This is a genomic window from Archangium violaceum, from assembly GCF_016887565.1.
Taxonomy (GTDB): Bacteria; Myxococcota; Myxococcia; order Myxococcales; family Myxococcaceae; genus Archangium; species Archangium violaceum_B.
In genome coordinates, this window is record NZ_CP069396.1 from 4,240,149 (window position 1) to 4,701,521 (window position 461,373).

Sequence of the window (461,373 nt, forward strand, 5' to 3'; positions counted from 1 at the left end):
GGTGATTCGCTGCTCACGGTCCAGGCACATCAACATGCCCGTCGTGCACCGAATCCGCAGCTCTTCGACCGTACTGGCGGCGTCCCGCAGCTCCTGTGGAGTCATCGCCTCGTCCGGAACCGCTGCGATCCGGGCGAAGTACGTCTGGAAGTCGTCGACCAGCACCTCCATCCCGCGCCGGCGGCTCTTGAGGAGGTGATTGACGGTGAGCTGGTAGAGCCAGGTCCGGAACGCACTCTCCGCCCGGAAGGTGCGCAGAGAGGTGATGACCTTCACGAAGACCTCCTGGGTGAGGTCCTCGGCGTCCTCCCGCCGCCCGCACATCTTCAGCGACAGGTTGTAGACGAAGGGCTGGTGCCGGGCGACGAGCTCGCGCAGCGCGTCCTTGCTGCCGTCGACCGCGCGCGCCACGAGGCCGTGGTCGCCGTCGGTGTCGTAGCCGGGGTGGAAGGGATTCTCTTCAAGCGGCGTCATACCTGGCGCAGGCCTCCGTCGACCGCGAGCTCCGTGCCCGTGACATACGACGAATCCGGTGCCGCGAGGAACAGCACGGCGCGGGCAATCTCCTCGGGGCGGCCCCAGCGCTTCACCGGAATCTGCGCGGTGATGCTCGCCCCCGCGGCCTCGAGCTGCTCGGCGGGGAGTCCCAGCTTCCCCCACAGCGGGGTCTCGATGGCGCCGGGGCACACCGCGTTGACGCGAATCCCTCGCGGTGCCAGCTCGGCGGCGGCCACGCGGACGAGCGAACGGAGCGCCGCCTTCGTCATGCTCAGCACGCTCGAACCCTCGAAGCCGATGCGGTTGAGCCACGACGTCGTCACCACCACCGACGCGCCGTCATTCAGGTGTGGGATGGCCTGCCGCAGCGTATTGAACGTCCCCTTCATGTTCACCGCGACGAGCTCGTCGAACAGCGCCTCGGTGGTGTCGGCCAGGGGCATCAGCTTCACCACCGCCGCGTTCGCGAACAGGATGTCGATTCCGCCGAAGCGCTGGCGCGTCTCCTGGAACAGGCGCTCCAGGTCGGCCCCGCGCGTCACATCCCCCCGCACCGCATGTGCGTTCGGGCCGAGCGACTTCACCGTCTCCGCCAGGTCCTCCTCCGAGCGCGCGAAGACAACGACCTTCGCCCCTTCCTCCGCGAGCAGCCGCGCAGTGGCGAGTCCGATTCCGCTGGTGCCCCCGGTGATGACCGCGACCTTCTGAGCGAACCTCTTCATGTGCAACCTCCCGTGTTCGAGTTGGAGGTTGGACCCACGGGCCTCCAGGGTGTTACAGCCGGAGGCGTTGGCGGTCCACGCTCTTCGAAGAATCGTGAGTGAATCCAGGCACTTCAAGTCCAGCGAGGCGTGCGGGACTGGCACCTGCCGCCACTTGGACCTTGGATTTGAGCGACTCACGCTTCCACCCGGGCGAGACGGGGAGCTGGTGGTGCAGGCGCGCCACGTGTTGCTGTCCCCCGAACCGGGGCAGGCTCAGGCGGGCTCCGGCGCGCATGGAAACGTCCGCACGTCGAGGTCGCTCCCCGGACACCTTCTTCGTGAACGCGGCGCGCCCATTGACCGGCCCTCTTCATCTGTTATGTAGGCGCCTACGCATGAGAGGGGTTGGCGATCATGGATTACGTACGAACGAAAGCGGGCGCGGCGCTCGGTGCACGTCTGCGCCGGCTTTCCGAGCGGCTCGACAATGACGCGGCACGCGCCTATGCGGCCCAGGGTGTGGAGTTCGAGCAGCGCTGGTTCGGCGTGCTGAACCAGCTTGCGCTGAACGGGCCCATGAGCGTCGGCGCCCTGGCGGAGGCGCTGGGCATCACCCATGTCTCCGTCAGCCAGACGCGTGTTTCACTGGAAAAGGTCGGCCTCATCCGCCAGGAGCCCGACGCCTCGGACGCCCGTCGGCGCCTCTTGTCCTTGAGCCCCAGGGGCAAAGCCCTCGCGGCCCGACTCGCGCCCTTGTGGGCTGCATTCGAGCAAGCCTCCCTCGCGCTCGACGCGGAGGTAGGTGGCCTCGGCGATGCCCTCGCTCGATTGGAGGCGGCATTGGAGCGGCAGTCCCTCTTCGAGCGAATCACCGCTGCTTACGATGCCAGAGGCAGGCGATGAGGTGGTCGAGACGCGAGCTCATGGCCGCCTCGCTGATGCTCGCCTGCGTTCCGCGGTCCGAGCATCCGGTGCAATCGGCCGTACCGGTTGCCGCGCCCGGAGACTGGCTGGAGAGGTGGCTCGCCGCGTTCAACGATGCGCGTGCGTCGACCTATCCGGACTTCGTGAAGGCGCACATTCCCACCCTGGTCCCGTATCTGGACGACGACCTCGGGCTCCGCGAGGCGACGGGTGGCTTCACCCTGTTGCGTCGAGAGCAGACAGCGCCGGGGCAGGTCACAGCCTGGGTCCGAGATCGCAACTGGGAGCGCGTCTCCAAGGTCGTGCTTTCCATCGGCGATGGACGCATCGACGATCTCTCCTTCCTCGGTGCGCCTCCGCCCGACGACTTCGCCATTCGGCGGCTCGGCGAGCACGAAGCGTTGACCCAGCTTCGTCAGAAGCTGCGAGTGGAGGCGGCTGCCAATCGCTTCTCCGGTGCGGTGCTGGTCGCGAAAGATGGGGTCGTTCTGCTTCGGGAGGCTTACGGCTCGCGGGATGTCGAGAAAGGACTCGCCGCGACGCCTGCCACACGCTTCTGCATCGGCTCGATGGGCAAGATGTTCACGGCCGTTGCCGTCCTGCAGTTCGTACAGAACGGCCGACTTCGCCTGACCGACACGGTTGCGTCGCTCCTGCCCGCCCATCCAGACACGGCGCTCGCGCGGCAGGTGACGGTGCAGCACCTCCTGACGCACACCGGCGGCACGGGGGATTTCTTCGGTGCCGATTACGACGCGCATGCCGCGGAGCTCCATACTCCGTCCGACTTCATCCGGCTGTTCGGGACACGGGAGGCCGCATTTCCACCCGGCTTGCGCTGGGGCTACAGCAACTTCGGCTTCATCCTGCTCGGCGCGATCGTCGAGCAGGTGTCGGGTCTGGCATGGAATGTCTATCTGGAGCGGAATGTCTTCCGCACCGCGGGCATGTCGTCGACCTCACCCCTGGCGTCCGCCGGTAACACGGCGTTGCCCTATACCGGCGCCGCGCGGACGGGGCTCAAGCCGCTGCCTTTCTACGTCGGTCTGCCCGCCGGTGGTGGCTACTCGACGATTGACGATCTGCATCGCTTCGGCACCGCGTTGAGGGAAGCCCGGCTGCTCGACGCCAGGCACCTCGCCATGCTCACGACCGCCAACGTCCAGGCAGGGAATGCGCAGTGGTCGCTCGGCCTGCGCGTGGCGGTTCGCAACGGTGAAGCATGGTACGGCCACGGAGGCAGCGCACCGGGCGTGAACGCCGACTTCGCCATCTATCCCCAATCGGGGTACGAGGTGATCGTGCTGGCCAATCGCGGGCATCCGCACGCCTTCAATGTCGCGGACTTCATCGGCACCCGGCTGCCGCGCGTGAATCGTTAGAAGCCGAGCTGGACCAACAGCTGGAGGTTCAAGGCGGCCCTCGGTGTGCCGAATGGCCTCAATCCAAGGGCCCGCGCCTCCGCCGGCTAGAGCAAGCAGCCGTCCACGAGGGGGACCCGCGCGGCGCTCGGCCTTGCTGGCCCCGGCAGCGGCCCTTCTCGGCCCCTCCGCTCCTGCCCTCACCCTCTACATGGCTTCTCTCCCGCCTATACGCAAATGATGCCCAAGCGCGTCATCCGTGATCTGTTCAATCGAATCTCCCGACAAGAGCCCTACGCCTGGGAGAGAACACAGTCGCGACTGGGAGTGAAGCCTTTCACACAAGCCTGGAGGAGTGTTCAACGGGCTCCATTGCGCATGGGAATGAGGAGGAAATGGCGCCGGCCTGGCGGGGGAAGAGAACGTGGCGCGCGCGAAGGCAGAGGCAGAGAAAGCGCAAAAGCTCGCCGAGCTTGAAGCCGCAAGGAAGGCCGCCGCAGAGCTCGCAGCGAAGGTCGCAGAGTTGGAAGGGTCGCTCAAGAACCCGCCGAAGTAGAGGCCGCCTCCGCAACCGCTCCCGCAATCGCTCGGGATGGTGATGCTCATTCTCCGCAGATTCCGAGGCGCTCAGGCAGCAGCAGCGGCAGATGGAGACTGGGTCCGAGGTCCGTTGTGCTCAGGGTCGCGGTGTCCGAGATACCGGGCCGGAACGCCAAAAGACGGGCAGGGGCCTGCCTCGACATCACCTCCCGAAGCCGTATTCCATTCCACGATGGCATCGATCCTGTATTGACGACCTGACGCTTCTCCGTTAGGGCCAGTGCTGCGCGCGGCACCTCACGCGTATACAAGAATAAAGGACTAGACCCAAACATGCGTTACCTTAAAAGCGCTCTCTCCTACCTTACGATCCCGATTCTCTCCGCCCTGCTCCTCGCAGGCTGCGCCAACACTGACCCCTCCGAGGCCGACAGCCACGAAGGCGACGAGACCGTGGGCGAGAGCCATGACGCGCTCACCGCCGAGCAGTGCAACTACTTCGATGTCAACGGTCAGGTCCAGCTCTGCCACAAGACCAGCTCGACGATTCATCCCTACACGATCGTCCGTGTTAGCGAGCAGGCGTGTATCAACGCGCACAGCGCTCACAACGGCGACTACGTCACCAGCCTCGACCCGACCTCGCCGCTCTACGACCCGACGTGCAGCGGCCAGGGCTGCCTGCCCGTGAACGCGCCGTGCGACGCCACGGTCCCCTGCTGCGACGGCCTCACGTGCCAGAGCGGCACCTGCGTCGACGTCAACGAGTGCGCCGCCGGTACCGACAACTGCAACGAAAACGCCACCTGCACCAACACCGTGGGCTCCTTCACCTGCGCCTGCAACGCGGGGTACGAGGGCGACGGCGTGACCTGCACCAACATCGACGAGTGCGCCACAAGCCCCTGCCTGAACGGTGGCACCTGCACCGACGGCATCAATAGCTACACGTGCGCGTGCGCTCCCGGCTTCACCGGCACCAACTGCGAGACCAACATCGACGAGTGCGCCACAAGCCCCTGCCTGAACGGCGGCACCTGCACCGACGGCATCAATAGCTACACCTGCGCGTGCGCTCCCGGCTTCACCGGCACCAACTGCGAGACCAACATCAACGAGTGCGCCGCAAGCCCCTGCCTGAACGGCGGCACCTGCACCGACGGCATCAATAGCTACACCTGCGCGTGCGCTCCCACCTACGAGGGGACCAACTGCCAGGCTTGCTCCGGCACCCTCGGGGACTGCAACGGGAACTCGTCCGACGGCTGCGAGGTGAACCTCCAGAGCGACGCCGATAGCTGCGGCGCCTGCGGCATCGCGTGCGCGACGGGTCAGATCTGCTCGAGCGGCACCTGCCAGGCCGCGCCCACCGGCCAGGTCCCCGGCACGCCGGTCAGCTCCCCCGCGAACCACAACCCGCTGGCCCCGGCGGTCGCCGATGTGAATGGCGACGGCAAGCTCGACATCCTGGTGGCCAACGCCGAATCCGGGTCGATCCTGACCCCCTCCGGCTCGCTCTCCGTTTTCCTGGGGAACGGCGACGCCAGCGTCCAGTCGGAGGTCAACTACGGGAGCGCCTCGCTCTCCAGCAACGCGGTCGTGGCCGTGGACGTGGACGGCGACGGGTGGCTCGACGCCGTCACCGTCAACGGCCAGACCAACCTGCTCCTCACCAACGGAAACATCAGCGTCTACAAGAACCTGGGCCCGAGCGCGCCCGGGACCTTCGGCGCGCCGACGAGCTTCACCACCGGCACCCCGGGCTCCGTCCACCTCTGCACCGGGGACTTCGATCACGACGGGGTGGCTGACATCGCCACGACAAGCGTGACCCTGAGCCAGGTGAGCGTGATCTTCGGCACCGGCGCGGGCAGCTTCGGCGCGCCCACGCTCATCGGCATCCCGAACACCGGCGGCGTGCAGTCGACGATCGCCTGCCGTGACCTGAACAGCGATGGCTTCTCCGATCTCGTAGTGACGAGCCCCGCCAGCGCACGCCTGTCGATCCTCATCAACCAGGGCAACGGCTCGTTCGCCGCACCAGTCTCCTACACCAACGCCGTCAGCGGCCAGACGGCGGGCATCGCCTTCGGCGACGCCAACGGCGACAGCACGCTCGACATCCTCTCGAACGGCGCGGCCGGCCGGTACCTCTTCTTCTTCAAAGGGAACGGCAACGGCACCTTCGCGAGCGGCGTTCAGTCCGCCGCTGCGGCCACTACGGCCACCAACTCGGCGCTGGGCGTCGTGGCCGATGACTTCAACGGCGATGGCAAGCTCGACGCCTACATCCTCGTTACAACGGCCTCGGGCGGCGTCCGCCCGATGACCGGCAACGGCAACGGAGGCTTCACCTCGGGCACCGTCGTCACGACCGGCGCCTCGCCTGGCCTCAACGCCATCGCCACCGCGGACATGGACGCGGACGGGTACGCCGATCTCATCCTGACCAACAGGGGATCCGGCACCGTGACCGTGGTCCCCAACGGACTCTGAGTAGCTGTCCGCGATACCGGGCAAGCGGGCGCCATGGGGCGATGTGCCCTGATTTCAGCGCGGTCTCGGTAGGAGAATCGGTGCGCCGCGTGTTTCGCGCGCGGCGCACCGAAAGACGCGCAGGCGCCTGACCCGACCTCACCTCCACAGAGGCCGTATTCCACACTGGTGCAGGGCCACGCGGCGTGCTCGGCTCAACGTGGGGCCTTCCGGTTGCGATGCGTCCATCTTTGAAGCTGCCCGAGCGGCAACATCAGCCTCTGTGGGCAACAGCCGCTCGATGCCGGCGCCGTGGATGCCTTCGTGGCATTCGTGAACCACGCCGGGATGGCGGGGCGCACCGTCGGCGGGACGAACATCCAGGTGACGCACTCCAATCCCACGCAGTGACCGGGCTGCCAGCCTCCCCGAGCGCGCGCTCCGGGTCTCCCGACTTGCTCACAGCCTGAACCCACCCATGCCCGCCGGCTCAGGCGGAGCAGCACGCCACTGCCGCAGCGACAGTGTCTTCGAGCGTGTCGTGGATCGGCACGCCGCCCTGGTGGGCGTGGTAGCGGATATGGGAGCTCGAGAGGGCACCGGGCGGCATGCCCAGCACGATCCGCGCGGGCGCCCTCGCCAGCTCGCGACTCACTTCGGCCCGGGTGGTGAACCCGGGCAACGGATCCCCCTCGGGGGCGAGTTGGAACGGCATCCAGAACAACACGACGGTGGCCTGCTCGATGCCAGCGGTCTCCCACCGCAGGATGTTGTAACTGGTCGTCCTCATGTGGGGCACCCCGCTGGCGTCGGCGCCAAACACCTTTGGCGCGGTCTCGGCGAAGGGGGTGGCGCGAAACTCGGGGAGGATCACGGCGCCGCCGTAGCCACGCGCCCCGAGCAGTTCCAGCGCCTGGGCGCGCCAGGGGTGCGCGAGGACACGCAGCTGCGCAGCTTCCGGAGCGCGCGCAAGGGAGGCATCGACGTGTTCGCCTGTCCGCGGAGTGGAGGCAGGCGAAAGGTGCTGGCGTATGTGAAGGGAGGGGGTGGAGTGCGAGCGATTGTGGAGCACCTGGGCCTGGCCACTGCAGGTGCGAGGCTGGCCCCGGCGCGAGGGCCCCCCCAGAGCGCGTGGTGTTGAGGCTCAAGCCGTCACGCTGCCCCACGAGCCCACGCTCCTTACCGCCCCCCCTGCTGGGTGGGCCGCTTGGGCCGGCGTGTGCCTGAAGAGGGCTGCACCGCCTCGCCACCGGCCCGGCGCACAGCCCTCTTGGCTCCGTCAGTGGCCCTCCCCTCCCTCTCCCCACGCTTCGCCACCGGCCGCTGGCGCATGAAGGGGAGTGATACGGTGCCCCCATGGATACTTGCTCCGACGCCGATTTCCTCTCCACCGCAGCCTCGGCCTCAGCGCTCTCTCTTCGTTCATGAGAACCCCGGGCTTGTCGTGGGCACCGCGCGTCATGGCCGTGCTGTGGGCGGTGCTGCTCGCAGGGTGCTCGGCCTCGGGGCCGAGGGTGAAGCCGGAGGCACTCGCCCCAGCTCCCGCCGTGTGGCCGCTCGACGTGCAGGATGCCCAGGTCGCCTTGCTGGAGGTGTCGCATCTCGCCCCGGGAGACCGGGTGGAGGTGAAGTCGCAAGGGCCAGAGCTCCAGGTGTCCCTGCGTTTTGCCCATGGAGTACGGGTGACACCGCTGGTGAGAAGTGTGAGCGGAACGACGCCCGTCCTCTTGAGGAGCGAAGACTCCCATTCAGGGCAAGGATCGCGCCCCGGCTGACTATTGGAGAGTGTCCATATTGGAAGCGCTCGGCCCGAGCTGCACTTCAAGGCAGCCAACAAGCGGCTGTACGAGGCGATAGAGGCCGAGCCCGACCTGGCGCGGCGACTGGGCCTCTCCCGTGAGGAGATCGCGCGGCTGTCCCATACGGCAGAGGCACCAGAAGGCTACGTCTGGCACCACCATCAGGATGTAGGAAGAATGCAGCTCGTAAGGCGGGAGGTGCATCGACTTGCAAACCCACACACAGGCGGCATGTCCATTTGGGGTGGCGGACACCCGAGGTCCGCCAGGAAGGGAGAACGTTAGCATGGAAGTCCGTTGGAGGGACTACGTCTGGAAGGGACCTCGTCCTGTCGTTGGGCCGGACGAAATTGAAAAGCTCGAAGCGGCCTGGGGGGTGAGATTGCCAGAGGAGTACAGGAGCACCGCCCACCTGCGCCACGGGATGGCTCCAGAGCCCAATGTCTTCGATATCGGAGAGGGAGCCAACGTCTTCAACAACATGCTGACCCTTACCTCGGGCAGGCACGAGAGCGCGTATGCCATCTCCACCACGTACGAACTCATCAAGCCCTACGTCCCGTCAGGCATCTACCCGTTCGGTACGACTCCAGGAGGGGAGTACCGGTGCTTCGACTATCGAGAGAACTCACCCGGGCAGCCTGGTGTCGTCCTGGTGACGATTGAGATGGAAATCTACCATGTCGCCGACAGCTTCCGCGAGTTCTTGGAGGGTTTGCACGAGGTGCGCGACTGATTCATTGTCGACGCGATCGAACTGCTCGTACACTGTTACCGCGCCCCCTCGATAGGAAAGGGCGCGGCTCAAAACGGCGGGTTGTTCTGCGTGGAGGTGCGTATTCCGGCCATCGCGATCACTCGTTCCGGACGAAGCCGATCACCTGTTCCGGACGAAGCCGATCATCGGAGCGGAGCGACGCTGGTGCCCCTCACTTCTCCGGCTTCGGCTCGGTCGTCAACTTTCCATGCTGCTTGCGGATGGACTCGCCCATCAGCTTGATGCGGTGGGCGTTGTGGACCACCCGGTCGAGGATGGCGTCGGCGACGGTCGCATCACCGATGAGCGCGTGCCATTGCTTGGGATCGAGCTGGGAGGTGATGACGGTGGAAGCAGTTCCACACCGGTCCTCCAAGACTTCGAGCAGGTCCCTTCGCTCGTTGGCCGTCAGTGGCTCCAAGCCGAAGTCGTCGAGGATGAAGACGTGCGCCTTGGACAAGCGCTGCAGCACCGTGCGCCAGGTGCCATCGGCCCGCGCCTGGGCCAGCTCGTCGTAGAGCCGGGAGGCCCTGCGGTACACCACCGTGTAGCCTTCGCGGCACGCCTTGTTGCCCAGCGCGCACGCCAGGTAGCTCTTGCCCATTCCCGTCGGCCCGGTGAGCAGGACGTTCTGGTGGGCGGCCACCCAGCGGCACGAGGCCAGCTCCACCACCTGGGCCCTCGTCAGCCCTCGGGCGTGGGCGTAGTCGATGTCCTCCACGCATGCCGGCTGCCGCAGCTTCGCGTTCTTCAACCGCAGGGAGAGCTTGCGGTTCTCTCGCTGCGTCCACTCGGCGTCCACCAGCAGCCCGAGCAACTCGGACGCGCTGACGTCCTGCGTGGGAGGCACGTCCAGCCACCCCTCCAGGTAGCTGGCCATCCCCAGCAGCTTCATCGCCTTGAGCTTCTCCAGTGTCTGTTTCATCAGCATGGCTTTCCTCTGTGTGAGCGAGCTCGGCGATAGCGCGCGGCGGCGCGCACCGCGCGACGCCGCGCTCCCCCGGGGCAGAGAGCTCGAGGACTGCCCGAGGGGGAGGAAGACTCTCACCTCAGTGGTAGTAGTCAGGGCCGCGGATGTTCTCGTGGACGGGCAGCGCGGCGCGCTCCTCGGCCACCGGCTCCACGGCTTCCAGCTTGTTGCGCAGGATGGCGGCGACGCTGCCGTAGGTACAGGCACGATGCCGAAGCGCACGCGCGCACGCGCGCTCCAACCGCTCCGGGCCGTACTTCTCCTTCAAGCGGATGAGGCCCAGGCAGGCGCGGAACCCCTGCTCGGGATGTTTGCGCCGACGCATCAGCTCCTCGGCCAGCGCCGCAGTCGAGGGGCCCACCTTGGCCGCCCACTCGAGTATTCGCGAGGGCGTCCACTGCGCATGGGCGCGGTGCGAGCTGGGCATGTGCTCGGGCAGCGTCGTCGGCCGCGGCCCGCTGGCGCGCGGGTGGCTGGCGACGCGACGGCCTGCGAGGAAGACTTCGACGCACGCCGTGGTGGCGCGTACTTCCACCTGCTTGCCCACTAACTGGTACGGCACGCTGTAGAGGTGCTCGTCCACCTCGATGTGGTAGTCGATGTTGACGCGCGCCTTCTTCCACCACGCCAGCTCGTAGCGCTCCGCGGGCAGGGGCTTGAGCGCGGGCCGGTCCACCTCCTCGAAGAGCTGCCGCCGCGACTTGCCCAGCTTGCGCATGGGGCGCTCGTTGAGCTTCTCGAGCAACGGACGCACCGCCTCGCGCACCTGCTGCAACGTGCTGAAGCGCTGGTGGCGCAGCACGGCCAGAATCCACCTCTCGGCCAGCAGCACCGCGGCCTCCACCTTCGCCTTGTCTCGCGGCTTGCGCACGCGCGCGGGAATGACGGCGAAACCGTAGTGCCGGGCCAGCTCCGCGTAGGTGGGGTTGAGCTCCGGCTCGTACCGGTCAGGCCGCTGCACTGCCGCCTTGAGATTGTCGGGCACCACCACCTGAGGCACGCCGCCAAAGTACTCCAGCGCTCGGCTGTGGCAGCCCACCCACGTGGCCAGGTCCTCCCCCAGCACCGGCTCCACGTAGGTGTAGCTGCTGGCGCCCAGCACGAAGAGGAAGAGCTTCACCTTCTGCCTCTCCCCCGTCTCGGGCACCACCAGCTCGAGCCCATCCCCGCTGAAGTCCACGAAGCCCTTCTCTCCGGCCCGGTGCGTCTGCCGCATCGTCACCGACAGTTGCGCGCACCAGCGCGCGTAGTGCTCGCAGAACTGGCTGTACTGGTAGCCATCCGGGTGCTGCTCCCGGTACTCCTGCCACAGCAATTGCTTGGTGACGTGCTTGCGCCGAAGCTCCTCGTGGATTCGCGCGAAGTCGGGCTCCGGGCGATTGAGCTTCGGCTTGTGCTCGTCGGGGAAGAGCAGCTGCTCCAGAGCTGCGTCATCGTCCAGCTCCGCCGGCAGTGGCCAGTTCAGCCGCGCCAGCTTTATCCGGCCCAGGTAATCGCTCACCGTGCTCGGTGACAGTCCGCAGCTGCGCGCTATCGCCCTGCCGGTCAGTCCCATTTCCAGGTGTAGTCTCAGAATCTCTCGTAGCTTCCTCATGGACATCCTCGGTGCGGCCAGGTCCTCCTCCTTGCGAGGGAGGCAGCCTGCTTCCATGTGACGTCCAGCGTCTTCTCCGCTCCCATGACTCCGGGGATGACCCCTTGGACTGCATCCGTCATCCCTACGTCCGTGTCACCGATCGGCTTGCTCCGGAATCGGTGATCGGCTTGCTCCGGAATCGGTGATCGGCTTGCTCCGGAATCGGTGATCGCGATGGTCCGGTGCACGCATGGAGGCGGCGGGAATCGAAGCCGCCGGGGGCAGAGCCGCCTTCCCATGAACTCAGAGTCACTCTCCCGTTTCCCCTCTGAAAAGCGGACGCCTACTCGTCCAGGCACGTCCATTCGCGTCCATTCGGTTTGGTCCTTTTTTGGTCCCCTTGGGCGCCTCACTGAATAGGAAGAAAAAATCACACAGCCTAATTCGATTCATTCTCAAGAAAAATACCACACCAACATACACCAATCAGGAAGACGCATCGCACATCACACAAAAAAGCGAACTGATTACCACTGCTCGAATGAGCAGGTCGCAATACCCCTTCTGAACTCTCTCGGGCAGCAAAAACTGCGGTCGCGTTCGCTTCAAGCTAGACCCTCCGCATGGTTCAGCAGGTACACTTCAGTCGAACGCTCTGCTGGAGACTTTCTATGGCCCCTAAACTTCCGAAGATTCCCGACCCTGACACCCTCGTGGCCGACGGTTTTTCTTTTTCAGACCGCAACCCGAACTCGCGATACCGTGACTTCGCTTATTTATCTCTAGAGCTCGGACTGAGAGCATTTTGCGGAACATATGAGCCTATCCGAATGGACTTCAGCCGCATAATTGGAACAAGCACAGTTCAATATTCCGACACCCACTACCCAATCACCTACGTCGAGCGCGCCACGGAGACAATACTTCACTTTCAGCATTTTGCAGAACTGATATGCAAAGAAATCCTCAGAAAAATACACCCACTCCTCGCCCAAGAAAACAACTCCGTCTCCATCATAAAAGCCATTAAAGGAAAACTAACTGACTCCGATATTTCCGAACTCGGACTAAAGAGCCATCAATTCAGCAACACCGTTCAATCCATTACCGATCTAAACAAAGCAAAGTTGCTACCAAGGGCGGTAGAAAAAACCATACTACCCCATCTAAATGCCTTGAACAAATTGAACTATCTCCGGAACAGGTTGTGGCATCGAGGAACTTTCTCCTTGCGCTACCAAGCCCTAGACCAATTCGTTGGATTCCACCTGCTCCCGTTTGTTCAGGCAATCATGCGCTCGAAGTTGCTAAAAAAGCCAAACTGGCTACTCAGCCTTAAGACAAACTCGGGAATCCACCCACTTCGGGCAATGGCATCTTCATTCAAAGCAGGATACAATCCCAAGCGAATCGCAATCCTCAAAGAACTCGCGAGAGCGGCATACGAAAGTCCAATTCGTGGGCATGCGTTCTCAATAGGCGATGACGCCAGGATCAAAGAGTTAGCAATCGCCTCAGCGGCGTCTCGTCCGGAAGCGGAGTCGGTTGTTGACTGTCCGGTTTGTGGAGTAAAATCACTGGCCCTTGTCGAAGATACTTATGATTCAGAAGATCCCGACGATGGCCCGGCGGGCGTGTATGTTTTTGAAGTCGAATGTGACTGTTGTGGCTTCTGCCTATGGAGCGATGTTGGTACTCCTAGCGCCGTGGGGTTGAGTCTTCCAAAGTATTGGAAACACCGGAACTGGAGATAATTGCCGTTTCTTTAGCGAGCGCCTCTTCTAATCACCCAAGCCATCCAAAGGCCCCACAATATGACAAATAATTCTGATGACCACATCGACTCATCCATGCGCTCCGTCCTCGAGGGACTCGAGACACTGCGCGACCCCGCTTTTGAGGCACTCATCAAAGAGCGAGTAAACCACCACACACTTAAAATCGCTCCAGAACAAATCACACAGGACCGAGCCAAATGGATTCTCTATATTGAGGCAATGGCGTCAGAAGTGGGGGGCGTGGAGCGGCCAGACGTATTCAACGGCTATAAATTCACGGTGCCTCGGGATTCTCGACCGGCACGCCGGGATGCAATCGCTCGGTTATTACATGTTCACTACCATCACGATAGCGTGTGCGGTTATCTGACGCGGTTGGCAAAGGAAGCGCACGGAGGCACATTTAGCAACCACTTGCCAGCGCCGGGCTGTCCCTCATTTTCTCTGGTGTTGCGAGCTGGTTGCCCTGTTTACGCCACTGTTCGCGCTGGGTCAACCGAAGTTGGCAATGTACGAACAAGCCAAGCTTGGCAAACCATAACCGACTTGGGACTTACTCCCGGTAACTGGGAGCACATCATGTCTAACGTCCAAGGAACTCCAGTTCGCGTTCGCTGTTACTGACGTATTTCGGAGTTCATCCACCCCTGTTGGGCCCACTAATAGTGCGGAGAGGAAGAATGGATGGTTTTTATTCGAGGATATAGGCAATACCGCGCCGAACTGTCCCCATCAGCACTGGGCCCTGTTCTCCGAGGGAGTGTCCCCCTCGGAGAGGATTTTCTTTAGACGCTCTTATCCACTTACTCCTCCACGCGTGCTCGGAGTTCTTCTTCCGTGATACCAATACTTTGCTGCGCCCGACTCCCAGAGACATCAGCTGGAGCCAAGTCAATGACACGTGGATAAATGGTCCAATCCTCGCGTCGCACCGCTGATGGCATTTGCACGAGTCCACCTCCGAGCCTGAAGACGACGTAGAATGCCTCGCGTACTTGGCAGTTCGAGCCCCAAAGTCGTCCCATAGTTTCATTCATCTGGTGGATGCCGCGCACAAGATATTTTCTGGGGTTACTATCGGAGTACTGCTTGGCTTCAACGTAGAGGCGCTCCCCGAGCACATCTGGTCGCAGCCCGGCGGTGGGCACTTCGGTAATAGGGTTGAGCCCCTGATCAAATAGATAGCGGGCTAGTTCTTCAGTCAGAACTGCTTCTACATTTGATCGCCTGCCGGTGCCTGCCGGCGCCATCGCCCCCTGAGCAATCTCAAGTAACCGTCGACGGTCATGCCATTCACATCGCACCTTGAATCGTTCGAAAATAGCCAGGAGCGAGCGCGTAGTCCCAATGCGCATCCGAAATCCTTGATAAACGCGCTCCGCCACAGCCTTTAGCTTGCTTACCGCTTCGTCGAGTTCCTTACGTACGTCATGAGTGGCTTCGGGCCTTTCGTAGAGGAACTTTGTCATCATGTATGCTTCCGGTAAATCGGCGCCAGAGCGAATCAGCTCCACCAGTAGAGTCTCCCCTTCCAATACGGTGGAGTCGAGCTGAGTATAAAATGCCTCCAGGTACAGGAGTGAGGCACCAGAAGATGTCAGCACTGCATCGGTGAAAATACGCCAAGCGCGAACGTGGTCCCTTCGAGCAATAGCAAGTTCTTCATTCAGCACACTGAGGCTTTCGCGCATAGGCTCTGTCACGACTGCCTGACCCTGTGGCGGGCCTTTCTGGGGCTGCGAATAAAGAACGTCCCGGATCTTCCGATAAAGGATTTTGCTGAGCTGTGCTGGACGGCTTTGGTCGTCATGCACTGCGCCGCCAATGGCGTCGGGGCCTTCGCGCCCTGCAACATAATCGAACGCAGCGAGGCTACGATGCCAGCGCGAATTGTCTCCTGTGTCGAAGTCTTCGGGGCGCGGCGTCGCGCTATCATCATGTTCGGGGACAAGAGTGACAAAGCGCTGGCGCAATTCCTTGAGGCGATCGACCGACTTCGTACAGTGTTGCTCGAATTCGGTTTGGTACCCGATTGCTTCACGCCTTTCATCGTTAAAAATAGCCGCAAGACGCGGTTCCCGGCGGAGAGCATCAAGTGTGCGCCGCAACTCACGGATGAACATCTCTCCCGATTGGCGGTTGAGGAACTGAAACTGTCGGTCAACGAAATGGATAAGTTCTTCGAGCATGGCGAACCCAGAGGTTACCCTGAAAAGCATCTAACGAAAATAAGTACTGAGGACCTTCCTCCTTGGTGACGCCTCGTTCGGAGAGGATTTCGGTTAGGCGCTTCAAGCCAACAAAAAGCCTAGCGCTTGGTCTTCGGATTTTGAACGAAATCAAACCCACAGTTGGTGCACGACCATAAATTCTGACCCTTGATCTTGCGAACATATGTGTGTAGGCAGTTTTCCAATTGATTCGCCCTCTCTTTCATCGCCGCAAGCTCTGAACATCTGTGATTAGCTCCACTGCTGTAGTGCGTTCTGCATGCCGGACAGTATGTGTCCCTCATTTTTTATCCTTTTCGAGAGGCGGTGCATTACGCACCGTCTGCACGCTGGACATAACATACCCCTCCGACATTGCCGATTCCCGGCCATGAAGCAGCGTCGCACCTCTTCGTTCCACGACAGAATTCCCCACAAAGATGCAGCCACGAGTGACAATCGACCTTCAATTTTTCAAGCAAACTCTTAATGTCCTATACTTTGACTGGCCGGAAAAGTGATGTTTCCCAGTGTAATGGTGCGCATTTCTTGTGCATCCATCAGCGTGAGGGTGCAGGGGCAGCCGAGTTGCTCCTGTGCCCTCGCGATGCCTACCACCACAGAACCGATGTCTCCAGGATTGATGGCCGCCTTCTGCCATGCAGAAAACTCTACCTCCGTGCCCTTTGAGCTCTTCAATATGACCTTCACCGCCACCCATAACTCGGTGCCTGGGTTGAGAAACTTTAACCTCACCGCAACACCTCCTGTATGACTATAACTCTTGGCCGCCTCCACCGTTAGCGTGTTGTTTGAGTACTGCTTCAAGTCGTTGAAAATGTCCTTGGACTGAATTTCCCCAGTGCGCTCCAGCCATGCGGCGCCCATGAGCCCCCCTGGCTCCATGCGCTCAGCAAGCAACCGCGCCTTCTCCTCTTGGCACTGGTTCGCTTCGGCCCGCGCCGCAGTGGCGTCCCTCTGGAGCGCATCCGCCGAGTGCGCATGGCGGAACACTTCCACCCGCCGCGCCCCTCGTGCCGAATGCCCCACCAACCAGAAGGTTGCGTTCTCTGGGGATGACCCATCCCGGAAGCTCACCGACAGTTTCACCCGCTCTCCCGGCAAGAAGCTCCGCTTGGGGTAGACTGTCACGAAGGCTCCTCCTTGTGCAAAATCCACGGAGCGGTTGTCAAAAAGCACCACCGCCTCGGAGGGCAGCAGCGCATCAAACACAAAGGTTGTCGGCTCGTCCGGATTAACGCACACGCCGTGGACCAACTCGGTGGGCTCGGCCATCAAATCAATTCGAGAGGACGCTGAGCACTCGAAGACGCGAGGCGACTCGGTGGCCTCAGTGGTGCCAGCGAGGAGAGCGAGCGTCAAGAGCGTGCCAGGAGACAGTGTAAGCACGAGAAACCAACCTCCAGAATGTAAGCAGGGCCGCGTCCAACTGCTCGGGACGCGACGCGGCGGCGCTTGGCTCGGGCTGCGCCAGACCAACACGAGGGCGCTATTGGAAACGGTTCGTTCCCTGTATGTACATGCGGTTAAATACCTTGAGGGTTTCCGGCTTGCTTCCGGGCGCGGGGCACTGGCCCACACCCACGGGGCAATCCGGAAGTCCTCCGGGCATGGCTTGCACGACGGGGACATAAATCTGTATGCAAACTGGGTACGTCTGCTTGTCAGGTGTCTGCGCCTGAGTGAACCGTCCAAAGTAGCGGTTTTCTCCAGCAATCAGTGTCCCAGTCAGCAACGTGCCCACGGGGAGCTTCCAGGCCGAACTGCCGAACTCGTCCCGAGTAACGTACACGGCAAAGGGACCTTCTTTCATAGTGCTTGGCATTTCTCCCGCATGACCCTTGTGGCCTTGTAGTACGGCCGTTGTGTCCGGCCCACCACCACGAATTTCAAACGTGGTGTGTGACTCCTTCCACCCAGCGGGACAGTCCAGAGACGCGGCCTCCGGTCGCACCTGGGCGCTAGTGCATCCCAGAAGCACGACGGAGCAGATACCGGCCGCCGTGCAGACGCGTTGAGGGGTAGGTGTACAACGCGACGTTCTGCTCTTCTTCTGTGTGGTGGGCTTCTTTTCGGGCGTCAAGCGGGAGTCCTCCTGGCGGAGCCTGGCGGTAGGTGTGGACGCGGATGATTGGACCCTCACGGGCGCCGCGCTCCTATCAGCTTCGGCCGGGTTGCCCGGCGGCGCCACTTCGTGGAGGGGGACGGCGCTTCCTGCCTCTCTTCCTTGGGCGGCTGTGCCAGGTGAGGGCGTGACCTGCGTCGCTGGGAGAATGGGCGTTGCTTCCCAGACAGGTGCTGGCGAGCGCCACAGGCCCACTGCGAAGGCCACCGCCACGAGCACCGCCACCAACGCCGATGCCAAGGAAGAACGCTGGAGCCAGTCCCGCAGAGGCGCGGGTCCTGAACCCCCCGCGCCTCCCCGCCAGCGGCGCACACCCAAGGTGCTGCTGGGGGCGGGCTCGGCGGTGGCGTGGACTTTGGCGCCTACCAACTCCGGGAGCGCCGTCTCTCCGGCCACGTGCCCCGCAGGCGCCTCCGGGGGCGGTGCCGCCGCGGCTGCCTGCTCCTCTCCCGGGGTGACCTCTCCAAGGGACGCTTCACGCACGGCCTGCGCCGCTTGCCCGTTCAACTCGCCTACAAGAGGCCATTCCTCTTGGGCGAGCGGTTCGGCGGGCTTCTCCCGAGGCGGGCGCCCTCGCCGGGGCTCGTGGACAATCCACTCCCGAACGTCCCTCTCCTTCTCGTCCTTCGGCCTGTCCTCCTTCGGCTCCTCCACGGTCGTCACCCGGTGGGGCGAGTCGGGGTCAACCAATGGCAGGTCCCAACTGGCCTCCTCCTCCGCTCTCAGCAGCAGGGCTTCGACGGCGGTGCAGACTTCGTCATGCGTGGGGAAACGCTCCTCCAACTTCTTCTCCAACATCCGCAGGCACAACCGACTGACGGCCTCGGGGACTCGCGAATTAAGAAGGTGGGGTGGGCGCGGCGCCTCCACAAGAATGCGCTCCTGGAGTCCCGGTTGCATCCTGTTGCCAAACGGCAGGATGTCCGTCAGCAACCAATAGAGCGTCACGCCCAGGGCCCACAGCTCGTCCGTGTGGCTGTAGGTAAAGCTTCCCCCCGCCGCCACGTCCCTGAGGAAGTGCACGGCCTCGGGGCTTCGGTACTCGGGCGTCCCCGGCGGCAGCTTGCCGGGCTCGGTCACCGGCGGCGCTCCCTCCACCGCACTGATGCCAAAATCTATCAGCACCGGCTCCCCGTCCTCCTCGCGGATGAGGATGTTGTTCTCCTTGACGTCCCGATGCAGCACCCCGCTCCGGAACACTTCTCCCAGTGCTCGGGCCACCTTCAAGAAGAGCGTTACCACTTGACGCGTCGAGGGGTTGTCTCGCTCCACCCACTTGTCCAGCGTCAACCCAGGCACGTACTCCATGATCAGGCAGGGGTAGCCGCGCTCCGCTTCGGGCCACCAGTCATACCCGATGAAGCGCACCACGTTGGGGAGCGCAAGGTGAGCCAGGGCGGTGATTTCGCGCCGCGCCCAGCCGTCCAGCCCCGCCCGGTTGAGCACCTTGACGGCGAAGTGGCGCCCCCCGCGCGCCGCCTTGTAGACGAGCCCACTACCGCCCCGGCCAATCGGTTCGACGAGTTCGTAGGCACCCACCATGGCGCCGGGTTGGGGAAGGTAGTGGAGCACGCCGGAGACCTCCAAAGGCGCCCCACACTACCAGAATCCAACCGCTCCGGTTGGCTCGTGGGCGGGGATGCCCGCCATGAGCTTGGAGGCTGAAATCGAGCGGTGGATGCACTCCTCCACGGCGCCACCTCCCCACTTCTGAGGCACGCGCTCCACGTTCCGACTCCAGTACCTCAACGACCGTCAGTCCTCGGGCTCGGACTCCTTTGTGAACTCCACCTTGACGGAAGGCGAGTCCAGTAACTTGGCCACGCGGGCCAGGAAGCGGACCTTCTCATCCGGCCATGCCCGCAGGGTGCGCAGCAGTTTGCGCAGCTCGGCCCCCAAGGCCACCTCGGGCGGGGGCTCGTTCAGCGTCCGCGCCACATCTTTGGGACCGAGGCCCAGCAGCACATCCGTTGAAATGCCCAGCGCGGTCGCGATTTTGCGCAGGGTAGGGACGGCGGGCAGCATCATGCCGCGCTCGATTCGCCCGTAGACAACCGGCGAAATTCCCGCCGCTCGCGCGACCTCGGCTTGATTCATGTCTAGCCGTTCCCGGGCTTCTCGGGCGACCTGTCCGACCACTTTCATGAGTTCTTCGGGAATCATGCGTGCCGTCCTCCGGAGCTGGCCTCATCGGGAGTGGACCGAGACATGAGGCGCGTGGAACTTCCAGTGGATTGGGCGAGCGTGCTCGCGACATGCCCCACGGCGTTGAGTTGCGTCGGGGTCAGCCTCCGCAGGTGGCGCAGCAATCGCCGCATCCGGGGAGAATTCTCCTGCTTCTCCTCCACGGGCTCATCCAAGGGAGCGAACGCCACCCCCGAGGTGAGACCCAGTAAGGCATTGGCATCCATTCGGAGAACGGCGCACAGCTTGCGCAGCGTCGGCACGCTCGGTAGTAACAAACCTCGTTCCAGTCGGCCGTACACTTCGGTGGCCACGCCGAGCCGCTCGGCCACATCCGCTTGGGTCATCCGGGTTCCCGTTCGCGCTTCCCGAGCCACTCCGCCCAGATGCTTGGCCAATACCTCCCGGGTCTTGGCGCCGCCGGGGGACCGACGAGCGTCGCGTTTGAGGCTGGGCTTGCGTGGAGTCTGTTTAGCCATGGTCGAGAAACCCTTCCGCCGAGGGCAGGACGCCCCTCTCAATAGTCTGGGCCGCCAACAACTTCCGCTCGGCCGCCTCGTTCAAAATCGCCTTGCACTCCGCCGCCATCTCCAAGGGACCGAAGCCGGAGACGCATGACGTGCGGAGGTAGAATCTCAAGTCATCGCGCAGGTCGGCGGCCGTGCGGTAGCGGAGGTCGGGGCTGGGATGAAGGGCCTTGCGCACGATGTCGCGGAGCGGCTCGGTGACCCGCTCCGTTTCGCGCTCCATCTCCTCGGGCCCAAAGGTGAGGACGCGGTTGAACAACACGTCCAGCCCAATCCACGTCGGGCGTTCGGTGCGCAGACCTTGCGGAAAGCGAGTCGCGGGTCGGTTGGGCACGAGCCCGTAAGGGTCCAACGGGTAGCTGGACGTGAGCATTTCCAGCAGCACCAGCCCGAGCGAGAAGATATCCGCCCGGCCATCCAACCCTCTCGGCGACAAGGCCGCCACTGGGTTCTCATGGGCCGCGAGAAAGGAGCGCAGTAGTTCCGGGGCGATGTAGGCTGGGTCGCCCCGCAGCAAGTCGAGGGGTGTGGCCAGACGCCCCGCCAACTCGGAATAGGCTGCTCCAAAGTTGCACAACTTCACCCGGCCCTCCGCCCCCAAGCGGATGCGCAGCGGCCCCACAGCCCGGTGCACGAGGCGCAGCGGCGCCCCCTCTTCGTCGTCGCAGTGGTGCGCGTACTCCAGCGCATCCGCCACCTCGGCAGCCACGTAGGCAGCAAAGGCCGGAGAGAGACGCTGGTCCACGAGCGCCGCCGCATGCAACACGGTCATCAGAAAACAGCCCGGCAGGTGCTCCAAGACGACGTAGGGCGTTTCCTTGTGCACCACGAAGTCATACACCCGGGAGATTTTAGGGTGATGCAGGAGGGTCGCCAGGCGCACCTCTTCCCGCGCGCTGCGGCGGGCGTCCCGTCCAGGAAGCATGCTCACTTGCTTGAGTTGCACCAGACGGCGAGGTCCTCCCGAGGCGGGCCGACGCCACGCCAGGAACAGCGGGTCATAGTCCGGATGATGAACCAGTGGGTCCGTCACCTCGTAATGCTGGCCGCCCGCCTCGAAAGTGAAGCGGAACTCATCTGGCTGGTGTGCGTGGCGACGAGGGCTGTCGCGCCGTGGGGTGTCTCTGGGCGTGGAAGGCATGGGATTTCCTGTCATTGAATCGAGTGCGAGCCACGGGAAGGTGTCCACCTCCCCGAGAGGGGCTCGCGTGGCACGGAACACCTCGGCGCGTGGACCCCTGCGTCAGCGCAGGAGTGCGGCGGCACGGCCAGCACGGTGGACAGGAGGAAGAGGCACCCGCCATGGGCAACACGAGCCCCTCTTCGGCACGCCTGGGGAGCGTTCGACATGGACACCTCGGGGAGGAACCGCCCAGAGCGGATGAACTCCCTGTATTCGGGAAGGAATGAACTCTGAGGTAACATGCGGGTGCGGAGAAAGGAAGCGGATCCGACGGCGGGGGTGAGGAGGAGCACCCGACCTGCCGGGGCGGCGGTGGGTGGCGCTTGTGGGGCCGCTGTGCGTCCTCACTCGCTCGGGTGCCCGGTGGGGGGTCTCCAAATCACCTGGAGGTTCCACAGAGGCCCACCGCCCTTCTTGGTGTCCCGTCGTCGAGCCCGAGCAGGACCACGCCTTGAAGTGCCCCGCGAAATGGGTGAACACCGCGTCCGAAGGCTCTTCGGAGGTGGAGGACCAGGAGGGCGCCGGGTGGTCTTGAGGGTGGTCTTGAGGGTGGCGCAGTGGGTGGCCCAACCGGTGGCCAACGGGTGGCCGCGCTGGTGGTCAGCGAAGCCCCTGATTTCACGTACCTTGTGCGGAGTGGGTGGCCAACGGGTGGCGCAGTGGTGGCCAACGGGTGGCGCCGATGCGGATGCGCTCAGCATGGCCCGCCAGCCTCTTGGCTGCCCGGTTGGGTGCTTGTCAGCCATGAGCCGGATGGGTTGTACGTTTTGGACAGTAACCGCTGGGTTGTGTCATCTGTCTTCTTCGTTGTTGGGGGGCTGTTCGGGTGAAGTCTGGGCGGGGAGGGGTCGGGATGAGGTTGCAGATCGATGCGGAGGCACACGCCTCCACATCTGACACACCCACGTGTGTCACGAGGGGCGGTTGTTCATCAGGTCACCGCGAGGCGCCAGGAGCGGAAGAAGGTCCATCGCGCGCTGCTTCCAGCAGGCGGCCTCTGGTGTCTCCAGGCGTGTCGCCTTCCGTGGAAACCGAGCCGGAGTTGCTGCGGGCGATCTACAAAGAACTCCGCGAGCTGAGCGAATCCATGCGCGGTTTGGAAGCCCGCTTGAACCACCAGACACCTGCTCAGGCGACGCGGGCGGTCTCGGTCGAGGTGGCGCAGGCCCTTCTGGGCTGTGGGCGTTCTCAACTCTTCGCGCTGTTGAAATCGGGCGCGTTGAGCCGTGCGCCCAAGGTGGGCAAGGCGGTGATGATTACCCTCGCCAGCCTTGAAGCGTTTCAGGAGCGCGGCAGCCGCGAGCCTGTTCCCAGGCTCCAGCGGCGCCCGGCCCGGCGTGCTTCCGGGCGGGGCGAGAAGGACGCCATCCTCAAGCTGATTCGACGAGCCTGAGGGCGGCGGTCCTCACCGGCAGCCACACCGGGTCCTCCGGGTGCTCCAACTGGATGGGAATCTTGATCATCGGCGGCACCTTCACGTTGTCGTAAAAGCGCTTCGTGGTGTTCGCCGAATGGTGCCCCACCACGGCGGCAATGGCCGTCAGGGGCAGTCCTCCTGACTTGGGCCTCACCTCTTGACCGCATTCGGAGGCCCACGTCACGAAGCTGTGCCGGTACTCTCCAAAGCGTACCAGCTCGATTCCCAACTCTTTGCAGGCGCGGCCCACCACCCGCCGAATGTGGCTATCTACGGGCGCGGCGCCCCGCGCTTGCAGCCGCTGCACTGCGGCCAGGGTTTGGCGGTCAATGCTCTGGCGATGCACGTTCCCGCTTTTGTGGATGAACGTCACCGTCGCAGCTATCTCCCCCGAATCCTCCAGCACGGCCACCTTGCCCTCTCCTCGGGCCAGTCGCTCGATCTCCGTGCCGTGCATGCCTGTCTTCGCGTGGATGCACAGCACATCTCGCACGCATTGCACGGCCGTCATGCGCCGCGTGTCCTCTCGGTTGAAGTTTGTGTACTCCCATCCGCTGAGGGCTCGGTAGAGCCGCTCGGTGGTCTCGATGCTGTAGCCCTTCTCCCGCATCGCCTTCTCGGGCCGAGTGACTGGCACCTTGAGGGACACCGTCGGGTCCTCGGCCAGGGACAGCGCGCCTTGCTCTCGGAGCCAGGAGGCAAAGGACTTGATGGCCGTGATTCGGTTCTTCCGACCCGTGGAGTGCCTCGCCAGTTCGCGCAGAAGCTCCTGGAGGCTCACCGTGCGCAGATCCCGGCCCGCCAGGGTTTCGGCCCACGTCGCCAAGTAGAAGCCCACGTTGCCCACGTAGCGCGCCGTGGTGCCCGCGCTGCGCATCGACTCCAGGAATCGGCCCACGGTCTCCGCCGTGAGGTAGACGGCGGCCTCCTGCTTGAGCTGCCGCGCCTCCTGGCGCGTCCGGTAGCCCTCCGGGTCGCGGAGGAACAGCGCCAACTCAGCTTCGGCCTCCGTCTCGCTGCGCGCGTCCAGGTGGACCGTATAGGCCCGGCCCTGAACCATCTTGCGCAGCACGTACACCGGGCGACCATCCTTGCCGTTGAAGGTCCGCCCTCCCTTCCACCTGCCAGTCCATACCCTGCGATTGCCCACGTCAGGACCCCTCCGTTTGGTCCTTCTTTGGTCCCAGGGAGCCCGATTTGGTCCCCAAAAGCAAACCGCGCCCCCCTGCCAGCAGAGGGCGCGGCTCACAGCGGCGGGTAACTTCTCGTGGAGGCGGCGGGAATCGAACCCGCCGCCTGGCACTCCCAGAGCGGGCCTGGCGGAGTCTCGTGGGAGCCTGGCGGAGTGTGTGCCTTGGCGACGGCTGGAGAGCTCACGTCGGGCGCTGGAAGTCGAGCCCGAGTCGCTCCGGGGTGTCGTGGAGATCGGCCTCCGCCTCGCCGGAGCCGAACCGAACGCCCCGATCGCCCGTCCGCTTCACGAAGGCGCCCGGCGTGAGCCCGACGAGCTCCCGGAAGTCGGCAATGAGGTGCGCCTGGTCGTAATAGCCCGCGTCCGCGGCGATGCGTCCCCAGTCCTTCGAGCTCGCCGCCATCCCCACGGCACGCTGCAGGCGAACGGCCCGCGCGAAATCCTTCGGCCCGATGCCGACGCTCTCCGTGAAGGCGCGGCGAAGATGCCGCGCCGTGACGCCAAGCCGCTCCGCTACGCGCTCCACCCGAACCTCGTCTCCTTCGAACAAGCGAACCGCGCGGCGAGCGAGCCGTGCCGATGCCGGTTCGAATGTCTGGTGGGCACGAAGGGCGATCGCGTGGGAAAGCCGGTCGAGCATCTCCGGCAGGCTTCGCGCCGCGAGCAGCTCGAGGCAGAGGTCGCCGCCCGAACGGCCCCAGATGTCTTCCAGATGCACGATCCGGTCCGTCAGCGCGCTCGCGGACACGCCCAGGAGCTGCGCCGACCAGCCTGGCTTGAACTGAAGGATTACCGCCCGCGCGACGCCCGTTCCGTTCTTGAACAGCGCCCGCGTTCGCGGGCCCGCGACGCACACATCCCCTTTCCGACCCTCCTCGAGCACTCGAAAGACAAGGATCGTTCTTCCGTCGGGCAGCCGTTCGTGACTTGCGCGTCCAGCGACTGGCACGACACCGCGAACGTCCTCGACGAAGCGGGAAATTGAGAAGGTCAAGGCGGCAGAGTCCATCGTGCGCGACACCCTCATATCCTTGCGCGTCCACCGCGGCCATTCAATCCGGCGCGGAAGGAACGATGAAAATGTCCGGTCCTTCCAATTCACGGATCGCGCCGCGCGGCATGGTTCGCGCTCTCGTCTCCGGGCCTTTTCACGGAGCCGAGCCCACGAAAGGAAATCAGAATCATGAGCGAACCGACTTCCGCGGCCAACATCCCCAGCGCACCCACGCCGGTCCTGTCGGTCAGCCCAGTCGTGCTGCCAGCTCCCGGCCGCGCCGTTGATCTCCAGGTGCGAGTCTCCGCGCCCCTGACCGGAAGCGAACTGCCCATCATCTTGCTCTCGCACGGCCACGGCCGCTCCAACCACCTCTCCTCATTGAACGGCTACGCCCCACTCGCCAACTACTATGCGGCACACGGCTTCGTCGTGATCCAGCCCACCCATCTCGACTCAAAGACGCTCACCCTCGACTCCAAGGACCCCGATGCGCCTCTGTACTGGCGAGCGCGGGCCGAGGACATGAAGCGCATCCTCGACCAACTCGACGCGATCGAGCGCGCCGTCGCCGCGCTCGCCGGGCGCTTGGACCGAAGCAAGGTGGCCGTCGTCGGGCACTCGATGGGCGGGCACACCGCGAGCCTGCTGCTTGGCGCGCGGCACAAGGCTCCCCACGACGGAACGGAAGTGAACCTCTCCGAGCCCCGGATCAAGGCGGGCGTGCTGCTCGCCGCGCCCGGCAGAGGCGACGCCCTCAGCAAGTTCGCAGCCGAGAACTACTCCTTCTTCTCGACCATCGACTACTCCAGGATGACGACGCCCGCGCTCGTGGTCGCCGGCGACAAGGACGACTCTCCCCACCTGACGGTCGCAGGCGCCGACTGGCACGCCGAGCCATACTTCCTCTCCCCAAGCCCCAAGTCCCTGCTCACCCTGTTCGACGCAGGGCACGGGCTGGGCGGAGTCTCGGGATATGACGTCGCCGAGACCACGGACGAGAACCCCGAGCGAGTGGCTGCCGTTCAGCTTCTCACCTGGGCCTACCTCCGCACCGGGCTCTACCCCGGAGACTCCGCCTGGCAGGAAGCGCAAAACGCGCTGACTGGCGTAGCCAGGCCGCTCGGACGGGTCGAGTCCAAATAAGCGAAGATGGCGAGCCGCGCTTCCTCGTTGGCGGTAGGAGCGGCTCAGCGCGGCGGGCAACCTCCATGGGAAGCGATGGAAATCGAAGCCGTCTACTCAGGCGCGCCCCGCTCGATCCACGTGTAGATCAGATCGATCTCCTCGTCGGGAATGGGCGGGAAGCCGAGGGGCATGCCCATCACCGCCGGGTCGTAGTTCCCGTTCAGCTCGGTATGGCGGGCGAGCAGGCTGGCCACCAGCCGGGGCGTGCCATCCGCGAGCCGATCCGGGAGCCCGCGGAACTGCCCGTCCCGCTTGATGCCTCGGAGGATGCCCGCCCGCGTGGCGAGATCGAGCGAGACGCCGTCGTAGCCGAACCCGCCGCTGTTGCCCGGCCCCTGGTCACCCTCCCGGTTCATGTTGGAGTGGCAGTGGCACTCAACGGTCGATAGTGGCCCGCCCTTCCTCGTCACCTTCCTCGGAGCTACGGCTGCGATGGCTCGCTCACGGCCGCGGCGATGATGCGTACCGCGATGCGGGGCTGCTCCTGCCCCATGCGGAGCGTGTTCACCGAGAAGACGAGCCGCCGCCGCAAGTCCCGGGTGGCGCCCATGCCGTTGTTGTAGCCGTGCCTGTCGCCGCTCTTCCCCCAGAAGGTGATGCCGTTGACGACGAAGCGGCCCAGCCCCGCGGCGAAGCTGGCGCGTTCGCCGCTCACGTCCGACACGTCGGGCACGGTGAACATCTCCTCGAGCTGCGCACGCGGCAGCAGCCGTCCCTGGAAGAGGGCCACGAGGAAGCGGTCCAGGTCCGCGGTGGTAGAAATCATCTCCCCCGCAGCCCAGGGCACGGACTGGCTGGCCTCGGTGACGTCCACCAGGCACCGCTCGCGGTACGCGGTGGCGCCGTCCGGGCAGCCCTCCTCCGTGGGGGGCACGATTTCGTAACCACGGGCATGCGGCCCCGGAATCGTCACGTCGTTACCGGGCACGGAGGTGTCGCGCAGGTGCAGCGGACGGAGGATGCGCGCCCGCACCTCCTCGCCGTAGGGACGGCCCGTCACCTTCTCGATGAGCAGCCCGGCGACGATGTAGCCGATGTTGCCGTACTCCTGCTGCTGGCCCGGGTCGAAGCGGGGCCCCGCGGGGAGCGCCAACGCGACGAGCTCGCGGGGGCTGAAGCGGTGGTAGCGGTTCTCGAAGAACCACTCCGGGTCCTTCTGCGGCACCGGCACGCCGGGCAGGCCGTGGGTGTAGTTGAGCAACTGCCGCACGGTGATGGGCTTGAAGACACCGTCCGGCAGCAGCCCCGGCAGGTAGTGCTGCACGGGCCGGTCCAGGTCCACCCGCCCCTCGGCGACGAGCTGCAACACCACGGTGGCGGTGAACACCTTCGTCATGCTGCCGATGCGGAAGCGCGCGTCCGTGGAGATCGGCGCTCCGGTGTGGATGTCCGCCACGCCGGACGTGCCGAGCCAATGCCCATCCGCTCCACTCACGCGGACCAGGGCGCCCGTCACCTCGTCATTCGGCAGGTTCGCGATGGCCTGTCGCAGGGCCTCGCGATTCAGCGGGGGCAGGGGTGATTGGCCCGCCTCCAGTCCCGACTCGCCGGACTCCAGCTCACCGACTTCCGGCTCGCTCCCGGCCGGCGCCTCGGGTCCACAGGCGGGGGCCATGAAGCTCGCGAGCAATGCCATACCCACCCACAATCCACGGTGCAGGATCGCCATGTTCCATCTCCTGATGCTGGGAAGGCCGGCCGCGTGCCGGCTGTGGGAGATGGAACACCGGACCCTTCCGGCGCTGTCACCGAGTGAAAGAAATAAATCCCGCGCGGGAAGATGTGGCGCCGGGTTCGTTGAAGGGTGGAGGCCACGGAAGATGGCCCTCCACCAAAGGAACCCGACATGAAGAAGACCCCGAACCGCGGAGGCCTGCTCCGCGTGCTCGGCGCGGGGGGCGCCCTGTCCCTCGGCTGGGCCCTGCTGTCCGCCTCTCCCGCCATGGCCGCGAGCCTCGAGGCCAAGATGTTCGCCATCACCCAGTGGACCACCGAGTGCGGCGGTAGCACCCGCGACTCCTGGGATGACATGGCGCGCGGCTGGTACGACGAGGTCACCAGCCAGGGCGTGTTCTACAAGGACGGCGCCTACGTCAACGGCTCCATGTCCCGCGGTCGCTTCTGCGACCCGGACGCGCCCACCTCCACCTCGTGCCAGGACGACTCGTTCCTGGATGACGCGGACGCGGCCATCATCGCCCTGCACGGCGCCGACAGCGGCAACCACTGGGCCGGCTCCCTGCGCGTGAAGGACTCCAGCGGCCAGTGCTCGCTGGATGCCGCCGAGGGCGCCAGCTCCGACGACCTGTTCGCCGGCGACGTGGACCTGGAGTTCCTCCACCTCTCGTCCTGCTACAGCATGGACGACGACAACATCAACTTCGCCTGGCGCATGTTCCAGGACGGGGACTCGGCGAGCAACGGTCAGCGCCTGCACCAGGTGGACGGCTTCCACGGCCTCATGTGGATCAGCTCCGGACGCGTGGATGATTACGAGGACTTCGCCGACGACGCGCACGACGTCTCCATCCGCACCGCCTGGCTGGACAACATGTACGACGACGATGTGAACGGGAGCGGCGACGAGCAGTGCCCCGTGGCCCTCGCGGTGGGCACCACTCCCTCGGACGCCCTCAGCCGCCTCCGGGGCGAGCGCTACACCAACATCTACTCGGATCCTGGCGCCATCCACGGCTGGGCCTACGGCTTCTTCGAGGGCTGCGACCCGGCCGGCGAGACGCCCTTCAACGACCCCAACGACTGAGCGCCCACCCGTACCTTCGGAGATACCACCATGAAGAAGAACATGAACGTGATGATGGGCCTCGTCGCCGCCAGCCTGCTCGGCCCGGCCAGTGCCCTGGCCCAGACGTGCCCCAGCTTCGAGGAGCTCGCGAGGGCTTCCCTGCCCACCGAGGTGGGTGACTCGGCCATCATGGGGCGGCTGCTGTCCGCCTCGGCCACCGCGCAGCTCTCCTCCTCCTTCGATGCCACGCTGGCCTCGCGCAGCGTGGGCGACACGCTCGCGGCGGAGACCACCTGCACCTCCACCCGCTGCAACTACCGCAACACCACCGGCTCGGCCCTGAAGGTGGACCTGACGCGCGGCAAGGTGACGTACCTCAACCGCACGCGCAGCGAGCTGGAGCGCACCACCACCCTCTCCGAGGGCGCCGCGTACGAGGCCTCCGTCAGGGCCGCGCAGAGCTTCGGCGTGCCCGCGGGCGAGCTGGACACGCAGACGCCCGTCGTCCGCGCGATGCGCTCGTCCACGAAGGACCCCGTCACCGGCCGTGGCACCTCGACGCGCACCGAGATGCACGTGTGGATGAAGCGCCGGGTGCAGGGCTTCCCCGTCTACGGTTCCAAGGTGCACACGGCCGTGGACCCCAACGGGCAGGTGGCCCGCCTGCACGTGCGCTGGTCCGACTTCCGGCTGTCGCCGGGCCTGAGGGCCACGGACACCCTGCCCAGGGACAAGGTGTACGAGGAGCTGGTGATGCAGTTGCGCGCCAGCAACACCCCCTGCGCCCTGGGCCAGGTGAAGTCCTACATCGCCTATGTGCCGACGCGGCTCGTGGAGGGCGGCGCGGGCCTGGAGGAGGAGCGGACGTACCGCACCGTGAACGTGAGCCAGGACGAGTACGTTCCCGCGCTGGTGGTACGCGCCGCCCCCATCGAGCAGCCCGAGGACTCGGGCCGCCCCGTGGACGCGGGCCAGGAGCTCTTCATCCCGCTGCTGGGTGGCGGCGAGCGGTAGTCACGGGTCGCTGAACGGGGAGAGCAAGGGACCGGCCAGGGAGAGACCCTGGCCGGTCCTTCTCGTTCGAGAACAACCTGGTCTACGACACGATGAACTACCCGCTGGGCGTACCGGTGCAGGCGGCCGGAGGGGACGGTGCCTTGTTCCAGAGGAGGAGGCAACCGGTCCCGTCGGCTCGGGTCGAGCGCGACTTGCCGGATGGGCTATTCCGGGACTGGCTACGCTGGACGGGCGGCCGGGGTGACTTGTATTGCAAGCCAGAACATGCAGCGTTGAAGGCAGCACCCCAGGCGGGCCTGCCGCTCAAGCACGCGTGAGAGGCGAAGAGGCCAACCCCCCGGTGCGGCTCCCCAGCGCGGCGTCGAGGAACCGGCCGATGCGAGTGGCCATCTCCCCGGGGATCTCCAGCAGGGGGAAGTGGCTGCGCGCCGGGAGCTTTTGCGCCTGGAACCAGGGATGGGAAGAGGTGAACGAGCGCAAGGCCTCCTGCCAGGCACTGTCCTCCGGCTGAGCGTAGAGGAGGAGGGTGGGGACAGGGGGCGAGAGGGTGGTGAGCGCCCGCAGCGGGCTGCCATATCGCGCGTACATCTTCTCCCCCTCCCGGCCGGCGCGCTTCCACATGTCCTCGCCGAAGGAGCCCATGTCCTCGTGGACGAAGCGGAGGACGTCCGGCGAGCTCACCCCCTGTAGCCATTGGGAGAAGAATCCATCGCGGCACTGCTTCCACCGAGGCGTTTGGAGAGCCTTCACGGCCTCGATGACGGGGGGAGGAGGGTCCATCATGAGCCAGTCCAGCAGCACGAGCGCGGGAACGCGGGGGCCGAGCCGGCGCCGCAGTTCGAGGGCCCACCAGCCGCCGTGGGACACGGCCACGGGCACGACCTGACGCGCTCCGCTGGCGGTGATGACGGCGAGCAGGGCGTCCACCACGGTGGCACTGTCGAAGTCCTCGTCGGGCCCGGACTCGCCGTGGCCGGGCAGGTCCACGATGAGCGTCCGGTAGAGGGGCGCGCACCAGGGGGCGAGCTTGCGGAACACCTGACGGCTGGTGCACCAGCCGGGGATGAAGAGCAGCGCGGGCTCTCCCTGCCCCTCGTCATCGTAACGGATGCGAGCCCCACCCACGTACGTCTCGGCCATGTGCCTCTCTCCAGCGGCCGGGTCCAGCTCTCGCCGCCAGAGAGTTGTCATGCTCCATGCGCGCCGGGAGAGGACAGGGGACGGGAGTGCGGTACGGATGTCCGTTGCCCGTCAGTCAAGTCCCTGTTCGACCACGCGAAGGCCCCAAACACGAACGAGCACGACACGCCCAATCGAGGCAAACACGGAAGTGACGTGGCAACAGTGAGGGACACCCATGCAAGTCGAGGACAGTGGCTCATGGGTGTCCCTCCCCAGGTGTGGGCAGCCCCAGGTGCACCACGGGCCGCATCTGTCCCACGTTGAGCACTGTCGGTGGCCAGTTGGTACTCGGCGGGGGCTGCTGTTGATGAAGTGCCAGGCGCTGGGTGAAGGGCACCGCCATCTCGGAGGAGAACCGATGAAGCTCTACTTCAACCCCCAAAGCCGTGCGGTGGTCAGCAAGTGGATGCTCGATGAGTGTGGAGCGGAGTACGAGCTCGTGCCCATCGACTTCGCGAAGCGCGAGCACAAGACACCGGAGTTCCTGAAGATCAACCCCGCCGGCAAGCTGCCGGCGCTGGTGGATGGCGAGACGAAGGTGTTCGAGGGCGCGGCCATCTGTTTGTACCTCGCCGACAAGTACCCCCAGGCCAACCTCGCGCCGAAGATCGGCTCGCCGGAGCGGGGGCGCTATCTCTCCCTGATGGTGTATTCGACCTCGCAGCTCGAGCCCTCCATGGCCGACAGGATGCTGAAGGTGGAGACGCTGCCCCAGCGTGGCTGGACGGACTTCGACACGGCGATGAATGTGGTTGAAGACGAGCTGGGCAAGGGACCTTATCTGTTTGGTGACTGGTTCACCGCGGCCGACGTGATGATCGGCGCGATGTGCATCTGGATGCGAAGGTGGGGGGCGCCGACCGGCCGGCCCACAATCGATGCCTATGTTGAGCGGTTGCTGGCCCGTCCCCATGTCATGAAGCCGGGAGGGTGAGCCGATTTTCTCCAACGAGCGTGGTGTTCGGCAGGCGTGTTTTGGGCCCGTCCGAGGCTCGTGGCGGCTCAGGAGCCCGCGGGACGCGCCGGCCGGACGCTGCTCGGGCCCATGGGCGCGATCTCGTGGCGCCCGATCGCCTTGGCGGGATCGCGCTCGAGAATGCGGCGGACCTCGTCCATCGACTCCGCCTCGAAAACAGCCATCCCGAAGACGCCCGCGGGCTCGAGCACCGGGCCCGCCACGACCAGCGTGCCGGCCGCGAGCTGGCCCTGGAGGAACTCGCCATGCGCACGCATCGTGGCCTGCTCGTCGGCGGTCATGGACATCGCGAAGTTGGGACGATTCGCGATGAGGCGAATGAAGAAGAGGCTGGAGGGCATGGGTGCTCCTGGGTTGGGTGGCTCAGGTTGCCATGCGAAGGCGTCCCTTGACACCTTCCCTGGTGGCCAGGGTGTTTCCGGACCGGTCCCGGATGAGGAGTCGCCTCTCGGGTGTGGCAAGCTCGCGGGCCGTCGCTGACACCCACTGCCTGGAGATGGCCATGGCTTCTGCCTTCGTCGTGTCGCTGGAGTCGGGGGGATGTTCTGCTCGCACGGGGCTCCTGCTCGCCGCGCTGATGTTCGTGCCGGGGTGCGGTGACAAGGAGCCGTCGCCGGGGAGCCCCGCGGGGAGCGGGATCATCTCGGATCCCGGGAGCACGGAGCTCTGCCGCAAGCCGCTCTTCCCACCGGACTCGCCGTGGAACAAGGACATCTCCACGGCGCCGGTCGACTCCCAGTCCAGCGCCGTCATCTCCTATCTGCAGGGCCGCGGCTGGGGAGCGGGGCGCATGCAGATCGACTTCTCCATGGAGGTGCTCTGCACGGACGAGGCACCCATGCGCTCGTTCCAGAAGACCAGCGACTTCTACGAGCCCGACTGTGACGACACGGCCATGCCGGTCCCAACGGGTGGGGCCCTGGAAGGGGAGAGTGGTTATGAGTGCACCGGGGATGGGGACTGCCACCTGATCGTCATCCACCGGCCTTCGCGGAAGCTCTACGAGCAGTGGCGGGCCCACCTCTCGGGGAGCACGTACCGGGGCGGGTGCCTGGCGGTATGGGAGCTCGATCGGCTCTACCCGGCCCAGGGACGCGGCGAGCAGTGCACGAGCGCGGACGCCGCGGGCCTGCCCATCACCCCGCTGCTCTTCGACGCCGACGAGGTGGCCTCGGGCGAGCTCAAGCACGCCATCCGTTTCATCCTGCCGAACGATCGGATCCGGAACGCGACGTACGTGCGCCCGGCGACGCACGCCACGCGGGCCGCGAGCGGCGGCACGAACGCGCCTCCGTATGGCGTGCGTCTGCGCCTCAGGGCCAACTACCCGGTGGACTCCCTGCCCACGGCGGGCGCCAGGGTCGTGGCGCGAGCGCTCCAGAAGTACGGGATGCTCCTGGCCGACGGCGGCAACATCGCCCTGACGGCCCAGAGCGATCGGTTCACGAAGGCCAAATGGAACGGCCTGCTCGGCCCGCTGGATCTCCGGGCGATCCAGCCCTCGGACTTCGAGGTGGTGGAGGCCGGCCAGCGATTCACCTGGACGGGGGACTGTGTGAGGACCCCGTGAGCGACGGTGGAATCGCGCTCCTCCGTCACAAACGGCGAGAGGGGACTCCTTCCGCCTGAAAGTGTCCTCCCCCTCCCGGGGAGGACCCGTCAGGAGGAACAACATGCGAGCAGAGACCATCATCCGTGCGTGGAAGGATCCTGCGTTCCGCGCGAGCCTCACCTCGGAGGAGCGGGCGGCGCTCCCCGAGCTTCCCTCCGGCAAGCCGATGACCGAGCTCGAGGAGGGCGAGCTGTCGGACGCCGTGGGTGGCGTGCGCGGCCGGCCCCGTGGGTGTCCCCCTCGTGAATTCACCGACGTGCCGTGCAGTGCGATCGATGCCTGTCCCAGCGCCCTGCTCTGCACGGTCGCCGCCTGTTGACGGGCGGAGCGAGGCGGGGTGGCCTACTTGCCGTGCGGAGGAGGCTGGGATGGCCGCGTTGGTATCTGGATGGGGGTGGGCTCGGTGCCGGGGATGGACTCGGGCTCACGCCCCAGCTGCGAGACCCACGTGGCGCAGAGGAGGAGGCCCGTCACCAGCATCGCCCAGGCCAGCAGGTCCGAGGCCTTGAACGCGGTGAGCTCCTTCTCGGTCTCGCCGAGCAGCAGCAGTCCGGCACCGCCCGTGAGCACGGGCCCCCGCGGTCCCTCGTCCACCCGCCCCAGCGCGACCACGGTCGTGCCCAGATCGAGCCGCTCCTCGCCAGGACCAGGGCCCCGACGAGCATGAGACCCAGGCCCATGGGGAGCACCAGGGCCGTGGAGATGGCGTCGTTCATGCGGTGTCTTGCTACGAGAGGTGGTACGCCGTGGCAACTGGAGAACCGCACTCTCGGTGCGAGCCCTGTGGCGCTCATGGACATGATGGCGGGCGTGTCCACCCGGCTGATGGTCACGCAACTGGTGGGCTTCACCATGTTCACGGTGCTGTCCCTCTTGAACCTGTTGCTCAACGCGGCGGACGCGGTGGAGGCGGCCGACCCCTCGCGTCAGGCCCGGATCGTGGTGGGCGCGCGGCGGTGGGCTGACGGGCGCCTCGACAACTCCCCGTGAAACTACATCCCCTTGAAGCGGGCGCAGTCGACCCGGTAGATGTTCTCCCGGTCGTCCACCACGGCCTGACTGAACACACCGGCGGACATGTGCTTCTGCGAGGCCTCCATGGGCTCCGCGTAGCAGACCTTCTTGTCCTTGCTCCGCGCGAGCAGCCACACGTCCATGACACGGCCCACGAGCTCCCCGGTGTCGCCCGAGGTCGAGCGCGCCCAGTCCTCGGAGTTGAGGATGGCCTTGAAGTAGGTCTTCTTCTCCGAAGGGCCCCACTTCAGGTTGGCGGCCTGGAGGATCTCCTTCTCCAGTGCCGCATCCACCTTCTGGGGGTTGGGAATGACCACCTTGGCGCCCACCGCCAGTTGCATCGCGTCATAGCTGCCCTTGCTGGTATCGAGCAGGAAGTGGTCGTACGCGTCGTACCGCGTCTCGTTCCCCCCACTCCAGGAGTAGCGGACCAGCACGGTGTACCTGGCGCGGCTCGCGGCGCCCGAGGCCAGCTTGTTCAGGAGCCACAGCCGATGATCGTCCTTCGCGCCGATCTCCTGGACCAGGAACGGCAGAACGAAGGTCTTCTGCGCGGCCTGCGCCTCGGGAATCTTGAAGTCGTCGCGCCACACGCCGCCGGTCTGGAGGTCGTCCCAGTTCGGCTTGTAGGCGGCGTCCTGGGTCTGGACGTACTCCTTGAGTTTCTGGGGGTCGGTCAGCGCGGGATTGGCCGTCCAGAACAGGGAGACGTAGACATTCTGGCTGGGAATGTCGCGAAGGGTCTCGTTGACCGTGAACCACCCGTAGAGGGGCTGACCCGCCTCGAACTCGAGCTGCTTCGGCGGGGGCGCCTCAGCGGCGGGCGCGGTGCTGCTCCAGCCGCTCTGCGTCACCGTGACGACCTTGGCTCTCGGGGTTCCTCCCATGTCCGCGGAGACCTGCCGGATGAGGTTCGCACACCCTGTCTGGAGCAGACACGAAGCGACCAGGAGCGGAAGAGCGCACAGCGAGCGTGACATGGTTTGACCCCCCGTGAATCGTGTTCGATCGTCAGGCGATGATGGCCCGGAACGGACTCTAGCCGCTGGCACTCCCGTGCGTCACCCCAGCGGCTCCTGTCCCGCGGGCTCCTCCGTGTCTGATGGGCTCTCGACCCCTTGCCTGCTCCAACTCTGATTGAGGAGGCTCTCCGCTCGCATCGGGCGGAATGGAGGGGGATCTCCTCGTCTTCTCGTCCGTGAGAAGATCGTGATGTCGCGCGGGGGTCCGGTTCGTGGCATGCGCGCATCTGGGAGTTGACCGAAGATGTTGGCGAGAATTCCTCAGTACAAGGTCCTCGAGGTGATCCACCAGGGGGAGATGCACACGCTGTACCGGGCCTCGAGGCTGGCCGACGGACTTCCGGTGGTCATCAAGGTCCCAGTCACGGCGCGCACGGACTCGCGAGAGGTGGTGCGGCTGGAGCGCGAGCTCGTGCTGATCCGGAGGTGCCAGAGCTCGTCTCATGTCGTGGATGCCATCGAGCTTCTGCAACTGCCGGGTATCGCCGCATTGGTCCTGGAGGACTTCCAGGGTCGCTCGCTCGATCGGATGCTCTCCGGCCCGCTCGAAATCCGCGCGTTCCTGAGGCTCGCGATTTCGATGGCGTCCGCCCTCGCCGATGTCCACCGCCACGAGATCGTTCATCTCGATATCAAGCCGGCCAACATCATCGTGAACGACGCGACGGGAGAGGTGAAGGTCACCGACTTCGGAATCGCGTCGACCCTCCCGCTCGAGCACCGGTCCTTCCGCCCGGCGAGCACCGTGGAGGGCACGTTCGCGTACCTGTCGCCCGAGCAGACAGGGCGGATGAACCGCTCGGTCGATCACCGCTCGGACCTGTACTCGCTCGGCATCACGTTCTACGAGATGCTGGTGGGGGCGCTCCCGTTCTCGGCGGAGGACGTGCTGGGTTGGTTTCACTGCCACCTGGCGGTGGTTCCCCGCCAGGTGTGTGAGGTGAACGCGAGCGTGCCGGTGGCCCTCTCGCGCATCGTGGCCAGGCTGATGGCGAAGGCCCCCGAGGATCGGTATCAAAGCGCGGAGGGCCTGAAGGCGGACCTGGAGCAGTGCGCCGCGCGGTGGGATTCGGGCGCGGAGCTCGCCCCTTTCCCGCTCGGTGCCGCGGATGCGCTGGATTGGTTTCGCATCCCCGAGAAGCTCTACGGCCGGACGGACGACGTGGCGGCGCTCCTGGACGCGTTCGATCGCGGCCTCAAGGTGGGAAGATGCGCGCTGGCGCTCGTCTCGGGGTATTCGGGCGTCGGCAAGTCGTCGCTGGTGAACGAGGTCTTCAGGCCGCTGGTGCGCGAGCGTGGCTTGTTCGCGTCCGGCAAGTTCGATCAGCTCAATACCGGGGGCCCGTACTCCGTCCTGATGTCCGCCCTCCGGCAATGCACCCAGCAGATCCTGGCCGAGGGCGAAGCGGAGACGGCCGTGTGGAAGGAGCGCATCCAGCGAGCGCTCGGTCCGAACGGCCAGCTCGTGGTCGACCTGCTTCCCCAGCTCGAGCTCATCATCGGAAGGCAGGCCCCGGTGGAGGAGCTGGGGCCGGCCGAGTCGCTGAATCGGCTCCACGAGGTCTTCGCCCATTTCTTCGGCGCCCTCAGTCAGGACCATCGCCCGCTCGTCCTCTTTCTCGATGACCTCCAGTGGGTGGATCCGGCAACGCTCGCCCTCCTCCAGCACGTCATCCCCCACCCGGATGCGGGCTGCCTCTTCGTGATTGGCGCCTACCGCGACAACGAGGTGACGCCCTCCCACCCGCTGATGATGGCGCTCGACTCGCTGCGCCGGGCGGAGGTCCCGATCACCGACATCGTGCTCTCGCCGCTCGGGCTCGAGCACATCCAGCAGCTGGTCGCGGAGACGCTGCACACCGACGAGGCGAGGGTACTGCCGCTCGCGCGCCTTCTCGTCGACAGGACCGGAGGCAACCCGTTCTTCCTCACCCAGTTCCTCGGTACCCTCCACCGGGAGAAGCTCCTCCAGTTCGATGTGGCGACGCGCGAGTGGGTCTGGGAGCTGGCGCGGATCCAGGCCAAGGGCTTCACCGATAACGTGGTGGCCCTGATGGTCGCGAAGCTGAGGGAGCTTCCGCCCGCCACCCTGGACGCACTCAGGGTCGCCTCGTGCATTGGCAACACCTTCGATTCCGAGGACGTCTCCGGGCTGGTGCAAGAGTCCCCCAAGGAGCTCGAAGCGAATCTCCTCGACGCCGTCAAGGAGCGGCTGATTCTTCGCTTCGAGCATGCGTACAGGTTCCTGCATGATCGCGTCCAGCAGGCCGCCTATCTCCTCACCCCGGAGGAGCAGCGCGTCCGGCTACACCTGCGGATCGGACGGATGCTGCGCACGCGCCGGCCGTCAGCGGTGTTCGAGATCGTCAACCATCTCAATCTCGCGGCGGCACTGATCGACGGCCGAGACGAAGCGATCGAGCTGGCGCGGCTCAACCTGGAGGCAGGCGAGAGCGCGATGCGGTCGGGTGCCCATGCGGCCGCGTTGAGCTACCTCGCCGCTGGTTGTGATTGCGTGGGCGAGGGCGGGTGGGAGTCCCATTACGAGCTGACCTACGCGCTCTCCTTCCAACAGGCTCAGTGCCAGATCATCAGCGGACAGCTCGGGGCCGCGGAGGCGAAGATCTCCACCCTCCTCACGCGCGCCCGGAGCCGGACGGAACAGGCCAACGTGCACCGCCTGAAGGTGGATCTCCACGGGACCCGAGGCGAGTTCCCCCAGGCCGTCGAGGCGGCGCTCTCGTGTGCGCGGCTGTTCGGGATCGAGCTGTCTCCACGGCCAACTCCCGAGGCGCTGAGGGCCACGGTGCAGGCCATGTGGGATGAGCTGGCTCGACGCAAGCTCGAGTCGATCGCGGACCTGCCGCCGATGACGGACCCGGAGCAGAGGGCCCTCCTGGCGCTCTTCGCGGCGGTCCTGCCGCCGGCGTACTTCATCAACCCGGATCTGCACGATCTGCTCGCATGCCAGATGGTGGGTGCCAGCCTCCGCCACGGAAACGCGGACGTCTCCGTCATGGGCTACGTCGTCTTCGGGCAGGCGATCGGACATGTCCTCAGGAAGTGGCGTGAGGCGGTTCGTCTCGGCGCGCTCGCGGTCGACCTGATGGACAGGCGGGGCATCGTCGGGAGCCGGGCGAAGGTGTGCCTCGTCATCGGAGGCTTCATCAACCACCGGGTCCAACACCTCCGGGACGTGCTCCCGCTGTTCCAGGTCAGCTGGTCCGCCGCACGCGAGGCCGGAGAGCTCACCTTCGCCTCCTATTCCAGCATGAACATGGTGGTGTTCCGGTTCATGATGGGTGACCACCTCGAGGATGTCATCGCGGAGGCCGAGACCTCCATGGACTTCACCCGTCGCACGAGAAATGACGCGATCTGGGTGCCCATCGCGGATCTCCGAGAGGTGGTGGAGTGTCTGCGGCAGAAGACGGAGCCTCCCCCGGTGCCGCCGGACGTGGGGACCGGGCTGCGCGCCGTCCCGTTCATTTCGTTCATGTTCTACAGGTACCGGCTGCTCTGCGGGCTCATCTACGGAGACACCCCGGGGGCCGTGGAGATGGCCCGGAAGGGAAGGGATTTCCTCGCTTCCTACACCGGCCAGATCGGCGTCGCGGAGTACCACTACCACACGGCCCTCGCGCTGGCCCGGCACCATGACGCGGTGCCGCCCGAGGTGCAGCGGGAGTACCTCGGCCAGATCGAAGACAATCTGGCGGTGCTCCAGGAGTGGGCCGAGACGGGCCCCGAGAACCATGCTCATGCGCATGCGCTCATCTCCGCGGAGCTCGCCCGGCTCCGGGGGAACGTCGGAGAGGCGATGCGGCTGTATGAAGACGCCATCCGCCAGGCGCGCGAGAATGGCTTCATCCAGAACGAGGCGCTCGCGTACGAGGTCGCGTCGGAGTTCTATCGGGCCCGTGGAATCGAGACCGTTGCCCTGGCGCACCTGCGCGAGGCCCGGCGCGCCTACCTGCAATGGGGTGCGCACGGCAAGGTGAAGCAGCTCGATATGAAGTACCCGCACCTGGTCAGGTCCGGTGCGAGCACCACCAGCGGCGGCACGAGCCCGGCCACGGACGAAGCGTTCAACCTGATGACGGTGGTGAAGGCGCAACAGGCGATCTCCAGGGAGATCGTCCTCGAAGGCCTGTTGAAGACGCTGATGTGCATTCTCATCGAGAGTGCGGGGGCGGAGCGGGGTTGCCTCCTCCTGAGCCGTGACGACACCTTGTTCGTCGAGGCGTGGGCGGAGGTCGAGCAAGAGGAGATCAAGGTCGACGCCGCGCGGGTACCGATCGAGGGATCGGATCGCCTGCCCCTCTCCATCGTGAGCTACGTCAAGCGCTCGCTCGAGAGCCTCATCCTCGCGGACGCGGACGCCGACAGCAGGTTCGCCTCGGACGAGTACGTCGTGCGGACGAAACCCCGGTCCATCCTGTGCATGCCAGTGATGGGCCAGGCGAAGCTGGCGGGCGTCCTCTACCTGGAGAACAGGCTGGCCGCGGGCGTGTTCACACCGAGCCGGCTCGCGGTCCTCGAGGTCCTGGCGTCGCAAGCCTCGATCTCGCTGGCCAACGCGAAGCTTTACGCGAGCGTCCAGCAGGCCGAGGAGGCGCTGCGGCGATCTCACGACGAGCTCGAGCGGCGCGTCGAAGAGCGGGCGCGCGAGCTGCGGCGCGCGCAGGCCGAGCTGTTGGACACCGCGCGGCGCGCCGGAAGGGCGGAGATCGCCGCGGATGTGTTGCACAATGCCGGGAACATCCTCAACAGCGTGAACACCTCGGCGGGACTCGTGGCATCCAAGCTGCGGCAGTTCCACGTGTCGAAGCTGGCCAGGGCCGCGGCCCTCCTGCAGGAGCACGCGGCGGACATCGGGGAGTTCCTGGTGAAGGATGAGGCTGGCAAACGGCTGCCCACGTACCTCACCCTGCTGGCGGAGACGATGCGGGAGGACCTGGATTTCACGCTGGGCGAGGTGGATTCCATGGTGGCGAGCGTGGAGCACCTCAACGAGGTGGTGCGGACTCAGCAGGCCTATGTCGGGGTCCTGGAAGCGGCGGAGTTGATCCACCCGGAGGATCTGCTGGAGAACGCATTGAGGATGAACACCCCCGCACTGGAGCCTCTGCGGGTGCGAATCATCAAGGACTACGCGGCGCTGCCGGCTCTCCTCCTCCAGAGGAGCAGGGTGGTGCAGATCCTGGCCAACCTCATCAGCAACGCCGCCTGGGCGCTGAGTGAGAGCGAGCGAGAGGCGAAGTGGATCAGGCTCGAGATCGAGGTGAAGGGGGAGCAGTCGCTGAGGATCTCCGTGGGCGACAATGGGGTGGGGATCGCGCCGGAGAACGTGGGGAAGCTCTTCCGCCCTGGCTTCTCCACGAGGAAGGACGGGCACGGCTTCGGGCTCCACAGCAGCGCCCTCACGGCGAAGGCCATGGGCGGTTCGATCCTGGTGGAGAGCGAGGGACCGGGCAGGGGCGCCCTGTTCACCCTGGAGTTGCCCCTGGTGAAACCCCCGTCTTGAGTGGCTGAAGGAACGGCCCAGGTCACAAGTTCACGCCAGCACCTCCATCCCCCCAGGGGGTTTTGAACCCATCAGGAGGATGAAGAGCGTGATTTCCACCAACACGGCGCAGTTGGAGACAGTCGAAGCGAGCAGCGATGTCCACGAGCAGTTGATCACCTTGTTACAGCACCATAACGCCACCTTCCGGGTCATGGAGCATCCGCCCGAGGGGCAGACAGAGCTCGCCAGCCTCCTTCGCGGGCACTCGCTGTCCCAGGCCGCGAAGTCGCTGGTGTTGATGGTGAAGCAAGGCAAGCGCGTGAGCCGGTACTTCCTCTGTGTCGTGCCTGGCGACTATCGGGTGGACATGGCCATGGTGAAGCGGTTGGTCAGTGGAACGTACGCCGCCCTCGCGCCCGCGAACCACGCCGAGCGACTGACCGGCTGCACCATGGGCGCGGTTCCTCCTGTCTCGCTCCACCCGGACCTGGAGCTGCTCGTGGATCCCAAGCTGCTGGAGAACCAGGAGATCGTCTTCAACTCGGGCCGCCTGGACCGCTCCATCTTCCTTGCCCGGGATTGCTACGTCCGCATCTTCAAGCCCTGGGTGTCCCGCATCACTTGACCTTCGACACCTCGGGGCCCACTCCGCCAACGGCGAGTGGACCCCGAGGCGCGCCGGCGAGGCAATGCCGGACACGGGGACCCATCAGCTCCAGATCACCGCTTCATCCAGCCCATCCCCAGGCAACCCGATGAAGAAGCCCAGCGTCAGCCGATTCGAGCCGCCCACCCGCTCGATGGCGTGGTAGTAGGTCGGGTTGAGCAGATACACGTCGCCCGTGTGCGGTTTGAAGACGTTGCAGGCATGCCCCCGGACCACCTGCTCGTCGTACCCCAGGCCTCCCGGGATTTTGTAGACCTCGTCTTCCGGATGCCACTGCTTGCGGTAGTGGTACAGCTCGCCTCCGGTGTCGCACTCCTGGATGCATACCACGCAGCTCAACTGCTGCTTGAGCCGTGCCAGCAGCAGCGGGGTGCTGGCCGCATCGCGCATGACGTTGTCGTTGTGCAAGGGATTGCGGACCCCGTCGGCATGAATCCGCACGATGCACTCGGCGTAGCAGCGGCCGTCTGGCTCGCGGGCGGTCTCGAACGAGCGCAGCCCCAGCACCTCCTTGAGGCGTGCTCGCACGCGCTCCGCCAGGTCGAACTGGATGCGCTTGAAGAGCGCTCGGGTCTCGTCTGCCTCCTCGAAGTAGCGGGCCGGGTCAGGCAGGAACCTGGCCAGATAGGGGCCCAGGGTGGTGAGGGTTCCGTTGCTGTAGCGCGTGGTGGAGGCACGCGCTAGCTGGGCCTCGAGGAGCTGCTGATTGGTGTCGAAGACACCACGAGGCAACAGGTCCTTCAGCACCACCACGCTGGTGTCACCATCGACGAGCTGCCCGAGCACGTGGGGACCCAGGCGTGCGCCAGGTCCCGCGGGGTAGACGACACTCTTCCAGCTTCCCATCTCTTGCATGTGCACGTTCTCCGTCCTCGCTCAATCAAGGGGAATTTCGAAAATCCGCTGGGGGGGCAATGGCTCCCAGCGCTCGGGGGGCCCGAGCGCGGGGATGATCTCCGAGGAGAAGATGAGGGACTCCGGCCCGACCAGCCGGTGCATGGTGAAGTAGCGAGGGCAGGGTGTCGGGGAGGGCGTCCAGTGAATGAGGTAGGCCCGTCTGGGATTGACCACGATGGCATTGCCCGAGGTGCCTCCGGGCGGCAGCGCTCTCAGCTTCTCGAGCGTGGTGTGCGCATCCAGCGAGTCATGCCGCGCGTCCACCACGTACTCGAAGTACTCCCCCGTATCGAAGTGGGAGCGCTCTCGCCCCAGCAGCGTGTACACCGAGGGCAGGTAACCATTGTGCATGAAGTACCAGGGGCCCGCCGGGCCGTGTTTCTCCAAGGGGTGGGTGAACTCCAGGCCCCGGGTGTGAGGCAGGGTGGCGTGGCGCACATGCAAGGCCATGAAGTTCGTCTCCACCTGGGCGATGGAAGACGCCTCCACACTGCGAGAGATGGGACGTGTGTCGCGGTGCACCGCCAGCCGGTGCGCGGCACCGGCCTCCCTCCACACCGCCCCCCAACCATTGGGATGGCAGCGGGTGGGACCCTCGTGGTCCGCCGTGTGGCCCTCGCTCATGGAGATGGCCGCGGAGACGAGGGAACGAGCGCGGAAGCGTCCCTGGGCCAGGATGAGACGGCACACGGTCAGGCTCCCAACCGCGCCGAGATGCAGCCGGCGAGAGCGTGGCGCACCGAGTCCAGGGTGCGGCCGTAGACGGTGATGCGGCCCGTGAATCCGACATGGCGCAGCTTGTCCGAGGCCAGGGTCTCCTCGTCCGCGGCGGGGCTGGAGGGAGCGGGGGGCGGAATGCGCCGCACTTCCCCTCGCACGCCCTGGGAGAGGAGCCGCTCGCCCGCGCGCAGCTCGTCCTCGGAGGTGCACGTCACCTGGCCCACGCAGGCGCCGGGGCCCTCGCGTACCGGAGCCAGCTCCGGAGCACGCTCGCCCAGGCAGGCCTCGAAGACCATGTCCGCCCACTTCATCCCGGTGGTCTTCTCCACCAGCGCCACGAGTCCTCCGCCGGAGAGGCGGAAACCCATCTCCACGAAGAAGGCACCGCGAGCGTTCTGGATGATGTCCACATGGAAGGGGCCCTGGCGGTAGCCAGTGGCGTCCAGACAGGCCTGGGCGAGCGCACGCAGGGCCGGAGCGGCCTGAGCCCCGTGGGTCGCCAGGTGACCGGCCTCCCGGAAGCCGCGCAGCCCGGTGTCTGGCGTCACCTCGTGGGTAATGAACTTCTCGCAGGTGGTGAGGAGGTAGGCGCGGCCCTCCCAGGCCAGGCCCTGGAGGGAGTGCTCACGCCCGTCGATGAACTCCTCGATGAGCACCCGGGTGAAAGGGCTTCCATCGTAATTGGCGAGCGCCCCCAGCCGCGTCAGGGCCTGGTCGCGCTGCGAGGCGTCCTCCACGAGGAAGACCCCCAGGCCTCCGCCACCGTTGGAGGGCTTGATGACCTGGGGGAATCCCACGCGAGACAGGGCTTCCGCGGCCTCCGGGGCACCCAGGGTGAAGCGGGCGTAGCGCGGCTGAAGTACCTCGGGGCGCTTGCGTGTGAGCGCGTCCCGCTGCCCCCACTTGTCCACCGGGCGGAAGGCGCCGTCCACCTGGTGGCCACGGGCGCGCGGCCCCAGCAGGGCCGCGAGGGTAAAGGCGCTGGAGACGTATCGCTCGAAGCCAGCCAGCACCAGGGCCGTCCCCGCGGAGTGCCCATGCGACTCCAGCGCCTGGAGGACCTCGTCCGCCCGCGCGGGGTGCGCCACCGGCAGCTCCTCGTCGAAAGGCCGGCGGCCGAGCTGCTGGCGCCAACGTAGATACGCGGGCGTCTCGATGAGCAGGGCGCGCATGCCTCTCTGGCGCGCGGCGTCGAGGTAGGGGTCCAACCCGTCCCGGGTCGCACCGACCTGGACGAAGACTCGTGGGGTGGGGGACTTGGAGGGGAGCAGCATGGGCAGGTCACCGGCCGGAGAGGAGCTCATTCACCACGGGCCCGTTGGCGGCGTGGCGCGTCTGGATGGTTCGCTTGTGCGGATCCCGCTCCAGGATGGCGCCGATGAGCCCCTTGTCCTCCTCGGGGCTCGCCGGGACGAGCGGGCGTTGGTAGAGGGTGCGAAGCTGCGAGAGGCTCAGGCCACTGAGCCGCTCCAGGGAGTGCTGGAGCCCACGGCTGGCAGCGTGCACCTCGCCTCCGCGCAGGAGCGCGTGGAGGTCCTCGAGGTGCCGGGCCAGCGAGGGCTGCTCGCGCGAGAGGTAGTGCGCCAGCCCTTGTCCCGTTCCCGCGAAGGGCGAGTAGACCATGCAGACGAGCTGCTCCTCGCTCAGCCCGAAGGAGTCCAGGGCGAAGGCCCCCATCGCGGTGCGCATCCGGGCCACGCCCGCCGCGTCCGCGTAGCGCTTCACCATCTCGTCGATGAGCGCCTGGGGAAACTGCTTGTGGCGCATCAGGCCGACCGCGAAGCTCACGTACTCCTGGATGCCCTCGGCATAGGTCCTCCCGTAGAGACGCTCACACTTGAGTCCCCGCAGGTGCGCCATCAGCGCCGGATTGCCGCAGTCCGACTCCGTGAAGCTGAAGGCGATGGCGTCGAACTCGAAGCCAAGGTACTCGGTGAGCAGCCTCCAGTGGCTCGCGGCGTCGTAGGCGGTGTCGTCGTAGATGGAGAAGAAGGCCATGCCCTGGCGCACGCCCTTCTCCACCCGCCGGGCGTGGATCGCTTGCGTCGAGTCATCGCCGTGGATGTCGCGGAAATACGCCTGGGAGATGTTGTCCGTCGCCTCGAGGAAGCCCCTGAAGCCGTTGCCCTCCACGGAGGACAGGCCATACCGCCGGGCCAGCCGGTGTACCCAGACGGAGTAGGCGCGCTGCTCCTTGCGCGAATCTCCCGTGACGATGAGGTCCACCCCGCCCGCATGGGAAGCGGCCAGGCCGAAGGCGTTGACCATGCTGAGGTTGCAGGCATTGCAGAACGTGGGCCGCGCGTCCGCCCGCGTCCGGTGGCCCGTCATCAGGATGTCCTCGCGGTTGCGCTGGACGACCGCCTTGCCCAGGGCCGCATCCACCTGGAAGGGCTGGACCTCGTTGCCCTCGACCAGGAGGGGCTCGCAGCCCGGATCCTCCAGGATGCCCAACGCCTTGTACGTGCGGTGGATGTTCTCCATCACCGCCCGGGGCATTCCGGCATGCCGGTTGGTCACCACCCGCATCCGAAACGTGCTTCCGTAGACCTGGAAGAGCAGCAGCTGGATGCCGCGGACGAATGCCAGCATGTAGGAGCTGTCCTTGCCGCCGCCGTAGGCCACCAGGACGACGTTCTTCTCGAGCGCGCCCGGGTCCGGGAGTGCCGCGTACAGCTTGAGCGCACACCGCATGACTCCGTTGATCTGAGCGGGAGTCAGAAAGGTCCTGAGCTGACGAAATGCCTCCTCACGCACGTGCCGCATGCAGCCTCCCGCACGCCGCGATTCAGTGCTTCGGTGACGTGCTGAGGAGATGGAGAGTGTCAGCCATCAATTGTGAGGGCGCTGGAACGCGACGACGCGATGAGCACGAAGGAGACGGGGCACGGCCAGTCCGGGTGCCTGGTCGGCGAGCAGGTACGTGGTGCCCAGGCCCCGGCCCGCTACGTCGCGAACCGCTTCCGGTAATCCCTCGGCGAGATGGAAAGGTTGCGCTGGAAGGTCACCCGCATCCTTTCCTCGTTCCCGAAGCCGCACACACGGGCGATCTGATCGACGTTGCGCTTCGACTCCTCCAGCATCCTCTTGGCCGCCTCCAGCCTCAGGATTTCAACGGCCTTCGCCGGGGTGCGGCCGGTCTTCTGCTTGTAGACGCGCGCGAAGTTGCGCGGGCTCATGCTGGCTCTCGCGGCCAGCGTCTCGACCGTGAGGTTGTCGCTGCCCAGGTTGTCCGAGATCCACAGGTGCAGCTCATCGAAGGCGGCGCTGTCCTTCGTCTGCGACCGCAGCAGCTCGCTGAACTGCGACTGCGCGCCAGGCCGCTTCAGGAAGACGACCAGTTCCCTTGCCACCTTCATGGCGATGTCATGCCCATGGTCCGCCTCCACCAGGGCCAGGGCGAGGTCGATGCCCGCACTGACGCCGGCTGAGGTCCACACGGAGTCTTCACGGACGAAGAGCGCGTCGCGGTCGAGCTTGATCGAGGGGAAGCGCTCACGCAGCAGGTCGCACATGGCCCAGTGTGTTGCCGCGCGCTTTCCGTGAAGCAGTCCGGCTTGCGCCAGCAGGAAGGTGCCACTGCAGACCGATGCGGTGCGGCGGGTCGATTTCGCCTTCAGCCGCAGCCATTCGAGCAGTTGCCCCGAGCGGGCCAGCGCCTGTTCGATGTTCGGCGAGCCGGGAACGACGAGGGTGTCCACCTTGACTCGCGTGAACGCGGCGAGCGGCGACGTCTGTAACGCGACGCCTTCCGCCGTCCGCACCAGCCCGCCGTCCAGGCTCACCGTGTGGCGGATGTACCCGGGCCCTCCGCGCTCCGCCAAGGCCTTCGACGCCGCCCAGAACACTGTCTGGGGCCCCGTCAGGTCCAGCAACCCCATGTCGGGAAAGGCGACGAAGAGCACGGTGCGCTGCCCGCCGGAAGTTGGCGGAAATTCCGGGTTATCTGTCATGGCTGCCAGAGCCTTCCATCCGTACGTTCCCGCCGTCAACTGAGAGGCAATCATGAAAATCGTAGTCATCGGGGGCACGGGCCTCATCGGAACGAAGCTGGTGAAGAGGCTTCGCGGGCAAGGCCACGAGGTGGTGGCGGCGGCGCCCAGCTCGGGCGTCAATACCCTCACGGGCGAGGGCCTGGCGGAGGCGCTCGCGGGCGCGCGGGTGGTCGTCGATGTAGCGAACTCACCGTCGTTCGAAGACAAGGCCGTGCTGGAGTTCTTCGAGACCTCGGGACGCAATCTCCTGGCGGCGGAAGAGAAGGCCGGCGTGAAGCACCACGTCGCGCTGTCGGTGGTCGGCACCGATCGGCTTCTGGGGAGCGGCTACTTCCGCGGCAAGATGGCGCAGGAAAAGCTGATCACCGCCGGCAAGATCCCGTACACCCTCGTGCGCGCGACGCAGTTCTTCGAGTTCATGGGCGGCATCGCCCAGGCGGGAGCGGAAGGGGAGACGGTGCGCCTTTCCACGGCGCTCATGCAGCCCATCGCGTCGGACGACGTGGCGGACGCGGTGGCCGAGGCGGCGCTGGGCGCGCCGGTCCATGGCATCGTCGAAGTGGCCGGGCCGGAGCGTGTGCGCCTCGTCGACGTGGTCCAGCGTTACATGAACGCGAAGCAGGACGGGCGCAAGGTCATCGCCGACGCTCACGCGCGCTACTTTGGCGTGGAGCTGGACGACAGAGCGCTCACGCCGGGCGACAACGCGCGTGTCGGGCCAACGCGGTTCGAGGAGTGGCTCCGCCGTTCCGCGGCGTAGGCGAGGACTGGGCGCATGGCCCGGTGCCCGGACGATCTACGCGGCCGCTCGGGACGGCATCGCGACGTGCAACGGCGGAGGGGACGTGCTCCTGGTGGTCGTCCGGTTCGCGTTCGCGGCGGAACACGCGGACCTGCTCTTCGGAAGCCTGCCCCCCGTCGTCCTCGTGCGCCAGGCGTCCGATCAGGCCCTTGTCCTGCGTGCCGCGTGGCAAGAGGCACCGACTGTGGAGCACAAGGCCCGGCGCGCGAGTAGAGTATCGCCGTCCCATCCAGTCCCGAGGGATACTCTACCTGCCCGATGGGTTTTCAGCACCTCACCAGACCCGACGGCTTGACCTGCCTGTCAGCCGCTCTCTGTAATTGACGGGTTTGGGCTTCCAACTCGGGCGGCTCGCCCGGAGAGGTGCGGCAATGTCCAGGCATTCTGTCGATACTCGCCCCGTGGACACACGGCGGCCCTTACGCATGGGTGCGCTGGCCCTCGCTGCGTTGATGCTATTTACAGCGTGCGCCACGGGGGCCCCCATGGGTGGAGGGTTGACGGCTTCCCGTTACCGTCCGCCCGTGCCGCACGACTCGCCCGAACCGTGGGCGCTGGAGTCGGAAGCCAAGGTCGGGGGCCAGGGAGAGGCTATCTTCGCCAAGCTGCCCACGGACTTCGCGCCGGTGCAGGTGAGTGACGCCGAGTTTTCGGCGGCCATGACAAACCTTTGGCTTGACATGCCGCTTCGGGTGGCCGCGTCCCGCCCCACTTTGTATGTCGGGCGTAGGCTGGCGTTGGCTTCCGCGCCCTTGAGCGGCGAAGCGTGGCAATCAGACCTGGCCCGGTCCTATGGGCAGTTTTGCGAGCGGTGCGGCACTCCAGGGGATTGTCTGACGCTATTTGAAGACGGGCCCCTCATCCAGGCTGACGACAAGCGTAGTCTTGCGCTTGCCTTGGCGGTGGGGCCAGCCCTGGAAGGAGTAAACGCGGAAGTGCGAGCCATGCTCGACCCTACACGAATGCTCGCGATGATTAGCATTGGTATCACGGTTTATATGGCGCTGCTGCTGGCGCCAGTGCCCGAGCCGGTGACAAAGGGCGCGGCCCTGGTGTTTAGCGCCGCCCTGTGGGGTTATCTCGGGTATGAATTCTTCGATTTGCTGCGGGCCTATGCGCAGCTTTACGAAGATGCGCCCCGGGCCTCGACCTTTGCGGAGCTGCGCGAGATTGGCGAGCGTTTCGGGCGTGTCATCGGTCCTAACAGTGTGCGCATTCTCGTCATCGTGGGGACGGCGGCCATTGGTGAAACGGCGGCTCTCGCTTCCAGGGCCCCGAAGCTCCCCGGATTCGCGCAAGCGTCGGAGAGGGTCGCAACTCGTACCGGGTTGGGCCTGCTGGAGACGGCAACTGGTGCCGAGCGCTTTATTGTCTCTGTGCCAGAGGGGACGATCCGCGTGGTGTTGGCGCCTCATGCCGTGGCCATGGCTGCCCGGGGCGTTGCTGCTGGGAGTCCTGCCCCAAGTCGGGGTAGGCTCCTGCCGAACGGACACAGGGCGTGGGGGTCGTTTGGTGGCTTCAAGTCGGCCATGGGGTCTGCGGGTCCGGGAAATGAATGGCATCACATCGTGGAGCAGACTCCAGGCAACGTGAAGCGGTTCGGGGGCGAGGCTCTACAAAACACCGAGAACATCACTGCGCTAGACAAGACTCTTCACGCCGATGTGAGCCGCCTTTACTCCTCGATTCGCTATGATATTACCGGCTCGTCCACATCGACCGTTCGGAAATGGCTAAGCAGTCAGTCTTACGAAGCGCAGCGAGCGTTTGGTTTTCTTGCAATTAAAAGCGTACAGAGTGGGATATGGTGAAGAGTCTCGAAAAGCTCGTTGAGGAATTTGCTCATCACGTACAGGCCCAGAATGAGGAGATTTTCAAGGGAGACGCGAGGACCGGAAACAAACATGCCAAAAAAGCGCTTGCTGCTTTCATGCAACTCCGCTCTCACGGAAATGTTGGGCGCGATGCGCTCGCGGTGTTGTTCTCACATCCTCGCATGGACGTGCGGGTAATGGCTGCTGTGTTCCTGCTCCGCCATCGGACGGCAGAGGCTAAAGCAGTTTTGGAAGAGGCAGCAAAAGGGCAAGGGTTGGTTCCGTTCGGAGCTTCCGAAGCCTTGAAGCGATGGGCAGAGGGCACTTGGGCCCTGGACCCTGCTGAGGATGGTGCAGGGTCGTCAGAAGAACCCCGCCCGGCACCGCCGAGTAAGCGCAGCCGACCACGCACGGAGCGCACTGCTGCTGACAGACGGAGGGGGAGCAAACGGGACAAGCCCGGCGGTTCACATGGGTAGAGCGCGCGAGGGCGTGGTGGTGAGCGTCAACACGGCTTCGTCAAGGACGCGCGTGTCGTTCGAAGGACAGCATGTCCTCGGTCTCGACCGGAGTCCCGGTGTTGCTGCCCGCGATCGAGCGCTCGCCGAACAGCAGGCTTGAGACCTCGACCTTGAGGGGCTCCGCTCCGGCGCCGACGATCACCAGCCGGCCTCCTGCGCTGAGAGTCGCTCCACCTTAGAGCCGCGATGACCTCACAGATAGCTCATCCAGGCGCTCTGGGTCCGGGCCTTGAGGCTCACGAACCAGCGGCAGGCGAACCACAGCGGAAGCGAAACGACCGCGGCCAGGGTCCAGAGCGAGGGAACGTTCGGGACGCTGAAGAGCGTCCCGTGCGTGGGACCGAAGAGGACGAGGGCCACGCGGTTGAGGCAGTGCAGCAGATAGAGGTGCAGCAGATAGAAGAACAGCGGGGCCGCGCCGAAGGTGGTGAGGAGTGCCAGGAGTCGCGACGGTAGACGTTCCAGCGTCGCGAGCAGCAGCGCCCCCATCCCCAGCGTCAGCAGCAGGAAATCCAGCGACGGCGGGTATTTGGTCAGGTTCAGGAAGGACAGCAGGGTGATGAGCGGCGTTGCTCCTGGCACCCAGGGGACGGGCTCTCCATACACATTGACCACCCGCAGGAGGAGGAAGAGCGTCAGCGCCGCCAGACCCAGGCAGTACAGCCTGAACCGGCGAGCCGCCGGGCTGAGCTGGCTGGAGAACCAAGGCCCCATCCCATGGCCCAACGCGATCACTCCGATCCAGGGGAGGATCGGATAGGACGTGCGCGCACGGGCACCCCAGGGCAGCTCGATGAAGCCGCGCTCGTGGAGGATCGCCCACAAGGTGGCCGCCGGCGTCCCTGCCTCGAACTCGATGGGATCGAGCAGGTTGTGTCCGAAGACGATGGCCAGGCCCACGCCCATCAGCACGGGACCCGGCAACCACAAGAGCCCGGCCAGCGCGACCATCGACAGCCCGATGGCCCAGATGACCTGAAGGTAGTAGGTGGACGCCGGGAACGCGAACGTCCAGGCGAAGTTGATCAGCGTGAGCTCCAGCAGGACGAGGAACAGCCCGCGCTTCAGCAGGAACTCGGAGGCGGCGCGCCGTCCGCCCCGGCGCTGACCGTAGAGCCATGCCGAAAGCCCGGTCAGCGCGACGAATACCGGTGCGCAAAGGTGCGCGGTGAGCCGGGTGAAGAAGAGGCCGGGCGGCGTGGTCGCCACGTTGACTGGATCGCTGACCTGAGCGTGCAGGTAGAAGAACTCGCGCGCATGATCGACGAGCATCAGCAGCATGACGACGCCGCGCAGGGCGTCGATGGTGACGATCCGTCCTGCCCGCCCGCGCCCTTCCGCGGGTGCTCTCTCCGTCGGCTGCCCGTGCACCGGGGCGGCCTGCGCTTGCTGAACCATCTCCCTCGCTCCCGCTGGCACTGCTCTCTCCTTCCGCGGCAAGAGGCTGCAACAGTACATCAGTTGCGAATATGCCGAAGGAGCGCCAGGGGAGCACTGCTGAACGGGGCTATAAGAGCGCGGAGCCCTTGGCGCGCGGGAACGTCACCTCACGTCCTCGACTTCCGCCCAGCGCGGCCGGTGCAGGATCCGCACGGCCATGCACGCGATGTTCGCCCCCGGCCCGGTACCGAGCAGCAGGAGGTTGTCCCCCGCGTTCAGCTCGCCGGAGACGAGGAGGTGGTCCAGCGAGAGCACCTGGTCGCTGGCGCCGACGTGTCCGATGGTGCGGCCGTACTCCCAGGTCAACCTGGACATGGGCAGTCCAAGCGGGACCGCGGCGCGCTCCCGCACCCGCTCCTCGGACCAGTTGACGAAGGCGACCCGGGTGATTGTGGACATGTCCAGGCTCGCCTCCCGGAGGGTCTTGTCGACGACCTCCAGCAGGGTCCTGGCCATCGTCGTCGCCAGTTCTCGCGGGTCCGTGCCCGTGGTCGAGAACCACTGCTCCTTGGCCGTCGCGAGGTCGACCTTGGTGCCCAGGGACACCGCCGGCGGGAACAGGGGGGCCGATCCCCGGTGCCTCTCCTCGTACTGGGGCAGTGTCACCGAGTTGATCGACTCCAGGCGTGCGAAACCGGTGTTCCTGGTGAGCAGCAGCGCGCACGCACCGTCGCCGAACAGGGAGTGCGGGCTGGACCGCCAGCGGTCGAACAGCGGGGAGTTGTAGTTGTCCGCCGCGGTGATCAGGGAGGCCGTGTGCTCCGGCGCCGCCATCAGGTGAGCCGCGGCCAGCTCGCAGGCGCTGAACAGGCCCATGCAGCCCTGCCGGACCTCCGCCGCGGTCGCCTGTCCGGCGCCGGTGTGCCGCTGGATGTAGAACTGGGGGCTCCAGCTGTGGGGTCCCTGGTACCAGGTGCTGACGTACAGGAGGAGGCTCAGCGCCGCCGGGTCCTGGCCGGCGCGACGCATCGCCTGCCTGCTCGCCCGGAGCGCCATCTCCGGCGCGGGTAGTTCGCCCGCGATCGGGACTCCCGTGATGCCGTACCGCCTGGCCTCGGTCTCGCCCAGATGTCCCTGGGCCACGGCCCACTCGACCGGCACCCGGTCGGGAAGGTGGACCCCGGTCGCACTGATGAACACGCCTGGTGTCTTCATGAGATGTCCCTGTCCGCCCAGTACGGTGCGCGCAGCTCCCGCTTGAGCACCTTGCCGGTGGGCGCCTTCGGCAACTCGGCGACGAACTCCACCGAGCGTGGTTTCTGGTAGGAGGCCAGGTGCTTGCGGGCGACGTCGATGATGTCCTCCGCTGTCGCTGGCCGGTCCGGTCTGAGCACCACGAAGGCCTTCACCGACTCTCCCCACTGCTCGTCGGGCACCCCGATCACCGCGCATTCCAGTACGGCCGGGTGTCTGCCGATCGCCTCCTCCACCTCGACGCTGTAGATCTTCTCCCCACCCGAGATGATCATGTCCTTCAGTCGATCGACGATGTACAGGTAGCGCTCGTCGTCCCAGGTGGCCACATCGCCGGTCCGCATCCACCCGTCCCGGATGGTGGCCGCGGTCAGGTCCGGCCGCCGGAAGTAGCCGAGCATGTTGGCCTCGCCGCGGACCACGATCTCGCCGGGAGTCCTGCCGTCGCGCGGCACGTCGTGGCCGTTCTCGTCGACGACCCGGATCCGGGTGCCGAAGCCCTCGCGGCCACAGGAGCGCAGCCGGTGCGGGTGGCGCCCCCGCAGCGCGTCGCGGTGGTCCTCCTGGGACAGGAACGACATGGTCGCTCCTTCGGTCTGCCCGTAGCCCTGGATCAACCCGCACGGGAAGGCCTCCGCCACCGCGCGCACGATCGCGCTGGGCATCGGGCCGCCGCCGTACTGGATGTTGCGCAGACTCGACAGGTCGTAGGTGTCGAACCCCGGCACCGCCAGCATCCAGTTGAGCATCGTGGTGATGCCGAGGAACGCCGAGACCCGCTCCTGCTCGATGACCTCCAGCGCCTGCCGGGCGTCGAAGTTCATCAGCACCACGGGGCAGCCGTGGGCCAGGTAGTTCATCGAGAGCACCACGGGGATGTGGAACATCTGCCCGGTGAGCAGGTAGACGTCCGAGGGCACGATCCGCTCCGCCACCGTCTGGTTGAGCATCCCAGCGGCCGCACTGCGATGGGAGTGCACCACGCCCTTGGCCGCTCCGGTCGTGCCGCCGGTGTAGAGGATGAACCAGGGGTCGGTATCCTGAACCTGTTCGCTCCAGGGCGGCTCGGCATCCGGCGCCGAGGCGATGAGCTCCTCGTAGCTGCCATCCCCGGAGAGTCCACAGTGGAGCAGGCGCACCAGGTCGACCGTCCGGCCCAGGTCCTCGGCCACGTGCCGGAACTCGGCCGAGGCGACCAGGACGGCGGGTTCGGCGTCGGCGACGAGTGTGCGCAGCGCCTCGGTGGACAGCCGCCAGTTCAGCGGCTGCAGCACCAGGCCCGCGCGGCCCACCGCGAAGTAGAGCTCCTGGTACTCGATGCTGTTGCGGCTGAGCACGGCCACCCGGTCACCGGAGCGCAGTCCCAGTGCCCGCAGGCCGTTGGCCAGCTTGCGCACCCGGGTGTCCAAGGTGGCCCAGTCGATGCGCCGCTGGTGGGTGATGTCGACCAGCGCGGTTCGCCGGGGCGTGAGGGCCGCCCACTTGGCGGGGATCATTCCGAGATTCATCGAGAGGCCATCAGTAGGGGAGGTCGAGCTCGATGTGCCGGGCGCGCAACCGCCAGGACTCCCCGGCCTGGACCACCTCGTCGGTGTAGGTCCCGGTGGACAGCACCTCGAGGCGCCCATCCCGCACCGAGAGCAGTGTCAGGTACGACCGCGCGGTGGCCGTGCCGGGACCGGAGGGGTCAACGACCAGGTTCGTGCACACGTGCCGCCTGCGGTCGTCCTGCGCCGCGGCGGAGTCCCGCATCAGGCGCATGATCTCCGTGTGTCCCCGGAACGGTCCGGCCAGGTCGCCGCCGGCGACTCGCAGGGTCAGCGACGCGTCCGGGGTGAAGCACTCGACGAGCGCGTCCCAGTCGCGGGTGTCGTAGGCCAACGCGTACCTCGCCACCAGGTCGGCGATGGACTCGCGAACGGACATCACGCCGCCTCCGAGAGCGGCGGCGTGTCGGCATGGCGCGGGAAGCCCAGCAGATTCTTGTTGTCCGTAAGCTTGACGATGGACGGCAAGGTCTTGCCGATGCCTTTGGGCATGGTCTTGTCTCGTTTTCTGTTCCGGATGAGGCAGCCGCTATCTCTGTCGAGAGTAGGGGGTCACACCTCGGAAAAGAACACTCGGAAGCCCATGAAAATACTCACCCGAAAGAGGGAGCGAGCGTTCACCGTCCCGGCGACAGCGGAGGAGCGTAGGTCCTACGCCGCCTCCGCCTCGCGGGTGCCGTCCGCTACCACCAGGAGACGCTTCAGGCCGTCGCCGTTGGTGCCGCCTGAAACGTGCGAAACTCGAAGCTACCGATCGCCCGTCCAGATGTTCCCGCCGCCGTCCTTGAACAAGAACGTCTCGGTGGAGACCTCGTCTTTCGAGAACAGGTTTCCGGAGTTTGCCCGTTGGCCAGTGATGCTCGAGTTCTTGATGGTGATCGAACCCGTGGTGGCGATCTTCCCGCTGAACGGGCTGGGCGGCGCCTTGTGCGAGTCATTGGCCACCATGCCCAGCTCGCCTGATTGGTTCATGACAATACGGACGCCGTCGAACTCGGTGTTCTCGATCCGCTGCCCTTGCGTGGTCTGAACCAGTACCCCGGAATAAACGGGGTCGATGATATCGATGTCTTTCAAACGGATGCCCTGAAAGCGGATGAAGGAGTACGGCTCGGCCGGAGAGTACGGGTTGGCGGCAAACAACCATACCGCGCCATACTTCCGCCGCGTGGTTTCGTCTCCCTGCACCCCGTCGTCGTCCCACCACATGCGGCCTCCACAGCGCTCAACCGTCATGTTCTGAAGGGTGGTGAGCCCGGAGAACTCGTGCTGGGGCGCGAACTCGTTATCCACGGTAATGCCCGGGTAGCGCAGGGTGTCGTAGACAACCGAGTCCTTGATCACGTTGTCGTGGCCGCCGTAAACCGCGAAACCGGCTGCCCGCCAGATCAGGCCCGCGGTGCAGCGCTCAATGACGTTGCCCTGGTTGGGGCCCTCGGGCTGGTGAACCCAGGGCGTGTCTTTGATGGGCGACTTGTCCCAGGTAATGGCGGACCACATGGCGAAGGCATCGTCGCCGTTGTTTCGCGCCGTGCAGTTCACGATCCGTGAGTTGGTGGTTCCGTTGCAGAAGTTGATGCCGTCCGCCAGGGTGTTGCGGAACCGACTGTCCTGCCACAGCATGTTGTTGCCGCCCTCGACCCAGCCACCCACGATCATCCGCTCGATCCAGAGCCGCTTGAAGACCGCGTTGTTGTGCATGTAGCGGTCGAAGGCGCGCCCGATCCCGTCATGGCTGTCCCACGGCCAGTTGCCGAGATCGGCCGCGGCCTTGTTGTAGCGAGCCGCCCGGTTGCGCCAGGTTCCAAAGATGGCGAAATCCTGGAAGGTGATGTTGTCGCCGTTCAGACGGAAACCGAACTCGTAGTTGTAGCCAACCTCCCGCGGGGGAGGAGGCACGAATCGCGTGTACCACATGCCGGCGCCCTGGACGGTCAGGCCGGCGGGAACGTAGACCTTGGGGATCGCCGGATTCACGTGCGACATCACGTAATCGCCAGGCGGGAGGAAGATGCCAGGTTTGCCGCCGTTCACGGCGTCCTGAAGGGCCCGCACCACCGCTGCTTCGGTGAATTCGCTCACGACGACGTAGTCCGCCGGGGCGGAGAGGGGCTCCGGCACGAGCTCGAGGTCCATGAAGTCGATGGTGACGGGGAGCCCCGCGGAGGCATCCGGCGAGATGATCTTCACCACATCGCCCTCGTTGATGGTTGCCCTGCCGTCGGTCGCCAGCAGCACGTGCGCCTCGTCGTAGATGTGGTGCGCGGCGCTCCAAGGCAGCCGCAGGCCAAAATTCACGTCGTTGGTGCTCGGGTTCTGGGGGAGCTCGTCCACCTGCTGGCGCGGAAAGGCGTTGTGCGTCTCGGTGTTGTTCGGGCCGGTGTAGAGCCAGGCGAAATCCGAGTTCACCGTGAGCGTGGCGACCTTCGCGTCATTCACGTATACATCCAGATGGGCCTCTTTCTCGTCCGGCACGCTGTAGCGCACCACGACGGAGTTGGCCTTCACGCGGCTCGTCCACGCGACCGCGTCGGTGGGGCCATGCAGTGTCACCGCCTTGCGGCCCGATGCCTCGCCGGAGAGCGTGCCTTCCAGCCACGGGCCCGTGGTGGTCTGCTCGAGCGTGGCGCCACCGGAGGAAACGCCCGCCTCGGCCTCGTACTCGTCCCAGGGAACGGTGGCGCCGCGGGGGACGGGGGAGTCGCCAGGTTTGTCGTCAGGTTTGTCGCCGCAAGCAGCGAGCAGAAGGCACGCGCAGATAGACACGAGGATCGGACGAAGCATCGTTTGCTGGCTCCTCTTCGAGACGTGAAGCTTCGAACTATAGGAGGGATGGGGGGCCAGTGGTGGGTGGAGTGCTGGAGCAGAGAGGGAAGAGAGGGCTGCTGAGGGGATGCGCCAAGGGCCGCGCGTCAGGCCGGAGCAGAGGGCGTGCAACTCCGTGGGGCACACGTTGACCGAGGCCGCTCTCTTCAAGAGCGTTGACAAGGAATGCAGGCCGTCTCGCAAAGCGCTGGCATGGCGCACGGGGCTCGTTACTTCCAGTGGAGGCGGCGGGAATCGAACCCGCCGCTCCCATCCCCGCAACAGGGCCTCCAGCCGTCACCACTCGCTCTGGCCGACGTCGCCCGCGCTGCACTTGGACGGCGCCACCTTCAGCACGTCCGCGCCCGTACGCCCACGGATGCTGGTGACGTACATGTCCTCGATGAAGGCCGGCGGCGCGGAGAGGTGCCCGCGAACTGGGCCCTCATCAGGTAGCCCATCATGCGAGGGCTGTCGCTCCACCAAGCCGGCTCCTCGAAGAAGAACGTGGAGCGCTCGGGGCGAAGGTACCGCGGGGGCGCACGCTGCGCCTGACGCCTCACGGAGAGCCCGGCCTGGCCAGGGAGCTCGGCATCGGAGACAGTGGATAGACGATCTTCCCCTGCCTCAACACCAGGCGCACGTTGCCGAGCGCCTCGATGTCCCGGGACGGGTCTCCGTCGATGACCACCACATCCGCATCCAGTCCCGGAGCGAGCCGGCCGGTCCGCGCTTCCCGGCCGAACTGTTTCGCGGGGTTCGTCGTCAGGCTCGCCAGGATGTCGCGCAGCTCGAGCCCCGCCCCCCTCAGCAGTACGTACTCTCGCCGTGGATCGTCGTCGGTCATGTAGCCCACGTCCGTGCCGAAGAGGATGCGGCCTCCGAGCCGGGCGTGGTGGCGGACCTGCTCGGCCCCCACCTGGGTGAAGCGCTCGAGCACGGCGGGCGCCTCGTTGGCGCGCTTCAGCTCCCACTCGAACAGGGAGAGCGTCGGCACGAGCGCCACCTTCCGGCGCACCATGGCCTCGTGGAGAGCGTCCGGCAGCGGGCCGGCCATCGGCGCCGTGTGCACCACCACGTCCACGCCTCCCTCCACGGCCGCGCTCAGTCCCGCCGCGTTCGTCGGGTGCGCGAAGACGGGCTTGCCGTGCGCATGCGCTTCCTCGGTCACCGCCTGGACGATGGCGAGCGGCATCACCGGAAAGGGTTTGCGTTCCGTGAGGGAGCAGGTGAAGAGCTTGATGGCATCCGTGCCTCCCGCGAGCTGCTCCCTCACGAGCACCCTGGCCTGCTCCGGCGTCCGGAGCTCCGGCAGCTTCACCGGAACGTACCAAGGCGTGCCCTCCACCGTGACCAGTGGGGCTCCCGCGGTGATGATGCTGGGGCCGGCCAGCTCGCCGGCCTCGATGCGCCGCCTCAGGGCCAGCGTGGCCTCCGGGAACGAGCCGGTATCGACGACATGGACGAAGCCGTGGCGCAGCAGCATGTCCCGCAGGTGCTGCTCGAGCTCGGACGTGGGTAGGGCCGCCGCGTCCTGCCCCCACGGCTCGGTGAAGTGAACATGGCTGTTCCAGAATCCGGCCAACAGTGTCTGGCCCGAGGTGTCGAGGACGGTCGCCCCCGCTGGAATCTCCACCTCCGACCGGGGCCCCACCGCGGAGATCCGCCCCGAGGAGATCAGCACGACTCCTTCTGGGATGGGAGTTGCGTCCGGGGACGGGTAGACCGTGCCCCCAACGAGTGCCAGGGTGGGTAGTCCCGGGTCCGTGACCCTCCCAGAGCTGGCTGGCGTCCTGCACCCCAGGAGGCCCAACACTCCGGCGACGAACAACACCTTCCAATCCATGCGCTCTTTCCTTCCGAGGTCGATGCTCCCTCCTCCCTACGTCCACGGGAGCGGGTCATTTCCTCAGAGCGGCGGGTAACTTTTAGTGGAAGCGGCGGGAATCGAACCCGCCGCTTCGTACCGCTGTGTGGCTACTCGAAGAGAGACACCTCGCTGAGCTCGGAGATACGGGCGCTGGTTTCCGTCGCGATGGCGTGGATGCGCACGTGGCTCAGCGGGGTGGGGTTGTTCAGCTCGAGCTCGATGAAGAACTTGTCCTGCTTGTCCTTGAGGTTGGCCAATGGCATCCACGTGTTGCCATCGGTGCTTCCCTCGAACGTCAGCTCATTCACCGAGAAGGCCGTGCGGAAATTGCGCAGCAGCGCCTTGCGCAGCACCCTGGGCTGCGCCAGCTGGATGACCACATCGCGGGTGCCTTCCTGGAAGAAGACCGTGTCGGTGAGCTTGCCATCCGTCAACGGGCACGTCGTGGACGAGCCAGGGTAGGTGCAGCTGGCGCCCCGGCTGACCGGGACGAGCGCGCGCCGGGGCAGGTCCACCGCATCTCCCGCGTAGCGCAAGGTGAACTTCGTGCCGCCCGTCTCGACCGTGCGCACGGCGTAGAGGTCCGCCTCGAGGTCCGCCACGTCCTCCAGGTAGTGGTCGCTCACCTGCACTGGCGACTGCACCTGGCCGAACGACCAGATCCCTCCGGACGACTTGCTCCTCACCGACAGGGAATAGCCGGCACTGGCTCCATCGTGGGTGGCGGAGAGATCCTGGAAGCTCACGCCCACCCCCGTCGCGCCAGCGAGCGCCGTGGGCGCGCCGCTCCACTCCTGAAGCGTGGGCACCTGCACGTTCTCGGTCTGCACGATGAACTCGGCCTCCACCGTGCGCCCCTTCTCTCCCGCGGGGGAACGCAGGGAGAAGCAGCGCGCCAGGCTGCCATTCTGGGTGTCCGCTCCCAGCAGCTGCAGGCTGAAGTTCCCCTCCGCGTCGGTCTTCACCGACTTCCAGTTCACGCCGAAGATGTCGAAGGCACAGCTCGAGTTCCCGCTGCGATCGATCCTCAGCAGCGTGTTCGCCACCGGCTGCTTGTCCTGCCTGATCACCTTGCCCGTGAGCAGGACGTCCACCGCAGGGTCCAGCGTGCTCTCGGTGCAGCCCACACTGGTCACCGCCGCGGCGCACGCCACCTTCATCCATCGGTTCATCGTCATGTCGATCCCCCAGCTCCGGTGAAAGGGCCGGAGCAAGCTGCCCATTCTTTGTCGGGAGGCGGACTCATGGGATCCCACCAGCGGTGATGGCCAGTTCGCCCTCGGGTGCGTGTTTCCCTCCATCCCGGCTTTCGTTCCACCCTCATTTGATTTTTATGGACGTGGCTGATCTAGTCCGTCTCCTTTTCTCAAACGATGGGTGCCGTTGCCGCGATGAGACCGTTCGCGCTGTGTCTGGGGTTGCTCTCGCTCTCTCTCTCCGCCCTGGGCGCCGAGCGAGGTCCACTGCCCTGGGAGGGCACCGCCTTCGAGGCGTCTCCGGCCGTGATGTCCCGGGCCGCCGCCGCGTTGCCCGCGCCGGAGTCGCGCGAGGCCGACGTGGAGGTGTTGGTGGAGGAGGGGCGCTACGAGGAGATCGGCCCCAACCGCTGGCGCACCACCACGCACCGGGTCTTCCGCATCCTCAATGAGGCGGGTGTCCAGACCTGGGCGGAGACGCGCGCCGACTGGTCCCCGTGGCGCCAGTCCCGGCCGAAGATCCGCGCCCGCGTCATCTCTCCCCAGGGCCAGGAGCACTGGCTGGAGCCCCAGACGCTGCACGAGGCGACGGTGGAGGACTCGACGCCCAACCTCTACACCGATCAGCGGGTGCTGCGCGCGCCCCTGCCCGCGCTGCGCGTGGGCTCCGTCGTCGAGGAGGAGTCGGTGGTCGAGGACACCCAGCCGTTCTTCGACGCCGGCACCATCGAGCACTTCTACTTCGCCAACTCCGTCCCCGTGCGCAAGGTGCGCCTGCTCATCGACGCGGAGCCCTCCACCCAGTTGTCGCTCCGCGTCCGCGGGCTCCCGCTCGAGCCCGTGCCTCAACACCAGGGGGCCCGCAAGCGGCTCTTCTTCGAGGGCGGCCCCTACGCCCCGGTGACGCCGCTCGAGGCGAACGTCCCTCCCTCGGAGGCCTTCTACCCGCATGTGGCCTTCTCCACCGGCCGCTCCTGGAACGAGGTGGCCTCCACCTACCACCGCATCGTCGAGTCCAAGCTCGCGGGCCAGTCCCTGCAGACCCAGGCCCGCTCCCTCACCAAGGGCTCCAATCCGAAGGACCGTCGGGCCGTGGCGCAGCGCCTGCTGGAGTGGGTGCAGGGTTCGGTGCGCTACACGGGGCTCGAGTTCGGTGCCTCGGCCGTCGTTCCCACCAGCCCCCAGGACACGCTCGCGCGGCAGTTCGGCGACTGCAAGGACCTCTCCACCCTGATGGTGGGGCTGCTGCGCGCCTCGGGCCTCCCCGCCCACGTGGCGCTCGTCCGCTCGGGTCGTGAGGACGTGCCCGAGTTGCCCGGCATGGGCTTCTTCAACCACGCCATCGTCTATGTGCCCGGCTCGCCCGCGCTGTGGATCGATCCCACGGACCCCGCCGCCGAGGTGGGCGGGCCCGTGGCCGGGCTCGAGGGCCGTCATGCGCTGGTGGCCGCGCCGGACACGCAGGGCCTCACCCTCATCGACGAGGCGCCCCCGGCGGAGAACGCCGCCGTCTTCACCCGCAGCATCCTGCTCGCCGAGGAGGGGCCCGCGCGGGTGCTGGAGACGCGCGAGCTGCGCGGGGCGCTCGCCGGAGACTACCGGCGCCTGCTGCGCGGCATGCGCCCGGCCGACTTCCGCCGCAACATGGAGGCCCTGGCCGCCGCCCAGTACCGGGGCTCGCTGGCGGGGCTGAAGTACTCGCCGCTGGAGGAGCGCACCGGGCCCTTCCGGTTGGACCTGGATGTCTCCTCCGCGCGCTTCGCCACCACCGGCTGGCGCGAGGCCCGCGTTCCCCTGCGCATCGACTCGCCCCTGGCCTGGCTGCCGGAGGTGCTCGACGACGTGAGCGACCTGCTGCCCGACGAGCTGGGCCGCAAGCCCGTCTCCGCGGCGCGCCGCAAGTCGGACCTGGTGCTGCCCGTGGCCTACAAGGCCGAGGTGCGCTACCGCGTGCGGCCCCCTCCGGGCTTCTCCGTTCGCACCCTGCCTCGCGACGAGACGCTCCGCCTGGGGCCCGCGGTGCTGTCGCTGCGCTACTCGCGCGACGAGGAGGGGGGGCTCGCCGCCGACTTCTCCTTCGAGACCGTCAAGCGCCGCTACTCCGCCGACGAGGTCAACGCCTTCCGCGACGCCCTGGCGAAGCTCGCCCGGCGCGAGCCGCTGGTGGTGGAGCTGGAGGATCGCGGCCAGCGCCTCGTGGAGAACGGGCGGGTGCGCGACGGCCTCGACCTGTACGAGAAGCTGCTGTCGCGCGCTCCGGCCTCCGGGCTGGTGCGGGCCCGCTACGCCGGCTCGCTGCTGGGTCTGGGCTTCGGGGAGCAGGCGCGCGCCGAGGCCCGCCGCGCCGTGGAGCAGCGTCCCGACTCCCCCCTGGTCCACCATGTCCTCGCCTGGGTGCTGCAGCATGACCTCCAGGGCCGGCTGCGCCACGAGGGCGCCGACCTGGAGGGGGCCGTGGCCGCCTGCCGCAAGGCGCTCGACCTGGAGCCGGACAACGTGGCGGCGCGGGCGTTGCTCGCCGAGCTGCTCGAGTACAACCCGCGCGGCGAGCGCTTCGGGCAGGGCGCTCCGCTCGCCGATGCCCTCACGTCCTGGCGGAACCTGCGGGACTCGGTCGCGGACCGGGACGTGGAGGACCGCTACCTGCTGGCCCTCTTCCACTCGGGGGCCGCCCAGGAGGCGCTGGAGACGGCCCGGGCCGCCCGCTCCTCCACGCTGCGCGATCAGGTGCTGATCATGACGCTGGCCGAGCTGAAGGGCGCGCGCGAGGCCATCACCGAGGCGGAGCGCTCGCTGGATGGTCTGGAGGGACGCCGCGCGGCGCTGTCCATGGCCGGCGGCCACCTGCTCACCAAGCGCCGCTACCCCGAGGCCGCGCAGCTCTTCGAGGCGGCGCTCCGTGGGGCGTATGACCCGGATCTCGAGACCCGGCTGGAGCTGACGCGCAAGGTGCGTCGTACCGAGGAGTCCAAGGCGGACGAGGGACCCGAGGGCCTGGTGCGCCGCGTCGTGCTCGCGGCCTGGACGGAGCGCAGCGCGCAGGACTTCGAGAAGGCCGTCCGTCCGCTCCTCTCCAAGCGCGACCGGGCCGACAGCGAGCTGCGCCAGACGCTGCGGGCCCTGCATGCGCGGGCCGCCCGCTATGTGCGGCTGGCCAACCTGGACGCCGCTGGCGTGGCCGCCATGGCCGACCTCGCCGTGGCCGCGTTGGATCTCCAGGTCGATGGCAAGGAGAAGGTGGGCTACCGGGTGGGGTTGAGACTGCCGCTCGGAGGCATCCCCGCGGACACCTGGTTCGTGGTGCGCGAGGAGAAGGAATACCGGCTGCTCGCCACCTCCTCGGATCCGCGTCCGCTCGGCGCGGAGGCGCTGCGCTGGTTCGACGCCAACCACGCCACCGAGGGCGTCCTGTGGTTGCAGTGGGGCATGGAGTCCGCGCAGAACCTGCCCACCGAGGGCCTGGGGCCCCTGGGGAGCTTCTTCGCGACGCTGCGGGGCTTCTCCGGCATGGAGGCCGTGTCGGATCTGCGGCGCGCCGCCGCCTACCTCGGGGCCAGCACCGGAGAGCCGCGCGTCATCAAGACCCTGGAGGCCGACGCCCGGTACGCCACCGGAGAGCTGCGGCAGCGGCTGCATCTGGCGCTGGCCGTGGCCCACGAGGCGGCGGGCAACATCCCCACGGCCAACATCTGGTTGGACGAGGTGCGCCAGGAGGTGCCCGCCTCGCTGGAGGCCTTCCTGCTCAAGCGCTCCCTGCTGGCGGCCGAGGGCAAGTGGCAGGGAATGCGCGAGGTGGCCGAGAGCCGGCTCAACTTCCTGCACCAGGATCCGCAGGGACTGCGGGCGCTCCTCGATGCGGCCGTGCAGCTCGGGGACTGGAAGGCCGTGGACCAGACCGGGTTGCAGCTCATGAGGCTGGGCGCGGCCAGCGCGGAGACGTACCGCACGCTCGCCTGGGCGGAGCTGCTGCGGGGCCGCGCCTCGTCCGAGGCGGTGGACGAGGCGCAGCGGGCCGTGTCGCTGACCGAGCGCGAGGACCCCGAGTCGCTCGCCGTGCTCGCCGCGCTCCTGGTGGGGACGGGACGGTTGGAGGAGGCACGCAGGCTGGTGGACGAGGCGCTCGCCCAGGGTGGCTCGAACACGGTGGATGGGGGCGTCCTCTACGTCCGGGGCCGGCTCGCCGAGGCCTATGGGATGACCGATGCCGCGCGAGCCCTCTACCGCGCCGTCTCCGCTCCCGAGGAGGCCGATGCCCGCTCGTTCCAGAAGCTCGCCCAGGCACGGCTCTCGCGCGTCAAGGACGGCGGGGCGCCAGCCCGCCCGGCGAAGAAGACCCCGGCGAAGAAGACCGAGGCACGCAAGCCCAGCCGCCGTTCCCGGTAACGGAATGAGTCGAGGGGCCGGCCCGGGAGCTGCCGGACCGGCCCCTTCAACTCCTCGCCGAGGCTCTACCGCGCGGAGGACACGGTCGAGCTGGGGCTGGTGCCGCTGATGCAGCCACCCGCCACGGTGTCATTGCTGTCGTTGCCGTTGCTGACGTAGGCGGCCCCGCACCCCGGCCGGCCACAAGAGTCGGCGTAGACGTTCGGGTTGCCGCAACCGTCGCCATCCCTGTCCTCGTACCAGCGCGTCACCACCCAGGCACCGGAGTGCGAGTCGTTGCAGTCATCGGGTGCGGCGGCCAGGTACTTGCCCTTGACGAGGACCTTGCCACTCGCGTCCTTGAGGTCGCTGGGGTCCGTGCACCAGCGGAGCTGGAATCCGGTACCGGCGTGGCCATCCCGGTCCGCGTCTCCGTACCAGAGGCGCGCGCCACGAGGATCGTCCTCGATGGGCACGTCCACGTCGTTCTCATCACCGTCGCAGTCGTTGTCCACCTGGACGCCCGTCAGCTCACACAGCTCAATGGCCTCGGGGTGCACGTCCGGCTTGACGTCATCGCAGTCCCGATCCTTGTTGGAGTAGCCGGTGATGGCAGTGCAGCTCCGCACGGTGACGGACGTCTGACCGAACCCGTCACCGTCCGCGTCGCGGTACCAGGTGGGTGCATCCACGGCGTCGTCCACTCCACCCGAGCAGTTGTTGTCCACCTGCGTCTGGGTCGTGGGCTCGCAGACCTCGGATCGGCCCGGGCTGACGCTGGAACGGCTGTCGTCGCAGTCCATGTTGTTGGCGACGTACTCGCCCTCGGGCTTGCGGCACGACACCACGGAAGAGCTGACCTGGGCGCCGTAGCCGTCGTTGTCGGTGTCCGGGTACCAGGTCGTCGTGGGCAGGCCCTCGTCGATCTGCGCGTCGCAGTCGTTGTCCTTGCCATCGCACACCTCGGTGGCACCGGGCTTCGTGGCGGACGTGCCATCATCGCAGTCCGTCTTGCTGGTGACGTAACCGGCGGGCGCGGTGCAGGCCTGGATCTTCAGGTTGGGATCCGTCGTCCCCACCCCGTCCCTGTCGGCGTCCACGTAGAAGGTGAGCAGCACGCCCTCGTCGATCTGCGCGTCGCAGTCGTTGTCCTTGTTGTCGCACACCTCGGTGGCACCCGGCCGGATGGCGTTGCTGCTGTCGTTGCAGTCCGTGTTGTTGGCGACGTAGCCCGAGGCAGCGGTACAGCTCTGGCTGAAGAGGGCCGGGTTGCCGTACCCATCCCCGTCCGCGTCCCGGTAGAACGTGCCCTTCACGCCCTCGTCGGTGTCGAAGTTGCAGTTGTTGTCCAGCCCGTCGCACACCTCCGCCTTGCCAGGGTAGATCTGCGCCCCCTTGCCCGGTGCCGGAGTGTCGTTGCAGTCATCGCTGATGGCGGAGTAGCCCGTGGGCTGGGTGCAGGCCAGGGCGGTCTGGGTGGGCACTCCATGGCCATCCCCGTCGGCATCCCGGTAGAAGGTGGTCTGCACGCCCTCGTCCACCGTGCCATTGCAGTTGTTGTCCTTCAGGTCGCAGACCTCGGTCCTGGCCGGGTTGGTGATCGCATCGGCGTCATCGCAGTCCGTGTTGTTCCCCACGTGACCGGCGGGGGCGACGCAGGCGCGCTGGACGCTCGCGTTGCGACCGTAGCCATCCCCATCTCCGTCCGGATACCAGTCGAGCCAGAGCGACTCGTCCTCATCCACCACACCGTTGCAGTCGTTGTCCTTGCCGTCGCACACCTCGCTCGCGAACTGGTGGACGGACGGGTCGTTGTCCGTGGAGTAGTTCGCCGGGCCCTCCGCCGGGGGCTCGCACTCGAGGCCCGTGACGCTCGTTTCCTGGATCCACCCGGGACCGACGGGCGGCGCACAGCTCTGCTGGCCGGAGCTGAAGTAGATGTGGCTGTCGCCATCCGCGTCCAGGTACCAGGTCCTGGGATCCACCGGGTTGGCGCCCGGGTCATCGTCGGCCAGACCGTCGCAGTTGTTGTCCTGGCCGTCGCAGACCTCGGCCGCGCTCGGGTTGATGGCGATGTCCGAGTCCTTGCAGTCTCCGGGATTCAGCGCCCAACCACTGTTCGCGGCGGGCTCGCCACAACGCCGCTCGGCGCTGGCGGTCACTCCATAGCCATCCCTGTCCGTGTCCGGGTACCAGGTGCGAGCACCATGGCCGAGCACCAGGTACACCGCGCCAGCATTCGAGGAATAGCCAGGGGCTCCGATGGCGAAGTCCGCCGAGCCGTCGCCATCCACGTCTCCCAGACCCACGAGCGCGCTGCCCGTCTGGCTGGCGGCCGCGGCTCCAGCGTAGCGCGGGACGAGCGAGAGGGAGGCGTTGGTGGCGGAGAAGCGGGTCGACCCGCCGTACACTACGTACACGGCGCCGACGTTGGACGAATATCCGGGGGCGCCGATGACGAAGTCGCGGAACCCATCCCCGTTGATGTCACCGGGTCCCAGGAGCGCCGTGCCCGCCAGGTCGCTCGCGGCGCCCGTCCAGCGGGGCTGCGTGCCGAGCGCCACCGTTCCCGTGGCGCCTCCGTAGACCAGATAGACCTTTCCCGTGGCGGTGGAGGTGCCCGGCGCGCCGATGAGGATGTCCTCCTTGCCATCGTTGTCCAGGTCTCCCGCGCTGGCCACCGCGCTACCCGCGAGCTCGTTCGTGGCGGAGCCCGTGAGGACGATGTCCGCATCGGTGAGGCTCTTGGTTCCCGACAGCGGCCCGAAGAAGACGAAGACGGCGCCCGCGTCCGTGACGCTGGCGCTCACGTCATAGCGCGGTGCGCCCACCAGCAGGTCCCCCTTGCCATCGCCGTTCACGTCCGCCACGGCGATGGAGAAGCCCGCCTGGACGTTGGTCTGCGAGGTGCCGGTGGTGCCCACGATCTTGACGGGGGCGCTGCTGAGCGTGCCCGCCGCGGAAGGCGACACGGGTCCGGTGAACGCATAGACGGCACCGGTGTCCGTTGGGCTGGCGGTCTCGTTGAGGTAGGCGCTCACGATGAGATCCGCGCCACTGTCACCCGCGATGTCGCCCACGGCCACGGCCGCGCCCGCGAGATCTCCAGCGGCCACGCCCCGGAAGCGGGGGCTGGTGGTGCCCAGCACCTTGTCTCCGCCACCGAGCGACGAGCCATCCACCGGATAGGCCACGCCCTGGTTGGTGGTGCTGGCCGAGCTGGCGTAGTTCGGGGCGCCCAGGATCAGGTCGATGCCAGAGGAGCCGAGGAAATCACCCGCCGCCACGGCCTGGCCCTGGCGGTTGCCCGCGGCCTCGCCCTCGATGCGTGTGGCGTAGCCGCGGATGTCCACGGGGTTCGACAGGTTGAGCACGTACGTGTAGCCCTTGAGCGTCGTGCCCGTGCCGGGTGCTCCGATGAGGAGGTCGGTGATGCCATCACCGTTCACATCCCCCGCGCCCAGTGCCGCGCCCGCGCGCGTGCTGGCGAGACCCGTGAAACGGCGCTCCGCCTGGGCGGGCAGCGCCGTCGCCGAGCCCGCGGTCAGCTTGCACAACGGATCGCCCGGTAGGGCCTGTTCCTGCTTCTCGAACGTGGAGGAACTCTCCTCCTTTCGCGAGTCCTGCCCCTCGCATGCGGCGAGCGCCAGGCCCGATACGAGGACCATCAATCGAGTCTTCAAAAGCACACTCCTGTGTCAGGTCATGCCTTCCGTGAACTGGAAGACACTCCGAGTATCAGAGCGTGTTGGACATGGGGGCCTGTATTTTCCCAAGCGCTGAGAGCTTTCCCTGCCTCGCTGGATTTGCGGACTTCATGACGCACCCGCTGTCGGCTATCTCCCCAGCGGCTCGGATCGGGGGGCAGGGCGGCTTGCCGCAGTGCGGCATCCAGCTCAGCTTGCGAGGACTCTTGGGGGGAGGTCCTCGATGCAGCCGTACCGTCGTTTTCATTCCCAGTACCGTGAGCGGTTGGCACTCGCGGATGGGTCGTGGGCGGAGCTGCGGATGGTGCGGCCCGAGGACGCGGCGCTGCTGCGCGACGGCTTCGAGCGGCTCTCCCCGCGCTCGCGCTTCCAGCGCTTCATGTCGGCCAAGCCCCGGCTGTCGCAGGACGAGCTGCGCTACCTCACGAGCGTGGATGGGGAGCGGCACGTGGCCCTCGGGGCGGTGACGTGGAGTCCCGTCGGCCGCGAGGTGGGGATGGGCGTGGCCCGGTTCTTCCGGCTGGCGGAGGCCCCCGAGACCGCCGAGGTGGCCATCACCGTGGTGGATGATGCCCAGGGCAAGGGGCTCGGCCGCGTCCTGCTGGAGCGGCTGGTGGAGGCCGCGCGCGAGCGGGGGGTGGAGTGCTTCGAGTTCCGGGTGCTGGCGGGCAACCTGGCCATGTACCGGCTCGTCCAGGCGCTCGCGCCGTGTGAGCCCGAGCAGGACGATGACGCGCTCTGCTTCCGCGTGCCGCTGGCCGCTCCGGCGCGCGGGGGGAACGAGCTGCTGCGCACGTTGCTGGCACTCGCGGCCCAGGGGGCGCTCACGCTCATCGGGCCCACGTGCCGCAGGAGAATGCACCTCCACGCGCCGCCCCCCGTGGGCTACGGGGAGTCGGCCCGCTCCCCCTGAGGGCGAGCAGGCACCGTGTTCTCCTCACATACGCGTTACGCTGGGGTGAAGGTCTCCGCATGCCCTGGCTCACCCTCGTCCTCTCCCTCATGGTGCTCGTGCTGCTCCGGCAGCCGATCATCTCCGGGCTGTTCTCCCTGGCTGAGACGTGCAGCTTCGACTGGGGGGCCTACCGCGGCACGCTCCGGCTCATTCGGACCATCCGGCTGCTGGGGGCCAATGTGCCGATGCGACGGATGCTGCACCAGCTCTCGGTGCATGCCCACGAGGCGCTCGGAGACACCGCGCGGGCCGTCGAGGGCGCGCGGCTCCTCGCGAAGGAAGCCAGGGCGGTAGAGGATTGGGGGCTCGCCAACACCGCCATCAACACCTTCATCAACGCGGGCCTGTACCAGGAGGCCCTGGAGGTCGAGCGCGGTTGGGAGCCCCAGGAGGAGCCCGACGAGGAGTGGGGCCTGGTGCAGCTCAACCTGGCCGAGGCGCACTACAACCTGGGGGACTGGACGGCTGCTGGCGAGCGGCTCCGGGCCGTGGAGGAGGTGGCGGGCGGAGAGTCACTCCTGCGTCATGCGCTTCTGCTGCAACACGCATGGATTCAAGCGCATACCGGACGTGGCGAGGACGCGCTCGCCACCCTGGAGTCATTGAACCTCCAATGCCTGCCCCGCGTGTACTGGAGCGAGGCGGCCTTCACCCGTGCCTCGGTGCTGCTGGCACTGCGGCGGTTCGATGAGGCCGAAGCGCGGGCGCGGGAAGGGCTGTCACTCGCGCGCCGGGCCTCGAGCACCCGGAACGGGCTGTTCCTGCTCGGGCGGATCTCCCTGGAGGCGGGGCGCCTGGAGGAAGCCTCGCGTCACTTCGAGGCCGGTGTCGCCCATCCGTACCAGGGGCAGGGCGGTGGCGCGCTGCTGGAGTGGGGGGACTGCCTGGAGCGGCTCGGTCAGGCGGACCGGGCCCGAGCTGCGTGGCGGCTCGTGCTCGAGCGAGATCCCCAGAGCGCCGCGGCCCGGGAGGTGGCCTCGCGGCCTGGTATCGCGAGCGCCGAGGGCGAAATCGCCACGAGTTGACGAGCCTGGTGGTGCGGCTTGTCACGCTGTGGGTCATCTCGTGGCCGGCCACGTCCAGCGCCGTGTCGCTGTGCACCACGAAGTCGCCGCCCAGCACGCGCATGCCCTGGTCCCTCAGGGTCCCGTGGTAGGCGCCTGGAGTGGTTGGTAGCGCAATGCCAGACGCGCCGGGGTGCCCGTGTCGTCGTAGTACGAGAGCATCTGGAGCTTGAAGTAGTGCCCGGCGCTGCTCTGGACCACGTACAGCAGCTCGTCGCGGGTGACGAGCCGGTGCTTGACGAGATCGTAGGTGTACCAGCCGCCGTGGACGCCGTTGAACACCGGCTCGGAGGCGTCCTGCTGGTAGCCCTCGGCGGGGGCCGTGGTGAGCGCGTCCCAGCCCTGGCCCTCGAGCACCGCCACCCGCACCTTGCCGGTCGGGTTGCCACCCCCGCCGTTCATCGTGACGGTGTATCGCTGGAAGGCCAGGTCCCAGCCGTTGGTCTCGAGCGCCTCGTCGGTCTTCATCTCCCGGCCCTCGTCGATGTCGAAGTAGACCAGGGCCGACTTGTTGGTCGCGTCGATGAGGGCGTGGTTGCCCCCGTCCTCCCGCGGTGTCACCGTCACGAGCTGCCCGGAGGTGGCCTGGCCGTCGAACGGGTAGTCCTCGCGCAGGTCCGGGGCACAGCCCGCCATCCCGAGCCCCAGCAGCAGCAGCGTCCTTCGCATCGTCCGCATTTTCAGTACTCCCACTGGACTCCGCCCAGCACGCCGCGCGGAGGCCTCGGGTTGAACTGCTGGTCGCCCGCGTTGAGCAGGTTGTAGCCGTTGACGAAGACCTCGAACCCGCCCTTCAGCGCGTAGGAGACCTGGGCCTCCAGGTCGAAGTACGAGGGCGCCCACACGCTGCTGTCGTCGCCGTAACCGATGACGTTGGCCATGCCGCCCTCCGTGCCCAGGTAGTACGGCCGGCCGCTCACCCACGAGCCGCGCACGGTGGCCTCCAGGTTCAACGGGCGGTAGCGGGTGGAGAGCTGCGCGTTGACGCGGTGCCGGGCCCGGCCCTCCAACGGACGGTCTCGCGTGAGATCCTTCGCGTCGAGCAGCATGTATCCCAGGTCGAGGTACGTCGAGCGCACGGGCAGGCGGATGCGGCCGTTGAGCTCGACGCCCTGCGTGTACGCCCTGGCCACGTTCTCGTAGCTGAAGGTCACCGGGTTGTCCGGGTTGGGCGTGCCTCCAGCGGTGATGTTGATGAGGTTGGTGAGCCGGGTGTGGAAGCCGCTCGCGGAGAAGAGCCAGCCGTCGAGGGGCGGGCGCCAGTCCACGCCGACGTTCACCGCCGCCGAGCGCTCGGGCGACAGCTCGCGGTTGCCCGCGACGATGTAGCCCACCCCCTGGTTGGAGAAGCGCAGGTACAGCTCCTGGAAGGACGGCGGGCGGAACCCGAGTCCCACCGAGGCACGCACCGTCAGGGCCGGGCTCGGGTCCAGCTTGAGCGCCAGCCGGGGCGAGGGGGCTCCGCCGAACTGCGAGTCCAGGTCGAAGCGGAAGCCCGGTGCCACCTTCAGCCTGGGCCCCGCGGCGTCCGAGGACAGCGCCACGTCCCACTCGTCCTGCACGAAGGCTCCACCCCGGAGGCGGGCCACCGGGCTCTCCTCGAGCCGCGCCGAGGTGAGGCGCTCGCCGAGCAGCTCGACGCCCCCGGTCAGCGCGTGATTGCCGAGGCGGTGGTCCGCCTGGACGACGCCCTCGTAGAGCCGGGTGATGTTCTGCGAGTAGTCATCGAGCGCCCGCGAGCCGCGCTGGTCCTGGAGGAGCTGCTCGCGGAACAGGCCGAAGTGGCCCCGGACGAGCAGCGAGGTGTCCGAGGGAAGTTGCTTGCGGCCACCGAGCGAGACGTCGAACTGCTCCTGCCGCTGGCGGCGGTCGAGCACGGCGCCCGAGGGGTTGAGATCGACGGCGTTCTCGTCGCGGCGGTTGTACTGGCCGCGCAGCCACAGGCGGGAATCGTCATCCGGCGACCAGGCGAGGGCCAGGTCACCGTCGAATCGGCGCAGCCCCGCGCCGCTCGTCGCCGCGTCGGTGGGTTGCCAGTCGTAGGGGTCGCGGGTGCGGTAGCCACCGCCCACGCGCACCTCGAAGGGGCCCTGCTTCGTGCCCGCGTGCGCGCGGACATCGCCCTCCAGCAGCATGCCGAACGAGCCCCGGGCGCTCGCCTCCAGGGGTCGCTGCACCCGCCGGGTGATGAGGTTCACCACGCCGCCAATGGCATCCGCCCCGTAGAGCGCCGCCGCCGGTCCCTTGACGATCTCCACGCGCTCCACATCGCGCAGGCTGAAGCGCCCCAGGTCCAACGTGGTTCCCACCCGCCCGCTCACGCGCTCGCCATCCACGAGGATGAGCACGTACTCGGGATCCATCCCCTGCAAGCGCAGGCCCGTGCCCCGGAAGGTGTGCACGAGCTCGACGCCCGGGTGCTGTTGCAGGAGCTGGCCCAGGTCCCTCGCTCCGGTGGCTTCGATCTGCCCGCGCGTGATGACCTCGGTGGCCAAGACCACGTCCTCGAGCTTTCGCTCCGTGCGCGAGGCCGTGACGACCGTCTGCTTGCGCCGATCCGTCTCCTCGGGCTCGGGAGGAGCTGGTGGGGCAGGGGGAAGGGGAGCTGGCTCGGAAATGCCCGGCGTCTCGGCGGGGGCCGGGTTGCCGGGCTGCTGCGGGTCGAGCGGCTGACCCGCCAGGAGGGCCGCCGTCACCAGGGGGAGAATCACGAGGTGACTCTCCGCCGGATAACCTCAGGTCGTCAATGTGTCGGCCAGGGGCACCACCTCACGGGTTGATAGCGGGGTGCTCCGTCGGGGAAATTCTCGTGAAATGGCAGGGAAGCAACACGGGGCTCGGGCGGGTGTGCAGGCTGGACACGCCGTCCCCGATCGTCTGGTTCGCGTTGTTACCCCAGCTCAGCACCTCACCGTTCGCGCGTGTCGCCAGGGCGCTCTCGCTGCCGGCCACGAGGGTCACGATGTCCGTCAGGTGCGGGACCGGGGCGGGCGTGGCGGAAAGGTCGCCCGCCGTTGCATACCCCAGGGTGCCGGAGGTGTTGCCGCCCCAGCTCCAGACGCTTCCATCCCGACGCAGCGCGAGACCGTACAGGCCGCCGACCGAGATGGCGGACACCTCCGTCAGGCCCGGCACCGGCGATGGGGTGGGTTGGGTGTAGGACGGATTTCTCCCGAGCTGTCCGGAGGCGTTGCCGCCCCAGCCCCAGACGGTGCCGTCCTGGCGCAGCGCGAGGACGGAGAGAGAGGCCGCTGAGAGGGCCTCCACGTCCAACAGGCCCGGCACCCGTGCAGGGGTGAGCCGGGAGACGCGCGTCCCGTCTCCGAGCTGGCCGGCGGCGTTGTCGCCCCAGGCCCAGACGGTGCCGTCCTGGCGCAGCACGAGGGAGAATCCGGAGCCCGCGTCGAGTGCCACGACCTCCGACAGGCCCGGCACCTGCGCGGGGGTGAGCCGGGAAGTCGTCGTTCCGTCCCCGAGCTGTCCGGAGGCGTTGTTGCCCCAGGCCCAGACGGTGCCGTCCTGGCGCAGCGCCAGGAGGTGCCCGGAGGACCCCTCGAGGGCGACGATGCCCGACAGGTTCGGCACGGGCATGGGCGTGGACCGGGAGACGCGCGTCCCGTCTCCGAGCAGTCCGGAGGAGTTGTCGCCCCAGGCCCAGACGGTGCCATCCGCGCTCAGCGCGAAGGCCGAGAGGTTCTGGAGCTCGACGGCCACCGCGTCCGAGAAGCCCGGCACCTGACCCGGCTCGGCGCGAGTGATGCGCGTTCCATCGCCGAGCTGACCTGCGTCGTTGTTACCCCAGGCCCAGACGGTGCCATCCGCGCGGACCGCCAGGGCGCTGTAGTAGCTGATGGCCGCGTCCACCACGTTGCGCGGGTTCTTCAAACGCACGGGGGCGGGCCGGAAGTCCGAGCCGGTCCCCATCTGGCCGGAGTTGAAGCCCCAGGCCCAGAGGGTGCCATTCCTGTGCAGTGCCATCGAGTGCTGGGAGCTCGCCGCGAGCGCCACTACTCCCCTCAGGTTCGAGACCGGAGCCGACGTGAGCCGGTCCTGCAGGGTTCCATCGCCGAGCTGGCCGAGCCAGTTGCTGCCCCAGCCCCACACGGAGCCATCCCCGCGCACCGCCAGCGAGTGTTGGTCACCCGCGGCAAGGGAGACCGCCTTCGTCAGGCCCGGAACCGGCGCGGCCGTGGCGCGGCTCGCCCTCGTTCCATCGCCGAGCTGTCCCGCTCCGTTTCCGCCCCAGGCCCAGACGGAACCGTCCGCGCGCACCGCCAGCGAATGGGTGACGCCCGCGGCGAGGGCGACCACGCCCGTGAGTCCCGGTACGGGGGCGGCCGTTGGCCTGCTGGTGTACGTCCCGTCCCCGAGCTGGCCGGAGGAGTTGTCGCCCCAGACCCAGACGGTGCCATCCCGGCGCAGCGCCAAGCTGTGCTGGGCGCTCGTCGCGATGTCCACCACGTCCTTCAGTCCCAGCACCGGCACCGGCAGGTACCGATCGAGGCCCTCTCCATCACCGAGCTGGCCGTACCAGTTGGCACCCCAGGCCCAGACGGTGCCATCCCGGCGCAGAGCCAGTCCGTGATGGGCCCTGGCCGCGATGGCGATGACGTCGGTCAGGCCCGAGACCTGTACCGGGGTCAGGTGGCCTTCTTGTCCCCAGGGATCCTGGCCGCTTCCGAGCTGGCCGAGGTCGTTGCTACCCAATCCCCAGACGGTGCCATCCCGGCGCAGCGCCAGTGCGTGATTGTCGCCCAGCGCGACGGTCGTCACCTCCGACAGGCTCGGGACTCGCGCCGGCAGTTGCTGGTTCTTGAATCGGTCCCCCCGGATCTGCCCGATGGCCTCGATGCCCCAGGACCACACGTTGCCGTCCTCGTCCACCGCTATCGAGTGGCGCTCATTTGTCGCGAGCCTGCCCCGGGCGAACGAGTCCCACTCCCTCCTTGGATGGCTCTCGCCAGTGGCCGGGACGGCCCACAGCAGGGTGCCCAACAGCGGCACCAGCAGTGCCCTCCACGGATGATTCCTTCCTCTTCGCATCGATCCCTCTCTCGGTTGAGCTGTGCCGTCGGCCGCAGAGCAGGGATCGTGCCGTCTCGTGAACTCGCGCAAGTCCCCGAGATGTTGTGAGCCCGCTCTCGCCACACCTGGACGGGTGACGGTTTGCGCGCTCCGGCTGACGAATTCCGTCGCGAAGAAGCCCGGCGACCCTCACGGGGCCACCGGGCTTCTCGCTTCAACAGGGGAGGGGAGACAGGCCGATTACGCGGCCTTCGCCTGGCCCTTGCCGAACTTCAGCGCGTCCTTGCCCGCGTCCACCATGATGTGGTCCCCGGGTGCGTACTCGCCTCCCAGCACCTTCAGCGCCAGCGGATCCATCAGGTACTTCTGGATGGCACGCTTCAACGGCCTCGCCCCGTACGTCGGGTCGTAGCCACGCTCCGCCAGGAACGCCTCCGCCGCCTCCGTCAGCTCCAGCGTCAGCCGCTTGTCCGCCAGCAGCTTCTGCATCCTCGCCACCTGGATGTCCACGATGCTCTGGATGTCCTTCTTCCGCAGCGGCTCGAAGATGATGATCTCGTCCACCCGGTTGAGGAACTCCGGCCGGAAGTGCTGCCGCAGAATCCCCATCACGTCGTTGCGCGTCGCCTCGTCCAGCTCCTCCTTGCCCGCCATCCCCTCCTGCAGCGCCTGCGAGCCCACGTTGCTCGTCATGATGAGCACTGTGTTCTTGAAGTCCACGGTCCTCCCCTGGCTGTCCGTCAGCCGGCCCTCGTCCAGGATCTGCAGCAGCATGTTGAAGACGTCCGGGTGCGCCTTCTCGATCTCATCGAACAGGACCACCGTGTACGGCCGGCGCCGCACCGCCTCCGTCAGCTGGCCTCCCTCCTCGTAGCCGACGTAGCCCGGAGGCGCACCCACCAGCCGCGCCACGGAGTGCTTCTCCATGTACTCGGACATGTCGATGCGCACCATCGCGCTGTCGTCGTCGAAGAGGAACTCCGCCAACGCCTTGGCCGTCTCCGTCTTTCCCACGCCCGTGGGGCCCAGGAAGATGAACGAGCCGATGGGCCGGTTCGGATCCTGCAACCCGGAGCGCGCCCGGCGCACCGCGTTGCTCACCGCCTCGATGGCGCTGCGCTGTCCGATGACCCGCTTGGCCAGCCGGTCCTCCATGTTCACCAGCTTCTGGACCTCGCCCTCCATCAGCTTGGAGACGGGGATGCCCGTCCACTTGCCCACCACCGCCGCGATGTCCTCCGCGTCCACTTCCTCCTTGAGGAACTTGTGGCTCTTCTGCAGCTCGGCCAGCTTCGCGTTCTGCTGGGTGATCTCCTTCTCCAGGCCGGGGATGACGCCGTACTTGACCTCCGCGGCCTTGTTGAAGTCGCCCTGCCGCTCCGCCGTCGCCTGATCGTTCTTCGCCTTCTCGAGCTTCTCCTTCAGCGCGCCAATCTCACCGATGGCCTTCTTCTCCTGGTCCCAGTGAGCCTTGAGCGAGTTGAACTTCTCGTTGAGGTTGGCCAGCTCCTTCTCGATCTGCGCCAGCCGCTCCTTCGAGTGCGGATCCGTCTCCTTGCGCAGGCCCTCGCGCTCGATCTCCAGCTGGGTGATCTTCCGCCGCACGTCGTCGATCTCCGTGGGCATCGAGTCGATCTCGATGCGCAGGCGGCTGCACGCCTCGTCGACCAGGTCGATCGCCTTGTCCGGCAGGAAGCGGTCGGAGATGTAGCGGTTGGACAGGTTGGCCGCCGCCACCAGCGCCGAGTCCTGGATGCGCACGTGGTGGTGCACCTCGTAGCGCTCCTTGAGGCCACGCAGGATGCTGATGGTGTCGTGCACCGTGGGCTCGCCCACCATCACCGGCTGGAAGCGCCGCTCCAGCGCCGCGTCCTTCTCGATGTGCTTGCGGTACTCGTCCAGCGTCGTCGCGCCGATGCAGTGCAGCTCACCGCGCGCCAGCGCCGGCTTGAGCATGTTGCCCGCGTCCATCGCGCCCTCGGCCTTGCCCGCGCCCACCAGCGTGTGCAGCTCGTCGATGAAGAGGATGATCTCCCCCGCCGCGTCCGCCACCTCCTTGAGGACCGCCTTGAGGCGCTCCTCGAACTCGCCGCGGTACTTGGCGCCCGCCACCATCGCGCCCAGGTCCAACGTCACCAGGCGCTTGTTCTTCAGTCCCTCGGGCACGTCCCCGTCGATGATCCGCCGCGCCAGGCCCTCGACGATCGCCGTCTTGCCCACGCCCGGCTCACCGATGAGCACCGGGTTGTTCTTCGTGCGCCGGCTGAGCACCTGGATACAGCGGCGGATCTCCTCGTCCCGGCCGATCACCGGATCCAACTTCCCGGCCCGCGCCGCCTCCGTCAGATCGCGCCCGTACTTCTCCAGCGCCTGGTAGGTGGACTCGGCGTCCTGGCTCGTCACCCGCCCCGAGCCGCGCACCTCCTTGAGGCTGCTCAGCACGCGGTCGCGCGTCACGCCCGAGGACTTCATCACCTCGCCCACCGCCCCCTTGTCCTGCGTGAGGGCCAGCAGCAGGTGCTCGCTGGAGATGAAGTCGTCCTTGAGCGACTTGGCCTCGTCCTCGGCCTTGTCGAAGGTCTTCATCAGCCGCTGGCCGAGCATCGCGCCCTCGCCGCCCTGCATCCGCGGCAGCTTCTGGAGCGCCTCGCCCAACCGGCTGGCGAACAGCTTCACATCCACCCCCACCTTGCGCAGCAGCGGCTCGACGATGCCGTCCTTCTGTCCGAGCAGCGCCGTCGCGAGGTGCTCCGGCTCATAATTCGGATGATCGGCACGCCGGGCCAACGACTGCCCTTCCTGGATGGCTTCCTGGGCCTTCACCGTGTACTTGTCGAGTCGCATGACCTCAACGTAAGGGCCGGAGGACCCTTGGCAAGAACGGCCTGAACATCCACATTGCATTTGTTGCGTGAAGGTGAAAGTTTGAGCCTTTACGGACTTCCGGGCTCTCCGGGAGTTGCGTTTCTCCACGGAGCCCGGGTATATGCCGGCTCATTAGCGGGGGGAGTCCTCTGGAAGCGCACGGCGGTTATCTCATCCGAGTTGAATCCCTGGGGGGCCTGAGGCTCATGGAGCTGGCCCGGCAGGCGCTCGTCGAGGACGGCGCCGCGGCGGACTCCCTGCTGACGGTCTCCATCTATCGCCGGCGCAAGATCATCCGCCTGTCGCTGGATGGGGCCCACTCCGCCGGGCGCCGGGGCTCGCACTGGTACAGCGAGCATCAGGCGCTCGCCCGCCTGCTGTCCCAGGCGGTGGGTGTCACCGTGCACTCCTACGTCTATGACCCCCAGGAGTACGAGGAGGTCATGGCCTTTGGTAGGGGCCAGCACGTAGGGGGCGAGCGGCTCCTCTATGACGAGGTGGAGCTGCCCGAGTGCCTGGACGGGGAGTTCGACGACGAGGCCTTCGCGCGGATGCAGGCCCGTTGGCCGCTGGGCCACCTGGCGTGGGTGTACGGGGTGGAGCGGGACCTGCTGCTGGAGCTCCACCGCGTGCCGACGACCCGGCTGAAGCTCAACGGCACGGAGTCGGAGCCCCCCCTGGAGCACCTGCTCAGGGGCATCGCGGCGTAGGGCCCCGGGGGCTTCTCAGTCCTCTTCCTCGGCGAGGTGGCCGTCCTGGGCGCTGACGGCCTGACGGACGCGCTCGCTGCGGAAGTACTGGCCGAGCAGGGCGAAGGTGCCGGCGACGAAGGCCGTCTGCAGCACCGTGCTGCCCGACATGAGCAGGGGCACGGTGGCCTTCACCTGGGCGGCCATCTCGGGCTCCTTGAACTCGGGCAGGGTGCTCATGGCCTCGGCCATGGCGATGCCCATGCGCCTGGCCACCACCATCCACTGGGCGCCGTCGATGGTGCGCAGGAAGGCGGCGGCGATGGCGGCCCCTCCGAGCAGCCGGCGCATCCGCCCCAGGGGGAGCCCGTCGGGCCGGAGCAGCCGGCCGGCGGACACGAAGACCAGGGCGCACGCCACCGAGAGCGCCCCCAGCACGAGCGAGCGCGGCTCGCGCATGGGCTCGAGCGCGGCGAACTGGGCCTCGAAGGCGCGCTCGGTGACGGCCTTGTCGGCCATCAGGGTGATGCGCGGCTCGCTGGACTCCTTCAGCTCCGAGAGATGGCCCAGGCCCAGGGCCTCGCTGAGGGCGAACAGCCCGGTGAGGCTGGAGAGCACCAGACACACCGCCGCCGCGAAGCGGACGCCTCGCGGCAGGCGCTGAGAGGAGGAGGCCGGGGAATTCAACGCTTGTTCGCCTCCACGAAGCGGATGCGCAGATCGGCCAGGAGGTTGTCGAAGAGCTGCTTCTCCTCGGGCGTGAGGTTGCCGCGCGTCTTGTCGTGCAGCATCCCCAGCAAGTCCAGGCTCTGGCGAGCGAGCACCAGGTCCCGCTCGGCCTTGCCCGTCTCCGGATTGGGCGCCTCCCCCAGATGGATGAGGGCGCTGGAGGCCAGGCCGATGAGGAAGGTGCTGAAGGTAATGGGGGCCTCGGACGCGGTGGATCGCGCCTCGCCCTTCATCACGAACGTCTCTCCGCGCTTCTCCTCGCTCATGACGTTACTCGGCCGCCTCGTTGTCCTCGTCCTCGTCCTCGTCCTCGTCGCCCTCGTCTTCGTCCTCGAAGTCCTCGTCGTCCTCGAGCTCGTCGTGCATCACCGTCTCCACCGGCACGGACTTCTCGGCCGCGTCCGGCAGGGACTCGATGTGGCGCTGGTACGTCTTCTCGTCCACCACACCCGAGCGCAGGTAGCGTTCGACCGTGCGTTTGTCGAGGTACTTGGGGTCGGTCGGATTGGCCATGGTTCAACTCCTCGGAATCTCTTGGAAAAGGGCGCGCCACCTTATAGCAGGGCTACCCTCTGTCAACGCCGCTAAACCCCCACCCGTCTCCAGAGCCGATGAACGCCCCTGCCACACCGTCCCTTCCCCGAGGACCGTCCGTCCTCCGCGATCACACCGTCCGCCCCGGGCTCGCCTGGGTAGCGGCGGTGGTGCGCCTGCCCGCAGGAGGGGCGAGGGGGACTCCTCCGAGGGCAAGCCGCCTGTCCGCTGCTTTTGACAGGGGCTCGCGGGGGGCTAGCCTCCCGGGCGGAGACGCATGACGCACAAACCTCATGGCCAGGCCCCCCGCCGGCCGAACATCGGCATCACCCCCGACTACAGCGCCAATCGGCCCGACTCGCCCTTCCCGTACTACGAGCTGAAGGTGCCCTACGCCGACGCCGTGCTGCGCGCCGGGGGTCTGCCCTTCGTGCTGCCTTACTCGGACGACCTGGCGTGCGTGGACGCGTACCTGGATCGCATCTCCGGGCTCGTCGTCACCGGCGGCGCCTTCGACATCCCTCCCGAGGCCTATGGCGAGACGGCCCGTGAGGGCATGGGGCCACTGAAGGTCTCGCGAACGGCCTTCGAGACGGCCCTGATGCGCGGGGCCCTCAAGCGCAACATGCCCGTCCTGGGCATCTGCGGGGGCATGCAGCTGCTCAACGTGGTGCTGGGTGGAACGCTGCACCAGGACATCGGCCGGGAGGTTCAAGGCGCGCACGAGCACGAGCAGAAGCATGACCGGACGCAGCCTCAGCACCCGGTGGACGTGCGCGAAGGAACCTTGCTGGCCGAGGCCGTGGGCCGGGGTCAGTTGATGGTGAACTCGACGCACCACCAGGCCGCCCGGCGCACCGGGGAGCGGGTGGTGGTGAGCGCCGTGTCGCCGGATGGGGTGGTGGAGGCGATCGAGTGCGCCCAGTACGCCTTCGCCCTGGGCGTGCAGTGGCACCCGGAGCTGATGCTCAACACGGTGCCCGCCCACGTGGGTGTCTACCGGGCCCTCATCCAGAAGGCGCGCGAGCACCGGCGGTGAGCGGGCCTCCGCGCATCCTGCTCTGCGCCGGCCATGAGCCCACCGGCCGCGCGGGGTTGCTGGCGGATCTGTCCGCGGTTCGGGCGCTGGGCGGTGCTCCGGTGGCCGTCCCCTCGGCGCAGACGGCGCAGGGTAGGGGGACGTTCCTGTACCGGCCCACTCCGGCCCTCGTGCTGCGGGCCCAGGTGACCGCGGCCCTCGAGCTGGGACCGTTGCATGCCGTGAAGCTGGGGCAGGTGCCTGGACCCGCGTTGTTGGGGGCGCTTCGCGAGTCGCTCCTCGGCGTGGACGCGTGGTGGGTCGTGGACCCCGTCGTGCGGACGTCGAGAGGTGAGGTGCTCTCGAAGCTGACGCCTCGGCACTATCTGGCACTCGCGGGGCCGAAGGTGGTTTTGACTCCGAACCTCGACGAGGCCGCGTGGCTGCTCGGCGGGGGCGAGGTCCGCACCGTGGCCGAGGCCCTCGAGGCGGGCAGGGCCCTGATCGCGCACGGTTTTGGCGCGGTGTTGGTCAAGGGCGGGCATCGGGCCACGGGCGCGGTGGATGTGCTGTGTCTGCCTCGCCGGGACGTGGTGCTGGAAGGGGTGCGGCTCGCGCGCCCTCCAGAGCGCCGGGGCTCGGGGTGCCGGCTGGCCTCGGCCCTCGCCGTGGAACTGGGGCGGGGGAGGGGGCCTTTGAGTGCGGCTCGACGTGCCAAGTCCTATGTGACTCGGTATCTGCGGACCGGTCGGGACTGAGTTGGCAACACGGAGGGCTTATACCCTCACCCCGTCCCTCTCCCAGAGGGAGAGGGGTTGATGAACAGCGGGGGCTCTATTCGACTCGGGCCCGGCTCTCGAATCGCGTGTACTCCGCGAGGAAGATCAGATCGATCTCTCCGATCGGGCCGTTACGTTGCTTGGCCACGATGAGCTGCACCGGAATCGCCGAGCTCGTTCGCTGCTCTCCTCCGCCCCCCTCCGCGTCCGTCTGGTCCTCACGGTGGATGAACATCACCACGTCCGCGTCCTGCTCGATCGAACCCGACTCGCGCAGGTCCGAGAGCATCGGCTTGCCTCCCTTGCGCTCCTCCACCTTACGGCTCAGCTGCGAGAGCGCGATGATCGGCACCTCCAGCTCCTTCGCCAGCTGCTTGAGCGCACGGGAAATCTCCGCCACCTCCAGCTGACGGCTCTCCACCCGGCCCTTCTGATGCATCAGCTGGAGGTAGTCGATGATGATCAGCGACAGCCGTGGATCCCTCTGCTTGAGCCGCCGCGCCTTGGCGCGCAGATCGAACGGGGACAGGCCACCCGAGTCGTCGATGTAGATGGGCGCGTTGTAGAGCTTGCCCGCCATCTCCTGGAACTTCTCCTCGTCATGCGCCGTGAGCCGCCCACCACGCAGCTTCTTCATGTCCACGCGCGCGCACGACGCCAGCAGACGCATCAACAGCTGGTCCGAGGGCATTTCCAGGCTGAAGATGGCCACCGCCCTGGCGTCATCCGCCAGCGCCGCGTGCGTCGCCATGTTCATGGCGAAGGACGTCTTTCCGCAGCCAGGACGCGCCGCGAGGATGATCAGCTCGCCCGCATGCAGGCCCGTGAGCTGGTTGTCCAGGTCCACGTAGCCCGTGGACAGGCCCGTGATTCCCGTCGACGCCGCCTTCATCTTGTCGAGAAGGTCCAGCGTGTGCTCCATCAGGTCGCTGACGGGCCTCAGGTCTCCCTCGCGCTTCTTCTCCGCCAGGAGGAAGACCTTGCGCTCCGCCTCGTCCAGCAGCACCTCCAGCTCGCCCGTCTCCTGGCTCGCGAGATCTTGGATCTCCCTCCCCACTCCCGCCAGCCGCCGCCGGATCGCCTGGTCCTTCACGATCTTCGCGTACTGGATGACGTTGCCCGGGACCGGCACCACCTGGTCCAGGCTCATCAGGTACGCCGGGCCGCCCACCGCCGCCAGCTGCCCCAGTACCTTCAACTCCTCGGCCAACGTCAGGTGATCCACCTGCCGCGACGAGCCGTCCAGCTTGATCATCGCCGCGAAGATCTGCGCGTGCGCCGGACTGGCGAAGTCGTCCGTGCTCACCACCTCCGCCACGCTGGCGATGATCGTGTTGTCCGCGAGCACGGCTCCCAGCACCGCGCGCTCGGCGGCGAGATCCTCGTGGGACCGCCGCCCTCCTGTCCGAATGTCGAGGATGTTGTCCATGGATGTCCCGCCAGTCTACAGGCCTGTAGCTCAGGCTGGCAGCTGCGTCTGACACACACAGCCCCGCCTCCGGCTCTCTCCCGCAAATGCAAGGGCCGCCCGGGAGTTGATTCCCGGACGGCCCTGGTACTTCACGGTCTGTTCACGGTGACGGATACCCTCACCCCGACCCTCTCCCAGCGGGAGAGGGAGTGGGGGCTCAGGCCTCCGGCGCGACCTCGACCTTGATCTTCGCCACCACGTCGCGGTGCAGCCGCAGCTCCACCTCGTACTGACCCGTCGCCTTGATGGGCTCGGGCAGGTGGATGTGACGGCGATCCACCGTCTGACCCTGCGCGGCCAGCGCCTCGGCGATGTCCAGCGCCGTGACGGAACCGTACAGCTTGTCCTGCTCACCCACCTTGCGGCGGATGGTGGCCTTCACCGCGCCGATCTTCTTGGCCTGCTCCTCGGCCGCGCCCTTCAGCTTCGCGTTGCGCGCCGAGATGACCGCCCGCTCGTGCTCGAGCTGACGCACGTTCTGCTCGGTGGCCAGCACCGCCAGCTTGCGCGGCAGCAGGTAGTTGCGGCCGAAGCCGTCCTTCACCGTCACGAGCTCACCGGACTTGCCCAGGTTCGTGACGTCCTCACGAAGAATGACCTTCATGTTGATGTCTCCGTTGGTACGTGGGGCGGCCGGTCAGCCGACCATCGCGTTGTAGGGAAGCATCGCCAGACCGCGGGCGCGCTTGATGGCCGTGGCGATCTCGCGCTGGTGCTTGGCGCAGTTGCCGGAGATGCGGCGGGGGATGATCTTGCCGCGCTCGGTCACGAAGTACTTCAGGGTCGACTGATCCTTGAAGTCCACCTTCGCGTTCTTCTCCGCGCAGAAGCGGCAGACCTTCTTGCGGCCGAAGCCGCGTCCACCACGCTTCTCGTCATCACCACCGGCGCCGCCGCGACCGCCACCGTCCCGGTCGCCCCTGTCCCTGTCCCTGTCCCTGTCGCCGCCGCGGGGAGCGTTCCTGTCATTACCGATCATGAGTGTTCTCTCTTCTCTGGAATGGGTCCGTAGAAGACACCCGGGAAGGCTCAAGCCTCCTCGGTGGCCTCCTCATCAGCCGACTCGGGGATGTCCTCGGCCGCCACGCGCTCGACCGGCGCGGCACCCGGACGCGTCTCCTCGACGTCGCCAGCCAGCTTCACATCCTCGAGCACCGGACGGGTCTCGGGATCCACCTCGTCCGCCAGCTTCACGGACAGGAAGCGCGTCACCTCGTCGAAGTTGCGGAGGTTGCGCTCCACCTCGGCCACCAGCTTGGTGTGACCCAGGTAGCTGGCGTGCACGTAGATGGCGCGCGGCTGCTTGGCGATGGGGTACAGCGTCTTCTTCTTGCCCCACACCGTGAAGCGGAGGACCTTGCCACCCTCACGGCCCACGATGCCGCGAACGCGCTCCTTGAGCTTGTCCACGTTGTCGTCGGTGAGGTCCGGCTTGACCAGGAAGATGGTCTCGTACTCACGAAGCCGCTTGGCGGCCTGCGTCTCAGCCATGTTTCTCTCCCCTTGGGGTTGAGTGCCCCCCGGTTGCCCGTGGAGCGGGGAAACGGTTCGGACGGTCCAAGGGGGATCGTCCGCCGGGAACGGGAAAACCGCGCGCCCGTCGCCCTCGCGCTTCGTCCCGGATGCACGCACCCGGGATGATGGAAAAGAACACTTCCGCCCCCCCGTGACTTCCCGGAGGGCGGGGAAGGGGCCTTCTACGGGGGGGCCGCCCCCGAGTCAAGGCGCCCGCTTGTTGTACCGGTTCATCGCCGTCGCCAGCCCGTCGCGCACCCAGGTGTCGGCCGCGTCCGCCGCCTGGGCGATCAGATCGTCCAGCTGCCGGCGCTCGCCGTCATCGAAGTTGGACAGCACGTACCCGGCCACCCGGTCCTTGGCATTGGGGCCCTGCGGCTTGCCGATGCCGAAGCGCAGCCGGATGAAGCCGTCCGCCCCCAGGCTGGACACGCTGCTCTTCAGCCCGTTGTGGCCTCCGCTGCCCCCGCCCGCCTTCAGCTGCAGCCGCCCGAAGGGCAGATCCAACTCGTCGTGGATGACGAGGATGTCCTCCACCGCCACCTTGTAGAAGCGCGCCGCCTCGGCCAGCGAGCGGCCGGACAGGTTCATGTACGTCTGCGGCTCCAGGAAGAGGACCTTCTCGCCCCCCAGGGTGCCCTGGCCCACCCGGGCCTGGAACTTCTCCTGGTTGAGCTCGGCGCGCGCCCGCGACAGCAGCGCCTCCACCACCATGAATCCGATGTTGTGCCGGTGCCGCTCGTACTCGCGCCCGGGATTGCCCAGTCCACAAATGAGCTTCATGGCGACGCTCCTCCACAAAAGGGACGGGGCTGGCCCTTTTTCCGGACCAGCCCCGCGCGTACGGCAGGAAAGACGCGATTACTTCTTCGCGCCAGCCGCCGGCTTGGCCGCGGCACCGGCCGCCGGCTTGGCCGCCGCACCCGCCGCGGGCTTGGCCGCCGCCGCCGCCGGAGCAGCAGCCGCCGCCGCCGCCGGAGCCGCCTCGACCGCGCCCTCGGGCGCGCTGATGACGGCCAGCGTGTAGTTCACGTTCGACTTCACCGTGATGCCCTCGGGCAGCTTCACATCGTTGATGTGGAGCGCCTGGGCGATCTTCAGCGACGTCACGTCCACCTCGATCTTCTCGGGGATGGCGCGCGGCTTGGCCCAGACCTCGATCTCACGGCGGATCTGCGTGAGCAGACCACCCTCGGCCACGCCCTCGGCCCTGCCGCTGAGCACCACGGGCACGTTCACCTTCACCTGCTCGTCCTCGCGGACGGCGATGAAGTCCACGTGGAGGATCTCACGCGTGACCGGATCCTGCTGGTAGTCCTTGAAGAGGACCTGCTGCTCGGCACCCACGCCCTTGAGGGTGATGAGGGTGTTGAACTTGTGCGGGGTGTTGATGGCCTGACGCACGGACTTCGGGTCGACGGCGACGCTCAGCGGCTTCTCCAGGTGCTTGCCGTAGACGACGGCGGGCACCAGGCCCTGGGCGCGCAGACGGCGCGCGGCGCCCTTGCCAGCGCCCTCACGGGCCTTCACCTCGAGCGTGCTCTTGTCGATGGACATGGATCTTCCTCGGTGGGGACTGCGATGTGACCCGCCGGAGCCCTGGCGCCTCTGGCATCCCGCCCCCGTGGCGGGCCCCGAGACGGCGCCTTCCAGAAAGAGAGGGCCGGCGTGGTGTGGGGTGCGACATGCCAGCGCGGGCGGCCAGAGTCAAGCCACCCGGCGGGCGGGAATGCCCTTCTCCGCCTAGACGAAGAGGGAGCTGAGCGAGTCGGCGCGGTGGATGCGGGCGATGGCCTCACCGAAGAGACGCTCGGTGGTGAGCACGCGCATCTTGCCGCTCGCCTGGGCGGCGGGCGACAGGGGGACCGTGTCCGTGAAGACGACCTCCTCCAGCGTGGAGTCCTGGATGCGCTGGATGGCGGGCCCGGAGAGGATGGGGTGGACGGCGTAGGCCATCACCCGGCGCGCGCCCCGGTCCTTCAGGGCGGCGGCGGCCTGGGTGAGCGTGCCCGCGGTGTCCACCATGTCGTCCACCAGCACCGCGTCCTTGCCGTTCACGTCGCCGATGAGGTTCATCACCTCGGAGGCGTTGGGGCGCGGCCGGCGCTTGTCGATGATGGCCAGGCCGCAGTTGAGCCGCTTGGAGTAGGCGCGCGCCCGCTCCACGCCGCCCGCGTCCGGCGAGACGATGACCAGGTCCTGCGAGTCGGGGAACTTCTTGCGCAGATCGTCCAGGAAGACCGGCGAGGCGTAGAGGTGATCCGAGGGGATGTTGAAGAAGCCCTGGATCTGCCCGGCGTGCATGTCCATGGACACCACGCGCGTGGCGCCGGCCACCTCCAGCAGATCCGCGATCAGCTTGGCGGTGATGGGCGTGCGCGGGGCCACCTTCCGGTCCTGCCGGGCATACCCGTAGTAGGGGATGACGGCGTTGATGGAGCCGGCGCTCGCGCGCTTGAGCGCGTCGCACATGATGAGCAGCTCCATCAGGTGGTCGTTCGCCGGCGGGCAGGTGGACTGGACGATGAAGATGTCCAGGCCGCGGACGTTCTCACCGATCTCCACGTGGATTTCCCCGTCGGAGAAACGGCCCACCGACGCCTTCCCCAAGGGACGCTTGAGGTAGTCGCAGATGCGGTGGGCCAGACCCGGGTTGGAGCTCCCGGTGAACACCTTGAAGTCTCGCGGCTGCTGCATGGGCGCGCTACTAGCGCGCCCCGTGCCGGAAGGGAAGAGCCTTGAGCGCCAACGCTCGGGCCGTGCTCAGTCGTGCTCAGCCGCCTGGAAGACGGTTGCTCCCCCGGCGGCTGTCTGCAGGTGCCGCTCGTATTCTATGAGGATGGTCCGCTCCATCTGGTTGCGCGTGTCCGCGTTGAGCGGATGAGCGATGTCCTTGTACGTCCCGTCCTTCCGCCGCTTGGCCGGCATGGCGATGAAGAGTCCAGACGCTCCATGGATGACCTTCAAATCCCGGATCACGAAGCAGTGATCCAGGGTGATGGTCACGTAGGCCTTCAGCTTATCCTCTTCGACCGGGTACACCTTGACGTCGGTGATGTTCATGGTCCCCCCACAGACCCCTGAGGTACGAGCTGGGGGGGGAGCCTGAGTCAGACCGACCCGGAAAATCAAGCCTGTCGGGGCTTCTCGTGGCTCAACCGATGCCTCGCTGACAGAGATGGGCCAGGAAGGCGAGGTGGTACACATCGATGACGCAGTAGAGCGCCGCGCCCGCCTGGATGGCCCGCTGGCTGATCCTCAACGAGCGGTGCAGGCACAGCAGCGTCAGCCCCAGGCTGACGATCGTCACCTTGACGGCCATGAAGGCCAGGGGTGAGTGCTCATAGGCCACCCGCATCAGTGGGTTGAGCTCCTCGGCCACATCCAGCTGTAAAAAGGTGAGGGTGAAGAGCCCATCCAGCAGGTTGAGCACCAGCAGCAGCACCGCCGCCGGAGTGATGTGGAAGGAAGCCCCGTCGATCCCCGCCCCGTGTGTCGCCTGCGTCGCCGCCACCCGCACCTCCCCGTTGGTATCCGGGACAGGGGCTCTTCAAGATGCTTGCCAGCGCTGGAGTGGAACGGCCGTTCCCCGCGCGGGCCGGGCGCGGGATGGGTCCGGGGGTTTTGGAAAGTTGACGTGCCAGGGGGGGCATGTCAGAGGAGACCCGCGCTCCCGCACAGCCCCCGACGAGCCTTCGCGTGCAACAATTCCCCAAAGACATCGGGTGGATAGAGGTCATCTGCGGCTCGATGTTCTCCGGCAAGACCGAGGAGCTCATCCGGCGCATCAAGCGTGCGGTTTACGGCAAGCAGGACGTCCAGGTCTTCAAGCCGAAGTTGGACAATCGCTACGACGAGACGCAGGTGGTGAGCCACTCGCAGCTGAAATTGACGTCCATTCCGATCGAACGGGCTGAAGAAATTTTCCTCCACCTGCAGCCGCAGACCCAGGTGGTGGGCATCGACGAGGTGCAGTTCTTCGGCGCCGAGGTGGTGGCGGTCTGTGATGCACTGGCCAACAAGGGCCTGCGCGTCATCGCCGCGGGGCTGGACCAGGACTACCAGGGCCGTCCCTTCGAGCCGATGCCGCAACTGCTGGCGATCGCCGAGTATGTGACGAAGCAACTGGCCATCTGCGTGGTGTGTGGAAATCCGGCCAACCGCTCGCAGCGCCTGGTGGACAGGGGTGAGCGCGTGGTGGTGGGCGCCGCCGGGGCCTACGAGGCGCGCTGCCGCAAGTGCCACCAGCCCGAGCCCGCCGAGGCCACTCCGCCCCCCCAGACGATGAAGCTGTTCTGAGACCGAGGAGCCCCGGGCCATGCGCGACACCCTCTACGCCAACGTCCCCTTCCTGTTGAGCGAGATGCCCCACCGGTATGGACCCAACGTCCACCTGGTGGGCAATCCGTTCCTGCTCTCGCAACTGGCGAAGCTGTGCTCCAAGGGCACCGTGCAGCCGGAGATCAACCGGCTGGTGGCGCTGCTCTACACGGACCTGGTGAAGACGGTCATCAACGCGGAGTTCCCGCGCAAGATGGTGGCCCTGCCCACCCGGATGATCGATCACACGCCCCAGGGCATCTACCAGGGCGAGGTCATCGACCCGGCCGTGCGCGCGGTGACGGTGAACATCGCCCGCGCCGGCACGCTGCCCTCCCAGGTGACGTACGACCTGCTCAACACCACGGTGGATCCGGTGCTGGTGCGGCAGGATCACATCATCATGAGCCGGATGATCGACGCCAAGGAGACGGTGGTGGGGTCGAACATCGGCGGGGCCAAGATTGGCGGGGACATCGACGACGCGATCGTCCTGTTCCCCGACCCCATGGGCGCCACCGGCGGCAGCCTCAGCACCGCCGTGTCCATGTACAAGGAGAAGGTGCCCGGCACGCCCCGGCGCATCCTCAGCCTCAACCTGATCGTCACCCCCGAGTTCCTGCGGAGGATTTCCCGCGAGCACCCGGATGTGGTGGTGTACGCGCTGCGTCTGGACCGCGGGCTCTCTCCACCGGAGGTGTTCGGTACCATCCCCGGCGAGCTGTGGGAGAAGGAGCGCGGGCTGGATGACCGGCAGTACATCGTCCCCGGCGGCGGCGGCTTCGGGGAGATCATGAACAACGCGTACGTGTAGAGGTAGCACCGTGGCTTTCTACGAGCAGGACGTCGGCATCCACATCGATGAGCAGAAGCTGCAGGCCCGCGTGCGTGAGATGGGCGCGCAGATCACCCGCGACTACCAGGGCAAGGACCTGACGCTCATCTGCGTGCTGAAGGGTTCGGCGTACTTCGCCATGGACCTGTCGCGCGCCATCGATCTGCCGCTGACGATCGAGTTCCTCGGGGTGTCCTCGTACCAGGGCGGCACCGAGACGACGGGCGAGGTGCGCATCACCACCGACGTGAGCAAGCCCATGGCGGGCAAGCACCTGCTCGTCATCGAGGACATCATCGACACCGGGCTCACCATGAGCTTCCTGCTGGAGAACCTGCGCGCCCGCCACCCGGCGTCGCTCAAGGTGGCCACCCTGCTGGAGAAGCCCGCGCGCGCCCGCACCCAGGTGCCCATCGACTACAAGGGCTTCGTCATCGATGACGTCTTCGTGGTGGGCTACGGCCTCGACTACGCCGAGCGCTACCGCAACCTGCCCTTCATCGGCTTGATGAAGGGCAAGTAGGCCCGGAGTTCCTCGTACGCCTCAGCTCCGGGGGCGCGCGGAGGTCTTCTTCGCGGCGCTCTTCTTCTCCGCCGTCTTCTTCGCGGCGGTCTTCTGGGCGGCCGGCGCGGACTTCCGGGCCGGCGCGCTCTTGGCCTTGGCGGGAGCGGGCTTCGCCTTCTGGGCCTTCTCCGCCTTCGGCGCTCCCTCGTCACCGCCGATGAGCGCCGCGAGCTTCTTCGGGGCCACGGCGCGGTAGCTCTCGGCGATCCACTGGCGCAGCAGCTCGAGCGGGGGCGTGTCACGCGCGCCGAACAGGGCGGACACCCAGCCGCTCTTGCCGAGCCCGTACCCCGTCGGCGTCGCGAAGGGCATCATCAGCGCCGCGCTGTTCGATTGCGGCAGCTTGACGGACATGGACAGGCCCTCGCTCGTGAGCGTCAGGAAGACGAAGGCCTTGCCCTTCACCTTGAGCGTCCGGTGTCCCCAGGGGAAGTCCTCGGTGACCTCCGGGTAGCCGATGCCGGCCTCCCGCAGGGCCAGCTCGAACGGCTCGAGTCTCTTCATCTCGGGGGGGACCGGGGTCATCGTCATGCGGCGTCTCCTCGTGGGGGCCGCAGGTATACCGCACCGGGGAACGGATTCAGCGCGTCGTGCCCGTCCCCTCGGGGCGCGGCTGCGTCTCGCTGTCGGTGGTCCGTACCCCCTGCTGCCCCTGCTGCGGTGCCGCCGGCGCCGGCTGCGTCCCGGCCGCCTGGGGGGGCTCCGCCTGTTGTCCCTCGGGGGCCGGCGGGGGATTGGGCGTCTCGGGCAGGCTGCCATCCACGGCCCGCAGTGCCCTGTCCAGCGCCTGCGCCGCCGGGCCCACCGTGGTGAGCATCTGGTTGGCCCGCTGCGTGTTCCGGTTCCGGCTCTCCGCGGCCAGCTTCAGCTGCGCCAGCGCCTCCGCCACGTCCCGGCGCGCCTCCTCCAGCTTCTGCCTCGCCTGGAAGAAGGCCACGTCCGCCTTCATCGTCTCCAGCGTGTGGCGCTGCTCCTGCGTCAGCCCGCCGAGCAGGTCCGCGCGCCGCAGGTAGTACAGGCCCTTCTCCAGCAGGGCCGGGTCATCCGACTGCACCTTCGGCCGCGCCAGCCCCTCCAGCACCGGGAAGAGGGCCCGGTCCAGCTCGTCGCGCTCGGTGAACTTCTGCTCCAGCAGGGACGAGACGTCCCGGCCCTCGACGGCGATGGGGGCGTAGGTGTCCGCCAGGCGCGGATCCCCCGGCCGGTAGGGCACCGCCCCGGTGGGCAGCATCCGGCCCTTCATCACCACCACCTGCCCGTTCTCCAGGGTCAGGGTGAAGGTACGGGCGTTGAGCTGCGAGAGCAGGAAGGCCACCGCGCCGCCCAGCGCCAGGATGAGGAGGGTGACGAGCAGCCGGGTGAAGGCACTGGTGGCCCGGCGGCCGAAGCTCTGTCGTTGCTGCTGAGGGTTCATCATGGGATTCATGTCGCTCGCTCCCCAGACGTCCGGGCGGCGGGGCGATTTCCTGGCCCCAACGCTTTCCTTGGGACAACCGTCCCCAGGGCTATACTCGGACGACCGACCTCATGCATCCCACATTCCGCCGCCTGGGGACCAGCGAGCTGTTGCCCCGGTACATCTTCGCGGAGAGTCTCTTCGCGCGCCGCCGCGTGTTGGAGGTGGACGCCGTCGCGACCACCGGCGGTGAGAGCGCGCGCTTCCTCCTGGAGCGCGGCGCCCGCACCGTGGTGGCCTGCGACGCGGACCTCGCGGCGGTATCGGCGGCCCAGAAGGCCCATGGCGGCCCCTCGCTGCGCTACCGCGCCAACGTCTATGACGACCTCGAGCCCGGCAGCTTCGACCTGGTGTTCGTGGCGGACCTCGCCCCCTACGTGCGCGCCCCCGCGCTGCTCGCGGAGCTGGCGCGGCTGGTGAGCCGTCAGGGCTTCCTCATCGGAGGCCTGCGCAACACCGCGGGCCTCGCCCTCTGGCAGCTCATGGAGGTGGAGGAGGGCGTGCCCCCCACGTACGGGCAGCTGCTCGACGCGCTCTCGCCGCACTTCCCTCACGTGGAGGTAGCCACCCAGGCCCCGGTGCTGGGCTACCAGCTCGCCTTCGAGAAGGGGGACGGCCTCCAGGTGGACGGCACCCTCATCCGGGGTGGCGAGGCCGCCTACTTCGTGGTGATGGCCGGTCAGGATCCCGCCCGCGTCGTGGACCCCACCTGGGTGCAGCTGCCGCCCGAGCCGCTCGCCTTCACCCGCGGGAAGCTGGACGAGGTGGCGCTGCGCGGCAAGGGGTGGGAGGAGCGCGCCAACCGGCTCAAGGAGTCCCTCGGCCGGATGCGCGCGGAGCTCACTGACCGCGAGAACGAGCTGACCCAGCTCAAGCCGGCGTTGGAGATCGCCCGCGACGACGTGGCCCGGCTCACCGCGCAGCTGGAGCAGGCGCGCGGCACCCCCGAGTCCGCCCGCGAGCGCGACGAGCTGTCCTCGCGTCTGCGCCGCACCGAGCTGGAGCTGCAGGTGGCGCAAGAGCGCCTCGCGGACGCGGACCGGCGCCTCACCCAGCAGCGGCTGGAGCTGGAGTCCGCCGAGCGCTCCAGGAAGGAGGCCGATGTCCAGGTCCTGGGCGCCCAGGAGGCGCTGCGGCTGGAGCGCGCCCGGCGCGAGGAGCTGAACACCACGCTGGAGGAGTCGCGCGAGCGTCTCACCCAGGCGTACACCCACCAGCGCGAGCTGCAGGACGAGCTGGCGAGCCTGCGGGTGGAGCGCGAGAAGGATCGACTGTCGGCCGAGCGCGCCCGGGAGCAGACCGAGGAGCTGCGGCGGCAGGCCGAGGCGGCCCGTGAGCGCGAGCTGCGCATCGCCGAGCAGTACTCGACGGCGCTCGCGGCGGTGGAGCACCTCAAGGAGGACGTGGCCCGCGTCGAGGAGGCACGCAAGACGGCCGAGGCGCTGCTGCGCTCGCAGGACATGGACCTGGCGCGCATGACGCGCGAGGTGGAGGACAGCGCCCGGCGCGTGTCGTCCGCGGAGGCGGGCCGGAGGGAGGCGGAGCTGACCCTCACCGCGCGCGAGGCCGAGTGGCGCGGGCTGGACACGGAGCTCACGGCGGCGCGGGCCACGATGGAGCAGCTCACCGCCGAGGTGGAGGCCCGCACGCGCGCCGAGGCCAATGCCCGTGGGGTGGCGGCTCAGCTCGAGCAGACCCTGCACGAGCTCCAGGAGCGCCTGGAGGACAGCGATCGCGCCGTGGCGGAGCTGACGGCGGCGAACGAGGAGGAGCGCCGGCTCGCGGAGGAGCGGCTGGCCCAGGCGGTCGCCAGGGAGCGGGCGAGGACGGAGCGCGCCGAGGCCGAGGCCGCGCGCGAGCTGGCCGCCCGCGAGGCCCAGGAGCGCCGCGCCGAGGGACTCGAGAACCAGGTGCGCGTGGAGGTGGGCGCCCGCGAGGAGGCCGCGCGCGCTCTCGCCGAGCTCCAGGCCCAACGGCAGGCATGGGCCGATGAGCGTGGCACCCTGCGGCGGCGCGTGGTGGAGGTCGAGGCGACGCTCGTGGAGCTGGAGCGGGTGCGGGTCTCGGACGTGGAGGCGATCTCCCGGCTGGACGCGGCGCTGAAGGCCACGCAGGGCTCCATTACGGTGGAGCAGCAGGCGAGAGTGGAGGCCGACGAGGCTCGCGAGCAGGCGCGGGCGGAGCTCGAGGAGGAGCGCCAGCAGCGGGTCCTGGTGGAAGAGGCCCTGACGCGCGCCCAGGCCGAGCTCGAGGCGGAGCAGCGGCGGCTGGAGGAGTCCCGGGAGGCGAGCGCGAGGCTCCAGGCCGGGCTCGACTCGGAGCGGCAGCTGCGCATCCAGTCGAACGAGGAGGGCGCGCGGTTCCAGGAGGAGCTCGGGGAGGAGCGCCAGCAGCGGGCCCGGGTGGAAGAGGCCCTGACTCGCGTTCGGGCCTCGCTCGAGACCGAGCGCCAGCAGCGGGCCGGGCTCGAAGCCTCGCTGGCCGAGGTCCGCGCCGAACTCGACGCCACGCGGGAGGAGCACGGGCAGTCGGAGGAAGTCTCCGGGCGGGTGCGCGCGGAGCTCGAGGCCGAGCGGCAGCGGCGGACCGAGGTCGAGGAATCGCTCGAGGCCGTCCGTGCCGAGCTGGAGTCGGAGCGCGAGGGCCGGACGCGGACCGAGGAGTCGCTGGGGCTCACCCGGACGGAGCGCGACACCGAGCGGCGGGAGCGGGCCGAGGTGGAGGCCCTGCTGTCCCGCGTGCGCGCCGAGCTGGAATCGGAGCGCGAGGCCCGTACCGAGGGGGAGGTCGCGCTCGCGGAGCTGCGGCCGGTGCTGGCCCAGGTACGCGCCGAGGCGGAGTCCTGGAAGCAGGGGCGCGAGGAGGCGGAGAGCGCGCTCGCGGAGACCCGGCGCGAGCTGGAGTCCGGGAGCGCCGGACGCGAGGCGCTGGAGCGCGCCCTGGCCGATGCGCGCGCGGATCTGGAGTCCGCCCGGGCCGGCGCGGACGAGCGCGAGCGGGCCCGGATCGAGGAGCTGGAGACGGCCCGGCGCGAGGGGACGGAGCTGGGCACCGCCCTGGCGGAGCAGAAGCGGCTCGTCGAGGAGTTCCGGGCGAGCCTGGAGTGGGAGCGCGGTACGTCCAAGTCCCTCCAGGAGGAGATCGAGCGCCTGCGGTCCGAGCACGAGGCCTCGGCCCATCGTGCCTCCGGCCTGGACTCGCGGACCCGCGAGCTCGAGGAGAAGCTGGCGGAGGCCGAGGCCCGGCTCGTGGAGGCCCGGGCGCGCGAGGAGTCCATCACCGCGGAGCGCGATGCTCGCAAGCGCGACGCCGTGGAGGTCCGGGTGGAGTTGGAGGGACTCCGGGACGACCTCGCGAAGAAGGAGCAGGAGCTGCAGGCGCTGCGGGCCCAGGTGGCGCAGCTGGATGCCGCCCGCTACCAGGCGCAGCAGGCCTCGATGGCGCTCCAACAGGCGCACATGGGGCTGAGGGACAGGGACCAGCACATCGCGCACCTCCAGAAGGAGGTGTCCGAGGTCCGGGCCCAGCTCGGTGCGGATCACGAGCAGCTGGAGCTGCTCACCATGCAGCTCGAGTCGGCGCGGCGCATCGCGGGCAAGGCGCCCTCGCTGGAGGCGGCCCTTCAGGAGGAGCGCGCGGCGCTGGAGACCACCCGAGGCGAGCTGGGGACGATGGAGGCGGCCCTTCAGGAGGAGCGCGCGGCGCTGGAGACCGCCCGAGGCGAGCTGGGGACGACCCGAGGCGAGCTGGAGACCACCCGGAGCGCGCTGGAGAGCGCCCGGAGCGTGTTGGAGACCACCCGGGGCGAGCTGGAGAGCGCCCAGGGCGAGCTGGGGAAGGAGCGCGAGAAGGTCGAGGCCGCACGTACCGAGCTCGACGACGTGCGCTCGGAGCTGCTCCGGGCCCACGCGGCCTCCGCGGTGGAGCGGGATCGGGCCTCCGCGGTGGAGCGCTCGGCGAACGAGCTCGAGACCCGTCTGGCGGAAGCCACCGCGAGCCTGGAGGCCGCGAAGGAGCAACTGGTCGAGCTGGAAGCCGCCAGGGAGAAGCTGGTCGAGCTGGAAGCCGCCAGGGAGAAGCTGGTCGAGCTGGAAGCCGCCAAGGAGAAGCTGGCCGAGCTGGAGGCCCGCGTGAGCGAGGCCGAGCGGCAGACGCGGGAGCGCGAGGCGTCCGCGCAGTCGGTGCAGGAGCAGCTCGCGAAGCTGGAGGCGGAGAAGGCGGGGCTGGTGTCCGAGCGCGAGCGGCTCAGCTCGGAGCTCACGGTGGCGCGCGCGGCCCGCATCCGGCTGGAGGGCCGGATCACGGCGCTGGAGGCGGCCTCCGCGGAGGCGGTGAAGTTCCTCGACACCGAGCGCTCCGAGAAGGCGAAGCAGGCGCAGGCTGCCGAGGCACTCAACGCGCGCATCCAGGTGCTGGAGGCGGACAAGACCGCGCTGAAGGAGAAGATCCAGCAACTCCAGGCGCGCCAGCCGCCGTCGGACTCGGAGGCCGTGCTGGAGCTGTCCGCGGAAGTCGAACGGTTGCAGAGCGATATCGAGACGTTGCAGGCCACCCTGGGCGAGCGCGACGCGCAAATCGCGGAGCAGACGCGACTCCTGGAAGGCAAGGAATCCGAGCTGGCTGGCCTGCGGCGCATGTCCGCCAAGCTGGGTTCCAACTCGGTCCAGGACATCTACGCGCGAGCCAACGCGGAGCTGAACGCGGTGAAGAATGAGTTGCTTCGCCGCCCCAAGGCGGGCACACCCACCTCAGCGCCCCCGTCGCCCGAAGCGGCTCCCGCCCGGAAACCCGACGAGCAGGGCTGAAGCGGTCCCATGAGCACAACGGCAGAGTTCTTCTTCAAGTACCACGGCCTCGGCAACGACTTCATCGTGTTGGACCGCCGCAAGACCGGGGTGGACATCGACGCGGAGACCTCGCGGCTGTTGTGTGACCGGCGCCTGGGCATCGGCGCGGATGGTGTGCTGTCCCTGCTGCCCTCGGAGACGGGGTTCGCGCGGATGGTGGTGCACAACGCCGACGGCAGCATCGCGGAGATGTGCGGCAACGGCCTGCGCTGCGCGGTGAAGTTCCTGGTGGACCACTCCGGCGAGAAGCCCGATCGCATCGACGTGGAGACCGGGGCCGGGGTGCTCGTGTGCTCGCCCGGCTACGGCGCGGACGGCGTGGCGATGGTGGAGCTCTCCATGGGACCCGCGCGGCTCGTCGCACCCAACCTGCCCTCGGGAGTCACCGGCCAGCCGTTCCTCGACGCGCCCGTGCCCGGCCACTCGGGGCTGCGCGGCCACGCCGTCAGCATGGGCAATCCGCACCTCGTCCTGCTCGACCAGCCCCTGGAGGATGCCGGCCGTCTGGGCCCCGAGCTCGAGCGGCACCCCGGCTTCCCGGACCGGACCAACGTCGAGTTCGTCCGCGTGGAGGAGGACGGCCTGACGGTCGTGGTGTGGGAGCGGGGCTGCGGCCTCACGCAGGCCTGCGGCACGGGGGCCTGCGCGGCGGCCACGGCGGCGGTGCTCGCCCGGAAGCTCCCGGCGGATACCTGGTCGAGGGTCAGCCTGCCGGGCGGGGACCTGCACATCCGGGTGGCCTCGGACCTGTCGGACATCCGCCTCCGGGGGCCTGTCTCCTTCGTCTTCACGGGCGTTGTCCCGGATCTCCCGGGCCGGTAACCTCCGCTTTCCCTTTCCTACCCGTCGAGTCCTCCGCCGTGGCTGGCCCCATCCTCGTCGTCGATGACGACAACTTCTTCCGGCAGCTCGCTTCCGACATGCTCACCCGGAGGGGCTACCGCGTCGTCACCGTGGAGAGCGCCGCCCGGGCCCTGGAAGAGGTCGGGCGTACCTCCTTCGACCTGGTCATCACCGACGTGGTGATGCCCGAGATGGACGGCTTCGTGCTCACCACGAAGCTGCGCGAGCGAGACCCCGAGCAGGAGGTCATCCTCGTCAGCCAGCGCACGGACGTGAAGGGCTCGGCCATGGCCCTGAGCGCGGGGGTGGCCGACTGCCTCACCAAGCCCGTGGAGGAGGCGGACCTGCGACTGGCCGTCGAGCGGGCCATGGAGCGCGCCCAGCTGCGCCACGAGCGCACCCAGCTCCAGAACGAGAACCTGGAGTTCGCCCGCTACCAGAACCTCCACCAGCGCTGCCTGGAGTTCCTCTCGCAGCCGGACCTCGAGTGGCTCCAGGAGCGGGTGGCCGCCGAGCTCGCCTCCGTCTGTGATGCCCAGAGCGCCGCCCTGTGGATCGCCGATGACCGGGGGCACCTCGTCCTGCGCGCCTACCGGGGCCTGCTGGACAGACAGTTCCTCGCGGATCGCATGAGCCCGGATGGGCCGCTCGGCAACCGCCTGCGCGAGGCCCTGCCGTGGATCGCCCGAGACGAGCGCTCGCCAGTGCTCTACGTGCCCTTCGTCATCAGCGGGGAGATCATGGGCTTGGCACAGCTGTCGGACCCGCTCGCTGGGGACTTCCGCACCGAGCACGTGCGCTACGCGAAGATCCTGGGTGACTCGGCGGCGGTGGGCATCAAGAACGGTCGCCGGGTGCAGGCGCTGCAGCGGCTGGGCCTGAGGGACCGGGACACCGCCGCCTACAACCTCAGCTACTTCACGGACTACGCCTCCAAGGAGATCTACAAGGCGCGGCGCTACGGGCGGACGTTCTCGCTGCTGACGTTCTCCGTGGACAACCTGCCGCTGGTGCGGATGCGCCTGGGGATGGCGGACGCGAAGCTGGCGGTGCGCGGCATCATCAAGGCGTTCTCGCGAATCGTGCGGGACTCGGACGTCATCGCCAAGGCGAGCGACCAGGAATTCTACCTGCTGCTGCCGGAGACGGACTTCTTCGGCGCGATGATGTTCGTGCGCCGGGCGTTGGACGCGGTGCGCGCGGAGCCGGAGGCGCAGGAGGTGGAGGCGCGCCTGCCGCTGGCGCTGGTGGGCGGGGCGAGCACCTTCCCCAAGGACGGCGAGGACTTCGACGAGCTGGTGCACCGCTGCCGCCGCCGGATGGAGGAGCGCCGCTGTTCGCTGCAGCGCAAGCTGATGCTGGACACGCTGCCCTTCTGGGACGAGGTGGACCTGTTGCTCGGCAACGCCTCCAGCCCGAAGCTGCCGGTGGAGGAGAGCGCGGAGCCCTCGCGGCGCGGCAAGGTGTCGGACGTGCTCTTCGACGAGCTCCAGGCGGAGATCGCCCGCGAGCTGGTGCGCGACCCGAGCTCGCGCGGGCTGCTGTACGTGGGAGGCCCGGAGATCCGCGCGGATCTGCCCATCGCGCTGGGGTTGGAGTCGGCTCCGGCGGAGATATCCTCGCGGGTGTACCTGCTGGGACGGCGGGGAGATCTGGAGTCGCACCCGGCGCTCACGCCCGTCTTCCTGGAGGGAGACGAGCGCATGAGCCGGCACGAGTTCATCCTCTGGCTGTCGGAGAACGCGGCGTACGCGCTCATCCAGCGCCGGGGGCTCGGAGCCACGTGGGGGTTCCACTCGTCGGACACCTCGGTGGTGGACGGACTCATCACCCGCTTGCAGTCCGAGTACGACCTGCAGCCGTACTGACCCGGTAGGGAGCGACCATGGCCCAGGTTCGAAAGATCCTCATCGCCGATCCCGACCTCGAGTCGGTCCGCCCGTTGTCCCGGGCGCTGCGCACCAAGGGGTACCAGGTGCACTACGCGCCGGATGGCTCGAGGGCGCTGGAGGTGTCGGTGCTGCGGCACCCGGACCTCATCCTGTTCGACGAGGCGTGCCGGCTGCTGGACGCGCGCACCTTCATCAACATCCTGCGCACCAACCCGCGCACGGATGACATTCCCGTGGTGGTGTCCACCGGCCAGTTCGAGGCGGACCGGATGCGAGGCCTGCGCGATGGCTTCCTTCGCAAGCCCTTCAACATCGACGAGGTGCTCTCGCGCATCGAGCACGTCTTCCGCCGCAACGAGGCGGCGAAGGATCTCAAGAGCGAGGCGCAGGAGATCGAAGGCTCGCTGAGCCAGCTGAGCATTCCGGATCTGATGCAGATCCTCGGGATGAACAAGCGCAGCGGGAAGCTGACGCTGGAGCGGGGCAACGAGCGAGGGGAGATCGTCGTGGTGGAGGGCCGCCCGGCGAACGCGAGGGTGGGCCGGGCCGAGGGAGAGAAGGCGCTCTTCCGGCTGCTGGTGTGGTCGGAGGGGACGTTCACCTTCGCGCCGGGAGGAAACAGCGGGAAGGCGCGCATCCAGCGAGCGATGGACGACGCGCTGCTGGAGGCGATGCGGCAGGCGGACGAGGTGAACCGGCTGCTGCCGGGATTGCCGCCGCGCAACACGCGGCTGGTGCTCGCGCCGGAGGCGGACCTGACGAAGGATCAGCACCCGGTGACGGCGCAGGTGGTGGAGTTGCTGCGCCAGCCGAGGGCGCTGGGCGAGGTGTTGGACCTGGCGCCGGCCACGGACCTGGAAGTGGTGGGCGTGCTGCACACGCTGCTGCAGAAGGGCGTGGCCCGCATGGCCGAGGGCGAGCGGGACGAGGGGGGGCCGCTGATGGGCCCCGCCGAGCTGCACGCGCTGCGCGGACGCATCCTGCGGGGCAAGGGTCCCACGAAGGAGGCGACCGCGAAGGTCTTCGTCTGCGGGAGTGGCCCTTCGGTGGCGCGCCGGCTGTTGTCGCAGCTGCCGGACATCGCGGCGGTGGCGGCTGAGCCCACGGCGGTGAAGAGCGGCTTCGGCACGCTGGGGCGGTTGGACCTGAACGAGCTGCTACACCTGGACTTCTGCGTGCTGCCTCCGGCGGAGGCGGCGAGGCCGTTGTGGAGGCCCTTCAGCGCGGGAGGGGTAGGGGCGCTGCTGTTCGACACGTCGGAAGCGGCGGTGAAGCTGGCGTACTTCCTGGCGTGGGACATCCGGATGCCGGTGGTGGTGGTGGGCCACCCAGTGCCCGCGGAGCTCCAGGGGGCGCCGGCGGGAGCGGCGAGCGTGGGGGAGGATCTGACCGAGGCGGTGCGAAGCCTGCTCATCCTCGCGCTCAACCCGGCGCCGATGCTGCCCGGCGTGCCGCAGCAGGTGTCGCGCACCGTCTCCGCGTAGGTTCCCGGCGTGTGCCGGTGACAGTCGAAAGACGCCCTGGACGCCCGCCGGCGCGACGCTGGTAGGTCCCAGGCGCAAGGAATTGAAGGCTCTCAATGTCTGGCCATTGGAGCCCATTCCGCCGGGGCAGAAGCGCCAGGTCGTGGTGGAGGTGGAGGCGACGGAGAGCGAGGCGCGAGTAGAGAAGCGCTCCCGGCTACTCCTCCGCCCCGACGTCGAGGAGGTAGCTGAGCTTCACGAGGAACTCGCGGGTGAACACAGGCATCGGAGCGTGGCCGCCGTTGTACGGCTGCGCGACCCGGAAGTCGGTTCCCAGCAGGTTGTAGATGCCCGCTCCGATATCCAGCCCGCGCGTGCCCACGTTCTCGGCGCGCACGAAGAGGTTGAGGAGGAGCTGCGTCGGCATCTTCTGCACCGCGGAATCGCCCGTGTCGTCCGGCGCGTCGACGGCGTAGCGCTCGCCCACCAGGACGGCCGTGGGGCTGACCGAGAGCCACGGCAACACTTTCACGGTGCCCGTGAGCGCGGCCTTGTGCGTCGGCAGGCCCGTGAAGGCATTCGTGTGTCCGGGCACCAGGTAGTCCTCCACGTCATTGCGGCCGGACGGCGTGTAGAACGAGTAGCTGAGCGCCGCGCGGCCCCAGCTCCCGCGGATGCGGTAGTCCAGCTCGATGCCGCGGCTGCCCAGGCGCCCCAGGTTCCGGTACGCCTCCGAGTTCGACTCCGCGTCATACGAGTAGATGATGGGGTCCTGTATGCCCACGTCGAAGGCGTTCACGCTCACCGCGTGTCCCTCGCCGAGCCGCAGCGTCCCCTCCAGCTCGAAGACCGTGGTGCGCTCGGGCCGGACGTTGTCTCCCAGGCTGATGTTCTCCACCCCGGGCGCGCGGAACGCGCGGCTGAAGAGCGCCTTGCCGCTGAACGGTCCGAACGACCGCAGCAGCACCAGGCGTGGCACGAAGGAGTCCCCGAACGCGCTGTGCCGATCGTAGCGCGCGCCGGCCACCAGGGTCGCGATGGGGTTCTCGGAGTACGCCTCGATGAAGCCCGCCATGTTCGTGTAGGAGACCTGGTCGCCGGCTTCGCCGAAGGCGGTCTGCAGACCCAGGCCCTCGGGGCCCTTCAGCAGTCCGTGGTCGAAGGCCAGGTCCGCGCCTCCGGTGAGCTGGAGGTACTCCCAGGCCGCCCAGCGCGCGACCACCCGTCCCCGCAGGCGCCGCGCCTGCTTCTCGTAATAGAAGGGCGATTCGCGGTTGGTGTCGCGGTATGGCTCCTGCACGGTGAGGTTGATGCGGGGGATGATCTCCACCCGCTCGCTCGGCCGGAACCGGTCGCTGAGCTCGGCGTGGAACGACTCGAAGTCCGTGGCGGCCGGAGCTGGCAGCACCTCGTCGAAGGCGACGACGGCCGTGGTGGCGTAGCGCTGATACAGCATGCTCAGTTGCAGGTCCCGGTAGCCCACGCCCGCCTGTGCCGTCAGGGGGTTGATCTCCGACTTGCCTCCCATGGACACCGAGTTGCCGAAGAAGTCCTGGAAGACGCCATCGCTCCGCTGCCCCTGTCCCACCGAGGCCGAGGCGAAGACGCTCAGTCCCGGCGCGCTCTCGAACACCTTGCGCCCGGAGAGGCTCAGGCTCCGCCGTCCGTTGACGGTCGCGTACTCTCCGTAGGTACCCGTGATCATCAGGTCCGTGCTGCCCTGGATGCCCCGCGTGATGACGTTGATGACGGCGAGCTCGGCGTTGCCGCCGTAGATGACCGAGCCGGGCCCGCGCACCACCTCGATGCGCTCGATGAACTCAATGGGGAACTCGTGGCCGAGCTGGATCGTCGAGTAGAGCAGATCGTTCTGCTCCTTGCCGTCGATGAGCAGGAGCACCTTGCCCTCGTGGCCCCACAGTCCGCGGAAGCCGGGCCCGATGGCGCCCTGCACGTCCGCGCCGAAGAAGAAGCCCGGCACCAGCATCAGCACATCCATCAGGTCGCGCGCGCCGACGTTGCGGATCTCCTCGGCCGTCACGGCGGTGACGACCGCGGGTGAGTCGTGGAGTCGGGTGATGGCGAACGAGGCGACCTGGCTGTGGACCTCCGGGTCGTCTCCGATGGATTCGACCGTGCCCGCGGCCTCATGGGCTGGCGGCGCCTGCTGCTCCGCGGCGGGCGGCGGGGCCGTCTGTCCGAGACTGGGGCCAGCGCACAGGAGGAGGAGCAACAAACCAGAACGACCACCGTGCGACTTGATGCTGCCGCTGTACATACGGACTTCTCCCCATGGGGTGGCGCTGGCGTCCCGGAGGACGCCAGACGCGGATGGCGATGCGAAGGTGTTCGGGTCTCAGCGAACGCGGACGAGGCTGCGGCGGCCCGGCTCGACCTCGACGGTCATCCGCCGCTTCACCTGGCCGTTGACGCGGATCTCCACGCGGGCCGGGCCGGCGGGAAGCTCCCGGGCGGTGACGGGTGGGAATCCATAGGGCCGGTTGTTGATCCACACCTCGCCGTAGAGCGAGGGAGACGTGACGTCCAGGTCGCCCTTTCCCACGACCCCGGGGCTGCTCCCGGCCGCCGCCGGCTCGGTGCGTGGCTCGGGTGTCGGCGCGGCGGTGGTGGCCGCGGGGGTCACCTTGGCCGGAGCGGTCGCGACCGCGGGCACGGGGGTGGGCTCGGGTGCCGGCCGGGTGGGGGCCGACGGTGGAGCGCTCGGCGGGGCGAGCTCCGCCGAGAGATCCCGGTTGATCGACCGGACCGAGTCCTCCTCCACCTCCACCGTCTCCTCGAACAACCGTCGCTCTCCCTGCGCGAGCGCCACCCGGTGCGAGCCCGCGCGAACCGGCAGGCGCGCGGGCGTGAGGTCCATCGTCTTTCCATCCACCAGCACCACCAGGCCCGGGGGCGTCGACGTCACCAGCAGCAGCCCGTTGCGGGGAGTCTCGGGTGCCGGAGGCTCTTCCCTGGACTGCGTGCGCGAGGCCACCCGGACGGGCTTGGACTTCGATGCCGACCTGACCGGAGGCGTGGGCTCCTGCTGGGGCTTGGGCTGCTCTTCGCGCGCCCGGGCCTGCTCGCGGGTCCGGAGATCCTGCGCGATGCGCATCAGCTCCACGAGATCTCCCTTGTCCTTGCGCAGGCTCAGCGCCTCGGTGAACTCGGCCACGGCCTTGTCGTAGTCGCGGTCCTCCAGCGCGGCGAGGCCCGCGGCCCGCCGTGCGCGCGCGAGACCGGCGTTGGCTTCCTCGGTGGGGTCCACGGCCGGGGGAGGCGTCACCACGGGATTGGCGGGCGCCGGAGCCGTCTGGGTGGAGTCGGCGATGCGAGGAGGGGTTTCCACGGGGCCCGGAGTGCGCCGGCCGCGCAGCGTCACGTACGCCACGCCATTGAGCGCGACGGTTGCCAGCAGGATGACGGCGACCCAGGTTTTCTGTTTCATCAACGTCTCATTCCCTCTCCGCGGGGAAGCACCGTCGTGGCGCTTCGCTTCGCCGGAGGCCACTGCCGCCGCCACTCAGGCGACGAAGTACCAGAACAGCGCCGAGCCGATGGTCGCGACACCCGCGGCCATGGCGATCCCCCACGGAAATCCTTCCGCTCCTGCCTGTTCCGCCGCCGTGGCCCCCTCGATGCTCGTGGCCGGGGAGGTTCCCTCGTCCTCCAGGTCTCGTGGGGCCGGCGGCCTGGAACCCGGGCTTCCGCCCGACGTCCGGCCCGTGCCCGCCCCCGAGCTCAACCCATTGCTTCCGGGCAACGAGCCGATGATGGGGACGGCGGTCGAGTGGCGGCCCGCCTTGTCGGGCGGGAACAGCGTCGCCATCAACGCGGCGAGCTCGCGTCCTCCCGAGGTCCACTGCTGCGACGCGCGGAACTTCTCCAGGTCCTCGTGGACCTCGTGTGCGCTCTGGTACCGGGCCTGGGGCTCCTTCGCGAGCAATCGCAGGAGGATCCGCTCCAGGGCGGGAGGGAAGCCCGGGGTCACCTGGGAGGGGGGAGGCACCTCCGCGTGCGAGGTGGCGAGGATGGTCGCCTCGATGGTGTCGCGCTTGAACAGACGGCTCCCGGTCGCGGCCTCGTACAGGACGATGCCGAGCGAGAACAGATCCGAGCGGTGATCCAGCTCCCGGTTGGAGATCTGCTCCGGGGACATGTACGCGTACTTGCCCTTCACCACTCCGGCGACGGTGCGCTCGAGGTTGACGGTGCTCTTGACGATGCCGAAGTCCGCCAGCTTGATGATGCCGTCGCGTGACACCAGCACGTTGCCCGGCGTGATGTCGCGGTGTACCAGGCGCAGCGGCGTCCCATCCGGCAGGGTCTTCGAGTGGGCGTAGGCGAGCGCGCTCGAGATGGCGATGCCCACGTCCACGGCCACGCGCACGCCGAGCGTGAACGAGGCGTTCCACGCATGGCGCAGCACCCGATCCAGCGACGCGCCCTGGATCCACTCCATGGCGAGGTAGTACTGCCCGTCGATCTTCCCGAAGTCGAAGATCTGCACGATGTTCGGATGGGTCAGGAGCGCCGCGACCTTCGCCTCGTCGGCGAACATCCGGCTGAAGGCTTCCAGGCTCGCGTACTCGGGGAGGATTCGCTTGATGACGCACGACTTGGAGAAGCCGTCCGGTCCATCGATGGAGGCCAGGAAGATGTGCGCCATGCCCCCCGAAGCGAGCTGCTGGATGATGCGGTACTTCCCGAAGCGGCCTTCTTCTCCGGGCGCTGGTGACAACGCATTGACCCTGTCCACCACGTGCCTCGAAACCTGATGAGCTGGAAAGCCCGGTAAGATAATGGCGCTGTCTGACCTTCACAAGTTTGGGGGTGTTGGCTCGACAGGCTTCAGCGGCTTCGGCATCCATCATCCATTCTCGATTCATGAGAGATTTTTCTTGGAGGTTGAGAGCGGGCTGCTCTGTCTTCACGGTGTCGGCGCGGAGCTTCTAGAGCGGGGCCAGACTCCGCCCTTTCCGGTTTGCGCTACCTTCCCTTCTCCCCCCATGTCCCGTGCCTCCCGCCTGCTCGAGCTCATCCAGTTGCTGCGGCGCCACCGCGCGCCGATCACTGGCCCGGCGCTGGCCGAGAAGCTCGGCATTTCCATTCGCACCCTCTATCGCGACATCGCGACGCTGCAGGCGCAGGGCGCCGATATCCAGGGTGAACCGGGCCTCGGTTATGTGCTGCGCCCCGGTTTCACCCTGCCGCCACTGATGTTTTCGGCCGACGAGATCGAGGCATTGGTGCTCGGTTCGCGCTGGGTCGCGGTGCGGGGCGATGCGCGGCTCGGGGCCGCGGCGGGCAACGCCATGGCGAAAATCCGCGCCGTGCTGCCCGACGACCTCCGCGAGAGCGTCGATGCCGCCACCCTCACCGTGCCGATGTTCCGCGGCGAGCCGGTCGCCATCGATGCCTCGGTGATCCGCGTCGCGCTCCGCAAGGAGCAGAAGCTCCTCATCACCTATCGCGGCAATGACGGTGCCGGCACGACCCGCACCATCTGGCCACTGCTGATCGGCTTCTTCGACAAGGTGCTGGTGCTCGCCGCCTGGTGCGAGCTCAGGCAGGATTACCGCGCCTTCCGCGTCGACCGCATCCAGTCGGTCGAGCCGAAGGACGAGCGCTATCCGCGCCGCCGTGCCGTGCTGGTCAAGGAATGGCGGGCCAGGCAGAACATTCCCGCTACTGCCGGAAACTGACAGTCGCCAGGCGCAAACCATCCCCATCCACCCGATGGAGATGCAAATGCGTACTCTCAACTACCTGCTGCTGGCCGTCCGTGATCCGCTCGAGAGCGCGGAGCTCTATTCGAAGCTCCTCGGCCACGAGCCGGTCGAAAAGGCCAAGACCTTCGTTCTCTATGTGCTGCCGACCGGCCTGAAGATCGGCCTCTGGCTTGCCGACGAGGTGGAGCCGACACCGAAGCCCGCTGGCGGCATCGAGATTTCGTTCAGCGAAAAGAGCAAGGACGCCGTCCGCGCGACCTATGCCGAGTGGACCAGGCTCGGCCTCAAGGTGGTGCAGGAGCCCACCGACATGGATTTCGGCTTCACCTTCGTGGTCGAGGACCCGGACGGGCATCGCCTCCGCCCCTTCGTCCTCGCCGACAATCCGCGTTAGCTACGACGAGCGCCCAAGCTCGACATGGACACGCTGGGCGTGGGCGGGCGGCTGAGCGCGAAGCTCTTCATCGAGGAGGGCCACCAGGTGGAGTTCGGCACGCTCTCCGTGGACACCCTCCTGACCGATGACGAGACGTGGCGCGAGGTGAAGCCGGAAGCCATCGTCGGAGGCTTCGACGCGGTGCTTCAGTCCCACTTCCTCACCGAGGATGGGCAGCTCGTCCACAGCGAGGCCCTTCATCGCGAGCTGAAGGCGGGCCGCTCCGTCCTCCGATAGCCGGCGAGCGTCCGCGTCGGCTCCTACCGCCAGGAGCGGATTGCCGTGGCCCTCTCGTCCCTGGGGGTGTTGCTCGCCCAACCCCGCCGTCCCTCATGCGGGCGTTCATGTCGCCTCCCCCGACTTCGAGGCCACGGACTGTGAGCCCCGCGCCGCGCCGGTCGCTCCCCGGACGAGGATGCCGCGCCGACGTGTCATTGCCCAGCTTGAGTCGCGCCGTGGGGCCGTTCGCCCCGGCGTCTCAGGAGGGGGAAATCATGTCGGTCTGGTCTCGAAGACTCATGGCACTCGTGTGGGTGTTGGGCCTCACTCGCTGCGGAGGACCACTACCCGAATCACAACCACTTACATCCGATACGGAGGTCAGCGCCCCGGGCGGGCAAGCCGAGGGAGCGCTCGCGACGGAGGAAGCCTCGATGCGCTCCTCCTGCCCGCGCGCGCGGCTCGTCGAGGACATCAACGAGGGCCCGGAGCCCTCGAGCATCGCGAACGTCACGGACGTGAACGGGAAGCTCTTCTTCACGGCAGATGATGGTGAGCACGGTGTGGAGCTGTGGAAGAGCGATGGCACTCGCGGAGGGACGCGGCTCGTCAAGGACATCACACCGGGCCCGGCGGGCTCGGCCATCCGCGAGCTCACCGAGGTGAATGGCAAGCTCTTCTTCGCCGTGGGCCCCGAGCTGTGGAAGAGCGACGGGACGGAGCGGGGCACGGTGCGAGTGGCCAGCTTCCCCATGTCGGGGGGATTCATCGTCGCCCCGAGATCGCTGTTCGAGTACCGGGGCAAGCTCGTCTTCGAGGGGTTCGACCCGGAGCATGGCGGCGAGCTGTGGGTGAGCGACGGGACGACTCGCGGGACGCGGCTCCTGCTCGACTTCAATCCCGGCCCCAGATCCAGCGGCCCCAGTGACTTCGTCGAGCTGGACGGGGACCTCATCCTCGAGGTGTTCGACGCCGTCGAGGAGACGGTCAAGCTGATCAAGCTCGAGGACTGGAGGCGCGTCGTCGAGCTGGCGGACCTGGGCGACGAGTCCTCGGTCCAGCAGATGCTCGTCGTGGGACACCGGCTGTTCGTCTTCTACGAGGATGAGGGCGATCCGGTCGTGGCAGTGACCACCGGAAGGCCGGGAAGCTTCATGGATCTCGCCAGCTTCCGCTCGAGGAGTGTCCTCCAACTCGTCGCCCTCAAGGGCAAGGTGTACTTCCAGGTGGACTCGCAGCTCTGGGTGACCGACGGCACCGTGGCTGGCACCCGGATGGTGAAGGACATCTTCCCAGGCTCGGGAAGCGAGGCGGTGCTGCGGTTCCTCACGGTGTTGGGCGACCGCATCTATTTCAGCGCGGATGACGGAGTGGCCGGCCGTGAGCTCTGGGTGAGCGACGGCACCGAGGGCGGGACGCGGCTGTTCGCGGACATCAATCCGGGCTCCGCCAGCTCCTCGCCGACGGACCTGCTCTCCGTCCACAACAGCAAGCTGTTCTTCGCGGCGGATGATGGCGTGCACGGCCGGGAGCCCTGGAAGCTCCACCGCGGCGAGGATGCACCGGAGTTGCTGATGGACATCGCGCCCGGCGCGGCTTCGTCCTCGCCTCGTGGCTTCATCCGCTCCGACGATGAGATCTTCTTCGCGGCGGATGACGGCGTGAGCGGCGAGGAGCTGTGGGCCGCTCCCAAGGAGCACCGCGACTGCCACAGGTAGCGCGGGGCCTCACTCACGTTTCGCGCTTGCCGCCGGGGGCGGGACAGTCCCGCTCTCGGCGGCATTCCGCCCGCGGGCTCACGACCCTATGCTGTGGATGGCCTGACCCTCGACGAGGAGGACGTGTTGACAGCGACCGCGCCGGCGCGGACACCGATGGAACGTGAGATCCTCGCCCCGGTCGAGCTCTGCCTCCCGAACGGCCGGCTGAACCCGCTTGCCGTCGGCTGGAGCCGGCACCCGTGGCACGACACCGACCGGCTCGGCCGTGGTGTCTACGGCTGGGGGCGCAACAAGCGTTGGGAATACTGGGCAATCACCACGCCGACACACATCGTCGGCCTCACCGTGTCCGCCCTGGACTACGCCGCGCTGCACCAGGTGTGGGTGCTCGATCGCGCGACTCGACGCGAGGTGGATGCCGTCGCCATCGCGCCGCTCGGCATGAGCGTCACCCTGCCCGGCACGCTCCATCGCGGCCCGGTGCGGGCGCGCACCCGCTCGCTCAGCATCGATGTGGATGACCACGTTTCCGGCACCCGCATCCGAGCGGCCACGCCGCGCGTGCGCCTGGACGTGCTGGTGGATCGCCCGGCCGGTCACGAGGCGCTGGGCGTGGTGGTGCCCTGGACGAGCCGGCTATTTCAATACACGGTCAAGGATGTCGCGAGGCCCGCCTCCGGCACCCTCTGGGTCGATGGCGAGGAGTTCCCGCTCGCCGCCCGCGAGTGCTGGGCGGTGCTCGACCACGGACGTGGCCGCTGGCCGTACTCGATGCATTGGAATTGGGGTGCCGCCTCCGGCAGGGTCGGCGAGCACGTGATAGGCCTGCAACTGGGCGGCAAGTGGACGGTCGGCACGGGGTCGACCGAGAACGCGCTCGTGGTCGACGGTCGCATCCACAAGATCAGCGAGGAGCTCGACTGGCGGTACGACCGGAGCGACTGGCACGTGCCGTGGCGCATCCGCGGGGAGCGTGTCGAGGTGGACTTCACGCCATTCTTCACGCGCGAGGCTCGAACCCAGCTGGCCATCGTGGCGTCGGAGACGCACCAATGTTTCGGTCACTACACCGGCTGGGTGGCGGACGACACGGGACGGCAGGTGCGCGTCGACGGCCTGCTCGGCTGGGCCGAGGATGTGCGCAACCGGTGGTAGCGCACACTCGGGAGGCCAGGAGTCGTATTCCGATACATATCGGTCGACCAGGATAGCGGACCGCGAAAAACCAACCGGCGCGGCCGCCAGGAGTGGCGACCGCGCCGGCCGGAGACTTCCGTGCTGCTGGGGGATTAGTTGCCGGAGCTCACCTTGAAGGTGGTGCCGGAGTAGGCCGTGTAGCCCTTGATGAGGACGTAGTACGTGCCCTGCTTCGCCCCGTTGATGGTGCAGGTCTCCGCCGTGGTGGCGCCCGCGGAGCGGCAGTCGTAGCTGGTGGTGGTGGGGGCGCTTCCGAACTTCACGTACAGGTCGGCGTCACCCGTGCCGCCGGAGAGCTCGAACTTCATCGCGGTCGCGCCGCTCGGCGTGACGAAGGTGTAGTTCGTGTTGCTGCTCTTGGCGCCCGACAGGTTGTTCACGGTGGAGAGCACCGTCCAGGTCGGGGGCGCGCCCACGCCCACGGCGGTCCAGGCCTCGTTCACCGCGGCGGCGGCGGCCGAGCCGTAGAGGTCGGTGGCGGCCTGCGCGGTGGCACCGCGCGCCTCGGAGAAGGTGCTGCCCGGCGTGAGGTACACCGTGTTGGCGCGGTAGAAGATGGCCGCGCCCTTCTGGATGCTGGTGTAGGGGTTGGCGTCCAGCGCCGGCACCACGTTGGTTGTCTTGCCGCGCGGGTGGGTGCCGCCGGTGACCATCAGCTTGAAGGCCAGGTTGGCGATGCCCGAGTTCCAGTGCACGCCGCCGTTGTCCGAGGTGCCCGTGTAGCGCGTCGGGTAGTAGTCGTAGTCACCCGCCAGGGCCGGGTCGTTCATGTAGCGCAGGGCGTCGCCCGCGGTGGCCGGGGTCCAGCACTCCTCGCCCACCTTCCAGGTGTTGCCGCTGACGGCCCCATCCCGGTACGCCTCGATGGAGGCGCCGAAGATGTCGGACATGGCCTCGTTGAGGGCGCCCGACTCGTTCGCGTAGATGAGCTCCGAGGAGGTGTCGGTCACGGCGTGGGTCAGCTCGTGCGCCACGACGTCGAGCACCGTCAGCGGGGAGGACTGGACGCCATCGCCGTCGCCGTACACCATCTGCGTGCCGTCCCAGTACGCGTTCACGTAGTTGCGGCTGTAGTGGACGGACGAGCTGAGGGTGCCGCCGGCGCCGTCGTAGCTGTCACGGCCGAAGTTGCTGAAGTAGAAGTCGTACGTGAAGCCCGCGTTGTCGTGGGCCGCGTTCGCCACGGCGTCGGAGACCGGGGCCTGGCCCTCGGAGCGCAGCAGCGTGCCGGGGAGCGTGGTGCGGGTGGCGGCGGTGTACGTCTTGCGGTTGCGGCCCGTCTGGAGGTTGTCGAACTCCCGGACGACCTCGCCCGTCTCCGCGTCGATGAAGAGGTTGGGACGCGAGGGCTGGCCGTCGGCGGTGAGGGTCTCCAGCTGCACGTGGTAGGTCAGCCGGGCGCTGCCGTCCTCGGGGAGGATGACCAGGTCCGACTTCGGCGTGCCCACCAGGCCCACCGCGCCGCTCGCGCGGCCGAGGGCGATCCGTGTGGCCTCCTCCGCGCGGAGCTTGGGGGTGGTGCTCACGCGCAGGTTGCGCGCGAGGCGGTCGGTGATGGACTCGACGGAGCCGTCCGAGCCGAGGTGGAGGATGGCCTGGGCTCCGAAGACGGGCACGCCCTTGAACGTCTGCGTCACGCGCTCGTGCGACTGGCCGCGCTGGTCCTTCAGCATGCGCCTGGTGGACAGCTCTCCGGCGCCAACGAGGAAGTCCGGGCGCTGGGCCTTGAGCTGCTGCAGACCACGGCCTTCGGCCTTCACCGAGAGGTTGCTGTCCTGGGTGTCAACGGGGGACTGAGCGTCGGAGTCCACGGTCTCCACACCGCAGGCGCTGCCCAGGAGCATCAGGGGGACGAGGGGAACAATACGACGAAGGCGCATCGGTACTTCCTCCGGTTCCTCGGGTTCAGTGGAAGGCTGAACTCTCCAATTAGATTCCAAGAAAATGATATTTTCGTCAAGTCACAATTTTCCAGAATCGAAGAGGAGACCTGACTGAAATCAGGACGGCCACGAGCATGGGAGGTAGGGCGGGGTGGAGGACGAAATAAAAAGGGGAACCGCCCTTGAAGGGCGGTTCCCCGGGAGTCCCATCAGGGACTGGGAATCAGTAGCAGTACTTCGGCGGACACGGCGTGCAGTACGCCGAGGTGGGCTCGCCCGTGATGCCACCGCTCACGTTGCGCAGGGCACTCTCGTCGAGCTCGAGCAGCGCGGCCGGGTTGGAGGGCAGAGCGGCGCGCTCCTCGGCGGACAGGCTGTTGAAGTACTCGGCATCACGCCAGGCGCGGAGGATGTGCTCCTTGTTCGACATGCTCATGGGGGTACTCCTTCGTTGAGGGCTGGGGGTGGTTGCTTCCCGAAGACGCCAACCCTCGGCTTCGGGAATGCCCCGCGGGGGATGCGGGGACAGCTCAAGGACTCCGGCCCGCTCTGGCGGGGGCGAGCGCGAGCACCGAGGGCACGCGCTCCGGCGCGGCCAGCCGTGCCAGTCCGAAACCGATGCCCGCGAGCCCCACCAGCAGGCCGGGGGTCTCCTGGTTGCGCTGCAGCCCGAACAGGTATCCCTGCTCGTCCATGCCGCGCAGGATGCTCCGGGCCAGCCGGTATACCCGTCGCTCCAGCGACTCGTCCCGGAGGGTTCTGGCCGCCTCCAGCAGGAAGTCGAGGTTGCCCAGGTCTCCGTGGCACAGGCTGTGGTTCTGGCCGAAGCCCCGCTCGAGTGTCGTGGCGGTGGCCACCGCGAGCTCCTCGCGCACCTGGGCGTCGTCGAGCTGGGGCAGTCCCGCCAGCCGGGCGAGCCCGATGCCGGGTGCGCCATGGCACCACGCGGTCATGAAGTGGGTCCCGCCCCCGTGAGGGCCCGCCTCCTCCGCGGCACCCGCGCGCAGGTCCGGCCAGTTGCGCTCCGAGGCCGAGAACAATCCCCGCTCGAGCTCGAGGCCCTCGCACGCCATCCGGTGGAAGCGCTCGTCTCCCGTGGCCGCCGCGAGCCGGAGCAGCGCGAGGGCGATTCCCGCCGCGCCATGGGACATTCCGGCGAGGACGCGATGGCCCGCCAGGGGGACCACCCACCCCATGCCCCGTGTCTGACGTTGGGCGGAGTCGAGCAGGCGCTCACCACAGGCCCGCGCCGTTCGCCACAGCAGCTCCGAGGGCCGGTGTTCGGCGAGCACCAGCAGCGAGATGAGGCATCCCGCCGAGCCGATGCCAAGGTCCAGGATGTCGTCCACGGCGATCAGCGGGGGGAGCTTCTCCAGGTAGCGCTCGGCCTGCTCGAGCAGCCGCTCATCCCGCCACAGCACCCCGAGGTGGGTGAGGCCGTAGAGGACGCCGCCCCAGCCATTGAGGATGCCGAGCCCCCGCACCTGCGAGGCATCCTGCTCTATCTGCAGGGCCTGGGCGCGCAGGGCCAGGCGGGCGGTGCGGGTGAAGGACTCCTCGCCCGTGATGGCGCCCAGATGGCCGAGGGACAAGGCGATCCCCCCGAGCCCCTGGTAGAAGTCGGGGCCGGCCGGTGCGAGCCTCCAGCCGCCGGGATCCGCGTACTCGAGCGTCAGCCAGTGGGCCTCCTCCGGTCCGGAGAGAGACAGTCCGACGAGCCGCTCCCCGATGCGCCGGGCCGCCGCGAGCAACTCCTCGCGCCGCGCGGGGGCGTCGGACTCCTCGACGCGGTAGGAGGGCCGCTCGCCCCCGGGCTCCGCCAGACGGATGACGTCCAGCGTGCGGTGGAGGATCCACCGCTGGCGCTCGACATCCCAGGAGGACAGTCTCTCCAGCCGGCGCCGGACCCGCTGGAGGCCGGTGTTCTCGAAGAAGTCGTCGAGGCGCTGGCCCGAGCTGGTCCAGAGGTGACGCGAGCCGGCCCGGGTGGTGAACAGGGGAATGTCGCCCCGGTAGAGGTCCTCCAGCTCGAAGGGGACGAGCCGCTCCAGGAACGGGCGCTCGTCGACGCCCTTCCAGAGGTTGTCGAGGAAGCGCTGCCGCTCCAGGGCATCGCCGAGCGCATGGGGATGGAGGCCCTCGAGCAGCAGGGTGCCGTAGCCCGCCGTGTGGCGGAAGATGACGCGCACCGTGGCGTCCGAGAACGCGGCGAGCGGTCCATTCTCGGCCAGCAACGCCTCGCGCTGCTCCTGGAGCAGGCGGCACATGCGGGAGAAGCCCTCGGAGAGCTCCTCGGAGTAGTCGAGCAGGTGGACCTCCGCGTCCTCCAGCCGCGGACGGTTGTTGGAGCCGGAGATCTCCACCTGCCGGCGCTCGAAGCGCATGCGGTCCGTCCCACGCTCGACGGGCATGAGGAAGGCCTGGGGGGTGAGCTGCCCGGGACGCGAGCCGAGACCGCTGATGTCCACCCCGGGGCTGTCGCGGGTGCCCCAGGTGCGCTGGGGCAACAGGCCGCTCTTGAGCACCGATTCGCCGAGCGGCGCCCCCGGAAGATGCTCGACGTCACGCAGCGCGCTCCCGCGGACATTGGGGTGGAAGAGCGTCTCGAGGTCCACCAGGACGGGATGCTCCCCGGAGGCGATCAGGTTCTCGTGATGGAAGTCGGTGGCATCGAGGAGGTAGAGCAGGGCGGTGTAGCCGCCCTGGCGGAGGTAGAAACGGCGCACCTCCTCGCGCGAGGCGCAGGGGGCGGCGTTCACGAACTCCACCCAGCCATGGTCGCCGCGGTCGAGCACCTCGAGCGTGCGCAGGGGCGGGTCGAAGCCGCGGCCGTCGAGCCAGGAGAGCAGCCGCTGGAAGGCGGCCTCGGTGACCAGGGACCGGGGCTTGTAGACCAGCCGGAAGCCCGACGCGAAGCGCAGGAGGAAGACGCTGCGCCCGCCCCGGTGAGCGTCCGAGATACCGCCCTCGGCTTCGACGAGCCTGTCCATCCGCGCCGCGCCCGTGAAGTGGCCGCGGATGTCTCGCGCGTCGAGGGCCAGGTGGCGCAGCAGCTCCAGTCCGGCCCGCTCCCAGTTCGCGAGCTGCTCCACGAGCCGCCGCGCGAGGACGGGGTAGTGGCGCAGGATGGAGAGGGCGATCTCTGGGTGGCGCAGGCCGCGGACGAAGTCCTGGAAGCGCTGCTGGGGCGTGTCGCCCGCGAGCCGTCCCTCGAGGCCCGCCGCGTGGAGCTCCACGACGAGGACACGGCTCAGCAGGGTGCCCAGGGTCGCCGGGAGATGGCCGAGCAGGGTCTCGGCGGTGGTCCGGGCCTCGAAGGGCGCCTCGGGGAACGTGGCCTCGAGCTCCCGAATGCCCGCGAGGAGCCGTTCATGACTCCTGCGGACCAGGGGTTCGATGAGCACGAGGAAGGGGGAACGTTCTGGCTGCTGTTCCCGCTCGGGCCAGGCGAAGGGCTCGGCGATGGAGGCCGCGTAGGCCTGCTCTATCTCCTGGACCCAGGAGGGGGCGGAGCCCATGGCGCGCCGCAGGGCCTCGAGTGGCGTCCCGAGCACGGTGCGGAGTTCCTCCTCGGTGATTCCGCTCGCGGCGAGCCGACGCTCCCACAGCCCGTTCCGGCACAGGGGCTCCTGGTTGCGCCAGCGTTCGATACGCCGCCGGGCCAGCTCACCATCGATGGCCGCCGTCCCACCGTCGCGGCGCAGCGCCCGGATGCGTTCACCCAGCTCGGTACCGAGGAACCAGCGCGAGGCGTCGACCTGACTTCCCTCCACCTCGCTACCCATCTTGGAGTCGTTCACGGCGGAGGACACGCTGCTCCTGTGGGTATGTGATGGGTAGAGCGAAGTGAAAATTTGAGCCTTTCTCTATCGGCGAGTCAAGCCGATGAGAAGGCGTCACCGCGCGAAGCGGAAGCTCTCGTTCGTCGTCCAGCCGCATGGCCACTGGATCAGGAACGCGCCGTCGTCCATGGAGCCGCCCGCGATGTCCAGACATTGGGAGCTGTGCTTCGCCTGGATCGCGAAGTACCCGTTACCGTACGGGAGCAGGCGGAACCGCTGGTTGTCGTTGGCGTTGCAGGTGTACTGGACCACGTTCGTGTTGGCCGCCGTGGAAGAGCCGGGCACGTCCATGCACTTTCCGCTGTGGCGTGCGCGCACGGTGAAATACCCGTCTCCCGTCGACTCGAACATCCATCGCTCGTTGTCCACGCCCCAGTTCGAGAACTGGGTGAGCTTCACGCCATCGCTGGTGCTCGCCCCGGGGACGTCGATCACCTTTCCACTGTGCTGGACGTAGATGGCCGTATGGTCCGCGCCCGTCGGGTCGTTCTGGAAGGGGATGTTCTCACCGACGGAGGTCCGGCCGCAGCCGTCCTTGGCGCAGCCACGCATGGAACGCAGGTCACCCGTTTGTTCGATAGGGTGACCGATCCCATCGAAGCAACCCGAGCCCGTACAGTTCATCCACGCGGGCGAGCTGCCGCCGCGGGTGAGCGGCACGAGGTTGTTCCAGGTATCCATGTGGTAGTCATTGCCACCGGGATTGCGGAAGTCCTCGAAGTAGAGGCAGCCGCCCGAGCCTCCAGAGTCGTGGTAGGTGCCGTGGGCGTTCTTCCCGACGTAGCCGACCGGATGCGTGCCATCCGCGGTCTCGAACGAACCGGCTTCCCGGCTGTACCATCCGCCGTGCTGGTAGAAGGCGACCCGGCTCAATCGTCCATCGACGACCAGGACCGCCATCGACTCCCAGTCCGCGGCGTGCGAGCCCTCGTTGGCGAAGCACGTGCTCTGCCACGCATAGAAGTACCAGTAGCGGATGAGCACCGTGTTCGTCCCGACCTGGGTCGCGGTGTAGTAGGCCGGGACCCGGTTGTCGCGAATCGTCGAGTAGTCCTTGTTGCAGAGCGAAACGGGAGAGGCGCCCTGCGCGCGTTGCGTGAAGTACGTGGCCGCGTCGCTCGGGAAGCACTTGCTCTGCTCACCGGAGCCCGTGGTGGTCTCCTGGTCGAAGCGGAGGCGGGGGGCGTACTGCTTCGCCATCGCGCTCAGATCGAAGGAGGGCCCGCCGTTGTCCGCCTGACAGAGATAGAGCTGCTTGTTGTCGCAGTAGCGATCCCAGCAGCGGACGCCCGCGAGGTACATGGACTCCGGGGCCACGAACGTCCCGCCGCTCTCCTCCGAGACGGACTCCGTCCAGTAGCAGCTCGAGCGCACGCCGCCGTTGTCGAGCTGGGAGCACCGGAGGGAGATGCTGTCGCAGTAGTCGCCCGCGCAGCGGATGCCCGTCACGAAGCCGTTGTTGCCGCACACCTGCTCGTGCGTGCCCTCTTCGGAGAAGTAGTCCGTCCACCAGCTGTTCGTCTGCGTATGCCCGGACTCCACGCTGAGCAGGCTCACGTTGTCGCAGTAGCGGCCGCTGCAGCGCAGGCCGTGCGTCAGGAAGGCGGGGCCGCTCTCGATCGCGGGCGCGCCATCGGTGGTCCACGGCAACCAGTGAGGAGGATGGACCTCGGTATGGAAGTACGTGCTGCGCGCTTCGGCGGTGGGAGCGCCAGGCGCGGTGAACGCGAGCAGAGAGGCGCCGACAGCGATGGCAATGTTTTTGATCTTCATGGAGCGCGGGACCGGCCTGGCAGTCAGGAAAAAATGTTTAATTTGAATATACAGGATTCAAGGCGTCGGCGGCAGCTCTTTTCGAGAGGCAGGCCCACGGTCCGCAAGGGAGGGCTCCCGCCTTCGTGAGGAGGCCCTCCTCTTGGGCGGGCGATTCGCGCGAGGCGTCACTCCTTTCCGGGTTGTTGAGGTGAGAGGAAAAAAGGATTTCGGGAGATTCGTTCATGCGTGCGCCGGCAACCCTGGCACGTGACACTTTTCGCCTGCGTGCGCTCCTGGGTGATACCCGGCGGCTCGTCTGGGTGGTGGATGAGGCAGGAAGGATGCAGGAGCCTTCTCCTTCGTGGGCGGCCTTTACTGGCCAATCCTCCGAACGGATGCTGGGCCGGCACTGGTGGGATGCGGTCCATCCCGAGGACCAGGAGAACCTGGATCCGAACGGCTCCTCCCTCGCCAACGGTGAGGAGCTCGCCTGCCGCGTATGTCGGGCGGATGGGGGCTGGGGAGACGTGCTCGTGCGTGCGCTTCCGGTGAAGGACGACGCGGGGCGGCTCGTGGAATGGCTCTTCCTCGCGGAGGAGGTCACCGGACGAGCCAGCGACAGACAGGCGCGGCTCGAGGCCCTCCATCCCGAGGAGCTCCCGCGTACCGTAGAGGAAGAGCGCAACCTGCTGCTGGCGGAGCTCGAGTCCAAGGAGCGGCTGCTCTCGGCCATCCTCGCGCAGATGCCCTCGGGCTTCATGCTGGCGGGACCCGGCGGAGAGCTGAAGTACGCCAACGCCCAGGCGGAGAACATCTGGGGCCACCCGCTCATCCATGCGGAGGACGTCCAGGGCTACGCCGCCTATCGGCACTTCCGCCCGGATGGCACCGGGTACCCGCCCGAGGAGCTGCCGTTGGCGCGCAGTCTGCTGCACGGCGAGGTGGTGCGCGACGAGGTGTTGTGGCTGCGCGCGCGGGATGGCAGGGACGACCGTTTCGTCAGGGCAAACAGCGCCCCCATCCGGGACGAGCGCGGCCGGATGATCGCCGGGGTCGCTGTTTTCGACGACATCACCGAAGCGCGCCGGGCCGAGGAGCGTGCCGCGCGCTTGCAGTCGGTCACCTCGGCCCTCTCGCGGGCCCTCACCCCGGGCGACGTGGCCCGGATCGTCCTCACGGAGGCCCTGGGCGGCATGGGCGCGAACGCGGGCGCCGTCTACCGCCGGCTCGCGGACGAGACGCTCGAGAGCCTCTATGACGTGGGCTGCCCGGAGGAGCTGGCTCGCCCCGTGGCCGAGGCGGTTCGCGCGGGCAGGGAGCTGTGTCACCCGCTCGCGGTGCTGCCCATGTCGGTGGATGGGCAGTCCATCGGCGCGCTCGTGTTGTCCTTCCCTGGACCGCGCACCCGTGGCCCCGAGGAACTGCAGTTCATGAGGATGCTCGCCCAGCAGTGTGGGCTGGCCCTGGAGCGCGCGCGCCTGTACGAGGTGGCCGAGGCGGAGCGCCAGCGCGCGGAGCAGGCCAGCCGCCTGAAAGATGACTTCCTGTGCGTGCTGTCCCATGAGCTGCGCACGCCGCTGACCGCCATCCTCGGCTGGACACAGATTCTCCGCACGCGCGAGCTGACGCCCGAGAAGCGCGTGCGTGCCCTGGAGACTGTCGAGCGCAATGCACGAGCGCAGACCCAGCTCATCGAGGACCTGCTGGACGTCAACCGCATCGTGAGCGGCAAGCTACGGTTGGACCTGCGTCCCACCCATCCCGTGAAGCTCATCGAGAGCGCGCTGGACGTGGTGCGCCCGGCCGCCGAGGCCAAGGGCATCCACCTCCAGACGCGATTGGATATCCACACGGGTCCGTTGTTGGGCGACCCGGATCGGCTGCAGCAGGTCGTGTGGAACCTGCTGTCCAACGCGGTGAAGTTCACCCCCCAGGGAGGATGCGTGACGGTGTCTCTCTCCCGGAGCTCGTCGCACGTGGAGCTCCAGGTGTGTGACACCGGTGATGGAATTCCCCCGAGCTTCCTGAAGCACCTCTTCGAGAGGTTCCGCCAGGCGGATGCCTCCTCCACGCGGCGCTACGGGGGGTTGGGACTGGGTCTATCCATCGTGCGCCACCTGGTGGAACTGCACGGCGGCACGGTCGAGGCCCACAGCGAGGGAAAGGGCAGGGGAGCCTCCTTCACCGTCCGGTTGCCGTTGGTGGCACCGCGTCCGAGCACGGCCGAGCCGGCGCGCGCGCCTCCCCCGAGCCCGCCCTGGCTTTCCACCGAAGCCCCCCAGGAACTCAGTGGACGTCACATCCTGGTGGTCGACGACGAGGCGGACTCGCGCGAGCTGATCGCCGCCCTGCTGCGGGAGGCGAAGGCCCGGGTCTCCACGGCGGCCAGCGCGGCCCAGGCGCTCGAGCTCCTGAGCCGGGAGCCGCCGGAGCTGATCATCTCCGACATCGGCATGCCGGAAATGGACGGCCATGCGTTCATCCGGGAGGTGCGTGGCAGAGTCCCCGCGCGGGGCGGGCAGGTGCCGTCCGTGGCGATCACCGCGTACACCCGCCGGGAGGACCGGGACGCGGCACTGCTGGCGGGCTTCGACTCGCACGTGTCCAAGCCGCTCGAGGCGTCGGAGCTGCTGCGGGTGGCGGCTTCGCTCCTGGCACACGCCTGCAGTACCGGGCCGGACGAGGCCTGTTCATGAGCGCTCCAAGCATCCGCGTCAGGGTGGAAAATTCGTGAACTCATGAATAGCATGTATTTCCCTTGAAGGCCTGACCTGATCGACGCAGGATGCAGGCCATGAAATCGACGCTCGATGATGGACGTGCAAGCCATCGGCTGGGCCGCCTGGCGCTGGCTCCGCTGCTCCTGACCACCACGCTTCACTGCGGCGGCGCGGACGCGTCGCATGCGAACGCTTCCGGCACCGGTGGCGCGGGCGGAGGCTCCGAATGGGTGGGGGGCGCGCTCGCGGAGCCGGAGTGCTCGCCCGGCACCTCCGGCAATCCCATCGTGGCCGGCTGGTACGCCGATCCAGACATGAAGTTCTACAACGGCGTGTACTGGGTCTACCCGACGTACTCCGCTCCCTATGACTCGCAGACCTATCTGGACGCCTTCTCGTCCACCGATCTCATCCACTGGACGAAGCACTCCAGGGTGCTGGACAAGGTGAACGTGTCCTGGGCCACGCGGGCGATCTGGGCGCCGTCGCCCATCTTCCGCAACAACACCTACTACCTCTACTTCGGGGCCAACGACATCCAGAGCGACGGACAGCTGGGCGGCATCGGTGTCGCGAAGTCCAACAACCCCGGTGGGCCCTACGTCGACGCGCTCGGCCACCCGCTGATCAGCAAGTTCGTCAACGGGGCGCAGCCGATCGATCAGAACATCTTCATCGACGATGACGGCCAAGCCTACCTCTATTATGGCGGCTGGGGTCACTGCAACGTCGTCAAGATCAACAATGACATGATCAGCCTGGACAGCTCGTCCTTCAAGGAGATCACTCCGTCGGGCTACGTCGAGGGCGCGCTGATGTTCAAGCGCAACGGGAAGTATTACCTGATGTGGTCCGAGGGGGGATGGACGGGGCCGGACTACCGCGTGTCATATGCCATGGCCAGCTCGCCGCTGGGGCCCTTTCCCAAGGTGGGGACGATCCTCAGCCAGGACGCGGCCATCGCCACCGGCTCGGGTCACAACACGGTGATCAACGTCCCCGGGACGGACAACTGGTACATCTTCTATCACCGCCGTCCGCTCGGAGAGACGGACGGGAATCACCGCGTGCTCGCCTACGATCGCATGTATTTCAACAGCGACGGGACGATCAAGCCGGTGGAGATGACCAGCCAGGACAACTTCTGCGATGGCAACGCGCTGGGCTGGACCACCTACGGCGCGACGTGGACCGTGTCCAACGGCCGGTATGTCACTCAACAGGCACCCGACGCCAAGGCCCTGTTGAACACAAACTTCGCCGCGCTGTCCTATGAGGCAGACATCACGCCGGGCGCCTCCGGGGACGCTGGGTTGATCTTCCGGGTGAGCAACCCGGGCGCCGGGCTCGACGCTTACAAGGGTTACTACGCTGGCATCGCCGCGGGTAGCGACAGGGTGGTGCTGGGCAAGGCGGGCGGAGGTACCTGGACCCAGCTCGCGAGCGCCGCCGTGACGATCGATCCGAACGTCACCTACCACCTCGCGGTCGTGGCCAACGGCGATCGCATCTCGGTCTATCTGAACCGTTCGACGGTCCCCAGCGTCACGGCCATCGACTCCACGTATACCTCGGGGGCGCTCGGACTCCGGGCCCATGACAGCGCGGCCGCGTTCGACAACGTGAAAGCATCGAAGCCGCCCGGAGCCATCTTCTACGCGGATGGTGGGTACGGCGGTCTTGGGATCTCGCTGAACGCCGGGAGCTACACGCTCGCGCAGCTCAACGCGGCGGGCATCCCCAACGACTGGATGAGCTCGCTCAGGGTCCCCGCCGGTTGGACGGTGCAGGTCTACCAGAACGGCGATTTCACCGGGACGATGTGGAAGTTCACGGCGGATACGCCGCTGATCCCCCAGGATGCCAACGATAAGATGTCGTCGGTGAAGATCTTCGCGCCGTAGTCCTGGCTCAGCTCCTCGGGAAGCGCACGTGGAGCGAGCTGGGCCCGCGATCCTGGAAGTTGGAGCCCTGGTAGTTGTAGGGCCTGCCGGCGAGCTCCCAGCGTGGAAGCGTGAGCAGGGAGCGCAAGGCCTCCTCGACCTCGATACGGACGAGGGAGGCCCCCGGGCAGTAGTGAGCACCGACCCCGAAGGTCATATGCCGGTTGGGCGCCCGGGTGATGTCGAAGCGATCCGGGTCGGGGAACACCTCGGGGTCGCGGTTGGCCGCGGCGGTCATCGCGTGGACGAACCGCCCCTTGGGAATGCGCGTGCCGCCGAGCTCCGTGTCCTCCACGCACAGCCGGTTGATGGACAGGATGGCCGGCTCATGGCGCAGGCTCTCCTCGATGGCGCCCCGGAGGAGTCCCGGGTCCGCCCTCAGCTCGCGCAGCTGCTCGGGGTGATTCAGGAGCGCGAGGACCGTGTTGGTGAGCTGGTTCGTCGACGTGACGAAGCCCGCGCCGATCATCTGGAAGGACTGGATGACGGCCTCGCCCGCGAGCTGGGGGTTGCCCTGCTCCCCCGCGATGAACTGGCTGATGAGATCCTCCCCGGGCGCCGCACGGCGCTTCTCGACGAGGTCCCTGAGGTAGGCCACCATGTCATTGGAGGTCCGCCGTATGGAGCTCCTCACCTCGTCCGTGCCGACCGCCACTCCCGCGGGCTTGAGCAGGTCCTTGGACCATCTCATGAACCGTGGCCGATCCGCCTCGGGGAGCGCGAACAGCTCGGCGATGGCATTGATGGCGATGGGCTCCGCGAAGTCCGCGACGACGTCCATCTCCCCCTGGCGCAGTCCCTTCTCCAGGGTCCCCTTCACGAGCGACGCGAGTCGGGGCCGGAAGCGCTCGAGCGCCGCGGGCGTGAAGCCCTTCATGATGAGCTGACGCAGCAGCGTGTGGCGGGGCGGATCCTGGAAGAAGACGAGCCGTGACCAGTGCGCGAGCATCTCCTTCGATGCCGCATCCTCTCCCAGCAGCCCGAGGCCCCCCAGCAGCTCGTTCGCGCGTCGTGAGGAGAAGTGCGGGCTCTTGGCGAGCGACTCGATATCCGTGCCGCGCGTGAGGATGAAGCACTGGAAGGGCTCGAAGAAATAGACGGGAGCCTGGGTGCGCAACCGCTCGAAAGTGGGGAAGGGGTTGGCGAAGAAGCTCTCGCTCACCAGATCGATACCGGCGCCCGCGCTCATCGTTTCTCCAGTGCTGCGTGGCAAGACGGGCCGGGAAACTAGCGTGGTGGCGGCCCATCCGCACTCCCCGGCTTCGGGGTGACGGACCACATTCCGCTGTTTCCTCTCCGTATGGGTGCATGGCTCGCTCCGTGCATTTGGATGCGCACACGCCTCCTGGGGGATGCTGGGGGGGTCAGGAGCAGACCACTCGCGTGCCATCCCCCATGTCACATCCATCCAAGTCCCGATCCACCATCTCGCGCCCGACGCTCATCCGCATGGCGGTGCGCATCGGAGTGGTCATCGCCCTGACCACCCTCGTCAGCTACCTCCACATCCTCCGCACCATCCGCACCGAGAGCCTGGAGCACCTCGCGCGGCATGTCGAGGAGCGCAGCCAACGGGAGCAGGCCATCTTCGTCATCGCGGAGGACTCCCACGCCCTCATCAAGCAAGCCTTCGAGGAACGGCTCCGGGCCGGAAGCCAGGAGGATCCCACCTTCCGCTTCGACACCCTGTTGGAGCTTCGGCCCGACGGGACGATTCGCAACCGGCCTCAGGGCTTCGATGGGACACGGATGCCGGGCGTCTGGGTCGCTCCGGGCGTGAATGCCGATACCGGGTTCCGCCGCAGGCTCCTGGCCGCGTATGACGTGATCGCTCAATACGGGCCCGCCTACCGCACCCGCCACATCAACACCTTCATCTTCCTGACGGAGGGGGTGAACGTGCTCTACTGGCCGGAGGTCCCCAACTGGACCCAGGACGTCGCGCCCGACTATCCGCTGCTCTCCTTCGAGTACTCCACCATCAGTCGGCCCCAGGAGAACCCCCAGCGGCGGATGGCCTGGACCCGCAGCTATAAGGATGACACCTCCGGGAAATGGCTGGTCTCGGCCGTCACTCCGGTGGACCAGGACGGCCAGCACATCGCGACGCTCGGCAACGACGTGCTCGTCGATGATCTGCTGTCGCGCACCCTCGTCGACCGCCTGCCCGGCGCGTACAACATCATCTTCCGCGATGATGGCCAGCTCATCGCCCACCCCGAGATAAAACTGGATGGAGGAACGGTCGGCTACGACATCCTGGCCGACAGACCACCGGAGGGCTCGCGAACAGGGCTCCCCACCGCGGAGCAGCAGGCCCATCTGCGGAGCATCTTCGAGGCGGTGAAGGGCCGCGCGTCCGGGCAGACCGTGGTGGAACTGTCCGAGTATGGCGAGTACATCGCCGTGGCGCGGATGCAGGGCCCGGGCTGGAACTTCGTCACGGTGCTGCCCGAGCACGTGGTGTCCTCGAAAGCCATCGAGGCCGCGCGCTACGTGCTGGTGTTCGGCCTCGTGTCGCTGCTCCTGGAGCTGCTCATCATGTATTGGGTGCTCAGGGACCAGATCTCCCGCCCGCTCCGGTCCTTCACCCAGGCCACGGCACAGGTGGCGGCCGGCGACTTCGGGGTCTCCCTGGAGACCTCACGCGAGGACGAGCTGGGACAGCTGGCCCGGTCCTTCGAGCTGATGGCCGGGGCGGTCCGGCAGCGCGAGGAGGCCCTGAGGCAGGCCAACGAGGGCCTGGAGCAGCGCGTCGAGGAGCGTACCCGGGAGCTGAAGGACGTCCACCAACAGCTCATGCGGACGGCACGGCAGGCGGGCATGGCGGAGATCGCCACCAACGTGCTGCACAACGTGGGCAATGTCCTCAACAGCGTCTACACCTCGGCCCAGCTCACCCGGGAGCGCATGAGCAAGATGAAGCTCGAGCAGGTGGGCCGGGTGGCTCACATGCTCCAGGAGCGCGAGGGCGAGCTCGCGACCTTCCTGACCCAGGACGATCGCGGGCGGCACCTCATCCCCTTCCTGGACAGGTTGGGGCAGAACCTGTTGGACGATCGTGGGGAAATCCTCGAGCTGATCGACGACATCGGCCGATACACCGAGCACATCGGCGACATCGTCAAGGTGCAACAGAACCACGCCCGGATGCCACGGCTCCAGGAGCCGGTCAGCCTGGCGGAGTTGGTGGAGGACGCACTGCGCTTCACCTCGTCCGACTTCGCCCGCAATCAGGTGAAGGTGGAGCGGCAAATGGCCCCGTTGGCCCCCGTGCTCACCGACAAGCACAAGGTGCTGATGATCCTCGTCAACCTGTTCAGCAACGCCAGATACGCCATGGATGGAGTGCCGCCGGAGGAGCGGCGGCTGACCGTGAAGCTGGAGCCCTCCGCCTCCGACCGCGTCCGCATCGAGGTGCGAGACAACGGCGTGGGAATCGCACCGGAGCTGTTCACGCGCATCTTCCAGTACGGCTTCACCACGCGCCAGGAGGGCCATGGCTTTGGCCTGCACTCCAGCGCGCTGGCGGCCCAGGAGCTGGGCGGCTCGCTGACGGTCCACAGCGAGGGAGTGGGGCAGGGGGCCACCTTCGTGCTGGAGCTGCCCCTGCTCTCCCCCGGGGGACCTCGAGGTGCGTAGCTTGGATTGCACGCGAGTTGGACGCCCGGTAGAACCCGGGGATGGGTGAAAACAGGGCTCGTCACACAGGTGGTTGTCTTTGCGGCGCGGTGCGGTACGAAGCCGAGGGTGACCCGTTGTTCGCTGGCTATTGCTACTGCGCCGATTGCCGCAAGGCCTCCGGTTCGGGGTTCATCCCCTTCATAGGGTTCGCGAGCACCGCGGTTCGCTTCAGCGGCGAGACACGGCAGTTTCGGTCCAAGTCATTCAGGGGCGGTGAGGCCGTGCGCAATTTCTGTCCCGTCTGCGGCGGGCTCGTGTTCGGGGGAGAGGTTGGCAAGGACGAGTCCCACACGATCTACGCGGGTTCCCTGGACGATCCGTCATCCTTTCATCCGAAGATGGCGATCTTCACACGCGACCGTCCGGCCTGGGCGCTGCTGCCGCCGGACTTCACGGCCTTCGACACCATGCCGGAGTGAGTCGGCTGTTCGAGGCTCTGGTCAAGGGTTATTCCAGGATTGCATGGAAGTCGCATCCGTGCGATGGGCGCCCCCACCAACGTTAGGAGGCGTGATGTCGAGATGGATGCCCTGGCTGACTCCTTGGATTGCCGTTCTCATGTACGGGTGCATGCCCCTGGAGGTGGATGACTCCCAGGAGCCGGGTGCTCAAGAGCGAGCCCTGGCCGGCATGGAGGTCATCGACTTCTCCTCCGCGAGCACGCTGGCGAACACGGATGCCTCCGGCAAGACCGGAGGCATGACCGTGCTCAAGGCGAACAGCACGCGGTGCACCGTCGGCGTGTATGCCGATTGCTACGCGGACTACATCGAGTTCAGCTCCTCCTATACGGGCTATCTGTCCTTCAAGCTCTCGAGCCTCACCCAGGGCGCGCCGACGCCCTCGCAAATCACCAACCTCCAACTGCTGACGAAGTACCAGGGGCCCGCGGCCGCCACGTCCTATTACAAATGGCAGCTCTACCGGTTCACGACCGCCAGCTGGGTGGACATCACCACCTCGCAGGGGCGCGGGGACTGGGTGTGGACCGCGGCCCTGACGCTCAATCTCCCGAGCACCGAGGTGGCTTCTCGCTTCGTCTCGAGCGATGGCGAGATTCGCGCGCGCCTCATCAAGGGCGCGGGGACGGATACCGCGCAGCTCGACAGCCTCCGCCTCCAGGTGTCGTGGGACAGTGGCTCGACGTGCACCCCCGAGACGGACGCGGCCTTCTGCGCGCGGCTGGGCGGCACCTGTGGCCAGCTGAGTGGCACTGACAACTGCGGCCAGGCGCGCACGGTCTCCAGCTGTGGCGTCTGCCAGAGCCCGGCGACGTGTGGGGGCGGCGGCACCCCGAACGTCTGTGGCCAGGGCTCGACCTGCACCCGCGCGAGCTTCCCCAAGGGAACCACCTGGATGTGGGACCTGGAGAACAGCACCATTCCCACCAACCTCAACGCCCAGGTCTATGTCGTCGACCTCTTCGGCACCTCCAGCGCGAAGATCCAGGAGTACAAGAATGCTGGCAAGAAGGTGGTCTGCTACTTCAGTGCCGGCACGTACGAGAACTGGCGAGGCGATGCCAACCAGTTCCCGCAGGACACCTATTGCAGCCCTGGCGAGAACTGCGCCCAATCCATCCACATCCTGGGGGACTGGTGCGAGAGCGGTGGGGACTGCGAGTGGTGGCTGGACCACCGCAAGCCGGCGGTGCGGACCGTGATGGAGGCCCGCATGCAGCTGGCGCGTGACAAGGGCTGCGATGCGGTCGAGCCGGACAACGTCGACGGCTACGCGCACGATTCGAGCATCTCCTGCACCGATCAGGCCTGCTGGGGCCTCACGGCGTCCGACCAGCTCACCTACAACCGCTGGCTGGCCGATACCGCCCATGCCAAGTGTCTGGGCATCGCGCTCAAGAACAACATCGATCAGGTGGCCCAGCTCGCCGCGTCCTTCGACTTCGCCATCAACGAGGAATGCCAGAAGTACAACGAGTGTGGGGACTACAAGACCTACTTCACGAGCCAGAACAAGGCTGTCTTCAACGCGGAATACATGAAGGACGCGGGCGGCGAGTCCACGAGCTGGACGTCGTGCACGGGAACGCAAGCGACCTGCGCCTGTGGCGAGAGCGGATTCGCCCAGGGAGATATGCGGACCCTGGTCTTCACGACCTCGTCCGTTCGCTACAACAACATCAGCATCACCTGCTGGTAGCGGGACGGCGTGGGAAGCAACGGGCCCGCTCCTGGGGGGAGCGGGCCCACCTTCACTCGTCACCGCGGTGCTGGCCGCCGTGTCAGTACAGCTCGGCGTTGGCGAGGTAGCCGCCGTCCTGATTCTCGCCGCCTACCACCAGCACCTTGCCCGAGGGCAGAATCGTGGCCGTATGGCCACGGCGGAGCTGTGCCAGCGAGCCGGTGGCGGTCGAGGTGCCCGTGACGGGGTTGTACAGCTCTGCGCTGGAGAAGGTGACGCTGGTGTTCCTCCCGCCCGCGATGAGCACCATGCCACCGGGCAGCAGCGTCGCCGAGTGGGCGTAGCGGGCCGTCGTCAGCGGGCCGGTGGTGGACCAGGCGCCGGTGGCCGGGTCACGCAGCTGGGCAGTGGTGAGGATGATGCTGCCGTTGCTGCCGCCCGTGACGAGCACCTTGCCATCCTGCAGCAAGGTCGCCGTGTGGATGTAGCGGGCCGCGGTGGCCGTGGACGTCCAGGTGCCGGTGGCGGGGTTGTACAGCTCGGCGGTGGTGTTGGCGGTGGTGCCATTGGTTCCCCCCGTGACGAGCACCTTGCCATCCGGGAGCAAGGTCGCTGAGTGGTAGTAGCGGGCCGCCGCCAGCGAGCCGGTGGCGGACCAGGTGCCGGTGGCCGGGTTGTACAGCTGGGCACTGTTGAGCGCTCCGCTGGCGCCACTTCCGCCCACGATCAGAACCCTGCCATCGAGCAGCAGGGTGGCCGTGTGGAGGTAGCGGGGCAGGGAGAAGGAGCCGGTGGCGGACCACGCGCCGTTGGCCGGGTCATACACCTGGGCGGTGGCGAGCCGGCCCGAGGCGGTCGCATAGCCACCCGCGATGAGCACCTTGCCATTGGTCAGTTGCGTCGCCGTATGGGAGTAGCGCGCGCCCGTGAAGGAGCCGGTCATGGACCAGCTGCCCGTGGCCGGGTCGTACAGCTCGGCGCTGGTGAGGAAGGCTCCGCCAGTGCCCTGTCCACCCGCCACGAGCACCTTGCCATTGTTCAGCGGCGTGGCGGTATGGCCGCGACGGGCCTGGACCATCGAGCCCGTGGTGGCCCAGGTGCCAACGCCCTTGCCATACAGCTCGGCGCTGATGAGAGGGTCCGGGGAATTCTCTCCGCCCACGACGAGCACCCGGCCATCGGGCAGCAACGTGGCCGAGTGGGCGTAGCGTCCCTGGGAGAGCGAGGCGGTCTCGCTCCAGGTGCCGGTGGCCGGGTCGTACAGCTCGGTGCTGGTGAGGAAGGCTCCGCCGGCGCCCTGGCCGCCCGCGACGAGCACCTTGCCATCGGGCAGCAGCGTGGCCGTGTGGCTGTCGCGGACCTGGTCCAGCGAGCCGGTGGTGGACCAGAAGCCCGTGGCCGGATCGTACAGCTCGGCGGTGGCGATGGAGCTGTTGGAAGCGTCATACCCGCCCGTCACGAGCACCTTGCCCGAGGACAGCACCGTCGCCGTGTGATGGTGGCGGGCCTGGGCCAGAGCGCCGGTGGCGGTCCATGCACCCGTGGCCGGGTCATACAGCTCGGCGGTGGCGAGCGTGCTGCTGGAGCTGCCTCCCACCACGAGCACCTTGCCATTGTTCAACAGCGTCGCCGTGTGGCCAACGCGCGCGAAATTGAGCGAGCCCGTCGCGGCCCAGGTGCCAGTGGTGGGAGTGTACAGCTCGGCGCTGGCGAGGGAGCCACTGGGGCCCGTTCCGCCCGACACGAGCACCTTGCCATTGGGGAGCAGCGTCGCGAGATGATCGTGGCGCGCCTGGGTGAGCGAACCCGTGGCCGCCCACGTGTCGGTGGAAGGCGTGTACAGCTCGGCGCTGGCGAGGGAGCCGCTGGGGCCCGTTCCACCCGACACGAGCACCTTGCCATTGGGGAGCATCGTCGACGTGTGACGGGTGCGAGCCTGCGCGAGCGCGCCCGTCGCGGACCAGGTGCCGGTGGCCGGGTCATACGTCTCGGTGAAGGTCATGGCTCCGCTGGTGCCAGCCCCGCCCGTCACGAGCACCTTGCCCGAGGGCATCAACGTCGCCGCATGGCCACTCCTGGCCTTGGAGAGATGTGCCGCCCCATTCCACAACCCGTCACCGCAGTGGCTCCCGGAGACGGCCTGCCAACCTGTCGCGGTGCACTGGTAGACGGACTGGTCCGTGCCGCACATCGTGGAGCCGCACGTCGTGCGAGCCGGGTCGATCGCCACGCCGCCCAGGGCAATTCCTCCCGCGCACTGGCAGCTCGTGTTGCCACACTGCCCACCGAGCGATTTCCAGTTGCGCAGGGTGGGATCGCACTCGTAGTTCTGCAGGTCCGCCCCACACACGTGTGCGTAGGGGTAGCGCTCGTCCTTGGTGACGGAGCTCCCATCCCACCAGACGCCCAGCGGACAGGACCAGCTCTCCATCACGCTGTCGGCCTGCGGCGCCAGCCGCCAGACCTCGCCATACCAGCTCGCCTCGCCATTGCCGGCGGCATTCACCCAGAAGATGTTCCGGTTGGGGCCGGTGAACACGGGGCCGCCCGCGTCACCTCCACAGCTCGCGCCAGTGAAGGGGGACACGCTGTCGCGGACGTTCTCCCAGATCATGCTGTCGATCGAGATGGAGACAGACCCCTTCTTCAAGTCCGAGGCCTTGATGGCGCAGTTGGCACTGTCTCGCGCTCCATGGCCGATGTCGGTGGCGGTGGTGCCCAGGGCGGGCATGGAGCCGATATGGAAGTTCATCGGTGACGCCAGCTGGGAGGGAACGGCCCGCGTCAGCTGGGCGATGGCGACGTCGTTCTTGAAGTTCGTGGCGTAGTTGTCGGCATCCGAGGCGACGAACGAGTGGACGCGCTTGACCTGGAAGTATTGCGCCGTGGTGCCGCACGTCGCGCCATAGGTGTTGATCTTGAAGGTGTAGGGGGTCGAGCCGTCCTCATCCGTCGCGTAGTCGATGCATCCCGCGGTGGAGAGGATCATGTCCGGCGCGACGAGCACGGCGGTACATTTCTGGTAGCCATTGGTGAGGATCCCCACCTCGGGGTAGTCACAGGTGATGTTGGCTCCGAGCAGCGCATCGCTCGTGGACGCGAGCTCCTCGGCCTCGGGGGACTCGAGGGGGTCGCTCGAGGCCCCACAGGCCCATCCAAACAGGGCCGTGAGGCAGAGCAGTGGAAGGAATCGGATTCTCATGTGTGGCTCCCAGCAGAGGCAGAAACGGATTGGGCCTACTCATCAACACGTTTAGTCCATTTGAAGTGCACTTTTCCAATGGGGTCGTGCGGCGAGGGCCGATGCCTGGTCTTTGTTGTGCCTGTTTCTTGGAAAGTAAGAGATTTTCTGGAGAGGCAATCTTCATTGGGGGTCCGCTCTCCGCCTCGATATGCAGGCCTCGCCCTCGATGAAAAAGCACTCCGTCACCGTTGCCTCCGTCCGAGAACTCGACCGCGAATTTCAGCTGAAGGAGCGCTTCGACCTGAAAAAGCACTCGAGAGGACGGGTGGCTGTCCTTCGCGGCTCCATCGCGCTCGACCACCTTCCGCTCGACTTCCGACAGCTCGATCGGTTCCTGGGTATTCCGCGCCGTGACAAAGGCGGGAACACCCCGGACGCGCTGAGCGGGCTGATCATCGACGGCGACGTGAAGGTGAAGGGCGCGGTCGTGAATGCCGAGATGGACTTCGGCCCCTTCCTGCTCGTGCGAGGCGACCTCCATGCGCGTGACGTCGCCTGCGGCGGCAGCGAGGTGCGGGTGGAAGGCGCGCTGACGCTGTCGGGCGCGTTGTTCGGCTTCTACAACCACGGGTCCATCGTCGTGGAAGGGCCGACGCGGGCGGCATGCGTCCTGACGGAGGAGCACGCGATTCGCCTCCAGGGAGGGCTCGTCTCGCCCGTCGTCCCCGGGGGAAAATTCCTCGAGGTGTCCGGCAAGGCCGTGCCCGAGGATCCGCTGGCGCTCCGGCTGCTTGCCCCGGAGCTGTTCAACTGGTCCTCATGGGTTGGCCTCGGGCCCGCTGGCCAGAAAGCGTCGAAAGCCGAAGGTGAATCAGAGCTCGCCTTCATCAAGCTCGAGCGGGAGCTCATTCTCGATGCCATTGCCGAGGGCCGCGCGCTGGTGCGGGGAAAGCGGGCGTTCAAGGCACCTCCGCCAAAGACGCGGACGCCCATCGACCACTGGCGTGCGAACGTGCACTTCCTCGACGGCGTCTGCGTGCGAGCCGACCTCGCGGGCTTCGCCGTGTGCCACACCTCGCGGTGGCGCGACGCGGAGTTCGGTCGCCTCTACGGTTGCTCGACCACGCAGGGGTGGGGGGCGACGTCGATGCCAGGCGGGGCTCCGATTTCCCTGTGCTACTTCATCGACGCCGACAAACAGCGCTCGTGGCGTGTTCTGCTCAACGACGGTGTCGTCGTCGTGGTCAGCGGCGGAGCGCTCTCCCGGATCGATGTGCTCAACGCTCCCGCGCCCCTGCACCGCATCCGCTCGGTGGCGGATGGCCTCGTCGTGTGTGGCGATGACCTCGTCGTCTATGCCTCGTCGGGCAAGACCTGGAACCGCCTGGAGGCGGGGCTGCCACAGGGGACCACGGGAGCTTTCAGGGACATCGCCGGCCACTCCCTCCGCGACCTGACCGCCGTGGGAACCGGCGGGTTGGTGATGCACTTCGATGGCGAGTCGTGGCACTCCCTGAAGGCCCCGACCCAGGTCGAGCTGCACGCGGTGGCGACCACGAAGGAGGGGATTGCCGTCGTCGGGGACCAGGGGACGCTCCTCGTTCGCGGAGCGGAAGGCCGCTGGAAGACATTCCAGACCGGAGACAAGGCACCGCTGGTCGGCGTCGCGGTGCTCGGTGACCGCCTCTTCGTTGCTTCCCGGCTCGACATCCTCGAGCTCGAGGGCGACACGTTGAAGCCTGTCGAGACCGGACTGACGCCTTCTTTTGGCGGTGGCCGGCTGCACGCGTGTGACGGCGTGATGTGGTGCATCGGGTTGACCGACCTCGCCCGCTTCGACGGCTCGACCTGGGAACGAATCACCTGCCCCGATCAACACATCACACAGAATCAGAAACCCACCACCGCGCAGCCTCCGCCGGGGGCGATCCACCTGGAAGGGCTGGTCTGACCTGTCTTGAAGCAGGGCGTGGAGCCCGTGCCGGCGTGTCCCATCGGAGAGGAGACCGTCTACTGGGAGGAGTACGGGGCCTGCGGCGGGTGCACTGTGTCGGGGGAGCCGGGGTCCCGCGTTCGCCGGTTCGCGGCCTGCTCCGGAAACATCCAGGGAACGAAGGCGAACATTGGCAACTCCTGCCAGACGCCGTGTGAGCTGCTCTAGTCTCGGAGCAGCTCCGTGAGTTTCCGGAGGGGCTCATCCCTCCGGACTGTCGTTGCGCCTGCTGCTGCCACGCGCCGCGAGCACCATCGTGACGCGCGTGCCCGCCTCAGCGGATTGAAGCTCCAGCAGGACAGGTGGCGGCGGCGAAGTCCGCGTCGTAGGTCCCGAAGCAGGTGTACCCGCCGGGGGTGTTCTCCTCCTGCAAGGCGCGGCCGTCGAGCCGGGTGTGGCCGATGCGCACGTCGAAATTCCTCGCGCGCCAGACGCTCGCGAACTGCCCGATGAGGACAGAGTTCTCCACGGTGATGGAGTGGCTCGCGGTGTCACTCGCGGTCGCGGAGGTGGAAATCCCCTGGGTGGAGGCCGCATTGGCACCTTGCAGGTGGCTGTTGCGCACGCTCCCGTTTCCTCCGCTGACGAGCAGCCCGATGGCCAGGTCTCCACCGTTGCCCGAGGCCTGCACGTTGACGAGTGACACGGTGTGATTGCCATCCCTGCTGGCGATGCCCCAGTTCCGGGTGCCACCGGTGGCACTGGCGTTCACGTCGTGCAACTCGACGTTCCCTCCAGCCAGGCTGATGCCGTGGTTGTCGGAGCCGTTGCGTCCCTCGAAAGAGGACCTCATGAGCTTGACGGTGCAGGACACGCAACGGAACCCGGCGACGGTGGCGCTGGGGGCTGATGCGGAAGCACGTACGTTCTCGAAGGTCCCCCGCCCTTCATTGAGGAAGACGGCATACGTGCGCGTGGTCCCGTTCGAGGCCCTGGCTTCGATATCGTGGAAGGCGAAGTCCACATTCTCGCTGTAGACGGCAATGGACAGCGCACCGCCACCGGTGTTCTCCACGGAGAGCGAGCTCAGCGCGGCGCCCGATGCCCCCACCACGGTTCCCACATCCGGGACGCTGGAGGAGCGCAGAAGGGTGAAGCCTCTGCCGGACCCCTCCAGGTGGATGTTCGGCTTGAGCATGAGGGGAGAGGCCCCGAGGTCATACAGGCCCGGCTCGACCTTGACCCGCCACGACTGGCCATCCGTGATGCCCGCGATGGCGGTGCGCAGCGCATTTCCACTCTCCAGGGCCGTTCCCGCGGGGCTGACCACCTTCGTGCGCACATACGTCACGCCCGGTGGCCCCGCGGGCCCGGTATCGCCCTTGTCGCCCTTGTCCCCCATCGGGCCCCGCTCCCCCGTCGCCCCGGGCTGACCTGCTGCCCCTTCAGGACCCGCGGGTCCCTGGGGTCCAGGCTGGCTGCTGCATCCAGCGAGAAAGACGCACATGACGGCACGAAACACAGAGGCTCTTGGATTCATCGAGGATTCCCGCGAGAAGAGCCCCATGCATAGCTGAAGCGATACGTTCGTAGGAAGGCACCCAGGGACTGATCCCGCAGCCACCGCCTGAATTCTAGCCGTGAAATCCATGGAAAAGCCGTCACCAGTGGATTATCACGTCGAGCCGCTCGGGCTCGACCGAGCCATGGACAGACGCGGGATGCGTGGAGGCGCCAGTGGCTTTGAATGTCAAGAGGAAGATGGGAAGCCGGAGGTGGCTGTGGATGGGAGTAGGGGGCTTGTTGTTGGGAGCCCTCGCCTGTGCGCCCGAGGGCGGCCCGGCCTCCGCCCCTGACGCGGACCCATCCCTGGACGTGCGGGAGCGTCAGCTTCCGTTGCGGCTCAACGCGCAAGGAATCACGGCGGGCAGCTACACCCAGGTCTACGTCGCGACGAACGCGAACGACGGAAATCCATCCACCTATTGGGAGGGGGCCGCCAACGCCTATCCCAATTGGATCCGGGTCGATCTGGGCAGCGCGAACAGCGTCAATCAGCTGGTCCTCAAGCTTCCGACGACCTGGGGGGCCCGGACGCAGACCTTCTCCGTTCTCAAGAGCACCGACGACGTCACCTATACCCAGGTGCTCGCCCCCGCCACCTACACGTTCAGCCCGAGTGCCAACACCGTTACCGTGAACTTCACGGCGACCAGCGCGCGGTACGTGAAGCTGAACTTCACGGCCAACTCGGGCGCCACGGGCGGCCAGCTCTCCGAATTCGAGGTGTATGGCCCTGGCTCCACCACCTCCCGTTCCGCGCTCACCCAGCTGGCGGCCTCGAGCCATGACAGCCAGTCAGGCATCCAACTGGAGTCGTCCAGCGAAGGCGGACAGAACGTCGCCTTCATCGACGATGGCGACTACATCGCGTTCAACAACCTGGACTTCGGTGGCGGCGCGACGAGCTTCGAGGCCAGGGTCGCCAGCGCTGGGGCCGGGGGCAACATCGAGGTGCGGCTCGACAGCCTGACGGGGACGCTCGCGGGGACCTGTGCGGTCCCGAATACGGGGGGTTGGCAGACCTGGATCACACGGACCTGCACCGTCAGCAGCGTGAGTGGCGTGCACACCCTGTATCTGAAGTTCACCGGGACCGGGACGGGAGGGCTCTTCAACCTGAACTGGTTCAAGTTCTCGGCGGCGACGGCCAGCGGCGGAGACGTCGTCGGCAAGCTGTTCGCGGGGTATCAGGGCTGGTTCAACGCGGCCGGCGATGGCTCTCCGAACAACGGCTGGGTGCACTGGTCGAAGAACAGCAGCGCGCCGACCGCCAACTCCAATGTCAACTTCGAGCTCTACCCGGACCTGCGCGAGTACACCAAACTGTACCCGACCAACCTGGCGAACCTGGGCAATGGACAGCCCGCCCGGCTCTTCTCGTCCTATGATCCGGAGACCGTCAACAAGCACTTCGAGTGGATGCAGACCTACAACATCGACGGGGCCGCCCTGCAGCGGTTCGGCGCCGACGAGAGCGACACCCCGAACGGCTGGAAGACCAACCGGGACAGCGTCGCGGTGAAGGTGAAGAACGCGGCGGAGGCCTACGGCCGGAAGTTCTATGTCATGTATGACATCACCGGAATGAACGCCAGCAATTGGGCGAACGCGGTCAAGCATGACTGGACGGCCCAGGTGGTCAATACCTTGCACCTGACTTCCTCCTCCGCCTACGCCCGGCAGAACGGGAAGATCGTCGTCTGCATCTGGGGAATCGGCTTCACGGATCGGCCCGGAACGGCCGCCGAGGCCGCGGAGCTCATCAGCTGGTTCAAGGGCCAGGGTGCCTATGTCATCGGCGGCGTCCCCACCTACTGGCGGACGGGCGTGAACGACTCGAAGGCGGGATTCGAGAATGTCTACAAGTCCCTGGACATGCTCTCGCCGTGGTTCGTCGGCCGCTTCGGTGGACTCGACGGCGCGGACCACTACATGACGAACCAGTGGCAGCCGGACCTGGCCTACACGCAGCAGTATGGAATCGCCTACCAGCCCGTCATCTGGCCGGGCTTCTCCTGGGCCAATCTGGCCAACGGGCCTCGCAACCAGATCCCCAGGCTCCACGGCGACTTCATGTGGCGGCAGGCCTATGACCTCAAGAGCCTGGGCAGCTCGACCGCCTACGTGGCCATGTTCGACGAGTACGATGAGGGCACGGCCATCGCCAAGGGCGCCGAGAACAGCTCGATGCTTCCCACCAATCAGTACTTCCTGAGCCTGGACGCGGATGGCGTCGCCGTGTCCTCGGACTTCTATCTACGGCTGGTGGGCGACATCAACCGGCTGTTCAAGGGACAGATCCCGCTGACCCCCAGCCACCCCACGAGTCACCAGTAGTCGCTGGGAGGCCATGGGAGTCCCCGTGGCCTCCCCGTCTCAGAGGTCGCCCTCGAGCGCGTCACGCACGCCCGGAAGCTGGGCGAGCAGCTCCAACTCGGCGGCCTTGAGGTGGGACACGCGGCGCCCGGAGATCCGCTCGAAGTGAAGCTCGATGCGGTGCTGGCCCTCGGCGTCCACTTCGCGGAAGAGCCGGGCGCGCCGGCCCTCCTTCACGCAGGCGAGGATGTCCTTATGGATGCTGTTCAGCCGGCGATACACCTTCAGCGCCATCCGACCCTCGGGGGTGTCGAACGTGTGGAAGTGCCGGTTGCGCGAGAGGGGTCTCGCCGGATCATGGAGCCTCTCCACGAGGCGCCGAACGAATGGGTCCATCGACGCCGCAGGATAACATCCGGTACCCTCCATCTCAGCGATGCAATTCAAACTTCCTCGCCCGCTCTGGGCCCTGGCTCTCCTGCTCCCGCTCGCCTGCAAGGATCCGGACACCCTGTCCGTCCAGACCCAGGCCCAACGTTTCCAGGCCAAGCTGGAGGAGGGGCGCAATCAGTTGGCCAATGGGCAACCCGAGCAGGCCGCGAAGGCCTTCAGCGAGGCCTCGGGTCTTCAGCCCGACAGCGCCGAGGCCCTGCTCCTGCTCGCCGAGGCCCGGCGCCGGGAGGGCAACTCCCAGGCGTCCATCCTGGCGCTCAAGCAGGCCATGTCCCTCAACCCCGCCGAGGCGCCCGTCATCAAGCGGCGGATCGCCGAGAGCCACGAGCGGGATGGACGCCTCTCCGAGGCCATCGCCGTCCTGCTGGAGCTGCGGGACGCGGACGAGCTCGGGGACGTGGACATCCTCAAGCTGGCCCACCTGCAGACACTGGAGGGCCAGCACCAGGAGGCCTTCCAGACGCTGGAGCGCATCCAGCGCGAGCGCCCCGATGACGTGGACGCCAAGGTGGTGGAGGCGGAGATCCTCCTGGCCAAGGGCGACGAGGTGCTCGCCACGAAGTTGATGGACCGGCTCCTGGAGGAGCAGCCGGGGCTCACGGCGGCGCGGGTGCTTCGTGCGCGCTACTTCCTCCAGAGCGGCTACGCGGAGTACGCCGAGCAGGACCTGGCCCAGGTGCAGGGCGAGGATGCTACTCAGCCCGAGTTCGTCGCGCTGAAGGCGCGGGTGCTCTCCTCGCTGGGCCGCCATGCGGACGCGGATGTGGTGCTCACGGGCGCGGTGGCCCGGTATCCGCAGAACGCGGATCTGCTCGCGCGGCTGGCCGAGACGAAGCTGCTCCAGGGTCAGCAAACCGAGGCCCTGTCGCTGGTGGAGCGGGCGCTGAAGGTACAGCCGGACACCGCCCGCGCCTTCTATGTCCGCGCCCGGGCGCGGGAGTCCCAGGGGGACGTGCGGCAGGCGAAGGAGAACTACGGCTATGCCCTTGATGCCAACCCCCGCTTCGCCCCGGCGCTGTCGCGGATGTGGCGCCTGCACCAGCAGGACGGGGAGCAGGACCGGGCCCTGATCGCCGTGGAGCGGCTCGTCGACCTGGGTGAGGCCTCGCTGGAGGAGAAGGTGGCGCTCGCCGACCTGTACGCGAAGACGCGGACGAAGCTCGACCGGGGCCTGAAGCTCATCGGCGAGGCGCTGAAGCAGGACCCGGCCAATCCCGAGTTCCTGGACATCCAGAAGGAGCTGAAGAAGGCGCTGCCCAGAAAGAAGGCGTCCGGCCCCGTCATCATCCGGGGCTCGCGCCGGTAGGCGGGCTCAGGCCGCGGTCAGCACCACCACGTGGCCGGTGACGGGCTGGCCCGCCTGTCTGCGCAGGGTGGCCTCCTGCTCGAGCACCGGGCGCAGGCCCGCGCCCCGGGCGCAGCCTCGGAGATAGTCGAGGTGGTGGACGTAGCGCGCGCTCGGCTGGAGCCGGTATCCCGGCTCGGTGCCCTTCTCCACGGTGAACGCGAACAGACCTCGGGGGGCGAGCCTCGGGACGACCTGCTCGAAGAGCCGCTCCAGCGCGCCGAAGTAGACCAGCACGTCCACGGCGACGATGAGATCATGCCGCGCCGTGGCGGAGGCAAGCTCCGCGGTGATCTCCCCGGCCCGCAGTGTGTCGTACACCCCGCGATCGCGTGCCTTGTCCAGCATGCCCGTCGACAGGTCGATGCCCTCCAGCCGGCGAGCCAGGGGCCGCAGGAGCGGACCGGCCAGTCCCGTGCCACAGCCCAGGTCGAGCACGTCGAGGTCTCGCCGTCCCTCGAGCGCCACCCGGACCGCGTCCATGAGCCGTTCGGGTGCGCGGTAGGCGAGGAAGCCCCGCAGGCTGTCATCGAAGCTCGGAGCGTAGACGTCGAACAGCGCGGCGACGTGCGCGTCCGCCATGCGCTCCGGCGGTGGCGCCCCGGTCTCGGCAGCCTCCAGGTAGGTGATGACGTCCTCCCGCGCCGCCTCGGGGACACGCAGGTCGCGACAGCGCAGCTCGTGCAGGTGGCGGCGGAGCAGGGGAATCTCCTCGGCGCGCCCGGTCTCGCCCAGGATGGAGATCAGCGTCTTCAGCGAGTCCTTGTCCTCGGGCTGTTGGTCGAGCTGCTCGCGCAGCGCCGCCTCCGCCGCCAGCGGCTCCCGCCAGGACCACAGCACCTGGGCCCCGTAGGAGGGTGGCACGTGCTCGGCCCCCTCGAATCCACAGGCCTCCAGCCGTGCACGCCAATCGATGGGGGAGGGCTTCATGCGTCCCCTCAGCGTACACCCCGCGCGAGCCACGAGGCCATTGACGTCACGCTCGCTCTCTTGGGAGCGTGACGGGCATGAGCGACATCGTGCGAGCCCGCAGGTATGCCTTGGTGACGGGAGCCTCTAGTGGCATCGGCCGGGAGCTGGCGATGATCCTGGCGCGGGAGGGCTACGCGCTGGTGCTGGTGGCCCGGCGCACGGAGCCCATGCACGCGCTCGCGCAGCAGCTCGAGAAGGCCCATGGGGTGCCCTCGGTGGTGGTGGGCGCGGATCTCGGCTCGCCCGAGGGCGTGCGGACGGTGATGCGCGAGGTGTCGACGCGTCAGCTCGACCTCGAGGTGCTGGTGAACAACGCCGGCTTCGGGCTGGCGGGTGGCTTCGAGGTCCTGCCGGCCGAGCAGCAGCTGGGGATGATCGACCTCAACATCCGGGCGCTCACCGCGCTCACCCGGGAGGTGCTCCCGGGGATGCTGGCGAGGCGGCGCGGGTACGTGCTCAACGTGTCCTCGTCGGCGGCCTTCCAGCCCGGCCCGCTCATGTCCGTGTACTACGCGAGCAAGGCGTACGTGCAGTCCTTCTCCAACGCGCTCCACGAGGAGATGCGGGGCCGAGGGGTGACGGTGACGGCGCTGTGCCCCGGCTACACCGAGACGGAGTTCGCCGCGCGGGCGGCGGAGCACCAGCGTCCCCGGCTCTTCAGCGGACCGCTGGGCAGCCTCGATGCCCGCCAGGTCGCCGAGCTGGGCTATCGCGCGATGGTGCGGGGTCGGGCGGTGGTGGTGCCCGGGTTCACCAACCGCCTGGGGGCGTGGCTCATGCCCTTCACCCCACTGGCGGTGAAGCTGCGCATCACCCGCTACCTGAACGCGAGCGGAGCCTGAACTTCCACCGGGAGATCAGGTAAGAACACCCGGCATGAAGAAGCGCTACCGCTGCATCACCTGCTCGTACATCTACGACCCCGCCCTGGGTGATCCCGACTCCGGCATCGCGCCGGGCACCGCCTTCGAGGACATTCCGGACTCCTGGTACTGCCCCGACTGTGGAGCGACCAAGGCCGACTTCGAGCTTTTCGAGGAGTAGGGCGTCAGGCCTTGCGGCGCAGCACGTAGACGACGTGCTGCGAGCCGGGCTCGATGGGCTGTAGCTCGCCGCCCGTGAGTGGCGCGCCGACCAGCTCCATCATCGCGTCCATGGTGCCGTTCATGAAGTACGGGTCGATGCCGGACTGAGGCCCGAGGGCGGCATGGAACTCAGGGAGGACCTCGAAGGTCACCTCGAGGTCGCCGAGGGCCAGGAAGCGGGTCCGGGCCGTCAGGAAGTTGGTTCCCGACTGGAGCCCGCGAGGGATGCGCGTCAGCGAGCGTTGCCAGCCGAGCATCCGCAGCATCGAGTACACGGCCCGGCCCATGGTGGTGTGTCCGTAGCCGTCCACCTGCCGGCGGCCGAGCTGATAGCGGGCCTGTTCGCTGGGGATGTCCGGGTAGAGGAGCTCGGCGCAGACCCGGATGGCCGCGAACCAGGTGGGGACGGAGTAGGCGACCAGCAGTGGCTGGTCCAGGTCGATGCCGATGGCCTTGAGCCGCCTGCGGGCGTCCGGGTCGAGCCGCTCCTTGATGGTGTGCTTGAAGAGGGCCTCCACCACCTGACTGAAGATGACGGGTTCCTTCCGGGTCGCGAGCGCGGGCATCATCGGGGTATCCGAGGAACGAGAGAGGTCTGCTGCTCGGGTCCGAGTCGTCATCCAGGGGTCCATCGAAGGGGGGCGCCTGGGGCATCTACCACCAGGGTACCCCGCCCGGCGAGGGGGAACCCGCTGGAGCCAGGCCCGCTGACCGGCTCAGCGGCGTGTCCCACTCCAGGAGGGCAGTCCCTCGGCGGTGTCAACCACCTTCTCCAGGGCCTTGATGCCCCGGCGCTGGCCCACGGCCACCAGGGTGAGGTTCTCCCGGGCGAAGTAGCGCCGCGCCACCTCGCGCACGTGGGCCGGCGTGGCCTCGTCCACCAGGTCCGCGCGCCGGCCGAAGGACTCGGGCCGCCGGAACAGCTCCGTCCCGCCGAACCACCCGGCCAGCTCGCCCGGTGAGTCCTGCGCGAACTCCAGCAGCATCCGGTGCCGCCGCTTGGCCCGCGCCAGCTCCTCGTCGCCCACCAGCGTGGTGCACAGCTCGCCCAGCACCCGGAACATCTCCGCCACCACCAGCGACGCCCGCTCCGGCGCGCTCGCGGCTTCGATCTCGAAGATGCCCGTGTCGTGGAAGGCCTCCAGCGACGCATGCACCGAGTACGCGAGCCCCCGCTTCTCCACGATCTCGAAGGGCAGCCGCGACGACAGTCCGTCATCGAGGAAGCGCCGCAGCAGTTGCAGGGCGGGCCAGTCCTCGTGGTGCTCGGGGACGGTGCGGAAGCTGAGGCGGAACTCCGTCTGGGCCTCGTCGTGGGTGACCACGTGCAGGTTGGGACCCGCGGGCGTGGGCGGTGGCGGCAGGTCGTCGCTGGCGGGGCCCTCGGGCAGGCGCGTGAAGTGGCGCTCCACCAGGGCGAGCACCTCCTCGCGCTTCACCCGGCCCGCCGCCGTCACCACCATGTTGCCGGTGACGTAGTGGCGCGCGAAGTGCTCGCGCACCTGCTCGTGCGTGAGCTTGGACACCGACTCACGTGTCCCGGCGATCTTGAAGGCCAGCGGGTGGTGGGGGAAGAGCACCCGCTTGGACAGGTTGTCGATGTCGATGTCCCGGCCCTTCTCGTCCACCTCGTCGAGCATCTCCTCGAGGATGATGTTGCGCTCCACCTCCATGTCGGTGAGCTTGGGGCGGGTGAGCATGTCCCCGAGGATGGCCAGCCCCACGTCCAGGTGCGCCGGGTGCAGGGGCGTGTAGTAGTAGCCGTGGTCCCTCGTGGTGACGCCGTTGAGGTTGCCGCCCACCTCCTCCACGGCCGAGTTCATCCGGAGGGTGTCCGGCCAGCCCTCGCTGCCGCGGAAGAAGAGGTGCTCCAGGAAGTGGCTGACGCCGTTGTTGGCGGCCGTCTCGTGACGGCTGCCGGTGCGCACGTACACCGCGAGCAGGGCGGTGTGCAGGTGCGGGGTCTCGATGGTGACGACGCGCAGGCCGTTGGGCAGCACGTCTCGGTGGTAGGCGAAGCTCATGCGCGTGGAAGCTTGACGGAGAAGGTGGTGCCCCGGCCGGCCTCGCTCTGGCAATCCAGGGAGCCGCCGTGGGTCTTGAGGATCTGCTGACAGACGGCGAGGCCCAGTCCCGTGCCGTCCTCCTTGGTGGAGAAGAAGGGGTCGAAGATGCGCGAGCGGATGGCCTCGGTCATGCCGCGCCCGGTGTCCTGGAGGGCCACCTCCACCTCGTGCTCGTGGGCGCGGGTGGCGATGGTGAGCCGGCCACCGTCCGGCATGGCCTCGCGGGCGTTGCGCAGGAGGTTGAGGAACACCTGGCGCAGCTGGCCCTCGTCGGCCAGGGCGCGGGGGATGTCCGGGGTGAAGTCCCGCACCACCTCCACGCCGGCGCGCTCCAGCTCCTCGCGGGAGAAGTCCAGCACGCTGGCCAGCACCTCGGTGACGGTGGTGGGCTCGAGGCTCGGCCGGGGCGGGCGCGCCATGCGCAGGTACTGCTCCGTCACCTCGGTGAGCCGGTCCACCTCGCGGGTGACGGCGGCGAGCAGCTCGCGCGTCTCGCGGGCATCCTCCGGGGACTCGAAGGCGGCGCGCTCGAAGGCGTCCTGCATCAGCTCCACGTTGAGGCCAATGGAGGACAGGGGGTTGCGCACCTCGTGCGCCACCTGCGCGGAGATGCGGCCCACGGCGGCCAGCTGCTCGGCGCGCATGAGGGCCTCGGCCTGGGCCTTCAGCTGCGCCTCGCGGGCCTGGAGCGAGCGGGCCATGGCATCGAACTCGCGGGCCAGCACCGCCACCTCGTCCTCGCCCCGCACGCCCAGCTGCGCGCTGTAGTCGCCTTTGCCGATGCGTGACACGCCCTCGATGAGGTTGCGCACCGGGCGCAGCGTGCGCGCGGACCAGGCGGTGGCGCCCAGGCCCACGCCGATGGCCAGCACGGACAGGGTGATGATGGCCAGGCCCGTGCGCCGCTCGCGCTCCTCGGCCCCGTCCACGCGCTCGCGGATGCGGTTGCTGAGGGCGGCGCGCAGGAAGCGGATGTCGCTGCCGATGGAGGTCTGTTGCTGGCGCAGCTCGGCGGTGACGCGCGCCACCTCTTCCGGCGCGGGAGTCTCCCGGGTGAGCGCCGTGAAGACGGCCTCCGCCGCCTTCCCGTAGGACTGGTAGCGGTTGGCGAGCTGGCCGAAGTGCGACTCGAGATCCTGGATGAAGCGCACCTCTCCCGGGGGCGCCAGGGTGCGCACCTCGCGGGCCCGGGCCTGGGCCGCCTCCAGCCGCTGGGCCATGAGGGAGGGGAAGTACAGCCGGGAGAGCCGGATGAGGGCCCGCCGCGTCTCCACGCTGCCCTCCTCGAGCATCCGCTCCGTGTCCTTCTCCTGGTTGGTGTGGAAGGACTCGAGCGCGGCCGCGTCCTGCGACAGCTGCAGGTAGCCCTGGCTCACCAGGCGGATCTCCAGTCGGTTGCGGTGCAGCTCGGCCACGCTGAACAGGGACACCGCTCCGAAGGTGACCAGCACCACCGCGTAACCGAGGAAGATGCGGGTGGCGAGGGAGAGCTTCATCGAGGGACAGGGCCGCGTTGACCACGGCTCCAGGGCATCGCTACGCTCGGGACGCTCCGAGCGCAAGCCATCTTTGCCTGCGCCGGGGCCGGATACCGCAAAAGGGGAACGCCATGGGGCGGAGTATCAACGGGTGGACCTCGCCTGGGTGGCGGGGTTTGGGACAGGGCAGGGCCCGGTCGCCAGGTTGGAAGGCCTGGGTGGCGGCGTTGGGCCTCGTGGCCGCCTGCGGACCGCGGGAGGCGCTGTACGAGGCGAAGATCCTCAGCAACGCTTGTTCTGGCACGCCCGCGCTGGAGGGGGTCCACTACCTGCGCTTCCGCGTCACCGGCGCGGGGATGGAGCCCGTGGAGCGCTACGTCCCCGTGGAGCGGGGCGCGACGGAGTTGCCGGCCGTGCCCGCGGGCACGGGTCGGGTGCTGGAGGTGCGTGGCTACACGAACCTGCCCGGCGAGGGCGGTCGCGTGGTGGCCCTGGGACGCTCGCGTCCCTTCGACGTGCCGGAGTCGGCCGAGGCCCAGCGCCCGTCGATCGGCGTCGCGCTGCGCCGGGTGGACACGTATGTGTGGCCGGCCAGGGCTCGCGGTGGGTGCGCCTCGCTCGAGGAGCCTCGCGCGGGGCACACCGCGACGGTGTTGGAGGACGGCCGGGTGCTGCTGGCCGGGGGAATGCGGGCCGAGGTGGGGCAGCCAAGCTCCACGCTGTCCTCGGCGGAGCTCTTCGACCCGGTGACGGGCATGCTCGAGATGGCGCCAGAGCTGGGCACGGGGGAGGGGAGTGACTTCCAATCCTCGCCGCGTGCCTTCCACACCGCGACACGGCTCCCGGGCGGCAGGGTGCTGCTGGCGGGTGGTGCGGTGGAGTCGGTGGAGGGCACGATGCCCCTGCGGAGCGCCCTGGTGCTGGACGTGGCGGGGCGGACGTACACGGCGGTGGAGCTGAAGCGCGCGCGCAGCCACCACGCGGCGGCGGCGGACTCGGGCGGGCGCGTGCTGCTCGTCGGTGGCATGGACTCCGCGGGCTCGGTGGTTCCAGATGCCGAGGGCTTCGACCCCGCGACGGGCCAGGTGTTCTCCGTCAGCACGCCTGTGCCTCGGGTGGGCATGGGGGTGATGCCGGTACGGGACGGACGGAGCATCGCCGTGGTGGGCGGCTCGGACGGGACGATGCTGCGCCCGGAGGTGCTGTTCTTCTCGTACGAGGGCGGCTCCTTCGTGCCCTCGGGCGAGACCGGACGGCTGCGGGAGCCCCGCCGCGACGCCGCGCTCGTTCCGTTCGCCGGGTCGGAGCGGTTGCTCTACGTGGGCGGGCATGCCTCGGCGGATGGCGCGGAGAACGGGCGGATCCTGGCCTCCTCGGAGCTCGTCTCCCCGAGCGACGTGACGGCCGGGCCGCAGGTGTTCGCCAGGAGCGCCATCTGCGCGGTGGCGCTGCCTGACGGGCGGGTGATGACCATCGGCGGGCGGCGGTCCACTCCGAACGGCATCGTGAGCGACTCGCACGTGGAGATGCTCGTCCCTGGCAAGAACGGCGCCGCCCCGGGGTTGCTCGGACTGAAGCCGTTGGAGCGGCAGCGGCACTACCACTCGTGCTCGGTGCTGGAGGACGGCTCGGTGCTCATCGCGGGAGGGCTGGACGACAGCGGCAACGGGTGGACGACTCTGGGTGACCTGGTCATCTACACGCCGGTTCCGCTGGACTGATCCTGGAGGCGATGGGGCCCGGTTGGAACCCGAGGCCCCAGATACCCTCACCCCGACCCTCTCCCGGAGGGAGAGGGAGGGGATGGGGGATGGGGGAGGGGGGAGGGGGATTGTGTTACGCGGTGGGGGCCGTGGGCTTCTCTTCCGGGTTCTCGCCCGCCGCGGGCTGCTCGCTGCCAGCGGCCCCGCTCTGCTCGGACGCCGTGGCCACGGCCTGCTGCTGCGCGGTCTCGGCCGCGGCTCGCGCCTGCGCGGCCTCCTCCACCTTCCGATCGCTCGCCGCCATCTCGTCCGGCGTCAGCTCCGTGCGCTCGGCCAGCATGCCCGTCTTCTTCTCCAGATCCTTGATCGCCCGGCGCAGCAGATCCCTCTCCAGCAGCGTCCGGTTCAGTCGCTTCTCCAGCGCCTTGTACTTGTCCTTCACCAGCTCCAGCTCGCTCTTGCTGGCGGAGAAGATTCGCTGCTGCGAGTCGGCCCGGCCCCTCACGCGCTTGAGCTCGCGCTCCAGGTCCGCCGCACGGCTCCGCTCCTTGTTCGCCGTCGCCTCCAGCCGCTCCATCTTCTCGCGGTCGGCGTCGTTCAGTTCACGGTAGCGCCGCGCGCCCTTCTCGGCCGCGGGCTCGGCCGGGGCCACCGTGGCGGCGGGCGCCACCGTCGTGGTCGCGGTCACCACCAGCTCACTCGTCGGGGCCGACAGCTGCTGCTGCGCGGCCGGCGTGGCCGTCACGGCGGCCACCGGCGCGGGGGCGGGAGCGGCGGCGCGGCGGCCTCCCCGGCCCATCTCCATCTCCGACTTCAGCCGGGCGATCTCCGCCTCGGCTTGGGCCAGCTCTCCCCGGACCACCTCGAGCTGCGTGGAGGCGTTGCGCTCCACCTCGGCGCGCGCCTTGGTCAGGTCCTTCTCGCCCTTCTCCGACTCCTTCTGCTCGTAGATCTTCCGCTTGGCCTGCTTGAGCTGCTCCTTCACCTCCTGGAGCTGGGTGCGCTGCTCATCCAGCTCCTTGCGCTTGCGGTCCAGCTCGGACTCCAGGCGGGACGTACGGGCCTTGGTGTCGGCATCCAGCTCGGCCCGCCCGTGGGACGTGGGGAGCGCGGCGGCCTGCTTCGGGCCGAAGAAGATGTAGCCGAGCGCCGCGAGGAAGCCCAGCGAGACGACGATGAGGAGTGCTACCAGCACGAGGGTGACCTCCAGGGATGATGCAAAAAGCGGCGCAGCCTAACGTCAGGGGACAGGACGTCAATAGGTCTCGTTGCCCGCTCTCCAGCCCTTGGACCGAGCCCTTCCCCGTCCCTTCCCCCCATTTGGGAGACGTGGTTCACCTCTCAACGTAAGGGTCTGGATGCCAGGATGCTCGGAGGGCCCGGGTGTCGGTGAGCAGGGCAGGGGGGCTTTCTCCGGACCCGGGAAACACGTAATGGTGGACGGCTCGTTCGTACCGTCTGGAGGAACCCCCGCGTCATGGCTCACCTGGAGCTCATTCCCAAGGAGAACGTCTCCAGCTTCCGCAAGCTCGCCATCGGAAGCTGGAAGACCGCGTATGACCCGACCGTGTACGGGACGATGACGCTTCGGATGGACAAGGCCCTGGCCTACATCGAGGCCTTCCGTCAGAAGACGGGCATCCGCCTCACCGTCACGCACCTGCTGGCCAAGGCCATGGCCGAGGCCCTGCGCCGCTGCCCGGACGCCAACGCCATCCTGCGCTTCAACAAGATCTACCTGCGCAAGCGCGTCACCGTCTCCACCCTGGTCGTGCAGACCGATGGCGGCAAGGTGGACCTGACCTCGGCGAAGATCGACGACGCCGAGCAGAAGACCCTCCGGGAGATCTCCGCCGAGCTCGAGGCGGCCGTTCAGAAGGTCCGTCAGCGCAGGGACGAGGCGCTGGAGAAGAGCAAGGGGACCATCCAGAAGCTCCCCTACATGTTCCTCAACTTCTTCACCTGGTTGATCTCCTTCCTCATGTACACGCTGAACCTGGACATGACCTGGGCGGGCATGCCCCGGGACGCGTTCGGCTCGGCCATCATCACCAACGTGGGCTCGCTGGGGCTGGACACGGCGTACGTGCCGCTGGTGCCCTACACGCGTGTGCCCATCTTCATCGCCCCGGGCGCCATCAAGGACGCCGCGGTGGTGGAGAACGGCAAGGTGGTGCCGGGGAAGATCATGAACGTGAACGCCTCGTTCGATCACCGCTTCATCGACGGCTTCCACGCCGGCATCCTGGCCACCACGCTGCGCGAGATGTTGGAGAACCCCTTCGAGCACTTCGACAAGCTCGACGACGTGGCCCCCGTACTGCCGGCGGCCGAGGCCAAGGCCGCGGTGTAGGAGCCCCACCCGCTGGGGGCGGGGCTCCTATCGGCCCGGAGCCCTACGCCCAGGCGCTACGCCAGGCGCGGGAGCCCGAGCGGGCCCCCATCTCGCGCAGGCGGCGCACTCGCTCCGGGATGGGCGGGTGCGTGGAGAACAGGCGCATGATCGCCCCGCCGGACAGCGGGTTGACGATGAAGAGGTGCGAGGTGGCCGGCGCCCGGTCATAGGGCATCAGCTCCGCGCCCCGCTCCAGCTTCAGCAGCGCGTCCGCCAGGGCATTCGGGTCTCCACACAGCTGGGCGCCCGTGGCATCCGCGCCGTACTCGCGCGAGCGGCTCACCGCGAGCTGTAGCAGCGTGGCGGCGATGGGCGCCACCAGCAGCACGCCCAGGTTGCCGAGCGTGTGGCCGAGCCCGTCCTCGTCGTCATCGCGGCTGAGCATGGAACCGCCGAACCAGAAGAGCATCTGCGCCGCGTAGCTGATGACGCCCGCCAGCGTGGCCGCCACCGTGCCGATGAGCGTGTCGCGGTTCTTCACGTGTCCCAGCTCGTGCGCCAGCACCCCCTCCAGCTCCCGCTGATCCAGGATGTCCATGATGCCGGCCGTCACCGCCACCGCGGCGTGCTCCGGGTTGCGGCCCGTGGCGAACGCGTTGGGCGTCCGGGTGGGCAGCAGGTACAGCTTCGGCTTGGGCATGCCCGCGCGCGCCGCCAGCCGCTCCACCATCTGGTGCAGCCACGGCGCCTCGGCGTACTCCAGCGGCTGGGCCCCGTGCATGGCCAGGGCGATCCGGTCGCTGAACCAGTACGAGGCGAAGTTCATCACGATGACGAAGAAGCCCGCGACGACGAGCCCTCGCGGGCCGCCCAGGCGCTCGCCCACCAACAGCAGGAGCGCGGTGAGCCCGGCCAGCAGCACCGTCGTCTTCAGCGCGTTGCTCAGCCGGTGGCCCCAGCCGCTCCCGCGCGGACCCGGACTCTCCCGGGTCGTCGACGATCCATACATCCCGCCAGCACTCATGACGTGTCCTTGCCTTTCCCTTCCCTCTCTCGGGGTCTCAGGAAAACGTAAGCAGGCGACGGGGCGCGTCAAACGCCAGGGGACCCCCGTCCGGTCTCCTCCTTGTTCACCCGGACTCCCCGTATGAGCCGTTGAACAGGCGTGGCTTGCGCCTGCCTGGGCCACTTGCTAGGGAACCACGGATAACGGACACTCTCGACATCATTGGAATTTTTTAGAACACATGCCATCCAAAGGTCAGGCGGGACTCAGGGGTGAGGAGGCGACGGCGAAGCGCAAGGATGCCCACCTGGATCTATGCGCCACTGGGGATGTCGAGCCGCAAGGGAACAGCACGTTGCTGGAGGACGTGCGGCTGGTGCACTGCGCGATGCCGGAGATGGCCGTGGACGAGGTGGACCTCACCACGGAGTTCCTCGGCAAGCGGCTGCGCTACCCGCTGCTCATCACCGGCATGACGGGAGGCACCGAGCGGGCCGGGGTGGTGAACCGGGACCTGGCGACGCTGGCCGAGCGCCACGGGCTGGCCTTTGGCGTGGGCAGTCAGCGGGCCATGGCGGAGAACCCGCAGCTCACGGAGACCTTCCAGGTGCGCCAGGTGGCGCCCACGGTGCCGCTGCTGGGCAACATCGGCCTGTACCAGGCGGTGGGCATGGGCGTGGACGGCGTGAGGCGGTTGGTGGAGGACATCGGCGCGGACGGCATCGCGCTGCACCTCAACGCGGGCCAGGAGCTCACCCAGCCCGAGGGCGATCGCGACTTCCGCGGTGGCTACAAGGTGGTGGAGGGGCTGGTGCGTGCCTTCGGCTCGCGCCTGCTGGTCAAGGAGACGGGGTGCGGCATTGGCCCCGAGGTGGCGCGCCGGCTGGTGGAGCTGGGCGTGCGCAACCTGGACGTGTCGGGGCTGGGCGGCACCTCGTGGGTGCGGGTGGAGCAGCTGCGCGCCTCGGGCGTGCAGGCCCAGGTGGGCGCCGAGTTCTCCAGCTGGGGCATCCCCACCGCGGCGGCCATCGCCTCCGTGCGGCGGGCCGTGGGCCCGGACGTCCGGCTGGTGGCCTCGGGTGGACTGCGCACGGGACTGGACGCGGCGAAGGTGATCGCCCTGGGCGCGGACCTGGCGGGCACGGCGCTGCCGCTCTTCCGGGCCCAGCAGGAAGGCGGACTGGAAGGGGCCGAGCAGGCGCTCGCCGTCATCCTCTCCGGTCTGCGTCAGGCGCTCGTGCTCACCGGCAGCAGGAGCTGCGGTGAACTGCGTCAGAAACCCCGGGTCATCATGGGCCAGTTGAAGGATTGGCTCGCGGCACTGTAGGGATTATTCCCGCGGCTGGAGGCTCCCACCGCGGTGGAGAGGATAATGTCCGAAACGTTGACGTCCCGGTTGTCTGGTTTCCACAAGCTGTCGATGGTCGCTCGGCACGAGAAGCTCGCCGAGATGTTGCAGCTGGACGAGATGGACCTGGCCCAGCTCCAGGGCATCAGCGCGCTGCAGCCCGGCCTGGCCAACCAGATGATCGAGAACGCCGTGGGCACGTTCTCCCTGCCGCTCGGGCTGGGACTGAACATGCAGGTCAACGGCCGTGACTACCTGGTCCCCATGGCGGTGGAGGAGCCGTCCGTGGTGGCCGCGGTGTCCTTCGCCTCGAAGATCGTCCGCGAGTCGGGCGGCTTCAGCGCCGAGGCGGATGACCCCATCATGATCGGCCAGGTGCAGCTCACCCGGTATGGGGACCCCACCGAGGCCACGAAGAAGATCCTCGCGGCGAAGGAGGCCCTGCTGGCGCTGGCCAACAGCTTCCACCCGTCGATGGTGAAGCGCGGCGGTGGTTGCAAGGACATCGAGGTGCGCGTGCTGCCGGCCCCCGAGGGCCCGCGCGGCGAGCCGCTGCTCGTCGTCCACCTGATCATCGACACGCAGGAGGCGATGGGGGCCAACCTCATCAACACCATGGCCGAGGGCGTGGCGCCGCTCATCGAGCAGCTCACGGGCGGCAAGGTGTTCCTGCGCATCCTCTCCAACCTGGCCGACCGGCGGCTGGCGCGTGCCACGTGCCGCATTCCGGTGGAGGCGCTGGCGGACTTCGACATGCCGGGCCACCTCATCGCCGAGGGCATCTACCAGGCGAGCCGCTTCGCCCTGGCCGACCCGTACCGGGCGGCCACGCACAACAAGGGCGTCATGAACGGCATCGACTCGGTGGCCATCGCCACGGGTCAGGACTGGCGCGCCATCGAGGCGGGCGCGCATGCCTTCGCCGCCCGGGACGGGCAGTACCGGCCGCTGTCGACGTGGCACGTGGATGACGGGCACCTGGTGGGCCGCATCGAGCTGCCCATGTCGCTGGGCACGGTGGGTGGCCCCATCAAGGTGCACCCGGGCGTGCAGGTGGCCATGAAGCTGCTGCGCGTGGAGTCGGCGCGTGAGATGTCCATGGTGTTCGCGGCGGTGGGGCTGGCGCAGAACTTCGCGGCGGTGCGCGCGCTGGGCTCCATCGGCATCCAGAAGGGCCACATGGCGCTGCACGCGCGGTGCGTGGCGGTGACGGCGGGCGCGCGGGGTGACTGGGTGGAGAAGATCGCGGACCTGCTGGTGACGGCGGGCCACGTGAAGGTGGAGAAGGCGCGGGAGATCATCGCCGCGCTGTCGGAAGAGGATTTCCGCGCCGCCACGGGCACCGAGGGCTGAACCACTCCCTCTCCGAGCAGGAGAGGGCCAGGGTGAGGGAGGGGCATGTCCGGGTGTTCGAACCCGTGTAGGCCCCCTCTCCCTCTGGGAGAGGGCTGGGGTGAGGGTCTCCCTCCCGCCAGCCCATGACAGGACATCATGGATACGAACGACACTCTGGTGGGCTTCGGCGCGGGCAAGGTCATCCTTCTGGGTGAGCACAGCGTGGTGTACGGCTACCCGGCGCTGGCGGGTCCGCTGTCGCGCGGTGTGACGGCTCGCGGCGAGCCCTCGAACAAGTGCCAGCTGGTGATCCCCGACGCGCTGATGCCGGAGCAGCGCAAGGTGCTGAAGGCGGCCTTCGCGCGGGCGACGGCGGCGTGCGGTGAGCCCGGGGTGAAGGTGTCGTTCGAGACGGATCTGCCGCTGTCCATGGGGCTGGGCAGCTCGGGAGCGCTGTCGGTGGCGTGCACGCGGGTGCTGCTGCAGGCCGCGGGGCGCAAGACGACGGCGTCCGAGGTGGCGGCCGTGGCCTGGGAGATGGAGCAGGAGTTCCACGGCACGCCGTCGGGGGTGGACCACACGACGAGCGCCATGGAGCAGCTCATCCTCTACCGCCGCAAGCCGGGCGCGGAGCAGGGCCGGGCGAAGGTGGTGGAGAGCCCCCGGCCGCTGAAGCTGGTGGTGGTGATGGCGGGCGCGCGCAGCCCGACGAAGCAGACGGTGGGCGCGCTGCGCGAGCGCCAGAAGCGCTGGTCCGAGCGCTACCAGCGCATCTTCCGGGAGATCGGCCTGCTGGCCTCCGAGGGCGCCGAGGCGGTGGAGGAGGGCGATCTGGAGGCGCTGGGGGACGTGATGAACGTCAACCACGGCCTGCTCGCGGCGCTGGGCCTGTCCTCGCCGGGGCTGGACGACATGGTGCACCGGCTGCGCAACATGGGCGCGCTGGGCGCCAAGCTGACGGGAGCCGGGGGCGATGGCGGTGCCGTCATCGGCCTGTTCAACGACACGGAGCCGGTGGTGCACGAGCTCACGCGGCAGGGCATCCGGTGCTTCGACAGCCAGCTGGCGGGTCCGCGCGCCGAGGGCGCGAGGGGGGCGGCATGAAGTCCACCGCGCTGGCGCACCCGAACCTCGCGCTGGTGAAGTACTGGGGGAAGCGGGATGACGCGCTCATCCTCCCCCACCAGTCGAGCCTGTCGATGACGCTGTCGCCGCTGTCGGTGCGGACGACGGTGGCCTTCGGGGTGGGCTCGGCCGACGAGGTGGAGCTCAACGGCTACGTGGCCAAGGGCAGCGAGCGCGACCGCGTGTTGCGCGTGCTGGACGCGGTGCGGGCCGAGGCGAAGGACGCGAAGCTGGGCCCGGCGAGGATGGTGTCGCGCGGGGACTTCCCAGCGGCGGCGGGCCTGGCGAGCAGCGCGGCGGGCTTCGCGGCGCTGGCGGTGGCGGCGCGCGCGGCGGCGGGGCTTCCGGCGGACCCCAGGGCGGCCAGCATCCTGTCCCGGCTGGGCAGTGGCTCGGCGTGCCGCAGCGTGCAGGGCGGCTTCTGCGAGTGGATGCGCGGCGAGCGCCCGGACGGCACGGACAGCTACGCGGTGCAGCGCTTCGACGAGAAGCACTGGCCGGAGCTGCGCATGGTGGTGGCCATCGTCAACCGCGACGAGAAGGAAGTGAAGTCGCGCGACGGCATGAAGAACGCGGTGGAGACCAGCCCGTACTACTCGGCGTGGGTGAAGGACGCCGAGGCCGAGGTGGTGCGTGCTCGCGAGCTCATCGCCCGGAAGGACCTGCAGGCGCTGGGCGAGCTGTGCGAGCGCAACGCGTGGCGGATGCATGCCACGTCGCTCGCGGCGGATCCGCCGCTCTGCTACCTGCTGCCGAAGACGCTGGAACTCATCCACTCGCTGCGCGAGCAGCGCAAGAAGGGCGTGCCGGTGTGGTTCACGCTGGACGCGGGGCCGAACCCCTGCATCCTGACGGACGCGGCCAACGAGGTGGCGGCGGAGGCGGTGGCCAGGGCGTGCGGAGCCATCGAGGTGGTGCGGTGCGTGCCGGGCGGTGACGCGAAGCTGCAGACGGAGCACCTCTTCTGATGGAGCGCGCGCTCTCGGCCCCGGGGAAGCTGTTCGTGTCCGGCGAGTACGCCGTGCTGTGGGGCGGCGTGTCGCGCGTGGCGGCGGTGGGTCCGCGGACGTCGGCGCTGGTGCGTCGGCGCTCGGACAGCCAGGTGCACGTGTGCGTCGAGGAGGGGACGTTGTCGGGGCGGACGACGCCTCGGGGCGTGAAGTGGGAGCGCGAGGTACCCCCGGGTTTCTCCTTCGTGGCGCGCACGCTGGACGAGGCGCTGCGGCTGTACGGGCGCGAGTCCGTGGGCTTCGACCTGGCGGTGTCCCCATCCGCGGTGGGGCCCAATGGGAAGAAGCTGGGCATGGGCGGCAGCGCGTGCGCCACGGTGCTGGCGGCGGACGCGGTGCGCTTCGTGCTGGAGGAGAAGTTCGACGCGCTGAAGGTGGCGCTCGTCTCCCACGCGGCGGCTCAGGGCGGGAAGGGCAGTGGCGGTGACGTGGCCGCGAGCTACGCGGGCGGCGTGGCGCGCTACCGGCGCTACGAGGTGTCCGGCCTCATCGAGGCGTCGAGCGCCGGTGGCTACCGCGCGGCGCTGGACTCGGCCCCGCAGGTGGACGTGTGGCGGCTGCCGACTCCCAGGCTGAGCCTGGGGTATGCCTTCACCGGGGAGAGCGCCTCGACGCGGGTGCTCATCTCCCAGGTGGAGGCGAAGATGGGCGAGGCGGGGCGCCGGGCCTTCGTGGAGCGCTCGGACGCGCTGGGGCATGAGATCGAAGTGGGGCTCGGGGGCGGGGACTTCCGCGCCTTCTCCGAGGCCGTGCGCGAGCAGCACGCGCTCCTCCAGGAACTGGGCCCGCTGGAGACAGAGCCGATGCGCCGGGTGCTGGGCATGGCCTCGGCGTACGGGTGCGTGGGCAAGCAGTCCGGCGCCGGAGGCGGGGATGGGTGCATCCTGTTCGCACCGGACGCGGAGAAGCGCGCCGCGCTGCTCGAGGGCATCCGCTCGCGGGGTTTCCACACATTAGAGCTCGAGGTGGAGCCGGGCGTTCGCGGCGAGGCTCAGCCCGACGCGCGGCTGCGCTCGTGGCTCGACGCCTGGAAGTGAGCCATCTCATGAGGAAGGTGCCGCTGGCGGTCGTGTTGCTCGCTGCTCTCCTGTTGCTCCCGGGAGTCGCGTGGGCGGCTTCATCCGAGCCCCGTGTTCCCTCGAAGGAGGAGCGGGCCCGCTATCCGTGGCTCTCCGCGGAGCGCCCCATCCGCTCGCTCGGCGAGGCGATTCCTCCTCCGTCCGGCTACTCGAGGGTGGCGGTCGAGGAGGGCTCCTTCGGGGCGTGGCTGCGCGGCCTGCCGTTGCGTCCGGAGGGGACTCCGGTGCGGGACTTCCGGGGGCAGGAGCTTCGCGCGGGGGATGATGCCTTCGTCGCCGCGGTGGCCGAGCTGGACGTGGGCTCGGCCAACCTCCAGCAATGCGCGGACTCCATCATCCGCCTCCATGCCGAGTGGCAGTGGTCGCGCGGACAGAAGGAGCGTATCGCCTATCGATTCACCAGCGGGCACCTGGCGGCCTGGCCTCGTTACTCGGCCGGAGAGCGCACCCGCGTGTCAGGCTCCAAGGTGACGTGGGTGAAGAGTGGGGCGGTGGATGGCTCGCGCGCCTCGTTCCGCGCGTACCTGGACCTGGTCTTCACCTACGCGGGCACGTTGTCCCTGGCCACCGAGAAGCAGCGGCCCGGGCGCGAGGACGTGCGGCCGGGGGACTTCTTCGTGCTGGGTGGCAGCCCGGGGCACGCCGTGCTGGTGCTGGATGTGGCGCGCAATGCCGCGGGTGAGCGGGTGGCGTTGCTCGGCCAGGGGTTCATTCCGGCGCAGGATTTCCATGTCCTCTCGCCGGGCCAGAAAGGTCCCTGGTTCTCCCTGGAGGCCGACACGGTGGCCACGCCGTTCTGGCAGCCGTTCCCGTGGTCCTCGCTGCGCAGGTTCTAGAGACCCTCACCCCGTCCCTCTCCCAGAGGGAGAGGGGAGGGGGCTCGGTTACGGCTCCACTGAGCGCCAAGGGTTCCGTTCACCACTCGAGGCAGATCTTGCCGAAGTGGCGACCCGACTCCTGACGGCGGAAGGCGTCGGCGATGCCTTCGAGCGGGAAGCTCGAGTCGATCACCGGCTTGATGCCGTTCGCCTCGATGGCGCGGATCATCGCGAGCTGATGCTCGCGCGAGCCAACGGTCAGTCCGCTGATCCGCACGTTGCCCGACATGATGGCGGCCGTCGGCACCTCGCCGGCAAAGCCCGCCAACACGCCGATGAGCCCGATGTGGCCCCGCAGGCGGCAGGCCGCGATCGACTGCGTGAGCGTACCGGCGCCGCCAATCTCGACGACATGGTCGACTCCGCGCCCGCCGGTCAGCCGCTTCGCGGTGGCACCCCAGGCTTCGTCTCGTTTGTAGTTGATGACATGGTCCGCACCCAGTGCGGTCAGTCTCTCGAGCTTCTCGTCGGAGGACGAGGTGGCGATGACGCGCGCGCCAGCGGCCTTGGCGAACTGCAGCGCGAAGATCGACACGCCGCCCGTGCCTTGGACGAGCACTGTCTCACCGGGCATGAGCGTTGCTTCCACGAACAGTGCGCGCCAGGCGGTGAGCGCGGCGCAGGTGAGCGTCGCGGCCTCGGCGTGGCTGTATCCGGCTGGCGCGCGGGTGAAGGCGGTCGCGGGCGCCACCACCTCCTCGCGCGCATAGCCGTCGTCCGCGTCGCCAGGCACCGAGGACAGACTTTCGAGCGTCGGCTCACCGCCCAGCCAGCGCGGGAAGAAGGTGCTGACGACGCGGTCACCGGGCGCGAACCCGGTGACCCCCTCTCCCACCTCGACCACCTCGCCGGCACCGTCTGACATCGGAATGCGGCCATCGGGCGTCGGGCCCCTGCCAGTCACGACGAAGTAGTCGTGGTAGTTGAGTGAGCTGGCGTGCAGCCGCACCCTGATCTCACCTTGGCCAACTGGCGGTATCTCCGCCGTCCCGAGCTCCAGCCGCTCGAGCCCGCCGGGTTTCCTCAGCCTGATCGCACGCATCCTGTCCTCCCTGTTCCATTCCCTCTCGGGTATCAAGACTTCAGGAAGGTATTGTTCTCGCCGAACCGCTGATGGTGCCAGTAGGGGTAGGCGGGGGGCGTGGTGCTCGCCGCGTCGAGCTTCGCCACCTGCTTCGGGGTGAGGTTCCAGCCGATCGCGCCCAGGTTCTGGCGCAGTTGCTCCTCGGTGCGTGCGCCGATGATGACGTTGGCGACCGTCGGCCGCTGCAGCAGCCAGTTGATGGCCACCTGCGGCACCGTCTTGCCGGTCTCCGCCGCCACCTCGTCGAGCGCATCCACGACCCGGTAGAGGTACTCCTCGGGGATCTGGGGGCCGCCCGCGGCCGTCTGGGAGTTCTGGAGCCGGGTGCCCTCGGGCAGGGGCTGGCCGCGGCGGATCCTGCCCGTCAACCGGCCCCAACCCAGCGGGCTCCAGGCGACCGCGCTGACCTTCTGGTCGAGCCCCAGAGGCATCAGCTCCCACTCGTAGTCGCGCCCGACGAGCGAGTAGTACGCCTGGTGGGCCACGTAGCGCGCGAGGTTGTAGCGCTCCGACACGGCCAGCGACTTCATGAGGTGCCAGCCCGGGAAGTTCGAGCAGCCGATGTAGCGGATCTTCCCGGCGCGCACGAGGTCATCGAGCGTGTTGAGTGTCTCCTCGACGGGGGTGATGGGGTCGAAGCCGTGGAGCTGGAAGAGGTCGATGTAGTCGGTGCCCAGGCGGCGCAGGCTCCCCTCGACCGCGCGGATCAGGTGGTAGCGCGACGAGCCCGCGTCGTTGGGTCCGGAGCCCGCGCGGAGGGTGGCCTTGGTGGAGATGATCACCCGCTCACGGCGGCCCTTGATGGCGTGGCCGAGGATCTCCTCGGCCATTCCGCCCGAGTACACGTCGGCCGAGTCGAACATGTTCAGCCCGGAGTCGAGTGAGATGTCGACGAGCCGGGTGGCCTCCTTCGCGTCGCTGCTGCCAAAGCCCTTGAAGAACTCGTTGCTGCCTCCGAACGTCCCCGTGCCGAGACAGAGGACGGGAACCTTGAAGCCCGAAGCGCCGAGTTGTCTGAATTCCATGGAGTCGACCTGCTTGTTGGAGGCCCGCATTCGTGCGGAGCGGCCCCCAAGCTACCCAAGCGAACGGGGAAGACTCCAGGGCACGGCGGTGTACTCGCCGCCTGGTGGCCCCAGGCCAGGGCATGCTACGGCCCCCAGTAGAAGCCGGTGCCGTCCTCGGCCACGCTCCAGAGCTCGTCCGATGACAGCGCCTCGAGGCTCGTGAAGCCCTGCGTGCCGAAGCGGAAGTCCACCCACTGCCTCCCGTCGAAGCGGACGATGTCATCCGTGTTCAGGAGTCCGATGACGGAGTTCCTCCCGAAGGACACTACGTCGAGGATGTCCGGGGAGACGCCGCCGTCCACGTAGATGGGGTACTGGGGCTTCGTGGTCCACGTGCCCGCCTCGCGTTCCAGCAGCAGCCCCTGGTCTCCCGAGGCATAGGCGAGGCCCGGGCTCACCACGTGCACGGACTGGAGGGCGTACTGCCCCTCGGCGGACGGCGGCAGCGGCTCCCTCAGCCACGTGCCACCATCCGGGTTGGCGTGGTAGGCGACCGGCACCGTGCCCTCGGCCGTCCCCACGGCGATGAGCGTCCGCGGGTCGAGCCCATGGATGGAGCGCAGGTCCGCGTCCACGTGCGCCACACGCACCGGGTCCGCCGGGTAGTCCCACCGGAGGATGTCCCCGGACCTGCTCACCGCGTAGAGCGTCGTGCCCCCGTCTCCCTCGAACCCCACGATGTCCTGGATGGCCGCGCCGCCCCCGTCGAAGGACGTCAGCGTGCAGGGCTGCCCGACGGTGGTCGTTCGCGTGGCGAGCCGACCCAGCGAGGAGCCCATGAAGACGCGCCCGTCGTTCGGCCGCGCCCAGGCGGTGGACCACGCCCCCTCGCAGTCGGTGAACTGCCGCACGTCGAAGCCACCGTCGGCCTCGCGGCTGGCGTAGGCGAGCACACCATTGCTATCGCTCACGAACCAGGCCCGGCCGCGCGCGTGAGGGGCCACGTCCCGGAAGACCACTCCGCTGATGGGCGGTGTCGTCCTCCACTCGACGCCCACGCAGACGGGCTCCGGGTCCACGCGGGTGTCGCAGTCGTTGTCGAGGAAGTCGCAGCGCTCCTCCAGGCCGGGTGCGATGGAGGCGGAGCGGTCGTCGCAGTCCGTGCCCCTGGAGGCGGCGCTCACGTAGCCGTCCCCATCCTCGTCGCGCGCGCTCAGGCCCAGGGAGACGTCCGCGGTCCCCTTGTCGGGAACTTCCACCCGTGCCGTCGCGGTGGCCACCTCCGGTCCGGCGCACGAGCTCTCGCGTGCGAAGGCCGTCACCACCACGGTGTGGCTCCAATCGACCCTGCGGATGAAGCCCACCTCGCGGGTGCCCTTCCCCTCCAACACTGGAGGCTCCACCGGGAGCTCCAGCGTCTTCGAGGACGCCTCCGCGTCCGCGAGCCGCAGCGTGACGCAGCCCGGACGGAAGCCGTCGTAGGACAGCCGCACGCGGACCTGGCAGGGGTGGTCCGCATCGCAGCCGCTCGGGCGCTCGGCCTCGAGCTCGTCGATGTCCGGCACGGTGCAGGTGATGCAGAGCAACCCGAGTCCCACGGCCACGACGCGCTTCATGGCGACACCTCCGCCTGTGGCGACGGCGTCCTGTCCGCGAGGAACCAGGTGATGGCCGCCCCCGCGGCGGCGGTGACAGCCGCGCCCAGGAGGACATTGGCCGCGAGCGCCTGCCCTCGCGCGCTGTCCAGGTGCGCCTGCCGGTCGCTGTAGAAAGCGGCCTCGCGCGCGTCGCTCACGTTGCCGCGTGATTTCAGGCCGAAGTAGCCGCCCACGCCGCCGAGCACCGCGCCCGCCCCCAGCAGCGCCAGTGGGAGCACCGGCGTGGAGCGCGAGGTGCGCACCTCCGCTTCCGCCCCGGTGGATGGGACGAGCGCGGGAGCTGGCGTCTGCGCGAGCTTCGCGTCCGGCACCGCGCGCGGCGCGTCCGACGGTGGGCGCGGTTTACGTGCCAGCTCGCGCTGGACTTCACGGCGCACGTTCTCGAAGTCACGCGCCACCTTGGGGGATACCTTCACCGGGAGGCTCGCATCGGGCCGCAGCGTAAGGCCAGCGCGGAAGGCGGCCAGGGACTCCTGGCGCCGCCTCAGGTCTCCAAGCACGAGGCCCCGGTAGATGGCCACCCGGGCCCGCTCTCCATCGTCGCGCGCGAGGATGCTGGCGCTTTCGAGCACACCGAGCGCGCGCTCATAGTCGAGGTCCTCATAGGCACGCGCCGCGGCCTCCATGCGGCCCTCGAAGTCCGACGCAGTGGAGGCCGACGGCTGGCTCCATGCTGGCGACGCCAGCATCAGCACGAGGCCGAGCACGATTCGCAGATTCATGGGCGCGCAAGATACCAATCCGGCTCTGGGCCGCGAGACGTTCCGACACTCCCGTCCCACGGCGTAGCACGGACCCATCCTGGGTAAACTTGTAAATCCGGAAGAATGTCCAGACAGACCTTTCGAGACACCCATCCGTTCTCAAGCTCCTATTCTCTGTCCCAGGGAATTTCATGCTCGAACACGTCGTCCCGCGCGTCCTCCTCGCGCTCGCCACCGTTGGCCTCGTCCTTCCCCTGACCCTCCAGCAGCAGCAGCCGGTACTGGCTGCCCGGGCGGACACGGCTTCACTCGGCGGGCCCGACCGCTCTCTGACCTTCATCAGCACCGACAAGCCCCTCTACCGGCCCGGTGAGCAGGTGCTGGCGCGAGGCCTCATGCTCAAGGCCCGCGGCCATACCCCCCTGGCGAACGCGGAGGAGGCCACCGTGGAGATCCGGGGTCCCAAGGGAGACGTCGTCACCTCCACGAGGGTGGTGAGCCAGAACTCGGTCTGGGGCTACTCGTGGACCATCCCGGAGGACATGGCCGGGGGCGAGTACACGCTCCGCCTCACCTCCGCCCATCCCTGGAAGGGTCATGCCCCCGCCGAGCGCAAATTCGACGTGCGTGCCTACCGCGCTCCCCGGCTCAAGTCGCAGATCGAGTTCCTCCGCGATGGTTACGGACCGGGGGACACGGTCACCGCCACGCTCGACGTGAAGCGTGCCGAGGGCGGCGTTCCCTCGGGCGCCCGGGTCACCGCCACCGCTCTCGTGGATGGCGTCACCGCGGCGCAGGTGACGGGCGTGGTCGACGCGCGAGGGTTGTGCACCGTCAGCTTCAAGCTGCCCACTCGGATCGAGCGGGGCGAGGGCTCTCTCGCCTTCGCCATCGAGGACGGTGGGGTGGTCGAGACGGCGGCCAAGACGATCCCCATCCTGCTGCAGACCCTCGATCTCACCCTGTATCCGGAGGGCGGCGACCTGGTGGCGGGACTGCCCTCGCGCGTCTATTTCCAGGCGCTGACGCCCGCGCAGAAGCCCGCGGACCTGTCCGGCGCGGTGATCGATCTGGCCACGGGCCAGGTGGTGGCGCCGGTGCGCTCGGAGCACGAGGGCCGGGGCCGCTTCGAGCTGACCCCGAAGGCCGGTGTGAAGTACGCGCTGCGCATCGACGAGCCCTCGGGCATCCGCAAGCCCTTCCCACTGCCCGAGGTGAAGGCCCGGGGCGCCGTGCTCCGCGCGAGCGAGGACGTCATCCCCGCCGGACAGCCCGTGGTGCTCACCGTGGGGCTGTCGGGGGTGAAGCAGGCGAAGCTGACCCTGAGCCAGCGCGAGGTGGAGCTCAGCTCGTCGCTGGTGGACCCGAACGAGAAGGTCATCCTCGACCCGAAGGACGCGGATGGAGTGCTCATCGCCACCGTGTGGGACGCCGACGGCCGTCCGCTCGCGGAGCGGCTGGTGTTCCGCCAGCCCGCGAAGGCGCTGTCCATCGAGCTGAAGGCGAACAAGCCGCGCTATGTGCCGGGCGACCAGGTGGCGCTCACCGCCCGGACGACGCGCGGAGGCAAGCCGGTCTCGGCGCTGGTGATGCTCACCGTGACGGACGACGCGGTGCTGGAGCTCATCGAGAAGCGGGATCAGGCGCCCCAGTTGCCGGTGATGGTGCTGCTCGAGCCCGAGGTGAAGGAGCTGGCCGACGCCCAGGTCTATTTCGACGAGAAGAACCCCAAGGCGAAGCTGGCGGTGGACCTGTTGCTGGGCACTCAGGGCTGGCGGCGGTTCGCGCTGGCGGACGCCGAACAGTTCGTGGCCCAGCATGGCGATCCGGCCCGGCGCGCGCTCGCCGTGGGGTTCCAGTTCCCGGTCGATCGGTTCGAAGGGGTCCCCGCCTCCGCGGGGGCGCAGCTGCCCCCCATGCCCGCCCCGGCGCCTCCGGGGGCGCTGGTTCCCCAGGCCGCGCATGCCCCCCAGGGCGTGCCGGTCCCCCAGGTCGCGCCGCCCGCCGCTCCCCCAGTCCCATCCGCCAAGAAGCCCGTGGTGCCCAGGGGCATGGCGGAGGCGGAGCCCAGGGCCAGGAAGGCGGCCCCACGGCAACCGGACATCGCCGCGGAGATGCCAGCAGCGGACAAGATGATGGCGGGGCTGGAGGTGGAGCCCGTGGTCTATTTCCGCGAGTACGCCCACACGGTGCGGCCCGGGCGCAAGCCGGGGGACCGCGTGGACTTCACGGAGACGCTCTTCTGGAACGCGGGCGTGCGCACCGACCCGAAGACGGGGGAGGTCCGCGTCTCGTTTGGCCTGAACGACTCGGTCACCAGCTTCAAGGCGTTCGCGGGGGCCGTGGGGGATGACGGCGCGCTCGGCTCGGCGGTGGCCACGCTCGAGTCGGTGCAGCCCTTCTATGTCGAGCCCAAGTTGCCGCTCGAGGTGACGTCCGGGGATGTGATCCAACTGCCGCTGGCGCTGGTGAATGGCACGTCCACCACGCTCCAGGGAGCGGCGGTGAAGGTCGGCCTGCGCGGTGACGTGAAGGCGTCCTCCCTCAGCGGGATGAACCTGGCCGCGAACGAGCGGGCCCGGCGCATCCTGGAGTTGAAGGTCGGTTCCCAGTCCAGACCCGTGGACGTGACGCTCACGGCGACCGCGGGCAGCTACGTGGACACGGTGAAGCGGACGCTGAGCGTCAAGCCCAATGGCTTCCCCGTCCGCGCCTCGTTCGGCGGGCTGCTGTCGGCACGGCAGCCGGTGGTGCACCCGGTGACGCTGCCCGCCAACCATGTGCGCGGCAGCGTGAAGACCTCCATCGCGGTGTACCCCTCGCCCCTGGCCAACATGACCGAGTCGCTGGCCCGGCTCATCCAGGAGCCCTCCGGCTGCTTCGAGCAGACGAGCTCGACCACCTATCCGATGACGATGGCGCAGCAGTACTTCCAGACGCATAGCGGGGTGAGCCCCGAGCTGGTGGCGTCGGCGCGCGAGAAGCTGGAGACGGGCTACAAGCGGCTGGTGGGCTTCGAGTGCTCGGAGAAGGGCTACGAGTGGTTCGGTGAGAATCCGGGCCACGAGGCCCTCACGGCGTTCGGGTTGATGCACTTCAGCGACATGAAGCAGGTGCGGGACGTGGACGCCGCCATGCTCGAGCGCACGCGGGCCTGGCTGTTCAAGCAGCGCGATGGCAAGGGAGGCTTCGAGCGGAAGCGGCGCGCGCTTCACACCTGGATCGAGGACTCCGACACGTCCAATGCCTACATCCTCTGGGCCCTGCTGGAGAGCGCCGACAAGCCGGCGGAGCAGGCCCGTGAGCTGTCCAAGGAGGTGGGCGCGCTGAAGGCGGCTGCCCTCAAGAGCCAGAACAGCTACGTGCTCGCGCTCGCCGCGAACGTGATGGCGCTCGCGGGGGAGGGGGGCGAGGCCCGCAAGCTCATGGAGCGGCTCGCCGCGAAGCAGGGGAAGACAGGGGTGGTGGAGGGGGGCACGCAGTCGATCGTCGGCAGCTCGGGCGAGACGCTCCAGATCGAGACCACCGCGCTGGCGGTGCTGGCCTGGCTGAGGGAGCCCTCCCACCTGGTGAACGTGGAGCGCTCGATGCGGTTCCTGGCGGACTCGTGCGAGGGAGGCCGCTACGGCTCGACCCAGAGCACGGTGCTCGCGCTGCGAGCCATCGTCGCCTATGACCAGGCGCGCTCGACGAAGCGGGCTCCAGGCTCGGTCCGCGTCTACGTCGACGGCCGGCCCGTGGGCGGCGCCGTGAAGTTCGATGGCAGGGCGCAGGAGGCGCTCAAGCTGCCGGACGTGTCCGAGCTGCTCACCGCGGGCGAGCGGAAGATCGAGCTGCGGATGGAAGGCGGCTCGGAGCTGCCCTACTCGATCGAGGTCACCTACAACGCCCTCGTGCCGGCCAGCTCGCCAGACACCCGGGTGGACCTGGAAGTGGCGCTGGCGAAGACGGCCCTGACCGAGGGCGAGCCGACCGAGGCGCGCGTCTGGGTGACGAACCGGAGCGACCAGAAGCTGTCCACCACGGTGGCGATCTTCGGTGTGCCGGGCGGTCTCGAGGTCCGGCATGACCAGCTCAAGGAGCTGGTGAAGAAGCACACGGTGGATGCCTACGAGGTGATCGGCCGCGACGTCGTCCTCTACTGGCGGGGCATGGAGCCGCGGAAGAAGCTGGAGGTGCCCTTGTCGCTGATCGCGGCGGTGCCGGGCACCTACACGGGTCCGGCCAGCCGCGCGTACCTGTACTACGCGGACGATCACAAGGTCTGGCGCGACGGCCTCGCGGTGTCCATCGCTCCGAAGCAGTGACAGCTAAATGTTGCGGGATCGACAGAATCACGCGTGCTAGCTTGCACGGTCATGCGTACTTCCCTCCGACTGTCTTCTCTCCTCCTCGCCGCCTCCCTCGCTGCCGGCTGCCTCGGCTCCGAGACGGAAACGGACACCCTCCAGACCACCGAGCAACAGGCCACGGATCCCGCGTTCCGCGTCTACAACATCGTCGAGGCCGTGCTCCCGGCCGCCAACTACGACGGCGTCGCTGGCAACGAGTGCGTCGCCCTCCTGAACCCCGAGCACCGCCTCCGCAAGATCATCCTCGTCGAGACCGCGGGCGCCGGCGGCTCCTGCGCGCTCAACGCCTACACCGCTGGCACCGCCCTCAGCTTCACCTGGGGCGACACCTCCGTCTACCAGGGCTCGTCCGGCATCACCGCCATCCGCGCCGCGCTCTCCGACAATGACGGCGCCGTTCACCGTCTCGTCGGCTCGATCACCTCCGAGGCCGCCGCCCTCGCCAACCTGCATTCCTTCTTCACGCTGAGCGACGCCCAGCAGGCCAGCCAGCTCGCCACCTTCACCGCCATCCAGGTCCACTCCATCTACGACTTCGAGGGCCAGGAAGAAGTGTTCGCCGAGGCCGCCTACCAGGCCGTCCGCGTCACCCAGCCCTGCGAGAACCCCGGCTCGCCCCACCTCGACGCCCGCGTCCACAACGGCTTCGTCTACGGCTACACCGCCAGCAACACCGGCAGCTGCCACAGCGGCTGGTTCTCCAGGTTCCACACCTACAACCGCAACTGGCGCCTCGTCGCCAGGTATGACTACTCGGAGTAGTCCGAGCTCGTCGGGGGCTCGGCGGTACCTCTCCTTCGAGCCCCTCGTCAGAACTCGATGACGATGCTGACCCGACCAGGCAGGTCCTGCTTCTGCTCGGGCTTCAGCCGGTAGCCCGGGCTGGAGAGGACGCCCAGGACGCAGTCGCGTTGCTTCCCGCTCAGCTCGCCGCCCGTTCCCACGGGCTCGAGCGCATGGTCGGAGACGGAGCCGCTCGCGGCGTTCACCGCGGCCGTCCAGCGCAGGGCCCCGGGTCGCTCGGTCCCACTGAAGCACTGGGCCAGGCGCGGGCTGCGCGCCGCGACCTGAATGCGGAAGTCGTCCAGCCAGCTCGGCGAGGTCTGCGCCTCGTTCTGGTAGCTCCCCCGCCGCTGGCGCTCCATCCGATCGCTGAATGCCTTCGGCTTGCTCGCGGGTGGCGCGGGCTTCTTCGGCTTCACCTCCGGCGCGGGTTCCACCACCGGCTCCGGTGGCGGCGCGGGCGGCGACGGCGCGCACTCACAGCGCACCAACATCGCCAGGAGCAGCAGCGCGGCGATCGTCACCACTCGACGAATACGTCTCCGCCTCTTCTCGCGTCGAACGGCTGGGATCTGCTCCACCCGCTCGCGTGTCGCCCGCCTCATGAGCTCCGCCGAGCGGCGCAGCTCCTTCTTGCGCCGGCGCAACTCGCGCCGAAGCTCCCTGGGGGTCATTCGGTGAGCCTCCACCCGAAAATGAGTGCGCCCTTCGAGTCCCGCCACTCCACCGGCTCGAGCACGATCGGCGTGAAGACGGAGGGCGCCTCGGGCTCGGGCGGCCTGAAGGGCCATGGCAGCGGATCGGCTGGCGCGAGGCGGATGCTCCCGGCGAAGGTCGAGCGCGTGGGTGACAGCGCCCGCGCGTTCCCGCTCACCGAGTCATCGAGGTGGCTCAGGCCGTCGAGGATCGACTGGGTCCGATCCATGAGCTCGCCGGCCGTCCGGCTCTGCGACTTCGCCGTCGTGGATTCGACGGTCAGGGGCCGGAGCACGTCGAGCACGTGCTTGAGCGTCGGAACGTTGGCCCGGCGGACGTCCGCGTCTTCCGCTTCGATGTTCTCGAGGAGCTGTCGCACGAACCTCAACACCGACGAGGGCTCCTCGGGGAGCGCGTTGCGCAGCCGCGTCGCCATCTCTCCCGGCTTGCCCCGCGACAGCGGCCGGAGCCGCTCGATCGTCATGTCGAAGGCGCCACCGCGCCGGGCCGTCTGGATGATCCGCTCGAAGGAACGATCGTCTGCGCGCAGCGCCGCGCGCCAGACCAGATCCTCGATGACCTGGTTGTATTCCTGCCGCGGAACCAGCGCCTTCAGCGTGGCGACGACCTCGTCGTTGGTCTCGTAGCGGGAGAGCACGTACGACAGCCACCTCCGTGCGAGCCCCAGGGTGACGGCCGCCTCGCGCGAGGTCTCGGCCTGCTGCATGGCGTACGCGAAGGATCGCAGCGACTCCTGCAGATCTCCCACCTCCAGGAAGCCCACGCCCCGGTGCAGCGCGACGACTGAGCGCTCGCGGAACCCGGTGCTCTCATCGAGCTCGAGGAGGCGCTTGCCTCGTTCGCCCGAGGTCAGCGCGCCGCGCAGCTCCGTCGAGTCGCTCGCTCCCACGAAACCGATCCAGGCCTCGAGCTCCTTCCCGTCCTTGCGGTGGATCAGCTCGTCGATGATCCCGAACATGAGCTCCTGGAGCGCGTCCGGATCCTTCGACAGCGGTTGTGCCCGGGCGAACAGGAACAGCCGCCGCTCCCGGTTCAGCGCCAGCCACTCCCGTGGGGTCCAGGTCAGGCTTCGTCGAAGGAACGCCGCCTGCGGCGAGTTCTCGGGGAAGGTCTCCAGCTTGCTCCGGAGCTCCGCCGCACCGGCCGCGGAGACGCCGGCCACCCGGGCCTGCTGCGCGATACTCCGAGCGTCGCGACGCGCCTTGCGCGCCTTCAGGTCCGCGAGCACCAGGTCGAGATCGAAGATGCGCGCCTCCACCACCGACAGGTTCCGGACCTTCTCCCGCACCAGGGTGGCGCGCGACTCCACCAGCAGCTCACGCAGGAGCCCGCCCGCGTTCAGTCGATCCTCGAGGTCGAGGAACGGGGTCCGTCCGGACCGCAGCGCCATGGTGGCCGGCAGCAGACAGCTGGTCCGGAAGAAGGTCACGGAACGCAGCTCCTCCGCCGAGAGCACGTCCTGCAGCGAGATGAACCGCTGCTGGCGCCCGACCTCGAAGACGTCCCACGGCGCGGGCATCGAGGGCGTCGGGCCTTTGCTGAGCCCGTGGACGACCATGTTGTGCAGCCCCAGCGGCCAGAGGCCCGCGCCCTCTCGCTCGTCATCCTCGAACCCGTCCTGGCACAGCCCGAGGCTCCCGAGCGCTGCCCACACCACGGAGCGGAATTCAGGATCATCTCGTGGGCGCTCGCCCTGCTGGAGAAGGCTGTTGCGAAGCAGCCACAGCTTGAGCACGTCCTCCGGACGATGGTCCCGGAGCGCGAGGCGCGCGTTGTAGAAGACCACGGTCTGTCTGGACTCCGTCGCCTCCGCGGCCGCGGCGCTCGACAACAGGCCAGCGATGATGGCGACGACCCAGCGCATCAGAGTGTCCAGCCCAGAGCGAGCGAGAGCTCCCACCAGAACCCCAGGCCTGATCCGGTGACGCCGCCCAACAGCGGCACGGCCAACATCGCCCGCGGCGAAAGGAAACCTCCGGACCCGAAGTACACGTCCACGGAGAGCCCCGCGAGGAGGCCATACCGGGCAGGGTCGACCTGCATGCCGCCCGGCCGCGAGGACTCGAGCTGCCCCAGCTCGTGGTCGGTGAGGCGCGGCGCGAGGAGCGAGGTGGCGACCTGCTGGAACTTCATGCCGCCCATCGACCCCGGGTAGAAGAGGTAGCGGAAGCCGGCGTTGGCCGAGAGCACCAGCTCGGTCGCGGGGAAGAAGCCGGGCAGCGTGGTCACCACGCCCTCCGCCAACGGGTGCCCGACGTTGATGTCGAGCTCGAAGCGGCTGGGGCGGCCGTATTGGCGGTACGGCGTGAGCGCCAGCTTCTCGGTGCTGTCGGTTCCCCACGTGAACGCGCGGGTAATGGCCACCTCTCCCATGAAGCTGCCGAACGGCTTGCGCGCCATGAGCCCAAGGCGGGTGCTGCCGAAGTTGTTCCGCTCGAGGAGGTCGCTGCCGATCAGCCCGAACCCGAGGGTGGACTTCCGCCAGTCGAAACGCACCGACTTCGAGGCCGCGCCGATCATCCGCTCGGTGAGCGCGTCGATCGGCGTGCGGAAGCCCTCCAGCGTGTCGTCGACCTTCTCGGGGTCGGAGGGGGAGGGGTCCGGGGCTTGCGCTTCCGCGGCCTGCGCGGCGCGCGGCAACGACAGGAGGACGAAGAGGACGAGGAGGCTACGGATCATTCGGGAAGCCTCCGTCACCCGGCCGCGGGAACATCGGGCGATAGCACTGCATGCGGTAGGCGTCCCGGAAAAGCGCCTGGACGTTGTAGGTGGCGCTCGTATCGAACGTCGGGTGATCGCAGAAGCGCGTGCATTGCGCCAGGATGTCGCCCACGGGGAACTCGCCCGTCGTCCACGTCTCGCTGGCCCAGGTCTCCTCGCGGGAGCTGACGATTCCGAACGGCACGGTGAACGAGTAGGCCGTCGCGGCTCCGGCGAGATAGCTCTCGTATTTCGCCTTCAACAGGAACGGGAAGTCCCAGAACAGCCCGAGCGCATACGCGGGCTGCGGGGCCGACTGGTGCAGCTCGGGAAGCAGCCCGAGCCCTACCGGCTCCGGCGTGATCGGGGTGCGGAACACGATCTTCCCCTTGTCCGCGTCCGGGCAATAGGAGAACGCATCGCCCGGCTCCGCCGTGATGAGCTCGTTGTTGTAGAAGGTCGCGGTCCCGAACTCTCCCATCGGTATGTTGTCGGAGAGCGGCGTGTGCTCGGGCGCCCGGAACGACATCGAGGTCATCCTCCCCGCCTGGGCCTCCGAGTACTTCCCGATGAACCGGAGGTACTGCGCACGGGTCGTCAGGATCGGAATCTGATTGAAGCGGAACGGCCCGAGCTGGAGGTCGGGGATCTCCGACACCGCGGGGCAATTGCTCGACGCTTCCGCTGGGACCTCGTCGAGGTCGTCGACCGGGTGGTTGGGTGGACACCACAACACCAGTCGCCGGAGTTCCGGGCGATTGGTGTTGTGCACCACGCTGTCGTAGACGAAGGCACCGGTGACTCGCGGCGAGCTCTTGTCCCGCTCGAAGGGCAGCACTTTCTGGAGCGCCTCCTCGAGCACGGTGGCCAGCCGGCCCGTCGTGTCGTCGTGATGGAGACCCAGCACGAGGACCATGTCCCGCCCCTGCATCCGCACCTGATCGATCCGCGTGCGGAACTGGGCTGCGAGCACGTCGGCGAACCCGCGAGCGTTCCAGTCGTCGATGCAGATCTCCGGAGCATCCTCGAGGAAGAGGCGCTGCTCCTGCATCTTGTAATGCGGCGAGGAGATCGTCCGTCGGCATGGGCTCAACATGAGCTTGATCGGGGTGTTCTCGGTGATCGGGCTGCGCAGGACCGGGAAGGCCGGGCGGACCAGCGGGTTCTTTCGCGCCAGCGCCACCGCCTCGAAGGTGCCCCCCTGTGCATCGGTGACGGTCGAGCGCGCACAGACGACCGGGGACTCGGACGCCGACAGCGGAAGCGTGCCCACGTCGAACACGGCCCGATCGGTGGTCTCCACCGGTCCGAAGTCCAGCGGCGGCAGCGCTCCCGGACAGCCCGGAACCGAACCGTAGCCGTACGGGTTCTGGCCGAAGTTCGCGGCGATGGCGCCGTGCCGCCGGTCGGAGATGGAGAAGTGGCGCCGCAGCCCGTACTTCTGCACGTCGTGGTTGCGCAGTGTCGGGAACTGGTGCCGGGCGCGCCATTGCACGTGCGTGTTGGTCTCGTCGAACACGCCGTACACCAGCAGGCTCCGGTTCGTGTGCGCCGGCCCCCTGCCGATGACGTTGATGACCACGCGCGCGTTCAGCGCCATCTCGCCGTCACGGTGGTAGCGCAGCCGCAACCTCACGGCGCGCGGCGGCTCGCCAAGCGCCAGGCTGGTGCTGCCGCACACGCTCTTGGGGCCGCAGTCGACCGGAACGTGGGTGTGAACCGTGCTGAGCTGTGACAGAGGCGTCCAGGGCAGCTCGAAGTGATCGGTGCGGACCGTGAGCTCGATCTGGCTCTCGGGCCCCAGCCCCTGCTCGGCGTTGGCCTGGTAGAAGACGAAGAGCGTGTCCTCCTCCTCGAACCAGGCCACGTCCGCGAGCGAGAAGCCCGCGTTGATGTCGACGATCGGCACCTTCTCGCAGGCGGCGACCGCGATGGCGATGACCCCGATGATCAGCAGGCGCGCGCGGCCCATCCCGTCCACCCCTCCTAGGAGATGATCTCCGCGAAGGAGACCTTCCCTCGCGCGACCTGCTTCTTCACGGCCGAGATCAACTCGTTCTGGCCGCGCCGCGCGGCCCTGAGCTGCTCCTCGCGCGAGACGAACGACATGTTGGCGCGGATGGCGCTCTGCATCGCCGGCGCGAGCCGCGCGATGAAGCTCTCCTGCCACGCGGGCTGTTGCACCGAGGACCAGCCGGCGAGCCCCCGGACGTCGACGTCGAGCAGCAGGTCCCTCTGGAGCTCGTCGGGCAGCTTGAGCAGCATGTCGCCGTAGAGGATGTCCTGGTACCAGAGCGGCAGCGTCCCGCCGGAGCGCCCCAGCGCCCGCGCGAACAGCGAACCGCGCTCGGAGGATTCGATCAGCGGCAACAGCACCGAGAGCGCACCGGCGGCGTCGAACTGGCGACCCCGGTCCAGGATGCCCTGGGCCGGAGGCGCCGGGGGAAGCGGCTTCCCCGCGCGCGCGGCGTCGAGCACCTCGAACAGGTGGACCGTCTCCTCCTTCGAGATGCGGTTGGACGCGAGCAGCTCGTTGGCGATCCGCACCCGCAGCTCGGGCGACATGATCCGCGCCACGTCCTGCTGGCAGTCGGTGGGCACGTGCCCGAACAGCAGCGCCCCATGACGTGGCGACAGGCTGTCGATCAGGTTCGCCACGCCGTTGGAGCCGAACTCCTCGCGGAGGCTGCGGTACACCTCGGCGTCCGCCTGGGCCATCAGCGTGGAGGAGATGGCGTGCTGGTTCAGCAATCGGAAGAACTCCGCGTCCGAGAGCAGCGCCTTCTCGTCCACCGTCTTCAAATACCCGGCGAACTCCACCTTGCGCACGGCGAGCTCACCGTCCGAGGTGAAGGCCAGGGACAGCCGATCGCCGAAGACGAAGATGGCCTTGGCCAGCAGCTCGAACTCGCCGGCCTTCAGCCAGTCGCGCAGCAGCTCCACCACCACGCTCTCGCCCTTGGCCAGCTCGGCCTGGGCGATCCGGTCGTTCCACAGCTGCTGCTGGGCCGTGACGAACGCGGTCTCCGCGTCTTCTTTGGAAGGCGCCGGGTCCGCCCCGTCTGGAGATGGCTCCTCGGCGTTCGGGGGTGTCTCGGCCTCCGCCGGCTTGTCGAGCGAACCCGCCGCGAGCTGCGCCGCCAGCGCCTTCTCCTCGAGCGTCTCTCGCCCAAGGCGACGCAGGGCCCAGATGACGGTCAGCGTCGCCATCGTCAACATGACCAACGCGATCATCCACGAGAAGTGCGGAAGCAGGCTGACCCAGAGCTCGCGCAGCGCGACGCCGGCTTCCCACGTCGGCGGCGCCGGCGGCTCCACCGGCTTCTCCTCGACCACCGGCGCCGGAGGCTTCGGGGGCTCGGGCGGAGGCGGAGACTCGCGCAGTCCCGGAGAGATCGGCTGGAGGATCTGCCGACCGACCTTCACCTTGAGCCAACCCTTCGACAGCCGCTGCTCGAGGCGCCGGACCAGGGCCTGGACGTCCTGGGTGGGGACCGATTTCTCGTGGGTGAACTCGCACTGCGCCTGCGTCAGGTACTCCTGCGGCGGCACGCTGCCGGGGCCTTCGGTCTGGCCGAGCCCGGGCAGCGAGCTGGTGCGCGGCATGTCGACGGTGACGTGGTCGCGGTAGACACAGCCCTTGGAGAAGCAGCGCTCGGGGGCGCAGTCCTGTGCCAGCGCGAGATCGAACTGACTCTCGAGCGTGCGCAGCTCCAGGAGGACGGGCGAGGGGACATGGCTCTGCGGCACCGGCGCCGGCGCGTCAGGGAGGCTGGTACCAGCCGGGGGTTGGGTCTGGGCCGACGCCACGGTGCTCAACGCGACCCAGGCGACGAGGACGGCGAAACGTCTCATCAGTAGATCCTCACGACGACACGGCGGTGCCGGGCCAGGCGCTCGTCTTCGCTCAGGCCCTTCAGCAGTTGTTCGGGGAGCGGCTTCGTCTCGGCGTAGCCCTCGACGCGGATGCGCGAGCGGTCGAGCCCGACCTCCTCCAGCCGCTGCCGCACCACGATGGCGCGCGCGCTGGAGAGCTCCCAGTTGCTCGCGAACACTCCACCGCTCACGATCGGTGTCGAGTCGGTGTGCCCCTCGACCGCGAAGTTGTACTTCGAGGAGTACGGCACGAGCTCCTTCAGCATCGACGCCACGGTCTCCTCGAACTCCGGCCGGATCTTAGCCTTCCCCGAGTCGAACACGAGCCCGGAGTTGAGGGACACCTCCAGCCCCGCATCGGTCACCGTGGTGGTCACGAGATTCTGCAGGTTCTTGGCGGCGATCTGCGCCTCGAGCTCCTTGCGGATCGACTCCAGGCTCGCCGGGCTCTGCTTGCCGGAGATGCTCTGGGCGATCTGCTGCATCTTCAGCTTGCTGAAGTTCGCCGCGGTCAGCAGCACCACGAAGAACAGCAGCAGGTTGGTGATCAGATCGGCATAGCTGAGTAGCCAGCTCTCCTCATGCCCTGCTTTCCGTCTTTGCATGGCTCACCATCACCGCTCGCCGCGGGAGACGATCTCGTTGACGCTCTTCTCGCACCGCTCGAGCAACCCCAGGCGGTCGTCGAGCAGCCCGTTGAGGTAGTGCCCGATCGGCCCGGCCACGCCAGCGCCGAACGCCACGCCGTACAGGGTCGCGAGCAGTGCCAGCGACATCGCCGCGCCGATGTTGAGGTTCTCCGAGCTCATGTTGCGGAAGAGCTGGATCATGCCGGTGATGGTGCCGACCATGCCGAACGCCGGCCCCAGCTTGGAGAGCATCTCCCAGTTGTGGATCGCCGGCTGCCACCGGCTGATCTCCTCGTGCCGCAGCTCGGTGAAGGTCTTGTTGCTGGAGGCTTCGGTCGCCCGGTTGAGAATCAACTCCAGCATCTGCTTCACCGCGGGGAAGCGGCTGTTCGCGGCCAGATCGACCGCCTGGCTGCGCTTGCCGTCGCGCCACAGCGCGGACAGCTGATCGCGCTCGGCCTCCATGGCCCGGGTGGTCCGGCCGAACAGCGCCAGTCCGGGGAGCAGCTCACGCAGGCACAGGATGGTGCGCCACGCGGTGGTGTGGCTGGAGCTCACCAGCACCGCCGAGCACGACCCGACCAGCACCATCACGAGCGCGTGGGCGTCGAACGCGGAGATGACCGCGTCACTGCGATCCTTGAACCCGTACCAGATGATGAAGCCCAACAACACGAACCCGATGATCTGCACGACGTGCTTCTCCTGTCACTGCTGGCGCTGGAGCTCTTCGAGCTTCTTGCGGACGCCCGGCTCACTCTCGATGGCTTCGACCTGCTCGTAGATTTGGATGGCCTTCTCGCGCTCCCCCATCATCAGGAGCAGCGACCCCTTGGCCCGCAGGAACTCGGGGTGCGACTTGTAGCGTGCCAACACGGTCTCACACCACTCGAGAGCCAGGTGGTAGTTGCCCTCGCGGGTGGCCTGCTCCATCAAGGTGCGCGCGCGGGTGATGCTCACCTCCGGCGCCTCTTCGTCGATGCGCAGGCCGCGCGCCCGGTAGGCCTCGATGAGCGCCTTGTCCGCCGCGGAGGGCGGCGGTGGCACCAGCCGGCTGGCGGGGATGGTCTTCACGTCGCCGTTGCCCGCGCCGTGCTCGATGACGATGCGCTGACCCGTGGCCAGCATGGGCACGTCGACCTCGGTCATCAGGTTGCCGTCGTTCCAGCGGACCTTCATCACCGTGGTCGAGCCGAATCCGAAGGGCCGCACCAGTGTCCCTTCCTCCTTGAGCGCCTCGGGCTTCTTCGGCGCCGGCTCGACCAGGTAATAGGTGTAGTTCCGCGTCGCGCAAGCGGAGGCCAGGAGCGGCAGCAGGATGAGCAGGACTCGGTTCATGGCAGGAAGGGCAGGGCGGTGATGTTCATCAGGGAGATCCCGAAGCCGATTCTCCCATTGGTGGACGCGGTGAACGTGACGCCGTAGTTCGAGCTGGCGATCGGCAGGCGCACCACGAAGACGGCGGTCAGCAGCGGGTCGATGATCTCGGTCGTCTGGCCGCCGATGCCGCTGGCGATGGCCGTGGGCACGCTCAGCAGGACCTTGGCGCCGACCATGATGTTCAGCGCGTTGGGGATGACGCGGTAGTAGGCGCCGCCCACGCCAATCAGCGGGTCGTAGGCGGAGAGGGACAAGCCGGCGAGGTTCGCGTTGGTGTCGCCCCACTGCTCCGCGAAATCCAGGGAGATGTGCTGGCCGGGGTACATCGTCACGTCGAGGAACGTGTGGGTGAGGCTGTCTCCCCGCGCGCGCCGCTCCAGCTCCTCGGTGAGGGTGAAGTTGCGGCGGGTGCGGGCCAGCTCGGTGAGCCCCGGGTCGAAGTTCTGCACGAACACGATGCGGCTGTTGTGCAGATTGATGATGCGCAACGAAACGCCCTCCAGCGTCTCGTCGAGCCAGATCGCCACCCGGGCCGGCGGGGCCTTTCCACGTGCGTTCTCGTCCAGCCGGATGATCTCCTCTGTTCCCAGCGTGGTCGTGAACTGCTCGAGCCGGCCCTCCTCCACGAACAGGCGCGACGCCATGCACGCCTCGCAGGAACGGAGCGCGGCGGAGCCGAACACGCGAACCAGGGTCTGCAACGCGGCGGTCGGGTACCAGGCTCTCGACTCCTCGAAAGCCGGCGAGACGCTCACCACGATGGCGGGAGTCACGTCCTTCAACGCGATCCCGCCCTGCTCCAGGCGCAGGGTGAGGGTCTCCTCCACCCGGGCGAGCGCCTCGCGCGAGGTGTCACGCTGGGCGAGGGCCACGGTCGGCAGCAACACGGCGAGGAGTGCGAGGCGCGTCAGAAGCAAAACGTCACCTCCGCGCCCACCGTGTGGAACTTCAGGATGTCGAGCAGGTTCAGGTGGGCACCGACCGAGGGCGCATTGTCGAGCGCCGGCGCGGACTCGAGGAACACCGAAGCCCCGATGCGATTCCCGACGCGCAGCTCGAGCCCGATCGGAAACGCGGCGAAGGTGGCGTGGGGCTGGACGAGCAGCTGCGGGATGTTGGAGAGGACATCCTCCAGGTTCAGCACCTGGTTCTGGAACACCCGCGCGCCCTGCCCGTGGATGGAGATCACGGAGCCGCCCACGAAGACGTAGAGATCCGGCCGGGTGAGCGATGCGACCGAGCCGGTGAGCAGGCGGGAGATGCGCGCCTGCGCCATGAAGCCCGTGTGCAGTTGGGGCATCCAGGTGACGCCCGCCGAGATGGTGCCGGTCCAGGCCCGTGCCTGGGTGAGCGCCATCTCGGTCCCGACCTGTAGCCAGATGAAGGGCATCGCCGCGACCGCGGTTCCGTTGGATGGCGGGCCGTAGCTCCGCACCGCGATGCGCATCGGCACGGTGAACACGCCGCGGCCCTGGAGGGCGTCGAGGTACTCCTTGCGCGCCTCGGTCGCGCTCTTGAGCTGGTCCCCCGAGCGCAGCAGCGCTGGCGACGACGTGGAGGTCGTGAGGGTCCGCGCGTGGATGATCGGCAGCGCAGGCTCTAGCGAGGTGATGCGGGCGCGCAGCACCAGCGCGCTGCCTTCCGCCTCGAAGTCGAGGAAGATCGCATGGCGCGCACCGGAGAGCGCGCCCGCGGCGGCCAGCGCTTCCGGCTGGTCCACGCCGCGGGAGACGATCGTCCCCTTCGCGCCCGAGTGCACCATCACCGCGGTGCACTGCGGGCAGTGCGCCAGGGTCAGCCGGGTGCGCGGGTTCTTCACCACCAGGTTGGCGAAGTGGTTCTCGATCAGGGCCGCCAGTCCACTGCCGAATCCCACCGGCACGGTGACGTCGGCGAGCACCACCGGCGTCTCCAGCTCGAAGACCGGCTGCTGCGTCCAGCCGTAGACGAGCTCGTCGAGCAGGTCGTACGCCTGAAGCTGGATCTGCCCCGCCACCTCCGCGCGGAGCTTCTCCATCTGCGCCCGCTGCGCCTCGGCGACCTCCGGGGCCACCGCCGCCCACGACGACGAGGAGACCAGCGCGAGCGCGAGTGCGAGAAGCGCCGGCCTCATCGCAGCCATCTCCACTCTCCATTCAGACACAGTCCGGCGTGGAGCTGCGTCTCCCGTTCGTCGATCAGCATGATCCCCAGGAACGCGTCGTTCTCGCCGAGCGCGCGTTGAGCGAAGTAGCGCTTGCACGCCAGCGGATAGGCATCCTTCGGCGCCATCCGGCCGAGCACCGCGATGTCGCCCGCGGCGAGGACCGGAACCTTGTCGGAGACCCTGCGTCCCTGCTCGGCGAGCTCGGTGCGCGCCGCCACCGAGATCTTCGCCGCCACCTCGGGCTGGGGATAGAAGGCGTCGACGTGCCAGTTGAGCTCGCCCGGCCCCAGCGCGCTGGCGACCTCGGCGATCTCTCCCACCGACTCGCGCAGCGAAGCGAGGATGACTTCGTCGCGCTCCGGCCGCTCTCCATCGCGCATGATGCGCCGGGTGCAGATGAGCGCCTCGGACTCCTGGTTCGCCATGCGCGCGAGCGGCGCGGGGATTTCACCCGGGTGGAGCTCATGCGCCCGCTGCTGGCTCACGCGCGAGCAGTCGAGATTGCGCGCCTCTGACTTGTCGTGCCAGATGCCGGGCGCGGGGTCGTACGGGCGCCCCGAGGACACCGAGAGTTGCACCAGGAGGAAGACCAGCAGGGTTTCCATTATGGCTCCGTGCCCGTCTGGCGCTGTTCGCCCCCGCCCTGAGAACGGGGCTCGAACGAGCGCAGCACTTCGGAGCGGACCCGCGCGTTGAAGGCGAGCTGGCTCAGCTGTGCATAGAAGTCGCGCGAGAAGTCCCGCGCCGGCGCCTCGCCCGTGAGCTCCTCCTCCGGTGGGCGCACGAGGGCGTCGAGCACCCAGTTCACGCCCCAGATTCCGGCGCCGAAGTACTCGATGAAGCGCGCCTTCAGGCTGTCGGATGCGAGCAGGAACCCGCTCGCGTCGCGAATGGTCACGTCCTGCGCGACACTGTACTCCGTGAAGGCCGGCACGATCGTGAATGAGAGGGCCGTGAGGGCCCACAGCGGGCCGCTGCTCTCCTTGTGGAGGAGCCGCGACGACAGATCGACGACCAGGTCGGGCTGGGTGCCCTCTTCGAGGCTCCGCGACGATCTGCCATTGCGTGGCACGTCGGTTTCGACCTTCGCGCCCTGGTTTCGGAACAGCGCGCCGACCCTGCGGCAGAGCAGCTCGGCGTCGCTCGCCTTGAGGTAGTCCCCCGGGACGCAGCGCACGAGCAGGCGCATGCCCTCGAAGTTCGCGAGCCGCGGATCGACGATCGCCGGGCGCTGCAATGAGCTGAGCGGCTGGTACACGGTGACGCAGCCGGAGAGCAGCGCGCCCAACAGCAGCACCCGGCCCGCGTTACTCGCCGTGCACCTGGATTTCACAGCACGACTCGTCATGGGGTCGGCGACCTCGTGCAACTGTTGGGCCGACGCCTTTCAAAGGGAGAACGAGGCGAGCTGTGCGATCCAGGACCAGCGATCCGCGACACGGATGTCGCATTTGCGTTCATTGTCGGGCGCGACCATATCAGAATCCTGAACCCGGCGTGTTCCCCCCTCCTCACCGCTCCCCCCTCCTCTCCCACGGTGGCGAGCCCGCGTACCGCTCCGCGAGGAAGGAGACGAAGGCCCGCACCTTTGACGGCACCAGCCGCCCCGGCGGATGCACCGCGAAAATGCCGGTGTCAGGCACGGACCACCCCTCCAGCACCCGCACGAGCCGCCCGGCGCGCAGGTCCTCCGCGATGAGGAACGTGGCCAGCACGGAGACACCACAACCCGCCACTGCCGCCTGCCGCAACGCCTCGGCGTTGTCCGCGACGAGCGCCGGGCGGCCTCGTGCGGTCACCTGCTCTTCCCCCCTCTGAAGGTTCCACGACTGACCGTCCGACAGCAGGCTGAAGTAGAGACACGCGTGGTGCGCGAGGTCCTCCGGCTTGGCCAGCGGCCGCCGGCCCCGGAGGTAGGAGGGGGCCGCGACGATGAGGCGGTGGTTCGTCGCGAGCCGGCGCACCACGAGGCTGGAGTTGGTGAGCGCGCCGATGCGGATGGCCACGTCGAACCGCTCCTGCACGAGGTCCACGTAGCGGTCCATGAACGAGAACTCCAGCCCGATGCGCGGGTAGCGGCGCAGGAAGTCCGGCAGCAGCGGCGCCACCTGGAGTTGGCCGAACAGGTTGGGCACGGCCACCCGCAACCGCCCCCGGGGCTCCCCCGCCAGGCCCGAGACGAGCGCCTCCGCGTCCTCCACGCGGGTGAGCACATCGGTGCACCGCTCCAGGTACAGCGTCCCGGCTTCCGTCAGCGACACGTGACGCGTGGTGCGCCGCAGGAGCGCGGTGCCCAGCGCGTCCTCCAGCCGGGCGATGCGCCGGCTCAGGGAGGAGGCGCTGATGCCCAGCTCGCGCGCCGCGTCCACGAAGCTCAGCGCCCGCGCCACCGCCGTGAAGCTGAGCATGTCCTCCAGCCGGTCCCTCAGTGCCACGCGCTCCATGCCCTGCTCCTCCGCATTGTTGCGTGCGGTGCAAGAGTCTAGTGCGGCGCCCCGCGATGATGGGACGAAAGCCCTGGGCTACTTGTGCACCACACGCATCGGAGAGCGCGAGGGCCATCCAGGCCGCGCGCGCTTCCGGGCTCCCGCGGAGTGCAGGCACATGGCGGACACAACGGGGTCGAAGTCGTTCCAGGAGAAGGTGGTCCTCGTCACGGGGGCCGGAAGCGGAATCGGGCAGGCCGCGGCGGTGGCCTTCGCTCGCGAGGGCGCCACGGTGGTCCTCGCGGGCCGGCGGCGCGCGGAGCTGGACGCGGTGGCGGCGGAAGTCGAGGCGGCCGGAGGACGGGCACTCGCCCTCCCCACGGACGTGGCGAAGGTGGACGAGGTGGAGCGGCTCGTCCGCACGACGCTCGAGCGGTTCGACCGGCTGGACGCCGCCTTCAACAACGCGGGCGTGGAGGGCACCTTCGCCCCCATCCATGAATTGAAGGCCGAGGACTTCGACCACACCTTCGACATCAACGTGCGCGGCGTGTGGCTGTGCATGAAGTACGAGGTGGACGCCATGCTGCGCTCCGGGCGCGGCGGGGCCATCGTCAACAACTCCTCGTGGCTGGCACATGGCGCGCTGCCGGGCACCTCCCTCTACGCCGCCAGCAAGGCAGCGCTGGACGGGATGATTCGCGCGGTGGCGCTGGAGGGCATGGAGCGCGGTGTACGCGTGAACAACGTCAACCCCGGCATCATCGACACGCCCATGCTCCGCCGCCTCTCCACGGAGGAGACGCGGCGTCCCTTCATCACCCACACGCCCGCGCGCCGGCTCGGCAGCCCGGAGGAGGTAGCGGACGTGGTCCTCTGGCTGTGCTCCGACGGTGCCCGCTTCGTCACGGGGCAGAACGTCCTGGTCGATGGCGGCTACACCATTGCCGGCCACCGCCCCTGGGCGGGCACGGAGGCGCGATGAGTGGCCTGCACATCCTGGGAGCTCTCACCACCGCGCTGCTCATGGCCACGTCCCCCGTCACGGTGGGCGCCGCCCTGCGCGAGCGGCTGCCGCTGCCCGAGGGCCTCACATATCCCAACGGCATTACCCACGCCGAGGACGGGACGCTCTTCGTCGGCTCGGTGTCGAACGGGCGCATCCTGCGCAGGGCCCCGGGTGGCGAATGGACGGTGCTGTTCCCCGGCTCCGAGGAGATCTTCGCCGTGACGAGCCTGCGGCTCGATGCGCCGCGCGGCCTGCTGTGGGGCACCTCGCCCGACGCCATGGGACTGCTGCGTCCGGATGGCACCCTGGGGAAGCGTGCGCCCCGGCTCTTCGCGGTGGATGCGCGCACGGGCGAGGTCCGGCGCATCCTCCCCGTGCCGGAGGGAGGCTTGGGCAACGACATCACCGTCACTCCCGATGGCGGCCTGTACGTGACGGATAGCACGCGGGCCTCCGTCCTCTACCTGCGTCCCGGGGGGGAGCGGCTGGAGACGTACGTGTCCGATACCCGCTTCGCGTCCAAGGCGGCGGGACTGTCTGGCATTGGCCCCGCGGGCATCGCGCTGGCGCCAGATGGGCGGACGCTCGCCGTCAACACGTTTGGGCCGGGCCGGCTCTTCCTCGTGCGCCCGGGAACGGCGGGAGCGACACCCACCGTGAGCGAGGTGGAGTTGCCGCGCCGTCTGGAGAATCCGGATGGAATGCGCTTCGCACCCGATGGCCGGCTGCTCGTGCTGGAGGGTGCGGCGAACAGTGGCGATGGGCGCGTGGTCCGCATCGACGTGCTTGGAAGGGCCTCCGGTCCGAGACCCATCGAGGTGCTGGCCTCCAGCATGGAGTCTCCCGTCAACCTCACGGTGGAATCGAATGGCCGCATCTGGGTGACCGAGGCCCGGCTGCGCGACAGGTTGCTGAAGGGCGCGGCGGCGAAGGTGCCGGATGCGTTCTGGGTGACGAAGCTGGTGCTCGGGGATTGAGCGAGGGGCCGCGACTCCGCCAGACTCCTCTCACGGCCGGTTGCTCGAGCGTGGAGTTCCCGCGGCGGTTCTGGCTGGAGGACACCCTCTGCTCATGGAACGATGGCGAGGCGCCCGAGCGCCGCTGATCCACGCCAGAGCAAGAGGAGCCGCACATGGCTGAAAGAAAGGTCTGTCTCGTCACCGGTGCCTCGTCCGGCATCGGGCTGGCCGCCGCGTTGGAGCTGGTGCGCGCCGGCCACACGGTGTACGGCGCCGCGCGGCGCGTGGAGCGGATGGACGCTCTTCGCGCGGCGGGCGGCCACCCGCTCGCCCTGGACGTCTCGCACGATGCGGACGTGGAGCGCGTGGTGCGCACCCTCCTCGACGCGCAGGGGCGGATCGACGTCCTCGTGAACAACGCGGGGGTCGGGCTGCACGGCTCGATCGAGGACACGCCGCTCGAGAAGGCGCGCCACCTGTTCGAGGTCAACCTCTTCGGCGCGGCCCGGTTGGTCCAGCTCGTCCTGCCGGCGATGCGCAAGCAGGGGTCGGGCACCATCGTCAACGTCTCGTCGATCGGCGGCGAGATCGCCCTCCCTCTGGGCGCCTGGTACTACGCATCGAAACACGCACTGGAGGCGTTCTCCGACTCACTCCGCCAGGAGGTCGGGAGGTTCGGCGTTCGCGTGGTGTTGATCCAGCCGGGCATCATCAAGACGGAGTTCGAGAAGGGCACCGCCCAGGAGCTGCGCGACGTCTCGGGGCACGGCGCCTACGCGAACATGGCGGAGGCGATGGCGAAGAAGGCCGACCAGGCGTTCAGCAGCGGCGAGAGCAAGGCGTCGGATCCATCGGTGGTCGCTGAAGCGATCCGGGAGGCGATCGACTCGCCGTCGCCGAAGGCCCGCTACGTCGTGGGCTACCTCGGCAGGATGCTGCTGATGATGAACCGCGTCCTCCCGGATCGGGCGTGGGACCGGATGGTGACGGCACGGCTCCACTGAGCGCCAAGGGGCCGATATCGAACCTGGCGATACGCCACCTCTCGCCGGAGCACCCCGGCGAGAGGCGGCCGGTCACGAGCCTCACTCGGTCAGGCAGACCCACTTGTTGGAGGGGATGTTCTGGCAGAAGCACTCGCCAAAGGTGCCATTGGCCCACTGGCAGCCCAACTCCGCGTCCGGACGACAGACGCGGCCCTGGAGATACTCACAGCTCTGGATGAGCGCGGCGGAGTCCTGACCGAGCTCCGAGCCTTCCTCCGTCACCTCCGTTCCACCACAGCCCATCCCGAAGACAGAAACGACGGCGACCATCGCGAGCCCACGAAGAAACATGGTGACACTCCTTTTCGCTGGTGAGGTGCTGATGCAACAGCCTACGGAAGCGCTGGCCAAGGCTTCCCTGAAAGTCGTGATTCAACCGCAAAGCTCCGCGCGCAGCGGTCTCAGCGTTCGAGATTGCGGAACGGATTGTTGAACGGCTCCGCGCCCTTCGCGGAGGCATGACGGAAGCCTCGGCGTTCGCGTCTTCCAGGTCATCGCGTGTCACCAGATTGAAAAGGAAACGAAGCCCGTTGCAAAGTAAGTGAGATTAACTTACTTTGGATTCCGGCGCAGGTCCACACCTTTCTGAGGTGCAGTCGATGAGCCAGCAGAACGCCGTGAGCCCCCTCTCGCGATCCCACGGGCCCCCAGTCCGACTTCCCACCCGATTTTCTGCATCATTTCCCTCCTCATCGGATCAGTCCATTCGCGAGGAGCTGCTTACGCCGGGGATGACATGGACGAGCTGACACGCAAAGGACTGAGGCGGATTGCCAGGGAGCTGGTGCCCATCAACGACTGGCGGGTTCACAAGCGGCTGAACCTGTACATCGACATCGGACCGCACTGTAACGCGGACTGCGGGTTTTGCGTCGCCAAGACCCGGGACCAGAAGCACCGCATCCGGAACCTCTCCCGGATGCTGGAGAGTTCCGCCGCCATCCGCGAGTATTGCTACAGCGTGGAGTTCGTGGGCGGCGAACCCCTGGTGTACATCAACAACGGCCTGAAAGAGCTGTTCGAGGTGTTTCGGGCCAACCGCAAGAAGATCATCACCACCAACGGACTGCGCCAACCGTTTCTGGCAAGCCTGGACTTCCTGGGCGAGTTCGAGCATGTGAACATCAGCCGCCATGCCGTTGACGATGCGCACAACGAGCAGATCTTTCGCACCGGCAAGCTGCTCACCCTGGCCGACATCGGGGCGCTGCCCCCGTCCCTGAAGCAGAAGATCCGGATGAACACCACTTGTCATGCGGACAAGGGCATCCACCAGTGGTCGTCCATGTGGGAGTTCATCCAGGCGTTCAACGACCAGGGCATTCATCAGTTCATGTTCGCGAACCTGAACAAGCTCCCCCAGGGGCAGTACCAGGAGGAGATGGAGGCATTCACCACGGCCCACCGGCTCGATGATGGCTTCTTCGATGACGTCGAGCACAACCTGTGCCGCCAGGGGTACCACAAGGTCCGCGAGATGACTGGCTTCGGGTATGTTGTCCGGATTCTCCAGAACGGATCGACGTCCGTGGTGCTCAAGGAAAATGACGACACCGCCATCCGGGATGTCTTGGATTCGGTCTATCAGCACAACCGCATGGTGCTGGATCTGATCTTGACCCCTTCAGGCAAGGTGTACACCGACTGGTTCTTGACCAACGAACTGCCCATCACCCCGGGGCCGCAGCAGAGCGGCACCGCCGCATCCATCGAATCATGACACCCAGGAGAGCCATGCCCGGCATCGAGATCCGCACGTCCCCGACCCACGCCATGCGCGAGCGCCAGGAGGCCATCGAGGCCGCGATCCTGCATCCGCGGGCCGCGCGGTCGGTCGAGTCGCGGGGGAGGGATGAGAGCGAGCCCGCGTGTCCGGTGCGTACGGAGTTCCAGCGCGACCGGGACCGGGTGCTGCACAGCAAGGCCTTCCGCCGGCTCAAGCACAAGACCCAGGTCTTCATCGCCCCCGAGGGCGACCACTACCGCACGCGGCTCACCCACACGCTGGAAGTCGCGCAGATCTCCCGCACCGTGGCCCGCGCGCTGGGGCTGAACGAGGACCTGGTGGAGGCGATCGGGCTCGGGCACGACCTTGGCCACACGCCTTTCGGGGATGCGGGCGAGCACGTGCTCGACGAGCTGTGTCAGCCCGGCGGCTTCCGGCACAACGAGCAGAGCTTGCGCGTCGCGCAGACGCTCGAGCTCATGAACCTCACCTGGGAAGTGCGTGACGGCATCTTCCACCACACGAGCAGCGGCACGCCGACGACGCTCGAGGGGCAGATCGTGAAGATCTGCGACAGCGTCGCGTACCTCAACCACGACCTCGAAGACGCCGTGCGGGCGGGCATCCTGCGCGAGGACGAGCTGCCGCCCTTCATCCCCCGGGTCTTCGGCCCGGAGAAGGGAGACCGAATCGCCACGATCATCCGTGACCTGGTCACGACCAGCTCGGCGGATTACGAGTTCATCCGCATGAGCGAGGCGCTCCACGAGCCCTTCCTCGAGCTGCGAGCCTTCGTGGTCAAGCGCGTCTACACGGGCTCGCGGGCCAGGGTCGAGGAGGACAAGGCGATGGAGGTTGTCGCCCGCCTCTATCGTCACTTCTGCCAGGACCGTGCGGGCCTGGAGGCGGGCCTCGGACGCGCCATCCCAGCCGAAGAGACACCCAGGGCCGCCGCCGACTACATCTCGGGGATGACGGACCGCTCCGCGATGGCCCTCTACCAGCGCCTGTTCCTGCCCACTTTCTAGGGGGCGTCATCGTGGACGGCCCGATTCACCCACAGCACAGTGCCCTGGTGATCGTCGATCTGCAGAACGACTTCTGCCACCCGGAGGGCGACAGCGTTCGGCGGCACGGTGTACCCGTGGGAATGGAAGCGACCGCTCATGCGGTCCAGTGCCTGGTTGAGGCCTGCCGCAAGGCAGCGGTACCGGTCCTGTGGGTCGTGACCGAGCATGGACCTTGGACGGACTCCCTTGCCTGGCGCTCGCGCAGCAAGGGGAAGGCGCCGAACTGTCATGCGGGCACCTGGGGAGCGGAGCTGTACGCAGTCACACCAGCCCCCGAGGATCGCTTCGTGACCAAGCATCGGTACAGCGCCTTCTACCAGACGAGCCTGGAGCTGATCCTCCGGGCTCAGGGGGTTCAGACCCTCCTGGTGGGGGGCGTGCTCACCCATGTCTGTGTCGAGACGACGGTTCGGGATGGGTACATGCGTGATTTCGACATGGTCACCGTCCCTGAGCTCTGCGCCTCCACCGACCCGGAAGCCCACGCCATGAGTCTGCGGAACATGGGGCGCTACTTCGGCCGGGTGCGGGTGTTGGCCGACGTGCTCGCCGACCTCGAAGCGTAGGCGGGCGGGTGCGGGCAGGAGGACCTGAGCCTGCCCCGATCCCTCAAGAACGCGAGCGTCTCTTCATCGCGCGGGATCTGGCGCTCCGCGTGCCAGCGCAAGGAAGGAGGGAGCCCCCGCCAGGAACCAGCTGGCGATGAGCGCGTCGAAGATGAGGCAGCCGTACGACGACGTCGGCATGAAGGGCCAGATCGGATTGCCCCACAGGTGGTGCGCCACATCCCAGCAGGAATGCAGGAGCCAGGCGATCCCGATGAAGCGGTACGAGCGCAGCCCGAGATAAGCCACCGGAAGGGCGAGCACGGGGAAGAGCAGCTCCCAGGGGCCGAACCCGCCGCTCAGATAGACGCCCGTCGCGCCGGCTGCGAGGAAGGCGTTGATGCGCTGGCGAGCGGGCTCTCGTACCTGCGACATGATCAGTACGAAGATGACGGCTCCGATGGCCGGGCCGACGGAATCCATCACGTGCAGAGGTGTGTCGTGCATGAGCGTCCTTTCAGTTGGCCCCACGCTACGAGTTGGAGCGGATTCGACCAGTGGCTGAAAAGACATTGTTCGCAGGATTCGCGCCACGCCGCTCACGCCTCGGGCACGCTCCCCGGACCGGGTCGGTCGCGGATGCGACGACGAAGTCCAGGAAGGCGCGCACCTTGGCGGGAGGAAGGCGCCGCGATGGAGAGAAGACGTGGAGAGGAGGGCGTCAGACTCAACGGCTCCTTCCTGGGATGCGAAGGAGGCAGAGGCCCCGCTCGTCACCTTGATTTGGTCTTCAAGACGAGACGCGAGGGCGACATGCCCTGGTTGCGGTATGGAGGCGGCCGCGAGGGTCACCCGCTGGCGGGGATGTAGCGGAGCGGCAGTGCGACAGGGCCGCGCGTCGTGAGCGCGCACTGATAGGAAATCTCCCCCGCGGTTCGTTCAACCCGCTGGAATCGCGCGACCACCGTCTCCAGAACGATCCGCACCTCCATCCGAGCGAGCAACGCGCCCAGGCAGAAATGGGCGCCCTGTCCGAACGCGAGACCGCCCTGGGAGCCCCGGTGCAGGTCGAATCGATCCGGATCCGGGAACTTCTGCTCGTCTCGATTGGCGGAGGAGATCAGCGGGAACACCATCGCCCCTCGCGGCACGGTCACTCCCGAGAGGATGATGTCGCTGGCCGCGATCCGGGGGACGCCCGGAGCCACGCCGTCGTAGCGGAGCATCTCCTCGATGAACAACGGAATCAGGGAGGGCTCCGCGCGCAAGCGCGCCATCATCTCGGGATGGTTGGCCAGGAAGAGGAGCGAGTTGCCAAGGAGATTCGTGGTGGACTCCAGGCCGGCGACCAGGAGCAGGATGAGGAAGTCCTTGATCTCCACATCCGTCAACCGCTGTCCCTCCACCTCCGCGCGCAGGAGCTCGCTCACCGTGTCGTCCGCGGGCTCGCGGCGCCGCTCTTCGATCACCTGCCCCACGTACCCGGTCAACTTCGCGATGGTGCCGCGGATGCGTTCGGCGGCTTCGGGAGACGCGGGGGTGGGCGTGATCGCGACGATATCGTCGGACCATTGCTTGAAATAGGGGAGGAGCTGGTGATCGAGCCCGAGGATCTCGCTGATGACATACGCGGGCACGGGCAACGCCATCGTCTTGACGAAGTCAGCGCCGTCCACGAGACCGCTCGAGAGCTTCTCGGCGGTGGCCCGTACGCGTGACTCCAGCCGGGCAATGGTGGCGGGCCCGAACGCGCGCAACACCAGGGAGCGCAGCCGCGTATGCTGCGGCGGGTCCCGGGTAATCATTGAGTTGGCCATGGGATTGTATCCCACCCAGGCCGGCTGCCACGCCACCGTGAAGCCCGACGACGAGAACAGGGCGGAGTTCTTGAGCACGAAGAGCACGTCCTCGTAGCGAGACACGGCCCACATGCCATGCGGCTCCACCTGACACACCGGGCTCAGGCGCCGCAGCTCCGCGTAGTAGGGATAGGGATTCGCGAGAACTTCTGGCGCCATCAGGTTGATAGGATTCGTCATCGTCCTCTCCTTGTCTGGGTCCACGCCTTCATGCGTCTTTTTTGCGCCTGTTGGCCCCACCGCGCCTCGAGGACCAGTACTGGAGCACCTGGGATTGCCCCCGGCAAGTGCGAGCCTGGTCCCGGTGCAAGGGCCAGGACAGACCGCGGGGTGTCGAGGCTTACGCCACCACGGAGCCAACAGGCCCAATGCCTAGCGCGACCTCGAGCCACCCCGTTCGGTGGCTGGCGCCGAGCCCGTGCCGCTTCACCCCGTGGAGGCGCTCACGGCCCGACGGCGAAGACCAGGTCGTCGCGATCGTTGTACGCGCCGGAGGTACACGGCCCCGAGCCGTTGCCGTAGCGGAACTGCCCGCGAATCGCTTGCAGCGAACCGGCGGGAAGCGTGTAGTTCGCCGTCAGCCTGTTCACGCCGCTCCCGGTCGGCGTCAGCGTCGTCAACGGCACCCAGGTCGGATTCCTCGCGTCAGCCGCGTAGTACAGGTCGAGCTTGTTCCAGGTGTATGTCGACCGGGCCCAGACGGTGGCCTCGATGGTGACGACGCCGCCCGCGCGGAAGTTCGTCCCGTCCTGGGTGAAGACGCGAATCCGGTCGAGCGATTCGTCGGAGTGGAAGACGCCACTGGTCCCGTCGGCGCAGGTACCGCCAAGCGTGTTGGGCTCATTCGGCTCGTACCCCCAACGACCGGAGAAGAACGACTGCGAGTCACAACTGGCCCCCACCGAGGCGCAGCTCACGGTCCGCAGCGTGGCATCGTAGCCCACGCCCGTGTACACCGTGCGGGTCGCGCTGTTGGCGCTGTTTCCCGCGCTGTCCACCGCCTGGGCCATCAACGACTGAGGGCCCGCCGTCAGCCCGGCCGTATTCCAGGAGACGGCGAAGGGCGCGGTGGTATCGGTCCCGATGAGCGTGCCGTTCGCGTAGAACGAGACGCCTGCGACGGCCGTGTTGTCCGTCGCATTGGCGGACACCGTCACCGTCCCGCTCACCGTGCTACCGATGGCGGGGGCGGTCATGCTCACGGTCGGCAGGGTGCGATCCACGGTGAAGCTCACGCTCGCCGTCGCGACGTTCCCCACGGCGTCGTACGCCCGCGCCGTGAGCGTGACGGGACCCGAGATCGTGCTCATCGTGTACGCGTACGGGGCTTCCGTGTCGGTGGACATCACCAGCGAGCCCCGGAGGAATTCCACTCGCGTCACGCCCTGGTTGTCACTCGCCGTGGCGGTGGCCGTCACGGTGCCTCCGACGACCGCGCCGGAGGTCGGAGCCGTGAACGCCACCGTGGGCGGTATGGAATCGGGGGGCGGGGGAGACACCGCGAACACCAGGTCGTCATGGTCGTCGTAGACGCCGGTGGTGCACGCCAACTCCGACCCGCCCCGCCGGAAGGCGCCGCGGATGGCCTGGAGGCTGCCCGCCGGCAGCGTGAAGGTCGTGGAGAGGTCCCTCCCGCCCGACTTCGCGGGAGTCAGCGGGAGGGAGGCCACCAGTTGCCAGGATGGCGCGTTGGCGTCGGCCGTGTGGAAGATGTCGAGCACGTCCGTGGAGGCCCCGTTGGACGAACCCACCACCGCGGCCTGGATGATCACCTTCTGCCCGACCTGCATGACGCCGCCATTGGAGGAGCGCACGCGCAGCGCCTGCAGGGACTCGTCGTTGCCGTAGCCGCCGCTGATGCCGTCAGCGCATGAGCCTTTGATCGTGTTGGGGCTCGCCCGCTCGGGTCCCACCGCGGAGCCGCGTCCGCGGAGCAGGGACGCGGAGTCACACTCCACCTGGGGGGTCGCGCACTTCGGCACGCCGAGCGTGCCGTCGAACTTCGCGAGCTCCGAGGGCGTGTGGCGGTAGCGCTCCGTGGTCGCCAACGGAGCCGGAGTGCCGGTCCAGCTCGTGCTGCTCGTCTGGACCCACTGGGTGTAGCTGCCGCCCACGAGCAGCACGCTCCCATCCTGCAGCACGGCGACCCCCGGGGACTTCCGCTCGCCCGAGGTGTGGCCCACGATGCTCCACACATCCCCCGAGAAGCGCTCGACGCTGCTCGACTCCCCTCCGAAGACCAGGGTGCTGCCATCGCCCATGAGCACCGCGGCCTGGTCGAACCGCTGCTCGAGCGGCGCGGGCGCGGTCGACCAGGAGTTCGAGCTCGGGTCGTAGACTTCGTTTCCAATCGACTCCCCGGTGAGCAACAAGACCCGGCCGTCCGCCAGGCGCGTCGCCTGATGCGTCGATTTGTCCGAGCTCGCGGGCTGTGTCTCCGTGAACACGCCGGTGGCGGGATTGAAGATCTCCGCGCGGTGCGAGCTCGTATACAGGTAGGTGCCGCCGGTGATGAGGACGCGGCCGTCATCGAGCAGCGTGGCCCGGTGCGCACAGCGCGGAAGCGCCATGGAGCCCGTGGTGCTCCAGGTGTTGGTGGCGGGGTCGAAGAGCTGCGCCGCCGCCGTGTAGGGGCTTGGACAGCCGCCGGTCACGAGCACGCGCCCATCCCGCAGGCGCGTCGCCGTATGCTTCCAGACCGCGTTGGCCATCGACGACAGGACGCTCCAGGTTCCCGTGGCGGGATCGTACCGCTCGGCGCTCGAGAGCGTGGCCGTGTTGCCGATGCCTCCCGTCACCAGCACGGTTCCGTCATTCAGCAGCACCGCGGTGTGCGCGGAACGCGCCGTGTTCAAGGAGCCGGTGGGGCTCCAGAGGCCCGTGGCGGGGTCATAGAGCTCGCAGCTGGCGAGCTTGTTGCCCGAGGTTGCGTTGCCTCCCACCGCGAGCACCTTTCCATTGGCCAGCACGGTGACCGTGTGAGCGGACCTGGCGTTCGCGAGAGACGCCGTGCTCACGACCAGCGGCGCTTGCGCGACCCGCGGGGTCTGCTCGTCCAGTTCCTCGGGGTCGAGGCAACCCGTGACGAGGCTCAACACCATGACCCTCAGCAGTACCGCGCTCAGTGGGGTGGCTCCGCGCATGCTTTCTCCCGGAGTGGGCGCGCATGGGAGCGCGCTCGGAATTGGGAGAGTTACCTTGCTGACGGTTTTGCAGGAATGCAATAAAAAGTCGATAAAGCTGAAATCCTGGCCATTCCCTCCGCCGCGAGAACGTCACCCCGTTTTCCCTACCTCCCCGAGGCTATTGCGAATTACCGCTTTCTGAAGCATATTCACCGCCATGAAGCCCCGCTCAGAGCCGCGAAGCAAGCCTCATCCCCTCCGGGAGCGGATGAAGGAGGAGGCCCGGGTGGCCATCCTCGAGGCGGCGGAACAGGTGATCGCCGAGCAGGGCCTCTCCGCCACGCGGATGGAGGACATCGCCACGCGGGTGGGCGTCTCGGTCGGCTCGCTCTACAACTACTTCGAGGATCGGCAGCGGCTGCTCCAGGCGCTGCTCGACGCGCAGGTTCAGCAGCTGATGGCGGTGCTGGACGCGGAGTTGGAGCGCAGCCGGGGCGCCCCCTACCGCATGCGCCTGCATGGTCTGCTGCGCGCCATCCTGGAGCACACCCAGAAGCACTTCCGCTTCCTCTCCCTGCTGCTGGAGGAACGGGTGATGCGCGTGGCCGCCTCGAGCGAGGAGCTGGAGCGTCATCAGCGGCTCTCGAACACGCTGGCCGAGCGGATCGGCTCGCTCAACCCCGAGGGCCTCGCGCAAGGGGTGCTGCGGCCCGAGGACGCGCCGCACTACCCCATGCTGCTGCTGGGCATGCTGCAGAGCACCCTGCTGCGGCAATTCCTCGAGCGCCAGCCCTCGCCCGTCGACGAGCAGATCGCGCTGCTGCTGCGCTGCTTCCTGGAAGGTGCCAGCCCTCGCCCCGGGTGAGCCTCCGTCGTCTCCCCACAACAACGAACACCCTCACTGCTCCAGCCCAGAGGATAGCCACTCATGGAACTGTTGAACCGCTTCGACTTCTTCAACCCAGAGGTGATGCGCAACCCCTATCCCTACTTCGCGGAGATGCGCGAGAAGGCGCCCCTGCACTACGACGCGAAGATGCAGGCCCACGTCCTCACCCGCCATGAAGACGTGTCGTACGTCTTGAAGAATCCCGCCCTGTTCTCCTCGTCGATGATCCGCATCGCCGGCAGGCTCCAGAATGAGCGCAGCAAGGACCTGGCGCTGGGCGATGTGGATAGCCTGCTCACCTCGGATCCGCCCGTGCACACGCGCCTGCGCGGCAAGCTCAACCGCTCCTTCACCCCCAAGCAGATCAATGCCCTGGAGCCGCGCGTGCGCGAGCTGTCGCGCGCGCTCGTCGCGGAGATGACGGCCAGCCCCGAGTTCGAGTTCATGAGCGGCCTGGCCTCACCCCTGCCCGTCACCATCATCGCGGAGATGCTGGGCGTGGACATCTCGCGCCGCCGCGACTTCAAGCGCTGGAGCGATTCGATCGCCAACTCCGGCAACGCCACCCTCCAGTCGGGCAAGACGCCCGAGGACGTGGTGCGCAACGCCAAGGAGATGCTCGCGTACATGACGGAGGTGGCCCAGGCGCGCCGCCGCGAGCCCCGGGGCGACCTCATCTCCCTGCTCGTGCAGGAGAGCGAGGGCCAGGAGGCCCTGACGCCCGAGGAGGTCAACTCCTTCGCCATCCTGCTGCTGCTGGCGGGCAATGAGACCACCACCAACCTGCTGGGCAACGCGCTCACCGCCCTCATCCGCCACCCGGAGGAGTATGAGTGGCTGCGGCGCGACCCCTCGCTCGCCGCCTGCGCCGCCGTGGCCGAGGAGACGCTGCGCTACGACTCGCCCGTGGTGACGGTCGTGCGCCGCACCACCCAGGAGGTGGAACTGAGCGGGGGCAAGGTGCCCGCGGACACCACGCTGTTCGCCGTGGTGTCGGCCGCCAACCGTGATCCGCGCAGGTTCCCCAACCCGGACCGCTTCGATCCGCGGCGCGACACCGTCGGCCTGATGTCCTTCGGGCACGGCATCCACTTCTGCCTCGGTGCTCCGCTCGCGCGCCTGGAGGCTCCCGTGGCCCTGCAGGAGCTGATGGCGCGCACCCCCCGTCTGGGCTTCTCGCCGCGCCAGCCCGAGCACATCGACTACGGCGCCTCGTTCGCCCTGCGTGGTCCCCGCGCCCTCTGGCTCCAGAAGACCTGAGCGCGGTCCCCTCCCGCGGCGGGTTCGTTTCCACCCTCGGGCCTGCTCGCATCCCCAGTGGGCGGGCGTCTCTCCGCATCCAACCGCGAGCGGACACCCCATTTAGGTTTGAAGCAGTCATGACCACGGCGCTGAAAGCAAGGTGGCCTCCGCCTCTCTGGCGGCCCGTGGTCGTCTACGCCGTGGTCGCCGCGCTGTGGATCATGCTCTCCGACGTGCTCGCCGCGGTGGGGGTGCGGAGCGTCAGCCACTTCATCCTGGTGGAGATCCTCAAGGGCTGGCTGTTCGTCGCCGCCACCTCGGTCCTGCTGTATGCGCTCATCCGGCGGGATACGTCGGCCCTGCGCCGCTCCGAGGCCCTCCACCGGGCCAGCCTGGAGAGCATGGCGGATGCACTCTTCCTGGTCGACGCCCAGGGACGGATCGTGGAGGCGAATCAGGCCACGCTGAAGTTGATGGGACTGCGGGCGGACGGACTTCCCACGGACATCTGCCAGTTATTGTCGATGCTCTACGTCCGCCGTCCGGACGGGAGCCCGTTGGCCTGCTCCGAGGCACCCAGCCGCAGGGCCTTGAGGGGCGAGACGGTGCGCGAGGAGGAGCTCCTGCTCCAGCGCCCGAACGGAGAGCAGCTCCACATCAGCGTGACCGCCTCCCCGGTCATCACGGGAGCGGGGCGGTCGCCGGATCTGGCGGTGGTGGTGGTGCGTGACGTGACCGAGCTCAAGCGCCTGGAGCGGATGCGGGACGAGTTCCTCTCCACCGCCGCCCACGAGCTGCGCACACCCATCACCACCATCAAGGGGTATGCCCAGCTGCTGGATCGCTGGATGCCGGGAGGGCATGAGCCCCGGGAGGGCAAGGCCTTCCAGATCCTCAACCGCCAGAGTGATCGGCTCACCCAGCTGGTGCAGGAGCTGCTCGAGGTCTCCCGGCTCCAGCTGGGCCGGCTCGCGCTGCGGCGCCATCGCTTCGAGCTGGGCACGCTGGTGAAGGACGTGTTCGAGCGGATGCGCGGTGTCTCCTCCGAGCACCACTTCGTGTTCCACCAGGACGGCGCCGTGTTCGTGGACGCGGACCCGGACCGGATCGAGCAGGTGCTGGTGAACCTGTTCGACAACGCCATCAAGTATTCGCCCGGAGGAGGAGATATCGAGGTCTCGGTCGGGGTCCAGGACGCCATGGCGGTGGTGTCGGTCCGGGACCACGGGATGGGCATTCCCCGGGAGCGTCAGGGCCAGCTCTTCGAGCGCTTCTATCGCGCCCATGAGGGGCTCGCGTCCGACCGGGGGGGCATGGGCGTCGGGCTGCACCTGAGCGAGCAGATCGTCCAGAAGCACGGCGGCCGCATCTGGTTCGAGAGCGAGGAGGGAAGGGGCTCGACGTTCTCGTTCGGCCTGGCCCTGGCTCAGGTCGAGCAGGAGGCGAGGCCCTGAGACCCGGACGGCTCAGAACATGTGCCCGAAGTTCAGGTACACGCGGCTGCGCCCCGTCTCCGGCGACATGGCCCAGTCGAAGCGCACCACGGCCGCGCGCCGCGCCACTCGCACACCGGCGCCCACGCCCGGGTGCCACTTCCACCACGGGCCATCCACCACGTCCGGGTGCCACACGCGTCCCAGGTCCACGAAGGCCACGCCGCCCACCGTCACCGGCGCCTTGAACAGCCGGAAGTCGAAGGCCCGCACGCGCAGCTCCGTGTTCGAGAACGCCTTGATGTTGCCCGCGAACCGGTTGCGCTCGATGCCGCGCACGCTGCTCATTCCACCGATGCCCTCGGAGGTGCTCACGCCGCCCGTGTTCACCCACTCGAAGAAGGGCACCTCGCCGAAGAGCATGTCCAGCGTCAGCCGCTGCGCCAGGATGAAGCGCGGGCCCAGCCGCCAGAAGCGCCGCTCGCTCAGCGTCACGCCCGCGTACTGGTACCGGCTCCACGTGGCGCTCCCCGACACGCGCAGGGACAGCTCCTCCACGCCGCCTCGCGTCGGGTCCGACTCGTTGTCTCGCGTGTCCCAGAGCACGCCCGCCGAGAGCTGCCCCGTGGGCCCGCCCTCGATGCCCACCGGCTTCTGCTCGTTCAGCAGCGAGGTGTCGAACGTGTCCACCTCCGTGTACCGCCACGAGTAGCCCACGTAGGACTGGAAGGGGTGGTTCTCTCCCCAGGGCCGGCCCCGCAGGCGCAGCCACGCCCCGGGCGAGCCCTTCCGGTAGTTGAAGCGCTCCTGGTTCTCGTCGCCCTTGAAGTCCTGCGCGGACACGTTGCCCGCCCCGTAGAAGGGGCTGCGCAGCTCGCGCCGGTACTCCAGGCGCAGCTCCAGCCGCATGGGCCCGATGAGCTGGGGCCCGTCGTAGCGCAGGTAGTGGTTCTGCTGCCCGCGGCTGGTGAACATCGCCTGGATGGCGATGCCGTGCTGGTACGGGCTGTGCCCCGGCGCGTACAGGTACGCCCCGGCCACGCCCCCATAGGTGAAGCCCAGGTCCGAGTTGAAGCTCACCAGGGGCAACGCGATGGCGTCGATCCCCTTTTCCTTCTTCTGTGGCAGCTCCTCCGCGGGGGCGGCGGCCGTGGCGGTGGCGAGAGTCGTCAACAGCAGCGCGGTCGTCAGCATCACGCTACAAGGTGACACGTCGCCAAGGGGCGGGACCATCTTGACGTCAGGGACCCATGCTCGGCTGGCCGCTCTCCAGCGGACCCACTCGCATCGCACGGCTGGCGGCTTTCCGAGTGCGCATCTTCCCGACCACGGACAGGGGGAGGGGAGACGAGACGTGCGAGACGTGAACGACATCATCAGCCCGCAGTTGCAGTCCTGGGCCCGCGAGTACGTGCGGCGCGTGGGGGCGAAGGTTCCCCCTGTGCCGGCTCCTCGCCGGCGCAAGCTGCTCGTCGTCCATCTGGACGGGGTGCCCAAGGCCCATCTCGACGAGGCCGTCCGCACCGGAGGGATGCCGTTCCTCTCGAAGCTCGTCCGCTCGGGGGCCTACTCCCTGGACGAGGCGTTCTGGGGCTCGCCTGCCTCCACGCCCTTCTTCCAGGCGGGCTTCCTCTATGGCCTGCGCCATCCCAACCTGCCGGCCTACAGCTGGTTCGATCGGGAGCTCGGCCGCAAGGTGCAGATGAACACGCCGCGCGACGCGCTCGCCATCGAGGAGCGGCTGGGCCGCCGCGAGGGCTCCAGCCTGCTGGCCGATGGTGGCCACACGTACTTCTCGCTCTTCCAGGCCCAGGCCAACAACCGGCTCTGCATGAGCACGCTGGCCAACTTCAAGGTGATGGCGCGCGGCTTCAAGCACGAGATGGAAGGCGTGCTCGTGGCGCGTACGCAGACGCCGCTCTCGTACCTGCGGGGGCTGGGCAAGGACGCGTGGCGGGCCTTCACCGAGGTGTACCGCTGGAGCCGCGCGCTCCGGGACTGGCGCCACGAGGGCGGCTTCCTCATCAGCCGCGTCTTCCTCCAGCGGCTCGGGTGGAGCTTCGCGCATACCAAGGCCCTGGTGGACATGGTGCGCGGCGTGCCCGCCGTGTACCTCGTCTACGGCAACTATGACGAGGTGGCCCACCGCCGCGGTCCTCAGTCGGAGCAGGCGCTCGGGGAGCTGCGGCGCGTGGATGCCTACCTCGCCGAGCTCTACGCCGTGGCCCGGACGGTGGATCCCGGCTACGACCTCGTCTTCCTCACGGACCACGGCCACGTGGACAGCCTCCCGCTGGAGCAGCGCACGCGCCAGCGCCTCGAGGCGCTCCTCCTCCAGGGCGAGGCCCCGCCGCTCTCCGAGGACGTGGCGCGGGGACTGCTCGATGGCCGTCCGCACCCGGTGGAGTCGGAGCCCTGGGCCACGGAGGAGCCGGTGGTCATCGAGTCCGGCAACTTCTCCCACGTCTACCTGACGCGAGGGCTCCAGCCGCTCGAGGCCGCGCAGCTGGTGGCGCGCCACCCGGAGGTGCTCGCGAGGGCCACGCGCCACCCGGACATCGGCATCGTGGCGATGCGGCGGGGTGACTCGGCGGTGGCCGTCATCCATGGCGGGGTGTATGGGCCGGACGACATCGACGGCGCGCCCCTGTCGACGGAGTTCTCGCGCCGCGCGGTAGCGGACTACCTGCGCGAGCTGCCGCACATGTCCACGGCGGGAGACCTGGTGCTCTTCGGCCAGGCGGTGCGGAGGGGCGGCACGGTGGGCTTCGCCTGGGAGTTCGGCTCGCACGGCGGCCTCACCCGCACGGAGACGTCCAGCGTCATCTGCTGGCCGAGCGATCTCCCGGTGGATCTGTCCGGGTTGAGCCACTGCACGCAGCTCCATGAGCGGTTGTCGGAGGTGTACCGCGACGGCGCCCGGCCGGCGGTGTACCCGGACACGAGGTTCGCGGAGGCAACATGAAGGGGCCAGCGGGCCGGACGTACCTCAAGGCACTCGCCGTGCTGGTGGGGGTGGTGCTGTCCGCCATCCTCATCTCCACCGCCTTCTTCCGGTGGAACCTGGGCGGCCCGGGGCCGTTGCTCATCCCGCGCTTCTCGCTGGGGAAGTTCGTGCACGATCTGCCCGGGCACCTGCGCTGGCTCATCCCCTTCATGCTGCTGTCAGCGTCGATCATCCCGTTCCGCGCCATGCAGTGGCAGAAGACGCTGAGCAAGCCGGTGCCCATCCGCGAGCGCTACCACCTGGTGGCCATTGGCGCCTTCACCCACAACGCGCTGCCCGGGAAGCTGGGGGACTTCATCCGCTCCTTCCTGCTGTCGCGCACCGAGCGGATTCCCTTCCTGCAGGCGCTGGGCTCGGTGGCGGTGTGCAAGCTGCTGGAGTTCGCCGCGCTGATGGGGCTGGTGGCCCTGTCCTTCGTCGGCCCCTTTGGCGAGACGATGGCCCAGTTCTCCGGGGCGATGAGGGCGGCGGTGGGGGTGTGCGTGGGGTTGGTGGTGCTGGTGGTGCTGCTGGCCCACTACGCGCTGCCGCTCGCCCGGCTGCTGGAGCGCAAGAAGAAGCTGCCGCGGTTGCAGCACCTGCTGGGGCACGTGTCCGAGGGCCTGGGCACCGCGCGCAGCTTCCGGGGCATGGCGATGGCGCTCCTGTTCTCCATCCCCCCGGTGCTGGCGCCCGCCCTGGGCTATGGGCTGGGCCTGCACGCCCTGGGCATCCACGGGGGCGTCTTCGCGGGCACCGTCATCCTGGGGGCCATCGCCCTGGGCCAGTCATTCCCCGGGGTGCCCGCGGGCATGGGCATCTACTACTTCGTCACCAGCTGGGCGGCGCGGAACCTGGGCGCCTCGGCCGAGGACGCGGCGGCCTTCGCCACGCTCACCCACCTGGGTACCGTGCTGAGCCAGGTGGGGGTGGGGGCCCTCTCGGTGCGCATCCGCGGCATCCGGCTGAAGGACCTCCGCAAGGGAGGCAGCCTGGCGCGCGAGGCGGCGAACCACGTGGCCCACGAGGCCGTGGAGCCCGTCCACGTGCCGAGCTGACGCGGAAAAAGAAAAAGGCCCCGACTTTTCAGTCGGGGCCTTCTTCAGTGCCCAGGAGAGGACTCGAACCTCCATGCCCTTGCAGGCGCTAGACCCTGAATCTAGTGTGTCTACCAATTCCACCACCTGGGCAGGCGGTGCGTCTCGGCGGTGCGTTGCGTCGACGGGTGCGGTGTATAGATGCCTGAACCGTCCCCGTCAAGCAGTTGTTTCAACCTCACTTCTTCAACGGCCATTTCCCCTCGGACTCGAGCCGGCGCCGGACGGCGGGGTTCTCGTCCATGAAGGCCGTGAGGGACTCCTCGGTAATCTCCACGAGGATGTCCTCATTCCCCAGCTCGGTCTGGCAGGACAGGCGGGAGTACGGGCGCACGTCGAAGCCCATGTCCAACCGGTCCATCTCCTGGTCCGTCTGTTCGGAGAGGGACTCCAGGCCCTTGCGGACCCAGATGTGGCAGGTGGAGCAGGCGCAGACCCCGCCGCAGGAGTGACCCACCTGGGCGCCGGCCTTCTCGGCGGCGTCCAGCAGGGTGGTCCCCGTCGACACCTCCACGGTGACGTCGTCCAGGGGGCTCTTGAAATGGACCTTGGGCACGTCAGAACTCCTCGACCGAATGGCCCGCGACGACCTTCGTCAGGGCCTGGTTCATCACCCGCTCGACGAAGGGCTTGCACACCTCGTCCAGGGCATGGATGGACTCCTTGAGGGCGTGGTGGTCGTTCCCCTTCGCCACCTCGCGCACCTTCGCCATGGCCGCCTCGATGGTGGCTCGCTCCCCGCCGGCCAGCAGCTCGGAGTGCTCCCCCAGCTGACGCTCGGCCTCGGAGAGGACGCGCTCGGCCTCCACCCGCTGCTCGCGCAGCTGGCGCACCTGCACGTCGTCCTCGGCGTGGTCGATGGAGTCGAGCAGCATCTGCTCGATCTCCTCGTCCGTGAGGCCGTGGCTGGGCTTCACGGTGATGGACTGGGTGGTGCCGGTGCTCTGCTCCTTGGCCGTGACGGCGAGGATGCCGTCCGCGTCCACCTGGAAGCGCACCTCCACGCGCGCCATGCCCGCGGGTAGGGGCGGAATCCCACTCAGGGTGAAACGCGAGAGGCTCCGGCAATCCTCCACCAGCTCGCGCTCGCCCTGGAGCACGTGGACGTCCAGGCCCGTCTGCCCGTCCTTGAAGGTGGTGAAGACCTGGGCGGCGGCGATGGGGATGGTGGAGTTGCGCGGAATCAGCTTCTCCACCAGGCCGCCCATCGTCTCCAGGCCGAGCGACAGGGGGATGACGTCCAGCAGGAGCACCTCGTCCTGCCGGTCCACGTTGGTGAGCAGGTCCGCCTGCACGGCCGCGCCCAGGGCGACCACCTGGTCGGGGTCGATGTCGCTGAGGGGCTCGCGGCCGAACTGCTCGGCCACGAAGCGGCGCACCGCGGGCACCCGGGTGGCGCCGCCCACGAGGATGACGCCGTCCAGCTCCGAGGCCGTCACCCCCGCGTCCTTGAGGGCCCGGCGGCACACCACACCCGTCTTCTGGATGAGCGGGCGGATCCACTCCTCGAAGTCCGGGCGCCGCAGCGTCTGCCGGTGCGCGCCCACCGTGAGCTCTACCTCGGGCGCGTCGGTGAGGGCCTCCTTGGCCTTGCGCGAGGCGGCGAGCACCTCGGCCACGAGCGAGGGGGCAGGGGAGGACTGACCCAGGGCCTCCAGCACGCGCTGGGCGATGGCCCGGTCGAAGTCGTCGCCGCCCAGGGCCGAGTCGCCGCCGGTGGACTTCACCTCGAAGACGCCGTCCACCAGCTTGAGGATGGAGACGTCGAAGGTGCCGCCGCCGAGGTCATAGACGGCATAGGTGCCCTGGCTGCCCTTGTCGAGGCCGTAGGCGAGCGCCGCGGCGGTGGGCTCGTTGAGCAGGCGCAGCACCTCGAGGCCCGCGAGCCGGCCCGCGTCCTTGGTGGCCTGGCGCTGGGCGTCGTCGAAGTAGGCGGGCACGGTGATGACGGCCTGCTCCACCTTGCCGGCGAAGTGCGACTCGGCGCGGCGCTTGAGGGCGCGGAGGATTTCGCCGGACACCTCGATGGGCGTCACCGGCTGGCCACCGGCCACCTCGAAGCGCACCACCTTGCCGCCGCTGGCGAACTTGTAGGCCCCCAGCTTGCGCGTCTCCGCGTCCTCCGGGCTGCGGCCCATGAAGCGCTTCACGGAGATGATGGTGTCCGTGGGGTGCTCGGCCGCGAGCTGCTTCGCCCGCGAGCCCACCACCACGCCTCCATCCTTCCCGTAGTGCACCACCGAGGGCAGGAGGTTCGAGTCCCCCTCGTCCGCCGCCAGGCAGCGGGGCTTGCCCTGGATGACGCTCGCCACCAGCGAGTTCGTCGTCCCCAGGTCGATCCCCACCGCGTGCCCCTTGGGCTTCAGCGGGTCATGAATCTGCAGGTAGCCGTTCTTGCTCACGCCAGCATCTCCTCCTCGAAGGCTTCCACCTGCTCGAGGAAGCGCGTGAAGTACCGCACCCGTCCCAGCGCGTGCGATGCCTTTTTCACCGATGACTCGACCGGAGGCCCCTGCTCCAGGGTGCGCAGCGTGTCCACGGCCTCCTGGAGGGCGGCCTTCCGCCGGCCCTCCACGTCCGTGGCCATCTTCCGGGCCTTCTCCAAATCCTTGGCCTCCATGGCCTCGTCGAGCGCCTCGCGCAGCTCCATCACCTCCTCGAGGAACTCGAGGGGCATCTCCTTCTGCGCTCCGGCGTCCTCCCGCTCCAGGTCCACCCCGTGCACCTTCAGCAGGTAGAAGGCCCGCTTCGTGGCGTCCTTGAGCGTCTTGTAGGCCTCGTTGAGCGCCGTCGTCTGCTCCAGCGACAGTCGGCGCTCTCGCGCCTCCGCCTGGGCGAACCGGTCCGGGTGCAGTTGGAGGGAGAGCTCGCGGTACTGCTTCTCCAGCGCCGGCACGTCCACGTCGTACGCCCGGGGTAGACCGAAGACGTCGAAGTGCGTGGCCCCCGGCGGCCGCGCGGCGATCTTTCCGCAAGCCGGGCAGAACGGACGTCCCGCCGTGTCCTTTTCACAGTTCCAGCACTTCACCAGCGCTTCCCCTTTCCGGGGCAAAACGAAAGGGCCCGGCTTTCCGCGGCCGAGCCCCCAGATGACTCTCGAAGACCCTCACCCCAGCCCTCTCCCAGAGGGAGAGGGGGCTTGCTCGGGTCGCTACACGGAGAAGCTCTCGCCGCAGCCGCATGAGCCCTTCACGTTCGGGTTGTTCAGCTTGAACCCCGAGGCCATCAGCGTCGACTCGTACACGATCTCCGTGCCGAGCAGATACAGGTAGCTCTTCGGATCCACGAACACCCTCACCCCGTCCCGCTCGAAGATCTTGTCCTTCTCGCGCGGCTTCTCCGCCCACTCCATCACGTACGCCAGCCCCGAGCACCCTCCGCCTCGCACCGCGAGGCGCAGCCCGGCTTCGGGCGTCTGCCGCTCGGCCAGCAGCTTCTTGAGCTGCTCCACCGCGCTGTCGTGCAGCGTGATGCCTCGCGCCGGCTTCGCGGCCGGGGCGGCGGCAGGCGTCGTCTGCGTCTGGCTCGTCTGTTGGGTCGCCTGCTCGTTCATCACGTGCCTCCTTGCTTCGGGGCCCTGCCCTACGCCTTCTGCTGCCGCGCCTCGCGCTTCTTCTTGAAGTCCTCGATGGCCGCCTTGATGGCGTCCTCGGCCAGCACCGAGCAGTGGATCTTCACCGGCGGCAGCGCCAGCTCGCGCGCCACGTCCTTGTTGGAGATGGTCATCGCCTGGTCCACCGTCTTGCCCTTCACCCACTCGGTCACCAGCGAGCTGGACGCGATGGCCGAGCCACACCCGAACGTCTTGAACTTGGCGTCCTCGATGATGCCGTCGTCGCTGATCTTCAGCTGCAGGCGCATCACGTCGCCGCACGCGGGGGCCCCGACCAGACCGGTGCCCACGTTGGGGTCCGCCTTGTCGAGCGTGCCGACGTTCCGGGGGTTCTCGTAGTGCTCAATGACCTTGTCGCTGTAAGCCATGGGGGTTCCCTTCTGAAGCCTTGTCACCGGGTCCGTTGCCCGGCAACCGTGCCGGGGTCGGGAGCCCGCCTGCCCTCCAGCCAGGGGAGGGCGCGGGACGGAGCTAGTGTGCCGTCCACTCGATGCTCTTGAGGTCGATGCCTTCCTTCGCCATCTCGTATAGCGGGCTCATCTCGCGCAGGCGGTTCACCTTGTCCACCATGAGCTTGATGACGTAGTCGACCTCTTCCTCGGTATTGAAGCGGCCGAGGCCGAAACGGATGGAGCTGTGCGCCAGCTCCTCGTCCACGCCGCAGGCCCGCAGCACGTACGAGGGCTCAAGCGAGGCCGACGTGCACGCGGAGCCTGAGGACACCGCCACGTCCTTGATGGCCATCATCAGCGCCTCGCCCTCGACGTAGGCGAAGGAGATGTTGAGGCTGCCCGGCAGGCGGTGCTCCAGCGAGCCGTTCACCGTCACCATGTCGAGCTGGTCCATGATGCCCTTGCGCAGCCGCTCGCGCAGGCGGAAGAGGCGCGCGGACTCGTCGGCCATCTCCTGGCGGGCGATCTCCGCCGCCTTGCCGAAGCCCACGATGGCGCTCACGTTCAGCGTGCCCGAGCGCATGCCGCGCTCATGGCCACCGCCGTCGATGATGGGGGCGATGCGCACGCGCGGCTTGCGGCGCACGTACAGCGCGCCCACTCCCTTGGGGCCGTACATCTTGTGCGCGGAGATGGACGCCAGGTCGACGTTCATCTCCTCCACGTGGAACGGCACCTTGCCGATGCCCTGCACCGCGTCGCAGTGGAAGAGGATTCCCTTCTGGCGGCACAGCTTGCCGATCTCCGCCACCGGCTGCACGGTGCCGATCTCGTTGTTGGCGAACATGATCGACACCAGGATGGTCTTGTCGGTCATGGCCGCCTCGAGCTTCTTCAGGTCGATCCGGCCATCCTTCTCCACGTCCAGGTAGGTGACGCGCGCGCCACCGGTGGGCAGCTCGGCCCACTGGCGGTACACGGGGTCATTGTCCAGGTCGTGCTTGATGGACAGCTCCGCGAGGTTGTCGCGCGACACGGGCGTGCCGGTGAGCTGGGACAGCCGCATCTGCCTGAGCTCGTCCAGGCGCTCCTGACGCACGCGCTCCAGCCGCTTGCAGGTGTCGAGCACCGCCTTGTGCTCGGTCTTCAGGGTGATGATGTGGTCACCCTTGTCCTTGTAGAACTCGACCACGCCCTTGATGGCGAGGTTGTCGGACTCGGTGGCGCCCGAGGTGAAGACGATCTCCTTGTCGGACGCACCGATGAGGGCCGCCACCTGCTTGCGCGCCTGCTCCACCGCCGCCTCGGCCTTCCAACCGAACGCGTGGTTGCGCGACGCGGCATTGCCGAAGTCCTCCTGGAGGTACGGCAGCATCGCCTCCAGCACCCGCGGGTCCAGCGGGGTGGTGGCGTGGTTGTCCATGTAGATCGGCAGCTTCAGCATCTCGGTAGACCTTCCGGGCGACTGTCCGGCCCCTCGCCGGGGGGTGGGGAGTAAACCCGCGACGTTGCTAGGTGCTCCTACATGGACACACCTAATGTGGACTGGACCGGTCAATTATAAAATCGGGACCCCTCTGGTCAAGCTGACATAAGGAGCGCCGGCCCCGAGTCTTTCAACCGCGAATCGGACCGATTCAGTCCTCTATCACGGAGTGGACCGGAGCGGAGCGATCCACTTCGGGGCACCCGCGCCAGACTGGTGCACCCCGTGCGGCCAAGTGCGCGATTTCAGGGCAGCGGGGCGTTGGCCGACAGGCTGCAATTCCGGGAGACCGCGACTTCCGGAGGGATGCACCGATGGGCACGAACGAGAAGCGGGCGATGAAGTTGAACGCGGTGGGGGCCATGGAGCTGTCGGTGGGAGGGCGGTCGGAGCTGACGCGGAGCGGGGGGGGCGAGCCGCCGCACGGTGGGGGGGAGGACCCGCGCCGGTACCAGGACGGGTGGAGGGCGGGGAAGCCGGCGGAGGATCCGGAGAAGATGAAGAAGTGGGGGCTGGTGACGGCCAAGCCGAGCGAGTTCCTCATCCACATGCGCCGGGGCCGGGTGCGCGAGGTGAGCGGGCAGGGCGCCTCGTGCTTCAAGCTGCCGGGCGACGCGGTGGCGATCGTCCCGACGAGCGTGCAGCGGCTGCAGTTCACCGCGGACCAGGTGACGAGCGAGAAGGTGGGCGTGCAGGTGACGGGCCTGGCGGTGTACCGGATCGTCGACCCGCTGGTGGCCTTCCGGATGCTCAACTTCTCCTTCCCGGAGCGGGCGCAGCAGAAGCTGGCGGAGCTGCTACGCGAGATGTTCGTGGGCGCGGTGCGGCGGCTGGTGGCGAACCTGTCGGTGGAGGAGTGCCTCTCCAAGCGCAAGGAGGGCATCGCCGCGGAGCTGATGCGGGAGATTGCCCCGGTGGTGTCGGGGAAGGGGAGACTGGAGGACCGGAGCGACACGGGGTGGGGCGTGGTCCTGGACACGATTGAGATCCAGGACGTGCGGGTGCTGTCGGAGACGGTGTTCGCGAACATGCAGGCGCGCTTCCGGCAGGAGCAGGAGCGGGTGGCGCGCGAGGCGGAGCTGGCCAAGGAGCGCTTCATCCGGAGGGAGGAGGCGGAGGCGGAGCGGCAGATCGCGCTGACGCGGCTGACGACGGAGGAGGAGGTCCGGCACAAGCGGCAGGAGGCGGAGGAGCAGGCGAAGCTGGAGGCGCTGGCGGTCGAGTCCCGGGTGGAGGAGGCGCGGGTCGCGAAGGAGCGGAGCACGCGGCAGGCGCAGGTGGGGCTGGAGCGGGAGACGGCGCTGGCGAAGCTGAACGCCGAGCTGGAGGTGAGGGAGCAGAAGGCGAAGGCGGAGGAGGCGCAGAAGCTGGCGCAGCTGGAGGCCGAGCGGAGGATGTCGGAGGCGAAGCTGGCGCAGGAGCGGGCGCTGGCGGCGTCGCGGTCCCAGGCGGAGCTGGAGCGGCTGAAGCTGGAGCAGCAGGCGCAGGCGGCGAAGCTGACGAACGAGCGGGCGCTGGCGGCGGCGAAGGCGCAGGCGGAGCTGGAGCGGCTGAAGCTGGAGCAGGAGCAGGATGCGGCGAGGCTGACGCACGAGCGGCAGATGGCGGCGGTGAGGGCGGAGGCGGAGCTGGAGAAGCTGCACCAGGAGCAGCAGGCGCAGACGGCGCGGCACACATCGATGATGGCGGTGCTGCAGCAGGAGTCGGAGCGGGCGAGGGCGCAGGCGAAGGTGGCGGAGGCGCGGTGCGCGATCGCCGAGGCGGAGCTGGCGATGGCGGAGATGGAGGCGCGCAAGGCCCGCATCACGCAGGACCCTGAGCTGGCGAAGGTGCGCGCGCTCAAGGAGATCGAGAACACGCTGTCGCCGGAGGCGATCCAGCTGGTGCTGGCGCAGCAGCTGCCGCAGGTGGCGGCGGCGTTCCAGCAGAAGATGGGCGAGGTGCACGTGACGGCGGTGGATGGAGCCAACCCGTTCGGCTACATCGCGGCGGCGGTGGAGGGCGTCATGGGCCTGGCGAGGTCCGCGGGCCTGCAGGTGCCCACGCCGCCGAAGAAGGATCAGCCGGTGTGAAGGCTCAGGAGCGGTGGCGCTCGGCGACGCGGTAGAGCTGGGTGAGGGAGCGGTCCAGCAGCGACTGGCACGAGCGCATGTATCGGTGGGCCCGGACATAGGGAAACCAGACGCGAGGGCCGACGCGCACCTGCATCTCCCCGAGCCTCTTGCGCGGTATCCATTGTCCGCCGAGGTTGCGCACCAGCACCTCCCCCAGGTACGCGGCCACGGCGGGCACCGCGTGCTCGTCGATGCGCTCGCGCTCGAAAATCATCGGGAATCGGTCGCGCAAGAAGTGGGCGTCGACATCCGTGAGCGACTCGGGGGTCTCCTTGAAGACGGAGGGCACCTTGGAATGCAGGAGCGCTACGAGGCCCTCTGCGAGGTGGCCGTAGTATTGGCACACGCGCTCCGGGTTCTCCACGTCCGGGGGCAGGGCGGACTCGACGGGCATCCACTCGTCGGCCTCTGGCGGCTGGTACGTATTGAGTTCGGCGATCTTGCGCTGGCGCTCGTGAAAGGCGACGTCGTCCACCACGCGGGAGAGGAGTGGCGCCACGTCCGGGTGGAAGCGGGGCTCAACGGGGGCGAGTGTGGCGCTGCGCTCGCGCAGGGTGCGCAGCAGGGCGTCGAAGTCGAGGTCCGGCCGGAGGTGGGCGTGAGCACGGGCCTGGGCCAGGCGCGCCTCGTCGCTGGCGAAGTCCGCGGCGGTGGGCCAGAGCACCAGGAGGACGGCGCCGTTGGGAAGGGCCTCTACCCGGTGGGCGGGGGTAGACAGCACGCGCTCGCGGCCGATGGTTTCCACCAGCTTGGAGCTGAAGACGTTGAGCCAGCACACCTCGTAGACCTTGTCGAAGCCGTCCCTGTGCCAGATCTCCTTGGGGCGGCCAAAGCTGGGGAAGTCCGCCAATTGCTTGTCAGCGCTGCTGTGGGCCGAGGCATGGGTGACCGGGTAGTGAGAGGCCCACGCACGAACCATGTCCACGAAATCGCGGCAGCGCTTCTCCTTCGAGAAGAGGGAGAGCCGTTGGATGGAAAGCCCGACGTACAGTTCGATGGGGAGCGGCGGGAACCAGAGACTGAGCATCATGTCCAACGCCGGGAACTTCGTGCGATAGAGCCCGATGGACGTGCTGTTTTCATCGCGCTGCTCCGCCAGTGCTTTCCAGGTGGAGGCGCGTGAGTATTTGCGATGCCGCTTGCCCTTGACGACGTCCGGCATCCATTCGCCTGCGTACTCCTCAAGTGCCTGGAGGAATGGCTCCAGCTCGCGCTCGACAGCGGCCTCATGATCGAAGGAACTCTCGAAGGTGAGTCGGAGGTGATCCTCCATATCCAGGCCGCGAACCCCCAGCACTTTCATTGCGACAACACCTCCACTCCCTTGACTTTCTCCTCGGCTTTACGCACGGCGGCATTCCAACTATCTGCCCTCATGGGCTTGAGTGTGCCGCCTTCGTAGATGAGGCGGACCCTCTGGACCTGCACGCGGAACCTGATGGATTTTCGGAGGATGTTCAGCGTCTCGCCGTAATACCGCAGGGCCTCGCTCGCGTCCGCCACCATCTGCGCGGCCACGGCGTTTTCCTCCAGCAACGCGAGGTTGCGGCTCTTGAAGCTGAAGGTCTCCACGCGAGGAGACTGGCCGGCGGGCGGCTCTGCCTCGATGACGAGCACATCCGCGTAGCGCACCCCATCCATACCCTGCTTCGACACGCCCACGTTCGTCTCGATGCGCGGACTGTTGAAGTCCTGGAGGTAGCGGCGCATGGACCGGGGCAATGCCGCGTCCTCGCGCAGCACGGACACCATGACACGCTCGAACGCGAGCCCCCGGGCGAACTGCCCCCGCATCTTCTCGTATCCCTTCCACGCCAGGGGCGGTTTGACCGCCTTGCCCTGCTTGAGCTCCACGAGGCGGTTTTTCCAGTAGGCGACGTACTCGCGCCAGAGTGCATCTACCTGGGTTCCCAGCGGCGGGGCGTCCACCAAGGGGCGTTGCTTCTCCAGCACCGCCACGTCCCCGGACAGGCGCGGGCCTGTGGAGTCGAACTCAGCCCACGCCAGTTTGGCTTCCACCACCTCCCGGCCGTGGACCGCCACCTCGTCCACCAGAGAGGCCACACCGCCGAGGCCCTCGCCAATGCCCGCTCTCGCCGGAGTGGGGCCCGCGCGCTGGGGCCTGGCTTCCGACAACCACACTTGTGCCTTGGCCACGTCGCCCCGGGCCTCGTAGAGGGCAATGGCGGCGGATTCTCCCCCCTCGTGGACGAACAGGGCCGCCTCCCGCCGGGCCTGGATGTAGCGGGCCAGTTCGCGCAGCCCTTCCCCTCCCAGCCGCTCCCACAGCCGCTCCACCACCTCGGCAAGTCCTTGGAATCCCAGCTCCGGCACCTGCAACCGCCCAGGCTTGAGCCGCCCGGTGCCCATGGTGCCCCTGGCCTCGGCGAGGTGACGCACGCCCTTGCCCCCGGCGTACAAGCCCACCAGCACCGCCGCGGCCGACAGCTCTCGAGTGGCCTGCTCGTAGTGGCCCTGCGACAGCGAGTACACCCCGTGGCATGTGCCGGCCACCAGGTTGTAGAAGCCCACCGGTACCCCGAACGTCAACGCGTCGAAGCTCCTGAGTGTCACGCTTCCCGGTGAGAGTGCCTGCTGCATCTCCGCCCGCTCCACCTCGTCGAGCGCCTCCTGGAAGGGCGGTGGTAGCTGCCCGCGCTGCGCGGAGTACTTCAGGGCCACCGCGCCCTGGCGCAGCTCGCTGGTGGACAGGGCTTCCGTGGCGGCACTGGCCAGACCCCGAGCCATGTCCCCGAGGTGCTCGGGACGGTCGGGGTAGTCCGACAGGTCGAGTCCTCGCTGGCGCAGCGCCTCGCGGACGGCGCCCATGCGTCCCAGTGTCTCCCCCAGTTGCTTGTCCCGAGCGAGCAGCCCGAGTAGCTCTTTCACTTCGTCTCCAAACGCCGAGTGGAGGACGAAGAGGGCGAAAGGCTCGGCGCGAGCGGTGCCGTACTCCCGGGTGGCGGTGACGAGAAAGGTGGCGCGCTTGCGGTTGAGGACTCTGGTGCCCGCGCGCAGCGGCCCCAGGGAGCCGAGCCGGACGGCGGACCAGTCGTCCAACTCCTCCACCAGCCGGTCCATGTCCACCCCGTGCTGCAACTCGATGAATTGCGCGGGGGAGGTGCAGGCCAGGAAGGGGGCGAGTACCTGCTGACTGGAGGAAAGGTGGGGCCAGCCCGGGGGGCGCGCCGCTTCTTCCAGGCAACCCGTCTCCCGTCCGGTGTCCGCTGTCCGATCGGGGAATCCACCTGCGCTTCCTTCGGCTCTGGCCAGCACGGGCGGGAACTCCGGCCCTTGGGGCTCGGAGTCATCGCGGAGCGAGGAGGCGCGTGAGTGCAGGCCAAAGCCACTCACGAGGTTCCCTCGTGGATGGCCTGTGGCACACCCTTCCAGCAGCACCACGAGCACCAGGTGCAGCAGGACCGGGCCGAGGGGCCGCGCCACCCGGGAACTCAGCCGCGCCTCCGCCGGAGGCGGACCAACGACACGGGTGGACATGTCGCACCTCTCCACTTTCCAACTCGAGCTTGGATTTGATCTGGATGGGTTTCGTGAATTCTCTTTCTTACGACTTCCAGCGCCGCTGGCCTCGATGCTTCACGGATGGATGGACTGGGGTGCTCGTTTCTCGTGCGAGCGTGCCGAGACCGGCACGTAGCACTTTTCTACACCTCGGCCCGCGTGCGGCGCACGTTCCGGAATGTCGGACCCCCAAGGAGACGGAAACGAAGTTCCCCATCGAGCGCGGGTCGATCGGCTTTCAATGCCGTTGGCTCTCTTGGTAGGAGGCTCTCCTCGTGATGTCCCTGGATGCCGAGCCCATCTTCCCGCACGAGCTGCGTGACGCCTGGCCCGCCCTCTCGCGTGATGAGCGCGTGGAGAGCTTCAAGCTGGTGCCGCACGCCACGGCGGATGATTTCTTCCTCTCTCTGTCGGCGCAGGAGCAGGCGGAGCTCATCCTCCTGCTGGCTCCGGGCGAGCGGCGGACATGGATGCGGCTGCTGGCTCCGGACGACGCGGTGGACGTGGTGCAATCCGTCGCGCCACAGAATCGTGACGCGCTGATGTCCGAGCTGGACGAGACCACCCGCCGCGAGGTGCTCGCCCTGCTGGCCTATGCCGAGGACGACGCGGGCGGGCTGATGAATCCCCGCTTCGTGCGCGTGCGGCCGGAGATGACCAGCGACGAGGCCATCAGCTACCTGCGCAAGCAGACGCGCGAGAAGGTGGAGACGGTCTACTACGCCTATGTACTGGACGCGCAGCAGCACCTGCTGGGCGTGGTGTCCCTGCGCCAGCTCTTCCAGGCCGCTCCGGACAAGCGCGTCGCCGACGTGATGAGCCGCGACCTCATCACCGTCTCCGAGGACACCGACCAGGAGGCGGTGAGCCGGCTCTTCTCCGAGCACGGCCTGATGGCCATTCCGGTGGTCGATGCCGAGAAGCGCATGAAGGGCATCGTCACCGTGGACGACATCGTCCAGGTGGTCCAGGAGGAGGCCACCGAGGACATCCAGAAGGTGGGCGGCATGGAGGCCCTCGACGCTCCCTACTTCGAGGTGGGCTTCCTCGCCATGCTCAAGAAGCGCGCCGGCTGGCTGCTCGTGCTCTTCCTGGGCGAGATGCTCACCGCCACCGCCATGGGTCACTTCGAGGAGGAGATCTCCCGGGCCGTGGTGCTCGCGCTCTTCGTGCCGCTCATCATCAGCTCGGGCGGCAACTCGGGCAGTCAGGCCACCACGCTCATCATCCGCTCGCTGGCGCTCTCGGAGGTGCGGCTGCGCGACTGGTGGCGCGTGATGCACCGCGAGGTCCTGGCGGGGCTGGCGCTGGGCGCCATCCTGGGCACGGTGGGCATCCTGCGCATCCTCATCTGGCAGAGCGTCTTCCATACCTACGGGGAGCACGCCGTCCTGATCGCACTGACGGTGGGCGTATCCCTGCTGGGCGTGGTCACCTGGGGCACCCTCTCGGGCTCCATGCTGCCCTTCCTCCTGCGGCGGCTCGGATTCGACCCGGCGAGCGCCTCCGCCCCCTTCGTGGCCACGCTGGTGGACGTGTCCGGGCTCGTCATCTACTTCTCCGCCGCCGCCGTCCTCCTGCGCGGAACGTTGCTGTAGTGTGCGAGACATGGTGCGAGGCCACTGGACACCGCTTCACCGCGCGCTCGGGCTCCTGGTGCTGGGCCTGTACCTGCTCTGGCCCACTGCCGTGCGGGCCTGCTCGTGTGGGCTTCCCACCCTGGAGGAGGCGCGTGAGAAGGCGGACCTCGTCTTCGCCGGACGGGTGGTGGACCCGGGATACGAGCTCGCCAACGGGTTGCTCGTCGGGAAGGTCCGGTTCGAGGTTCTCGCCCTCTACAAGGGATCCGTGGGCAAGACGGTTCGTGTGGACCTGTATTCGTGGGGGTTCTGCGGCTTTCACCTGCTGCCTGTCGGAGAGGAGCTCCTCATGTTCGCGATCAACGACGAGGACTGGCTCCCAGGCCCCAACTACACCCTCGATCTCTGCTCGCGCACCAACACCCTGAAGGACGCGGCGGAGGATGTGCGGGCGTTGGGTGTTCCGCTTCCGCTCGCCAGGAGAGAGGCTTCCGGGCCCGTGCTCGTCACCCTGGTGTCCCTTGGGGTGCTCGCTTGCGCGGGAGTGGCGTGGCAGCTCCGGCGCTGGAGGCGTGGCGATCCGTCCGCGCCTTGAGCGACTCACCCGGCCCGGCGCAGGGCCGGGCGGCCCGCATGCACCTGTTCGCGAACCGCGGCGAGCAAGAGGTCCGAGCGCAATGGGCCGGACAGGAACGCCTGTGCTCCCAGCGCACTCGCCCGCTCCTCGTCACGCGCCCGGCCCGCGAGCAGCAGCCGGGCCTGAATCCCACGCCGCTTCACGCTCTCCACGGATTGCAGCGGCGCCAGGACGACAGCGCTCCCACTCGCTGCCCGCACGTCCTCGGTGCGTGCCACCCGCGCCCGCACGCCCTCGTCCTCCAGCAACTTCAACAGCCCCTGGGTTGCCTTGACTCCCCAGCCGTAGACCCAGACCTCCGGCTCGGGCTCCGCGATGGGCTTCCGTGTGTCCTCCACCCTGGGCATCGCTGGCTCGGTGAGCCGAGCGTGCTTCGGGAGCTCCTCCGTCAGTGGCAGCATCACCGGCAGGCCGCTCCGCTCGACCGTGGAGGCCGGGACGGCACCCTGCAGGAGCTGCCCCAGCATCAGGCACTCGGCGCGATCCGTCACCAGCGGCAGGTGCTCATCCGCCTCGGGGAGGGGAATCGGCTCCACCGGACGCCGCGCGTCGAGGAGGTGAGGGTAGTAGAGCCGCTCGATGGCCTGGGAGATGGCGGCATCGGTCGCCAGCAACGTCACCACCCGCGCCTTGCCGGTCACCCGGGCCACTTCATCCAGGGCGGTCGGATCCGCTGGCGCCGACGTGGCCACCACCAGCACGGAGTCTCGCGGTCCCTCCTGCCGGAGAGGGATGACACGACAGGCTTCCGCCACTCGCGCGGGCAGCACTTCCACCAACTGCGAGTCCAGCGGCTCCGCGTCCAGGTCCAGTGTCGGGAGCTGTACCTGGCTGGCCAGGAGCTCGAGCACCTGCTGTGCGGTGCAGAAACCCATGTCCACCACCACCTGTCCCAACGGCACGCCCCACTTGTTGTGGAAGCCCAGGGCCGCACGCAGTTGCAGCTCGTCCACGAGCCCGTTCTCCCGAAGTAGATCTCCCAGCCGTTTCTTCCGCATCGTCGCGCCCTCGGGTTGTCCTCGTTCAACCCCTTTGCGTCCGGCGTGCCATGCCAGGAGCGTCACCCCGCGGCTGGGAACCTCCCTGTTTCCAGGTGCTTGCATCCTCCTCGCGCATGCCTGAACGGTGACACCGGTCACCAGCTGGTGACTGTCGTCATCACCCGCCGAGCCGGAAGACCCTGACCTTCAATGCATGGCGGCGAGGAGCCTCGTTCCGAGCACGAGGGCCGCGGCGTCCTCCACCAGCCCGGCCGCCACGTTGGGGAGGCCCAGCCGGCGCGTCGCGAGCTGCCTCAGCTTGTAGAAGGCGAAGGCCGAGGCCACGGCCGCAGCCGCGCCGAGCAGGGCGCGGCCCGCGGACGGGCGCCGGTGCGGCGAGGCCACGGCGGCACCGGTCAGGGCGCCGGAGAGGGCTCGCGCCACCAGGGCGGGCGGAGAGATGCGTGAGGGGATCCACGAGGTCTTGTCGGCGGTCAGCTCGCCGAGGGCCAGCACCCCCAGCACACGCGAGATCCGCCGCGAGGCGAGCACATGGGCACGTCCCTCGGGCGCCTCGACGGGCTCCCGCGAGAGCTGGTGGCTCAGGAGGGCGGGGGCACTGAAGGTCCTCATCCCGGCCAGTACCCCGAAGCCCACGGAGAGCAACAGCCGATCCCTCCTCACGCGCTCCACTTCCCGCTCCACTCCGCCAAGGCGGCGGCCCATTCCCCGCTGAGAATAGAATTGCACCGGCTTCAACCCGATCTTCAGATCCGCCAGGTGCGGCTCCAAGCGGGGCGGCCCTCCGCCCTCGTCGCGCCGTTCCAGGCGGCCGGAACGCAGCAGCTCTCGCAGCCGCGCGTGGGCCAGGTGGTGCCAGGCGCGTTGGTAGCGCCGCCCCATCAGCGCGAAGCCCAGCTGGCTCCACCAGTTGGGGAAATGGCCCTCTCTCCAGGAGGCCTTGATGTGGAAGCGCAGCTCCCCGCTGCCGTGGTCCTTGCTGAGGAGGAACCACTCCCGTCCGGCCTCGATGTGCCCCCACAGGGTGTCGAAGCGGAAGCCGAACACGGTCCGCTCGCCCTCGTCGCCCGAGCGGACCGCACCGATCCGCACCGGGCAGAGGTAGTGGAGTCCCAGGGACTTCAGCTCGAGCAGCACCGGGCGCCCCTGGAGGGGCGTGGCGGCGTCGAAGTATCCGTGCACGACGCGAGGATCGGAGAAGCCCAGCTCGATGACGGCGTGCTTCAGCCGGGCGAAGGCGTCGTCTCCGGAGGGTGGGCCTGGTCGCTCATGGGCGAGGACGGCCTGGGACTCCACCTGGCTCCAGCCGTTCTCGAGTGTCATCTCCTCCTCGGCCATCTCGAAGTTGAGGGGGAGGGTGGAAGCCCGCGAGAGCCGCGCAGACACCTCGTCCACCGACCAGCTCCGCAGCCAGCGCCACTCGACATCCGTCATGTTCAGTCTCCGCGCGCCAGGAAGGTGGGGCCCCGGGCGTCATCCGCGCTCTCGTGCGCCTCTTCCATCACGGTGGTCTCCGCGTGGATGAAGCCGATGACACCCTCGCCCACGGTGAGCGCGACGGTGTTCACGAAGTCGGTCCAGGTGTTGGTCTGCATGGCCTCGCCGCCCGTGCGGAACCCCAGGTACATCACCCGCGAGCCGGAGCGCGCCCGGCTGCGGATGTGGAAGATGACGTCGCCAGGCTCGTTGCGGTAGGCGCCGAAGGTGATGCGTCCCGCCTCGGGGTGCCCCGGCAGGGTGGCCATGGTGAGGCTCTGGCGATCCCGATGGATGATGCGCACGTGGAAGGTCCCCGCTCCCCGGATGCGCACCCGCAGCTCGTCGCCCGGCTCGAGCGGTGTGCTCCGCTCATCCTCCCGGTCGAAGATGACCAGCTCCTCCGGCGCGAACTCCGCGAACCGGGAGGCCACCAGCTCCATCAACTCCGACGGCGAGCAGCCACAGTTCTCGATGACCGCCCAGTAGTCGCGTTGCAGCAGCGGGCCGGCACCCTCCTCGGCGGAGAGCAATCCTTTCAGCAAGGCCTCGCCTGCCTCCATGCCCATCTCCCCCATCTCGCCGCCTCCACCGGACGCCTTAAATATGGTGCACGGCGCAATGGTGGGCACACGGGTGGAGGAGGGTGAAATGCAACAGGACATCAATCCGGCGAGTGAGAGGTCGAAGCGGGACTACCGGGCCGCGACGGTGATGCGGGCCGAGCATGAGGAGGGCTCGTTCACCCGGCTGCTGGAACAGCAGACAGCCAAGATTCCCTCGGACGTCTTCCTCTTCGCCAGCCTGTGCGCGATGGCCTTCTCGCTGGGCGCGGAGCTGGCGCAGCGGACCCGGGCCAGCCGCTTCGTGGGCATGTGGGTGGGGCCGCTGCTCATCATGGGCGTGTACAACAAGATGGTGAAGACGTTCGGGGCGCGCTGAGCTCCGGCGTCAGCCGCTGACGGATTCGAGATGCGGGAGCGCATGCGGGGGTTGGCTGCCTGGTCTGGTAGCATGCCCCGCCATGACAATTCCGGTTCGCCGTCTACTCCCTCTGTGTCTCCTCCTCGTCGTCGCCACCTCCCGGTGCTCGTGTCTCACCGCGACGAGCTCGACTGGCACGTGCGAGGGAAGCATCGGAGGCGTGGATGTCACCGGTGAGCTGGACCCGGAGAGCGAACACCACACGGTGTATCCGCCCAACGGTGGCAGCTCGCAGACCGTGCTCACCCTGAGCTGTGCCAAGGGCAAGCTCAAGGTGAATGGCACCTTGTCGCGCGTCAGCGTGCTGCCCTGGGACCCCGCCAAGCTGCCGCCGGAGGGCGGCTCGCAGGCGTGTCCGGGCACGAGCGACGGCGGCTCCCCGGACGCGGGGACCTCGGATGGGGGCACCTCGGATGCGGGGACGGGCGGTTGCTCGCCCGACGCGGGCTCTTCGTCCAATCGCGGGCCGGTGCATCGCTGGGAGGTGCTCTCGTCGGATGTGCACCCCAAGCTCGTCGCGGGTCTCATCGATGCCATCCTGAAGCTCGATGAGAGCATCGACGGCACGGTGACGATGGAGTTCGAGGATGGTTCCAAGGTGACCATCCGCTTCAACGTGTACCACGAGGACAGCCTCGACGTCGGCGAGCCTCCCTCCTCGGGCGGTGGTGGCGGTTCGGACTTCGACTGAGCGCGGCTGGACGCGTGAAGTCCCTGCTCCAACGGTTGCGTGAGCCGGTGGACGCGGCCTTCCTGGCCGCGTTCCGCATGGCCGTGGGCGCGGTGCTCGTATGCGCCATCGCGCGCTACTTCCTCCACGGGTGGATCCGCGCCTATTACGTCGCTCCTCGCGTGTACTTCCCGTTCTACGGGTTCGAGTGGCTCCGGCCGCTCCCTCCCGCTGGCATGTACGCGCTCTTCGCGCTGCTGGGCGTGCTCGCCTTCGGGCTGATGGTGGGCGCGTGGCCTCGCGCGTGCGCCGCCCTCTTCGGGGGGCTCTTCGCCTACGTGCAGCTCCTCGACCGCACGCACTACCTCAACCACTACTACCTGGTCTGCATGGTGTGCGGCCTGCTGGCCCTCATGCCGCTCTCCGGTGTGGCGTCCCTCGATGCGCGCAGGCGTCCCGCGCTCGCCCATGACACCGTCCCGGCCTGGACGCTGTACACACTCCGGGCCCAATTGCTCGTCGTGTACCTGTTCTCGGGGCTCGCCAAGGTGCAGCCGGACTGGCTCGTCCGCAATCAGCCGATGCGCCTGTGGCTTGGAACGAGCGCGGGAGCACGGGCCCTCGAGATCCTCGTTCCCCTGGATGTGCTCGCTGCGCTGAGCAGCTGGGGCGGCGCCTTCGTGGTGCTGTGCTGCCCGCCGCTGATGCTCGTGCGCCGGCTCCGGCCGTATGCCTATGCGGGGCTCGTGGGCTTCCACGTGATGTCGGGCAGCCTCCTGACCATCGGTGTCTTCCCCTGGCTCATGGTGCTCGCGCTGCTCGTCTTCTTCGAGCCCGACTGGCCCCGGCGCTGGCTGCGGTGGCGCGCGGCGAGCCCCTCCAGCCCGGCTCCGCCCGCGACGGCGCGCTGGGTGCTGCCCTTGCTGGCGGTGCACTTCCTCGTGCAGCTCGCCCTTCCGCTCCGGCACTGGCTCTACCCGGGCGACGTGCTGTGGAACGAGGAGGGCTTCCGGTTCAGCTGGCACCTGAAGATCATGGAGAAGCAGGGCCAGGCACGCTTCTACGCCACGGACCCGAGGACGGGCGTGCGGTGGGAACTGCGCGGGGACGACCTGCTCTCCGACAAGCAGGCCGGGCGGATGATGACGCAGCCCGACCTCATCCTCGCCTTCGCGCATGTCCTCGCCGAGCGCACGGGCCTGCCCGGCGTCCAGGTGCGCGCGGATGTGCGGGTGTCACTCAATGGGCGGCCTCCGCGCCCGCTCATCGACCCGCGGGTGGACCTGGCCGCCGAGTCGGACGGCTTCCTTCCCAAGCGGTGGATCCTCCCCATGGAGGAGTCTCCGTGAGGGGGGAGGCGCTTCTTCGGCCCACCGCGGATATGCTCCCCCCTTCAGCCCGAGAGAAGAGCTCGAGACGATGCCCATGCTCCGCTACGCCGTGACCCTCTTTCTCAGCGCCTTCCTCCTCTTCGGCGTGCAGCCGCTGGCGGGGAAGTACTCGCTGCCCTGGTTTGGCGGCACGCCAGCGGTGTGGACGACGTGCATGCTCTTCTTCCAGGCGATGCTCCTGGGGGGGTATGCCTACTCGTACGCCAGTGTCCGCTGGCTGTCCCCGAAGCGGCAGGCGCGGGTGCACCTGGCGCTGCTGGGGCTGACGGTGGTGGTGCTGCTCGGACGCGCGCTGCTGGTGGGCTCGCCCGTGGCGCCCGGGCCCGAGTGGCGCCCGGCGGCGGACGGCATCTCCACCACGCGGCTGCTGGCCATGCTCGCGGCCACGCTGGGGTTGCCCTTCTTCACGCTGTCCACCTCCGCGCCTCTGTTGCAGAGCTGGTTCAGCCTCATGCGGCCGGGTGCCTCGCCCTACCGGCTCTATGCCCTCTCCAATACCGCCTCGTTGCTGTCCCTGCTGGCCTACCCGGTGCTCGTCGAGCCCTGGCTGGGCCGAGGGGTGCAGGCCTGGGTGTGGGGGGCGGGCTTCCTCCTCTTCGCCGCCGGCAGCGCGGCGTGCGCCCTGGGCGTGCTGCGTCACGAGGCGGCGCCAGCGCGGGTGGGCCCGGTGGAGGAGGGGAAGGCGGAGTCTCCGGGCGTGGCGCGCACCCTGGGCTGGCTGGGATTGAGTGCGTGTGCCTCGGTGCTGCTGCTGGCCACGACGAACCAGCTCTCGCAGGACGTGTCGGCCGGGCCCTTCGTCTGGGTGCTGCCGCTGGCCCTGTATCTCGTCACCTTCATCATCGCCTTCGAGCGCGAGGCCCTCTACTCGCGCCCCCTCACCGCGCTGCTGCTGTTGCTGGCGGTGGGCGGGGTGACGCGCATCACCTACGAGGGCGCGCACGTGCCCCTGTTCGTGCAACTGCTCGTCCACTCCACGGCGCTCTTCTCCGGGGCCCTGCTGTGCCACGGGGAGCTGTACCGGCTGCGGCCCGCGCCGCGTCACCTCGGCGCCTTCTACCTCTGGGTGTCCGCGGGCGGCGTGCTCGGCGCGGCCCTCGTCCACCTGGTGGCCCCGCGCGTCTTCAGCCTCTATCTGGAGTACCCCCTCACCCTGGGCCTCTGCTGCTTCATGGCGGCGCTCATCCTCCTGCGGCGCGCCCCGGACGAGACGATCGTCCGGGCCTCGCTCCGGTATGTGCCGGCCCTGTTGCTCCTGCTCGTGGCCGGCGGTCTCGGCATGGCGGTGTCGGACGAGCGCCGCGTGGTCGAGTCGTGGCGCGGCTTCTTCGGCGTGGTGCAGGTGACGGAGCCGCTGAGCCGGGAGGACGAGGAGCATGCGTTCGTGCTGCGGCACGGAGACATCGTCCACGGCTTCCAGTACACGCGGCCGGAGCGGCGCATGCGGCCCACGGCCTATTACACGCCCGAGAGCGGGCTGGGGCTGGCCCTCACCGAGCAGCGGCGGCTCAAGGAGGCGGCAGGGCTGCCAGCCTCGCTGCGCGTAGGGGTGCTGGGGTTGGGCGTGGGGACGACGGCCGCGCTGGGGCGCTCCGGGGACACGCTGCGCTTCTATGAGATCGACCCGCAGATCATCTCCCTGGCGCGGGGCCTGGGCGGCTACTTCTCCTATCTGAGCGACACTCCGGCCCGGGTCGAAGTGGTGGAGGGGGACGCGCGCATCCTGCTCGAGCAGGAGCTGGCGCGCGGCCAGCCGCAGGGCTTCGACGTGCTCGCGGTGGATGTCTTCAGCTCGGACTCCATCCCGGTGCACCTGCTCACCGAGGAGGCGGTGGACGTCTACCGGCGGCACCTGGCGCCCGGGGGGGTGCTGGCGTTGCACATCAGCAACGTGCACCTGGACCTGCTACCCGTCGCCGTGGCGCACGCGTGGTTCTCCGGCCTGCATGCCACGCTGGTGGCGACGGAGACGAACGGGGACGCGCGCGGCAGCTCCTGGGTGCTGATGGACAAGGAGGGGCGCTTCACCCGGGGGGACACCTTCTCGCGCGAGGGCGAGCGGGTGCGGCGGCTGGCCTACTCCGAGGCCCCGAGCAAGCGGTGGACGGACGAGCGCAGCAGCCTGCTGCCATTCCTCAGGGCGCTCGGAGTGGACCGGGGGGGCCTCGTCGAGGATCCCGCCGAGGAGCCCGCTCCCGTGGCGGCTCCCGCCGGGCCCTGAGGAGCCGGCACCCGCCCCCTGGGCCGTTCCTCGTCCGAGGCCCGGCCCCGCCTGCCTGCCCTGGGTTCCCGAGGGCCTCGCCGGGATGCAGTGGGGCGCCCGGGTCCGACTGGGGGGCATGGTGTGGGGCTTGTGTGGGAACGCCGGTTCCCAAACTCGAGCCCTCAGGCCGTTCACTGCCCGTCATCTGGCCCGGTACGCGGTTTGCTCCCGTGCCTCGCGGCAAGGGGGCACAAGACGGTGATTCGTAGACTGCTTGGGGCGTGTGGTGTGGCGGCGTTGGTGGCAGGGGCATGGGCGTGCGGTGACTCGACGGAGGCGCCGACGCGTCCGGCGCAGGAGGATGTGCCGGCGCCCATTGACGGCACGCCTCCCGATTCGGGCTCGTCGACTCCGCCCAAGGATGGTGGAGACGTCACGCCACCGCCCGATGCGGGAGGCCCACCGCCTCCTCCCGATGGGGGCACTCCGCCGGATGGCGGCTCCGGTCCCGTGCAGTCGGTCCCGGACCCGTGGCCCCGGGAGGCCTCGGTCAACTTCACCCAGCGCTTCGGCGTGGGCCGGCCTCGCGACGTGGCCGTGGATGAGGGCTTCAACATCTGGCTGCTCAACGGCAACCAGATTGGCGTGCTGCGTCCCGGAGACAGCCAGCCCATCTGGGTGACGAACCTCGGTCAGGCCGGCAGGGGCTTCTCCTCCAGGGTCATCTGCGGCGGCAGCGCCGGCCGCGCCTACGTGGGCTACTACGCCGACGAGCTCGATGATCCCCATCGCCTGTCCTACGAGGATCCCTCCTACGGCGAGGGGGATGTGGACGTGGTGAAGCTCACTCCGGATGGCAACATCGTCATGGAGGAGCACCTCTTCCGTTCGTTCCGGCGGGACAAGGAGAAGAACGACGGGAGCCTCACCTGGAACCCGCCGACCAACGTCGGCCTGCGCAACTCGAACAACTGGACGTACGACGAGGATCGCGCGGTGCTCAGCTGCGTGAGGGTGATGCGCGGCCGGGACAAGGGCGAGGTGTACGTCGGCACCAACCACGGCGTGTCGCGCATCAAGGGGCTCTACTACAACAGCCACCGCCACCCGGTGTGGTGGGAGGGCACCACCCAGCGCGCCGGTTACACCTATGGTCTGGGCATCTCCCAGAGCGGTGACGTGCTCATCGCCAACGAGTGGACCTTCGGCATCGTCACGCCCAACGCGGACCTCGGCGTCTGGGATTGGATGAGCCCCAAGGAGCTCAACCCGATGAAGGTGGAGTCCTCGTACCTCCCCGAGGTCAACTCCCTGGAGACGTTCGACAGCTGGCGCGCCTTCGAGCAGACGAAGGATGGCAGCTACTACCTGGGCAGCAAGGATTACGGCCTGTGGGAGATGTCCATCATCTCGCGCGGCAATCCCTTCCAGAAGGGCAAGAAGATCGCGGGCCTGCCCACCGACGCCATCCAGTCGCTTGCGGCCACGGATGATGGCTCGCTCTTCATCGGCACCGAGAACGCCGGCCTGTGGCGGCTGGACGCGAACAAGAACCTCACGCGCGTGACGGACGTGCCGGGCGGGGATGTGCGCCGGCTCATCTATGACCCCAATGGCACCCCGGCGATGCTCTACGTCCTCACCAACGCGGGGCTCACCGTCCTCCGGGGTTACTGAGTGAGGGACGCGGGGGGCGACGTCTCCTGGCGTCGCCTCCGAGCGCGCGGGGCGGTTCTCCGTTAGGGTTCGAGGTGTGAAGAGAACCTCGTACCGGAAGCTGGGGCTGCTCAGCGCGCTGTACTTCGTTCAGGGGCTGCCCTACGGCTTCCAGACCACCGCGCTGGCCGTGTACCTGCGCACCCAGGGCGTGTCGCTGATGGTCATCAGCAGCATCGGGCTCCTGTCGCTCCCGTGGATGGGCAAGGCGCTGTGGGCTCCCCTGGTGGACCGCTATGGCTCGGAGCGCATCGGCCGGCGCAAGTCGTGGATATTGCCCATGCAGGCCGGGATGGCGGCCGCCTGCGCGGCGGCGGCGTTCGTCCCGGTGCCGGGCGCGCTGACGGTGCTGCTGGGGCTCGTCTTCCTGATGAACCTCTTCGCCGCCACGCAGGACATCGCGGTGGATGGGTTCGCGGTGGACCTGCTGGAGCCGCACGAGCTGGGGTGGGGCAACACGGCCCAGGTGGTGGGCTACAAGGCGGGGATGCTCACCGGAGGCGGGCTGCTCGTCTGGATGAGCGAGCTCATCGGCTGGCGGGGCCTCTTCCTGGCGATGTCGCTCCTGTCGCTGCTGGTGCTGGCGGTGGCGGCCGTGGCGCGCGAGCCCCGGCGCTCCGAGGAAGGCACGGCCGGCGAGCGGCTCTCCTGGCACGACGTGAAGGAGCGGCTCCTCGCCGCGCTGCGCCTGCCCGGCACGGGGTGGATGCTGCTCTTCATCGGCACCTACAAGCTGGGCGAGACGATGGTGGACGTGCTCTTCAAGCCCTTCCTCGTCGACATGCACTTCACGCCCGCGCAGATCGGCCAGTGGGTGGGGACGTGGGGCCTGGTGGCCTCGCTGCTCGGCTCCTTCGCGGGAGGGTGGCTCGCCACCCGGATGCCGTTGCTGGGGGCGCTCGCCCTCGCCTCGTTCCTGCGCGTGTTCCCCCTGGGCGGCGAGTGGTGGCTGGCGGTCCATGGGCCCACGCCGCCGGGCGTCATCGCCGTCACCGTGGCGGAGCACTTCTTCGGGGGGGTGCTCACCACGGCGCTGTTCGCGTTCATGATGTCGCGGGTGGACCGGCGCATCGGGGCCACGCACTACACGCTGCTGGCCAGCGTGGAGGTGATGGGCAAGGCGCCAGGAGGGCCCCTCGCGGGCCTGCTGGCCACCCGGGCGGGTTGGAGCTACTCGGACGTGTTCCTGCTGGGCACGGTGCTCTCGGTGGCCTTCCTGGCGCTCCTGCTGCCCCTGCGGCAGAGGACGTCACACTCCCAGTCCGTCTCACCCCAGGTATAGGGGGGGAGGGGTGGGCGAGGGCTGGCATGCCAGGCGGGACTTCGTTACCTGCTCGCGTCCTGGGGCGACCTCCGGTGTCACGGCCGGACGTTGGCGCGTATAAAGGGGACCCCGGAGGGCAAGAGGAGCGACATGGACGCGAAGAAGAGGGTCGGAGTCATCGCGGCGGTATTCGGGCTGGCCGTGGCGGTCGTGCCCTGGCTCCTGCCGACGGGTCCCAGCACGGGGCTGGACGCGGCGCGTTTCCTGGAGGCCGGGAGCTTCGCGCTCGGCGCGGCCGTGGTGTTCGCCGGTGGACTGCTCACCGCGATGACGCCCTGTGTCTACCCGCTCATCCCCATCACCGTGTCCGTCTTCGGGGCCCGCAAGGCCGAGGGGCGTGGCAAGGCGCTCGTGCTGACCAGCTCGTACATCGTCGGCATGGGCGTGGTGTTCAGCGGGCTGGGCGTGCTGGCGGCGAAGACGGGGCAGGCCTTCGGGTCGATGCTCGGCAGTCCCGTGGTGGTGACGGGCCTGGCGGTGTTCCTCCTGCTGCTGGCCACCTCCATGTTCGGCGCCTTCGAGCTGGCGCTCCCCCAGGGACTGCAGCAGCGGCTCAACTCGGTGGGAGGCTCGGGCATCACGGGCGCCTTCCTCATGGGCAGCGTGTCCGGCTTCCTCGCGGCGCCGTGCACCGGGCCAGTGCTCACGGGCCTGCTGGCCTTCGTGGCGAAGTCGCAGAGCACGGTGCTCGGCGCGGCGCTGCTCTTCGTCTACGCGCTCGGCATCGGCGTGCCCTTCTTCCTCATCGGCGTCTTCACCGTGCGCCTGCCTCGGGGCGGCGTGTGGATGGAGTGGGTGAAGAGCGTGCTGGGCATCGTGCTGGTGGCGCTCGCCATCTCCTACCTGAAGGACGGTTTCCCGGCGCTGGGCGGGGCGGTGAAGGGCCTCTCCGAGCAGCTCGGCCGTCACCCCGGGACGGCCATCGCCTCGGTGCTGGCGGTGCTGGGCGTGCTGCTGGGGGCCATCCACCTGTCCTTCAAGGAGGGGGCGCGGGACTTCGCCCTCAAGGGGGTCGGCGTGGCGCTGGTGGTGGCGGCCCTGGTGCTGCGCGGCGGCGCCATGGACTCGAAGTCGGCGGGGATGCTCTGGGTGTCGCTCGGCTGGGTGGAGCCGCCCAAGGCGCCCACCTTCGCGTGGCACTCGGTGCTGCCCGCCAAGGGCAGTGGCTTCTCGTCCGAGTCCTTCGAGCAGGTGCTGGCCCGCGCGAAGAGCGAGGGCCGGCCGGTGATGATCGACTTCTTCGCGGAGTGGTGCGCGGCCTGCAAGGAGCTGGACCGGGAGACGTACCCGGCCCTCGAGGTCATCGAGGAGTCGGGCCGCTTCATCAACGTGAAGGTGGACGCCACCCAGAGCGATGACGCGCTGGACGCGCTGATGGAGCGCTTCGGGGTGGAGGGGCTGCCCACGGTGGCCTTCATCTCGTCCAACGGGGAGCTGCTGCGCGACCCGAGGGTGACGGGCTTCCTGGATCCGCGCTCCTTCGTCGTGCAGATGAAGAAGGTCGACTAGCGGTGGTGGTGCCCCGCCCATGAGCGACCTCGAACCCCTCCAACTCCACACGACTCCCCGGTCGGGAGAGACGCTTCGGGGTGAGTTGGTCCTCCAGGCGGGAACCGCCGGGCTGGAGCGGGTCACCCGCGTGGAGATCCGCGTCCGGGGGATGCTGGAGTACGACGATGAGGGGCCGCGCCGTGAGGAGCTCCCTGGCTCGGAGTTCATCAGGGACCGGCCGCTCCGGGGAGAGCTGCGAATCCCCTTCGACCTGAACCTGCCGCGGGATGTACCTCCAAGCTACCAGGGCAAGGACGTGCGGATCTCCTGGGAGCTGAGGGCCTCCCTGCATGGGATTACTGGCACGGAGTTGATGCGGTGGAGCCGGCCCCTCCAACTCGCGCCGGGCCGGACGACGCGTCAACCGCAGTGGATCACCCCGCGCGCACCTCGCGGCTCCTCCATGGTGGCCGCCAGCACCTGGGGATGCCTGCTCGTCCCCGTGCTGTTCTGCATCTGTCCGGGCGTGAGCGGGTTGTTCGGTCTGGGCTCGGGGCTCTCGTCTGGCGAACGGGCGGTGGGAATCATCTTCTGCCTCGTCCTGATCGCCGCGGGCGTGGGCCTCAACTTCCTGTTCTTCGGCAAGGCGCGGACGGTGTCGAAGTTCAAGGCGGCCTCCCTGATTCCCCTGGCCGAGAGCTTCCCGCTCGGCGCGACCGCGCGGCTGCGGGTCTTCCTGGAGCTCACGAAGACCTTCACCGTGCGCGGGGGCCGGATCGAGCTCTTCGCCCACGAAGAGGTCCGGAAGGTTCGTTCCATGGGGCCGGTGCCCGTTCAGCTGCCGGCGCAGCTCACCCGGGGGTGGCACCAGTTCGACGTGGAGCTCCCCATCCCCCGGGACATCCCCCCCACCTTCAGGACGCACCTGACGGCCCTTTGCACGTTGACCCTTCAGTTCGAGGGATACGAGGACATGCAGCTGAATGCCTCGGTCAAGATCGCGCCGGAGGAACTGGACGCGGCGGGGTGAGCGGCTACGCGTCGCGGTGGACGGTGTCGGGCGAGAAGGCGGGCAGGCAGATGGCGATGTACTCGGCGCCGTCGGCCTCGGGGGTGCTGTAGCGGACCCACTCGCCGGGCTCGGTCACCACGGCCTGGCCCGCGCGCACGTCCAGGTGGCCGCCCTTGTGCTCCACGCGCAGCACACCCTTGATGACCACGGTGATTTCACGGAACTCGGGCGTCTGTCCGGGCTCCAGCCACCCGCCGGGGCTGCGCATGTGGGCGACGCTGAGCTCGGAGTGCTTCGTGTTCACCCGTCCCACGTACTCGTCGATGAGCTTGGGCTTGTTGCCCGCGGCGGTGACGCGCGTGGGGGCGGGGATGAGGGTCGGCATGTCTCTCTCCGGGAAGGGTTGGGGGCGCGAAGCTATCAGCGCCCGGGCCTTCCCGGTGGGAAGTCCGGCGGGGGTGTCGAGTGCCACCCGCCGGGAGCCGGTCAGGGCCGCTACGGGGTGTCGCGGGCCACCGCCATGCCCGACGCGCCCGCGCCCCCGAGGTAATCGAGCGCCCGCTCCAGCACCTCGTCCTTGCCGGCCTTGATGCTGGTGAGGGTCGGCCTCGCGAAGACCTGGGGCCGCAGACCCACCCGCTGCAACTGGCGTCCATCCAGGTGCCGCACGTCGTGGCCGGTGAAGGTCATCGTGACGCCGCCGGGGAGCACCAGGTCCGTGAGCTCCCCGTTCGTGCCCGCGCTGGGGCTGCCGATCATCGTGGTGCCATTGGCCGCCTCGAGGAGCAGGCCCAGGTGCTCGGCCTCGCCGCTCGTCCGCTCGTCCACGAGCATCACCGTCTTGCCGCGGTACACGGGCACGCGAGCCCTGGGCAGCTCCTGGAGGAACTTGTAGCGGCCAGCGGTCTCGTCCGCCGAGACGAGGTTGCGCTCGAACACCGCTCCGTAGCGCGCCTTGCGCGTGTTGAGGTACGGCACGACGCTCGAGGCCGCCCCGTTCGGAGCGCCGCGCATGTCGAGCACGAGGGCCCGGGTGTTCTTCACCTTGTCGAAGAGGGTCGCCACCTGCGAGGCCTGCAGGCGCGTCATGTCCACGTAGGCGATGTCCCCCAGCAGCCGATAGGGCTCGCCCTTCCGGGGCTTCTGGAGCGACTTCAGGCTCCGGGTGAAGCGCACCTGCTTGACCTGTCCGCTGGAGTCGCGCACGCCCACCGTGGCCTGGGAGCCCTCGGGGCCCGCCAGCGCCCGCTCCAGCAGGCGGTGCCGCAGGTGCGCGGGGCTCGAGGCCGTCACATAGGGCTCCAGCGCCTTGATGCGTTCCGCGAGGGGCTTGCCGTCGAGCGTCTCGATGACCTGGCCCCGCATGATTCCCGGGGCGGCCTCCGCGTCCCACACCTCCATCACCACGGGCTGGCCGTTGAGCTCCATCAGCTCGAAGGGCGCGCGCGTGCCGGAGATGCCCCGCTTGTCCAGCTCCGGGTGGCCGCGCAGGGTGGTGTGCCCGTCCTGGACGAGCCTGCTCAGCTCCGCCACCGCGAGCGCGTACTCCGCCGCGCCGTTGGCCTTCTCGAACCGGGGCAGGAACGTGGTCAGCGCCTCGTCCCAGTCCCGGTCCAGCAGGTGCTTGTACGGGTAGAAGAAGTGGATGACGTTCCAGGCGCGGAAGAGCGCGAGCAGGCGGTATTCGCGGCTGGGGTGGAGCATGTCCTCGTACTGCCGGTCCGCCTGCCACCGGGCCGGGGGCAGCAGCTCCAGGTCGCGCGCCTTGCCCTTCTTCGCCGGCTTCTTCGCCAGCTCGAGCGCCTTCTGGAGGGTCTCGTCCTTGTCGGAGCGGGCGCGCTTGGGCAGCACGGCGTCCGCGCGCATGGGGATGCCGAGCTCGCTGAGCCGCACGGACGCCGTCAGTCCGGCGCCCAGCTCCACCTGCGTCTTCTCCACCACCGCGCCGTCGTCCAGGCGGCCCTCGGTGACGATCTGCGCCAGCCCCAGGGCCTTCATGGTGAGGGCGCGGGGATCCAGGTTCGACTGGTCATCCAGCAGGAAGATGACGGGGCGCGCCTTGCCATCGCCCCTGGGGGACACGCGCTCGCCCGCGGTGGAGAGGAACGAGGTGGTGTAGCCGCTGGTGGACCGGGTCTGCGCGCGGTAGCCCGAGTGGAACACCGAGCGCTGTCCGGGGACCTCGAGCTCCTGGCTCAGCAGGAAGGGCAGCAGGTCGCCGAGCGCCTGGGACATGGCCCCCTGGGCGTCGGGCATCAGCCCGCGGGCGCGCAGATCGACGATGACGGCCTTGGCCTTGGAGATGTCCGGGCGCAGCTCCTGGATGTTGCGGCCCCGGCTGGCGCGCAGGTCCAGGACGAGCACGTCCTTGGCCTCCCAGCTGCGCAGCTCGCGGACCGGAGCGGTCGGGCCCTTCACGCCCTCCTGCTGCTCGTCGGGGCGGAGGATGCGCGTGGCGGGGTCGCGCAGCTCCTCCAACAGGTCCTGCACGGCCGCGGCGTAGGCCGCGCGATCCTTCGCGGCCTCCACCTTGGGGATGGCGGCCACCAGGGCCGCGTCCCAGTCGATGTCCTTGTAGGCGAGGTATGGGTGACGGTATCGCACCTGGCCCCACAGGCGGCCCAGGTGGGCGAGCCGCTCCTCACGGGAGGGGAGGGGCTCGGCGGGGGGAGGGGCCGCCACCGCGGTGGTGGCGGCCATGAGGCCGAGAGCCAGGATGAGCGTCGACAATGAGGTGCGCATGGGCCTCGTTCGTGGGGGACGTGAGGTCTGGGGCCGGACGGTATCTCAACGAGATACCGCCGGCATACTGGGTGCGAGTGCGGAGTACCTGCCTGGATGCTCAACCCTTGACGGCGCCAGCGGTGAGGCCGGAGACGATGCGCCGCTGGAAGATGAGCACCAGGACGATGAGTGGAACCGTCACGATGACGGAGGCGGCCATGATGAGGCCCCAGGGTAGCTCGTACTGGCTGGCCCCGCTCATCAGGGCGATGGCCACGGGCACGGTCCGGGCCTCCTGCGACAGGGTGAAGGTGAGGGCGAAGAGGAACTCGTTCCACGCGGCGATGAAGGCCAGCAGGCCCGTCGTCACCAGCGCCGGTTTGAGCAGCGGCAGGAAGACGTGCATGCAGATGACCCAGGGCGAGGCCCCGTCCATCACCGCCGCCTCCTCCAGCTCCTTGGGCAGCTCGCGCATGAAGGTCGTCAACACCCAGACGGTGAAGGGCAGGGTGAAGAGCAGGTAGGAGAGCGTGAGCGCGGGCAGGGTGTTGTACAGGCCCAGCCAGCGCACGAGCTCGAACATGCCGGAGAGCACGGCGATCTGCGGGAACATGGAGACGGCGAGGATCATCAGCATCAACGGGGTGCGCCCGAAGAAGCGGATGCGCCCCAGGGCGAACGCCGCGGTGACCGCCAGGAAGAGCGAGATGAGCACCACCGTGGAGGCCACCACCACCGAGTTGAACAGGTTCCTGCCGAAGGGCTGCTCGGTGAAGACGAGGACGTAGTTCTGCCAGGCGGGGTTGCGGGGCCACGCCTCCACCTCGAAGAGGGCGCTGCCCTGCTTCAGCGAGGACACCACCGCCCAGTAGAAGGGGAAGAGCGTGTAGAGGGTGATGACCACCACGAGCAGCCCGAAGGTGGCCCGGCCCAGCCAGCGAAGTGCCTTTCTCATGCCGCCTCCTCCACCGCCGACCGTCCCAGGACGAGGTAGACCGCGGTGAACATCGCGATGACCGCGAACAGCATCGAGGCCGCCGCGGCGCCCAATCCCAACTCCTGGAACTCGAACATCTGCTGGCGCGCGTAGACGGCCATGGACATGGACTCACTGCTGTTGGTGGTGAGCACGTAGAACAGATCGAACACCCGCATGGCGTCCAGCACGCGGAAGATGATGGCCACCAGCATGGGCCCGCGGATGAGCGGCAGGGTGACCTTGAAGAAGACGCGGATGGGGCCCGCCCCGTCCAGCTTCGCGGCCTCGTAGAGCTCGTCCGGAAGCATCTGCAGCGCCGCCAGCAGCAGCAGCGTCATGAAGGGCGTCGTCTTCCACACGTCCACGGCGATGACCGCGGCCATGGACAGCCGCGGATCCGCCGTCCAGGCGATGGGCGCATCGATGAACCCCAGGTGCAGGAACATCGCGTTGATGACGCCGTAGACGTCATGGAACATCCAGCCCCACATCCTCGCGGACACCACGGTGGGAATGGCCCACGGCACCAGCACCGCCGCCCGCAGCACGCCGCGTCCCCGGAAGCGCGTGTTGAGTGTGAGGGCGATCATCATCCCCAGCACCGTCTCCAGCGTCACCGAGATGCCCGTGAAGAAGAAGGTGTTGCGCACCGACTGCCACCAGTCCGGGTCGTCCCAGACGGTGGCGAAGTTCTCCAGGCCCACGAACTGCGGAGGCTCCGGGTTGGACAGGTTCGCGTTGGTGAAGGCGAACCAGAAGGTTCTGAGCAACGGCCAGCCGGCCACCATGCCCAGCACGACGAGCGTGGGCAGGAGGAACAGCCACGCCGCGCGGACGCGCTGCCGGGACAGTTGGGAGACACTGGCCGGCGGCGGGGCGGGCGTGGCCGTGGCGGTGGTGGCGGCCGGGACACCACTGGGAACGCTCACCACTTACCTCCCCGACCCAGGTTCTCGAGCTTCTTCTGCAGGTCCTTCAACTTGTCCTCCGGTTTGGCCGTCTTGGACAGGACGGCGTGCACGGCGTTGCGGAACTCGGCGCTCACGCGGCTGTATTTGGCTCCCGTGACCTTCGAGGGACGCGCCACCGCGTTCGTGAACGTCTCGAGCAGGCTGGTATAGAACGGATTGACCTTCAACACCTCCGCGTCCTTATAGAGGCTGGCGATGGTGGGATTGAAGGAGGCGACGATGGCGCGGCGCTTCTGCTCCTCGGGGCTCGTCAGGTACTTCACCAGATCCGCGGCGATCTCCGGGTGCTTGGAGTACTTGGACACCGCGAGCTGCCAGCCGCCCAGCGTGCCGGTGGACTTGCCCTCCGCGCCGCCCTTGGGCAGGGCGATCACCGCCACCTTGCCCTTGACGGGGCTGTCCGGCGCGTTGGCCAGCGCCCACGCGTAGGGCCAGTTGCGCATGAACACCGCATTGCCGGACTGGAAGACGCCGCGCGCGCCCTCCTCCTCGTAGTTGAGCACTCCCTGGGGCGAGATGGTGCCGATCCACGAGGCCGCTGTCTTCAATGCCTCCACCGCCTTGGGGTTGTTGATGGTGACCTTCCCGTCCTCCCCGATGATGGTGCCTCCACGGAAGGAGTCGATCCACTCCAACGCGTTGCACGTCAGCGTCTCGGCCGCCTTGGCCTGGAAGACGAAGCCCTGCATCTTGTCGTTGCCCGCCTTGCGCTCGGCGTCCTGCACCGTCTTGGCCACCGTGGCCAATTCCTGCCACGTGGTGGGCGGCTTCTGCCCGTGCTTCTCCAGCAGATCCTTTCGGTAGTACAGCAGGCCCGCGTCGGTGAACCACGGCATGGCCACCAGCTTTCCGCCTACCGTGTTGTTCTCCACGATGGCGGGAAAGTGTTGCTCGAGCACGTCCTTGGACACGTATGGCTTCAGGTCGATGAAGTGCGCGCCCAGCAGGCCCGGCCACACCACGTCCACGCGGTAGACGTCGATGTCGGAAGCCCCCGCGGACAGCTGCTGCTGGAACATGGTGAGCTGCTCGCTCGCGTCCGTGGGGCCGCTCACCAGCTTCACTTGATGGCCCGACTTCTTCGCCCAGGCCTCAGCTCCCAGCTTGCACTGCTCGAACTCCTGCCCGACGGTGCCACACGAGATGGCCACAGTTTCCGCGGTGGCGAACGTTGGAACTGCGACGATCGTGGCGGCCGCGAGTCTCTTCAACACGTTGCGCATGCTCCCTCCGGTGTTGGTTTCTGGACGCGCGGAATTTCTCTCGATCTCGCAAAAAACCCAATAGATTCGCACAGTGAAGCCTGTCGCACTGTAGGCGCCGTACCACTCCACCCCATCGAGAGATTGACTCCATGACATTTGTCGCTGTCTCCCCCCTCGCGCGCGCGTGCAGCCGCGCGTTGCTGGTGCTGTGTGCCGTTCTCCTGTCGGTCGCGCCCTCGTCGGCGAACGCGAGCCTGTTGGCGGATCGGCTGGAGCTCGTCATGTACGGCCGCGTTGGCGCCGCGTGGACGCCCTCGGGCCGCTACATCATGGGCAGGACGTTCAACCTGACGGGCAGCGCCATCGGTGGACGTCTCGAGGAAGGCGACTATCTAGAGCCCACCGTCAAGCTGCATCTGCTCGAGAAGAAGGACGAGCCGGACGCGCCCTACGTGGACATGGTGCTGACGCCGGCCATGTTCTCCACCAATGGTCTGTTCGCCAGCCTCTTGAGCAACCGCGCCGGTCCGGCCCTGCAGATCGAGCTGTTCCAGGGCTACATCGAGGCGGGCAACGTGTTGCTGCCGCGCCTTCGGGTGTGGGCCGGTGCGCGCTTCTACCGTGGCGCGGACGTGCACATCGCCGACTACTTCTACTTCAACAACCTGAGCGGGCAGGGCGCGGGCATCGCGTACGGTCCGGCCGACGTGGCGGTGCTGATGCAGTCGTCGACCGCGGGCAGCCAGTACAACTTCGACGTGGACGGTGACGGGCGGTTCGACGTCCGGCGCCAGCGCACCACGTTCGTGGGCCAGTACGTGCACAAGGTGGAGGCCGGTCACTCGTTCCACTTCCTGGGCGAGCTGCACCTGCTGCCGGCCCTGCAGGCGCGGCTGGCGGATGGGACGGAGCGGGAGCTCACCTCTGACTTCGGCTGGGTGCTGGGTGCCAAGGCCCACCTGGACCTGGGCAACGGCAGCTTCAACGATGTGTCGCTGCGCTATGGCAGCCGGATCGCCAACGGCGGCCGCGGCGGTTCGCAGACGTGGGACACCTTCGGTCTGCCGAGCCTCACCGGGCAGTACTCGGATGCCTCGAGCGTGGAGGCGGTGGATCACTTCCTCTACAACTTCGGCAGCGCCCTGAGCCTCAATGCGTACGGCATCCTCCACTGGAACCGGGGTGGCAGCGGTCTGCGGACGGACAAGTCGCTGGACTTCGCCGTGGGCGCGCGCAGCACCGTGTACCTGAGCGACAACATCCACCTCATCAACGAGGCCAGCTTCCAGGGTCTGCGCCCCGGTGGCGGACCGCTGGCCACGGCGGTGAAGCTGTCGATCGCCCCCACCTTCGTTCCGACGGGACAGCGCTCCGTGTGGGCCCGGCCGCACTTCCGGATCTTCTACACGATCGCCTTCTACGATCAGAACGCGCGCGATGCGCTCACCGCGCCCTACCTGCAGGCGGTGGCGTCGGCGGGCTCCGAGGTGCCGAGCATCGGTCACTACCTGGGTACCCGCGTGGAGTGGTGGTTCTAGCTCCACCCCGGCTGTCAGGACCGCGAGGGGTGTGAACGGCTTCACACCATTGGAGTGAGCCGGCTCACAGCCCTCCGGGGCGGAAGCATGAGAGGGTGCCTCTCAGAAACGAGGGCGGTGGCGCGAAGCGAGGGGGCTTGCTCCGCGAACCGGTTCAACCCTCGGGAGGCACCTCGCAGTCAAAGGGGGGAGGCGCTTCCTATTCCCGCGAGTCCGGGGGGGCCCGCGGGATTCTACATGGCCCGCTTCTTGGCGCCGGGGGGCTCCAGGAGGCGGGCCATGGTTTTTCGTGGCGAGTCCCGGTCGTCGTCGGGGATGCGGCCGCGGCAGGCCAGCACGCGGTCGATCATCAGCTCGTGGATGTCCTGGAGGGGGCGGGCGATGTCCTCGCCCTCGAGGACGCCGAGGGCCGCGGCGATGGCCTCCAGGGTGGACATGCCATAGGGGTGGGGCGAGCGGCGCAGGCGCCGGGTGTCCGGGGCGGGAGGAGGCAGGGCGAGCCCGGGCAGGCGGCGCAGCTCTGGCAGGCGCTGGTACATGCGCCGGGCCTGCGTCCAGTTGCCGTCCAGCACCACCAGCCGCTGGGGAGGGGGCGTGCCCGGGGGAGGCGGCTGGGCATCCGGGAAGAGGAGCCAGGTGTCCGGCGCGGCGAGCACGGAGACATCGAAGGGCGGCTGGCCCGGAGCGCCGTAGGTGAGGACGCGGCAGCGGGGCAGGGCGAGCGCGGCCAGACGCGCCGTGTTGGTGGACTTGTTGGCCTCCTTGTTGTGGCGGATGACGAGGAGGTCGGTGCGGGTGTCCACCCTGGGCACGTCGGCGCACAGGCAGAAGGCGGTGGGCAGGTAGCAGGCGGGACAGCGGCCGGAGAGATCCTCCGGGGTACGAGACCTCATTTGCCCTGACGATAACGCTGCATGAGCTCGCGCGCCTCGCGCAGCTTGGCCTCGACGAAGCGGTCCTCGGCATCGGGCTCGTCGTCGGTCTCCAGACCGATCTGGAAGAGGGCGGAGAGGCTCGCCGGGTTGACGTCCAACCATTCGGCGGTGCGGTCGAGCACGTTGCGGCGCTGGCCGGCGAAGGTCTCGGGGCCCTCGTCGGGCAGGCAGCGGCAGATGCGGGCCGAGTCGCTGGCCACGTCCACGTAGAGGCCGAGCACCTCGGTATCCAGCTCGGTGGCGATGGCCGAGGCGACCTCGGCGACGTGGGCGGCGAGGGCGTGGGCGGCGGAACGCTCGGTCATGGAGCGGACCAGGTAGACGCGCCAGCCGGCCTCCCCGAGGGTACCGGCGGCCTCGAGAGGGGCGAGCTCGGCGGGAGGGGCGGAGATGCGCGTGAGGACGCGGCGCACGGGGGCCTCGATGTGCTCCAACTGAGCGCTCGAGGTCGGGCAGAAGAAGACGACGCGGTACTCACGGCTGTCGACGGAGGGTTCCATGAGGGTACTGCTCCCGTAGGCGCAGTCGGGATCACCAAAGAGGACCACTCCCCCGGCCCTGAGCGCAAGCGGGGAATTGAGGGAGTGCGGACGGACTGCTACACGGAGCGCATGTCCATCACGGTCTACATCAAGAACGGTTGAACGGGTTGTAAGTCAGCGCGGGAGTTTCTCGCGCACAAGGCAGTGAGGGCGGAGCTCCGGGAGCTGGTGAAGAAGCCGCTGAGCGAGGCGGAGGTCCGGGCGCTGGGGGCGAAGCTGGGAGGAGTGAAGGAGCTGATTGCGCCCAAGAGGAAGGCGGAGCTGGGGGCGATGGGGGAGGAAGAGCTGGTGCGACATCTGGCGGCGAACCCGAACCACGTGAGGAGGCCGCTGATCGACACGGGGAGGCGGCTCCTGGCGGGATTCACGGCGGAAGTCCGGGCGGCACTGGAGAAAGACCTGGGCTGACCGTGTATGCCCCCTCTCCCTCTGGGAGAGGGCTGGGGTGAGGGTATGCGTTCCCATACCCCACTCCGAGCCCACTCCGAGCCCACCCCATGGGTCACCCCGTACCCGTGGAGGAAGCCGGAGTCTCCGAGACGCGAGCGGGCTGGCGGGACTCACTGGCGACCCATGCGCCGGAGGCGAGGACGATGATCCCGCCGATAAGCCCCAGGGGTCCGAGGGCCTCGCCGAAGACGAGCTGTCCGAGGAGGGCGGCGGTGAGGGGCTCCAGGTAGGTGAGGGCGGAGGCGGCGGCGGTGGGGATGCGGCGGAGTCCGGCATTGAACAAGCTGTTGCCGACGAGGCTGCAGAGGACACCACCGGCGATCACCAGGAGGAGGCGGGAGTCGAAGGCGGGAGGAATGGCCTCGCGTCCGAAGACGAGCAACAGGGAGAGGGCGGAGAGGGGGGAGTGGAGGGCGGTGATGGCCAGTGGGGAGTAGGAGCGGGAGGCCTCCTTCGCGGCGAGCACATTGGCCATGTAGAAAATGGCGCTGGCGCCGCCGAGGATCGCCGTCCAGGAGTCGGAGACACCGCCCTGGGGAGTCCCCAGCAGGAGGGCCAGACCCACGAGCGTGAGGGGGGCGCCGAGCAGTGCGCGGGTGGATCTCCGTTCGCGGAGGACCCAGGGGGCGGCGAGGGCGACGAAGAGGGGAGCGAGGTAGTGGGTGAGGACGGCGACGGAGAGGGGTCCGCGCTGGACGGCGGCGAAGAAGAGGGCGCAGTTGGCGGCGTCGGTGAGGCCCATGACGGCGAGCGCGAGGGTGGCGCGGCGGTCGCGGAGGGCCTGGCGGCGGAGGACGAAGGGGGAGGGCAGGGACATGACCACCAGGGCGAGGAAGGCGCTCTGGGGGCCGGAGAATCCGGTGGGCCGCAGGAAGAGGGACCAGCACCCCCAGAGGGTGGCGCCCACCGCGACCATGACGAAGTACCTCACGAGAACTCCAAGACAGACGGGGGCGCACGAGGCGCCGGGAAGGGAGCGGCTCAGCCGATGCGGCCGATCTCCGCGCCGCGTTCGTAGACGGTGATGGGGCCATCCTCGGAGACGTTGACGGCCACACCGCGGAAGCTGGCGCGCCAGGCGGCGAGGGAGCGGGCACCGGGCATGCTGGGCTCCCTCACGCCGAGGCGGGAGATCTCCTTGGGGCTGGAGACCATGCAGGCGATGTCGACGACGTTGCCATCCTTGTCGAGCACGACGGCGCCATCGGTGGCGGCGGCGGCGGTGATGACCTGGCGCTGGGCCCAGACGGAGATGTTCTGCCCGCGGAGGCTGCGGCGCAGGTGGCTGTTGGCGGCCAGGGGGTGGCCGTGGTCGGGGATGAGGTCGGTGATCTCCTCGCGGGACTCGAGCAGGCAGAAGAGGGCGCCGGTGCGCTCGAAGGACAGGTCGATGGCGGCGCGGAGCACGCCGATGACGACGTCCTCGCGGAAGCGGGAGGAGATGCGCTCGTGGAGGGCCTCGTAGTCGAGGACGCGCCAGTGGCCATGGGTCTTCTGGAAGACGGAGCCCTTGCCGCTGAGGATGAAGAGGTCGCCCTGGGGCGAGGCCACGAGGGCGACGTCATGGGCGGCATGGGCGAGGACGGCCTGGACGGGGACGAGCGTCTCGTGGGGCGCGTAGCGGAGGGCGGCGTCGTTGCGGTCCACCTCGGCCAGGGAGATGAAGCCGATGATGCTGCCGGAGTGCATGCTGCCGAGCAGGGCGACGCGGCGGCCGTCGACGACGGTGCGGATCCACTTCTCGCGCAGCAGGGCGTTCTCGATGGAGATGCCACCGGGCAGGGGGATGAACTTGTTCTGGAGCTTCTGGATGAGCTTGGGGGCCTTGCGGGCGATGATGAGGCAGTGGCGGACGTTGCGGCCCTCGTAGGTGAGGGCCATGGAGTCCTCCATGGCGCGCACCCAGTTGGACATCTTGTGGGGCCGGTAGTTGAGGAAGCGGGCGACGGAGCGGCGCAGGCGGGTCTGCTCGAGCGACGCCCAGTGCTCATCCAGGGGCCAGGCGGCGGAGACGTGGGTGAGGTCGTCGTTGAAGACGCGGCAGAAGGCGCGGGCGAAGTGGCTGTCGCTGGTGCGCACGGGGCGCCGCAGGTCGAGCAGCAGGGCGCCCTGGGCGACGGGCTGGCCGAAGTAGAGGAGGGCGACGAGCCGGGACTCGTCGAGGGTGAGCACCTTGGGCTTGAAGGCCGCGCGGGAGCCGAGCGACTCGAGCAGGGAGGACAGCTCGGCCGCCGTCAGCGAGGTGGTGGTGCTGCCGGGGAAGATGTCCTTGAAGGCAGTGGCCAGCGAGGCGAGTGCATCGACGATGACCAGGGGCCTGCGCGTTCGCATTGTCGACATCCTACGGAAGGGAACCCGGAGTTCCCCAGCGCTTTAGCCGCCAACCGCCACCGCGGCGGGCTCCTCGGCCGAAGCGACGAGCGACTGTTTCTCCCAGGCCCGACTCTTCCAGCGGTACCAGAAGGTGAGGCCGCGGGTCCACTCATCCGCTGACACGGCGAGCCAGACACCGGCCAGGCCCAGGTTCAGCTTGAACACGAGGACGTAGCCCAGCGTCAGGCTCACGCACACCATCGAGATGAAGCCCATGTAGACGGTGAACCGGGCATCCCCCGTGGCGCGCAGGGCATTGACCAGGACGAGGTTGAAGGACCGCCCGGGTTCGAGGATGAGGCTCAGGAGGATGAGCTGCGAGGTCAGCTGGAGGATGTCTCCATCGGTGGTGAACAGGCCGATCAGCGGCTTGCGCAAGAGGATGGCGACCACATCCACCAGGACGGTGAGCGCCACGGCCCATTTCAAGCTCACCAGCACCCGGTGGTACGCGTCCTCGGTGCGGTTCGCGCCCACCAGCCGCCCGACGATGATGGCGGTTCCAGTGCCGATCGCGAGGCTGAACAGAAAGACGTACTGGGAGATGGAGATCGCATACTGCCTGGACGCCAGCGCCGTGGCGCCGAGGTAGGTGACGTAGTACACGAACACCGTCTGGCAGGATTGATACGTGAGCTGCTCGACGGCGGAAGGAACGCCGACCTTGAGGATCTTGCGGATGTACTCCTTCGAGAACGTCACATAGTCCCGAGGCACCATTCGGACCTCCATCACCCGGTACAGCATCCAGATGAAGACGAGGAGCGCGGCGGTGCGGCTGATGGCGGTGGAGATCGCCGCACCGGCCACTCCCATCGCGGGCAGCCCGAGGTGGCCGAAGATGAGCAGGTAGTTGACGAAGATGTGGAACACGTTCATCCCCAGCGACACGTACATGGACTGCCGGGTGAACCCGTACGTACGAATCAGGCTGGAGAAGGCGTTGATGAGCGCCTGCAGGAAGAGGAATCCGCCCGCGATTCCCATGTACGTCTGCGCATATGCCAGCACCTGGCCGCGCAGGTTCATGTGCGCGAGGATCGTGTTTCCGAACAGCAGCAGGCCCGCGCTGACCGTGATGCCGAGCAGGAAGTTCAGCGTGATGGCGAGGGCCCCGATCCTGGCCGCCTCCTGCGCCCTCCGGGCACCGAGGTACTGGGCGACGACGATGGCGGCGCCGTTGCTGATCACCGCCACGACCAGGATGCAGATGAAGATGTACTGATTGACCACGCCGACCGCGGAGACGGCCTCGTCGGACACACCGCTGATCATCAGCGTGTCCGCCGAGCCCATCAGCATGAACAGGAGGATTTCGAAGAAGATCGGCCAGGTCAGCCGGAACAACCCCAGGTCAGCCTTCTCCTGCGTACTTCCACTCTGCGTGACCGCTGCGTCCATCGATCCACCTGCACTTCCAGTTCGTTCCGCGCGCACCGGCATCTCTCATGCCCCGGCGTTGGCGTCGAGTGACGATCGCTCCGCGATACCTGCTTGCTTGCTTCTCGATGTTCGATAATTTGACCCCATACTTTGGGGCTCAGGCCACTTCGGAGAGCCCGCGCCCCGCGACATCGGCCCAACCCAGTCCGAAGCGGGCGAGGTACTTCCGAAGCCGATCCGCGTCGTTGACGCTTTTCTTCTGCGAGCGTGATTGGGCGAAGAGGGCCCGCCCCGCCTCGGACAGGGAGCGCGCCTGCCGGCACACGGCGAGTACCTCCGAGAGTTGCGCCCGGTCGAACCGGTCCAGCGCCTCGGCCCGCTCCTCCCCGAGCACCTCCACCACGAGGTCCACCGTCGAGACCTGCTTCGGCCCGCTCCGGGCCCACGCGGCGCGCAGCCGGTCGAGCTCCTCGTCCACGCCCTCGCGGGTGATGCGTCCACCCGGGGCGAGCGTCGCCATCCGCAGCACCGCCGCGTTGAGATCCCGGAAGTTGCCGCTCCAGCGCGCCTCGGGCGAGGTGGCGAAGCGCAGGAAATGCTCCTGCGCCTCCTTGTTCATCGTCACTTGAGTTCCGAGCGCCTGCGAGGCCTGGGCCAGCTCGTAGAGGAGGTTGGGCGGGATGTCCTCGGGCCGCTCGCGCAGGGGCGGCAACCGGAAGGTCCACAGGTTGATGCGCGCCAGCAGGTCCTCCCGGAAGCGCCCGCGCTCCACCTCGGCCTGGAGCTCCCTGTTGGTGCCGGCGATGAGCTGGAAGTCACTCTCCACCTCCTTGTCCGAGCCCACCGGCAGGAAGCGCTTGTCCTCGAGCGCTCGCAGCAGCATGGCCTGCTCGTCCGCGCCCAGCTCGCCAATCTCGTCGAGGAAGAGCACGCCGCCATTGGCCTGGCGCAACAGCCCCGGCCGATCGCTCAGCGCCCCCGTGAAGGCCCCCTTCACATGGCCGAAGAGCGCGGACATGGCTCCATCCCCGCGCAGGGTGGCGCAGTTGATGTCCACGAACGGGCCACTCACGTGCCGGCGCGCCTTCTTCAACTGATAGATGCGCCTGGCGAGCTGCGACTTGCCCGCACCGGTGGGCCCGGTGAGCAGCAGCGGCGCGCGCGAGCGGGTGGCCACTTGTTCGATGCGCTCGATGAGCCGGTTGAAGGCCGGGTTGCGCGTGTCGATGCCCGCCTTGAGGAAGGACAGGCCCTCGCGCTGCTCCTGCTGGAAGCGCCTCGCCAGGGTGTCGTACTTCGACAGATCGAGGTCGATGAGGGCGTGCTCCCCCGGCCCCCCGTGGTCCCGGCCCGACCGGGGGGGTGATGTCTGCACCAGCCGCCCCGGGATGTGCCGGCTCTCCACCAGGAGGAACATGCTGATCTGCACGATGTGCGTCCCGGTGGTGATGTGGACGAAGTAGTCCTCCTGCTCGGGCTGGAAGGGGTACGCCTTCACGTAGTCGAGCAGCGCCCCGTACGTCTCCTCGAGATCCCACGGGTCCTGGATGGTCAGCACGGTGGGGCGCACGCGCGTCTCGGGTGACACCTGGGCGATGTCCTCCGTCACCGTCCGCACGAGCTCGTCATGCCCTGGCAGCGTGAGCAGCTCCAGCCGGTGCACGACCAGGTCCTCCTGCTGACACAGGCCCACCGTGGGGCGCCACTTCTCCCACCGCTTGGGGCCCCGCCCCATGTCCAGCGTCGTCCCCAGCATCCCGAGGACCACCGTCTCGCGCGCCTGCGTCTTCGCCATGGGGATAGGACCTTATCCTGCTGGATAGGAAAACGGGCAGGGGATTTGGCCGCTCCCTCTGGAGGCGGGCTGGCACGCGCCCTGCTCTAGGGAGCCGGCAAGAACGACGGATTCCGAAGGAGCAGGTCATGCAGACGCAGCGCAACTACGAGGTGCTGTCGAACGAGGCGGGTGGGGTGCCCATCAAGGCGTGGACGCTGGGCGTGCCGTTCGAGGACGAGGCGAAGAAGCAGCTGCGCGCCATCTCGTCGCTGCCCTTCATCCACAAGTGGATCGCCGTGATGCCGGACGTGCACCGCGGAAACGGCGCGACGGTGGGGAGCGTGGTGGCGACGGCGGGCGCGGTGATTCCGGCCGCGGTGGGCGTGGACATCGGCTGCGGGATGATCGCCGTGCGCACCACGCTGCGCGCGGAGCAGCTCCCGGACTCGCTCGGGAAGGTGCGCTCGGCCATCGAGCAGGCGGTGCCGCACGGCCGGACGGACAACGGCGGCCGGAACGACCGTGGCGCGTGGCAGGACGCGCCCGCCATGCACCGCGAGGCCTGGGGCCGCCTGAAGCCCGGCTACGACGCCATCATCGCCAAGCACCCGCGCATCGACCGGGGACCGGAGCTGGGGCACCTCGGGACGCTGGGGACGGGGAACCACTTCATCGAGGTGTGCCTGGATGAGGCCGGCCACGTGTGGCTGATGCTGCACAGCGGCTCGCGCGGGGTGGGGAACCGGATCGGAAGCCACTTCATCGAGCTGGCGAAGGAGGACATGCGCCGCTTCTTCATCCACCTGCCGGACCAGGAGCTGGCGTACCTGCCCGAGGGGACGGAGTACTTCGAGGACTACATCCACGCGGTGAGCTGGGCGCAGGAGTACGCGGCGACCAACCGCGAGCTGATGCTGCGCTCGGTGGTGGAGGCGCTGAAGGCGAGCGGTGAGCTGCCGGAGTTCGAGCTGACCGAGGCGGCGGTGAACTGCCACCACAACTACGTGGCGCGCGAGCACCACTACGGGAAGAACGTGCTGGTGACGCGCAAGGGGGCGGTGCGGGCGCGGGAGGGGGACCTGGGAATCATCCCCGGGAGCATGGGAGCGCGCTCGTACATCGTGCGAGGGAAGGGGAACGCGGAGGCGTTCCACTCGTGCAGCCACGGAGCGGGCCGGGTGATGTCGCGCGAGGCGGCGAAGCGGCGCTTCACGCTGGATGACCACGCGAAGGCGACGGAGGGAATCGAGTGCCGGAAGGACGCGGAGGTCATCGACGAGACGCCGGCGGCCTACAAGCCGATCGACGCGGTGATGGCGGCGCAGGCGGACCTGGTCGACGTCGTCCACACCTTGCGCCAGGTGGTGTGCGTGAAGGGATGACTCCGAGCATGGGAGGAAGACACATGAGGGGATAGAGACATCGAGATGCCCGCTCTCTCCGAGACTTCGGTCGCTAGGATGAGGGAGCGGGCATCGCTACGTTCTCCATCCACCCCATCCCCCACCTCCTCCCTCTCCCGCCGGGAGAGGGTCGGGGTGAGGGTATCGGGGCCATGGGTTGGCACAGTGCATTTGGGGGTACCGGAAATGATTCGCATCGATGGCTCGAAGGGGGAGGGCGGAGGACAGGTGCTGCGCACGTCGCTGGCGCTGTCGCTGGTGACGGGAACACCCTTCCAGATGGTGAACATCCGAGCGGGACGCTCGAAGCCGGGGCTGCTGCGCCAGCACCTCACGGCGGTGAAGGCGGCGGAGGCGGTGGGGGAGGCAGAGGTCACGGGAGCGGAGCTGCACTCGAAGGAGCTGACCTTCCGGCCTCGGCGGGTGAAGCCCGGGGACTACCACTTCGCGGTGGGAACGGCGGGGAGCGCGACGCTGGTGCTGCAGACGGTGCTGCCGGCGCTGCTGAGCGCGAGTGGCCCGTCGACGCTGGTGCTCGAGGGCGGTACGCACAACCCGGCGGCGCCGCCGTTCGACTTCCTGGCGAAGTCGTACCTGCCGCTCGTGAGGCGGATGGGGCCGGAGGTGGAGGCGACGCTGGAGCGGCCCGGGTTCTTCCCGGCGGGGGGAGGGAAGTTCAGCGTGAGCGTGCTGCCCGCGCCGCTGAAGCCCCTGCACCTGCCCGAGCGGGGGAAGGTGGTGCGGCGGCAGGCCACGGCGATGATCGCGCAGGTGCCGTACGACGTGGCCAAGAGGGAACTGGAGACCGTGGGGAGGAAGCTCGGGTGGTACCCGGATGAGCGGCGGGTCGAAGAGCTGAAGCGCTCGGTGGGGCCGGGGAACGTGGTGAGCCTGGAGGTCGAGAGCGAGCACGTCACGGAGGTGTTCACCTCGTTCGGGGAGCGGGGCGTGCGAGCGGAGGACGTGGCGGAGTCCGCGGCGGAAGAGGCCCGGGTGTATCTGGAGGCCGGTGTGCCCGTGGGCGAGCACCTGTGTGATCAGCTCATGCTGTTGCTCGCGCTGGCGCGTGGGGGCTCGTTCCGGACGCTACCGCTCGATGGGCATGCGCAGACGCAAATCGAAACGTTCGCGCATTTCCTGGATGTGAAGGTTTCCGTGAACGAGTTGTCGCCGCAGGTACGCGAGGTGGAGGTTCGAGGTTAGAGGTCGAGGATGGACAGGGTGATTGCCATGGATCGAATTGTCGTTCCCGAGCTCCCGCTTGCGTATGCGGATCTGGCTTCCGCTGGTGAGGAACTTACCAGCCGATTGGTACCCCAGGTTCTCACCGGATTGGGGGATCTCCTTGGCATCAAACCCCCGCCAATCTCCAAGAAAAAACGATCCGCGATAAGACGCAGGGTTCAGCAATACCTGCTGGCATCACGTGGTTATCTTCTGGGATCGCAACTCGTGGATGAGGAACTCTCTCCGCCGCTCGCGCGATATGCTTTTCGTGAGGGTGAGATTCGGCAGAGCCTGATGCTTGGGGCCAGTGCCGAGCACGGCGAGTACGATGCGTGCGTCATTTTGTTACGACGTCTGCAAGAGCAAGCTGCTCGGCCAGATGGGTCGTCATTGCCTGGGTATGCCGAGGCTCGTGACGCGGTGGACGCATTGGCGTCTGAAGTCGCCACTGTGTTGGAAACCAGGGACATTCGTCCGAACCTCAATGGCTGGTACCAGTTGAAGTCGGCGAACAAAGTGATGCACTTCTCGCAGAGAATCGGTCCAGTGGTTCGACACTGGCGCCGGCAGGAGCCCAAGCGGCTCACGCAAGGTCTTGTTGTCCAGTTGTTGCACGAGTACCGTGACTCCGCTGCCATCTTCGAGTTGCTCATCGGTCGGTTGATCGGTGTCTGGCTCATCGCGAATGGGCAAGCGGTCGAGTGGCACGACTTGGACAAGCAGGGACTTGCCAGCCACCTCAATCGCGCGAGTTCCGGTAGGGTCGGACCCCATCTGCAAGTGCTCGGTCGAGGAATTGAGCGCGGTGTGCGAAATGCCCTCGCCCATGGTCATCCCATCATGAACCGGCGGAACGGGAAGGTGGAGTTCCATGACCGCGGCGGTCTGGCGGCTGAATGGTCGGCTGCGGAGTTCTATCGGAACACCCGGCGGCTTTCCGCGTTTGTATTCGCCATGCTGGCTTTCGACAGCCAATTTCAATTGGTGCACTACCGCAGGAGCATCGAGTTCCTGGCGAGCCAGGCCATTGCCGCAGGAGCCAAGCCTCGGGAGATCGAGTTGAAGACAAGGAGCGGGCGCGCTCGTCGCACAACTCCTGCGAGCCGTGGCCGCTCGAGTCGGATCACAAAACGGCGTATCTCCCGCTCCAGGTGAGATCGCCGGAGTCGCGGGGGCGATGATTTCTGGGTAGGGACCTTCTGAATCCGAATCACCACGACAGACTGGGAGTGGAGCCGGGCTCGTTTCTGTGGCTGCGACTCTGGCACGCTCCCCCGGGGCGCGAAGTTGCGATAGGAAGGGGTCGTGGCCGATTTCACCGAAGAGCAGATGAATTCCGCACTCCGCCGCGCCAGCCAGGAGCTGTCTTTTCCCAGCTACTACGAGGCTTGTGTTCGGCCTCTTCTTCGTAACCCGGAGGGCCACTGGCCTCGGTGCTGTGCTGGTGGGTGTGAGCCGTGCGCACAGACCCTTATCAAGGTGGCGCTGCGGACTCTGGAACTCCTCGGAACTCCTCGAGTCACTCCCATTCCAGAGTGGTGACGCGGTGGGGTCGTGAGGCGGGCCCCGTGATTCTTGGGTAGACCCTCACCCCAGCCCTCTCCCAGAGGGAGAGGGGGCCTACACGGATTCAACTTGATGGGTTCGATACCCTCACCCCGACCCTCTCCCAGAGGGAGAGGGAGGGTTGTTCTTGATTGGAGAAGGGGATTTCAGAAGAGGCGCACTCCCAGGCCCAGGCGCACTCCGTAGCCAAGGCGGGTCTGTGTCACCCCTCGCAGCTCCTTGAAGATGTCTACGCCCAGTTCGCCCACCGCCGACAGCGACAGGTCCTCTCCCAGGTAGATCTCCGCTCCACCCCCCGCCATCGGCTTCACCCTCCACGTCCCGCTCGGGCTCAGCCCCAGGTCGTACGGCACCTCCACCAGCCCCACCGCCCTCACGGTCTCCGCGACCTTCCCGCTCACCACCACCGCCGGATTCACCCGCAGGAACCACCCCTTCAGGTTCTGCTCGTCGAAGTACCGGCTCCCCGTGTTCCCCGTCACTCCCAGTCCCAGCTCCGTCGCCACCGTCCACTTCTCCGTGTCCGTCCACACCTGCACCCGCCCCACCGCTTCCCCCGTCACCGACAGCCGCAGATAGTCGAACCGGCCTCGCGCCCCGATCTCCCAGCCCCCAACCCCCTGCCGGTACGCCGCCCCGATCTCCGGCACCCCCACCCACCCGGACACCGCCGTCGCCCCGTCCGGCATCGTCGCCGGCGCCACCACCGCCCCGAAGTTCTCCCGCTTCGCTTCCGCACTCACCGCCACCGCCGCAGGCTCCGCGGTCGTCTCCTGCGCCTTCGTCTCCTGCGCCACCGCCACCCACGGCACGAGCACTCCCACCAGCATCAGTCGTGTCATAGGCCGCGCACTCTGGCTCCTCGCCCCCTCGCCCGTCGAGCCTTTCCTCAACCCCTCCGTTGATGCTTACCCAACAATTTCAAGCCCTTGGGTCCTGGTATGCTACCTTCTTCTCCGCTATAGCGGAGCCCACCCGCATTTCCTGGTAGTCTTCATTCTTCGTGTAATGTAGTTTTTTGCTGGAAGTGGACCCCGGTCCCACGGATCGTCGCTCCAGGAGCCCCCCATGGTCGCCAGTTCGCACCGCGCCACCGTCCTCGAGCCCGCGGCCTCGTCCGCCTCCGCCGACGTCAGCCCCCGTCGGCGCTCCACCCGTTTCCGTCCCCGCGTCCTGCTCGTCCAGTCCGACAAGGACGCGCGCTCCTCCCTCGCCCTGGGCCTCGTCAGCGCCGGCTTCGAGGTGCTCGCCGCTCCCTCCGTCGAGGACATCCTCGGCGAGCTCGGTCCGGGCTGCCCTCTGCCGCACCTCGTCATCGCCCAGGTCGAGCCCTCCGGAGATGGTCTGGACGGCTTCGCCTTGTGCGAGAAGCTCCGCGCCGACGCCCGCACCGAGCACCTCCCGGTCTACCTGCTCTCGCGCTACGAGGAGCCCCACCACCGCGAGCTCGCCGATGCCGTGCGCGCCGATGATTACCTCCTCCAGCCGCCCTCGGAGGTGGTGGTGTCGCTCGCCCGTCTCAAGGCGGGCCGCAGCACCTCCACCCCCGCCTACGAGGCCCATACCGCACGGCTGCCCCTCGCCCAGGTCGTCCACTCGCTCCTGTGCGGCTCCCGCGCCGGCCGCGTCGAGCTGCGCGACAACGAGGGCTGGCTCTCCTTCCGCCAGGGCCACGTGGTGGATGCCTCCTTCTCCGGCGAGCGCGGTCTCACCGCCATGCGCCGCCTGCTCTTCTTCGGCTCGGGTGCCTACGCCGTGTCCTTCGGGGACGTGCCCGCCGAGGGCAAGCCGCTCATCAACCTGAAGATCTACGCCTCGCTGCTGCTACCCGCCGCCGAGCGTTTCTCCGCCCTGTGCTCCCTCGGCATCCCCCTGTCCGCCCGCCTCATGGTGGACTTCAAGCGGCTGGCCGACGTGCTCAAGTCCCTGCCCGATGACCTCGGTCAGGTCATCCGTCTCTTCGACGGCCAGCGCACCGTGCACACCGCCCTGCTGGAGTGCAGTCTGCCGGAGGTGACCACCCTCGAGGCGGTGACGTGCCTGTACGCCCAGGGCGTGCTGGTCCCGGCCAACCTCATCGCCGAGCGCGAGCCCCCGCCGCTCGTCATCCCGCCCTTCTTCGAGCCGGTGCTGGACCCCGAGGAGGAGGAGCCCTTCTCCGAGGCCTTCGAGTCCACGGGGCCCTCCCAGGCGGCCTGAGCCGGACTGCCCGGCGCCGCGCCAGAAGTTATCTCTCGGTGTTTGACTCCGCCTCCCCGTCCGGGCGAGAAGGCGCGGCGTCGCATCGTCGAGGAGCGTCATCCCACCATGTCCGGTCACAACCGATGGTCGAAGATCAAGCGGCAGAAGGCCGCGATGGGTGCGAGCAAGGGCAAGCTCTACACCAAGGTCATCAAGGAGCTCACCGTCTCCGCCAGGTTGGGAGGGGGCAACCCCGACGGTAACGCTCGGCTGCGCGTGGCCATCGCCGCGGCGCGCGAGGCCAACATGCCCAACGACACCATCCAGCGCGCCATCAAGAAGGGCACCGGCGAGCTCGAGGGCGCCGCCTACGAGGAGATCGTCTACGAGGGCTATGGTCCCGGCGGCGTCGCCGTGCTCGTGGAGTGTCTCACCGACAACCGCAACCGCTCCGCCAGCGACGTGCGCTCCATGTTCTCCAAGGAGGGCGGCAACCTGGGCGCCGAAGGCTCGGTGAACTGGATGTTCCACAAGAAGGGCATCATCACCGTCAAGCCCGGCCCCTCCGAGGACCAGGTGATGGAGAAGGCCATCGAGGCCGGCGCCGAGGACGTCATCAACCACGGTGACGAGGGCTTCGAGGTGCGCACCGTCCCGGCCGACCTGCACGCCGTGGCCGCCAGCCTGGAGCAGGCGGGCCTGAAGCTGGGCGAGCAGAAGTGGACGTACATCCCCCAGAACACCGTCAAGCTCGAGGGCGACAACGCCAAGAAGATGCTCAAGCTGATGGAGCTGCTCGAGGACAACGACGACGTGCAGAACGTGCACGCCAACTTCGAGATGGATGACGCCCTGATGGAGTCGCTCTCGGCGTAGTGGGATGGAAAGGGCACATCGACAGGCGGGCGGCCCGCGCGTTATAGGGCTGGCTGAACCCCTGTTCCGTTGTCCCCGGAGAGGCACTTGCGCGTCCTAGGCATCGACCCCGGCAGCCGTTTCATGGGGTATGGCGTGGTGGAGGAGCGGCGCGGCCGGCTGATCCATGTGGGGCATGGTGTCATCAAGGTGGACGCCGATGCCCCCCTGGAGCTGCGGCTCAAGGACCTGCATGGCGCCCTCATGACGGCCCTGAAGCTCTACCGGCCCGAGGCCGTGGCGGTGGAAGGCGTCTTCACCTTCCGCAACGCCCGCAGCGCGCTCGTCCTCGGGCACGCGCGTGGGGTGGCCCTGCTGGCCGCCGCCCAGGCGGGACTCTCCGTCCACGAGTACCCGCCCGCTCGCGTGAAGCGCGCGGTGGGCGCGGGCGGCGCCGCCGACAAGGACGCGGTGGCTCGCATGGTGTGCACCTTCCTCTCGCTCGAGGAGCTGGAGCGCTCGGATGCCAGCGACGCGCTCGCGGTGGCGCTCTGCCACCTCAACCATGGCCGGGCCGCCGTGCCAGTCTCGAGCAGGGGCAAGGTCTCGAAGTCGCGCCGCAAGTCGGCGCAGGCGCAGCTGGCGGACCGGCTGGCGCCGTCCTACCGGCGTCCGGAGGCGAGATGATCGCGGCACTGCGTGGCATCGTTCAGGAGAAGAGCCTCGACGAGGCCATCATCGACGTGGGTGGCGTGGGCTACCGCGTCTTCTTCTCCTCCCTGACGCTCGGGAAGCTGCCTCCCGAGGGCGAGTCCGTGAAGGTGCGGGTTCGCACCGTGGTGCGCGAGGACGCCTTCGAGCTGTTCGGCTTCCTCTCGCGGGCCGAGGAGGAGCTGTTCCTGTTGCTCAACTCGGTGTCCCACGTGGGCCCCAGGCTCGCGCTGGCGGTGCTCTCCGGCATGGAGATACCGGAGCTGGTGGTCGCGCTGGGCCGGGGCGAGGTGGCTCGCCTCACCAAGATTCACGGGGTGGGGAAGAAGACCGCCGAGCGGCTCGTGCTGGAGCTCAAGGACAAGGTGAAGACGCTGCACCTGGAGCAGGTGGCCGCGCAGGCGACGCCAGCCTCGCCCGTGTCCGGGCACATGGCGGACCTGGTCTCCGCCCTCATCAACCTGGGCTACAAGCAGCCCCAGGCGGAGAAGGCCGCGGAGTCCGCCAGCGAGCGGCTCGGCGGAGAGGCCGCCTTCCAGGCTCTCTTCCGCGAGGCCCTCAAGGTGCTGCGCACCAGCGCCTGACACCCCGCCGGGAGCTAGCGGTTGCTACCTCCTTCCTCGCCCACCGCCATCGTCGTCAGGCGATCGGTGGGCTTCGGCTTGTCGGGCTTGCTCGGCTGCTTGTCGGCGGGCTTCCGGGGCTTGGGCAGCGCGAACTTGATGAACGGCGGACCCTTCCGCGTCTTCGTCACGACATTTCCCTCCTTGGATGTCCATCTTCAGGACTGCAAGGCCCGGACCATGTGCGGGTCCCATTCCCGGGGGAGTGCCTTGAGAATCGGCGTCTTTGGCCCGGCGGCGGATGTGCAGTGCAGGGCGGTGGCTCGCGAGGCCGCCGCGCTCGGCGCGGACACGCTCTTCATCGAGCCCGATGCGCTCGACCGGGGCCTGCCGCTGTCGATGCTCGACGGGCGGACGCTCTACCTCGGTGAGCCGGTGGACGATGTCCGGGGCTTCTACCTCCGCGGCATCCCCGCCCCCTACGCCCCCTCCCTGGAGCGCGATGGGGAGCTCGTCCTCTACGAGGACTGGTTCACCACCTTCATGCACACGCGCGAGCGGGCCTCGTACTACGTGGCGTGGTTGCTCCAGCTCGCCCACCGGGGCGTCACGCTGGTCAACGGCCCTCATGCGGCGAGCGTCATGCAGTACAAGCCCTTCCAGCTCCACGCGCTCAGGAGCCTCGGGGCGCGGGTGCCTCGGACGCTCATCTCGAACGATCCGGCCGCCATCCGCGCCTTCCACGCCGAGGTGAAGGACGTCATCTTCAAGCCCATCATGGGCGGCGCCGTCACCCGGGTGCTGGAGGGCGAGGCGCTCGGGCGGCTCGAGGACGTCACCGCCTCGCCCGTCATCTTCCAGGAGCGCATTCCGGGCGCCGACCTGCGCGTCATGCTGGTGGGCGAAGAGATCGTCTCGTCCGTGGCCATCGAGACGCCCGAGCAGCACCTCGACTTCCGGGCGGACCCCGTCTACAGCGGCGGCGGGGCCTCCTACCGCGAGGTGCCGCTCCCCGAGCCCATCCAGCGCTTCTGCCGGGAGGCGGCGCGCGCGTGCGGCCTCACCTTCGCCGGCATCGACATCAAGCACCAGGGGGACGACTGGGTGTTCCTGGAGCTCAACAGCTCGCCCATCTACCTGGATGTCGAGCTGAAGCTGGGGCACCCCATCAGCCGCGCGATCGCCCGGTGCGTGGTGGAGGGGGCGAGGCCTCAGAAGTAGAGGACGGGGACCTGGGGCTCGGGTGGCTCGTCCGGGACGCCCTCGCGCTTGCGCTGGCAGGCGGCGCAGCACTCCGCCCAGGGTACCAGTTGCAGGCGCTCCAGCAGGATGGCGGTGCCGCAGTCCTCGCACTGTCCGTACGGCGTGGGTGTCATGGCCAGCTTCCTCAGCGCCCCCTGCACACGGGGGAGCAGCACGGGGTCCTTCTCCTCGCCCGACTCGGCCGCGTCGCGGAGCTGCTCCTGCTGCTCCTCGTCGAGCGACGTCCACACCCAATCGGGGGGCTTCTGGCCCGACAGCAGATAGTGGAGGACGTGGAGCTGGTGCTCGGCCTCGCGGCGCTGGGCCTCGCGGCGCATGTTCACGAGCGCCGGGTTCTCCATCAACTTCGCCAGCCGCTTCTGGACCTCACCACGCAGTGTGGCGTCCCGGGTCAGGAGGTCGATGTAGGCCGAGGGGGTCAGGCCCTGGGGCTCGCAGATCTGCTGGAGCACGCGCTCGAAGATCGGTTCGATACCGACGGTCGCGGCGGTGGGAATCCACCCGGTGGACGAGGCCAGCGCATCGAGCGTGGAGAGCACTGTCCGGTGGATGTCGGGCCACGGAGGCGGGGGACCTTCTGGGGAACCGTTCGTCATGCCTGGAGGTATCTAATCACACGGAAACGGGGTGCACACGCTCCCACTACGGTTGAGCGGGCGAGGGGAGCGACTCCGGGTGCGGTGGGCCGCGGGCGGCGAACGTGGCGCAGCCGGAGGCCAGCAGGAGCAGGGGCACGAGCCCGGCCGCGAGCGGGGCGCGGGAAGAGGGCATGGCCGCCAACGTACCAAGCGGGGGGCGTGTCGCTTCGCTTGAATCCGAGGTGTGTCCCGGGCCAGATAACAGGGCTCGGTGCCCCAGGAGGCGATTGCGATGTCCGGTGCTTCGCGGTGGTGGGACAGTGCCAGGGAGTGGGCGGGGAAGTTGCCCGTGGGTCTGGCCGGTGACGTGTCGGTGGACGTGGCTCGCAAGCGGCTGCGCTTGTCCCACGCACGGGTGGAGGCCATCACCCGGCGGGTGCTGCGCGACGTGCGTCCGCTGACGCTGGGCGACTGGGCCCACCTGCCGAAGACCTATGACGTGCGGCTGGCGGTCTCCGGCTGGAAGCTGCGCGTGGAGGTGGCCCTGGAGCGGCTGGAGCTGGTGTCGGGCCGCTACCACCTGACGCTCCTCACCCCGGGCCGGGTGGACCTGGAGGAGTCGAAGATGGCCTCGGCGCTGGTGCAGGGCGTGTTGCGCGTGGGCGGAGGCAAGGCCGCGCTGCGCACCGTGCTCGACCAGGTGATGCCCGAGGGGCTGAGCTGGGACGGACAGCGCTTCCGGGTGTCTGGGGCGCTGCCGAAGGAGGGCGCGGTGTCGGCGCGGCTCTTCGAGTCCTCCTCGCTCCTGATGAACGCCGAGCACGAGCCGGAAGGCGTGTGGCTGTCGGCCGAGGCCTGGCCCGGGCTGGTCGACCTGATGCAGGCCGTGCTCAGCGTGGACCTCCCCCGCAAGCCGCCGGGAACCTGACTCTGAGAACCCGGTAATTCCAGGGTCCATGGCCCAGGAGGGGTGACACGTCATCCCGGAAGATGGTAAGTGCGAACTTAACGCTTTGCGGGAGGTGACACCATGCACGCCGTCGGACACAACCCCCTGACCCTACTGATCGTGCAATTCATCGTGATCATTGGGGTTTCCCGGCTGATCGGGCGGGGCGCGCGGTGGCTGGGGCAGCCGCTGGTCATCGCCGAGGTGCTCGCGGGCATCCTGCTGGGGCCCTCGCTGCTGGGGTGGGTGGCCCCCGGGGCCATGGAGTGGCTGTTCCCGGCCAGCAGCATGTCGGTGCTGAAGATGCTGAGCCAGGTGGGGCTCATCCTCTTCATGTTCCTCATCGGGCTGGAGCTGGACCCCAAGCTACTCAAGGGCCGGGGGCACGCCTCGGTGGTCATCAGCCACACGAGCATCCTGGTGCCCTTCGGGTTGGGCGCGGCGGCGGCGCTCTGGTTCTACCCGCGTCTGTCCGAGCCCTCGGTGCCCTTCTCCTCCTTCGTGCTCTTCATGGGCGTGGCGATGAGCATCACCGCCTTCCCGGTGCTCGCGCGCATCCTCACCGAGCGGCGGCTGCTGACCTCCAAGGTGGGGGCCATGACCATCACCTGCGCGGCGGTGGACGACGTGACGGCGTGGTGCCTGCTGGCCTTCGTCGTCTCCATCGTGCGGGCCTCGGACCTGATGCACGCGGGGCTCACCACGCTCTTCGCGATGCTCTACATCGCCTTCATGCTGGGCGTGGTGCGGCCGTTCCTCTCGCGGCTGGGCGCGCGCGTGGCGAACAAGGAGGGCCTCAACCAGAACGGCGTCGCCCTGACGCTGATGATGCTGCTGGCGTCCTCGTGGGCCACGGAGCTCATCGGCATCCACGCCCTCTTCGGCGCCTTCATGATGGGCGCGGTCATCCCCAAGGAGGGCGGGCTGGCGCAGGCGCTGGCCGAGAAGCTCGAGGACGTGGCGGTGGTGCTGCTGCTGCCCCTCTTCTTCGCCTTCAGCGGTCTGCGCACGGAGATCGGCCTGCTGTCCACCAGCGACCACTGGCTGATGTGCGGCTTCATCATCCTCCTGGCCTGCGTGGGCAAGTTCGGTGGCAGCGCGGTGGCCGCGCGGCTCACCGGCATGCGCTGGCGTGAGGCGGGGGCCATCGGCATCCTGATGAACACCCGCGGGTTGATGGAGCTCATCGTCCTCAACCTCGGCCTGGACCTGGGCGTCATCTCTCCCACGCTCTTCACCATGATGGTGGTGATGGCGTTGGTGACGACGTTCATGACGACGCCGCTGCTGCGCATCATCTATCCCCCCGAGGAGATGGCTCGGGACCAGGTGTCGCTCACACCCGTGGCCCCGCTGGCGGAGGCGCCGCCCTTCACCGTGCTGATGTGCGTCTCCCACGAGCAGGCGGGAGCCGGCATGGTCACCCTGGGGCGTGCGCTCCTGGGTACGCCCTCGCCGTCCTCGCAGCTCTACGCCCTGCACCTCATCCGCCCCACCGAGCGCGCCTCGTTCCACCTGCGCCATGACCCGGAGAAGGCCAGCGGCAATACCCTGGCCCCGCTGCTGGGCCGCGCGAGCAGCCTGGGCCTGGAGGTGCGGCCGCTGTCGTTCGTGTCGGCCGAGCCCGGGCTGGACATCTGCCGCACGGCCGAGGCCAAGCAGGCCAGCCTCATCCTGCTGGGCTGGCACAAGCCGCTCTTCAGCCGCACGATGCTGGGCGGCACCGTGCACGAGGTGATGCAGGAGGCGGGCACGGACGTGGCGGTGCTGGTGGACCGGGGCCTGGAGAACGTGCGCCGGGTGCTGGTGCCTTTCATCGGCAGCTCGCATGACCGGGCGGCCCTGGGGCTCGCCCGCCGGCTGCTGCAACACTCCGATGCCGAGGTCACGGTGCTGCACGTCACCCAGCCCGAGGGCCCGCGTGAGCACTCGGGCGCTCGCCCCCTGGTCGAGGCGCTCTTCCCGGAGGGGTCCGGGCGGGTGCACTTCAAGGTGGTGGCGCACGACTCGCCCGAGGACGCGGCGCTGGAGGAGTGCCGGCGCGGGTATGACCTGGTGGTGGCGGGCGTGGGCGCGGAGTGGGGCCTGGAGGACCAGCTCTTCGGCTTGCGCGGTGAGCGGCTCCTCCGAGACGCTCCCACCTCGCTGCTCATCGTGCGACACTCGGCCTCCTCGCCCGCCGCGGAGGCCACCGCCGCGACGGAGGCGGTTCCCGCGCTGACCGCGGGCAACGCCGCCTCTTGAGGCCTCGGGGCGGGCGAGGCGTGAACCCGCTCGCTTCACGGAGGCAGACCGATGGCCGATCTCGCGCACAACCCGCTCAGCCTGCTCCTCGTGCAGCTCGTGATCATCATCGGTCTGTCCCGGCTCATCGGGCGGGGAGCGCGGTGGCTGGGCCAGCCCCTCGTCATCGCCGAGGTGCTCGCGGGCATCCTGCTGGGCCCCTCGCTGCTGGGGTGGGTGGCCCCGGAGGTGATGGGCACGCTCTTTCCCGCGAGCAGCATGCCGGTGCTGAAGATGCTGAGCCAGGTGGGGCTCATCCTCTTCATGTTCCTCATCGGGCTGGAGTTGGAGCCGCGGGTGCTCCGGGGACAGGGCCGGACGTCGGTGCTCATCAGCCACACCAGCCTCCTGGTGCCCCTGCTGCTCGGGGCGCTGGTGGCGTGGTGGCTCTACCCGCGCCTGTCCGAGCCCTCGGTGCCGCTGCCCTTCTTCGTGCTCTTCGTGGGGTTGGCCCTGAGCATGACCGCCTTCGCGGTGCTGGCGCGAATCCTCTCGGAGCGCGGCCTGCTGCGCTCCAAGGTGGGACTGCTCGCCCTGACCTGCGCGGCGGTGGATGACGTGACGGCGTGGTGCCTGCTGGCCTTCCTCGTCTCCCTGGTGCGCGCCTCGGGGCTCGAGCAGGGGGTGTACACCACGCTCTTCGTGCTGCTCTACATCGGCTTCATGTTGGGAGTGCTGCGGCCCTTCCTTCATCGGCTGGGCGCGCGCGTGGCGAGCAGGGAGGGCCTCAACCAGAACGTGGTGGCCCTCATCGTGCTGCTGCTGCTGGCCTCCTCGTGGGTGACCGAACGCATTGGCATCCATACCCTCTTCGGCGCCTTCCTCTTCGGGGCCATCATCCCCAAGGAGGGTGGACTGGCCGAGGCGCTGGTGGAGCGGTTGGAGGACGTGGTGGGGGTGATGCTGCTGCCCGTCTTCTTCGTCTACAGCGGCCTGCGCACCCACCTGGAGCTGTTGGGGAGTGGCTCGGACTGGGCCCTGTGCGGCCTCATCCTCCTGGTGGCCAGCGTGGGCAAGTTCGGCGGCAGCGCGGTGGCCGCGAGACTCTCGGGCCTGCGCTGGCGCGAGGCGGGGGCCCTCGGCATCCTGATGAATGTGCGCGGGTTGATGGGGCTCATCGTCCTCAACCTCGGCCTGGACCTGGGGCTCATCTCTCCCAAGCTCTTCACCATGATGGTGGTGATGGCCCTGGTGACCGCCCTCATCGCCTCGCCGCTGCTGCGCTGGGTGTATCCGCCTGGGGAACAGGTCCAGGACCGGGTGCCGCTCGCCCCCGTGAGTCCACCGGTGGTTCCCGCGCCCTTCACCGTGTTGATGTGCGTGGGGCAGGGGCAGGTGGGCAGGGGGATGGCGACCCTGGGGCACGCCCTCATCGGCTCCAGCGCCGAGCCCTCCCAGTTCTACGCCCTGCACCTCGTGGCCCCCAGCGACCACTCCTCCTTCCATCCCCGGCGGGAAGAGGACACGTCAGGAGATGCCCTGGCCCCGTTGCTGGGCCGCGCGAGCAGCCTGGGCCTGGAGGTGCGGCCGCTGTCGTTCGTGTCGGCCGAGCCCGGGTTGGACATCTGCCGCACGGCCGAGGCCAAGCAGGCCAGCCTCATCTTGCTGGGCTGGCACGAGCCGCTCTTCAGCCGCGCGATGCTGGGCGGCACCGTGCACGAGGTGATGCGGGAGGCGGGCACGGACGTGGCGGTGCTGGTGGACCGGGGCCTGGAGGGCGTGCGCCGGGTGCTGGTGCCCTTCCTCGACGGCCCGCATGACCGGGCGGCGCTCGCCCTGGCGCGGCGCCTGCTGCGCTCCACGGACGCACAGGTGACGGTGCTGCACGTCACTCCTTCCGCGGGTGCGCGCGGGCCCACGGCGGCGCGGTCCCGGGTCGAGAAGCTCTTCCCGGGAGCGCCTGGGCGCGTGCACACCCGGGTGGTGGCGCACGGCTCGCCCGAGGACGCGGCCCTGGAGGAAGCACGGCGTGGCTATGACCTCGTGGTGATGGGAGTCGGGGCCAGGCACCGCGAGCGCCTCATCCGCGAGGCTCCCACGTCACTGCTGGTGGTTCACCCCCATTCCCAGGCCAGCGCAGGTGAGGCCGCCGATGTCGCCGACAACGAACCCGATACGGCCCCGGCGCTCCCAGCCGATGGCCCCTTCCCTTGAATCACTGTCACCCCCCCTTACGCATCGGAAACGAGACAACGACGTCATGCACCTGGGAGCGACCATCCGACTGCTGCGCGTGGACGCGGGGCTGAGCCTGCGCGACCTCGCCCGTCGTATCGGCGTGTCCAGCGCCTACCTCAGCCGCGTGGAGAACGGGCTGGACGCGGCCCCCACGCCGGAGCGGCTCGCCGCCATTGCCCGCGAGCTGGGCGTGCCCCCCACGCTCCTCATGGACGTGGCGCACCGGGTGAGCCCCTTCGTGGCCCACTACCTGGAGCAGGTGCCCGGCGCGGGCATGCTCTTCCTGGAGATGGCGCGCCGGGGCCTCTCCGGCCCGCAGCTCGCCCGGGTCCGTGAGTTCCTCGACGCGGAGTTTCCCATGCGCGCCGCCGGGAGTGAGGCTCCGGTGCCGGCACTGGTGCCGCTGCTGGCGCCGGAGCGGATGGTGCTGCGCCTCACCTGCGCCGCACTCGAGGACGCGCTGGATGTGGCCGCGGGGCGGCTGGTGGGGTCCTGCCCCGGCATGAGTGCCCCCTGGCTGGTGGCGGAGCTGAAGCGGCGTGAGGCGGAGGCCTCCAGCATGGTGGGCAACGGCGTGGCGGTGCCGCACGCCATCGTCGAGCACGCCGCGCCGGTGGCCGCCGTGGTGACGTTGGCCAAGCCCCTCAAGGCCGAGACGCCGGATGGCCTGCCCCTGCGGCTGCTGGTGGTGCTCGTGGGAGGAGAGCGCGGACGTGCGCACCTGGTGCGGTTGGCACATGTGGCGCGGTTGGCCAGTCATGGTCTGGCCGAGCGGCTCGCCGATGAGGAGCAGCCCCAACAATTGCTTTCCCGGCTCACGGAGCTGGAAGCCCTGCGATGAGTGCGTGGAGGTGAGATCATGATGAAGACAAGCCATGTGCTGGTGGGAACGCTCTCCTGGGTGCCGCCCCACGTGCTCGCATTGTCCGGAGTGCGCTGGCGGTTGCTCGCGCTCGGCGCCGGGGGAGGGCTGATGGTGGGCCTGACCGCGTTGGGACTCTGGCTCATCCGCCTCGCCCTCAAGACACGGTAGGACGCCATCCGTGATGGATTCGGCGGATTCGACAAGGACGAGTGCGATGACAATGTTTCTTCGACGCTGGCCGTTGGCTTTCGTGGTGGTGACGGGTCTTCTCTCCGGGTGCGGCCTGCCGGAGGAGGAGGGGCTCACGGAGCCCGTGGGCTCCACGGAACTGGAGCTCACCAATACCTGTCAAAGCCTCTCCCAGCACTACGCGTTCAAGTGCGCCACGATCCCCGTGTACAGCTCGGCCACGAGCAGCACCGCGATCGACACCATCTACTGTGGCGGCGCCAACGTGAGCGTGCGCCTGTTGAAGGCGTGTCCCTCGAACGAGCGCTTCTACGTGGAGTACTCCCGGTTGTCCGGCCCGTACGAGCCGGGCTGGGTCCACCGGAGCTTCATCGCGACCGTGAACTGAGAGGCCGCGAGTGGCGGGCCTTCAAGGAAGCACGGCTTGCGTTGGTACCAGGCTATATGATGCCGAGCCATCGCCGAGCTGGCCTTGGGCGTTGTAGCCCCAACCCCAGACGGTGCCATCGTTGCGCAGGGCCAACGAGTGGGAATTGCCAGCGGTCAGAGCGGTGACGCTGGACAGGCCGGGCACCTGCACGGGGGTGAGGCGGGTGGTATTTGTTCCATCGCCGAGCTGGCCTTGGGAGTTGGAGCCCCAGGCCCAGACGGTGCCATCGTTGCGCAGCGCCAGCGAGTGGGCATTGCCAGCGGCCAGCGCGATGATGCCGGACAGAGCGGAGACCTGCACGGGGGTGAGGCGGGCGGTGGTGGTCCCATCGCCGAGCTGGCCGGAGGAGTTGGCGCCCCAGGCCCAGACGGTGCCGTCGCTGCGCAGCGCCAGCGAGTGGGACTCGCCAGCGGCCAGGGCGGTGATGCTGGACAGGCCGGAGAGCTGAATGGGGGTGGGGCGGGCGGTGGTGGTCCCATCGCCGAGCTGGCCGGAGGCGTTGGAGCCCCAAGCCCAGACGGTGCCGTCGCTGCGCAGTGCCAGCGAGTGGGCATTGCCAGCGGCCAGGGCGGTGATGCTGGACAGACCGGACACCTGCACGGGAGGGCGATCGGAGTTGTCGCCCCAGGCCCAGACGGTGCCATCGCCACGCAGCGCCAGCGAGTGTTTTTCACGGGCGGAAACCGCCGGCGACGGGCAACGATTGGTGGAGAGGGTGAATTCCCTGGTGGTGGTGAGGCTTTTGCTGTTGGCGACAGTGACGGTGACGGTGATCACAGTTCCTGCTGGCGAGCAGGGTGGAGGGGTCCATGTGATCTCGCTGTTCGTGCCAGTGCTAGCAGGAGTCCCGAGGGTTCCGGCGCTGCACGTCCACACGAAATCGAGATGGGGTGTCTCCTCGTCCTGTGCCGTGACGCTGAACGTCACCGTTTCGTGGGCCAGCACGCTGGTGGCGGACTGAGCGCCTTGGATGATGATGGGCGCGGTTGTGTCACAGCGATCGGGGTTGCGCTGGCAGAATGCCTCCCCCTCCTGCTCGAAATCCGCGCAGCCCGCGAGCCCGATGAGCAGCACCATGGCCAGTAGGGCCTGGAGGCTCGAATTCTTCTGCGTCCTCATCACGGCCACCTCCCATGAACGAAGGCGGAGGTCCCATCCGTGCTCACGCCGAGCGACACGGGCTGGTCCGGCGAACCCAGTACGTACATCCCCGCCGCGGTGACCAGACCCGCGGCGCCTGCACCCAGCAGGCTGATTCCCACCGTCTGCCACGTGTTCCCGCGAGAGACATTGCGCTGCACGTCTTCCCTCGTCGCGATCCGGGGATCGTTGGTGCGCAGCTGGTTCAACGTTCCGCGAGAGATGGCCCAGGAGATGCCACCTGCCACCAGGAGGGTCCCGCCCGCGACGGCTGGGATGAGCGACTTCCTTCGCAGCGCTCCGTGCGCAGACGCCTCGAGAGAGGCAGCGGAGGGCGGAGTCGCTGGTGGCTGGGTCACGACAGCCGTGGACGGGGATGCGGAGGGCTCCACCCTCAGACGAGCGAACTCGCGCTTCACCTGCTGCCGTACGGACTCGAAGCGCCTTTCGATCTTGGGCGCTACCTGCACGGGTAGCTTCGAGTCGGGTCGTAGCAGGAGTGCTGCCTTGAAGGCGGCGGTGCCTTGCTCCTCCCGACCCAACTCGCACTGGAGTATTCCCTCGTAGAGGGAGCGGGTGACTTCTTCTTCCGTGCTGCGAGGTAGCTGTCGGGCGAGTTGTGTCTGCTCGAGAGCGCGCTCGTATTCGAGGCTTTCGTACAGGCTATGGATCGAAATGAGGTAGGTTTTTACATCCTCGGTGTTCTCGGCTCGAGTGGCGCAAGGAATCACCAGGAGCAGACTCAAGGCCAGGGCTCTCTGATGGACAGAACTGTCGAGACGACGTGTCTGATTCATAGCGCCCTGTGTCGATGAGAATCGAGAATCGCCCTCCAATGGGGATGGTCCGTCGACCCCGGGGGAAAGTCCACCTCCACATGAAATGAATTCTCAGGCGGCCCGGCGCGCGGCGGTGGTGGGGCGGATGTCCCCGTGGTTCGGCGGGGGCAGGGTGATGGTGGGCGACAGGCCCGGTGCCACCAGCGCGCTCGTCAACAGGGACGAAGGGTGGAAGTTCACGAACGCCCCCTCCACTCGCGACGGGCCCGCGAAGAGTTTCTCCACGATCATCGACGAGTACTGCTCCAGCGAGCTCTCACGGGTGTTGCCATTGAGCACCACCTCCAGGCCCATCTGCTCGGCGTAGGCGCGCACTCCCGGAATCCTCGACTGCAGCGGCGTGTAGCTCTCCGAGGCCACGCCGTTCTCGCTCACCACGAACACTTCCTTGTCCGAGGCCACCGCGAGCGACATGTTCCCCATCGTGTGCCCCGGCGTCGACAGGATGGCCGCGCCCCTTCCCAGCCACACGTCCCCGTCCAGCAGCACCACCCGCTCCTCCGGCACTCCGTCCGTCCCGCCCGGCACGTACCAGACCTTCTCCAGCGGGTGCAGGTTCTTCACCGACTCCCACTCGGTCCGCTGCACCAGCAGCTTCGCCCTCGGGAAGTACGCCGGCTCTCCGTCCCCGCCCAGCCACCGCCGCACGTCCTGCACGTGCAGGTGGTCGAACGCGATGTAATCCACGTCCTTCGGATGCAGCCCCAGCGCCGCGAGGTGGCTCTGCACCGTGCCCAGCCGCCGTGTCATCACCTTGTCCGACAGGAAGTTGCCGTACTTCTCCCGCAGCGACGCGTAGAAGGGGGCCGCCTGCCCGCGCTCGTAGTCGCTCGGGTTGAAGAGCAGGGTGCGCGTCACTCCCTCCTCCTGGTACTGCACCACCTGCATCCGGTTCGTCATCATCACGTAGGGCGCCGGTGACAGCGCCCCTCCGCTGAAGGCGAACAGCGACGGGTAGGGGAACGTGACGAGATCGCACGTGGCCACCGCCGCCACCGGGCCCGCGGCCGTGAACACATCGCGCGCCTCCTGCGCGGCTCGGCGGAGCTTCTGAAGCCGGATGCCGGACACCGGCTCGGCGCGGGCCTCGTTGAGGAAGGGCAGGGGACGGAAGGGGGAGGTCATGGGTTCACCGTGAGGTCGAAGACGGTCTTCACCGACTGGTACTGGCCACGCGCCAGGTTGGCCTCGATGGCCTCCTGGTAACGCGCGAGCGGAAAGGTATGTGTCACGAGCACGCTCGGATCCGGGCCCTCCCGGCGGGCGAGCAGCTCCAGCACCAGGTCGAACGTGTGCTTGCGCTCGCCCCGGAAGCTCTCCGGGCCGTACACGTAGGAGCCGAGCAGCGTGAGCTCGTTGCGCCACACCGTCGTCCAGTCCACCCGCTCCAGGATGCCCGCCGCCCCCACCAGCACCACCTTCCCCAGCGAGCGCGTGTAGCGCAACGAGTCCTGCACCGAGGTCGCGCTGCCGATGCAGTCGAATGTCACCTCGTAGCCCCCCATGAGCGCTGGCGGGCCGAGGATGGGGCGGTACACCTTCGCGCCCGTGCGCCTCGCCACCTCCTCGGCCTCGGCGGTGTCGTCCCGCATCACCCGGAAGGCCTCGTCCGCCCCGAGCTGCTTCGCCAGCCGCAGCTGGTACTCCTCGGCCGCCAGCAGCGTCACATGACAGCGCGAGCCCAGCGCGCGGATGGCCCAGAGGCACGCGAAGGCCACCGGCCCACCGCCGATCACCAGCACCCGATCCCCGTCCTTCAGCGGCACCTTCAGCACCGCGTGCAGGCTCACCGCGAGCGGCTCCACCAGCACGCCGGCCGTGTCTCCCACCCCTTCCGGCAGCGGGTGGAGCTGCGAGGGGTGTGCCACCATCTCCGTCCCCATGCCCCCGGGCAGGTCCTTCTGGAAGCCGAGCAGATGCCCCGGTGCGAGGCAGCCCTCGGCGGTGTGCTCGCAGCCGTTCTCCTGGCCAGCCGCGCACGGCGCGCAGGGCGGCTGGATGCCCCGCAGGCGGCAGGGCAGCAGCGGATTCACCACCACCTTCTGTCCCACCTCCACGCCGCGCGCCTGGGGCCCCAGCTCCTTCACCTCGGCGAGCACCTCGTGGCCCAGCACCGCGGGAAAACTGTTGAAGGGCTCCATCTGGGGGCTCATCTTGAAGAAGATCGTCCCCATGTCCGAGCCGCACAGGCCCGCCAGCAGCGGGCGCAGCCGCACCCAGTCCGGTCCGGGCAGGGTGGGGGAGGCCAGCTCACGCAGGGAGAGACAGCTCCCACGCCCGTAGTGCAGCTTCGGGTACATTCCTCCAATCCCCTTGGCGAGGACGTACTTGGGGATGGAGAGTGCGAAGACGAGTCCCTTCACGGGGGGCAAGCTCCCTGGGCAGGCGGCCTGACGGCGGGGGACGCGGAGTCTAGCTCGCGAGAGGACCCGCGACACAGGGTCCGTTCTGGTAGGGTGACGGCAGAGGGTTGACTGTATGGCGAAGGCGAAGCGGAAGTCCGACGACACACTCTCTGGAGAGGCGCTCAACGACGAGGTCCGCGTCGAGGCCTCGCTGCGTCCGCGCACCTTCGACGAGTACGTGGGGCAGAGCGCCGTCGTCGAGAAGCTCAAGGTGTACGTGCAGGCGGCCAAGAGTCGTGGCGAGTCGCTCGACCACTGTCTCTTCTCCGGCCCCCCGGGTCTGGGCAAGACGTCGCTGGCCTACCTCATGGCCACCGAGCTGGGCGTGGGCATCCACGTCACCAGCGGCCCCGCGATCGAGCGCAAGGGCGACCTGGCCGGCCTCCTCACCAACCTCAACGAGCGCGACATCCTCTTCATCGACGAGGTCCACCGCCTCAACGTCGCCATCGAGGAGTACCTCTATCCGGCCATGGAGGACTTCCGGCTGGACATCACCATCGACACCGGCCCCGCCGCCCGGGCGATGAAGATCGACCTGCCGCCCTTCACCCTCATCGGTGCCACCACCCGCACCGGCCTCCTCACCTCGCCGCTGCGCGACCGCTTCCAGATTCAAGAGCGGCTCGAGTACTACGAGCCCAAGCACCTGGAGATGATCCTCAACCGCTCGGCGCGCATCCTCGGCGTCAAGTTGGATCGCGAGGGCGCGAAGGAGATCTCCACCCGCGCGCGCGGCACCCCGCGTATCGCCAACCGGCTGCTGCGCCGGCTGCGCGACTTCGCCGAGGTGGAGGGCGATGGCACCATCACCCAGGAGCTGGCCTCTCAGTCGCTCACCCGGCTCGGCGTGGACCCCTCCGGTCTGGACGCGATGGACCGTAAAATCCTGCTCACCATCCTCGACAAGTTCGGCGGGGGCCCGGTGGGCGTGGAGACCATCGCCGCCAGCGTGGGCGAGCAGCGCGATACCATCGAGGACGTGTACGAGCCGTACCTCCTGCAGGAAGGCTTCCTCCAGCGCACGCCGCGGGGCCGAGTAGCCACGCACCACGCGTACGCCTATTTCAACAAGAAGGCGCCCACCACGGCGCAGGGGTCCCTCTGGTGAGCACCACCGCGACCGCCGTCCAGCCGCCTCCCATGTCCCGCGTTCCCCGTGACTTCTACGCGGAGCTCGTCCGCACCTCCCAGGGCAACCGCGCCGGCTACCTCGCCGATCGCGAGCGTTGGCTGCGCGAACTGCCCGTGGAGGCCCGCGAGGAGCTCCTCTTCGAGTTCGAGATGCTCCTGCGCGCCGTGGAGCGCTACGTCCACCTCCACGACAACGGCGTCATCGATCCCCAGGATCAGCCGCTCGTCACCCGCGACTTCCGCGAGGAGCTCAAGGACGTCCGCGCCACCCTCAGCCAGGCCATCCGCCTGGCGCGGCACCTGTTGGATCCCGACTCCACCCAGAAGCTCCAGTTCCGGCGCTACGTGGAGACGCAGCTGTCCGACGACAAGACGCGCCGCTCGCGCATCGAGGGCGAGCTGGACCAGGAGACGCCCCAGGAGAGCCTCTTCGTCCTGCGTCAGTCCTTCGAGTCGCTGCGCAACCTCATCGACCACCTGCTGCAACTGCCGGTGTGCGGGCTGAACCTCTTCAACGACGTGGGCAACCTCGTCCTGAGGGAGATCGTCCTCAACCGCTACTTCCGGCCCTTCCGCCTCAACGAGTTCCGTCTGGAGTACGACCGGCTGCGCTCGGTCCGCCTGCTGTCGCTGCTCGCCACGGTGCCGGCGGAGACGCGGCCCCTCTTCACCATCGCCTACCTGGGCCTGTTCCGCCTGCTGCACTACCTGGCCTACGTGAGCCAGGATGCCCAGGGCCCCATCCCCCGCCGCGTGCGCGTGGTGCTCTCCCTGGTGCGCAGCGAGGCGCTCAGTCTCGTGGGCTACCTGAAGAACGAGCTGGCCCCCAAGGCCGGCCCCAAGCCCCTCCAGGCCGCGTGCTTGCGCGTGGCGCGCGACATCGCCCGCGAGACCGAGCGCATCGCCCGCGACATCCTCGTGGAGCTGGACCGGGACCGCGCCGCCGCCGCCCGCGCCTCCTACGCATTCACCCAGCTCTTCCAGGCCCAGGTGGTGGCCCTCACCGAGGCGCTCGCCCCTGGCTCCGCCCACGGCGAGGCCCCCTTCGAGCAGCTCGCCTCCCCCATGGAGTCCGCCGAGCGGCTGCGCAAGGACCTCTGGGTCTTCTCCCAGCTGTGCCGCGCCGCCGAGGGCCACCTGCGCAACGACGACGTGGTCGCCGCCGAGGCCACCATCTCCAGCATCGTGGCCTTCCTCGGCTACTTCCAGGACGGCAGCTACCAGCTGCTGCGCTACGTGGACTACGAGGCCTTCGATCGCTTCAGCGCGCTCCTCACCGAGCTGCCCTGGCCCCCCGAGGGTCCCGCCATCCGCACCCGCCTCATCGAGGACCTGCGCGGCTTCTCCCTGGTGCTGGAGAACACCTTCGCGGCGGTGAGCCGGCGCGCCCAGCTGCGCGGCTTCACCTTCGACCGGGCCGAGGCCGAGCTGCTCCGGGACCGCTTCCTCGCCGCCACCCGGTGACGTGGTTGTCGCATACCCGTCACTGTAAAGTTTCCACACGCCACGATTTCACCCGCCGAGCGTTTGATTCCGGGCATCCGCTTGCGCTATCTGGGGGCCGTCTTGACGCGTCATGACGGCTCTCGGCGTGTGGAAGTTCTGACACAATTGTCACGGTGACGGGGTAGGTGCACAGCGAGTCGAGGGGGGTGGGGGTGCCGGAGGTCTCGGTCTCTCCCGCGAGCGGATGGAAAAAGCCAGTGAATCCCACGATTTGGGAAGCCGGGGAGCCCGCGCGGGACTCCCTCCCGGAGGGGGGTTCAATGGCGTGTGGCTTGCATCGATACGCGGCGCGTCAGATGGGCAGTGAACAGTGAAGCACCCGCATCGAAGAGGCGACACCGAACCATGGCTTCCAACCCGTACAACCAGCGCACCCTGTCCCAGCCCGTCCATTGCCAGGGGGTGGGGCTTCACTCTGGCGCGCCGGTGAACCTCTCGTTGCTGCCCGCGCCGGTGAACCACGGCATCATCTTCGTGCGCACGGACACGCCGCGCCCGGTCTCCATTCCCGCGCTGACGGAGTACGTGGTGGACACCTCCCTGGCCACCACGCTGGGCAGGGATGGGGTGAAGGTGAGCACGGTGGAGCACCTCATGGCGGCGCTGGCCGGCATGGGTCTGGACAACGTGCGCGTGGAGCTGGACGGCCCCGAGGTGCCCATCATGGATGGCAGCGCCGCGCCCTTCGCCTCCCTCATCGCCGAGGCCGGTGTGCGCGAGCAGGAGGAGCCCCGGCGCCTGCTGGTCATCAAGAAGCAGGTCTCCGTGGTGGACGGTGACAAGGAGGCCAGCCTGTCTCCCTGCAACCGCTTCCGCATCTCCTGCTCCATCGACTTCAAGCACCCGCTCATCACCGAGCAGACCTTCGACCTGGAGTTCTCCGACCGGTGCTTCGCCCGGGAGATCTCCCGCGCGCGCACCTTCGGCTTCCTCCGGGACGTGGAGATGCTCAAGAAGATGGGCCTGGCGCGCGGCGGCTCGCTGGACAACGCCATCGTGGTGGACGAGTTCTCCATCCTCAACCCGGACGGCCTGCGCTTCCCCGACGAGTTCGTGCGCCACAAGATTCTCGACGCCATCGGGGACATCTCCCTGTTCGGCCGCCCGGTGGTCGGCCACCTCAAGGCCTTCAAGACGGGGCACGCGCTCAACCAGAAGCTGGTCAAGGCCGTCCTCGCCGACCCCAGCAGCTACGAGATCGTCCCGGCCCGCAAGCACCTGGAGTTGCCGGAGCTGCGCCTGCCGGAGCTCGGCCTCGAGCCGATGGTGGCCTGAGCGAAGTCCGAGAAATTTCTTTGCGGGTCCGGGGTTTTCTCGACTAAGGACCCCTATCCATGCTCATGCGCTCTACTTCCACCATTCTGGCCGCGCTGCTGGCGGCTTCTCTCTTCTCCGGCTGCAACAAGGAGAAGTCCCCGGCGACCGCCGCCACGGCGACCACCACCTCCGCGGAGCCCTCGGCCGACACCGTCGTGGCCACCTACGGTGACGGTCAGAAGGTCACCTTTGGCGAGCTCAACGAGCGCGTCAAGGAGCCGCTGGCCAACCTGGAGAAGCAGAAGTACCAGCTGCGCAAGCAGGGCCTCGAGGGCTTCGTGGTGGAGAAGCTCGTGGCGGCCGAGGCCAAGAAGCGTGGCGTGAGCGAAGAAGAGCTCATGAAGGCGGAGATCGACGGCAAGATCCCCCAGCCCCCCGAGGAGGAGATCAAGAAGCTGTACGACGAGGCCAAGGAGCGGCTGCCCCCGGGCACCACCTTCGAGCAGGTCAAGCCGCAGATCGTCGACTTCCTCAACGGCTCCAAGCGTCAGGAGCGCGCGCGTGCCTACTTCGAGGAGCTGAAGAAGGCCAACAACGTGCAGATCACCCTGCCCGAGCCGCCGAAGCCGCCGGTCGAGCGCAAGGAAGTGGCCGCCACCGGTCCCGCGCGTGGCCCCGAGGGCGCGCCCATCACCATCGTGGAGTTCAGCGACTTCCAGTGCCCGTACTGCAGCCGCGCCATCAAGACGGTGGACGAGGTGCTCGCGGCGTACCCCAACCAGGTGCGGCTGGTGTTCCGCCAGTTCCCGCTGGACTTCCACAAGCAGGCGCCCAAGGCCGCGGAGGCCTCGCTGTGCGCCAATGACCAGGGCAAGTTCTGGGAGTACCACGACGTGCTCTTCGCCAATCAGCAGGCGCTCGAGGTGCCCCAGCTCAAGGAGCACGCCAAGAAGGTGGGCCTGGACTCCGCGAAGTTCGACAAGTGCCTGGACTCCGGCGAGAAGGCGTCGATCGTGACCGCCGACCTGGAGGCCGGCAAGAAGGTGGGCGTCAACGGCACCCCGGCCTTCTTCATCAACGGCGTCCTCCTCTCTGGCGCCCAGCCCATCGAGGAGTTCAAGAGCATCATCGACGCCGAGCTGAAGGCGAAGAAGTAGGAGCCTCCGCGCGTGGCGATACGCCCCAAGGCCACGCCTCGCCTGGGGCTGAGCGGTGAGCCGACGACGCTCGAGTTGGAGCGTCCGCTCGCCGCCAGCCTCTCCCCCGGCCGTCCCCTCGTGGCGCACTTCCATGCACCCGAGGGGATGGTGCTGTTGCGGGAGCCCACCGCCCTCACCGGCTTCTTCGCGGGCAGCCTGAGCTCGCTGGCCGTGGAGGAGGTGCTCGGCCACGTGCTGTCGGGCATCCGCAGCGGCCAGCTCATCCTCCAACACGGCCTGGTGCAGCGCACCGTCACCTTCCGCGACGGTCAGCCCATCTTCGCCGTCTCCAGCGTCCACCATGAGCGGCTCGGCGCCGTGGTGGTGCAGCTGGGCCTCGTCACCCCCGAGCAGCTCCACCAGGCCCTGGGCAAGGTGACGCCCACCCTGCGCATCGGCGCGGTGCTCACCCGCGAGGGCTTCCTCTCCGAGGCCAACCTCTACAGCGCCATGACGTACCTGGTGCGCGAGGTGATGCTCAACCTCTTCGAGATGGCCGAGGGCAGCTTCCTCTTCCTCGAGGGGCGTCCGCCCGAGGGCGACTCGGTGAAGCTCCAGGAGCGCACCAAGGACCTCGTCCTCCAGGGGATGAAGCGCGGCGAGGTGGTGGCGCGGCTGCGCAAGCACTTCCCGGACGACATGCCCGTGTCGGCCGGACCCGAGGCTCCTCCCCCCGGAGAGGAGGCCCTCTTCGCCCGGGCCGCCACCGGCACCACGCTGGGCGCCCTGCGCTCGCTCTGGGAGGGCAGCCTCTTCTCCTTCCTCACCTGGGTGGAGGAGCGCTCGCGCGACGGTGCGCTCGTCCTCCAGCAGAAGCCCAACGCGCCGCTCATTCCCCGGCGGGCTTCCGGCACCTTCATGGCGGTGCCTCCTCCGCCCGTGGCGCCCCTCAGCCCCGAGGAGCGCTTCAACGTGCTGCTGGCGCAGATCCACACCGCCATCCGCCTCGCGGGCGCCAACCCGGATCTGCTGCGCGGCTTCCTCGAGTCGCCCACGCCCGGGTTGGAGACGGCCTACGAGGGCGTCCAGCTCGGCCCGGATGGCCGGGTGGACGTGGCGCGCCTGCGCCAGAACGTCTCCAGTGGCGACGAGGCACTGGCGCGCGCCATGACGCTCGAGGCGCTCGACGCCTTCGTCTCCTACGCGCTCTTCTCCGCGCGCAACGTGCTGCCGGGCGAGATGTCCGAGCGGCTCTACCGCAGCTACAGGGATCTCCAGGAGGGACTCTCTTGACGGACGCCTCTCAGGCGCGGGCCCGGCTCGCGCTCGCCGCGGATCTCCCGCTGGACGACGGTCTGCGCCTCTACCAGCAGGTGGCTCCCCACGTGGCCTACGCGAAGGTGGGCCTCTCTCTCTTCGTCGAGCACGGCCCGGCCGCCGTGGCCGCCTTCCTGAAGCTGGGCGCCCGGGTGTTCCTCGACCTGAAGCTGCACGACATCCCCAACACCGTGGAGCTGGCGGCCGCGCGTGCCGGAGCGCTCGGCGCGTCCCTGCTCACCGTGCACGCCGCTGGCGGCGAGGCCATGCTCAAGGCCGCCGTGAAGGGCGCGCGCGAGGGGGCCCGCTCCAAGGGCCACGAGGCTCCCCGGGTGCTCGCGGTGACGGTGCTCACCTCCATGTCCGCCGAGGATGTGGGCTCGGTGGGGCTCTCCGGCGCTCCGGAGGAGGCGGCGCTGCGGCTGGCCCGGCTGGCCGTGCGCGCGGGGGTGGACGGGCTGGTGTGCTCGCCCCGCGAGGCCGAGGCCTTCCGCCGCGAGCTCGGCCCCGCTCCCTTCCTCTGCACTCCGGGCATCCGCCCCGCGGGCGCGGCGAAGGGGGACCAGAGCCGCGCCGAGACGCCGGCCTTCGCGGTGCGCGCGGGCGCGGATCTCCTCGTGGTGGGCCGCCCCATCCACACCGCGGCGGACCCTCTGTCCGCCGCGCGCCTGATCGCCGAGGAAGTTTCCGCCGCCTGACACCGGAGCCGGTTCCCCGGCCAGGGCCCCTAGCCGCCCCTACACCCCGTCTCCAGCTTGTTTCCCCAAGGTTGGTTGAAGGTTGGTTGTCGGGGAGGCTACATGGGTGCAAGGCGGGTATGGGTTTGGGCGCTGGTCGTGGCGTGCACGGCGTGCAGCGGCGCCAAACAGGCGGTGAGGGAGCCGTCCGATCCTGGGACGGGTGGGGCGGGCCCGGTGGCGAGCGAGGAGTCCATTGGCGCGGGTGAGTCCGGTTCGCGACGCTACGTGGACCAGGCCCTGGGCTTCGAGCTCACCCAGCCCGGGGATGACTGGACGTTGGATCAGACGGACGAGCAGACGCCCGAGGGGCTCGCCATTCCCGTCGTCCTCCGCCACCGCGCCAGCGGCGCGCAGATTGTCCTCCAGGTGGCTCCGGCGGTGGCCACGCCGGCCCAGTTCGCCGAGAAGCTGACGATGGGCCTGCGCAGCCAGCCCGGCTTCGTCACCTCGGATCCCGAGCCGATGCCCATGTCCGACAGCGCCGTGGGCTTCCACTTCGCCGTGGGCGACAACGTGCGGGGCCGGGTGGTGGTGCGGGATGGCAGCCCCGGCCACGTCTTCATGATGCTGGCCACCTGGCCGACGGTCGCGCCGGACGAGGTGCCCGCGGCGGTGAACGCCCTCTTCGAGAGCGTCCACCCGCTGCCCGTCATCCCCAATCAGACCTGAGCGAGGGGCCTCAGCCCTTCGCCCGGCCGCCGCGCGACGGCTTGGGAGCGGGAGCCTCCTCGGCGGCTCCACTGCTCTCGAGCTGGCTCGCGCGGCGCCGCACGTACTCCACCAACGTGCGCACGCCCACGCCCGTGCCGCCCTTGCCCAGGTAGCCCCGCTCCTTGGGGCTCACGGAAGGGCCGGCGATGTCCAGGTGCACCCAGGGCGTCTCGCCGACGAACTCCTTGAGGAAGAGGGCGGCGTTGATGGCTCCGCCCCAGCGCTCGCCGGAGTTCTTCATGTCGGCGATCTCCGAGCGCAGCGCGTCCTTCTGCAGCTCGGTGACGGGCAGGCGCCACATCTCCTCGCCCGCCGTGCGCGCCGACTCCAGCACGTCATTCACCGTCGCGTCGTGGTCACCGAAGGCGCCCACGATGTAGTTGCCCAGGGCGACGACACACGCGCCGGTGAGGGTGGCCAGGTCGATGATGACCGCCGGCTTGTGCTCGTTGGCCCAGGTGATGACGTCACCGAGCACCAGGCGGCCCTCGGCGTCCGTGTTGGTGATCTCCACCGTCTTGCCCGAGCGCGACACGAGCACGTCGCTGGGCCGGTAGGAGGTGCCCGAGGGCATGTTCTCGCAGGCGCCGATGAAGGCGTGCACGGGGAAGGGCGGCTTGAGGGCGGCGATCACCTTCATGGCGCCGAGCACCGCGGCCGAGCCGGCCATGTCCGTCTTCATCTCCACCATGGAGTCGGTGGGCTTGAGCGACAGGCCGCCCGAGTCGAAGGTGATGGCCTTGCCCACCAGCGCCACCGGGGGCAGCTTCGCCTGCTTGGCGTTCTTCGGCGTGTACTCCACGTGGATGAGCTTGGGCTCGTTCACGCTGCCCTGCGCCACCCCGAGGAACATCCCCATCTTCAGCCGCTCGATCTCCTTGCGGTTGCCCACCGTCACCTTGAGGCCGCCCGCGCGCCCCATCTCCTGGGCGGCCTGGGCGAGCCGCTCGGGGTTGACGACGTTGGGGGGCTCGTTGACCAGGTCGCGCGCCCAGTTGGTGGCCTCGGCCACGCGCTGCGCGAGCGCCACCGCCTGGTCGTGCTCCTTCGTCTTGTCCGCGCCGCCGGGGAGGGCCAGACGCACCGTGGTCAGCTTCGGCGCGTTCTTGTCCTCCTTGGCCGCCGAGGACTTGTAGCGCTCGAAGCGGTAGGCGCCCAGCTCCAGGCCCTCCACCGTGGCGCGCAGGGCGGAGACGAGGTCGTCCACCGCGGGCACGGCGAACACGGCCGTGCGCACCTTGAGCCGCTGGGCCGTCTTCGCGGCGCGGCCGGCCGCCAGGCGCAGCACCTCGGGGGTGAACCGGGCGCGCGAGCCCAGGCCCAGCAGCAGGATGCGCTCGGCCTCGAGCTTGCCCAGCGTGTGCATCACGAAGGACTGATCGCTCTTGCCCTTGAAGCCCTCCTGGGTGGCGGCGGCGGCGAGCTTGCCGTCCAGCGGGGCGTCGGCACCCGCCAGCGACGCGGGCGGCTTGTCCCCGAGCTCTCCTTCGAAGAGGGGGATCACGAGCAGCTCACCGTTCGCGCGTGAGGCCTCGCCGGAGATGAAGCTGAAGTTCATGAGGGAAATGGGCTCCTGGAAAAGGGGTGGGCGACTGTAGCGCCACGAATGTTTCAGGCAAGAACGGTCCATCTCTCCGTCGTTGCAATGACACGCCGCGGTGGATACGTCGGGCACATGCCCTCGTTGCTGCTGCATCTCACCGCCATCGAGCGACTGGCCGCCAATCCCGGAGAGCTGCCCGAGGATTTCGTGCGCGCGCTGTCCGAGGACCTGGCCTACGCGCGCTTCGGTGCCGCGCTGCCCGACCTGCCCCTGTGTGACGGGTTGCGAGGCGGGCTCAACGCGTGCTCCTCCGGGACGGACTGGCCCCACTTCGCGCGGCTGTACCATGATCGCGCGCCGGTGGGCATGGGCCTGAAGATGGCCGAGCTGGTGGCCGCCGGAGCCCTGGTGGGGACCGAGGCGGGGCTCGCGCTGCTGGCCGGCTACTTCACCCACCTGTCCCTGGACAGGGTGCTCCATCCACATGTGGACACCCTGGTGGTGCGCCACCGGCGCATGGGGGAGCACGCCTTGGCCGCGCACCGGAAGATCGAGTGGACGCAGACGCTCTTCTACCTGCGCGAGCTGCACGGGGTGGACCTGGTGGGCAGCCAGCGCCTGCGCTCGAAGTTCGAGGTGACCAAGAGCGCCGGCTACCCGGTGAAGGGCATCGGCCGTGGCATCTACGAGTTGGTGCGGCTGGCCTCGCAGGAGACGCTGCAGCAGGCGCCCACCAAGCAACAGGTGGATGGGTGGGCGCGAGGGCTGTACATGGCGGGGTTGTACCTCTCCAGCCCGCTGGGACGGATGAGGGCGCTGCCCGCCTACTCGCAGCTGAGCTTCCAGGAGCTGTACCGCAACGACGCCTTCGACTTCGCCTCCGAGGTGGAGGTCGCGGTGGAGCAGTCCCGCGCGGTGTTGCGGCGTCTGCTGGCGTACATGGCGCGAGGCATCTTCACGCCGCGTGCCCGTGCGCGTTTCCTCGAGGAGTTCCCCGAGGGCACCATCGGTGCGTGCGCGGCGTAAGCACGCCTCCGCCCATTGGAAAGTTGAACGCGGAGAGAGGGGCGGCCGGCCAGTCGAGCCACGGAAGTCAAGGGGAATGCCGCTATCCGATCGCCAAGGCGACCCCTATCCTCTTCGTGGGTATGACGGTACTCCTTCTCATCTCCGCCGGTGTCCTCGCGGGTGCGACAGGTGCCCTCCTCGGGGTCGGCGGAGGTGTCATCCTCGTCCCCACACTGGTGCTGGGCTTCCACGTGCCGCTGGAGGAGGCCGTCCCCGCGAGTCTCATGTGCGTGGTGGCCAGCTCCTGCGGAGCGGCGGCCAGCTACGTGGAGCGTCGGCTGAGTGACATCCGCCTGGGGCTGACGCTGGAGCTGGCCACGGTGATGGGAGCCATCGCCGGAGGGCTGGTGGCGGGCCTGCTGGCCCCGGCGTGGGTGGCCCTGGTGTTCGGCCTCTTCACCCTCTACGTGTCGGCGCAGATGCTGCTGTCGCGCCCGCCGAGGGAGCAGTGCGTGGAGAACTACGTGCCCCACAACTACCCGCTGGGCATCTCCGGCTCCTTCGTGGCCGGGAGCCTGTCGGCGCTGTTGGGAGTGGGGGGCGGTCCGCTCAAGGTGCCCCTGATGAGTCAGGGGATGGGGGTACCCTTCAAGGTGGCCAGTGCCACCAGCAACCTCATGATCGGCGTGACGGGGGCGGCGAGCGTGGCCGCCTACGCGTGGCGCGGGCACGTGAAGCTCGCGCTGGTGGCTCCGCTGGTGGTGGGAGTGCTGGCGGGCGCGTCGGTGGGCAGTCAGTTGATGCCTCGCGTGCCAACGGCGGTGCTGCGGCGGTTGTTCGCTCTGGTGCTGCTGCTGGTGGCGGCCCAGATGCTGTGGAAGGGGGGGGAGGGACTGTGGCCGAGTCTGCTGAGATGACGAGTGCGGCGGCTCCCGCCGTGGTGACGGTGGGGGCTGCTCCCGTGGAACTGACGAACGAGCTCCGGGTGGAGATGAGGGGAGCGCCTCCCGCCGGACTGATGGATGCGGCACCCGCACCCCAGCAAGCGCGCTCCGGTGCACCCGTGGCCCCGGTGGTGGACGACACCCCCGCGCACGTGAAGCGCGCGGAGGCGGGGGAGCGGTGGATTTCCCGGCTCCTGCGCACGGGCGCGATGTGCAGCGGAGGGCTCTTCCTCGGCTCACTGGTGCTGGAGGCCCTGCCCGAGTCCGAGTCCGTGCACGTGGCCATCGACGTGTTGCGCAAGGGAGCGGCCTCGGCGCTGCTGGTGACTCCGGTGGTGCGGCTGGTGGTGGCCGGCACCACCCTGGGAATCCGCGGCGAGTGGCGGTACGCCGTCTACGCGGCCGGAGTGCTGGGATTGCTCGCGCTGGCGGTGGGCGCGGGACTCCACGCCTGATGACTCTCGGCTGCGAGTCATTGCATTCCGAGTTCGTGCTCCCAGTCATGTAACAGCCCGAGCAGATCCGCCGTGCGTGCGGCGGATACCCGCTCGAAAGCCTGGGGTGAGAGGGATGCGAGGCGCTCCCGCTGGAAGGCGGGGTCGGCCAGAACCTGCCGGTGCTTCAAGCCGCGTTCAGAGGAGAGCGCCCTCGGCATCTGCCGGAGGATTGTCTCGATGCTGTCCTCCCGGGTTGCGTTCGCCATGCGTTCCACCGCCAGCTCCAGGCGCGCGCGCACCGAGGCTTCTTCGCCCACCGGGTACCATGCATCCATGGCCCAGTTGCAGGATGCGACCATCAGTTCATCCAGGGTGTGTGCGGTTCCCGGATTCATGAAGAGGTAGCGCGCCGTCTGGAGTGGCTCCCAGAAGCGCAGCACCGCGCGCAGGCGCGAGGCGGCGCGCTCGGCGCTCACCGGGCCCATCTGCGTGAGAGCGAAGAACAGCGCGCCCCAGGCCGTGCCGCGGAAGAACTCCTCGTAGGCATCCCTCACGGTGAGGGAGTTCTGATCCTCCAGGGCCTCCCACAAAGCCTCCATGACGTTGGACACCATGTAGAGCCGCCAGGCCGGGCGCTCGTGCTGGAAGTCGGCCACCCCGAGCGTCAACACCACCTCCCCGGGAGACACCTCCTGCATTTCTCGAGGCATGGGGAAGGTGCCGTTCTTCCGGTACTGCTCACCGCACCCCTGTCCCTCCTTGCGTGTCTTCCGCTGAACCGAGGAATAGGTTCCATGCAGGAAGGACGGCAGTTGCAGCGAAGCGGACTGTCCAGGCTCCATGGGTGCGTCCTAACAAACCGGCTCCTCATTGAGGAAGAGACATGCCCGCTGCGGGCATTCGTGCCGGAGGAGCGGTGGGTGGGGGCCGGGCTGGAAACGGAATGACCTGCCCACCTCCCTGGGAGGGAGGCTGCCGGGCTTTCGTACCCGAGCCCATCCGGCCCAGGATCGCACCCGAAAAGACACCCGTCGCGAGCTCGCCGACGACATCAATGACAATGCCTACGGCCCCGCTGAAGGTGGCGAGTTTCTCACGTCGGTTGACCATCCCTTCCACGGCCAGCCCCACCCACCCGCCGTACTGCCGCATCTCCTGCTCGGTGAGATCCACCCACTGCGCGGCCTCGTACGCCGCTGCCTCGGAGTCGAAGCGCTGCTGGCTACGCGTCCATCGGTACTGGACCACTCCTGGCTCGGGGGTTTCCCACTTCAGGCGCCAGATGTATTTCCCCTGTGCGAAGCGGATCAGGATCTCTCCATGAAACTCCGTGCCGCCCTTGAAGGGTCTGCCGACCAGGAGGGCCCGGTTCAGCGCGGCCAGATACTTCCTCGCCTCCTCACGGCCTTCCAGGAGCCCTCGTTCATTCCAAGGTTTGATCTCGAAGAGGCTCCGGCTGGAAACATCCGTGATGTCCGGGCATAGCTTGCGCTCGTCCGGACGGAGGATGGACGCGTCCCCAAGGCCCTTTTCCGAGAGGATGGTCCGGAGTGTTTCGGTGTTGTAGTAGGCTTCGCGATCCGGGTGATTCACCTTGTACATGTAGGCAATCAGCCGGTGCGCCGCATTGCCGAGGAAGAGCTCCCAAGGCATTCGCGAGTCAGGCTTCCGACCCGGGACGTTGCACCCCTGGACCATCGGGCCGGTGGGCTCCCCACTCACTGCCGGGCCGTCACCCATGGCCAGCAGGAGTCGCGGCGACGGAGTGGGAACGAGGGGGGCTCTGAACCTTGACGCCTCTTGGCGCCAATCAGGGAGCACTCGACCGCTGGATGCCGTGGTGCAGCCGGCGAGCGCCGACACGAGTACAAGGACCACCCCACACCGCGTGGCCAGGGCCAGCAATGGATGGCCATCCCCAGCCCGCGGCCTTCTCACACCCCGCGCGCGTCGAAGTGGGCCAGGACCTTCCGGGCCTTGGCCACATCCTCCTGGCGGCCCTGCTCCTCGAAGAGGGGAATCACCGCCTCGAGCTCGGCGCGCGCCAGCTTCCACTCCTGCCCGAAGGTGTACGCGATGCTCAGGTCCCACCGGGCTCGCGCCTCGTACACGTGGTCGTGCAGCTCCGTGTAGAGATCCACCGCCGACTGCAGCAGCGGACGCGCCGAGTTGTGGTTGCCCAACAAACCCTCGGCCTCGCCCAGCAGCAGCCTGCACAGCGCCAGCGGCTCCGGATCTCCCTCCTTCTCCAGCAGCGGCATGGCCTCGGCGAAACGCTTGCGCGCCGCCTCGTACTCGCCCGCCTCCATGCGGATGTCGCCGATGTCCATCAGCAACTGGGCGATGCGCGGCCCGTTCTTCGCCTGCCGGTACAGGAGCAGCGCCTCCTGATACTTCTCCTCGGCGCCCCTCGCCTGACCCAGCGAGCGCAGCGACTCGCCGATGGCCGCCCGGCCCAGCGCCTCGTTCTCCTGATCCTTCAGCTCGTTGAACAGGAGCGTCGCCTTGGCGATGTGCTCGATGGCGCCCCGGTGGTCCTCGAAGTGGGCGCGCGATACCCCGAGCCCGAAGAGCACCTGCGCCTGCCCGTGCTTGTCTCCCGCCGTCTGGAAGAAGCCCAGCGCTTCCTCGTAGTGACGGCGGCTCTCGGCGTGGTCCTCGAGCATTCCGTGCAACTCGGCCAGGTGCACCAGCCCCCGGCCGATCTCCGCCGGTTCTCCGGTGATGCGCGTCTGGGCGAGCGCGTTGCGCTGGTTCTGTATGGCTTCGAGGATGTGGGCGCGTTCGGTATCGGTCAGGCTCATGATGAAGAAGGCTCGGTGCTCCTCGGCCTAGTTGTTGCGGCGACGCGACGGCTTGTCCAGTGATTCCACACGTGGTGGCTCACGCTGGGACTCGCGGTGCTCGCCGTTGCCGTTGCGGCTCTCGCCGTTGCGGTGCTCGCCCCGGCCGGCCTCGTGCACGAGGAGGGGAGAGAAGAAGCAGTCCTTCTTGGTGTACTCGTCGAAGGAGAAGGCGAAGCGGTAGCTGGCCGCCGCGCGCTGGTTGCAGTCGGTGCGCTCGCAGAAGCGGCAGGAGATGCCGCTGGGCACCGCGTCCTTGCGCAGGTCCGTGGTGGGCAGGCCATAAGCCAGGTACTTGGCGTTCTCCGCGTGCGTGCCCAGGCCGATGGAGTACGCCGTGCCACGCACGATGGATCCCTCGATGGGCTGCAGCTGCACCTTCGCGAAGCAGAAGTACGAGGTGCCGTCCGGCATCATCGAGTACTGCCGGGTGATCTGCGACGGGTTGAGGAAGGCCAGGTGCACGGCCCACTTGCCGCACGAGCCGCCGCCCGTGGCGAACTTGATGCCGGTGCCGCTGTAGCGCTTGGAGATGTTGCCGGCGATGTCCGAGCGCAGGAAGTGGAAGGGCAGGCCCTTGCGCTTGGGATCCGACAGGTTGCACAGCCGGTGGGCCACCGTCTCGTACGTGGTGCCGAAGAGGTTGGAGAGCAGCTCCACGTCGTAGCGCGTGCGCTCCACCTCCTTGAAGAAGTCCCCGTACGGCAGCATCAGCGCGCCGGCGAAGTAGTTGGCCAGGTTCACCTTGATGAGCCGCTGCGTCTCCGCGTGCCGCGTGCGCACCGCGCCGACGATCCGCTCCACCAGCTTCTCCCGGTCCAGCACCATCAGTCCGATGGACGCGGCGAGCTGGAACTTGAGCGGCTGCTCGGTGAGGTCCGGCGAGAGGATGAGCTCCTGGCTCTCCGGATCGAACCGGCGCACCACCGAGGAGCCACTGGCCGCGGCCTCGAAGCGCACCCGGTAACCGAAGCGCTCCTCCAGCAGTGGCACCAGCTGCGCGCTGGTCAGCAGGCGTCCCAGCTTGAAGTCGCGCCGCAGCGCCTCGGCCTGCTCCTCCAGCTCGGGGAAGTAGTTGTGGTGCGTCTGGAGGAAGTCACTCACCTCGTCGAAGGGCGAGTAGTCGAAGCGCAGGCCCGGCCCCGCCGAGCTGCCCGGCGCCGATTGCGTGCGCGCCCGCTCCTCCGCGTTGAGCTGCGCCAGCACGTTCTCCAGCTGCGTGCGCGTGTTCTTGTAGAGGTTGAAGAGCGCCGCCACCGTGCCCGCCAGCTTCGGCTCCGCCGACAGGCTCTGCAGCGACTCGGGATCGATGTCGAGGCTCTTGAGCAGCGGCTCGTCCAGCAGCTTCGCCAGGGCCTCGTCCACCCGGCCCTCGCCGAGCGTGGACATGAACTGCTCGGGGTCCTGGTCGAAGTAGCGCAGCGCCTTCCACAGCAGAGGGAAGGGCATGACGCGTTTGCCCTTCTCGATGAGGTTCAGATAGGCCGGGGAGACCCCCAGGTCCTTGGCCGCGTCCGTCTGCTTGATGTTCCGCGCCAGCCTCAGGCTGCGCAGCTTCAAACCCACGTTCGCGTTGAGTGCATTCTCGTTCATCTCTGAGTGTCCCGGACAGGTCCCTCACTCCAAGTACCCGTCACCTCCGACACGCCCACTGTGCGGAGCCTTTTACCGATTTGCAACGAGCGTTTTCGGGGAGAATGAGGCCTGTCCGTCAGGGAACGGTGGACCCCCACCTTTCTCCTCCCGAGCCGTTCGTCGGAGTTCAACCAATTGGATTCATTGGTGTTTTTCGCCAGCCCGTCGACCCGTGGAGGCAGATCGTTCATGGGGCTGTCAAAGGTTTACCAACGAGGTGTAACAGCGCGGCGGTGGGATGGAGGCGCGGAGTGGAGCACGGCCCGGGGGCATGGGGGTTGATCGGGCGCTCGCCTGCGCGGAGGTGTTGGGCGAGGCTGCGAGGTCCGTGCTTCCTTCTCGTCCCCTTCGTGGCTGGCCGAGCCATTCCCTCTCTCTGTGGGTGGTCCTCGGGTGGATGCTGTGTGGGTGCCACATGGGGGCGCTGCGTTCCCCAGCCGGGCCCGAGAGAGAGCCGGCGGCGCTGCGCTATCTCGTCACCTATGTCCGGGAGCCCGAGCGTGCGCTGGAGGTGGAGCTTCTCCGCCTGCGGGAGGAGGCCCCCCGGAAGTTCCTCTTCACCCTGCCCGGAGGCGTGTCCGAGGTGCGCGCCTTGGGGGAGGACGGCTCGGAGCGGGCGCTGCCGGTGTCCGAGGAGGGAGGGGTCCTCGCTCCGCCGGGCACGCTCCGCCTGCTCTACCGCTATGAGCTGAGCGCGCACGGCCGCGACGGACATGCGTCCTTCTTCACCGGCCTGGGCGAGGGGGACGCGTGGCACGTCGCGGGCCGGGCCTGGCTGCTGCGCCCCCATGTGGTGACGCCGTCGCTGCGCGCGGAGCTCGTGGTCCAGGACACGGAGGCGCTGCTGCCCTGGGCTCCGGACGCGGATGGCATCTACCGGCTGAGGGGCGTGGACCTGGTGGACTCGGGCTTCCACGGCTTCGGTGGGAGGCGGTGCACCGTGCGCCCGCCGGGCGCGGTGCTGGAGGTGGCGGTGCTCGGCCGCATGTCGCACGTGGAGGATGCGGCCCTGTGTGCGTGGGTGCGCCAGGCCGCCGAGGAGGTGATGACGGTGCGGCGCACCTTCCCGTACCCGCGCGTCACCGTGCGCATCGTCCCCGTGCCGCGGCGCGACAATCCCTCCCTCTTCGGCATGGTGCTGTGGAGCTCGCCCCCGAGCGTCTCCCTGCTCGTCGGCCAGGACGCGACGCCCGGATCCTTCACCCGCGACTGGGTGGCCGTGCACGAGCTCCTCCACCTGGCGCACCCCATCTTCCTTCCGCGCGTCAGCTGGCTGTCGGAGGGGCTGGCCACCTACCTCACGGAGGTGGCGCGCGCGCGCTCGGGCAGACAGACGCCCGAGCGTGCCTGGGAGGAAATCCTGGACGGCTTCGCACGGGGGCGCCGCGCCGTGGGCACCCGGACGATGCAGGACGTCATCGACCAGGGGGACTCCTATGTAGGCACCTACTGGACGGGGGCGCTCTTCGCCCTACACCTCGACGTGGAGCTGCGGCGCGTCACCGGCAACCGCCAGGGGCTCGAGGATGTCCTCGAGCGGCTCGCGCGCGCCGGTTCCACCGCGAGTCTGGATGACTTCGCCATGGCGGTGGATGCCTTGGCGGGCCGCCCACTCTTCCGCGCGTTGCTGTCACGCCATCTGTCCGCACCGTCTTTTTCTGAACAGGATGCTCTGTTACAAGCCCTGGGTGTGGAATCCGGACCGCTCGGCGTCCAGCTCGGCCCGGCGCGTGACAGCCAGGTGCGTGAGGCCCTGGTGGGCAAGCGCTCCGAGCCCGCCAGATAGCCGATGCGCCCGGAGAAAAGGAGCCTGTAACCCGACGAGACCGGACCGCGTATGTCAGACCGCGCACGCACTCTCCCGGGTGATTGGACTCCCCACCACGTGCAGTCCCCATCTCCCACCCAGGAAGTTCGAAAGGAAGTTCCATGAACGTCAAGGCCATGGCCGCCATCGTCGGTACGCTCTCCCTCGGTACGCTCGCCACCGGCTGTGCGACCGCGAAGCCCATGAAGTCCTCCGTCTCCTCGGAGAGGGGCAGCGAGTACGCCTGCAAGGTCGACGTCTCGGCCGCCCGGCAGGTTGACGACACCGCCAGCACCGCCACCGCCGAGAAGGCCAGCGAGCACTCGTGTGGTAACGCCAGCTGTGGCGGCGCCACCAAGCCCCAGTAGTCATCGCGCCTCCCGAGACTCTCGGGGGTTGTCTTCCGGGCGGCAGGGGGTCTCCTCTCGCCGCCCGCGTCTTTTTCAAGGGGAGTCATCGACGTGCCAGCGAGCTATGCGCGCAGACATGGATTGAAGCCGCTCGGGGCGGGCATCGGACTGCGGCGCGAGTTCTACGCGCGCCTCCCGGAGACCTCTCGCGCGCTGGACTGGGTGGAGATCATCCCCGAGAACTTCCTCACGCTCGGAGGCCGTCCCCAGCGCGCGCTGGACGCGTGCGTGGAGCGCTGGCCGACGCTGCCGCACGGCGTGGCGCTGAACATCGGCGGGCCCGAGCCGCTGGACGGGGACTACCTCACGGGGCTGAAGGCGTTGGTGGAGCGGGTGGACGCGCCCTTCTTCTCGGACCACCTCTGCTACACGCGGCTGGGTGGGGCGTACCTGTATGACCTGCTCCCGCTGCCCTTCTCGGAGGAGGCGGTGGAGCACGTGGTGCCGCGGGTGCGCGAGGTGAAGGAGCGGGTGGGCCGGCCCTTCCTACTGGAGAACCCGAGCTACTACGCGCGCATGCCGGGGGGCACGCTGGACGAGGCGGCCTTCCTGCGGCACGTGGCCGAGGAGGCGGACTGCGGCCTGCTGCTGGACGTGAACAACGTCTACGTGAACGCGCAGAACCACGGGTATGACCCGAGGGCCTTCGTGGACGCGCTGCCGCTGGAGCGGGTGGTGCAGATCCACCTGGCGGGGCACGAGCGGCTGCCGGACGTCATCATCGACACGCACGGGGCGGCCGTCTGCGACGACGTGTGGACGCTGTACCGCTACGTGCTGGAGCGCACGGGGCCGGTGTCGACGCTGATCGAATGGGATCAGGACATTCCCTCGCTGGACGCGGTGCTGGACGAGGCGGACCGGGCGCGCGCGGTGCTGGCGCGGGTGGAGGGGCGATGAAACCCGGGCTGCGTGGCTTCTTCGATTCGATGGCGGAGTACTTCGCGAACCCGGGCCCCGAGGGGGTGGAGCGGCTGTACGGGGCGCACCCGGGCTGGGACGCGCCGCGCTCGCGGGTGGAGCTCTACGGTCGCCTGGTGCGCCACCACGTGGGGGCCACGCTGGAGAAGCTCTACCCGCTGACGCGCGTGGGCGTGGGCGAGGAGCGGTGGGAGGCGCTGGTGCGGGCGTACGAGGCGAGCCGGCCCCCGCGCCCCTTCGAGATGAACCGGATGGGCGAGGGCTTCCCGGGCTTCCTCGCGGACGAGGTGGAGCGGCGCGGGTTGCCGACCTTCCTGCCCGCGCTGGCGCGCTTCGAGTGGACGGACTTCGCGGTGTACGCGTCGCTGGAGCCGGTGCCGGAGAAGGTGGAGCGGCTGACGGTGAACCCGACGCTGGTGGTGCTGGAGCACCCCTTCCAGCTCTGCGCCTACGTGCGCGCCCGGGGCCAGGGACAGCCGGAGCCGGGGCAGGAGATGGCGCTGCTGTGGCGGCACCCGGAGCGGCTGGTGACGATGTTCGTGGCCGCCAGTGACCGCTCGCTGCTCACGGTGAAGATGGCGCTGGAGGGGCTCACGCCGTCCCGGGTGGCCGAGGCGACGGGCGTGGCCGAGGCCGACATCCAGGCCGCCGTGGACGAGAGCGTGGCGGACGGCCTCGTCCTGTCTCCCTGAGCGAAGAGGCGGCTCCGGTGTTTCCCCGGAGCCGCCGGACCACTCGAGCTACTGGATGGGCACCTTGCACACGGTGCCGTTGGCCGAGCTGGTGCACCGCAGGCCGTCGCAGCACGCGGAGTTGGCACCGCACGGCTGACCGATGCCGGAGCACGGCGGACGGCAGGTGCAGTTGTCACCCGTGCACTCGGCGCCGGCGTCGTCCAGGCAGCGCATGCCATCGCAGCAGGGCGCCACCTGCGAGCACTTCTCGAAGGCCGTTCCGCACAGGGCCGGGGGCGCCTTGCACACGCAGCCGCCGCTCACGTCACACGGCACGGGCGGATCCTTGGTGGGGTTGACGCAGTTCAGGCCGTTGCAGCACGAGCCCGCTCCGGTGCAGTTCTCGCCCACCGTGGAGCACCCGTTGACCACGAAGTACTCGGCCCACTGGGCGATGTGGTTGGAGGTGTTGAGCGTCTGGAAGGGCAGGGCGAAGGCCGCGTAGGACGGATCCTCCCCCTTCTCCAGCTTGCCCCCCTCCACCGCCGCCATCCACAGCAGCGTGCCGCTGTCGGGGTACTCGTCGCCACCCTTGGGCGGCTGGCGCAGGCCGTACATGCGGCTGGAGGAGAACGTCGTCCACATCAGCTGGCTGCTCTCGCTCGCGCTGCCCCGCGTCACGAAGGGGCTCCACTTCGGGTAGCTGTTGGTGAGGTTCGTGTTGCCCTTGTCCATGGGGCCCGGCGCGTTGATGCGCGCGAGCTCCACGGGCGTCGCGTTGGCCTGCAGCTTCGCCGCCCACATCTTCGCGGACGGATCCGTGTCCGCGTTGCAGTACTTCTCCTTCTCGGTGTTGGCGGTGGGGCAGGTGGACTCGTTGTAGACGAGGAAGGAGTTGTTGGGCGCGATGGCCGGGTAGTAGCGGTTCTTCCCGCTCACCGCGGGCACGATGGTGAAGGGCGCGCTCCAGGCGCCGCCCGTCTGCTGCGTCACCGCCTTGATGGCGCCCTTGCCCATGCGCTGGTTCGTCTCGCGGATGCCCACGGCCGTGTAGGCGATCGTCTTTCCATCCGCGCTCCAGTCGGGGTGGTTGGCGGGATTGGCCTGGGTGCCGGTGTTGGCGATGACGCCGGTGCGCTTGCCCGTGGTGCCGTCGAAGAGGAGCAGGTTGTGGTTGTTGGAGCCGCTGTCGGTGTAGACGCCGACGAACTTGCTGCCGTCCGGGTTCCACGACTCGAAGATGCTCTTGTCGTCGGTGCTGGTCGACACGATGTTCGTCTTGCTGGCGGGCGTGAAGTTGGACAGGTCCACCAGGGCCAGGCGGCCATCGTTCTGTCCCTGGACCTCGGCCACCACCTTCTTGCCGTTGCGGCTCAGCGCGTGGCAGCCCACGCAGGAGATGCCGGAGTCGTTGATGTTGTTCTTGGTCAACACCTCGGAGGCTTTCTTGCTGTTGGGGTCGGCGAAGTCATAACGCATGACGCCGGGGGTGCTGCCCGTGGTGGTCCAGTAGTAGAGCGCGCCCTTGAGCTCGGCGCGGGAGAACTGGATGGTGATGGGATCGGACACGCCCACCGTGCCTCCCGTGTCACCCGTGGCGCGCAGGATGACGCGCACGGGCTGGCCACCGCGGTTGCTCTCCGCGAGGAACTTCCACACCTGCTCCGAGGGCGTGTAGATGCAGCCGCGGGAGACTCCCGTGGGCAGGGTGAAGTTGTCCGGCAGGTAGCAGCGCAGGTAGACGCGCACGTCGGTGACGGTGTTGCTGAAGGCCAGCTCGAAGAGGGTGTTGCTGGTGGGGCCGGGCAGGAAGTGGATCTCCAACTGCCCCAGGTTCGGCGGCACCATGACGCCGCTGTTGGGGTAGACGAGCGTCGGCTTGCGCGTGGCTTCCACCTGGCCGTCGAACCGCGACTCCGGCTGCGAGGGCAGGGTGGAGGAGCCGGGCGCGCTGTCCGGCAGCTTCTGCGCCATCTTCACGGTGATCTGCGTGGAGACGGACGTGGTGCCGATCTGCGCGCGCACGTAGCTGGTGCCGCCCACCGTGGCGCTCGACTTGAAGGTGGAGCCGCTGAACGAGCCCAGCTGCGTGTTGTCGATGAAGAAGCTGGCCTGGCCCGTCACGTCCTCGGTGTGCTTGTCGGTGTAGGTGCCGGTGACGGTGTAGCTCTGGGTGACGCCCGTGGTGCCCGTGACGGAGAGGGTCGCGTTGGCGGGGGAGATCGTGATCGACTTCAGGGTGACCTCGCCCCCGCCCCCGTCGGGATCGCCGCCGTCGTCGTTACCCGTCGAGTCCCCGCCGTCCCGCCCGCCATCCGCCGTTGGATTGCCGTTGCCGTTTCCTCCAGGAGTGGGGGTACAGCCAGACAGCGCCAGCGCTGTCATCAAGATGCCGAGTAGCCAGTTGTTCTTCCTCATGGCTGCCCAGGGTAGCGCTAATCCTGGCGCCCCGCTCGTGGTTCTGGACAGTCCTCCCCGGCGCATTCACTCGCATCGCAAGCTTGAAACCTCGCGACAATACAAGTGTATGTGTGTTGCGAATTTCCCAGATTCTCAAAACACGCCGTGAATCCTAACGTCGTGGACGGCAGACGGCGCCCACGGCCGTCTCGGTGCAGGCGAAGCCCTCGGGACACTCGGTGTCCGAGGTGCAGCGGAAGGTGCAGGACTCCTCGACACACAGCCCCTGGACGATGCCGCGGGCCCTGCAGCGCTCGTCTCCGTCGCAGGAGGCGCCCACCTGCCGGTACGCGAAGCAGCTCGCGAGCTGGGCCTGTTGGGGCAGGCACCACGTACCCTGGCAGGTGAAGCCCTGCGGGCATTCCGTCTTGCCGTCACATCGCGCCACGCAGGCCATGAGGCCCCTGGGGAGAGTCTCGCAGCGCACGCTGGACATGCACTGCCAGTCCCCATTGCAGGCGGCGCACAGGACGCCGGGCCCCTCGCAGCGCTCGCTCCGGCAGGAGAAGCCCGGAGTGCACTGGTCATCCGCGGTGCACTCCACGCACCGCCCATCCGAGGCACAGTGGGTGCCGCGCTCGCAGCCGGTGACGGTGCAACCCTGTTTGATGAGGTCATCGTCCGGTTCGGAGAGCTGGACCTTCAGCTCCTTCTGCTCGCTCTCCTTCACGCAGGCGTTCGTCTTCTTCACCGGGTAGCCGGGGACGGAGACCTCGAGGTCGTAGCAGCCATCCGGAAGGGGACCCAGGCGCAGGCAGCCGTCCTCGTCGAGCCGCAGGCCCTGGAAGGGCATGCCCATCACGGAGACCTGTCCGTCGCTCACGCGCTGGTGCGAGGGCGCCTTCACCCGCAGCGCCAGGAAGCCGGCCTCGCGCGGCACCACTTCTTCCAGGTGCGCCGAGCCGCCCCCGGGCACCTGCACCGGCAGGCGCACCGCCTTGTCCGCCGAGGCCAGGATGAAGAGCTCCACCGGACCCGCGGGCACGTTCTTCAACACGAAGCTCCCGTCCTCGGCCACGGTGCCGCGCAGCGCCGGGTCGCCCACCAGCGACACCAGGGCCACCGACGGGTCCGCCTCCGTGAGACGGCCCCGCACGGTGCCCGTCCGGAAGGGAGTGTTGTCGAATCCCCCGCACGCGCCTACCGCGACGGCGAGGGTCATCATCACGCTGTAGTAGACGGTCTGGCGCATCAGAAGCGGTACCCCACGCCGGCCCATCCACCGGAGAATCCCACGGCCTGCCCCTGCCCATCCACCACCACGTACGTCAGCATCAGCTGCGTCTGCGCGGCCAGCTCCAGCCGGTCGTTCAGACGCCACACCACGCCACCCACCACGCCCGGGCTGAAGGTGAAGTACTGCTGAGCCCCGGTGAAGGCCTCTGTCTGAAAGGACCGCTGGAGCAGCAGAGCGGCCACACGCGGCCCCGCGTAGAGCGACAGCCGCTCCCACCGCCACGTGTAGGGCACCGCGGCCCCCAGCGACAGCGAGGTGTAGGTGAAGGGCACGGAGCCGCCGGGCACCAGGTTGAGGCTGCGCCGGCCCCGGCTGCCACTCACGTCGAAGACGAGGCTGAGGTCCGGCAGCGGCCGCTCCTCCAACCGCAGCACCACCGCCAGCTCCGGCGCGGCCGGCAGCAGTTCGTCGCGGCTGCGCGCGTCCACGAAGGAGAACATGCCGCCCATCACCGACAGAGAGCGGCGCGGGAAGGCCTGGGACAGCAGCCGCTCCAGCGGCAGGCGCTCGCCCGCGGTGATGTCCACCACCTCGCGGATGAGGACGTTGTCCCCCTTGGTGAGCTCCACGGTGCGGCGGCCGGGCGTCACGGCGGCGCCTCCGGGCAGCTCCGTGCGCGTCTCGCCATCCACCTTCAGCGTGAAGCCATCCAGCCGGGGGTTGTACGAGAAGAGCTCCGGACGGCCCATCCGGTCGATCCGCCCGGAGAGCACCACCGGATCCGCGCCCACCTCGAGGATCTCCGCCGAGGGCCGCTGCCGCCCCTCGGTGAAGGCATAGGTGTGGCGGCGCGCGTAGTCGTGGGCCTCGGTGGCGGTGACGGCGCCGTCGACGTTGCGGTCCGCGGCCCCGTTCAACCCGTTGATGAGGAAGTGGGTGTAGATGTCGTTGCGCAGCCCCTCGTCCTCGCGGGCCGTCTCGCCCCAGTCGCAGGCGGCGAAGACCATGGAGGCACGGCTCGACTCCTCGATGGGGCGCGCGTAGAAGCCGGACTTGATGCCCGCCAGCTCGGCCTCCAGCTCGCGGGGCAGCAGCGACTTGCCGCTGCCGCTGTGACACGTGGCCAGCACCATCAGCCGGCGGCGCGAGGGCAGCTGGTCGAACTCGGACTTGAGCGCGTCCATGGACAGCGCCGTCTGCGGAATGTCCCGGAAGGCGGCGTCCGTGGTGACCAGGTAGCGCTTGAGCTCGCCCTTGCCGTCGCGGGCCAGCGTGCCGTGCGCCGAGAAGTACACCACCACCACGTCATCCGGCCGGGTGGCCTCCTGCCGCAGCTGGCGCAGCGCGGCGAGGATGGAGGCGCGGGTCGTCTCCTCGGGCCGGGAGAGGACGCGCACCCGGTCGAAGTGGCCGCGTCCGGGATCCCTCAGCGCCGCGGCCAGATCCTCCGCGTCCTTGGAGGAGTAGCGCAGGTTGCGCCACTGGCTGTCCTGGAACTGCGACACGCCCACCAGCAGCGCCAGGCGCCGGGGGGCGTAGGCGTCGGAGAGCGCTGTCTCGTCCACCTTCACGGACACGAGCCCGCCCTTGCCGCCCTTCTCGAGCGAGCCCGGGCTCGCGCAAGCCGCGAGTACCGCCAGGAGCGTGAAGAGGATGCGTCTCACCGTGGGACGGGATTGTGCCCTTTATCCGGGTGGACGAGGAGGTCGAACCTGTTGACGGCCAATGCCGAGAGCTCCTCCATGTCGCCACGGGTGAGTGCCTCGCGCACCTCGTCGGGAGGGAGCGCCTGTCCGGAGGGGAAGCCCACCAGCCACACGGTGAGAGGGCCGGATTCGCCCTCGAGGCTGAGGCCCACGAGGCCCTGGGGGCCTTCCAGTTCATGCGTGCCAGCCTGGAGCGGGAACTGGCCGAGCAGCTCGGGCTCCATGCCGTCGCGCCGCTGGAAGAGGAGGGCCTCACCGGCCTCGGTGGAGTGGTAGCGCAGCACCAGCACCTCGTTGTCCGAGGCGGCGGCGCCTGGATCCATCCGGCGCAGGTTTCCGGACGGCTCGCGGGCCACCACGGACATCTCCAGGGCCAGACGGCCCACGCCCTTCAGCCCGTCCCAGCTCGCCGTCTCCTGCCCATGGGGCACCTGGACGCGGGTGAGGACGACGAGCCCCGCGAGGCCCGCGGCGAGCGCCACGCCCACGGCCACCTTGCGCCAGACGGGGGAGGGGCCTCGCAGACCCCGGCGGATACGGGCGTATCCCACCTCGTCGAGCGGGGGCTCTTCCGGCTGGCCGGGCGCCAGGTGGAGCAGCAGGGCATCCACCTGCCCATCGAGCAGTCCGGGTCCCGGCGTCTTCGCCAGGAACTCCATGCACTGCTCGCACGGGTGCGTCAGGTGCTCGCGGAAGTACGCCACCGACTCCGGCTCACCGGCCGTCAGGGTACGCAGGGCTTCGGCATCCAGGTGTCTCATCCCACTTACTCCCACCGTCCAGCGAGCACGCGCCGGAGCAGCTCCTGCTTGATCCGGGCGCGGAAGCGCTCCAGGCGCATCGTCACGGCACTCTTTCCTACGCCAAGCTTCTCGGCGATCTCCCGGGCGGACAGCTGGCCGTCCACATAGAAGAGGTACACCGTCTTCTTCTCCTCGCCCTCGGGCAGCTCGTCGATGAGCTGGCGGACCACGGCCATGTCGCGCTCGAGCTGGAGGGCCTCGGGGACGAGGGCGACCGTCTCCGGCTGGGGGTCGGGGTTCTCCTCGCCGAGCCGGCGCGTCTGGCCCTTGCGCTCGAGCCGGGTCCGGGCCCGGTTGCGGGCGATGGACAGGAGCCAGGCCTCGAAGGCGGCCGGCTCCTTGAGCCGGGGGAGCGCCTTGAAGGCGCGCACGTAGGTTTCCTGGATCACGTCTTCCACCTCGTCCGGGTCCAGCGGGGCGAAGCTGGAGGTCAAACGTGCCACCAGGGGGCGGGTCCGCCGGTACAGCTCGCTGAAGGCAGGCGTCTCCCCCCGTGCCGCCCGCACCACCCACTCCCTCAACTCCCTCGGGGAACTCACCTGACTCATGGACCCTCCGGGCGCCGGAGCGGCCACACGCCCAGGGGTGGACGGATAGCGCGCTTCTCGCTTCCCCTCGGGGGGGCGTTGGGCAGAATGGCCGCGCGGTTGTTCACTTTCGTGAGGACACAGCCATGCGCGTCATCAACTTCAACCCCGGCCCCGCTGGACTGCCCCTGCCCGCCCTGGAGCGGGCGCGGGACGAGCTGATCGATTTCCAGGGCTCCGGCATGTCCATCATGGAGCACAGCCACCGGGGCAAGGAGTACGAGGCGGTCCACACGGAGACCATCTCCCTGCTCACCGAGCTGCTGGGCATCCCGGACACCCACCAGGTGCTGTTCCTCACGGGAGGGGCCGCGCAGCAGTTCGCGCAGGTTCCGATGAACTTCCTGCCTCCGGGGGCCAGCGCGGACTACCTGATCACGGGGGGGTGGAGCGAGAAGGCCTATGAGGAGGCGAAGCTGGTGGGGCAGGCGCGCATCGCCGCCACCACGGTGTTGCCGGACAAGCGCTACGTGCGGGTGCCTCGGCCGGACGAGGTGAAGGTGGACCCGAAGGCCGCCTACGTGCACATGACGAGCAACAACACCCTCTACGGCACGCAGTGGCACACGTGGCCCGAGGTGGGGGACGTGCCGTTGGTGGCGGACATGAGCTCGGACTTCATGTGGAAGCCGACGGACGTGAGCCGCTTCGCGTTCATCTACGCGGGGGCGCAGAAGAACCTGGGCCCCTCGGGCGTCCTCATCGCGGTGGCCCGCAAGGACTTCATCGCCCGGGGACGCAAGGACATCCCGAAGATCTTCCGCTACTCGACGCACGCGGAAAACAACTCGCTCTACAACACGCCGCCGACCTTGGCCATCTACCTGTGCCGCAACGTGCTGGCGTGGGCGAAGCAGGTGGGAGGCCTGGCGCAGCTGGAGAAGTGGAACCGGGAGAAGGGCGAGCTGCTCTACGGGGCGTTGGACAAGCACGCGGGGTTCTACCAGGCGCCGGTGGAGAGGGAGTCGCGCTCGTTCATGAACGTGGTGTTCAAGCTGCCCTCGGAGGCGCTGGACGACAAGTTCGTGGCGGAGGCGAAGAAGGCGGGGATGGTGGGGCTCAAGGGACACCGGCTCACGGGAGGCATCCGCGTGTCCACGTACAACGCGGTGTCGGTGGACAACGTGAAGACGCTGGTCTCGTTCATGGAGGAGTTCATCCGCAAGAACGGGTAGCGTGGCGGCCTCTACCTAGCAGGAGGGGTCATGAAGAAGAACGCCACGCTGTTCGCCGTCGTGATGGCCGTAGTGCTCGCGCTGCCCGCCGCCGCCAAGGAGGTGGCGGGCGTGCAGTTCCCCGACACGGTGTCGGCCGAGGGGAAGGAGCTGAAGCTCAACGGGGTGGGCCTGCGCAAGAAGATGGTGTTCAAGGTCTACGCGGTGGGCCTGTACGCGGAGAAGACGTCGCAGAACGCGCAGGAGGTGATCGGGTCGGACCAGGTGAAGCGGGTGCGCATGGCGATGCTGCGGGACCTGGACAAGAAGACGATCACGGACGCGATCGTGGATGGCTTCAAGAAGAACGCGAAGGACAAGCTTCCGGCGCTGCAGCAGAGGCTGGACACCTTCGCGGCGGCGATTCCGGATCTGAAGAAGGGTGACGAGCTGGTGCTGACGTACGCGCCGGGCAAGGGAACGACCATCGAGAGCAAGGCGGGACAGAAGATCTCGGTGGAGGGGAAGGACTTCGCGGACGCGCTCTTCTCGGTGTGGCTGGGGCAGAGTCCGGTGGACGAGAGCCTGAAGGACGGGATGTTGGGCAAGGAGTAGGAATCAGTCCCCCGGGTTGCCCGCTCCGACTCCCTCTGGGAGAGGGCCGGGGTGAGGGTCTTCCCGAGTGACGCTCCGAGCGACCGTGTCGCACCGTGTCACCCACTGTCGAGTAGAGGGTGAACGAGCCGAGGCGCTCATCCAGGGGTTGCAGGGAGCGGGGCGCCGAGTAGGGTGCGGCCCCCTCTTCCACTCGACATGGAGAAATACTGGATGAGAAAGGCATTGCTAGCCGCCTGCTGTCTCCTCGCGTCTGCCTGCAAGACGGCGGAGCCCGCGCCCCAGCCGCCGCAGCCGACGCCGGAGCAGCCGGCGCCAGCGCCGGAGGCGAAGCCGTTGCCGCCGGGGCTCGACGGAGCGGCGATCAACGACAAGGCGGATCCGTGCGAGGACTTCTACGAGTACGCGTGCGGCAACTGGGTGAAGACCGCGGAGATTCCGGCGGATCGCCCGCGCTGGTCGAGGGGCTTCGACACGATCGCCGCGCGCAACGAGGATCTGCTCCGGGACATCCTGGAGGCGGCGGCGAAGGGGAAGGCGCCGGAGGGGACGCCCCATGCGCGGAAGCTGGGTGACTTCTATGGCGCGTGCATGGACGAGGCGCAGCTCGAGGCGTCGCTGCCGGGGCTGAAGGCGCAGCTGACGAAGCTGACGGCGGTGAAGAACGCGAAGGAGCTGGCGCAGGTGGTGGGGACGCTGCACGCGCAGAGCGTGTTCCCGCTCTTCCGCTTCGGCTCCAACACGGACCTGAAGGACGCCACGCAGGTCATCGGCGAGGTGGACCAGGGAGGCCTGGGGCTGCCGGACCGTGACTACTACGTGAAGGACGACGAGAAGTCGAAGGCGCTGCGCGCGGCCTACGTCGAGCACATGAAGAACATCTTCGTGCTGCTGGGCGAGACGCCGGAGCAGGCGGCGAAGAGCGCGGCGTCGGTGATGGAGACGGAGACGGCGCTGGCGAAGGGCTCGATGACGCGGGTGGAGCGCAGGGAGCCGCAGAAGCTGTACCACCGGCTGGAGCGCAAGGGCCTGAAGCAGACGGCGCCCACCTTCGCGTGGGACGTGTACTTCACGGCCGCGGGGGCCAAGGACGTGCAGCCGATCAACGTCAGCCACCCGCCGTTCTTCCAGGAGGTGGACCGGCTGGTGAAGACGCTGAAGCCAGAGGCGTGGAAGCCGTACCTGACCTGGCACTACGTGACGAGCGTCACCCCGGCGTTGCCCAAGAGCTTCCAGGAAGAGCGCTTCCGCTTCACGGCGCAGAACCTGACGGGTGCCAAGGAGGACACGCCGCGCTGGAAGAAGTGCGTGCGCTTCACCAACGGTGCGCTGGGCGAGGCGCTGGCGGTGCCTTTCATCACGCAGACGTTCGGTGAGGACGGCAAGAAGACGACGCAGCAGATGGTGGAGGAGATCGAGAAGGCCTTCGAGCGCAACCTGGACACGCTGGCGTGGATGGACGCGGCCACGCGCGAGCAGGCGCTGGTGAAGGTGCGGAAGATCGTCAACAAGATTGGCTACCCGGACAAGGGGCGCAACTACGACGACGTGAAGGTGGAGCGGGGCTCGTTCCTGGGCTCGCTGCTGAACGCGTCGGCGTTCGAGCAGGCGCGGCAGCTGGCGAAGATTGGCAAGCCGGTGGACAAGACCGAGTGGCTCATGTCGGCGCCGACGGTGAACGCCTACTACAACCCGCCCTTCAACGAGATCGTCTTCCCGGCGGGCATCCTCCAGCCTCCGTTCTTCAACCGCGAGGCCTCGGCGGCGGTGAACTTCGGCGCGATGGGCATGGTGGTGGGGCATGAGATCACCCACGGCTTCGACGACGAGGGCCGCCAGTACGACGCGCAGGGCAACCTGAGGGACTGGTGGACGCCGACCTCGGACAAGGCCTTCCGCGAGCGCGTGGCGTGCGTGAAGAACCAGTACGACGGCTACACGGCGGTGGATGACGTGAAGCTGAACGGGGCGCTGACGCTCGGCGAGAACGTGGCGGACCTGGGTGGCCTGAAGCTGGCGCACGCGGCCATGGAGGCGTGGCTGGCGAAGGATGCGGACGCGGCGAAGAAGGCGGACGGCTACCGCTACACGCCGAGCCAGCAGTTCTTCCTCGGCTACGCGCAGTCGTGGTGCTCGAAGTACCGCGAGGCCTTCGCCCGGCAGATGGCGGTGCTGGATCCGCACTCGCCGCCGTACTGGCGCGTGAACGGGCCGGTGGTGAACCTGCCGACGTTCCAGAAGGCCTTCCAGTGCAAGGAGGGCTCGAAGATGGTGAGCCCGGCCGCGCAGCGCTGCGAGGTCTGGTAGCGCACCGTTGGACGTGAGGGCCCGGCAGCTCCTTGGCTCAGGGACGTCTGTCGCCAAAGAGCTGCCGGCTCGGACGGCGCTCCCACCGGGGAGTCACATCGCGTGACACCTCGCCCGGGTCGGGCAACTCCAGTACCTCGTGGTGCAGAGCGACGTCCTGGTCAGTCTTGCGCACCAGGAGGAGGGTGTAGGTCCCCGGCGGGATGAAGGGGAAGTGGAAGAGGCCCGGTTCGTCCGAGGACGAGGGCCAGTAGGCCGACACCACCATCCGCTGCAAGGCTTCAGGTGAGTCCGGCGCCGGGACGCTTCCATCGACGAGGAGGAGACCGAAGGAGTAGGGCTTCATGTCGACCCCGAGCAGCCTCAGCCTCAGTGTGGTGCCGGCCCGGGCTTCCTCGAAATCGAGCGTCACCACGCCCTGGGTGGGAATCTCCACGCGTTGGGGATGGATCGTCCGCGCTCGGTCGATGTGCCTGCCGTTGAGCCGCACGATGTAGCTGCCCGCGGGCAGGCCACGGAATTCGTAGGCGCTTTCGGCGACGGGCTCGTGCTTCTCGAAGGACCCATCCAGCGAGCGGATGCCGATGCCGTACAAGCGCTTTTCCGCCAGGTTCACCCTTCCCCGGAGGATGGCTCCCTTGTCGAGCGACACCGTCACCTCCGTCCGCTGGGAATCGAGCGCCATCCGCTTCTGGATGTACGCCGGATGCACCACGGTGAGTGTGAGGGGGCGCTCCTCGACACCCGAGAGGGTGAAGGAGCCGTCGCCCTGGGTCCGCGCCGCGCCGTCCCCCTCGCGGAGGGAGCCGAGCTCCCGTGTGTCCACCGGAGTGTCGCTCACGCCCACCATCGCTCCGGAGACGGGGCCGCCGGTGGCCGCATCCACCACCTTGCCCCGGAGGGTGCGGCCGGTCTCGAGCACCACCTCGCCGAGCGTGGTGTCCTCTCCCTCCTTCACCTGGAGCTCGCGAGTGGTTCCCACGAGGCGCGGAGCGGTGAAGTCGAGCTTCGCCGTTCCGCTCTGGTCGATGGGCCAGGTGAAGATTCCCTGGGGGTGCGTCATCTGGACGCCATTGAGCTGGAAGCGCGTGACGGGCGTGCCGTCGGTGCGCACCACGCGTCCGCGGATGGTGCCTCGCTGTTGGAGGACGAGACGCAGGTTCGTGGCACCCGCCCGGACCTCGATACCGTCATTGCTGCTTCCGGTCTCCGAGCTCGTGCTCCCGCTCGCCTTCGCATCGAAGACATACCCATCCTTCACGGCGCTCACCTCGTAACGCCGGGTCTCGAGGTGTCGCAGCTGGAAGCGCCCGTCGGCCCCCGTGTAGGGGCCCTCCGCCCCGTTCGCGTAGTACGCCCTTTCCTCCTCCCCCGGCTCCATCAGTCGATAGGCTCGGATGCGGGCCTCGGGAACGGGTCTGCCCTCGCCATCGACGACGATGCCCGCCAGCGGTAGCCCCGCGGGGAGCTGGAGCCGCACCTGGAGCGATTGCGTTCCCACGAGCTCGACGGGCCGGGAGACCTTTCGCATTTCCGCGCTCGGTGTATCCCGGGCGGAGAGGACGTACTTTCCGGGTAGCAACCCCTCGAGGGTGAAGTGTCCCTGCTCGTCCGTGGTGGTCTGCCTCTCCGGCCTCGAGCCGGCTTCTGGCTCGGGCGGCGCTATCGAGACCGTCGCTCGTGAGACGGGCGCCCCTGTCTCATCCACCACCGCGCCCACCACCTCCGCGCCCGTGGACAGCACGACCTGGACTCCAGTCGATGGTGCCGACACGGGCCGCGTGATGGGCGTGAAGTCCCCATGATCGGCCTGGAGCTGGTAGTTGCCGGGCTTCGGTGCCGCGAGCGCGAACGTGCCATCCTTCTCGCTGGAGGACCGGACGACTTCCTCGTCGCCGAGGTCCTTCAGCAGGAGCGTCACGTTCTCGAGGGGCTCGCCACGGGGTCCCACCACCCGGCCCTCGACCACGGCGGCTTCCTCGAGGACGAAGTCCTGGGAGGTGGGCCCCTCCACGTACTTCACCACGGGCGGCGGGTTCAGGTACCGCGGCGCTTCCACCCTGAAATGGTACTTCCCTGGCTCGATGGGGCCGAGCTCATAGGTGCCCTCCGAAGTCGTCCGGGTCTTCCTCCACGGGTGCCCGTATTCAGCGACGAGGGACTGCATCGAGATCCTGGCTCCGGAAATGGGCCGGCCGGATGTGTCTCGCACCGTCCCCATCACCCGAGCGCCCGCCCCGAGCTCCAGCACGAGCTCCGAGTCGTCCACGCCGGGTTGGAGCAACGCCTGCCCGGCCGCATCCAGTCCCGAGAAGGTGGCACCCACCTCATACCAACCCGGGCGCAGGCCCTCGAAGGAGAAGCGGCCCTGTTCGTTCGTGGGGGTGTCGAGCTTGCGGTGCTCGCCCTCGGCGCGCACCCGGGCGCCCGGCACGGGCTTGCCACCCCTCGTCACCTGGCCCGCGAGCCGCAGCGGCCGCAGGAGCGTCACGGGCTGCTCGCGCTCGGAGAGCTCGCGCACCATCGCGTGTTCGTGCAGGAAGCCTTCCTTGGCGAAGACGAGGTTGTACTCCCCCTCCGGCAGTGGCCCGAGGCGCCAGCGGCCCTCCGCGTCGGAGAGTGTGTCGAAGAAGCGGCTGTGCTCGACGAAGATCGCGGTGACGAGCGTCCCCGGGACGGGCCGGCCCTCCTCGTCGGTGAGGTGGCCCGAGAGCGTCATTCCCTGGCCGACCCGCAGCTCGACGTCCTCCGTGCCCGTCCCGACGTCCTGCCGGAGCGCGGTGCCGAAGGGGCTCTCGGTCCAGAGGGCATAGCGGCCCGTCTCCAGTCCCTCGAGGGAGAAGTGGCCCCGCGCGTCCGAGGTGGTGCGTGCGAGGGGAGGCGCCTCTCCCCGCCGCACCGTCACCAGCTCCGCCTGTTGGGAGGCCGCCATGCCGCAGCCGCACTGGAGCAGCTTCTGCTCGCAGTGGTTGTCGCACTGGCAGGGCAGCTCGGAGAGCGCCTCGTCCGGGGTGGGGGAGGTGGCCACCACCACCGCGCCGGGGACGGGCTCGCCCTGGGGCCCCACCACGGTGCCACGGATGTGGAGGCTTCCGCGAGGGGCGGGGAGTGGCGCCTCGAGGAGCGCGTTCACCGGGCGCTGGTGTCGAGCGGTGTCCCGTGCTCCCTCGTGCCGCCCGGTCTCCTCCTCCGTCAGGTCGCTCGCGGGCCTGTCCGTCCACGTGCCGCTCGCGTACCCGAGCACGGCCGCCAGCACGGCCAGCGCGACACCGATTCCCAGCCACCGACGCATCTGCTCCACCCCCTCTCGGCTCGCGGAGCCGAGCGCGTGAGACGCCTCACCGGGAGCGTAGGACTGGCGGAGCCTTCCGCGTCAACCGGCCGTTCGCGGGAGTCAGAAGAAACTGAGCTGGGTGCCCGGCTTCATGGGGCGGCGGAAGGGGCTCTCCTTCTCCTCTTCCTCCATGCTCCACGTGGTGTTCAGCCCCACTCGGCGCGCGGTGGTGTGGAAGAGCTTGTGGATGGTGTCCGCGTAGAGGCCCTCGCCGCGCATGCGGACGCGGAAGCGCGCATCATTGAGCTCGCCCCCGCGCGTCTCGCGGATGCGGTGCAGCACGCGTTCGGCTCGCAGCGGGAGCTTCTCGCGCAGGCGCTCCTCGAAGACGGCCTGTACCGGGCCCGGCAGCCGCAGCAGCGTGTAGAAGGCCCGCGTGGCTCCGGCCTCGCGCGCCGCGGTGAGGACTCGCACCATGTCCTCGTCGTTCAGCCCGGGGATGACGGGCGCCACCGCCACTCCCACGGTGATGCCCGCCGCCGCCAGCCGCTCGACGGTCTGCAGGCGCCTTCGGGGCGTGGCCACGTACGGCTCCATGGCGCGGGCCACCTGCTCGTCGTGGAAGGGCAGGGTGATGTACACCGACAGCCGCGCCTCCTGCGCGAGCGTCGTCAGCACGTCCAGGTCCCTCTCGATGAGGGGGCCCTTGGTGATGATGCCCACCGGGTTGCGGTACTCGGCGCACACCTCCAGGCAGGCCCGCGTGAGACGCAGCGAGGCCTCGAGCGGCTGGTAGCAGTCCGTGACGCCGCTGAAGGCGACCGACTCGCCCTTCCAGCTCTTGCGCTCGAAGGCGGCGCGCAGCAGCTCCGCGGCCTTGGGCTTCACCACCAGCTTCGTCTCGAAGTCCGTGCCGGCGCCGAAGCCGAGATACTCATGGTAGGGCCGCGCGTAGCAGTACGCGCACGCATGGAGGCAGCCCCGGTAGGGATTGACGCTCCAGGTGAAGCCGACGTCCGGGCTGTCGTTGCGCCCCAGCACCTCGCGGCTGTGGTCCTCCAGCACTTCCAGCTTCGCGGGAGGAATCTCCTCCAGGTACTCCACCGCGGTGGTGTCCCAGGGGTTGGGCGGATTGGAGACGGGACGGGGTTTCACACTCCCAGGGTGAAGCTGAAAGGACGTTCAGTCAAGGCTCCGTTGGCCGCCTGTCACCGGACCTGAACGGTCAGGAGGGCGAGCGGCCGAGCCCGCCTGCCTGCCTCGTCCTTCCGGGGTGCCTACCGTCGCCCCATGCGCTCCTGGCTCGTCCTGCTGTGCGGCTTGCTTCTCGGGACTCCCGTGCTCGCGAAGGGCGGTGCGCCTCCGTCCTTCGAGTCCGCGGTCCACGCCCGGGCCGAGGAGGAGCCGAGGGCCATGTCCCAGGCCCTGCTGCGCTTCTACGAGACCCGGGGCTTCCAACCGGCGTGGTTTTCCTATGACGGCGCGGTGCGGCCGCAGGCGGGCCAGTTCCTCGCGGCGCTCCGCGAGGCGGAGTCGGAGGGCCTGTGGCCGGAGCGCTACCACCGCTCGGCGCTCGACGACGCCTTGCGACGGCTGGCGCTCGAGGGTGAGCCGGAGGACTCGTGGATGGAAGTGGAGTTGCGGCTCACGTCGAGCTTCATCTCCTACGCCTCGCATCTCCTGTCCGGGCAGGTGTCCTCGCGGCGCGGCCCGTGGCGGACGAAGCCGCCGGGCGCGGTGGTGCTGGCGGCGGTGATGGAAGGAGCGCTCGCCAGTGGCGATCTGTGCGCGACGCTGCGGAGCTTCTCCCCGACGCACGAGGGCTTCGTGCGGCTTCGCGAGGCGCTCGCCCGCTACCGCGCCATCGCCGCCGCCGGAGGCTGGCCGCTGGTGCCGGAGGGCGGGCCGCTCGAGCCGGGGATGAAGGATCCGCGCGTGGCGGTGCTGCGCGAGCGGCTGCGTGTCACGGGAGATCTGCCGCCTGCTCCAGAGGAGCGGTTGCTCTACCCGGGGGCTCCGGGCGTGAGCTCCGTGGTGCTGGTGGGGGACCTCGTCCGCGCGGCGATGGAGGTGGCTCCGGAGTCCCCGCGGACGCCGGTACCGGAGGACCTCTACGACGCGAAGCTGGAGGAGGCGGTGAAGAGCTTCCAGCGCAGGCAGGGGCTGGAGGCGGACGGGAAGGTGGGCGGGGAGACGCTGAAGGCACTGCGGGTGCCGGTGGAGGAGCGCATCGCGCAGCTGCTGGTGAACCTGGAGCGCTGGCGCTGGGCACCGAGGGAGCTCGAGCCCCGGTACGTGATGGTGAACCTGCCGGCCTTCGAGCTGGAGGCGGTGGAGCGGGGGCACACGGTGCTGCGGATGCCGGTCATCATCGGAGAGCCGGACTGGAGCACGCCGCTCCTGGCGGACGAGGTGGAGTACCTGGTGCTCCACCCGGAGTGGAACGTGCCGGGGAAGATCACCCAGGAGGAGGTGCTGCCGAAGCTGCGGGAGGACGCGGGCGCGGCCGAGACGCTCGGGTTGACGGTGATCGACAAGGCCACGGGGCAGGCGGTGGACGCGAGGTCGGTGGACTGGAACGCCCTGGGGGAAGGCCCGTTGACCTACCGCTTCGCGCAGGCCCCCGGGGAGTCCAACCCGCTGGGCCAGGTGAAGTTCATCTTCCCCAACCCGTATTCCATCTACCTGCACGACACGCCGAACCCGGCGCTCTTCACGAAAGCGAACCGGGCCTTCAGCCACGGCTGCGTCCGGGTGTCCGAGCCGGCGAAGCTCGCGGACTTCATGCTGCGGGGCCACGAGGGGTGGACGGAGGCGTCGCTGGCGGCGGAGATGGAGAAGGCCGGAGCGCCCCGGCGGGTGGAGCTGCCCGCGCCGGTGCCGGTGTACCTGCTCTACTGGACGGCCTTCGTGGACGCGGAGGGCCGGGTGGCGTTCCGGCGGGACATCTACGAGCGCGACCTGGAGGTGAGGCGGGCGCTGGCGATGAATCCGGTGCCCACCACGCGCGGTTAGCGCTTGCTCCAGCGGGCGGGGGTGCCGCGCACGTCGATGTGGACGAAGGGCCCGTGGACGCGGTTGGCGCGGTAGACGCCGTAGCCGCCGATGAGCTCGGGCACGCGCTGCTCCACCTTGTCCACGGCGCGGGCGAGCACCTCGGCGTCCTTCACGTCGACGCGCCCGTTGCCATCGAGGTCATCCATCTGCCCATCGCCGTCGTCATCGAGCCAGACGTCGGCCGCGTCGCCGTAGGTGTGGCGGCTGAACTTCGCGCGGCCTTTCTCCCCGGGCCCGTTGTACTGGGGCGTGCGGAAGCCGCTCATCACGTGGAGCCCCTTGGCCGGATGGCCCTGGGTGCGCAGCTCCTGGAGCACCAGCTCCAGCTTGTCCACCAGCCGCAGGTCGAGCACGAGGTACTTGGGCCAGACGTGGGCCTGATCCTTGGTGAGGAAGTTCCTCAGACGGAAGTGCTCGGAGACGGCGAAGTCCTGGTTCTGGGGTGTCACCTCGATGAGGAGCTCCGGAGGCGCGTAGTTGCCGGTGCGTCCGGCGGTGCGGGCCGGCCAGCGGCCGATGTGGTAGCCGTTGAGGCGCGGAGAGGAGCCGTCGAAGTGGACGGGGGTGATGACGGCGTGCGAGCCGCCGAGCGTCCAGACACCCGGCTGACCCGGGGCCTTCAAGCCCTCGGGGGTGAGGGACGCGGGCGTCTGGGCTCCGGAGCCCACGGCGAGCCACCGCGCTTCCTTCAGGCTCTCGGGGACGGAGAGGTGCGGCTGGAGGGATTCACCCGGGGGCACGACGACGGCGCGCAGGGCTCCGCTGTGGCCACGGGAGAGCAGCTCCGCCTGGGGGGGAACCTGAGCGGGAGGCGCCATCGAGGCGCCCTGGACCGCTGCGGGTTCCGGGTTGGACGCCATGGCGTACTGCGCCAGGAAGAGCAGGGTGGCGATGAGGATGAGGACGGCCGAACGGCCGAGGGGCAGACGAGTACGGAAAGAATTCACGCGGACTCTGCACAGTTGGCCGCGAGGAAAAATTCCTCCCTCGGATGGGAGGCAGGGAAGACCCCGGCCAGCAACCCCTCCCCGAAGGGAGAGGGGCCACTGGCCGTTTGTGAGCGCCCGGGGAGGCCACGGCCTCAGCGGATGACGGGGACGACCTCCGTGGTCCACTGGGCGATGTGGTTGGACGTGGAGATGTCCTGGATGGGCAGCACGAGCGCGGGGTAGCTGGGATCCTGCCCGAGCGCGACCTTGTCCGGGTCGACGGCGGCGATCCACAGCAGGGTGCCGTTGGGGTTCTCATCGCCACCGGCGGGCGGGTTGCGCAGTCCGTACCTGCGGCTGGAGGAGAAGGTGAACCACTGCAGCTTGGAGCCCGGCTCGCGGGTGCGCTGGTAGCGGAAGGGGGCCCACTTGGGGAACGAGTTGGTGAGGTTCGTCCCGGAGTCGCGCTTGCCGGGGGCGTTGGCGTGGGTGAGCTCGATGGGGGTGGAGCCGGCCTCGGCCTTCACGGCGAACAGCCGGGCGGAGGGATCGCTGTCCGCGTTGCAGTCCCTCACGTAGGTGCCACTGGGGCAGGTGGACTCGTTGAAGAGCACGAACGTGTTGTCCGGAGAGACGGCCGGGTAGTAGCGGTTCCTGCCGTCCACGGCGGGCGCGAGCGTCACCGGGGCACTCCAGCCGCTGTCGGTGCGGTTGACCAGCTGGATGGCGCCCTTGCCGAAGCGCTGGTTGGTGCCCTTCACGCCCACGGTCACGAAGGCGATCTTCTGCCCGTCCATGGACCAGTCGGGGTGGTTGGCGGGGTTGGTGCTGGTTCCGGTGCCGTCGATGCGCTGCACCTTCTTGCCGGTGTTGCCGTTGAAGAGCATCAGGTTGAAGTCGGTGGCGCCCGAGTCCGCGTAGACGCCCACGTACTGCGAGCCATCGGGGTTCCAGGACTCGAAGATGCTCTTGTCGGGAGAGGCGCTGCCCTGGTCGAAGGGGACGAGGAGCGACTTGGTGCCCACGTCCATCAGCACGAGGCGCCCGTCGTTCTGGCCGCTCGTCTCGGCGACGAGCTTCTTGCCGTCGCGCGACAGGGCGTGGCAGCCGAGGCACTTGCCGCCCGCGGCCTCCGGGCCGATGAACTTCTCGCCCGAGGTCCCCGAGGCGCTGGTGAAGTCGAAGCGCATGATCGCGGAGCCGTTGGAGGTGGTCCAGTAGTAGAGGCCGCCGGTGAGGTCGTCCTGCGAGAAGGACAGGGCGAGCGACGCGGCGGTGCCCACCTGGGAGCCCGAGTCGTCGGTGCCGCGCAGGGAGACGGTGACGGGCTCGCCACCGCGGTTGGTCTGGGAGAGCCACAGCCAGGTGGTGTCGTCCGGCCGGTAGACGCAGCCGCCGTTGAGGGGCTGGGCGCAGCGCAGGTGGACCTTGAGGTCGGTGAGGCTGTTCTGGAAGGCCAGCTCGAAGAGGGTGTTGGAGGTGCCGGGCAGGAAGTGGAGCTCCACGCCGCGAATGTTGGGGGGCAGGAGCACGCCGTCATTGGGGTAGACGAGGTCGGGTTTGCGCGTGTCGCTGGCGGGGCCGGAGAAGAGGTCCGCCGCGTTGTCGGGCACGGAGGAGGAGGCCGGATCCTTCACGCTGCCGCGCAGCTTCACGGACACCTGCGTCGTGCCGCGCACGGTGCCCGCGATGGCCGAGACGGTCGTCACGCCACCCTGGTTCTTGTAGGTGGTGAAGGTGCTGCCCGAGAAGCCACCGATGAAGTTGTTGTCCACCGAGAAGCGGACGCGCGGGGTGATGTCGAGCGTCTTGCCGTCCTCGAAGGTGCCGATGGCGCGGTAGGTGGCGGTGGCGGACGTCTGTCCGGCCTCGATGAGCAGCAGCTGATCCGCGGGCTCGACGGTGATGGACGTCAGCCCGGGGATGGCCGCCTCGCCGGGGGTTCCACCATCGTTCGACGGGTCACCCGAACCATTGCCTCCGCCGCCACTGCATCCAGTGGACGCCAGGAGGAGCATCGCGAGAGTCGTGGGGAGAAGAAGGGGAATGCGCATGCGGCGCATTGTGGCCCAGAAAACAGCGAAGCCGGCAATTCCTCGGTGAACCGAGGAACTGCCGGCCTGGTGAGCGGCGGACGGGATTCGAACCCGCGACCCCGAGCTTGGGAAGCTCGTGCTCTACCAACTGAGCTACCACCGCGTTGGAAGCAGGCCCAAAGTAGGGAGCCGGACGCGGCTTGTCAACGAGAAGAATCGAGGGTGGCTATTCGCCCTCCTCGACGGTGAGCTGGTAGGCATCCTGGAAGTTGGCCTCGCGGTTGCGGGCGTCGCGGACCTCCAGGAAGTAGACGCCGGGCTCGGCGCTGTAGCGGATGACCTCGGGCTGGTCGCCCTTGGCGCGGTCCGACGTCTGCACGAGCGACGGCTTGCCGTCCTCGCCCTGGCGGTACAGGTAGAGGCCCACGTCCACCTTGAGGATGCCCAGCAGGGTGGCCTTCAGCGCGGTGCGCACGGGCCGGTCCGACAGGTCCAGCCGGTAGTAGTCCACGTCCTTGAGCGGGTAGACGGTGCCGCGCACCGGCTTGCCCGGGGTGAGCTCCATGGCGCGCTCCGTCGCGTTGTTGGGCTCGCGCTCCTCGCTGCCGTTGTCGGGGACGGTGGTGATGCTCAGGCGGTAGGGCTGGTCCGCGTTCTCGTAGTCGCGCACCCACTTGCCGTCCACCTTGCGCGCGGCGCCCTGCACCCGGAAGTAGCAGGTGCCGCCGCAGGCCACGTTGTTCAGGCGCTCGGGCTCCTTGATGGCGCCCTCGTTGACGCGCTGGACCACCGTCTCCTTCTGGCCCTCGCCCTCGGGGGCCTCCACCACGGACAGCTCCAGGTCCATGAGGTCCACCCCCGACAGCTCCACCTTGGCCAGCATCGGCTCGCTCGTCCTCAGGACGAAGTTGTCCACGTCCCCCTTGGGCGAGAGGAAGCCCTCCTTGTAGCCGGACATCGGCAGCGGGGTGGCCTTGTACAGCTCCTCGTTGGGCTCGAGCTCCGCGTTGGCTCCGGCCTCCTCCAGGGACACCTTCAACGTGTAGGCCTTCTCCGAGCTGAAGCCGCGCCTGGCGTCCTTGCCCGTCCCCGTCCAGCCACTCTTCACCACCACGTACACCACGCGATCGCTCGCCCGCACGCCCACGTTGCGCAGCGCGAAGCCCTCGCTCTCCTTGCCCTTGGTGGTGAACAGGGGCGCCTCCGCCGCCGAGAGCACCGACAGCTCCGTCCGCACGCCCTCGACGCCCGTGAGCTCGAGCCTCAGCGCCACCGCGGCGGGCTCCTCGGGCGGGGGAGCCGGCTGGCCCGGGACGGGCACGGGGACTTGAATCTGGGGGAAGCCCCCTGGCTGTGCCGGCGTGCCGGTGCCGCTCGGCGTGTCCTCACCCGTGGGGGTGGGGGCGTTCGCGGTCTCCCCGGCGCTGGGGGGAGCCTCCTCGGAGGAGCCGGGGGTCGGGAGCGGGGGATTGGTCCCCTCGGGCGACTGTGCCTGCGCCTGGTCCGGGGTGGGCGGCGTGGCGCCGGGCGCGGCACCGGTGGCACCGCCCGCGTCCTCGGTGGGGGCCGGCGCTGGGGGAGTCCCTCCGAGGGGCTCGGGCAGCTCCAGGCGGTACCAGTCCTCGTCACCCGCGTGACCGATGAAGCCCGTCACCGCCAGATCCAGCTGCATCGGGGTGGCGTCCACGGCCCGGTCGTTGGGCTCGCGCTCCACGCCCTCCTCGGCGGGGTGGTAGCGGACGTCGAGCGTGTAGGCGCCGCCGGTGCCCTTGCGCGCCGAGGCCACGCGCACCCAGCGCTCGCGCTCGACGGAGAGGTTGGGGAAGCGCTCCGGCTTGTCGTTGCCCGCGCTGTTGATGCTGGCGCTGCGCACGCCGGGCGCGTCGTACACCTCCAGCACCACGTCGCCGCCGGGAATGCCGGAGACGGTGACGTCCGCCACGCTCGGGCCTCCGGGGGCGAGCCGGTACCAGTCCTCGTCGGGCTTGGACGGATCCGCGCCCAGGCTGGCGCTCACCGTCGCGTCCCGGCCGAGGGTGAGGGCCTGGTCGGGCCGGTCATCCGGCTCCTTCTCGTCCAGCTGCTCCGGTCCGACGACCACCGGACCGGCGTCCGGCGCCTCGCTGTCCTTCTTCGAGCAGCCGCTCGGGCAGCCGATGAGCAGCAGGGCCCACGGCCACACCCACCCCAGACGTCGCATTCCGTTCCCTCTTGGCATTCGGGCGCCTACTCAATCCCCTGGCGCCCGGGTGTCAAGGTTCGCCAACAGACCCGCCGGCGGTTTCATCCCGGAAAAGGATGGGACCGTGGACGGAGCCGTGGCGTTCCTGGCCCGTGGGGTACGGGCCGGGAGGGGGAGGGAAGGGGACACCCCCGGAGGGGCGTCAGACGGCGGCTGACTTCCTCTTGGCGCCGAAGTGGCGGAAGAAGTCGATGATCTCCTGCTCGGCCACCTTGGCATCGGTGGCGTCGGCGAACTCCGACTCGAGGAAGATGCCGCCACAGGACTCGCAGGTGTCGTAGTGCAGCGGGTGCTGTCTGTCCCCGCCGTCTACACGGACGAGGTCCACCTGGCACTCGGGGCACTGACCCGTGAGAGCCTCGGCGTCGACCTTGCCGCCCTGGCTCTCGAGCCCGGGAAGATTGTTGTGGAGGAGGATCCGGTTGAGATCCGCGACGTCGATCCAAAGTCCGCCGCACTCTCCACACTTGCGCAGCGTCTCATGCTCCCCTTCGAGCTCGGCCATCTCGACGCTGCAACCGGGGCAATTCATGGGGTGGGTCATTCTCCTGTAGGGGGGAGTCGAGCTCCCGTGGGGGTTCGTCCGGGGACGGCTTGCTCCCCGGACGTTCAGAGAATGATAGGTCGCATGAATTTTAGGATGCAACCCGACTGCGCAGATGTGTTCACGCCAGCAACTCCGGCCACCCCCCGGGCCGGGGTCTCAGGCCTTCACACGGCGGATATCGGCCCCCAGCTTGCGTAGCTTGTTCTCCAGGCGCTCGTACCCCCGGTCCAGGTGGTAGATGCGGGCGATCTCCGTCTTGCCCTCGGCGCGCAGGCCGGCCAGGACGAGGGAGGCGCTGGCGCGCAGGTCCGTGGCCATCACCGGCGCCCCGGACAGCTTCTTGACCCCCTTCACCACGGCCGTGTGGCCCTGGATGGTGATGTCCGCCCCCATCCGGTGCAGCTCCGGCACGTGCATGAAGCGGTTCTCGAAGATGCTCTCGGAGATGACCGAGGTGCCGCTGGCCACCGTCATGAGTCCCATGAGCTGGGCCTGCATGTCGGTGGGGAAGCCGGGGTGCTCGGTCGTCTTCACGTCCACCGAAGTGACGACCTTGGGGGCCTTCACCCGCAGGCCGTGCTCCTCGGCGGTGATGGTGCAGCCCGTCTCGCGCAGCTTGAGGATGACGGACTCCAGGTGCTCGGGCACGGCGTGCTTGACGAGCACGTTACCGCCGGTGATGGCCGCTGCCACCATCAGCGTACCCGCCTCGATGCGGTCCGGGAGGATGGCGTGGTCCACCGGCTTGAGCGAGTCCACCCCGTCGATGGTGATGACGGAGGTGCCCGCGCCCTCGATGCGGGCACCCATCTTGTTGAGCACCCGGGCGAGCTCCTCCACCTCGGGCTCGCGCGCGCAGTTCTCCAGCACGGTGCGGCCCTTGGCCAGCACGGCCGCCATCATCACGTTCTCCGTCCCCGTCACGGTGATGAGGTCGAAGTTGATGGTGGCGCCCTTGAGCTGCTTCGCCTTGGCCTCGACGTAGCCCTCGGTGAGGGTGATTTCGGCGCCCAGGGCCTTGAGGCCCTTGAGGTGCTGGTCGATGGGGCGGGCCCCGATGGCGCAGCCGCCGGGCATGGACACGCGGGCCCGGCCGAAGCGGGCCACCAGGGGGCCGAGCACCAGCACCGAGGCGCGCATCGTCTTGACCAGGTCGTAGGGGGCCTCGGGGGTGATGGGCCCCTCGACGGACACCTCGCACACGTCCTTCTTGCGGCCGGTGAGCCTCGCCGACTGGCAGCCCATGGTGTCGAGCACCTTGAGCATGGTGACGACGTCGGCCAGGTCCGGCACGTTGCGGTAGACGCTCTTGCCGTCGGCCAGCAGCGCCGAGGCGAGGATGGGGAGCGCCGCGTTCTTCGCTCCCGACACGTTCACCTCGCCCTGAAGCGGGTGGCCACCCTTCACGATGATCTTGTCCATCAGTTCCGTCTCTTCCCGTGGCTAGATGGCCACGGGCTGTGTCCCAAAAGCGAGGCGATCCCGCCGCTCCAGGTCCTTCTCCACCCGCGCGTCGTCGTAACCCGCGGCTTGGAGGAGGGCCTTCACGGCGTCGCCCTGCGTCTCGCCAATCTCCATTGCAAGCAGCCCGCCAGGTTTGAGGACGCGGCGGGCGCCCTGGACGACCTTGCGGATGAGCACCAGCCCGTCCGGTCCGCCGTCCAGCGCCATGCGGGGCTCGCGGCGCACCTCGGGGGACAGGCCGGCGATCTCCCCGGTGGCGATGTAGGGGGGATTGGAGACCACCACATCGAAGCGGGCGTCCGGGGGCAGGGGAGCGTAGAGGTCGCCCTGTAGCACCGTCACCCGCTCCGCCACACCGAGCGCCTGGGCGTTCTCCCGGGCCAGCGTACAGGCGTCCGGGGACAGGTCCGTGGCCAGCACGGTGGCCTGTGGCCGCTCGGCCGCGAGGCTGATGGCGAGGCAGCCCGAGCCGGTGCACACATCCAGCGCGGTGCCGGGCGCGTCCTTGGGCAGCCGGTGCAGGGCGGCCTCCACGAGCAGCTCCGTCTCCGGCCGGGGGATGAGCACCCGCGGGTCCACCTTGAAGGGGCGGTTGTAGAACTCCCGCACGCCGGTGAGGTACTGGGTGGGCTCACCGGCCATGCGCCGCTCGATGAGGGCGCGGAAGGTGGTGAGCTCGGTCTTCTCCATCGGCCGGTCGAGGTCCACGTACAGGCGCACCCGGGTCGTCTTCAGCACGTGGGCGAGCAGCACCTCGGCGGTGAGCCGGGGGGCGTCCACGCCACGCTTCTCGAAGTGCTGGGTCGTCCAGGTGAGGACCTTGCGGATGGTCCAGGTATCGCTCATGCGCCGTTGCCGGGGCCTCCGCCCACCTGCTGCTTGAGGGCCTCGGCCTGGTAGTGGGTGCGGCAGGCGGTGATGACGTCCTCGACCCCGCCGGACATGATGGCCGGCAGGTTGTGCACCGTGAGGCCGATGCGGTGGTCCGTCAGCCGGTCCTGCGGGAAGTTGTAGGTGCGGATCTTCTCGGAGCGGTCGCCCGTGCCCACCTGGCCCCGGCGCATGGAGTCGCGCTCGTTGCGGATGCGCTCCTGCTCGATCTCATAGAGCTTGGCGCGCAGCATGCGCTCGGCCATGGCGCGGTTCTTCGTCTGGCTCTTCTCCTGCTGGCACTTCACCACGATGCCCGAGGGCTTGTGGATGAGGCGCACCGCGGAGTCGGTGGTGTTCACGCTCTGGCCGCCCGAGCCCGTCGAGCGCATCACCTGCATCTCGACGTCGGCCGGGTTGATCTTGATGTCCACGTCCTCCGCCTCGGGCATCACCGACACGGTGATGGTGGAGGTGTGGATGCGGCCCTGGGCCTCGGTGGCCGGCACGCGCTGCACCCGGTGCACGCCCGACTCGTACTTCAGGTGGCTGTAGACGCCGTCGCCCGACAGGGTGATGGTGACGTCCTTCACGCCGCCCACGCTGCCGGGGCTCATGTCGAGGATGTCCGCCTTCCAGCCCTTGCGGTCCGCGTAGCGGAGGTACATCTGCATGACCTCCTCGGCGAACAGGCCGGCCTCGTCTCCGCCGGCGCCGGCGCGGATCTCGAGGATGACGTTCTTCTCGTCATTGGGGTCCTTGGGCAGCAGGAGGATCTTCAGCTGACCCTCCATCTCCTCGCGCTGCTCCTTGAGGCCCGGGAGGGCCTCGCGGGCGTAGGCCTTCTCGTCGGGGTCCGAGCTGCCGAGCCAGGCCTCGACCTCCTTGAGGTCGGCGAGCACCTTGCGGTAGGTCCGGAAGGTGTCGACCAGCTTCTCGAGGCCGGCGCGCTCCTTGGAGACCCGCTGCAGCTTGGCGGTGTCGGAGATGATGTCCGGGTTGGAGAGGTCGGCGGTGAGGCGCTCGAACTTGCGCTCCACCTCTTCGAGTTTGTCAATCATCGGTCTGGGGTCGGGGTTGTGCCCCGTTGTCTGGCCCCTGGCAAGGCCGGACGGGGTCAAGAAATTCCGTGGACTTCCGGGCCGGGAGCGTGAAAAAAGGGCGGTTCGCTGCCGCCAGTGCGGCCCACTTCCGCTAATACGGAGTACCAGAAGATGCCTGCCCAGAAGGGAAATCGCAGCAAGAAGAAGCTGTCCAACCGCGCTTCCTCCAAGAAGGCGGCCCTCAAGCGCCGCCGCGCCCGCGAGCGCCGCAAGTAGTTCATGCCTGCCTCCTCCCCTGGAGACCAGGGGAGGGGGCGAGCACCCCTTTCCCGCGCTGGATTAGCCCGGGGGTGGACCCGCCGAGCCCTCGGCGGGAGGGATCACTCTTCGTTGCGCCCCGAGAGAGGCGGCGCGTAGATTGCCCCGCGAATTCATGGCCCGGGAAAACGACAACATCGTAGCTTCCGACGAGCACAACTCGCGCGGCATCGAACTGGCCGATCGCGGCTGGCTCGACGAGGCGATCAAGGAGTTCAAGAAGGCGATCGACCTCGATCCGGACTCCGCCCACGCGCACGACAACCTCGCCACCGTCTACGCGGAGAAGAAGCTCTTCCGCGAGGCCCTGGGCGAGTACCTCACGGCGCTCAAGCTGGAGCCGGAGAGCCCCACGGCGCACTACAACCTCGCCTGCTTCCTCTCCACGCACGCGGGGGAGATGGCGGTGGCGGAGTACCGCGAGGCCATCGAGCTGGATCCCGAGTACCCGGACGCGCACCTCAACCTGGGCCTCACGTACGCGGACCAGGGCCGGATCGAGGACGCGATGCGCGAGCTGCAGACGGCCATCGAGCTGGATCCGCAGGATGCCTTCCCCCGGCACGAGCTCGCCGCGCTGCTGATGGACGAGGGGGACTACCGCTCGGCCATCACCCAGCTGAAGGAAGTGGTGCGGCTGGACGCGGAGAACTTCGAGGCGCACCTGGACCTGGGCATCTGCTACGCCCAGAAGGGCTTCTACGCGGAGGCCGAGCGCTCGTACGAGAAGGCCAAGGCGCTCAACGCCGAGGATCTGCTGCTCAACTACAACCTGGCCGCCCTGTACGCGCTCTGGGGCCGCCGGGCGGATGCGTTGGCATTCCTGCAGAAGGCGGTGACGGTGGATCGCCAGAAGGTGCAGGGGTGGCTGGCGACGGATACGATGTTCGACTCGCTGAAGGGCGATCCGGAGTTCGACGCGCTCTTCTAGCGTCTGAACTATGGAATGGATCTTCCTCGGACTGGCGCTCCTGTTGGTCATCGCGAACGGGTTCTTCGTGGCGACCGAGTTCGCCATCGTGAAGGTCCGTCATACCCGGCTGCAGGCCCTGGTGGACGAGGGCCGTCCGGGTGCCGGCGTGGCCCTGAAGATGGTGGACAAGCTGGACGCCTACCTGTCCGCCACGCAATTCGGAATCACCCTCGCGTCACTGGGCCTGGGCTGGCTGGGTGAGCCGGCGTTCGCGCACCTGCTGGAGCCGGTGCTGACGCGGGTGGTGCCTCCGGCGGCGGGCGAGGCGTTGGCGCACTCGCTGGCGGTGGCGATTGCCTTCGCCATCATCACCTTCCTGCACATCGTGGTGGGGGAGCTGGCGCCCAAGAGCTTCGCCATCCAGCGCGCCGAGGACACGACGCTCGCGGTGGCGCTGCCGATGCGCGTCTTCTACTTCGTCTTCTACCCGGCCATCTGGCTGCTCAACGGCGTGGCGGGCTGGGTGCTGAAGGCCTTCGGGCTGGGCACCGCGCACGAGTCGCAGGATGCGCACAGCGAGGAGGAGCTGCGTGTCATCCTCCACAGCTCGGCGCAGGCGGGGGCCATCACCACGTCGCGCGCGGAGCTGCTGGAGCGCTCGCTGGAGATGGCGCAGAAGACGGCGCGCCAGGTGATGGTGCCGCGCAACCAGGTGAAGTTCCTCGACATGGAGGAGCCGCTGGACAAGTGCGTGGCGGACGCTCGAGCCGCGGGCCACACGTGGCTGCCGGTGTGCCGGGGGAACATGGACGCGGTGGAGGGGGTGGTCAACGTGAAGGACCTCTTCTTCCTGCTGTCCAGGGGCGAGCTGCGCAGCCTGTCGCAGGTGCAGCGGCCGGTGCTGTACGTGCCGGAGCACGTGACGCTGGAGCAGCTGCTCAACGAGTTCCGCCGGAGGCGCCGGCAGACGGCGCTGGTGGTGGACGAGCACGGCGGCACGTCGGGGCTGGTGACCATCGCGGACGTGGTGGCCGAGGTGGTGGGCGACGTGGCCGAGCTGGGGCGGCGCATGGATGAGGTGCGCTCGCTGCCGGGCGGACGCTTCGAGCTGCCGGGCACGGCCCAGCTGGACGACCTGGAGGACCGCCTGGACGTCTCGTTCGAGGTCGAGGACGAGGTCGAGGTGACGACGATCGCCGGCTACCTCATGGCGAAGCTGGGGCGCATTCCGGAGAAGGGGGATGCGCTCAAGCTGGACATGTGGCGCATCCAGGTCGAAGAGGTGGAAGGGCCGCGCGTGGTGCGGGTGACGGTGGAGCCGCAGTCAGGCCCCAAGCCCCCCGTGACGACGGCCACGCCGGATGCCGCTTCCTGAGTCAGACTTCCTCGTCTGGCAGGAGCGTGCGCAACAACTCATCGTCGGGACCGCGTGGTCGCCAACCGGGTGGTGGTGGCGTGGTGAGGCCGTGGGGCGCGCCTCCGCGAAGGCAGTGAGCGAATCATAACCACGCTCGCGGACCCGCTCATACAGGCGGACCCTCCAGTTGCCATCCCAGGACCGCCCGTCGCTCATCGCCCTCTCCAGGGAGTGAGGTTCATCGGGAGGTTGTAGTCCTCCATCGTCTCCGCGACGAGCCACGCACGTTTTGCCGCCGTGCCCTCCGGTGTTGCAGGGCGAACACCGCGCGCAGGAAGAGGGTGAGGACGTCCGATATGGGACATGAGTCGTGCGACCCGGGTACGACTGTCACCCCGTGGATTTCCTTGTAGAAGCCCAGACGCGCCATGCAGTGCTGGCGCTCAATGCTTCTTCCGGGAAGCACAACCAGGAGCACGTCATGGTTGCAATGAGGATGCACGGAGGACATCCGCATCCTCCCTTCACGGTAAGGGAGTGGCTCAATCGAATCACGAGCGCTTTCATGGTTGCAGCGAGCGTGGCTCCGGGGGCTTCTGTCTGACAGGCATATAGCACTTACCGTCGAACTCGGCCGTGCTCCTGGGACAGGGGGCCTTGGCCTCGAGCAGTAGCGGTAGCCGCCCGCCGTGCGCACCACCACCACAAAGGAGAAATCAATCATGACGAAACTGACCCGGAAGTTTTCAAAGCTGTTCCTCGGCGCGACGATTCGAGTAGCGACGCTGGCGTTGTTTCTCGCGGTCTTCGGCGCGGCCACGGCCCACGCCCAAACTCAGGCTTACGTGACGAACGGTTATGACAACTCGGTCACGGTGATAGACACGAGCACCAACACCGTCACCGCCACCATCCCGGTCGGGTCAGGTCCGGCTGGAATCGCCGTCACGCCGAACGGGGCGCGTGCCTACGTGGCGAATTTCGGCGGCACCGATGTCTCTGTGATCGACACGGCGAGCAACACCGTCATCACCACCGTGCCGCTTGCGGCAACTCCATTAGGAGTCGCCGTCACGCCGAACGGGGCCTTCGCCTACGTGGCGGATGGTGATGTCTTTGGCGGCGAGGTCTCTGTGATCGATACGAGCACCAACACCGTCGTCGCCACCATCCCGGTCGGCGCCAATCCACGAGGAATCGCCATCACGCCGAACGGGGCGCGTGCCTACGTGGTGAATGGTGTCGATAACACCGTCTCGGTGATCGACACGGCGACCGGCACGGTCATCGCCACCGTGCCAGTCGGAAACTCCCCGCAAGACGTCACCGTCTCGCCTGACGGGGCCTTCGCCTACGTGACGAATCCTTTTGACAACACGCTCTCGGTCATAGACACGGCGACCAACACGGTGACCGCCACCCCTTCGGTCGGGAGTTTTCCCATCGACATAGACATCACGCCGAACGGCGCGTCCGGCTACGTGTCGATCGCGGGTAGCAACGCCGTCGCGGTGCTGGCGACCGCGAGCAACACCGTCGTCACCACCATCCCCGTCGGGTCAAACCCGTACGGAGTCGCCGTCACGCCGGACGGCGCCTCCGTCTACGTGGTGAACAACAGCGACGCCACCGTCTCGGTCATCAGCACGGCCACGAATACGGTGACAGCCACCATCCCGACCGGGCTGGTCGGAAGCGGCCCGTTCTATATCGCCTTCGCGGTCAGGACGCAGGGGCCGACGGACGAAGACCAGTGCAAGAACGGCGGCTGGCAGACCTTCACCAACCCGAAGTTCAAGAATCAGGGGGAGTGCGTCTCCTTCGTCAACCACATGAAACACTCGCAATGAACCGTTGGCCGGGCCGCGCGCCAGTGAAGCCGCCAACAACGATCAGAGATGCTCCGAGGCCGGGCTTCGCCAGCCGGCTGGATTTGCCGCCGTGCCCTCCGGTGTTGCAGGGCGAACACCGCGCGCGGGAAGAGGGTGAGGACGTCCGAGATGGGACATGCGCCGTGCGACCCGGGTACGACTGTCACCCCGTGGATTTCCTTGTAGAAGCACAGACGCGCCATGCAGTGCTGGCGCTCAATGCTTCCTCCGGGAAGCAGAACCAGGAGCACGTCATGGCCGCAATGAGGATGCCGTGTAGGGTCGGACTGGCTGTGCTGCTCGCGGTGGTGGCCATTGCCGCTCCTGGCCCGGTCGTGGCGATGCCCCCGGACGGCTCCATCGCCGCCGCTCGCCAACAGCCCCTGGGCACCACCGTGACGGTGGTAGGGGTGGCGACGTCATTCACGGGAGCCTTCTTTCCCAATGACAATGGCTTCGCCATCCAGGAGAAGAAGGTCGGCATCTACATCCTCGACTCGCTCGACGCGAACATCGCGGTCGGCCAGGTGGTCCGTGTGACGGGCACGTTGACCAACTCCTTCGGGCAGGTGCTCAGCGTGGCACCGACGTCCATCGAGGTGCTGGGGGAGGCGCACGAGCCCCGGCCCCGCCCCGTGAAGACCGGCGACGTGAGCGAGGAGACCGAGGGCCGCCTCGTCCGCATCAGGGGGACCATCGTCAGCGACATCGAGGATGACCCTCCCTTCGGATACAAGTTCGCGGTGGATGACGGCACCGGTCCCACCTTCGTGTTCGTCAATGCCGGCACGGGCATCGACGTGAGCGAGCTCGAGCAGGGGCAGCGCGTCGTCATCCAGGGCTTCAGCGGAGAGTTCCTCGGCGAGTACGAAGTGGACCCCGTGTTCCCGGAGGACATCCGCATCCTCCCTTCACGGTAAGGGAGTGGCTCAATCGAATCACGAGCGCTTTCATGGTTGCAGCGAGCGCGGCTCCGGGGGCTTCTGTCTGACGGGCATGTAGCACTTGCCGTCGAACTCGGCCGTGCTCCTGGGACAGGGGGCCTTGGCCTCAAGCAGTACCCAGCATCCTCCGTGGATCTCCACCTCCGTTCCCTTGAGGCAGGGCGGCTTTCGCTGTCCCTCGAAAGGGGCGCTCGGCATCGGGTAGCCGATGATGGGTTGGGTGTCGTCTTGCAGATCGACCCAGGCCACTGGCTCATTCCACACGGCTTTGGCCTCTCCGGGACTCCACTTGTCGGTAGACCCGGGAGAACGGGGCCAGAGCGTCACCGCCGCCAGTACGAGCGCCACCGCCGCGAGTGCTCCAACCCCCACGCGCCGCCACTTCTTGCGTGAGGCTTCTCGCCTGGGAGGCCGTGACAAGGGCTCTCGATTGAGGTGCGCTCCCGTATCCGCTCGCTCATCGACACAGGCGAGCGCGCCCGACAGCCTGATGAACATCCGCGTCAGTTCCGAGAGGGCCAAGGCCTCCGCCCTGGGCGCGTGCTCCACCTCCAGTGCCAGGAACGGAGGGTCGGCATCTGCCGTGACGCGCACGGTCCACGGCGTTCGTGGACGCCACGTCCCCGCCCGTCCCGGCCTCACCACCAGCGCGAAGGCACCTGTCTCGACGTTGTGCGCCTCGTAGATGCGGCCCACTTCCGAGCCGGTATTCCGGTAGCGCTTGCGGATGTGGTACCGCCCCAGCTTGCCTCCGCTCCACTTCGGTGTGTCGCCCATGCCTGCATCTCTCCCGCGAGGTGAGGTCGGACTACTTACCCCAAGAGTCGGGTTCCACGAAATCTGTTGGCTCCCCGAGGAGCGGAAGGACCGGCGCGACGACTGGCGCCACCGAGCCACGCCACCTCGCCCATGCTCCAGAATTCGTCACTCGGCGCTCCGGGATGAGCCCACGCCAGCAGGTATCGGTATGGTGGTGGCTTTCTCCCGGAGGTCGTCGTCATGCGGCTGCGGAGCCTCTTCCTCATCGGCGCGGTCCTCCTGGCGCTCCTGAGTCTGGGTTCCGCGGCTGGCTTGTTCTGGATGAGCACCCAGTTCCAGTCGCAGACCACGCGCCTGAGCGACTCCATTGACAGGGTGCACTCCGCCGAACGGCTGTCACACTCCCTCTTCCTGCTCCAGGTGGTCCAGGAGTTCGCGAGCATCCATGCCTCGGACGTAGGGCCGCCTGTCAGCGTGGACGAGGCGCGCCGCCGGGTTTCGGAGCAGCTGGAGCAGATCGATCCGTACGCGGACACCGTCCAGGAGCGGGCGTTGCTCGAGAATGTCCGCCGCCAGGTCGAGGCATACCTTCGCGCTCCAGCTCAGGAGCGGCTGTCCAGGTTGAGGGATGCCATCGAGGCCGCCGAGGCCGTGTCCATGTCGAGCATCGAGCGGGCACGTGCCGTCCGCGAAGAGGCGGCACGGGTGAGCGACGCGGCAAGGCTCATCGGAGGACTGCTCGCGATAGGGATCGTGATGGGGGTGGCAGTCGTCCTCGCCGCCACCCGCACGCGCCTCTATCTGCCGCTCCTGTCGATCCGCCGGGCGCTGGCGGCCTTCAAGTCCGGACAGCGGGAGTCGAGATTGGCGCAGGTGGGAGTCCGCGAACTCCGCGAGCTGGCCGCCGAGTTCAACGACATGGCCGAGACCCTGAGCAGCCAGGACGCGCGGCATGTCCAGTTCCTGGCGGGCGTCGCCCACGATCTGCGCAACCCGCTCAATGTCCTCAAGCTGTCGGTCCAGCTCCTCATCCGGGCGCCAACGCCGCCTCCGCCAGAGAAGGTCCGGGAGTCACTGGTCCGCATCTCCACGCAGCTCGATCGGCTCGATCGCATGGTGGGAGACCTCCTGGAGCAGACCCGGATCGAGGCTGGCAATCTCGAGCTCCGCCTGGAGGACAGCGATCTGCGCGAGCTCGTGACGGAGGTGATCGAGCTCCACCGGCCCTCGAGCCAGCAGCACCAGATCGAGCTCTCCGTGCCCGACATGCCCGTTCCGGTGCGTGGGGATCCGACGCGGCTCAGCCAGGTGCTCACCAACCTCCTGAGCAATGCCATCAAGTACTCGCCTCGGGGAGGCCTCGTGCGCGTGCTGCTCACTCAGTCCCAGGATGAAGTGATGCTCTCCGTCTCCGACGAAGGCATAGGCATCCCTCCCGACGAGTACGAGCACATCTTCGAGCCCTTCAGACGGAGCAAGGACTCGAGCGCGGAGATCCCCGGCATCGGATTGGGGCTCTCCGTCTCCCGCCGCATCGTGCGGGCCCACGGCGGGGACATCGAGGTGGTGAGCCAGGTAGGAGCCGGCTCGACCTTCCGGGTCCGGCTACCGTCCCAGCACCCCCGCACGTAGGCGGAAATGAAACGGCCCACTCCCGCCGCGAAGCTGCTCGGGGGAGTGGGCCGCTGATGTCGAGACTGCGTCAAGCCATCACTTGGTCCAGGTGTAGTTCGGAGAATCGTACTGCGCGCCGTTCTTGTTGTAGGTGTACGAGTACGTGAGCGTCTGACCCGAGCCCAGGCCGGACACGGTGTGCTCCCAGCGGCCCGTGCCGCTGTTGTACGTCATGGTGACGTTCTGCTGCCCGAGGCCCGGGTAGCTGTAGTGCACGATGACGTAGTTCGCCGTGAAGCCCGTGGGCTTGAACCACACGAGCGCCTGGGTGGAGCTGACGGTGCTCGTGCCGTAGGTCCACTCGGTGCCGGTGCCGTTGCTGCCGCCGGTGCTGCCCGACTGCGTGGTGGCGCTGGCGGTGTTGCTGACCGCCGAGACGTTGCCGGCCGCATCCCGCGCCCTGACCGTGAAGCTATAGGCCGTCGAGGCCGTCAGCCCCGTGCTGCTGTACGTCGTCGTGGTCGACGTGCCGACGAGCGTGCCGTTGCGGTAGATGTCATAGCCCGTCACGCCCACGTTGTCCGACGATGCGCTCCAGGTCAGGTTGATCTGGCTGCTCGAAGCGGCCGTGGCCGACAGGTTCGCCGGAGTGGTCGGCGCCTGGGTGTCGGTCGGCGGCGGCGTCCCCGTGCCCACGTACTCGGCAACCGTCTGCCTCATGGCCTCGGCGGGGGAGTTGGCGTAGACCCGGCCACCGGTGTTGTTGATCACGTGGGTGATCTCACTGCCAGCCATTCCATTCAGCCAGATGGTGGTCATGTGGTGGATCTTGATGCCCGGGTAGTTGGGCGCCTCGATCGCGGTGTGCAGCTTGACGGCCGCGTCACGGAAGTACGAGTACACACCCACGCCCCACGCCTCGTGGGTGGTCACCGAGTTGGCGATCTTGTACGACGCGTACCCGTTCACCGTGCCGTTCATCCACGACGCCTGGTTGGGGACGTCATAGGGAATCTCGGACTGGTAGAAGTACACCCGGCCGCCATTGCCGTTCCACACCGTCTGGTACTCTTCGTGGTGCTCGTTGAACAGGCCGTAGATCGTGACGTTCCTTCCGTTCACGACGAGGCCGCTCTTCGTGATGTTGGTGTTCCAGTAGGCGCTCTCTCCGTGGTCCGCGCGCCACAGCCAGAGCTGGTCACCCACGACGTTGTTGCTGTTGATCGTGATGCCCACGTCGTTGCGGCCGGGGAACGCACCGCCGGTCCTGACGGTCAGATCATAGAGGAAGGTCGGGTTGGCCGAGTGATCGAGCGAGCTGCCCGTGGGACCGACCTCCAGGAGGCTGGGGGAGTTGACCGTACCGGCCTCGAGGATCATGCCCGCGATCTTCACGCCGGGCACGTCGGCGACCTTGATGGCCGGCGTGCCACTCGTCGGGATCAGCGAGGGAACGCCAATGCCGAGCAGGATGGTGTTGGCGTTGTTGACGCGAAGCGTGTCATTGAGCGAGTAGATGCCCGGGGTGAACAGGAGGTGCTTGCCCTGGCTCAGCGCGCTGTTGAGGCTCGCGGCGCTGTCCGTCTCCGGACGGGCGATATAGAACTGGGAGATGGGGAGCGACTGTCCCGGCGTGGAACCGGCGGCCCAGCTGACGCCCTGGGTATTGGTCTGCAGGGCCGGGACGAAGACGTAATACTGTCCGCCGCTGGTGTAGAGGTAGGGCTTCTCCCGGATGATCGGCGTCCTGTCGACGACCGTGTAGGCCGGCTCCGGGAAATTCCCCGTCGGCGTATTCACGCTGCCCACGAACACCATGTTCCACACGGCGTTCGACCAGCTCGCCCACTTGCTGTTTCGGGAGAGCCACTGCTGCTGCGAGGCGGGAACGACGGTACTGTCCACGAGGGAGTCGGCGAGAAATCCGCCGCTGGCCCAGCCGGCGTTCCAGTTCTCGTCGAACTCGAACAGGTGCAGCTCGCCCTTGACGTGCAGACGCCGCAGGGGCGCGGCCTGCGAAACGGCGATCCGCGTGATGCCGTTGGACGGGGTGACGGCGAAGTTCTCGAGGGTGCGCCAGAAGTTGCAGGTCGCGTTGGCGGCGGGCATCCACTTCGCGGTGACGTTCACCCCGCCGTTGATGTTCACGTCATCGGGATTCTGTCCCAGACCCGCGACGTGAGTGTAGAAGCCCACGTTGAAGGTGACGTTATATGCACCCGGCTTGAAGAGCAGTGCATACCGGTCGGTGCCAAACTGATTGGCCTCCATCTTCGTGAAGACGGTGTTGGCGACATTGTTGATGTCGGTCGCCGCCATCGTCGGATCGAAGACGTAGACGCGAGGGCCGAAGATGGTGGTGTTCGCCTGGGAAATGGGCGTCGCCGCTTCGGCCACACCTGGAATGACCGCGCAGAGTCCCGCCGCGGTGGCCAGGGCGGAAACCGTGGATGCCAGCTTTTTGATCATTGCATTGTCTCCTGGGGAGAGAGGACCGCTCGTATCGAGAAACTTCAGACTGTCAGGGCCTGGGCAAGACACGGGCATCGCGCCGACTCGGATTCGAGCCGCGCGGAACGTCACGTCCAGTTGTGTTCCTTCACCGCATGAGGAGAACCCGGCCTGATTCGCGGACGGGACGCCTGATGGCGCTTTCAAGTTCGCGTTTCGCGCTGCGTCAAGGCACCTCGAGTTCAGCTCGAGGCCACCTAGCGCTTTCCAAGAATAGATTTAAAGCAGGTTATCCCGCGAGTAAAGCATTCTTTTGAAAGCGCCTTCAAAAAGTGATGGCTGCTTTGTGCGAAAGGCAGGCAGAGCGGGGCATCTGCTCGGTAGTGGACACTCCAAGGGGTTGACGCGGCCGGGCAGATGATGACGCCATGCGTCTTGTTTTGCATCGCGGCACCGTTGAAGGTGAAACCGCTTTCAATTCGCGATGTCGCGATGCGTCAATGCCCGAGTCGTCAGCCGCGTTTCCTCGTGGTCGATTCACGTACGATGAGCTGCAGCGGCAGGTCCGGCATGGAGACCTTCTTGCCCGCGATCATCCGCAGCATCGCCTCGCCAGCGACCTTGCCCAGGTCGTACACCGGCTGACGCACGGTGGTGAGCGGCGGGGTGGTGTAGAGCGAGCCCGGCAGATCATCGAAGCCAATCAGCGACATGTCCTCGGGGACGCGGATGGACTTGTTGTGCAGCGCCAGGCGGGCGCCATAGGCCATCTGATCATTGGCGACGAACAGGGCGGTGAAGCTCAGGCGGGTGGCCAGGAGCTGGTTCAACGCCAGCAGACCACTGCCCTCGTGGAAGTCGCCGTAGGCGACGAGGCGATCGTCCATGGGGATGCCCGCCTTCTTCAGCGCGCGGCGGTAGCCCTCCAGGCGCTCCCGGGCATCGATGTGCTCCTGGGGCCCGGCGATGTGGGCGATGCGGGTATGGCCCAGCTGGATCAGATGCCAGGTGGCCTCGAAGGCGGCCTGCTCGTTGTCGAGCCGGATGCTGAGCACGTTGGGGCCTTGCAGGTCGCGTCCGGTGATGACGAGCGGCACGCGGTTCGCGTAGCTGAGCAGGGTCTCGTCGTCGATCGCGCCGGTCAGCACGATGACGCCCTCGACGCGGCGCGCCACCAGCAACGCCATGCGCTCCATCTCCTTGGTCGCGTTCCAGTGCCCGCTCACGAACAAGGGCGAGTAGCCGGCCTCGGCCAGGCTGTCCTCGATCCCCTTGAGCGTCTCGTTATAGAAGGCGCTGGAGATGTCTTGCGTAATCACCCCCACCGACATGGTGTGACCCAGCGCCAGTCCCCGAGCGATCTCATTGGGGTGGTACTGGAGGTCCGCGATGGCCTGCTCCACGGCTTGACGCTTGCTATCACTCACGCGGGCGGTGCCATTGAGGATGCGCGACACTGTACTCGGTGAGACGCGGGCACGACGGGCAACTTCTTCCAGCGTCACGGGCGGCGAACTGCGATCATCCATGTAGGTGCTCATAACATCGGCCCAAGAACCCCGTCAAAAGCGCCTTCCCGGGATGTGTCATGAGGTGGCGTACCCTCTGAAGGGCCGGAGGATGCCCGGCGGCAGGCCCGCCGGGCACGGCCGCCGCGGCGGTGCCTCCGGTGGGGTGGGGGGAGATGCGGCCACCCCACGCCAGAGGCCCAGGAGGGCCTTCCGGAGGGCGTCCCCGGCCTTCGTCACGCCCGGGCCGGGACTACCACTGATCGGGGTCGGCCTCGGCGAAGGTCGTGCCCGCGCCGATCTCGTCGAACCAGATGCTGCGCGTCCCCTGGCTGCCTTGCATGTACCCGTCGTCGTACCAGCCATTCGCGTAGAGACCGACGCGGAACTGGAAGTACCGGTCGTCGGCGACGGTGGTGCTCAGGTTGTACTGCTCGAGGACCTTGGTGCCGTCATACCAGAGCTTGTAGAAGCCGGTGCCGTCGCTCGCCCACTTCGCCTGGATGACGATCTTGTGCCACTCACCCGCGGTGACGGTGGCGAGATTGCCGAACGTGACGGTCTTCTGAGCGCAGACCGTGCCCTGCTTGACGCGCGTGAAGAGCTGATTGCCCGAGATCCAGACCATGCTGGACGGCATGTAGTCGTCGCAGCCGGTGTTGGAGAAGTCCGCGATGAACTGGGCGATGTTGAAAGACTGGGGCTGGAACTGCCAGTCGGCCTGCAGCCGGAAGGCGAAGCCGTAGAAGCCGGTGTCTCCGCGATGGTACACGTTGTTCTTCACGACCTCCGAGTGATAGCGGCCGTTGTACGAGGGGTCGTAGATCTGCGTGACCTTGATGGCGGTCGGGCCGTTGTAGGTGACATTCGTCACCTCGTTCACGGAGCCATTGTGCTCCCTGTTGATGGAGTTCCAGCCGGAGAGGGTGCCGGTGTTGTGGAAGATGACGGCGGCCTCCGCGACCAGCGCGAAGGCGAGCAGTGAGACACCGACCGCGGCACTGATGTTCTTGGTTTTCTTCGTGATCTTCATGAGGCTCTGGGGGTTGGGGGTGGGTTAACCAGTAAAACCAGATTAAATTACCAGGGCCGATATACCCGTGACATCCCCATTTCGAGGGAGCGTGGCACCGGGGTGCACCCCCCTGGCCCTCAGTGGATCCGAAGGCGGTAGAGACTTACCGGCCAGACGGTCTTCGACTGGCCCTGGTTGAACAGGCCGACCCGATCCATCTGCGGGACGGGCAGCCAGATGAAGCCCTGCTCGTCGATGACGGGAGCATCGACCCAGTGGAGGCGCGGATCCTGGATCACGGTTTCGATCCGGCCGTCCGGCGTCCGCTTCTGGAGGGCGTCTTGCGCCAGGTTGGTGAAGTAGAGATCGCCATTGGCATCCATGGCCGTGCCCCCCACCGGAGGCAGGTCGGCCCAGGGCTCGACGTGGGCGGCGAGTGCCTCGGGACGGATGCTCGGATCATCCAACCAGCGGGTCTCGATGCGCGACCAGGGGCCACTCAAGGGGGCGAAGTAGAGCCAGTGGCCGTCGGGGCTGAGCTCCAGCGGATCCGCGTTCACCTTCAGGTCCGAGCGGTCGGGGGCTTTCACGGTCTGCCCGCCGAGCACGATGGGCCGGTCGGCGCGGGCCGTGGTCGCCGCCACACCGTCCAGCACCCGGCGTGTCTTCCCCGTCTCGAGGTCGAGCACGATGAGCCCGGGTCGGCCAGCGTCGGTCAGATAGGCGTGGCGACCGTTGAATCGGATGTCATCGATGTAGCTGCCCTCCTGGGCTGCCTCCGGCCCGAAGGGGTAGATGCGTGAGACGCGGTGGGTCTTCAAGGAGATGCGAACCACCTTGGCGCCACCGGGCAGCGGATTTCCGCCGAAGTCGGGCGCACCGGTGTCCACCACCCACAGATCTCCGGACGGGTCCCGGTGGATGGCATTGATGTTCACGAAGACGTTGCGCGGATCATCGCCAGGCTTCCAGGCATTCCAACTGGCGTCCGGATAGGGTTTGGGCCGGCCCTTGGCGTCCAGTCTGGCCAGCGCCGGGCCTTTCGAGCCGGTCCACCGCGGGCCGCTGACGAAAGTGTTTCCTTCGGCGACGGCCACGCCGTTCCAGATCATGGAGTTGCTCTCGGCGGCCACGAGCAGGGACCGCGGAGGGGTCTGTTTCTGGGTTTGAGCCTGGGCTCCTGGAGCGATGAAGGCGAAAGAGAGCCACGCCGTCATCGCGAGCGATGCGGATTTCATGGGAGGGATTTCCTTGTTGGAGGCGAAAGATTAGAAGCCGCTCAGGACTACCTTGCCCATGGAGCGGCCACTCTCGATGACCGCGTGGGCGCGCTTCAGGTTGGCCGCGTTGATGGGGCCCATGTTGGTCTTGAGCGTGGTGCGCAGGAGGCCCGCGTCCACCAGGTCGGCCACCTCGTTCAACAGGTGATGCTGGGCGATCATGTCCGGCGTCTGGTACCGCGCGCGGGTGAACATGAGCTCCCAGTGGATGGAGGCGCTCTTGCCCTTCAGTTTGTTGATCGGCAGGGGCTGGGCCGGATCGTCGATCAGGGCCAGCGCCCCCTGGGGAGCGAGCACCTCGACGATCTCATCGAAGTGGTTCTCGGTGTGCGTGAGCCCGAGCACGTACTCGACGCCATGGGGAACCAGCGCCTTCACCTGTTGGGCCCAGGGCTTGGAATGGTCGACCACGTGATGCGCGCCCAGCTCGCGGACCCAGGCCTGCGTCTCCGGACGCGAGGCGGTGGCGATCACCTTCAGCCCCGTCAGCCGCCGGGCGAGCTGAATGGCGATGGAGCCCACTCCACCCGCGCCGCCCAGGATCAGCACCGAGCCGGCATCGGCGGGCTTTCCCCTGGTCACGCGCAGGCGGTCGAACAACAGCTCCCAGGCGGTGATGCTGGTCAGCGGGAGGGCGGCGGCCTCGGCGAAGCTCGAGGACTTCGGCTTGCGACCGACGATCCGCTCGTCCACGAGCTGCTGCTCCGCGTAGGAGCCGGGCCGTTCCAGGGCTCCGGCGTAGAACACCTCATCGCCCGGCTTGAACAGCGTGGCGTCCGGGCCAACCGCGAGCACCGTTCCCGCGGCGTCCCAACCCAGGATCTTCGCCTGTCCCGAAGGGTCGACCCGGGCGCGCACCTTGACGTCCACCGGGTTCACCGAGATGGCTTCCACCTTCACGAGGAGCTCCCTGCCCGTGGGCTTCGGTGCTGGGACCTCCAGGTCGATCAGGCTCTCGGGATTCTCGATGGGCGATGGCTGGCGATACACGACGGCTTTCATGTGACTCTCCTCGGATGCGGCCCGTGGGGCCGCGTTCGAGGGAGACAATGCGTTCGGGATGTCGATATTCACAATTGATAGTTGATATCGTCATCATAAACGCCCTATATGGGCCGCATGGGCTACACCGACCTGGACATGGACCTGCTGCGCTCCTTCGTGACCGTGGTGGATGCCGGGGGGTTCACGGCCGCGGGCGCGAGGCTCGGCCGTACCCAGGCCGCCATGAGCATCCGGATCAAGCGGCTCGAGGACCTGCTCGAGCGGCGCGTTTTCGATCGGACCAGCCGGACGCCGACCCTGACTCGGGATGGAGAGCTGCTCCTGAGCTATGCGCGTCAAATCCTGAAGTTGAATGACGAGACGGTGCAGCGTTTCGCGGAGCCCGACAACGAAGGGGAGCTCCGGCTCGGAGTCGCGGAGTACTTCGTGCCGCAACACCTGCCCACCCTCCTGTCCCGCTTCACCCAGACCTACCCCCGGGTGCACATCCAGGTGAAGGTCGGGTTGAACGACAATCTCTTCCAGTTGGTCGAACGGGGTGAGTTGGATCTGGTGATCGCCCGGCGCGACAAGCCCCAGCAGGGAGGACGCCTCCTTCGCCGGGAGCGGTTGCGCTGGGTCACCGCGCAGGACTCGCGGATCGACCCCGAGGCCTCGCTCCCCATCTGCACGCTGCCGCCCCCCTGCATCTTCCGCTCGCGCGGGTTCTCGGCCCTGGAGGCGATGGGGCGGCCCTGGCGGGTGGTCTACACGAGCGAGAGTGTCATCGGTGTCATCGCGGCGGCACGGGCCGGATTGGGCGTCGCCATCCTCCCGGAGAGCGCGCTGGCTCCGGGGCTGACGACTCTCTCCACTGAAGAGGGCTACCCGGAGCTCGGCGACATCGAGATTGCTCTCTTCGGTGAGAAGAAGGAGCGACGCCGCCTCACGTCCACGCTCGTCCGCTTCATCGAGGAGAGCCTGCAGCCACTGCATCACTCCCAGCTGGACGCATAGGAGGGAAGGGGACGATGAGGTCCGGGATGTGAATCCCGGTGTGCCGCCGGGCTCAGCGCTTGCGCGTCCCCGCCGGCTTCTTCTCCGGTCTGCCCGGAGCGGGCGTGGGCCGCTCCACCTTGAGCAGCTCGAGGTCCGTGTTCTCCCCGGTGGCCACCTTCACGATGCCCACCCCGGGGGCGAACCAGATGTAGCTCTCCAGCGTACGCCCCGGGGAGTCCGCCCGGCCCGAGCGCGCCGTGGTGACGTTGCGCACCTTCAGCGCCTTGAAGGTGCCGGCCGCCACCGTGACGTCCTCCTCGCCCACCACGGTCGCCTCCTTGTCGAACGTGGAGGAGAGCACCGGCCGGATGCCCCCCGGCAGCTTCGAGGACTCGGGCGGCCGCAGCTTCACCGAGAGGCTGTTCTTCCACGTGCCCCCCGGCACCATCGCCGCGGGTGCCGGCACCACCGGGCCCTCGGAGGACACCACCTCCACGTCCATGCCCGAGGCCGACAGCAGCGTGCCCTCCAGCCCTCCCACCCCCGTGCGCACCCCGTCCGCGCTACAGGTGGCCTCGGTGCTGCCCACCTTGCCCTTCATGTCCACCGCCAACGTGCTGGTGAGGCCCTCCGGCGTCGACTTCACCTCCCGTGTGGCCAGTGACAGCTCCGAGCGGCCCGCCCGGTAGGTGAGCCGCAGCCCCTCCTCCAACGGGAAGTACGGGTTCGGACAGCTCGCCTGGGGCACGGCCGTGTCAGACGGGGCTGCTATGCCCGCCGGGCCTGCTCCAACGAGGAGGGAGAGAGCAAGCAGGGGCTCGAACGTAGGTCGCCTCCATTAACGGTTGACTAAAGGTAGGGTCTGTTCCCGCCCGTACAACCCCCCGGTCGCCAGCCCGGTGGGCGCCATGCTTGCCTGCTCGCCTAGTGTCATGCATGGCAGGGTGATGCTTGATCGCTTGAGATCCAGCGTGCTACTCGTCTGATCGCTCCGAGGCCGATTTTTCGGCCTTCGGCGCGCTTCCTCCCTCGCCTGCCCACCTTTCGGGAGCCCGTTTCACATGCGAATCAAGCGCCTGGACATCACCGGCTTCAAATCGTTCATGGAACGCAGCGTCTTCACGTTCGATGACGGGGTGACGGGCATCGTCGGACCCAACGGGTGCGGCAAGTCCAACGTGGTGGACTCCATCCGCTGGGTGATGGGCGAGCAGAGCGCCAAGAACCTGCGCGGCCGTGGCATGGAGGACGTCATCTTCAACGGCTCGGAGTCCAAGCCGCCCCTGTCCATGGCCGAGGTGTCGCTCACCTTCCACGTGGACGAGACGGACACCCTCCCGGCCCACCTCTCCGGCCTCTCCGAGGTGACCGTCACCCGCCGCCTCTTCCGCAGCGGCGAGTCCGAGTACCTCATCAACAAGACCATCTGCCGCCTGCTGGACATCACCGAGCTCTTCCTCGGCACCGGCGTGGGCACCAAGGCCTACTCCATCATCGAGCAGGGCCGCGTGGGCCTCATCGTCTCCAGCAAGCCCGAGGACCGGCGCCACCTCATCGAGGAGGCCGCGGGCGTCACCAAGTACAAGGCCCGCCGCAAGGCCGCCGAGCGCAAGCTGGAGGCCACCCAGGCCAACCTCCTGCGCGTCACCGACATCACCTCCGAGCTGGAGCGCCGCCTGGAGAGCCTCTCGCGCCAAGCCAAGAAGGCCGAGAAGTACAAGAAGCTCAAGACGCGCATGCGGGAGATCGAGCTGCACTCGGCCTCGCACCGCTTCCTGGCGCTCAACGTGGAGGCCAAGCAGCTCCAGGAGCGGCTGGGCAGTCTGGGCGGCGAGGAGCGCGAGGGCCTGGAGAAGATGCGCGAGCTGGAGGCCGTCATCACCTCCCGCCGCGCCGAGCTGGAGGCCGAGACCGAGGCCCTGCAGAAGCTCTCCGCCGAGGTGCACGCGATGGAGAGCGCCGTGCAGCGCGCGGATCAGGACCTGGCCTACTGGCGCAAGGACCTGGAGGAGACGGCCGCCCGCGTCACCCAGTCCGAGACCGAGCTGCACGCCCTCAAGTCCCGCCAGGAGGAGGTGGCCGGTACCATGGCCGCCCGCGAGGCCGAGCTGAGCAACATCGCCGGCTCCTGGAAGGAGGACGAGGTCGCCATGAAGGTGGCGCAGGAGGAGCTGCGCCGGGTGAGCCAGCTGCAGACGGAAATCTCCATGCGGCTGGAGCAGGAGCGCGCCGCGCTCGTCACCGTGGCCAGCCGCCTGGCCAACCACGAGAGCAACCTCGTCAACCTGGCCCGCCAGAAGACGGACCTGGAGGCCCGCCGCGCCCGCAACCGCGCCGAGGCCGAGTCCCTGCGCGAGCAGGAGAAGCAGCTCGAGGACGTGCGCCAGGAGGTGGCCCGCCGGGTGGAGGAGAGCCGCCACCTGTCGCTGGAGCTGGCCGAGCGCAAGGGCCATGAGGAAGAGGCGCTCGTGCGCACGCGCCAGGCCTTCATGGAGAACGAGGTGCAGGTCATCGGCCTGCGCGAGGAGCTGAGCGACAAGCGCAGCCGGCTCGCCTCCCTGGAAGCGCTGCAGAAGGACTACGAGGGCTTCGACAAGGGCGTGCGCGCGGTGATGGTGCGCGCCGGCGAGGACGCCCGGCAGCAGGGCATCTTCGGTCTGGTGGCCGACGTCATCTCCACCACGCCCCGCTTCGAGCGCGCGGTGGAGGCCGTGCTGGGCGAGCGGCTGCAGCACGTCGTCGTGGAGAGCCGCGACAAGGGCGTGGAGCTGGTGGAGTACCTCAAGGACGCCGCCGAGGGCCGGGGCAGCTTCCTGCCGGTGCCCCCGCCCGAGCGCGTGCCCTCCACGGTGCAGCCGGACCTGTCGCGGCCCGGCGTGCTGGCCATCGCCTTCAACGAGGTGACGTGCGAGGAGTCGCTCAAGCCCGTGGTGCAGCTGCTCCTCGGGGACGTGGTCATCGTGACGGACCTGGCCGCCGCGAAGGCGTACGCGGACGCCGAGGGCACCGCGTACACGCTCGTCACCCTGGACGGCGAGGTGTTCCGCCCGGACGGCACCATCACCGGCGGTGAGCGCGAGGGCGCCGCGGTGGGCGCCCTGCAGAAGAAGCGGGAGATCGCCGAGCTGGCCGCCGAGGTGGCCCGGGTGGAGGAGCGCTACAACGAGATCCTCACCCGGCACTACACCCTGCAGAAGCAGATGGGGGACACGGAGGACGTGCTCAAGGGGCTGGCGAAGAACCAGCACGCCGAGGAGCTGAGCCTCGCCCACCAGGAGAAGGACCTGCACAAGGCGAGCGAGGACCTGGCGCGGGTGCGCGACCGCATCCGGGCGCTGGACGCCGACGAGTCGCAGCTCGCGCACATGTACGACGGGCTGGCGCACGAGGAGGAGAACAGCCGGGGTGAGGTGACGCACGGCCAGGCGGACCGCGAGTCGCGCGAGGAGCGCGTGAAGCAGCTGGTGGGCGAGATCGAGTCGCTCAAGCAGCGGGGGGAGACGGCCACGTCGAACCTCACCTCGCTGAAGGTGAAGGTGGCGGCGGGCGGCGAGCGCGGGGAGTCGGCGCGCAAGGAGCTGGAGAGCCTGCTGGCCCAGAAGGAGGAGATGGCGGGCCGGGTGCGCAAGCTGGAGAACGCGGTGCGCGACGGCGCGGCGCGGGTGGAGGAGTTCCAGCGCCGCATCTCCGAGACGGAGGCGGAGCGCGCCAGGAAGACGGAGGAGCTGCGCGGGGCCTCCGAGGGCCTGGAGGCCCGCCGCATGGCCCATGGCGCGGCGTCCGGCGCGGTGCGCGAGCAGGACAACGTGCTGCGCGAGCTGCGCACGAAGCTGGACGGGCTGACCCAGGGCCTGTCGCAGATCACCCTGCGCGAGCGGGAGATCGCCCTGGAGCTGGAGCACCTGGTGGCGGGCATCCGCGAGCGGCACGCGACGGAGCTGCAGGAAGAGGTGCACCGCTACCACATGCTGCCGTCGCTGAGCGAGGAGGCGGAGCAGGAGCTGAAGGACCTGCGGGCGCAGGTGGAGAAGATGGGGGAGATCAACCTCACGGCCATCGACGAGCACACGGAGCTGGCCCAGCGCTCCGAGTTCCTGCTGACGCAGAAGAAGGACCTGACGGACTCGATGGAGAAGCTGCAGGAGGCGATCCGGCGCATCGACGCGTCGAGCCGCGAGCGCTTCAAGCAGACGTTCGAGATCGTGAACGAGAAGTTCCAGGCCATCTTCCCGCGGCTGTTCGGCGGCGGGCGGGCGAGCCTGGTGCTGACGAACGAGGGGCAGGGCGGAGAGCCGGGCGTGGAGATCGTGGCGCAGCCGCCGGGCAAGAAGCTGCAGAGCATGAACCTGCTGTCGGGCGGCGAGAAGGCGCTGACGGCGGTGGCGCTCATCTTCGCCATCTTCCTCATCAAGCCGACGCCCTTCTGCCTCCTGGACGAGGTCGACGCGCCGCTGGATGAGGGCAACGTGGGCCGCTACAACGACATGGTGAAGGAGATGAGCAAGCAGTCGCAGTTCATCCTGATCACCCACAACAAGCGGACGATGGAAGTGGCGGACACGCTGTACGGCGTGACGATGGAGGAGCCGGGCATCTCGAAGCTGGTGAGCGTGAAGCTGCGAGAGGCGAAGGCGGCCAACGACAACATCACCGCCGCGTAACCACCCCTCTCCCCCTGGGAGAGGGACGGGGTGAGGGTATCCGGCCCCCGGTTGGAGCCCTCGAGAACAAAAGGCGCGGAACCCATGTCCGGGTCCCGCGCCTTCGTCATTCCAGGCTCACCGTGTCCCGGTTACTTGGGGTTGAGCTTGGCGCACAGCGCCTTGTCCTCCTCGAGGCGCTTCTGGGCGTTGCCGAGATCCTGCTGGGTGGCGCCGACGGCCTCCTGGAGCCGGGACTCGATCTCCGCGAAGCTCGGGTCCTTGGCCTTGAGCTCCTGGGTGAGGGTCAGGGTCTGCTGGTCCACCTGGAGCTGGGCGGAGATGGCGTCGACGATCCGCTGCGAAGTGGTGACGAGCGCACCACACTTGGAGGTCAGCTCCGACAGCAGATCAATCTGCTTGCGCTTGGAGGCGGTCTGGAACTGGGCCACCACGGCGTCATAGGAGGCGGCGGCACTGTCACGAGCGCCGATGGCGAGGGCGGCGTCGGCGGAGCGCTGGCCGCGCGACAGATCCATCTGGAAGAAGCGCATCTCGGGGGCCAGGTGCGAGGCGGGCTCGGTGGCGCGCGAGTTGAGGTGGGCGAAGCGGTAGGTGAACTTGAGCTGGTCCGTCTCCAGCTTCATCGGGACGGTCATCATCTTGGCCTTGAGGCAGGCGGCGAGCTGGTCACCCTCGGGAGTCCCCGACGGCTCGAAGGTGATGTCGACCGAGACGGGCAACGACTTGGTGATCTCCTCGGCGGCCTTCTGGGCACTGCGCGAATCCCCCTGCTGTCCGGCGGGAAGCGGAAGGACGCGAGCGTCTCCGAGGGCCTGCTCCTGGGCGGACTTGAGGCGGCGGAGGTGCACGTTGGCGAGGAGGGTGGGCGGGACCTTGTTGGCGAAGCCCGCGTAGCAGTCGCACCAGGAGGCCTGGCCGAGCCGCACGCCGCCCGAGTAGTCCGAGCCCGGGTTGAGGCCGAACTTCACGCTGATGCCGGTGTCCTGGTCGTGGGTGAACTCGGTCTGGTACTCCACCGGCTTGGAGCCCGAGGGCAGGGCGGTGAGCGGCACGCGCGTGTCCAGGGCCTTCTGGATGCACGCCTGGCCCTCGGCGGTGAGGTTCTCACCGGAGATGGCGTGGGTGCCGCCCTGGTCGGTGACGGTGTCCTTGACGATCACCCGGGTGGCCTTCGCCTGGCCACGGGACTTGGGGTCCGTCAGACACTCCAGGACCTCGGGCTGGGAGGAGAAGAGCGCTCCCAGGAGGGAGTTCGGGCTGAGGGGCTGGGGCAGGGCAAGTGCCTGGGTCTGGCACACGGACGTGTCGAACGGGAACTGATTGGCGATCCGCATCCGCTCCTGGGTGCCGCCCGACTGAGCGTCCTGCGTGGTGGCACAGCCGGACGCGAGGACGAGGGATGCGATGGCGATACGGCGCATCATGTGGAAGCTCTCCTTGGGGTTGAGACAGCGGGGACCTCGTTTATCAAGTCCGCAAACGAAAAGGCGTGGGACCCGGACCGGCTCCCACGCCTTCGTCATGTCAGGAGTGTCCTTTGGGACGGCGCGTTACTTGCGCTCCTTGGGGCAGATGGACTTGTCGTCCGCCAGGCGCTTCTGGGCGTTGTCCAGGTCCTGCTGGGTGGCGTTGATGATGACCTGGGTCTTGGTCTCGACCTCGGCCCAGGACTCGTCCTTGGCCTTGAGCTCCTGGGCGATGGCCAGGGTGCTCTGGTCCACCTTGAGCTGGGCGTCGATGGCGCTCACCATGGACTGGGTGGCCTCCACGAGCGTGGCGCACTTGGCCTTCAGCTCGTCGATCAGCTTCCAGTCCTTGGTCTTCTGGTATTTGGCGACGATGGCGTCATAGACCTCGGCGGCGTTGGCGCGCGTGCCGAGGGCGATGGCGGCGTCGGCGGAGCGCTGGTTGCGCACCAGCTCGAGCTGGAAGAAGCGCTGCTCGGGCGGCAGGTCCGCGGAGAGCTCGGTGACCTGCGAGTTGAAGTGGACGAAGCGGTAGGAGAACTTCAGCTGGTCCACCTCCAGCTTCGCCGGCAGGGCCATCATCTTGCCCTTGAGGCAGGCGGCGAGCTGGTCGCCCTCGGGGGTGCCCACCGGGTCGAAGGTGATGTCGGCGGCGGTGGCCGCGCCCTTCTTCAGGTCCACGTTGGCCTTGAGGAGCGGGGGGATCTTGCTGTCGAAGCCCGTGTAGCAGTCGCACCAGGTGGGCTGGCCGAGCCGCACGGCGCCCGAGAAGTCCGAGCCCGGGTTGATGCCGAACTTGACGCTGGGGCTGTTGTTCAGCTCGTGGATGAAGGTGCTCTCGGACTGCACCGGCTGGGCGCCCGCGGGCAGGGCGGCGAGCGGCACGCGCGCGTCCACGATCTTCTGGATGCAGGCCTGCCCCTCGGCGGTGAGGTTCTCACCGGAGATGGAGTGGGTGCCGCCCTGATCCGTGACGGAGGTCTTCACCACCACCTGGGTGGTCTCGGCGGTGCCGCGGGACTTGGGGTCCACGAGGCACTCCATCACCTCCGGGCGCGCGGAGCTGATGGCGCCCAGGAGGATGTTCTGGTTGGCCGGCTGGGGCAGGGTGGGGGAGCGGGCCTGGCAGACGCTCACGTCGAACGGAAGCTGGTTGGTGATGCGCATCCGCTCTTCGGTGGTGGTCGGGCCCTTCTGGGCCCCCTGCTGGCTGACGCACCCGGCCGCGAGGAGGACGGAGGCGATGGCGATACGGCGCATCATGTCGGGGATCTCCTTTGGGGTTGGAACAGCGGGGGCCTCATTTATCAAGGCCCTCGGCGTTCTTGAGATCCTTCAGGCGCAGACCGTTCTTCTTGAGCAGTCGGTAGAGGCTCTGCATGGACAGGCCGGTGTGCTGCTCGGCCGTCTTCATGTCGAAGTTGGACTGACGCATGACCTCGGCGAAGTAGAGGCGCTCGAAGTCGGCCACCACCCGGTCCTTGGCCTCGTGGTAGGGCATGCCCGTCACCAGCGCGGCCACGCTGGTGGTGGGCTGCTCGCCACCCTCCGCCTTGCGCTGGGGCTGGGCCATGAAGTCCAGCCAGCTGACGTTGCCCGTCTCCTGCATGAGGGCGCCGCGCTCCAGCACGTTGCGCAGCTCGCGCACGTTGCCCGGCCAGTCGTAGCCCTCGAAGAGGGCGATCGTCTGGGGGGTGAGCTCGAAGGAGGACTTGAGGCCGCGCAGCAGGGACTGGGCCAGCACGGGGATGTCCTCGCGCCGGGTGCGCAGCGGGGGCAGGCGCACGCGCGCCACCGCCAGCCGGTAGTAGAGGTCCGCCCGGAAGCGGCCCTGGCGCACGTCCTCCTCGAGGTTGCGGTGCGTGGAGGCGATGACGCGCACGTCCACCGGCACCGGCGCCCCGTCCAGCGAGGGCACCTCGCGCGACTCCAGCACGCGCAGCAGCTTGGGCTGCAGCGACAGCGGCAGCTCGCCCACCTCGTCCAGGAACAGGGTTCCACCCTGGGCCGCCTCGAAGACGCCCTTGGAGCCCTTGTCGTCCTCGTCTCCTCCGGAGCGCAGGCCGCCGAACAGCTCGCGCTCGGCCTTCTCCTCGGTGATGAGGTTGCAGTCCACCACCTTGAAGGGGCCGTGCCGCCGGCGCGAGTGCTCGTGCACCGCGCGCGCCGCCAGCTCCTTGCCGGTGCCCGTCTCGCCCTCCACCAGCAGGTTCATGTCCTCGCGGGCGATGCCGCGCAGCTGCGAGAAGACGACCCGCATCATCTCCGAGGTGGCCACCAGCCCGCCGAAGGCGTCGGCTCCACCCATCACCTCCACCTCGGTGGCGCGGGCCTCCTGCTTGATGGCCAGCTTCGTCTTGCCCAGCACCACCTTGTCGCCCGGCTGCAGCAGCACCTGCATCACCTGGTGTCCGTCCAGGAACGTGCCATTGCGGCTGCCCAGGTCGCGCAGGAGGATGCCCTTCGACGTGCGCTCCATCTCGATGTGCCGACGGCTCACCGTCTGGTCACTGAGCACCAGGTCCGTCGCCGGATCCGAGCCCACGCGCAGCAGCGCGTCTTGCGTGGTGACCTTCTTCCCCTTGTCAGGGCCGGCCACCACCTCCACCGTCCACTCTCGCACCTGGATCCGTGTCGACCGTCCCTCGGGACCCGTCTGCACGGTCTGGGTGACCTCCGGCCTGTCGTCGCTCATCGGCGTTGCTCCTCCCAACCCGCAGCGGGCGGACGGAAGCTCCGCCCGGGTCGCGGGAGTTGCCTGTTTATGGGTCCTCTCACTCCTGGGCAAGCCTTAGTGACGCGGAGTTCGGGCCTGGAGTCTCCGGGCACGAAGCGCTCGCACCGGGGTAGGGGAGAAGCGCACGCGGACAAGTGTCCGGGCAGCTCGGCTCTTCCTCAGTGCGGGTGGAATGGTGCGTTGGGTGTGAGATCAGGACGGCGCACGCGAGGGGCGATCCGGTACCAGCCACGGACTGGGAGTGAAGACGACCCCCGTTCCGGGAATCCAGCCCCTCGCGCGCATCCAACTCCGGGCCCACTAGTAGCGGGCGGGTGAGTCGCTGGCCGGGAAGGACTCCTTGGACTCCTCGTCCACGATGTCATCGTTCGGCCGGCCGCCGGACTTCACCTGGGCGTTCGTCTGGGCTCCGGGCGAGCCGTGCTGCTGGGCCTGCATCACCTTCTTGCCGCCCTTCTTGCTGGCGCCACCGCTCTTCTGGGTGGTCCCGGCCTGGACACCCTCGGTGCGCATCAGCCGGGCGCCCAGCAGGTTCTTGGCGCGCTCGGCCAGGTCGCGCTGCGCCTCCTGGTAGTCGCGGAAGAAGTCCACCAGCTCCTGGTCGCCGCTCTTCTCGGCGTCCTGGATGTACTGGCCGACCTCCGAGGCCCCCTGGAGACAGTGATAGAGCACGCTGATGACGTCGTAGTTCTCGTCCTTCGTACCCGTGACCTGTTCCCCTGCCTCAGCCATCATCCACCTCCGTCGTGCGTGAGGGTTGCTCCGGGCAACCTGCACACGGACGGAGGTGGGTGCCCACCCAAGGCGGGCGGTCGCCTGCTCCCAGGCGGCTCAGGCTTGCAGCATGGGATCGAGTCTTCCCTCGCTGTCCAGGCGGGCGAGATCCGAATAGCCACCCACGTGGGTGTCGCCGATCCAGATCTGCGGCACGGTCCGCTGGCCGCTCATCTCCACCAGCTTCGCGCGCATCTCGTCATCGCCGGTGACGTCCAGCTCCTCGTACTTCACGCCCTTGCGGGTGAGCAGATCCTTCGCCCGGACGCAGTAACCGCAATAGGTCGTGGTGTAGATTTTCACGGGCTTCAAGCGTGTGTCCTCCTCGTGTCTCCCTCCAAACTAAGAGGGCGGGGGACGCCACGCCACCCGGTTGGTACCTCGGTCGGTGCCCGGGGACGCCCGAAACGCGAACGGCCCCCGGCTCCACGAGGGAACCGGAGGCCGTCCGAGAGACCTCGGAGCGCGGGACGAGCCGCGCTCCGGAGCCTGGGGCGGGGACTACATGCCCATGCCGCCCATGCCGCCCATACCACCCATGCCGCCCATACCACCGCCGGCGCCAGCGCCCTCCTTCTCCTCCTTCGGACGATCCGCCACCATGGCCTCGGTGGTGAGCATCAGGGAGGCAACGGAGGCCGCGTTCTGCAGCGCGGTGCGGCTCACCTTGGCCGGGTCGATGACGCCGGCGGCCAGCAGGTCCTCGTAGGTGCTGGTGGCGGCGTTGAAGCCGTACGAGCCAGTGCCCTCCTTGACCTTGTTGACGATGACGCTGCCCTCGAGACCGCCGTTGGCGACGATCTGACGCAGCGGCTCCTCGACGGAGCGGCGGATGATGTCCACGCCGAACTTCTCACCGGCGTCGACCTTGAGGGTGTCCAGCGCCTTGGAGCAGCGCAGCAGGGCCACGCCACCGCCAGGCACCACGCCCTCCTCCACGGCGGCGCGGGTCGCGTTGAGGGCGTCCTCGACGCGAGCCTTCTTCTCCTTCATCTCGGTCTCGGTCGCGGCGCCCACGTTGATGACGGCCACGCCGCCCACCAGCTTCGCCAGACGCTCCTGGAGCTTCTCGCGGTCGTAGTCGCTGGTGGTCTCCTCGATCTGGGCGCGGATCTGCTTCACGCGCGCCTCGATGTCCTTCTGCGCACCGGCACCGTCGACGATGGTGGTGTTGTCCTTGTCGATGGTGATGCGCTTGGCGCGGCCCAGGTCGTTGAGGGTCAGCGTCTCCATCTTGATGCCGAGGTCCTCGGCGATCATCCGGCCGCCCGTCAGGGTGGCGATGTCCTCGAGCATGGCCTTGCGGCGGTCACCGAAGCCCGGGGCCTTCACGGCGGCCACGTTGAGCACGCCGCGGATCTTGTTGACCACCAGGGTGGCCAGGGCCTCGCCCTCGATGTCCTCGGCGATGATCAGCAGCGGCTTGCCGGAGCGGGCCACCTGCTCGAGGATGGGGAGCATGTCCTTCATCGAGGAGATCTTCTTCTCGTTGATGAGGATGAGGGCGTCATTCAGCACGACCTCCATGCGCTCCGGATCCGTCACGAAGTACGGGGAGAGGTAGCCGCGGTCGAACTGCATGCCCTCGACCACGTCCAGGGTGGTGTCGAGACCCTTGGCCTCCTCCACCGTGATGACGCCCTCCTTGCCGACCTTCTCCATCGCGTCGGCGATGATCTGCCCGATGGTGGTGTCGCCGTTGGCGGAGATGGTACCGACCTGGGCGATCTCCTTCTTGTCCTTGGTCGGCTTGGCCAGCGTCTTCAGCTCGGCCACGATGGCGGCCACGGCCTTGTCGATGCCGCGCTTGATGTCCATCGGGTTGTGACCGGCGGCCACCAGCTTCGCGCCCTCGCGGAAGATGGCCTGGGCCAGCACGGTCGCCGTGGTGGTGCCGTCACCGGCCACGTCGGAGGTCTTGGAGGCGACCTCCTTGACCATCTGGGCGCCCATGTTCTCGAACTTGTTCTCAAGCTCGATCTCCTTGGCCACGGTCACGCCGTCCTTGGTGATCGTGGGCGAGCCGAACGACTTCTCGATCACCACGTTGCGGCCCTTGGGGCCCAGGGTGACCTTCACCGCGTCGGCCAGGATGTTCACGCCGCGCAGGATGGCCTCGCGCGCACGAACGTCGAAAAGAATGTCCTTCGCCATGTTGATGGATTCCTTTGGGTAGAGAGGAGGAGCGGGGAGGGGATTACTTCTCGATCACGCCGAGCACATCCTCCTCACGGAGAATGAGGTGCTCCTCGCCATCGATCTTGATCTCGGTACCCGCGTACTTGCTGAACAGGATGGTGTCGCCGGCCTTGATGTCGAGCGGGCGGACCTTGCCGTCCTCGAGCACCTTGCCGTTACCGACCGCGAGCACCTTGCCCTCGAGGGGCTTCTCCTTGGCGGTGTCGGGGATGAACAGACCGCCCTTGGTCTTGTTCTCCTCGGCAACGCGCTTGACGATCAGACGATCCTGCAGGGGACGAATCTTCACGGTTGTCTCCTTCCGATGAGCACTCCAGGTGTCCGGAGTGCCGTGGGGGTTGGGATGGGGGCCGTCCGGCCCGGGCCGTTAGCACTCGCACCACACGAGTGCTAACCGGCAAGCGCGCGGGATAATAACCAGCGAAGTCGACCCGTCAAGCACGCCTGGACCGGAGGGCTGGCTCCCGCCAAGTCCCCGTCACAATTCGGGTTTTCTACTCTGTCATCTGGGAGACGCTTCACCGGTGATGGGGGGTTGCGCGTCCCGGTTCTGGCAGTCGATGGGGGGGAGTGCCAGCGTAAGTGGCTGGAATGATTGAAGGTCTCTTTGCGAGGCGTGGGGGGCCGTTGGTACCTTTTTCAGTGTCGTTCCCCGGCTCGCAATCCCGGGGAACCGGGAGGTCGACAATCCATGAGTCAACTGGTGACAGCCCCGTCGTTGAAGGAGTTCTTCAAGACACTGTTGGAAGAGGTCATCCGGCGGCAGCGGGTGGCGGTTGCGGAGACGACCGAGTTCTACCTGGTGAACCTGCTGGCGGAGTTCGCCACGTCCGACAACCTGTTCAGCAAGGGGGAGGACGGGCGCAAGGAGCAGGAGCCGCTGGCGATGCTCTACCACCGCGCCCTCCAGCAGCAGCGCGACGAGCGCATCCGCACGCTGCGGCGGCTGGGGGACGTGTCGCTCTACCAGGCCGGCTTCTTCTCGGGCGCGCTGCGCGAGGGGCCGGTGGGGCAGGACTACTACATCCAGATGGGCGGGGCGGCGTACGGGCAGGTGGCGGACCTGGCACCCGCCGCGGGCTTCGCCGCCGTGTACCGGGAGCTGAGCGCCCGCTTCCGCGCGCTGGTGGACGTGCTGGAGGAGATCGCCGCGCGCGGGCTGGTGAGCAACGGCCCCTCGGGCGCCCTCAAGGTGTACGAGTCCTGGGTGCGCACGGGCAACGACCGGCTGGAGAAGGTGCTGGTGGATGCCGGGATGGTGGTGCCCAAGGGTCTGCCCAACTGAGTCCCGGAGGTGCCGCGTGATCGGTCGTGTGCAGGCGCACCTGGAAGCCATCTATGGGATTACCTGTGAGGCGCGCGCGGAGGGCTTCGTGGTGGACACGGAGGCCGCCGTGCTGCTCGGCGCCACCGGCCGGGCGGAGGAGGAGCTGCTGGTGCACGAGGGGGATGGGGAGCTGGAGCTCGCCCTCTACCTCGCCCCCGCGCTGCTGCGCCGCCTGAAGCCCTACGAGACGGGCCCCGTCCACTCCCTGTTGGAGCTCGAGCTGGACGGCTTCTGCCAGCTCGCCGAGGGCGTGTCCCACTTCGTCTATGTGGCGCACACGGCCACACATGGACGTACCGTGTCGCTGCTGGAGCTGGAGGCGCAGGCGGAGGTGGACAAGTTCGCCCTGTGCCTGCTGCACCGGTGGGGGGACGGGGTGGGGGGCTGGGCGGAGGAGCTGCTGCGGAGGCTGTTCGACCGGGTGTCCTACCGGGAGCAGCTGTCCGAGGCGGAGCGCTGGCGCTACCAACAGGCCAACCGGCTGTCGCGCAACTTCTGCTCCCGGCTGATGGGTCACGTGGTGGGGCGGCGGCTGGAGAGGCTGCTGTCGGATCTGCGTTACGCGTACCGGTTGGGCGCAGAAGCCAAGCTGAGGCACTTCGCGCAAGTCTCCTGAACGCGGCGCCCGGGCATCGGTTACCTTCCTGGCATATGCCCCGTGAGGCGTCCGCCGGAGGAGTCGTCGTGCGAGACCAGGGGAGCGAGCTGGAGGTGGCCGTCATCCGGCCCCACGGCCGCTCCCTTTGGGCGCTTCCCAAGGGTCATGTGGACCCGGGGGAGACGCCCGAGCAGACGGCGGCCCGGGAGGTGTGGGAGGAGACGGGCCTGAGGGCCACGCTCGTCGCGCCGCTGGGGGAGATCCGCTACGTCTACCAGTTCCGCGGCCAGCGCATCTTCAAGCGCGTCCACTTCTACCTGTTCCGCTACCAGTCGGGCGTCCTGGGAGACATCCAGCACGCGGGGCACAGGGTGGAGGTGGACGAGACGCGCTGGGTGCCACTGGTGAGGGTGGCGGCCCTGCTGGGCTACAAGGGCGAGAAGGCCATCGCCGCGCGCGCGGCGAGGATGCTGCTGCGCGCGGGGGCCAGTCTCGTCCTCTCCGGGGTGCGCCCGGAGGGCACCGGGGACTAGATACCGCTGGCCTGCTGCGGCTTCTCACCCTGGGTGTACTTGCCGGTGAGGGCCTCGCGCACGTCGCGATCGAACTTCACCCGGCCGGTGGCCACCTCGCGCAGGGAGAGCACGGGCGGCTTGTTCTTGGACGTGTCGATGATGGGGCGGGCACCGGCCATGAGCTGGCGGGCACGCTTGGCCGCCAGCAGCACGAGCGCGAAGCGGTTGTCGACCAGGGGGAGGCAGTCTTCGACTGTAACGCGAGCCATGGTGCGGAAGTCCTTCGCTGGGTACGGATGGAGTAAGGGAGTCAACCTAAAGAGTGACCCCCACCGAGTCAAGGAAGGATGGAGCCACCAGCCAGGCAGGGGAAGCGGGGCCGGGGGAAGGACGCCCGTGTGCTAACTTTTCCGGGGTTCAATGGCTTTCCAGTGGATGATGCCCCGCTCCTTCTTCTCGTGTGACCTCTTCGATGCGCGCAGTCCCTGAATCCGAGCCGACCCCGTCCGAGTCGAGCTGGCGAGAGGGTGTATGGAGCTCCCGGACGGTCGTGCTGCTGTGCGCGATCATCCTCGGCTTCATCGTGGTGGATACGCTCTACCTGGACCGCTTCAGCGCCTGGGCCCTGGGGCTGCGCGTGGTGTGGACCCTGAACATCATCGCCTACCCGCTTCTCGTCCGGAGGAGCTCCGACTCCTGGCTGGGCCCGCTCACGGATCTGAACGCGCTGATCTCCAGCGTGTGCATCCTGGGGCTCTGCTGGGTGATGGGAGGCGTGGGGAGCCCCTACTTCATCATTGTGTCCACCCAGCCGCTGGCCACCTCCCTGGTGCACCATCGGCGGAGACGGGCGACGCTCGTGAGCGGCTCGGTGTGCTGCGTGGGGACGCTGGTGCTCCTACGGAGCCTGGAGCCCTCTCCCATCGAGGCGCTGACGTGGATGTCCATGATGGTGGGGATGACCCTGCTCGCGGTGTACTTCTCCCAGCAGTCGCTCAAGGTCCAGCAGGCGGAGCATCAGGCCCGGCTCGAGCGCGCCCGCCGCGAGTCGCTGGAGGCGCTGGCCCTCAGCGAGCACCGCCGGGCCCAGTCGGAGAAGCTGGCCATCGTGGGACGGCTGGCGTCGGGCGTGGCGCATGAGATCAACAACCCCCTGGCCTACGTGGGCTCCAACGTCGACTTCGTGCGCAAGGAGCTGCTGGCCACCCAGGGGGAGGCCTCCCGGGAGGAGCTGGCCGAGGTGCTCGCGGAGACGCGCGTGGGCATCCAGCACATTCATCAGGTCGTCGCGGACCTGCGGGGCTTCGCGCGCATGGACGCCAACGAGCCCACCGAGTGCCGCCTGGCGGACGTGGTGGCCGATGCCATGAAGCTGGCCTCGCTGAGGCTGAAGAACGTGGCGTTGCGGCGGGTGGACGTGCCCCTGGACCTGCCGGAGATCTTCGTCGTGCGGCAGCGGCTGGTGCAGGTGGTGCTCAACCTGCTGGTCAACGCCGGTGACGCGCTCGAGTCGCACAAGGTGGAGCGTGGCGAGGTGGGGGTGGTGGGGCGGGTCGAGGGGGGGCGCGTGGTGCTGCTCGTCGAGGACAACGGGCCCGGCTTTCCCCCGCACGTGCTGTCCCGGATCTTCGAGGCCTTCTTCACCACCAAGAGCCCCGACAAGGGCACCGGCCTGGGGCTCAACCTCTCGCGCGAGCTGGTGGAGCAGTTCGGCGGCACGCTCACCGCCAGCAACCGCGCCCAGGGCGGGGCGTGTCTGCGCATCGAGCTCCCCGCCCATCAGGACGACTCCTCCGAGGACGAGGAGCGGGAGCCCGAGCAGAAGGATCAGGAGGCCGTGGGCTCCGCGTGAGCCGGCCGGAAGCGCAGGATGATCCACAGGCTGAGCAGGGCGAACGCGGTCACCACGCCCTCCGCGGCGATCGGGCCCACCTGGGTCATCACCATCACGGTCGCCCAGTTCATGAGCGCGTGGAGTCCCATGGCGATCCAGTACCAGCGCCGCTGGTCGCGCAGGAAGCGCTGGAGCACCAGCACGGTCATGCCGATGTGGACGAGCATCGCGCCCATGCGCTCGTAGGCGCCCAGCAGCGGCTCCCACCAGCGCATCGCGGAGATCTGCGCCTTCGCCACGCGCACCTGATCGAGCTGCTCGGGCGCGAGCGGCAGCGTCGTGATGTCCATCCGGGTGAGGACCACCACGTTGATGAGGCCGATGAGGGCGAGCCCGCCGATGAGCACCGCCGACTCGAGCCCGCCATGCCCGGCCCCGAAGCCGATGGCGTTCCTCCACGTCCGCTGGTCCTTCAGCGGGTACTTGAACGCGATGAGCCGCGCCGTCTCCTCGAAGAGCCCGGCGGTGAGGCTCAGGACGGCGATCCAGACGTTCATCAGGACCGCCGAGGCCTTCAGCTGATCCTTCAACAGGTACTGGATGATCTGGATCGCCGGCACCCGGGTGAACATCTGCGAGAGGGCGAAGGCCAGCGCGCCGATGCCGATGACCTTCCAGGTCACGCCGAACCTCCGACGCACCCACAGCACCACCGCCACCGGCATCAAGATGTCGAAGGCGATCGCCACCACGAAGCTGGCGATCAGCCGTCCGTCGAGTCCAGAGAACACGCACGCCCCTCCCTCGTCTCGAACCTAGAGCGGAAGGGGCGCGGGCCCAAGGGACTATGCTACCCGTTCTACCTCGTTCAACTCCTCGTCGAAGCGCTCCACGAGCCGGTGGGGCGTGTCGTTGAACATCAGCCGCAGCACGTCCGGGCGCGAGTAGTGCCCCGCCGGGTCCGCCACCGCCTTGGCGAGCGGGATGAGCCCCAGGTCGAGCTCCGCGTACACGAGGCCCTCGGCGCGCTCATCGAGCGGTTGAGACAGGGGCCGGCCGTCGGGGCCGTAGATCATCGCGAAGCCGCCTCCGGCGAGCAGCATCTTCGCGCGGTCCGGCGCGTCACACAGCAGCGCCGTCATCTCCTCGGAGACCGTGGCGCACGAGCCGATGACAAAGCACTGCCCCTCCACCGCGTATATCTGGCTGGCGGAGAGGTTCACCTCGGGCCCCAGCGCGTACGCCAGGCCCCGGTAGAGCGAGAAGCTGGGCCAGGAGGCCACGTGCACCTGCTCGCCCTGGCTGAACATCGCCTGCTTCACCAGCGGCTGGATGTGCTCCCAGCAGTTGAGCGCCCCCAGCTTCCCGAGCGCCGTGGCGTGCACCTTCAGGTCCCCGCCGTCGCCCTCGCCGAACACCGTGCGCTCGGCATGCGTGGGCTTGAGCTTGCGCCGCGCGGCGATGAGCTCCCCCTCGGGACCGATGAGGGCCTGGCCCATGTAGAGGCTGGCCCCGGAGCGCTCGCTGTAGCCCATCACCACGTGGATGCCGTGCCGCCGGGCCGCCTCGCGCAGCCGCCCCATCTGGGGGCCGTCCACCTCGAGCGACTGATCGAAATAGCGCTGCACGAACTGCATGCCCCAGCCGGGCGCGCCGAGCCAGACCCAGAACGGATAGCCGGGCAGCCACGTCTCCGGGAAGGCGATGAGCGAGGCGCCATTCTCGGCGGCCTCGGCGATGAGGCGCTCGGCCTTGTCCACACCGGCGTCGAGGTCCAGGAACGCGGGAGCGGCCTGCACGGCCGCGGCCTTGAATCGGGGATGGGGCCTGGTCATGACCCATTCGTACCGCGCGCCAAGGAGGGCCGCTTGACCGGGAGCGCACGGCGACTTGACCGGGAGTGCACGGGGCCAGGGGGCTCGCGTGGAGGGAGGGCCCACCGTTAGCCTTGGAGTGCATGGGACGTCTCCTCACGACGACGCAGGTGCCTCCGCGCGAGCAGTTCGACTTCTGGCACGAGGTGGTCTGTCAGCGGTTCGTGCCCCTGGACACCCGGCGCCAGGAGTCCGGCCCGTTCCTCGGGCGCCTCGAGGCCACGGCCATGAGCGGCCTGGTGGTGACGGACATCGTGGCGGATCCCCAGCAGGTGGTGCGCTCGCGACAGTCCATCGCGAGCTCGGACCCGGAGCTGTTGATGGTCTGCCTCCACCTCGACGGAGAGGGGGCGGTGGAGCAGGACGAGCGCCTCGCGCGGCTCTCGCCCGGGGATCTGGTGCTGTTCGACAGCACGCGCCCGTACCGGCTCCTGTTCGACAGCCGCTTCCGGCAGCTCGTGTTCCACTTCCCTCGCCAGCGGCTGCTGCCCCGGCTGGCCGACCCGTGTGCGGTGACGGCCGTGCGCGTGGACGGACGCGGTGGGGTGGGGCGGCTCGCCGCGGACTTCCTGCGCTCTCTCGGGGAACAGGCCGGGGCGCTGGATGCGCGCAGCGCTCCCGCCATCTTCGAGCAGGTGATGGGATTGCTCTCCCTGGCCTTCGGCGCTCCTCTTGCCCCCGAGGAGGAGCCCGCCTCTCCAGCGCACCTCGCCCGGTTGAAGCGGATCCAGGCGTATATCGAGGAGCACCTCTCCGAGCCGGAGCTGTCTCCCGCGGACCTGGCCGCCGCGCACCACGTCTCGGTGCGCTACCTGCATCGGTTGTTCGAGCTCGCCGGCTGCTCCGTGGGGGACTGGTTGCGAGAGCGGCGGCTGGTGCGGTGCGCCGAGTCGCTCGCGGATCCCCGGCAGCGGGGGCGCGGAGTCTCGGAGGTCGCCTTCGCCTGGGGCTTCAACGACGCGAGCCACTTCAGCCGCGCCTTCAAGCAGCGCTTCGGGGTGAGCCCGAGGGAGTACCGCGAGCGGGCCCTCCTCTCCGTGCGTTGATGCCCGCCCCGGGTGTCCGTGCGAGAGTGCATTCCCAGGGAGCCCCCATGCCTCGCCTCGTCGCGTTGATCGCCGCCGTTGCCCTGTGTTCCTTCGCCTGCGAGCGGAAGTCCCCGCCTCCCGCGCCCCCGGCGGTTGTGCCCCAAGCGCAGCGTGCTCCCACGGAGCAGGGGCCGATCGTGCTCGGCTCGGTGGGGAGCCTCACGGGCTCGGAGGCCTACTTCGGCACGAGCATCCGGGATGGCATCCAATTCGCGGTGGAGGAGGTGAACGCCGCGGGCGGAGTGAAGGGGCGCCAGGTCGAGGTCCGCTATTACGACAGCCAGGGCCGCATCGAGGAGTCGGTGGCCGCGGCGAAGCGGCTGCTCACGCAGGACCGGGTGCTCGTGCTCCTGGGCGAGGTGTCATCGTCCAGCTCGCTGGCCATCGCGGACGCGGCGCAGGCGGCCCGGGTGCCCATGGTGTCGCCCTCGGCCACCCACCCGGACGTCACGAAGAAGGGCGACTACATCTTCCGCACCTGCTTCATCGACTCCTTCCAGGGCGAGGTCATGGCGCGCTTCGCCCGGGAGAACCTGAAGCTCGACCGCGTGGCGGTGCTGCAGGACAGCAAGAACGCGTACTCGCTCGGGCTGGCCGAGGCCTTCACCTCGGCGTTCACCAAGCGGGGCGGGACGCTGGTGGCCGTGGAGAGCTACGCCAAGGGGGACACGGACTACCGCGCGCCGCTGCTGGCGGTGAAGAAGGCGAAGCCGCAGGCCGTGTACGTCCCGGGCTTCTACAGCGAGGTGGGCGTCATCGCCCGGCAGGCGAGGGAGCTGGGGCTCTCGGTGCCGTTGCTCGGCGCGGATGGCTGGGACTCGGATAGCATTTTCGAGCTGGCGGGCCAGGCGCTGGAGGGCAGCTACCACTCGTCGCACTACGCCGTGGACAACCCCGCGCCCGAGCTGCAGCGCTTCATCACCGCGTTCCGGACGCGCTACGGCCGGACGCCCGATGCCGCCGCCGCGCTGGGGTACGACGCCGCCCGGGTGTCGCTCGCGGCCATCGAGCGCGCCGAGTCGCTCACCGGCTCGGCGATCAGGGACGCGCTCGCCCGGACGAAGGACTTCCAGGGTGCTTCCGGAACCCTCACCCTGGACGCCCACCGCAACCCCGTGAAGCCGGCCGTGGTGCTCGAGATTCACGACGGCCGGCGCCGGTTCGCCGCGGCCGTGACTCCGTAAATCCCGACGCGCCGCGTCGGAGCGCGGGGCCGGGGGCTCTCCTTTCTAGCGGCGGATGCCTGCTGCTCCGGCGACTCGGAGTGCGGATGTTGGGGGGGAGACACGTTCTGGGGGAGCCCGACATGCAGGATGTGCGCGACATGAGAGCCGCTGACGGATTGGTACGCGAGACCGCCGCTGAAGGTTCGGGTTCGGTGAGCAAGGTCGTGCTGATCGCCTCGGTGGCCGCGGTGGGCGGCTTCCTGTTCGGTTTCGACACGGCGGTCATCAACGGTGCCGTCGGGGCGCTGGAGAAGACCTTCCAGGCGGGAGACGCGGCCATCGGTCTCTCGGTCTCATCGGCGCTCCTTGGCTCGGCCGTCGGCGCGTTCGTGGGCGGACGTCTGGCGGATCGTCTCGGACGCATCCGCACGATGGTGGTGGCCTCGGTGCTCTTCACCGTGGGGACCCTCGGCTCCGGCCTGGCCTTCGGGCTCGTGGACTTCAGCTTGTGGCGCCTGCTGGGCGGCATCGCGGTGGGCATCGCCAGCGTCATCGCCCCCGCCTACATCGCGGAAATTTCTCCGGCCCACCTGCGTGGACGGCTCGGCTCGCTCCAGCAACTGGCCATCGTCCTCGGCATTTTCGCGGCGCTGCTCGTGGATTACGGCATCGCCGCCGCCGCCGGATCCGCCGAGAATCCCTTCTGGCTCGGGCTCGGGGCGTGGCGGTGGATGCTCCTGTCCGAGCTGCCCGTCGCCATCCTCTATGGCGTGGGCGCGCTCATGATTCCCGAGTCCCCCCGCTACCTGGTCGCGAAGCACCGCGATGACAAGGCGCGGGACGTGCTTCGCTCCATCATCGGGCGTGCCGCGAGCGCGAAGGTGATGGAGATCCGCCAGAGCCTCTCCTCCGAGCAATCCACCAAGGCCGTGAGCATCCGGGGCCGGTTCGGGTTCCTCCCCATCGTGTGGATTGGCATCGGCCTGTCGGCGTTCCAGCAGTTCGTGGGGATCAACGTCATCTTCTATTACTCGAGCGTCCTCTGGCAGGCGGTCGGGTTCTCGGAGAAGAACTCGCTGATCATCACCGTCATCACCAGCCTGACCAACATCGTCACCACGTTCATCGCCATCGCCACGGTGGACCGCTTCGGGCGCAAGCCGCTGCTCATCATCGGCTCGGTGGGCATGGCGCTGACGCTCGGGACGATGGCGTACGTATTCGGTACGGCCGGCGTGGACCCCTCGGGCAATCCCATGCTGCACGGGGCGGCGGGGCCCATCGCGCTGGTGGCCGCCAACCTCTACGTCTTCTGCTTCGGGCTGTCCTGGGGCCCGGTGGTGTGGGTGCTGCTCGGGGAGATGTTCAACAACCGCATCCGAGGCCATGCGCTGGCGATCGCTGGCTCCATGCAGTGGATCGCCAACTTCGTCGTGTCCGCCACGTTCCCCTCGCTGCGGACCGCGGGCCTGGGACTGGCCTACGGCCTCTACACCGCCGCCGCGGTGGTCTCGTTCATCTTCGTGCTCATGTTCATCCGCGAGACGAAGGGCAAGGAGCTGGAGGATATGTAGTGGCGCGGCGCGTCCGCGCCCTCAGTCCTCCAGCGCGGACACGTCCGGGCAGGCCGAGGCACTACCCTCCTCGGAGTCATCCCAGCTCCGCTTCGAATAGGTGACGCGGAAGCTGGCATTCCAGCACTCCACCTGGCTGGCGGTGCGTCCCGCGGGCAGGTCTCCGCCCGTCACCGACACGAACCCCACGCCCCCCTGGTCGCGAGTCCACCGGCTGATGATGGTCACGTCCTCCCTCCGTCCGCCGAGGATGGTGTCGACGTCGAGGATCAGGAATCCCATCTCCGCCAATCCTCCGGGAATCTCCCGGTACGAGTAGATGAACTCGGGCCTGAGCGAGTGCTCGGAAGGCACGAAGTGCATCTGCACTCCGATGGGCAGCGCGCGCGTCTGGTACACGATGTCCAGCCGATCCAGGTGCCCGAGCCCTTTCATCTCATAGCCGTGGTCCCTCGCGTCCGCGAGGAGGAGCTGCACGGTGCCCTCGCCCTTGCGCAGCCCGCCATCCGGCTTGAAGGTCCCCGCCACGGCGTTCCACCAGCCCTCCTCGCCAGACCCCTTGCGGCGGAACTGGAGCAGGTAGCCGAAGTGCTCGGGCTCGCGGTTCATCACGAAGCGCAGCTCGTGGCCGGCGTGCTCCGAGTCGTCCCAGGGCCCCCACACGCGGAGCTCCGAGGCACGCGTCGTCGGCGGCAGCTCCCGGATGCGCTCCAGCACGGTGAGCAGCCCGTCCAACCCGGTGTTGAACTCGTCCGAGACCCTGCGCGTTTCCACGTAGCGCTGGGAGATTTCCCCCAGGGCCAGCTGCCCCACGCGCTGGTTCAGGCCCTGCTCGAGCGCGGAGTCCCCGGTCCTGGGCAGCTTGGAGGTCAGGTCCTCGCGCGTGGGCAAGGCGTTGATGAACTCGAGGTCGTCGTTGGAGAAGTTCCCACCGCACGAAACGGTGAGGCAGCCCAGGAGGAGGAGCCAGCAGGTCCGCATCACGCGCTCCTATTCAGAGGCGGTACGTGAGGAGCGCCCCGAGCTCCCAGTAGCCCAGGGAGCGCTTCGCATCGACGTTGTAGAGGAGGTAATGGACGCGGGCGCGTCCGGTGAGCTCGAGGCGCTCCAGCAGCCGCCAGTGCACGCCCGTCACGAGGCCCGGGGTAAGCACCGCGTAGAACTGGTCCGGGAGGCTCGCGTCCTCGAAGTCGCGGACCATGACCAGATAGGACAGCCGCGCTCCGACGAAGGGGGCCACCCTGCCCAGGGGCCACTCGGCCACCAGCGAGGTGCCCACCGTCAGCAGCGAGTAGCGGTAGCCCGGGCCCGACAGTGTAGGCAGCTCCAGGGTGGCCCGCTGGCTTCCCAACGAGACATCGAAGTCCCAGCGCCAGTTCTCGCGGAAGTAGTGGTGCAGGCCCACCTCCAGGCCCAGCAGTGGCGTGGACAGGAAGAGGTTCTCGCGCGTGGGCGCATCGAAGAAGGAGTGGTAGCCGCCGGTGAGCCCCAGTGTCCAGGCCGTGCGGAGCGCGCGCTCCCGGGGCGGTGCGCCCTTCACCGGGTCGTCCGAGAAGGGCGCGTCGCGCAGCAGAGACTCGTCGATCACCGAGGTGCGCCCGCGCCGGACCTCCGCCACGCCGATGCGCAGCCGGTCCGGCAGCCGGCGCTTCACCGTGTACGTCCCCGGGGCGAGCGCCACGCGCCGCTCCGAGTCCGCGGCCTTGTCCAGCTCGGCCACCACGGCGCCTCGTGGATCCACGAAGTAGTAGGCCCCGGCGGGCGCGGTGGCGGGCACCAGCAGTCCCTCGTCGCGCACCCGCAGGTCCGTCAGCACCAGATCGCCATTGCCAGCCAGGTCGTAGCTGAAGGTGGGGTGCTGGGGCCCGGCGCTGCTGTCCGCGGTGTCCGCCACGGTGCGGACGTAGGCATGGGAGTAGGCCTCGAAGAGCGTCACCTGCCCGTCGCCCGAGCGGTCCGCGTCTCCCATCAGCCCGCTGACCAGGTGGTGGGAGAAGTAGCTGGCTCGCAGCAGGTCCGACTCCTGCGAGTCCTCGTCCGACGAGCTGGAGGTGAGGATGACGAGCCCCCGGGCCTCCCGCTGTGCCCCCGCGTCGATGGCGAAGGCCGGCGCGCGCCGGGCTCCCTTCGTCCGCGTGAGCGCCCCCGAGCGGCACGAGTCCAGGATGGCGATGCGGATGTCCGCGGGCGCCGCCGACAGCCGGCGCTTGAGCGCCTCGAGCTCCACCGCGCTGTCCCCCAGCCGCAGCGAGCCGTCCTTCGCATGGCCCGAGTAGTAGACGATGAGCGCGGTGCGCTCGCCCCGGGCCCGGGCCGCGCGTATGCCCGATTCCAGCTCGGCCAGCGCCCGGTGGAAGTCCTCCGCGTCCTCGTCCAGCAACAGCTTCGCGTCGCCGGACGCCACGCCGCCGAGCCGCAGCAGCAGGTCGTGCATCTTGCGCGCGTCGTCCCGGGCGAAGCGCAGCGGCCGGGTGTCCGCGCCGCCCTCGTCGTTGCCCACCACCAGCGCGAAGCGGTGCGGCGTCTCCGCCCGGACGGCCGCCGCCAGCAGCAGCACCAGGGCGAGCACCTGGCCGTGGCCCACGAGGCGTCTCATGGCTTGCGCAGCAGCCAGTGGGTCTCCTCGCCGTCCAGGCCCAGCGAGGTCATGGTCTCCACCTTCCTCCCGGCGGCCTCCCAGGCCCGCCTCGCCTCGGCGGCCACCGCCTCCGCCTCCAGCGGCTTCTCGGAGAGCACCACCACCACGCGCTCGTAGCCTCCGGGGGTGAACTCCACGCTGTCGGGCAGCCAGTGCTTTCCGGCGCCCGCCTCCACGGGAAGGCTCGGCCCGGACTCGGGGTAGAGCGACGACACCTCGCCGGCCTCGTCCACCGACACCGCCAGCACGTACTTGTGCGTCCCCGCCACGTATCCCAGGCGGATCTGCTCGCCCGGCAGCAGCTCCTCGGTGTCGCCCGGCTGGACGGAGCGCTGGTCTCCCTTGCCACCGATGCGCAGCTCCGCCGACGCGCCTCCCTTGAGCCGGTTGCCCGCGGGGGACTCGGACAGCAGCGGCCGCACCGCCACGGCCAGCAGCACCGTGGCCGCCACCGCCACCAGCAAGCCATTGAGCCGGGGCTTCGAGCTCTTCGCCTGCCCTTCCTTCAGGACGCGCTCCACTCCGGACGCGAAGCGCTCGAAGGGCACCTCCGCCTCGAATCGCGCCTGGTTCGCCTCGAGGCCCGCGAGCACCCCGTGACACTCCGCGCAGGCGGCCACGTGCTCCCGGGCCCGTTGGGACTCCGCATCGGGGAGCTCTCCAACGTGCAGTCGCCGCAGCGTCCACTCCGACAGGTGCGCGCTCATGGGACCTTCAGCTCCTCGTTCGTCAGGGCGGCGAACTGCTCCAGCCGCTTGCGCACCGTGGGCACCGAGCGCCCCAGCACCGCGGCCACCTCTTCCAGCGTCATTCCATCCACCCAGTAGTGCACCACCGCCGTCTGCGTCTCCAGGTCCACCCGGGACAGGAGCGCGCGCACCAGCTCCCGCGTCTCCATCACCTGCGCCCCCCGGTCTCCCTCGGGGCGGGCCAGCTCGTCCCGCTCGAACCAGCGCCGCCAGGGGGCCCGCTCCGCGCGCAGCTGGTTGAGGCAGTGGTGGGTGGCGATCTTCATCAACCACGCCAGGGGCGAGGACTCGGCGCGGAACTCATCCGCGTGGGTGAAGGCGCGGGCGAACACTTCCTGCATCGCGTCCTCGGCCTTGGTGGCGTCCTTCAACAGGTAGCGGCAGCGTCCATACACGCTGCCGCCGTATGCCGTGTACAGCTCGCGCAGGAGGGCGCGCCGATCCTTCTGACCACCGTCGATGACCTTCAGGGCCGGTTGGGGCGTTCCCGACAAGAGCTGCCTCATGTGGCTACGGGGTGATGTTCCCCGAGCTTACAACGTGGAGTAGGCCGCCGGGGTGAAGACGCAGTCAGTGGTCTCGGTGCCGTAGCCCACCCGCGGGTCGTAGCTGGCGCGCATGAAGTGGCTGATGAAGTTGCTGTCCCAGCACTCGTTGACGGTGGCCTCGCCCACCAGGTCCCCGCCCGACAGCCGGACATCCGAGCGGCCGGCGCCCCCCTGCTGCCAGCGGCTCTTGATGGTGAGGACCTCGGACTGGCTGGCGGTGCCGGCCGGCTTGTACCAGTCGTTGCTCAGCTTGAAGTTGAACTCACCGCCCTGGCCCGGGGTGGCGGAGTAGCGGTAGTCCGCGTCCGCGCGCTTGCTGGCGTCCTGGTCGTCGCGCACCTGGCGGAACGCCGCGTCCACCGTAGCGGCGCTCTTGTCGTCCAGGCGCGAGTACTTGACCGTCATGCGGCCGACGTTGTCGTCGTTCTCGGGCAGCGTCCTCTGCCGGTCCCAGTCGAGGGTGAACTCGCCCTGGCCGAAGCCCTTCACCGGCTCGCCAGCCGCGTCCAGCGCGGCGGTGTGCGTGCCGACGATGACATCCACGTAGGCCGAGTCGTCCGCGGTCTTCGCCTTGGCCGACAGCGTGTAGCCGTAGGTGTTGTCGCCCGTCTTCTTCACGGTGAGCTTCCAGGTGTTGCGGGCCAGCGCCTCCGTGTGCGGGCCCCACACCGCGGTGTCCTCGGTGACGGTGGTGGGGTTGTGCTTCGTCACCGCGTCCACCAGCCCCAGCACGGCCAGCGTGCCGCCGTTGACCACCGCGGTGGTGGTGCGGGTGATCTGGTAGAGGTCGCTCCTGCGGCCCTCTCCGGCCTGAGCGCCCACCTCCTCCACCCTCAGTGCCTGGCCGCTGTCCGCCGGCGTCTTCACCTCCACCATCTCCTTGGTGGGGAGCACGGAACGGAACTCCTCCTCACGGTCCATACGGCCACAACCAGCGAGCATCAGGGCGGCGAACAGCAGGTTCTTGCGCAGCGTCATGTGGGTCCCCCTCGGGGTTTCCGCCCGGCCTTCATGGCCGGTGCGGCTTGTTCGTCCCTAGGGACACGGCAGGGGTCCAAAAACAGAAAAGTCGATTTTCAGAAGGCCAAACCCCCAGGGATTCCAAGGGGTTGGAGGCCCCTCGGTCGCCCTCCAGGCATACCGGACGGGGGCTCCGACGAGAAAAAGGGCCCGTTCCTAGGTTTGCCCCATGGAAAAGCGACACCCCAACCATCCCGGGGACATGGGAATCGACGCCTCGCTCGCGGAGCGGGCCCGAACACCAGAGGAAATCAACGCCCGGGGCCGGGCCATCGAGGTGTTGCTGGACGCCGGTGTCCCGTTCCTGGTGGGCGGGGCCTACGCCTACGCCACCTATACGGGCATCTACCGGGACACCAAGGACCTGGACCTGTTCCCTCGCAAGCGCGACGCGGAGCGGGCGCTCGTGGCGCTGGAGAAGGACGGCTGGCGCACCGAGCGGGCCGACGAGGTGTGGATCTACAAGGCCTACCGGGGCGAGTACTTCGTCGACTTCATCTTCTCCTCCGGCAATGGCGTGGCCACCGTGGATGACGAGTGGTTCGTCCACGCGAGGTCCGCCTCCGTCTTCGGCTACCGCTGCCTCATCGCGCCGGCCGAGGAGATGATCTGGTCCAAGGCCTTCGTGAACGAGCGGGAGCGGTATGACGGGGCGGACATCAACCACCTCATCCTCAAGATGGGGACGGGGATGGACTGGGAGCGGCTGCTGCGGCGCTTCGACCGGTACTGGGAGGTGCTGCTCAGCCACCTGATGATGTTCCGCTTCGCCTACCCGTGTGAGCGCGACCTCATCCCCACGTGGCTGATGACGGAGCTGATGTCGCGCACGCTGGACACGCTCAAGGAAGGCAATTGGGACGAACGGCTGTGCCGCGGGAACCTCATCTCGCGGGTGAACTACGCGGTGGACATCCATCACTGGGGATACGGTGACGGACGGTCCTGGGACGAGCGAGATCGACAGAAGGGGGAGGCACGTGGCGCGGGACGCGAGCTCGAAAATACGGTTGGCGGCGGTCGGTGACCTGCACTGCCGCGAGGACCAGCACGGCCGCTTCCGCCAGCTCGTCAAGCACATCAACGCGGAAGCGGACATGTTGTTGCTCTGCGGGGACCTGACGGACCGGGGGATGGTGGAGGAGGGCAAGGTGCTCGCCGAGGAGCTGTCCGCCCTCCGGGTGCCGGTGGCGGCGGTGCTCGGCAACCACGACTACGAGCACAGCCAGGCGAAGGAGATCTGCGGCGAGCTGGCCCGGGTGGGGGTGCACATCCTCGATGGAGACCACTTCATCTTCGAGAAGGTGCTGGGCGTGGCCGGGGTGAAGGGCTTCGGCGGTGGCTTCGGCAACGCCACGCTGCAGGCCTTCGGCGAGGGACAGACGAAGTCCTTCGTGCAGGAGGCGGTGCACGAGTCGCTCAAGCTGGAAGCGGCGCTCAGCCACCTGGATACGCCGAAGAAGGTGGTCATCATGCACTACGCCCCCGTCCCCGAGACGCTGGAGGGCGAGAACATCGAGATCCGCCCCTTCCTGGGGACCAGCCGCCTGGCGATGCCGGTGGACCACTATGGGGCGGAGGCCGTCTTCCACGGGCACGCGCACCACGGTGCGCCCCAGGGGAAGACGAAGAGCGGCATCCCCGTCTACAACGTGGCGATGCCGCTCATGACGAAGATGCACCCCGAACAGCGCTTCCTGCTGCTCGAGGTGTGAGGCGGGGCCTCAGGGCGAGCCGTTCGCGGCCGGCACGCCCTGCATGAGGTCCTCGAGCTTCAGGGGCAGTGCGTCGAGCACGGACTTCTCCAGCTCGAGCACTTCCTCGGCCGAGCCGCGCGCCCACAGGCGCTTGGGGTTGCCCTTCACCTCGTTGCCGAGCGACAGGCGGGCCAGCTCCTTGCCCTGGGCGTCCAGCAGCACCACGCCGCGCGAGGAGTCGGAGATGCCATACTTGCCCCAGCTTTTGGGGCGGGCCTCGCCGAGCGCCGCGGCCTTGAGCTTCTCCAGCGAGCCCAGGAGCGAGGCCACCTTGAACTCGCGGGCCCTGCTGGGAATGGGCGCCACCACCTCCCACTGCTGGGTGTCCTGGGTCTTGGCCAGTCGGATGATGTCCCCGCCAGGGGCCGGGTGGATGACGAGCTGGTGCACGTCATCGACGGTGAACGCGAGCGCCTTCTTGTCCTTGAGCTCGGACACGGTGAGGTCCAGGACGTTGACGGTGTTGCTGTCCACCAGGGCGAGCACGGACTCCCGGCCCCACTCGCTCAGCGTGAAGATCTGCTGCATCCCATCCAGCGTCACCTCGGCGAGCCGCACGCGCACCGGATCGCCGGTGTTGGGGACGAAGAGTGCCTCCACCACGGGCTTCTCCAGGGCGGTCCGCACCTTCGCCTCGCGCTCCGCGTCGGGGAAGGTGAGGGCCCGATAGCCCTTGAACATGGACACCATGCTCGCCACCCGCTGGCCATCCGCGCGCAACGCCACCGGCTTCGTGAGCTGCCAGGGCTGGTCGGTGCTGGCGCGCTCCAGGGTGAAGGCGTTCTTGCGTGCCTTCACCTCGATGCGCAGCAGCGAGGGCTCGTTCACGGGGAACGCCTCGTGGTCCCTCCAGTCATTGGTGCGCTTCTGCACCGCGAAGCGGAGCGAGCCCTGGGAGGAGTACACGGTCGGATCTCCCTCGCGACGCACGTACACCGAGCCGTCGAAGCGGTTCTCGACGCCGGTGTGGAACGTCAGCGTGCGCTGGCGGGAGGGATCCTCCGCTCCGCCGCCCTGGGCGTTCGGCACATAGGCCCTGGCCGTCACGGTGACGACGGGCGGCTTGAGCCCGTAGCGCTCCAGGTCCGCGTCGGTGGGGTTCTTGTCCAACGAGCTCAGGAACTTCGCGGAGGCGAGCTCCTGGGTGAGGCCATCCACCTCGGCCTTGTTGGCCAGCGCGGACACCGGCGAGGTGACGCGCCACCGGCCCTCCACGAGCTCCATCACCGTCTTCGACCCCGCCATCTCCACGGTGAGGTGCGTGAAGACGGGCGCGACGGGCGCACCCCCGTCCTGGCCACGCTCGTCCGGGGCCTGGGTGACGAAGAGCTTGTCTTCCACTTCCTTGCGCTGGGCCTCCTGCTCCTCCGGCTTCATCACGCCGAAGTACGTGTAGAGCCCGAGCCCGCCAGCCACCAGGGTGGCGGCCAGCACACTGACGAGGTTCTTCTGCCTGGCGTTCACTTGTTTCGCCTCGAGAGCCAGATGGCCAGCCCCACGCCGAGCAGCGACAGGGGCAGGACGTCGGTGGACACGAAACGGATGCGGTTGAGCATCTCCGCATCCAGCTCCAGGGTGGAGGTGGCGCGGTCGGGCGGGCGGATGGTGATCTTCTCCACCTGCTGGGTGGCCCACCCGAGCGCGTTCATCACCAGGTTGCGGTTGCCCTCGTGGCCCCAGTTGGAGTCCAGGAGGAGCTCCGAGTCACCCACCACCACGAGCCGCGCTTCGTCGAAGCGCCTGGCCAACGCCTGGGAGGTATCGCGCGTGCTGGCCGTCACCAGGTTGAGCTGGCCCTTCTTCTCTCCCTCCGTGGGGGCCGGCTTGTCGTCGGGCGTCGTCTCCACCCAGCCGAAGGGCGAGGTGAGGAGCACCGGCGTCACCCTCACACCCTCGGCGAGGCCCTGGCTCAGCACGCCGATGCTGCGCGCGGTGGGGAACTCGATGTTGAGCTGCCGCTGGCTCAAGGGCTGGGCGATCTCATGCTTGCCGAAGAAGAGCGAGAGGACGACGTAGGGGCTGCCACCGTTGAACTGACCATCGGCGACCACGCCCTTGTCGAGCTCCACGCCGTACTCGGCGAGCAGCTTCGCCAGCTCCGGGCCGGGCTCTCCATAGGCCTCGGCGAAGTAGAGCAGCCGGCCACCGGCGGCGAGGTACTGGCGCAGCGACTCCACCTCCGGCGGGCTGAAGGGAGCCTTGGCGCCGGCGATGAGCACCAGCGAGGCATCCCTCGGCACCGTGGTACCGCCCGCGAGGTTCAGCTCCCGGGGGGCGTAGCCCTCCTGGGCGAGCTGCTGCTTCAGCTCCGAGAGGCTCGTCGTCCGCCCGCGCTGGCCGGGCATGGGCACCTGACGGTCCAGGGGCCACTCGCCATGGCCCACCACGAAGTAGACCGTCTGGTCCCTCACCTTCGTCAGCTTGAGCAGGGCGTTGGTGAGCTCCTGCTCGCTGATGACGTTGAGCGAGGTGTGTGACTCGTTGGCGCCCTCGCCGCGCGTGAGCACCACCGTCGTCTGGCTGTCGCGCAGCTGGTATCTCTGCGCCAGGTCCGGGTGGCGGCGCGGATCCTTGAACGAGTAGTCGAACGTGTCCGGCGCCTCGGCGTGGTAGCGCTCGAAGGTGGCCTGCAGGCCCGCGTAGGCGGGGTGGTCCGGCTGCACGAAGCCGATGGCGTGCACCGGCTCCTTGATGGCCTTGAGCGTGCTCACCGTCTGGGGCGAGAGCGTGAAGACCTTCCGCTCGGTGAGGTCCCACCGCTGGTTCTTCTTGTGGGCGATGTAGTTGATGGCCACCAGCGCCCCCAGCGTCATCAGCACCATCAGCGCCGTGGTGCCGAAGAAGAAGCTGGAGCGCCGCGAGGCGAACTGGCCGAACTGCTTGAAGTTGGTGGCGAAGTACAGGCCCAGCATGATCGCACCGGCCACGGCCTTCGTGGCGGCGATGGGGATGGAGCCCGAGGTGAGGAAGAGGGTGAAGGGGCTGGAGAGCAGCAGCAGCAGCCCGAACACGCCGAGGATCTTTCCGATGTTGGCCGCTTTCATGGGCATCCTCGCGAGGGGCTCACGTCCATCGCTGCGCCTCCACCGTGCGGTGGCTGAGCAGCAGCGAGAAGAAAATGACGGACACGAAGAAGACGAGCGCCTTGAGATCCAACACGCCGCGCAGCAGGCCCGACAGCTGCACGTCGAAGGACAGGGCGTTGATGAGGGAGCGCACCGGCTCCTCGGTGCCCTCGGCGAGCCCGCTCAGGAACATCCACGGCAGCAGCACCGTGAAGCTGAGCAGGGCGGCCACCATCTGGCTCTCCGTCAGCATGGAGATGAACATGCCGATGGCCATGCACGTGGCGCCCCACAGCAGCAGCCCGCCATAGCCCAGCAGCACCGTGCTCCACTCGAGCGCGCTGCCGGACTCACCCTTGCCGAACACGGAGAGGATGACGGGGAAGACGATGGTGAGGCCCAGGGTGGCGGTGATGACGCCCAGGCCGCCCAGGTACTTGCCCAGGACGATCTCCAGGGGCCGGACCGGCGCCGTCATCAACAGCTCGAACGTCCTGTTGCGCTTCTCCTCGGCGAACAGCCGCATGGAGAGGAAGGGGGCCACGAAGAGGGTGATGAACATCACCGTGCCCCAGAAGGGCACCGCCACCCCATCGGTGAGGTTGCGGAACTGCTGCGGCACCTTCTCCCAGCCGTACACCCGGGCGAGCTCCTGGGCCTGCTGGAACTTGTAGAGGTTGTTGATGAAGAAGAAGGACGAGAGGGCCTGCATCGCGGTGAAGACCGCGTAGGCCCACGGCGTGGTGAAGTAGATGGACAGCTCTTTGCGAGCGATCGCCAGCGCGGTGCGCATGGGGTTCTCCGGAACCGTGGAAGGGGGGACGCGCGGGTGCTAGGCCGCGGTCAGCTTGATGAAGATCTCCTCCAGCGACACGTTCTCCGCCTTGCCGCCGTGCACGTGCGTCAGCTTGCGGATCTCGTCGTACGCCACCACCCGGCCCTGGTTGATGATGAGGACCTTCTCGCAGGTCATCGTCACCTCGGGGAGGATGTGGGTGGAGAGGATGACGGTGTGCTTGCCGGCCAGCCTCTTGATGAGGCCGCGCACCTCGGCGCGCTGGGCGGGATCCAACCCCTCGGTGGGCTCGTCGAGGATGAGCACTGGCGGGGAGCCGAGCAGGGCCTGGGCAATCCCCACGCGCTGCTTGTAGCCCTTGGACAAGTTCTGGATGACCCGACCCATGACGTCGGACACGCCGGCGAGCCCGCCCACCCGGTCCACCTCGGCGCGAAGGCCGCGGCCGGGCAGCCGCTTGAGCTCGGCGACGAACTTCAGGTACCCGGCCACCGTCATCTCCGGGTACAGCGGCGGGGTCTCCGGCAGGTAGCCGATCCGCCGTTTGACCTCCAGGGGCTGCTCGAAGACGTCGAAGCCCGCCACCCGGGCCGTCCCCTCGGAGGGCGGGAGGAACCCGGTGAGGATCCTCATCGTGGTGGACTTGCCCGCTCCATTGGGCCCGAGGAAGCCGAGGATCTGTCCCTCGGCGACCGAGAAGTTCAGGCGATCCACGGCGATCCGGTCGCGGTATCGCTTGGTGAGGTTCTGCACCTCGATCATCGGCATGGGATGGCTCCGTGGAGAAGCACTCGGTCGGCGGCCGATATAAAAGCCGTTTCCGACCTGTCAAGAAGGGCAGGCAGGCGTCGGGAACTGTCGGAACGGCGCTGGCGAGCCTTGTGCATGACGTGCTTCCAGTGTGTCTTGGCGGACACGCCCGGCAGGTTACCTGTGACCTTGACGGGCCCCTAGGAACAACGCAGCGGGTGCTTTATGCCGATCGTGGTGCAGAAGTACGGCGGCTCATCGGTCGCCGATGTGGAGAAGATCCGCAAGGTCGCACGCAGAGTAAAGGAGACGCGGGACCGGGGCTACCAGGTGGTGGTGGTGGTGTCGGCCATGGGGGACACGACGGACGAGCTGCTGGCGCTGGCCAAGCAGGTGTCGCCGGACCCGGCGCGGCGCGAGCTGGACATGCTGCTCACGTGCGGGGAGCGCATCTCCATGGCGCTCTTGTCCATGGCGCTCCAGGAGATGGGGGTGCCGGCCATCAGCTTCACGGGGAGCCAGAGCGGCATCATCACGAATGACGCGCACTCGCAGGCGCGCATCGTGGAGGTGCGGCCGTACCGCATCCAGGACGAGCTGGAGCAGGGCAAGGTGGTCATCGTCGCGGGGTACCAGGGCGTCTCCTACAAGAAGGAGGTGACGACACTGGGGAGGGGAGGCTCGGACACGACGGCGGTGGCGCTGGCGGCGGCGTTGAGCGCGGAGTCGTGTGAGATCTACTCGGACGTGGACGGGGTGTTCAGCGCGGATCCTCGGGTGGTGCCGGACGCGCGCAAGCTGGAGACGCTCTCGTACGACGAGATGCAGGAGCTGGCGAGCGCGGGGGCGAAGGTGCTCAACGCGCAGGCGGTGGAGTTCGCGAAGGCCAAGGGCATCGTCATCCTGGCGCGGACGGCGCACGGGCAGGGGAGTGGGACGGCGGTGCAGGAGCTGGTGGCGCCAGCGGACACGCGGGTGAAGGGGGTGACGGCGGAGGCGGAGATGGCGGTGCTGTCGGCGGCGGTGGAGGAGGTGCGGCTGCCGGAGCTGCTGGAGTTCCTGGACGCGCGAGGGGTGCGCGGCAGGGCGCTGGCGTTCGACGGGCTGCTGGGGCGCGAGGGGCGGGCGTTCATCGCGGTGCCGTTGCAGGACGTGCACGGGTTGGAGGCACTGAAGCGGGACGTGGTGGCGCGCTTCGGGGCGGCGGTGACGCTGCGCGAGGAGGTGGGGACGGTGACGGCGGTGGGGGCGGGGCTGAACGCGGACTGGAGCTACCTGCGCCGGGCCCTGGGGGTGGCGGAGGAGGTGGGCGCGAGGGTGCATGCGGTCCATACCTCGCCCCTCCAGCTCACGCTGCTGGTGGACAAGCCGTACCTGAAGCCGCTCACCGCGAGGCTGCACCGCGAGTTCCTGGGCAACTGAGGGCGGCTCGTGAGGTCTGGTGGACATTGAACTGTCCACGGGGGCGTCCAGGAAGGAGAGGAAGACTTCCCAGACTGGGTCTCATGCTTACCCTCGCAGCCCGAGAGGGTGGAGGCAGGCATGGGAAAGGGTGGTCGGATCATCGGGGTGTTGGTTTCCGTACTGTGCCTCCTGGGCCTGGTCGGAGGGTGTGAGGATTCCTCCTCCGGCGCGGGTGGTCGGGATGGTGGTGCGCGTGACACCCCACCGCTCCAGCGCTCGGATGGCGGGGAGCCAGACATCTTGGATGGAAGCGTGCCACCGCCGCCGGACCCGGATGGCGGCGTGCCGGACGGTGGAACGATTCCGCCGCATGACTCGCAAGCCATCCGCAAGGAGAACGCGCGCCAGGGGACGACGGCGTGGCGCATCAAGAAAGCGGCCAACACCAACGAGATCGAGGGCTACGCGCTCGTCTCCACGGTGTCGCCGGGCGAGCGGGTGCCCATCGCGGTGTCGGTGACGGGCTCTCCGCGCAAGTTCAGCTGGGAGGTCTATCGGCTGGGCTACTACGGGGGCACGGGGGCGCGAGAGGTGGCGCGGGGTGGCCCGCTGCAGGCGGTGCCGCAGGCGCCGTGTCCGGCGCAGCAGCCCACGGGCATCGTCGCCTGCAACTGGACGCCGACGCTGGAGCTGGTGACGAACGGGTGGATGCGCGGGGTGTACGTGGTGAAGCTGGTGCGCGAGGACGGCTACCAGCGCTACGTGCCGTTCTTCGTGAGGGATCCGCTGCCTCGCTCGGAGGTGACGGTGATCATCCCGACCGCGACCTGGCAGGCCTACAACACGTGGGGCGGCACGAGCCTCTACGACGACAAGTTCCGCATCACCGGGGTGGGGCGCGGCTTCCAGGCCTCGTACGACAGGCCCTACTACCGCGGCTACGGCTCGGGCCACCTGCTGGACGATGACCAGGGCCTCATCATGTGGCTGGAGGCGCAGGGGCTGGACGTCACCTACGTGACCAACGAGGAGTTGGATCGCAGCGAGGACGCGCTGCGCGAGGCGAAGGTCCTCATCATGTCCGGGCACGACGAGTACTGGACGCGCACGCTGCGCGACCGTGCCGACAAGGCGCAGGCCGAGGGGCTGTCGATCATCAACCTCGGGGCGAACCAGGCCTACTGGCAGGTGCGGCTCGAGTCGGCGGCGGATGGCCGGCCGCGGCGCATCATCACCTGCTACAAGGGCGACGCGAGGGACCCGGTGGGGGTGAGGAGCCTGGACCGCTCGACGAAGTTCAGGGACCTGGCCACGCCGCGCCCGGAGAACTCGCTGCTGGGGGTGATGTTCTCCAGCCGCTGGCACCAGTTCGCCTTCCCGACGGTCATCACGAACCAGGGGCACTGGGCGCTGGAGGGCACGGGGCTGAGGAACGGGGACACGCTGTGGCGTGCCAACGGCTACGAGCAGGACCAGGTGGTGGACAACGGCCGGTCGCCCGCGGGGCTGGAGGTGCTGGCCGAGTCGCCCGCGTTGTCGCTGCAAGGGGCGTTCGGCTTCGGGCAGATGGTGGTGTTCCGCAAGGGGGACGCGTGGGTGTTCTCGGCGGGGGGCATCGACTTCGTGCACACGCTGGGGACGACGGAGGCGGCGGATCCGCGCGCGGCGCGCATCGTGGCCAACGTCCTCTACCGCGCGCTGGGGAGGCAGGTGCCGCAGGATCTGGTGGTGCTGCCGACGACGCAGCTGCCGCGAGCGCGAGGCCCCTACGCGACCGACGTGCGGACGGTGGCCGGGCAGCCGGGACGCCGGGGTGATCAGGACGGCGAGCCGGGCCGGGGGCTGCTGGCGGCGCCGGTGGCGGTGGCGGTGCTGCCCGGAGGTGGCTGGGCGGTGGCGGACGCGCTGGCGAACGAGGTGAAGCGGGTGGGGCCGGACGGGAGCATCTCGACGCTCTCCTCGGTGAAGCTGAATGGCCCGATGGGGATCGCCGCGGACGCACAGGGGAACGTCTACGTGGCGGACTCGGACAACTACTGCATCCGGCGCATCACGCCGGACGGGACGACGACGGTGTTCGCCGGGGCGGTGATGGAGCCGGGGCTGATGGACGGACCCGCGGCGCAGGCGCGCTTCAACCAGCCGGCGGGGCTGTTCGTCACGCCGCAGGGGGAGCTGCTGGTGGCGGACCTGGGCAACGGCGTCATCCGGCGGATCGATCTGCTGACTCCGGGCTATCCAGTGACGACGCTGCCGGCGAACCTGTGGCTGTACCGGCCGTCGGCGGTGGTGCAGGCGCCGGACGGGACGGTGTACGTGGTGGAGACGGGCATGTCGCGCGTGGTGGCGCTGCGCAACGGGACGGTGAGCGTGCTGGCTGGCTCTCCGCCGGGAGGCTTCGCGGAAGGGCAGGGCGAGGACGCGCGGATGCTGCCGTACCTGGGAATCGCGGTGCTGCCGGACGGGAGTCTGGCGGTGTCGGATCCGGGCAACTACCGGGTGCGGCGCATCTCTCCGCACGGGACGGTGACCACGCTGGCGGGCTCGGGCCGCTTCGGGGCTCGCGATGGGACGGGGGATGACGCGGACCTCGTGCTGCCGGCGGGTCTCGCGGTGGGTCCGGACGGGACGCTGTACGTGGCGGACTCGGGCAACGCGTTGCTGCGCGCCATCACGCCGTAGCGCGTGCCCGGCCACTGCGGAGACCCGCGGGTCGTCGACGCGGGTCTCCAGTGAGGATCAGCGTCCCGAGCGCATTCCGCCCGGAGGCGGACCCGGCCTGGGTTCCAGCTCCTGCCGCATGCGCCGCTGATCCGGCGTCGTCTCCTTCGGAAACTCCACGAAGTTGCACATCTCGCACAGCCGGCTGTAGATGCGCTCGCCCACACGCTCGCGCAGCAACTCCATCTCGCGCGCCGCGCTCTTCGTGTCCTCCGTGGAGCGGTAGCCGCTCGGAGCGGCGGCGCGCGTGCCGCGGCGCTCGGGCTCCAGCGAGTAGTTCGTCGCGAAGAGCGTCGTGCGCGCCGCGTTGTAGCGCCGGGCGATCAGCTCATCGAGCGTCTCCATCTCGAACTGGCTGCCGCGCCCCTTGCCCATCTCGTCGATGGCCAGCACCTCGACCTCCGACAGCGGGCCGATGATCTCCCCGCCGCTCTTGCCCTCCTGGAAGCCGCGCCGGATGGTGGCGTAGAGCAGGGAGATCTCCACGTACCGGGCCTCCAGCCCCACCTCGAGCACCAGGTGCTTGAGCGTGGCCGCCAGCAGGTGCGTCTTCCCCGTGCCCACCGGCCCGCTCAGGATGAAGCCCTTGTTCACCCCCGCCTTGTCGTAGTGGTGGGCGAAGTGCATCGCCAGGTTGCGCGCCCGATCCTGCGCCTCGTTGAAGGCGCGGTAGCCCTCGAAGCTCGCGTGCGCCATCACTCCGGGCAGCCCCACCTCGTTGAAGTGCTCGAGCCGCTTCGCCCGCCGCTGGCACACGCACGGCACCAGCACCTCGTAGCGCTTGGGGCCCACCTTGGCGCTGAAGGACTCCTCGCGCACCTCGTACGCGTAGCCGCGTCCCTCACACAGCTCGCACCGGGCCGAGCACGTGCACACCCGCGCGTGCGCCCGGTCTCCACGCCGCTCGATGACGTATGTCCGTCCCCCACACTCGCCACACACCTCGCCGATCGCCTTCGTGACCATGGCCGCAGGCCATAGCAGAGCGCCCTGACGCGCGTCAGCCCGCTACACGCACGTTCAGTCGGCTACCCTCTAGGCATCCATCAGCCCCAGCCGCCGGCGCACCACCGCCAGCAGCCGGAAGCGCCGCGCCAGCCGCCGCGCCCGGAAGGACATGTACTGCTGATCCGCGTCCTCCCCGTGCGCCGAGCGCCACAGCTCCAGCCGCTCGGAGAAGGGCAGGGCGCGCAGCAGCAGCATCCCCACCAGCGTCTCCTGCGCCTCCATCCGCGCGAACTCGCCGGGCACCTCCCGCAGGACCGTCTCCATCAGCAGGCCGATCCGCGGCGCCAGCACCGGCTCCGCCTCCGCCAGCCGCTCCAGCGAGGCCCTCAGCTGCCCGTGTCGCAGTTCCTCCCACGTTCGCGCCTTCGCGGCGCGCCGGCTGTTCTCACTGCCCGCGCCCGCCGCGCGCTCCCGGTGCTTCTTGATCTCCGCCTCCACCTGTTTGCGGCAGGCGCGCAGGCTGCGCAGCACGGGCTCCCCGGGGCGCGCGTCCCACAGGGCCTTCTCGGCTGATCGGGCGATCCCCCGCGCCACCACCTCGAAGGGAACTCCCTGCGTGGCCCAGGACGTCAAAAGCTCCACATCCAGGGCGGACAGCATCAGTCCGCTGCCTCGAATTGCGAGGAAGTAATCCTGCACCAGCTCCTCGAAGCTGGCGCTCTCGGGCAGGAGGCTCATGAATCGCTACGTCTCCCAGGTGTGCAGCCGGACGGCCGGGGGCAAGGTTCCCCCTTACCAGCCGGGGCTGACATCGCAACTCGCGAAACGCTTCCCGCACAGCCTTCCTGGAATCTTTCCGGCCGCATTGCACCGAGCCAGCATGCCCCGAAGGCCCTGTTGACCCGCCCCAACGCACCGCGCATAGTGCGCAACCTTCCAGATGGAAATTCCCGAAGAGTCCCGGACACTTGCCGAGCAGGCAGGAGACCGGGCCGGTAGAACCCAGCAGAGGAAACACATGCGCCGCACGCTCCTCCTCAGCCTCCTGCTCATGGCCTCGATGGCCCACGCGCAGGAAAAGAAAGCGCCGCGCGACGCCAACCTCGGCAAGAAGAGCTCCACTGCCGTGGTGGACAAGTCGCTCGCTGGCGACATCAGTCGTAAGAAGGAGAAGCAGGACAACGCGCCCGCCCTCCAATACGACCAGTTCCGTCTCGGCGTGGAGGGGCAGGTCGCCTCCAAGCGCCGCGAGCAGATCGAGTCGCTCAAGAAGATCATCTCCCTGTCGGCGGACGCCAAGGAGCAGCCCTCGCTCCTGTTCCGCCTGGGCGAGCTGTACTGGGAAGAGTCCAAGTACTACTTCTTCGAGGCGAACCGGAAGGACGACGAGCTCATCGAGGCGATGAACCGGGGTGACTCGGCCGCCCAGAGCCGCGCCAAGGCCGCCAAGGCCGAGCTGCTCACCCGGCAGAAGCAGTACGGCAAGCTCGCGCTCGAGCAGTACACGAAGATCGTCCAGGAGTACCCGGACTTCGAGCGCTCGGACGAGGTGCTCTTCTTCCTCGGCACGTACCTGATGGAGGACGGCCAGGACCGCAAGGCGCTGGTGGCCTTCAAGCGCCTGGTGGAGAAGCACCCCAAGTCCAAGTACATCCCCGACGCCTACCTGGCCTTCGGCGAGTACTACTTCAACAATTCGAAGGGCAAGCGCGCGGACCTGGAGAAGGCGCTGGCCGCCTACAAGAAGGCCGCCGAGTTCCCCGAGAGCCAGGTGTACGCCTTCGCCCTCTACAAGCAGGGCTGGTGCTACTTCAACCTGGCGGACTACCCGAACGCCAAGGACAAGTGGAAGGCGGTGGTCCTCTACGGTGAGCTGGCCGGCGCGCAGGCGCTGGAGAAGGACGGCAACGCCAAGAAGACCAACTCGCTGGCGCGTGAGGCGCGCACCGACTACGTGCGTGCCTATGCGCGCGAGGGCGACGTGATGCTCGCCCGCGAGGACTTCTCCAAGGTGGCCAGCAACCCCGAGGACCGCTTCGCGATGATGCGGACCCTGGCCAACATGTACTACGGCGATGGCAAGGACCGCGAGGCGGCCATCACCTACAACTCCCTCATCAAGGAGAAGCCGCTGTCGCCCGAGGCCCCGGGCTTCCAGGGCCGCATCGTCGACATCGTCCTTCGCATGGGCAACAAAGAGCGCACCGTCACGCAGGTGCGCCGGCTCGTGAAGATCATGAAGGAGGTCGAGGGCTCCGGCGTCATCAAGGACGACAAGGACAAGAAGGCCCTGGCCGAGGCGAAGGATCTGTCCGAGCGCACCCTGTCCAACCTGGCCGTCACCTGGCACAACGAGGCCAAGAAGACGCGCGAGGAGGCCACGTTCGGGTACGCCGACATGATCTACTCGGACTACCTGACGCTCTTCCCGGAGAGCCCCAAGGCGTACGACCTGCGCTTCTTCTGGGCGGAGTTGCTCAACGACAACCTCCAGAAGTTCGACAAGGCCGCGGCCAACTACACGCTCGTCGTCCTCCAGGACGTGAAGCTGCTGGAGGCCAAGGACGAGCAGGGCAACCCCAAGCCGGGCAAGCCGGGCAAGTGGCTGAACAACGCCGCCTACAACGCCGTGCTCGCCTATGACGAGATGGTGAAGGACGCCGAGTCCAAGGGCGCCTTCAAGGACGTCGACACCAAGGACATCCGCAAGAAGGCCGCGATTCCGCAGGGCAAGAAGGACCTGCTGGAGGCCTGCGAGCGCTACCTCAAGTACGTGAGCAAGGGCGACAAGCGGGTGGAGATCGCCTTCAAGGCGGCCAACATCTACTACCGCCACAACCACTTCGACGAGGCGGTGCTGCGCTTCAGCGAGATCGCCCTGGGCTCGCCCGAGTACAAGTTCGAGTCCGGCGAGCGCGCCGCGGAGATCGCCGCCAACCTGGTGCTCGACTCGTACAACCTGCTCGAGGACTGGGCGAAGGTGAACGAGTGGGCGCGCCGCTTCTACAACAACGACAAGCTCGCGGTGGGCAAGTTCCGTGAGGACCTGTCCAAGGTCATCGAGCAGTCGGCGTTCAAGCTCGTGAGCCAGCTGGAGGCGAAGAACCAGTTCGCGAAGGCGGCCGAGGCCTACCTGTCCTTCGTGGCCGACTTCCCGCAGACGGAGATCGCCGACGTGGCGCTCTTCAACGCCTCGGTGGACTACTACAAGGCGAAGATGCTGGATAAGGCCATCCAGGTGCGCCAGCGCATCATCGAGCAGTACCCCGCGTCGCGCTTCGTGCCGGAGTGCATCTACAACAACGCGGAGGCGCTCGAGGCCATCGGTGACTTCAGCGAGGCCGCGGACGTGTACGAGCAGTACGTCAACGGATACGAGGCCAGCCTGTCCGGTGGTGGCAAGGCCGTGGTGGCCAGGAAGGCGGCGCCCGCTCGTGCCAAGAAGGGCAAGGGCAAGGGCAAGGCGGCCGCGAGCCCCGTGGTGTCCGACAAGCCCGGCCAGCCTCAGAAGTGGGAGGAGTCCAAGGCCCAGGTGGCGCTCTTCAACGCGGCCACCTACCGCGAGGGTCTCGGCCAGTTCAAGGCGGCGCTGGCCCTGCGCGAGCGCTACCTGACCGTGTGGCCCAAGGCCAAGGACGCCGAGGACATCTTCCTCTCCATCGTCGACCTGCACGTGAAGACGGGCAACTTCAACAAGGCCATGGGTCAGCTGGAGGAGTACGAGCGCCAGTACATCCGCAGCCCCAGCAAGGTGCTGATGGCCGAGGGCCGCATCGCCGACATCTTCGAGAACAAGATGCACAAGGAGCGCGACACCGCTCGCCTCTACGGCCGCATCCTCGACTACTACGAGAAGCTGCCGCGCCGCATGCAGCAGTCCCTGGAGAAGCCGGCCCTGGAGGCCGTGGCCCGCGCCCAGTACCGCAGCGTGGAGCCGGACTTCCAGTTCTACTCGCGCCTGAAGCTCTCCTGGGGCCGTCCGCCCAGCCCGGACAAGCTCAAGGGCTCCATCGCGGAGAAGAACAACTCGCGCGAGGTGGTGGAGAAGAAGTACGTGCAGACGGTGTCGCTCGGCGCGGCCGAGCCCGCTATCTGCGCCCTGCACCGCATCGGCCTCATCTACGACAACTTCGCCGACAAGATCAGCAACGCCCCCATGCCTCCCGGCATCGACGAGGAGACCGAGGGCGCCCTGCGCGAGGAGTTCGGCAACCAGTCCCTGCCGCTCAAGGAGAAGGCCGCCGAGGCGTTCTCCACCGCGGTGCTCAAGAGCCGCGAGCTGAGCGTCTTCAACACCTGCGCCGCCGAGAGCCTCAAGATGCTGCGCGACACCTACCGTCCGGAGCAGTTCCCGACGATGGTCGAGGAGAAGGTGGCCCTCTCCAAGGGCCGTGACCTGGCCATCGGAGGCGATCTGCTCGCCGCCATCCAGGACGTTCCGCCGCCCGTCGTCGAGGCGGCCCAGGACGACAAGGGCAAGACCGAGGAGGTGGTCGAGGACGTGTCGGATCTGGCCAAGCGGCTGCAGCAGCAGACCGCCACCCAGGTCGACGGGCCGGCCGCCCCCACCAAGGAAGGCACTCCTCGCAAGTCCGCCGTGGATGATCAGGAACCGGAGGACTTCCTCAAATGAATCGCACCCCCATGATGCGCTCACTCCTCCTGGCCGCGCTCGCGGCACTCCTCGCCACCGGCTGCACGGGCACCAAGGCCGCCGGTCCGGGCACGGGCACCACGGGCAAGGCGAACGTCGCCAAGTCCAACGAGCCCGTCTCCATCTCCAACCGCGCCAAGCTGCTCTTCGATGACGCGCTCGGCGCCTTCGAGGCCCAGAAGAAGGCCAACGCCTTCGACTACCCGTCGCTCGAGCGCAAGTTCAAGGCCGCGCTGGACGCGGATCAGAACCTCGCCGAGGCCGAGTACAACCTCGGCGTCATCGCCGAGCGCCAGGGCAACCAGAAGGAGGCCATCGCCCGCTACCAGGCGGCCCTCCAGAAGAAGCCCACGCTGCGCCAGGCCTCGGAGAACCTGGCGGTGATCGCCCAGAACTCGGGTGACATCGCCGGCGCGGTGGGCATCTACCAGGGCGTCCTGAAGACGTACCCGGACGACGCCAGCAGCCGCGCCCGCCTGGCGGAGATCTACCGTCAGACGGGTGACCACGATAAGGCCATGGAGTTCTCGCGCGCCGCCCTCATGCGCGAGCCCCAGTCCGTCACCGCCTACAAGGTGATGATGCGCAGCTACCTGGAGCGCAAGCAGCTGGCCATGGCCAAGCTGGTGGCCCTGCGCGCGCTGAAGATCGACCAGAACGATCCCGAGCTGCACCACACCATCGGCCTCATCCTCCTGCAGGAGGAGAAGAAGGACGAGGCGCGCCTGGAGTTCCGGCGTGCCATCGAGGTCCGCGCCGACTACGTGCCCGCGCACGTGCAGCTGGCGCAGCTGGCCCTCGAAGTGGAGGACTACCCCGGCGCCGAGGAGCACCTGCGCCGCATCCTCCAGGCCGACAGCAAGAACGCCCCCGCCCACCTCAACCTCGGCATCGCCTACAAGGGCCAGGGTCAGTTCGACAAGGCCATGCAGGAGTACGACGAGGCGGAGAAGCTCGACCCGAAGCTGGCCGCCATCTACTTCAACCGCGGCGTCATCCTGCACCGCAACAAGGGCGCTCCGGACCGGGCCATCGAGCTGTACCGCAAGTACATCAGCCTGTCCGGTGGCGAGGTGGCCCTCAACGCCGAGCACCCCATCTTCAACCTGCTGCGCGAGGCGGAGTCCATCGTCCAGGCCCAGCGCGAGGCCGTCGCCGCCGAGGAGCAGGCCAAGAAGCTCGAGGAGCTCCAGAAGCAGCAGCAGGAGCTGATGAAGGCCGAGGAGGCCAAGCAGGGCACCGTCAACGCCGCGGGCACCAACGCCCCGGCTCCCACCCAGCCCGCGGGTGCTACCCAGCCCGCCGGGGATGTCAAGCCCGCTGGCGACACCCAGCCCGCCGCCAATCCGCCCGCTGCTTCTCCTCCGGCCAACGCGCCGCAGCAGAAGAATCCAGCCAAGCCGGATTCGAATGAACCCACCGACGATCTCTTCTGATCGCGGTGGCAGTGGTCAGGGTGGGGGGATAAATGAGAATCTTCGTCCGTTGGCGCCGGAATCCGGCGCCAGTGGACGTGACGCGGGGACCCCGGAGGGGGGAACCGCTCGGAGGCAGTCATGAGGAAGCTCCTGATGCTGTGTGCGGTGCTGGCGGTGGCTCCGGCCTTCGCCCAGGACGAGGGTGGGTCGGGCGACAGTGGTGGCGGCAGGGCGGCCGGTGGTGGCAAGGCCCAGAAGGGTGGTCCGCAGACCATCGACTTCGAGGACGACACCATCGAGGGCGACCTCACCAAGCCGGACGGCGAGTACGTCGAGGCGCGCAAGAAGGTCCAGCACTCCAACCTCATCCGTGTTCGCGAGGACTTCGAGGACAAGGTGATGCAGTCGGTGGGCGAGCTGTGAAAATCGTTGGGAACCCACCGACGAACGCGTTGTCCTAGAGATCGCCGAAAGCCAACTGGGGAATTTCAATGCCCGTGCCTCTGACACTCAAGGTCTTCAAGGGTGACACGCTCGTCACCGCGAAGGACTTCGAGCGCGACATCATCAAGATTGGCCGTCTCGCCTCGGCACACCTGTGCCTGGAGGACGAGAAGGTCAGCCGCATCCACTCCGTCATCGAGGTCGCCGCCGACGGCAGCCTGTCCATCATCGACATGGGCAGCGTCGAGGGCACCTACGTCAACGGCAAGCGGGTCAACAAGGGCCAGCTGGTCTTCGGAGACGAGATCAAGGTGGGTGGCACCACCATCCGCCTGGAGAACCCGGCCGCCGTGGCCGCGGTGAACCTGGCGACCGCAGCCGCCACCGTTGCCCCCGCCGCGGCCGCGGTGGCTCCGGCGCCCGAGCGCCCGCTGGCCGCGGGCCTCGCGCAGGCCGCGACCCCGGCGCCGACGGTGACTCCCGCTCCCGTGGCGGTGGCGCCGCAGCCGGTGGCCGCTCCGGCTCCCGCTCCCGTGCAGAAGGCCGCGCCGCAGCCGGTGGCCGCGCCCGTGGCGCATGCCGAGGCCCCGGCCGCCGAGCCCGTTCCGCGCGTGCGCCGGGTGGCTCGCAAGGGCAGCGGTCCGCTCGGTCTGGGCCTGCACTTCATGTGGGGCGACCAGCGCGTGGGCGAGTTCTTCCTGCCGCCGGGCAAGAAGCAGTCCTTCACGGTGGGCAGCGCCAAGGGCGTCAACTTCATCATGGGCGACGCCAAGCTGGGCGGCGAGCGCTTCGAGGTGGTGCGCACGGATGGCCAGTCCTTCACCGTGCTCTTCACCGGCAAGATGAAGGGCGAGCTCACCCGCAAGGGCGAGACGATGGACCTCAAGGCCGTCATCGAGTCCGGCAAGGCCAACCACGAGGGCGAGGCCTACGCGCTCACCCTCAAGGACGATGACTTCATCTCGGTGGACCTGGGCGGCGTGACGCTCGAGGCCCTCTACGAGTCGGTGCCCAAGAAGGCCTTCGCGCCGCTGGGCGAGTCGGTGGACTTCACCGTCCTCAACATCTTCCTGCTGACGTTCTTCCTCGGCGCGATGTTCGTCATCGCCGCGGCCAACCATGCCGCCGCGGGCGATGAGTACGCGGACGAGCTGGCGGGCACCAACGCGCGCATCGCCAAGCTCATCGTCAAGCCGCCCGAGACGCAGAAGAACAAGTTCCTCGAGAAGCTCAACCAGCAGAAGGCCGAGAAGCAGGCCGAGAAGCAGGCCAAGAAGAAGGACGACGGGCAGACGAAGAAGGAAGTCGTCAAGCAGGCCACCCCGAACTCCAACCAGGCCAAGCCCGACAAGAAGGCCGTGGCCAAGAACATGGCCGCGAAGATCTTCGGTGGTAAGGGCGGCGCCGCGAGCCTCTTCGGCGGTGGCGGCCTGGGCGGCGACCTGAAGGGCGCCATGGGCAACATGTTCGGCGCCAAGGTGGGCGCCGGTGGCGGCTTCGGCGGCCTCGGTCTGCGCGGCGGCAGCGGCGGTGGCGCGGGTGGCGGTGAGACCATCGGCATCGGCGCGGTCGGCACCAAGGGCCGCGGCGGTGGCATGGGTGGCTACGGCTCCGGCGTGGGCGGACTGGGCGGCAAGCAGAGCGTGGAAGTGGGCATCGCGGCCGAGGACGCCACGGTGTCGGGCTCGCTCGACAAGGAGCTCATCCGCCAGGTCATCCAGCGCAACAAGGGGCAGATCCGCTTCTGCTACGAGAGCCTGCTCAACCGCTACCCGAAGCTGGGCGGCAAGGTGTCCATCCGCTTCACCATCGCCTCCGAGGGCAACGTGGTGACGTCGTCGGTGGCCCAGTCCACCGCGGGCAACTCGGAGCTGGAGCAGTGCGTGGCCGGCCGCGTGCGCACCTGGTCCTTCCCCAAGCCCAAGGGCGGTGGCTCGGTGGTCGTCACCTATCCGTTCCTCTTCAAGGCGGCTGGTGAGTAGCCGGGTAGCCTCCCGCTGAGTGAAAAGGTTCAGGTGGGCGGTTCCCGTTTCGACGGGGCCGCCCATCTTGCTTTTTGGCGCTGGTGTCTCCGCCCTCCTGGGCTAACGTCCGCCCCCGTATGAAAGCCTTCCGCCCCTTCGTCGTTTGCGCTGCTCTGGCGATCCCCGCTCTTGCGAATGCGCAGGCCGCCGGTGACAGGCCAGCCGAGACCTTCAATGAGATCGAGCGCGGTCTCTACTTCTCGGTGTTCGGTGGCCCCTCGTTCATCGTCAATCCGCCCGCCTCCGAGGGTCCTCGTCCCTTCTCATCCGGGCAGATGGCCCAGGTGGAGGTGGGCGTGGACATTGGCGAGCGCCTGTCGCTCGGCCTCTTCGTGCTGGGCTCCTCCAATCGCGCCGGCTCGGACTACGTGGGCAACTCGGGCGGCACGGCCTCCGGAGACTTCTCCATGCTGGTGCCCGGCGCCGTGGTGCGCGCGCACCTGGTGGGCTTCGCCGATGCCCAGGAGGTCAAGCGCACGTGGATCTACGTCCGCGCCGGCGCTGGTTATGCCTTGTTCAGGCCCAAGCAGCTCCTCCCGGATCCCGACATTCTGGTTTTCGCGGGACCGGGTCTGGAGTACTACACACGCCTTCGTCACTTCTCGGTGGGTATCGAGGTGACGGGGTCGTTCCTCGTCAAGTCTCAGTCATTCGGGTTCGCGGTGACGCCGAACCTTCGCTACGCGTTCTAGCGGGAGAGTCACGTGCCTCAGGAGAATGGAAGCGGTGGGCCTCGTGGTGGGAGGGGTCGGGAGGGTGGTGCCCCCGGTCAGGGTCCTCGTCGAGAGGGTCCGGGTGGTGGTTTTGGTGGTCGCGATGGGGGAGGTCGGGGTCGGGGTGATGGCCCCGGGCGTGGCCGCGGTCGGGATCGCGCCGAGGGGCCCGTCGGCCCCGGTCAGCGCGTCATCGCCGAGCTGAGCACCCTCGAGAAGGCGCTGGGCAAGTCGGACTTCGCGGCCCAGAAGGCGCCGCTCGAGGCGATCGTCCGCTCGCTGCGGTCCATGCGGGTGAAGTCGATCGACGAGCTGGAGCTCAACGTCAAGGGCCGGCTCATCACCACGCTGCTGCGCGTGCAGCGTCAGGTCAAGCCGCCCATGCCCGAGACGTCGGCCGCTCCCGCGGGTGAGGCTGGCTCCGCCGAAGCCGGTGCCGCGGCCGAGGCCACGCAGGCTCCCGCGGCCAGCGAGCCGGCGCAGGCGGACGCGGGGGCGAGCGAAGGCTCTCCGGCAGCCGCTCCGGAGCAGGCCGCCGCGGGTGCACCCGCGGAAGGCGCCGCTCCGCAGGCTCCGGCGGCGGATCCGGTGAAGGAGAAGTACGCCGCCTACGTGGACGTCATGTACCTGGTGGGCCGCGCCTGGCGCGCCGCCGGAGATCAGGAGCGTGCCTCGGCGGCCTTCGCGCTGAGCGGCCGCGAGCCGCAGCCCGAGCGTGAGGAGCCCGCCGCCAAGCCGGCGGGTGAGCGCGGCGAGCGGCGTGAGGGTGGTCGCGAGGGCCGTGAGGGTGGTCGCGAGGGCCGCGATCGTCGTGAGCGCGGCGAGCGCGGCGAGCGGCGTGAGGGTGGTCGCGAGGCCCGTGAGGGTGGCCGCGAGGGTGAGCGCCGGGAGCGTCGCGAGCGGGGTGAGCGCGGCGAGCGGCGTGAGGGTGGCCGCGAGGGCCGTGAGGGCGAGCGCCGGCAGCCGCTGCCCGAGCTGACGGGCGACTGGCAGGAGCAGTCGAAGCAGCTCGAGACGATGGGCCGCACCCGCGACGCGGCGCGCATGCACGAGCGCAACAACTCCTTCGCCGAGGCCGCCCGGCTCTTCGAGGCCGGCGGGGACGTGAAGAGCGCGCTGCGCAACGCGCTGGCGGGCAAGGACAACGACGCCGCGCGCCGCCTCATGGCGACGGTGCCGCCGGAGCAGCTCGCGCAGACGCTCGAGAAGGCGGGTGCCTACGAGCTGCTGATGGAGATCTACATCGGCAAGGGTGACTTCGAGAACGTCGCCCGGCTGTACGAGCGTGCCCGTCAGTTCGACCAGGCGGCGCTCGCCTATGAGCGCGCGGGCAAGCTGTCCCTGGCGCGCAAGGCGTACGAGCGCACCCGTGACTTCGCGGCGGCCAACCGCATCCGCGACCTCGAGGTGAAGGCCCTGGTGGAGCGGGGAGACCGGCTCGGTGCCGCCACCCTGCTGGTGAACGCCGGCCGTGGCAAGGAGGCCGTGGACGTGCTCGGCACCCTGCCGCCGCCCAAGGCCTTCCACTTCCTCCAGCGGCTGAAGCTGGAGGAGGAGGCCAAGGCGCTCGCCCAGAAGGAACTGGCCCGCGCCGAGGCGGAGAACAAGCCCGCCGGCCGCGCCCGGTGGCTGGAGCTGCTCGGAGAGGCCGCCACCGCGGCGACGCTCTACGAGGAGATCGGCCGCAAGGAGAAGGCCATGGGGCTGTACGAGCAGATCGGCCACCTGCCGAAGGCCGCCGCCCTGGCGGAGGAGCTCCAGCTGAGGGACAAGGCGACCGAGCTGTACAAGAAGCTCGGAGATGAGGCGGGCGTGCAGCGCGCCCAGGCCCTGCCGGCCACGCCGCCCCCCAAGCGGCCCGCCGATGCCGCCGCGGCCGCCGAGGAGGCCGCCGAGACGGGCGCCGAGGGCACCCAGGGTGTCGAGGGCAGCTCGTCCGCTCCTGCTGCAAACGAGCAAGAAAGCCAATAAATCTCGACAGTTGGCGGGATTTGCGCGATTGCGGGGGGTGGTGAGCGGGCTGTAGAGTCCCGCTCTCCGCCCCCTTTCTTTTCGCGAGGCCCGCCTTACATGGACCAGCCGAACCTCCGTCGACCCGCCGAGCGTGTCGTTTCCGACCGGCCTTTCGCCGAAGCGGAAGCCGCACTCGAGAAGGCAGGCCGAGTCGAGGACCTCATCCGTCTCTACGAGGGACGCGCGCGGGAGACTCCCGCTGCCGAGGCGACGCGGGTACTGGTTCGCGCGGCACAGCTCTCCTACGAGCGGTTGCGCAACCCGGCCCGCTCGGAAGAGCTGCTGCGGCGCGCGCTGCTGATCGCCGAGGACGTGCGCCCCGTGTTGCGCGGGCTGAGGACCGTCTACGAGGCGCGCCAGGACATGGCCGGGCTCGTCGACGTGCTGGAGCGGCTGGGCTCCATGACGCAGGGGGAGGAGGCCGCATCCTCCTTCATGAAGGCGGCCAACCTCCACGAGCAGAAGCTGTTCCGGCGCGATCGCGCGGTGCTGTGCTTGCAGCGGGCCGCTCGCGTGAAGCCGGAGCGCGCCACCTTCAAGCGCGCGCGCCAGCTGCTCCTGTCCGAGGAGCGCTTCCAGCCCGTCTTCGAGTCGCTGGAGCGCGAGCGCGCCACGCTCGGTGGTGAGGGGATGGTGGAGGAGTACGTCACCTTCGCCGAGCGGTTGGTGGAGGACCCCACCGAGCACGTGCTCGCCCAGCAGGCGCTGGCCGTGGTGCGGGAGCTGGATCCGCGGAACGCGCGGGCGGAGAAGGCCACGCAGACGCTGCAGCGCTTCGAGCAGGCGTGGCGCGAGCGTGCCCGCATGCTGCGCGGCATGTCCCTGGAGGAGCGCGATCGCAAGAGCGCGGCGCGGCTGTCCCTCCTGGTGGCCAAGCTGCACGCCTGGTACGAGCCGGCCGCGGTGGACAAGGTGAAGGAGGCGCTGGACCGCTGCTTCCTGCTGTGGCCCGGCATGCCCGAGGCCCTCAACCTCATCGAGCGCGTGGCCGAGCGCAATGGGGACTTCACTCCGGCGCAGGCGTGGATCGAGACGCTGGCGAACGAGGCCCGGGAGCGCAACGCCCAGGTGGACCTGTGGCTGCGGCTGGGCACGCTGCGCCTCACGCGGCTGAATGACGCGGCCGGGGCGCTCGCCGCCTTCGAGAAGGCCGTGTCGGTGGATCCGGCCCGCGCGGACGTGGCGAGCCTCGGCGCGGAGCTGCTGCTGGAGCAGGGCCGTGGGGCGGAAGCGCTCGCCATGCTGGAGCGCTACCTCGGCACGGTGAAGGACCGCGTGACGCAGGTGGCCCTGCGGCTGCGCCTGGCGGACCTCTGCCTGCATCAGAAGGACGGTGACGCGGCGAAGGTGCACCTCGAGGCGGCCCTCAAGGTGGATCCGGCCAATGCGCTCGCGGCCTTCCAGCTCGTCCGGCTGATGGCGGAGGAGGAGAACTTCGAGGGGCTGGAGCCGCTGCTGGATCTGGCTCTGCTCGCCCCGCGCCCGCGCGCCGAGCGCGTGGCCTTCTGCGAGGGACTCGCGCTCCTCTACGAGGAGGCGGACAACGCGCGTGGCGCCTTCGAGGTGCTGGCTCGCGCCCTGGCGTTGGATCCCACCCGGCCCCTGCTGCTGGACGCCGTGGTGGAGCATGCGAGCAAGGCCCACGCGGAGCCCGCGCTCGCGGTGGCGCTGCGGCGGGCGGCCCAGGTCGCCCCTCCCGAGGCGTCCCTCCCGCTCTGGCGGTACCTCGCGCAGCTGCTGCAGGGCGCGCTGGCGGATCCCGCGGGCGCCGAGGCGGCCTGGCGGGAGGTGCTCGCGCGCGCTCCGGGTGACAGCGCCGCGCAGGAGGCGGTGAAGTCGCTCCGGGGCGCCGCCGCGCTCGCGGATGATCCGAAGGTGCGCCTGGAAGGGGAGATCGCCCGGCGCGAGGCCACTGGTGCGTCTCCGGCGGAGCTGGAGCCGATGGTGCGCGAGCTGGTGAAGCTCTCCCCGGAGGACGCTGGTCCCGTGCGGCGCCTGCAGGCGGTGTGCGTGGCGCTGTCGAAGTTCGAGGAGGCCGCGGCGCTGGCCGGCAAGCTGGCGAAGCTGGCCGAGACGCAGGTGGAGCGCACCGACTGGGCGGGGCGTCAGGCCCGTCTGTACGCCGAGCGCCTGAACCGTCCGCAGGAGGCCGCGGGCCTCTTCCTGCAGTTGCTCGCGGAGAACGTCTCCACGGGCGTGGTGCTGGGCGGGCTCGAGCGGCTCGCGGCGGCTGGAGTGCGCACGGCGGAGATCGCCGAGGCGCTCGCCAGTCACTACGGCCGCAACGGTGACCACCAGCGCCAGGTGACCGCGATGCTGCAGCAGCTCGAGGCCACCCAGGACGCGGCGGTGCGCCAGCGGCTGTACGGGCAGATCGCCGGCATCCACGAGAAGCAGCTCGCCGACGGCCGGGCCGCCTTCGATCTGCGCATGAAGGCCATTCGCGAGGCCCCCGCGGACGAGGTGAACCGCGCCGAGGCGGCGCGTCTGGCGCACGACCTGTCGGCCCACGCCGAGCTGGTGCGCGTGCTGAAGGCGCTGGCCACGGAGGCGGAGGCGCCGGCGCTCGCGGTGCAGTTGCTCTCCGAGGCCTCGAAGCTGGCCGACGACTCCGGGGCGCTCCCGGAGGCCATCAGCTCGCTGGAGGTCGCGCTGCAGCGGGTGCCCGAGTCGCCCGAGGTCCTCAGCCGGCTCATCAAGCTGTACGGCAAGGCGGGGCGCGCGGCGGACGCGGACGCGCTGCTGCGCAAGCTCATCCTGACGGCCACGAAGGCGGAGAAGGTGGAGCTGCAGATGCAGCTCGTGGAGCTCAACGCCGAGCTGGGCCGTCCGTTGCAGGCCGCCGAGGCACTCCAGGCCGCCATCCACTCGGGCGCGGACGAGGTGCGTCACCTGCCTCGCCTGGCCGACCTGTACGAGAAGGCCGGCCGCAAGCGCGAGCTGGGCGAGGTGCTGGCGCGGCAGATCGCGCTCGCGGAGGACGCGGGCGACCTGGATCGCGTGGCGCGGCTGACGCTCAAGCGCTCGCAGGTGCTGCAGGACTCGTCGGGTGACCGCACGGACGTGGTGCGCAGCTTCGCGGACATCCTCCGCCAGCGCCCCTCCGACACGGATGCCCGTGCCGCGCTCGAGGGGATGCTCGCCGATGGCAACGCGCGCGAGGAGGCCGCGAGGGCCCTCATTCCCGCCTACGAGGCCACCAAGGATCACCGCAAGCTGGTGGCCGCGCTGGACGTGCTCGCCGAGGTGGCGCGTGATGACGCAGCCCGGGTGCTGGCGCTCCGCCAGGCCGCCCAGGTGCACCTGACGCAGCTGCGCCAGCCCGAGCTGGCCTTCGCCTCGCTCGCCCGGGCCCTGCGCCTGGCTCCGGGGGATCTCCCCCTGCGCGCCGCCGCGCGCCAGGCCGCCGAGGACGCGGACTCGCTGGATGCCTTCGCGGAGATCCTCATCGAGCTGACGGAGGAGGGGAGCACGGGTTCCGCCCGGGCCGGACTCCTGCGCGAGCTGGCCGAGGTCCAGGAGAAGAAGCTCGACGATCGGGATGCCGCGGTGAAGTCGCTGCGCGCCCTGCTGCAGCTGGAGCCGGGCAACCTCGACTGCCTGCGCGCGTTGCAGCGCCTGCACCGCGCGGGCGAGGAGTGGGCCGCGCTCGCCGAGGTGCTGGAGAAGCTCGCCGCCGCCGCGGCCGAGCCGGCCGAGCAGCTCGCGTACCTGCGCGAGGCCGCCCTGCTGCACGAGTCGAAGCTGTCCGACAAGGAGAGCGCCGCCGCCGCGTGGCGCGCCATCGCCGAGCGGGAGCCACTCCAGCGCGAGGCCGCCACTTCGCTGGATCGCCTCTACAACGAGCTCAATCATCCGAAGGAGCTGGCATGGGCGCTCGGCCTGCGGCGCACGCAGGAGGGACAGAGCCCGCAGGGCCGTGAGGTCTCCTTCCGCCTCGCCGAGCTGCTGCGCACCCGGCTGGACGACCCCAACGCGGCGTTGCAGCTCTACCAGGGCATCCTCTCCGAGGACCCCGGCCACCCCGGCTCGCGCTCGGCGCTCGAGGAGTGGGTGAAGGCCGCCGTGCCGATGAGCGCGGGGGCGCTGGAGGTGTTGGATCCGGTGCTGGCGCGGCTGGGAGACCACCAGCGCCGCGTGGCGCTGCGCGAGGCGCGCATGGACTCCGCGCTCAGCACGGAGAAGGCGCAGCTCGCCGCGGACATCCGCCGCATCTACGAGCGGGACATGCAGCAGCCGTCGCTCGCCTTCATGGCGGCGGTGAAGTCCTTCTCGCTGGGGTTGGATCGCGAGGGCTTGCAGTCGGAGCTGGAGCGGCTCGCGCGCGAGACGGGCTCGCACGAGATGCTGGCCGAGCTGTACGAGGAGGCCGCCTCGGATCTGCCCGAGGGTGACGCGTCGGCGGTCGGGCTGCTGCGGCGGTCCGCGGAGCTGCGCGAGCAGCTCGGCCAGACGGAAGAGGCCACCAGCGTCTGGAAGAAGATCCTCGAGGACGCGCCGCAGGACCGGCAGGCGCTCGAGGCCCTGTCGCGCCTGTACGAGCGGGGGCAGAACGCCAAGAACCTCTCCGAGGTCTACGCCACCCAGTCGACGCTGGCCAAGGATCCCGAGGAGCGACGCGCCCTGCTGGTGAAGGCGGGCGAGTCCTTCGCCGCCGCGGGCGATGACGCGAAGGCGATCGAGACGTGGCGCTCGGCGCTGGCCATCCGCAAGGCGGCCGACGGCCTGCTCGCGCTGGACAAGCTGTTCGCCAAGACCCGGCGCTTCGTGGAGCAGGCGGACGTGCTGCACCAGCTCTCCGAGCTCGCCACGGACGTCGAGTCCCGCCGCGGCTTCATCCTGCGCCGGGCGCAGCTGCTGGAGAAGGAGGGCAGCCACGCCGAGGCGCTGAGCGCGTACCGCGCGCTGATGGGGCTGGCCCCGGGAGATCCGCAGGCCGTCGCCGGTCTGGAGCGCATGCTCCAGGTCGATGCGCAGCGGGTGGAGGCGGCGCGGTTGTTGGAGCCCGTCTACCGCGGCCTCAACGACACCCGGAAGCTGGTGGAAGTGCTGGAGGTGCTGATGCCGGGCACGGTGCCCGCGCAGAAGCTGGAGCGCATCCAGGAGATCGCCACCCTGCGCGAGGCGCTCGGGCAGACGTCGCTCGCCTTCGCCGCGCGCCTGCGTGCCTTCAACGAGTCCCCGCAGGACGACGGCGTGCTCGATGACCTGGAGCGGCTCGCGGCCGACTCCGGCTCCTTCGAGGAGGTCGCGGCGGCGTACGAGGATCAGCTCGATCGCGGCGCCACCGAGCCCCTGGCGGGCGATCTGTGGCGGCGGCTCGCGGGCATCTACGACGGGCGCCTCAAGCGCTACGACCTGGCGGTGCGCGCGCTGGAGGAGGTCAGCCGGCGCGATCCGCAGAACAAGCAGGTGTTGGAGTCCATCGCCCGCGTGCACCGTCGCACGGGCGCGAACCGCGAGCTGGCGCTGGTGATGCGCCGGCAGGTAGCGGCCGAGGCGTCCGTCAGCACCCAGGTGAACGTGCTCTTCGAGCTGGCGCACCTCGCGGAGGAGACGCTCTCCGACAAGGCGCTCGCGGCGCAGACGTACCGGGATATCCTCGAGCGCCGGCCCGAGGACGCCAACGCGCTCAAGCTGCTCGGCCGCGTGCTGACGCAGATGGAGCGCTGGCCGGAGCTGGCGCAGCACATCGAGCGGGAGATCCAGCTCACCGACGCGCGCAACGCCCAGGAGGAGGGGAGTGACCTGCGCGTGCGCCTGGGCCGCCTGAAGTTCAGCCGCCTGGACGATCCGCGCGGAGCGCTGGCGCTCTTCCAGGAGGTGCTGCGCCGCCGGGCCGGACACGCCGGCGCGGTGGGTGCGCTGGAGGAGATGGCACGCTCGGACAGCCCGTTGCGCGGCCAGGCCGCCCTGGCGCTGGAGCCGGTGTTCGCGGCGGTGGGAGACCACCTCAAGCAGGTGCAGATGCTGGAGTCGCGCATCTCCGCCGAGCCGGTGCCCCAGGAGCGCGCGGCGCTGCTGCGCCGCATCGCGGAGACGTACGCGGGCCCGCTGGAGAACGCGGAGATGGCGTTCCTCTCCGCCACGCGCGCGCTGCGCGAGCAGCCGGATGACGCGCGTACGCTCGAGCTGTGCCTCTCGCTGGTGGACAAGGCGGGGGCCGCCGAGGAGTTCGCGGCCGTCCTCTCCGAGATCGCTCCCCGGGCGTCGGACAATGCCCGCGCCGAGCTGTACCGGGCGCTCGCGAAGCTGCAGGCGCGCCTGGGCGAGGACGACGAGGCGTTGGCCTCGTGGCGCAGGGTGCTGACGCTGCGGCCCACGGACACGGACGCGCTCGACAGCGTGGCGCGGCTGGTGGCCGATTCGGGCACGCCGCAGGAGCTGCTGGAGGTGCTGCGCCGCCAGCTGGCGAGCGCCGAGGAGCCGGCCCGCCGCGCCTCCGTGCTGCTGCAGATCGCCGTGCTCCAGGAGGAGAAGCTGCAGGATGGGCTGGGCGCACTGGCCACCCTGCGGCGCCTGCTGGACGTGAAGCCGGACGACACCGCCGCGCTGACGCGGATGGACGGCCTGTGCCAGAAGCTGGAGCGCTGGCCGGAGCTGGCGGACGTGCTGTCGCGCCGCATCGCGCTCGTGTCGCCGGAGGAGGGGCTGGAGCCGAAGTTCCGCCTCGCGGTGGTGCGCGAGACGAAGCTGCTGGACAAGGCGGGAGCGCTGGCGCTCTACGGCGAGGTGCTCTCGCTGCAGCCCAACCACGCGGGCGCGGTGGGCCGCCTGGAGGCGCTGGTGGCCCGCGAGCCGCAGAACCTGCTCGCGGTGGAGACACTGCTGCGCGCCTTCCGGGCGAGCGGTGACGTGGCGCGGCTCGCGTCGCTCATCGAGACGCGGGTAGGCGTGTCGCCGGACGCGCACGAGCGCAAGACGCTGCTGAGCGAGCTGGCCACGCTGCGCGAGAGCCAGGGCGAGCCGGAGCTCACCTTCCTGGCGCTCTTCCGGGCCTTCAAGGAGGACCCGAACGATGGCGAGCTGCGCCATCGGCTGGAGAACGCCACGGACGCGGCCGGCTCGTACGACGAGCTGGTGGTGGTCTACGAGGAGTCCCTGCCGCGCGTGGCGGAGGCGTCCGAGGCGGCGGAGATGTGCCTGAAGCTGGGCCAGCTCTTCGAGTCGCGGCTGCAGGAGCCCGAGCGCGCCGTCATCTACTACGAGCGCGCGCGCACGCTGGATCCGACGTCGCAGCAGAAGTCGCTGATCGCGCTGGATCGGCTGTACGTCGCGCTGGAGGCGTGGCCGGAGCTGGCCGACGTGCTGGAGGCGCTGGCCTCCACGGCGGAGGAGACGGCGGACAAGGTGGGCTTCCTGTTCCGCCTGGGCCAGCTCGTCCAGGAGAAGCTGGACAACATGGACCGCGCGGCCTCCGCGTTCGAGCAGGTGCTGGCGCTGGAGCCCGGGCACCTCGCCTCGGCGCGGTTGCTGGAGACCATCTACGACTCGGCCGGCGCGCACGACAAGCTGTACAACATCCTCAAGCTGCAGGCCGAGCGCGTCACCGGTCCGGAGCGCGAGCGCGTCCTCACGCGCATGGCGCAGGTGTCCGCCGAGGGGCTGGAGGACATCGACCGCTCCATCGAGCTGTACCGCGAGCTGCTGGCGAAGAACGCGCGCAACGAGCAGGCGTTCACCGCGTTGGAGTCCCTCTACGAGAAGTCGGGCCGCCACGAGGAGCTGCGCAAGCTGCTGGCCGATCGGCTGGCGCAGACGCTGGATCCGCGCGAGGTGGTGCGGCTCAACGAGCGGTTGGGCCGGGTGCTGTACCGGTTGCTGAAGCAGCCCGAGGCGGCGGTGGCCTACCTCAAGGCCGCGCTGGAGCGCGACGCACGGCACCGGGGCGTGCTGGACACCCTGCGCGAGCTCTACGAGGAGACGGGGCAGGCGGAGGAGCTGGTGGGCGTCTTGCGGCGGCTCGTCCCGCTGCAGGACTCGGCCGAGGGCGTGAAGGCGCTGCGCCTGCGGCTGGCCGAGGTGCTCGCGGGCGTGAGCCGTCGCGAGGAGGCCCTGGACGCGGCCCGCCGCGCGCTGGAGGTGGAGCCGCACGCGGTGGCGGATCTGGATCGCGTGCACGCGCTCTTCCTCTCGCTGCGGGCCTACAACGACGCGGTGCGCGCGCTCGAGCTGAAGGTGCAGGTGCACCAGCAGGCCGAGGAGCGTGACCAGGCGGTGGCCACGTGGTTCGCGGTGGCGGACCTGTGGTCCGGCGTGGGCAACAAGCCCGAGCTGGCCGCTGGCGCGCTGGAGAAGGTGCTGGAGCTCGACCCCGCCAACCGCACGGCCTACGAGCGCGTCTGCGAGCTGTACCGTGGGAACAACGACTGGCGGGCCTACGCGCAGGTGGTGGATCGCTACCTGCCGCACCTCGTCACCGAAGAGGAGAAGCTGGCCACCCTCAAGGAGCTGGCGAGGGTGCAGGAGCAGCGGCTCGGCCAGAAGGACGTGGCCTTCCTGGCGCTCTGCCGCGCGCTGCAGATCGACGCGGCGGACGACACGCTGCGCGAGGAAGTGGAGCGGCTCGCCGACGAGACGGGCTCGCACGAGGAGCTCGCCGCCGTCTACGAGGAGGTGGCGGACAATCTGCCTCGGGGTCCGCTGGCCGAGCGGATGTACGCCACGCTGGCGCGCGTCCACGACCTGAAGCTGGACGACGCGACGGCGGCCGAGGGCGCACTGCGGAAGATCCTCGAGTTCGACCCGACGAACGTCACGGCGCTCGACGGGCTGGCGGGGATGTTCCAGCGGCGTGGCCGCGACCGCGAGTACGTGGTGGCGCTGGAGCAGAAGATCGAGGCCGCCGGTTCCATCGAGGCGCGCAAGGCCATCCTGCGGGAGATCGCCCGCGTCTGGGACGAGCGCCACGATGATCCGGTGGAGGCCGCGGGCGCGCTGCTGCGTGCGCTGGACCTGGAGCCGGACGCGGAGACGCTGGGCGTCCTCACCGACCTCTACCGCCGCCAGAAGTCGTGGCCGGACGTGGCGGCCACGCTGCTCCGGGCGCGAGACTTGGCGTCCACGGTGGAGGAGCGGGCGCGCATCCAGGTGGAGGTGGCGGGCGTCTACGAGCGCGACATCGGCGATGACGAGGCCGCGGTGGTCGCGTACCGGCAGGCGCTGGAGTTCGAGCCGTACAACCGTGAGGCGCTGGATGCGCTGGAGCGGTTGCACACGCGGCTGGATCAACCGGCGGAGCTGCTCGCCACCTACGAGCGCATGCTCGAGGTCATCACCGACTACCGCGAGCGGGTGCGCGTGCTGTTCCGCTGCGCGAGCATCTGGGAGGACAAGTACCAGAACCCGGCCAACGCGGACGCCTTCATCGAGGGCGTGCTGGCCATCGATCCGCAGAACCTGCAGGCCATCAAGGCGCTGATCCGCCTGCGGCGCATGCAGGGGCGGTGGGAGGACCTGGTCCAGGCCTACGAGCGGCAGCTGCAGCTGGCCACGTCGCCGCAGGAGCAGGCCGAGCTGTACGTGGAGATCGGCAACGTCTACCACCAGCAGCTCAAGCAGGTGGACCGGGCGGTGAACACCTACAGCTACGCGCTGGAGGTGGATCCGGGGAGCCGGCCCGCGCTGCACGCGCTCGGCAAGCTGTACGAGCGCAGCGGCAACTGGCCCTTCGCCCTGGAGATGCTGGCGCGCGAGGCGCAGATCGCCGGCTACGCGCCCGACGCGGTGGAGCTGCACTTCCGCATGGGCAAGATGAACGAGGACATGCTGATGGACACGGGCAGCGCCCGGTCTTGCTACCAGCAGGCCCTCGCGATCGACCCGGGCCACCTGCCCAGCATCCGCGCCCTCAAGGGCATCCAGGAGCAGGAGAAGGACTGGGGCGGCTACGAGCAGACGCTCCTCCAGGAGGCGCAGCAGACCGAGGACAGCGAGGCCAAGACGCGCGCGCTGCTCGAGGTGGCGCGCTACAACGCCGAGACGAAGGGCGATCCGGACACGGCCACGGCCTACTTCGAGGAAGCCCTGAAGTACTCGCCGGAGAGCCTGGAGGCGGCGCGTCCGCTCGCGGACGTCTACAGCGCGCGCGAGGACTGGGTGACGGCCGAGCGGATGCTCGACATCGTCGTGCGCAAGATGGCGGAGAAGGCCATCGCGGAGAAGGACCCCGCGCTCACCGCGGATCTCTGCCGGCAGCTGTACCGGCAGGGCTACGTGGCGGACAAGCTGGGCAAGCGCGACAAGGCGCTCGATGCCTACGAGAAGGCGTACGGCCTCGATGCCACCTACCTCCCGGCGCTCGAGGGCTACGGCCACCTGCTGGTGCACGCGAAGCGGTACGAGGACGCGCTGCGCATCTTCCAGACGATCCTCATCCACCACCGCGAAGAGCTCACCGACATGGAGGTGGTGGAGGTCTACTGGCAGCAGGGTGACATCTACGCGAAGCTGAACCAGGCGGACCGCGCGCAGAACCACTTCGAGAAGGCGCTGGCCATCGACTCCAACCACGAGGCGTCCTTGCGTGCGTTGGTGGCGCTGATGGACAAGGCCGGCAAGTGGGAGCGGGCCGCCGACCACCGCTTGCAGCTGGCCAACGTGCTGGAGGGCGAGGCGAAGGCGAGCGTCTTCCTCGAGCTGGGCCAGTTGGCGCGCGAGAAGCTGAAGGATCCGTACCAGGCCATCGACGCGTACACCGGGGCGCTCAAGCTGCAGCCGGAGTCGCCCGAGGTGCTGGACGCGCTCTACGTGCTGTTGCGCGAGACGCGCCAGGGCCAGAAGGCCGCTGACATGCTGGAGCGGATGTTGAGGCTGCCCGCGCTGGCCGCCGAGCCGAACAAGGCCAAGCGGGTGTGGTTCGCGCTCGGCGAGCTGCGCCGGGACGAGCTGCGCGACGTGGAGGGCGCGGCCGTGGCCTTCAACACGGCGCTGGACCTGGACCACCGCTTCGTCGAGGCCTTCAGTGCCCTCGAGGCGATGCTGGGCGGCGCGGGCCAGTGGAAGTCGCTGGAGGAGAACTACGCGAAGATGCTCGGGCGCATGCCGAAGACGCCCGACACGCACGGGGCGCGCATGGCGCTGTGGCGGGCGCTGGGCGACCTGTACCGCCAGGTGCTCAAGAACCAGGAGGGCGCGGTGGCGGCCTACGGTGTCGTCGCCAAGGGCCTCCCGGACGACGCGCAGGTGCAGGAGATCTACGCCGAGCTGGCGGCGGCCTCTCCGGGCAAGGAGGACGAGGCCATCGCCGCGCTCCGCCGCGCCCTGCCGAACACGAACGAGGCGCGCAAGGTGGTCTCGCAGCTGGTGCGCCTGTCCGCGCTGCGCAAGGACTACGACGGCGCGTGGATGGCCGCGCAGGCGGTGTCGGGCCTGCTCGGTGAGGCGGGGGATGACGAGAAGGAGATCCTCACCAAGCTGGGGCCCTACGCGAAGCGCAAGGAAGTGGCCCAGCGGCCGCTGCCGGACCGGATGTGGCAGACGCACCTGCTGCACCCCAAGCTGCGCGGGCCGTTCACCGAGCTGATGGGGCTGCTCTTCGAGCAGGTGGGGCACCTGTACGCGGTGCCTCACCAGAACTACCAGATCGTCCCGAAGAAGCACCGCATCGACCTGGCGAGCGCGCAGGAGTACCACGTGCAGCACTACCGGTACGTGGCGCGCCTCTTCGGGCTGGACGCGGTGGAGCTGTACTCGCCGCACCTGGTGGTCCGCCGCGAGAACATGGCGAAGCGCTCCAACGATCCGGCGCCGGATCCGCTCGTGAACGTGGAGGTGCTGCAGACGCACCCGGCCTGCGTGCGCGCGGGTGGGCGCTTCTTCGCGGAGCAGGGACAGAAGGAGGCGTACTACCTGCTCGGGCGGACGCTCGCGCTGGTGCGCCCGGAGCTGGCCTTCAGCCAGCGGCTGGCCCCGGAGCGGCTCGAGGCCGTGGTGCAGGCCGCGCTCAGCCTGGTGGTGCCCAACCTGCGCTTCACGGTGGATCCGCGCATGGTGGACGCCGAGCGCCGGGTGTTGGAGAAGAGCATCGGCGAGCCGGGTCGTGCGGCCCTGGCCAAGGTGGCACGGGTCTACCTGCCCACGGCCACGCCCGCAGATGTGCGCCAGTACCTGGAGGGGGCGGAGCTGACGGCGGCGCGAGCCGGCCTCTTCGCCGCGAGCGAGTGCGAACCCGTCAAGCGCATGGTGATGGGGGAGACGGGCTCGGCCTTCCGGGTGGTGCCGAAGGCGAAGTTGAAGGAGCTGCTGCTGTTCGCCACGTCCGACGAGCTCCGCGAGCTGCGTGTCGCGGTGGGTACGGACGTGGAGGTGCAGGTAAGGAAGTAGATGTGCGGCTTGAGGGCAAGTGGAGACCCGAAACGGGGATCCACACGTTGAAAGAAGCAGCCGGGCGGGCAGGGTTCGCGTCCTTGACCCCCCCGGATGCCACCTCTACGATTCCGGCGGGTTTTCTCCCGTCATTTCTGAGGGTTTGCGGGGAACGATGCGTTTCGTCTGCGATAGCTGCCGCGCGCAGTACATGATCAGCGACGACAAGGTTGGCGCGAAGGGCGTCAAGGTTCGTTGCAAGAAGTGCGGCTACAACATCGTGGTTCGTCCAGCCGGCTCGGCGCCGGCGAAGGACGAGGAGACCGAGGCCGCCAACGGCAACGGTACGGCCACGTCACAGGGTCAATCGAACAACGACAGCTTCGGGCTGCCCGCGTCGCTGGGCACGCCTCCCGAGGGCGGCATCTTCAGCGGTGTCGAGGATGACGAGCTGGGCGCCGTGTTCGATCAGGTGCTCAACTCCGGATCTCACAGGATTCCGGCGGGCGAGGCGGTCGGAGACGGCCCGGCCCAGCTGGACGCGTCGGCGCTGTCCGACGCGGGCGAGACGGTGCGCAAGCTGGCGGAGGCCGAGGCGGGTAGCGCGAAGCCCGCGGCCGCGCACGAGTGGTTCGTCGCCATCGACGAGAAGCAGGTGGGCCCGCTGTCGCTCGAGAAGGTGAAGGACCACTGGGAGAAGGGCGAGGTCGGTCCGGACAGCCTGTGCTGGCGCGCGGGCTTCAGCGACTGGATTCCGCTCTCGGAGGCCTCGGAGCTGGCGTCGGTGTTGGCGCCGCGTCCGACCAAGGCGGTCATCGTGGAGCCGGCGCCGGTGGCGTCTTCCTCGTCTGCGGCTTCCGGACCGGTGGAGTCCGCCTTCAGCGCGGGTGGTCCCTCGAAGGGGGCGAAGGCCAACACGCCGGCACCGGTGGGTCCGTCCGCGCAGGAGTCGGGCTGGAAGCCGTCGGCCGCGAGCGTGCTCGCCTCGCTGGTGAAGGAGGAGAACGAGGCGCTGACGAAGCCAGCGGCCAAGGCGCCCGTGGAGGAGAAGGCGAAGCCCGTGGTCTCGGGGCTGCTCGACGTGCCTCCGCCGGAGTCCGCGCCCGTGGCGGCGCCGAGCCCCATGATGGCCGAGCCGCCCGCCCCGGCGTCGCCGTACCTGCCGCCTCCGCCGGCACCGGCCTATGCGCAGCCGCCTCCGCAGGCCTATGCACAGCCGTACGCCGCGCCCCCGGGGCCGCAGTATGCGCCGCCGGCGGGGTACCCTGGCTATCCGCCGCCGGCCGCACAGGCGCCGAAGCAGGGCGGCAAGATGGGGTTGATCATCGGCGTGGCCGTGGGCGTGCTGCTGGTGGGCGGCGGCGCGGGGTTCTACTTCGCGACGAAGTCCTCGGGGCAGACGGAGACGCCGCCCGCGACGACGCAGCAGGCCGTGGCGCAGGCGCCGGCGACGGCCCAGCCGAAGCCGGCGGATCTGCCGCCCATGCCGCCTCCTCCGGCGGCGGTGGCTCAGAACACCGCGGGCACGCCCGCGGGGGCCGCGACGCAGCCGGCGACGGCTCAGCCCGCCACGACCCCGCCGCCCGCGCCGGCGGTTGCGGCGGCGAACCCTGGGACGGCACCGGCCGCGAACCCGCCGGCCCCGACGCAGCCCGCGCAGACCGAGCCCGTGAAGCCTTCCGAGCCTCAGCAGGTGGCCCGTGCGGAGGTGCCGGATCGCGGTGGCGCCAAGCGTGGCACCGCGCGTCCCGCGTCGAGCCGTCCCGCGTCGAACGACGATGACGAGGAGACGATCACGGCTTCGCGCGGCAGTACCGCCAGCAAGCCGGCGGCGCGCCCGTCGGGTGATGCGGACGACGAGTTCGATGAGCTCTTCGGGACGAAGAAGCCCGGCAAGACGGAGAGTGCGTCCGGTCGCAACGCGCCCACGGCCTACATCCCGCCGGAGCCTGGCGGTGGTGCGACGCTCGAGAAGCTGGGTCAGTCGGACATCATGCAGGTGGTGTTGGCCAACAAGCCGGCCATCGTGAAGTGCGTGAACGAGCAGAAGAAGAAGGATCCAGGTCTGAGCGGCAAGCTGGTGATGCGCTGGATCATCCAGACGAACGGGAAGACGAAGAACGTGTCTTGCCAGACTTCTGAGTTCCGCTCGACTTACATGGCGACCTGCATTTCCGGGCTGATCAAGGGCTGGACCTTCCCGAAGCACAAGGTGCAGGGCGACTCGATCGACTTCCCGTTCACCTTCTAATAGTCAAGGAGAAGGACAGTCACGCAGGTCACAATCCTATCGCGTGACTGTCCGACCCGAGGCGACAGAATTTCCCTGAAGAAGGATGCGTCATGAGTTCGTGTCGACATTGGTTGACACGTCTTGAGCGCCGGGACTAAAGCCGCGCGCTGCGGGACGGAGGGGGGCTGGAGTGTGGGGCCGGAAACCCTCTTCCGAGCGACGTATCCATTCAGGAGGAAGTAGAGAATGCAGCTTCGTAAGATGTCGTTGATGCTCACGGTGTTGGGCGCGGTGGGCATGATGCTGACGGGTTGCGGTGGGGACGAGCAGACCCTGACGTGCTCCGCGGACACGGACTGCTTGGAGTCCGAGATCTGTCACCCGAACGCGAAGGTCTGCGTGCAGACGTGTACGGCTGGCGCGGACTGCCCCGACACGGCCAAGACCTGCGAGGCGCTGGACACCTCGAGCGCGAGCTCCCCGAAGATCTGCAAGTGCAGCACGGACGCGCTGTGCAACACCGGCCGTGAGACTGCCGATCTGACGTGCTCGTCGGCCTACAAGGTCTGCGTGCCCTCTGGGACCGCGGGCGGTTGCACCACGAACGCTGACTGCGCCTCGGGTCAGACCTGCCAGGCGGGCGTGTGCAAGGCGCCGACCACGGGTTCGACCTGCTCGGGCGAGGGCAAGAGCACCTGCAACTACGGCGAGTACTGCAGCAGCAGCACGTGCGCTGCGGTGCCTGCTCCGACGTGCGACAACTACCAGAACTTCACTGACCGTACCAAGCTGGGCACGACGGGCCCCATCACCTTCAAGGCCGTGACGACGAGCGCCACGACTGACACGACTTGGTGCGCCGGTGCCGGCACGCCCAAGCGCGTGAAGGTGACGATCTCTGCGTATTCCAACACGCCGTTCCCGCAGGACAAGGATCAGCTGAATGGTTTGTTCTGGGTTCAGGTGAATGGCTCCCCGAAGTCCGCTACCGACATCATCAGTGCTTCTGCGGGCAATTACACGGTAACGGGTACGAACCGCGAGCGCGCGGATATCGTCCTGAACTTCTGCGTTGCGGCTGACAGCCAGACCCTCTCGACGGGTGTGTACTTTACGGGTGGCAACTTCTTCTGCTACCGGGCGAACTACTGAGGCCTTGAGGTCGAATCGGTTGCAGGTTCGCTGACGACCAGTGTTCTTTGGGGCCCTATCCAGTTCTTCGCTGGGTAGGGCCCTACCATTTTAGGTATGGCCGCCACCGGCGGCGTATGCGCCAATCCCCTGGGCTATGGGAATTCCAGTGTGAATTTCACCCGTCGGGTAGCGTCATTTAAACAGCACGCACGGCGATGCCGGCGTTCTCACAAGGAGAGTTCATGTTGCCTTCGAAGATGATGAAGACCTTCGCTCTTGGGCTGGTGTTCGTGGCACCTCTTGCCCTTGCCGAGGGACAGGCGACCAAGGGGGCAGTGAACAACAAGCTGAGCTGCCCTGCGGGAACGAAGCAGTTTGGCAATGCGGACGATGGGCTCTTCTGCCGTAAGGTGGACGCCAAGGACGGTACGCTCATCCCGCATGGTCCGTATGCTTCGTACTTCCCCAATGGCCAGAAGCGCTCCGAGGGGCAGTACGTTGACGGCTTCCGTTCCGGCTCGTGGACCTTCTACAACGAGGCGGGTCAGGTGACGGGTCGTACGGAGTTCCAGCGCGAGAACTACCACGGGAAGCGGGTGCTCTACTTCGCCAACGGGAAGCCGCACATCGTCGAGGAGTACGCAAACGGTAGGCGTAACGGCCTCGTTCAGGAGTTCTCCGAGGACGGCAAACTCGTTCGCCAGGCCCAATACCGTGATGATCAGCAGGTTGCCGAGAAGTAGCGGAACTGCTGCTCGGTGACTTCCAGAGGGCCCTCCCCAAGCGGGCGAGGGCCCTCTGTTTTCTCGGAGCCTCTTCCCTCCGTGTACGGGCTCGGCTAGAAGCCCAGACGTGAAGGCCGAGCCCACTATCCCACAGTTACCCGACATCCCCGTTTGCACCGTGGCGGACATGGGTCTCCGCGAGCTGGAGCGCATCCGGCTCATTCTCCGGGGTAGCTCGGTCATCGACTGGCGGCGGATGCACTTCCAGGCCCGGGATGAGGTTGACCGCTTCCTTCGGCTCTGTCAGGTCGACACCCGTCAGCCTCACGACGAGGCGTGGGCGCGTACGGTGCTCGCCGATGCGGTCGAGTACCTGCGACGAACCTTCGATTACCGCGTCGCGGATGCCGTGGCGAGCCCGGAGGAGATCCACGATCTCTTCCTCTATGCATCGGGTGCAAAGGGGCAGCCGAGGCATCGGCGCATTGCCTGCATCGTGCTCAAGGTGATGCATGTCATCCAGCACATCGAGGGGCGAGACCTGCTTCACCGGTTGGCGGTCTCCGAGGCGGACTTGTCCGAGATGGTGACCGCCAATGTGCTGCGGGTGGCGCAATTGCTTCGCGACAAAGGACTCCCCGTCATCGAGTTCGCCCACTCCATCAAGACGCGCGAGTCACTCATCACCAAGCTGCTGGCCAAGAAGGAGACCGTGGCCGCGCAAATCTATGACCGGACCCGCTTCCGCATCATCACGAAGACGCGCGCTGACATCCTTCCGGTCGTATATTTCCTGACCCAGCACCTGTTCCCTTTCAACTTCGTCGTCCCTGGGCAGACGGAGAACACTCTCATCTCGTTCAAATCCGTGCTCGAGGAGAACCCGCACCTGCAGCAGTACGCGCAGCAACTTCATCTGGACCTCGATTATGAGTCCAGAGAAGAGCAGTCGCGGAACCTCTTCTCCGGGAGTTCCTACCGAGCATTGAACTTCGTCGTGGATGTTCCTCTGCGATTGGACGCGTACCTGCCGCCTCCCGATCAGGATTCTCGCGAGCGTAAGAATCGGACGGCTTTCACGCTCGTGGAGTTCCAGGTGATGGACGAGGAGATTGCTCGTCAAAACGAGGAGGGGGAGAATGCTCACAAACTCTACAAACGAAGGCAGAAGCGGCGCGTGCTGCGCCGCCTCTCCCGAGGGCTTGTCGTTCCAAAGCGGCAAGGCTGAAGTGTTACTGCACTACTTTGGATGAGGCCAATCTAATTGTTGTACCGGCGTACGTAGAGGTAGTCCCCAGCGAAGTCACCGCCAATAACATGGCCATTATGCCAGGCGATCACGGGTCTTCCGGAGAAGTCGATTGCTAGCATGGGGTGTATATTGATGTTTTGACCCTCATTGATGCCGTCTTGAGTGGTCAAGGTGTTCCAGGTTTGATTGTCCCAGTGACTGGCAAATAGATTTTGATGCGTTGATTCAATGGTCCCATCGAACTCTATCCATGTGACGAAAAGCTTTCCAGAGGGAGTCACTTGAATGCGCGGTTGAATGGCAAAGCTGAAGCCGTCGAATGCGCTAAGAGGACTCCCAATTCGCTCCCAGGATTGAGGACCCGTGGAACGGTAGACTTGGATATCCTGCGGGCCATTTATGAGGGTCTCTTCCGACCAAGCCAGATACAAATTGTTCTGGGCGTCAATGCTCAATGAGCAGTCCTTGGCCGGCGTATCTCCACTGGATGCGCTGAGTCCGCCTGATACGTAACCAGTCGTATCGTTACCGTAGAATGGTGGTACGGCATAGGCCCAAGAGCCGTTCGGTTGGAATCGCATGACGTAGATGTTCGCGATATGACTTTCGTTTAGAGTCTGCTCGTGGAAGGCCACGATGGGTTGACCGTTGCTGTCCAACACGAGCGAAGGCTTGGAGCCGTTCGTGAAGTCGTAGACAGCGTTGATCATGCCTCCATTGGGGCCTACGCCGACGAATGCACCACCGTCAACTGACTTCTGGACATGGATCACGGTGATTTCATCAATGCTTACTTCATCCCATGCAACGTAGATTTCATTTCCGTGCACCGCGAGGGATGGATTGCGTGCCGGTGTCGGAGTTGGGTTGGGACGAGTGTCGTCCACGGCGGAGAGGCCTCCTGTTCCTATGGATTGCCAGGTGGACCCATTCCAGCGCTTGACGTAGATGTTCTCGTTGAAACCGTCTGATTCCTGCCACGCAACGACAGGGTTCCCGTTGCCATCAAGCGCCAGTGCTGGTTTGTACGCGGACCCAGATGGCGTGCTATTCAGGGGAGTGCCTAGCGGAGTAAAGGCATTGCCATCCCAACGGTAGACGAAAATGGATGTCCTGCCGCCAGTCGCGAGCTCTTCACTCCAGGCGACCACAGGGTTGCTCTGGCTATCGAGGACCATGGCGGTGTCCTTCAGGAGGGTGCGCCCTCCTACCGCATTCAACGGTCCGCCAAATGCGTACCAGTTGGGAAGCTCGAAGCTCCACGGTGTGCCTGGTCCCACGAGCGCATTTCCGGCCAGATCGGTAATGCTGCTACTCAGGCTGACCGAGAATGTCGCGGGCAGAGGCGGTCTTGCCTTGGGCGTAATGGTCAGCGTCTTTCCGTCGCTCGATAGCGAGAGCGTCTTTTCAGCCAGCACTCCAGAGACAGCGAAGCCCACGGTGGCATCACTGACGGTTGCCGCCTTCACGGCCTTGGTGAAGACCACTTGAATGGGCGTGCTGTAGTCTACATTGGTCGAGCCGGGCGTAGGTGAACGCGAGGAGACACGCAGATTGGCGCGGTCGACGATGATGGTCACGGGCGCGCTCGTGAACGTGCGGCCTGACTTGGTTGCGCGAGCCGTGATTTTGTAATTGCCCTCGGTCTCGGTCGTGGTGTTCCAGGTGTATGCATAGGGCGAGGAGAGCGTTGCGAGCTCCACCTCATCCTTGAAGAGCTGCACCAGTTCCGGCGTTCCTCCTCGCACATCGACGGAGATGGACGCGGAACCGCTGGTGTAGAGGGGGCCAGTAGGGGCGGTGATCGTGACGGTCAGACCGCTCGGCTGTGTACCCGAGTCGGGCACATCCACCGCTCCAGCGTCACCTGCGCCCGGGTCTCCCGCGTCCGGTTGTGTGTTTGTTGGCGTTCCCGAATCAGTAGCGGGCTCGATCTCCGGCACGTTGATGCATGCGGAGACCAGTCCGATGAGGACCAGGGGGATATAGCGTCTGAGGGTTGGCATGCTGCTCCGCTGTGCAGGGCTCATTCCAAGCTCCTGCTGCTGAGTTCCGGAGGACTCACGCTCGTAAGTCCCCGAAACGACTCGCGGAGAATGCCTCAGTTACGTCCACAGCGGGAATCGGGCCTCAGCGCTCTGTCCTGATGTCGAGACGCACCGTCCGTGACGCTGGATGGACCTTAAACAGCAGCGCCGCTCCAGGAGGCCCTCCGTGGGCTCCCCGAGCGGCGCGTGTCCCGCAGCGCTCCTCTTCGGAGCGGCGGCTACTTCTTCTTCCGGTTCTTCTTCTTGTTTTCCTTCTCGCGCTTGCGGCGCTCCTTGATGGCGTCCTTGTTCTCGGACTTGGCGCCCGCGGCCGAGGGCGGGGCGTAGCCCATCATGCGCGCCTTCGCCATGGCCGCCTGGCCCATCGGGGGCGTGTAGCCGGGGGCGATCTGCGGCAGCTGCATCGGCATCCCGCCCATGCCCATGCCGGCCATCGCCTTCTCCATCATCTTCGGGTCCTTTCCGAAGATGCTCGACATGTCCATGTTCTTCATCTGCGCCAGCTGACCCATCTGCCGGAAGCCGGGGATCCGCCCCAGCAGGCCCGGGTTCTGGCCGATCGTCCCCATCACCTGCTGCATCATCCCGAACTTCTGCAGCAGCTCGCGCACCTCCTCCGGCTTGCGGCCGCTACCCTTCGAGATGCGCTTCACCCGGCTGTCGGTGATGAGGTTCGGACGCAGGCGCTCCTGCTCCGTCATCGAGTCGTACATCGCCTCGATCTTCGTCAGCTCCTTCTCGTCCGGGTTCAGCTGCTCGGTCAGCTCGCCGAAGAGCGGGAACTTCTCCAGCAGATCCTTCAGCGGGCCCATCCGCCGCACCATGCGGATCTGCTCGACGAAGTCCTTCATCGTGAAGTTGCCCGACAGCAGCTTCTGCGCGTCCTCCGCCGCCTTCTTCTCGTCGACGACCCCCTCGAAGTCCTTCATCAGGCCCACGATGTCGCCGAAGCCAAGAATGCGGCTCGCCAGACCGTCCGGACGGAACTCCTCGAGCTTGTCCATCGACTCGCCCATGCCCAGGAACTTGATGGGCTTGCCCGTCACCTCCTTGATGGACAGCGCCGCGCCACCACGCGCGTCACCGTCCAGCTTGGTGAGGATGAAGCCGTCCAGGCTCAGGCGCCGATCGAACTCGGCCGCCGTGCGCACCGCGTCCTGGCCAATCATCGCGTCGCACACCAGTAGGATGTTGTCCGGCCGGACGTTGCCCTTGATGGCCTCCAGCTCGGTCATCAGTGCCTCGTCGATGGCCAGGCGGCCCGCGGTGTCGATGAGCACCACGTCGCACTTCTGCTCACGCGCCGCGGCGTACCCGCGCTTCGCCAGCTCCGGCGGCGGCACGTTGGGCTCGAAGTACACCGGCACCTTCAGCCGCTCGCCCAGTACCTTGAGCTGGTCCACGGCCGCCGGACGGTAGATGTCCGCCGCCACCAGCAGGGGTTTGCGCCCCTCCTTGAGCAGCTTGCTGGCGAGCTTGCCCGTGGTCGTCGTCTTACCCGACCCCTGCAGACCCACCATCATGATGCCGCTGACCTGGTCCTTGGGCTTGAGCTGGAGGCTCGTGTCCACCGGACCCATCAGGGCCTCGAGCTCGTCGTGGCAGATCTTCACGAAGTGGTCGCCCGCACTGACGCGGTGCTTGCGGCCAGCCTTGTCCGTGATGGTCGTCTGCACGACCTCTCCGACGGCCTTCTCGCGCACTCGCGCGACGAACTTCTTCACCACATCGAAGGCGACGTCGGCCTCCAACAGGGAGACGCGGATGTCACGCAGCGACTCATCCACCATCTCGGGGGTGATCTCACTCTTGCCCGCAAGGCGGTTCTTGGCGGCGCGGAAGCCCTTGGCGACGGTTTCAAGCATGGCGGTCGCTATATAACAGCGCTGGCGTGGACGGGATGCCCATGTGCGGGGCGGTCGTCCAATGGTGGAGAGTGACCGTCCCCGTCCTGCACGCGCAGCGGACCGGCAGGCGCCACGGACTTGAAATCCTCAAGCTTCCCGGGGACTTAGCGTCTCCTCGTGGCGGTTACCGGCCTGCTTCCAGGATGCCGGTCACCTCGAACCAGGGTGGCTCCGGATACGGATTCTCCTCGATTCGCATCCCCAGCCGACGCATGACCGCGATGGAGGCCCTGTTGTCGCGCTGCGTCCCGGCCAGTATCCGGCCCAGCTTCAAGGTGCCGAAGGCGTGGTCCACCAGGGCGTGAGCGGCTTCCGTGGCGTACCCCTGCCGTTGCCGCGCCGGCGTCAGCGCCCAGAAGAGCCCGACCTCCGCGGAGAAACGCGCGCCTTCCACTCCACCAAAAGAGGGCAGCTGTCCGAAGGGGGCCAGCAGGGGGACCAGGCCCACGAGACCCACGAAGCGCCCGCTCTCCTTGTCCTCGATCGCCCGCTCGCCGTACGGGGGCTGGTACAGGAGCGCCAGCTGCTCATAGTTGCGGACGGTCCACTCCAGCCACTCGCGGCGCCGCTTCAGGTTCTCCTCCTCGCTCACCGCCTTGTCCGCCCAGTCGATGTCGACGTAGAGCCGGTGGCAATCGTTCAGGTCTTCCATCCGCAGCGGGCGGATTCGCAACCTCTTCGTTTCCAACGTAGGTAGGTGCATGGCGTTCCAGGCGCTCGAGGCAACTCGCGCTTCGAGCCGGCCACTCTACATCAGTGACTGCCCGGGTCATGGCTCCGATGAAGCCGGATCCTCCATTCCGCGCGTGGATGAGTCTTTCGAGTCTTGGGAAATGAGGCTCGTGTTCCCGCAGACCCTTGTCCATGCGGCCATTCGCATGTGGACGGCCCATGCATGCCGTCGGTAGCATCCGCGCGCCCTTTTTCGATTCGCGGAGTGCCGGAAAGCACGGCCTCGAAGCCCACAAGCCGAAAGAAATCGCGTGCATCATTCCCATCGGCCTCAGTCCTCTCGGCGCTGTGTTCACCACCTGTTTTCCCAGATGGCCAGTCAGGCCCCCGAGGCACTGGCCGCGTGCTCCTCCTGGGAGTCCATCACCTATGGAGCGCTGGAAGCACGCTCCAACCAGCTCGCCCACCATCTGAGGCGCAGGGGCGTCGGGCCCGAACGGCTCGTGGTGCTGTGCCTCGACCGCTCGGTGGACATGCTCGTCGGCGTGCTTGGCGTGCTGAAGGCGGGCGCCGCCTACGTGCCGCTCGATCCGGCGTCGCCCCAGGCTCGGCTCTCCTTCATCGTCGAGGACACCCAGGCCCCGGTGGTCATCACCCGGGAGAAGCTCGTGGCACGGCTCCCGGTGGCCGCCGGGTGTCTGCTTCGCATGGACGCCGACCGCGCCGCCCTGGATGCCGAGCCTTCGGTCGAGCCCCCGGACGAGGCGCTTGAGTCCAACCTGGCCTACGTCATCTATACCTCGGGCTCCACCGGGCGCCCCAAGGGCGTGGCCATGCCGCACCTGCCCCTCTTCAATCTGCTCGAGTGGCAGCTCCAGCAGTCCGCGCTGAAGCAGGGGAGCCGGACTCTCCAGTTCTCATCCCTGAGCTTCGATGTCTCCTTCCAGGAGATGTTCTCGACCTGGAGCGCGGGCGGCACCCTGGTGATCGTCGACGAGGAGCAACGGAGGGATCCAGGGCAGCTCCTCGAGGTGCTCCGCGCTCAGCGGGTGGAGCGCCTCTTCCTGCCCTTCATCGCCCTGCAGCAGCTGGCCGGCGTGGCCGAGGAGCGGGACCTCTCGGGCCTCGTCCTCCGAGAGGTGATCACCGCGGGTGAGCCCCTGCAGAGCACGCCCCAGGTCAGGGCGTTCTTCTCCCGGCTGCCCGACTGCCGGCTCCAGAACCAGTACGGGCCCACGGAGACGCACGTGGTGACGGCCTTCTCGTTGGAGGGGTCGCCCGGCCAGTGGCAGGTGCTCCCCCCCATCGGCCGTTCCATCCAGGGCGCGCGTATCCACCTGCTCGATGCGCGGCTCCATCCCGTCCCCGTGGGGGAGGTGGGAGAGCTCTATGTCGCGGGAGTGGCCCTGGCTCGCGGCTACCTGGCGCGGCCCGGCCTCACCGCCGAGCGCTTCATCCCGGATCCCTTCGGTCCTGGACCCGGTGGGCGCCTCTACCGCACCGGAGATCTGGCGCGCTGGCTGCCAGAGGGTGACATCGAGTTCCTCGGCCGCGCGGATCATCAGGTGAAGATCCGTGGCATCCGCGTGGAGCCGGGCGAGGTGGAGGGCGCGCTGGCCTCTCATCCGGGCGTGCGCGAGGTGGTGGTGGTGGCTCGGGAGGACGAGCGCGGGCAGAAGTTCCTCACCGCCTACGTGGTCCCCCGCTCTCCACCTCCCACCGCCGCCATGCTGCGCGCCTTCGCCCGGAAGCAGTTGCCGGACCACCTGGTGCCCGCGGCCTTCGTGCTGCTCGACGCCCTCCCGCTCACCGCGACGGGCAAGGTGGATCGTCTCGCGCTCCCCGCTCCGGAGCGGGGCCGGCGCGAGCTGCTCGAGGCCTATGTCGCGCCGCGTACGCCCGACGAGGCGGCGCTGGTGGGGCTCTTCGGAGAAGTGCTGGGACTCGAACACGTGGGCATCCACGATGACTTCTTCGAGCTCGGCGGCAGCTCCCTGCATGCCACCGGGCTGGTGGCCCGGCTCCGCCGCGCGTTCCAGGTCGAGCTGCCGGTCCGCTCCGTCTTCGAGAACCCCACCGCCGCGGCGCTCGGCACCGCGGTGGGCCTCCGGCGCTCGGAGCGCGTGGACCACGGGCCGGAGTTGCGGCGCCGTGCCTCCTCGGGGCAGTCCCTCCCGCTCTCCTTCTCCCAGCAGCGGCTCTGGCTCCTGTCCCAGCTGTCCCCGGAGCGCGCCGACTACAACGTCGCCGTGCTCCTGCGCATCGAGGGGCCACTGGATGCCGAGGCCCTGGAGTGGAGCCTCGGGGAGCTCGTCGCCCGCCACGAGGCGCTGCGGACCGTCTTCCCGGTCGAGAATGGCAAGCCCCACCAGCTCATCCTCGATGCGGCACCCTGCCCGCTGCGGCGGGTGGAGCTGGCGGAAGCACACCTGGAGGAGGCCGCGCGCGTGGAGGCCGCGCTTCCGTTCCGTCTCGAGCAGGGGCCTCTCCTTCGCGCCACCTTGTTCCGGACGGGTGACGGACGGCACGCGCTCCTGCTCGTGATGCACCACATCGTCACGGATGGCTGGTCGCTCGAGGTGATGGCTCGCGAGCTGGCCGCGTCGTACCAGGCTCGCCAGGATGGCACGAAAGCGGCGCTCCCCGAGCTGCCCCTCCAATACGCCGACTTCTCCGAGTGGCAGCGGGAGTGGCTGAGCGGCGCGGTGCTCGACACGCAGCTCTCGTACTGGCGCTCGCAGCTCGCGGGTGCGCCCTCGGCCCTGGAGATTCCCACGGATCGGCCGCGACCGGCCGTGCAGACCTCCCGCGGCGCCAGCCACCGCTTCGGCCTCGAGCCGGCGCTCACCGCCCGGTTGCAGGCCCTCAGCGCGCGCGAGGGCGTCACCCTCTTCGCCACGCTCCTCTCCGTCTTCCAGATCCTCCTCCATCGCTACGGCGGCCAGGAGGACATCCTCGTGGGCACCCCCGCGGCCAATCGCGGCCGCGTGGAGCTGGAAGGGCTCGTCGGCTTCTTCGTCAACACCCTGGTGATGCGCGCGCGCTTCGGGGATGCCCCCACCTTCCGGGAGGTCCTCGCTCGCGCCCGGGAGACCACCCTGAGCGCCTACAGCCACCAGGATCTCCCCTTCGAGAAGCTGGTGGAGGTCCTCCAGCCGCGGCGCGATCCCAGCCGCACGCCCCTCATCCAGGCCGTCTTCGCCCTGGAGATGGAGCAGCCCCGCTGGAGCCTGTCCGGCCTCTCCGTCGAGCCGAGGGAGCTGGAGGTCGGTACGGCCCAGTTCGATCTCACGTTGACGCTCGCGGCGGCTCCGGAGGGGGGTCTGCACGGCACGTTGAACTTCAACTCGGACCTCTTCGAGGCCTCGACCGCTCAGCGGATGGCGGAGCACTTCCGCACGCTGGCGGCGCGCCTGGCGGCAGACCCGGAGCAGCGGATCTCCCAGGTTCCGCTGTTGGACGAGGAAGAGCGGCGGCGCGTGCTGGTGGAGTGGAACGCCACCGCCATCGAGTACCCCCGGGACCGCACCCTCCACGCGCTCTTCGAGGAGCGCGCCACGCGGGAGCCGGAGCGGGTGGCCGTCCTGGCCGAGGGCCAATCGCTCAGCTATGGCGAGCTGAACCGGCGGGCCAACCAGCTCGCCTCGCGGCTGCGGGCGAGTGGGGTGGGTCCCGAAACGCGGGTAGCGCTCTGTCTGGAGCGCTCGCCGGAGCTGGTGGTGGGGCTGCTGGCGATCCTCAAGGCCGGTGGTTGCTACGTGCCGCTGGATCTCGCCTACCCGGCGCAGCGGCTGGCGTTCATGATGGAGGACAGCCGGGCCGCCGTGCTCGTCACCCGGCGCGCGCTGGTGGAGCGGTTGCCCGCCTTCGCCGGGCGCGTGCTCGACGTCGACGAGGAGGGTGGGCCGTTGCCGGAGGAGGCTCCCGGCGGGCCGGTCCATCCCGACAGCCCCGCCTATGTCCTCTATACCTCGGGCTCCACCGGCACTCCCAAGGGCGTGGCCGTCCCGCACCGTGGCGTCGTTCGCCTGGTGATGGGCGCTCCGTACGCCTCGCTGGCTCCCGGAGACGTGGTGCTGCAGATCGCCACGGTGCAGTTCGATGCCTCCGCCTGGGAGATCTGGTCGGCGCTGCTCAACGGGGCGGCGCTGGCGCTCTTTCCACCGCATGCCCCCTCCTTGGGAGAGCTGGGGGCATTCATCGAGCAGCGCAAGGTGACCGCCGCGCTGTTCACCAGCGGCCTCTTCAACCAGCTCGTGGATGCCGAGCTGGGACGACTCGCGGGGTTGAGGCACCTCCTGGTCGGCGGTGACGTGGTCTCCGTCCCGCACGCGCGGCGGGTGCTGGAGGCGCTCCCGGATTGCCGGCTCGTCAACGCGTATGGTCCCACCGAGAACTCGGTCATCACCACCGCCACCGTCGTGCGCGCCGGGGACATCGGCGCATCCGTGCCCATCGGCGTGCCCCTGCAGAACACGACCGTGTACATCGTGGACGGCAACCTCCAGCCCGTTCCCGTGGGAGTGCCGGGCGAGCTGCTGACCGGCGGCGAGGGTCTGGCGCGCGGCTACGTGGGGCGGCCGGAGCTGACGGCGGAGCGGTTCATCCCGGATCCCTTCAGCGGAAGGTCGGGCGCGCGGTTGTACCGCACCGGAGATCTGGCGCGCTGGAGGCCCGACGGCCTCATCGAGTTCCTCGGGCGCCTGGATGGACAGGTGAAGATCCGCGGCTTCCGCATCGAGCTGGGCGAGGTGGAGGCCGCGCTGGCGGGCCACCCGGCCCTGCGCGAGGTGACCGTGCTCGCCCGGGGAGACTCCGCCCAGGACAAGCGTCTGGTGGCCTACGTGGTGCCTCGTGAGCCCGTGGACAGCCTCCAGCTCCGCGGCTTCCTCCGGGAGCGGTTGCCGGAGCACATGGTGCCCTCGGCCTTCGTCCTCCTCGACGCGCTGCCGCTCACGCCCAACGGCAAGGTGGATCGCCGGGCCTTGCCCGCACCGGACGTCAGCGCCCTGGCCGGGCAGGACGAGTCCGCTCCGCGCACTCCGAACGAGGCCCTGCTGGTCGGCATCTGGTGCGAGCTGCTCGGCGTTCCGCGGCTCGGCATCCACGCCAACTTCTTCGAGCTGGGTGGACACTCGCTCCTGGCAACCCAGGTCATCTCCCGGATTCGCCAGCAGTTGGGCGTGGATCTTCCGTTGAGCAGTCTGTTCGAAGCACCGACGATCGCCGAGCTGGCCCGCCAGGTGGAGGGCCGCGCCGGCAAGGCCGCCGTGCAGGCCCCTCCACTCGTGGCGCGCGCCCGTCCCGGTCGCCGTCCTCCCTCCCGCCAGGACTCCTGAACCCTTTACCCTCCCAGAACCATGCGACGCACTGAAACCGCACTCGACACTCCTCCTGGTTCCGATGCCGCCGACGGCGAGCGTCTCCCGCTTTCGTTCGCGCAGCAGCGCATGTGGCTCCTCCACCACTACGCGCCCGACGTTCCGCTCTACAACTCGCCCATCGCGTTCCGGATCCGCGGTTCCCTGTCGGCCCCCGTGCTCGAGCGCGGCCTGCGCCTGCTCGCCGAGCGCCACGAGGGCATGCGGACCACGTTCCCCACGGTGGACGGCATGCCGCAGGTGGCGATCTCCGACGAGGTCTCCTTCCACCTTCCGGTGGAGGACCTGCAGCACCTGCCTCCCGCCGCCCGCGAAGAGGCCGCCCTCGAGCGCGCCACCACCGAGGCCCGGCGCGTGTTCGACATGGGCCAGGGTCCGCTCTGGCGCGCGCTGCTGCTCCGGCTCACCCCGGAGGAGCATCTGTTCGTCCTGACGATGCACCACATCATCACGGACGGCTGGTCCATGGGCCTCCTGTGTGAGGAGCTGTCCCGGACCTACGAGGCGCTCTGGAAGGGGACGGAGCCGGTGCTCCCCGAGCTGCCGCTCCAGTACGCCGACTTCGCGGCATGGCAGCGCGAGTGGCTCTCCGGCGACACCCTCGCGGCGCAGCTGAAGTATTGGAAGGAGAGCCTGGCCGGCGCCCCTCCGGTGATGGAGCTCCCGACGGATCGCCCTCGCCCCGCGAAGAACACCTACCGGGCCGCCCGTCATGCCTTCGTGCTGCCCGCGTCCCTGACGAAGCCGCTCGAGGCGCTGAGCGCGAAGGAGGGATCCACCCCCTTCATGATCCTCCTGTCCACCTTCTCGGCGCTGCTCGGGCGCTACACGCGCCGGGACGACATCATCGTGGGCACGCCCATCGCCAACCGGAACCGGGCGGAGATCGAGCGGCTGGTGGGCTTCTTCGTCAACACCCTGGTGCTGCGCGTCCGCCTGGACGGCAACCCCAGCTTCCGCGAGCTGCTCCAGCGCGTCCGTCAGGTGACGCTCGGGGCGTATGACCACCAGGATCTGCCCTTCGAGAAGCTGGTGGAGGAGCTCAGCCCCGAGCGCAACCAGAGTCACTCGCCCATCTTCCAGGTGCTGTTCGACTTCGCCACCGCGGACCTCTCCCTGCGGCTCCCGGGGCTCGAGGCCTCCCACGTCCGGCTCGATGAGGGCTCCACCCCCTTCGACGTGAGCGTCTCGCTGGAGAAGAGCGGCGACTCCTACGGCGGGTACTTCACCTACAACGCGGACCTCTTCGAGAGCACCACCATCGCCCGGCTGGAGCGGCACTACGCCCGGCTGCTGGGCGCGGCCCTGGCCCAGCCGGAGCGGCCCGTGGGAGACCTGCCGCTCCTGGAGGCGGACGAGGAGCACCGGCTGCTGGTGGACTGGAACCGCACCGCCTTCGAGCCTCGCGCCGACTCCACCCTCCACCACCTCTTCGAGCGCCAGGTGGAGGCCACGCCCGAGGCGCTCGCCCTCGTCGTCGGCACCCGCCGCTTCACCTACCGGCAGCTGGACGAGCGCGCCAACCAGCTCGCCTGGCACCTGCGCTCCCTGGGCGTGGGCCCCGAGGTCCCCGTCGCCGTGTGCCTGGAGCGCACCGAGACCCTGCTCGTCGCCATCCTGGCCGTCCTCAAGGCCGGAGGGGCCTACGTGCCGCTCGACCCGGCCTACCCCTCGCAGCGCCTGGCCTTCAGCCTCGCCGACGCCAGGAGCCCGCTGCTCCTCACCCAGCACTCGCTGGCCGAGAGCATGCGCGGCCTGGGCGCCCCAGCCCTCCTGACGCTGGATGAGCCCGAGGCCTTCTCCCACCACCCCACGCACCGGCCCGCCTGCCCCGCGGAGTCCCAGCACCTGGCCTACGTCCTCTACACCTCCGGCTCCACCGGCAGGCCCAAGGGCGTCGCCGTCCAGCACGCCAGCGCCGCCGCCCTCGTGCAGTGGGCCCTGAACGCCTTCTCAACGGAACAGCTCTCCGCGACGCTGGCCGCCACCTCCGTCTGCTTCGACCTCTCCATCTTCGAGCTCTTCGCTCCGCTGTCGTGCGGCGGCCGCGTCTACCTCGCCGACAACGCCCTGGCCCTGCCTTCGCTGCCCGCCGCTTCCGAGGTCACCCTCATCAACACCGTGCCCTCGGCCGTGACCGAGCTGGTGCGCCAGGGCGCACTGCCCGCCTCGGTGCGCACCGTCAACCTCGCGGGCGAGCCGCTTCCGGCCTCCCTGGTGCAGTCCCTCTATGGCCTGGGCACCGTCCAGTCCGTCTACAACCTCTACGGCCCCACCGAGGACACCACCTACTCCACCTGGGCCCTGGCCCCGCGTGAGTCCTCCGCGCCGCCTCCCATCGGCCGGCCCCTGCCCGGCACCCAGGCCTATGTCCTGGATGCGCGGCTGCGGCCCGTTCCCCAGGGCATCCCCGGCGAGCTGTACCTCGGCGGCAAGGGCCTGGCCCGCGGCTACCTCGGCCGCCCCGACCTCTCCGCCGAGCGCTTCGTCCCCAATCCCTTCTCCTCCACGCCGGGTGCGCGCATGTACCGCACCGGCGACCGGGTGCGCTGGCGCGCCGATGGGCAGCTCGAGTACCTGGAGCGCATCGACTTCCAGGTGAAGGTACGCGGCTTCCGCATCGAGCTGGGTGAGGTGGAGCAGGCGCTCCTGCAACACCCGGCCGTGCGCGAGGCGGTGGCCCTGGCGCGCGACGGTGGACCGGACGGCAAGCAGCTCGTGGCCTACGTCACGGGCCCGGCGGACCAGCTCGGCGCCTCGGCGCTGCGCTCCTTCCTCCGCGAGCGTCTGCCGGACTACATGGTGCCCTCCGCCTTCGTGGTGCTCGAGGCGCTGCCCCTGACGGCCAACGGCAAGGTGGATCGCCAGGCCCTGCCGGCCCCCGTTCCCTCGGCGGGCGCCTCGCGGATCCACATCCCGCACCGGGATCGTACCGAGATGCTGCTGTGCGGCATCTGGGAGGAGCTGCTCAACGTCCACCCCATCGGCATCCGGGACGACTTCTTCGCGCTGGGAGGCACCTCGCTGGTGGCGGTGCGGCTGATGCACCGCATCCGCGAGACCTTCGGGCGCACACTGCCCATCTCCGCGCTCTTCAGCGCGAAGAGCGTGGAGGAGCTGGCGCTCCTGCTGCGCGAGAAGCAGGACCCGGTGGCCTGGACGCCGCTGGTGCCCATACAGCCCGGCGGCAAGCGGCGCCCGCTCTACTGTGTCCACCCGCTGGGCGGGACGGTGCTCGGCTTCGGCCCGCTCGCGCGAAGGCTGGGACCGGATCAGCCCTTCTTCGGCCTGGAGCACGTTCGGCCGGGCAAGCCGCCGAACCGGGTGGAGGCCATGGCCGCCGAGTACCTGGCCGCCATCCGCAAGCACCAGCCCCAGGGGTCGTACCGCCTGGCCGGCAAGTCCGTGGGAGGCCTGGTGGCCGTCGAGATGGCGCGCATGCTCCAGGCCGAGGGTCAGGAGGTGGAGCTGCTGGCCCTGTTGGGCACCGCCGTGCCGATGGATGATCGACCGGGCCCCAACGCGGAGTCCATCCAGGCCATGGCGCATCTCTCCAAGGAGGACGCGCTCGTCGCCAAGATCCTCCTGCAGTTCGGCCAGGAGTTCCCCGAGCTGCAGGAACTGGCCAGGATGAGCAAGGAGGAGAAGCTGAGCAAGGGCCTGCGCTTCGCCAAGGAGCACGGCGCGTTGCCGGCCGACTTCGGCGAGTCCCAGCTGGATCACCTCTTCTGGGCCTGGCACGCCGAGGCGGAGGCGTTCGACATCTACCGCGCGCAGTACTACGACGGCCACATCACCCACTTCGTCCCCGCGTGCGACGAGGGCAAGCCCGTCATGGACTGGAGCGGGTTGTGCCGCTCGTGGGAGGTGCACGTGGTGGCGGGCGAGCACGAGACGATCGACGACGAGCCGCACGTCGAGGTGCTCGCCAACGCGCTGGGGGGCTGCCTGCGCCGGCTGGACGGCGTGAAGCCCTAGGCGCCCCCGGGGACGACCCTCGGCCTACTCGCCGAGGGTCGTCACCACCGCGGTCGAGCCCGGCACGCGCTCTCCGCCCAGGGGCTCCGCGCGTCCGCCCAGGCACCGGGCCAGGAAGGCCTCGACGCGGGCGTTGAAGTCCATGTTGTTCTCGGCGCGCGTGAGGCCGTGCCCCTCGTCCGGATAGAGGACGTAGGTGACCCGGCCGCCGCGCTTCTTGATCGCCGCGACGATCTGCTCGGCCTCGCTGACGGGCGCGCGGACGTCGTTGGCGCCCGCGCCCACCAGCAGCGGCCGTTCGATCCGATCCACGCGGAACAGCGGCGAGCCGGTCTCGAGGAGCTTCTCGTCCTGGGGGTTCCCCAGCTTGCCGAGGCGTGCATCGAAGAAGGCCCGCGCCCCTTCCCAATACGGCGGGATGTTGCGCAGCCACGAGATGAGGTTGGCCGGCCCCGAGTGGTCCACCGCGCAGGCGAACTTCTTCGGCGTGAAGGCCGCACCGGCCAGTGCCGCGTACCCGCCATACGAGAAGCCGTAGATGGCCACCCGCTCCGGATCCGCGTAGCCCTCGCGCACGGCCCAGTCGACCGCGTCGACGAGATCGTCCTGCATGGCCAGCCCCCACTGGCGGTAGCTGGCGGCCATGAACTTCTTCCCGAAGCCCGAGGAGCCACGGAAGTTCACCTGCAGCACGGCGTAGCCGCGGTTGGCGAACCACTGGGTATACGGGCTGAAGCCCCACCAGTCGCGCAGCCAGGGGCCACCGTGCACGTACACCACCATGGGTAGCTTGCGCGCTGGCACGCCGAGCGGAAGCGTCAGGTACGCCTGGAGCTTCAGCCCATCGCGGGCCTCGAAGGAGACCGACCGCATGGGCGCCAGCGGCTGCTTCTCCAGCTCCGCCTGCTGGTGGAACAGGAACCGACCGCTCCGGGCCTGGCGGTCCCAGGCGTAGATGCGGGGCGCGCCCTTGTCGGTGGTGTACTGCACCAGCCAGAAGCGGTCCGAGTGATCCCTGCTGATGACGTTGAAGTCTCCATCGAAGAGCTTCTCCAGCCCCTCGAAGTCGGCCTTCACCGCCGGGTCCACCACCGTCCAGCGCTTGCGCGCGGGATTGAAGGCCACCGCCTGGGCCTTCTGGGTGCGCGGATGGAGCAGCGGCTCGATCGCATCCGCCTCCTCGGAGGCCGCGAGCACCCGCTGCTTGCGGGTCTTGATCCCCATCTCGACCAGGCGCGCCTTGTCGCCACCGATCGAGCTGAGCAGCAGCAGGGCGCGGCCCTCATCGGCGAAGCCCATCACGTCGAGCAGCTCCTCCGGCCCCACCGTGAGGAAGGAGCGCCAGGGTGCCTTCTCGTCGTCCCGGACGCGGATCTCCGTCCCGCCGTCGCGGGAGGTGGTCACCAGCGCCCGGACGCGCAGCCGCGAATCGACGACCCAGCGGCTGACTCCGCCCGGATCCCTCGCCACCCGCTCCAGCGCGCCCGTGGAGAGGGTGAGGCGATAGATGTCCGTGAGGGTCCGGTCCTCCAGGTTGATGGACACCAGCAGCGTGTCCGGGAACGCGGGGGAGGAGGCCACCAGATCGGCGCGCACGCCCTCGACGGGGGTGTAGTCGCGCACGTTGCCCGTGGGAAGGTCCACCCCGAGGATGTGCCAGTTCTCGTCCCCGTCCTTGTCCTTGAAGAACAGCAGCGTGCGGCCGTCCTCCGCCCAGCGGAACGCATGGATGCCCCGCGGGTCCGACGTCACCGGCTTGCCCTTGTCGTTCCCCTCCAGCGAGCGCACCCAGACCTGCACGTGGTTGTGCTCGTCCGGTAGCAGGTAGGCCACCGACTTCCCATCGGGCGACAGCTGGGGGATGGCGTACGAGGTGGGATCGGCGATCGGCGGGGAGTCCTTGGGATTGCCGAAGAGGATCTCCCGGGGAATGAGCGGTGGAGGTTCGGCGCTCGCGGGAAGGGCGAGTGTCAGGGCGAGCAGGAGCGCGCGGGCGTTGAGGCGCAGCATGGGATCTCGGGTGTAGGGGTGGCTCACAGCTTCAGCTGGCGGGTGACGACGGTGACGTCGCCGTCCTCGAAGGAGATGGCTTCACGGTCGCGCGCCTGTCCGAGGCGCTGGCCCTCGGCGGGCAGGCCCGGAGACACGTCCCGGAGGAACAGCTTCAGGGGCTGGGTGGCGCCCAGCTCCAGGGTGATGGCCACGCCCTCGGGCGGCGGCTCGTGGATCTGGATCAGGTTCCAACCCCAGAGGCAGGCGTCGAACCCCCCCCGGCCCTTGGGGAGCTCCAGGCCCTGCACGGTAACGGCCTTCAGCTCGCTCTCCGGCGGCAGGGCGAGTTGCAGCCGTCCGGCGCGGCGCGAGGACGTGGCGGTGACGCGCATGCGGCGCGACCCGTTGGTGGACATGTCCTCGTTCACCACGAGCTCGGGGGCCGGGAGCGAGACCCCGGGTCCTTCCGCCAGGTACAGGAATCCCTCCGGCTCCCAGGGGTAGAGACGGTCAAGGGTGCCGCCGAAGAGCTTCTCCGCTTCGAGCGAGGGCGGCAGCGGCACGCCCTCGTTGAAGGCGGCCCAGTGGGACTTGTGCGCGTCCGCGTCCTGGTGCAGCTCGAGGACGAGCCGGTTCGGCGTCTCCTGGGAGTGGGGCGGAGAGAGCGCCGCGGCCACGCAGGCGAGCGCCACGGCTCCGGCCATGGCCAGCCTGGCCGGGCGTTGCTGGAGCAAGGGGGCGAGCAACGGGGCGGCCAGACCCAGCACGAGCGCGCCGATGAACGACCACAGCGCGGGCGGGCCCAGCCCGACCGCCAGGAAGAGGCACCAGGCCATTGGCACCCAGAGCAGGAGCGCGACCGCGAGCGGCGCGAGCAGGACGAGACCACGCGGACCCTGGCCTGGAGCACCGGGCAGGAGCATCGCGAGTGCCGCGGCGAGCGCGGGGAGCACGAAGAGGAAGCTGGCGCCGGGCAGGGCGAGCGCACACGCGAGCGCCAGCAGCACCATGAGACTCCACGCTCCCAGCCACAACCCCCAGCTCCCGGCACGGCGCTCCAGCCAGGAGGCGGCGAGGCCGGCCGCGAACAGGCCGAGCACGTAGAAGACCAGCGCATCGGCTTGCGGAGCAGGCAGCCAGGGCCGGTCCGTCACGCCCATGGCCCGCAGCGGCAACGCCACCACCACCGCGAGCAGCACCGCCAGCGGGAGGGAGACGAGGCGGGCGAGCAGCCCCCAGGCGAACCCCTTCATTCCCAGCACCCCGGCTCGGCGCAGCCGGAAGGCTCCCAGCCCGAACAGCACGGCCGTGACGAGGCTCAGGGGCAGGGTGAGCCACCCCGGCCACCAGAAGACGGTCAGGCCGAGCACATCGAAGAAGACGGCATCGCTCGCGGCCGGGACGGGGAGTGCCTCCTCCTGGAGCCCGCGCAGCAGCGCCACCACATTGTCACCATGGTGCTGGATGCTGCGGGGGTCGAGCTGCTCCACCCGGTCGAGCGGCGTGTGGTAGTGCTCGGCGTCCCCGATGAAACCCAGGTTGAAGCCCTGCATGCCGGCGCGCACGAAGGGCGTGAGATCCGTCGAGTTTCCCATCTGCTGATAGATGGACGTGAAGGTGGAGTTGGCGATGGGGAAGGCCGTGCGCCGCGTGAAGAGCCGGACGAGGTTCTCGTTTCCGGCGCTCGTCTCGAACATCATGCTCGGACCGCTGGAGCCGCGGGCCTCGACGTTGAGGGCGACACGGATCTCCCGGGCGTAGGGGTGGGAGGCCGCGAAGGCGCGCGCTCCCAGCAGTCCGATTTCCTCACCGTCCGAGAAGAGGATGACCACTGGGTGGCGCGGCGCGGGCCCGCCCTTCAACATCCGGGCCACCTCGAGCATGGTGGCCACGCCCGCTCCATCGTCCGAGGCGCCGGGCGACGTGGGCGCCGTGTCGTAGTGCGAGGCCAGGAGGATGGCGCCACCCGGCTCCGTCCCCTCGAGCCGGGCCACGATGTTGCGCACCGTCGCGCAGTTGCCGCAGCCGCCGCAGACGAAGGTCTCCTGAACGGTGGGGGCGTAACCCATCCGCGTGAGCTCGCCGAGGATCCGCTCGCGCACGCGCGCGTGGGCCTCCGAGCCCACCGGATGCGGTTCTCCCCCTTCGAGAATCCGCCGGAGCACCGAGAGCGCCCGCTCCGAGGAGAACGCGTCCGCGGGGGCGCTGGCGTCCCTGGGGGCCGGGCCCCGGTAGCGCAGGGCCGTCACCGCGAGGAGGAGTGCCAACAGCGAGAGCAGGGCAAGGGAGTGGAGACGAACGCCTCGTCGATCCATGGGGGCGCGACTCTCCATTCCAGGTCCATCCATGTCAAGGCACGCCGCCGCTCGCCGGGAGGGCCACTCCCCGGGCATCTTCCAACCGGAATCCATCGTTGATTCCCCCGGGAGTGGGCCAGTACCCTCGCGCGCCCTGTAAGCCGCTTCGTGGCTCCAAACATTTCCTGACGAGGCTTCACAACACATGAGCTCAATCAGCAGCCGTCCGCTGTCCGCCCAGCGCGAGGCATTGGTCGATGTCCTTCGCACGTGGAGCGATGCGCAACCAGACGCCCGGGCCTACACCTTCCTGTTGGATGGGGAGGGCGAGGAAGTCCACCTCTCCTACGGGCAGCTCGATCGCAATGCCCGCACCATCGCCAACGCGCTCCGGGCGCGCCTCCCCGTCGGCGGACGGGCCCTGCTGGTCTACCCGCCGGGCCTCGAGTTCATCGCGGCCTTCTACGGCTGCCTCTACGCCGGTGTGGTGGCGGTGCCCGTCTTCCCGCCCATGCCGGGCAAGTCTCCCGAGGCCCTCGAGCGCGTGGCCGCCGACTCCGGCTCGGCCGTGGCCCTCACCACCACCCTCATCCGCGACTTCGCCGAGCCCCTCCTGGACTCCTCGGAGGTCCTGAAGAAGCTCGAGTGGCTCAGCACGGATGATCTTCCGGACAGCAGCGCCAGCTGGCAGCGGCCCGAGCTGGAGCGCCGCTCGGTGGCCTTCCTCCAGTACACCTCCGGCTCCACCCGCGCCCCCAAGGGCGTGCGCGTGACGCACGAGAACCTCATGGTGCAGGAGGACTTCATCCAGAAGGCCTTCGAGCACGACGAGAAGACGGTCGTCGTCGGGTGGCTGCCGCTGTACCACGACATGGGGCTCATCGGTAACGTGCTCCAGCCCATGTACCTGGGCGGCCACTGCGTCCTCATGTCGCCGTTCGACTTCCTCGGCTCGCCGCTGCGCTGGCTGGAGGCCATCTCCCGCTACCGCGCCACCACGAGCGGCGGCCCCAACTTCGCCTACGAGCTGTGCGTGCGCAGGTACCAGCCCGAGCGCGCGGCCGCGCTCGACCTGAGCAGCTGGAAGGTGGCCTACAACGGCGCGGAGCCCCTGCGCGCCGCCACCCTGGAGCGCTTCGCCCGGACCTACGCGCCCCACGGCTTCCGTGAGGGTGCCTTCCTGCCGTGCTACGGGCTCGCCGAGGCGACGCTCGCGGTGTCCGCCGGACGCCCGGTGTTCGCCAGCTTCGATCGGCGGGCGCTCGAGCGGCGCGAGGCCCTGGCCGCCCCGTCCGGTGCCGAGGAGTCCGTCACCCTGGTGGGCTCCGGCAGCTTGATGCTCGGAGACGTGCGGGTGGTGGATCCAGAGACGCGGGTGCAGTGCGCCCCGGGCGGCATCGGGGAGATCTGGATCTCCAACGCGTGCGTGGCCGACGGCTACTGGCAGTCCTCCGAGAGCGCGGCCACCTTCGACGCGCGGCTCACGAGCGGCGAGGGCCCCTTCCTGCGCACCGGAGACCTCGGCTTCCTGCGCGACGGCGAGCTCTTCGTCGTGGGCCGGCTCAAGGACATGCTCATCGTCCACGGGCGCAACTACTACGCGAACGACCTCGAGGCGACGGCCGAAGCGAGCTTCCCGGGGCTGCGTTCGGGATGCGGGGCCGCGTTCGCGCTGGAGAAGGACGGCGAGGAGCAGGTGGTGATCGTCCAGGAGATGGCCGAGTCCTCCACCGAGCGCTGCGCCGAGGCGGCCGAGGCGATCCGCCAGGCCATCACCACCACCCATGGCATCCCGGTCGCGGCCGTCGTGCTGATCGAGCCCAAGAGCATCTTCAAGACCTCCAGCGGGAAGATCCGCCGGCAGGACTGCAAGAAGGCCTTCCTGGCCGGCACGTTGAAGGTGCTGGGCGAGCTCCGCTTCGACGCGCACGAGGCCGCCCCCGCCAGCGAGGCCCCCGGCACAGAGACGGAGCAGGCCATCGCCGGAATCTGGGCGGAGCTGCTCGGGCTGCGCGGGGAGCAGGTGGGCAGCGACACCGACTTCTTCTCCCTGGGCGGTGATTCCGTGCTCGCCGCGCAGGTCGTCAACCGCATTGGCGAGCAGTTCCAGGTGCAGGTGCGCCTGGAGGACGCGACGGCGGACTTCACCGTCCGCGGGCTCGCCCGGGCGGTGGACGCGCTGCTGCTCCAGAAGCTGGAGCAGATGTCGGACGCCGAGGCCGAGGCGCTGCTCGCCCGCTCGGGTGGCAAGGCCCAGGGCTCGTGAACATGAACGATCCCGGAAGAGTGCTCATCCTTGGCAGCGGCCCCACGGGGCTCGGTGCGGCCTACCGGCTCCAGGAGCTGGGCGTGAAGGACTTCCAGCTGCTCGAGCTGGGGGCGGGGCCCGGAGGACTGGCGGCGAGCCACGTCGATCCCCAGGGCTTCACGTGGGACCTGGGCGGTCACGTCCAGTTCAGCCACTACTCCTATTACGACGCGGTCCTGGATCTCGCGCTGAAGGACGCGTGGCTCTGGCACGAGCGCGAGTCGTGGGTGTGGCTCAAGGAGCGGTTCGTTCCCTATCCGTTCCAGAACAACATCCACCGGCTGGACGCGCGGGACCGGGAGCGCGTGCTCGCGGACCTGCGCGCCGCCGCCTCGGCCCGGACGGGAGCCGGGCGCCCCGCCAACTTCGGGGAGTGGCTCCGGTGGAACTTCGGCCAGGCGCTCTGTGAGCTCTTCATGGAGCCGTACAACGCCAAGGTCTGGGGATGCCCGCCCTCGCACATGGGCGTGAGCTGGATGGGCGAGCGGGTGGCCGTCCCCGACGTGGCGCGGATCGAACGCAACATCCAGGAGAACCGGGACGACGTTTCCTGGGGACCCAACAACCGCTTCCGCTTCCCCCTGCACGGAGGCACGGGGGGCATCTGGGAGGGGGTGGCCGGGCTGCTCGACCCCAGCCGCCTGTCCTTCGGGTGCAACGTGGTGCGAGTCGAGCTCGACGCGCGGGTGGTCGTCCTCGAGGACGGCAGGCGCTTTTCCTACGACACGCTCATCTCCACCCTGCCCATCGACGTCCTCTCGCGCATCTGCGACCCGCTCCCGCCCGAGGTCCGGCGGGCCGGCGGCCAGATGCGCTACAGCTCCGTGCACGTGCTCGGGGTGGGGCTGCGACACGGCATGCCGGAGAGCCTCTCCAAGAAGTGCTGGATGTACTTCCCCGAGGAGCACAGCCCCTACTACCGGGTGACGGTGTTCTCGAACTACTCGCCGAACCACGTGCCCGAGGGTGGGGGCTACTGGTCCCTCATGGCCGAGGTCTGCGAGTCCCCGACCCGGCCGCTGTCCACCTCCGACCTGAAGGGCTGGACGCTGAAGGCCATGCGCCAGGACGCCCTCATCCCTCCCGACGCGGAGGTGGTCAGCTTCTGGCACACGCGCCTGGACCACGGGTACCCCACGCCCTTCGTCGGCCGCGACGAGCTCCTCGCCCAGATCCATCCCGCGTTGGAGGAGAAGCGCGTGTTCTCACGCGGCCGCTTCGGTGGCTGGAAGTACGAGGCCGGCAACCAGGACCACTGCTTCATGCAGGGCGTGGAGCTGGTGGACCGGCTCACACTTGGAAGGCCGGAGGTCACCTACCCGGATCCGAACCGGGCGAACTCCGGCATCTTCCTGACGAAGAGCTGAGGGCGCGGGACTCAGCGGCTCCGGCGGCGCTCGATGAGGCGCTGGAAGAACTCCATCAGCCGGGGCAGCTGGTCATCGAAGCAGAAGGCGCTCCGGGCCTGGCGCATGTTCCGGGTGAGCTGCTGGAGCCGGGCCCGATCGCGCAGCTGCTGGGCCAGCTCCTGGCCGTTGTTGGCGAAGATGCCCACGTCGAGCCGCCGGGCCAGCGTGTCGAGCGCCACCCGCGAGTGGCTGTTGTCCCGGAGGATCCACGGCAGGCCCGCGGACGCATACGTCCCCAGGCGCGCCGGCAGGTTGAAGTCGATCCAATCCGCGCGGCGGAGATCTCCCCCGTTGCGGCTGGTGAAGATGTGGCACCAGGCGGCGTCGTACTGGGAGAGCACGCGCACCCAGTCCGCCACGCCGACGGGCGGGTGCAGGTGGACGAGCCCGCTCGCCTTGAGCTGCGCGAGCATCTCCGGGGGGGCGTTCTGGAAGAGGGCCCCTCCGTACAGGTGCACGTGGATGCCCGCCTGGAGGACGGACATGACGAACTCGGCGGCCTGGGGGCTCTCCCGCGGATCCAACCCCAGGGGGCGGCCCGTGCACACGGTGTGCAACTGCCCATCCTTCTCGGACAGCTTCGGGGACCACTCCTCCGTCATCCACTCCCGCTTGACCAGGTCTCCGTCCAGGAACAGCACGTTCTCCGGCTTCAGCATCCCGTCGGTGGCGTACTGGTACCACTCCAAGGACTCCTCGTTGATGAGGATCTGCCCGTCGCTCCGGGCGAGCACGCGCATCAGCGTGGGCCACAGTCCCCGCTGGAAGCAGAAGAACGGCGCTTCCTTGAAGTGGAAGGCCATGGGGATGCCCAGGTTGGCGTCCAGGACGGTGTCGATCAGCGGCAGCGCCTGCCAGTTCAGCAGGGCGTAGATGATGTCCGGTTGGATCTCCCGCACCCGCTCGCGCCAGCGGGAGTCGGCCGGGATGTTCTCGATGTTGCCGTACGCGGTGGTGCTCGCCGTGTCCCAGATCTCCGCGCGCGACCACATCCCGTACAGCCGGTGCCCCTGCTCCTCGAACGCGACGAGCCGCTCGGCGTTGAACCCGAGCTCGCCCACCAGGAGGATCTTCAACCCCTTGCGCGCCGGCGGCGGGCGCTGCTGGCGCCAGCGCCCGTAGGTGGCGCGCTCGTCCACGGGGAAGCCCCTGGAGGGCTGCCAGTTGAGGGCCTCGCCCTGGGCGATGCCGTAGTGCTCCCGGTAGCGGGACAGCCCGCCATGGAAGACGTTGAGGATGAGGTCGCGCCGGTTCTCGGTGTGCAGCACCCGCTCGCAGCTGATGGCCCCCGCGTAGGCGAAGGTGGCGCCGCGCGACAGCAGCCCCCACCAGAAGTCGGGCTCGAGCCTGTCCGAGACCTGCTCCTCGCGCGGCGTCCAGCGATGCTCGGCCTCCAGCGTCCGCCGGTGCATCACCTGCACGAGCGCCAGCAGGTTGTTGTCCTCGGGGTTGCCGCGGACCCGGCTGAGCGCTTCCGCCTCGGCGTTCGCCGGCACCGCGCCCTGGAGCGTCGGCTCCTGCTTGTCGAGCGTCCAGTACATGCCGCGGCCGATCTGATCGCTGCTCTCGGGGCGGGCACTCCAGCGCACGCCGCCATAGGCCAGGTAGACGTCCGGCCGCGCGTCGAGCAGCGCCACCAGCCGCTCCAGGTGCTCGGGGTAGTACACGTCGTCCGAGGGCAGGTACGCGATGTACTGGCCGCGCGCCATGCCGGTCGCCAGGTTGAGGGCGTTGCCCAACCCGCGGTTGCGCTCCAGGCGGTGGTAGCGGATCCGCGGCTCGGCGAGGTAGGGCGCGAGCACCTGCCGCGTGTCATCGTCGGAGCCGTCATCGATGATGATCAGCTCCCAGTCCTTCAGGTGCTGCGCCTTCAGTCCCTCCAGCGCCCTGCGGAGGAAGGAGGACTGACGGTACGTCGGCATCAGGATGGAAACGCGCGGTGTCTGTGTCTGAGGTGTATGCACGCGCGGCAGCCTAGTGGAATTCTCCCGGGGGATTGAAGCCGTATCCCCGCGCTCAGGCCTGTCCGACGTCCGGCTGCCGGGGACGGATCAGGGCGGGGTTGAAGAGCTGGACCACCGAGAAGACGAGGTACCCGGCGGCGAGCGTGGCGAGCACCTTGCCCGGATCCGTCGCCGCGCTGGCCAGCCCGGCGATGACGGTGCCCGCGGGCGCGGTGCACAGGGCGATCACCCGGCGCACGGAGAAGACGCGGCCCTGGAGCTCCAGCGGCGTCTGCTGCTGCCACAAGGTGAGTGATGCCGCGTTCACCATCGGTGGAACGGTCCCCGTCAGGAAGAGCAGGCCCGCGGCCACGTAGAGATCCCTGTTGAGGCCGAGCAGCACCAGGGTCACCCCGCTGAGGATCATGGGCACCAGGACGCCGTAGATCTGCCTGGACTTGAGCCCTCCCCACACGCTGATGGTGATGCCACCAGTCACCGCGCCCAGGCCGAAGCACGTCTGGAGCAGGGCGAGCGCGGTCTCGAAGCGGAAGCCCCGGGCGGTCCAGTCCGCGGCGAGGTCGAACTTGAGGATGAGCGGCTGGAGCACCTGCAGGGGCCCGATGACCACGTTGGCGACGGCGAAGAGCCCCAGCAGCCAGAGCAGGGCGGGGCGCTCCCAGATGAAGCGCGCCCCCGAGACGATGTCCGCCCGGAGGCCCGGACCGGCCTGCTGCTCGGAGGCGGCGGGCGCCGGGGAGACCTGGGGGAAGCGCAGGAAGAGCAGCGTCACCGCCGACACCAGGAAGGAGACGCAGTCGAGCGCGATGACCAGCGGCGTGCCGTCCACCGTACCGGACAGCGAGTGCACCGGCAGGGCGATGAGCAACGCGGCCACGGAGGGCGCGAGCACGCTCGAGATGGCGTAGGAGGCCTGGATCATCCCGTTGGCCCGGCCGAGCTGCTCCGGGGGGACGAGGGAGGCCTGTGACGACTCGAAGGCCGCCGTGTGGAACGCACTGAACGTGGCGAGCAGCACGGTGATGAGCAGGAGCGCGGGCAGGGAGAGCTTCCCCGTCAGCATCAGGAGCAGCGGTGCCACGCCCAGGACGGCGCTGGCGAAGTCCGCCGCCAGCAACGTCCGGCGGCGGTCGTGGCGGTCCGCCCAGGCGCCGGCCACGGGGGCCAGCAGGACGGAGGGCAGCAGGAAGGCGAGCGCCACCGCCGAGAGCGCGAACGACAGCTGCCCCTTCTGCTCGGGTGCCGGGTACAGCCTGTTTGACAGCCACACCGTGAGGGAGAAGAAGGTCAGCTGGCTGCCGAAGACGGAGATGGACTGCGAGAGCCACACCGTCAGGAACATCCGCATGCCGCGGACCGGCTCCACCTCACGGGTCGCGTCACTCATCGTCGTGCTAGGCCCCCGCCGCCGCGCGATCGCCGCCGCGCAGGGCCTTGTCGAAGATGGGGAACAGGTAGTTGAGCGCCTGGATCTCCACCTCGGTGAGATCCGGGTGCCAGATGTCCCACAGGAGGATCGTCCGCACCTCGGTGCCCTTGTGCCACACCTCGTGGATGAAGCTGTCGTCGAAGATGAGGCACTTGCCTGGCGTCCAGCCGCGGACCTCGTCACCCACGCGGATGGAGCAGCCCTCGGGGATGATCAGCCCCAGGTGGCAGGTGAGCACCACGTTCACGCCGCCGGTGTGGGGCGTCAGGTGCGCGCCGGGGTTGAGCCGCGTGAACATGCCCTGGCGCACGCCGCGCGGGGACTTCTCCAGCAGCTGGATCGTCTGCGGGCAGCGGGCGGCGTTCTTCTCGTGCCGCTTGCCCTTGCGGTAGAGCGTATAGGTGTCCCAGCCCTTCCAGCCGAGCTCCAGGGTGTAGGGATCCTCGTACGGGAAGAAGCCCGCCTTGGTCTCCTGCAGGCCCTTCAGCTCGCCGAGGACGGTCTCCCACGAGCGCTCGATATCCGCGACCCAGGGGAAGTCCGCGGTGTCGTGCCACCCCTTGGCGCTCAGCCCGGGGAAGTACAGGCGCGTGGGCTCCTGCTGCGGGTGGGGATAGACCGGGGTCTTCTCGCCACTCATGTACCGCAGGCACTCCTCCACCCGCTCCAGCCCCTGGCTGGAGAAGCGGCGCGTCAGCTCATCGAGGATGTTCTTAGTGTCCATCGTTCTCGTTCCCGGGCTTGCCCGTCCGGGGGGGTTGTGCGCGCCGCTCCATCAGTTTCCGCATGGCGGCGCGGCGGTTTTCGGCTTGCGTCTGGTGCTGCTCCGTCGACGGTGGGGGCGGCGGCGCCTGGGTGAGCCAACGGGCCAGCGCGCTCACCGTGGGGTACTGCAGCAGGTTGACGAGCGGCACCGGCTGTCCCAGGGCCTGCTCCAGCCGGTTCTGCACCTGGACGAGGAGCAGTGAGTGGCCACCCAGGTCGAAGAAGTTGTCGTGCGCGCCCACCTTCTCCAGCCCGAGCACCTGCTGCCAGATCTCCGCGATCGTCCGCTCGCGCCCGGCCGAGGGGCCCACCCAGCCCGCCTCCAGCTCGGGGCGGGGCGGGGGAGGGGCGGGCAGGGCGGGGCGATCGATCTTGTTCGTGCTCGTGCGCGGCAGCTTGTCCAGGAAGACGAAGAAGGAGGGCACCATGAAGGCGGGCAGCTGCCGGGAGAGGTGTTCCCGCAGCTCGGACGAGGGCAGCGTCCGCGAGGCCACCACGTACGCGACGAGGCGCGGCTCCTCCGTCTTCTCCGCCGGGCGCACCACCACGGCGCACTCCACCACCGACTCGTGGCGCCCGAGCACCGTCTCCACCTCGCCCAGCTCCACCCGGTTGCCGCGGATCTTCACCAGATGGTCCGCGCGTCCGAAGAACTCCAGCGTTCCATCCGGGCTCAGCCGCGCGAAGTCGCCGGTGCGGTAGACGCGGTCGTCCTCGCGCCCGGTGAGCGGGTTGGCCAGGAAGGCCTTCCGCGTCTCCTCCGGACGCCGGTAGTAGCCGCGCGTGAGGTAGCGGCTGCGGATGTAGACCTCACCCTTGGCTCCGGGCGGGGTGGGGCGCTGGCGCGCGTCGAGCAGCAGCAGTTGTCTGCCGTCGATGGGCCGGCCCACCGGGATGGATCTCGCCCAGGCCGGAACCTCGCGCACGGCGTGGTGCGTGGCGAGCACCGTTTCGGTGGGGCCGTAGAGGTTGATGAGCTTCGGGCGCGGGCCGAAGCGCTCCAGCCACGCCCGGGCGAAGGGGATCGGCAGGGGCTCACCCGACAACAGCACGTACTCCAGCTCCGGGAAGGCCGCGCCTCCCGCGGAGGGCCCGAGGCTCTCCAGGAAGCGGGCGGCGAAGCTCGGCACCGTCTGGAAGAGGTGGATGCGCTCGCGGCGCAGCCAGTCCGCCATGGCGGTCGGACTGACGCGGATCGCCACGGGGGCCAGGCTCGCCGTCGCGCCGAAGCACAGCGCGCCCAGCAGCTCGCAGTAGCAGGCGTCGTAGGTGATGGGGGACCAGATGGCGATCCGCTTCGGGGCCACCATCCCGAACTCGGCGGACTGCCACTCCAGGAACTGCCGGAAGCTCCGGTGGGACTGCTCGATCCCCTTGGGACGGCCGGTGGAGCCGGAGGTGTAGACGATGTAGGCCGCGTCCTCCGGCCGTGCGCGCCCGCGCAACCCCTCGCCATCTCCCGGGCCCGCCACCGTCGTCGCGTCCAGCACCCAGGGCACCTGGGCCGCCAGCTCCGGGTGGGCCGCGAGCGCCGGGGGCTCGGTGACGAGACACGCGGGGCCCACGTCCTCGAGGATCTGCCTCAGGCGGCCATCGGGGTGGAGGACATCCAGGTAGACCATGGCGCCGCCCGCCTTGAGCACCGCCAGACCGGCGGCGATCTGATCCAGGCCGGCGTCGAACAGCAGGGCCACGGGCGAGCCCGGAGCCACGCCGCGCTCGACGAGGGCGTGTGCCAGCTGGTTGGCGCGTGCGTCGAGCTGCGCGTACGTCCACTCCCGGCCCTCGAGGGAGACCGCGATGGCGTCCGGCGCCCGGCGGGCGTGGTCCTCGAAGAGCTCGTGCAGGCACCGATCGCCCGCGGCGCTCACTGGCTCGGGAACGGGCGCGAGCAATGCCTCCAGCTCCTGGGCGGAGAGCAGGGGCAGCTCCGAGAGCCGCGCCTCCGGCCGTGCCACCACCGCCTCGAGCAGGACCCGGAGCTGGCCCACCCAGCGGGAGATGGTGCGGGCATCGAAGAGGGCCGTGTCGTAGTTGAGCCAGCCGCTCAGCCCCTCGGGCGTGGGCTCCAGCATGAGCGTCAGATCGAACCGGGCGGTGGTGACCGGCACCTCCAACCGCTCCACCCGCAGGTCTCCCATGCGCAGCTCGCCCACGGGGGCGTTCTGCAGGATGAGCATCACCTGGAAGAGGGGCGAGTAGCCCGGATCCCGCTCGGGCCGGAGGGCCTCCACCACCTTGGGAAACGGCGTCTCCTGGTGCGCGTAGACGCGCAGCGCCGTCCGCCGCACGCGCCCGAGCAGCTCGAGGAAGGTGGGATCTCCCCCGAGCTCACCCCGGAAGACGAGCGTGTTGACGAAGTAGCCGATCAGCTCGGCCAGCTCGGGGCGTTCCCGATTGGCCACGGGCGCGCCGACCCGGATGTCCTCCTGGCCCGTGTAGCGGTGGAGCAGCGTCTGGAACGCCGCCAGCAGGGTCATGAAGAGCGTGGCGCCCTCGCGCTGGCTCAGGGCCTCCAGGGCCTCCACCAGCGGCCGTGGCAGCCGCACCCGCTCGATGGCGCCCTCGGCGCTCTGCTTCGGTGGCCGGCGGTAGTCGGTGGGCAGCTCCAGCCGCGGTGCCTCCGGCAGCTCCTGGCGCCAGAAGGCCAGCTCCGCCTCCAGCTTCTCGCCCGAGAACGCCTGGCGGTGCCATGCCGCGTAGTCGGTGAATTGGAGGGGAAGGGCGGACAGCGGCGAGGGACGGCCCGCCGTGAAGGACGCGTACAGCGCCCCCAGCTCGTGCGCCAGCACGCCAGCGGACCAGCCATCCCAGACGATGTGATGGATGACCAGCAGCAGCGCGTGCTCGTTCGGAGCCAGCCGGAAGAGGGTGAAGCGCAGCAGCGGGCCTCGGGCGAGATCGAACGGCCGGCGGGCCTCGCGCACCGCGGCCCGCTCGAGCGCGTCGCGGCGCTCGTCCCCGGGCACGCCGGAGAGCTCCTCCCGGGCGAGCTGGACGTCCGCGCCCGCCTGGAGCACGGGCCGCACCCGGTCTCCGTCACGGGTGAAGGTGGTGCGGAGCACCTCGTGGCGATGGACCACCTCCGCGATGGTGCGCTGGAGCGCCCCTTCGTCGAGCGGCCCCTCCAGGCGGAGCATCACCTCGTGGTTGTAGAGCGGGCTGTTGGGCTCGAGCTGATCCAGGAACCAGAGCTGCTCCTGTCCCACCGAGGGCACCGGGGCGGCGCCCGGCGGCTGACGCCCGAGCGGAGGGAGGCGGGAGCTTCCCGTGGCCGCCTCCAGGGCCGTGGCCAGCTCCGACAGGCCGGGCTTCTCGAAGAGCAGCGACAGTGGCACGTCCACCGCGAGCGACTCGCGCAAGCGGGCCATGGTGCGCGAGGCGAGCAGCGAGTGCCCGCCCAGCTCGAAGAAGGAGTCCGTCCGGCCCACGCGCGTGAGGTTCAGCACCTCCGCCCAGATGCGCGCCACCGCTTCCTCGGTGGGGGTCGCCGGGGGCTCGTGGTGGGCCGCGTCGTCGACCTCGGGAGCGGGCAGCGCGCGCCGGTTCACCTTCCCGTTGTCCGTGAGCGGCAGATCCTCCAGGCACACCCATACGCCGGGCACCATGTACTCGGGCAGCCGCTCTCGCGCGAAGGCGCGCAGCTCCTCGAGCGCGGGGGGCTCGCCACGGGGCGCGTAGTAGGCCACCAGCCGCTGATCGCCCCGGGTGTCCTCGCGCACCATCGCCACCGCCTGCCGCACCCCGGGGTGCTGGCCCACCACGGACTCCACCTCGCCCAGCTCGATCCGGAAGCCGCGCAGCTTGGCCTGATGATCCACCCGGCCGAGGAACTCCACCCGGCCGTCCTGCCGGTAGCGCGCGCGATCTCCCGTCCGGTACATCCGGGCTCCTTCCCGGCCCGAGAAGGGATCCGCGACGAAGCGCTCCGCGGTCAGCTCCGGACGCGCGGCGTATCCTCGCGCCACGCCCGCGCCACCGATGTACAGCTCGCCCACCACGCCGATGGGCACCGGGTTGAGCGCCGGATCCAGGATGTACAGCTCGGTGTTCGCGATGGGCCGGCCGATGGGCATCGGCTCCTCGGCGCGCTCCACCTCGTGGGTGGAGGACCAGATGGTCGTCTCGGTGGGACCGTACGCGTTGACGATCCGGGCGCGCGTCCAGCGGCGGAGATCCGTCACCAGCGCGGGCGGGAGGGCCTCGCCTCCCAGCACGAGCGTGCCCAACCCACCGAGCGCGTGTGCCGTCCCGGCGTCCTCCAGGAGGATGCGCGCGAGCGAGGGGGTGCACTGGAAGTGGGTGACGCCGTGCCGCTCGAGCAGCTCCGGCAGCTCCGCGTGTGGGATGCCGGGGCGGCGGGCGCGGCCATTCTGCTCGGGGGCCAGCACCACGGTGAAGCCGCGGGTGAGGCTCCAGATCAGCTCCAGGCCGGAGATGTCGAACGCGATGGTGGTGACGGCCAGCCACACCCCGGGGCCCTCCCTCCGGAGGGGGACGTCCATGGCCGACAGGAAGGCGGCGAGGTTGCGCCGCGTCACCATCACCGCCTTGGGGGTGCCGGTGGAGCCGGAGGTATAGATGAGGTAGGCGAGGCCGTCGGCCGGTGCCGTGGCGAACGGAGGGACGGACGCACCACCGGACTGGCTCGCGGGCTCATCGAGCAGCAGCACGGGCAGGGGGGCCTGGGGGAACAGGTTCTCCAGCGCCCGTTCCGTGAGGAGCACGGCCGCGCGGCTGTCCTCGAGCATGAAGGAGAGCCGCGCGCGCGGGTAGGTCGGATCCAACGGGAGGTAGGCGGCGCCCGTCTTGAGCACGGCGAGCATCCCCACCACCATCTCCACCGAGCGGTGCAGGCACAGGGCGATGATCCGCTCCGGCCCGGCGCCGAGCCCGGCGAGACGGGCCGCGAGAGCGCTCGCGCGCGCGTCCAACTCCCGGTACGTCAGCGCCTCGCCCGCGAAGCGCAGGGCCACCGCGTCCGGAGTCGCGCGGGCCTGCTCCTCGAGGAGCCGCGCCACGTCGGAGCCGGGGGTGGGGGCGGCGGTGGCATTCCACTCGACGAGTTGCCGCTGGCGTTCCTCCTCCGGGAGGAGGGGCAGCTCGAGGATCCGGCGCCCGGGCCCGGCCACCGCCGCCACGAGCATGCGCTGGAAACCATCCGCCAGACGCGCGGCGAGCCCGGCGTCCATCACGTCGGTGCCGTACTGGAGCGCCGCCCGCATGCCGCCCGGCGAGTCCTCCACCTCCAGGCACAGGTCGAACTGCGCGGTGGTTCCGTCCAGCTCCACCCGGCCCACCTCCAGCCCCTCGAGGGAGAACGGGGAGGGCGGCAGGTTGTGGAAGATGAACAGGGCCTGGAACGGCGGCTGCCGTCCGGTGGTGCGCGAGCGCTGGAGCTCCTCCACCACGCGGTCGAACGGCACCTCCTGGTTCGCCAGGGCCCCGGAGAGCACCTCGCGCACCCGTCCGAGGAGCTCGCGGAAGACCGGGTTGCCGGACAGCTCCGCGCGCAGGGCCAGGGTGTTGATGAAGGGGCCCAGCACCCGCTCCAGGTCGGCGCGCGTGCGTCCCGAGACGGGCGTGCCGACCACCAGATCCGTCTGGCCGCTGAACCGGTGCAGCGCCGCCAGGAACGTGGTGAGCAGGACCGCGAAGGCCGTGGTCTGCTCCGCGCGGCCGAGCGCCTTCACCCGCGCGGCGAGCGCGGCCGGCAGCTCGAAGCGGTGGACCGCTCCCGCGAAGGTCCGCGTCGCGCTCCGGTGCCCCGGCAGCTCCAACGCGGACCGCTCCCCGGCCAGCTGCTTGCGCCAGTGCTGGAGCTGCCGCTCCACCACCTCGGGTGTGAGCGCGCTCCGCTGCCGGTGGGCGGCCTCAACGTATCCGGGACCGGAGGCGATGGCCGGTGCCTGGCCTCCCCTGCACTCCCGGTAGCGCGCGCCCAGCTCGCGGAGGAAGAGCCCGAGCGACCAGCCATCGAACACGGCGTGGTGGGCCACCAGCAGCAGCCAGTGCTCCTCGGCGCTGGCCCGCCACAGGATGACCCGGGTCAGCGGGCCCCGGGCGAGATCGAAGGGAGCCTCCGCGTGCTCGCGAGCGAGCCGGAGCACCTCCTCGTGCGCGGGCCGCGACGCCTCCAACTCCACCACCGTCACCGCGAGCCGGGGCTCCGGGTCCACCACCAGGGTGGGGTGGCCGTCCTCGAGCGGGAAGCGCATCCGCAGCGCGTCATGCTGGTGGGCGATCCGCTCCACCGCGCGCCGCAGCGCCTCCACATCCAGAGGGCCCGTCAGGCGCCAGAAGCTCCAGATGTTCTGCACGGAGGTTCCCGGGTGGAGCTGCTCGAAGAAGAGCAGCCGCTCCTGGGTGAAGGAGAGCCGTGGGCGCTCGTTGGGAGGCGGCGGTGGCGTGGCGGCCTGAGTGTCCACGAGCTGCCCGCGCTGCATGGCACGCAGGAGCGCGAGCTTCGTCGGGGAGAGCTTCGGGCGGCTTTCTTCGGACATGGATTCCAGGCTCCGAGGGCGCGGGAAGCGCGAGGGCGCGCATCTATACCTCTAGTCGCCTGTTCCGGGGCAGCCTTGCCTGACATAATTTCGCATACGCCTGCCCTCCTTCCGAGCGCGGGACATCTGATGAGGAGGGGCATGAGAATCCTGAAGATCGTCACGGGCCCGGATGGGGAGAGCCACTTCCAGGAGGCGGAGATCGCCTTCGAGCCGATGGGCGCGCTCGCCTGTTCCGAGATGTGGCCGGTGATGGGCGCCGGCTTCCGTCACTTCCCCCCCGGCTTCGCCAGCGACTTCCATACTGCTGGAATGCGGGAACTGTCGGTCGTGCTGGCGGGCGAGGCCGACTATGAGGTGAGCGACGGCGAGGTCCGGCGGCTGGGGCCCGGCAGCGTGCTCCTGATGGAGGACACCACGGGCAAGGGGCACCGCAGCCGCAATGTGGGAGCCGCGGAGCGGATTTCGCTTTTCCTGCCACTCGGAGATTGAGAATTCGCGCGCCGGGCCTCTTGGAGTGCCGGGCAGGTGGCCGGGCGGTCGGGAGCGTTTATTTGATGAGAGTGTTTGGCCGAAGACTGTAGACTGCGCGCCCTTTCTCTCGGCCTCGCCAGGCCGGGACCTCCAAACACCAAGGAAGGCGAAGTCAATGGGCGCGTCTCGCGAGCCAGTCGCGATCATCGGAATGTCGGGCCGTTTCCCCGGGGCGAACACCCTGGAGCAGTTCTGGGAGAATCTCCGCAATGGGGTGGAGTCCATCCAGCGGATTCCAGAGAAGATCATCGACACCCGGAGGGATCCGCGGGGCAACCTGCCGCCCAATTTCGTCCCGAGGGGCTCGTTCCTGGCGGACACCGAGTGGTTCGATCACCAGTTCTTCGGGCTGTCGCTGCGTGACGCGAAGGTGATGGATCCGCAGCAGCGGCTCTTCATCGAGTACGCGTGGACGGCGATCGAGGACGCGGGCTACGAGCCGGAGACGCTGGGCGAGCGCGTCGCCGTATATGGTGGAGGCGGGCCCTCGCGGCACATCCTCGACGCGCTGGATGCCTTCGGTCACGACTACGGCACCATGTTCGAGGTGGTGGCCACCGGCGTCGCCAACGCGATGGCGATGCGCGTCTCGCACCTGTTCAACCTGCTGGGCGAGTCCCTCTACATCTATACCGCCTGCTCCACGACGCTGGTGGCCATCGACATGGCGTGCCGGGCGGTGCTCGATGGGCGGGCCGACGTGGCGCTCGCGGGCGGCACCGCCCTGTGGCTCCCCCAGATGGAGGGCTATGAGCACGTGGAGGGGATGATCCTCTCCAAGGACGGGCACTGCCGCGCCTTCGACGCGCGCGCCAGCGGCACCATCTGGGGCAATGGCGTCGGCGCGCTGGTCGTCAAGCCGCTCGCCCAGGCGCTGCGCGATCGGGATCCCATCCGGGCGGTGATCGCCGGCTCGGCGGTCAACAACGACGGGCGCCTGAACAAGCTCAGCTTCGCCTCGCCGAGCGCGGAGGGGCAGACGCGCTGCATCAAGATGGCCTACGCCGAGTCCGGCGTGCCGACCCAGAGCATCTCCTTCGTGGAAGCCCACGGCACCGGCACGGTGGTGGGTGATCCGCTCGAGCTCGAGGGCCTGCACATGGCGTTCGGCAAGGGCAAGGGCCCGAAGACGGTCGCCCTGGGCTCGGTGAAGACGAACATCGGCCACCTGGATCCGGTGGCGGGCATCGCCTCGGTGGCCAAGACGGTGCTCGCGCTGGAGAACGAGGAGCTCCCAGCCAGCCTGCACTTCGAGAAGCCCAACCCGGCCATTGACTTCGAGTCCGGGCCGTTCTTCGTGAATTCCACCCTGCGGCCCTGGCCGCGGATGGACGGCGCGCCCCGGCGCGCGGGCGTCAACTCCTTCGGCGTGGGCGGCACCAACGCGCACGTCATCCTCGAGGAGGCGCCGAGGCCCGAGCAGCCGGTGCGCAGCGCGCGGCCGCGGCAGCTCGTCACCCTGTCGGCCCGGACGGAGAAGGCGCTGGACAACATGACGGCGCAGCTCGCCGCGCACCTGCGCAAGCACCCGGAGCTGGACGTGGCGGACGTGGCGTTCACCCGCGCGCTGGGCCGGCGCCAGTTCGACGCGCGCCGCGCCCTCGTGGTGGAGGACGTGCCCTCGCTCATCCAGGCGCTGGAGTCGCCCCCGCCCGCGGTGAAGGTGCGCCCCAGGGCCGAGCAGCAGAAGGTGGTCTTCCTCTTCCCCGGCCAGGGCTCGCAGCACACGCGGATGGCGCAGGAGCTGTACACGAGCGAGCCCGAGTTCCGCCGCGACGTGGACGACTGCTGCGAGGCGCTCCAGGGCCTGCTCAAGCAGGACGTGCGCAAGGTGCTCTTCCCCGAGCAGGACAAGCTCGCCTGGGCCGAGGAGCAGATTCAGCAGACGTACCTCACCCAGCCCATCCTCTTCGTCGTGGAGTACGCGCTGGCGCGGCAGTGGATGCGCTGGGGCATCCAGCCCGCGGCGATGCTCGGCCACAGCGTGGGCGAGTACGTGGCCGCGTGCCTCGCGGGCGTCTTCAACCCCGGTGAGGCGTTGACGCTCCTGGCGGCGCGCGGGCGCTGCATCCAGGAGGCCCCGACGGGCGCGATGATCGCCGTCACCCGTCCGGAGTCCGAGGTGGTCCCGCTGCTCGGGCCCGGCCTCGACGTCGCCGCGGTGAACGGCCCCGGCCAGTGCGTCGTCTCCGGTCCCCACGAGGCCATCGAGGCCCTGGAGAAGGTGCTGACGGGCAAGGGGATCGAGTCCTTCCGGTTGCGCACCTCGCACGCGTTCCACTCGGCCATGCTGGAGGGCGCCGCCGACAAGTTCCTGGGCGCCGCCCGCCGCGTGAAGTTCCGTGCCCCGCAGCTGCCCTTCATCTCCAACGTCACCGGGACGTGGATCACCCCGGAGCAGGCCACGGATCCCCAGTACTGGGCCCGGCACCTGCGCCAGCCGGTGCGCTTCTGGGCCGGTCTGCAGACGCTCCGCCAGTCCGGATACCGGAACTTCCTCGAGGTGGGCCCCGGCCACACGTTGAGCAGGATCCTCCAGGAGAACCCGGTGGAGGGCGGTGGGCAGGAGCTGGCACTGGCCTCGCTCAAGCACCCGAAGAAGGTGGGCTCGGACTACGACGTGCTGCTGCGCGGCCTGGGAGACCTCTGGGCGCACCGCGTGTCGGTGAAGTGGGCCGGGTACTACGGCAACGAGAAGCGCCGCCGCGTGCGCCTGCCGCACTACCCCTTCGAAAAGGCCTGGTGCGCGCTGTACGAGCCGGGTGAGGAGTTCAAGCTGGTGGAGAAGGCGCTGGGGGCGCAGCGGCTCGGCAATCCGCTCTCCGATGCCCAGCGGCCCACCGAGGGCCAGACGCAGGCCGCCGCGCAGCTCGCCGCCGTGGTCCAGGCCGCCAGTCACGCGCCCGCGCCCGTCGCGGATGCTCCCGCCGCCCGCGCCTCGCTGGCCGGCCCGCCCCTCCAGGCCCGTCCCAGCTCCTACCAGCGTGACTTCGTGGCCCCCAGCGGCGACGTGGAGATCCGCATCGCCGAGGTGTTCGGCCGGGCGCTCGGCATCCGCGAGGTCGGTGCGGACGACGATCTCATGGAGCTCGGAGGCCACTCGCTGATGCTGGTGGCCATCACCAACCACCTGCGCGCCATGTTCGACATCCAGATCAACATTCGCGCCGTCATGGACCACCCCACGCCCGCCACGCTGGCTCGCAAGGTGGAGAGCCTCATCGCCGAGAAGAAGGCGACCGAGAAGTAGGGTGCCCCGCGCCTGGAAGAACGAGAGAGAGAGACACACACCATGAGCACTGCTGAAGACAAACTCGCCATCCTCGAGGTGATGACCAGCTACTTCTTCGCCCTGGACGCGCTCGCGGATCCCTCCGCGCTGCTGAGCCACTACACGCCGGACGCGGTGTGGGAGTGCTACAACCATGGCGAGAAAGAGCCCGCGCTGCGCTTCGACTCTCGCGAGCAGATCGAGCAGGTGATCGCGATGGAGTCGGCGACGCCCAACCCGGTGCTGCTGCGCCACCACCAGTGTGGCGTGTTGTTCCGGGAGGTGACGGGCTCCACGGCGGTGACCCGCACCAAGGTGATGGTCACCGCGCAGCGCCCGGACGATCCGGCGCCCCGCGTCCGCAACACCGCCACCTGCGAGGGACACTGGCGCAAGGGGACGGATGGGTGGAAACTGGCCAAGTGGACCATCTTCCGCGATCCCGCGGCCTGAGTCCCCCACCATGCGTCAGGAATCCTGGATGTCACTCGAAGGCAACAAGGCCGTCGTTCGCCGCTACTTCGAAGAGGTGATCGACGGCCGCGCCAATGTCCTGGAAGAGCTCTTCACCCCCGACTGTGTCATCCACCGTCTGGAGCTGCCGGAGCCCATCAGCGGTCTCGAGCAGATGCAGATGTTCCTGGAGATGTCGCGCTACTCCATCCAGCAGACGCGCACCACGCTGCACCGGCTGGTGGCGGATGGCGACACGGTGGCCGCGCACCTGACGCACCGGGTGGTGTTCGCCGGGATGATCTCCACGCCGTTCGGCGCCAGGGACGTGGCCGGGCAGTCCGTGGAGTGGTCCGCGATGACCTTCTTCCGCATGGTGGACGGGAAGATCGCCGAGGAGTGGGTGAATCGGGACGAGATGGGCATCCTCGCCCAGGTGGGGCTGGTGCAGCGCTCGTAACCCCGCGGTGCCGGGAAGGCACCGCGGGCCACGCGCGGTGCCCTCTCAGTCGACCTTGCTCTGGGGCAGATCCTCGGGGGAGAGCGCGAAGCCGGTGGGGTTGGCGGCCAGGGTCATGCCGCTGGGCAGCACGCCCAGCTCGAAGCGGCCCGCCAGGTACGCGGCATGGTCTGGCTTGATGGCCATCACCAGGCCGGCCTGGGCATCCCGGAAGAGGCGCTCGATGGGGAAGGCGCGGCTGAGGGCCTTGGCGCCCGCCACGCGGATGGACTGCTGGGCCATTTTCGCGGCCATCTCGCCCACGACGTACTTCGCCTCGGCGAGCGCCCACGTCCGCTCGAAGGAGCCGACGGGCTCCATCAGCGCCGCCCGCTTCAGCATCAGCCACGCCGGCTCGAGGGAGATCTTCATCTCTCCCACGGTGCTGAAGAGCCGGCCCGCGTCCGGGTGTCCGTGGCCCGCCTCACCCTCCAGCGTGCGCTTCATCGTCTCGCGGGCGAGTTCGCGGGCGTACCGGTACGCGGACTCGGCCACGCCCAGGTACGCGGCGCAAAGGCCCACGCCGTACTCCAGCTCCAGCAGGAGGTTGAGCGGGGTGGTGATGACGTCCTGCTCGGGGATGAAGGTGTCCTCGAAGTCGATGCTGACGCTCTGGGTGCCCCGCATGGCGAGGGTGTTCCAGTCGGAGTGGAAGCGGATGCTCGGCGCCGTGAGGGGGACGACCACGCCCACCAGGGCCTCGCCCAGCATCGCGTTGACGAAGGCGAGGTCGGCGTTGGGCCCGAAGGAGCAGTACGCCTTGCGGCCCCGGAGCAGGTAGCCGCCCTGGGTCCGGGTGAGCACCGTCTTCGGCAGGTTGCCGGAGAAGATGCTCGCCTGGGGCTCCGAGCCGAGTGCGCTGAACTTCACGCCCTCTCGCACCACCCTGCCGAAGAAGCGCTCCTTCTGCTCGGGGGTGGCCAGCAGGTCGATGAAGGTCATCGCCGTGTTGTGCATGGTGAAGCACAGCGCGGTGGCGGGATCTCCCTTGGCGACCTCCAGGGTGACGGCGGCCTGCGTCAGGCTGCTGGCGCCCTGGCCGCCGTACTGCTTCGGCACCCGCAGCGCCATCAGCCCGTGACGCTGGAGGTCCTCGAAGTTCTCGGTGGGAAACCTGTTCTCCGCGTCGTAGCGCTCCGCGCGCGGGCCGAAGTTCTCGTAGGCCAGGCGCCGCGCCACCGTGATGAGCTCCTTCTCCCCCGGGGACACCTCGAGGTGGGAGTGATCGAAGACCTCGGGGCCCCGGTTCAACGTGCTCATTGGCTCACCGCTTTCCGTGCTTCCATGCACCGCTGCGAGGAGACTGCTAACGCCCGGCCACGGCGCGGTTGCCGGAGGCGGCTTCCAGCCGCTCGGCCAGGGCCGCCACCGTACGGCCCTCGATGAAGTACCTCAACGGCACCTCCATCCGGAGCGCCGAACGGATCTTCGCCACGAGCTGGGTGGCGAGCAGCGAGTGGCCGCCCAGCTCGAAGAAGTCGTCGTGGATGCCGACCTGCTTGATGCTCAGCGCCTGGGCCCACAGCTCGGCCAGTTGCTGCTCGAGCGCGGTGCGCGGCGCGACGTACTCGCCCTCCAGCGTGGGGCGGCCGAGCTGCGGGGTGGGCAGTGCGTTGCGATCCACCTTCCCATTGGGCGTGAGCGGGAACGACTCCAGCGTCACGAAGATGGAGGGGAGCATGAACTCGGGCAGGCGATCCTTGAGGAAGGCGCGCAGCTCGGACTGGGACAGCTCCACACCCCAGCGGGTGACGAGGTAGGCCACCAGGCGCTGATCGTCCGCGGGGCCCCGCACCACCACCACCGCCTCGCGGACGCTGGGGTGCTCGCCGAGCGCGTTTTCGATCTCCCCCAGCTCGATGCGGAAGCCGCGCAGCTTGACCTGGTGGTCGTTGCGGCCGAGGAACTCGACGGTGCCATCGGGCAGCCAGCGGGCCAGGTCGCCGGTGCGGTACATGCGCGCGCCCGGCGAGGTGGAGAACGGATCCGGCACGAAGCGGGAGGCGGTGAGGTCCGGCCGCTCATGGTAGCCGCGGGAGACGCCCGAGCCCCCGATGTACAGCTCGCCCACCACGCCGATGGGGAGCAGGTCCAGCCGCTCGTCGAGGATGTAGAGCGAGGTGTTGGCGATGGGCCGGCCGATCGGCACGGAGTGGCCCACCTTCTCCACGCGCTGGGTGGAGGACCAGACGGTCGTCTCGGTGGGCCCGTACATGTTGAGCACCTCGGGCACCCGCGCGGAGAGCTCCCGCGCGAGGGGGACGGGGAAGGCCTCGCCGCCCACCAGCAGCTTGCTCAGCCGGCCCAGTCCCTCGGGCTCCTGGAGCAGCAGGCGCCCCAGGGACGGGGTGCACTGGAAGTGGGTGACGCCGTGGCGCGTCAGGTTCGACAGCAGCGAGGGCTCCTTCTGGGCGGAGCGCGGCGCGTTCACCACCCGGCGCAGCTCGTCGAGCCTGGGCAGGCTGGCCAGCACCTCGTCCGCGTCCACTCCGAAGTCGATGAGGCAGCCCAGCTCGTCCACGCCGATGGCGCGCAGCCGGTCCACCATCTGCGCGCAGCTCTCCACCGTGCCCATGAGGCTGCTGGTGCCGAAGTAGCGCTCGAAGGCGTGACCGAGCAGCGCCTCCAGGTCGTCCTCGGTGAAGCCCTGGGCCTTCACGTCCACGCCCATGCTGCGCGCCAGGTTCTGGATGAGATCCAGCGACGTCTTCAGGTAGTTGCAGAAGGGGCGGCGGACGAGCTTCTTCACCGCCTCGAGATCCTCACCCACGAAGGTGTGGAGCATGAGGGTGACGTGGCCCTCGCCAGGGTGGCCGGCCTTGCGCCACGCCTCACGGTAGCGGGCGACCTTGCCCGCCAGCTCCTCCACGCTCTGGCCGAGCAGGTGGGTGAGGATGCCCGCGCCGGCCTCGCCCGCGGCCTCGAAGGTCTTGGGATCGCCCGAGGCGGTGAGCCAGAAGGGCAGCTCCTTGCGCACCGGGCGCGGAAGGGGGCTGACCTGGATCTCGTTGCCGGCGCCGTTGAGGAAGGGCCGGCTCTCCCCGCGCCACAGCCGCCGGACGGTGTCGATCTCCCGCAGCATGATGGCGCGGCGATCGGCGTAGTTGTCCTTCTGGAAGACGAAGTCGTCGGCGTGCCAGCCGGCGGCGAAGGAGATGCCCACCCGGCCGCGGGAGAGGTTGTCCACGACGGACCACTCCTCCACCACGCGGATGGGGTTGTGCAGGGGGAGCACCACGCTGCCGGCGCGGATCTGGATGCGCTGGGTGGCGACGGCCAGGGCCGCGCTGGTGACGGCGGGATTGGGGTAGAGCCCACCGAAGGAGTGGAAGTGGCGCTCGGGCGTCCACACCGCGGCGAAGTGGTTCTGGTCCGCGAAGCGGGCCGCCTCCAGCAGCAGGCGGTACTTGTCCTCGGACTGTTGGTCCTCGGCGCTGGCGAAGAAGAACAGGCTCACCTGCATCTCGCGCTGGCGCGGCGCCTGCTCGGTGGACTCGGCGGCCGCCTCGTCCTCCTCGCGGGGCACCACCACGCGGAAGCCGCGCGTGAGCGTCCAGAGCAGCTCCAGCACGGAGATGTCGAAGGCGAAGCTGGTGAGTGCCAGCCAGGTGCCGCCGGTGGCTCCCACGCGCGAGTCCATGGCCAGGAAGAAGTTGGCCACGTTGCCGTGCTCCACCAGCACGCCCTTGGGCCGGCCCGTGGAGCCGGAGGTATAGAGGACGTACGCGGTGTTGCCCGCGCGGGCGCGGGCGGGCACGTCGAGCGGGCTCGCCTCGGCGAGCGCGGCCGACTCGGACTCGGGGCAGAGCACCTCGAGCCCCGGCGCGGAGAGGAAGTTGCGCAGCCGCTCCTCGGTGACGAGGAGGGTGACGCGCGCATCTTCCAGCACGAAGGTCAGGCGCTCGTGCGGGTACTCCGGATCGAGCGGCACGTAGGCACCGCCCGACTTGAGGATGGCCAACATGGCCACGACCAGATCCGGCCCGTGCGACATGCACAGGCCCACCCGGCTCTCCGGGCCCACCCCGCGCCGCTCGAGCAGGCGGGCCAGGCGGTTCGCCCGCTCATTCGCCTCGCGGTAGGTGATCCGCTGCTGGCCTCCGAGCAGGGCGAGCTCGTCCGGGGTGCGGCGCACCTGCTCCTCGAACTGCTCGACGAGGGTGGTCTCCGGCACCGGTAGCGTGCGGGTGTCGTTCCAGGAGTCCAGCAGGAGCGTCCTCTCCTGGCGCGAGAGGATCGGCAGCCGCGACACCTGCTGGCCGGGCTCGCTCACCGCGCCCTCCAGCAGCACCAGGTAGCGCTCGGCGAACAGCGCCGCCGTCGTGGCGTCGAAGAGGTCCGTGTTGTACTCGAGCTCCGCGCGCAGGCCGTCCTCGGCCGTGGGGATGACCTCGAGCGTGAGGTCCAGGCGCGCCGTCCCGGCGTCCACCCGGTCCGGCTCCACGGTGAGGCCGGGCAGCTTCAGCTCGACCGGGGGCACGTTCTGGAGGGTGAACATCACCTGGAAGAGCGGGGCCCGGCTCGGATCCCGCTCGGGCCGCAGCTCCTCCACCAGCTTCTCGAAGGGCAGCTCGGCATGGGAGAACGCCTCGAGCGTGCCCTGCCGCACGCGCCCGAGCAGCTCGCGGAAGGTGGGGTTGCCGGAGAGGTCCGTGCGCAGCACGAGGCTGTTGACGAAGAAGCCGATCAGCCCCTCCGTCTCCACGCGGCCGCGGTTGGCGGTGGGCGAGCCGACGATGATGTCCGTCTGGCCGGAGAGCCGGTGCAGAAGCACATCGAACGCGGCCAGCAGCACCATGTAGAGGGTGGCGCCCTCGGCGCGGGCCAGCTCCGCCACCTGGCGGGCGAGCTCGGGTGGGAGCTCGAAGTGATGGACGGCGCCGCGGTACGTCTCCGAGGGAGGACGCGGGCGGGACGTGGGCAGCTGCAGCGTGGCGCGTGGCGCGGCGAGCTTCTGCTTCCAGTAGGAGAGCTGCTGGGCGAGCACCTCGCCCTGGAGCCACTCCCGCTGCCACGCCGCGTAGTCGCCGTACTGGATGGGCAGCTCGGGCAGGTCCGGCTCCTGCCCGCGGGCGTACGCCCCGTAGAGCGCCACCAGCTCCTTGACCAGCACCGTCCGGGACCAGCCGTCCGAGACGATGTGGTGGTTGGTCAGCAGCAGCACGTGCGAGTCCTGGCGCACCTCGATGAGGGTGGCGCGCAGCAGCACGGGCTGCGTCAGGTCGAAGGGCTTGCGTGCCTCCTCCTGCGCCAGGCGGGCGACCTCGGCCTCGCGCTGGTCCTCGGGCACCTCGGCCAGCCGCACGCGCTCGAGCGTCAGCTGGGCGAGCATGGGGATGCGCTGCACGGGCCGCTCATCCACCAGGACGAAGCTCGTCCGGAGGATCTCATGACGGCGCACGAGCTCCTCGAGGCTTCGCTCCAGGGCCTCGACATCCAGGGTGCCGCGCAGCCGCAGCAGCACGTTCTCGTTGAAGGCGGGGTTGCCTGGATCCAACTGATCCAGGAACCACATCCGCTCCTGGGAGAAGGAGAGGGGGGCCCGCCCCGTGTCCTCGCGGCGCCGGATGCCTGGCCTGGCGGTCCCGGCCTCGCCCCTCAGGCGGCGGGCGAGGAGTTCTTGTTTCTCGGGAGAGAGATTGGCGCGGCGCCGCGCCAGGTCCTTGGGGTCCCTGGTGTTCGTCATGGGGGCGGGTTCCGGGTGATCAGTCGATCAGATGAGGTTGAACTCGCGCGTCCACGTGCGGCGATGGGCCTGGACGAACTGGTGCGCGGCGTTGATGTCCGCGTCCATGGGGCGGTCCACCTCGAGGAAGGAGACGTGCTGGCGGAACTGCTTGTAGATGCTCTCGGTGACGGGCGACAGCCGCAGACCCTGGTTGAAGTCGATGGCCTGGGCGGCGGTGAGCAGCTCGATGCCCAGGATGTACTCGCAGTTCTGCGCCACCGTCTCCAGCTTGTAGGCGGAGGTTCCGCCCATGCTGACGTGGTCCTCCTGGAGCTGGCAGGTGGGGATGGTGTCCACGCTGGCCGGGGTGCAGAGGACCTTGTTCTCGTTGAGGAGCGCGGCGGAGGTGTACTGGATGATCATCAACCCCGAGTTCACTCCGGGGTGCTTCACCAGGAAGCTGGGCAGGCCGCGCTGGCCGGAGAGCATCTGGTAGGTGCGGCGCTCGGAGATGTTGGCGACCTCGCTGGTGGCGATGGCCAGGAAGTCCAGCACGAAGGCGGTGGACTCACCGTGGAGGGCGCCGCCGAAGAGGACGGTGTCCTGCTCGGGGAAGAAGAGCGGGTTGTCCGAGACGCCGTTGTACTCCTTCTCCAGCGTCTCCTTGGCGAAGCGGAACGTCTGCCGGATGGCGGCGTGCACCTGCGGGATGCAGCGGTAGGAGTAGGGGTCCTGCATGGACTTGTTGCAGGTGGGCAGCTCCCAGTGGTTGCTGCCCTCCAGCAGCCGCCGCAGGTTGGCCGAGACGATCCTCCGGTCCTCGTGGAACGACGTCTGGTGGTAGAGGGCCTGGTAGAAGGTGCGCGAGGCGCTGTATCCCTGGATGCTCAGCGAGGCGATGACGTCCGAGGCGGAGATCAGCTCCTCGATGTGCATCAGCGCGTTGGCGCCGAGCGCGTTGATGTACTGCACGCCGTTGGTGAGGGCCAGGCCCTCCTTGGCCTTGAGCCGCAGCGGCTGCCAGCCCATCTCCGCCAGGGCCACCTTGGAATCGACGAGCTGGCCGCGGAAGTGCACCTTGCCCAACCCGAGCAGCGGCATCGCCATGTGCGCCAGCGGCGCGAGGTCACCACTGGCGCCCACCGTGCCCTTCTTCGGGATGGCCGGGATGACGCCGTGGTTCCAGAAGTCGAGCATCCTCTGGACGGTCTCCATCGACACGCCGGTGTGCCCGGTGCGGAAGGTGAGCAGCTTGATGAGCATCACCAGCCGCGAGATGCGCTCGGGGACGATCTCCCCGACGCCGCAGGCATGTGAGACGACGTGGTTGTACTGGAGCAGTTCCACCTCCGCGGGGGTGACCCGCGTTTCGCAGAGGGAGCCGAAGCCCGTGTTGACGCCGTAGATGTAGCGGTCTTCCTGGGCCTTCTTCTGGACGTAGCGGGCCCCCGCGTCGATGCGCTCGACGACTTCTGGGGCCAATGACAAGTGGGGCGTCTCCTCCACGAGGGCGCGGAGTTCATGGAGCGAATAGAAGGCGAGGGAAAGAGCGTGCGTGCGTTCCGATGACATGGGGCGCGCAAGCTACCCAAGACCGGAAAGCTCATTCAAGCACGCAGATGCGTATGCAACCGACGTTTGCTTGCCTGCCATATGTGCGCCACGCATGGGGCTCGCGGCTCCGGCCCGATGCGTGCGACGTGTCGACGCTATTTGAATACGGCGGCTCCTGTAATAGATGGCGCGCATGAACGTCCCGCACGAGCCTTCTTCTCCTCCGAGCACTCACTCCGGTGGTGAGACCGACATCGCCATCATCGCCATGACCGGCCGTTTTCCCGGTGCTCCGAACGTGGAGGCGCTGTGGGAGAATTTGCTCGCCGGCAGAGAATCCATTTCCTTTTTCTCATCGGATGAGTTGGCGGCGGCGGGTGTGGAGGAGTCGCTGCGCAAGAACCCGCGGTATGTCGCGGCGCGCGGCATCGTGGAGGGCATCGAGGACTTCGATGCTGGCTTCTTCGGCTTCAATCCGCGCGAGGCGGAGATCATGGATCCGCAGCAGCGGCTCTTCCTCGAGTGCGCGTGGGAGGCACTGGAGGCGGCCGGCTATTGCGCGGAGGGCGCGGGGGGGCGGGTGGGTGTCTACGCGAGCGCCTACTTGAGCACCTATCTGCTGCGCAACGTGTACCCCAACCGGGGGGCGCTCCGGGAGCTGGGGCCGGCCCTCGTGCATCAGGGCAACGTGGGAGACCAGCTCGCCACCCGCGTGGCGTACAAGCTGGGCCTCACCGGGCCCGCGCTCACCGTGCAGACGGCGTGCTCCTCCTCGCTGGTGGCCGTGCACCTGGCCTGCCAGGCGCTGCTGGTGGGGGAGTGTGATACGGCGCTCGCGGGCGGTGTGTCGCTCATGGTGCCGCAGCGCGCGGGCTACCTCCACGAGGTGGGGGGCATCGTGTCGCCGGACGGCCACGTGCGCGCCTTCGATGCGCGGGCCCAGGGCACCGTCTTCAGCGATGGCGCCGGCGTGGTCGTCCTCAAGCGCCTGGCGGACGCGATCGCGGACGGTGATGAGATCCTCGCGGTGATCAAGGGCTCGGCCATCAACAATGATGGTTCGGGCAAGGTGGGCTTCACCGCGCCGAGCGTGGACGGGCAGGCGGAGGTCATCTCCAGCGCCCTGGCGATGTCGGGCCTGGAGCCCGCGGACATCGGCTACGTGGAGGCCCACGGGACGGGCACCGAGCTGGGTGACTCCATCGAGGTGCACGCGCTCAACCGCGTCTTCGGCGGCTCGCGGCGCCCGGGCGGCTGCGTCCTGGGCTCGGTGAAGACGAACCTGGGGCACCTGGACAACGCCGCGGGCGTGGTCGGGTTGATCAAGGCCGCGCTGGTGGTGGGCCGCGGAAAGCTCCCCGGGACGCTCCACTTCGAGACGCCGAGCCCGAAGCTCGGGCTGGAGCAGGGGCCGTTCCAGGTGTCGGCCGCGACGCGCGACTGGCCGCGGGACGGGCAGCCGCGCCGCGCGGGCGTGAGCGCGTTCGGAGTGGGCGGGACGAATGCTCACGTGGTGGTGGAGCAGCCCCCGGCGAGCAAGGCCTCGGCGGCGTCCGCGCGCTCGCACCGGCTCGTGGTGCTCTCGGCGAAGACGGCCTCGGCGCTGGATGCGGCGACCGAGCGCGTGGTGGAGGTCCTCGCGAAGCGACCCGACGTGTCGCTGGATGACGCGGCGTACACGCTGGCGGTGGGGCGGCGGGCGCTGCCGCACCGGCGGGTGCTGGTGTGCCGGGACGTGGCGGATGCCGGAGCCGCGCTCCGGGGCGGTCCCTCCGGGCGCCGCGTGGCGAGCGCGCACCACGAGGGCGCCGCGGCCGAGGTGGCCTTCCTCTTCCCGGGGCAGGGCGCGCAGCATCCCGGCATGGCCCGGGCCCTCTACGAGACCGAGCCTGTCTTCCGCGCGGAGGTGGATCGCTGCGCCGAGCTGCTGCGGCCCCTGCTCGACGTGGACCTGCGCCAGGTGCTCTACCCCGCGCCGGGCGCCCGCGCCGATGCCATCCACCAGACGGCCTTCACCCAGCCGGCGCTGTTCGTGACGGAGTACGCGCTGGCCCGGCTGTGGATGCACTGGGGTGTCCAGCCGCGCGCCATGGCCGGGCACAGCCTGGGCGAGTACGTGGCGGCGTGCCTCTCCGGCGTGCTGACGCTGCCCGCCGCCCTGGCCCTGGTGGCCGCGCGGGGCCGGATGATGCAGGCGCTCCCGCGCGGGGCCATGCTGGTCGTCCCGCTCGCCGAGGAGGAGCTGCGCCCGCTGCTCGGGCCGTCCCTCTCGCTCGCCGCCGTCAACGCGCCGCAGCTGTGCGTCGCCTCGGGTCCCGAGGAGGACATCGCCGCGCTCGAGCAGACGCTCACCGGGCGTGGCCTCAAGCCCCGGCGGCTCACCACGTCCCATGCGCAGCACTCGGCCATGGTGGAGCCGCTCCTGCCGGACTTCGAGCGCGAGGTGCGCAAGGCGGGCCTGTCCGCGCCGCGCATCCCCTTCGTCTCCAGCCTGACGGGCACGTGGATCACCGCGGAGCAGGCCACGGATCCGGCCTACTGGGCGCGTCACCTGCGGCAGCCCGTGCGCTTCTCGGACTGCGTGGAGACGCTCTCGAAGCTGGAGGGCGTGGCGCTGCTGGAGGTGGGGCCGGGGACGACGCTCACGACGCTCGTGCGGCAGCGGCCGCAGCCGCCGCGGTCGTTCGCCTCCCTGCCGCACCCGCAGGATCCGCAGCCCGAGCATGCGCAGCTGCTGGAGACGGTGGGGCAGCTGTGGCTGGCCGGGGTGCCCGTGGACTGGAAGGCCTTCCACGACGGCCAGGAGCGCCAGCGCGTGAGCCTGCCGACGTACCCGTTCGAGCGGCGCCGCTGCTGGGTGGAGCCGCCCGCGGGTGAGGGCGAGCTGGCGGGTGGCCGCGCGGAGGACGTGGCGGAGTGGTTCCACGTGCCGTCCTGGCGGCAGGGCGCGCCCCTGGAGGGGTTGGAGAGCGCGCTCCCCGCGTACAAGCGCTTCTGGTTGCTCTTCTCGGATGGAAGCGCCCTCTCGCGCGAGCTGGTCACCCAGCTCGAGCGCCACGGCCAGGCCGTCACCACCGTCACGCCCGGCGAGAAGTTCCAGCGGCTCGGCCGCGACGCCTTCGTCATCAATCCGGCGAGCCGGGCGGACTACGAGGCGCTCCTCCAGGAGCTGCGCGCCCTGGCCAAGACGCCGAGCATGGTGCTGCACCTGTGGAACATGGGCGCGCCCGAGGGCGCCGCGCACGTGACGCCGGAGGAGCTGTCCTTCCACGGACTGCTCTTCCTCGGCCAGGCGCTGGCCTCGCATGGCGTGACGCACTCGCTGGAGCTGACGGTGGTGTCCACCGGCGTGCAGGACGTCACGGGGGAGGAGCGGCTGGTCCCGGAGCGGGCGCTGCTGCTGGGGCCCTGCAAGGTGCTGCCCCAGGAGCTCGCCAACGTCTCCTGCCGGAGCGTGGACGTGATCGCGCCGCGGGGTGAGGCGGAGGTGGCCGGACTGGCCACCCGCCTGCTCGCCGAGGCGCTCCTGGGTGGCAAGCAGACGCCCCGCGTGGCCCTGCGCGGCCGGCACCGGTGGCTCGAGGGCTTCGAGCCGCTGCGCCTGGAGCCGGTGGAGGGCGTGCCCCTGCGGGTGGAGCCGCATGGGACGTACCTCATCACGGGAGGCCTCGGAGGCCTTGGCCTGAGCCTGGCCGAGGTGCTCGCGTCGCGGTGCCCGGTGCGGCTGGCGCTGGTGGGCCGTGGAGGATTGCCGCCTCGCGAGGAGTGGGCGGCCTGGCTGGCCTCGCACGAGGAGCGGGAGCCGGTGAGCGTGCGCATCCGCCAGGTGCGGGCGCTGGAGGACCGCGGGGCCGATGTCCTGGTGCTCACGGCGGACGTGACGCGCGAGGAGCAGATGCGCGCCGTGGTGGAGCAGGTGCGCGCCCGTTTCGGGCGGATCCACGGGGTCATCCACGCGGCGGGCGTCGCGGGCGGCGGGGTGCTCCCCACGCGGAGCCGCGAGGCGGCGGCGGCGGTGCTGGCGCCGAAGGTGGAGGGCACGCGGGTGCTGGAGCGGGTGCTGGAGGGCGAGCCGCTCGCCTTCTTCGTGCTGTGCTCCTCGACGGCCTCGGTGCTGGGAGGCATCGGCCAGGTGGACTACGCGGCCGCCAACGCCTACCTGGACGCGTTCGCCCGGAGGAGGAGCGCGGCGGGCGCATGGACGGTGTCGGTGGATTGGGACACCTGGCGAGAGGTCGGCATGGCGGTGGCCGCGGAGCTGCCGGAGGCGCTCCGGGCGCTGGACGAGGAGCGGCGGCGCGATGGCATCTCCCCGGCCGAGGGCGCCGACGCCTTCCTGCGTCTGCTGCGGTGCCCGGCGGCGCAGGTCGTGGTGACTCCGCGGTCGTGGAAGGCCACGCTGGCGCGCTTCTCGGGCGCGGCGCTGCTCGAGTACGTCAAGCGGCTCCAGGGCCGGCAGCCGGCCCATGACCGGCCGGCGCTCGCCCAGGATTTCGTCCCGCCCACCAGCGACGTGGAGATCCGGGTGGCGGAGGTCTTCCAGCAGATGCTGGGCGTGGCGCGGGTGGGGGTGAACGACGACTTCTTCGCGCTCGGCGGGCACTCGCTCCTGGCCACCCAGGTGGTATCGCGGCTGCGTGACATGTTCGACGTGGACCTGCCCGTGCTGGCCCTCTTCGAGGGGCGGACGGTGGGCGAGGTCGCGCTATCGATCGAGGAGCTGGTGCTGGAGCAGGCCGAGCACTCGTAGTCCGGGGACGGGCTCGGGGGTGCAGTCCCCCGGGCCCGCGGGCCCTCAGAGGCTCCACAGGTAGGACCACTTCATCATGAGGGCGTCGGTGGAGGCGCCCGTGAGCAGGCCGACCGGCAGCAGCGTGGTGGGCACCGGTGCCTCCAGGGCACGTGGCGATTCCTGCTGGGTCCGGGTGTAGATGAGGAAGAGGGTGGAGCCGAGCCGGTACTCCCACCGCAACACCAGGTTGAGGTTGAGCGCCGAGCCGTGGAAGCCCTGGGCCAGTCCGGGCTCCGCGGGGGAGAGCTCCGCGAGCCGGATGCGCGAGCCGTCCACCACGGTGCCCTGGTAGACGCCGGTGTAGTCGCCGAAGCTGCTGAAGAGCTGGGCATAGGCCTGGAGCATCAGGCGGGGTGTGAGCACCAGTTGCTGCCGGAAGGTGAGCGACAGGACGTGGGAGTGGAGCTCGCCGAAGTAGAAGGGGGCGCCCGGATCCGTCGCGCCCACCCAGCGGGGACCCTGGGGCGTGCTCTCCGCCGCCACGGTGAGCCGTGACTCCAACCGGTCCTCTGGACGGAACGTGAGGGTGCTGTCGACGGACCAGCCGGTTGCGGCGCGGCCCTCGCGCGCGTACGGGCGGTTGAGCAGCTGCACGGTTGCCTTGAGGGACAGGGGCAGGTTCACGTCCGTCTCGCCGGAGAGGGCCAGGTAGCGCTCGCCGGGACGCTCGAGGGCCACGCCCGAGCCGGTGAGCTCCCGGAGATCATGGTGGGGCAGGTAATAGCCCGCCTCCAGGTTGAGCGAGTGGAAGCCGGGCAGGAGGGTCAGGAGCTTGAGGGTGGCGCCCTGGAGAAGCGCGAGCTGCCGCGTGTCGGCGCTCCAGCGTCGCTCCAGGATGAGGATGGCCATGAAGGAGTGGAGTGGCCCCCAACCGCCCGGGCGGACGTACTGGAGACTGCCGCCGAGGTAGTGGTGGTTCTGCGTCGGGAGGAAGCCCGCGGCGTTGAGCTCGAGGGTAGGGGAGGCGTAGCGGTAGCGCGCGTCGAAGCGGAAGGGCTCGCCTCCGAGCTTGCCGAGGTTGACGTAGGCCCCCAGGCCGGTGTCACCGCGGCGCAGGCGCGTGCCGTCCGGGAGGATGCGCTCCGGGGGTCCGCCCACCACCTGCGTGCCGGTGATCTGACCGAGCAGGTGCCACTGCGCGTCGGACGTCCGGAGGAGCCAGTCGACGGCGGCCGCGTTGCCTCCCAGGGCGACACACGAGGCGGGTTGCCGCTCGAGGGGGAGCGCGGCATCGGCCTCGGAGCAGGTGCCGGTCAGGGGAGTGGCCGCGGCGAGCTGCGCGCCCACCGTGGAGGTCTCTCCCAGCTTCGCCCGTGTCACCGCGACCAGGTAGTTCTCGGGGAGGGGACGCGTGCGGGCGAGCTCGTGGTTGAGGCCGAGGTGCAGGGGCTGGGTGGGGTGGAACCGGAAGCGGAGATCCGGGTTCTCCTCGTCCGGGTCGGGGAGCTGCGCGCCCATCACCACCGCGTCCAGCACGCCCACCTCCACCCCGCGGGCCACGGTGCCGGCCAGTTTGGCCGCGGTCAGGATGGGCGTCGTCAGACCGATGCGGCGCGAGTAGAAGAGCATCTGGGGTCCCAGTCCGTCCTCGGCACCCACGGGCTGGAAGACCCCCATCCCCTGGGTGAAGAAGGGCCGCTTCTCCGGGAAGAATTGCTCCTGGTTGGTGAGGTTGAGGATGAGTTGATCCGCCTCCACCTGCCCGAAATCCGGATTGACCGTGGCATTGAGCGTCAGGTCGCTGCTGAGCGCGGCCTGCATGTCGAGCCCCAGGTCGAGCGAAGGCTCCAGCAGGCGTGGCTGGTAGCGGAGGGGATCGGAGTACCTCGGCCGGAGCACGGCGCGCGTGACGGCATAGGGGAGCAACTCCACATGCCGGCTCGTGGGAGGCGCCGTCTGCACGGCGAGGTGGCCGAAGCGTGAGACGCGCCCGGTGCTGCTGCGGGGGATGTAGACGGAGGAGATCTCCTCGTGCGTCCGGGAGATGCGGCGCAGCACGGAGAAGCCCCAGGTCTGCTCGGGCATCTGGGCGAAGCGCAGCAGGTGCAGGGGGATGGAGAACTCGGCGGACCATCCATCCGGACGTGGCCGCACCGCCACGTCCCAGAGTGCGTCCCAGGAGGGGCTGGAGTTGTTGTCGGCGAAGAGCAGGCTGTCGAACTGGACGCCACCCGCGTTCACGCCGAAGGCGTAGGCGGTCTGATGATCATGGGCGGAGTCGATGAAGATCTGGACATCATCCGAGGCGGGCGGGCTGTCGCGCCGCCCGAGCTTGCGGACGATGAGGTCCGGTTGCGAGTCGTGGCAGACGATGCCGAAGTAGACGTTGCGCTCGTCGTGGAGGATGCGCAGCTCGGTGCGCTCCGTGGGAGCTGCTCCCTCGTTGGGGAAGAGCTGGACGAAGGACTCGAAGAGCGGCGCCTGGGACCAGGCCGGCTCGTCCAGACTTCCGTCGACGCTGATCTCCCTGGAAGAGGTGCGAGCCGCCTCGATCCGTTGGTCGACGCCGGGCCCTTGTGTAGCGGCCTGGACTGGAAGTGCGAGGAGGGTGGCGAGGGACAGGAGCCAGAAGCGCATAAGAAGCAGGGCGGGCGGGGCGCGGCATGCTGCCCGAAGTACCCCGGGCTTCGCAACGCGGCCTGGAGCACGAGGTCCGGCTCGCACGAGGTCCGGCTCGTATGATCCTTCACCATTTTCCGGATCACCCGTACTGTGCGACCCCACTGGGTCTGGTACGTTCAGTCGTCGTTCCAGTGACCTGTCCGGTTGGGCATTCACGACCGGTTCGTGCACGAGTGGCGAAACTGGCAGACGCAGCGGACTTAAAATCCGCAGGCCCGAAGGGGCCGTCCGGGTTCGATCCCCGGCTCGTGCATCCCGCTCCCCCGGCAGGCGACCAGGTAGGTATCGAACACTGGAAGCCCCTCGTGGGCATGGGGATGTCCCCAGTCGCTGTTCGATGAAGTGCGTGCTTGCGTCGGCGGAGGAAGTCGGTTACTTACCCACCCGTTGTCGCGGCCTCTGCGCGATTAGCTCAGCTGGATAGAGCGTTGGCCTCCGGAGCCAAAGGCCGCAGGTTCGAATCCTGCATCGCGCGCAAGTTGAAGGGCCTGGAATCCTCGGGGACATCCCCGATGGTTCCAGGCCCTTCGCCTTTTCCGGCCGGGCCTTGCAGCAAGGATGCAGCAAGCGGTTCGGAGGCGGGAACTTGCAGCATGGATGCAGCAGAAGTCGCCTCCGTGTCGGCTGCGGCCTGCCCACCTGAATCGTCCTGCCGCTGGGCAGGCCGCAGACCAAAGGAGAGGGTGTCCACTTCCGTTCGGAGGCAGTCCGGGGTGAGGTGGCCGTAGACCTCCACGGTGATTCGCGGATCCCGGTGCCGGAGGATTTTCTGCACGCTGGCCTCCGCGGCAGTTACTCCGCCTCCTTCAGGCCCAGTTCCTCCGCTCTTCAGCCCTGTCCAACACCGCCTTCACCGCGTCACCGAGGAGCTGTCAGGCACCCCGGGGCGCAGGCATGTGCCCTGCGCTCCCGGGGGGCTCCGGACTCAAGGTGATGTGCTGCGTGATCGGCGCCGCGCCCCCAGCGCTACCAGGAGCAGCCACCCCGCCAACAGGGGTCCTCCTCCTCGGGCGGCACTGGAGCAACCCCCGCCTTCTCCCTCGAGCAGCTGGACCTTTCCATGCAGCTCGATGGAGAGATCCGTCACCTGCTCGTCCTGCAGGCGCAGCCGGAGCTCGCCCTTGACCTCTCCGACCTTCCTCGGATGGAACGTCACGAGCAACGTGGTGGTACCCGCTGGGGGGATTTCCGTGACCTGTTCGACTGCTTCCACTGAGAAGGACTCCGGGTCGGAGACCTCTGGGAGGAGCATTCGCGCCACCACGCTGGACTGGTTGGTGATGGTGAGCACCTTCTGCTCGATCGGTTCCTGCGGCTCGATGGGCTCGTTCGGTTCGATTGGCCTCCTCAGGGTCACCAGGCCGAAATCCACCTCTGACGACTCGGCGGACAGGATGCTGGGCACCATCTCTCCCTTGAGGGTGACCCGTGCGGCCGGAACCCGGGTCTCCTCGTTCTCCGTCGACACTTCCAGCACCAGGGCCGCGGACGAGCGGGTCGTCTCCTTCGCGACATACGAGAGCTTCAGATAACAGAGCTCGCCCGTCCTGAGCTCGATTCCCCGTGGTCCTGGCTCCCGGCAGGACAGTGCATCGGGTTCGACGGCGAAGTCGTCTTTCCGGGCTCCCTCCAGGCCGTAGCTCTTCACGAAGATGGGCCTGTCGATGTCATTCTGGAGGGGGAATCTCACCGGCTCCTTCTTGTCGGACAGACGTTGCGTGCCGAAGTCCACCTCCCACTTGAAATTCTTGAAGCCCGAGAACGGCCCCGTCGCGACGCCGTCGAGCTCGAGCACGAGAGGCGTGTGCCTGTTCTTCGTGTAGATTTGGGCCGTGGCCTTGCGCTGACCCGCCGCCCCCTTCCTGGGTTTGAAGCTCAGCTTCAGCTCGGTGCCCCCGGTCACCGGAACCGTGAGCGGAAGCTTGCTCACGGCACTGAAGTCGAGCCCATCCGGCCCCGTGAGGGCAATCTGTGTGACCGAATCATCCACCTTCGCCGTGTTCCAGAGGTTGATCCCCTTCTCGACCTTGGTGGTGGGGCTCTCATCCATGGCACAGGTCCCGAAATCCAGGGGGGCGCCCTGGATGGCGACACCATCTTCCCCGACGAGCAAGGCCACTTCCTTGATGGATGCGTCACCCGCTCCTTCATTGGTCGTGATGGTCAGCGTTCCCATCATCCTCCCGCTCGTGGGCATCACCCTCAGCTCGATGTCCTGTTGTTGCTGCCAACCGATCGGAGGAAAGGAGCCCGCTTGGGTGCTCTGGACGTAACTCTTCGTGGAAGGAATGACGACACGAAAAGGACGTGTGACGTTGAGGTTGTTGATGACGAGAGGCGCCTTGCCATCGTTCTGCAGGGTGAGGAGCGCCTTCATCTCCTGGTAGGCCGTGCCCCCATCACCCGGCACCGCCGCACCGAAGTGGACCGACGACCGCACCGTCAGCTTCGGCCGTGTCCCCGTCCCCTTGAGGGAGACCACCACACCACCGGCGGGCTCGTACGGGTCATTGCTCGTGAAGGTGAGACTCTCCTCCACCGGCGACCCGGAGTCGGGGATGAAGGCGATCTGGAAGTCGAAGAAATTGGAGACGTTCGTTGCTTGAATAGGAATGATCATGGGCCAGCCACCCGGGGGATCCTTGACCAGGAAGTGGGCGCTCGGTGTGGGCTTGTTGACCCGCAGGGGCGACGAGCCCGTGTTCGTGATGCGCAGGGAGAGAGTCCCGGTCTGCCCGATGGGGACCTCACCAAAACCGAGCGTCCGGGTCTCGAAGATCGCCTTCGCGGCCGCGCCCCACCCGGACAGGAGCACCTTGGTCTTTCCCGAGGAATCGACATTGCTGCTCGTCGCGTTCGACGTGATCTCGAGATCCGCGGTGACGGCGGCCAGGCTGTCGGGCGTGAAGGTGATGGGGAGCTTCTCCTCGCCTCCAGCGGGGATGTACATGGGCCAGCCCGTTCTACCCAGCATGAAGATGGTTCCAGTGGACCCTTTGAGGTTGGTGATGTTGATGCTGTTGATCCGGAGTGTGGACTTGCCTTCGTTGGTGAGGGTGAGATCCATTTTGCCTGGCTTGCCCACCTCCACGGCATCGAAGGGCAGATCCGGCGAGACTTTCAGCAGCGCGGTCGCGCCCAGGCCCTGGAGCGGGATGAGCTTGGTGCGGGCTATCTTGGTCGTGTACCCCTGGTACACGATGACCAGGGAGCCCGAGTAGTTCCTGTCCACGGTGGTTGGCTTGAACTGGACCTCGACCTCGCGATCATCTCCGGGTGCGACCAGCTGGTTCGCATAGGTGCCGACCAGGGAGAACTCGGGCGTCCCGTTCTTGGTGCCAACGCTGACGAGCTGGAGCGTTTCGGAGGCGCCCGTGTCGTTGGTGATGCGGATCTTCATGGAAGCGGTTTCGGCGATCCGCTGGGCTTTGAAGTCGACCTTGTCGCTCGGGTTGAAGCTGACGGACGAGGTTCCGCTCAGCTTGAGCTGCGGTGAAGTGAGTGGCGTGCTGGAGTTGCTCGCGTAGAACTGGAGCGTCGCTTCCTTATAGCCTGGACTGCTGGGGTTGAAGGTGACACCGAACTTGATGGAATCCCCCGGGTTCATGGTCCGTGGCGGGTTCAATCCCTGGACCTTGAAGGGGGCCGAGTCGCTGGCGGGGGCGATCTTCTCCAACGTGAGAGGCGCATCCCCGATGTTCTTCAGGGTCACTTCCTGGGTGGTCTCGGTACCCGGTTCCTGGATGCCGAAGGACAGGTTCGGGGACGCGGGCTCGGTGATGGACAGCTCTGGAGCGACGGCCGTGCCACTGAGCGTCACGGCGGTAATCGTCTCGATGGCATTGCTCGTGAGCTGGAGGGTCCTGTTCCACTGCTGCTTGCTGCCCGGGTTGAAGGACACCGTCACGGTCCTGCTCTCGTCGGGGGGGATGTCCACCGGGAGGCCCGTGACGGAGTAGGGGACCAGCGAGCTCGCGGCCACTTCGTAGACCTTGACGGGCAGCGCGGTGGGGTTCGTGAGGACGAGAGTCTTCTCCTGGGGGGTGGTTCCCACCTCCTGCTCGTCGAATGAGATCGAGGTGGCCGATAGAGTGATCCGGGTCCTTACGACCTCTCCGTGGAGCGGGATGATCCTCGTGGATGCTCCGCTGCTCAGGGTGAGCTGTCCGAGCAACGGACCGGAGGCCGTGCCGCTGGAGGGGCTCGAGGTCAGGACCAGCTCCTGGATATCTCCTGGAGACAGGGGGAACGGGCCCGTGGGGGTGACCGTGAAGGCGGAGGGAACCGTGGCGGTGACGCTCAGTGCCTTCGACCCGGTATTCTTGACGGAGACCTTCTTCGTTTCGACCTGGCCCGGTGCCTGCTTGGGGAAGTCGACCGACAGGGGCTCGACCGTGAGTGGTGAGGTTCGCACGCCATCACCGGTGAGCACGATGGAGTCGGGCGAGCTCTTGCTATTGCTGACGAGCTGGAGCGTTGCCTGATGAGGGCCCGTCGTCGTGGGAGTGAACCTCACCGAGAGGAGCCGCTCCTGTCCCGGTTCCAGGCTGAAACCCCCGCTCGGGCTCACGACGAAAGGTGTCCCGGAGTCCGGAGCCCCCTGGATCGAAAGGGAATCGATGGTGAGTGGAGCCCCGCCCTCGTTGGTGAGCTTCACCTGCTGGGGCTCACTGCTGGACCCCACCTCCTGCTCGGCGAAGGCGAGAGCGGTGGAGCTCGACACGAGCTTGGGAACCGGGGTGCGGAAACCCGAGAGTGGAACCTTGGTGGAGGGTGAGCACGGATCGTCGCTGTCGATGAGCAGGGTGTCCGTGAAGAAAGGCTCGCTGGAAGAGGAGGGAGGGGCGAAGGTCACCACCAGGTTCGCGGTATCTCCAGGCCCCAGCGCCGTCTTCGAGAGTTCCGCGGAGAACGCGGAGGTGACGGGGCGCAGGGCGAGGGAGTTCAACGGCTCGTTCCCGTCGTTCTTCAAGCGCACCGTGCGCTGGAATGGGGACTCCAGAGTGCCCGCGTCCCCGGGAGTGCCCGCGTCGGTCATCTCCCCCGTCAGACTCAAGGTGAGGGCGGGAGGGGACAGTTCGAGACGGGGCCCCGTGCCCTTGCCAGAGAGGGGAATCTCGAGGGGACTCGGCGCGTCACTGAAGACCTTGAGGTACCCGGAGTGGTGGGCGGGAGTCCGGGGACTGAATTTCACCAGGAAGTGCACCTTCTCCCCGGGAGCCAGGAGGAAGGGAGTGAACGACAGGTCCTTCTTCGTGCCGGCTTCGTCCTGGATGGCCGTCAACACGAACGGTTCGGTCGCTTCGGCGAAGCCAATCTTCCGGGAGGAGGCATCCTCGTTGTACACCGTGATCTTCTGCTCGGTGCTCGAGCCGCACACCGCCTGATCGGGGAAGAGCGTGTTGTTGCTCGTGAGCTCGGAGATCCGCAGCGAGACCGCCTCGGGCTTCGCTCCTCCGGTGGTCGAGGGTGGCGGAGACACGTCACAGGCCGCGAGCAGGCAGAAGGCCATCAGGAGCAGGGGATGGAAACGTTTCATCGGTTACCTCTTCTGGGCATGGGAAGGGCGTCCGCGTGTCATGGGCATGGGCATGACACGCGTGGGAGTGGGAGTGGGAGTGGTTGGGAATTGAAGCCTGTCTGGAGTTGCCCCGCTGTGACCCGTCTCATGCGGAGGGGGTGAGATGGGTCACGATCCTCGAGGGGGCGGCGTCAGGATTTGGCCGGCGCGGGGGCGGCGGGTGCTTCCGGTGCCGCCTTGGCCTCTTCCCTGGGAGGTTCCGCGGGGGCCGCCCCCGTCTGGATGCGGCCCTCGAGCAGCTCGACGTCGAGCGAGGGCGGAAGGGGCGTGTTGAGGAATTCCTGCCACGTGCCGTCGGGAGCGGTGAAGAGGAAGGAGACGGCCAGGGGCGACTCCGGGGGAACCTTCACCTGGAGCCGCCGCAGCGTGCCCGGATAGATGATCTCCGAGTGGAGCACGTTCGGGTCGGACTGGAAGGCGCGGGCGGAAACCTCGGCATAGGACTCGACGGCGTACTGCGTGGGGTCCACCTTGCGCACGAGCATGTAGAGGGGGCGGCCCTGGTTGGTGCCAGGGGGCGCCTTGATGCGCAGTTGGAGCGTGGCCGGCTGGCAGGCGGTGAGCAGCAGCGGCACGACGGAGCAGAACAGGAACTGGCGTTTCATTGCGGCACCTCCCGGAAAGGGGTCCAGGGCTCGCCCTTGAGACCGAAGCGCAGCTCCAGGGCGTACTGGGTGTTCTCGGCGTCTCGTCCACGCAGGCTCCACAGCCGTTGTTGCTCTTCCGTGGGCAGGGATTCCTCGAGCAGGCGGAAGCAGCTCCATGCGGAGTGCTTCCTCCCCTCCATCGAGAAGTACTGGACGGACTGCTGCTCGGGCGAGCGCACCTCCAGCATGAGCGAGGCGGTCTGTTGGTCCCACCAGTCGAGCGGGAACGCCTGCCAGGTGGGGCTCTGGTTGTAGGCGAAGGCCGTGGTCTTGCCACACTTGAGCGAGCCCCGCGTGACGTAGCTGCCGGGTAGGGGCTCGGCGGGCAGGGGGAGGGGCATGACCTGGAGCATGAGCGGGCGGGGGCGGCCCTCGGCGTCCCAGAGCACCCGTGACAGCCGGGAGAGCCGGCTGAGCGTGGGCAGCAGGTTCTCGGGCACGGTGAGCCGCTCGCGCAGCGCTCCGCGCACCACCCACTCCGTGCCGCGCTCCTCGCACACGGGAGAGAGCACCCGGTCCACGAAGGCCCAGAACACGCCATCCTGACGGCGCAGGATGTCCAGGTCACCCGGTTCCACCTCCTGGGTGGCCTGGGGGTTGAACGGGTAGCGGTCCATCAGGGGCCGCAGCATGCGTTCCCAGGTGATGTCCCACTGCTGTTGCAGGGTCCACTCGACCTCCTGTTGTCCCAGCTCCCGCACCGCCAGGAAGGGCTGGCGGAAGGGCTGGCGCAACTCCCCGATGATGCCCTGCTGGTCCAGCCAGGCATCCACCTTGCGGAGGTACGAGCCCTCCTCCTCGAGCATCATCGAGAGGGCGATACGCCCCAGGGGGGTGAGCATCTCCGTGAGCTTCGCGGCGCCGCCCCCCTCCTTGCCGGGAGGGGCCGCCCCGGTGGGAGCCGGCACGGCCCGTGCGCCGCCCCGGGACACGGCATGGAGCTCGTCCGACAGCTGCGCCACCAGGGCCTGGTAGGGATTGAGGAGGGCATAGTTGCCGCTCTCGTCCGGCTTCATGACCTGCACGATGGGCTTGAAGGGGGCCACGGCGTTGCGCAGGGATTCGTAATGGGGATCCTCGAGCGGCTCGAGCGTGGCGCCCTTGGCCACGTCGCGCAGCATGTCCACCAGCTCCGAGGAGGGCTGGGTGAGGCGCGACAGCTCCTCGGAGAGCAGGCTGGGGGTGGGCGCGTCGAAGCGGTAGTTGCGCGCGCGCTGGAAGAGGCGCTGCCGGTACCGGAGCGCGAACTGGTCCACCTTGCGGCGCACGTGCTCCTGCCGCTGCGAGGCCTCCTCCACGGGCAGATCGGCGTTCTTCAACCGCTGGGTGAACTCTTCCACCAGGGGGCGGATGCGGGTGTCGAACGCCAGCCGCTCCTCGGCCACCCCGGCGGGGGATGGGCCCGAGGCCTCCTCCCCGTTCCAGGCCGAGCCGAAGGGCAGGCGGCCCGTCCTCCCGTAGTAGCGGAGGATGGCCAGGTGCATCTGGCGCGAGCTGTCCCGCGGATGGAACTCGAGCGGGCCCTGCGTCACGGTCACCTGGAAGGAGCCCTTGGTGGAGGCGCCCGGCTGCCACACCCCGTCACGCACGAGCAGCTCGGCCACGCTCATCTTCTGCGCGGCCTTGAGACCCGCATAGAGCTCCTCCTCCATGCGCAGCACGGCGGTGAGCACCTCGCGGTTCTTGTTCATCCACTCCACCGCCAGGAGCGTGGAGGACACGCCCCTGAAGCGGCTCGTGTCGACGCGGGCCTCGGAGGCCTTGAGCAGGTCCAACGCGCGCGGCAGGGAGACGAAGATGGCGCTATCGTCGAGCCAGGCCTGGAGCCGCAGCCGCTCCTCCTGCATCGACTCCAGCTCCGTGTTCAACCAATCCATCGGCCCGGGTTCCACCGACTGGGCGCGCAGGAACTCGTCCAGGCGCTTGAGGTGGGCCTGCCAGGGCGCGAGCTGGCCCTCGCGCGAGACGGGCTCGGGGAAGGGCCAGCGGGCCCAGTCGGCCTCCGGCGTGTTGGGTGCCTGCCAGGGCTTGTCGCTGAGGACGACGTAGTCCCCCACCAGGGACTCGACCAGGTTGACGGCGGTGAGCCATGAGCGCTTGGACTCGAGGCTGGAGGCCTCGGCCGTGGAGGCCCCCTGCTGCTCCTGGCCGCCGAAGCTCGACGTGCGCCGGTTGCGCAGGCTGGAGAGGACGAACTGGCCGAGTGGCTCCTCGCGCGAGGCGTGGAGGGCGGCCAGTATGAAGACGACCTGCTCGGGACGGCACGTGTCGGGCTGCTGGTGGCAGCGCTCGAGGGCGGGACGCAGATGGGCTTCCCGGATGCCGCGCGTCAGGCGTCGGCGCAGGTCCTCGCGGGGCTCGGTGAAGCTGTAGGGCAGCAGGGGCCAGTAGCTCTTTGCCCGCTCCATTCCCTCCATGGCCTGGCCGGCGGCGAGCACCTGATCCTGCACCACGCCGCCGGACACCTCCTGGCCCTGGTCGCGCATGCGCTGCACGGTGTCCTCGAAGCGCCCCACGCGCTCCCGGGCCTGGGACAGCCGCCAAACGAAGTGGGCATAGGCGGCCAGCATGGGCAGGCTGCACGCCGCGGCCAGCATCGCGGCGCGCTTGAGGTGCGTCCGCGAATAACGCTGGTGCAGGGCCTGGGCGTCATGCGCCTCGCTGGGCACGGAGAGCACGCCGGCCGCGCGGGCCGAGGGCGAGGACAGGTACACGCGCGACAGCGTGGGAACGAAGGCGAGCGTTCCTCCCTCGAGCAGCGCGGTGGTGAAGCGGGCGAGGGCCTCGAAGGGGCCCTGCCCCTGGGAGTAGAAGCGCTCCAGGCGCTCGAAGGCGTCCACCGGCAGCGCGGTCAGTCCCAGGGCGAGGTATTTCTCCTGGGCGTGGAGCAGGGAGGCCACCTGGCCCTCCTCACCGCGAGGCGGCAGCGCGAAGGACAGGGGCACGTGGTGGGAGTGGAGCAGCTGGGAGAAGTCCTCGAAGCCCTCCAGCGAGTCCATGTGCGTCAGGCACAGGCGCGTCTCCACGGGGGCGCGGCGGACCTCGGCGAGCAGGTTGAGCTTGCCGCGCAGCAACTGCGCGGTGCGCCGCACCTCGTCGGGCGGAGTCTCCGCCAGCCAGCGCACGTCCAGCACGAGGATGACGAGGGCATGCTGTCCCTGGCCGAAGGTGTCCTTCCACAGCCCGCGCAGCGCCTTGCGGGCCTGGGGCGTGTCGTCCTCGAGCAGGGGGGCCGACACCTCCTGCACCACCGAGTCCGGCCCGAGGTAGAGCTTCAGCAGCGAGTCACTCGTGTGGCTGGGGAGGAACTGGCGCGACTGCCGTTGCCAATCCACGTCCAGGGCGACGAGCTTCGACTTGCCACTGCCCGCGGGCCCGAGCACCACCGCGCACGGCAGGTCCTTCACGGCGGCGCGCTGCAACAGGGGCAGCGCGGCGAGGAACTGCTGGCGAATCCTGCGCAGCCGGTTGCCCGGCATGGGGGGCGGGGCCCCCTGGGACGTGGCCCCCCGCTGCCGCCGCCGGCGCAGCCACCAGACGAGTCCTGCCCCGGCGGCCAACAGGAGTAGTACGCCGAGTGCGAGCAGCAACCAGCCCCGGTAGGGGCTCGCGCTGGACCAGATACCGCGAAGCGTTTCCATGACTCAGTCCTCCCTCCGGCCCATCGCGGGGCCAGGATGGCGCTGGGCGCGCGCGGCGCGCTGCAACGCCTCCAGAATGTCCTCGAGTGTGTCCAGCACCTGGTCGAGCCGGGTGCGTTGCTCCTGTTGCCGCTGGGGCGAGAGCTGCTGGCCTCCGGGCCCCGGGTGCAGCGCCGCCAGCCCCTGACGCAGCTCCTCCAGCAGCGGATCCACTCCCGCGCGCAGCGGGCCGAGCTCCGTGTCGATGAGCCGCTCCAGGCGCTCCAACAGCGAGGGCGCCGTCTCCACGAGTGCACGTGCGTTCATGGCGCGGGCCTCAGTTGGAGCACCACCACAGCAGTCCCTGCAGCCCCAGCACGCAGAGGCAGGCACCGGCGTAGTAGCGGGTGGGAAGCTCGTAGAGCAGGGGCCTCGCGTTCGTGGCCACCGCGGGCGCGGCGGGCAGGGACTCCGGTATGACGATGCGGGCCGCCAGCCGCTGTTTGTACTCGCGCAGCTTCGCCGTGTTGCCCACGTAGCGGCCGCTGAATCCCGCGGTGAGGCAGAAGTGCAGCAGCTCGAACAGCAGGGGTGAGGCGCCCGGCTGATTCAGCTTCTGGTCGGCGAGCTCGTAGAACAGATCTCCACCGCCCTCCTCTCCGAAGAGGTGGCGCTGCAGGAGGGGCCAGTCGTACTGCTCGGCCTCGGCGAGGCGCCGCAGCACCCGTTCATCCAAGAGGTAGGTGAAAGGCCTCAACGCCTCCTCCACCTCCTCGGAGCGGTAGTGGCCGCCCAGCCCGGACCGCAGTCCCTCCACCGTTGCCAGCAACTGCTGCTGCAACTGCTCCAACCCCGCGCGCCCCACCTGCACCTGGGTGCGCTCCTCCGTGTCGGACGACTCGGCCGGCAACCATTGATCCAGCAACGTCCGGGTCCGCCGGTACTCCGTGAAGACAATCTTCCAGTGCTCGAGATTCATCGGTTCCCCCAGGGGTTGAAAGGTCCGGCTCCCGCCACCGAGGCCCGCAGCTCCACGGAGGCCTCGCCATTCCACGCATCCAGCAGGGCCAGCAGCTGCTCGAGGAGGCAGGCCACCAGGGGCTCCTGGCTGGAGTCGAAGGGCGCGAGCTGGGCCTCGTACACGTGCCGCAGCCCCGTGCCCCGCAGGGCGCCATCCGGCAGCACGGAGGCGCGCAGCGTGCGCAGCAGGGGGATGATGGGGCGGAAGGCGCCCTCCACGGGCGTGCCCAGGTAGGAGAGCAGGGCGACCAGCTCGTCGCGCTCCAGGGTGGGGCGGTTCTTCCAGGACAGCAGCTGGACGAGGGCGGACACGTCCTGGCGCACGGGGCTGTCCCGGGGGGGCTGGACATCTCCCACCACGCGCCAGCGCAAGCCCTCCACGTGGACGCTGGGGGTGGACACCTCCAGACGGCCCGTGGCCTCCGAGGCGAAGCGGGGCTGGTACCAGAGGGCGTCCACGTGCAGCTTGCGTGGCTCAAGGAAGGCCTCCGGCATGCGGACCAGCAGCTGATGCAGGGGGCTGCCATCGGCGGCCAGTTGCTCGTCCAGCTCGTAGGCCGGCCCTGGCCCTGGCACATGGGCGGGGCGCATGGGCTCGCGGCCCCGAGGCCCTTGCAGGTACACCCCCGTCACCGAGTGCAGGCGGAGCTCGCGGCTATTGCGCAGGCCGAGCAGGGGGTGCTCGGTGCGGGTGCCGTCCAGGGTGATGGGCTGGGCGGGGGCGGCCTTGAGGTTGACGACGGGCGCGACGAAGGGGTGGAGGAACTCCGGGTGGAGCGAGCGCCCCACGGTCCACTCCTTCTTCAAATCCAGACACAGGCTGAAGCGGCTCCAGGCCTGTCGCGTGGGCGCCACCCGGACATGCAGGAAGAGGCCCTGCTCCGGGAGCTGGAAGAAGGAGCGCGCGCGGTGCAAGGGATTCTCGTAGACGCTCGCGTCGTCTGGCGCGAACGGCTCCTGGCCGAAGGAGTGCTCGCACCGCAATCCCGTCGAGCGCTCATCCGCCCTCTCGTCATACACCACGCTCACCCGCTCCAGGTGCTTGCGCAGCGCGTGGTGCACCGCCAGGGAGCTGCCGTACTCCTCCAGGTGGCGCACGTGGAGGCTGAGCACATCCAGCGGATCCCTCCGGGGGAAGGCCGCGGCGAAGCGGAGGATGAGGCGGTGGCCGCCGTCCGCCAGGCGCAGCACCTGCGTCTCCTCCAGGAAGATGGGCAGCACCCGCAGGTCTCGCTGAAGGCGGAAGGAGCCCGCCTCGCTTCCCACCGGCTGCAAGCGCAGCTCGGTGCCGCGGGGCAGCACCACCGCCTCCACCATCTTCTCCGTGGGCACTGCCTGCACCAGGCCCGCCGCGGGCAGCGGCTCGAGCAGACAATTGAAGAAGCTGGAGAAGAGGCGCAGCCACGTGGAGCGCAGGTTGCGCAGCGTGGCGTGCCGGGTCTGGATGGAGAAGAAGGCCATGGCCTCCACCAGCCGGCGCACGTCCGGGTCCTCCTGCTCCAGGGGCACCCCGGGGTAGGTGTGGCGGAAGCCCTGGCGGAAGCGTTCGAGAGCGGCCAGCTCCGCGAGATAGTCCTGATAGAGCTGATTGGTGGCACCCATGGCGTGTCGTATCCGTTCACCCAGGGCCGTGTGGCCCCGGGTAGCGCGTACTCTGAATGTTCTTCAGGGGAGGGGCTGTGACGGGCCCCATGGGAACGGCGTGAACTGCGTCACAGTGCCGGGGAGGGTGCTTTCTCAACCCAGCTTCACGAGCGAGCCGCTCACGCTGGTCATCGAGCCCTTCAGCTCGGCGACTCCCGAGGACTCGAGGCCGAGCTGGCCCTGGGCGGCCACCTTGATGAGGGGGGCCCCCAGCTCCGCCTGGGACTTGCCCTTCATCTCCAGCTTCACTCCCTCGAGCTTCAGCGCGCCGCCCGTGGCGGCGACCTGGCCCTCCATTCCCTCGAGAGCGAGCTTCTGGGTGGCCTTCACCTCGAGGTTGGCACCGGAGGAGAGGACCGCGTCCTTGGTGGACTTCTGGGTCAACTTCGCGCTGGAGGTGAACGTCATGTCCTCCGTGCTCTCGAGCTGCAGGGTCTTCTCACTCGTCCACGCCGATTCCTTCTTGGATTGGAGGGTGATGGTGTCGGACTCCACGGTGAAGGCCTTGCAGGTGATGGTAACGCTGTCCGGCTTCTGGACGATGGTGCTCGTGTCGGAGTCGCTCTTCACCTCCAGGGTGATGGCCTTGCCATCCAGCGTCACCGTCTGGGTGAGCTTCCCATCGGGATCCTCGACCGTGACGATCAGGCCCTTCTCCTTGTCCAGATCGATGGTGCAGATGAGCTTCGCCATGACGTTGTGCTCCTAGCTCTTCTCTTCCTTGACCTGGATGCGCAGCGCGCCCTCGCGCAGGCGGATCACCCCGGTGTCCTTCTCGTTCGTGCGTTGCAACAGGAGCACGGGCTTGTCGTCCTCGTAGGACTGCTGGAGGGTGGCGCCGTTGGTGGGCGTCTTGCCCATCAGCAGCTGTACGCCCTGGCTCTCCTGGGGCAGCCGCGCACCGGCCCGCCAGTCCAGGAAGCGCTTGACCCAGGCGTTCTGGAAGTCGAGCGCCACCAGCACCCGCTCGTTCTTGTAGGCGGGGAAGTAGAAGTGGCCCGGCATCAGGTTGGGATTGAAGGGCGCGTGCACCACCTGGTCGTCCCAGATGGGGAGCTTGACGTGGTAGCACTCCAGGGAGGTCTTCTCCTCGCTGTAGACCTGCCATGTCTCATGCTTGTCCTCTCCCACCTCGCTCACCAGCACGCCCTCCACATGGCGCGGGTAGCGCGGCGGGGTGTAGGCGGGCAGGTCGATCCAGGCCTCGTCCTTGCGCTCCAGCCGCGTGCTCATCTGGAAGTGGAAGCCGGCGTACGGCGCCTCGCGCTCTGTGTCGGGGTTGGACTCGATGGCTTGCCCACGGAGGAGCAGGGTGCGGACACGGAAGGTGTCCTGGGCGGCCACGCTGGCCGGGTTCCAGCCCTTGCCGGGGGGCAGCTTTACCAGGGACCCCGGGGAGAAGGCCGTGGCCGGCATGCGCCGCCACTCCAACTCCAGCTCCATGCCTCTCGCCTGGAGCCGCGCCTTCTCCAGATCCACCCGCGCCTGCACCACATCCGCCAGCGGGGTGCACATCAGGACGTCCTGGCGCAGGCCCGCCACCGCCTGATCGTGGGTCAGCTCCTCCTTCTTGGAGCCCTCCGCCACGGCATTGAAGACGGTGGCTCCATGGCGGAGGACCTCGGGCAGGAGCACCTCCAGCGAGGCCACCTCTCCGGGCTCCAGCTCCAACGGCTCGCCCGCGTCCGCCTTCGCTCCGAGCAGGGAGTAGCTGCCCTTCTCCGCGTCGTACGCCAGCACGCCCTGGTGGCGGTCCAGGTACCACAGCAACAGGTCATAGAAGCTCGCCCCCGCCTCCCGCTCCAGCCCGAGGAAGAGCAGCGGGTGGGAGACGCCCAGCACGGCGTCCCAGTCGTAGCTCAGCTGGATTTTCTCCCCCTTGTGCTCCTCGAGGACGTCCTTGAAGGTCTTCTCCGTGTAGAGCGCGCAGGGGTGGTGCTGGCGCCACAGCAGTCGGGCCGCGTCGACGAAGCGCACGGTGTAGCGACGGTGCAGGAGGGGAGCCTTCGGGGCCGAAGAGCCCGGCAGCTCCACGAGCGTCTTGGAGGACACCAGTCCCTTGAGCTTCAGGGGCGTGGGCTTCTGCTTGGGTCTGGCGTCCGTCTGGATGGCGCTCACCTCGAGCGACACCTCACCAAGGTCCGGCTTGAGGAAGTCCGGCAGCAGGGTGTCCTTCTGCTTGCCGCCCAGGTCCTTGTTGTCGGTGAGGATGAACTCCACCCGCCCTTCCAGGCCCCAGCCGTGCATCTCCAGGGCGAAGGCTTGGATGTTGCCGGGGGGAATGACGTGCTCCTTGCCTCCCGCGGTGAGGGTCAGCGAGACGGCCAGCCTGTCCTCGAAAGTGCCTTGCATGTCAGTCCTTCCTTTCGAGCCGCACCCGGCTGCTCACGGTGTCGAAGATGAGGCGCAGCCGGAGGGCTTCCCCGCCCAGCAGGCCCGTCACATCGAAGTGCAGACACAACGCTCCATCCTGGCCCCTCAGCGTCACCGCCACGTCGCGCAGCCGCGGCTCGTACTGCGTCACCTGGCGCTGCAACTCCTCCGTGAGGAAAGGGACCAGCTCCTTGCCGCCCCGGTCCCCGGTGTAGTCCCCGAGGCCGAAGCCCTGCTGGAAGTAGCCGTAGCCCTCTCGGGTGTTGAGCACGGCCTCGAGGTTGCGCACCACGGGGCCCAGGGCATCCCGAGCGGTGGGACCACGGCTGGAGAACCTGTCGAGAAAGGGGCGGCGCGCCATGTCACGTCCTCCGCCAGAAGAGGAAGAGCTGGGCACCCTCCAGCGGCGGGGTGACGGGGAGGGCCACGCCGTCCTCGCGCAGGGCCGCCTGCCACTCGTCGCCCTCGGTGGTGAGCTGGTACCAGTCGATGTCCGAGTCGAAGGAGTGGGGGAACGAAGGGTAGGGGACGTGGCGGAAGGTCAGCCCCTTGAGAGCCATGCGCCGCACCGTCGGCAGGCGCAGCGGGCTGGCGAGCTTCACGCCATCCAGGGAGCGGGGCTTGTCGCGCTCGTGGCGCCGCACCAGCAGGTAGAAGTCATTGGGCATGGGCTCCTCCTGGGGGAGGGGCGAGAGCACGAAGCGTCCCTCGCGGCACTCGAAGGGCCGGTACGAGCGCTTGTTCGCGCTCGTCGGGCGGAGGCCCCGGTCGAGCAGCTCCATCCACCGCCACAGTCCCGGGCCGGGCTGGTCGTGCTCGTAGGCGGGCAGCTCCTCTTCCGGCTCGCACTCCAGGTAGCAGCACAGCTCGAGGTACAGCCGGCGGAGGACCTCGAAGAGCTGGTACGTGGGTGGGTGCAGGCCATGGCGCATGTCCGCGCGCAGGCCCTGGACACGGCGCACCTCGCACAGGGCGCGCCGGGCATTGGAGAGCCGGTCGCCTCGCACGAAGGTGTCGCGGATGGCGGTGCGCAGCTGCCCGCGTGCCTGATCCAACATTTCATCCAGGCGGGTGAGCAGCCCATCGAGGAACGGATGGGGGCTCGCCCGCAGCAGCGGGGGAAGCTGCTCCCGCGAGAGCGACCATCTGCCGTGCTCGTCCTTGGTGAGCTCGGCGAGCGCCAGGGTGCTGATCGCCCCATCGAGGGCCTGCTCCATGGAGAGTTGCAGGATGTGCAGCGAGCGGTGGAGCGCCGGGGGGTCCTTCTCGTACAGGGGGATGCCCTCGGCGCCGCGCGTCTCGTGCATCAGGTGCAGGTACAGGGTGAGCCGCGAGCGGCCCGTCTCGTCCAACGAGACGGGCGCCACGGTGGCGTTGCCGGGCACCTGCACCAGGTGGCCGCCCGGCATGATGGCCGTCAACGAGCTGAGGGCGAAGGTGCCCTCGGCCAGTTGCGCCCGGTTGAGCTCGAGCGCACCAATGCCAGACAAGGGCAGGCCCGTGAGCTCGGCCGTGAGCAGGGTTTCGGCGAGGAGGACCTCGTCCTGGGCCCGGAAGTGCTCGGGCAGGAGCATCTGCCCCGCCTGCCAGCGGACGCGTGCGATCTTGTGGGGATTCATGGTGTGCTCGGACTCGGAGGGTGGGGGACCAGGTTTCGAGGGGACCTACCCCTTGAAGCCCCACTTCTTCTCGACCTTCATCTGCGGCGCGCTGGCCAGGGTCAGCTGCTGTTCCTGGGGCTGCGGCTTGATGCCGATCTGGAAGGTGAAGTTCTGCGGCGAGGCCACCTCGTCGTCCGGGTCGTCCGCGACCATCAGCTTCAGTTCGTCCCCGCTCTTCTCCACCAGGCCCATCAGCGCCTTGCTGGGGAAGTTGGACTTGAAGTACTTCTTCTCCAGCGGGTCGTACTGGTAGATGGTGTAGTTGAACTCCACCTCGATGCTGGTCATGTCGCTCAGCACCAGCATGGCGAGGAGCTGCCGGTTGGCGGTGGAGATCTGGCCGGAGAAGTACATGGAATCCGTCGCGCCCGTATCCCACAGGTAGTGATT

344 protein-coding genes, 4 tRNA genes and 2 pseudogenes (2 of these 350 running past the window's edge) are annotated in these 461,373 nt (G+C 68.5%); 155 read left to right on the forward strand and 195 right to left on the reverse strand.

Annotated elements, in window-relative coordinates; genetic code table 11:
* Both JRI60_RS17575 and JRI60_RS17580 read right to left on the reverse strand, forming a co-directional pair.
* A protein-coding gene (locus JRI60_RS17575) for an RNA polymerase sigma factor (RefSeq protein WP_204227014.1) crosses the window boundary here: on the reverse strand, window positions 1–474 show its 5' portion. 405 nt of this gene lie to the left of the window's left edge; the window shows 474 of its 879 coding nt (coding positions 1–474); its start codon is at window positions 472–474; its stop codon lies beyond the left edge, outside the window.
* The gene (locus JRI60_RS17580) at window positions 471–1,220 is read right to left on the reverse strand and encodes an SDR family oxidoreductase (RefSeq protein WP_204227015.1); all 750 of its coding nucleotides are present in this window, start codon (window positions 1,218–1,220) and stop codon (window positions 471–473) included. The genes JRI60_RS17575 and JRI60_RS17580 overlap by 4 nt, the downstream gene beginning before the upstream one ends.
* 396 nt (window positions 1,221–1,616) lie before the next feature.
* Here JRI60_RS17580 and JRI60_RS17585 point away from each other — a divergent pair, with 396 nt between their 5' ends.
* The 4 genes from JRI60_RS17585 to JRI60_RS17595 all read left to right on the forward strand — a co-directional run bounded on the left by JRI60_RS17585 (window position 1,617) and on the right by JRI60_RS17595 (window position 6,523).
* Entirely contained in the window at window positions 1,617–2,105 is a 489-nt protein-coding gene (locus JRI60_RS17585) for a MarR family winged helix-turn-helix transcriptional regulator (protein ID WP_239470808.1), read from the forward strand.
* A 20-nt stretch (window positions 2,106–2,125) separates the two neighbouring features.
* Window positions 2,126–3,508, forward strand: a complete 1,383-nt coding sequence (locus tag JRI60_RS17590; protein WP_204227017.1) for a serine hydrolase domain-containing protein — start codon at window positions 2,126–2,128, stop codon at window positions 3,506–3,508.
* A gap of 403 nt (window positions 3,509–3,911) precedes the next feature.
* A complete protein-coding gene (locus JRI60_RS54535; protein WP_275439331.1) occupies window positions 3,912–4,043 on the forward strand; it encodes a hypothetical protein in 132 nt (43 codons plus the stop codon).
* Window positions 4,044–4,360: 317 nt separating this feature from the next.
* The gene (locus tag JRI60_RS17595) at window positions 4,361–6,523 is read left to right on the forward strand and encodes an FG-GAP-like repeat-containing protein (protein ID WP_204227018.1); all 2,163 of its coding nucleotides are present in this window, start codon (window positions 4,361–4,363) and stop codon (window positions 6,521–6,523) included.
* Window positions 6,524–6,992: 469 nt separating this feature from the next.
* Here JRI60_RS17595 and JRI60_RS17600 read toward each other — a convergent pair whose 3' ends face one another.
* Window positions 6,993–7,292 (reverse strand): hypothetical protein, encoded by a 300-nt coding sequence (locus JRI60_RS17600; protein WP_204227019.1) that lies wholly within the window; start codon window positions 7,290–7,292, stop codon window positions 6,993–6,995.
* Between the two features lie 988 nt (window positions 7,293–8,280).
* On the opposite strand from JRI60_RS17600, the gene JRI60_RS17605 reads away from it, so the two are divergent.
* Complete coding sequence (locus JRI60_RS17605; RefSeq protein ID WP_204227020.1) at window positions 8,281–8,586, forward strand: HNH endonuclease; 306 nt, start codon at window positions 8,281–8,283, stop codon at window positions 8,584–8,586.
* Between the two features lies 1 nt (window position 8,587).
* Entirely contained in the window at window positions 8,588–9,037 is a 450-nt protein-coding gene (locus JRI60_RS17610; RefSeq protein WP_204227021.1) for an SMI1/KNR4 family protein, read from the forward strand.
* A 193-nt stretch (window positions 9,038–9,230) separates the two neighbouring features.
* Here JRI60_RS17610 and istB read toward each other — a convergent pair whose 3' ends face one another.
* Both istB and istA read right to left on the reverse strand, forming a co-directional pair.
* A complete protein-coding gene (gene istB / locus JRI60_RS17615; protein WP_204219788.1) occupies window positions 9,231–9,989 on the reverse strand; it encodes an IS21-like element helper ATPase IstB in 759 nt (252 codons plus the stop codon).
* A 118-nt stretch (window positions 9,990–10,107) separates the two neighbouring features.
* Window positions 10,108–11,622 carry an IS21 family transposase gene (gene istA / locus JRI60_RS17620; RefSeq protein WP_204219789.1) on the reverse strand — a complete coding sequence of 505 codons (1,515 nt, stop codon included), beginning with the start codon at window positions 11,620–11,622 and terminating at the stop codon, window positions 10,108–10,110.
* 605 nt (window positions 11,623–12,227) lie between these two features.
* On the opposite strand from istA, the gene JRI60_RS17625 reads away from it, so the two are divergent.
* Window positions 12,228–13,358 carry a hypothetical protein gene (locus tag JRI60_RS17625; protein ID WP_204227022.1) on the forward strand — a complete coding sequence of 377 codons (1,131 nt, stop codon included), beginning with the start codon at window positions 12,228–12,230 and terminating at the stop codon, window positions 13,356–13,358.
* A gap of 827 nt (window positions 13,359–14,185) precedes the next feature.
* Here the strand turns inward: JRI60_RS17625 and JRI60_RS17630 are convergent.
* From JRI60_RS17630 to JRI60_RS17655, 6 genes are all read right to left on the reverse strand, one after another.
* Entirely contained in the window at window positions 14,186–15,571 is a 1,386-nt protein-coding gene (locus JRI60_RS17630) for a hypothetical protein (RefSeq protein WP_204227023.1), read from the reverse strand.
* 507 nt (window positions 15,572–16,078) lie between these two features.
* The gene (locus tag JRI60_RS17635) at window positions 16,079–17,194 is read right to left on the reverse strand and encodes a DUF2381 family protein (protein ID WP_239470578.1); all 1,116 of its coding nucleotides are present in this window, start codon (window positions 17,192–17,194) and stop codon (window positions 16,079–16,081) included.
* Window positions 17,103–19,310 (reverse strand): serine/threonine protein kinase, encoded by a 2,208-nt coding sequence (locus JRI60_RS17640; protein ID WP_204227025.1) that lies wholly within the window; start codon window positions 19,308–19,310, stop codon window positions 17,103–17,105. The genes JRI60_RS17635 and JRI60_RS17640 overlap by 92 nt, the downstream gene beginning before the upstream one ends.
* Window positions 19,311–19,493: 183 nt before the next feature.
* Window positions 19,494–19,901, reverse strand: coding sequence for a helix-turn-helix domain-containing protein (locus tag JRI60_RS17645; protein ID WP_239470579.1), 408 nt, complete (start codon window positions 19,899–19,901; stop codon window positions 19,494–19,496).
* The gene (locus JRI60_RS17650; RefSeq protein ID WP_204227026.1) at window positions 19,898–20,401 is read right to left on the reverse strand and encodes a helix-turn-helix domain-containing protein; all 504 of its coding nucleotides are present in this window, start codon (window positions 20,399–20,401) and stop codon (window positions 19,898–19,900) included. The genes JRI60_RS17645 and JRI60_RS17650 overlap by 4 nt, the downstream gene beginning before the upstream one ends.
* The gene (locus JRI60_RS17655) at window positions 20,394–21,590 is read right to left on the reverse strand and encodes a protein kinase domain-containing protein (RefSeq protein ID WP_204227027.1); all 1,197 of its coding nucleotides are present in this window, start codon (window positions 21,588–21,590) and stop codon (window positions 20,394–20,396) included. The genes JRI60_RS17650 and JRI60_RS17655 overlap by 8 nt, the downstream gene beginning before the upstream one ends.
* Before the next feature lie 1,066 nt (window positions 21,591–22,656).
* Between JRI60_RS17655 and JRI60_RS17660 the strand changes: the two genes are divergently transcribed.
* Entirely contained in the window at window positions 22,657–23,025 is a 369-nt protein-coding gene (locus JRI60_RS17660; RefSeq protein ID WP_204227028.1) for a hypothetical protein, read from the forward strand.
* Here the strand turns inward: JRI60_RS17660 and JRI60_RS17665 are convergent.
* Window positions 23,003–24,121 carry a site-specific integrase gene (locus JRI60_RS17665; RefSeq protein ID WP_204227029.1) on the reverse strand — a complete coding sequence of 373 codons (1,119 nt, stop codon included), beginning with the start codon at window positions 24,119–24,121 and terminating at the stop codon, window positions 23,003–23,005. The two genes, JRI60_RS17660 and JRI60_RS17665, sit on opposite strands and share 23 nt — an antisense overlap.
* Before the next feature lie 301 nt (window positions 24,122–24,422).
* A complete protein-coding gene (locus JRI60_RS17670) occupies window positions 24,423–25,262 on the reverse strand; it encodes a helix-turn-helix domain-containing protein (RefSeq protein ID WP_275439339.1) in 840 nt (279 codons plus the stop codon).
* Window positions 25,263–25,424: 162 nt separating this feature from the next.
* On the opposite strand from JRI60_RS17670, the gene JRI60_RS17675 reads away from it, so the two are divergent.
* On the forward strand, window positions 25,425–26,381 hold the full coding sequence (locus tag JRI60_RS17675; RefSeq protein WP_204227030.1) for an alpha/beta hydrolase family protein: 957 nt from the start codon (window positions 25,425–25,427) through the stop codon (window positions 26,379–26,381).
* Between the two features lie 92 nt (window positions 26,382–26,473).
* On the opposite strand, the gene JRI60_RS17680 is transcribed toward JRI60_RS17675, so the two are convergent.
* Complete coding sequence (locus JRI60_RS17680) at window positions 26,474–26,779, reverse strand: hypothetical protein (RefSeq protein ID WP_239470582.1); 306 nt, start codon at window positions 26,777–26,779, stop codon at window positions 26,474–26,476.
* A 65-nt stretch (window positions 26,780–26,844) separates the two neighbouring features.
* On the reverse strand, window positions 26,845–28,092 hold the full coding sequence (locus tag JRI60_RS17685; protein ID WP_204227031.1) for a serine hydrolase domain-containing protein: 1,248 nt from the start codon (window positions 28,090–28,092) through the stop codon (window positions 26,845–26,847).
* Between the two features lie 177 nt (window positions 28,093–28,269).
* On the opposite strand from JRI60_RS17685, the gene JRI60_RS17690 reads away from it, so the two are divergent.
* On the forward strand, window positions 28,270–29,187 hold the full coding sequence (locus JRI60_RS17690) for a DUF6345 domain-containing protein (RefSeq protein WP_204227032.1): 918 nt from the start codon (window positions 28,270–28,272) through the stop codon (window positions 29,185–29,187).
* Between the two features lie 30 nt (window positions 29,188–29,217).
* Window positions 29,218–30,183 carry a hypothetical protein gene (locus JRI60_RS17695; RefSeq protein WP_204227033.1) on the forward strand — a complete coding sequence of 322 codons (966 nt, stop codon included), beginning with the start codon at window positions 29,218–29,220 and terminating at the stop codon, window positions 30,181–30,183.
* A gap of 306 nt (window positions 30,184–30,489) precedes the next feature.
* Here JRI60_RS17695 and JRI60_RS17700 read toward each other — a convergent pair whose 3' ends face one another.
* Window positions 30,490–31,326 (reverse strand): alpha/beta fold hydrolase, encoded by an 837-nt coding sequence (locus tag JRI60_RS17700; RefSeq protein ID WP_204227034.1) that lies wholly within the window; start codon window positions 31,324–31,326, stop codon window positions 30,490–30,492.
* Between the two features lie 400 nt (window positions 31,327–31,726).
* On the opposite strand from JRI60_RS17700, the gene JRI60_RS17705 reads away from it, so the two are divergent.
* Window positions 31,727–32,302 (forward strand): glutathione S-transferase family protein, encoded by a 576-nt coding sequence (locus JRI60_RS17705; protein WP_204227035.1) that lies wholly within the window; start codon window positions 31,727–31,729, stop codon window positions 32,300–32,302.
* A gap of 68 nt (window positions 32,303–32,370) precedes the next feature.
* Here the strand turns inward: JRI60_RS17705 and JRI60_RS17710 are convergent, their stop codons facing one another.
* Window positions 32,371–32,685 (reverse strand): YciI family protein, encoded by a 315-nt coding sequence (locus JRI60_RS17710; RefSeq protein ID WP_204227036.1) that lies wholly within the window; start codon window positions 32,683–32,685, stop codon window positions 32,371–32,373.
* Between the two features lie 161 nt (window positions 32,686–32,846).
* Here JRI60_RS17710 and JRI60_RS17715 point away from each other — a divergent pair, with 161 nt between their 5' ends.
* On the forward strand, window positions 32,847–33,914 hold the full coding sequence (locus JRI60_RS17715; RefSeq protein ID WP_239470583.1) for a hypothetical protein: 1,068 nt from the start codon (window positions 32,847–32,849) through the stop codon (window positions 33,912–33,914).
* A 103-nt stretch (window positions 33,915–34,017) separates the two neighbouring features.
* Window positions 34,018–34,275, forward strand: coding sequence for a mersacidin/lichenicidin family type 2 lantibiotic (locus tag JRI60_RS17720; protein WP_204227037.1), 258 nt, complete (start codon window positions 34,018–34,020; stop codon window positions 34,273–34,275).
* A 23-nt stretch (window positions 34,276–34,298) separates the two neighbouring features.
* On the opposite strand, the gene JRI60_RS17725 is transcribed toward JRI60_RS17720, so the two are convergent.
* Window positions 34,299–34,568 carry a hypothetical protein gene (locus JRI60_RS17725; protein ID WP_204227038.1) on the reverse strand — a complete coding sequence of 90 codons (270 nt, stop codon included), beginning with the start codon at window positions 34,566–34,568 and terminating at the stop codon, window positions 34,299–34,301.
* Window positions 34,569–34,739: 171 nt separating this feature from the next.
* On the opposite strand from JRI60_RS17725, the gene JRI60_RS17730 reads away from it, so the two are divergent.
* Entirely contained in the window at window positions 34,740–34,946 is a 207-nt protein-coding gene (locus tag JRI60_RS17730; RefSeq protein ID WP_204227039.1) for a hypothetical protein, read from the forward strand.
* Window positions 34,947–34,948: 2 nt separating this feature from the next.
* On the opposite strand, the gene JRI60_RS17735 is transcribed toward JRI60_RS17730, so the two are convergent.
* Entirely contained in the window at window positions 34,949–35,950 is a 1,002-nt protein-coding gene (locus tag JRI60_RS17735; protein ID WP_204227040.1) for a hypothetical protein, read from the reverse strand.
* Window positions 35,951–36,236: 286 nt separating this feature from the next.
* Between JRI60_RS17735 and JRI60_RS17740 the strand changes: the two genes are divergently transcribed.
* Both JRI60_RS17740 and JRI60_RS17745 read left to right on the forward strand, forming a co-directional pair.
* Window positions 36,237–41,519, forward strand: a complete 5,283-nt coding sequence (locus JRI60_RS17740; protein WP_204227041.1) for a trifunctional serine/threonine-protein kinase/ATP-binding protein/sensor histidine kinase — start codon at window positions 36,237–36,239, stop codon at window positions 41,517–41,519.
* A 79-nt stretch (window positions 41,520–41,598) separates the two neighbouring features.
* Entirely contained in the window at window positions 41,599–42,126 is a 528-nt protein-coding gene (locus JRI60_RS17745; RefSeq protein WP_204227042.1) for a YbaK/EbsC family protein, read from the forward strand.
* An 84-nt stretch (window positions 42,127–42,210) separates the two neighbouring features.
* Here the strand turns inward: JRI60_RS17745 and JRI60_RS17750 are convergent, their stop codons facing one another.
* From JRI60_RS17750 to JRI60_RS17770, 5 genes are all read right to left on the reverse strand, one after another.
* A complete protein-coding gene (locus tag JRI60_RS17750; protein ID WP_204227043.1) occupies window positions 42,211–43,023 on the reverse strand; it encodes a hypothetical protein in 813 nt (270 codons plus the stop codon).
* Between the two features lie 21 nt (window positions 43,024–43,044).
* Complete coding sequence (locus tag JRI60_RS17755; RefSeq protein WP_204227044.1) at window positions 43,045–43,755, reverse strand: class II glutamine amidotransferase; 711 nt, start codon at window positions 43,753–43,755, stop codon at window positions 43,045–43,047.
* Between the two features lie 2 nt (window positions 43,756–43,757).
* Complete coding sequence (locus JRI60_RS17760) at window positions 43,758–45,059, reverse strand: ATP-grasp domain-containing protein (RefSeq protein WP_204227045.1); 1,302 nt, start codon at window positions 45,057–45,059, stop codon at window positions 43,758–43,760.
* Window positions 45,060–45,066: 7 nt separating this feature from the next.
* Complete coding sequence (locus JRI60_RS17765; protein WP_204227046.1) at window positions 45,067–46,479, reverse strand: hypothetical protein; 1,413 nt, start codon at window positions 46,477–46,479, stop codon at window positions 45,067–45,069.
* A 251-nt stretch (window positions 46,480–46,730) separates the two neighbouring features.
* Window positions 46,731–47,807 carry a GlxA family transcriptional regulator gene (locus JRI60_RS17770; RefSeq protein WP_239470584.1) on the reverse strand — a complete coding sequence of 359 codons (1,077 nt, stop codon included), beginning with the start codon at window positions 47,805–47,807 and terminating at the stop codon, window positions 46,731–46,733.
* Here JRI60_RS17770 and JRI60_RS17775 point away from each other — a divergent pair.
* From JRI60_RS17775 to JRI60_RS17785, 3 genes are all read left to right on the forward strand, one after another.
* Window positions 47,791–48,540 (forward strand): SDR family oxidoreductase, encoded by a 750-nt coding sequence (locus tag JRI60_RS17775; protein ID WP_204227047.1) that lies wholly within the window; start codon window positions 47,791–47,793, stop codon window positions 48,538–48,540. The genes JRI60_RS17770 and JRI60_RS17775 overlap by 17 nt on opposite strands.
* 413 nt (window positions 48,541–48,953) lie before the next feature.
* Window positions 48,954–50,393 (forward strand): SitA5 family polymorphic toxin, encoded by a 1,440-nt coding sequence (gene sitA5, locus JRI60_RS17780; protein WP_430384385.1) that lies wholly within the window; start codon window positions 48,954–48,956, stop codon window positions 50,391–50,393.
* Window positions 50,387–50,875, forward strand: coding sequence for a DUF2019 domain-containing protein (locus tag JRI60_RS17785; RefSeq protein WP_204227049.1), 489 nt, complete (start codon window positions 50,387–50,389; stop codon window positions 50,873–50,875). The genes sitA5 and JRI60_RS17785 overlap by 7 nt, the downstream gene beginning before the upstream one ends.
* Before the next feature lie 40 nt (window positions 50,876–50,915).
* On the opposite strand, the gene JRI60_RS17790 is transcribed toward JRI60_RS17785, so the two are convergent.
* The 9 genes and pseudogenes from JRI60_RS17790 to JRI60_RS17830 all read right to left on the reverse strand — a co-directional run bounded on the left by JRI60_RS17790 (window position 50,916) and on the right by JRI60_RS17830 (window position 60,951).
* Window positions 50,916–51,059, reverse strand: coding sequence for a hypothetical protein (locus JRI60_RS17790; RefSeq protein WP_204227050.1), 144 nt, complete (start codon window positions 51,057–51,059; stop codon window positions 50,916–50,918).
* A 50-nt stretch (window positions 51,060–51,109) separates the two neighbouring features.
* Window positions 51,110–52,315, reverse strand: coding sequence for a DUF1624 domain-containing protein (locus tag JRI60_RS17795; protein ID WP_204227051.1), 1,206 nt, complete (start codon window positions 52,313–52,315; stop codon window positions 51,110–51,112).
* A gap of 144 nt (window positions 52,316–52,459) precedes the next feature.
* Complete coding sequence (locus tag JRI60_RS17800; protein ID WP_239470585.1) at window positions 52,460–53,497, reverse strand: ketoacyl-ACP synthase III family protein; 1,038 nt, start codon at window positions 53,495–53,497, stop codon at window positions 52,460–52,462.
* An 11-nt stretch (window positions 53,498–53,508) separates the two neighbouring features.
* Complete coding sequence (locus JRI60_RS17805) at window positions 53,509–55,059, reverse strand: AMP-binding protein (protein ID WP_204227053.1); 1,551 nt, start codon at window positions 55,057–55,059, stop codon at window positions 53,509–53,511.
* Between the two features lie 10 nt (window positions 55,060–55,069).
* On the reverse strand, window positions 55,070–55,477 hold the full coding sequence (locus JRI60_RS17810) for a nuclear transport factor 2 family protein (protein ID WP_204227054.1): 408 nt from the start codon (window positions 55,475–55,477) through the stop codon (window positions 55,070–55,072).
* Window positions 55,478–55,845: 368 nt separating this feature from the next.
* Window positions 55,846–57,882: a secreted glycosyl hydrolase gene (locus JRI60_RS17815; RefSeq protein WP_204227055.1), complete on the reverse strand. Its 2,037-nt coding sequence runs from the start codon at window positions 57,880–57,882 to the stop codon at window positions 55,846–55,848.
* Window positions 57,883–58,200: 318 nt separating this feature from the next.
* Window positions 58,201–58,436 (reverse strand): annotated as a pseudogene (locus JRI60_RS17820) (hypothetical protein); the annotation flags it as partial.
* Between the two features lie 26 nt (window positions 58,437–58,462).
* Window positions 58,463–59,587: an amidohydrolase family protein gene (locus JRI60_RS17825; protein ID WP_204227057.1), complete on the reverse strand. Its 1,125-nt coding sequence runs from the start codon at window positions 59,585–59,587 to the stop codon at window positions 58,463–58,465.
* A gap of 293 nt (window positions 59,588–59,880) precedes the next feature.
* Window positions 59,881–60,951, reverse strand: a complete 1,071-nt coding sequence (locus JRI60_RS17830; protein WP_204227058.1) for a hypothetical protein — start codon at window positions 60,949–60,951, stop codon at window positions 59,881–59,883.
* Between the two features lie 213 nt (window positions 60,952–61,164).
* Here JRI60_RS17830 and JRI60_RS17835 point away from each other — a divergent pair, with 213 nt between their 5' ends.
* On the forward strand, window positions 61,165–65,352 hold the full coding sequence (locus JRI60_RS17835; protein WP_204227059.1) for a DUF3857 domain-containing protein: 4,188 nt from the start codon (window positions 61,165–61,167) through the stop codon (window positions 65,350–65,352).
* 65 nt (window positions 65,353–65,417) lie between these two features.
* Here JRI60_RS17835 and JRI60_RS17840 read toward each other — a convergent pair whose 3' ends face one another.
* Window positions 65,418–69,014 (reverse strand): MopE-related protein, encoded by a 3,597-nt coding sequence (locus JRI60_RS17840; protein WP_204227060.1) that lies wholly within the window; start codon window positions 69,012–69,014, stop codon window positions 65,418–65,420.
* A gap of 247 nt (window positions 69,015–69,261) precedes the next feature.
* On the opposite strand from JRI60_RS17840, the gene JRI60_RS17845 reads away from it, so the two are divergent.
* Window positions 69,262–69,951 carry a GNAT family N-acetyltransferase gene (locus JRI60_RS17845; RefSeq protein ID WP_204227061.1) on the forward strand — a complete coding sequence of 230 codons (690 nt, stop codon included), beginning with the start codon at window positions 69,262–69,264 and terminating at the stop codon, window positions 69,949–69,951.
* 59 nt (window positions 69,952–70,010) lie between these two features.
* Window positions 70,011–71,018: a tetratricopeptide repeat protein gene (locus JRI60_RS17850; RefSeq protein WP_204227062.1), complete on the forward strand. Its 1,008-nt coding sequence runs from the start codon at window positions 70,011–70,013 to the stop codon at window positions 71,016–71,018.
* A gap of 114 nt (window positions 71,019–71,132) precedes the next feature.
* Here the strand turns inward: JRI60_RS17850 and JRI60_RS17855 are convergent, their stop codons facing one another.
* The 4 genes from JRI60_RS17855 to clpB all read right to left on the reverse strand — a co-directional run bounded on the left by JRI60_RS17855 (window position 71,133) and on the right by clpB (window position 78,926).
* A complete protein-coding gene (locus JRI60_RS17855) occupies window positions 71,133–71,726 on the reverse strand; it encodes an HmuY family protein (RefSeq protein WP_204227063.1) in 594 nt (197 codons plus the stop codon).
* Window positions 71,727–71,737: 11 nt separating this feature from the next.
* Window positions 71,738–73,768, reverse strand: a complete 2,031-nt coding sequence (locus JRI60_RS17860; RefSeq protein ID WP_204227064.1) for a TonB-dependent receptor plug domain-containing protein — start codon at window positions 73,766–73,768, stop codon at window positions 71,738–71,740.
* A gap of 58 nt (window positions 73,769–73,826) precedes the next feature.
* Window positions 73,827–76,100: an RCC1 domain-containing protein gene (locus JRI60_RS17865; protein WP_204227065.1), complete on the reverse strand. Its 2,274-nt coding sequence runs from the start codon at window positions 76,098–76,100 to the stop codon at window positions 73,827–73,829.
* Window positions 76,101–76,322: 222 nt separating this feature from the next.
* Window positions 76,323–78,926: an ATP-dependent chaperone ClpB gene (gene clpB / locus JRI60_RS17870; RefSeq protein ID WP_204227066.1), complete on the reverse strand. Its 2,604-nt coding sequence runs from the start codon at window positions 78,924–78,926 to the stop codon at window positions 76,323–76,325.
* A 227-nt stretch (window positions 78,927–79,153) separates the two neighbouring features.
* On the opposite strand from clpB, the gene JRI60_RS17875 reads away from it, so the two are divergent.
* Window positions 79,154–79,657: a hypothetical protein gene (locus tag JRI60_RS17875; protein ID WP_204227067.1), complete on the forward strand. Its 504-nt coding sequence runs from the start codon at window positions 79,154–79,156 to the stop codon at window positions 79,655–79,657.
* Window positions 79,658–79,672: 15 nt separating this feature from the next.
* Here the strand turns inward: JRI60_RS17875 and JRI60_RS17880 are convergent, their stop codons facing one another.
* From JRI60_RS17880 to JRI60_RS17890, 3 genes are read right to left on the reverse strand one after another with little or no spacing between them, the layout of a single operon-like run.
* On the reverse strand, window positions 79,673–80,323 hold the full coding sequence (locus JRI60_RS17880) for a hypothetical protein (protein WP_204227068.1): 651 nt from the start codon (window positions 80,321–80,323) through the stop codon (window positions 79,673–79,675).
* A complete protein-coding gene (locus tag JRI60_RS17885) occupies window positions 80,320–80,631 on the reverse strand; it encodes a DUF1844 domain-containing protein (RefSeq protein WP_204227069.1) in 312 nt (103 codons plus the stop codon). The genes JRI60_RS17880 and JRI60_RS17885 overlap by 4 nt, the downstream gene beginning before the upstream one ends.
* A 4-nt stretch (window positions 80,632–80,635) precedes the next feature.
* Window positions 80,636–80,878 carry a hypothetical protein gene (locus JRI60_RS17890; protein WP_204227070.1) on the reverse strand — a complete coding sequence of 81 codons (243 nt, stop codon included), beginning with the start codon at window positions 80,876–80,878 and terminating at the stop codon, window positions 80,636–80,638.
* 298 nt (window positions 80,879–81,176) lie between these two features.
* Between JRI60_RS17890 and JRI60_RS17895 the strand changes: the two genes are divergently transcribed.
* Both JRI60_RS17895 and thiD read left to right on the forward strand, forming a co-directional pair.
* Complete coding sequence (locus JRI60_RS17895) at window positions 81,177–81,938, forward strand: gamma-glutamyl-gamma-aminobutyrate hydrolase family protein (protein ID WP_204227071.1); 762 nt, start codon at window positions 81,177–81,179, stop codon at window positions 81,936–81,938.
* Window positions 81,935–82,675, forward strand: coding sequence for a bifunctional hydroxymethylpyrimidine kinase/phosphomethylpyrimidine kinase (thiD, locus tag JRI60_RS17900; RefSeq protein WP_204227072.1), 741 nt, complete (start codon window positions 81,935–81,937; stop codon window positions 82,673–82,675). Before JRI60_RS17895 ends, thiD begins: the two co-directional genes overlap by 4 nt.
* A 76-nt stretch (window positions 82,676–82,751) precedes the next feature.
* Here the strand turns inward: thiD and dnaB are convergent, their stop codons facing one another.
* The 9 genes from dnaB to JRI60_RS17945 form a co-directional block, all read right to left on the reverse strand.
* On the reverse strand, window positions 82,752–84,125 hold the full coding sequence (gene dnaB / locus JRI60_RS17905; protein ID WP_204227073.1) for a replicative DNA helicase: 1,374 nt from the start codon (window positions 84,123–84,125) through the stop codon (window positions 82,752–82,754).
* A gap of 199 nt (window positions 84,126–84,324) precedes the next feature.
* On the reverse strand, window positions 84,325–84,771 hold the full coding sequence (rplI, locus tag JRI60_RS17910) for a 50S ribosomal protein L9 (protein ID WP_204227074.1): 447 nt from the start codon (window positions 84,769–84,771) through the stop codon (window positions 84,325–84,327).
* Window positions 84,772–84,804: 33 nt separating this feature from the next.
* Window positions 84,805–85,146, reverse strand: a complete 342-nt coding sequence (gene rpsR / locus JRI60_RS17915; protein WP_204227075.1) for a 30S ribosomal protein S18 — start codon at window positions 85,144–85,146, stop codon at window positions 84,805–84,807.
* A gap of 50 nt (window positions 85,147–85,196) precedes the next feature.
* A complete protein-coding gene (rpsF, locus tag JRI60_RS17920) occupies window positions 85,197–85,658 on the reverse strand; it encodes a 30S ribosomal protein S6 (RefSeq protein ID WP_204227076.1) in 462 nt (153 codons plus the stop codon).
* Window positions 85,659–85,886: 228 nt separating this feature from the next.
* Entirely contained in the window at window positions 85,887–86,465 is a 579-nt protein-coding gene (pth, locus tag JRI60_RS17925) for an aminoacyl-tRNA hydrolase (RefSeq protein ID WP_204227077.1), read from the reverse strand.
* 78 nt (window positions 86,466–86,543) lie between these two features.
* Entirely contained in the window at window positions 86,544–87,239 is a 696-nt protein-coding gene (locus tag JRI60_RS17930) for a 50S ribosomal protein L25/general stress protein Ctc (protein ID WP_204227078.1), read from the reverse strand.
* Between the two features lie 186 nt (window positions 87,240–87,425).
* A complete protein-coding gene (locus JRI60_RS17935) occupies window positions 87,426–88,379 on the reverse strand; it encodes a ribose-phosphate pyrophosphokinase (protein ID WP_204227079.1) in 954 nt (317 codons plus the stop codon).
* A gap of 66 nt (window positions 88,380–88,445) precedes the next feature.
* On the reverse strand, window positions 88,446–88,745 hold the full coding sequence (gene spoVG, locus JRI60_RS17940; protein ID WP_204227080.1) for a septation regulator SpoVG: 300 nt from the start codon (window positions 88,743–88,745) through the stop codon (window positions 88,446–88,448).
* A 91-nt stretch (window positions 88,746–88,836) separates the two neighbouring features.
* Entirely contained in the window at window positions 88,837–89,196 is a 360-nt protein-coding gene (locus JRI60_RS17945) for a DUF5658 family protein (RefSeq protein WP_239470586.1), read from the reverse strand.
* Window positions 89,197–89,381: 185 nt separating this feature from the next.
* On the opposite strand from JRI60_RS17945, the gene JRI60_RS17950 reads away from it, so the two are divergent.
* From JRI60_RS17950 to hpt, 3 genes are read left to right on the forward strand one after another with little or no spacing between them, the layout of a single operon-like run.
* Entirely contained in the window at window positions 89,382–89,981 is a 600-nt protein-coding gene (locus JRI60_RS17950; protein ID WP_343213411.1) for a thymidine kinase, read from the forward strand.
* A gap of 19 nt (window positions 89,982–90,000) precedes the next feature.
* Window positions 90,001–90,816, forward strand: a complete 816-nt coding sequence (locus JRI60_RS17955; RefSeq protein ID WP_204227083.1) for a uracil phosphoribosyltransferase — start codon at window positions 90,001–90,003, stop codon at window positions 90,814–90,816.
* 10 nt (window positions 90,817–90,826) lie between these two features.
* Window positions 90,827–91,360 (forward strand): hypoxanthine phosphoribosyltransferase, encoded by a 534-nt coding sequence (gene hpt / locus JRI60_RS17960; RefSeq protein WP_204227084.1) that lies wholly within the window; start codon window positions 90,827–90,829, stop codon window positions 91,358–91,360.
* Between the two features lie 21 nt (window positions 91,361–91,381).
* Here hpt and JRI60_RS17965 read toward each other — a convergent pair whose 3' ends face one another.
* Together JRI60_RS17965 and JRI60_RS17970 are read right to left on the reverse strand one after the other, a co-directional pair.
* Window positions 91,382–91,933: an MmcQ/YjbR family DNA-binding protein gene (locus JRI60_RS17965; RefSeq protein ID WP_204227085.1), complete on the reverse strand. Its 552-nt coding sequence runs from the start codon at window positions 91,931–91,933 to the stop codon at window positions 91,382–91,384.
* 49 nt (window positions 91,934–91,982) lie between these two features.
* Window positions 91,983–92,828 carry an IF-2 protein gene (locus tag JRI60_RS17970; protein ID WP_204227086.1) on the reverse strand — a complete coding sequence of 282 codons (846 nt, stop codon included), beginning with the start codon at window positions 92,826–92,828 and terminating at the stop codon, window positions 91,983–91,985.
* 101 nt (window positions 92,829–92,929) lie between these two features.
* On the opposite strand from JRI60_RS17970, the gene JRI60_RS17975 reads away from it, so the two are divergent.
* From JRI60_RS17975 to JRI60_RS17990, 4 genes are read left to right on the forward strand one after another with little or no spacing between them, the layout of a single operon-like run.
* Window positions 92,930–97,663: a methyltransferase domain-containing protein gene (locus JRI60_RS17975; RefSeq protein WP_204227087.1), complete on the forward strand. Its 4,734-nt coding sequence runs from the start codon at window positions 92,930–92,932 to the stop codon at window positions 97,661–97,663.
* A gap of 9 nt (window positions 97,664–97,672) precedes the next feature.
* Window positions 97,673–98,527, forward strand: coding sequence for a diaminopimelate epimerase (gene dapF, locus JRI60_RS17980; protein WP_204227088.1), 855 nt, complete (start codon window positions 97,673–97,675; stop codon window positions 98,525–98,527).
* A 38-nt stretch (window positions 98,528–98,565) separates the two neighbouring features.
* Window positions 98,566–100,416: a response regulator gene (locus JRI60_RS17985; RefSeq protein WP_204227089.1), complete on the forward strand. Its 1,851-nt coding sequence runs from the start codon at window positions 98,566–98,568 to the stop codon at window positions 100,414–100,416.
* Window positions 100,417–100,433: 17 nt separating this feature from the next.
* Entirely contained in the window at window positions 100,434–101,924 is a 1,491-nt protein-coding gene (locus JRI60_RS17990; RefSeq protein ID WP_204227090.1) for a DUF4388 domain-containing protein, read from the forward strand.
* Window positions 101,925–102,120: 196 nt separating this feature from the next.
* Here JRI60_RS17990 and JRI60_RS17995 read toward each other — a convergent pair whose 3' ends face one another.
* The 3 genes from JRI60_RS17995 to JRI60_RS18005 all read right to left on the reverse strand — a co-directional run bounded on the left by JRI60_RS17995 (window position 102,121) and on the right by JRI60_RS18005 (window position 106,662).
* Window positions 102,121–104,181 (reverse strand): TonB-dependent receptor plug domain-containing protein, encoded by a 2,061-nt coding sequence (locus JRI60_RS17995; RefSeq protein WP_204227091.1) that lies wholly within the window; start codon window positions 104,179–104,181, stop codon window positions 102,121–102,123.
* Window positions 104,182–104,259: 78 nt separating this feature from the next.
* On the reverse strand, window positions 104,260–105,351 hold the full coding sequence (locus JRI60_RS54540; protein WP_204227092.1) for a PEGA domain-containing protein: 1,092 nt from the start codon (window positions 105,349–105,351) through the stop codon (window positions 104,260–104,262).
* A gap of 75 nt (window positions 105,352–105,426) precedes the next feature.
* The gene (locus JRI60_RS18005; protein ID WP_204227093.1) at window positions 105,427–106,662 is read right to left on the reverse strand and encodes a serine/threonine-protein kinase; all 1,236 of its coding nucleotides are present in this window, start codon (window positions 106,660–106,662) and stop codon (window positions 105,427–105,429) included.
* Between the two features lie 250 nt (window positions 106,663–106,912).
* Between JRI60_RS18005 and JRI60_RS18010 the strand changes: the two genes are divergently transcribed.
* The 5 genes from JRI60_RS18010 (at window position 106,913) to JRI60_RS18030 (ending at window position 111,166) form a co-directional block, all read left to right on the forward strand.
* Window positions 106,913–107,608, forward strand: coding sequence for a helix-turn-helix transcriptional regulator (locus tag JRI60_RS18010; protein WP_204227094.1), 696 nt, complete (start codon window positions 106,913–106,915; stop codon window positions 107,606–107,608).
* Between the two features lie 46 nt (window positions 107,609–107,654).
* Window positions 107,655–108,029 carry a VOC family protein gene (locus JRI60_RS18015; protein WP_204227095.1) on the forward strand — a complete coding sequence of 125 codons (375 nt, stop codon included), beginning with the start codon at window positions 107,655–107,657 and terminating at the stop codon, window positions 108,027–108,029.
* Window positions 108,030–108,053: 24 nt separating this feature from the next.
* Window positions 108,054–108,308, forward strand: coding sequence for a hypothetical protein (locus JRI60_RS18020; RefSeq protein WP_204227096.1), 255 nt, complete (start codon window positions 108,054–108,056; stop codon window positions 108,306–108,308).
* A 416-nt stretch (window positions 108,309–108,724) separates the two neighbouring features.
* The gene (locus JRI60_RS18025) at window positions 108,725–110,008 is read left to right on the forward strand and encodes an ELWxxDGT repeat protein (protein ID WP_204227097.1); all 1,284 of its coding nucleotides are present in this window, start codon (window positions 108,725–108,727) and stop codon (window positions 110,006–110,008) included.
* A 93-nt stretch (window positions 110,009–110,101) separates the two neighbouring features.
* A complete protein-coding gene (locus tag JRI60_RS18030; RefSeq protein WP_204227098.1) occupies window positions 110,102–111,166 on the forward strand; it encodes a DUF2804 domain-containing protein in 1,065 nt (354 codons plus the stop codon).
* A gap of 134 nt (window positions 111,167–111,300) precedes the next feature.
* Here the strand turns inward: JRI60_RS18030 and JRI60_RS18035 are convergent, their stop codons facing one another.
* The 4 genes from JRI60_RS18035 to JRI60_RS18050 form a co-directional block, all read right to left on the reverse strand.
* Window positions 111,301–113,088: a M4 family metallopeptidase gene (locus JRI60_RS18035; RefSeq protein ID WP_204227099.1), complete on the reverse strand. Its 1,788-nt coding sequence runs from the start codon at window positions 113,086–113,088 to the stop codon at window positions 111,301–111,303.
* 226 nt (window positions 113,089–113,314) lie between these two features.
* Entirely contained in the window at window positions 113,315–113,521 is a 207-nt protein-coding gene (locus tag JRI60_RS18040; protein WP_204228989.1) for a mersacidin/lichenicidin family type 2 lantibiotic, read from the reverse strand.
* 100 nt (window positions 113,522–113,621) lie between these two features.
* A complete protein-coding gene (locus JRI60_RS18045) occupies window positions 113,622–116,891 on the reverse strand; it encodes a type 2 lanthipeptide synthetase LanM family protein (protein ID WP_239470587.1) in 3,270 nt (1,089 codons plus the stop codon).
* Window positions 116,892–116,987: 96 nt separating this feature from the next.
* Window positions 116,988–118,706, reverse strand: a complete 1,719-nt coding sequence (locus JRI60_RS18050) for an RICIN domain-containing protein (protein WP_204227100.1) — start codon at window positions 118,704–118,706, stop codon at window positions 116,988–116,990.
* A 224-nt stretch (window positions 118,707–118,930) separates the two neighbouring features.
* Between JRI60_RS18050 and JRI60_RS18055 the strand changes: the two genes are divergently transcribed.
* Both JRI60_RS18055 and JRI60_RS18060 read left to right on the forward strand, forming a co-directional pair.
* Complete coding sequence (locus JRI60_RS18055; protein ID WP_204227101.1) at window positions 118,931–121,384, forward strand: ATP-binding protein; 2,454 nt, start codon at window positions 118,931–118,933, stop codon at window positions 121,382–121,384.
* 98 nt (window positions 121,385–121,482) lie between these two features.
* Complete coding sequence (locus tag JRI60_RS18060; protein ID WP_204227102.1) at window positions 121,483–123,312, forward strand: family 43 glycosylhydrolase; 1,830 nt, start codon at window positions 121,483–121,485, stop codon at window positions 123,310–123,312.
* Window positions 123,313–123,319: 7 nt separating this feature from the next.
* Here JRI60_RS18060 and JRI60_RS18065 read toward each other — a convergent pair whose 3' ends face one another.
* Entirely contained in the window at window positions 123,320–124,540 is a 1,221-nt protein-coding gene (locus JRI60_RS18065) for a cytochrome P450 (RefSeq protein ID WP_204227103.1), read from the reverse strand.
* Between the two features lie 206 nt (window positions 124,541–124,746).
* Between JRI60_RS18065 and JRI60_RS18070 the strand changes: the two genes are divergently transcribed.
* The 3 genes from JRI60_RS18070 to JRI60_RS18080 all read left to right on the forward strand — a co-directional run bounded on the left by JRI60_RS18070 (window position 124,747) and on the right by JRI60_RS18080 (window position 129,195).
* Complete coding sequence (locus tag JRI60_RS18070; RefSeq protein ID WP_239470588.1) at window positions 124,747–126,993, forward strand: ATP-binding protein; 2,247 nt, start codon at window positions 124,747–124,749, stop codon at window positions 126,991–126,993.
* A gap of 89 nt (window positions 126,994–127,082) precedes the next feature.
* A complete protein-coding gene (locus tag JRI60_RS18075) occupies window positions 127,083–127,454 on the forward strand; it encodes a GFA family protein (RefSeq protein ID WP_239470589.1) in 372 nt (123 codons plus the stop codon).
* 94 nt (window positions 127,455–127,548) lie between these two features.
* Window positions 127,549–129,195 (forward strand): endo alpha-1,4 polygalactosaminidase, encoded by a 1,647-nt coding sequence (locus JRI60_RS18080; RefSeq protein ID WP_204227105.1) that lies wholly within the window; start codon window positions 127,549–127,551, stop codon window positions 129,193–129,195.
* 82 nt (window positions 129,196–129,277) lie between these two features.
* On the opposite strand, the gene JRI60_RS18085 is transcribed toward JRI60_RS18080, so the two are convergent.
* Window positions 129,278–132,379 carry a kelch repeat-containing protein gene (locus tag JRI60_RS18085; RefSeq protein ID WP_204227106.1) on the reverse strand — a complete coding sequence of 1,034 codons (3,102 nt, stop codon included), beginning with the start codon at window positions 132,377–132,379 and terminating at the stop codon, window positions 129,278–129,280.
* Between the two features lie 307 nt (window positions 132,380–132,686).
* On the opposite strand from JRI60_RS18085, the gene JRI60_RS18090 reads away from it, so the two are divergent.
* Complete coding sequence (locus JRI60_RS18090) at window positions 132,687–134,312, forward strand: WD40/YVTN/BNR-like repeat-containing protein (RefSeq protein WP_204227107.1); 1,626 nt, start codon at window positions 132,687–132,689, stop codon at window positions 134,310–134,312.
* A 316-nt stretch (window positions 134,313–134,628) separates the two neighbouring features.
* Here JRI60_RS18090 and JRI60_RS18095 read toward each other — a convergent pair whose 3' ends face one another.
* On the reverse strand, window positions 134,629–135,696 hold the full coding sequence (locus JRI60_RS18095) for a hypothetical protein (protein ID WP_239470590.1): 1,068 nt from the start codon (window positions 135,694–135,696) through the stop codon (window positions 134,629–134,631).
* A gap of 398 nt (window positions 135,697–136,094) precedes the next feature.
* On the opposite strand from JRI60_RS18095, the gene JRI60_RS18100 reads away from it, so the two are divergent.
* Window positions 136,095–138,194, forward strand: coding sequence for a carbohydrate-binding protein (locus JRI60_RS18100; protein ID WP_239470591.1), 2,100 nt, complete (start codon window positions 136,095–136,097; stop codon window positions 138,192–138,194).
* 39 nt (window positions 138,195–138,233) lie between these two features.
* On the opposite strand, the gene JRI60_RS18105 is transcribed toward JRI60_RS18100, so the two are convergent.
* Window positions 138,234–138,569, reverse strand: coding sequence for a hypothetical protein (locus JRI60_RS18105; protein ID WP_204227110.1), 336 nt, complete (start codon window positions 138,567–138,569; stop codon window positions 138,234–138,236).
* Between the two features lie 40 nt (window positions 138,570–138,609).
* Between JRI60_RS18105 and JRI60_RS18110 the strand changes: the two genes are divergently transcribed.
* Window positions 138,610–139,932, forward strand: coding sequence for a tetratricopeptide repeat protein (locus JRI60_RS18110; protein WP_204227111.1), 1,323 nt, complete (start codon window positions 138,610–138,612; stop codon window positions 139,930–139,932).
* A gap of 6 nt (window positions 139,933–139,938) precedes the next feature.
* Here JRI60_RS18110 and JRI60_RS53425 read toward each other — a convergent pair whose 3' ends face one another.
* Window positions 139,939–140,901, reverse strand: a complete 963-nt coding sequence (locus JRI60_RS53425; protein ID WP_239470592.1) for a class I SAM-dependent DNA methyltransferase — start codon at window positions 140,899–140,901, stop codon at window positions 139,939–139,941.
* A 113-nt stretch (window positions 140,902–141,014) separates the two neighbouring features.
* Between JRI60_RS53425 and JRI60_RS18120 the strand changes: the two genes are divergently transcribed.
* Together JRI60_RS18120 and rd are read left to right on the forward strand one after the other, a co-directional pair.
* The gene (locus tag JRI60_RS18120; RefSeq protein WP_239470593.1) at window positions 141,015–141,785 is read left to right on the forward strand and encodes an SDR family NAD(P)-dependent oxidoreductase; all 771 of its coding nucleotides are present in this window, start codon (window positions 141,015–141,017) and stop codon (window positions 141,783–141,785) included.
* Between the two features lie 34 nt (window positions 141,786–141,819).
* Window positions 141,820–141,987 (forward strand): rubredoxin, encoded by a 168-nt coding sequence (gene rd, locus JRI60_RS18125; protein WP_204227113.1) that lies wholly within the window; start codon window positions 141,820–141,822, stop codon window positions 141,985–141,987.
* A 4-nt stretch (window positions 141,988–141,991) separates the two neighbouring features.
* Here rd and JRI60_RS18130 read toward each other — a convergent pair whose 3' ends face one another.
* The 3 genes from JRI60_RS18130 to JRI60_RS18140 all read right to left on the reverse strand — a co-directional run bounded on the left by JRI60_RS18130 (window position 141,992) and on the right by JRI60_RS18140 (window position 145,590).
* On the reverse strand, window positions 141,992–142,597 hold the full coding sequence (locus JRI60_RS18130; protein ID WP_204227114.1) for a DUF2378 family protein: 606 nt from the start codon (window positions 142,595–142,597) through the stop codon (window positions 141,992–141,994).
* 147 nt (window positions 142,598–142,744) lie between these two features.
* Window positions 142,745–144,052 carry a M16 family metallopeptidase gene (locus JRI60_RS18135; RefSeq protein WP_204227115.1) on the reverse strand — a complete coding sequence of 436 codons (1,308 nt, stop codon included), beginning with the start codon at window positions 144,050–144,052 and terminating at the stop codon, window positions 142,745–142,747.
* Complete coding sequence (locus JRI60_RS18140) at window positions 144,049–145,590, reverse strand: sensor histidine kinase (protein WP_204227116.1); 1,542 nt, start codon at window positions 145,588–145,590, stop codon at window positions 144,049–144,051. The genes JRI60_RS18135 and JRI60_RS18140 overlap by 4 nt, the downstream gene beginning before the upstream one ends.
* Window positions 145,591–145,790: 200 nt before the next feature.
* Here JRI60_RS18140 and JRI60_RS18145 point away from each other — a divergent pair, with 200 nt between their 5' ends.
* Window positions 145,791–147,293, forward strand: coding sequence for a kelch repeat-containing protein (locus JRI60_RS18145; RefSeq protein WP_239470594.1), 1,503 nt, complete (start codon window positions 145,791–145,793; stop codon window positions 147,291–147,293).
* A gap of 115 nt (window positions 147,294–147,408) precedes the next feature.
* Here JRI60_RS18145 and JRI60_RS18150 read toward each other — a convergent pair whose 3' ends face one another.
* On the reverse strand, window positions 147,409–148,470 hold the full coding sequence (locus JRI60_RS18150; protein ID WP_204227117.1) for a cell envelope biogenesis protein TolA: 1,062 nt from the start codon (window positions 148,468–148,470) through the stop codon (window positions 147,409–147,411).
* Window positions 148,471–148,752: 282 nt separating this feature from the next.
* Here JRI60_RS18150 and JRI60_RS18155 point away from each other — a divergent pair, with 282 nt between their 5' ends.
* Window positions 148,753–149,628 (forward strand): 2-oxo acid dehydrogenase subunit E2, encoded by an 876-nt coding sequence (locus JRI60_RS18155; RefSeq protein ID WP_204227118.1) that lies wholly within the window; start codon window positions 148,753–148,755, stop codon window positions 149,626–149,628.
* Window positions 149,629–149,671: 43 nt separating this feature from the next.
* Here JRI60_RS18155 and JRI60_RS18160 read toward each other — a convergent pair whose 3' ends face one another.
* Window positions 149,672–150,619: a zinc metalloprotease HtpX gene (locus JRI60_RS18160; protein ID WP_239470595.1), complete on the reverse strand. Its 948-nt coding sequence runs from the start codon at window positions 150,617–150,619 to the stop codon at window positions 149,672–149,674.
* Window positions 150,620–150,857: 238 nt separating this feature from the next.
* Between JRI60_RS18160 and fni the strand changes: the two genes are divergently transcribed.
* From fni to JRI60_RS18190, 6 genes are all read left to right on the forward strand, one after another.
* On the forward strand, window positions 150,858–151,943 hold the full coding sequence (gene fni / locus JRI60_RS18165; protein ID WP_204227119.1) for a type 2 isopentenyl-diphosphate Delta-isomerase: 1,086 nt from the start codon (window positions 150,858–150,860) through the stop codon (window positions 151,941–151,943).
* A 45-nt stretch (window positions 151,944–151,988) separates the two neighbouring features.
* A complete protein-coding gene (locus tag JRI60_RS18170) occupies window positions 151,989–153,317 on the forward strand; it encodes a hydroxymethylglutaryl-CoA reductase, degradative (protein WP_204227120.1) in 1,329 nt (442 codons plus the stop codon).
* A gap of 138 nt (window positions 153,318–153,455) precedes the next feature.
* Window positions 153,456–154,403 carry a mevalonate kinase gene (mvk, locus tag JRI60_RS18175; protein ID WP_204227121.1) on the forward strand — a complete coding sequence of 316 codons (948 nt, stop codon included), beginning with the start codon at window positions 153,456–153,458 and terminating at the stop codon, window positions 154,401–154,403.
* A complete protein-coding gene (mvaD, locus tag JRI60_RS18180; RefSeq protein WP_204227122.1) occupies window positions 154,400–155,392 on the forward strand; it encodes a diphosphomevalonate decarboxylase in 993 nt (330 codons plus the stop codon). The genes mvk and mvaD overlap by 4 nt, the downstream gene beginning before the upstream one ends.
* Window positions 155,392–156,471: a mevalonate kinase family protein gene (locus tag JRI60_RS18185; RefSeq protein WP_204227123.1), complete on the forward strand. Its 1,080-nt coding sequence runs from the start codon at window positions 155,392–155,394 to the stop codon at window positions 156,469–156,471. The genes mvaD and JRI60_RS18185 overlap by 1 nt, the downstream gene beginning before the upstream one ends.
* Before the next feature lie 8 nt (window positions 156,472–156,479).
* Window positions 156,480–157,349, forward strand: coding sequence for a DUF4846 domain-containing protein (locus JRI60_RS18190; protein ID WP_204227124.1), 870 nt, complete (start codon window positions 156,480–156,482; stop codon window positions 157,347–157,349).
* 79 nt (window positions 157,350–157,428) lie between these two features.
* Here JRI60_RS18190 and JRI60_RS18195 read toward each other — a convergent pair whose 3' ends face one another.
* The 4 genes from JRI60_RS18195 to JRI60_RS18210 all read right to left on the reverse strand — a co-directional run bounded on the left by JRI60_RS18195 (window position 157,429) and on the right by JRI60_RS18210 (window position 161,862).
* On the reverse strand, window positions 157,429–158,433 hold the full coding sequence (locus JRI60_RS18195; protein WP_204227125.1) for a zinc-dependent alcohol dehydrogenase family protein: 1,005 nt from the start codon (window positions 158,431–158,433) through the stop codon (window positions 157,429–157,431).
* Between the two features lie 32 nt (window positions 158,434–158,465).
* Window positions 158,466–159,500 (reverse strand): aldo/keto reductase, encoded by a 1,035-nt coding sequence (locus JRI60_RS18200; RefSeq protein WP_204227126.1) that lies wholly within the window; start codon window positions 159,498–159,500, stop codon window positions 158,466–158,468.
* Between the two features lie 125 nt (window positions 159,501–159,625).
* Window positions 159,626–161,098, reverse strand: a complete 1,473-nt coding sequence (locus JRI60_RS18205; RefSeq protein ID WP_204227127.1) for a putative metal-binding motif-containing protein — start codon at window positions 161,096–161,098, stop codon at window positions 159,626–159,628.
* Complete coding sequence (locus JRI60_RS18210) at window positions 161,095–161,862, reverse strand: hypothetical protein (RefSeq protein WP_204227128.1); 768 nt, start codon at window positions 161,860–161,862, stop codon at window positions 161,095–161,097. The genes JRI60_RS18205 and JRI60_RS18210 overlap by 4 nt, the downstream gene beginning before the upstream one ends.
* A 173-nt stretch (window positions 161,863–162,035) precedes the next feature.
* On the opposite strand from JRI60_RS18210, the gene JRI60_RS18215 reads away from it, so the two are divergent.
* Window positions 162,036–166,151 (forward strand): MG2 domain-containing protein, encoded by a 4,116-nt coding sequence (locus tag JRI60_RS18215; protein ID WP_204227129.1) that lies wholly within the window; start codon window positions 162,036–162,038, stop codon window positions 166,149–166,151.
* Between the two features lie 51 nt (window positions 166,152–166,202).
* Complete coding sequence (locus JRI60_RS18220) at window positions 166,203–166,958, forward strand: hypothetical protein (RefSeq protein ID WP_239470596.1); 756 nt, start codon at window positions 166,203–166,205, stop codon at window positions 166,956–166,958.
* A 47-nt stretch (window positions 166,959–167,005) separates the two neighbouring features.
* Here JRI60_RS18220 and JRI60_RS18225 read toward each other — a convergent pair whose 3' ends face one another.
* The 13 genes from JRI60_RS18225 to JRI60_RS18285 all read right to left on the reverse strand — a co-directional run bounded on the left by JRI60_RS18225 (window position 167,006) and on the right by JRI60_RS18285 (window position 180,871).
* Window positions 167,006–167,653 carry a hypothetical protein gene (locus JRI60_RS18225; RefSeq protein WP_204227131.1) on the reverse strand — a complete coding sequence of 216 codons (648 nt, stop codon included), beginning with the start codon at window positions 167,651–167,653 and terminating at the stop codon, window positions 167,006–167,008.
* Window positions 167,650–169,560 (reverse strand): hypothetical protein, encoded by a 1,911-nt coding sequence (locus tag JRI60_RS18230; protein WP_204227132.1) that lies wholly within the window; start codon window positions 169,558–169,560, stop codon window positions 167,650–167,652. Before JRI60_RS18230 ends, JRI60_RS18225 begins: the two co-directional genes overlap by 4 nt.
* The gene (locus JRI60_RS18235) at window positions 169,560–170,375 is read right to left on the reverse strand and encodes a hypothetical protein (protein WP_204227133.1); all 816 of its coding nucleotides are present in this window, start codon (window positions 170,373–170,375) and stop codon (window positions 169,560–169,562) included. The genes JRI60_RS18230 and JRI60_RS18235 overlap by 1 nt, the downstream gene beginning before the upstream one ends.
* Complete coding sequence (locus JRI60_RS18240) at window positions 170,365–172,368, reverse strand: hypothetical protein (protein ID WP_204227134.1); 2,004 nt, start codon at window positions 172,366–172,368, stop codon at window positions 170,365–170,367. Before JRI60_RS18240 ends, JRI60_RS18235 begins: the two co-directional genes overlap by 11 nt.
* Before the next feature lie 14 nt (window positions 172,369–172,382).
* Window positions 172,383–174,251, reverse strand: coding sequence for a hypothetical protein (locus JRI60_RS18245; RefSeq protein WP_204227135.1), 1,869 nt, complete (start codon window positions 174,249–174,251; stop codon window positions 172,383–172,385).
* Window positions 174,251–174,877, reverse strand: coding sequence for an OmpA/MotB family protein (locus JRI60_RS18250; protein ID WP_204227136.1), 627 nt, complete (start codon window positions 174,875–174,877; stop codon window positions 174,251–174,253). The genes JRI60_RS18245 and JRI60_RS18250 overlap by 1 nt, the downstream gene beginning before the upstream one ends.
* A 9-nt stretch (window positions 174,878–174,886) precedes the next feature.
* Window positions 174,887–175,594, reverse strand: a complete 708-nt coding sequence (locus JRI60_RS18255; protein ID WP_204227137.1) for a MotA/TolQ/ExbB proton channel family protein — start codon at window positions 175,592–175,594, stop codon at window positions 174,887–174,889.
* Window positions 175,595–175,609: 15 nt separating this feature from the next.
* On the reverse strand, window positions 175,610–176,239 hold the full coding sequence (locus tag JRI60_RS18260; protein WP_204227138.1) for a tetratricopeptide repeat protein: 630 nt from the start codon (window positions 176,237–176,239) through the stop codon (window positions 175,610–175,612).
* On the reverse strand, window positions 176,236–177,198 hold the full coding sequence (locus tag JRI60_RS18265) for a hypothetical protein (protein ID WP_204227139.1): 963 nt from the start codon (window positions 177,196–177,198) through the stop codon (window positions 176,236–176,238). The genes JRI60_RS18260 and JRI60_RS18265 overlap by 4 nt, the downstream gene beginning before the upstream one ends.
* On the reverse strand, window positions 177,189–178,394 hold the full coding sequence (locus JRI60_RS18270) for a hypothetical protein (RefSeq protein WP_204227140.1): 1,206 nt from the start codon (window positions 178,392–178,394) through the stop codon (window positions 177,189–177,191). Before JRI60_RS18270 ends, JRI60_RS18265 begins: the two co-directional genes overlap by 10 nt.
* A complete protein-coding gene (locus JRI60_RS18275) occupies window positions 178,391–179,032 on the reverse strand; it encodes a hypothetical protein (RefSeq protein WP_204227141.1) in 642 nt (213 codons plus the stop codon). Before JRI60_RS18275 ends, JRI60_RS18270 begins: the two co-directional genes overlap by 4 nt.
* Window positions 179,032–179,775: a hypothetical protein gene (locus tag JRI60_RS18280; protein WP_204227142.1), complete on the reverse strand. Its 744-nt coding sequence runs from the start codon at window positions 179,773–179,775 to the stop codon at window positions 179,032–179,034. Before JRI60_RS18280 ends, JRI60_RS18275 begins: the two co-directional genes overlap by 1 nt.
* 163 nt (window positions 179,776–179,938) lie before the next feature.
* Entirely contained in the window at window positions 179,939–180,871 is a 933-nt protein-coding gene (locus JRI60_RS18285) for a LysR family transcriptional regulator (protein ID WP_204227143.1), read from the reverse strand.
* 160 nt (window positions 180,872–181,031) lie between these two features.
* Between JRI60_RS18285 and JRI60_RS18290 the strand changes: the two genes are divergently transcribed.
* The 3 genes from JRI60_RS18290 (at window position 181,032) to JRI60_RS18300 (ending at window position 183,825) form a co-directional block, all read left to right on the forward strand.
* On the forward strand, window positions 181,032–181,838 hold the full coding sequence (locus tag JRI60_RS18290; RefSeq protein WP_204227144.1) for an SDR family NAD(P)-dependent oxidoreductase: 807 nt from the start codon (window positions 181,032–181,034) through the stop codon (window positions 181,836–181,838).
* Window positions 181,835–182,839: an SMP-30/gluconolactonase/LRE family protein gene (locus JRI60_RS18295; protein WP_204227145.1), complete on the forward strand. Its 1,005-nt coding sequence runs from the start codon at window positions 181,835–181,837 to the stop codon at window positions 182,837–182,839. Before JRI60_RS18290 ends, JRI60_RS18295 begins: the two co-directional genes overlap by 4 nt.
* Before the next feature lie 155 nt (window positions 182,840–182,994).
* Window positions 182,995–183,825: an oxidoreductase gene (locus JRI60_RS18300; protein WP_204227146.1), complete on the forward strand. Its 831-nt coding sequence runs from the start codon at window positions 182,995–182,997 to the stop codon at window positions 183,823–183,825.
* 81 nt (window positions 183,826–183,906) lie between these two features.
* Here JRI60_RS18300 and JRI60_RS18305 read toward each other — a convergent pair whose 3' ends face one another.
* Window positions 183,907–184,158: a hypothetical protein gene (locus tag JRI60_RS18305; RefSeq protein WP_204227147.1), complete on the reverse strand. Its 252-nt coding sequence runs from the start codon at window positions 184,156–184,158 to the stop codon at window positions 183,907–183,909.
* A 445-nt stretch (window positions 184,159–184,603) separates the two neighbouring features.
* On the opposite strand from JRI60_RS18305, the gene JRI60_RS18310 reads away from it, so the two are divergent.
* Genes JRI60_RS18310 through JRI60_RS18320 form a run of 3 tightly spaced genes read left to right on the forward strand, consistent with a single transcriptional unit; the run spans window position 184,604 to window position 187,229 of the window.
* The gene (locus JRI60_RS18310; protein ID WP_204227148.1) at window positions 184,604–185,587 is read left to right on the forward strand and encodes a radical SAM protein; all 984 of its coding nucleotides are present in this window, start codon (window positions 184,604–184,606) and stop codon (window positions 185,585–185,587) included.
* Between the two features lie 14 nt (window positions 185,588–185,601).
* The gene (locus tag JRI60_RS18315; protein ID WP_204227149.1) at window positions 185,602–186,621 is read left to right on the forward strand and encodes a deoxyguanosinetriphosphate triphosphohydrolase; all 1,020 of its coding nucleotides are present in this window, start codon (window positions 185,602–185,604) and stop codon (window positions 186,619–186,621) included.
* 47 nt (window positions 186,622–186,668) lie between these two features.
* Complete coding sequence (locus tag JRI60_RS18320) at window positions 186,669–187,229, forward strand: cysteine hydrolase family protein (protein WP_204227150.1); 561 nt, start codon at window positions 186,669–186,671, stop codon at window positions 187,227–187,229.
* A 63-nt stretch (window positions 187,230–187,292) separates the two neighbouring features.
* Here JRI60_RS18320 and JRI60_RS18325 read toward each other — a convergent pair whose 3' ends face one another.
* The 3 genes from JRI60_RS18325 to JRI60_RS18335 all read right to left on the reverse strand — a co-directional run bounded on the left by JRI60_RS18325 (window position 187,293) and on the right by JRI60_RS18335 (window position 192,210).
* On the reverse strand, window positions 187,293–187,715 hold the full coding sequence (locus JRI60_RS18325; protein WP_239470597.1) for a DUF6010 family protein: 423 nt from the start codon (window positions 187,713–187,715) through the stop codon (window positions 187,293–187,295).
* A 341-nt stretch (window positions 187,716–188,056) separates the two neighbouring features.
* On the reverse strand, window positions 188,057–189,247 hold the full coding sequence (locus JRI60_RS18330; protein ID WP_204227151.1) for a cytochrome P450: 1,191 nt from the start codon (window positions 189,245–189,247) through the stop codon (window positions 188,057–188,059).
* Window positions 189,248–189,510: 263 nt separating this feature from the next.
* Complete coding sequence (locus tag JRI60_RS18335) at window positions 189,511–192,210, reverse strand: Ig-like domain-containing protein (protein WP_204227152.1); 2,700 nt, start codon at window positions 192,208–192,210, stop codon at window positions 189,511–189,513.
* A gap of 199 nt (window positions 192,211–192,409) precedes the next feature.
* Between JRI60_RS18335 and JRI60_RS18340 the strand changes: the two genes are divergently transcribed.
* The 3 genes from JRI60_RS18340 (at window position 192,410) to JRI60_RS18350 (ending at window position 195,777) form a co-directional block, all read left to right on the forward strand.
* Window positions 192,410–193,057 carry a TetR/AcrR family transcriptional regulator gene (locus JRI60_RS18340; RefSeq protein WP_204227153.1) on the forward strand — a complete coding sequence of 216 codons (648 nt, stop codon included), beginning with the start codon at window positions 192,410–192,412 and terminating at the stop codon, window positions 193,055–193,057.
* A 63-nt stretch (window positions 193,058–193,120) separates the two neighbouring features.
* Window positions 193,121–194,341, forward strand: a complete 1,221-nt coding sequence (locus JRI60_RS18345; protein WP_204227154.1) for a cytochrome P450 — start codon at window positions 193,121–193,123, stop codon at window positions 194,339–194,341.
* A gap of 119 nt (window positions 194,342–194,460) precedes the next feature.
* Complete coding sequence (locus JRI60_RS18350) at window positions 194,461–195,777, forward strand: sensor histidine kinase (protein ID WP_204227155.1); 1,317 nt, start codon at window positions 194,461–194,463, stop codon at window positions 195,775–195,777.
* Between the two features lie 12 nt (window positions 195,778–195,789).
* On the opposite strand, the gene omp85 is transcribed toward JRI60_RS18350, so the two are convergent.
* On the reverse strand, window positions 195,790–196,950 hold the full coding sequence (gene omp85 / locus JRI60_RS18355) for an Omp85 family outer membrane protein (RefSeq protein WP_204228996.1): 1,161 nt from the start codon (window positions 196,948–196,950) through the stop codon (window positions 195,790–195,792).
* 160 nt (window positions 196,951–197,110) lie between these two features.
* On the opposite strand from omp85, the gene JRI60_RS18360 reads away from it, so the two are divergent.
* Together JRI60_RS18360 and JRI60_RS18365 are read left to right on the forward strand one after the other, a co-directional pair.
* A complete protein-coding gene (locus JRI60_RS18360; RefSeq protein ID WP_430384386.1) occupies window positions 197,111–198,721 on the forward strand; it encodes an alkaline phosphatase family protein in 1,611 nt (536 codons plus the stop codon).
* Window positions 198,718–199,800, forward strand: coding sequence for a lysylphosphatidylglycerol synthase transmembrane domain-containing protein (locus tag JRI60_RS18365; protein ID WP_204227156.1), 1,083 nt, complete (start codon window positions 198,718–198,720; stop codon window positions 199,798–199,800). Before JRI60_RS18360 ends, JRI60_RS18365 begins: the two co-directional genes overlap by 4 nt.
* A 48-nt stretch (window positions 199,801–199,848) precedes the next feature.
* On the opposite strand, the gene JRI60_RS18370 is transcribed toward JRI60_RS18365, so the two are convergent.
* The 7 genes from JRI60_RS18370 to JRI60_RS18400 all read right to left on the reverse strand — a co-directional run bounded on the left by JRI60_RS18370 (window position 199,849) and on the right by JRI60_RS18400 (window position 205,285).
* A tRNA-Leu gene (locus JRI60_RS18370) sits at window positions 199,849–199,932 on the reverse strand.
* A gap of 85 nt (window positions 199,933–200,017) precedes the next feature.
* Window positions 200,018–200,395, reverse strand: a complete 378-nt coding sequence (locus tag JRI60_RS18375) for a 2Fe-2S iron-sulfur cluster-binding protein (RefSeq protein WP_204227157.1) — start codon at window positions 200,393–200,395, stop codon at window positions 200,018–200,020.
* 1 nt (window position 200,396) lies between these two features.
* Window positions 200,397–202,241 carry a Fe-S protein assembly chaperone HscA gene (gene hscA, locus JRI60_RS18380; RefSeq protein ID WP_204227158.1) on the reverse strand — a complete coding sequence of 615 codons (1,845 nt, stop codon included), beginning with the start codon at window positions 202,239–202,241 and terminating at the stop codon, window positions 200,397–200,399.
* Window positions 202,238–202,804: a Fe-S protein assembly co-chaperone HscB gene (gene hscB / locus JRI60_RS18385; RefSeq protein ID WP_239470812.1), complete on the reverse strand. Its 567-nt coding sequence runs from the start codon at window positions 202,802–202,804 to the stop codon at window positions 202,238–202,240. Before hscB ends, hscA begins: the two co-directional genes overlap by 4 nt.
* Before the next feature lie 186 nt (window positions 202,805–202,990).
* Window positions 202,991–203,392 carry a HesB/IscA family protein gene (locus JRI60_RS18390; RefSeq protein WP_204227160.1) on the reverse strand — a complete coding sequence of 134 codons (402 nt, stop codon included), beginning with the start codon at window positions 203,390–203,392 and terminating at the stop codon, window positions 202,991–202,993.
* Between the two features lie 29 nt (window positions 203,393–203,421).
* Complete coding sequence (gene iscU / locus JRI60_RS18395; protein WP_204227161.1) at window positions 203,422–203,820, reverse strand: Fe-S cluster assembly scaffold IscU; 399 nt, start codon at window positions 203,818–203,820, stop codon at window positions 203,422–203,424.
* A 103-nt stretch (window positions 203,821–203,923) separates the two neighbouring features.
* Window positions 203,924–205,285: an IscS subfamily cysteine desulfurase gene (locus tag JRI60_RS18400; protein ID WP_239470813.1), complete on the reverse strand. Its 1,362-nt coding sequence runs from the start codon at window positions 205,283–205,285 to the stop codon at window positions 203,924–203,926.
* A 359-nt stretch (window positions 205,286–205,644) separates the two neighbouring features.
* Here JRI60_RS18400 and JRI60_RS18405 point away from each other — a divergent pair, with 359 nt between their 5' ends.
* On the forward strand, window positions 205,645–207,402 hold the full coding sequence (locus JRI60_RS18405; protein WP_204227163.1) for an SPFH domain-containing protein: 1,758 nt from the start codon (window positions 205,645–205,647) through the stop codon (window positions 207,400–207,402).
* A gap of 4 nt (window positions 207,403–207,406) precedes the next feature.
* On the opposite strand, the gene JRI60_RS18410 is transcribed toward JRI60_RS18405, so the two are convergent.
* Window positions 207,407–208,747 (reverse strand): hypothetical protein, encoded by a 1,341-nt coding sequence (locus tag JRI60_RS18410; protein WP_204227164.1) that lies wholly within the window; start codon window positions 208,745–208,747, stop codon window positions 207,407–207,409.
* Window positions 208,744–210,942, reverse strand: coding sequence for a hypothetical protein (locus JRI60_RS18415; protein WP_204227165.1), 2,199 nt, complete (start codon window positions 210,940–210,942; stop codon window positions 208,744–208,746). Before JRI60_RS18415 ends, JRI60_RS18410 begins: the two co-directional genes overlap by 4 nt.
* Before the next feature lie 302 nt (window positions 210,943–211,244).
* Between JRI60_RS18415 and mgtE the strand changes: the two genes are divergently transcribed.
* Both mgtE and JRI60_RS18425 read left to right on the forward strand, forming a co-directional pair.
* Entirely contained in the window at window positions 211,245–212,564 is a 1,320-nt protein-coding gene (gene mgtE, locus JRI60_RS18420) for a magnesium transporter (RefSeq protein ID WP_204228998.1), read from the forward strand.
* 10 nt (window positions 212,565–212,574) lie between these two features.
* Window positions 212,575–213,141 carry a hypothetical protein gene (locus tag JRI60_RS18425; RefSeq protein ID WP_204227166.1) on the forward strand — a complete coding sequence of 189 codons (567 nt, stop codon included), beginning with the start codon at window positions 212,575–212,577 and terminating at the stop codon, window positions 213,139–213,141.
* A gap of 5 nt (window positions 213,142–213,146) precedes the next feature.
* On the opposite strand, the gene JRI60_RS18430 is transcribed toward JRI60_RS18425, so the two are convergent.
* From JRI60_RS18430 to JRI60_RS18440, 3 genes are all read right to left on the reverse strand, one after another.
* Window positions 213,147–214,181: an ATPase gene (locus JRI60_RS18430; RefSeq protein WP_204227167.1), complete on the reverse strand. Its 1,035-nt coding sequence runs from the start codon at window positions 214,179–214,181 to the stop codon at window positions 213,147–213,149.
* A 189-nt stretch (window positions 214,182–214,370) separates the two neighbouring features.
* A complete protein-coding gene (locus JRI60_RS18435; RefSeq protein ID WP_204227168.1) occupies window positions 214,371–215,618 on the reverse strand; it encodes a DUF1990 family protein in 1,248 nt (415 codons plus the stop codon).
* Window positions 215,619–215,620: 2 nt separating this feature from the next.
* Window positions 215,621–216,223, reverse strand: coding sequence for a DUF1990 family protein (locus tag JRI60_RS18440; protein WP_204227169.1), 603 nt, complete (start codon window positions 216,221–216,223; stop codon window positions 215,621–215,623).
* Between the two features lie 88 nt (window positions 216,224–216,311).
* Between JRI60_RS18440 and JRI60_RS18445 the strand changes: the two genes are divergently transcribed.
* The 8 genes from JRI60_RS18445 to JRI60_RS18480 all read left to right on the forward strand — a co-directional run bounded on the left by JRI60_RS18445 (window position 216,312) and on the right by JRI60_RS18480 (window position 226,469).
* On the forward strand, window positions 216,312–216,602 hold the full coding sequence (locus tag JRI60_RS18445; RefSeq protein WP_204227170.1) for a hypothetical protein: 291 nt from the start codon (window positions 216,312–216,314) through the stop codon (window positions 216,600–216,602).
* Between the two features lie 82 nt (window positions 216,603–216,684).
* Complete coding sequence (locus JRI60_RS18450) at window positions 216,685–217,335, forward strand: hypothetical protein (RefSeq protein ID WP_204227171.1); 651 nt, start codon at window positions 216,685–216,687, stop codon at window positions 217,333–217,335.
* Window positions 217,336–217,349: 14 nt separating this feature from the next.
* Entirely contained in the window at window positions 217,350–218,663 is a 1,314-nt protein-coding gene (locus tag JRI60_RS18455; RefSeq protein WP_204227172.1) for an HTTM domain-containing protein, read from the forward strand.
* Between the two features lie 70 nt (window positions 218,664–218,733).
* Entirely contained in the window at window positions 218,734–220,926 is a 2,193-nt protein-coding gene (locus JRI60_RS18460; protein ID WP_430384387.1) for a spermidine synthase, read from the forward strand.
* A 345-nt stretch (window positions 220,927–221,271) separates the two neighbouring features.
* Window positions 221,272–222,585, forward strand: coding sequence for a hypothetical protein (locus JRI60_RS18465; protein ID WP_239470598.1), 1,314 nt, complete (start codon window positions 221,272–221,274; stop codon window positions 222,583–222,585).
* Window positions 222,586–222,661: 76 nt separating this feature from the next.
* Complete coding sequence (locus tag JRI60_RS18470; protein WP_239470599.1) at window positions 222,662–223,906, forward strand: MFS transporter; 1,245 nt, start codon at window positions 222,662–222,664, stop codon at window positions 223,904–223,906.
* 132 nt (window positions 223,907–224,038) lie between these two features.
* Window positions 224,039–225,457: a protein-disulfide reductase DsbD family protein gene (locus JRI60_RS18475; protein WP_204227174.1), complete on the forward strand. Its 1,419-nt coding sequence runs from the start codon at window positions 224,039–224,041 to the stop codon at window positions 225,455–225,457.
* A gap of 19 nt (window positions 225,458–225,476) precedes the next feature.
* The gene (locus JRI60_RS18480; RefSeq protein WP_204227175.1) at window positions 225,477–226,469 is read left to right on the forward strand and encodes a hypothetical protein; all 993 of its coding nucleotides are present in this window, start codon (window positions 225,477–225,479) and stop codon (window positions 226,467–226,469) included.
* 4 nt (window positions 226,470–226,473) lie between these two features.
* Here JRI60_RS18480 and JRI60_RS18485 read toward each other — a convergent pair whose 3' ends face one another.
* The 5 genes from JRI60_RS18485 to JRI60_RS18505 all read right to left on the reverse strand — a co-directional run bounded on the left by JRI60_RS18485 (window position 226,474) and on the right by JRI60_RS18505 (window position 232,348).
* Complete coding sequence (locus JRI60_RS18485) at window positions 226,474–226,836, reverse strand: cupin domain-containing protein (RefSeq protein WP_204227176.1); 363 nt, start codon at window positions 226,834–226,836, stop codon at window positions 226,474–226,476.
* A 110-nt stretch (window positions 226,837–226,946) separates the two neighbouring features.
* Complete coding sequence (locus tag JRI60_RS53430) at window positions 226,947–229,193, reverse strand: S41 family peptidase (RefSeq protein WP_239470600.1); 2,247 nt, start codon at window positions 229,191–229,193, stop codon at window positions 226,947–226,949.
* Between the two features lie 100 nt (window positions 229,194–229,293).
* A complete protein-coding gene (locus JRI60_RS18495) occupies window positions 229,294–230,130 on the reverse strand; it encodes a carbohydrate ABC transporter permease (RefSeq protein ID WP_204227177.1) in 837 nt (278 codons plus the stop codon).
* On the reverse strand, window positions 230,127–231,083 hold the full coding sequence (locus tag JRI60_RS18500) for a carbohydrate ABC transporter permease (protein ID WP_204227178.1): 957 nt from the start codon (window positions 231,081–231,083) through the stop codon (window positions 230,127–230,129). Before JRI60_RS18500 ends, JRI60_RS18495 begins: the two co-directional genes overlap by 4 nt.
* Complete coding sequence (locus JRI60_RS18505; protein ID WP_204227179.1) at window positions 231,080–232,348, reverse strand: ABC transporter substrate-binding protein; 1,269 nt, start codon at window positions 232,346–232,348, stop codon at window positions 231,080–231,082. The genes JRI60_RS18500 and JRI60_RS18505 overlap by 4 nt, the downstream gene beginning before the upstream one ends.
* A gap of 131 nt (window positions 232,349–232,479) precedes the next feature.
* On the opposite strand from JRI60_RS18505, the gene JRI60_RS18510 reads away from it, so the two are divergent.
* A complete protein-coding gene (locus tag JRI60_RS18510; RefSeq protein ID WP_204227180.1) occupies window positions 232,480–233,868 on the forward strand; it encodes a carbohydrate porin in 1,389 nt (462 codons plus the stop codon).
* A 233-nt stretch (window positions 233,869–234,101) separates the two neighbouring features.
* On the opposite strand, the gene JRI60_RS18515 is transcribed toward JRI60_RS18510, so the two are convergent.
* A complete protein-coding gene (locus tag JRI60_RS18515; RefSeq protein ID WP_204227181.1) occupies window positions 234,102–234,761 on the reverse strand; it encodes a tRNA-uridine aminocarboxypropyltransferase in 660 nt (219 codons plus the stop codon).
* The gene (locus tag JRI60_RS18520; RefSeq protein ID WP_204227182.1) at window positions 234,758–235,303 is read right to left on the reverse strand and encodes a hypothetical protein; all 546 of its coding nucleotides are present in this window, start codon (window positions 235,301–235,303) and stop codon (window positions 234,758–234,760) included. Before JRI60_RS18520 ends, JRI60_RS18515 begins: the two co-directional genes overlap by 4 nt.
* Window positions 235,304–235,489: 186 nt before the next feature.
* On the opposite strand from JRI60_RS18520, the gene JRI60_RS18525 reads away from it, so the two are divergent.
* Window positions 235,490–235,753 (forward strand): ArsC/Spx/MgsR family protein, encoded by a 264-nt coding sequence (locus JRI60_RS18525; RefSeq protein WP_204227183.1) that lies wholly within the window; start codon window positions 235,490–235,492, stop codon window positions 235,751–235,753.
* Between the two features lie 94 nt (window positions 235,754–235,847).
* On the opposite strand, the gene JRI60_RS18530 is transcribed toward JRI60_RS18525, so the two are convergent.
* The 4 genes from JRI60_RS18530 to rtcR all read right to left on the reverse strand — a co-directional run bounded on the left by JRI60_RS18530 (window position 235,848) and on the right by rtcR (window position 241,346).
* The gene (locus tag JRI60_RS18530) at window positions 235,848–236,726 is read right to left on the reverse strand and encodes a DMT family transporter (protein ID WP_204227184.1); all 879 of its coding nucleotides are present in this window, start codon (window positions 236,724–236,726) and stop codon (window positions 235,848–235,850) included.
* Window positions 236,727–236,776: 50 nt separating this feature from the next.
* On the reverse strand, window positions 236,777–238,126 hold the full coding sequence (locus JRI60_RS18535; protein ID WP_204227185.1) for a hypothetical protein: 1,350 nt from the start codon (window positions 238,124–238,126) through the stop codon (window positions 236,777–236,779).
* Between the two features lie 42 nt (window positions 238,127–238,168).
* The gene (locus tag JRI60_RS18540; protein ID WP_204227186.1) at window positions 238,169–239,569 is read right to left on the reverse strand and encodes an MATE family efflux transporter; all 1,401 of its coding nucleotides are present in this window, start codon (window positions 239,567–239,569) and stop codon (window positions 238,169–238,171) included.
* A 139-nt stretch (window positions 239,570–239,708) separates the two neighbouring features.
* A complete protein-coding gene (rtcR, locus tag JRI60_RS18545) occupies window positions 239,709–241,346 on the reverse strand; it encodes an RNA repair transcriptional activator RtcR (RefSeq protein ID WP_204227187.1) in 1,638 nt (545 codons plus the stop codon).
* A gap of 128 nt (window positions 241,347–241,474) precedes the next feature.
* Between rtcR and JRI60_RS18550 the strand changes: the two genes are divergently transcribed.
* From JRI60_RS18550 to JRI60_RS53435, 4 genes are all read left to right on the forward strand, one after another.
* The gene (locus JRI60_RS18550; RefSeq protein WP_204227188.1) at window positions 241,475–242,710 is read left to right on the forward strand and encodes an RtcB family protein; all 1,236 of its coding nucleotides are present in this window, start codon (window positions 241,475–241,477) and stop codon (window positions 242,708–242,710) included.
* A gap of 207 nt (window positions 242,711–242,917) precedes the next feature.
* Window positions 242,918–243,934 carry an RNA 3'-terminal phosphate cyclase gene (gene rtcA, locus JRI60_RS18555; RefSeq protein WP_204227189.1) on the forward strand — a complete coding sequence of 339 codons (1,017 nt, stop codon included), beginning with the start codon at window positions 242,918–242,920 and terminating at the stop codon, window positions 243,932–243,934.
* A 27-nt stretch (window positions 243,935–243,961) separates the two neighbouring features.
* The gene (locus tag JRI60_RS18560; RefSeq protein WP_204227190.1) at window positions 243,962–245,113 is read left to right on the forward strand and encodes a hypothetical protein; all 1,152 of its coding nucleotides are present in this window, start codon (window positions 243,962–243,964) and stop codon (window positions 245,111–245,113) included.
* 174 nt (window positions 245,114–245,287) lie between these two features.
* The gene (locus tag JRI60_RS53435; RefSeq protein ID WP_239470814.1) at window positions 245,288–245,500 is read left to right on the forward strand and encodes a hypothetical protein; all 213 of its coding nucleotides are present in this window, start codon (window positions 245,288–245,290) and stop codon (window positions 245,498–245,500) included.
* A 170-nt stretch (window positions 245,501–245,670) separates the two neighbouring features.
* Here the strand turns inward: JRI60_RS53435 and JRI60_RS18565 are convergent, their stop codons facing one another.
* Window positions 245,671–246,366, reverse strand: coding sequence for a hypothetical protein (locus JRI60_RS18565; protein ID WP_204227191.1), 696 nt, complete (start codon window positions 246,364–246,366; stop codon window positions 245,671–245,673).
* Between the two features lie 226 nt (window positions 246,367–246,592).
* Here JRI60_RS18565 and JRI60_RS18570 point away from each other — a divergent pair, with 226 nt between their 5' ends.
* From JRI60_RS18570 to ruvA, 4 genes are all read left to right on the forward strand, one after another.
* Entirely contained in the window at window positions 246,593–247,723 is a 1,131-nt protein-coding gene (locus JRI60_RS18570; RefSeq protein ID WP_204227192.1) for a DNA-binding response regulator, read from the forward strand.
* A gap of 108 nt (window positions 247,724–247,831) precedes the next feature.
* On the forward strand, window positions 247,832–248,581 hold the full coding sequence (locus tag JRI60_RS18575) for a YebC/PmpR family DNA-binding transcriptional regulator (RefSeq protein WP_204227193.1): 750 nt from the start codon (window positions 247,832–247,834) through the stop codon (window positions 248,579–248,581).
* An 87-nt stretch (window positions 248,582–248,668) separates the two neighbouring features.
* A complete protein-coding gene (gene ruvC, locus JRI60_RS18580; RefSeq protein ID WP_204227194.1) occupies window positions 248,669–249,247 on the forward strand; it encodes a crossover junction endodeoxyribonuclease RuvC in 579 nt (192 codons plus the stop codon).
* Window positions 249,244–249,855: a Holliday junction branch migration protein RuvA gene (gene ruvA, locus JRI60_RS18585; protein WP_204227195.1), complete on the forward strand. Its 612-nt coding sequence runs from the start codon at window positions 249,244–249,246 to the stop codon at window positions 249,853–249,855. Before ruvC ends, ruvA begins: the two co-directional genes overlap by 4 nt.
* 14 nt (window positions 249,856–249,869) lie before the next feature.
* On the opposite strand, the gene JRI60_RS18590 is transcribed toward ruvA, so the two are convergent.
* A complete protein-coding gene (locus JRI60_RS18590; RefSeq protein WP_204227196.1) occupies window positions 249,870–250,025 on the reverse strand; it encodes a hypothetical protein in 156 nt (51 codons plus the stop codon).
* Between the two features lie 79 nt (window positions 250,026–250,104).
* On the opposite strand from JRI60_RS18590, the gene JRI60_RS18595 reads away from it, so the two are divergent.
* Window positions 250,105–251,055, forward strand: coding sequence for an ATP-grasp domain-containing protein (locus tag JRI60_RS18595; protein ID WP_239470601.1), 951 nt, complete (start codon window positions 250,105–250,107; stop codon window positions 251,053–251,055).
* Here JRI60_RS18595 and JRI60_RS18600 read toward each other — a convergent pair.
* Window positions 251,046–251,693 (reverse strand): TraR/DksA family transcriptional regulator, encoded by a 648-nt coding sequence (locus JRI60_RS18600; protein ID WP_204227198.1) that lies wholly within the window; start codon window positions 251,691–251,693, stop codon window positions 251,046–251,048. The two genes, JRI60_RS18595 and JRI60_RS18600, sit on opposite strands and share 10 nt — an antisense overlap.
* Before the next feature lie 46 nt (window positions 251,694–251,739).
* Entirely contained in the window at window positions 251,740–251,868 is a 129-nt protein-coding gene (locus JRI60_RS54545) for a hypothetical protein (RefSeq protein ID WP_275439355.1), read from the reverse strand.
* A gap of 99 nt (window positions 251,869–251,967) precedes the next feature.
* Between JRI60_RS54545 and JRI60_RS18605 the strand changes: the two genes are divergently transcribed.
* From JRI60_RS18605 to JRI60_RS18630, 6 genes are all read left to right on the forward strand, one after another.
* Window positions 251,968–252,603 (forward strand): hypothetical protein, encoded by a 636-nt coding sequence (locus JRI60_RS18605; protein WP_204227199.1) that lies wholly within the window; start codon window positions 251,968–251,970, stop codon window positions 252,601–252,603.
* A 102-nt stretch (window positions 252,604–252,705) separates the two neighbouring features.
* The gene (locus JRI60_RS18610) at window positions 252,706–254,868 is read left to right on the forward strand and encodes a cation:proton antiporter (RefSeq protein WP_204227200.1); all 2,163 of its coding nucleotides are present in this window, start codon (window positions 252,706–252,708) and stop codon (window positions 254,866–254,868) included.
* Window positions 254,869–254,919: 51 nt separating this feature from the next.
* Complete coding sequence (locus tag JRI60_RS18615) at window positions 254,920–257,061, forward strand: cation:proton antiporter (protein ID WP_204227201.1); 2,142 nt, start codon at window positions 254,920–254,922, stop codon at window positions 257,059–257,061.
* 46 nt (window positions 257,062–257,107) lie between these two features.
* A complete protein-coding gene (locus JRI60_RS18620; protein WP_204227202.1) occupies window positions 257,108–257,926 on the forward strand; it encodes a helix-turn-helix domain-containing protein in 819 nt (272 codons plus the stop codon).
* A gap of 18 nt (window positions 257,927–257,944) precedes the next feature.
* Window positions 257,945–258,118 (forward strand): hypothetical protein, encoded by a 174-nt coding sequence (locus tag JRI60_RS18625; RefSeq protein ID WP_204227203.1) that lies wholly within the window; start codon window positions 257,945–257,947, stop codon window positions 258,116–258,118.
* Window positions 258,119–258,164: 46 nt separating this feature from the next.
* Window positions 258,165–258,527, forward strand: coding sequence for a hypothetical protein (locus JRI60_RS18630; protein WP_204227204.1), 363 nt, complete (start codon window positions 258,165–258,167; stop codon window positions 258,525–258,527).
* Between the two features lie 21 nt (window positions 258,528–258,548).
* Here JRI60_RS18630 and JRI60_RS18635 read toward each other — a convergent pair whose 3' ends face one another.
* From JRI60_RS18635 to JRI60_RS18650, 4 genes are all read right to left on the reverse strand, one after another.
* Window positions 258,549–259,688, reverse strand: a complete 1,140-nt coding sequence (locus JRI60_RS18635) for an RCC1 domain-containing protein (RefSeq protein WP_204227205.1) — start codon at window positions 259,686–259,688, stop codon at window positions 258,549–258,551.
* The gene (locus tag JRI60_RS53440) at window positions 259,688–259,957 is read right to left on the reverse strand and encodes a hypothetical protein (RefSeq protein ID WP_239470602.1); all 270 of its coding nucleotides are present in this window, start codon (window positions 259,955–259,957) and stop codon (window positions 259,688–259,690) included. Before JRI60_RS53440 ends, JRI60_RS18635 begins: the two co-directional genes overlap by 1 nt.
* A 642-nt stretch (window positions 259,958–260,599) precedes the next feature.
* Window positions 260,600–261,673: a hypothetical protein gene (locus JRI60_RS18645; RefSeq protein WP_204227207.1), complete on the reverse strand. Its 1,074-nt coding sequence runs from the start codon at window positions 261,671–261,673 to the stop codon at window positions 260,600–260,602.
* Window positions 261,670–262,911: a zinc-dependent alcohol dehydrogenase gene (locus JRI60_RS18650; protein WP_204227208.1), complete on the reverse strand. Its 1,242-nt coding sequence runs from the start codon at window positions 262,909–262,911 to the stop codon at window positions 261,670–261,672. Before JRI60_RS18650 ends, JRI60_RS18645 begins: the two co-directional genes overlap by 4 nt.
* A gap of 115 nt (window positions 262,912–263,026) precedes the next feature.
* Between JRI60_RS18650 and ruvB the strand changes: the two genes are divergently transcribed.
* The 7 genes from ruvB to JRI60_RS18685 all read left to right on the forward strand — a co-directional run bounded on the left by ruvB (window position 263,027) and on the right by JRI60_RS18685 (window position 270,715).
* A complete protein-coding gene (gene ruvB / locus JRI60_RS18655) occupies window positions 263,027–264,064 on the forward strand; it encodes a Holliday junction branch migration DNA helicase RuvB (RefSeq protein ID WP_204227209.1) in 1,038 nt (345 codons plus the stop codon).
* Between the two features lie 32 nt (window positions 264,065–264,096).
* Window positions 264,097–265,551, forward strand: coding sequence for a hypothetical protein (locus JRI60_RS18660; RefSeq protein WP_204227210.1), 1,455 nt, complete (start codon window positions 264,097–264,099; stop codon window positions 265,549–265,551).
* Window positions 265,552–265,938: 387 nt separating this feature from the next.
* Window positions 265,939–266,868, forward strand: a complete 930-nt coding sequence (gene lpxC / locus JRI60_RS18665) for a UDP-3-O-acyl-N-acetylglucosamine deacetylase (protein ID WP_239470603.1) — start codon at window positions 265,939–265,941, stop codon at window positions 266,866–266,868.
* 59 nt (window positions 266,869–266,927) lie between these two features.
* A complete protein-coding gene (locus JRI60_RS18670) occupies window positions 266,928–268,007 on the forward strand; it encodes a thioredoxin domain-containing protein (protein WP_204227212.1) in 1,080 nt (359 codons plus the stop codon).
* Between the two features lie 12 nt (window positions 268,008–268,019).
* Window positions 268,020–269,282, forward strand: coding sequence for a DUF4388 domain-containing protein (locus JRI60_RS18675; protein WP_204227213.1), 1,263 nt, complete (start codon window positions 268,020–268,022; stop codon window positions 269,280–269,282).
* Window positions 269,279–270,004, forward strand: coding sequence for an orotidine-5'-phosphate decarboxylase (pyrF, locus tag JRI60_RS18680; protein ID WP_204227214.1), 726 nt, complete (start codon window positions 269,279–269,281; stop codon window positions 270,002–270,004). The genes JRI60_RS18675 and pyrF overlap by 4 nt, the downstream gene beginning before the upstream one ends.
* 102 nt (window positions 270,005–270,106) lie before the next feature.
* Window positions 270,107–270,715, forward strand: a complete 609-nt coding sequence (locus tag JRI60_RS18685) for a hypothetical protein (RefSeq protein ID WP_204227215.1) — start codon at window positions 270,107–270,109, stop codon at window positions 270,713–270,715.
* Between the two features lie 10 nt (window positions 270,716–270,725).
* On the opposite strand, the gene JRI60_RS18690 is transcribed toward JRI60_RS18685, so the two are convergent.
* Window positions 270,726–272,315, reverse strand: coding sequence for a leucyl aminopeptidase (locus JRI60_RS18690; RefSeq protein WP_204227216.1), 1,590 nt, complete (start codon window positions 272,313–272,315; stop codon window positions 270,726–270,728).
* Between the two features lie 117 nt (window positions 272,316–272,432).
* Here JRI60_RS18690 and JRI60_RS18695 point away from each other — a divergent pair, with 117 nt between their 5' ends.
* The 3 genes from JRI60_RS18695 (at window position 272,433) to JRI60_RS53445 (ending at window position 274,707) form a co-directional block, all read left to right on the forward strand.
* Window positions 272,433–273,326, forward strand: coding sequence for a zinc dependent phospholipase C family protein (locus tag JRI60_RS18695; RefSeq protein WP_204227217.1), 894 nt, complete (start codon window positions 272,433–272,435; stop codon window positions 273,324–273,326).
* A gap of 122 nt (window positions 273,327–273,448) precedes the next feature.
* Window positions 273,449–274,225, forward strand: coding sequence for a sulfite exporter TauE/SafE family protein (locus JRI60_RS18700; protein WP_204227218.1), 777 nt, complete (start codon window positions 273,449–273,451; stop codon window positions 274,223–274,225).
* Window positions 274,204–274,707: a hypothetical protein gene (locus tag JRI60_RS53445; protein WP_239470604.1), complete on the forward strand. Its 504-nt coding sequence runs from the start codon at window positions 274,204–274,206 to the stop codon at window positions 274,705–274,707. The genes JRI60_RS18700 and JRI60_RS53445 overlap by 22 nt, the downstream gene beginning before the upstream one ends.
* Before the next feature lie 17 nt (window positions 274,708–274,724).
* Here the strand turns inward: JRI60_RS53445 and JRI60_RS18710 are convergent, their stop codons facing one another.
* The 4 genes from JRI60_RS18710 to JRI60_RS18725 all read right to left on the reverse strand — a co-directional run bounded on the left by JRI60_RS18710 (window position 274,725) and on the right by JRI60_RS18725 (window position 279,125).
* The gene (locus JRI60_RS18710) at window positions 274,725–275,531 is read right to left on the reverse strand and encodes a hypothetical protein (RefSeq protein ID WP_204227219.1); all 807 of its coding nucleotides are present in this window, start codon (window positions 275,529–275,531) and stop codon (window positions 274,725–274,727) included.
* A gap of 25 nt (window positions 275,532–275,556) precedes the next feature.
* Complete coding sequence (locus tag JRI60_RS18715; RefSeq protein ID WP_204227220.1) at window positions 275,557–276,342, reverse strand: hypothetical protein; 786 nt, start codon at window positions 276,340–276,342, stop codon at window positions 275,557–275,559.
* A gap of 281 nt (window positions 276,343–276,623) precedes the next feature.
* Window positions 276,624–277,493, reverse strand: a complete 870-nt coding sequence (locus JRI60_RS18720; protein ID WP_204227221.1) for a tetratricopeptide repeat protein — start codon at window positions 277,491–277,493, stop codon at window positions 276,624–276,626.
* 27 nt (window positions 277,494–277,520) lie between these two features.
* Window positions 277,521–279,125 (reverse strand): helix-turn-helix domain-containing protein, encoded by a 1,605-nt coding sequence (locus JRI60_RS18725; RefSeq protein WP_204227222.1) that lies wholly within the window; start codon window positions 279,123–279,125, stop codon window positions 277,521–277,523.
* 457 nt (window positions 279,126–279,582) lie between these two features.
* On the opposite strand from JRI60_RS18725, the gene JRI60_RS18730 reads away from it, so the two are divergent.
* The 4 genes from JRI60_RS18730 (at window position 279,583) to JRI60_RS18745 (ending at window position 282,997) form a co-directional block, all read left to right on the forward strand.
* On the forward strand, window positions 279,583–280,953 hold the full coding sequence (locus JRI60_RS18730; protein ID WP_204227223.1) for a hypothetical protein: 1,371 nt from the start codon (window positions 279,583–279,585) through the stop codon (window positions 280,951–280,953).
* Between the two features lie 143 nt (window positions 280,954–281,096).
* Entirely contained in the window at window positions 281,097–281,342 is a 246-nt protein-coding gene (locus JRI60_RS18735; protein WP_204227224.1) for a hypothetical protein, read from the forward strand.
* Window positions 281,343–281,435: 93 nt separating this feature from the next.
* A complete protein-coding gene (gene bufB / locus JRI60_RS18740; RefSeq protein ID WP_204227225.1) occupies window positions 281,436–282,284 on the forward strand; it encodes an MNIO family bufferin maturase in 849 nt (282 codons plus the stop codon).
* A complete protein-coding gene (locus tag JRI60_RS18745; RefSeq protein ID WP_204227226.1) occupies window positions 282,281–282,997 on the forward strand; it encodes a DNA-binding domain-containing protein in 717 nt (238 codons plus the stop codon). Before bufB ends, JRI60_RS18745 begins: the two co-directional genes overlap by 4 nt.
* Before the next feature lie 48 nt (window positions 282,998–283,045).
* On the opposite strand, the gene JRI60_RS18750 is transcribed toward JRI60_RS18745, so the two are convergent.
* From JRI60_RS18750 to JRI60_RS18770, 5 genes are all read right to left on the reverse strand, one after another.
* Complete coding sequence (locus tag JRI60_RS18750; protein ID WP_204227227.1) at window positions 283,046–285,397, reverse strand: hypothetical protein; 2,352 nt, start codon at window positions 285,395–285,397, stop codon at window positions 283,046–283,048.
* Window positions 285,398–285,551: 154 nt separating this feature from the next.
* Window positions 285,552–286,631: a carboxypeptidase regulatory-like domain-containing protein gene (locus JRI60_RS18755; RefSeq protein WP_204227228.1), complete on the reverse strand. Its 1,080-nt coding sequence runs from the start codon at window positions 286,629–286,631 to the stop codon at window positions 285,552–285,554.
* Window positions 286,631–288,280, reverse strand: coding sequence for a caspase family protein (locus JRI60_RS18760; RefSeq protein WP_204227229.1), 1,650 nt, complete (start codon window positions 288,278–288,280; stop codon window positions 286,631–286,633). Before JRI60_RS18760 ends, JRI60_RS18755 begins: the two co-directional genes overlap by 1 nt.
* Window positions 288,277–289,083 carry a hypothetical protein gene (locus JRI60_RS18765; protein WP_204227230.1) on the reverse strand — a complete coding sequence of 269 codons (807 nt, stop codon included), beginning with the start codon at window positions 289,081–289,083 and terminating at the stop codon, window positions 288,277–288,279. The genes JRI60_RS18760 and JRI60_RS18765 overlap by 4 nt, the downstream gene beginning before the upstream one ends.
* A 5-nt stretch (window positions 289,084–289,088) precedes the next feature.
* Window positions 289,089–289,673 (reverse strand): RNA polymerase sigma factor, encoded by a 585-nt coding sequence (locus JRI60_RS18770; protein ID WP_204227231.1) that lies wholly within the window; start codon window positions 289,671–289,673, stop codon window positions 289,089–289,091.
* Window positions 289,674–289,798: 125 nt separating this feature from the next.
* Here JRI60_RS18770 and serC point away from each other — a divergent pair, with 125 nt between their 5' ends.
* From serC to JRI60_RS18785, 3 genes are all read left to right on the forward strand, one after another.
* Window positions 289,799–290,887: a 3-phosphoserine/phosphohydroxythreonine transaminase gene (serC, locus tag JRI60_RS18775; protein ID WP_204227232.1), complete on the forward strand. Its 1,089-nt coding sequence runs from the start codon at window positions 289,799–289,801 to the stop codon at window positions 290,885–290,887.
* 30 nt (window positions 290,888–290,917) lie between these two features.
* Window positions 290,918–291,481 (forward strand): chalcone isomerase family protein, encoded by a 564-nt coding sequence (locus JRI60_RS18780; RefSeq protein ID WP_204227233.1) that lies wholly within the window; start codon window positions 290,918–290,920, stop codon window positions 291,479–291,481.
* Between the two features lie 213 nt (window positions 291,482–291,694).
* Window positions 291,695–293,788 carry a M13 family metallopeptidase gene (locus tag JRI60_RS18785; protein ID WP_204227234.1) on the forward strand — a complete coding sequence of 698 codons (2,094 nt, stop codon included), beginning with the start codon at window positions 291,695–291,697 and terminating at the stop codon, window positions 293,786–293,788.
* 37 nt (window positions 293,789–293,825) lie between these two features.
* Here JRI60_RS18785 and JRI60_RS18790 read toward each other — a convergent pair whose 3' ends face one another.
* Together JRI60_RS18790 and JRI60_RS18795 are read right to left on the reverse strand one after the other, a co-directional pair.
* Window positions 293,826–297,080, reverse strand: a complete 3,255-nt coding sequence (locus tag JRI60_RS18790; RefSeq protein ID WP_204227235.1) for an MSCRAMM family protein — start codon at window positions 297,078–297,080, stop codon at window positions 293,826–293,828.
* Between the two features lie 102 nt (window positions 297,081–297,182).
* Complete coding sequence (locus JRI60_RS18795) at window positions 297,183–298,217, reverse strand: PA0069 family radical SAM protein (protein ID WP_204227236.1); 1,035 nt, start codon at window positions 298,215–298,217, stop codon at window positions 297,183–297,185.
* 135 nt (window positions 298,218–298,352) lie between these two features.
* On the opposite strand from JRI60_RS18795, the gene JRI60_RS18800 reads away from it, so the two are divergent.
* Window positions 298,353–300,077: a L,D-transpeptidase family protein gene (locus JRI60_RS18800; protein WP_204227237.1), complete on the forward strand. Its 1,725-nt coding sequence runs from the start codon at window positions 298,353–298,355 to the stop codon at window positions 300,075–300,077.
* Here JRI60_RS18800 and JRI60_RS18805 read toward each other — a convergent pair.
* The 8 genes from JRI60_RS18805 to prfA all read right to left on the reverse strand — a co-directional run bounded on the left by JRI60_RS18805 (window position 300,074) and on the right by prfA (window position 309,268).
* Window positions 300,074–301,066 (reverse strand): D-Ala-D-Ala carboxypeptidase family metallohydrolase, encoded by a 993-nt coding sequence (locus tag JRI60_RS18805; RefSeq protein ID WP_204227238.1) that lies wholly within the window; start codon window positions 301,064–301,066, stop codon window positions 300,074–300,076. The two genes, JRI60_RS18800 and JRI60_RS18805, sit on opposite strands and share 4 nt — an antisense overlap.
* Window positions 301,067–301,200: 134 nt before the next feature.
* A complete protein-coding gene (locus JRI60_RS18810) occupies window positions 301,201–303,102 on the reverse strand; it encodes a TolB family protein (RefSeq protein ID WP_204227239.1) in 1,902 nt (633 codons plus the stop codon).
* Between the two features lie 72 nt (window positions 303,103–303,174).
* Window positions 303,175–303,247, reverse strand: a tRNA-Gly gene (locus tag JRI60_RS18815).
* Between the two features lie 63 nt (window positions 303,248–303,310).
* The gene (locus JRI60_RS18820; RefSeq protein WP_204227240.1) at window positions 303,311–305,284 is read right to left on the reverse strand and encodes a PPC domain-containing protein; all 1,974 of its coding nucleotides are present in this window, start codon (window positions 305,282–305,284) and stop codon (window positions 303,311–303,313) included.
* A 184-nt stretch (window positions 305,285–305,468) separates the two neighbouring features.
* Window positions 305,469–305,858, reverse strand: a complete 390-nt coding sequence (locus tag JRI60_RS18825; RefSeq protein WP_204229002.1) for a zf-TFIIB domain-containing protein — start codon at window positions 305,856–305,858, stop codon at window positions 305,469–305,471.
* Window positions 305,859–306,029: 171 nt separating this feature from the next.
* On the reverse strand, window positions 306,030–307,295 hold the full coding sequence (gene murA / locus JRI60_RS18830; RefSeq protein WP_204227241.1) for a UDP-N-acetylglucosamine 1-carboxyvinyltransferase: 1,266 nt from the start codon (window positions 307,293–307,295) through the stop codon (window positions 306,030–306,032).
* Window positions 307,296–307,316: 21 nt separating this feature from the next.
* Entirely contained in the window at window positions 307,317–308,183 is an 867-nt protein-coding gene (gene prmC, locus JRI60_RS18835) for a peptide chain release factor N(5)-glutamine methyltransferase (RefSeq protein WP_204227242.1), read from the reverse strand.
* Entirely contained in the window at window positions 308,180–309,268 is a 1,089-nt protein-coding gene (prfA, locus tag JRI60_RS18840) for a peptide chain release factor 1 (RefSeq protein WP_204227243.1), read from the reverse strand. Before prfA ends, prmC begins: the two co-directional genes overlap by 4 nt.
* A 415-nt stretch (window positions 309,269–309,683) precedes the next feature.
* Between prfA and JRI60_RS18845 the strand changes: the two genes are divergently transcribed.
* Window positions 309,684–310,499: a tetratricopeptide repeat protein gene (locus JRI60_RS18845; RefSeq protein ID WP_204227244.1), complete on the forward strand. Its 816-nt coding sequence runs from the start codon at window positions 309,684–309,686 to the stop codon at window positions 310,497–310,499.
* Between the two features lie 10 nt (window positions 310,500–310,509).
* Entirely contained in the window at window positions 310,510–311,856 is a 1,347-nt protein-coding gene (locus JRI60_RS18850) for a hemolysin family protein (protein WP_204227245.1), read from the forward strand.
* A gap of 1 nt (window position 311,857) precedes the next feature.
* Here JRI60_RS18850 and JRI60_RS53450 read toward each other — a convergent pair.
* Window positions 311,858–312,054: pseudogene (locus tag JRI60_RS53450) on the reverse strand (hypothetical protein).
* A gap of 506 nt (window positions 312,055–312,560) precedes the next feature.
* On the opposite strand from JRI60_RS53450, the gene JRI60_RS18855 reads away from it, so the two are divergent.
* Entirely contained in the window at window positions 312,561–313,688 is a 1,128-nt protein-coding gene (locus JRI60_RS18855) for a beta-propeller fold lactonase family protein (RefSeq protein WP_204227246.1), read from the forward strand.
* A gap of 275 nt (window positions 313,689–313,963) precedes the next feature.
* Window positions 313,964–314,629 carry a hypothetical protein gene (locus tag JRI60_RS18860; protein ID WP_204227247.1) on the forward strand — a complete coding sequence of 222 codons (666 nt, stop codon included), beginning with the start codon at window positions 313,964–313,966 and terminating at the stop codon, window positions 314,627–314,629.
* A 30-nt stretch (window positions 314,630–314,659) separates the two neighbouring features.
* Here JRI60_RS18860 and JRI60_RS18865 read toward each other — a convergent pair whose 3' ends face one another.
* On the reverse strand, window positions 314,660–315,430 hold the full coding sequence (locus JRI60_RS18865; RefSeq protein WP_204227248.1) for a protein kinase: 771 nt from the start codon (window positions 315,428–315,430) through the stop codon (window positions 314,660–314,662).
* Window positions 315,431–315,652: 222 nt separating this feature from the next.
* Here JRI60_RS18865 and JRI60_RS18870 point away from each other — a divergent pair, with 222 nt between their 5' ends.
* Window positions 315,653–317,044: a sensor histidine kinase gene (locus JRI60_RS18870; protein ID WP_204227249.1), complete on the forward strand. Its 1,392-nt coding sequence runs from the start codon at window positions 315,653–315,655 to the stop codon at window positions 317,042–317,044.
* A 78-nt stretch (window positions 317,045–317,122) separates the two neighbouring features.
* Here JRI60_RS18870 and JRI60_RS18875 read toward each other — a convergent pair whose 3' ends face one another.
* The 5 genes from JRI60_RS18875 to JRI60_RS18895 form a co-directional block, all read right to left on the reverse strand.
* The gene (locus JRI60_RS18875) at window positions 317,123–319,495 is read right to left on the reverse strand and encodes a fibronectin type III domain-containing protein (RefSeq protein WP_204227250.1); all 2,373 of its coding nucleotides are present in this window, start codon (window positions 319,493–319,495) and stop codon (window positions 317,123–317,125) included.
* Between the two features lie 494 nt (window positions 319,496–319,989).
* Entirely contained in the window at window positions 319,990–321,006 is a 1,017-nt protein-coding gene (locus JRI60_RS18880; RefSeq protein WP_204227251.1) for a LacI family DNA-binding transcriptional regulator, read from the reverse strand.
* Between the two features lie 232 nt (window positions 321,007–321,238).
* Window positions 321,239–322,018, reverse strand: a complete 780-nt coding sequence (locus JRI60_RS18885) for a polysaccharide lyase (protein ID WP_204227252.1) — start codon at window positions 322,016–322,018, stop codon at window positions 321,239–321,241.
* Window positions 322,019–322,137: 119 nt separating this feature from the next.
* Entirely contained in the window at window positions 322,138–323,238 is a 1,101-nt protein-coding gene (locus JRI60_RS18890) for an L-dopachrome tautomerase-related protein (protein WP_204227253.1), read from the reverse strand.
* A gap of 30 nt (window positions 323,239–323,268) precedes the next feature.
* Window positions 323,269–324,282: a zinc-binding alcohol dehydrogenase family protein gene (locus tag JRI60_RS18895; RefSeq protein WP_204227254.1), complete on the reverse strand. Its 1,014-nt coding sequence runs from the start codon at window positions 324,280–324,282 to the stop codon at window positions 323,269–323,271.
* Window positions 324,283–324,399: 117 nt separating this feature from the next.
* Between JRI60_RS18895 and JRI60_RS18900 the strand changes: the two genes are divergently transcribed.
* Window positions 324,400–325,281 carry a LysR substrate-binding domain-containing protein gene (locus JRI60_RS18900; RefSeq protein WP_239470605.1) on the forward strand — a complete coding sequence of 294 codons (882 nt, stop codon included), beginning with the start codon at window positions 324,400–324,402 and terminating at the stop codon, window positions 325,279–325,281.
* A gap of 52 nt (window positions 325,282–325,333) precedes the next feature.
* On the opposite strand, the gene JRI60_RS18905 is transcribed toward JRI60_RS18900, so the two are convergent.
* Window positions 325,334–326,011 (reverse strand): TapB family protein, encoded by a 678-nt coding sequence (locus JRI60_RS18905; protein ID WP_204227256.1) that lies wholly within the window; start codon window positions 326,009–326,011, stop codon window positions 325,334–325,336.
* A 313-nt stretch (window positions 326,012–326,324) separates the two neighbouring features.
* Here JRI60_RS18905 and smc point away from each other — a divergent pair, with 313 nt between their 5' ends.
* Window positions 326,325–329,924, forward strand: coding sequence for a chromosome segregation protein SMC (gene smc, locus JRI60_RS18910; protein ID WP_204227257.1), 3,600 nt, complete (start codon window positions 326,325–326,327; stop codon window positions 329,922–329,924).
* Window positions 329,925–330,055: 131 nt separating this feature from the next.
* Here smc and JRI60_RS18915 read toward each other — a convergent pair whose 3' ends face one another.
* The 7 genes from JRI60_RS18915 to groES all read right to left on the reverse strand — a co-directional run bounded on the left by JRI60_RS18915 (window position 330,056) and on the right by groES (window position 337,392).
* Window positions 330,056–331,351 carry a hypothetical protein gene (locus JRI60_RS18915; protein ID WP_204227258.1) on the reverse strand — a complete coding sequence of 432 codons (1,296 nt, stop codon included), beginning with the start codon at window positions 331,349–331,351 and terminating at the stop codon, window positions 330,056–330,058.
* 126 nt (window positions 331,352–331,477) lie between these two features.
* Window positions 331,478–332,656 carry a hypothetical protein gene (locus tag JRI60_RS18920; protein ID WP_204227259.1) on the reverse strand — a complete coding sequence of 393 codons (1,179 nt, stop codon included), beginning with the start codon at window positions 332,654–332,656 and terminating at the stop codon, window positions 331,478–331,480.
* A 37-nt stretch (window positions 332,657–332,693) separates the two neighbouring features.
* Window positions 332,694–334,088 carry a sigma 54-interacting transcriptional regulator gene (locus tag JRI60_RS18925; protein ID WP_204227260.1) on the reverse strand — a complete coding sequence of 465 codons (1,395 nt, stop codon included), beginning with the start codon at window positions 334,086–334,088 and terminating at the stop codon, window positions 332,694–332,696.
* Between the two features lie 342 nt (window positions 334,089–334,430).
* Window positions 334,431–334,862, reverse strand: a complete 432-nt coding sequence (locus tag JRI60_RS18930; protein WP_343213412.1) for a hypothetical protein — start codon at window positions 334,860–334,862, stop codon at window positions 334,431–334,433.
* Window positions 334,863–334,961: 99 nt separating this feature from the next.
* Entirely contained in the window at window positions 334,962–335,216 is a 255-nt protein-coding gene (gene grxC / locus JRI60_RS18935; RefSeq protein ID WP_204227262.1) for a glutaredoxin 3, read from the reverse strand.
* A 189-nt stretch (window positions 335,217–335,405) separates the two neighbouring features.
* On the reverse strand, window positions 335,406–337,058 hold the full coding sequence (gene groL / locus JRI60_RS18940; RefSeq protein WP_204227263.1) for a chaperonin GroEL: 1,653 nt from the start codon (window positions 337,056–337,058) through the stop codon (window positions 335,406–335,408).
* A 43-nt stretch (window positions 337,059–337,101) separates the two neighbouring features.
* A complete protein-coding gene (gene groES, locus JRI60_RS18945; protein WP_204227264.1) occupies window positions 337,102–337,392 on the reverse strand; it encodes a co-chaperone GroES in 291 nt (96 codons plus the stop codon).
* 402 nt (window positions 337,393–337,794) lie between these two features.
* On the opposite strand from groES, the gene JRI60_RS18950 reads away from it, so the two are divergent.
* Genes JRI60_RS18950 through JRI60_RS18960 form a run of 3 tightly spaced genes read left to right on the forward strand, consistent with a single transcriptional unit; the run spans window position 337,795 to window position 339,561 of the window.
* Entirely contained in the window at window positions 337,795–338,388 is a 594-nt protein-coding gene (locus JRI60_RS18950; protein ID WP_204227265.1) for a hypothetical protein, read from the forward strand.
* 16 nt (window positions 338,389–338,404) lie between these two features.
* Window positions 338,405–339,046, forward strand: coding sequence for a hypothetical protein (locus JRI60_RS18955; RefSeq protein ID WP_204227266.1), 642 nt, complete (start codon window positions 338,405–338,407; stop codon window positions 339,044–339,046).
* 35 nt (window positions 339,047–339,081) lie between these two features.
* Window positions 339,082–339,561, forward strand: a complete 480-nt coding sequence (locus JRI60_RS18960) for an NUDIX hydrolase (RefSeq protein WP_204227267.1) — start codon at window positions 339,082–339,084, stop codon at window positions 339,559–339,561.
* Here JRI60_RS18960 and rpoZ read toward each other — a convergent pair.
* The gene (gene rpoZ / locus JRI60_RS54550; protein ID WP_204227268.1) at window positions 339,558–339,812 is read right to left on the reverse strand and encodes a DNA-directed RNA polymerase subunit omega; all 255 of its coding nucleotides are present in this window, start codon (window positions 339,810–339,812) and stop codon (window positions 339,558–339,560) included. The genes JRI60_RS18960 and rpoZ overlap by 4 nt on opposite strands.
* Before the next feature lie 281 nt (window positions 339,813–340,093).
* Between rpoZ and JRI60_RS18970 the strand changes: the two genes are divergently transcribed.
* Window positions 340,094–341,395, forward strand: a complete 1,302-nt coding sequence (locus tag JRI60_RS18970) for a sensor histidine kinase (RefSeq protein WP_204227269.1) — start codon at window positions 340,094–340,096, stop codon at window positions 341,393–341,395.
* Here JRI60_RS18970 and JRI60_RS18975 read toward each other — a convergent pair.
* Together JRI60_RS18975 and JRI60_RS18980 are read right to left on the reverse strand one after the other, a co-directional pair.
* On the reverse strand, window positions 341,371–342,168 hold the full coding sequence (locus JRI60_RS18975; RefSeq protein ID WP_239470606.1) for a YhfC family intramembrane metalloprotease: 798 nt from the start codon (window positions 342,166–342,168) through the stop codon (window positions 341,371–341,373). The genes JRI60_RS18970 and JRI60_RS18975 overlap by 25 nt on opposite strands.
* Before the next feature lie 54 nt (window positions 342,169–342,222).
* Window positions 342,223–343,212 (reverse strand): carbon-nitrogen hydrolase family protein, encoded by a 990-nt coding sequence (locus tag JRI60_RS18980; RefSeq protein WP_204227270.1) that lies wholly within the window; start codon window positions 343,210–343,212, stop codon window positions 342,223–342,225.
* A gap of 122 nt (window positions 343,213–343,334) precedes the next feature.
* On the opposite strand from JRI60_RS18980, the gene feaR reads away from it, so the two are divergent.
* From feaR to JRI60_RS18995, 3 genes are all read left to right on the forward strand, one after another.
* Complete coding sequence (gene feaR, locus JRI60_RS18985) at window positions 343,335–344,297, forward strand: transcriptional regulator FeaR (protein ID WP_204227271.1); 963 nt, start codon at window positions 343,335–343,337, stop codon at window positions 344,295–344,297.
* Window positions 344,298–344,344: 47 nt separating this feature from the next.
* Complete coding sequence (locus tag JRI60_RS18990) at window positions 344,345–345,523, forward strand: ABC transporter substrate-binding protein (protein WP_204227272.1); 1,179 nt, start codon at window positions 344,345–344,347, stop codon at window positions 345,521–345,523.
* Between the two features lie 140 nt (window positions 345,524–345,663).
* Window positions 345,664–347,079 (forward strand): sugar porter family MFS transporter, encoded by a 1,416-nt coding sequence (locus JRI60_RS18995; RefSeq protein WP_204227273.1) that lies wholly within the window; start codon window positions 345,664–345,666, stop codon window positions 347,077–347,079.
* Between the two features lie 21 nt (window positions 347,080–347,100).
* On the opposite strand, the gene JRI60_RS19000 is transcribed toward JRI60_RS18995, so the two are convergent.
* From JRI60_RS19000 to JRI60_RS19020, 5 genes are read right to left on the reverse strand one after another with little or no spacing between them, the layout of a single operon-like run.
* Window positions 347,101–348,060, reverse strand: coding sequence for a hypothetical protein (locus JRI60_RS19000; protein ID WP_204227274.1), 960 nt, complete (start codon window positions 348,058–348,060; stop codon window positions 347,101–347,103).
* Window positions 348,061–348,073: 13 nt separating this feature from the next.
* Entirely contained in the window at window positions 348,074–349,675 is a 1,602-nt protein-coding gene (locus JRI60_RS19005; RefSeq protein WP_204227275.1) for a caspase family protein, read from the reverse strand.
* Window positions 349,672–350,424, reverse strand: a complete 753-nt coding sequence (locus JRI60_RS19010) for a DUF4384 domain-containing protein (RefSeq protein WP_204227276.1) — start codon at window positions 350,422–350,424, stop codon at window positions 349,672–349,674. Before JRI60_RS19010 ends, JRI60_RS19005 begins: the two co-directional genes overlap by 4 nt.
* Complete coding sequence (locus JRI60_RS19015) at window positions 350,421–350,972, reverse strand: RNA polymerase sigma factor (protein WP_204227277.1); 552 nt, start codon at window positions 350,970–350,972, stop codon at window positions 350,421–350,423. Before JRI60_RS19015 ends, JRI60_RS19010 begins: the two co-directional genes overlap by 4 nt.
* A gap of 27 nt (window positions 350,973–350,999) precedes the next feature.
* Window positions 351,000–351,992 carry a hypothetical protein gene (locus tag JRI60_RS19020; protein WP_204227278.1) on the reverse strand — a complete coding sequence of 331 codons (993 nt, stop codon included), beginning with the start codon at window positions 351,990–351,992 and terminating at the stop codon, window positions 351,000–351,002.
* A 211-nt stretch (window positions 351,993–352,203) separates the two neighbouring features.
* Here JRI60_RS19020 and JRI60_RS19025 point away from each other — a divergent pair, with 211 nt between their 5' ends.
* Window positions 352,204–353,061, forward strand: a complete 858-nt coding sequence (locus JRI60_RS19025; protein ID WP_430384388.1) for a hypothetical protein — start codon at window positions 352,204–352,206, stop codon at window positions 353,059–353,061.
* Window positions 353,045–353,749 (forward strand): metallophosphoesterase family protein, encoded by a 705-nt coding sequence (locus tag JRI60_RS19030; protein WP_204227279.1) that lies wholly within the window; start codon window positions 353,045–353,047, stop codon window positions 353,747–353,749. The genes JRI60_RS19025 and JRI60_RS19030 overlap by 17 nt, the downstream gene beginning before the upstream one ends.
* A 9-nt stretch (window positions 353,750–353,758) precedes the next feature.
* On the opposite strand, the gene JRI60_RS19035 is transcribed toward JRI60_RS19030, so the two are convergent.
* The 4 genes from JRI60_RS19035 to JRI60_RS19050 are packed head-to-tail and all read right to left on the reverse strand — an operon-like array spanning window position 353,759 to window position 358,420.
* Entirely contained in the window at window positions 353,759–355,255 is a 1,497-nt protein-coding gene (locus JRI60_RS19035; protein ID WP_204227280.1) for a DUF4340 domain-containing protein, read from the reverse strand.
* Window positions 355,252–356,835, reverse strand: a complete 1,584-nt coding sequence (locus JRI60_RS19040; RefSeq protein WP_204227281.1) for a GldG family protein — start codon at window positions 356,833–356,835, stop codon at window positions 355,252–355,254. Before JRI60_RS19040 ends, JRI60_RS19035 begins: the two co-directional genes overlap by 4 nt.
* Before the next feature lie 19 nt (window positions 356,836–356,854).
* Window positions 356,855–357,649 (reverse strand): ABC transporter permease, encoded by a 795-nt coding sequence (locus JRI60_RS19045; RefSeq protein WP_204227282.1) that lies wholly within the window; start codon window positions 357,647–357,649, stop codon window positions 356,855–356,857.
* 39 nt (window positions 357,650–357,688) lie between these two features.
* The gene (locus JRI60_RS19050; RefSeq protein ID WP_239470607.1) at window positions 357,689–358,420 is read right to left on the reverse strand and encodes an ABC transporter ATP-binding protein; all 732 of its coding nucleotides are present in this window, start codon (window positions 358,418–358,420) and stop codon (window positions 357,689–357,691) included.
* A 207-nt stretch (window positions 358,421–358,627) separates the two neighbouring features.
* Between JRI60_RS19050 and JRI60_RS19055 the strand changes: the two genes are divergently transcribed.
* Complete coding sequence (locus JRI60_RS19055) at window positions 358,628–359,824, forward strand: aspartate kinase (RefSeq protein WP_204227283.1); 1,197 nt, start codon at window positions 358,628–358,630, stop codon at window positions 359,822–359,824.
* A gap of 282 nt (window positions 359,825–360,106) precedes the next feature.
* Window positions 360,107–362,488 (forward strand): N,N-dimethylformamidase beta subunit family domain-containing protein, encoded by a 2,382-nt coding sequence (locus JRI60_RS19060; protein ID WP_343213413.1) that lies wholly within the window; start codon window positions 360,107–360,109, stop codon window positions 362,486–362,488.
* 57 nt (window positions 362,489–362,545) lie between these two features.
* On the opposite strand, the gene JRI60_RS19065 is transcribed toward JRI60_RS19060, so the two are convergent.
* Together JRI60_RS19065 and JRI60_RS19070 are read right to left on the reverse strand one after the other, a co-directional pair.
* Window positions 362,546–363,493, reverse strand: a complete 948-nt coding sequence (locus JRI60_RS19065) for an ATP-binding protein (RefSeq protein WP_204227285.1) — start codon at window positions 363,491–363,493, stop codon at window positions 362,546–362,548.
* Between the two features lie 69 nt (window positions 363,494–363,562).
* Window positions 363,563–364,213, reverse strand: a complete 651-nt coding sequence (locus JRI60_RS19070) for a hypothetical protein (RefSeq protein ID WP_204227286.1) — start codon at window positions 364,211–364,213, stop codon at window positions 363,563–363,565.
* Window positions 364,214–364,493: 280 nt separating this feature from the next.
* On the opposite strand from JRI60_RS19070, the gene JRI60_RS19075 reads away from it, so the two are divergent.
* From JRI60_RS19075 to JRI60_RS19125, 11 genes are all read left to right on the forward strand, one after another.
* Window positions 364,494–368,108, forward strand: coding sequence for a tetratricopeptide repeat protein (locus JRI60_RS19075; protein ID WP_204227287.1), 3,615 nt, complete (start codon window positions 364,494–364,496; stop codon window positions 368,106–368,108).
* On the forward strand, window positions 368,105–369,565 hold the full coding sequence (gene gltE, locus JRI60_RS19080) for an adventurous gliding motility TPR repeat lipoprotein GltE (RefSeq protein ID WP_204227288.1): 1,461 nt from the start codon (window positions 368,105–368,107) through the stop codon (window positions 369,563–369,565). The genes JRI60_RS19075 and gltE overlap by 4 nt, the downstream gene beginning before the upstream one ends.
* A gap of 120 nt (window positions 369,566–369,685) precedes the next feature.
* Window positions 369,686–369,970, forward strand: a complete 285-nt coding sequence (gene cglF, locus JRI60_RS19085) for an adventurous gliding motility protein CglF (protein WP_204227289.1) — start codon at window positions 369,686–369,688, stop codon at window positions 369,968–369,970.
* Window positions 369,971–370,038: 68 nt separating this feature from the next.
* The gene (gene gltG / locus JRI60_RS19090) at window positions 370,039–371,973 is read left to right on the forward strand and encodes an adventurous gliding motility protein GltG (RefSeq protein WP_204227290.1); all 1,935 of its coding nucleotides are present in this window, start codon (window positions 370,039–370,041) and stop codon (window positions 371,971–371,973) included.
* A gap of 119 nt (window positions 371,974–372,092) precedes the next feature.
* Window positions 372,093–372,707, forward strand: coding sequence for an adventurous gliding motility protein CglE (gene cglE / locus JRI60_RS19095; RefSeq protein ID WP_204227291.1), 615 nt, complete (start codon window positions 372,093–372,095; stop codon window positions 372,705–372,707).
* Window positions 372,708–373,016: 309 nt separating this feature from the next.
* A complete protein-coding gene (locus tag JRI60_RS19100; RefSeq protein WP_239470608.1) occupies window positions 373,017–374,699 on the forward strand; it encodes a DEAD/DEAH box helicase in 1,683 nt (560 codons plus the stop codon).
* A 99-nt stretch (window positions 374,700–374,798) separates the two neighbouring features.
* Window positions 374,799–387,065 (forward strand): tetratricopeptide repeat protein, encoded by a 12,267-nt coding sequence (locus tag JRI60_RS19105; RefSeq protein ID WP_204227293.1) that lies wholly within the window; start codon window positions 374,799–374,801, stop codon window positions 387,063–387,065.
* A 157-nt stretch (window positions 387,066–387,222) separates the two neighbouring features.
* Window positions 387,223–389,298: an adventurous gliding motility protein GltJ gene (gltJ, locus tag JRI60_RS19110; protein ID WP_204227294.1), complete on the forward strand. Its 2,076-nt coding sequence runs from the start codon at window positions 387,223–387,225 to the stop codon at window positions 389,296–389,298.
* A gap of 228 nt (window positions 389,299–389,526) precedes the next feature.
* Window positions 389,527–390,432 (forward strand): hypothetical protein, encoded by a 906-nt coding sequence (locus tag JRI60_RS19115; RefSeq protein WP_204227295.1) that lies wholly within the window; start codon window positions 389,527–389,529, stop codon window positions 390,430–390,432.
* Between the two features lie 224 nt (window positions 390,433–390,656).
* Window positions 390,657–391,157, forward strand: coding sequence for a toxin-antitoxin system YwqK family antitoxin (locus JRI60_RS19120; RefSeq protein ID WP_204227296.1), 501 nt, complete (start codon window positions 390,657–390,659; stop codon window positions 391,155–391,157).
* Between the two features lie 169 nt (window positions 391,158–391,326).
* Window positions 391,327–392,367: a TIGR04552 family protein gene (locus tag JRI60_RS19125; RefSeq protein ID WP_204229006.1), complete on the forward strand. Its 1,041-nt coding sequence runs from the start codon at window positions 391,327–391,329 to the stop codon at window positions 392,365–392,367.
* 32 nt (window positions 392,368–392,399) lie between these two features.
* Here JRI60_RS19125 and JRI60_RS19130 read toward each other — a convergent pair whose 3' ends face one another.
* The 3 genes from JRI60_RS19130 to JRI60_RS19140 all read right to left on the reverse strand — a co-directional run bounded on the left by JRI60_RS19130 (window position 392,400) and on the right by JRI60_RS19140 (window position 396,998).
* Entirely contained in the window at window positions 392,400–394,421 is a 2,022-nt protein-coding gene (locus JRI60_RS19130; protein WP_204227297.1) for an Ig-like domain-containing protein, read from the reverse strand.
* 236 nt (window positions 394,422–394,657) lie between these two features.
* Window positions 394,658–396,304 (reverse strand): signal recognition particle protein, encoded by a 1,647-nt coding sequence (gene ffh, locus JRI60_RS19135; protein ID WP_204227298.1) that lies wholly within the window; start codon window positions 396,302–396,304, stop codon window positions 394,658–394,660.
* A 166-nt stretch (window positions 396,305–396,470) separates the two neighbouring features.
* Window positions 396,471–396,998 carry a GNAT family N-acetyltransferase gene (locus tag JRI60_RS19140; protein WP_239470610.1) on the reverse strand — a complete coding sequence of 176 codons (528 nt, stop codon included), beginning with the start codon at window positions 396,996–396,998 and terminating at the stop codon, window positions 396,471–396,473.
* Window positions 396,999–397,389: 391 nt separating this feature from the next.
* On the opposite strand from JRI60_RS19140, the gene JRI60_RS19145 reads away from it, so the two are divergent.
* Window positions 397,390–402,357, forward strand: coding sequence for a non-ribosomal peptide synthetase (locus tag JRI60_RS19145; protein WP_204227300.1), 4,968 nt, complete (start codon window positions 397,390–397,392; stop codon window positions 402,355–402,357).
* A gap of 21 nt (window positions 402,358–402,378) precedes the next feature.
* On the forward strand, window positions 402,379–406,377 hold the full coding sequence (locus tag JRI60_RS19150) for a non-ribosomal peptide synthetase (RefSeq protein ID WP_204227301.1): 3,999 nt from the start codon (window positions 402,379–402,381) through the stop codon (window positions 406,375–406,377).
* 24 nt (window positions 406,378–406,401) lie between these two features.
* On the opposite strand, the gene JRI60_RS19155 is transcribed toward JRI60_RS19150, so the two are convergent.
* Together JRI60_RS19155 and JRI60_RS19160 are read right to left on the reverse strand one after the other, a co-directional pair.
* Window positions 406,402–408,387 carry a S9 family peptidase gene (locus JRI60_RS19155; RefSeq protein WP_204227302.1) on the reverse strand — a complete coding sequence of 662 codons (1,986 nt, stop codon included), beginning with the start codon at window positions 408,385–408,387 and terminating at the stop codon, window positions 406,402–406,404.
* A gap of 23 nt (window positions 408,388–408,410) precedes the next feature.
* The gene (locus tag JRI60_RS19160; protein ID WP_204227303.1) at window positions 408,411–410,684 is read right to left on the reverse strand and encodes a M20/M25/M40 family metallo-hydrolase; all 2,274 of its coding nucleotides are present in this window, start codon (window positions 410,682–410,684) and stop codon (window positions 408,411–408,413) included.
* 187 nt (window positions 410,685–410,871) lie between these two features.
* Here JRI60_RS19160 and JRI60_RS19165 point away from each other — a divergent pair, with 187 nt between their 5' ends.
* Together JRI60_RS19165 and JRI60_RS19170 are read left to right on the forward strand one after the other, a co-directional pair.
* Window positions 410,872–412,932 (forward strand): AMP-binding protein, encoded by a 2,061-nt coding sequence (locus JRI60_RS19165; RefSeq protein ID WP_204227304.1) that lies wholly within the window; start codon window positions 410,872–410,874, stop codon window positions 412,930–412,932.
* Window positions 412,933–412,934: 2 nt separating this feature from the next.
* On the forward strand, window positions 412,935–414,341 hold the full coding sequence (locus tag JRI60_RS19170; protein ID WP_204227305.1) for a protoporphyrinogen/coproporphyrinogen oxidase: 1,407 nt from the start codon (window positions 412,935–412,937) through the stop codon (window positions 414,339–414,341).
* An 11-nt stretch (window positions 414,342–414,352) separates the two neighbouring features.
* On the opposite strand, the gene JRI60_RS19175 is transcribed toward JRI60_RS19170, so the two are convergent.
* From JRI60_RS19175 to JRI60_RS19190, 4 genes are all read right to left on the reverse strand, one after another.
* Window positions 414,353–416,305: a glycosyltransferase family 2 protein gene (locus JRI60_RS19175; RefSeq protein ID WP_204227306.1), complete on the reverse strand. Its 1,953-nt coding sequence runs from the start codon at window positions 416,303–416,305 to the stop codon at window positions 414,353–414,355.
* Window positions 416,306–416,399: 94 nt separating this feature from the next.
* Window positions 416,400–417,734, reverse strand: a complete 1,335-nt coding sequence (locus JRI60_RS19180) for an MFS transporter (protein ID WP_204227307.1) — start codon at window positions 417,732–417,734, stop codon at window positions 416,400–416,402.
* Between the two features lie 7 nt (window positions 417,735–417,741).
* Window positions 417,742–418,500 carry an aspartyl/asparaginyl beta-hydroxylase domain-containing protein gene (locus tag JRI60_RS19185; protein WP_204227308.1) on the reverse strand — a complete coding sequence of 253 codons (759 nt, stop codon included), beginning with the start codon at window positions 418,498–418,500 and terminating at the stop codon, window positions 417,742–417,744.
* On the reverse strand, window positions 418,490–425,044 hold the full coding sequence (locus JRI60_RS19190; protein WP_204227309.1) for a non-ribosomal peptide synthetase: 6,555 nt from the start codon (window positions 425,042–425,044) through the stop codon (window positions 418,490–418,492). The genes JRI60_RS19185 and JRI60_RS19190 overlap by 11 nt, the downstream gene beginning before the upstream one ends.
* 141 nt (window positions 425,045–425,185) lie before the next feature.
* Here JRI60_RS19190 and JRI60_RS19195 point away from each other — a divergent pair, with 141 nt between their 5' ends.
* From JRI60_RS19195 to JRI60_RS19210, 4 genes are all read left to right on the forward strand, one after another.
* Entirely contained in the window at window positions 425,186–425,536 is a 351-nt protein-coding gene (locus JRI60_RS19195) for a hypothetical protein (RefSeq protein WP_204227310.1), read from the forward strand.
* A 157-nt stretch (window positions 425,537–425,693) separates the two neighbouring features.
* The gene (locus JRI60_RS19200; protein WP_204227311.1) at window positions 425,694–428,828 is read left to right on the forward strand and encodes a type I polyketide synthase; all 3,135 of its coding nucleotides are present in this window, start codon (window positions 425,694–425,696) and stop codon (window positions 428,826–428,828) included.
* Between the two features lie 42 nt (window positions 428,829–428,870).
* A complete protein-coding gene (locus tag JRI60_RS19205) occupies window positions 428,871–429,302 on the forward strand; it encodes a nuclear transport factor 2 family protein (protein ID WP_204227312.1) in 432 nt (143 codons plus the stop codon).
* Between the two features lie 28 nt (window positions 429,303–429,330).
* Window positions 429,331–429,762, forward strand: coding sequence for an ester cyclase (locus JRI60_RS19210; protein ID WP_204227313.1), 432 nt, complete (start codon window positions 429,331–429,333; stop codon window positions 429,760–429,762).
* A gap of 45 nt (window positions 429,763–429,807) precedes the next feature.
* Here JRI60_RS19210 and JRI60_RS19215 read toward each other — a convergent pair whose 3' ends face one another.
* The 3 genes from JRI60_RS19215 to JRI60_RS19225 are packed head-to-tail and all read right to left on the reverse strand — an operon-like array spanning window position 429,808 to window position 437,041.
* Entirely contained in the window at window positions 429,808–431,061 is a 1,254-nt protein-coding gene (locus tag JRI60_RS19215) for an acyl-CoA dehydrogenase family protein (RefSeq protein WP_204227314.1), read from the reverse strand.
* Window positions 431,062–431,107: 46 nt separating this feature from the next.
* Entirely contained in the window at window positions 431,108–435,487 is a 4,380-nt protein-coding gene (locus JRI60_RS19220) for a MupA/Atu3671 family FMN-dependent luciferase-like monooxygenase (protein ID WP_204227315.1), read from the reverse strand.
* A 27-nt stretch (window positions 435,488–435,514) separates the two neighbouring features.
* Window positions 435,515–437,041: an HAL/PAL/TAL family ammonia-lyase gene (locus JRI60_RS19225; RefSeq protein WP_204227316.1), complete on the reverse strand. Its 1,527-nt coding sequence runs from the start codon at window positions 437,039–437,041 to the stop codon at window positions 435,515–435,517.
* A gap of 175 nt (window positions 437,042–437,216) precedes the next feature.
* On the opposite strand from JRI60_RS19225, the gene JRI60_RS19230 reads away from it, so the two are divergent.
* Window positions 437,217–441,773: a type I polyketide synthase gene (locus JRI60_RS19230; protein WP_204227317.1), complete on the forward strand. Its 4,557-nt coding sequence runs from the start codon at window positions 437,217–437,219 to the stop codon at window positions 441,771–441,773.
* Window positions 441,774–441,818: 45 nt separating this feature from the next.
* Here the strand turns inward: JRI60_RS19230 and JRI60_RS19235 are convergent, their stop codons facing one another.
* Window positions 441,819–444,392 (reverse strand): DUF5916 domain-containing protein, encoded by a 2,574-nt coding sequence (locus tag JRI60_RS19235; protein WP_204227318.1) that lies wholly within the window; start codon window positions 444,390–444,392, stop codon window positions 441,819–441,821.
* Between the two features lie 212 nt (window positions 444,393–444,604).
* On the opposite strand from JRI60_RS19235, the gene JRI60_RS19240 reads away from it, so the two are divergent.
* Both JRI60_RS19240 and JRI60_RS19245 read left to right on the forward strand, forming a co-directional pair.
* Window positions 444,605–444,690 (forward strand) — tRNA-Leu (locus JRI60_RS19240).
* A gap of 148 nt (window positions 444,691–444,838) precedes the next feature.
* A tRNA-Arg gene (locus JRI60_RS19245) sits at window positions 444,839–444,912 on the forward strand.
* 450 nt (window positions 444,913–445,362) lie between these two features.
* On the opposite strand, the gene JRI60_RS19250 is transcribed toward JRI60_RS19245, so the two are convergent.
* The 11 genes from JRI60_RS19250 to JRI60_RS19300 all read right to left on the reverse strand — a co-directional run.
* Window positions 445,363–449,976 (reverse strand): choice-of-anchor D domain-containing protein, encoded by a 4,614-nt coding sequence (locus JRI60_RS19250; protein ID WP_204227319.1) that lies wholly within the window; start codon window positions 449,974–449,976, stop codon window positions 445,363–445,365.
* Between the two features lie 173 nt (window positions 449,977–450,149).
* On the reverse strand, window positions 450,150–450,623 hold the full coding sequence (locus JRI60_RS19255) for a hypothetical protein (RefSeq protein ID WP_204227320.1): 474 nt from the start codon (window positions 450,621–450,623) through the stop codon (window positions 450,150–450,152).
* On the reverse strand, window positions 450,620–454,306 hold the full coding sequence (locus JRI60_RS19260; protein WP_204227321.1) for a type VI secretion IcmF C-terminal domain-containing protein: 3,687 nt from the start codon (window positions 454,304–454,306) through the stop codon (window positions 450,620–450,622). Before JRI60_RS19260 ends, JRI60_RS19255 begins: the two co-directional genes overlap by 4 nt.
* A 3-nt stretch (window positions 454,307–454,309) precedes the next feature.
* Window positions 454,310–454,612: a hypothetical protein gene (locus JRI60_RS19265; RefSeq protein ID WP_204227322.1), complete on the reverse strand. Its 303-nt coding sequence runs from the start codon at window positions 454,610–454,612 to the stop codon at window positions 454,310–454,312.
* Between the two features lie 10 nt (window positions 454,613–454,622).
* Window positions 454,623–455,264: a DotU family type IV/VI secretion system protein gene (locus JRI60_RS19270; RefSeq protein ID WP_204227323.1), complete on the reverse strand. Its 642-nt coding sequence runs from the start codon at window positions 455,262–455,264 to the stop codon at window positions 454,623–454,625.
* Complete coding sequence (locus JRI60_RS19275; protein WP_204227324.1) at window positions 455,261–456,907, reverse strand: type VI secretion system baseplate subunit TssF; 1,647 nt, start codon at window positions 456,905–456,907, stop codon at window positions 455,261–455,263. Before JRI60_RS19275 ends, JRI60_RS19270 begins: the two co-directional genes overlap by 4 nt.
* A 135-nt stretch (window positions 456,908–457,042) precedes the next feature.
* Window positions 457,043–457,642: a hypothetical protein gene (locus JRI60_RS19280; protein WP_204227325.1), complete on the reverse strand. Its 600-nt coding sequence runs from the start codon at window positions 457,640–457,642 to the stop codon at window positions 457,043–457,045.
* 12 nt (window positions 457,643–457,654) lie between these two features.
* Entirely contained in the window at window positions 457,655–459,301 is a 1,647-nt protein-coding gene (locus tag JRI60_RS19285) for a hypothetical protein (RefSeq protein WP_204227326.1), read from the reverse strand.
* Between the two features lies 1 nt (window position 459,302).
* Window positions 459,303–459,683 carry a GPW/gp25 family protein gene (locus JRI60_RS19290; protein WP_204227327.1) on the reverse strand — a complete coding sequence of 127 codons (381 nt, stop codon included), beginning with the start codon at window positions 459,681–459,683 and terminating at the stop codon, window positions 459,303–459,305.
* Between the two features lies 1 nt (window position 459,684).
* On the reverse strand, window positions 459,685–460,941 hold the full coding sequence (gene tssK / locus JRI60_RS19295) for a type VI secretion system baseplate subunit TssK (protein ID WP_204227328.1): 1,257 nt from the start codon (window positions 460,939–460,941) through the stop codon (window positions 459,685–459,687).
* A gap of 45 nt (window positions 460,942–460,986) precedes the next feature.
* On the reverse strand, window positions 460,987–461,373 hold the 3' portion of the coding sequence (locus tag JRI60_RS19300; RefSeq protein ID WP_204227329.1) for a hypothetical protein. The gene runs 180 nt beyond the window's last position; 387 of the gene's 567 nt are visible here — the last part of the coding sequence; the start codon falls outside the window, past its right edge — the gene reads right to left on this strand; the stop codon is at window positions 460,987–460,989.

Coding starts and splice junctions, on each gene's coding strand:
- JRI60_RS17580 (WP_204227015.1), bottom strand. CDS start 1,220: ATGAAGAGGTTCGCTCAGAAGGTCGCGGTCATCACCGGGGGCACCAGC.
- JRI60_RS17585 (WP_239470808.1), top strand. CDS start 1,617: ATGGATTACGTACGAACGAAAGCGGGCGCGGCGCTCGGTGCACGTCTG.
- JRI60_RS17590 (WP_204227017.1), top strand. CDS start 2,126: ATGGCCGCCTCGCTGATGCTCGCCTGCGTTCCGCGGTCCGAGCATCCG.
- JRI60_RS17595 (WP_204227018.1), top strand. CDS start 4,361: ATGCGTTACCTTAAAAGCGCTCTCTCCTACCTTACGATCCCGATTCTC.
- JRI60_RS17600 (WP_204227019.1), bottom strand. CDS start 7,292: ATGAGGACGACCAGTTACAACATCCTGCGGTGGGAGACCGCTGGCATC.
- JRI60_RS17610 (WP_204227021.1), top strand. CDS start 8,588: ATGGAAGTCCGTTGGAGGGACTACGTCTGGAAGGGACCTCGTCCTGTC.
- istB (WP_204219788.1), bottom strand. CDS start 9,989: ATGCTGATGAAACAGACACTGGAGAAGCTCAAGGCGATGAAGCTGCTG.
- istA (WP_204219789.1), bottom strand. CDS start 11,622: ATGAGGAAGCTACGAGAGATTCTGAGACTACACCTGGAAATGGGACTG.
- JRI60_RS17625 (WP_204227022.1), top strand. CDS start 12,228: ATGGTTCAGCAGGTACACTTCAGTCGAACGCTCTGCTGGAGACTTTCT.
- JRI60_RS17630 (WP_204227023.1), bottom strand. CDS start 15,571: ATGCTCGAAGAACTTATCCATTTCGTTGACCGACAGTTTCAGTTCCTC.
- JRI60_RS17645 (WP_239470579.1), bottom strand. CDS start 19,901: ATGATTCCCGAAGAACTCATGAAAGTGGTCGGACAGGTCGCCCGAGAA.
- JRI60_RS17650 (WP_204227026.1), bottom strand. CDS start 20,401: ATGGCTAAACAGACTCCACGCAAGCCCAGCCTCAAACGCGACGCTCGT.
- JRI60_RS17655 (WP_204227027.1), bottom strand. CDS start 21,590: ATGCCTTCCACGCCCAGAGACACCCCACGGCGCGACAGCCCTCGTCGC.
- JRI60_RS17675 (WP_204227030.1), top strand. CDS start 25,425: ATGAGCGAACCGACTTCCGCGGCCAACATCCCCAGCGCACCCACGCCG.
- JRI60_RS17680 (WP_239470582.1), bottom strand. CDS start 26,779: ATGAACCGGGAGGGTGACCAGGGGCCGGGCAACAGCGGCGGGTTCGGC.
- JRI60_RS17685 (WP_204227031.1), bottom strand. CDS start 28,092: ATGGCGATCCTGCACCGTGGATTGTGGGTGGGTATGGCATTGCTCGCG.
- JRI60_RS17690 (WP_204227032.1), top strand. CDS start 28,270: ATGAAGAAGACCCCGAACCGCGGAGGCCTGCTCCGCGTGCTCGGCGCG.
- JRI60_RS17695 (WP_204227033.1), top strand. CDS start 29,218: ATGAAGAAGAACATGAACGTGATGATGGGCCTCGTCGCCGCCAGCCTG.
- JRI60_RS17700 (WP_204227034.1), bottom strand. CDS start 31,326: ATGGCCGAGACGTACGTGGGTGGGGCTCGCATCCGTTACGATGACGAG.
- JRI60_RS17705 (WP_204227035.1), top strand. CDS start 31,727: ATGAAGCTCTACTTCAACCCCCAAAGCCGTGCGGTGGTCAGCAAGTGG.
- JRI60_RS17710 (WP_204227036.1), bottom strand. CDS start 32,685: ATGCCCTCCAGCCTCTTCTTCATTCGCCTCATCGCGAATCGTCCCAAC.
- JRI60_RS17715 (WP_239470583.1), top strand. CDS start 32,847: ATGGCTTCTGCCTTCGTCGTGTCGCTGGAGTCGGGGGGATGTTCTGCT.
- JRI60_RS17720 (WP_204227037.1), top strand. CDS start 34,018: ATGCGAGCAGAGACCATCATCCGTGCGTGGAAGGATCCTGCGTTCCGC.
- JRI60_RS17735 (WP_204227040.1), bottom strand. CDS start 35,950: ATGTCACGCTCGCTGTGCGCTCTTCCGCTCCTGGTCGCTTCGTGTCTG.
- JRI60_RS17740 (WP_204227041.1), top strand. CDS start 36,237: ATGTTGGCGAGAATTCCTCAGTACAAGGTCCTCGAGGTGATCCACCAG.
- JRI60_RS17745 (WP_204227042.1), top strand. CDS start 41,599: ATGAAGAGCGTGATTTCCACCAACACGGCGCAGTTGGAGACAGTCGAA.
- JRI60_RS17750 (WP_204227043.1), bottom strand. CDS start 43,023: ATGCAAGAGATGGGAAGCTGGAAGAGTGTCGTCTACCCCGCGGGACCT.
- JRI60_RS17760 (WP_204227045.1), bottom strand. CDS start 45,059: ATGCTGCTCCCCTCCAAGTCCCCCACCCCACGAGTCTTCGTCCAGGTC.
- JRI60_RS17765 (WP_204227046.1), bottom strand. CDS start 46,479: ATGCGGTGTGCGCTCAAGCTGTACGCGGCACTCCCGGACCCGGGCGCG.
- JRI60_RS17775 (WP_204227047.1), top strand. CDS start 47,791: ATGAAAATCGTAGTCATCGGGGGCACGGGCCTCATCGGAACGAAGCTG.
- JRI60_RS17770 (WP_239470584.1), bottom strand. CDS start 47,807: ATGACTACGATTTTCATGATTGCCTCTCAGTTGACGGCGGGAACGTAC.
- sitA5 (WP_430384385.1), top strand. CDS start 48,954: ATGTCCAGGCATTCTGTCGATACTCGCCCCGTGGACACACGGCGGCCC.
- JRI60_RS17785 (WP_204227049.1), top strand. CDS start 50,387: ATGGTGAAGAGTCTCGAAAAGCTCGTTGAGGAATTTGCTCATCACGTA.
- JRI60_RS17795 (WP_204227051.1), bottom strand. CDS start 52,315: ATGGTTCAGCAAGCGCAGGCCGCCCCGGTGCACGGGCAGCCGACGGAG.
- JRI60_RS17805 (WP_204227053.1), bottom strand. CDS start 55,059: ATGAATCTCGGAATGATCCCCGCCAAGTGGGCGGCCCTCACGCCCCGG.
- JRI60_RS17810 (WP_204227054.1), bottom strand. CDS start 55,477: ATGTCCGTTCGCGAGTCCATCGCCGACCTGGTGGCGAGGTACGCGTTG.
- JRI60_RS17815 (WP_204227055.1), bottom strand. CDS start 57,882: ATGCTTCGTCCGATCCTCGTGTCTATCTGCGCGTGCCTTCTGCTCGCT.
- JRI60_RS17830 (WP_204227058.1), bottom strand. CDS start 60,951: ATGACGATGAACCGATGGATGAAGGTGGCGTGCGCCGCGGCGGTGACC.
- JRI60_RS17835 (WP_204227059.1), top strand. CDS start 61,165: ATGAGACCGTTCGCGCTGTGTCTGGGGTTGCTCTCGCTCTCTCTCTCC.
- JRI60_RS17845 (WP_204227061.1), top strand. CDS start 69,262: ATGCAGCCGTACCGTCGTTTTCATTCCCAGTACCGTGAGCGGTTGGCA.
- JRI60_RS17850 (WP_204227062.1), top strand. CDS start 70,011: ATGCCCTGGCTCACCCTCGTCCTCTCCCTCATGGTGCTCGTGCTGCTC.
- JRI60_RS17855 (WP_204227063.1), bottom strand. CDS start 71,726: ATGCGAAGGACGCTGCTGCTGCTGGGGCTCGGGATGGCGGGCTGTGCC.
- JRI60_RS17865 (WP_204227065.1), bottom strand. CDS start 76,100: ATGCGAAGAGGAAGGAATCATCCGTGGAGGGCACTGCTGGTGCCGCTG.
- clpB (WP_204227066.1), bottom strand. CDS start 78,926: ATGCGACTCGACAAGTACACGGTGAAGGCCCAGGAAGCCATCCAGGAA.
- JRI60_RS17875 (WP_204227067.1), top strand. CDS start 79,154: ATGGAGCTGGCCCGGCAGGCGCTCGTCGAGGACGGCGCCGCGGCGGAC.
- JRI60_RS17885 (WP_204227069.1), bottom strand. CDS start 80,631: ATGAGCGAGGAGAAGCGCGGAGAGACGTTCGTGATGAAGGGCGAGGCG.
- JRI60_RS17890 (WP_204227070.1), bottom strand. CDS start 80,878: ATGGCCAATCCGACCGACCCCAAGTACCTCGACAAACGCACGGTCGAA.
- JRI60_RS17895 (WP_204227071.1), top strand. CDS start 81,177: ATGACGCACAAACCTCATGGCCAGGCCCCCCGCCGGCCGAACATCGGC.
- dnaB (WP_204227073.1), bottom strand. CDS start 84,125: ATGGACAACATCCTCGACATTCGGACAGGAGGGCGGCGGTCCCACGAG.
- rplI (WP_204227074.1), bottom strand. CDS start 84,771: ATGAAGGTCATTCTTCGTGAGGACGTCACGAACCTGGGCAAGTCCGGT.
- rpsR (WP_204227075.1), bottom strand. CDS start 85,146: ATGATCGGTAATGACAGGAACGCTCCCCGCGGCGGCGACAGGGACAGG.
- rpsF (WP_204227076.1), bottom strand. CDS start 85,658: ATGGCTGAGACGCAGGCCGCCAAGCGGCTTCGTGAGTACGAGACCATC.
- pth (WP_204227077.1), bottom strand. CDS start 86,465: ATGAAGCTCATTTGTGGACTGGGCAATCCCGGGCGCGAGTACGAGCGG.
- JRI60_RS17930 (WP_204227078.1), bottom strand. CDS start 87,239: ATGTCCATCGACAAGAGCACGCTCGAGGTGAAGGCCCGTGAGGGCGCT.
- JRI60_RS17935 (WP_204227079.1), bottom strand. CDS start 88,379: ATGCAGCAGCCGCGAGACTTCAAGGTGTTCACCGGGAGCTCCAACCCG.
- spoVG (WP_204227080.1), bottom strand. CDS start 88,745: ATGAACATCACCGACGTCAAGGTGTACCCGGTCGAAGAGGATAAGCTG.
- JRI60_RS17955 (WP_204227083.1), top strand. CDS start 90,001: ATGCGCGACACCCTCTACGCCAACGTCCCCTTCCTGTTGAGCGAGATG.
- JRI60_RS17965 (WP_204227085.1), bottom strand. CDS start 91,933: ATGACGATGACCCCGGTCCCCCCCGAGATGAAGAGACTCGAGCCGTTC.
- JRI60_RS17970 (WP_204227086.1), bottom strand. CDS start 92,828: ATGAATCCCATGATGAACCCTCAGCAGCAACGACAGAGCTTCGGCCGC.
- JRI60_RS17975 (WP_204227087.1), top strand. CDS start 92,930: ATGCATCCCACATTCCGCCGCCTGGGGACCAGCGAGCTGTTGCCCCGG.
- dapF (WP_204227088.1), top strand. CDS start 97,673: ATGAGCACAACGGCAGAGTTCTTCTTCAAGTACCACGGCCTCGGCAAC.
- JRI60_RS17990 (WP_204227090.1), top strand. CDS start 100,434: ATGGCCCAGGTTCGAAAGATCCTCATCGCCGATCCCGACCTCGAGTCG.
- JRI60_RS17995 (WP_204227091.1), bottom strand. CDS start 104,181: ATGTACAGCGGCAGCATCAAGTCGCACGGTGGTCGTTCTGGTTTGTTG.
- JRI60_RS54540 (WP_204227092.1), bottom strand. CDS start 105,351: ATGAAACAGAAAACCTGGGTCGCCGTCATCCTGCTGGCAACCGTCGCG.
- JRI60_RS18010 (WP_204227094.1), top strand. CDS start 106,913: ATGTCCCGTGCCTCCCGCCTGCTCGAGCTCATCCAGTTGCTGCGGCGC.
- JRI60_RS18015 (WP_204227095.1), top strand. CDS start 107,655: ATGCGTACTCTCAACTACCTGCTGCTGGCCGTCCGTGATCCGCTCGAG.
- JRI60_RS18020 (WP_204227096.1), top strand. CDS start 108,054: ATGGACACGCTGGGCGTGGGCGGGCGGCTGAGCGCGAAGCTCTTCATC.
- JRI60_RS18025 (WP_204227097.1), top strand. CDS start 108,725: ATGCGCTCCTCCTGCCCGCGCGCGCGGCTCGTCGAGGACATCAACGAG.
- JRI60_RS18035 (WP_204227099.1), bottom strand. CDS start 113,088: ATGCGCCTTCGTCGTATTGTTCCCCTCGTCCCCCTGATGCTCCTGGGC.
- JRI60_RS18040 (WP_204228989.1), bottom strand. CDS start 113,521: ATGTCGAACAAGGAGCACATCCTCCGCGCCTGGCGTGATGCCGAGTAC.
- JRI60_RS18050 (WP_204227100.1), bottom strand. CDS start 118,706: ATGAAGATCAAAAACATTGCCATCGCTGTCGGCGCCTCTCTGCTCGCG.
- JRI60_RS18055 (WP_204227101.1), top strand. CDS start 118,931: ATGCGTGCGCCGGCAACCCTGGCACGTGACACTTTTCGCCTGCGTGCG.
- JRI60_RS18060 (WP_204227102.1), top strand. CDS start 121,483: ATGAAATCGACGCTCGATGATGGACGTGCAAGCCATCGGCTGGGCCGC.
- JRI60_RS18065 (WP_204227103.1), bottom strand. CDS start 124,540: ATGAGCGCGGGCGCCGGTATCGATCTGGTGAGCGAGAGCTTCTTCGCC.
- JRI60_RS18070 (WP_239470588.1), top strand. CDS start 124,747: ATGTCACATCCATCCAAGTCCCGATCCACCATCTCGCGCCCGACGCTC.
- JRI60_RS18080 (WP_204227105.1), top strand. CDS start 127,549: ATGTCGAGATGGATGCCCTGGCTGACTCCTTGGATTGCCGTTCTCATG.
- JRI60_RS18085 (WP_204227106.1), bottom strand. CDS start 132,379: ATGAGAATCCGATTCCTTCCACTGCTCTGCCTCACGGCCCTGTTTGGA.
- JRI60_RS18095 (WP_239470590.1), bottom strand. CDS start 135,696: ATGGGGGACAAGGGCGACAAGGGCGATACCGGGCCCGCGGGGCCACCG.
- JRI60_RS18105 (WP_204227110.1), bottom strand. CDS start 138,569: ATGGACCCATTCGTTCGGCGCCTCGTGGAGAGGCTCCATGATCCGGCG.
- JRI60_RS18110 (WP_204227111.1), top strand. CDS start 138,610: ATGCAATTCAAACTTCCTCGCCCGCTCTGGGCCCTGGCTCTCCTGCTC.
- JRI60_RS53425 (WP_239470592.1), bottom strand. CDS start 140,901: ATGAAGCCCTCCCCCATCGATTGGCGTGCACGGCTGGAGGCCTGTGGA.
- rd (WP_204227113.1), top strand. CDS start 141,820: ATGAAGAAGCGCTACCGCTGCATCACCTGCTCGTACATCTACGACCCC.
- JRI60_RS18130 (WP_204227114.1), bottom strand. CDS start 142,597: ATGATGCCCGCGCTCGCGACCCGGAAGGAACCCGTCATCTTCAGTCAG.
- JRI60_RS18135 (WP_204227115.1), bottom strand. CDS start 144,052: ATGAGCTTCGCCTACCACCGAGACGTGCTGCCCAACGGCCTGCGCGTC.
- JRI60_RS18140 (WP_204227116.1), bottom strand. CDS start 145,590: ATGAAGCTCTCCCTCGCCACCCGCATCTTCCTCGGTTACGCGGTGGTG.
- JRI60_RS18155 (WP_204227118.1), top strand. CDS start 148,753: ATGGCTCACCTGGAGCTCATTCCCAAGGAGAACGTCTCCAGCTTCCGC.
- JRI60_RS18160 (WP_239470595.1), bottom strand. CDS start 150,619: ATGTATGGATCGTCGACGACCCGGGAGAGTCCGGGTCCGCGCGGGAGC.
- fni (WP_204227119.1), top strand. CDS start 150,858: ATGCCATCCAAAGGTCAGGCGGGACTCAGGGGTGAGGAGGCGACGGCG.
- JRI60_RS18170 (WP_204227120.1), top strand. CDS start 151,989: ATGTCCGAAACGTTGACGTCCCGGTTGTCTGGTTTCCACAAGCTGTCG.
- mvk (WP_204227121.1), top strand. CDS start 153,456: ATGGATACGAACGACACTCTGGTGGGCTTCGGCGCGGGCAAGGTCATC.
- mvaD (WP_204227122.1), top strand. CDS start 154,400: ATGAAGTCCACCGCGCTGGCGCACCCGAACCTCGCGCTGGTGAAGTAC.
- JRI60_RS18185 (WP_204227123.1), top strand. CDS start 155,392: ATGGAGCGCGCGCTCTCGGCCCCGGGGAAGCTGTTCGTGTCCGGCGAG.
- JRI60_RS18190 (WP_204227124.1), top strand. CDS start 156,480: ATGAGGAAGGTGCCGCTGGCGGTCGTGTTGCTCGCTGCTCTCCTGTTG.
- JRI60_RS18195 (WP_204227125.1), bottom strand. CDS start 158,433: ATGCGTGCGATCAGGCTGAGGAAACCCGGCGGGCTCGAGCGGCTGGAG.
- JRI60_RS18200 (WP_204227126.1), bottom strand. CDS start 159,500: ATGGAATTCAGACAACTCGGCGCTTCGGGCTTCAAGGTTCCCGTCCTC.
- JRI60_RS18205 (WP_204227127.1), bottom strand. CDS start 161,098: ATGAAGCGCGTCGTGGCCGTGGGACTCGGGTTGCTCTGCATCACCTGC.
- JRI60_RS18210 (WP_204227128.1), bottom strand. CDS start 161,862: ATGAATCTGCGAATCGTGCTCGGCCTCGTGCTGATGCTGGCGTCGCCA.
- JRI60_RS18215 (WP_204227129.1), top strand. CDS start 162,036: ATGCTCGAACACGTCGTCCCGCGCGTCCTCCTCGCGCTCGCCACCGTT.
- JRI60_RS18220 (WP_239470596.1), top strand. CDS start 166,203: ATGCGTACTTCCCTCCGACTGTCTTCTCTCCTCCTCGCCGCCTCCCTC.
- JRI60_RS18225 (WP_204227131.1), bottom strand. CDS start 167,653: ATGACCCCCAGGGAGCTTCGGCGCGAGTTGCGCCGGCGCAAGAAGGAG.
- JRI60_RS18230 (WP_204227132.1), bottom strand. CDS start 169,560: ATGCGCTGGGTCGTCGCCATCATCGCTGGCCTGTTGTCGAGCGCCGCG.
- JRI60_RS18235 (WP_204227133.1), bottom strand. CDS start 170,375: ATGATCCGTAGCCTCCTCGTCCTCTTCGTCCTCCTGTCGTTGCCGCGC.
- JRI60_RS18240 (WP_204227134.1), bottom strand. CDS start 172,368: ATGGGCCGCGCGCGCCTGCTGATCATCGGGGTCATCGCCATCGCGGTC.
- JRI60_RS18245 (WP_204227135.1), bottom strand. CDS start 174,251: ATGAGACGTTTCGCCGTCCTCGTCGCCTGGGTCGCGTTGAGCACCGTG.
- JRI60_RS18250 (WP_204227136.1), bottom strand. CDS start 174,877: ATGCAAAGACGGAAAGCAGGGCATGAGGAGAGCTGGCTACTCAGCTAT.
- JRI60_RS18260 (WP_204227138.1), bottom strand. CDS start 176,239: ATGAACCGAGTCCTGCTCATCCTGCTGCCGCTCCTGGCCTCCGCTTGC.
- JRI60_RS18270 (WP_204227140.1), bottom strand. CDS start 178,394: ATGAGGCCGGCGCTTCTCGCACTCGCGCTCGCGCTGGTCTCCTCGTCG.
- JRI60_RS18275 (WP_204227141.1), bottom strand. CDS start 179,032: ATGGAAACCCTGCTGGTCTTCCTCCTGGTGCAACTCTCGGTGTCCTCG.
- JRI60_RS18280 (WP_204227142.1), bottom strand. CDS start 179,775: ATGACGAGTCGTGCTGTGAAATCCAGGTGCACGGCGAGTAACGCGGGC.
- JRI60_RS18285 (WP_204227143.1), bottom strand. CDS start 180,871: ATGGAGCGCGTGGCACTGAGGGACCGGCTGGAGGACATGCTCAGCTTC.
- JRI60_RS18290 (WP_204227144.1), top strand. CDS start 181,032: ATGGCGGACACAACGGGGTCGAAGTCGTTCCAGGAGAAGGTGGTCCTC.
- JRI60_RS18295 (WP_204227145.1), top strand. CDS start 181,835: ATGAGTGGCCTGCACATCCTGGGAGCTCTCACCACCGCGCTGCTCATG.
- JRI60_RS18300 (WP_204227146.1), top strand. CDS start 182,995: ATGGCTGAAAGAAAGGTCTGTCTCGTCACCGGTGCCTCGTCCGGCATC.
- JRI60_RS18305 (WP_204227147.1), bottom strand. CDS start 184,158: ATGTTTCTTCGTGGGCTCGCGATGGTCGCCGTCGTTTCTGTCTTCGGG.
- JRI60_RS18310 (WP_204227148.1), top strand. CDS start 184,604: ATGGACGAGCTGACACGCAAAGGACTGAGGCGGATTGCCAGGGAGCTG.
- JRI60_RS18315 (WP_204227149.1), top strand. CDS start 185,602: ATGCCCGGCATCGAGATCCGCACGTCCCCGACCCACGCCATGCGCGAG.
- JRI60_RS18325 (WP_239470597.1), bottom strand. CDS start 187,715: ATGCACGACACACCTCTGCACGTGATGGATTCCGTCGGCCCGGCCATC.
- JRI60_RS18330 (WP_204227151.1), bottom strand. CDS start 189,247: ATGACGAATCCTATCAACCTGATGGCGCCAGAAGTTCTCGCGAATCCC.
- JRI60_RS18335 (WP_204227152.1), bottom strand. CDS start 192,210: ATGCGCGGAGCCACCCCACTGAGCGCGGTACTGCTGAGGGTCATGGTG.
- JRI60_RS18340 (WP_204227153.1), top strand. CDS start 192,410: ATGAAGCCCCGCTCAGAGCCGCGAAGCAAGCCTCATCCCCTCCGGGAG.
- JRI60_RS18345 (WP_204227154.1), top strand. CDS start 193,121: ATGGAACTGTTGAACCGCTTCGACTTCTTCAACCCAGAGGTGATGCGC.
- JRI60_RS18350 (WP_204227155.1), top strand. CDS start 194,461: ATGACCACGGCGCTGAAAGCAAGGTGGCCTCCGCCTCTCTGGCGGCCC.
- omp85 (WP_204228996.1), bottom strand. CDS start 196,950: ATGCTGACGACCGCGCTGCTGTTGACGACTCTCGCCACCGCCACGGCC.
- JRI60_RS18365 (WP_204227156.1), top strand. CDS start 198,718: ATGAAGGGGCCAGCGGGCCGGACGTACCTCAAGGCACTCGCCGTGCTG.
- JRI60_RS18390 (WP_204227160.1), bottom strand. CDS start 203,392: ATGAACGAGCAGGCGACCCAACAGACGAGCCAGACGCAGACGACGCCT.
- iscU (WP_204227161.1), bottom strand. CDS start 203,820: ATGGCTTACAGCGACAAGGTCATTGAGCACTACGAGAACCCCCGGAAC.
- JRI60_RS18405 (WP_204227163.1), top strand. CDS start 205,645: ATGGGCACGAACGAGAAGCGGGCGATGAAGTTGAACGCGGTGGGGGCC.
- JRI60_RS18410 (WP_204227164.1), bottom strand. CDS start 208,747: ATGAAAGTGCTGGGGGTTCGCGGCCTGGATATGGAGGATCACCTCCGA.
- JRI60_RS18415 (WP_204227165.1), bottom strand. CDS start 210,942: ATGTCCACCCGTGTCGTTGGTCCGCCTCCGGCGGAGGCGCGGCTGAGT.
- mgtE (WP_204228998.1), top strand. CDS start 211,245: ATGTCCCTGGATGCCGAGCCCATCTTCCCGCACGAGCTGCGTGACGCC.
- JRI60_RS18425 (WP_204227166.1), top strand. CDS start 212,575: ATGGTGCGAGGCCACTGGACACCGCTTCACCGCGCGCTCGGGCTCCTG.
- JRI60_RS18430 (WP_204227167.1), bottom strand. CDS start 214,181: ATGCGGAAGAAACGGCTGGGAGATCTACTTCGGGAGAACGGGCTCGTG.
- JRI60_RS18435 (WP_204227168.1), bottom strand. CDS start 215,618: ATGACGGATGTCGAGTGGCGCTGGCTGCGGAGCTGGTCGGTGGACGAG.
- JRI60_RS18440 (WP_204227169.1), bottom strand. CDS start 216,223: ATGGAGGCAGGCGAGGCCTTGCTGAAAGGATTGCTCTCCGCCGAGGAG.
- JRI60_RS18445 (WP_204227170.1), top strand. CDS start 216,312: ATGCAACAGGACATCAATCCGGCGAGTGAGAGGTCGAAGCGGGACTAC.
- JRI60_RS18450 (WP_204227171.1), top strand. CDS start 216,685: ATGACAATTCCGGTTCGCCGTCTACTCCCTCTGTGTCTCCTCCTCGTC.
- JRI60_RS18460 (WP_430384387.1), top strand. CDS start 218,734: ATGCCCATGCTCCGCTACGCCGTGACCCTCTTTCTCAGCGCCTTCCTC.
- JRI60_RS18475 (WP_204227174.1), top strand. CDS start 224,039: ATGGACGCGAAGAAGAGGGTCGGAGTCATCGCGGCGGTATTCGGGCTG.
- JRI60_RS18480 (WP_204227175.1), top strand. CDS start 225,477: ATGAGCGACCTCGAACCCCTCCAACTCCACACGACTCCCCGGTCGGGA.
- JRI60_RS18485 (WP_204227176.1), bottom strand. CDS start 226,836: ATGCCGACCCTCATCCCCGCCCCCACGCGCGTCACCGCCGCGGGCAAC.
- JRI60_RS53430 (WP_239470600.1), bottom strand. CDS start 229,193: ATGCGCACCTCATTGTCGACGCTCATCCTGGCTCTCGGCCTCATGGCC.
- JRI60_RS18495 (WP_204227177.1), bottom strand. CDS start 230,130: ATGAGAAAGGCACTTCGCTGGCTGGGCCGGGCCACCTTCGGGCTGCTC.
- JRI60_RS18505 (WP_204227179.1), bottom strand. CDS start 232,348: ATGCGCAACGTGTTGAAGAGACTCGCGGCCGCCACGATCGTCGCAGTT.
- JRI60_RS18510 (WP_204227180.1), top strand. CDS start 232,480: ATGACATTTGTCGCTGTCTCCCCCCTCGCGCGCGCGTGCAGCCGCGCG.
- JRI60_RS18515 (WP_204227181.1), bottom strand. CDS start 234,761: ATGAGGTCTCGTACCCCGGAGGATCTCTCCGGCCGCTGTCCCGCCTGC.
- JRI60_RS18520 (WP_204227182.1), bottom strand. CDS start 235,303: ATGGAACCCTCCGTCGACAGCCGTGAGTACCGCGTCGTCTTCTTCTGC.
- JRI60_RS18535 (WP_204227185.1), bottom strand. CDS start 238,126: ATGCGAACGCGCAGGCCCCTGGTCATCGTCGATGCACTCGCCTCGCTG.
- JRI60_RS18540 (WP_204227186.1), bottom strand. CDS start 239,569: ATGGACGCAGCGGTCACGCAGAGTGGAAGTACGCAGGAGAAGGCTGAC.
- rtcR (WP_204227187.1), bottom strand. CDS start 241,346: ATGGCGAAGACGCAGGCGCGCGAGACGGTGGTCCTCGGGATGCTGGGG.
- JRI60_RS18550 (WP_204227188.1), top strand. CDS start 241,475: ATGCAGACGCAGCGCAACTACGAGGTGCTGTCGAACGAGGCGGGTGGG.
- rtcA (WP_204227189.1), top strand. CDS start 242,918: ATGATTCGCATCGATGGCTCGAAGGGGGAGGGCGGAGGACAGGTGCTG.
- JRI60_RS18560 (WP_204227190.1), top strand. CDS start 243,962: ATGGATCGAATTGTCGTTCCCGAGCTCCCGCTTGCGTATGCGGATCTG.
- JRI60_RS53435 (WP_239470814.1), top strand. CDS start 245,288: ATGAATTCCGCACTCCGCCGCGCCAGCCAGGAGCTGTCTTTTCCCAGC.
- JRI60_RS18565 (WP_204227191.1), bottom strand. CDS start 246,366: ATGACACGACTGATGCTGGTGGGAGTGCTCGTGCCGTGGGTGGCGGTG.
- JRI60_RS18570 (WP_204227192.1), top strand. CDS start 246,593: ATGGTCGCCAGTTCGCACCGCGCCACCGTCCTCGAGCCCGCGGCCTCG.
- JRI60_RS18575 (WP_204227193.1), top strand. CDS start 247,832: ATGTCCGGTCACAACCGATGGTCGAAGATCAAGCGGCAGAAGGCCGCG.
- ruvA (WP_204227195.1), top strand. CDS start 249,244: ATGATCGCGGCACTGCGTGGCATCGTTCAGGAGAAGAGCCTCGACGAG.
- JRI60_RS18600 (WP_204227198.1), bottom strand. CDS start 251,693: ATGACGAACGGTTCCCCAGAAGGTCCCCCGCCTCCGTGGCCCGACATC.
- JRI60_RS54545 (WP_275439355.1), bottom strand. CDS start 251,868: ATGCCCTCTTCCCGCGCCCCGCTCGCGGCCGGGCTCGTGCCCCTGCTC.
- JRI60_RS18605 (WP_204227199.1), top strand. CDS start 251,968: ATGTCCGGTGCTTCGCGGTGGTGGGACAGTGCCAGGGAGTGGGCGGGG.
- JRI60_RS18610 (WP_204227200.1), top strand. CDS start 252,706: ATGCACGCCGTCGGACACAACCCCCTGACCCTACTGATCGTGCAATTC.
- JRI60_RS18615 (WP_204227201.1), top strand. CDS start 254,920: ATGGCCGATCTCGCGCACAACCCGCTCAGCCTGCTCCTCGTGCAGCTC.
- JRI60_RS18620 (WP_204227202.1), top strand. CDS start 257,108: ATGCACCTGGGAGCGACCATCCGACTGCTGCGCGTGGACGCGGGGCTG.
- JRI60_RS18625 (WP_204227203.1), top strand. CDS start 257,945: ATGATGAAGACAAGCCATGTGCTGGTGGGAACGCTCTCCTGGGTGCCG.
- JRI60_RS18630 (WP_204227204.1), top strand. CDS start 258,165: ATGACAATGTTTCTTCGACGCTGGCCGTTGGCTTTCGTGGTGGTGACG.
- JRI60_RS18635 (WP_204227205.1), bottom strand. CDS start 259,688: ATGAGGACGCAGAAGAATTCGAGCCTCCAGGCCCTACTGGCCATGGTG.
- JRI60_RS18645 (WP_204227207.1), bottom strand. CDS start 261,673: ATGACCTCCCCCTTCCGTCCCCTGCCCTTCCTCAACGAGGCCCGCGCC.
- ruvB (WP_204227209.1), top strand. CDS start 263,027: ATGGCGAAGGCGAAGCGGAAGTCCGACGACACACTCTCTGGAGAGGCG.
- JRI60_RS18660 (WP_204227210.1), top strand. CDS start 264,097: ATGTCCCGCGTTCCCCGTGACTTCTACGCGGAGCTCGTCCGCACCTCC.
- lpxC (WP_239470603.1), top strand. CDS start 265,939: ATGGCTTCCAACCCGTACAACCAGCGCACCCTGTCCCAGCCCGTCCAT.
- JRI60_RS18670 (WP_204227212.1), top strand. CDS start 266,928: ATGCTCATGCGCTCTACTTCCACCATTCTGGCCGCGCTGCTGGCGGCT.
- JRI60_RS18685 (WP_204227215.1), top strand. CDS start 270,107: ATGGGTGCAAGGCGGGTATGGGTTTGGGCGCTGGTCGTGGCGTGCACG.
- JRI60_RS18690 (WP_204227216.1), bottom strand. CDS start 272,315: ATGAACTTCAGCTTCATCTCCGGCGAGGCCTCACGCGCGAACGGTGAG.
- JRI60_RS18695 (WP_204227217.1), top strand. CDS start 272,433: ATGCCCTCGTTGCTGCTGCATCTCACCGCCATCGAGCGACTGGCCGCC.
- JRI60_RS18700 (WP_204227218.1), top strand. CDS start 273,449: ATGACGGTACTCCTTCTCATCTCCGCCGGTGTCCTCGCGGGTGCGACA.
- JRI60_RS18710 (WP_204227219.1), bottom strand. CDS start 275,531: ATGGAGCCTGGACAGTCCGCTTCGCTGCAACTGCCGTCCTTCCTGCAT.
- JRI60_RS18715 (WP_204227220.1), bottom strand. CDS start 276,342: ATGCCTTGGGAGCTCTTCCTCGGCAATGCGGCGCACCGGCTGATTGCC.
- JRI60_RS18720 (WP_204227221.1), bottom strand. CDS start 277,493: ATGAGCCTGACCGATACCGAACGCGCCCACATCCTCGAAGCCATACAG.
- JRI60_RS18725 (WP_204227222.1), bottom strand. CDS start 279,125: ATGAACGAGAATGCACTCAACGCGAACGTGGGTTTGAAGCTGCGCAGC.
- JRI60_RS18730 (WP_204227223.1), top strand. CDS start 279,583: ATGGGGGCGCTGCGTTCCCCAGCCGGGCCCGAGAGAGAGCCGGCGGCG.
- JRI60_RS18735 (WP_204227224.1), top strand. CDS start 281,097: ATGAACGTCAAGGCCATGGCCGCCATCGTCGGTACGCTCTCCCTCGGT.
- JRI60_RS18745 (WP_204227226.1), top strand. CDS start 282,281: ATGAAACCCGGGCTGCGTGGCTTCTTCGATTCGATGGCGGAGTACTTC.
- JRI60_RS18750 (WP_204227227.1), bottom strand. CDS start 285,397: ATGAGGAAGAACAACTGGCTACTCGGCATCTTGATGACAGCGCTGGCG.
- JRI60_RS18755 (WP_204227228.1), bottom strand. CDS start 286,631: ATGCGCCAGACCGTCTACTACAGCGTGATGATGACCCTCGCCGTCGCG.
- JRI60_RS18765 (WP_204227230.1), bottom strand. CDS start 289,083: ATGAGACACCTGGATGCCGAAGCCCTGCGTACCCTGACGGCCGGTGAG.
- JRI60_RS18770 (WP_204227231.1), bottom strand. CDS start 289,673: ATGAGTCAGGTGAGTTCCCCGAGGGAGTTGAGGGAGTGGGTGGTGCGG.
- serC (WP_204227232.1), top strand. CDS start 289,799: ATGCGCGTCATCAACTTCAACCCCGGCCCCGCTGGACTGCCCCTGCCC.
- JRI60_RS18780 (WP_204227233.1), top strand. CDS start 290,918: ATGAAGAAGAACGCCACGCTGTTCGCCGTCGTGATGGCCGTAGTGCTC.
- JRI60_RS18785 (WP_204227234.1), top strand. CDS start 291,695: ATGAGAAAGGCATTGCTAGCCGCCTGCTGTCTCCTCGCGTCTGCCTGC.
- JRI60_RS18790 (WP_204227235.1), bottom strand. CDS start 297,080: ATGCGTCGGTGGCTGGGAATCGGTGTCGCGCTGGCCGTGCTGGCGGCC.
- JRI60_RS18800 (WP_204227237.1), top strand. CDS start 298,353: ATGCGCTCCTGGCTCGTCCTGCTGTGCGGCTTGCTTCTCGGGACTCCC.
- JRI60_RS18810 (WP_204227239.1), bottom strand. CDS start 303,102: ATGCGCATTCCCCTTCTTCTCCCCACGACTCTCGCGATGCTCCTCCTG.
- JRI60_RS18820 (WP_204227240.1), bottom strand. CDS start 305,284: ATGCGACGTCTGGGGTGGGTGTGGCCGTGGGCCCTGCTGCTCATCGGC.
- JRI60_RS18825 (WP_204229002.1), bottom strand. CDS start 305,858: ATGAATTGCCCCGGTTGCAGCGTCGAGATGGCCGAGCTCGAAGGGGAG.
- murA (WP_204227241.1), bottom strand. CDS start 307,295: ATGGACAAGATCATCGTGAAGGGTGGCCACCCGCTTCAGGGCGAGGTG.
- prmC (WP_204227242.1), bottom strand. CDS start 308,183: ATGAGCGATACCTGGACCATCCGCAAGGTCCTCACCTGGACGACCCAG.
- prfA (WP_204227243.1), bottom strand. CDS start 309,268: ATGATTGACAAACTCGAAGAGGTGGAGCGCAAGTTCGAGCGCCTCACC.
- JRI60_RS18845 (WP_204227244.1), top strand. CDS start 309,684: ATGGCCCGGGAAAACGACAACATCGTAGCTTCCGACGAGCACAACTCG.
- JRI60_RS18850 (WP_204227245.1), top strand. CDS start 310,510: ATGGAATGGATCTTCCTCGGACTGGCGCTCCTGTTGGTCATCGCGAAC.
- JRI60_RS18855 (WP_204227246.1), top strand. CDS start 312,561: ATGACGAAACTGACCCGGAAGTTTTCAAAGCTGTTCCTCGGCGCGACG.
- JRI60_RS18860 (WP_204227247.1), top strand. CDS start 313,964: ATGGCCGCAATGAGGATGCCGTGTAGGGTCGGACTGGCTGTGCTGCTC.
- JRI60_RS18865 (WP_204227248.1), bottom strand. CDS start 315,430: ATGGGCGACACACCGAAGTGGAGCGGAGGCAAGCTGGGGCGGTACCAC.
- JRI60_RS18870 (WP_204227249.1), top strand. CDS start 315,653: ATGCGGCTGCGGAGCCTCTTCCTCATCGGCGCGGTCCTCCTGGCGCTC.
- JRI60_RS18875 (WP_204227250.1), bottom strand. CDS start 319,495: ATGATCAAAAAGCTGGCATCCACGGTTTCCGCCCTGGCCACCGCGGCG.
- JRI60_RS18880 (WP_204227251.1), bottom strand. CDS start 321,006: ATGGATGATCGCAGTTCGCCGCCCGTGACGCTGGAAGAAGTTGCCCGT.
- JRI60_RS18885 (WP_204227252.1), bottom strand. CDS start 322,018: ATGAAGATCACGAAGAAAACCAAGAACATCAGTGCCGCGGTCGGTGTC.
- JRI60_RS18890 (WP_204227253.1), bottom strand. CDS start 323,238: ATGAAATCCGCATCGCTCGCGATGACGGCGTGGCTCTCTTTCGCCTTC.
- JRI60_RS18895 (WP_204227254.1), bottom strand. CDS start 324,282: ATGAAAGCCGTCGTGTATCGCCAGCCATCGCCCATCGAGAATCCCGAG.
- JRI60_RS18900 (WP_239470605.1), top strand. CDS start 324,400: ATGGGCTACACCGACCTGGACATGGACCTGCTGCGCTCCTTCGTGACC.
- smc (WP_204227257.1), top strand. CDS start 326,325: ATGCGAATCAAGCGCCTGGACATCACCGGCTTCAAATCGTTCATGGAA.
- JRI60_RS18915 (WP_204227258.1), bottom strand. CDS start 331,351: ATGATGCGCCGTATCGCCATCGCATCCCTCGTCCTCGCGTCCGGCTGT.
- JRI60_RS18920 (WP_204227259.1), bottom strand. CDS start 332,656: ATGATGCGCCGTATCGCCATCGCCTCCGTCCTCCTCGCGGCCGGGTGC.
- JRI60_RS18925 (WP_204227260.1), bottom strand. CDS start 334,088: ATGAGCGACGACAGGCCGGAGGTCACCCAGACCGTGCAGACGGGTCCC.
- JRI60_RS18930 (WP_343213412.1), bottom strand. CDS start 334,862: ATGGCTGAGGCAGGGGAACAGGTCACGGGTACGAAGGACGAGAACTAC.
- groL (WP_204227263.1), bottom strand. CDS start 337,058: ATGGCGAAGGACATTCTTTTCGACGTTCGTGCGCGCGAGGCCATCCTG.
- JRI60_RS18950 (WP_204227265.1), top strand. CDS start 337,795: ATGAGTCAACTGGTGACAGCCCCGTCGTTGAAGGAGTTCTTCAAGACA.
- JRI60_RS18960 (WP_204227267.1), top strand. CDS start 339,082: ATGCCCCGTGAGGCGTCCGCCGGAGGAGTCGTCGTGCGAGACCAGGGG.
- rpoZ (WP_204227268.1), bottom strand. CDS start 339,812: ATGGCTCGCGTTACAGTCGAAGACTGCCTCCCCCTGGTCGACAACCGC.
- JRI60_RS18980 (WP_204227270.1), bottom strand. CDS start 343,212: ATGACCAGGCCCCATCCCCGATTCAAGGCCGCGGCCGTGCAGGCCGCT.
- feaR (WP_204227271.1), top strand. CDS start 343,335: ATGGGACGTCTCCTCACGACGACGCAGGTGCCTCCGCGCGAGCAGTTC.
- JRI60_RS18990 (WP_204227272.1), top strand. CDS start 344,345: ATGCCTCGCCTCGTCGCGTTGATCGCCGCCGTTGCCCTGTGTTCCTTC.
- JRI60_RS18995 (WP_204227273.1), top strand. CDS start 345,664: ATGAGAGCCGCTGACGGATTGGTACGCGAGACCGCCGCTGAAGGTTCG.
- JRI60_RS19000 (WP_204227274.1), bottom strand. CDS start 348,060: ATGCGGACCTGCTGGCTCCTCCTCCTGGGCTGCCTCACCGTTTCGTGC.
- JRI60_RS19005 (WP_204227275.1), bottom strand. CDS start 349,675: ATGAGACGCCTCGTGGGCCACGGCCAGGTGCTCGCCCTGGTGCTGCTG.
- JRI60_RS19010 (WP_204227276.1), bottom strand. CDS start 350,424: ATGAGCGCGCACCTGTCGGAGTGGACGCTGCGGCGACTGCACGTTGGA.
- JRI60_RS19015 (WP_204227277.1), bottom strand. CDS start 350,972: ATGAGGCAGCTCTTGTCGGGAACGCCCCAACCGGCCCTGAAGGTCATC.
- JRI60_RS19020 (WP_204227278.1), bottom strand. CDS start 351,992: ATGACGCTGCGCAAGAACCTGCTGTTCGCCGCCCTGATGCTCGCTGGT.
- JRI60_RS19025 (WP_430384388.1), top strand. CDS start 352,204: ATGGAAAAGCGACACCCCAACCATCCCGGGGACATGGGAATCGACGCC.
- JRI60_RS19040 (WP_204227281.1), bottom strand. CDS start 356,835: ATGAAAGCGGCCAACATCGGAAAGATCCTCGGCGTGTTCGGGCTGCTG.
- JRI60_RS19045 (WP_204227282.1), bottom strand. CDS start 357,649: ATGCGCACCGCGCTGGCGATCGCTCGCAAAGAGCTGTCCATCTACTTC.
- JRI60_RS19050 (WP_239470607.1), bottom strand. CDS start 358,420: ATGCCGATGATCGAGGTGCAGAACCTCACCAAGCGATACCGCGACCGG.
- JRI60_RS19055 (WP_204227283.1), top strand. CDS start 358,628: ATGCCGATCGTGGTGCAGAAGTACGGCGGCTCATCGGTCGCCGATGTG.
- JRI60_RS19065 (WP_204227285.1), bottom strand. CDS start 363,493: ATGGTCACGAAGGCGATCGGCGAGGTGTGTGGCGAGTGTGGGGGACGG.
- JRI60_RS19070 (WP_204227286.1), bottom strand. CDS start 364,213: ATGAGCCTCCTGCCCGAGAGCGCCAGCTTCGAGGAGCTGGTGCAGGAT.
- JRI60_RS19075 (WP_204227287.1), top strand. CDS start 364,494: ATGCGCCGCACGCTCCTCCTCAGCCTCCTGCTCATGGCCTCGATGGCC.
- gltE (WP_204227288.1), top strand. CDS start 368,105: ATGAATCGCACCCCCATGATGCGCTCACTCCTCCTGGCCGCGCTCGCG.
- cglF (WP_204227289.1), top strand. CDS start 369,686: ATGAGGAAGCTCCTGATGCTGTGTGCGGTGCTGGCGGTGGCTCCGGCC.
- gltG (WP_204227290.1), top strand. CDS start 370,039: ATGCCCGTGCCTCTGACACTCAAGGTCTTCAAGGGTGACACGCTCGTC.
- cglE (WP_204227291.1), top strand. CDS start 372,093: ATGAAAGCCTTCCGCCCCTTCGTCGTTTGCGCTGCTCTGGCGATCCCC.
- JRI60_RS19100 (WP_239470608.1), top strand. CDS start 373,017: ATGCGGGTGAAGTCGATCGACGAGCTGGAGCTCAACGTCAAGGGCCGG.
- JRI60_RS19105 (WP_204227293.1), top strand. CDS start 374,799: ATGGACCAGCCGAACCTCCGTCGACCCGCCGAGCGTGTCGTTTCCGAC.
- gltJ (WP_204227294.1), top strand. CDS start 387,223: ATGCGTTTCGTCTGCGATAGCTGCCGCGCGCAGTACATGATCAGCGAC.
- JRI60_RS19115 (WP_204227295.1), top strand. CDS start 389,527: ATGCAGCTTCGTAAGATGTCGTTGATGCTCACGGTGTTGGGCGCGGTG.
- JRI60_RS19120 (WP_204227296.1), top strand. CDS start 390,657: ATGTTGCCTTCGAAGATGATGAAGACCTTCGCTCTTGGGCTGGTGTTC.
- JRI60_RS19125 (WP_204229006.1), top strand. CDS start 391,327: ATGGGTCTCCGCGAGCTGGAGCGCATCCGGCTCATTCTCCGGGGTAGC.
- JRI60_RS19130 (WP_204227297.1), bottom strand. CDS start 394,421: ATGAGCCCTGCACAGCGGAGCAGCATGCCAACCCTCAGACGCTATATC.
- ffh (WP_204227298.1), bottom strand. CDS start 396,304: ATGCTTGAAACCGTCGCCAAGGGCTTCCGCGCCGCCAAGAACCGCCTT.
- JRI60_RS19140 (WP_239470610.1), bottom strand. CDS start 396,998: ATGGAAGACCTGAACGATTGCCACCGGCTCTACGTCGACATCGACTGG.
- JRI60_RS19145 (WP_204227300.1), top strand. CDS start 397,390: ATGGCCAGTCAGGCCCCCGAGGCACTGGCCGCGTGCTCCTCCTGGGAG.
- JRI60_RS19150 (WP_204227301.1), top strand. CDS start 402,379: ATGCGACGCACTGAAACCGCACTCGACACTCCTCCTGGTTCCGATGCC.
- JRI60_RS19155 (WP_204227302.1), bottom strand. CDS start 408,387: ATGCTGCGCCTCAACGCCCGCGCGCTCCTGCTCGCCCTGACACTCGCC.
- JRI60_RS19160 (WP_204227303.1), bottom strand. CDS start 410,684: ATGGATCGACGAGGCGTTCGTCTCCACTCCCTTGCCCTGCTCTCGCTG.
- JRI60_RS19165 (WP_204227304.1), top strand. CDS start 410,872: ATGAGCTCAATCAGCAGCCGTCCGCTGTCCGCCCAGCGCGAGGCATTG.
- JRI60_RS19170 (WP_204227305.1), top strand. CDS start 412,935: ATGAACGATCCCGGAAGAGTGCTCATCCTTGGCAGCGGCCCCACGGGG.
- JRI60_RS19175 (WP_204227306.1), bottom strand. CDS start 416,305: ATGCCGACGTACCGTCAGTCCTCCTTCCTCCGCAGGGCGCTGGAGGGA.
- JRI60_RS19180 (WP_204227307.1), bottom strand. CDS start 417,734: ATGAGTGACGCGACCCGTGAGGTGGAGCCGGTCCGCGGCATGCGGATG.
- JRI60_RS19185 (WP_204227308.1), bottom strand. CDS start 418,500: ATGGACACTAAGAACATCCTCGATGAGCTGACGCGCCGCTTCTCCAGC.
- JRI60_RS19190 (WP_204227309.1), bottom strand. CDS start 425,044: ATGTCCGAAGAAAGCCGCCCGAAGCTCTCCCCGACGAAGCTCGCGCTC.
- JRI60_RS19195 (WP_204227310.1), top strand. CDS start 425,186: ATGAGAATCCTGAAGATCGTCACGGGCCCGGATGGGGAGAGCCACTTC.
- JRI60_RS19200 (WP_204227311.1), top strand. CDS start 425,694: ATGGGCGCGTCTCGCGAGCCAGTCGCGATCATCGGAATGTCGGGCCGT.
- JRI60_RS19205 (WP_204227312.1), top strand. CDS start 428,871: ATGAGCACTGCTGAAGACAAACTCGCCATCCTCGAGGTGATGACCAGC.
- JRI60_RS19210 (WP_204227313.1), top strand. CDS start 429,331: ATGTCACTCGAAGGCAACAAGGCCGTCGTTCGCCGCTACTTCGAAGAG.
- JRI60_RS19215 (WP_204227314.1), bottom strand. CDS start 431,061: ATGAGCACGTTGAACCGGGGCCCCGAGGTCTTCGATCACTCCCACCTC.
- JRI60_RS19220 (WP_204227315.1), bottom strand. CDS start 435,487: ATGACGAACACCAGGGACCCCAAGGACCTGGCGCGGCGCCGCGCCAAT.
- JRI60_RS19225 (WP_204227316.1), bottom strand. CDS start 437,041: ATGTCATCGGAACGCACGCACGCTCTTTCCCTCGCCTTCTATTCGCTC.
- JRI60_RS19230 (WP_204227317.1), top strand. CDS start 437,217: ATGAACGTCCCGCACGAGCCTTCTTCTCCTCCGAGCACTCACTCCGGT.
- JRI60_RS19235 (WP_204227318.1), bottom strand. CDS start 444,392: ATGCGCTTCTGGCTCCTGTCCCTCGCCACCCTCCTCGCACTTCCAGTC.
- JRI60_RS19250 (WP_204227319.1), bottom strand. CDS start 449,976: ATGAAACGTTTCCATCCCCTGCTCCTGATGGCCTTCTGCCTGCTCGCG.
- JRI60_RS19255 (WP_204227320.1), bottom strand. CDS start 450,623: ATGAAACGCCAGTTCCTGTTCTGCTCCGTCGTGCCGCTGCTGCTCACC.
- JRI60_RS19260 (WP_204227321.1), bottom strand. CDS start 454,306: ATGGAAACGCTTCGCGGTATCTGGTCCAGCGCGAGCCCCTACCGGGGC.
- JRI60_RS19265 (WP_204227322.1), bottom strand. CDS start 454,612: ATGAACGCACGTGCACTCGTGGAGACGGCGCCCTCGCTGTTGGAGCGC.
- JRI60_RS19270 (WP_204227323.1), bottom strand. CDS start 455,264: ATGAATCTCGAGCACTGGAAGATTGTCTTCACGGAGTACCGGCGGACC.
- JRI60_RS19275 (WP_204227324.1), bottom strand. CDS start 456,907: ATGGGTGCCACCAATCAGCTCTATCAGGACTATCTCGCGGAGCTGGCC.
- JRI60_RS19280 (WP_204227325.1), bottom strand. CDS start 457,642: ATGGCGAAGCTCATCTGCACCATCGATCTGGACAAGGAGAAGGGCCTG.
- JRI60_RS19285 (WP_204227326.1), bottom strand. CDS start 459,301: ATGCAAGGCACTTTCGAGGACAGGCTGGCCGTCTCGCTGACCCTCACC.
- JRI60_RS19290 (WP_204227327.1), bottom strand. CDS start 459,683: ATGGCGCGCCGCCCCTTTCTCGACAGGTTCTCCAGCCGTGGTCCCACC.
- tssK (WP_204227328.1), bottom strand. CDS start 460,941: ATGAATCCCCACAAGATCGCACGCGTCCGCTGGCAGGCGGGGCAGATG.